Genomic DNA, 446738 nt, shown 5'->3' with positions numbered 1-446738 from the left:
TACAAGCCTCGCTTCACCGACATTCGGGTCAAGCCGCCGCGTTCCGACGATGAACAGGAAGCGGCGGAGGATGTCCTGCGCCTCAAGCCTGGCGAGAAGGCCTGCGAATGGGCGGAGTGCACCCGGCCGGCCACGGCCCGCGCGCCCAAATCGCGCGAGCAGCTGAACGAATTCTATGACTTCTGTCAGGCGCATGCGGCCCAGTACAACAAGAGCTGGAATTTCTACGCCGGCATGAACGAAGGCCAGATTCGCGCCGCCCAGGAAAACGAGGCCATGACCGGCGGCCGCCCCACTTGGCAGATGAAGGCCGGACCGCAGACGCGCGAGGCCGCCGCCTTCGCCGCCAAATTCGGCACGGCCAACAATTCCGGAACCGGTTCATGGCGCGACAGTTTCGGCCTGTTCGGTCGGCGGGTTCACGCCGAGGGCCCGGTGCAGGACGATCCCAGTCATCGGCTGGGCAAGCTGGAGCGCGCCGCCCTGACCGACCTGGGTCTCGAGCCCGGCGCCGACAAGGCCGCGATCAAGGCGCGCTATCATGAGATGCTCAAGCGCTTCCACCCGGACACCAACGGCGGCGATCGCGGCGCGGAAGCCAAGCTTCAGAGCGTCATCAAGGCTTGGAAAACCTTGAAAAAGGCCGGTCACGCCTGAGCGTTCTCAACAGGCCGCCCTCGCCCGGCAAGGCGTCGACGCGGGTCATGGACTGATCGACGGCCGAGGAATCCCAGATTTCGGCAAAGACCTCGGCCCCGGTCTCGTCCAGCATCATGCGCTGCGTTTCCTGGACCGCCTCCGTAAAGCTGTCGGCTTCCAGGGGAAACATCTGAGGCGTCCTTCCGGGCGCGTCATAGACATAGCAAAAATATTGCGTGTGCGTTTCCATGTCCCTCTCCCCCGACGGGAGCGATGCCCAATTGTTAACACCCTCCTGCCGAATTCCCGAATCACAGAACCGTTGTTTCTGAAAGACGTTGCCTCTTCGTCATCCCCCTGTTCATCCCCAGGCTGGGGATAAGGAGTCCACAGATGGAAGTTCTGTATCGCGCGCACGCAACCGCCTCCGGCGGAGGCCGCGATGAAGGCCGATCGGCCACCGACGACGGCAAGATCGATGTTCGCCTGTCCGTTCCGACCGAAATGGGCGGCAAGGGCGGCGACGGGACCAACCCCGAGCAGCTCTTCGCCACGGGCTATGCGGCCTGCTACCTGGGCGCCCTGCGGCTGGTCTCGGGCAAGGCCGGTACGCCCGTCGGTCCTGACACCAAGGTTTCGGCGGGGATCGGCTTCGGCAAGAACACCCGAGGCGAGGGCTTCAACCTCGATGTCGCCTTGCGGGTGTCGGACCATGGACTGGATCGCGCGGTGATCGACGACCTGATCCAGAAGGCGCACCAGGTCTGCCCCTATTCCAACGCCACGCGCGGCAACGTCGACGTAGACCTGTCGGCGGAATAGGCGACCGGCCCAGGGCGAATAATCCATCCGGCCCCTCGCGCGTGTTGAGCCGCGCGCGCGAGGGCGCTAGGTGGATGGCCATGACCTCTCCGCTCGACGCCTCCCCCGATCCGCTCGTCACCCTGGAACCGCACCGCAAGGTCACGCTCAGAGAGGCGTTCGGCGTCGATTCCGACATGCTCGTGCCCGCCTTCGAGACACGCGACAGCCATGTGCCGGAGATCGACGAGTCCTATCGCTTCGATCCCCAGACCACGATCGCGATCTGCGCAGGCTTCGCCTATGACCGCCGCGTGATGGTCCAGGGCTACCACGGCACCGGCAAGTCGACCCACATCGAGCAGGTGGCCGCCCGCCTGAACTGGCCCCTGGTTCGCGTCAATCTGGACAGCCACGTCAGCCGCATCGACCTGATCGGCAAGGACGCCATCGTCCTGAAGGACGGCAAGCAGATCACCGAGTTCCGCGAAGGCATCCTGCCCTGGGCGCTGCAACGTCCGGTGGCCCTGGTGTTCGACGAATATGACGCAGGCCGCCCCGACGTCATGTTCGTGATCCAGCGCGTGCTGGAGGCGCAAGGGCGTCTGACCCTGCTGGACCAGAACCGCGTCCTTCGTCCGAACAAATGGTTCCGCCTGTTCGCCACCTCGAACACCGTCGGCCTGGGCGACACCACAGGCCTGTATCACGGCGCCCAGCAGATCAATCAGGCGCAGCTGGACCGCTGGAACATCGTCACCACGCTGAACTATCTCGACCACGACGTCGAAGCCGAGATCGTCGCCGCCAAGGTGCCTGAGTGGAACGACGCCGAGGGCAAGCGTCGCATCGCCGCCATGGTCCGCGTCGCCGACATGACCCGCAACGCCTTCATGAACGGCGACATCTCGACCGTCATGTCGCCGCGCACGGTCATCACCTGGGCCCAGAACGCCATCATCTTCGACGGCGACGTGGCCCTGAGCTTCCGCCTGACCTTCCTGAACAAGTGCGACGAACTGGAGCGGCCGACCATCGCCGAATTCTATCAGCGCGCCTTCGGCGAGGACCTGCCGGAATCCGCCACGCGGGTGAAGATCGGCTAGAGGGCTTCCCTCGCACAATTGAAAAGGCCGCCTTCCTGAGCGAGGAAGGCGGCCTTTTTCTTAGCGCAGCCCCGAGACGAACATCCTCGGACGTGAACGCCGCACCAGCCACAGATTGACCGTGGCCGCCGCCAGCACCAGCGCCGCCGCAGCCTGGTGCAGCACGCCCAGGGTCACCGGCACCGCGTGGATAAGCGTCAGAACGCCCAGCCCCGCCTGCAGCCAAAGCGCGCTCGCCAGCACCAGGGCCGAAGCGCCCAGCCCTTCGCCCAGGCGCCCGCGCAGGGCCTGGACGGCATAGAAGGTGCCAGCAAACAATAGCACATAGGCGCCGATCCGGTGGTTCAACTGCACCAGCCCCTGATCGTGCAGGAAGGTCAGCGCCCCCTGCCCCCAAGCGACCGGCGGAAACAGGGCGCCGTTCATCATCGGCCAGTCCGTGTAGATCATGCCCGCCTTGGCCCCGGCCACTAGGCCGCCGAGCAGGCACTGGAAGAAGACGCCGCCCAGCAACAGACCCGCGCCCCAGCTCCATCCGCGCGGCGCGCGCGTGAAGTCAGAGCCGGACCAGGCCTCAAGCCCCGTCCAGATCAGGCCGGCGAAGATCAGGAAGGCCAAACCCAGATGGGTCGCCAGCCGCTCCGGCGCCACGTCGACGCGCTCGGCCAGGCCGCTGGACACCATCCACCAGCCGATCAGCCCCTGCAGGCCGCCCAAGGCCAGCAGGATCGCACAGCGCGCGATCAGACGGCGCGGAAGGACGCGGAAGGCCAGGAACAGGACGAAAGGCACGGCGAAGACCACGCCGATCAGACGTCCCAGCAGCCGATGCGCCCACTCCCACCAGAAGATGTACTGGAACTCCGCCATGCTCATGCCGGCGTTGACTTCAACGTACTGGGGGATGGCCTTGTACTTGTCGAACGCCTCGACCCAGTCGGCGTGGTTCATCGGCGGCAGAGCGCCCATGATCGGCTTCCACTCCGTGATCGACAGGCCCGAGCCGGTCAGCCGCGTCGCGCCCCCGACCACCACCATGGCGAACACCAGGGTCGCGCAGAAAAACAGCCACAGCGCCACCGCGCGGCTGCGGTCCAGTTCACCAATACGCTTCATTCGACGCCTGCCGTTCGCCCCGATATGCTTGCCGCCTCTTTCGCGGGCGGCGGAACCGAGGGATATGCCCCTCCCGCGAGGCAAGATCGAGTCGGTTTCTACGTCAAAGCGTCGCACAACATTCTAGGGAGCGCCGACCGGTGCAATATATCGAGATCGCCATCGCCCTGGCCGGGGCCCTGGGCCTGGCCTGGATCGCCGATCTGCTGACGGGCCGTCGCGGCCTGGGCGGGACGATTCTGGTCGCCCTGGTCAGCGCCGCCTGCGGGGCCTTCCTGGCGATCCGCGTCTTCGCCGTCGCCACCCTGGCCGACTGGGAATGGCTTCCCTGGGCCTTCGCGGCTGTCGTCATAGGTCTGGTCGCCTTCTTCCTGTTCCGGAGCAAACGCTGATGCCGCCTCGCGCCCGCCGCTTCATCGCCACCCTCGGCGTCATCGGCTTCCTGGCCTTCTGGGTGTGGGGCGCGGTGACTCTGCACGACCACCTGCCTGACGCCTGGTGGATCGACCTGATCTTCTTCGCCGTAGCGGGGATCGGCTGGGGCGTGCCGCTCATCCCCCTGCTTCGCTGGGCCGAGCGCGCGCCGGACGACAGAACGAAAGCCTGAACAGCAGAACGGCCGGCGAGGTTTCCCTCACCGGCCGTTTCAGCCTGCTGAGTAACCCTCAGCAAATGGTCGGAGCGACAGGATTCGAACCTGCGACCCCTTGACCCCCAGTCAAGTGCGCTACCAGGCTGCGCCACGCTCCGAAGGCGCTCCCTATAGACGGCGGTTCGGTGCTCCGCAAACCCTAAAACACTCTATCGACAACAACTTCCGCCTTATCGGCGCAGAACGGCCTCCAACCGGGCTCTGGCCCCCTCAAGGTCGCTCAACACGGCCTCGAGACGCGCCGAAGCCGCCGGCGTCACCGCCGCTTCCAACGCCGTTTCAGCTCGATCGCCCGAATCGATCTCCAGCGTGGCGGCGGGATCGGCATAGGCCGTCAGCCGCGCCAGGCCCTGATCCTGCACCAGACGCTGAACGCCGCGAATCGTCAGCCCCTCGTCATGCAGCAGGCGCCGGACGGCCTTCAGCACCATGACGTCGTCGGGGCGATAGAAACGGCGCCCGCCCGCCCGCTTCACCGGGACGACGAAGTCGAACTTGGTCTCCCAGAACCTCAGCACATGCTGGGGGGCGCCGACTTCATCGGCCGCTTCAGAAATGGTGCGGAAGGCTTTGGGGCTTTTGGCCAAGGATCTCAGGTCTCGACGACGGCGTCGTGCACCCGGCTCTTCATGATCTGGGAGGCGCGGAAGCTGATGACGCGGCGGGGGTTGATGGCGGCCGGTTCGCCGGTCTTGGGGTTGCGGCCCATGCGGGCGCGTTTTTCACGGACCTGGAAGACGCCGAACCCCGACAGCTTGACCGTCTCGCCCTGCTCAAGCGAGTCGACGATCAGGTCCAGCGTGCGCTCGACCAGTCCAGAGCATTCCTGTCGGGACAGCCCGACTTCCTCGTGGACCGCTTCGCACAAATCCGCCCGGGTAAGGGTGTGATGTCCGGCCACTTGCATCTCCCCGCAATCAATCGGCGGGGCATTGAAGGGCAAAACGGCCGGAAATCAAAGTCCTCAATGCGAATCTAGAACCGGAAGGCGCACGCGCCCCACGTCAGGCCGCCGCCCATGGCCTCGACCAGGACCAGATCGCCCTTCTTGATCTCGGCCATCCTTGATCGCGACGTCCATCGCCAGGGGGATGGAGGCGGCCGAGGTGTTGGCGTGCATGGCCACGGTCGAGATCACCTTGCCCTCGTCCAGACCCAGACGGTCGCCCACGCCCTTGATGATGCGCTGGTTGGCCTGGTGCGGCACGAACCAGTCGATCTCGGGGATGTCGACGCCCGCGACCTGGGCGGCGGCGGTGATGGCTTCGGCGATGTTGACCACGGCGTGACGGAAGACCTGGTTGCCCAGCATCCGCAGGTGGCCGACCGTTCCGGTCGTGGCCGGGCCGCCGTCGACATAGAGCATGTCCGACTTGGCGCCCTCGCAGCGCAGGGCGAAGCCCAGCACGCCGCGATCGTCCTTGGTCCCCCGCCCCTCGCCCGGCTCCAGCACGAAGGCCCCGGCGCCGTCGCCGAACAGGACGCAGGTGGTGCGGTCCGTCCAGTCCATCAGCTTTGTCATTTCCTCGGCGCCGATGACCAGGGCGCACTTGGCCTGACCGCGCGCGACGAATCCGTCGGCCACGCTCAAGGCGTAGACGAAGCCCGAGCAGACCGCCTGGACGTCGAAGGCGATGCCCACCGGCGCGCCCAGCTTGCGCTGGACGATGGCGGCCGTGGCCGGGAAGGTCTGGTCCGGCGTCGTGGTGGCGACGATGATCAGATCGACGTCCGCCGCCGTCTTGCCGGCGTCGGCCAGGGCGCGCTCGGCGGCCTTGAGCGCCAGGTCGCTGGTCGGCTCGTCGTCGCGGGCCTTGTGGCGCTGGCGGATGCCGGTGCGCTCGATGATCCATTCGTCGGAAGTGTCGACGATCTTGGTCAGGTCGGCGTTGGTGACGACCTGCTCAGGCAGGAAGGAGCCAACCCCGGTAACGACGCTGCGGATGACGCTCACTGTTCGGTCTCTCCCATGACGGCGGGCGCCGTCTCGTCCATGGCCGCCGCCAGACGCGCGAAATTGGCGCTGACCTTGGTCAGATAGTCGCTGCGGGCCAGTTCGACAGCCACGCGGATGGCGTTTGCATAGCCCTCGGCCGTGGCGCCGCCGTGGCTTTTCACGACGATGCCGTTCAGGCCCAGCAAGGGGCCGCCGTTGACGCTGCTGGGATCGATGCGGCGCGCCATCTTCTTCAGGGCCGGCATGGCGATCAGGGCGCCCAGCTTGGCCAGAGGACCCGAGGTCAGCGCCTCTTTCAGCAGGCCCGAGATGAAGCGGGCCGTGCCCTCGGCGGTTTTCAGGGCGACATTGCCGGTGAAGCCGTCGGTAACGACGACATCGACCGTTCCGGCGGCGATGTCGTGCCCCTCGACGAAGCCGGTGTAGTTCACCGGCACGGCGTCGGTGCGCAGGACGGCGTGAGCCTCGCGCACCTCTTCATGGCCCTTCATCTCTTCGGAGCCGACGTTCAGAAGGCCGACCGTCGGTCTTTCCACCCCATGCACGGCCGCCTGAAACGCCTCGCCCATGATGGCGAACTCGACCAGTTGGCGCGCATCGCTGCCGATGTTGGCGCCCACGTCCAGAACGGCGGTGACGCCGCGCTTGGTCGGCCAGCTGGCGACGATGGCGGGGCGCTCCAGCCCGTCGACCGCCATGCGCAGGATCAGCTTGGAGATCGCCATCAGGGCGCCGGTGTTGCCGGCGGAAACAGCCCCTGGGCCTCGCCCGTCTTGACCGCCTCGATCGCGTTCCACAGGCTCGAGCCCTTGCCCCGGCGCATGGCCTGGGCCGGCTTTTCGTCCATGGCGACGACCTTGTCGGTGTGCCGGACCTGGCAAAGGTCGTCCGAGACGTGCAGGCGCGCCATCTCTGCGCGGATCGCCGCCTCGTCGCCATGCAGCAGGAAGCGCACGCCGTCGCCCCCATACAGGGAATAATAGGCCTTCACGCCGCCGACCACGACGGCGGGACCGTGGTCGCCCCCCATGGCGTCGAGCGAAATCAGTGTGGATGATGCCAAGTGGAAATCGACTCCGTCGCCGTCTTGTCGCGGCGCTTCAATGTTAGGGCGTACAGACGCAAATGTCGCACCCTGTGGATGCAACCGGGGCGCCCTTAGGTCAACTCTTGTCGGAGTCGCCCGGCTTCAAGGTCCTCAGCACGCCGAAAGGGGAAATCTCGCCCGGCTCCGGCGGCTGCTCGAAGACGGCGCCTTCCTTGCGCGGGTAAGGGTCCAGATGCAGGGCCAACTGCTCGACGGCGTACTGGCCCAGGTCGATCTGGCCGTTCTCGACCACGTCGGGAGAATTGTCGTCCAGCTCCAGATCGATCTCGCCCTCTTCCGAAGGCGGCGTATCTAGGGCCTCTACCAGATTGATCTCGAACCGCTCGTCGATGTGGACCGGCAGGGGCTCCAGCGTCAGCACGCAGGATTGAACGGCGTCAGCCACGACTCGTCCCGTCAGGCGCCAGCCCGACACCGTGGCCGTCACTTCCAGATCCGCCTCGAAACGATTCAGCGACTTCAGGTTCAGCGCGCGCGCGATGCGCTGACGCGCTTCGGCGTCCGGCTCCAGTCGCCGGGACAGACCCGCGCCGATCTGATGCAGGCGGACGGGGTCGCTGTAAGGCAGGGCGGGAATCGTCATGCGACGATCATGGCCCAGTCCGGCGCCTTTTCCACGGCGGAAATAGGCTGACGCGCCAGGCGTTCGTGCGATTCCAGCGCATAGCGGGTCAGTTCAGCGCCGGCTGCGGGATCGTCGCTCTCGAACACATTGCGTGCGATCGAGGCCTGGAAGCCGTCACGGTCGCCATCGCGCAGCGCCTTCTCATAGGCGCTCATCCGGCCATAGAGAGCTTCGCCCAGCTTGCGCATCTTCTTGCCGACCGACACATCGCCGACGCCCAACTCGCGCAGCACATTGTCCAGGGCCGAGACATAGGTATCGAACATTTTCTGAGCCAGATCGGCCCCACGCTCGCCCTCGCCCTTCATCCGCACGAACAGCAGAAGGACATGCAGGGTGTAGAGTTCGAACCGCGCGTCGATTCGATCAGCCACCCCCAGGCGGGCGTAAAAATCGGGCTGGCGCGCCTGTTCCACGGCCAGGGCGTAAAGGCCCTGCGCCTGGCGCTCTTGCGTCTGTCGTCTGAAGAGTGTCTTGAACATAGGATTTCACGGCCCCTTTTCCGCCGCGCCGTTGCACTAGGACGCAGCGACGGTTAGGTCAAAGACCTTGTTCCTAGAGGCCCATCGCCGATGCCCCGTTTTACGTCGCTCATCATCGCCGCCTCGCTCGCCGCCGCTGCGGGCGCCTGCGCCCCCGTCGTCGCCACCCAGGGCTTCCAGGCCGTGGACGCCAAGCCTCAGGACGTCGAAGTGGGCGTCGACACCCGCGAGACCGTTCTGGCCAAGCTGGGCACGCCCTCCACGACCTCGACCTTCGAGAGCGACAACGTCTGGTATTACCTGACCCAGACGACGCAGCGCTACACCTACAACAAGCCTCAGGTGTCGCAGCGGACCGTCACGGAAATCACCTTCGCCGAGGGCGACGAAAAGGTCGCCAACGTGCGCACCCTGGGGCTGGAAGACGGCCGCCAGATCGCCATGGAGCGTCGCGAGACCCCGACCCGCGGACGCCAGCTGACCATCCTCGAACAGTTGCTCGGCAACGTCGGCCGCGGCCAACTGCCGCGTACCGAGGACGACGTCCCCGGCCAGCGCCGCCCGGACTAGGCGGCCCTGCAAACAGGCGCCCTCAAGCCGCGAACGACCGCGTCGCGAGCATAGGGCGCAAAGACAACGCCCCGGAGATCGCTCTCCGGGGCGTTTTCAGTTTCAGCAAAGCGCCGTCAGACGATCTTGCCGCTCGCCAGCACCGCCAGCAGCAGAAGCGCCACGATGTTGGTGATCTTGATCATCGGGTTCACCGCCGGGCCGGAGGTGTCCTTGTAGGGATCGCCCACGGTGTCGCCGGTGACGGCGGCCTTGTGCGCTTCAGAACCCTTGCCGTGGACGACGCCGTTCTTGTCGGTGAAACCTTCCTCGATCACCTTCTTGGCGTTGTCCCAGGCGCCGCCGCCCGAGGTCATCGAGATGGCGACGAACAGACCCGTCACGATCACCCCCATCAGCATGGCCCCCAGGGCGGCGAAGGCGTTGGCCTTGTCCGGCTGGATGAACAGGATGACGACGAACAGGACGATCGGCGACAGCACCGGCAGCAGCGACGGCACGATCATCTCGCGAATGGCCGCGCTGGTCAGAATGTCGACCGCCCGGCCGTATTCGGGCTTGGTCTGGAAGGTCATGATGCCTGGGTTCTCGCGGAACTGACGCCGAACCTCAGCCACCACGGCCTCGGCGGCGCGCCCCACGGCCGTCATCGACAGGCCGCCGAACAGGAAGGGCAGCAGCCCCCCGAACAGCAGGCCGACCACGACGTAGGGGTTGGACAGGTCGAAGGCGACGGCGCCCAGTCCGTGGAAGAAGCTGCCCGGCTGCGCCTCGGCAGCGAAGAACTTGAGGTCCTCCACATAGGCGGCGAACAGGACCAGCGCCCCCAGACCCGCCGAACCGATGGCGTAGCCCTTGGTCACGGCCTTGGTGGTGTTGCCCACGGCGTCCAGGGCGTCGGTCGAAACGCGGACCTCAGGCGGCAGACCCGCCATCTCGGCGATGCCGCCCGCGTTGTCCGTGACCGGACCGAAGGCGTCCAGCGCCACGATCATCCCCGCCACGCCCAGCATGGTGGTGGTGGCGATGGCGATGCCGAACAGACCCGCCAGTTGGAAGGCTGCGACGATGCCCACGATGATGGTCAGAGCCGGCAGCGCCGTGGCCTCCAGCGACATGGCCAACCCCTGGATCACATTGGTGCCGTGCCCTGAGACGGAGGCGTTGGCCACCGACTTCACCGGCCGGAAGCCCGTACCGGTGTAGTATTCGGTGATCACCACGATGGCCGCCGTGACCAGCAGGCCGACGACGCCCGCCCAGAACAGGTTCATCGGCTGGATCAGCAGCCCGCCCGAGGTTTCGACCGCCCCCGGCAGAAGCTGGTTGATCACCCACCAGACCGCGCCCAACGACAGGACGCCGGTGACGATCAGCCCCTGGTACAGGGCCCCCATGATGTTGCCGCTCTTGCCCAGACGGACGAAGAAGGTGCCGATGATCGAGGTCACGATGCAGACGCCGCAGATCGCCAGCGGCAGCAGCATCAGCACGTCCACATAGGGCTGGTTGCGGAAGAAGATGGCCGCCAGCACCATGGTCGCCACCGTGGTGACGGCATAGGTCTCGAACAGGTCGGCGGCCATGCCGGCGCAGTCGCCGACGTTGTCGCCCACATTGTCCGCGATGGTGGCGGCGTTGCGGGGGTCGTCCTCAGGGATGCCGGCCTCGACCTTGCCCACCATGTCGCCGCCGACGTCGGCCCCCTTGGTGAAGATGCCGCCGCCCAGTCGCGCGAAGATGGAGATCAGCGAGGCCCCGAAGCCCAGCGCCACCAGGCCGTCGATGACCTCGCGGCTGGTCGAGACGTGGCCCAGCCCCTGGGTCATGAAGGCGTAGTAGCCGGACACGCCCAGAAGCGCGCCGCCCGCCACGAACATGCCGGTGATGGCGCCCGAGCGGAAGGCCAGGTCCAGGCCCTTGGACAGGCTCTGCGACGCGGCCTGGGCCGTGCGGACGTTGGCGCGAACGGAGATCAGCATCCCCGCATAGCCCGCCGCGCCCGACAGGACCGCGCCGATCAGGAAGCCCAGCGCCGCCCATGTTCCGATAAGAAAAAAGGCCGCGACCAAGATCACGACCCCTACAATGCCAATCGTTGTGTACTGACGCTTCAGATAGGCGGATGCCCCTTCCTGGATCGCCGCGGCGATCTCACGCATCCGTTCATTACCACTGTCGGCCTTCATCAGGACGGCGGTCTGGACGGTGCCGTAAAGCACCCCCAGAGCGCCGGCCGCGATGACCAGCCAAAGATATGACGTCATGGCGTTTCCAAGCCCTATGCAACTAGACGCGCGGATCCATGGGCTGCGCTACGGGCGTTGTCGCCTCTCGGCCGCCTTCCGGTCCCCCCGTGCGCTTACGGACGCAAATTCACGCCCCTCGGGAATTGCGGCTAAATCGTGCCAAAAGCAGAGCCGTGGCGCAACAGCGCTCTTCTAGACGGCGCGAACGGTCGTGCGGCGGCGCGCGGCCTGGCTGACGACCTCGACACGGGCGATCGCGCCCTTGCCGATCAGGGCGTCGGCCGAGCGGATCAGGCTGGCGCTCAGGGCCTCGGGGTCCACCTGGTTCCAGTCGTTGGCCAGGACGAAGGGCGTGCGGTGCCCGGCGCGGACCAGGGCGTCGCGCAGATAGGGCTCCTTGGCCCTCACCGCATCCAGGGCGTGGCCCTGGCCCAGATGCAGCTTCAGCACCACGAAGATGTAGTTTCGGACGCGACCGCCCACGATGATCGGCAGGCCCACCCCGGTCAGGTTGAAGCTCGCCGGCTGGGCGGGCGTTTCCGCCGACGGCGAAGCGAGCGCCGACCCCGACAGGGCGGCGCCGGCGACGGCGAGGATCAGGGCGCGGCGGTTCATGGCGGCAGTCTGGCCTGGTCCCGTTAGGATTCCGTTGCCCTCAGCCGTGGGTCCAACCGGTGCGGGTCGGGGTGATGACCTGGCCCAGATAGCGCGCCGACAGCCCCCTGCCCTCGGTTACTCGGCCGACGCAGGTCAGGCGCAGATGGCGGCGCTCGGCCTCGCGGCGCAGGGCGTTCTCGGCGCCCGCCGGGACGGTCAGCAGGATCTCATAGTCGTCGCCGCCGCTGGCCAGCAGCTCCAGCGCCGCCTGCGGGTCGACCCGTCCCTCGAACCAGGCCTGGGCCGCCGCCGACAGGGGCAGAACCTCCAGATCAAGCTCAAGGCTGACGCCGCTGGCCTCGGCGATATGGGCGGCGTCGGCCAGCAGGCCGTCAGAGACGTCGGCGCTGGCCGTCGCCAGGCCCAGGACGACGGGTGCGAACTCCACGCGCGGCATGGGGGTGCGATAGGCCGCCTCCAGCGCGTCCATGCGTTCGGGCTCCAGGCTCAGGGTCGCCTGGGCGGCCTGAAGGCCCAGCCAGCCGTCGCCGATCGTGCCGGTGACGAAGACCAGATCGCCCGGCCGCGCGCCCGCCCGGCTGACCGCCGCCCCCGCCGGCGCCCAGCCCAGCAGGGTGGCGGAGAAGCTAGCCGGTCCCGGCGTCTTCACCGTGTCGCCGCCCAGCAGGGAAATGTCGAAAATGGCCTGATCGCGCCGCAGTCCGGCGACAAAGGCCTCGCGTTCCGGCCAGCCGCAGCGTTCGGACCAGTGGCAGGCCAGCAGATAGCCGAACGGCTCGGCCCCCTTGGCCGCCAGATCGGACAGGTTCACGCGAAGCAGCTTCTGCGCCACCGTATCCAGCGGGTCGTCGGGCAGGAAGTGGACGCCCTCGACGATCGCATCCTTGGTAAGGATGAGGTCGTGTCCCGGACGCGAGGGCAGCGCGGCCACGTCGTCGGCCAGCCCCCTCGCCCATTCCGGGTGCGCCAGCGGCTTTAGCAGCCGCTGGATGGTCTCGAATTCACCCGCGACGTCAATCGCGGGCATCGCGCGCCACGCCGTCCAGCGCCGCGTTCACGAACTTCGCCTCCGCATCGTCGAAGAAGGCCTTGGCCAGTTCGACGTACTCGTCGATCACGATCTCACGCGGGACGTCGGGCTTGTGCTTCAGCTCCCACGCGCCGCAGCGCAGCAGGGCGCGCAGGGTGGCGTCCAGACGCTCCATCCGCCAATTGGAGGCCAGACGCGCCTTGACCGCCTCGTCGATGGCCCGCTGATCCTCGACCACGCCGTGGACGATGTCGGAGAACCAGTCCTCGTCCGCCTCGGCCAGGGGGGCGCCGTCGATGTCGGCGTCGAAGCGGTGATTGCGGAACTCGCGCACGACGCTTTCGACGCCCTCGCCCGCCAGCTCCATCTGATACAGGGCCTGGACGGCGGCCAGGCGGGCGACCGTGCGGGCGCGGCGCTGGCGGCTGGTCAGTTGCGGTTCGGCGCGGGCCTTCTCGGCCTCGGCCAGCTGGGCCATGACTTCGGCGACGGTCGCCGGGGCGCTGGTCGGTTCGGTCACGAGGTCAGCCCCCCGCGCAGGCGCTTGCGGATGGCGATCAGGTCCAGGCAGGCGCGGGCCGCGAAGCCGCCCTTGTCGCCCTCGCTGAGACGGGCGCGGGTCCAGGCCTGCTCCTCGTCCTCGGTCGTCAGGATGCCGTTGCCGATGGCCACGCCCTTCAGGCCCAGATTGCGGATGCCGGCGGCCGACTGATCCGAGACGATCTCGAAATGGTAGGTCTCGCCGCGGATCACGCAGCCCAGGGCGACGTAGCCGTCATAACGCGGGGCGGTCGGATAGCGCCCGGCCTCTTCGGCCATGGCGATCACGGTCGGCACTTCCAGCGCGCCGGGCACGGTCACGACGTCATACTGGACGCCTTGCGCGCGCAGGGCGTCCTTCGCCCCTTCCAGAAGGGCGTCGGCCAGTTCGTCGTAGAAGCGCGCCTCGACGATGAGGACGCGAGTGGGTTCGTTCAAGATTGGTCTTCTCCGTCCATGTCGCGCCAACCGGCGATACGCAGGCCGTAGCCTTCCAGCGCCGTCGGATTGGGTCGCGTCGAACTCATCACGATCATGTCTTTGACGCCGAGGTCGAGCAGAATCTGCGCCCCGACGCCATAGGCTTTCAGCGAACGATCCACGGCCGCGGGCTTGGCGACGCCGCCCAGCCGCTCGGCCAGACCATGCAGGTCGGGATCACGCAGGAAGACGACGACGCCCGGCCCGTCCTGGGCCGCCAGCGCCTGCATCGCCTTCGGAATATAGTCCTGGCGGGCCTCGACGTGACCCAGCAGGTCGGCGGCGAAGTCGACCTGATGCATCCGCACGACGGTCGGCTTGGCCGGGTCGATGTCGCCGCGCACCAGGGCGACGTGCTCGGCGCCCTCGATGGTGTTGCGGTAGAGGATCAGCTTGAATTCGCCGCCGTGGACGCTCTCGAACGGCGTCTCCATCACGCGCTCGACAAAGCGTTCGGTGCGGCGGCGATAGGCGATCAGGTCGGCGATGGTGCCGATCTTCAGTCCGTGCAGCTGGGCGAAGGCGACCAGGTCGGGCATCCGCGCCATCGTCCCGTCGTCCTTGATGATCTCGCAGATCACCCCGGCCGGGATCAGGCCCGCCATGCGGCTGATGTCCACCGCCGCCTCGGTATGGCCGGTACGGACCAGGACGCCGCCGTCGCGCGCGACCAGCGGGAAGATGTGGCCCGGCGAGACGATGTCGTCGGCGGTGCGCGACGGATCGGCCGCCACCTGGACCGTATGGGCGCGATCGGCGGCCGAGATGCCGGTCGTGACGCCTTCCTTGGCCTCGATCGAGATGGTGAAGGCCGTGCCCATGCTCTCGCGGTTCTCGGCGGCCATCGGCGGCAGGCGCAGCTGCTTGGCGCGCTCGGACGTCAGGGCCAGACAGACCAGGCCCCGCGCATAGCGGATCATGAAGTTGATCTGGTCCGGCGTGGCGAACTGGGCCGGAATGACGATGTCGCCCTCGTTCTCGCGGTCCTCGGCGTCCACCAGGATGTAGGGGCGGCCGTTGCGGGCGTCCTCGATAATATCCTCGATCGAGCTGATCGGGCTGTCGGTGTTGTAGACGGCCAGTTTCATCATGCGGTCTCCTGCCACCGCGCGAGGTAACGCGCCAGCATGTCGATCTCCAGATTGACCTTTTCGCCGACCTTCAGGCCGCCGAGGGTGGTCGCATCCCACGTGTGCGGGATAATGTTCACGTCGAAGCGGCGCTCATGCACCCCATTCACCGTCAGGGAAACCCCATCGACCGTGATTGAGCCCTTTGGGGCGATGAATCTGTGCAGGGGCGCGGGCGCCTCGATCACGATGCGGTGCGACCCGCCTTCGGGCGTGATGGAGATCACCTCGCCCAGACCATCGACGTGGCCGGAAACGATGTGGCCGCCCAGTTCGTCGCCCAGTTTCGCCGCGCGCTCCAGATTGATCCGGCTGCCCTCGCTCCAGTCGCCCAGCTTGGTCTTGGACAGGGTCTCGCCCGAGACCTCGACGGCGAACCAGCCCTCCCCCTTCTCCGTCACGGTCAGGCAGCAGCCCGCGTGGCTGATGGAAGCGCCCAGGTCGATGGTCGCCGTGTCCCACACGGTTTCGACCTCATAGCGACGGTCGCGGTTGGTTTCACGGACGCTGCGGACGTGGCCGATGTCGGTGACGATGCCGGTGAACATGAAAGCTCCGGTCCCTTCGGACCCAAAAAACAGAGTCTAATTAGTCTAATTCGTCTGAAATCGCGCCTGAGGAGGCGTCAGGCGCGGGCGTAGCGTTCCCACAGATCGTCTCCGACAGGCTCGACGCCCAGACGACGGAACTTGGGGGCGTCGGCCAGCTTTGCAAGCGCCAGGGAGGCGACGCAGGGCCGCCCCTCCCCGCCCAGCAGGATCGGCGCACGGAACCACTCGATCCCGTCCACCGCCCCCGCCTGGATAAAGGAGGCGGCGACGCGGCCTCCGCCCTCGATCAGGATGGAGCCGACGTTGCGGGCGGCCAGGGCGTCGAGGACAGCGGAGATGGCCGGGCGGCCGTCGACGGCGGCGACGGCGCGGACTTCGGCATGACCGATGGGATGGGGCGCGGCGGTCGTCAGAATGAGAGTGTTTCCACCGGCGACCTTGGCCGTGCCCGGCGTGCGCAAGCGGCTGTCGAGGACAACCCGAAGAGGATGCCCTGCTTCATAGCCCTGAAGACGGACGGTCAGTTCGGGATCGTCGGCCAGCACCGTCTCGACGCCGACCAGGATGGCGTCATGCGTCGCGCGCAGGCGGTGGCCCTGAAGGCGCGCCTCCGGCCCGGTGATCCACTGGCTTTCGCCCGTGGCCGTGGCGATGCGGCCGTCCAGCGACGTGGCCAGCTTCAGGGTGACGCGAGGGCGCATCAGTCCTGGCCGGACTTGGTCTCGTCGAAACCCTCGTCGCCGAGGAATTTGGCGAAGTCGCTGGTGTGGCGGAAGTCCTTGTAGACCGAGGCGTAGCGAACGTAGGCGACCTCATCGACCGACTTCAGCGCCTTCATGATGAAGTCGCCGACGATGCTGGATGGGATCTCCGTCTCGCCCAGGCTTTCCAGCTGGCGCACGATGCGGCTGACCAGAAGCTCGACCTGATCCGGCTGCACTGGACGCTTGCGCAGAGCGATGCCCAGCGAGCGCTCCAGCTTGTCGCGGTCGAAGGGGGTGCGGCGGCCGTTCCGTTTCAGGATGACCAGTTCGCGCAGCTGCACCCGCTCGAAGGTGGTGAAGCGCCCGTTGCACTGCGGGCAGGACCGACGGCGCCGGATGGCCGCGCCGTCGTCAGACGGGCGGCTGTCCTTCACCTGGGTGTCGGCGTTTCCGCAGAAGGGGCACTTCATCCGATGGGTCCCTTAGCGATAGATCGGGAAGCGCGCAGTCAGTTCGCGCACCTGAGCCGCCACGCCCGCGACGACGGCCGGGTCGGCTTCATCGCCGCCGTTCATCGACGAGACGACATCGGCGATCCAGTGACCGATCTGCTTGAACTCTTCCTCGCCGAAGCCGCGCGTGGTGCCCGCCGGGGTGCCCAGACGGACGCCCGAGGTGACGGTGAAGGGCGCGGTGTCGAACGGCACGCCGTTCTTGTTGCAGGTCATCAGCGCCTTCTCGAGTTCATGCTCGGTGGCCTTGCCGGTCACGCCCTTGGGACGCAGGTCGACCAGCATCAGGTGGCTGTCGGTGCCGCCCGAGACGATGGCCAGGCCGCGTTCGACCAGAACGGCCGCCAGGGCCTGGGCGTTCTTCACGACCTGCTGGGCGTAGAGCTTGAACTCGGGCTTCAGCGCCTCGCCGAAGGCCACGGCCTTGGCGGCGATGACGTGCTCGAGCGGGCCGCCCTGCAGGCCGGGGAAGACGGCCGAGTTGATCTTCTTGCCCAGATCCAGGTCGTTGGACAGGATCATGCCGCCGCGCGGGCCGCGCAGGGTCTTGTGCGTCGTGGTGGTGACGACGTGGGCGTGCGGGATCGGATCGGGATAGGCGCCGCCCGCGATCAGGCCGGCATAGTGGGCCATGTCGACCATCAGATAGGCGCCGACAGAATCCGCGATTTCGCGGAAGCGCTTGAAGTCGATGTGGCGGCTGTAGGCCGAGGCGCCGGCCAGGATCAGCTTGGGCTTTTCCTTCTGCGCCATTTCAGCGACGTGGTCGTAATCAATGAGATGGTCGTCTTCATTCACCTTATAGGTGACCGGGCGGAACCACTTGCCCGACTGGTTGGCGGGCGAGCCGTGGGTCAGGTGGCCGCCGCAGGCCAGGTCCATGCCCAGGAAGGTGTCGCCCGGCTGCAGCAGGGAGAAGAAGACGGCCTGGTTGGCCTGCGCGCCCGAGTGCGGCTGGACGTTCACATAGGCGGCGCCGAACAGTTCCTTGGCGCGTTCGCGGGCCAGGTCCTCAGTGATGTCGACGAACTCACAACCGCCATAATAGCGACGGCCCGGATAGCCCTCGGCGTATTTGTTGGTCAGGACCGAGCCCTGCGCGTCCAGCACCGCCTGCGAGACGATGTTTTCCGAAGCGATCAGCTCGATCTGCTCCTTCTGGCGGCCAAGCTCGCCCTGGATGCCCTTGAAGATCGCCGGATCGGCGTCGGCGAGGCTCTTGGTGAAGTAGGAATCGTGCGTGAAGGCGGTCACAGGCGGCACCCCGAAGGCTGAAAGCGAAAACGGCGCCCCTATCTAGGCCGCCCCGCCCCGCACCACAACATATTGTGCCTGCCGCCTCTCTGACGACGGCGCAATCAAGCTGACGCTGAAGCGGCGGATAAGCCCAAATCCTAGCGCGCGGCTCGGGCCTTCGTCAGGAGCGTCGAAATATCCTGCGCCAAAGAGCGCGCTGTCTCGGACGTCAGTCCCCCCATCAAAACGATCGGCCGACTGTCTGATCGCAGCCGCACGCTGACCTGATAACTGACAAACGCCTGCGCGTTCTTCAGGTCAGCCACCGCTTTTCCCGTTTGACGAGAAGGCCCGGCATCATGATGAGACACCATGACTTCGACGACGTTCTCGATTTCATAGAGATAGCCGTTGGCGGCCACACCCGAGGCGCTGATCTTGATATCCTTGGGCGTGCGATGAGCGTTCTCAAATTCACAGCGCTTCTTGAGGTTGCGGCTCTGTATGATCCAGGCGATGCCCAGACCAATGAAGGCGATGCCGACGACGAAGATCAACAGGACGACGCCGACGCAGATCATCGCCACGCCGAGTGCGAAGATCTGACCCGCGCCCTTGTCGCCCGGATACGGCGCAGGCGTAACCGTAAAGACAGTGACCTCGCCCTGCTCCCGGCGATTGTAGAATGAACTCATACCCGCCCCCATCACGCCCCGACGCCGCCTAACGGCGATAGATGGGAAGATAAGGCGCCGATTGCATAATATAAAGCCCGCCTGACAGGAGGCGAGAAAGTCCGGCCAGCCCTAATCGGCCGACAGCGCTCGCTTCAGCTTGGCGATCGCCACACGCTCGACCGCACGTGGCTCGGCGGCTGGACCGATGGCGGAGACTTCGACGCCGGTGGCCGTGTGGACCGCCGAGCATTTCACATAGGAGCCGTTACGGATGAACTCGACGATGACTTCGCCGAGTTCGGGGTCAGCCGTCATGCGGCGACCGGACGACGCGCCACGTTGCAGTGCGACCAGAGCTTGTCCATCGCCTCGACCAGCTTGTCGATCATCGCGTCGTCATGATCCGGCGAAGGGGTGAAGCGCAGACGCTCGGTCCCCTTGGGCACGGTCGGATAGTTGATCGGCTGGACGTAGATGCCGTGCTCTTCCAGCAGCATGTCCGAGATCAGCTTGCAGTGGACCGGGTTGCCGACGTGCACCGGCACAATGTGGCTGACGCTGGGCAGGACAGGGATGCCCGCCTCGGACAGGCGCCGCTTCAGGGTCGCGGCGCGTTCCTGATGGGCGTCGCGCAGTTCGGGGTGCGCCTTCAGGTGGCGGACCGAGGCCAAGGCGCCGGCGGTCAGGGCCGGCGGCAGGCTGGTGGTGAAGATGAAGCCCGAGGCCCAGCTGCGCACCGCGTCCACGATCACGGCGTCGGCGGCGATGTAGCCTCCCATGACGCCGATGGCCTTGCCCAGGGTGCATTCGACGATGTCGATGCCGTCCAGAACGCCGTCGCGCTCGGCCACGCCCGCGCCGGTCGCGCCGTACAGGCCGACCGCGTGAACCTCGTCCAGATAGGTCAGGGCGCCGTATTTCTTGGCCAGGGCGATGGTGCCGGCGATGTCGGCGATGTCGCCGTCCATCGAATAGACGCTCTCGAAGGCGACCAGCTTGGGAGCATCGGCAGGCGCGGCGGCCAGCAGTTCCTCAAGGTGTTCGAGGTCGTTGTGGCGGAAGATGTGGCGTTCGCCGCCGCCGTTGCGGATGCCCGCGATCATGGAGGCGTGGTTCAGGGCGTCCGAGAAGGTGATCAGGCCCGGCAGGATCTTCTGCAGGGTCGACAGCGTCGCCTCATTGGCCACATAGCCCGAGGTGAACAACAGGGCCGCTTCCTTCTGGTGCCAGCTGGCCAGTTCGGCTTCCAGATCGACCGCCGAGCGCGTGGTGCCCGAGATGTTGCGCGTGCCCCCTGCCCCGGCGCCGGTCTTCTCGACCTCGGCCTGCATGGCATCGATCACCGCCGGATGCTGGCCCATGCCCAGGTAGTCGTTGGAGCACCAGACGACGACGTCCTGCTGCGTGCCGTCCTCGCGGCGGCGCACCGCCCGGGGAAACTGGCCGCGTACCCGCTTCAGATCGGCGAAGACGCGGTAACGACCCTCGCTGCGGACCTGCTCCACAGAGTTCTGAAAGGCGGACTTATAGTCGAACAAGGCGGCGCTTCTTTCGCTTATGCAGCTTTTGGAGCCTAATTGCGCGCGCCGCCCTGTCTTGTCCATGTCAGGAGCCGGACAAAACGTCCCAACCCCTTAATTGATAACGGTTCTCAGAACCTTCAGCGAGAGGTTTCGGCCAAGGTCTCGATCGGAATACGCGTCACCTGGACATCCTCCTTGTTGGTCGCATAGCCGACATAGAGCCATCCATTCCAGATGACGCTCTTGGGGTAGTGATAGCCGGGCCGCTTGTATTGTCCCTCGTAACGCAGCGGCTGGAGATCGCCCGCCCCGCGCAGGAGAAAGCTGCGGTCGAACAGCCGCCCGTCGGAGCTCAACGTCACGGCCAGGGGGATGCGCGGGCGGTCCGCGTTCGGCGCATTGACCAGATAGGCCGTCCCGTCCGGCAGGTTGCCCGCGCTCTGCTTGGCCCGCGAGATCCGGCATGTCGGTCAAGGCGGGCGTGGTCCAGGTCACGCCGCGATCACAGCTTTCCGACGCCAATTGGCGAAAGCTCAGTTCCTCGTCGCGGAAGACCATGACGGCGCAATCACCGCGCTGGAACAGGCTGGGTTCGATCTCGCGGCTGAGCTGCTTTTCGTGTTCGGCGGCCGCGCCGCTGACGTCGCGGGGCAGGTTCTGCATCCGTCCGGCGGTCCAGCCCGACACGCCCAGAGCGTCATCAGTGTAGAAGGGCGTGGCGATCATGCCCGGACGCCTGTGGAAGCCGGTCATCAGACGGCCGCCGATCAGGTGCGGGTCCTGCTCGATCACGCCCTCAACCGGCCCATCGACGCCCGTGACGCGGCGCGGCTCGCTCCAGGTCTCGCCGTCGCGGCTCAGGCGATATTCGGCATAGCCGCCCGCCCCGGATTGAAAGCCGTCGGGCCAGACGTTGGCATAGGTCACCAGGGTTTCGCCGTCCGTCCACCATCCGCCGCTGGAGCGCATCACCCCGCCCTCGCCCGCCTCGGCCAGGACGGCGGGCGCACGCCAGGATTCGCCGTCCTCGCTGACGCTCCAGGCGACCCAGGTATCGGGCGCATCCTCGTCCCGAGCCGAGCTTTGCCACTGGGCGTACAGCCGCCCCTTGAAGGGCGTCAGCACCACGCCGTTGCTGAACCGGTCGGTGTTCTCGCCTGGGGCGAAGACCGTGAACGTCTGGGCGCCCGGCGCCGGCTTCAACCCCAGGTCGGGCTTCCCTGCCTGGAACAGGCCCGGCGCGACCCGGTAAAGCGGATCGGCCGGAGCGGCGGCGATCAGACCCACCGCCGCCAGAGCAGCCAGAAGGCGAAGCCCGCCCTGACGCATCACTGGGCCAAAGTTCACTGGGCCAGGGTGTCGATACGGCCGCGCAGCATCTGGACCATGGCGGAGAAGTCCTTGCCGCCGTAGCCGAGACCGTTGAACAGGGCGTAGAGGGCTTCGGCCTGCGCCCCCAGCGGGGTCGTGGCGCCCGCCTTGGCGGCGGCGTCCTGCGCCAGCTTCAGATCCTTCAGCATCATGGCCGTGGCGAAGCCGCCTTCATAGTCGCGGTTCGACGGAGCGGTCGGCACCGGACCGGCCCAGGGGTAGTAGCTGGTCACGCTCCAGCACTGGCCGGACGACTTGGAGGCGATTTCGAAGAAGCGTTCCGGCTCCAGACCCAGCTTCTCGGCCAGGGCGATGGCTTCACAGGTGCCGATCATCGAAATGCCCAGCAGCATGTTGTTGCAGATCTTGGCCGCCTGCCCCGCGCCATGGTCGCCCGCGCGGATGGTGATGCGGCTCATCGGGTCCAGCGCCGGTTCGACACGGGCGAAGTCGGCCTCGTCGCAGCCGACCATGAAGGCCAGGGTGCCTGCGTCGGCGGCCGCAGTGCCGCCCGAGACGGGGGCATCGGCGAAGGCGTAGCCCGCCTCCTTGGCCAGAGCCGCCACCTTGCGCGCCGTCTCCACGTCGATGGTCGAGCAGTCCAGCAGAAGCGCGCTGGACGGCGCCGCGCCGATGATCTGTTCGGAATAGACGCTGAGCACGTGCAGCCCGGCGGGCAGCATGGTGATGACCACCTCGGCGTCCTTCACGGCCTCGGCGACCGAGGCGACGGTGCGGCATCCGGCCTCGGCGGCGCGTTCCAGCGCGGCGGGCGACAGGTCGAAGGCGGCCACGTCATGCCCGGCCTTGGCCTGATTGGCGGCCATGCCGCCGCCCATGTTGCCCAGGCCGATGAAGGCGATGCGAGTCATGTGTGCGTTTCCCTTATGGATTTTGGCCGAGGGTTAGCGCCGCCCGTCCCGCTTCGCCAGTCACCAATTCGAGACGGGGCGCCTCAGTTCGGCTTGCGGAAGCGATAGACGAATTGGTCGGTCTTGCCCCGGATCGCCTCGTCGAACACGTTCAGGCTGTGGTCGTCGGCCGTGTTGGCGACGGCCGTGCTTTCGCCGTCAAACACGAAGCCGGCGGCCTCGACCTCCTTGCGAAGCTGGGCGCCCTCGATGCGGTGCAGGGTCTCGACCACGGAGTTGGCGGCGCCGGGCGCGGCCTGGTGGTCGATGACGACATAGAGGCCGCCGGGCTTCAGCGCCTTGAAGATGTCGGCGTTCATCTTGGCCACGTCCACGTCGAAACGGGGGATGTGGAAGTCGTGATACTCTTGGCTCATGAAGACCAGATCCAGCGGCTGATCGAAGCTCATGGCGTCCAGGTCGCCGTTGACGCGGCTGACGTTGGGATAGGCGGCGACCAGGGCGTCGGCGCGCGGGTTCTCGCGCTCGGCCGTGCGGTTCGGCACGAAGGCGTAGACATGACCGCCCTCGCCCACGACCCGCGCGAACAGGCGGGTGAAGTAGCCGGCGCCGGGGCGGATGTCGGCGATCCGCTGGCCCGGCTTCACCTGGGCGAAGGCCAGCATCTCGGCCGGATGACGCAGGGGGTCGCGCTCGACCTCATCAGCTGGACGCAGGGCGTCGGCGACGGCGGCCTGATAGGCGGGCGTCGAAGCGTCCTGGGCGAGCGCCGGAGCGCCGCTCAGAAGAACGGCGGCGACGGCGGCGGCGAGCAGATACGGTTTCACGGCGAACTCCTTGATCTCTTGCTGCCCCGGTCGGGGCCCGGTCGGCATAAGGCGCGCGGATAAGGCGGCTGGCAAGCCGCCCCGTCTCAGGATCAACCGGCGGACATGGAGGCCGGCGTCTGCTTTTCCTTCAAGGTGACCAACTCCTCGGCCATGGTCGGATGGACGGCGCAGGTGGCGTCCCACTGAGCCTTGGTCAGGCCCGCCTTCACGGCGATGGCGGCCAGTTGGATCATCTCGGGGCTGTCGGGGCCGACGATGTGGCAGCCGACGACGCGCTGGCTCTCCGCATCGACCACCAGCTTCATCAGCACCCGCTCGTCCGAGCCGGTGAAGGCGTACTTCATCGGGCGGAAGCGGGTGACGTAGACGTCCACTTCGCCCGGACAGGCGTGGCGGGCCTCGGCCTCGGTCAGGCCGACCGTGCCGACCGGCGGCTGGCTGAAGACGGCGGTGGCGACGGCTTCATAGTCGAAGCTCTGCGGATTGTTCCTGTAGACCGTCTCATGGAAGGCCACGCCCTCGCGGATGGCGACGGGGGTCAGGTTCATCCGGTCGGTGACGTCGCCGATGGCCCAGATGTTGTCGACCGTGGTCTTCGAATACCGATCGACCTTGATGGCGTCGTTCTCGTTCAGCTCGACCCCTGCGGTCTCGAGGCCCAGGCCCTTGACGTGCGGCGTGCGGCCGGTGGCGAACATGACCACGTCGGTCTCGATCGTCATGCCGTTCTCGAGGTGGTTCACCAGGCCGGTCTCGGTCTTCTCGATCGAGGCGTGCTGGCAGCCCAGGATGACCTTGACGCCGCGCTTCTCGATCTCGCCCGCCAGATGGGCGCGCACGTCGTCGTCGAAGCCGCGCAGGATGTTCGGGCCACGATAGATCAGGGTCGTCTCGACGCCCAACCCCGCAAAGATGCCCGCGAACTCCACCGCGATGTAGCCGCCGCCCGCGATCAGAATGCGCTTGGGCAGTTCGGGCAGGTGGAAGGCCTCTTCCGACGTGATGGCGTGTTCGATGCCGGTCAGGCTTTCCGGCTTCCACGGGCGGCCGCCGGTGGCGATCAGGATCTTCTCGGCGGTGATGGTCTGGTCTTTTCCAACGATCTCGACGGTGTGGGCGTCTTTCAGGACAGCGCGACCGTGGACCAGGTCGACGCCCGCCTTGGCCAGGTTGGCGGCATAGATGCCCGACAGGCGGGCGATCTCGACATCCTTGGCCTGCAGAAAGGTCGGCCAGTCGAATTTCGCATTGTCAAAGGACCAGCCGTAGCCCTCGGCGATTTCCAGGGCGTGGCTGACTTCGGAGGCCATGACCATGAACTTCTTGGGCACGCAGCCGCGCACGACGCAGGTGCCGCCGACGCGGTACTCCTCGGCGATGGCGACCTTCTTGCCGCCCAGCGCCGTCAGCCGCGCCGCCCGCACCCCGCCCGAACCGGCGCCGATGACAAAGAGGTCGTAGTCGTATTGGGCCATCGGGGTCTCCGGCATCAGACTCGAAACTAGAGTCCAATTCGTCTGAATCGTCTGAAATCCGCCCGGCTGAGCCGCAGCGCTGTCCCGACTTAGGCGCCGGGGCGCGAGGGGGCAAGGCGTGAGGCGGCCCACGACAAAAGAAGCCTGAACCCTTCGCTCGATTTTGACAGGACGCCGTTCTGCAATACTATGGATTCTCGGCATAGGTCGTGAGGCAAGGTGATGATCGCAGCCCTTTTGGCTCTTGTGCTCAGCGTCGGCGCGCCGCCCGCTCAGGCAACGCAACCGGCTCCGACGAGCCATGAGGATCAGGCCGTTCGTCTGGAAGACATTCAGGTCTCTGGTCGACGTCTTGACGACCTGATCCAGAGCTTCGTCAGTGAGGTCGCAGCGCCCAATCACGGGCGCGGCATCGCCCGATGGGACCGCAGCGTCTGTGTGGGGGCCGTCAATCTGCGCCGCGAAGCTGCGCAGTATCTCGTGGACCGCGTTTCGACCGTGGCGGAAGACCTCGGCCTGAATGCAGGCGACCCCGGATGCACGCCGAACCTGCTTATCGTCGCAACCGCTGATGGCGACGCCTTTGCGAATGAACTGGTTGAACGGCGCCGTCGCGCCCTTCGCATGGGCGGCTCCGGCATGGACCGCGGCGCTGCTGCGTTGAGAGATTTCCAAGAAACCAGCCGCCCCGTCCGCTGGTGGCAGGTCAGCATGCCGGCCGATTCCGAAACGGGCCAGCGCGCGGTCCGCATTCCCGGAGAATGCGCGAACGCCTGCTCGGGGCCGATGGACTATGCTCCGACCATCAACGTATTCGCGGCTTCGCGGCTGACGACCCAGATTGTCGACAACATCTTCCGCGCCATCATCGTCGTCGATGTCAGCAAGACCGGCGCGGTCAATTCGGCGCAACTGGCGGATTACATCGCCATGGTGTCGCTGGCGCAGATCGACCCGACTGCGGACACCAGCGCCTATGCCTCGATCCTGAACGTCTTCAACGATCCGGGCAGCGCACCCTATCTGACTGAGTGGGACAAGGCGTATCTTGACGGGCTGTACGGCGCTCAGCGGGCCCGACAGGCCGTGCGAGCTGGCAAGTCAGAGATCCAGTCCTCGATCCGCCGCGCGCACGCCCGCCTTGCCGAAGAGGCCGCGCCGACTACGGATTGATCGTCTCGAATCCATCGTCCGTGCCGATGACGGCCAGGTCGGTGAGGTCGAGGAACAGGCCGTGTTCGACCACGCCGGTCAGGCTCTTGAGGTCGGCGGCGAGGCGGGCCGGGTCGGCAATCAGCCTGCAGGCGGCGTCATAGATCAGATTGCCGCCGTCGGTGCGGATCAGGCCGCGCTCGGCCTCGCGCACACGGGCGGGCGAGGCGATGTCGTGGTCGGCCAGAACGTCGGCGATGCGGTTGGCGGTCGTCTTGTGACCGAAGGCGACCACCTCGATCGGCAGGGGGAAGGTTCCCAGCGCGGGCACCACCTTGGCCGCGTCGGCGATGCAGATGCAGCGGGCCGACGCCTCCCACACCAGTTTCTCGCGCAGCAGGGCCGCGCCGCCGCCCTTGATGAGGGCCAGGCCGGGGCCGATCTCGTCGGCGCCGTCGACCGTCAGGTCAATCTTCGGCGTGTCTTCCAGCGTCGACAGGGGCAGGCCCAGTTCGCGCGCCAGATCGGCGGTGCGCTCGGACGTCGGGACGCAGCGCAGGTCCGGCAGGTTGCGGGCGGCCAGCGCCTTGACGAACCAGGCGGCGGTGGAGCCGGTGCCCAGGCCGACCACCATCCCAGCCTCGACGTATTGGGCGGCGGCTTCGCCGGCGTTCTTCTTCTGCAGGTCGCTCATTGGGATTTCGCCGCCTTCTTCGCGCGCATGGTTTCCATGAAGCGGGCGGCCCAGCCCGGCTTCGTCGTCTGCTGGCCGCGCGCCAGGGCCAGATCGCCAGGCGCGACATCCTTGGTCACCACAGAGCCGGAGCCGACCATGGAGCCAGCGCCGATGGCCACGGGGGCGACCAGCGAACTGTTCGAGCCGACGAAGGCCCCCTCGCCTACCGTGGTGCGGTGCTTGAAGAAGCCGTCGTAGTTGCAGAAGATCGTGCCCGCGCCGATGTTGGCCTTCGCCCCCACCTCGCCGTCACCGAGATAGGCTAGGTGGTTCGCCTTGGCGCCGGCGTCCATGCGGACGTTCTTGACCTCGACGAAGTTGCCGACCTTGACGCCCTGCCCCAGATCCGCGCCGGGGCGCAGGCGGGCGTAGGGGCCGACCTCGGCGCCGGTCGCGACCTTGGCGCCTTCGATGTGGCTGAAGCTGCGGATACGCGCGCCCTCGGCCACGACCGCGCCGGGACCGAAGACCACGAAGGGTTCGATGGTCGTGCCTGCGCCGATGTCCGTGTCCCAGGCGAAGTGGACGGTGTCCGGGGCGCTCATGGTCACGCCCTGCGCCAGGAAATGCTCGCGCTGGGTCTTCTGGAACAGGGCTTCGGCCTGAGCCAATTCGGATTGGGCGTTAACGCCCATGACCAAGTCCTCGGCGGCGAAGACGGCGCGGGTCGGGGCGCCGCGCTTGCGGGCCAGCTCAACCACGTCGGTCAGGTAGTATTCGCCCTTGGTGTTGTCGTTCGTGACCTCGGCCAGCAGATCGAAAAGCAGGCCGACCGGCGCGGCCATGACGCCGGAGTTGCAGGCCGTGATCGCAAGAACTTCAGCCGAAGCTTCCTTGGCCTCGGTGATGGCCAGCAGGGCGTCGCCGTCGAGGATCAGACGGCCGTAGGCGCCGGGATCGCGGGCCTCGAAGCCGATGACGGTGACGCCTTCGTGAGAGTCGGCGAAAACCGGCTCGATGTCGGCGGCCTTCAGCAAGGGCACGTCGCCATAGGTGACGACTACATGGCCGACGAAATCGCCCAGCGCGGCCTCGGCGGCGCGCACGGCGTGGCCCGTGCCCAGCGGCGGGTCCTGAACGGCGATGCTGTCGGCGCCGAGGCGCTTTTCAACGTGGGCGCGGACTTCCGGCGAGTGGGCGCCGACCACGACCACGATGCGCTCGCAGCCCAGGGCCTCGGCCGCGTCGATGGCGTGATCCAGCATGGCGCGCGCGCCGACCGGGTGCAGCACCTTTGGCAAGGGCGACTTCATGCGCGTGCCTTGCCCGGCGGCGAGGATGATGGCGGCGCGAGGGTGAGGTGCGGTCATGAATCGATCCGGCGGCTTGTCGTTGCCAGCGATCTAGCCCATTGCCGGGGTCTTCGCGAGCCGGGAGACAGATGAGTGAGCATTGAGCGCGACCTGGAAGGCTGGACCATCGCCTTCGACCTGGACGGAACGCTGGTGGATTCGGCGCCGGACCTGATCGGCACGCTGAACCGGATGCTGGCGGAGTATGAACTGCCGCCCGTGCCCATGTCCTCGACTCGGCATCTGGTCGGGCACGGCGCCATGGCCATGCTGCGCCACGGCTTCATGGAGGCAGGCGCCGTCTGGGACGAGGCCCACGCCCCCGGCCTGTTCGAGCGCTTCATCGACGTCTACCTGGCTCACATCGCCGACGAGAGCCGTCCGTTCGACGGCTGCGTCGCGGCGCTGGACCGGCTGAGCGCGCGCGGGGCGATCCTGTGCGTGGCGACCAACAAGCGCACGGACCTGTCGGTGGCGCTGATCGAAGCGTTGAACCTGACGCGCCACTTCGCCTTCATCGCCGGGCCAGATGCGGTGTCGGCGCGCAAGCCCAGCGGCGCGCACATCATCGAAGCGGTGCGCAAGGCGGGAGGCGATCCGGCGCGCTGCGTCATGGTCGGCGACAGCACGACGGACACCAGAGCGGCCAGGGACGCAGGCGTGCCCTGCATCACCGTCCGCTTCGGCTACAACGACGTGCCGCACGATGAACTGGGCGGCGATGTGATGATCGACCACTACGATGGTTTTGAAGAGGCGCTGGCCGGAGTGATGAGCGCCTGATTTCCTTACGGACAGCTTGAGCATAAAGGCGCATAGAAGCGGTCTGCAGCGAGGCAAAGCGCATGACCGCCAAGAATTTCTACCTGGCCATGGCCGTTGTGGGGACAGTGATTCCCTGGTTGTTCTTTGGGTCGTTCTTCGGGACACATGGGCCCGACATTCCGCTGTTTCTGCAGTCGCTGTTCGCAAACGGCGCCGCCGGCGGTTTTTCCGCTGATGTGCTGATCACAATCGTCATCTTCTGGGTGTGGTCATGGCGTGATGCGCGCGCGAACAAGGTCGGGCGATGGTGGCTGGTCCTTCCGGCCAGCTTCTTTGTCGGACTATCGCTGGCGCTGCCGCTCTATCTGCATCTGCGTGAACCGCCGCAACACACAGATCGTCAGAAAAACTAAAACACGCGACAGAACTTCTCAGCATCAATCGCGACCGCTACTGTTGCCGTCCGTGCGCCTGCGAAACACATAGATCGACCTGTTCCTCCTCCCTGGGTCGTCATGTTTCGTCGCTTCTTCGCCATTCCCCTGTGGCAGCGCACCGCCGCCGGGTTCGCCCTGGGCATCATCGCCGGCCTGATCCTGCGCGAGCAGGCGACGATCTGGCTGCAGCCGATCGGCGACGTCTATCTGAACCTGATCCGCATGGTGGTGGCGCCGCTGGTGCTGTTCACCATCGCCAGTTCGATCGCCAAGCTGGGCGAAGGGGTCGGCGCGGTGCGGCTGGGGGTGCGGACCATCGTCTGGTTCGCCATCACCTCCCTGCTGGCCGTGCTGGTCGGCTTTGCGTTCGGCCACATCATCAATCCGGGCGTCGGCCTGTCCAACCTGCCGCTGGGCGAGGTTAAGGCGCGCGAGATCCCGACGCCGTTGCAGGTGCTGCTGGGCGTCGTGCCGACCAACCCCTTCGCCTCGCTGGCCGAGGGCAAGGTGCTGCAGATCATCTTCTTCTCGGCGCTGGTGGGCGCAGCGCTGGTGGCGCTGGGCGACCGTGCGCAGAACGCACGCAGGCTGGTGGATGAGGGCGCAGCCCTGATCTTCCGTATCACCCGCTGGGTGATCCAGCTGACGCCGTTCGGGGTGTTCGGCCTGATCGGTTCGGTCGTCGGCGGTTACGGCTGGGAGGCGCTGCTGCCGCTGGGCAAGTTCATCTTCGCCATCTATGCGGCCTGCCTGTTCCACATCTTCGTCATCTATTCGGGCCTGCTGAAACTGCATGGGCTGAAGGTCGTCAGCTTCTTCCGCGGCGGCGCTGCGGCCATGCAGACGGCCTTCGCCACCTCGTCATCGCTGGGCACCCTGCCCGTCACCCTGCGTCAGACGGTCGAGCGGCTGGGCGTGCCGCAGGCCTATGCGTCCTTCGCCGTGCCTCTGGGCGCCAATGTGAAGATGGACGGTTGCGGCGCCATCTATCCGGCCATCGCCTCCATCTTCATCGCCCAGTATTTCCAGATCGACCTGACGCTGACGCAATATGTGCTGATCGGCCTGACGGCGGTGCTGGGGTCGCTGGGCACGGCGGGCGTGCCTGGGACCAGCATCGTCATGCTGACCCTGACGCTGTCGACGGCGGGGCTGCCGCTGGAAGGCGTCGGCTATATCATCGCCATCGACCGCATCATCGACATGATGCGCACCGCCACCAACGTGACCGGCCAGATGGTCGTGCCGGTCCTGGTCGCCAGGGAGGAAGGCATCCTGAACCAGGACATCTATGACGGCCATGTCGCCTGGCTGCCCGGCGATCCGGAGGACGAAACCCCGGAAGGCGCGCAGGCGGCAGGAATCTGAACAAGCAGCGCTGGTATTTGATGATTTGAGGCTTGCCGTCGTCGGAATCGCGGGCTATGTCCGCGCCTCCCGACGGCGCAGTCACTGACCGCCCCGTTCCAGGCGGACGCGTAGCTCAGCGGGAGAGCACCTCGTTCACACCGAGGGGGTCACAGGTTCAATCCCTGTCGCGTCCACCACTTTCTCACTCACGCTCAATTCGCTTTGCTCATCGCTCCGTAGGGGGCGGCGAACGATCGCCGGCGCCCAGTCGAGCGCTGCGTGGATGGTTCAAGGCGCAGCCTTTCACCTCCACCATTCTCTTCCTTGAATTCGAACCGCCAAGAGACGATGGCGTCGCCCTCGGCGTCGAACGACCTGGCGAACCCGCTTTCATCTGCGGAAGCGAGATGCGGGAAGGGCCTAGTATTTCCGACAAGATGACGCGGTGCCCTGGCGGATGATTACATAAGCCGCCTCAGGCGAGAGGCGTGAAGTCCCAGGCCCGGCGATCCCAACCGCTATCCAGCGTTCGTCGGGCCTGTCACCCTCGTTGAGCGCCGCCATTGCGGCCCTTTTTGGCCGATTCGGGCAGAAATTTGACGCATATGAGGCGATCAAATGGAACCCAATTCTTAATAAAAGGTTAACGCGGTTGTCGACGGCGTCGGGGGTCATACGATCTCCCCTGTCACGCGAATACAGTAAGCACGTAGCGTTGTTTCGCCAATTGTAAACAACCATCAAGGCTGAAGGCGATGACAGATGATCGCTTTTCTTATGCGACGCCTCGCGACGCCCAAACTGCAAAACGGATCGCAGTATCCGGCGGCGCCGGTTTCCTGGGGTCTCACCTGTGCGGACGACTGATCGACGCCGGCCACCATGTGACCTGTATCGATAATTTTCATACGGGCCGACACGCGAACGTCGCTCATCTGATGAGTTCGGATCGCTTCCATCTGGTGGCGCAGGACATCAATGAGCCGCTGGACGAGGCGCTGGGCCGCTTCGATCAGATCTACAACCTGGCCTGCCCCGCCTCCCCGGTTCATTATCAATATGATCGGGTGAAGACGGCCATGACCTGCTCGATCGGCACGCTGAACCTGCTGAAGCGGGCGGCGGCGGATGGGGCGCGGTTCTTTCAGGCCTCGACTTCGGAAATCTATGGCGATCCGGAAATCCACCCGCAGGTGGAGAGCTATCGCGGCAACGTCAACACGGTGGGACCGCGCTCTTGCTACGACGAGGGCAAGCGGTTCGCCGAGACCCTGGTGACGGACTTCGGGCAGCAGCACGGCCTGACCACGCGGATCGTGCGCATCTTCAACACCTACGGGCCGCGGATGCACCCGGACGACGGGCGGGTGGTGTCGAACTTCATCGTTCAGGCCCTGGCGGGGCGCGACATCACCATCTACGGCACAGGCGAGCAGACCCGGTCCTTCTGCTTCGTCGACGACCTGATCGAGGGCTTCATCCGCCTGATGGAGACGGACGAGGAGATCGACGGACCGGTCAACATCGGCAATCCGAACGAAATCACCGTCAACGACCTGGCTCGGCGGGTCATCGCCCTGTCCGGTTCAGGCTCGCGGCTGGTCTATCACCCGCTGCCGATCGACGATCCGCGCCGCCGCAAGCCGGACATCTCCAGGGCTCTGGCCCATCTGCGCTGGTCGCCTCTGGTGCCGCTGGAGGAAGGGCTGGAGCAGACCATCGCCTATTTCGCCGGCGAGCTGGAGGGCCAGCGTCTGGCCCAAAGCGGCGCGAGCGCATCCTGAGACGACAGCTGGATAATTCACCAACGGACCGAGCAACCACCACCGACTGATTGGGCAAATAACTGGGCGAGCGGCGTGATGAACACTCAAGATCCGAACTGGGCGACCCTGCTGGTCTGGCTGTTCGCCATTTCCCAGGTCCTGTATTTCGGCAGCTTCCTGCTGGAGATGTATTTCCGCTCGCTGCGCGTCGAGCGGGTGGACATGGACGAGCCCCTGCCGGCCAGCGAGGCCGATTATCCCTTCATCGTCCTACTCTACCCCGTGCTGCGGGAGCTGGAGAGCACCATGGAGACGACGTTCACGGCGCTGGCCAAGCTGGACTATCCGACCGATCGATATCGCGTCCTGGCCATTCCCAACAGCAACGACGCCGAGACCATCGCCAGCCTGAGACGGCTGACCGACGCCTATCCCTTCGTCGAGATCCTGGCGGTGCCGCCGACCACAGACCCTAGCTGGGACATGGTGTGGAACGCCTGGGACCGGAATCCCAAGGCCTACTGGTGGCACAGCGGCAAGCGCGCCGGGGTCAAGGATCTGCCGCCCAAGAAGACGCGGCAGCTGATCTACGCCACCTATCACGTGGCCGAGACCTACAGGGACAAGAGCGGGCTGACGATTGACTACATCGACGCCGACAGCTGCCCGCCGGCCGATCACTTCAAGGCCGCGGCCATCGGCCTGCGCCGGTTCGACGTGCTGCAGGCGCGCAATGTGGCGGGCAACCTGAACGCCAGTCTGGCCGCCGCCTTCCACGCCTTCGACCACATGACCTGGGACGGGGCCAAATACGGCCACCTGTCCGATCCGAAGCAGCCCTACTGGGTGCTGGGCAAGGGGCTGTTCTTCAAGGTGGACGACCTGATCGAACTGGGAAGCTTCCACCCCTGGATCGCCATCGAGGACCCGGAGGTGGGCCAGCGGTTCTGGAAGAACGGCCGGACGCTGGGCATCATCGAGGGCTCCCTGATCGAAGAGGTGCCCGAGACCTTCAGCGAGGAGTCACGCAGAGAAAGCGCTGGGTCGCCGGCTTCTTCCAGAGCCTGACGACGCCGCTGAAGGAGATGGACTTCAGCTTCGGCGAACGGGTCCGCGTCTGGATGAACTTCCTACCCTGCATGTCCATGTGGGTGAACACCCTGGGCATCCCCCTGGGCGTCTGGGCGGCCTGGCGGTTCTTTCAGGGCGCGGACTTCCTGCCGCTGTGGCTGGTGATCCTGTCGATCTTCAACATCGTCGCCTTCTCGATCCTGATGATCGGCCTCTACATCAAGACGTGGCGGCGGACCGACCTGGTGCTGGACGGCGCGGGCGCGCGCCTCGGCTACATGCTGATGGTCAATCCCATCTTCATCATGGTCTGGTGGTGCGTCTGGATCATCCCGCTGACGCTGGGCTTCGTCATGTATCTGCGGGACAGCGGCCTGGCCTGGCAGCGGACCGAGAAGATCGACGCCAACAACACCCTCGTCCGCACCAAGCTGGATGAGTTCGGCGCCCTTCGTCATCACCAGCACTAAGCAGACGATCATGCACAGGCACATTCTCATCACGGGCGGGGCGGGCTTCATCGGCTCGCACCTGGTCGACGCCATGCTGGCGCGGGGCTATCGGGTGACGGTCCTGGACAGTCTGTCGCCTCAGGTCCACGGCGACGCCGAACTGGATGCGGATGGGTGGCCCGTCTACCTCGACGCGCAGGCCCGCCGCATCAGGGGCGACCTGCTGGAAGACGGCGTGTTCGAGGCGGCGCTGGACGGGGTGACCCATCTGGCCCACCTCGCCGCCTCGGTCGGTGTGGGTCAGAGCATGACCAACATCGTCGACTACACCCGCAACAACGTCATGACGGCGGCCGTCATGCTGGAGACCCTGTCCCAGCGACCGCACACGGTGGAACGGATCGCCGTCGCCTCGTCCATGTCGATCTATGGCGAGGGTGATTACGTCCGCCCCTCGACCGGCGCCCATGTGACCGCCGACGTGCGTCCGCACGCTCAGTTGGAGGCGCGTCACTGGGACCTGATGGTCGACGGAGAGTCGCTGGAGCCCTGCCCCACGCCGGAGGAGAAGCTGCTGCAGCCCAACTCCATCTATGCGGTGAACAAGCGCGACCATGAGGAGATGTTCCTGTCGGTCGGCCGCGCCCTGCGCATCCCCACCGTGGCCCTGCGGCTGTTCAACGCCTATGGTTCGCGCCAGGCGCTGAGCAATCCCTATACGGGCGTGGCCGCCATCTTCATCTCGCGGCTGATGAACGACCAGCCGCCGCTGGTCTTCGAGGACGGGCGGCAGATGCGCGACTTCGTCCACGTGCAGGACGTGGCCGAAGCCTTCGCCACCGTGCTGGACGACGACCGCGAGATCTGGGACGTGTTCAACGTCGGCAGCGGCGCGCCCGTCTCGATCAATGAGATCGCCGGCGTCCTGGCCCGATTGCTGGGCAAGAACATCGCCCCGGAGGTGCTGAACCGCTACCGGGTCGGGGATATCCGCCACTGCTTCGGCGACATCTCCAAGATCGAGCGCACCTTCGGCTTCACCCCTCGGCGCTCCATGGACCAGGGCATGGAGGAGCTGATCGCCTGGGTGTCGCACGCCCGCGCGCCCATTGACCGCAGCGCTGAAAGTCTGGAACAACTCTCCAGGGGAAGATTGGTCGTATGACAGCATTCGCCCCCCTGTTCTGTATGCGTGAAGCGCCCGTCGCAGGCGTCGCCAGCATCTGGCGCGTTCGATACTTCGCAAGGAACTGACCCATGCCCCATCGTCGACGCCCGATGACTTCGCTGGCCGCCCTGACGGCCGCGGCCTTCGCCTGCGCGGCCGTCGCCTGGGTCGGCCCCGCCTCGGCGCAAAGCGACGTGACCATCTTCGCCGGCGGTCAGCTGGACGTCGCCGACAGCGCCTATGCCGGGGCGACGATCGGCCTGCCGGGCTCGGTCGACTCCAGGGGCTTTGCGGTGCGGGGCTCCGTCTACACCGGCAGCTATGACTACAACTCGGGCCCGAACGAGATCGACGCCGACTTCACCGGCGCCCAGGCGGAGCTGATCTATCGCTTCGGCGACGGGCCGACCTGGGGCAGCGTCGGCGTGGGCTATCGCTATGTCGATACGGACCTGAGCCCCGCCGATCCCGGCAACCGGCGCGACGGCGGCCAGGGCGGGGTCATCGTCTCCCTGGACGGCGGCCATGTCTCCGGCCCCTGGCGGGTCGACTGGTACGGCTCCTACGGCTTCGAGGTGGACGACTACAACGCCTTGGTCAGCCTGACCCATCAGGTCGGATCGTCCGGCCGGGTGCGCCTGGGCATGGAGGTCGCGGCCGAAGGCGACACCAACTACAACGCCTATCACGTGGGGCCCGTCGCCGGATTCAAACTGAATTATCGCTCAGAAATCCAAGTTTCTGTAGGCCTCAGCGACGGCGATGAACGAGATTCCCAGGCCTATCTACGGGTCGGTTTCTATCGAAGCTTCTAAGGCGGGTCGCAGTCCGGCGGGCGAATTGGGCCGCTCAGCTCATGGAAACACCGTTTTCACGCCCAACTTATTGTCCATGACGCCTCTTAAGATTGCGCCTTAACGAGAAGTTAAGCGTAGTCAGGCAACCTTCTCGCGTTCCTGAGGAGGTGCAGCCGGATGCTGCCGCGACCCACCAGACGCGTCTTCATCGGCGCCGCCGCGCTGGCGCCCGCCCTTGGTCTGGCCGCCTGGCGTCCGGTGCGCGAAGGCGCGCCGCTGGACCCTCCGCCCGTGAAGCTCCCCGCCCTCGCTGACGCCGCCAGGACCCAGGGCCGCTATTTCGGCGCCGCCGTCCGCGCCGAACAGCTTCGCCAAAGCGCCGAATTGCGCGGTGCGGTCCTGCGCGACTGCCAGGTGCTGACGCCTGAAATCCACCTGAAGTGGAACGCCCTGGAGTGGCGCAAGGGCGAGTTCAACTTCGCCCCCGTCGACGATCTGCTCGACTTCTCCCAGCGCCACGGGATGCAGGTTCGCGGCCACACCCTGCTGTGGGACCAGGGCACGCCCGACTGGGCCAGGCAGGAGATGCTGCGTCGTCGCGACTGGTCGCTGATGTCGGGCCATCTGGAGCGCGTCCTCAAACGATACGGCGAGCGCATCACCGAGTGGGACGTCATCAATGAACCGATCGACACCCAGGGCGGCGCGGGCGGCCTGAGGCGCAACGTCTTCCACCGCGCCTTCGGCCCGACCTATATCGAGCGCACCCTGGAAGAGGCCCGCGCCCTTGCGCCCCAGGCCCATCTGGTCGTCAACGACTACGGCTTTGAATACGACAATCCGGTGGATCAGGCCCGGCGCAAGGCCATCGTCGCCCTGGCGCGACGGCTGCGCGCCTCGGGGACGCCGCTGGACGGCGTCGGCGTGCAGGCGCACCTGGATCTGTCCAAGGGACCGCTGGCGGTCGAAGATCTGCGCGACATGACCCGGCAATTGGTCGACCTGGGGCTGGAGATCACCATCACCGAACTGGACGTCAAGGAAGCCGGCTTCCACGACGCGGCGGCCGCGCGGGATCAGAAGGTAGCCGATGAGACGCGCCGCTATCTGGAGACCATGCTGGTCTTCCCCCAGGTGCGAGGCGTCGTCACCTGGGGTCTGAGCGACCGCCATTCCTGGCTGTCCGAGCCGCCGCAACGTCAGTACGCGGACGCTCCGCCCAACCGCGGCCTGCCCTATGACATCGATTACCGGCCCAAGGCGATGCACCTGGCCCTATCCGAAGCGCTGCGCCTGAACGCCTAGACGGCAACCTTTACTTTTGCTGCATTTTCGCCCCAGAAACTGGCACCCTTTCCGCTGATCCTGCGTTAAGGAGTCAGTGAGAGGGGGATGGAGTTTGCGCAAGCTCGCCAAAACAATCGATCTGGTGGCGGCGTTCGACTCCTCTCCCAATCCCTACATGTTGCTGGATCGCGACCTTCGGTTCGCCGGAATGAACCAGGCCTATCTGGACATCACGCAACGCACGCGTGAAGCGTTGATCGGCCACCACGTCATGGAGATTTTCGCGCCGGGCGACGCCCCGGACAGCGAAGAGGAAGGCCGCCGCCTGCGCGCCTCCTTCGACAAGGTGCTGAGCACCGGGCAGCCGGATCACCTGGCCATCCTGCACTATCCCGTCCTGATCCCCGGTCCCGACGGCACGCCCGTCTTCGACGACCGGTTCTGGAGCTGCACCCACACGCCGATCAAGAATGAGGCCGGCGAGGTCACCCATATCCTGCAGCACACCAGCGATGTGACCGACCTGCTGCGCCTGCGTTACAAGATCGGAGAAGCAGAACCGACCTCCGCCCTGGACGCCATGGTCGGCGGCGAGGTGTTTCAGCGGGCCGTCAAGATCGAGGCCAACAACCAGCGCCTCGAAGCCGAACGCAAACAGCTGACCGACATGTTGATGAACGCGCCGGGCTTCGTCGCGGTGCTGAACGGTCCGGACCACATCATCCAGTTCTGCAACGACGCCTGCTACCGCCTGGTCAGCCACCGGGACATCCTGGGCCAGCCCGTCCGCGACGCCCTGCCCGAGCTGAGCGATCAGGGCCACCTCGACTTCCTCAACGACGTGTTCGAGACCGGCGAGCCGGTCTATGGCCGCCAGCGCGCCTTCGCCCTTCGGCACGCGCAGGACGGACCGCTGGACTACCGCTACATCGACTTCGCCTATCAGCCCATTCGCGACGACGCAGGCCACATCGTCGGCATCTTCGTCCAAGGCCACGACGTCACCGATGTGGTTCTGGCCGCCGAACGCCAGAAGCTGATGATCGACGAACTGAACCATCGGGTGAAGAACACCCTGGCCACCGTCCAGTCGATCGCCATGCAGACGGCGCGCACCCATGAGGACCCCAGTTCCTTCGCCGCCGCCTTCCAGTCCCGCATCCTGGCCTTGTCCCACACTCATGACCTGCTGACCCGCAGCCACTGGGAAGGCGCTGATCTGCGCGCGGTTCTGGAGCATGAGACCAAGGCGCACGGCCTGGGGCGGCTGACCCTGAACGGACCACACGTGGCCTTGTCACCCGCGCGCGCCTTGTCGCTGGGCATGGTCTTCCATGAGCTGGCCACCAACGCCGCCAAATACGGGGCCCTGGCCTGTGGCGACGGGCGCGTCATCGTCGACTGGCGCCTGGCCGACCAGAAATCGCCGCGCCTGGAGATCACCTGGCGCGAATTGGGCGGCGCGCCCATCCCTGAACCCGAACGACGCGGCTTCGGCACCCGCCTGATCGAGCGCAACGTGCGCCACGATCTGCACGGCACGGTCCAGCTCTCCTACCCGTCCCAAGGCTTCTGCGCCGAGATCAGCCTGCCTCTGGAAATGGAAATCGCATGACTGAAGCGCTGTCCGGCCGCCGCGTGCTGATCGTCGAGGACGAGTCCCTGGTCGCCATGCTGCTGGAGACCATCCTCAGCGACATGGGCTGCGCCGTCGTGGGTCCGGAATCGAACGTCGGCGACGGCCTGCGCGTCGTGGCCAGCGAGATCGATCTCGACGCCGCCCTGCTGGACGTCAATGTGGCCGGCCAGGAGGTGTTTCCCATCGCAGAGGCGCTGAAGGCGCGGGGGGTCCCCTTCGTCTTCTCGACCGGCTACGGCGAAAGCGGCCTGCCCGAGCACTGGCGCGGCAACCCCACGGTGCAGAAGCCTTTCACCGACGCCGCCATCCGCGACGCCCTGATGGCCGCGATGAACATGGGCATGGTCTGACGACCGGCAGGCTCAGTCTTGGGCGGCCTCCCAGGCCTTGAGGCGACGCATCACATCGGCCTCTATATCGGCGTAGAAGAGATTATAGGCGGGGATCTTGCGCTGATCGGCCCAGGATGCGGGCGTGCGGAAGGACTCTGACGTCAGGCGCGACCGCCACAGGATGCCGTTCCGGCACTCCGCCTCCACCAGACGGCGCTGAAGGGCGGGACGCGCGCCCCATTCCAGGTTGGTGGCGTTGGTGGCGCCCCGGCTCTCGCGCGCCTGCGAGATCGGGGCGTCGACTGAACCCGTCACCGGATTGACGCAGGCGATGGGCGTCTCCGCCGCCTCGATCAAGGCGCCGCGGTCGTTCCAGGTCAGGGCGCGACGAATGAGGCGTCTGGCCTCGCCCTCCGCATTCTCCTCGACCGAGCGCCACGACAGGGCGCAGCCGGTCTGGTCCGGCGTGCGGCACAGGGGCGTGTGGGTGAAACGCGCCGTCGGCGTCACGCCCTCGATCAGATAGGCGGCGACGAGACGCGTCTTGAGCGAAGGCGTCCTGGCCACGCGGTCGTGCAGCAGACGATCCAGAATGTCGGCGCCCTGCTCCACTCCGACGAGGACGATCGGCCCCTCCGGCCGCGCCGCCAGCCAACGATCGAAGGCAGCCTGAACATCCCCATAGGCGAAGGCCCGCGCCTCGCGCGCGTCCTCGCGCAGGGTCAGGCGGCTGTAGAGGCTGGCCTGACGATACAGGGGCGCGCTGACGTCGCCCGCCGAGGCGAACGGTCCGGCGTAGTTGGGCAGGACGACGCTGCGCAGCTTGTCCAGGGCGCGGCGGTCGTCGATGGCCCCGTTCCAGTCGCTGCCGCCGTCGTAGGTGGTGGAATGGATGAAGAAGACGTGGGCGGGGCCCGCGCCCGGCGCGCGCGCGTTCAGCAGGGCCCAGGCGTCCTCGGAGGCGTAGTCCGGCACCGCCGGCGGCTTATAGGTCTGGAACGGGATCTGCGGGTCCAGCCCGGCACGCAGGATGTCCCCCCGCCAGACAGCCACCGCCGCCGTCAGCAGCAGGACGAGCGCGAAGCCCGCATAGCCGACCCACTGTCGAAAGGTCAGCTTCGGCCACATCAGCGATACGGGTCCGGCTGGGCCAGGAAGTCCTGGACATAGCGGCGCACGCCTTCTTCCAGCGGGGTCGACTGGCCGCCGTAACCGAGGGCGCGGATGCGATCCATGCTGGCCTCGGTGAAGTACTGATAGCGGTCTCGGATCGCCTCGGGCATGTCGATATAGGCGATGGACGGCTCCTTGCCCGCCGCCGCGAAAGTGGCCCGCGCCAGATCGGCGAAGGAGCGCGCCTGCCCCGATCCGGCGTTGAACACGCCCGAGATGTCCTCGCGCTCAAGCAGCCACAGGATGATGCCGACCACGTCGTCGACGAAGACGAAGTCGCGCAGCTGGCCGCCGTCGGGGTAGTTCGGGTTGTGCGAGCGGAACAGGCTGACCGTCTCGCCCGCCTGAACCTTGGGCCAGATCTGGGCGACGACCGACTTCATCCCGCCCTTGTGGCCCTCGTTCGGGCCATAGACGTTGAAGAACTTCAGCCCGGCCCATTGAGGCGGCGCCTCGTCGCGATCGGCCTGACGCACGGCATACTGGTCGAACAGATATTTCGAATACCCATAGGCGTTTAGCGGGCGCAGCGCATTCAGGCTCTCAGGATCGTCGCGATCCTCGAAGCCAGCCTCGCCGTCGCCGTAGGTGGCGGCCGACGAAGCGTAGATCATCCGCACGTTACGCACCGCGCACCAGTCCCAGATATCACGCGACAGGCTGAAGTTGGTGCGCAGGATCAGGTCGGCGTCCGGCTCCGTCGTCGAGGAGATGGCGCCCATGTGGATCACCGCCTCGATGCGGTCGGCGTGACGCTCCAGCTGGTCGAACAGCTCTTCGGGCGCCCACAGATCGGCGATGGGGTGTTTGGCGATGTTCTTCCACTTGGCGAGATCGGCCGTCTCCAGCCGGTCGCAGACGACCACGTCCCAGGCGCCGCTCTCGCACAGGCGGGCGACGATGTTGGAGCCGATGAAGCCCGCGCCGCCGGTGACGACGATCATTCTGGGCGTCATGCTGTCTCTCCCGTCATCTTCTCGATGGTCTTCGTGGTGGAATAGCCGTCGGCGAAGTCGGCCAGACGGACTTCGCCGCCCCAGCTTTCGACCTCAGCGGCGCCGACCACCTTGTCCTTGGTGTAGTCCGAGCCCTTGATCAGCACGTCCGGCTTCAGCCGCTCGATCAGGGCGATGGGGGTCGGGTCGTCGAAGGCGGTGACGCGATCGACGCTGGCCAGACCGCCGATGACGGCGGCGCGGCTGTCCAGATCATTGACGGGGCGGCCCTCGCCCTTCAGGCGGCGCACCGAGGCGTCGGTGTTCAGCGCCACCACCAGCCGGTCGCACCAGCTGCGCGCCTGGGCCAGATAGGCGACGTGACCGCGGTGAAGGATGTCGAAGCAGCCGTTGGTGAAACCGACCTTCAGGCCCTGACGCTTCCACGCCTCGACCTGATCGGCCAGTTCGTCCAGCGGCGTGACCTTGGACTGGGCCAGGGCCGCGTGCTGGCTCATCTCGGCCTCAATCAGTTCGGCGGGGGTGACGACGGCGGTGCCGCTCTTGCCCACCACGACGCCCGACGCGAGGATGGCGAACTGCACCGCCTGCTCCAGCGTCGCGCCCGCGCCCAGCGCCAGGCCAAGGGCGGCGAGGCAGGTGTCGCCGGCGCCTGATACGTCGAACACTTCGCGCGCCCGGCCGGGGAAGTGGGTGACGCCGCCACCGCGTCGCGCCAGCGTCATGCCCTTGCCCGCGCGGGTGACGATGACGGCCTTGGCGGTCGTCGAGGCCAGCAGGGCGGCCAGCGCCGCCTCAACCTGTTCGTCGGTCTCGGTCGGCAGGCCGGTGGCGCCCGCCAGTTCGCTGGCGTTCGGCTTGATGACGTCGACCGCGCCATAGCGGGCGAAGTCGCGGCCCTTGGGATCGACGATGACCGGCGCGCCATATTCGGCCCCGGCCCACAGCGCCGCCTGAACGGCGCCGTCATCCACCACGCCCTTGGCGTAGTCGGACAGCAGGATGGCGCCCGCGCCCCGGAACACCGCCTTGTCGGCATAGCCGGAATGGGTCGCGGCCTCGTCGTCCAGACGCAGCAGTTGCTGGCCGGCGGCGACGAAGCGCGTCTTGACGATGGTGGCGGCGCCTGCGGGCCGGATCAGGGCGTCCTCGATCCGGTCTTCGGCGGCGATCAGATCGGCCAGTTTTGCGCCTGCCGCATCATTGCCCGCCACGGCCCCCAGACGGGCCTGACCGCCCAGAGCCGCGACGTTGCGGGCGACGTTGCCGACGCCGCCGGGCATGGCCACGGTGCGGCGCGCGCGCAGGACGGGGATCGGCGCCTCGGGCGAGATGCGGTTGACCTCGCCATAGACATAGCGATCCAGCATGAGATCGCCGACGCAGGCGACCTTCAGGTCGCGCACGCGCTCCAGCAAGGACTGCAGGGCGCCGAGATCGAGAGAACGTTCAGCCATGACGCCGAACTAGCGGATTCACGCCGCCTTCGCCATCGGCCCCTTGTGACCCAGCTTGATGGCCAGGTCGTCGAAGGCGATCAGTTCGGCGGCCAGGGCCTCGAACTGGTTCAGCGGCACCATGTTGGGGCCGTCCGAGGGAGCGTTGTCCGGGTCTTCGTGCGTCTCCATGAAGACGGCGTCGACGCCGACCGAGACGGCGGCGCGGGCCAGAACCGGCACGAACTCGCGCTGGCCGCCCGAAGACGTGCCCTGCCCGCCCGGCTGCTGGACGCTGTGGGTCGCATCGAAGACGACGGGGCAGCCGATCTCGCGCAGGATCGGCAGGGCGCGCATGTCGCTGACCAGGGTGTTGTAGCCGAAGCTGGCGCCGCGCTCGCAGGCCATGACGTTGGGATTGCCCGCGCCCGTGACCTTGGCGATGACGTTCTTCATGTCCCAGGGAGCCAGGAACTGACCCTTCTTGATGTTGATCGCCTTGCCCGTGGCGGCGGCGGCCAGCAGCAGATCGGTCTGGCGGGACAGGAAGGCCGGGATCTGCAGCACGTCCACGACCTCGCCGACCGGGCCGCACTGGGCCTCGGAGTGGACGTCGGTCAGGGTCGGCAGGCCGGTGACTTCACGGATCTCGGCGAAGATCGGCAGGGCGTCCTTCAGGCCGATGCCGCGCGCGGCGCTGGCGCTGGTGCGGTTCGCCTTGTCGAAGCTGGTCTTGTAGATGATGCCGAGGTTCAGCCGCTCGCCGATCTCCTTCAGCGCATGGGCGGTCTCCAGCGCATGCTGGCGGCTTTCCATCTGGCACGGGCCGGCGATGAAGACGATGCGGGCGCCGCCGCCGATGACGACGGGTTTCTTGAGGCCTTCGGACAGGGTGATGACGGCGTTCGGAGAGGTCACGGCGGCGCTTTCAACTGGTTTCAACGGCGGTTCGCGGGCCTATGCCGCGACTTTGCGTCGGACAGGTGGCGTCGCGGATGCGATTTCGCAACTTACCGAGCGACTCAGGCCCTGACCACCAGCCGCGCGATCATGGTAATCTGATTGCATGAGCACGACCGACACGCCCCTGATCTCAACCGAAGCGCTGGCGTCGCGGCTGGGTGCGCCGGACCTGAGGATCATTGACGCCAGCTGGTGGCTGGACGGGCGTGACGCGCGAGCGGATTTCGAGCGCGAGCGGCTGCCCGGCGCCGTCTTCTTCGATCTCGACGCCGTGTCGGATCGGGAAAGCCCCTATCCGCACATGCTGCCGTCGCCCCAGACCTTCGCCGAGGCGATGGGCGCGATGGGCGTCGAGGCGACGGACGACATCGTCGTCTATGACGCGCAGGGGCTGTTCTCGGCGGCGCGGGTCTGGTGGACGCTGCGGACGATGGGCGCGCGGCGCGTGCGCGTACTGGACGGCGGTCTGCCCAAGTGGAAGGTCGAGGGGCGGCCTCTGGAGGGCGGAGTTCCCGCCGCGCCAGGCGCCGCTCGCTTCGAAACGCGGTTCGACGCCGACGCCGTGGCGGATTTCAATCAGGTCGGGGCCGCGCCGGCGGACGGCCTTCAGGTGGTCGATGCGCGCGGCGCCGCTCGGTTCCGAGGCGAAGCGGCCGAGCCGCGTCCTGGCGTGCGCGCAGGTCATATGCCGGGGGCGCTGAACCTGCCCTTCTCCAACCTGCTGAACACGGACGGGACATTGAAACAGGGCGCGGCGCTGGAAGAGGCCTTTCGCGCGGCGGGCGTCGATCTGGAGCGGCCCGTCATCACCAGTTGCGGCTCAGGCGTGACGGCGGCGATCCTGACGCTGGGGCTGGCCGTGCTGGGGCGGCCGTCGCGCCTCTATGACGGGTCGTGGGCTGAATGGGGCGCCCGGCCGGATGCGCCGATCGCGACCGGCGCCGCCTGATCAGGCCGCCGAACGCTTGGGCGCGCGGATCAGGAACACCTGTCCGGCCAGAACCAGGGCCAGGCCGAGCAAGGCCAGCAGGCCGAAGCGCGCCCCTTCGAACATCACCGACACCAGCATGGCGATCGGCGGCGTCAGGGCCGAGATGTAGCTGGCGGTCGCATACCCCCTCGCCCGCGCGATGGTGAAATACAGGCCGAAGGCGACGACCGAGCCGAACACCGCCAGATACAGCAGGGAAATCACATAGGCCGGGCTCCACGCCACCGACCAGGATACGCCCGTGACCAGGGCGTAGAGCGCCAGCGTCCCCGTGCCGTAGGCCATGGCCCAGGCGGTGGACGGCAGGACGCCCGAGCCGGCCTGCTGTCCCCTCCAGGCGAACCAGTTGCCGAACGCAGAGGCGACGACGGCGATCACGGCGAAGCTGACGCCGGCCACGGCGTGGACGCCCAGCCCCGCACCCATCACCTCGCCCGCCGACAGGACGCCGACGCCGACCACGCCCAGCCCCGCGCCCAGCCAGGCGGCCGGCGCCGCCTTCTGCTTCGACGCCACGCGAAACAGGATCAGGTTGAGGAAGGCCAGGGCGGCGAAGATCACCGCCACCACGGCCGAGGCGATCTTCTCCTCCGAGGCGTAGACGAAGGCGTAGCTGATGGCGAAGGAGAACAGCCCCTGTCCCAGCGCCGCCAGATGCTGCCCTCGCGTCAGCGCCAGCCGCCCGCCCGTCGCCTTGACGATCAAGGCCAGCAAGGTCGAGGCGATGCCGAAGCGCAGCACCACCGACACCACCGGATCGACGGCCCCCAGCTGGAAGGTGATGGCGTACCAGGTCGTGCCCCAGATCAGGGCGCAGACCCCGACCCCGCCGAAGGCCAACAGGGCCGGCGACGACAGGCGTGAAGGCGGAGTTTCGGAATGGGGAGCTTCTGACTGGGACACGCCGGCGACTCGATCGAAACGAAACGGGAACTTCCGATAGCACCGCTTCCTATCCCGCGTCTCTCAAACTGTTGCAGCCTTATGCGACGCTGGCGCGTTCTGTTAAGCTGCTCTCAAAGGAGACGCCGATGCGCCTGTTCCTCGCCCCTCTCGTCCTGGCCCCGGCCCTTCTGGCCGCCGCCTGCTCGTCCATGCCCCAGAGCCCCGCAGCCTCCACCCAGGTGCAGATCACGGCGACCTATCGCGAGCGCATCATGCTGCCGCCGGGCCATGTTCTGACCGTCAAGGTCGAGGACGTCAGCCGCGCCGACGCCCCCGCTCGTGTCCTGGCGGAGACGACCCAGCGCCTGGACGGCCGCGGCCCGCCCTACGCCGTCACCCTTTCGGTGCCGAACGACAGGATCGACAGCCGCATGGAGTACGCCGCCCGCGCCGAAATCCGCGATCCGTCGGGCGCCCTGCGCTTCACCACCGACACGCGCCATTCGGTCCTGACGCGCGGGGCGCCGAACAGCGTCGAGATCGTGATGGTGGGCGTACGCTAGACCTTGAGCAGTCTCGTCAAGCGATCGGTGCTGCTGTCCGGCCACGCCACCTCGGTGGCGCTGGAGCCTGAATTCTGGGCCGTGCTGGATATCATCGCGGGCGAACTGGCGCTGAGCCGATCCAGCCTGCTGATCCGCATCGACGCCTGGCGGGGCCGCCGCCCCCTGGCCTCCGCCTGCCGCATCCTGGCCCTGCAGTGGGTCGGCGGCGACCGCAGCTTCGCAGAAGAGAAGACCTCATGAGCGCTGACATCGACAGGAACCGCCTCATCCCCGCCGCCGTCTTCGGCGGACTGGTGGCCATCGGACTGATCGGCGGCGGCGCCCTGATCGGCCAGGGCGTGGTCAACGCCCGCGCGGGGGACCGCTCCGTCACCGTGCGCGGTCTGGCGGAAAAGGACGTGAAGGCCGACCTGGCCGTCCTGCCGATCCGCTTCACCGCCTCGGGCGACGTGCTGTCGGAGGTGCAGGCGCGGATCGACGGCGACCTGGCCATCGTGCGGCAGTTCCTGAAGGCCCAAGGCTATCCCGACGACGCGGTGGACCTGGGCCAGTTGGGCGTGGCTGACACCCGCTCTCGCGAGTACGCCAGCCAGACCGGCGGGCCGCGCTTCATCCTGACCCAGACCGTCATCGTCCGCACCACGGATGTGGACCGGGTCCAGACCACCACGCGCAATCTGAACGATCTGGTGCGCCAGGGCGTGGTGCTGCAGGACTTCCAGGGCCCGTCCTACCTCTTCACCAAGCTCAACGACGTGCGGCCCGCCATGATCGCCGAGGCCACCGCCGCCGCCCGCACCGGCGCCGAACAGTTCGCCAAGGACTCCGGCGCGCCTCTGGGGCCGATCAAGACGGCGGGGCAAGGATCGTTCGAGATCCTGTCGCGCGACGGCGCCGGCGACGAGGCGAGCACGCCGAACAAGAAGGTTCGGGTCGTCACGACCATCAGCTATCGGCTGAAATAGGTCCGCGAAGGCCGGGATGAGCGGTTAGAGGTTGGCGAGATAATCCGCCAGCACCACGGCGTCGTTGTGCGCTTCGTCCCTCGCCCCATAAACCAGCGTCGCCGGACCGTCGGCGAGCGCGGCCTTCAACTCGGACACGGCGTCGCCGTTGGCCTTGAGCTCCGCGCGATAACGATGCTGGAACTCGGTCCATTTCTCGGGGTCATGGCCGAACCAGCGGCGCAGTTCGGTGCTGGGCGCGATCGCCTTGAGCCACAGGTCGACATGGGCCTTGTCCTTGCTCAGCCCCCGCGGCCACAGGCGATCGATCAGAATGCGCGTTCCGTCCGATTTCGACGGCGGCTCATAGACCCTCTTCAGCGCCGGCCTCATCGGCTCAGTCCTGAGAAGGCGGGGTCGCCACCTGCGGCGGTTCGCTCGGGCGGGGCAGTTCGGGCGGAGCCGGGCGGTCGGGCACCTCGGGAAGGCGCGGCGTCGGCACGGTGATGTCGACGTCCAGGTTGGGTCGCTCCGGTTCCGGAACGCGGCCGCTCCCGAAAACGAACCAGGCGATGATCGCCACCAGCACCACCAGGCCGCCGACGACGAAGGCCAGGCCGACGCCACCGCTCTTTCGCGGCGAAGGCGAAGAGGTGTTGATCGTGGTCTGATGCACCACCCGCTCGGGAGGAAGGTTCGGATCGGTCATGGCCTCGCCTCAGTTCCCGCCCGCCGCGGCCGGCGCCGAAACCTCAGGCAGCTTGACCTCGACATCGACGTTCTTGGTGTCCGGCGCCCCGCCTCGTCCCAGCAGGAACCAGGCCAGGATGGCCACCACCACGACCAGACCGCCGACGATGAAGGCGAGACCGGCGTTCCCGCCGCCGCTGGAGTTTTCCGCCATAAGGCATCCCTTCCCTTTGTTGGCCTGTCATCTGGGACAACGGCGCTCTGGCTGCACGGTTCCGGAAACAGCCCGTGCGATTAGGCCTGACTTTGGCCGCTGTGCTGCTTATGTTCTCCCTTCAGATTCCGACGGGGCGACCGCCCCAGACGCCGCCCGAGTGCTTGCCCCTGTGACCGACCTGCCCGCCCCCCGCATTTCCGACCTCGCCCGCGCCCAGGCCCCCCAAGGCGCGGCGAACGACTATCTGGCGGGCCTGAACCCCGAACAGCGCGAGGCGGTGGAGACGACCGAGGGGCCGGTGCTGGTGCTGGCGGGCGCGGGCACGGGCAAGACGCGCGTCCTGACCACACGACTGGCGCACATCCTGGCGACGGGCCGGGCCAAGCCGTGGGAGCTGCTGGTCGTCACCTTCACCAACAAGGCCGCGCGCGAGATGCGCGAGCGGATCGGCCATCTGATCGGCCCGTCGTCCGAAGGCTTACGCTGGCTGGGCACCTTCCACTCGGTCGCGGCGCAGATCCTGCGTCGCCATGCGGAACTGGTCGGGCTGAAGTCCAGCTTCACCATCCTCGACACCGACGATCAGGAACGGCTGCTGAAGCAGCTTCTGGAAGCGGCTGACATCGACACCAAGCGGTTCACGCCCAAGTCGCTGGCCCATATGATCGACCACTGGAAGAACCGCGGCTGGACGCCCGACAAGCTGCCGCCGGGCGAGGACTTCGCCAACGGCAAGGGCCCGGCGCTCTACGCCGCCTATCAGGCGCGGCTGGCGACGCTGAACGCCTGCGACTTCGGCGACCTGTTGCTGCATAACATCACCATCCTGTCGAAACATGCTGATCTGGCAGAGGAATATCGTCGCCGGTTCCGCTACATCCTGGTGGACGAGTACCAGGACACCAACGTCGCCCAGTATCTGTGGCTGCGGCTGCTGACCTCCTCGACCGGCAATGTCTGCTGCGTCGGCGACGACGATCAGTCGATCTATGGCTGGCGCGGCGCCGAGGTGGACAACATCCTGCGGTTCGAGCGTGACTTCCCCGGCGCCAAGGTCATCCGGCTGGAGCGCAACTACCGTTCGACCAAGCACATCCTGGGCGCGGCCTCGGCCCTGATCGCAGCCAATCAGGACCGATTGGGCAAGACCCTGTGGACCGAGGACGACAGCGGCGACAAGGTGCGCGTGCGTGGCGTCTGGGACGGCGAGGCCGAGGCCCGCCTGATCGCCGACGAGATCGAGACCGCGCGCAAGCAGGGCATGAATTACAAGGACATGGCCGTTCTTGTTCGCGCGTCATTCCAGATGCGGGCGTTTGAAGAACGCTTCCTGATGCTGGCCATTCCCTATGTCGTCATCGGCGGGCCGCGCTTCTTCGAGCGGGCGGAAATCCGCGACGCCCACGCTTACTTGCGGCTGATCCAGTCCGAGGACGACGATCTGGCGTTCGAGCGCATCGTCAACGTCCCCAAGCGCGGCATAGGCGACACCTCGGTCCAGAAGATCCTGCACATCGCGCGCGAGAACGGCGTCTCGGCCATGCAGGCGGTGCGCCACCTGATCACGACGGATGAGCTTCAGGCGCGCACCCGCACGCCGCTGGCCAACTTCGTGCGCGACCTGGACCGCTGGCGCGACCTGATGGCCATGGGCACGCCGCACTGGCAGGTGACGGAGACCCTGCTGGACGAGAGCGGATACACCGCCATGCAGAAGGCCGACCGCACCAGCGGCCAGACGCGGTTGGACAACCTCAAGGAACTGACCCAGTCGATGCAGTCGTTCGAGACGCTGCAGGCCTATCTGGAGCACGTTTCGCTGGTCATGGACCTGGAGCGCCGCGACGAGAACGCCGACGGATCGGGCTCGGTGCAGATCATGACGCTGCACGGCGCCAAGGGGCTGGAGTTCCCTCTGGTCTTCCTGCCGGGCTGGGAGGAAGGCGTCTTCCCCAGCCAGCGCAGCATCGACGAGAAGGGCGTGAAGGGCCTCGAGGAGGAACGCCGCCTGGCCTACGTCGGCGTCACCCGCGCCAAGCAGGACGCGCGCATCAGTTTCGCCGCCAACCGCATGGTCTATGGCCGCTGGACCTCGCAACTGCCCAGCCGCTTCGTCGATGAACTGCCGATCGACCACGTCGAGCCGCAGTCGGACACCGGCTATTACGGCGCCTCGACCGGCATGAAGGAGGCCAAGAGCCGCTGGGACGACGCCCCCTCCTTCGGCGGCGGCTATTCCAGTCCCGGTTGGAAGCGCGCCCAGACCTATACTGCGAACCAGACGCCCAAGCCCGCCTATGCCCGCCGCGCGGTGATCGAGGGCGAAGGCCGCCTAATCGCCACGGCCGATCCCAAGGCGGCGTCCGGCTGGGCGCGCGGCGACCGCGTATTCCACCAGAAGTTCGGTTACGGCCACGTCCGCGCGGTCGAGGGCAACAAGCTGGTCGTCGCCTTCGACAAGGCGGGCGAAAAGAAGGTCATCGACACCTTCGTGGAGAAGGCGTGACGGGGGCGGCCGCCCTTTCACGACGCGATCCCGACGCCCCCACCCTGTGGGAGCAGGCGGCGGTCGGTCTGATCCTGACCCTGCTGTCCGGCGCCCTTCTGGGTCCGATCTTCGCGCCGCAGCAGCAGGAAACGCCGGTGCTGCGGCTGATCTGGCCGCCGATCTATCTGGTGATCCTGGGTCTGATCGGATTTCGCGCACGCCGGATGGCGGCGGCCTGGCCTGCTTTCATCCCCCTGTTGCTGATGGTCGTCATGGCGCTGGCGTCCAGCCTGTGGTCCCAGGCCCCGGATGTGACCGAGCGGCGCGTGCTCGCCCTGGGACTGACCGGGATCTTCGCCGTCTATCTGGGCGCGGTCTTTCGCGGGATCGCCCTGCCCCGACTGCTGACCGCGACCTTCCTGACCCTGGGGATCGGCAGCCTGATCGCCGTCTTCATCTTTCCGGGGTTCGGCATCCACCATGAGGCCAACGCCGGCATGTGGCGAGGCGTCTGGTACGAGAAGAACCAACTGGGCATGGTCATGGCGGTCGGCCTGATCGGCGCCTCCGCCCTGCTGGCGGCGCAGACCGACGTGAAGGATCGTCGCCTGGCTCTGGCCGCCCTGGCGGTCTGCACCCTGGCCTTGCTGGGCTCTCAGTCCAAGACCGCCCTCGTCATGGCGGTGCTGGGCGGCGGTCTGGTGTTGCTTTGCCGGCTGGTGCGGCGTCTGGGGCCGGTGTTCGGCGTCATCGCCGTCTGGTGCATGGGCGTCGCCCTGGTCGGCGGTCTGTGGGCCTGGAGCGAGTTCTCCGTCGAGATTCTGGCCTTGTTCGGCAAGGACCCCAGCCTGACGGGCCGTACGGAAATCTGGGACGCCATCGGCCGCATGGCCGAGCGCAGGCCCTGGCTGGGTTACGGCTACAGCGCCTTCTGGCTGCCGCACTCGGAACCGATGGAGTGGATCCGCCATGAGACGGGGTGGCGCGTGCCTTCCGCCCACCAGGGCTGGCTGGACCTGCGCGCAGAGCTGGGCTGGGCCGGCGTCAGCCTGGTCGGCGTCGTCGTAGCCGTGACAGCGGCGGCCGTGCTCATGCGCCTGTCCAGCCTGGGGCGACGCGAGGGATACTGGAGCCTGGCCTGGCTGGCGGCCTTCCTGCTGCTGAGCCTGTCGGAAAGCGTGCTGATGCGGCATCAGGATCTGCCGTGGACCCTGTTCATGGCGCTGATGGCGCGTAATCTGATCCCGGACCGGGCGCCCTGACGCGGGCCTTGCCCCCGCCGTCTTCGAAGCCTACCAGACCCTGCCCCGAATCGCCGCAAAATGCCCTGATGGACGACCTGTTTTCCAAGCTCGACGATGCCGAACCGGCCAAGCCCGCCGCCCCCGCGCCCGCTGCGACGCCCGCTCCCCAGGCGGCGCCTCCGGTTACGCCTCAGCCCGTGCATGAACCGAAGGTCGAGCTGACGTCCCACGCCAGCGCCGCGACGGCGGCCGCCACCGGCTATTCCGCCTCCTCGATCGAGGTGCTGGAAGGCCTGGAGCCCGTCCGCAAGCGTCCCGGCATGTATATCGGCGGCACCGACGAGCGCGCCCTGCACCACCTGTTCGCCGAGGTGCTGGACAATGCGATGGACGAAGCCGTCGCCAAGCACGCCAAGCTGATCACCGTCGACTTGGACGCCGAGGGCTATCTGTCGGTGCGCGACGACGGGCGCGGCATCCCGGTCGATCCTCATCCCAAGCACCCCGGCAAGTCGGCGCTGGAAGTCGTCATGACGGTGCTGCACTCGGGCGGCAAGTTCTCGGGCAAGGCCTATGAGACCTCGGGCGGCCTGCACGGCGTCGGCGTCTCGGTCGTCAACGCCCTGTCGGAAAGTCTGGACGTCACCGTCTGGCGCGACGGCTTTGAATGGCGTCAGTCCTTCAGCCGCGGCCTGTCGCAGGGCCCGATCCAGCAGGTCGGCCCCTCGAAGAAGAAGGGCACCCTGATCCGGTTCAAGCCGGACGAACAGATCTTCGGCGTCGGCGCGGCCTTCAAGCCCGCCCGCCTGTTCCGCATGACGCGGGCCAAGGCCTATCTGTTCCGCGGCGTCGAAATCCGCTGGACCTGCGCGCCGGAACGCATCACCGACCAGACGCCCGCCCAGGCGACGCTGCACTTCCCCGGCGGTCTGGCCGACGCCCTGGCCGAGCGCGTGGGCGAGATCGAGACCGTCACCCCCGTTTTCGCCGGGCGCGTCGAGCGCAAGGGCGAGGCGGGCGCCCTGGAATGGGCCGTCACCTGGTCCCCCATCGGCTTCGGCGACGCCGACAGCTTCGTCGCCTCCTACTGCAACACCGTCTCGACCCCCGACGGCGGCACCCATGAAGCGGGTTTCCGCGCCGCCCTGGTCAAGGGGCTGAAGGCCTATGGCGAGCTGACCAATGAGAAGCGCGCCGCCCAGATCACGGCGGAAGACGTCATCGCCAATGCGGGGGCGATGATCTCCATCTTCATCCGCAACCCCGAGTTTCAGGGCCAGACCAAGGACCGCCTGTCCTCGCCCGAGGGCGCGCGCCTGGCCGAACAGCTGCTGCGCGACCCCTTCGACCACTGGCTGACCGAGAGCCCGAAACAGGCCAACGCCCTGCTCGGATTCGTCATCGACCGCGCCGAGGATCGCCTGCGCCGCCGCAAGGACAAGGAAGTCCAGCGCGCCGCCGCCACGCGCAAGCTGCGCCTGCCCGGCAAGCTGTCGGACTGTTCGCGTCAGGCCGCCGAGGGCACCGAACTGTTCATCGTCGAGGGCGACTCGGCCGGCGGCTCGGCCAAGCAGGCGCGCGACCGCACGACCCAGGCCATCCTGCCCCTGCGCGGCAAGATCCTGAACGTCGCCTCGGCCACGGCGGACAAGCTGCGCGCCAACGTCGAGCTGACCGACCTGATGCTGGCGCTGGGCGTTCAGGCGGGCAGCCGCTTCAGCGTCGACGACCTGCGCTATGAGCGCGTGGTCATCATGACCGACGCCGACGTCGACGGCGCCCACATCGCGGCCCTGCTGATCACCTTCTTCTACCGCTCCATGCCGGACCTGATCCGTCAGGGGCGGCTCTACATGGCCCTGCCGCCGCTCTATCGGATTTCGGCAGGCCCGCTTTCGGAATACGCCCGCGACGACGCCCACCGCGACGAGCTTCTGGCCAGCGTGTTCAAGGGCAAGAAGACCGAGATCGGCCGGTTCAAGGGTCTGGGCGAGATGATGGCCTCTCAGCTGAAAGAGACCACCATGGACCCGAAAAAGCGGACTCTGGCCCGCATCGCCCTGCCCGCCAGCGAGGAAGAGATCGAGGATCTGGTTGAACGCCTGATGGGCCGCAAGGCCGAGGCCCGCTACAACTTCATCCAGGAAAACGCCCGCTTCGCCCAGGCCGACCTGGACCTCTGACGTCGCGATCCGCCGTCACCCTGATGGTGACGGCGGGCTGAACCAGCCTAGCCGATCATCCGGCCGACCGTGTCGTCCTTCCAGATGAAACGGTGGACCAGCACCATCAGGATGTGGCCCGCGATGGCGGCCAGCAGCACCCAGGCCAGCAGGCCGTGCACGGCGTTGGCCGGGGCGGTCATCCACGGAACTTCCGCCCACCCGCCGTCGATCAGGCGTACGCCGAACACGTCCAGCGGCTTGCCCGATCCATACTGCCGCAGCAGCGCCAGCGACGGCACGATCAGCATCAGGGCGTAGAGCGCCAGATGCCCGACCTTGGCGGCCCGCCCCCAGAAGCCGCCGCCGTGCGCCGGCCGCGTCTTCATGTTGTAGAGGCCCCACAAGGCGCGCAGCACGATCAGGGTCAGCAGGACCACGCCGATCCCCTTGTGCGTACCGACCCAGAAGGCGGTGATCGGCGCCTTGCCGACGATCAGCTTCACCGCCATGCCGGTGAACTGCCACGTCAGCAGCAGGGCGATCGCCCAGTGCAGCGCGCGCGTGACGGCGCCATATCGAAAGCCGTCGTCTCTCCACTGCGTCGCCATGAGCGCCCCCTTCTGCTGATAACGAGTCTCAAACATGATTCGAGGCGGAATCCGTCGTCGGATTCCGCCTCGCAAATTGTCGCAGCCTGAATCCGGGCTAGGCTCAAGGAGCCTTGACGCCGTCGTCGTCGGCCTGGGTGCGCTTGTCATAGACGTGGTCGACGATGCCCCAGGCCTTGGCTTCCTCGGCGGTCATGAAGTGGTCGCGATCCAGGGTGCGCTCGACCTCTTCATAGGTGCGGCCGGTATGCTGGACGTAGATTTCGTTCAGGCGGCGCTTGGTGGCGATGATGTCCTCGGCGTGGCGCTCGATGTCCGAGGCCGTGCCGCGGAAGCCGCCCGAGGGCTGGTGCACCATGACCCGCGCGTTCGGCAGGGCGATGCGCTGACCCGCTTCACCGGCCGTCAGGATCAGCGACCCGGCCGAGGCGGCCATGCCCATGACCACGGTAGAGACCGGCGACTTGATGTATTGCATGGTGTCGTAGATCGCGAGCGCCGAGGTCACCTGACCGCCGGGGCTGTTGATGTACATGCTGATTTCCTTCTTCGGGTTTTCCGATTCCAGGAACAGCAGCTGGGCGCAGATCAGCGAGGCCATGCCGTCCTCGAACGGCCCGGTCAGGAAGATGATCCGCTCGCGCAGCAGGCGCGAGAAGATGTCGAACGACCGTTCGCCGCGGCTGGATTGCTCCACCACCATCGGCACCAGGTTGTTGGAGATGTAGTCGATCGGATCGCGCATGAAGGCCTTCTCGAATTCAGGGAGGTCACGCGACTCACACAGCGCGCGCCTGTCCCCTACGATATCGCGTTCATGAGGCTTCGGCGCAAGGCGGCGCCGGAAAGCAAAATCCCCGCCCCGGAAATCCGGAGCGGGGATCGCAAGGCACATGAACTGAAGAAGAAGGGCTTAGGCCTCGTCTTCTTCCTTCATCAGCTCTTCCTTGGAGATGGCTTCGTCCTTCACCTCGGCGACCGAGACGATCAGGTCGACGACCTTTTCCTCATAGATCGGCGCGCGCAGCTGGGCGGCGGCGTTGGGGTTCTGGCGGTAGAAGTCCAGCACCATCTTTTCCTGACCCGGATAGTTGCGGGCTTCGGCCATGATGGCGTTCGACAGTTCCTGATCCGAGACGCCGACGTTGTTGGCGCGGCCGATCTCGGCCAGTACCAGACCCAGGCGCACACGGCGTTCGGCGATCTTGCGATACTCGGCCTTCAGTTCGTCTTCCGACTTCTTGGCGTCTTCTTCCGGCAGCTGGCCGGCGTCCTTGTCGGCCGAAACCTGGGCCCAGATGCCTTCGAACTCGGCGTCGACCATCTTCGGCGGCAGGGCGAAGTCGTGGCCTTCGTCCAGCACGTCCAGCAGGGCGCGCTTCAGCTTGAAGCGGGTGGCGCTGGCGTATTGCTGGTTCAGGTTGGACTTCAGCAGTTCCTTCAGCTGGTCCAGCGACTCCAGTCCGATGCGCTTGGCGAACTCGTCGTCGATCTTGGATTCGACCTCGGCCTTGATGGCCTTGACGGTGACGTCGAAGGTCGCGGCCTTACCGGCCAGGTGCTTGGCCTGGTACTCTTCCGGGAAGGTCACTTCGATGGTCTTTTCTTCACCGACCTTGGCGCCCTTGAGCTGCTCTTCGAAGCCGGGGATGAAGCGGCCCGAGCCGATCACCAGGTCGGCGTCGGTGGCGGCGCCGCCGTCGAAGGCCTCGCCGTCGATCTTGCCCAGGAAATCGATGGTCAGCTGGTCGCCGTCGGCGGCCTTGACCGTCTTGCCCTTCTTGTCCTCGTAGGACTTGGCCTGCGAGGCCAGTTCCTTCAGCGCCTCGTCCAGGTCCTCTTCCGAGGCTTCATAGGTCGGGCGGGTCAGCTTTAGGGTCTTGGGGTCGACCGGGGTGAATTCCGGCATGACTTCCAGCGACATCTCATAGGCCAGGTCTTCCTGACCGGCGATGACCTTGTCCATGTCGGAGGTCAGGTTCATCTCGGCCGGAGCGGCGGGGCGCAGCTTCAGCTCTTCCAGAGCGCCTTGGCTGGTCTCGTTCAGCGAGGCGTTGATGATTTCGCCCATGAAGTCACGGCCGAAGGTCTTCTTGACGTACGAGGCCGGCACCTTGCCCGGACGGAAGCCCTTCAGCTTCATCTGGGGAGCCACTTCCTTGATGCGGGCTTCGAGCTTTTCGTTCAGCTCTGCGACGGGAATGGTCACCGCGATCACGCGGCTGAGGCCTTCGTTCGACTTTTCGACGACTTGCATGGTCGGGTATCTGACGCTCTGTGGCGACGCCGCAAAGGCGCGCGGTGGATAAAGCAACAGGGCCGCCCCTTTCGGGAGCGGCGCCTCGGAGCCCGCCCTTATGTCGAGAAGGGGCCGAAACGTCAACGCAACGCGGTTCCTTTGTGGTCATCGGGCCGCTATCTCATGACGCATGAGCCAGCCTTCAGCCCCCATCGGCGTCTTCGTCACGCCTGTTACGCCGCTTCAGCAGAACTGCACGACGGTCTGGTGCACGAAGACGAAGAAGGCCGCCGTCATCGATCCGGGCGGCTCGGTCGACGCCATTCTGGGCGAGGTCGCGCGGCGCGGACTGACGCTGGACGCCATCTGGATCACCCACGGCCACCTGGATCACGCCGGCGCCGCCGCCGAGATGCAGGAGAAGACCGGCCTCGACATCGTGGGGCCGCATCCTGAAGACCAGTTCTGGATCGACCTGATTCCCACGCAGGGCCAGAAATACGGCCTGCCCGAGGCCCGCAGCTTCACCCCCACGCGCTGGCTGGACGACGGCGACGTTCTGACGCTGGGCGAGACGACGTGGGAGGTGTTCCACTGTCCCGGCCACACGCCCGGCCATGTGATCTTCTTCAACCGCGAGGCCCGCTTCGCCCAGGTCGGCGACGTGCTGTTCCAGGGCTCGGTCGGGCGCACCGACTTCCCGCGCAGCGACCATCAGGCCCTGCTGAGCGCGATCACCACCAAGCTTTGGCCGCTGGGCGATGATGTGACCTTCGTGCCGGGCCACGGGCCGCATTCGACGTTCGGAGCCGAACGGCGCAGCAATCCCTTCGTCTCGGACCGGGCCATGCAGGCGGCGCCGATCGCGCGCCCGGCCTCCGGCCCGGCCTGACCTCCTTGATGCCGGACCATTGAGCTGAGTTCGGATTGAACCAATCCGAACCGATCCTGGTCTAGCGCGCGGCCAACAGGCCGATCAGGACGCCGATGCCGAGCGCATAGAGCGTCATGCGGATCGGTTCGTCGCGAGATCGCCTCGCAGGCCTGAGCGCCGCGATGGCGGGCCCAGTCGCGCATTTCCGCCGCATCCTCGCGCACGGCTCGGCTAAGGGGACGCGGCCGGGCGCCGGCCGCCAGGATGTCGTCAGCCGCGCCTTCCAGGCGGTCGCCCAGGGTCGAACGACCTTCGGTGATGTCTTCGGGCGACGGAGCGCCGTCGGCGTCGGCGATGGGGTTCTTGGAAACCGGCATGGGGCTAAGCTCCTGAAATCTGCATTCCGAGCTTCGATGAACCCGCCGGAATCCGCGCGGTTCCCTCGCCGGGCACGCGCGCGGCCCCCGTTTGTCGAACAGGGTTTTAATCCTTTGTCGGAACCTCCGCGCCGGGGCCGGGTTCTCTTGCGCAAGCGCCACCGTCTACGAAAGGAACATCTGAAATGGCCGAAGGTCAGCCCACCCGCGGCTCCGGTGTTTCCAAGCGAGGCTTCGCCTCCATGGACCCGGAACGTCAGCGCGAAATCGCTCGCAAGGGCGGCGCCAGCGTCCCCAGCGAGAAGCGCAGCTTCTCCCAGGACCGCACGCTCGCGGCCCAGGCCGGACGCAAGGGCGGCGAAGCCTCCCACGGCGCGCGAAACAAGACCGGTCAGGACCCGGCGCCGCCGAAGCGCTGATCCCCCGCAATCGATTCATAACCTTCCGACGGCGTGGGAAACCTCGCCGTTTTTCTTTGGCTGACAACCGGTCGGCGGTCAGCAGGCCAGAAGGGCCAGGGCCACGCGCGGGACGTCGCTAACCTCGAAGGCCTCGACGCGCCAGCCGGCGGCTTCGGCCAGGGCGCGCACGCGGGCCTCGTCGAACTTGCGCGAGTTCTCGGTGTGGATCGTCTCGCCCTGCGCCAGACGGAAGACCAACTTGCCCAGCCGCACCGTCATGGGGCGCAGGGCCTCCAGATGCATCTCCATCCGCCCCTCGGCCTCGTTCCAGACAGCCCGGTGGGCGAAGGCGTCCAGGTCGAAGTCCGCGCCCAGGTCGCGATTGGCTCGAGTCAGGACATTCAGATTGAAGCGCGCCGTCACGCCTTGGGCGTCGTCATAGGCGGCGATCAAGGTCGGGGCGTCCTTGATCAGGTCGACGCCCAGAATGAACAGGGCGTCCGGTCCCAGCATGTCGCGCGCGCCGCGCAGGAGCGCCTCGGCCGTCGCCGGCGAGAGATTGCCGACGGTCGAACCGGGAAAGAAGCCGACCCGCCGCCCCTGCCCCGCCTCGGCCGGCAGGACGCCCAGATGCTCGAAGTCGCCGACGATGGGCAGGACCTTCAGGTCGGGATAGGCCTGCCTCAGGCGGGCGGCCGCCTCTTTCAGCGCCGTGGGGCTGATGTCGATGGGGACATAGGCCGCCAGATCGGGGGCCGCGTCCAGCACGATGCGCGTCTTCTCGCTGGCGCCCGAGCCGAGTTCGACCAGCACGGCGTCGGGGCCGAAGCGTTCGGCCCAGCGCGGGGCGACCCGCCGCAGCAGCGCCGCCTCCTGCCGGGTCGGATAATATTCCGGCAGGCGGGTGATGGCCTCGAACAGCTCCGACCCGCGCGCGTCATAGAACCATTTAGGCGGCAGGCTCTTGGGCGACGACGCCAGGCCCGCGACCAGGTCGCGGCAGAAGGCCTCATGCTCATCATCGGTCTCGTCGCCTCGGGCCGCGTCGCCGGGATCGGACGCCAGGCGGACGCCCGCGAAGGCCCAGCGCTGATCAGGGTAGAAGAAGTTGCGATAGGTCGGCCGCGCATGTCCCGGCGCCGTGGCGAAGGCGCCGCCGCGCAGCACCATCTGATTGGCCATGAACTTGCCGTTGTACTCGGCGGCCGTGCCCTCGGTCGGTCGAAAGCCGGGGTAAGGGCCGTAAGCACTAGCGGTCCACTGCCACGCCTCATTGTCCAGGTTGGAGAAGGCGTCGGGACGGCTGCGGGCGGCGTGCTCCCATTCCGCCTCGGTGGGCAGACGCCGGCCCGACCACCGCGCGAAGGCGTCGGCCTCATAGAAGCTGACATGGCGCACCGGCGCGGCAGGATCCACCGGCCGCCGCCCCGCCAGGGTCATGACCGTCCAGCCCGCCCCGTCCTCTCGCCGCCAATAGAGCGGCGCGGTCCAGCCGCACGCTTGGACCGTCGCCCAGCCGTCGCTAAGCCACAGTTCGGGCCGGGCGTAGCCGCCGTCATTCATGAAGGCCAGCCAGTCGCCATTGGTCGTCAGGTCGGCGGCCAGGGCGAACGGCTCAAGCCAGACCCGGTGCGCAGGCCGTTCGTTGTCGAAGGCGAACCCCTCCTCCCCCGCGCCGGTCTCGACAAGGCCGCCCTCGAACGCCTGCCAGCCTCCACGCGGCGGCTGGAGCGGCGCATGGCGAGGCTCCTCCTCATAGGCCGCCGGGTCCAGCGGCGAACGCGACATCAGATGCAGGAGGTCCATCAGGAAAAGCTCCTGATGCTGCTGCTCGTGGTTCAGGCCCAGTTCAAACAGATAGCGGCGCAGAGCGTCGAACGGCGCGGACGCATCGGCCAGGCGCGCCTCCATCCGACGATCGACCTCGGCGCGATAGGCCATGACGTCGGCCAGCGAAGGCCGCGTCATCAGCCCCCGCTCGTCCCGACCGATCCGGTCGCCCAGGGCCTCATAATAGGAGTTGAACACCCGCCGCAGCCGGGGGTCGATCGACTCATAGCCCGGCCGATCGAGCAGCATGGTTTCGAAGAACCAGCTCACATGGCCCAGGTGCCACTTGCCCGGACTGGCTTCGGCCATGGACTGGGCCTGCAGGTCCTCCGCCGAGAGGGACGCCGCCAGGGCAGGCAGCACGGCGCGCACCTGCTGATAACGCTCGAGATCCCCGGCGGCCTCCGCCGGTCTGCGCAGCATTCCGGTCATGACGCCGTGTCCCCCTGGATGAATGTCGTCTGTCGCCACCTTCCTGAAATGCAGCCTGCGCAAAGGCGGTTCCGCCGGCGCGACGGCCGCCAGCCGGCCGGTTGAGAGGGGCGGCGCAACGGAACAGGCGTCGTCAACCGACGTTCTGATGGGGTTCCAGCGCCGACAGGGCGCAGGTCATTCAGGATCCCGCAGCATGCCCCAGATGCGCATGCCCGAGGGGCCGAACGCCATCGAGCCCCCGCCATCGACGCCCGATCCCGGCCGGTCGCCAGACCTGACGAACCCGGCCAATTGGCGCGCCATGCTGGCCTGCCAGATTCCGGCGTTGCGGGCCTTCGCCTTCTCCCTGGCGCGCAACCGGGCCGATGCTGATGACCTGGTGCAGGAGACGCTGGTCAAGGCGTGGACGCATCGGACGCGGTTCGAGGCCGGGACCAATCTCAGGGCCTGGCTGTTCACGATTCTGAGAAACAGCTGGTACACCGGCGCCGCCCGCCGACGCCGCGAAGTGGCCGATGAGGAAGGCCGCCACGCCGCCGGCCTGACCGCCGAGCCCAGCCAGGAATGGACGGCGGAGCTGACGGCGCTCCGAACGGCGCTCAACGCCCTGCCGCCCGAGCATCGCGAGGCGATCATCATGGTCGGCGCCGCCGGGCTTTCCTATCAGGAGGCGGCCGATATCGCCGGCTGCGCCGTGGGCACGGTCAAGAGCCGGGTCAACCGCGCGCGTCGCCGTCTGGCCCTGCTGCTGGCGCACGAGACGCCGCTCGACGGCGAAGAAAATAATGAGGACGACGACAGCTAGGCCGGAGGAACAGAGGCCCCGCCGAGGGGTTAAATTCCAGCCTTCAGGAGAGTCCGTCATGATGACTCCGCGACATCCCCCCGCACCCGAGACCCCGCGCACGGGCAAGCGCGGTTTCATGGACTGGCTGTTCGGCCGCACGCCGCCGCCGCCCGACAAAGCCAGCTCGAACCTTTATCTGGGCGACATCGTGGACGGCGACTTCAGCTCGCCCTCGGCGCACCATCACCACCAGCGGCCGCCCAGCGACGAACTGTGAGGCGAGCGACAGCCTAGACGCGCGTTCGCGCGGCGTACTCCAGTCGGGCGATGGTGCGGTTGTGCACCTCGTCCGGGCCGTCGGCGATCCGCAGGGTCCGCACCATGGCGTAGATTTCGGCCAGCGGCGTGTCGCCCGACACCCCGGCTCCGCCGAACGCCTGAATGGCGTCGTCGATGACCTTCAGCGCCATGCGCGGCGCGGCGACCTTGATCTGGGCGATCTCGGACTTGGCGCCCTTGGCCCCAACTTCGTCCATCATCCAGGCGGCCTTCAGCACCAGCAGACGGCACATCTCGATATTGGTGCGCGCCTCGGCCACCCGCTGCTCCCACACCGAATGCTCGGCGATGGTTTTGCGGAAGGCGGTGCGGCTGAGCAGGCGATCGACCATCAGCTCCAGCGCCTTTTCGGCCGCGCCGATAGTCCGCATGCAGTGGTGGATGCGGCCCGGCCCCAGACGGCCCTGGGCGATCTCGAAGCCGCGCCCCTCGCCCGCGATCAGGTTGGAGGCGGGAACGCGGACGTTCTCCAGCACCACTTCGGCGTGGCCGATCGGCGCCTCGTCATAGCCGAAGACAGACAGCATCCGCTCAACGCGGAAGCCGGGCGTGTCGACCGGAACGATGATCTGGCTCTGCTGCTGGTGGACGGCGGCGTCGGGATCGGTCTTGCCCATGACGATAGTCACGGCGACGTTCGGGTGCGCCATGTTGGTCGACCACCATTTGCGGCCGTTGATGACGTAATGGTCACCGTCGCGCTCGATCCGGGTCTGGATGTTGGTGGCGTCGGACGAGGCGACCTCAGGCTCGGTCATCAGGAAGGCAGAGCGGATTTCTCCCGCCATCAGGGGCTTGAGCCACCGCTCCTGCTGGGCGGCGTCGCCGTACATGTGCAGGACTTCCATATTGCCGGTGTCGGGCGCGTTGCAGTTGAACGCCTCGGCCGACCACAGCGCCCGCCCCATCAGCTCGGCGATGGGGGCGTATTCCAGGTTCGACAACCCCGCGCCGTGCTCGCCCGGCAGGAACATGTTCCACAGACCCTCGGCCTTGGCCCTGGCCTTGAGGTCTTCCATCACCGGCGGTTGGCGCTTCGGATCGGCGCGGACCTGGGCGCGATACTCCGCCTCGCGCGGCAGGACCTCCGCCTCCATGAAACGGCGCACCCGCTCGCGCCAGTGCTCGCCCCGCTCGCTCAGCCGGAAATCCATCTACGCCTCTCCCTACATGAAAACGGCGCGGCCCCGTCGGAGCCGCGCCGTCGAACATCAAGCCTCAGCCCGCGCTCAGCCCTTGAGCAGCGGGGCCAGCTTCTGGGCGATCATCATGTCGCCCGCGATCTTCAGCTTGCCCTGCATGAAGGCCATCATCGGGTCCAGACGGCCCTCGGCCAAGGCGACGAAGTCGTCCCACTTGATCGAGACGGTGGCGTCGGCCGGCTTGTCGTCGTTGCTGACGGTGTTCGGAGCCGAAGCGCCGTCGATGAAGATCTTGCCGTCATCGCCGAAGTCCAGCTTCACGGTCTTGCCCAGACCCGAGTTTTCGCCGACGGCGGCGCGGATCTTGTCGGTGGCGAGGGCCAGATCGGCCATGTGCGTCTCTCCCGTTGAGAAGGTTGAGCTACACGCCTAACCCGCGCGCCGGGCGGCGCCAAGATCACCCAAGGGAAGCCCTGACCCGGATATCCGATATCCTGCGGGTTCCATCACATATGGTCCAGCTTACATGAGTTTGCGTTTGTCTCGGTCAGGAAGGCCTAAAAGCGGCAGGCTTGCGTAACAAGGACTCGCCAATGACCCGCCTGCTCACTCCGGAGGAAGTTCGCCTGGACCAACTGTGGCGCGAGCATTTCGGCCAGCCCCTGCCCATGATCGGCGCGCCCGAGGTCGCCCGCCGCATCCTGCGCCAACACGGCGTCGCCGTACGCCGTCCCAGCGAAGCCAAGGCCGGCGGGCCCCAGCAAGGCCAAGGCTGACAACATCATCTTTTTGGATGGGAATTCTGGCGGAGACGGAGGGATTCGAACCCTCGGTACCCCTTGCAGGGTACGACGATTTAGCAAACCGTTGCCTTCAGCCACTCGGCCACGTCTCCGGCAGGCCGCGTGGATAGCGAGTCGCGCGGCGCTTCGCAATGCGGAACTGACACCCTTTGTGTTAACCCGGCATAAGAGTGGCATGTGACACGGGGTTCGCACCCCATTCTGGTCGATTTCGGGAAAAAGACTTGGCTATCACCCCTGCTGACACACTGGGCTCCGCAGCCGAAGGCGCGCGCGCAGATCGCGCAGCCTTGGTCGAAGCGCGTGTGCCCGCGGCGGAGACTGGGCGCGCCGGCCGGGCTCGGCGGGGGCCGCTGCGCCCGGACGTATGGCTGAACACCCGCCAGCGCGCAGCGGCGCGGCGGCGCGTGTTCTATTTCCGCGGCGTCGACATCGTCGCCTCCTCCTTCCTGTGCCTTGTGGCCATTGGCCGCATGAACCCCGGCGGCCTGATGCAGGTCACCTTGATCGAGGCCCTGCCCATTCTGGTCGGCTGCCTGCTGACCCTGGGCCTGGCGCGCTCGCTGGGACTGTATCGATTTGACCGCACGCGAGCCCCGGCGCGCCACCTGGCCGGGGTCGCGACCGTCGCGGGCGTCGGCGGCGCGGCGGCCGGCCTCCTGGGCCTCGCCCTGCTGGGCGGGGAAGCGCCGCTGGCGGAATACGGCTGGTGGGCGATCGCCTCGGCGGTGCTGCTGACCGGTCTGCACACCATCTGGCGCATGCTGGTGGCTCAGTGGAGAAGCCGCGGCGACCTGACCCCCAATGTCGTCGTGGTCGGCGCCACGCGTCACGCAGAGGCCCTGATCCGCGAGGCGCTGGATCGTCGCGACCTGAATATCCTGGGCGTCTTCGATGATCGCCTGGCCCGCACGCCCGACGCCCTGGCGGGGGTCCCGGTGCTGGGCGGGACCGACGCCCTGATGGAGCACCGGCTGACGCCCTATATCGACCGCGTCATCCTGGCCATCGATCCCAAGGCCGAGGCGCGGGTCCGCGCCCTGACGCATCGGCTGGAGGCCCTGCCCATTCCCCTCACCATGCTGGTCGACCCCAGGGGCGCGGCCCAGCGGAACGAGGCGCTGGAGAAGCTGGCCTCGGCCTCCCTGCCCCTGCTGGGCGGCGCGGTGGACGGCGAACGTCGCGCCTTCAACAAGCGCATCCTGGACATTATCCTGTCGGCTCTAGCGCTGGTCGTGCTCAGCCCCGCGCTGTTCCTGATCGGTCTGGCCGTGCGGATGGACAGCAAGGGTCCGGCCCTGTTCCGCCAGCGCCGCCACGGCTTCAATCAGGAAGAGATCGTGGTGTGGAAGTTCCGCACCATGCGTCAGGAAGCCTCCGACGCCACCGCCAGCCGTCAGGTCACGGCGGGCGACGATCGGGTGACGCGTCTGGGCAAGTTCCTGCGCGCCACCAGCCTGGACGAGCTGCCCCAACTGGTGAACGTGCTGCGCGGCGAGATGTCCCTGGTCGGGCCGCGCCCGCACGCCATCGGCATGAAGACCGGCGACGCCGAGTCGGCGCGTCTGGTCGCCGAATACGCCCACCGCCACCGCATCAAGCCCGGCATGACAGGCTGGGCCGCCATCAAGGGCTCGCGCGGGCCGCTGCATACGGCGGATGAAGTGCGTCGCCGCGTGCAGCTCGACATCGAATACATCGAGCGCCAGTCCTTCTGGCTGGACCTGTGGATCATCGCCGTGACCGTTCCCGTGCTGCTGGGCGACCGGATGGCCGTGCGCTGATGTTCTGGCGGGGGGTGTTCGGCTACCTGCCGGCCAATATCGTGCAGGGCGTGGTCGGGTTTCTGACCATCATCATCTTCACGCGCCTGCTGTCGCCCGAGGATTTCGGGCGCTACGCCCTGGCCTATTCGGTGCTGACGCTGGCCCATGTGGCGACGTTCAGTTGGCTGGAAGCCTCCATGGCGCGTTTCTGGGCGGCCCAGTCCGATGAAGCCCAGATGGCCGGGCATTTCGCCAGCCTGTACCGCGCGGCCTTCCTGATCACCGCCGTCTTCACGCCCGTCGCCGGGCTGGCCGTCTGGCTGTGGCCCATGCCGGACAACTTCCGCCTGCCGCTGGCCGTAGCGCTGGCGGGGATTCCCGTGCGCTGCTTCCTGAAGCTGGCGCAGGAGCGGTTCCGTGCCGCGGGCGAAGTGGGTCCCGCCGCCGCCATCGACATCTGGAGCGCAGTCGCGGGGCTGGCCTTCGGCGTCGGTCTGGCCCTGCTGGGTCTGGGGGCCGAGGCGCCGCTGGCGGGGATGCTGCTGGCGCCGCTGGCCGCCCTGCCCTTCGTCCTGCCCGCCGAACTGCGCGAGGCCCGGCGCGGGCGGCTGGATCGCGAGCGTCTGAAGGCCTACGCCGTCTACGGCTATCCCATCGCCGTGGGCCTGGGCCTGACCGTGGTGCTGGCCTCGACCGATCGATTCCTGCTGGCCCTGTTCATGAACGAGGCGGCGGTCGGCGCCTATCACGCGGCCTACAGCATCGCCAATCGGACGCTGGACGTCATGTTCGTCTGGCTGGGCGCGGCGGGCGCCCCGGCTCTGGTCATGGCGCTGGAGCGCGGCGGGCGCGAGGATCTGCAAACCGCCGCGAGGGAGCAGGCCTCGACCCTGGTGCTGATCGGCCTACCCGCCGCCGTGGGCGTGGCCCTGGTCGCGCGGCCGCTGGCCGAGTTCATGATCGGCGAAGACCTGCGCACCGTCGCCGCCTCGGTCACGCCGTGGGTGGCGCTGGGCGCCTTCTTCTCGGGCATGACGACCTATTATTTCGGGCAGGCCTTCACACTGGGCCGCCGCACGGGCTGGCTGTTGCTGGCCATGAGCATTCCGGCGGGCAGCAACATCGTCCTGAACGTCCTGCTGATCCCGCGCTTCGGCGTGATGGGCGCAGCCTGGGCGACGGCGATCAGCTTTGCGCTGGGTCTGGCCGCCTCCATGACCATCGGGCGGCGCATCCTGCCCCTGCCCGTGCCCTGGAACGCGCTGGCGCGCTGCGGTCTGGCCGCCGCCGTCATGGCGGGGGCCGTGATGATGCTGCCGGCCATCGGCGGGTTCGCCGAACTGATGCTGGACGCCGGCGTGGGCGTAATCGTCTACGGCGTGGTCGCCTACGCCCTGAACGCGGCCGGGGTGCGCGATCTGAGCGTGCGGCTGAAAGCCTTCCTGCGCGCACGGAGTCAGGCCGCATGAGTGAGGCTCTTCACCACGACAGTCCTGCGTGGCGTGAGGCTCAGCCCATCCTGTCGGTGCTGATCCCCTTCCTGCGCGACGACCCGGCCGACCTGCTGCAGTGTCTGGACGCCGAGACGTCGGCGCTGGCCGGACAGGCCGAACTGATCGTTCTGGACGACGGCACCAGGGACGCCGCACTGACCGCCCGCCTGAGCGCCCTGATCGACCACATGACCCTGCCCGTGCGCCTGATCTCGCTCAGCGCCAATCAGGGGCGTTCGGGAGGACGAAACCGCCTGGCGCAGGCCGCGCGCGGTCAGACCTTCCTGTTCCTCGACAGCGACATGAGGCCCGACTATCCGGGCTTCCTGAAGACGTGGGTCGATCTGGCCCGCGACGCGCGCCCGGCCGTGGCCTTCGGCGGCTTCTCCCTGTTGCAGGCGCCGCAAGATGCGCGTTTCGCCGTCCATCGCCACATGGCGGCCCGGTCGGACTGCATCCCCGCCGCCCAGCGCGCCGAGCAGCCCGAGAAATACGTCTTCACCTCAAATCTGCTGGTGCGCCGCGACGTCTTCGATACGGAGACCTTCGATTCCGGCTTCAGCGGCTGGGGCTGGGAGGACGTGGAGTGGGCCATGCGCGTCTCGCGGCGGTTCAAGGTGGTGCATCTGGACAATCCCGCCACCCACATGGGTCTGGACACGATCGAGGCCCTGGCCGCCAAATACGAACAGTCGGCGCCGAACTTCGCCCGCGTCGTGGCGCGCCATCCCGACTTCGTTTCCGCCTATCCCAGCTATCGCGTCGCCAAGGTATTGAAGGCCGTGCCGGGGCTGAAGCTGCTGCGTCCGCTGATCAAGGCCGCCGCTTGCGCGCCTGTCCTGCCGACCGGCTTGCGGGCGTTCGCCCTGCGGCTGTATCGCGCGGCCCTCTATGCGGAGGCGATATGAGCGCGCCGGACGTCGCCATCGTCATCCCCACCATGCGCCGTCTGGACAGCCTGACGCGCGCCCTGCGCTCGGTCTTCGCCCAGCAAGACGTGGCGACGCGCCTGCGCGAGATCGTCGTCGTCGACAACGATCCCGAGGCCAGTTCGCGCGAAACGGTCGAGGCCCTGCGTCCTGAAGCGCCCGTCCCGCTGATCTGGGTCCATGCGCCGCGCCCCGGCGTCGCGACGGCGCGCAACACGGGCCTCGCCGCCACATCAGCGCCCCTGATCGCCTTCCTCGATGATGATGAGGCCGCCTCGACCGGCTGGCTGGCCGCCTTGCTGAGCGCGCAGGAAGCGAGCGGCGCCGACGCCGTCTTCGGCCCTATTCGCGGGCGCGTGCCCGAAGGAACCGGTTGGACCACCCCTTACCTGGAACGCTTCTTCGGGCGCCAGGGACCGGATCAGGACGGCGTACTGGATCACGCCCACGGTTGCGGCAACTCACTGCTGGTTCGGGCCACAGCCCTGCCCGGCGACCAGCCTTTCCATGTCGGATCGGATCAGATCGGCGGCGAGGACGACGTGCTGTTCGCCGCCCTTGAGGCGCGCGGCGGCCGCTTCGGCTGGGCCGCCGCCGCCTGGGTGGACGAGTTCGCCCCGCCCCACCGCGCCACCCTGCGCTACGCCCTGACGCGCGCCTTCGCCTATGGCCAGGGGCCGAGCCAGACCGCCGCCGAGGCGAAGAACTGGCCCGGCGTGGCGCGCTGGATGGCCGTCGGCGCGGCGCAGACGGCGATTTGGGGCGCAACGACGCTGGCCCTCAGCCTGATCCGCCACCCCAGGCGCGCCGAAATGGCCGACCGAACGGCGCGTGGGCTGGGCAAGCTGTTCTGGATGAAGGGCTTCGAACCGCAGTTCTACGGTCAACGCGAGCTGGACCGACTGCAACGCGCGGCGGGACGGACCTAACGCGCCCTAGCCGATGAACCGCTTGAGCAAGGCGGGCGGCTTCCACTTGGCCCGGTTCATCACCACCCCGGCGATGCGGCCGCCCTGGGCGTCGATCTCGTCGCGCAGGGCGACGGGTCCAGCGGCGTCGGTCGTCTCGGCCGCGACCACCAGGACGGTGGCGTCGGCCAGCGGCGCCAGCGTCAGGACCATGTCGCTGCGGTCGGCCGCCGGGGCGTCGATGACGATGGTGTCGGCGTGGGCGCGCAGGCGCGTCCAGTAGCGCGGATCATTAACCGCCTCGGCCCGCTGGCCCGCGCGCAGGACCTCATTGTGAAAACGCGTAACGTAGAGACGGCCGCCCAGGCAGGCCTTGGCCGTCATCAGCCGCCCCGGCGCCACGGCGCGCCCGTCGCGACCGCGCATCGGCGGCGCCACCGTGAAGAAGGCAGAACCGTCCGGAGAGGCCTGGACCGCAGGTCCCAGCCGCCCGAAGCGATCGGGCTGGGCCTCCACCTGCTCCATCTGCGCCTGTTGCGTCAGATCGCCGTCCACCAGCCAGGCCGGGCGACGGCCGCGCACGGCCGCCATGCGGGCGAACTCGCGCGCCACGGTCGAGACGCCCTCGCCCGTCTGGGCGGCGGCGAACAGGATCACGCGGCCGCGATGAGCCGGCGCTGGTCCCAGCGCCGCCCACAGTCCCGCCATTTCCGTCGTCAGATCGACCATGCGAATCGTTACGTGCGCCCTTCGTCCCAGCCTAGCACGCGCAGGGCTCAGGCGCTCTTGGCGGGCGCCACGGCCAGGACCGGCGCCTGCAGCGTGCGGCTGAGCGTGGCCGGCATGACGAAGCCCCGGCGCAGGAAGACCCGCAGCAGGCCCACGCACAGGGCCGTGAACCCGGCGAAAGCCAGGACGGCGATCATCAGGGGGAAACGCAGGCTCTTGCCCTTCGACGGCGGCTGGGCGCGTTCGATGACGGTGACGTTGTCGGCGCCCGCCTTGACCAGTTCATTGTCGGCGCGGCTCTGGGTCTCGCGCTGCTGGAACTCGCGGATCGAGGCGGTCAGCACCTCCCGGTTTCCGGCCAGGGTCGAGTTGCGCGACTCCAGCTCGGTCAGTCGCGTCTGACGCGCGCGCAGATCGCCCAGCTGGCGGTCCAGAACCGCCAGGCGGGCGGCCAGGGAGTCCCTTTCGGCCTGGGCGTTGATGCGGGTGGTCTCCAGCTCGACCCAGACGGGGTTGGGGCCGGTGCGGACCTCCTTGGCCCCGACAGCCGTGCCGGAGCCGACATAGGCCTGAAGCTGGGCGATCTTGGACTCGATCTCGCGCACCGGCTGGGCGTCGGGCTGATAGCGGGCCAGCAGGCTCTCGCGCTCGGTGCGCAGCTGCAGGATCAGGTCCTGGGCCGAAACGTTCAGGTCCTGGTACAGGGCCACCTCGGCCGGCGTACGCGCCAACTGGGCCGCCAAGGTCGCCAGACGCTGCGAGGCCTGCTGCAACTGGGCCTGAACGCCCATCCGCTCGGTGAAGACGGACTGATAGCTGTTGGCGACCGTGGACTTGGCCGTGGCGAAATCGCCGATGGCGTTGGTGCGCAGGAACTCTTCATAGGCGCGATCCGCGTCGGCCAGCTCCTGCTCGAACGTCTGGCGCTGAGTGCGGATGGCCGAGGTCGCGCGATCCTGGAAGACCTCGCGTCGATAGGTCAGATACTGGTCGATCACCGTGTTCAGCACCCGCGCCGACTTGGCCGGATCACCGCTCTTGTAGCTCAGGCCCACGACCGGGCTGAGCGGCGTGACCTCGACGCCGAGCCCCGCGGCCACCGAACGGATGGCCGCCGCTTCCTGACGCGCCGGGCTCTCGGTCGAAGGGACCCCGCCCTGAAAGCTCTCGACGCCCAGGGCGCGCACCACGCGGCGCTTGACCTCAAGACTGTTGAGGATGGCGGCCTCGGACTGGGCCACCTCGCTGGCCGAAGGCGGCATGGCGCGCTCGCCCATGCCCACGCGCGGCTGATAGACGTATTCCTGTCCCACCCCGACGAACAGGCTGGCGCCGGCCGTGTAGGTCTTCTTCATCGTCATGACGAACGCCGCGCCGAGGGCGGCGATCACCAGGAAGATCACGATCATCAGCACCAACTCGCGGAACAGCAGGGCCACGACGTCGACGACGCCGTAACGGGGACGGGCTGCTGCGAGGGAGGAACGCATAAAAGGGGAATTTCTCGGTCGATGACTGTTGTGCGCCACACTGAGGGCCACGCGTTAACCACGCGTTACCTATAAGCCGTCAGCTTGACAGAAGACGACATTTCTCCGCCTGGACCGTCCCCGACCATGAATTTCGATCGCCGCCTCATCCTCATGGCGCTGGCCGCCGGCCTGGCCGGCTGCGCCGGCGGCGCCGGGTCGGGCGGCGGACGGCCGCGTCCGACGGCGGTCGACGATTTCCCACCCGGCCTGCCCTTCGCCGACTGGACCGAGGTCGAACCCGAATACCGCCTCTATCCCGGCGACGACATCGAGGTCGCCCTGCCGACCGCGTCGGAGCTGACCCGCCAGTTGAAGATCGGCCCGGACGGCCGGGTGTCCCTGCCCCTGCTGGGCCACGTCACGGCGGCGGATCGCAGCCTGTCCGAACTGGAGGCCGACATCTCCATGGCCTACGCCCCTCACCTGCTGCGGCCCGAGGTCGAGGTGACCCTGCGCCAGGCCGGTCCGCTGAAGGTCTGGGTCGACGGCGAGGTGCGCAATCCGGGCGTGTTCGACATGCCGGGCGACATCGACGCCTATCAGGCCGTCATCATGGCCGGCGGCGTCCTGCCGTCGTCCAGGGCCTCGCGCTGCGCCCTGATCCGCCGCGGACCGGGCGATGTCCGCATGATGAAGGCGATCGACCTGAGCGCGCCGCGCGCCGAGATTCTGTCGCTGCGGCGCGGCGACATCATCTTCGTGCCGCGCTCGACCCTGGGCGAATTGGCCGCCTTCTTCACCCAGGTCCGCGCCGCCCTGCCGATCGGCTTCTCCTACGCCATCAACGGCGGCTACGCCTCGACCTGACGCGCGTCAGAGACGCCGGTGCCACGGGCGGGTTGAGGTGAGGGTTAAGGGCGGCTTTCGACCCTTAAGCGAACTTCGCTTCACGACCTAACCTTCGCGGCGTCCGCCTGCGCGCGTCGCGAGCACTCTATCAATCTCGGGCTGTTTCATCGGCCCTGATGACGAGTGGGCCATTCGTGCTCAGGTGGTTGAGGCAGCCGAGAGGCGTGGGCTTCTGCAGTTTCAGCCCCAGCCGGTCGGAAATGCATGGGCTGCCCATTCCCGAGAGCGTTTCGGAACATAAAATCAAAGAAGACTGCATTTATGAGCAGTTAGCCCAGCACCATTTGCTCGCCACCCAATGATCACTTCCACCCTTGGCGGATACTCGCGGGCGTCTGCTCTTGGTAATGCTAGTCGAAAGGCCGCGCCTCGGCGGATAAGTATAGAACTCATCCAGCCCAAGGGGCTTAAGCCGTGGTCGGGGCGAGAGGATTCGAACCTCCGACCCTCTGGTCCCAAACCAGATGCGCTACCAGGCTGCGCCACACCCCGGACCGACGGAGCGTCCTCATGACACGACGGAGCCGCCTCCGCAACGGATGAGACGGCCTATTGTCGCTCAGGGATGAAAGAAGGGGTGTTTAACCTGATCGCCGGGCCTGGCGCCGATCTCGTCGGCGCGGCCGGCCCGCAATTCCAGCACCCCATTGGCCGCCCCGTTCGAGGGAATCGGCGTGTCGGGATTGGGCGTCGCGTGCCTGGCGATCGAGACGATCCGCCCGCGCGGGTCGATGTAGAGGATGTCCAGCGAACTGGGCGTGTTGCGCATCCAGAAGCTCTGCTCCGCCGCCACGGGGAACTGGAACAGCATCCCTCGGTCGTCGGGCAGAGGCGGTCGGAACATCAGGCCGCGCTGGCGCTTCGCGTCGTCGTCGGCGATCTCGACCATGAATTCGTGCTCGCCCGAGGTCGTGACGATCGTCAGCGGCTCCAGCGGGCGGCCGGTCGCATCCAGGGGCGCCTTCTGGGCGCAGGCCGCCGTCGCGGCGGCCGCAGAGAAGGCCAGGGCCAGAAGGATGCGCCGGTTCACCATGTCTTCGTCCTCTAGCGGACGAAGGTCATCCGCCCGCTCTGATATCCGCCACGACCAGGCCCTTGGGCCCCTGGGCGAAGCGCACGTTCACCGGATCGCCCGGCAGGAGATCGTCAAGGCCACAGCGTCGCAGCGTCTCGACGTGGACGAAGATATCGCCCGCCTCACCCTCGCGCACCACGAATCCATAGCCCTTGGTGCGATTGAACCATTTGACGACCGCCGCTTCCAGCGGGCCGTCAGGCAGGCCTTCCGGACGGGCGTGAGCCGAACTGCGGACGGGATCGCGACGAACCGGCGCTGCGGTCGCCTCCAGTTCGAGAATGTTGACGACCTGCCAGCCCTTGGAGCGTTTGGCGCATTCGCAGACGATGGCCGCGCCCTCGCCCGCCAACTCATGGCCCGCATCCCGCAGGCTGGTGACGTGCAGCAGCACGTCGCGCTCCTCGGTCAATTCCGGCTGGTCCGGCACGATGAAGCCATACCCCTTGCCGGCATCGAACCATTTGACCTTTCCGACGACCTTTACGGTCTCGATAGGCTCCATCACGTCACAACTCGCCACCTTGAACCCCCGCCCGCAACAATCGGGTCAGCTACACTAACACGGTTCTTTGAACTCGAACATACACGTTGCCCCTTTTACGCCACATTGTCGACAACCAAATGTCGCGCACGCGAAAAGACCGCGCGAAGTCGCTCGGTGAAAGAAATAACGATGACGGGAGAAGACGTTATTCGCCCCGCGTGGCAGTCCCTAGGGGAGTCGAACCCCTCTTTTCAGGTTGAAAACCTGACGTCCTAACCGATAGACGAAGGGACCGCTGCGCGGAGGAGCGGCCTGATAGCCGTCCCTTTTCGGCGATGCAAGAGGGCGTCTCGCGCTTTTTCAAAAAAACGACGAAAGCCTGCCTTCAAGCGTGGATCGAGAATGCAGCACGGCCGATCCGCGCAGGCTATCGCCTGCCGAAAATGCATTCGAATTTTCTGGGGGAAAACTCCGCGTGGCAGTCCCTAGGGGATCGAACCCCTCTTTCCAGGTTGAAAACCTGGCGTCCTAACCGATAGACGAAGGGACCGCTGCGCGGAGGACCGTGTAGATAGCCGCCGATTCCGCTTATGGCAAGCGCGCCGACGCGGATTTGTGCGACTTTTTCAAAGACCTGCGTCGTTTCGCAGCCAAGCCTGACAGCCCTCAGGCCATACGCGGATCGGCGACGTCCTCGATCTCGAACTGGACGCCGCGACGGCCGTTCCAGTCATCGGCCTTCAGGCGTCCGACCAGGTTCAGACCGCCCTGCCCCGCCAGCAGCGCCTTGCCCGTCGGCAGGTCGGCGCAGCGCCAGGCGATGGCCCGCACCGAGGCGCCGTCCGGACCGACCAGGCGGCACCGCACATGGCCGCCGTTCATGGCGACCGGCTCGCGCGCCTGCACCCCTTCCAGCGCAAACAGGGGCTCGGGGTTAGCGGGACCGTAGGGCGCCAGTTGCTCGAAGGCCTCGAAGAGGTCGCGGGTGGCGGCGCGCGGGTCGATCAGGGCGTCGACCTCCACCCAGTCCTGGGCCACGGCCTCGACGCGCTCGGCCGACAGGCGGTCGTTGAGGAAGGCGCGCAGCTCGTCGATGCGGTCGGCCGCCACCGTCAGCCCCGCCGCCATGGCGTGGCCGCCGCCCGCGATCAGCAGGCCCTCGTTCCAGGCCGCCTGCACCGCCCGTCCCAGGTTCATGCCCGGCTGCGAGCGGCCCGAGCCCTTGCCCACGCCGTTGACGGCGTCGACGCCGATGACGATGACCGGCTTTCTCCAGCGTTCGCGCAGGCGCCCGGCGACGATGCCGACGACGCCGGGGTGCCAGTCCTCGCCCGAGACGACCACGGCGGCGCTGTCGTCGGCATGGGCGCCGGTCGCCTCGACGCGGCGGACGGCCTGTTCAGTCACCTCGGCCTCGACCTCGCGCCGAGCCAGGTTCAGGGCGTCCAGTTCCTGGGCCAGCAACCTCGCCTCGTCGGCGTCATCGGTGGACAGCAGGCGCGCGCCCAGGTCCGACTTGCCGATCCGACCGCCCGCATTGATGCGCGGGCCGAGGATGAAGCCCGCGTGGTTGGTCTTGGCCGGCCCCGGCTCAGCGCCCGCCGCCGCCAGCAGGGCGCGCAGGCCCGGATTGCGCCAGTGCGACATCACCCCCAGCCCCAGACTGGTCAGGGCGCGGTTGAAGCCCGTCAGGCCCGTCACGTCGCAGATGGCGCCCATGGCGGCCAGGTCCAGCCACTGACGGATGTCCGGCTCGGTCTTTCCCTCGAACAGGCCGCGCCCGCGCGCCTCGCGGTTCAGGGCGGCCAGCAGGACGAAGACCACGCCCGCCGCCGCCAGATTGCCCTGACCCGAGCCGCAGCCCGGCCGGTTCGGGTTGACCACGGCGAGGCAGGCGGGCGGCTCCTCTCGCATCATGTGGTGGTCGATGACCACGACCTTCAGGCCGATGGCCGCCGCATGGGCCACCGCCTCATTGGCGGCCGCCCCGCAGTCGACGGTGATGACCAGATCGGCGCCGCGCGCCTTCAGCGTGTCGAAGGCGCGCGCGCTGGGGCCGTAGCCTTCGGTCAGGCGGTCGGGGACATAGATGGGAAGGTCCGCCCCCAGCGCCCGGAACCAGCGCACCAGCAGGGCCGCGCTGGAGGCTCCATCCACGTCGTAGTCGGCGAAGACGTGAACGCTGGCCTGCGCCTGCAAGGCGTCGACGATGGCGGCGGCGGCGGCGTCCATGTCCATGAAGCTGGACGGATCGGGGAACAGCGCCTTCAGCGTCGGCTTCAGGAAGTCGGCGCCATGCTCGCCCGCCACCTTGCGCGCCGCCAGCGCCCGCGCCAGCGGTTCGTCCAGCCCCAGCGTCTGCATATGGGCGCGGATCGTCGTCGCCTCGGCCGGCCGCTGTCGCCAGGCCCGCCCGGACAGCGAGCGGCTGACGCCCAGGAAGGCGGGCGAAGCGGCGCCGTCCGCCATCAGGACGCTCGACGGGCGAAAGGAAGGGCGATGCAGGCGTGACGGGCCATGACGGACCTTTTTGGACAGTTCGGGCGACGACTTTCGCCGCCGCGCAGGATCTCGGGATTCGCACCACGACGCGACGTTCGCGCGGCTCGCACCCTAGGGGCGGGTTACGCCTGTCGCGGTCATGGGCCTCAAGGACGCGGGCGGTCGATCGGCGGCGGCGCCTTGGCGCGCCGGCGCAATTCCTCGGCGTAGGCCTCGACCTCTTCGGCGGTGCGCAGGGTCTGGGGCGACATCTGGCTGGCGTCGATACGACGGTTGATCGATTCCACGAAGGCGGCCGGGTCGCTGTCCAGCGTCCAGTCGATGCGCGCCATCTCGGCGGTCAGGGCGGTGTTGCGGCTTTCCAGACGCCCGACCTCGGCGGCGATCTCGGCCGGAGCCGGCAAGGGCGTGCTGGTGCGCGGAAAATCGGCCCAGCGCGGATACTGGCGATTCTCGTCCACCAGCTTCTGGATGCGGGGCGCCAGAGGCGACGTCGGGTCGGTTTTGGGCTCGAAGGCGCTGACGCAGCCGCCCAGCGCCACGGCAGAACTCAAGGCCATGCCCCAAGCCGCCGTCCATCCCGTCTTTTTCAGCAGAAGCGCGTTCATTTCCGTCACTGACATATGCCATCATCGCGTCGGGAGGAAGGCGTGCGAACTCGCGCGTCCCCATCGGAGGTTCGCCATGGCCAAGCGCCCGACCAAGGCCCAGCCCCAGAAGACGACGCCGGCCGACGCCCCCGCACCGCGCAAGGCGGGGCGCCCGACCTCGGCCAAGCCCCGCGTGAAAAAGGCCGCGCCTGCTGAAAAGCCGCAACCGGCCTCCGCCGCGGAACCGGCGGCGACCGCCGAAGCCCCCTCCTCCGCGCCCGACTTCATGGCCTTCAGCGCCGAACAGCGTCAGCAGCTGGAGACCCTGTCGCTGAACCTGGCCAAGGCGGCGATGATGGCCCAGACGGCGGTGGCCGAGGCGGCCCTGTCGCAGGCCGACCGCCCCGCCGCCCTGTCGCCCGATCCGTTCAACGTGGCCCCGGCCATGTCCTCGATCATGACCAGTCTGGCCGCCCGGCCCGAAAAGCTGTTTCAGGCCCAGGCCGACCTGTTCGGCCGCTATATGGAGCTGTGGTCGACCACCACGCGCCGCGCCATGGGCGAGACGGTCGACAGCCCCGCCCCGGCCGACAAGCGGTTCCGCGACCCCGCTTGGTCCGAAAACCCCATGTTCGACATGATGCGCCAGTCCTATCTGGCCACTTCGGACTGGATGAACAGCCTGGTCTCCAGCGTCGAGGACGTGGACCCGCGTGTGAAGCGCCGGGCCGAGTTCTTCACCCGCCTGCTGACCGACGCCTTTTCGCCCGCCAACTTCCTGGCGTCCAACCCCGTGGCGCTGAAGGCCCTGGCCGAGACCAGCGGCGAATCCCTGGTGCGCGGGATGCAGAACTTCGCCGCCGACCTGGAGCGCGGCGCCGGGTCGCTGAAGATCAGCCAGGCCGACTACGGCCGCTTCGTCCTGGGCGAGAACGTCGCCACGGCGCCGGGTCAGGTCGTCTGGCGCGACGAGCTGTTCGAGCTGATCCAGTACGACGCCGCGACGGACCAGCAGCACGCCATTCCGCTGCTGATCTTCCCGCCGTGGATCAACAAATTCTACATCATGGACCTGCAGCCGGCGAACTCCCTGATCCGCTGGCTGAGCGCGCAGGGCTTCACCGTCTTCGTCTGTTCATGGGTCAACCCGGACCGCGACAAGGCGGAGTTCGGCCTCGACGACTATATGAAGAAGGGCGTCTATCGCGCCGTCGAGAAGACGCTGGAACAGACCGGCCAGAAACATCTGAACGCCGTCGGCTACTGCATCGGCGGCACCATGCTGGGCGCCACCCTGGCGCACATGGCGGCCAAGGGGGACGACCGCGTCGCCTCGGCCACCTTCTTCGCCGCCCAGCACGACTTCGCCGAGGCGGGCGATCTGCTGCTGTTCACCGACGAGCACTGGCTGGCCGAGATCGAGCGGCTGATGGACGAGGCGGGCGGCGTCCTGCCCGGCACGGCGATGGCCGACACCTTCAACGCCCTTCGCGCCAATGACCTGATCTGGTCTTTCTTCGTGTCCAACTATCTGATGGGCAAGGCGCCGCCCGCCTTCGACCTGCTGGCGTGGAACGCTGATCAGACGCGGATGCCCAAGCGGCTGCACCTGCAATACCTGCGCTTGATGTATGGCCGGAACGCCCTGGCCGGGGGCGATCTCGAGATCGACGGCGAGCGTATCGATCTGTCGAAGGTCCGCATCCCCCTCTACTTCCAGGCCAGCCGCGAGGACCACATCGCGCCGATGAACTCCGTCTATCGTTCGGCGCGACTGTTCGGCGGGCCGGTGACCTATACGCTGGCCGGATCGGGCCATATCGCCGGGGTCATCAACCCGCCCTCGGCCGAGAAGTATCAGCACTGGATCAACGCCGCCCTTCCCGAAACGCTTCAGGAGTGGCAAGCGGGGGCGGAACAGCATCCCGGCAGTTGGTGGCCGCACTGGGCCGACTGGCTGCACGCCCGGTCCGGCGCGCAGATCCCGGCGCATGATCCCAAGGTCGGGCCGCTGAACCCTATCGAACCGGCGCCCGGCGCCTATGTGAAAGTGAAGTCTTGAAGCGTATCGAGCCCAACCTGCTGCTGGCCCTGACCACGGCCATTCCGCTGATCCTGCTGATCGCCACGGCGACCCTGTTCGGCGCACCGGGTCAGTTGCTGAAGTATGTGGTCATCGCCGTGATCGTTCCGGCCGTCTTCATCCCCATGAACGCCGTCATGCGCGCCAAGATGGGCTGGGTCCGCCCGCCGATGATCCATCCTGACGCCGCCTCCACCGCCGTCTGGGCCAGCCTGTTTCCCGCGCTGATCATCCTGGCGGCGGGCGCGCCCCTGGTCTTCCCCGGCCACGACTACGGCCTGCTGATCATCATCGCCGCCATCTTCTTCGCCCTGACGGTGGAGTCCGCGATCAAGGCCCGCCGGGTCTGATGATCCGATGCGCCCTGCCGGCCGCTATCGCGGCGACCCTGGTCTGCGTCGGCGCGGTCAGGGCCCAGGAGCGGCCGATCGACGCCGACAAGATCATACTGGTCGGGGACTCGACGACCTCGGTCGGCAGCGGCTGGGGCGGCGCCTTCTGCGACCGGCACGTCCTGTCGTCCCTGGCCTGCGTCAACCTGGGGCGTCAGGGCCGCAGCACCTCGACCTATCGCGCGGAAGGTTCATGGGATCTGGCCCTGAACGAAATGGCGACGCCCGGCTATGGCGCGGTCTGGGTGCTGATCCAGTTCGGCCATAACGATCAGCCGGGCAAGCGCAACTCCACCGAGCTGGCGACCGAGTTTCCCGCCAACCTCAGGGCCTATGTCGCCGAAGCCAGGGCGCGCGGCGCGCGGCCCGTACTGGTGACGCCCCTGACGCGCCGATCCTTCAGCGACGGCCGCCTGCAGGACACGCTTGAGCCCTGGGCCGAGGCCGTGCGCCGCGTGGCGCGCGAGACGGGCGCGCCCTTGATCGACCTGCACGCCGCCAGCGGCGACCTGGTCCAGAGCATGGGCGCGCTTGAAGCCGCTCGCATGGCGCCCGGCGCGCCTCCGCCCGACTTCCTGCCCGAGCTTCAGGCCGGAAACTCGCCCGCCGCACCGCCCGCCGTGGCGACGACGGCAGGCCCCTACGGCCGTCACGCCGAAGACTTCGACTACACCCATCTAGGCCCCGAGGGCGCGCAGCTCATCGCCGCCCTGGTCGCGCGCGACCTGATCGCCGCAGCCCCCGAGCTGGCGCCCCGCCTGGCGCCCTGAACCCCGTCAGCTGAGGCCCGTCGCCTCGTCCAGGCCCAGCATGATGTTGAGGTTCTGAACCGCCGCGCCCGAGGCGCCCTTGCCCAGATTGTCCAGCAGGGCGACCAGACGCGCCTGCTCTCCGCCGCGATCGCCGAAGACATGCAGACGCATCCGGTTGGTGCCGTTCAGGCCCTCAGGCTCGATGCCGGTCATGGCCTCGGTCTCGTCGATCTCGGCCACCTCGACGAAGCGCTGGCCCTCATAGGCCTCGACCAGAGCGCCATGCAGCCGCTCGACCGAGGGCGTTTCAGGCAGGGCCGACAGGTGCAGCGGCACCTCGACCAGCATCCCCTGGCGATAGTTCCCGACGGCGGGCGAGAACAGCACCGGGCGCGACAAGCCCGCGTGTTTCGTCATTTCCGGCACATGCTTGTGCTTCAGCGTCAGGCCATAGGCGCGGAAGGCGGTGGATGCGCCCTCAGCTTCAAACTCGGCGATCATGGCCTTGCCGCCGCCGGAATAGCCGGACACCGCGTTGATCGTCACGGGCCAGTCGACCGGGACCAGTTCCGCCTTCACCAGCGGCCGCATCAGGCCGATGAAGCCGGTCGGATAGCAGCCGGGGTTCGACACCCGCGTCGAGGCGGCGATGGCCGCGCGCTGGGCCGCATCCATCTCGGCGAAGCCATAGGTCCAGCCGTCCGCCACGCGATAGGCGGTCGAGGCGTCGATGACCCGCACCTTGGGATTCTCGATCATCGCCACGGCCTCGCGGGCCGCATCGTCAGGCAGGCACAGGATGACCGCATCAGCGCTGTTCAGCGCCTCGCGCCGCGCCTCGACGTCGCGTCGGCGGTCGCCCAGCAGCATCAGTTCCAGATCTCCGCGCGCCTCCAGACGCTCGCGGATCTCCAGTCCCGTGGTCCCGGCCTCGCCGTCGATGAAGATGGTGTGGGTCATCTCGTGCTCCTGATCCTTCTCCCCTTGTGGGAGAAGGTGGCCCGCGCAGCGGGTCGGATGAGGGGTCGCACTGAGGCGACATTCTGACGGCGACATTGAATGAGGCGAAACCCCTCATCCGTCGGCCTGCGGCCGCCACCTTCTCCCACAAGGGGAGAAGGACAAAAGAAAAGGCGCTTCGAGTTGCCTCGAAGCGCCCCTTCGTAAACCCATCGCCGGGTTCGGCGACTTAGCGCTTCGAGAACTGGAAGCTACGGCGAGCCTTGGCGCGGCCGTACTTCTTACGCTCGACGACGCGGCTGTCGCGGGTCAGGAAGCCGTGCGGCTTCAGAACCTTGCGCAGTTCCGGCTCGTAGTGGGTCAGGGCGTGCGACAGGCCGTGGCGGATGGCGCCGGCCTGGCCCGACAGGCCCGAACCTTCGACGGTGCAGATCACGTCGTATTGCGTGGCGCGGTCCGAGACGGTCAGCGGCTGGGCGACCATCATCTGCAGCACGGGGCGGGCGAAGTAGGCGGCCACGTCCTTGCCGTTGACGGTGATCTTGCCGGTGCCGCGCTTCACCCACACGCGGGCGATGGCGTTCTTGCGCTTGCCGGTCGAGTACGAACGGCCCAGGGCGTCGATCTTCGGCTCGCGGACGATTTCCTCGGCAGCAGCGGCGCCCAGGCCCTTCAGGGCGTCAAAGCCGGCGGCGGTGTCTTGAGTCACGTCGGTCATGCTCAGGCGCTCCGGGTGTTCTTGGACGACATCGACTTGAAGTCGATGGTCGTGGGCTGTTGGGCTTCGTGTTCGTGAGCCGCGCCGGCGAACAGGCGCAGGTGGGTCATCTGCTTGCGAGCCAGCGGCGACTCCTTGGGCAGCATGCGCTCAACGGCCTTTTCGAGCACGCGCTCAGGGAAACGACCGCCCAGAACCTTCTCCGGGGTGGTTTCCTTGATGCCGCCGGGGTGGCCGGTGTGGCGATAGTAGACCTTGTCGGTGGTCTTCTTGCCGGTGAACACCACCTTGTCGACGTTGGTGACGACGACGTAGTCGCCGCAGTCAACGTGCGGGGTGTAGGTCGGCAGGTGCTTGCCGCGCAGGCGGTTGGCGATGAAGGTCGCGAGGCGGCCCACCACGACGCCTTCGGCGTCGATGTGAATCCACTTCTTCTCGACCTCGGCCGGCTTCAGCGAAGCCGTGGTGCTCTTCAGCATGATGAGGGTCCTGGAAGACGAAAAACGCGGCCCGAACCAGATGGATCGGGCGGAGGCCGGGGTGATAGAGGGTCCCGCGCCGAAGGTCAATGTCGGTTATGGCCGCGATTTCTACACAAGTATCTGATTTTATTTAATATTTTAAATACGGTATTAAAATACCTAATCCACTTCCTTCTCCCCTTGTGGGAGAAGGTGGCTGCCGAAGGCAGACGGATGAGGGGTGCGAGCGCCTCGTCGGCCTGAGAATCTGGCGAAGGGGAAAGCGCTGCATGTCGCGCCGACACCCCTCATCCGGCCCTCACGGGCCACCTTCTCCCACAAGGGGAGAAGGAAAGCGCCCTACCCCTTCAGCAGCCGATCCCGCGCGGCGTTGACGCGGGCGGCCAGGCCCTCGGTGCCGCCCTGGTCCGGGTGGGCGCGCGCCATCAGGCGACGCCATGCGGCGTGGATCGCTTGGGCGTCCGCATCGGCGGCGACGCCCAGAATGGACCGCGCCTCGGCCTTGCTCATGGGCTCATTGGGTTGGGCCGCCCTGCCCGCCACAGGCCGGATGCGCGACTGCACCGCCAGCCAGACGCCCGCAGACGCCATGCCGCTCGCGATCAGCCACGCTCCGCGCGCGGCGGCGAACACCGCCCCGGCCAGCAGGGCGGCGCTTAATATAGTGGCCGAGATGCGCCAGTGGCCGCGCCGGGCGCGCTCGGTCTGGCGGCCCAGTCGCACCATGGCCCACAGGGCCACAGCGGCCAGACCCAACCAGATCAGCCCCATGAAACGATCAGGCCGCCGCGTCCATGGCGGCGATGGCGTCGTCCAGTCCCAGGGCCTGCATCAGATTGCGCATCTCCTGACGCGCGGCGACGTGAGCCAGAGACACCGACACCGGGCGGATGTCGTTCGACAGGTCCGCCACCGTCAGGCCGAAGGGGAAGAGTTCGCGATAGATGACCCGGTCGCGCAGGCCCGGCCCGACGCGGAAACCGACCCGTTTGGCCAGCTTGGCCATGCGTGAGGCCAGACGGCGCCGGTTGCGGGCCTCGGCCACGGCCAGACGGTTGGTGACGACGATCCAGTCGATCGTCACCTGACGACCCTCGGTGACGGCGCGGTGCTTGCGCGCCTCCCAGACGCTTTCCGAATAGATGGAGGGACGGATCAGATCCAGCGTCACCGGGTCCACCTCGCCCAGCAGGTCGAAGTCGACGAAGCTGTCGTTCATGGGGGTGACGATCTGGTCTGCGCGGCCGTGCGCGGCGCGCGACAGAGCCGTGTCCCCGCCCGGCGTGTCGATGACGATGACGTCGGCGACGCCCCTCGCCTCGGCGTAGGCCGCCTCGAAACGCGCCAACTGCTCCGTCTCATCGGCCTTATGCAGGGCCTTGCCGTCGCCCATGTCCGGCACGAAGGGCAGCGGCAGATCATGGCCGTTGGCCTTGGTCCAGGCGACGCGGTTGGCGAAGAACCGCTCCAGCGAGCGCTGACGCAGGTCCAGATCGATGATGGCGACCTTGCGTCCGGCGTGCAGAAGGCCGGTGACGATGTGAATGGCCAGGGTGGACTTGCCCGCCCCGCCCTTTTCATTGCCGATGACGATGACCTGAGGCTGCGCCATGTGAAATCCCACTGTGATCAGCAGGCGCGACTCATCTTCGTCCGCCGCCCGCCCATGGGCCGCAAGATCAGCCTCCGCGGGCCAATCGTCAACGAAACCTTAAGCTGAGCCTGTGGACGATCAGGCCGCAGCGGCGCCGGATCGCGCGCACCAGGGGTCCGAGGCCGCCAGGTCGCGGCACAGGGCCTGAGCCTGTTCGACGGAGGCGGCGACCTTCAGCCGGATCAGACGACGCCCGCCGACCTCCACCGCCTCATAGGCGGGTTGAAGCCCGGACAGCGCCGCCCCGCCCGGCCCTCGGCTCAGCCGCGCCCAGGCCGCGCGGGCGCCGTCTTCGCTGGAATAGGCGCCGAGTTGCACCTGGCGGACGGCGGTCGCGGGCTGCGGCGCCGCAACGGCCGCAGGCGGCGTCTCGGGATCAGGGTCGTTCGTCGGCGTTGACGCAGAAGCGAGACGAACCCTGGCTGTCACGCCCTCGCGGGCGTCCCACAGTTCGTGCGGGGTCATCAGTTCGACCTTCAACGGCTCGGCTCGCTCGCGCGGCTGATCCGGCGTGACGGTCGGCCGCGCCTCGCCCTCGTCTTCAGCCGACACTGGAATGGAGGCCACCGACTGCGCCAGGGTCTCGAAGCGATTGGGATCGGCTTCGTTCACGCCGCAGCCCGCAAGCGTCAGCGCAGCCGCCGCAAGGGCGACGACGCGGCGCGATCGATGCAGGGCGGGCTGGGCCATGCAGCCACCCTCGCCCACCCTGCTTTGAGACGGAGTTAACGGCCTGCGGTCAGCCGATGGCGCCGACGCAGCCTTCGACATCGCCCGGCGCCACATCGGCGTCGGTCAGGGCCAGGCTCCAGCCGTGGTGAGTGTTCAGGCCCCAGCGACGCGCGCCCGAACCGTCGCCCGCATCGCCGCCCGCCGTGACGACCACGCGGCGGCCCTTGGGCAGGGCCGGCGGATCGATCTTGCCGACAGCCAGAGACGTCGGCGTCTCGCCGCCGTAGCCGTCGAAGACGCTGAGCATCGACCATTCGCGGCGCAGGCCGATCCACCAGGGATCGTCGCCGCTGATGGACAGGACAGCCACGCCCTTGCCCTCAGCCGCATGGGCCAGGGCGGCCTGCGGATCGAGGACCAGCTTGATGTCGGCGGCGGCGCCGAAGCGCAGGCGGGCGCCGTCGACGGCCTTGGCCGGATCGATCGGGGCCCAGACCTGGACCTGCAGGCGGCCCTGGCGGGCCAGACCCCAACCGACGATCTCGCGCCACAGATGCTCGACCGCCTCGCGGTTCTCGGGTTCGCACTGCTTCAGGATGCGGGCCTGGACGGCCTGTTCGCGGTCGGGGCGCAGCTTGGTGTGAGGGCCGGTCGGGGCGTCCTTGGCCTTGCCCACCTGGGCGGCGACGGACAGGCGGCGCTCGAACAGTTCGAGGATCTGATCGTCCAGGCTGTCGATCTCGGCGCGCAGGGCGGCCAGCGCCTTCTGTTCGGCGCTCATTTCAACGGTTTCGGCGGGCCAGACTTGCTGGATGGCGGATTGCGACATGGGAGATGGCTTTCGGCATGGGATTTCGATGGGGAGGTCGCGTCCCGCCGACAGAAGGTCAGGCGTGAACGCGCGTACTGGCCGCTTGGGGAGAAGCGGTCGCCAGCGAGACAGTCAGGGTCCGGTTAGAAGCCCGACGCCTCAGCCGGCGTATCGAAAGCCGTAATAGCCGTAGCCAAAATAAAAGCCGGCCACCGCGCGCGAGGTGGTTTCAAGGGTCATTTGTGCGCGCAGCGAGGACATGAATCCGGTCCGGTTTCTGGATCAGGGTTGATCCGACCGGGCCTTACAACAGCAAATTTTATGCGCGGTCAAGCCTCAGGAGCCGTGAAGAGGACAAACCGTGTGCGGTTGTCGCTGAAATCCTGCAGATCGTTGCGCAGAACCGACAGCCCATAGACCTCAGCCGCGCGAGCGGGCGCAACGGCGGCGCGCGAGACGTCGCCCGCCTCGGCCACCGCAGCGGCCGCGCCCCCGGTGTCGAACACCTCGACGGCCGTGATCGCCATCTCTTTCAGGGCCTTGGAGCACTGCTGCAGGGCCACCGGGTGGCTCTCGGCCGTCTTCACGTCCGACAGCCGCGCCTCCGGCGCGCCCAACAGGGCCAGACGGATCGGCCGCCAGGCGTCGCTGACCGCCACAAGGCCCGCTTCTCTTACAAGCGTAGCGGCCGGTTCGACCACGCCGACGGTCGAGTTCTCGACCGGGATCAGGGCGCAATGGCAATCGCCGCTCAGGACGGCGTCGATCGCGTCCTGGAAGGTCTCAAAGCCGACCGCCTCGTCCCACGGACGCAGGTCCAGGCAGGCTTCGTGGCTGAAGGCGCCCGGCGCGCCCTGATAGGCGACGCGGCCGGGCGTTTCGTCTTCTGCCGTCATGCGGCCTCGGACCGGGCTTGCCGCCCGGCCTTGAGACGCTCGGCGACCAGGAAGGCCATCTCCAGCGCCTGATCCGCGTTCAGGCGCGGGTCGCAGTGGGTGTGGTAACGGCTCGACAGGTCGTCCTCGGTCACCGCCTGGGCGCCGCCGATGCATTCGGTGACGTTCTGGCCGGTCATCTCCAGGTGGACGCCCCCGGGGTGAACCCCTCGGCCTCCGCCACGTCGATGAAGGTGCGGACCTCGCCCATGACGCGGTCGAAGGGCCGGGTCTTGTAGCCGTTGCCGGCCTTCAGCGTATTGCCGTGCATCGGGTCGATCGACCAGATGACGCGCTTGCCCGCCGCCTTCACCGCCCGCATCAGGCCCGGCAGGCGGTCGCCCACCTTGTCATGGCCGAAGCGGCCGATCAGGGTCAGGCGGCCCGGAATGTTGTTCGGGTTCAGGGCGTCGATCAGCGGCAGCAGGTCGTCCGCCGTCATGGTCGGCCCGCACTTGACCCCGATCGGGTTGGAGATGCCGCGCATGAACTCGATGTGGGCGCCGTCCAGCTGACGCGTGCGCTCGCCGATCCACAGCATGTGGGCCGAGGTGTCGAACCATTCGCCGGTCGAGCCGTCCAGGCGCGTCAGGGCGCTTTCGACGTTCAGCAGCAGGGCTTCGTGGCTGGTGAAGACCTCGACGCGCGACAGGTCGGGATGGGTCTCGGGCGTGACGCCGACCGCCTCCATGAAGGCCAGGGCCTCGGTGATCTTGTCGGCCAGTTCGCGGTAGGCCGCGCCCGCGCCATCGTCGGCGAAGCCCAGCGTCCAACGGTGGATGTTGTACAGGTCGGCATACCCCCCGCCCGCGAAGGCGCGCAGCAGGTTCAGCGTCGAGGCCGACTGGTTATAGGCGCGGATCAGGCGCTGTGGATCGGGCGTGCGCTCTTGCGGCGTGAAGCCCATGCCGTTGATGATGTCGCCGCGATAGGACGGCAGTTCGACCCCGCCGATCTCCTCGATCGGGGACGAGCGCGGCTTGGCGAACTGACCGGCGATACGGCCGACCTTCACCACCGGCTTGCGACCGGCGAAGGTCAGCACCACCGCCATCTGCAGGATCAGACGGAAGGTGTCGCGGATGTTGTCGGTCGAGAACTCCTTGAAGCTCTCGGCGCAGTCGCCCCCCTGCAGCAGGAAGGCGTCACCCGCCTCGACCTGGGCCAGGTGATCGGTAAGCTTGCGCGCCTCGCCCGCAAAGACGAGGGGCGGCATCGCGCGCAGCTCGTCTTCGACGCGCGCCAGCTCGGCGGCGTCCGGATAGTCCGTCGGCATATGCAGGACGGGCTTGTTTCTCCAGGATTCGGGGGTCCAGCGACTAGTCATGCCGCCAAGATAGGCTTTTCCCCCGCCCGGAACAATGAAGCTTGCGCGAAATCAGCTGATCAGCGGTTTCCATGCCTCACCCGCAGGCAGGGGCGCGAACAGGGCCTCGATCTGGGCCTCTGAAACCGAAGAAAGCTCGGCCGGCGACCACTGAGGCGCATTATCCTTGTCGATGATGACGGCGCGCACGCCTTCCTGGAAATCGTGGGTCTGCACGACACGGCCGCCCAGGGCGTATTCCATCGCCATGTTGTCGGCGAAGTCGGTCAGCGTCGCGCCCGTGCGGATCTGGCGCAGCGAGACCTTCAGCGACTGCGGCGACTTGGTCTTCAGGATGTCGAGCTGCTTCTGCGCCCACTCCGAACCCTCGGTCTGAAGGGCGGCGACGATCTCTTCCACCGTGTCGAAGGCGAACAGGCGGTCGATGGCCTCGCGGTGCGGCGCCAGCGGCGACGGCCCGGCGTCTCCGGCGGCGCGATCGGCGACCGCCTTCGGGTCCGCCGGCGCGGCCAGCAGCTCGGTCTTCAACGCCTCGACGGCCTCGGATGCGACGAAGTGCGTATGGATGCCCAGCGCCACCGTATCCGCCGCCTTCAGCCGCGCGCCGGTCAGCGCCAGCCAGACTCCCGTCTGACCCGGCAGGCGCGGCAGGAACCAGCCGCCGCCCACGTCGGGGAACAGGCCGATGCCGGTCTCGGGCATGGCGTAGGTGGTGCGCTCGGTGGCGATGCGGACGTCGGCGGGTTCGCTGATGCCCACGCCGCCGCCCATGACGATGCCGTCCACCACCGCCGTGATCGGCTTGGGATAGACGAACATCAGATGGTTCAGCTGATACTCGGCCTTGAAGAAGGCCTTGGCCTCCGAGGCGTCCCCTGCCCCGCTCTCGGCGATCATGCGGATGTCGCCGCCCGCGCAGAAGCCGCGCTCGCCCGCGTGGTCGATCAGCACCGATTGAACCGCGTCGTCCGCGCGCCAGGCCAGCAGCGCCTCGATCATCGTCTCGCACATGGGCCGGTTCAGGGCATGGATCGCCTTGGGCCGGTTCAGGGTGATGCGACCGACACCGTTCTCGATACGGGTGATGACTTCGAGTTCGCTCATTTCGCCAGCTCGCGCGCCACGATCACGCGCATGATCTCATTGGTGCCTTCCAGGATACGGTGAACGCGCAGGTCGCGCACGATCCGCTCCAGCGGATAGTCCTTCAGATAGCCGTAGCCGCCGTGCAGCTGCAGCGCCTGATCGGCGATCTGGAAGCAGGCGTCGGTGGTCAGGCGCTTGGCCATGGCGCACCACTTGGTCTTTTCCGGGTGGCTGGTGTCGATGGCCCAGGCGCCGCGCAGCACCATCAGGCGGGCGGCCTCAAGGTCCGTGGCCATGTCCGCCAGCTCGAACTGGGTGTTCTGGAACTGGCCGATAGCCTGGCCGAACTGCTTGCGGCTGGCGACGTAGTCCTGCGCCGTCTCCAGCGCCAGACGCGCCCCGCCCAGCGAGCAGGCGGCGATGTTCAGGCGCCCGCCGTCCAGACCGGCCATGGCGTATTTGAAACCCGCGCCTTCCTCACCCACCAGATTGGCGACCGGCACCCGGCAGTCGTCGAAGCTGACCACAGCGGTCGGCTGGGCGTTCCAGCCCATCTTCTTCTCATTGGCGCCGAAGGACAGACCGGGCGTGCCCGCCTCGACCACGATGGTCGAGATGCCTTTAGGCCCCTCGCCGCCCGTGCGGACCATGACGACATAGACATCCGACGTCCCGGCGCCCGAGATGAAGGCCTTGGCGCCGTTCAGCACATAGTGGTCACCGTCGCGCACCGCCGTCGTCCGCAGCGCCGCGGCGTCCGAGCCCGAGCCCGGCTCGGTCAGGCAGTAGCTGGCGATCTTCTCCATCCCGACCAGCGCCGGCACGAAGCGCGCCCGCAGATCGTCCGAGCCGAAGCTGTCGATCATCCACGTCGCCATGTTGTGGATCGAGATGAAGGCTGCCGTCGCCACGTCGCCGCGCGACAGCTCTTCAAAGATCACCGCCGCCTCGACCCGGCCCAGACCCATGCCGCCGTGTTCCTCGCCCGTATAGATGCCGGCGAAGCCCATCTCGGCGGCGGCCTTCAGCACGTCGGCCGGGAAATGCTTGTCCTCGTCCCAGCGGGCCGAGTGCGGGGCCAGTTCGGCCTCGGCGAAGGCGCGGGCCGCGTCCTGAATGGCGCGTTGATCGTCGGTGAGGGCGAAGTCCATGAAAGCTCCCGCATTACAGCCTGCCCTCTGACGGGGCGTTCGGGGCGCTTCTAACGGCTGGCGGCGCGCACGTCACCTTGCTGTCGGCGCCGCGGTCAGATTTCCGCTCATCCCGGCGGACGCCGGGACCCAGTAAGAGCAACGCGCACATCAGTTGATGTTCGGGGCACGGCAGCGCGAATCTCAAATGATCATTCTGAGGCCAAAGCACTGGGTCCCGGCGTCCGCCGGGATGAGCGGGAGATAGGTCGAGCATAGGGTGGACAGTTCGTCTTTTGCCTCTCTCTGCGCTTTGTTTTAAGCCGCGCGCATGACCATGCCCTTCCAGCCCGCCGCCTTCCCCTACGCCCGCCCGCGTCGCCTGCGTTCGCAGCCGTGGGTGCGCCGTCTGGTCGCCGAGACGACGCTGACGCCCGCCGATCTGATCTGGCCGCTGATCGTCCATGACGGCGACGAGGACCGCCAGCCGGTCGCCTCCATGCCCGGCGTCTTTCGCCTGTCGCCCAAGGAGGCCGCCAAGGCCGCCGTCGAGGCGCGCGATCTGGGCATTCCGATGGTGGCCCTGTTCCCGAACGTGAACGACGGGCTGAAGGACAATGTCGCCACCGCCGCCACCGACCCGGACGGCCTGATCCCCGACTGCATCCGCGCCATCAAGGACGCCGCGCCCGAGATCGGCGTCATGACCGACGTGGCGCTGGACTGCTACACCGACCACGGCCACGACGGGGTTCTGGAAAACGGCCGCATCGTCAATGATCCGACGCTGGAGCGGCTGGCCGAACAGGCCTTCATCCACGCCCACGCGGGCGCCGACGCCGTGGCGCCGTCCGACATGATGGACGGCCGCGTCCAGGCCATCCGCGAGGCGCTGGAAGCCAACGGACTGAGCGATGCGCTGATCATCAGCTATGCGGCCAAATACGCCTCGGCCTTCTACGGCCCGTATCGCGACGCGGTGGGTTCGTCCAAGTCGCTGACCGGCGACAAGAAGACCTATCAGATGGACTTCGCCAACGCCGAGGAGGCCCTGCGCGAAGTGGCGATGGACCTGTCGGAAGGCGCCGACGCCCTGATCGTCAAGCCGGGCCTGCCCTATCTGGATATCGTCCGACTGGTGTCGCAGGCGTTCAAGGTTCCGACCTTCGCCTATCAGGTGTCCGGCGAGTACGCGATGATGCAGGCCGCCTTCGCCAACGGCTGGCTGGACCCAGACCGCGCCATCCTGGAAAGCCTGCACGCCTTCAAGCGCGCGGGCGCATCCGGCGTCATCAGCTATTTCGCGCCGCAAGCCGCGCGGATGATGGGCTGATCTTTCCCTTCTCCCCTTGTGGGAGAAGGTGGCTCGCGTAGCGAGACGGATGAGGGGGTGCTGGACATCGGCCGACGCCAGCCCCCCTTTCATTTCAGATTTCGGAGAGACCCCTCATCCGTCCGGCTCCGCCGTCCACCTTCTCCCGCAAGGGGAGAAGGATCAGGCGGTGGGATCGACGGCCTTGCCGTACTTCCCTCGGAAATAGGTCAGGGCGTCGCCCGGCCGCGTGTCGAACGCCTCGACCCGGCCGACGATGACCAGGTGGTCGCCCATGACGATGCGGTCGTGCGTCCGGCAGGTCAGCCGCGTCACCGCGTTCAGCAGACGCGGCGGCTCGGGGTCATCGACGGCGAACTCATCGTCGGACAGGCGGCACACGCCCCAGGCGAAGCGGTCGGACATGGCCTGGTCCTCGACCGGCAGCATATGCACCGCGAACCGATCCGCCCCGGCGAAGGCGTCGTGGCGGTCGGACTTGATGTCCATGCACCACAGCACCAGCGGCGGCTCCAGCGAGACGGAGGTGAAGCTGTTCACCGTGATCCCCAGCGGCCCGTCGACCGTATGGGCCGTGACCACGCACACCCCCGTCGCGAACCCGCCCAGCGCCCGGCGATAGGCGCGAGGATCGAAATCGGCGGCAGGTGAAGCGGACGCGTCGGACATGGCCCTCAGCTAGGCCGTGAAGCCCGTATCGGCAAGGGCGCGGCGGGCCGTCGCATGGCGCCGCAACCGCTTCTTAAGCCCCTCATGGGATTTAGGGCGAACGAACACGGTTAAGACGGACCCGCCCTATGGCGCTGAATGATCGCCCGATCCTGATCAAGAAGGTGAAGAAGGTATCCGGACACGGCCACCACGGCGGCGCGTGGAAGGTGGCCTACGCCGACTTCGTCACCGCCATGATGGCTTTCTTCCTGTTGATGTGGCTGATCAACACGACCGATCCGGAGCAGAAGCGCGGCATCGCCGAATATTTCGCCCCGGCCAACGTCTCGGCCTCGACCTCGGGCTCCGGCGGCATCCTGGGCGGCACCTCGCTGGGCGATTCCGAAGGGGCCAAGGGCGCCGGCTCCAACGCCGTCATCGAACAGCTGGCCCCCGAAGCCCCCGACGCGCCGCAGGAAGCCGGCCAGAACTCCAACCTGGCCTCGGCCAGCGAGGCCGCCCTGCGCGCCGAGATCGCCCGTCGCGAGGCCGCCGACTTCGCCAGCGCCGCCGAATCCCTGCGCCAGGCCATGCAGTCCATGCCGGAACTGGCCGAACTGTCGAAACAGCTGATCATCGACCAGACGCCCGAGGGCCTGCGCATCCAGCTGGTGGATCAGGAAGGCCGCTCGATGTTCGAGAACGGCTCCTCGCGCCCCAATCCGCGCGCCCAGTTGCTGCTGCGCGCCGTGGCCAAGGTCATCAACCAACTGCCCAACCGCATCTCCATCACCGGCCACACCAACGCCGTCGCCGGCTCCAGCCGCGCCAGCAGCCCCGGCGACTGGCCCCTGTCCTCGGCCCGCGCCGACGCCTCGCGTCTGGTGCTGCAGGGTTCAGGCGTGAACACCGACCGGGTCTATTCCGTCGCAGGCAAGGCGGGGTCCGATCCCCTCTATCCCGACGACCCGTCGCTGGCGGGCAACCGCCGCATCGCCATCGTCCTGCTGCGCGAAGCGCCGGTCCTGCCCACGGACACCAGCCTGTGAGGCCGTGCGGCGACGCCCTCGCCGCACGAAGAAGGCTTGCGAAAACGGCTGGTTGCGCGCCAAATCAGAATATGAGCCGCGCGTACCCATCCAGCCCCTGTGCGGGCGCTGATTTCGTCACGGAGCGACAGCCGTGACCCAGCACTTCTTCTCGCGCCAGCTTCGCTTCTTCATGACCGCCAGCGCGCCCTGCCCCTATCTGCCGGGGCAGTTCGAACGCAAGGTCTTCGCCAACCTGCCGTTCAGCGACGGGGCCGACGTCAACGACGCCCTGACCCAGGCCGGGTTCCGTCGCAGCCAGAACATCGCCTATCGCCCGGCGTGCGAGGCCTGCATCGCCTGCGTCTCGGTGCGGATTCCGGTGGCGGATTTCGAACCCTCGCGCTCACGTCGCCGCATCCTGGCGCGCAACGCCGACCTATCGCGCGGTCTGGTCGAGGCCGAGGCGACGATGGAGCAGTTCGACCTGTTGCGCCGCTATCTGAACGCCCGCCACCCCGGCGGCGGCATGAGCGACATGGGCTGGCTGGACTATGTGTCGATGGTCGAGGACACGGCCGTCCGCACCCATCTGATCGAATACCGCCTGCCCAGCGAGGATGACGGCCCCGGCCGTCTGGTCGGCGTCTGCCTGACCGACCTGCTGCATGACGGCCTGTCGATGGTCTACAGCTTCTTCGATCCGGATCTGGAGCGCCGCAGCCTGGGCCGTTTCGCCATCCTCGACCACCTGCATCAGGCCGAGACCGTCGGGCTGCCCTATGTCTACCTCGGCTACTGGGTCCAGGGTTCGCCCAAGATGGACTACAAGGCCGAGTTCCGCCCGCTGGAGGCATTGCGCCCCTGGGGCTGGGAGCGGCTGTAAAGCCCTTTCTCCTTCTCCCCTTGCGGGAGAAGGTGGCAGGCGAAGCCTGACGGATGAGGGGTTGCTGGACATTGGCCAGACCGGCCTCTTTTTCAGATTTCGGATAGACCCCTCATCCGGCCCTGACGGGCCACCTTCTCCCGCAAGGGGAGAAGGGATCAGGTGGTCGGCACCGCCGTGCCCGCCGCTTGCGGCGCTCCGCCCCACGGGCCGTCGTCCCGGCCGCCGGCGAACTGCACCAACGCAGCGATCCGCTTCTCGATCGGCGGGTGCGTCGCGAACAGGCCTGAGAATCCCGCCTTGTCGGCCGTATTGTCCAGGAACATGCCGCGCAGTTCGTCCGGCGCCTCGACCTTCGACTGGCCCGACACCTTGCGCAAAGCCGAGATCATGGCGTCCGGATTCTTGGTCAGCTCCACTGCGCCGGCGTCGGCCACATACTCGCGCGTCCGCGACAGGGTCATGCGGATGACGGCGGCCAGGCCGAAACCGATCACCCCGATCGCCAGACCGATCAGGATCAGGGGCATGGCGTTCTTGTTGTTCCCGCCGCGGCCGCCGCGCACATAGAACAGGCTGCGGAACACCAGTTCGGCCACCACGCTGATGATCCCTGCGAAGATCGAGGCGATCACCATGGTCCGCACGTCCTTGTTGATGACGTGGGTCAACTCGTGCGCCAGGACGCATTCCATCTCGTCGCGGTTCAGGGTCTGCATCAGGCCGCGCGTGACGGTGACGCTGTAGTTGCCCTCGTGCAGGCCGGACGCATAGGCGTTCAGCGACGGACTTTCGATGATGCGCACGGTCGGCGTCTTCATCCCGCGCGAGATCGCCAGGTTCTCCAGCAGATTATAGAGTTCCGGTTCGACCCGACGCTCGACCTTGCGCGCGCCGGTCATGACGTCGATCATCATCTGGTTGCCGAAATAGGCGATGACGAACCAGATCGCCGCCGCGATGGCGGCGAAGGGCACGGTCCAGCCCAGCATGGAGGCCGCCAGCGCCAGGTCCTGGCCCAGATCGCCGCCCGAGTTGGGCAGCAGGCCGAACCCCATCATCAGCACCTGGACGCCGAACAGGATGCCGACCAGCAGCACCGGGAACCCGGCCAGCAGGATCGCTGACCGGGCGTTGTTGCGCCAGATGTGGGTCTTGAGGCCGACGGCCTGACCGAAAACCGCCATTGGGGCTTAGAACTTCACCGTCGGCGGCGCGGCGTTCAGGCCGGCGCGCTCGCTTTCGCCCACGTCGAAGAAGGGCTTGTCGGCGCCGAAGCCGAACATCCCGGCGAACAGAACGGTCGGAAACTGGCGGCGCACGGCGTTGAACTCGCTGACCGCATTGTTGAAGAAGCGGCGCGCGGCGGCCAGCTTGTTCTCGATGTCCGACAGGTCCGTCTGCAACTGCTGGAAGTTGGCGTTGGCCTTCAGGTCCGGATAGGCCTCGGACACGGCGAACAGCCGGCCGAGCGTCGCCGTCAGCATGTTCTCGGCCTGCACCTTCTCATCGACGGTGCGAGCCCCCGCAGCGGCGGCGCGCGCCTGGGTCACGGCGTCCAGGGTGCCGCGCTCGTGCGTGGCGTAGCCCTTCACCGTCTCGACCAGATTGGGGATCAGGTCCTGACGCTGCTTCAGCTGCACGTCGATGTCCGCGAACGACTGGTTCGCCGTCTGGTCCAGCTTCACCAGCCGGTTGTAGGCGCCGACCACGACGAACAGCAGAATGACGACGATGACGCCGATGATGATCCAGGTGATCATTGAGCCTCCTCCGAAAGATCAGGCGTGAATATGGGGGGCAACCTGCGTCGCGCCTAATGAAAATCCCGACATACGCGGTCTTCTGACGCACCCGGCTTGTGCGGTGAAAGAACGGCGTACTACCTGTGCTGCATGAAGATGAGAGATCAGACCCTCACCGTACTCCTGGGCATCGGAGCGGTGGCCGCGGGGATCGCCTTCATGGCTTTCCTGGCCGCCTTCCTGTTCAGCATCTACGTGTCGTTCTTCGCCGCCTGAGGCGTCGCGCTCCTCCCCACGCCGTGGAGAGGAACTGACGATCAGCGGAACTTCCTCAGGCCGCGCGGGCCCTGGCGGCCGGCCCCGGCGCGCTTGCCCAGCCAGTCCTTCCAGTCGGCCCAGTTGCGGCGGCGGCCGCCGCCGTCGACCCATTCCGGCCCCTGTTCGGCGTTGAACACCGCCACGTCGGCCAGGCCGCCCTGCTTGTAGTTCTGCAGCTTCACGCCCTTGCCACGGCCCATTTCGGGTAGTTCGGCCAGGGGGAAGATCAGGGTCTTGATGTTCTCGCCGATGGTCGCGACGTGATCGCCGACAGGCGTTTGGGGGACCCGCAGCATGGCCAGCATCTCGCCGTTCAGCACCTGCTTGCCGCCGCGCTTCTGAGCCAGAAGATCGTTTTCCGGCGCCACGAAGCCGTAACCGGCCTTGGACGCGATCAGCAGCTTCGCATCGGGTTCGTGCGCCACGACGTTGATGATGTCGGCCTTCTCGTCCAGGTCGATCATCAGGCGCAGCGGTTCGCCATGCCCGCGTCCCGACGCCAGCTTGTCGGCGCCGATGGTGAAGATGCGGCCGTCCGAGGCGCCGATCAGCAGCTTGTCCGTCGTATAGGCGGGGACCAGGAAGCCCAGCTTGTCGCCTTCCTTGAACTTCAGCTCGGAGGGGTCGTCGACCTTGCCCTTGGCGGCGCGGATCCAGCCGCGATCCGACAGGATGACGGTAATCGCCTCACGCGGGATGAAGGCCTCCGGCGCGACGAAGGCCGAGGCGTCGACCGCCTCGCCGATCACAGTGCGGCGCGGCGAGATCAGCGCCTTGCGGACGGCCTCCAGCTCCTTGCCGATGGCCTTCCATTGCTTGGCCTCGGAGGACGTCAGCGCCTGCAGCGCTGCAAGTTCTTCCGACAGCTCCTTGAATTCCTTCTCGATCGTCATCTCTTCGAGACGGGCCAGCTGGCGCAGGCGGGTGTCGAGAATGAAGTCGGCCTGAAGTTCGCTCAGTCCGAAGGTCGCGATCAGGGCCGCCTTGGGCTGCTCTTCCTCGCGGACGATGCGGATGACCTCGTCCAGGTTCAGGAAGACGATGCGCAGGCCTTCCAATAGGTGCAGGCGCTTTTCGACGCGGGCGATGCGCCACTGGCTGCGGCGGTTCAGCACCACGCGGCGGTGATCAAGGAAGGCCCGCAGACAGTCCTTCAGCCCCATGACGCGCGGCGTGCCGGTGGCGTCCAGCACGTTCATGTTGATGGGGAAGCGCGTCTCCAGATCGGAAAGCTTGAACAAGCTTTCCATAAGGACTTCAGGCTCTACCGTCCGGGACTTGGGCTCCAGGATCAGGCGGATGTCCTCGGCCGACTCATCGCGGACGTCGGCCAGCAGGGGCGCCTTCTTGTTCTCGATCAGGTCGGCCAACTGTTCGATCAGCTTGGACTTCTGCACCTGATAGGGGATTTCGGTGACGACGATGCGCCAGACGCCTCGGCCCAGATCCTCGGTGTCCCAGGCGGCGCGCAGGCGCACACCGCCCCGGCCCGTCTCATAGGCGTCCAGCATGGACGCATGGCCTTCAACCGACACGCCGCCGGTGGGGAAGTCCGGCCCCGGCACGATCTTGACCAGGTCCTCGGTCGTGGCGTCCGGCCGCTCCAGCAGCAGGTGGCAGGCGTCGATCAGTTCGCCGACGTTATGCGGCGGGATCGAGGTCGCCATGCCCACGGCGATGCCCGACGACCCGTTGGCCAGCAGATTGGGGAAACCCGCCGGCAGGACCACCGGCTCCTCGTCCTGATCGTCATAGGTGGGGCGGAAGTCGACCGCGTCCTGATCGATGCCGTCCAGCAGCAGGACGGCCGCGGGCGTCAGCTTGCACTCCGTATAGCGCATGGCCGCCGCGCTATCGCCGTCGATGTTGCCGAAGTTCCCCTGGCCGTCGACCAGCGGATAGCGCTGGGCGAAATCCTGCGCCAGACGGACCAGCGCCTCGTAAATCGAGGCGTCGCCATGCGGGTGATAGCCGCCCATGACCTCGCCGACGACCTTGGCGCATTTGCGCGCCGCCGCCTGCGGGTTCAGCCGCATCTGATGCATGGCGTACATGATGCGCCGGTGCACCGGCTTGAAGCCGTCGCGCACGTCGGGCAGCGCGCGGTTGGTGATGGTCGACAGGGCGTAGGCCAAATAGCGGCGCGACAGCGCCTCGCCCATCGGCTCTTCAACGATGCGGCCGCCGTCCGGCGTCGGGGTGTGGATGGTCATACGGCTTCAGAATCAATGATCGGACGAGGAAAGTCTAGCGCAGCCGGGGCCTGACGCCGGGATTGTCAGCGCCTATCTGTGCAGAAACGCGCGAAGGAGCCCCGATGAAGACCGCCTTGACCGACCGCCTCGGCCTGTCCTTCCCCTTGATCCAGGCGCCGATGGCCGGAACCTCGACCGCCGAACTGGCCGCCGCCGTGTCGAACGCGGGGGCGCTGGGCTCCATCGCCCTGGGCGCCATCGACGCCGAGGCGAGCCGGAAGGCCATCCGGGCGGCGAAGGCGCTGACCGACCGGCCGTTCAACGTCAATCTGTTCTGCCATACGCCGATCGCGGCCGAGCCGGTGCGCGACGCCGTCTGGATCGACAGCCTGCGCCCGATCTTCAGTGAATTCGGCGCGGCCCCGCCCGAACACCTCAACGACATCTACCAGAGCTTCCTGACCGACGACGCCAAGCTGGCTGTGCTGGTCGAGGAAAGGCCCGCCGTGGTCAGCGTCCATTTCGGCCTGCCGCGCGCCGATCAGATCGCGGCGCTGAAGGCGGCGGGCTGCGTCCTGATCGCCAGCGCCACCACGCCCGAGGAAGGCCGCGCCGCCGTCGCCGCCGGATTCGACATGGTGATCGCCCAGGGAGTCGAGGCGGGCGGCCATCGCGGCGTCTTCGACCCGGCCGACGATCCGCGCTTCGCCACCCTGCCGCTGACGCGCCTGCTGGCGCGCGACCTGCCGGTTCCGGTCATCGCGGCGGGCGGCGTCATGGACGGCGCAGGGATCGCGGCGGCGCTGGCGCTGGGCGCGGCCGGGGCGCAGATGGGCACAGCCTTCGCCGCCTGCCCGGAGTCGGCAGCCGATGCGGCCTATCGGATGGCGCTGGCAGGAGCGGAGGCCAGGCGTACGCGGGTCAGCGCCGCCATCTCGGGGCGTCCGGCGCGCGGGGTGGAGAACGCCTTCATGCGCCGCGCCGATGAGGCGAAGATCGCCGCCTATCCCTACGCCTACGATCTCGGCAAGGCGCTGAACGCGGCGGCCAGGGCGAAGGGCGACAACGGCTACGCGCCGCACTGGGCCGGGCAAGGCGCGCCGCTGGGCCGCGCCCTGCCCGCCGCCGAACTGGTCGTGACGCTGCAAAGGGAAATGCGTGAGGCGATTGCGGGGTTGTCGGCGCTGAGCCGGTAAGCTCACACGCTCAAATCCCGTCTCCCCGGAACTACAGCCGCCCCGCCTCGCCCAGTTTGTCGATCATCCAGATCCGCGCGGGCGGCAGCGGCCGGTTCAGGGCGTGGAAAACGAACTGCTCAAGAAAGTGCCCGGTCAGCTCCAGCCCCGCCTTCACGTCGCCCTCCCCCAGGCCTGCCTGCGCGCCCAGCATGAAGGGCGGCAGGGTCAGCAGCTTGTCGGCATAGGGGGCGCCGGCCTCCCGGCTGACGGCGCGGCCGGTGCGGGGGCTGACCCAGACCAGATCGTCCATCGACCCTGTTGAGGCGCAGCGCGACAGGTCGAGACCGAAACCCAGATCCTCCAACAACCCAGCCTCGAACCGCACGAAGATGGCGGGCCAGACCTCAGGCAGGGCGAAGGCGCCCATCAGGGCCTCGAAAGCATAGAAGGCGCCGGGATGCGGCTCCCGCTCCGGCAGGGCGCCCTGCGCCACCGCAGCGGCGGCGCTGAGGCCAGTCAGGGCCAGCGGGTCGTCGAACAGGGCGGCGGGGCCTTCGCCCACCGGCTCCAGCCGCGCCGAGCCCAGCTGATCCGAGGTCCGCGACCGCAGATCGGCCACGACCCGCGCGCCCGGCTGAAGAAAGGGCCGCATCCGACGCGACGCCCCGCCCGCGACATAGGCGGCGCGACGGCCGTGATGCTCGGTCAACAGATCGACCACCGCCCCCGTATCGCCATGCGCCCGCGCCGACAGCACGAAGGCGTCGTCCTGAACCTCCATCAGTCGGCCTTGATGGCGTCGACGACGGCGCGCGCCTTATCGTTCGGCACGGCGAAGCTGAGGACGTATTGCTCGATCTTCCAGCCGTCGTCGGTCAGGCGCAGGATGCCCGAGCCGCGCGTCGTTCCATAGGCGTCATTGTCCAGCACCTCGTCAAACCAGGCGATGCAGCGGCAGTCGATCGGGGCGACGGTCACGGTCCGCGCCGTCGGCCGATAGGTCCAGCCCTTGCCTTGCGAGAAATAGGGCATGGCGTAGGCCCGGAACTCCGGCAGGCTCCACCGCTCGCCCGCGTCGGTGCCGATGAAGCGGGCGTCCGGGGTGAAGGTCGCGAAATAGGCCTCGCCGTCCGCGACGGAGGCGGCGGCGTGCATGGCGTCCAGGGTGCGTTCGACCGAGGCGGTCTCGGCCGGTGCGGCAGATAGCTGGAGCATCATCAGAGCGGCGGCGATCATGGAGATGTTCTAGTCCTGTTCCAACGCTGGGGGAAGCGCATCCGTCTGGAGTCAGGCCAGCCCTTGCCCCTGCCCTCCGGCTGGGCGAAAGGTAACATCGCGTGTTGGGTTAAGGAATCTGACCAGTGACGAGTCTGGTGGAGCGGCTGACGGAGCGGGAACGGCAATGCCTGCAGCTCGTCCATGCCCACTTCAATTCCAAGCAGATCGCACGCCAGCTCGGCATCAAGCCCGGAACCGTCGACCGCCACTGCGAAAACGCCGTGAGAAAGCTGCAGGTCGACAGCCGCGTGGCCGCCGCCCTGGCGCTGGCTTCGGAAAGCCGGTCGCGCATTGGGAACGCTTCCCAAGACGGATCGGCGCCAATGTTCGAGACGGTCGATTTTGCGCTGGATCGGGTCGCTGAAAGGGCGCCCGATGACCGATCCCGAAGACATGATGCCGCCGCTGAAATGGCGCGAGTTGGAAGCCGTGTTTCACCAACTGGCTCCGACCGAAACGAAGAAGCGGATGGTCCGTCATCTGATCGAGGGGACCCGCAAACAAGCGGCGTTCCTTACGCCGACGGCCGTGATGACGGAGCTGGCCTACATCGCCGCAGCGATGCTGGACTCCAACTTCTCTCCCTCGGAGCAGGAAGCGGGCGCCTCGGAAGCCTTCTGGTCGTCTTCGGCGTCGCCGCCGCAGCGGCCTGGATCCTGACAGCTGCAGCCGGCGCTCAGAGGTTCGCCTTCGTGCTGCAGCACCTGCGGTATGGGGGTTGACCCGGCGCCCGTTCAATACGGAACGAGTGATATGAAAAGAAACGAAGAGGCGACGCTCATCGCCACGAGAATCCAACGCGCCCTGTGCCGCGCCGAACAGGGGCAGGACCAGTCCATCGACCGATTGGGCCAACTGGCCCAGGCCCTGACGCGCGGGCGTCGCGCCGCCGGCCTCTCGACCACCGTCGGCCAGCCGGCCTTCGACGCCCTGGCGCGCGCCATGGCGGCCCAGGTCGAGGCCCAGAAGGCCATGGTCGAACTTCACGGCGCGCTCGCCGAGGTGAAAGGCCAGACGCGTTTCCGCAGCATACGTCTGGGCGGTCTGGACAAGGCGGACGACCCGGTGCCGCGCGAAACCCGTCTGGCCCTGGTTGATCGGGCGGCCTGAATCGATGAGGGTGACATGGCGGCCATGTCACCCATCTACCTCTTCACCCTCGTCTTTCTGGTTCTGACCGCGCTCCTCGCCCTGTGGCGCGGCGGGCCATGGCAACGCGCCCTCTCCATCGCCCTGGGGGTCGCCTGGCTGATTTCCCAGATCGTTCCGTTTGACTACCGCACGCCCCCGTGGGCGGCCGTGTCGGCCGACGGCCTGGTCTTCCTGCTCCTGCTTTACGGCTCTGCGCGAAGCGGAACCTGGTGGATGCCGATTGCAGCGGCCTTCCAGTTCCTGGTGCTCGCCACCCACTACGTCTTCATCACTGACATCAGGCTGGAGCAATGGGCCTATGTCTCGGCCTACTACGTCTGGAACATCGGGCTGATCGCGACGCTATTCGTCTCCTGCCTGCTGTACCGGCGCAAAGCGCGGGCGCCGCATCCTGCGGGCCACGGAAAAACGCAAGCCGACTAGCGCGATCCCGCTTCCGGGCCGTAAACCAGACCCATGAGCAAGATGAATGCGAATTGGCGTTTCTGGATCGATCGCGGCGGCACCTTCACCGACATCGTCGCCCGCGCGCCCGACGGCGCGCTCAGGACCGGCAAGCTGCTGTCGGTCAATCCCGAGCAGTACGCCGACGCCGCCGTCGAGGGCGTCCGGCGGATGCTGGGCGCCGCGCCCGGCCCGCTGGCGGCGGGCCTGGTCGATGAGGTGCGCATGGGCACCACCGTCGCCACCAACGCCTTGCTAGAGCGCAAGGGTGAGCCGACCGTGCTGGCGATCACCGCCGGGTTCGGCGACGCCCTGCGGATCGGCTGGCAAGCCCGGCCCGACCTGTTCGCACGCCACATCCGCCTGAACGATCAGCTTTACGACCGCGTGGTCGAGATCGATGAGCGCCTGACCGCCGACGGCGCCGTCGATCGTCCTCTGGACGAGGCGAAGGCGCGGGCTGATCTGACGGCGGCCCATGCGGCGGGCTTCCGCGCCGTGGCCATCGTCCTGGTCCACGGCTGGCGCTTCATCGATCACGAGCGACGCCTGGCCGAGATCGCGCGCGAGGTCGGCTTCGAGCAGGTCTCAGTCAGCCATGAGGTCGGGGCGCTGATCAAGCTGATCGGGCGCGGCGACACCACGGTGGCGGACGCCTATCTGTCGCCGATCCTGCGTGCCTATGTGGAGCGGGTCGGCGCCGATCTGGGCGCGGCGACGCCGCTGCAGTTCATGCAGTCCTCAGGCGGGCTGACGGCGGCCGACGCCTTCCGGGGCAAGGACGCCATCCTGTCGGGACCCGCGGGCGGCGTGGTGGCGATGGCCGAGACGGCCAGGGCCGCCGGCTTCGACCGCGTCATCGGTTTCGACATGGGCGGCACCTCGACCGACGTGTCCCATTTCGCCGGGGACTATGAGCGGACCTCCGACGCCGTGGTCGCCGGGGTGCGCCTGCGGGCGCCGATGCTGAGCATCCACACCGTGGCGGCGGGCGGCGGCTCGATCTGCCGCTTCGACGGCGGGCGACTGCGAGTCGGTCCGGAATCGGCCAGCGCCTCGCCCGGCCCCGCAGCCTATCGGCGCGGCGGGCCTCTTACGGTGACCGACTGCAACGTCATGATGGGCAAGCTCAGCGCCGACTTCTTCCCCGCCGTCTTCGGCCCGAACGCCGACCAGCCGCTGGACGCCGAGGCGGTGCGCGCGAAGTTCGAGGCCATGGCGGCCGAGGTCGAGGCCGCGACCGGCCGCCCCGTCACGCCCGGCGAACTGGCCGAGGGCTTCGTCACCATCGCCGTGCAGAACATGGCCGAGGCGATCCGCTCCATCTCGATCCAGCGCGGCTATGACGTCACCAAATATGTGCTGAACTGCTTCGGCGGCGCGGGCGGCCAGCACGCCTGCCTGGTGGCCGACGCCCTGGGCATGACCCAGGTGCTGCTGCACCCGTTCGCGGGCGTCCTGTCGGCCTACGGCATGGGCCTGGCCGAGGTGCGGGCCATCCGTCAGACCACCGTGGCCCTGCCCCTCTCGCCAGACGCCGACGCCGCCCTGGCCGAACAGGTCGAAACGCTGACAAAAGCCGCGTGCGGCGATCTGACGGCCCAGGACTTCGACGAGGCGGCCGTCTCGACCATCGCCCGCGCCGAGATCAAGTTCGCCGGGTCCGACACGCCTCTGACCGTGCCCTTCGGCCCGGCCATCGACATGGCCGCCGCCTTTGAAGAGACGCACCGCCGCCGCTTCGGCTTCTTCGCCGAGGACAAGGCCCTGGTGGTCGAGACGCTGGAGGTCGAAGCCGTCGGACGCTCGGACCAGACGCCGGACGCGCCCCCGGCGCCTGATGGCGGGGCCTCGGCGCCCGAACCGGTCGCCGCCCTGGCCGTCCGCATGGCGGGCGAGGATCGCCAGACGCCCGTCTACCGTCGTGAGGCGGTGAAGCCCGGCGCCCATGTCGACGGCCCCGCCATCCTGTTGGAAGACACCGGCACCACCGTCGTCGAACCCGGTTGGCGCGCCTCGGTCGATTCGGCGTCCAATCTGCTGCTGAAGCGCGTCGTCGCCCTGCCCGCCCGCACCGCCATCGGCACAGACGTCGATCCGATCATGCTGGAGGTGTTCAACAGCCGCTTCATGGCCTGCGCCGAACAGATGGGCGAGGCCCTGCGCGCCACCGCCTATTCGGTGAACATCAAGGAGCGGCTGGACTTCTCCTGCGCCGTCTTCGATGCGGGCGGGTCGCTGATCGCCAACGCCCCGCACATCCCGGTGCATCTGGGCTCGATGGGCGAGAGCATCCGCACCGTCATCGCCTCACGCGAGATCAGCAAGACGGTCGAGGCATGAAGGCGGGCGACGTCTATATGCTGAACGCGCCCTACAACGGCGGCACCCATCTGCCCGACATCACCGTCATCATGCCGGTGTTTCTGGACAGTGATGGCGCTCCGGCCTTCTTCGTCGCCGCGCGCGGCCACCATGCCGACGTCGGCGGGATCACGCCCGGCTCCATGCCCGCCAACTCGCGCAGCGTGGACGACGAAGGGGTGCTGATCGACGACTTCCTGCTGGTCGACGCAGGCAAGCTCTGCGAGGCCGAAACCCGCGCCCTGTTCGCCTCAGGCCCCTGGCCGTCGCGCAATGTCGATCAGAACCTGTCGGACCTGAAGGCCCAGGTCGCCGCCTGCACGCGCGGCGCTCAGGAGCTGATCCGCATGACCGGCGAGTTCGGCCGCAAGGTCGTCACCGCCTATATGGGCCACGTCCAGGACAACGCCGAAGAGGCCGTTCGCCGCGCCGTCGCCGCACTGAAGCCCGGCGTCTTCGCCTATGAGATGGACGACGGCGCCGTCATCCGCGTCCGCATCGACGTGGACGCCGAGGCCCGCAGCGCGGTCGTCGACTTCACCGGAACCAGCGACCAGTTGCCGACCAACTTCAACGCCCCGCTGTCGATCGCAAGGGCGGCGACCCTCTATGTCTTCCGCACCCTGGTGGACGACGCCATTCCGCTGAACGAGGGCTGTCTGAAGCCGATCGAGCTGATCGTGCCGGAAGGCTCGATGCTGAACCCGCGCTATCCCGCCGCCGTGGTGGCGGGCAACGTCGAGACCAGCCAGGCCGTGGTCGATGCGCTTTACGGCGCGCTGGGCGTTCTGGCCTCCAGCCAGGGGACGATGAACAACTTCACCTTCGGCGACGACGCGCGTCAGTATTACGAAACCATCGCCGGCGGCTCGGGCGCCGGGCCTGACTTCGACGGAACCGCCGCCGTTCAGACCCATATGACCAACAGCCGCCTGACCGACCCCGAGGTGCTGGAGACGCGCTTCCCCGTGCTGCTGGAGGCATTCTCCATCCGGCGCGGCTCGGGCGGCGAGGGCCTGCATCGCGGCGGCGACGGGGCCGTGCGGCGGATGCGCGTACTTGAGCCGATGACGGCGGCCATCCTGTCCAACCACCGCCGCGTGCCGCCCTTCGGCGCGGACGGCGGCGAACCCGGCGCAGTCGGGATCAATCGGGTCGAGCGGGCCGACGGTCGGGTCGAGCCGTTGGGCGCCACGGCCGAGGTCGCCATGGCGCCCGGCGACGTCTTCGTCATCGAGACGCCCGGCGGCGGCGGCTTCGGCGCGAAAGACGCTTCCTGAGACGCCCGAACCGCGTAACCATTCGCTAGAAGTCCGTCTGGGGAGGGCGTGATCCGATGCTGGTGCTGCTGGGGATACTGATCGTGGTCGCGGGCTTTGTCGCCCGGATCAATCCGCTGATCGTCATTCTGGTCGCGGCCATCGCCACCGGGGTGCTGGCGGCGGTCGGGCCGGGCGTGGACGCACACGCGCTCTTGCAGGCCGGGATCGACACCATTGCGCGCTTTGGTCAGGCCTTTAACGACAACCGCTATTTCCACATCACCTGGCTGGTGCTGCCGGTGATCGGCCTGCTGGAACGCGCGGGCCTGCAGGAACGGGCGCGCGATCTGGTGACCAAGGTCAAGGCGGCCACGGCCGGACGGCTGATGCTGATCTATCTGCTGGTGCGTCAGGCGACCTCGGCGCTGGGCCTGACCTCACTCGGCGGCCATCCCCAGATGGTGCGCCCGCTGATCGCGCCGATGGCCGAAGGCGCGGCCGAGAGCACCCACGGTGCCCTGACCGACAAGGCCCGCTTCCGCATTCTCGGCATGGCGGCGGGCACGGACAACATCGGCCTGTTCTTCGGCGAGGACATCTTCATCGCCATCGGCTCCATCGTCCTGATCGTCGGCTTCCTTGAGCAGGCGGGCATCCGCGTCGAGGCGTTGCACGTCTCCCTGTGGGCCATCCCCACGGCCATCGTCGCCTTCCTGGTCCACGGCGCGCGCCTGCTGATGTTCGATCGTCAGGTGAAGAAGGACATGGCCGCGCCCGGCGCATCCGCAGACGCGGAGGGCGGCCGATGATCACGCTGGAGCACGCCTATGTCGCGACCGGGCTGATGTTCGCGGCCTTCTCCATCCTCAGCCTGCGCGATCCGCACAATCCGACGCGCTTCCGCAGCGCCCTGTTCTGGGGGCTGATCGCCCTGTCGATGCTGTTCGGCTCCTGGCTGGGCGGTCTGGGCAACGGAATCCTGGTCATCGCCCTGGTCGTCATCGGCGCCTCGGGCAAGCTGGGCGTCGGCAAGCCCGCCACCACGACGCCGGAGCAGCGCCAGGCCAGCGCCGCCCGCTGGAAGAACGCCCTGTTCGCGCCCGCCCTGATGGTGCCCCTGGTCGCCGTCGGCGGCACCCTGCTGGCCAAGCACACGGCGGCCGGCGCCTGGCTGATCTCGCCGGTGCAGACCACACTGATCTCGCTGGGGCTGGGCTGCGTCATCGCTCTGGTCGCCGCCATGGCCTGGTTCCGGCCGCCAGTCATGGCCCCGGTGCAGGAAGGCCGGCGCCTGATGGACTCCATCGGCTGGGCGGCGCTGCTGCCGCAGATGCTGGCGTCTCTGGGGGCGGTGTTCCTGGCCGCCGATGTGGGTCAGGTGGTCGGCGACCTGATCGCGCGGATCATCCCCATGACCTCCGCCTTCATGGCGGTGTTCGCCTATTGCGCGGGCATGGCCCTGTTCACGATCATCATGGGCAACGCCTTCGCCGCCTTTCCGGTCATGACCGCCGCCATCGGCCTGCCCATCGTGGTGCATCAGTTCGGCGGCGATCCCGCCATCGTCTGCGCCATCGGCATGTTGGCCGGATTCTGCGGAACGCTGATGACGCCCATGGCCGCCAACTTCAACGTGGTGCCCGCCAATCTTCTGGAGCTGCCGGACCGCAACTCGCCTTTGAACGGCGTGATCCGCGCCCAGCTTCCCACGGCGGTCGTCATGCTGTTCGCCAATATGCTGCTGATGTATTTCCTCGCTTTCCGGTTCGGATCATGACGCAAAGCCTCGACGCCGCTCTCGCCTCCCGCTTCGCCGCCACGGCCCTGGGCCATGTGACGCGCGAGTATCCCAACCACATCATGCATGTGCTGACGGGACCGCAGGACGCGCGCACGCCGCGCGACATGCACCCGATCTTCTTCGGCAGCTTCGACTGGCACTCGTGCGTCCATGGCTGGTGGACCCTGTTCACCCTCTATCGCCTGCACCCCGACATGGCCGAGGCGCCCGCCATCCGCGCCCTCGCCGCCGAGCTGTTCACGCCGCAGAACGTCGCCGGAGAAGCCGCCTATCTGGCCCGGCCCGAAGCGCGCGGCTTCGAACGCCCCTACGGCTGGGCCTGGCTGCTGATGCTGGCGGCGGAACTGGAGCGGCACGAGACGGACGAAGCCCGCCGCTGGGCCCAGACCCTGCGCCCGCTGGCCCAGGTCTTCGCCGAGCGCTTCAGGGCCTTCCTGCCGCTGGCCGACTACCCGGTGCGGACCGGAACCCACTACAACACCGCCTTCGCCCTGCGGCTGACGCTGGACTATGCGGACGCCCACGACGCCGACCTGGCCGCCCTGTGCCGCGCCGCCGCCCTGCGCTGGCACGGCGAGGACCGCGACTGTCAGGCGTGGGAGCCGTCGCAGGACGAGTTCCTGTCGCCCGCCCTGATGGAGGCCGCCCTGATGCGGCGCGCCCTGCCCCCTGAGGCCTTCCGCGCCTGGTTCGACGCCTTCCTGCCGCGCCTTGGCGACGGCCGGCCCGCGACCCTGCTAAGCCCTGCCCGCGTCAGCGACCGCACCGACGGCAAGATCGCCCATCTGGACGGGCTGAATTTGAGCCGGGGCTGGTGCTGGCGCGAGATCGTCGCCGGACTACCCGCCGAAGACCCGCGCCGCGCCATCGGAGCCGCAGCGACGGCGGTTCACCTGGACGCCGCCCTGCCCCATGTCACGGGCGACTACATGGGCGAGCACTGGCTGGCGAGCTTCGCCCTATTGGCCCTGCTGACGGACTGAAAGGCTTCCACGAAAAGGGGAATGGTAGGCGGCGACGGGTTCGAACCGCCGACCCCCTCGGTGTAAACGAGGTGCTCTGACCAGCTGAGCTAGCCGCCCACATCACCCGACTCAATATCGGGGACAGGCTTCATGCCCTGCGGCGGTCAGCCGTTCAAGGCGCTTTTCAAGCCCTCGCCGGGACGAAAGCGCGCGGTGCGCGAGGCGGGACGGGCGATTTCCTGGCCGGTCTGGGGGTTGCGAGCCACGCCCGCCTTGCGGTCCACGGCGACGAAACTGCCGAAGCCGACCAGCCGCACGTCGCGTCCCTGAACCAGCGAACCGGTCACCTGATCGGTGAAGGCTTCCAGGGCCAGCTTGGCCTGGTCGCGGCTGATGCCCGCCGCCTCGGCCATGCGGCCGATCAGTTCCGTCTTGGTCATGTCTGCGGCTCCCCTCTCGAACGAAGGGCGCACTTAAACGGCTGTCGGCGCGCAGGTCAAAAAAGAGGCGGTCCGGGTCGCCCCGAACCGCCTTCCTTCATCGGATCAGAGACCCGGCGTCAGTGGCTGACGCTGGCCCCCTCGCCCGCCGTCGGCGCCGGCGGCGTCGGGGTCATGGGCTCGGCCGCCTCGTCCCATTCGACGGGAGTCGGCGTGCCGGTCAGGGCCCACTTCAATGCCTCGTCGGCGGTAGAGATCGGGACGATCTCGAGGGCGGCCTTCACGTTTTCCGGCACCTCCTCAAGGTCCTTCTCGTTCTCCTGCGGGATCAGGACGGTCTTCACGCCCGAGCGCAGGGCCGCCAGAAGCTTCTCCTTCAGACCGCCGATGGCCGTCACCCGACCGCGCAGGGTGATCTCGCCGGTCATGGCGATGTCCTTGCGGATCGGGATGCCGGTCAGGACCGAGACCATGGCCACCGTCATGGCCACGCCGGCCGAGGGGCCGTCCTTGGGCGTGGCGCCGTCGGGGACGTGGACGTGGATGTCGGTCTTCTCGAACACCGGCGGCTTGACGCCGAAGCTGAGGGCGCGGCTGCGGACGTAGGACGCCGCCGCCGAGATCGACTCCTTCATGACCTCCTTCAGGTTGCCGGTCACGGTCATGCGGCCGCGGCCCGGCATCTTCAGGGCCTCGATGGTCAGGATGTCGCCGCCGAACTCGGTCCAGGCCAGGCCGGTGACGATGCCGACCTGATCTTCCGCATCCGTCTCGCCATAGCGGAATTTCCGCACGCCCGCGTATTCGGCCAGCTTGGCCGCATCCACGGTGATCGAGGCGGCCTTGGTCTTGGCCATCTCGCGCACCGCCTTGCGGGCCAGGCCGCCCAGGGCGCGCTCCAGCGAACGCACGCCGGCTTCGCGGGTGTAGTAGCGGATCAGGTCGCGGATCGTGTCGTCAGGGACGATCAGCTCGCCCTCCTTCAGGCCGTGGTCCTTGAGCTGCTTGGGCAGGACGTGGCGCTTGGCGATCTCGACCTTCTCATCCTCGGTGTAGCCCGAGACGCGGATGATCTCCATGCGGTCCAGCAGGGGCTGGGGCATGTTCAGGCTGTTGGCCGTGGTGACGAACATCACCGGCGACAGGTCGTAGTCGACCTCCAGATAGTGGTCGCCGAAGGTCGAGTTCTGGGCCGGGTCCAGCACTTCCAGCAGGGCCGAGGACGGGTCGCCGCGCCAGTCGGCGCCCAGCTTGTCGATCTCGTCCAGCAGGACGAAGGCGTTGGTGGTCTTGGCCTTCTTCATCGACTGGATGATCTTGCCGGGCATGGAGCCGATGTAGGTCCGGCGGTGGCCCCGGATCTCAGCCTCGTCGCGCACGCCGCCCAGCGACATGCGCACGTATTCACGCCCCGTCGCCTTGGCGATGGACTGGGCCAGCGAGGTCTTGCCGACGCCCGGAGGACCGACCAGGCACAGGATCGGCCCCTTCAGGCTCCCAGTGCGCGCCTGAACGGCCAGATACTCGATGATCCGTTCCTTGACCTTCTCCAGACCGTAGTGATCCTCTTCGAGGATGTCCTCGGCCTTCTGCAGGTCGATGGGCTTGGGCCGGGTCTTGGACCATGGGATCGACAGCAGCCAGTCGAGATAGTTACGCACCACGGTCGATTCCGCCGACATCGGCGACATGTTGCGCAGCTTCTTCAACTCCGCCTCGGCCTTGATCTCGGGCCTCCTTGGACAGGCGCGTCTTCTTGATGCGCTTTTCCAGCTCCAGCAGTTCGTCGCGAGCATCGTCGGTCTCGCCCAACTCGCGCTGGATCGCCTTCATCTGCTCGTTCAGATAATATTCGCGCTGGGTCTTCTCCATCTGCCGCTTCACGCGGCTGCGGATCTTCTTCTCGACCTGCAGGACGCTGATCTCGCCTTCCATCAGGCCATAGACCTTCTCCAGCCGCGCCGGGATGACGACGGTTTCGAGGAGGGCCTGCTTGTCGGCGATCTTGACCGACAGATGGGCGGCGACCGAATCCGCCAGCTTGGACGGATCGGTGATCTGGGGGATGGCGCTGAGGGCTTCGGGCGGGACCTTCTTGTTCAGCTTCACATAGTTTTCGAACTGCTCGATCACGGCGCGCAGCAGGGCTTCGCTCTGCGACGGGTCACCCGCCTCGTCCTCGATCTCGACGGCTTCGGCTTCGTAGTAGTCCTCACGGTCGGTGAAGCGGGTCAGGCGCGCGCGCGACTTGCCCTCGACCAGCACCTTCACGGTGCCGTCGGGCAGCTTCAGCAGTTGCAGCACCGTCGCCAGCACGCCGGTCGGATAGATGGCGTCCGTCGCCGGATCGTCGTCGACAGAGTTCTTCTGGGTGGCGAGCAGGATCTGCTTCTCGCCCTTCATGATCTCGTCGAGGGCGCGCACGGACTTCTCGCGCCCGACGAACAGGGGCACGACCATGTGCGGAAAGACGACGATGTCTCTCAGCGGCAGGACAGGGAGGATTTTGCTCTCGGTCATGATGCGTACTTTCCGGGGCCTTCGTGAATCTCCGGCCCGCCGATCCGATCCGACTTGGCGCGACTGCCGCCTCGTCTCGACTCGACCCGCTGTTTTCAGCGGCTTTCGTGTGAGTATGTGGTTCTGTCTGGACGCGGTTCAAGCGTGGCGGGCGCGCGGCCCACAGAAGCGTGAAAAAGCGTGTGATTTCAGCCGACCGCCCGAATAGTCCCTGAAACGATGAAGGGGCGGCCCGTGGCGAGCCGCCCCTTGTCTCTTGGATCGGACCGCAGCGTCAGGCGGCGCCGTCGGCCGTCTTCTTCTTGGTTTCCGAATAGATCAGCAACGGCTGGGCCTTGCCCTCGATCACCTCGGCGTTGACCACGACTTCCTCGACGCCCTCGTAGGTGGGCAGTTCGAACATGGTCTCCAGCAGCACGCCCTCCAGGATGGAGCGCAGGCCGCGCGCGCCCGTCTTGCGGGTGATCGCCTTCTTGGCCACCGCCGACAGGGCGTCGTCGGTGAAGGTCAGCGTCACGTTCTCCATCTCGAACAGGCGCTTGTACTGCTTGACCAGAGCGTTCTTCGGCTCGGTCAGGATCTTGATCAGCGCCGTCTCGTCCAGATCCTCCAGCGTCGCCAGAACCGGCAGACGGCCGATGAACTCGGGGATCAGGCCGAAGCGCATCAGGTCGTCAGGCTCGACCTGCTTGAGGATTTCGCCGGTGCGACGCTCGTCGATCTCCTTGACCTTGGCGCCGAAGCCGATCGAGGCCCCCTCGCCGCGCGCCGAGATCACCTTCTCCAGGCCGGCGAAGGCGCCGCCGACGATGAACAGGATGTTGGCGGTGTCGACCTGCAGGAACTCCTGCTGCGGATGCTTGCGCCCGCCTTGCGGCGGCACGGAGGCGACGGTGCCTTCCATGATCTTCAGCAGGGCCTGCTGCACGCCCTCGCCCGACACGTCGCGGGTGATCGACGGGTTGTCCGACTTGCGTGAAATCTTGTCGATTTCGTCGATGTAGACGATGCCGCGCTGGGCCCGCTCGACATTGTAGTCCGACGCCTGAAGCAGCTTCAGGATGATATTCTCGACGTCCTCGCCCACATAACCGGCCTCGGTCAGGGTGGTGGCGTCGGCCATGGTGAAGGGCACGTCGATGATGCGCGCCAGCGTCTGGGCCAGCAGCGTCTTGCCCGAGCCGGTCGGCCCGATCAGCATGATGTTCGACTTGGCCAGTTCGACGTCGTTGTTCTTCGTCGCATGGTTCAGGCGCTTGTAGTGGTTGTGGACGGCGACGCTCAGCACCTTCTTGGCGTGGGCCTGGCCGATCACATAATCGTCGAGGACGTCGCGGATCTCCTTGGGCGTGGGCACGCCGTCCTTGGAGGTCTTGAAGGCGATCTTGTGCTCTTCGCGGATGATGTCCATGCACAGTTCGACGCATTCATCGCAGATGAAGACGGTCGGTCCGGCGATCAGCTTGCGGACTTCGTGCTGGCTCTTGCCGCAGAACGAGCAGTAGAGCGTGCTTTTGGCGTCTGTGCCGGCGGCTTTGGTCATAGACCCTTCTCACTATCCGCAATCCGCCCCGACATTGGGACGAAAGGCGCTTCCTTCACGATCGATCCAGGGAATCTATCATCGAAGGTCTTCAAAAAATGACAATCACCCATCACACGTTCCGCCACAACCCCGTTGCGGCGCTGCAACGCGCTTCGGGGAACGGACAGGACAGATAATATGGGGATCACGGCTAATGTCTGACATGGGAAGCGAAAAAGCCTTTCACCAGTCCCCCGCCCCCGGACAGGCCATCGTCGCCTTCGATTTCGACGGCACCCTGACGATCTCGCGACAGCTTCACCACCTTCCTGAAGTGGCGGGCCGGCCCCCTGCGCTGGTTTCAGGGGCTGGCGCGTCTGATCCCGGCCGTCTTCGCCTATCTGAGCGACAAGGATCGCGGCCGGATCAAGGTCGCCTCAGTGCGCGAATTCCTGACCGGCGTCGACCGCACGGCGCTGGAGGCCGAGGCCGAACGCTTCGCCCAGATCATCTGGCCGCGCTTCATGCGTCCCGACGCCCTGGCGACGTGGGAGGACTGGGGCCGTCGCGGCGCCCATCGCGTCATCGTCACCGCCTCGCCGGAAACCACCGTCGCCCCCTTCGCCCGCAGGCTGGGCGCCGAAAACCTGATCGGCACCCGCCTGGCCTTCGACGACCAGGATCAGGTGCTGGGCGCCTTCGTCGGCGGCAACTGCCGGGGCGAGGAGAAGATGCACCGCCTGCGCGCCGTCTATGGCGACGACATGGTGCTGACGGCCGCCTATGGCGACACCTCCGGCGACGCCCAGATGATCGCGGCGGCCGAGGAGAAGGGCTACCGCGTGTTCACCGCTCGTCCGTAAGCACGCCTAGGCGACCTGGCGGTCACGCCCCGCGCCCAGCCCCAGCACGACCAACAGGATGCACAAGGCGCCACACGCCGCCAAGGCCGGCGCCCATGCGTCGACGGCGTCGTGCAGGGCTCCAATCGCAATCGGGCCGCAGGCGGACATCAGATAGCCTACCGATTGGGTCATCCCTGAAAGCTGCGCGGTCTGTTCGGCCGAACGGCTTCGCAGGCCGATGAAAGCCAGGGCCAGGATGAAGGCCCCCCCGATGGCGAACCCGAACAGGGCGACCCAGATCATCGCCAGTCCCGGCGCGGCGTACAGACCCGCCAACGACATGAGGCCCAGCAGGGCGAAGCCTGTCGCCAACGCCCGCTGATCCTTCATCCGGCGCACCAGAGGAACCAGAACCAGACCCGGCGCCGCTGTGGCCAGTTGCATCACGCCGTGCAGGCCGCCCGCAACCTCCGGCGACATGCCGGCGCCCGTCAGGATCGACGGCAACCAGGCCGCCACCGCGTAGTAGACGAAGGAGTTCACGCCGAAGAAGAGCGTCACCTGCCACGCCAGGCCCGACCGCCACACAGAGACGCCGCTCAGGCCCGTCGCCGCCTCGGACGCAGGCGCGGAACGGCGGCGCAACTGCGGCGCCCAGACCAGAGCCGCCGTCAGCGGCAATACGATCAGCGCCGCCAGCGCCCACCGCCAGTCGAACGCCTGCGCCAGTGGGACCATCACCGCCGACGCCCCGGCCGAGGCCACGCCCATGGTGACGGCGTAAAGGGTGGTCAGCTGGGTGATCTGATCGGGAAAATCCCGCTTCAACAGACTGGGCAGCAGGGTGTTGCCGATGGCGATGCCGGCGCCGAGCGCCGTCGACCCCAGATAAAGCGCCCACAGCGGCCCGGCGGACCGGATCGCTATGCCCCCGATCATGGCGATCAGCGCCAGGAAGATCGCCCGCTCCAGGCCCGCCGCCCTGGCCAGTCGCGCCGCGAACGGCGAGACGACGAAGAAGGCCAGCAGCGGCAGGGTGATCAGGAAGCCCGCTTGGCTGGCTCCCAAGCCGAACGCCTGGCCGATGTCGCCGAGCAGCGGCCCCGCCCCCGTGAACGTCCCGCGCAGGGTGCCGGCCACCAGCAGAACGCCGGCGATGATCCAGAATGGATGCAGGGAAGCACGCGAAGTCATGACAAGCCGCCGGGGAGAGACGCCTCAGGAGGAAGGCCCGCCCACACTAGCGATGGAGCAATCGGCGAACTTCGGCTATTCAGGCATGAAGTTTCGATAATCGGTCAGATCGCCATGACCTCCCTGCACGCCTGCTTCCAGAGCTTCGACCCCGACGCCTTTCCGCAGGCCGCCATCGCCGTCAGCCTGGGCGGATCGGCGCATGACGTCGAACTGCCCCTGCACACCCATCGCAAGGCCCAACTGGTCGTCGCGCTGCAGGGCGGGGTCATGTGCCGGACGCAGGACGGCCTGTGGATGGCGCCCCTCGGCGGCGGCGTCTGGGCGCCCGGCGGCACGCCGCACAGCAACCGCGTCACCGCCAACGGCCGCGTCTGCATGCTGTTCGTCGAGCCGGACGTGCCCGGCCTGCCCGACCGATGCTGCACCCTGTCGCTCAGCCCCATGCTGATCGAGATGATCCGCCATCTGGCCCGCCAGCCCACGCCCGACTATGCGTTCGGCGGCCATCTGGACCGGATCGCCCAGGTCATCCTGGAAGAACTGCGGCGGACCGAGATCGCGGCCCTGCACCTGCCGATCCCGGCCTCCCCCGCCCTGCGCCGCATCGCCGAGGCCTTGATCGACAACCCCGGCGACCGATCCACCGTGGGCGAGTGGGCGCGCCGCGTCGCCATGAGCGAACGCACTCTGACTCGGCTGGTCGTGCGTGAAACAGCCATGAATTTCAGCCGCTGGCGCCAGCAGTTGCAGATCGTCCTGGCCTTGCAACGCCTGTCGTCCGGCGCCTCGGTCCAGAGCGTCGCCTATGACCTGGGCTATGAGTCCGCCAGCGCCTTCATCACCATGTTCAAGGCCGCCCTGGGCAAGCCCCCCGCCAAGTACATCGCGGCGGCCGCCCCCCGCGCCCTCGAACAAGCCTGAGCGCCAAAGCAATCAACGTATATTGTATCTGATTTGAGCTCATGTTTTCCTTCGGCTCGAACCGCTCGGCAAGGGCGGCGAAACCTCGGGGGAGGGAAACATGATCGTAGCCGTTCTATTGACGGCGCTGGCGCTACTGGCCGCCTGCTACGCCGTCCAGCTGGTGCGCACGGCCAAGGCGCGCGGCGCCTTGAGACCCAGGGCCGAGGGCGTGGCCATCGGCGCTGTCGCCAACTTCTTCGACGCCCTGGGCATCGGGTCCTTCGCGCCGACGACGGCTTGGCTGCGGTTCCGCAAACTGGTCCCCGACAGCTTCCTGCCCGCCGTGCTGAACGCCGGCCACTGTCTGCCGACGGTGATGCAGGGGCTGGTCTTCATGAAGCTGATCCAGGTCGACCCGGTGCTGCTGATCGCCTGTATCGGCGCCTCCATCCTGGGCGCGGTCATCGGCGCGCCGATCGTGCTGCGTCTGCCGGTGCGGGCGGTGCAGATGGTGGTGGGCGCGGCCTTGCTGATCGCCGCCGCCCTGTACGCCATGACCAATCTGAACCTGATGCCGGCGGGCGGCGAAGCCGTATCGCTGGGCGGCGGCCTGTTCGTCGTCACCGTCGTCGCCCACCTGATCATGGGCGCGCTGATGAGCTTCGGCATCGGTCTTTATGCGCCGTCCCTGATCATGCTCAGCCTGATGGGGATGAACCCCACGGCCGCCTTTCCGATCATGATGGGCGCCTGCGCCTTCCTGATGCCGGTGTCGAGCCTGCGCTTCATCAGGAGCGAGCGCATCGACCTGCGGCTGGTGCTGGGCATGGCGATCGGGGGCATACCGGCGGTGCTGCTGGCCGCCTTCGTCATCACCTCCTTGCCGCTGACCGTGCTGCGCTGGGGCGTGGTGGCCGTGGTGCTCTATGCGGCTGTCAGCCTGTTGACGACCGCCCTGAAGGCTCGCCCGGAGGCTGCCGCCGCCGAACAGGGATGAGGCCTTCGATCAGTCCTGTCGATCTTCCTGTCCGAACTCCTGGCGAAGGTCGGACAGGGTATGTTGCAGATGCTCGGCAACCAGGCGGCGGACTGCTGCGGCGTCCCGGTTCAGCCAGGCCTGCAGAATCTCATGATGTTCCGCCTCGGCCGTCAGGTGACGCCCCTTGTGCTCCAGGTGCTTGCGAACATAGCGGTCGGCCATGACGTGAAGGCGGGCGGTGATTTCCGTGGTCAGGGCGCGTCGGCCCGGCTGCACCAGGGCCATGTGGAAGGCGCGATTCAGCGCTCCGACCGTCGGCAGACCGGCCGCCGCCGCCGCGTTGAGTTCGGCCAGCACCCGCCGGGCGGTCTCCTGCCGGGTCTCGTCGGCGCTGAGGCAGGCCTCTGCCGCCGCTTCGGGCTCCAGCTTCAGGCGCAGCTCATAGATTTCCTCAGCCTCGGCGGCGCTCATGCCGCGCACGAAGAAGCCGCGGTTGGGGTGCGACACCACCAGACCGTCCTGCTCCAGCCGCACCAGCGCTTCGCGCAGCGGAATCTTGGAGACGTTCAGGTCGGCGGCCAGACCATCCTGGCGAATGGGCACGTCGGGCGCGATCGCCCCGGACACGATCATGTCGCGCACCACCTCCATCAGGCGATCGGACAGGGTGCGGACTTCAAGCGGGGATGCGGCCATGCGGGAGTTCATCGAGTCGAAAAGGCTGGGCTGGTCGCCCGGCCCAGCCATACCGCGCGACGGCCGTAATTACGATGCGGAACTCCCTCAGACGACCTGGAAGCCCGCCCAGAAGGGATCGCGACGATCCACCCAAATGGTATTGAAACCCGTGGCGACGGCCGAGCCCTCGATCGAGGGCACGATCGCCTTGTGGCCGCCCACCGTCGTTTCGGCCTCGACGCGGCCGATGAAACGGCTGCCGATATAGCTTTCATGGACGAAGGCGTCGCCGACCTTCAGCCGCCCCCTGGCGTGCAGATGGGCCAGGCGCGCCGAGGTGCCGGTGCCGCACGGGCTGCGGTCGATGGCCTTGTCGCCATAGAAGACGGCGTTGCGGCCGTCCGCGCCCTGCCCCTTCGGCCTGTCGGCCCACAGGACATGGCTGACGCCGTTGATCGAGGGCTCGTCCGGATGCACCGGATGGAAGGCCGCCCGCACCCGCTCGCGCACCAGACCGCTCAGTTCGATGATGCGGCTGGCGCCCAGATCATCCAGCCCGGCGTAGGCGCCCTGCGGCTCGACAATGGCGTAGTAGTTGCCGCCGTAGGAGACATCGACCGTCAGCGGACCGAGGCCCGGGACCTCGATCTCGATCCCCTCGGCCGCCAGATAGGCGGGGACGTTGCGGATGCGCACCGAGGTCACGCGATCGCCCTCGGTCTCATAGGCGATGTCCAGCACGCCCGCCGGAACCTCGACCTTCAGCCGTCCCGGCGTGCGCGGCCGGATCAGGCCGTGCTCCAGGCCGAAGGTGATCATGCCGATGGTCCCATGGCCGCACATGGGCAGACAGCCGCTGGTCTCGATGAAGAGAATACCCGCGTCCGCGTCCGGCAGGGTCGGCGGATACAGGAAGCCGCCGCTCATCATGTCGTGGCCGCGCGGCTCGAAGCACAGCGAGGTGCGGATCCAGTCATAGCGGCTGAGGAAGTCGAGCCGCCGCTCGGCCATGCTGGCCCCTGACAGCAGGGGCGCACCGCCGGCGACCAGGCGGACCGGGTTGCCGGCGGTATGACCGTCAATGCAGAAGAAGACGTCGCGCATCGGGACTCCGGATCAGACGATCTTCACAGCCTTGCCCGAACCGATGGGGCGAGTCTCCGCCGCCTTCTCGACCATGGCGATGACCTCGGCCCGGCGCGCGCCCGCCAGCGGCATGCGCGGCATGCGGACCCGCTCGGTCCCCCGACCCATGATGGTCTCGGACAGCTTGATCGACTGCACCAGGTCCGACACGGAATCCAGGTGCAACAGCGGCATGAACCAGCGATAGATCTCCAGCGCGCGTGCGATGTCGCCGTCCTTGACCGCCTTGACCAGGGCCACCGACTCTTCGGGGAAGGCGTTGGTCAGACCCGAGACCCAGCCCTTGGCGCCCAGGATCAGACCTTCCAGCGCCACATCGTCCAGGCCGACCATCAGCGAATAGCGGTCGCCCAACTCGTTGACGATGTCGGTGATGCGCCGCGAGTCCGGAGCGCTTTCCTTCAGGGCTACGATGTTGGGCACGTCAGACAGACGACGCAGGTCGTCGTTGTTCAGCGTCTGCCGATACATCAGCGGGTTGTTGTAGAGCATGTTGGGCAGGCCGCTGGCCGCCGCCACGGCGCGGAAGTGCGCCTCCAACTCCGCCTGGGTCGGCACATAGACCATGGCCGGCAGCACCATCAGGGCGTCCACGCCGATGGCCTCGGCGTCCCTGGCGTAGCGTTCGGCCCGCGCCGTGGTCAGTTCGCTGACCCCAGTGATGATCGGCACGCGTCCTGCGGCGACCTCGACCGCCGCCTTCAGGACGGCGCGCTTCTCTTCCGGCTCCAGCGAGTTGTTCTCGCCGACCGTGCCCATGACGATGATGCCGTCGACGCCGTCCTTGATCAGACCGTCCAGCACCGTCTGGGTGGCGTCCAGATCGACCCCCAGTCCTTCGTCGAATTGCGTGGTCGCCGCCGGGATCACCCCGGTCCAGTCCAACTTCGCCCCAGCCATGAACAACTCCTCCTCAAACAACAATCGTATACGATATCTGATTACAGATTAAGTCAAGCGGTCTACAGCCTCTGCGGCGCGGTCGATCGCTTCCGACCGGGCTCAGAACCCGAGAGCCAGGATCTGGTCGTAGAGGACCTTGGGCGTGCGCACGCCGCGCGCCAGGCTGCGGGCGCGGGCCTCATAGCGGCGCTGCGACGGCAGGCGCGCGCCCTGATCGGCGAAGGCGGCGAACAGGGCCTCGGCGCGGGCGGCGTTCGCCTCGGCGTCTCCGCCGCCCATGACGGCGGGATCAAACGCCAGGATCAGTTCGCCGTGCATCGGCGCCGCCTTGGCGCCGTCGTCGAAAGCCATGGACTCTCGGCTGGTCAGATCCCCGATCAGCGGCCCCGCCATCAGCTCGATCATGGTCGACAGGGCCGAGCCCTTGTGTCCGCCGAAGGTCAGCATGGCGCCGTCCAGGGCCTCGCGGGCGTTCGTGGTCGAACGTCCTTCGGCGTCAACGCCCCAGCCCTCGGGGATCGGCTTCCCGGCGATGTCGTGCAGCGCCATATCCCCGCGTGCGATAGCGCTCGTGGCGAAGTCGAAGACATAGGGGTGCGGCCCCGGACGCGGCCAGCCGAAGGCGATCGGATTGGTGCCCAGAAGGCCGCGCCTTCCTCCGGCGGGCGCCACCCAGGAATGGCTGGGCGTCATGGCCAGGGCCGCCACGCCCATGTCCGTCAACTGCTCGATTTCGGGCCACAGGGCCGAAAAGTGGAAGCAGTTGTTGATGACCAGGGCCGCCACCCCGACCGCCCTGGCCTTTTCCGCCAGCAGAGGCGCGGCCCGCTCGAACGCCAGCAAGGAATAGCCATGGCCCGCATCGGCCCGCACCAGGGCCGGCGAGGCGTCCGTGATGACGGGCTCCGCATCCGGCGAAAGCTTGCCCGAACGGATCGTCATGACGCAGCCCGGCAGGCGATAAAGCCCGTGGGACGCACACTCGTCCCGCTCGCCGGCCGTGATGACGCGGGCCACCGCCTCGGCGTGCGGGGCCGACAGACCGGCCCCCGTCAGCACCCGCCGCGACAGGGCGAACACCTCTTCGATCGACAGGGCGACCGTCTCCTGGGCCTCAAACACGCTCACATCGCTCTCCCGCGCCTGAATCGTATACGATACTGCTGGGGCGAGCCGGAAACATCAAGCCCGACGGGCTCAGGTCGTGAAGCGTCGTCGGCCCTTCTCGACCGTCATCCGATGCGCGCCTGCGACGGCCGAGGTGCGCGCCTTGACGGTCTCCATGAAGATCCACTCGCCGCCGACGCGCTCTGGCGTGATGTCGATCATCATGTATCCGCGCCCGCTGGGCTGGGCCCAGGCCATTTCCGGATTGGCGGCGACGAAGGATCGAGCGGCGACCGACGGCGCGACGCCCAGTTGCTTCTCCATCCCGTTGGAGGTCACCGCCTGACCTGCGAACTCCACGCCCGCCGGACGACCGTCTTCCGACAGAGAAAAGGCCCAGGCGTTGTGGCTGTCGCCGGACAGCATGACCAGATCGGCGTCGGCCGCCTGAGCCGCCTTGAGGAAGCGCGAGCGCGCCGCCGGATAGCCGTCCCAGCGGTCCATCCACATCGGCAGGCCGACCCGCCCTGCCCGCGCGGCGTTGGCGAAGGACCGAACGGCCCCCTCGCTCAGATCCGGCCGCAGCAAGTCCAGCGCATCCCCAGGCATGACGGTGCGGCCCATGATGGTGCCCATGCCCACCACCTGCCAGGCCGTGGTGCGGGCGTTGGCGCGCAGTTCGCGCGCCAGCCAGGCTTCCTGGGTCGAGCCCAGCATGGTGGCCGAGACGTCCTGCCACGCGCCGTCGCGGAAGGCGGTCAGGGCGGCTTCGGTCCCCTCGCGATAGGCGGCGCCGATATCGGCCTGACGCGTGCGGCCGATCAGCCGTGATTCCGTGCGGTAGAGGGTCGCCAGATCGCCGATCGGATAGGATTTCCACGGCTCCTCGGAAATCGGCATCCATTCCAGATAGGCCTGGACGGCGGCGGCGCGGCGCGTGCTCCAGTCGCCTTCGGTCGCCGGTTGATGGTTCTGGGCGCCGCCTTCCCAGCTGTCGTTGGTCGATTCATGATCGTCCCAGACGCAGACCATCGGCGCCGCCGCATGCAGGGCCTGCAGGTCGGGATCAGCGCGGTAGCAGGCGAAGCGCAGGCGATAATCGGCCAGCGCCACCATCTCATGATCATGGGCCGGCAGGACCACGCGTTCGGCGATGCGATCGTCTGCGGCGTAGGAGCCGATGCCGTATTCATAGACATAGTCGCCGACGTGCAGCCACAGGTCGACATCGTCGCGCGCCGCCGCATGGGCATAGGCGTTGAACCACCCCATGGGCAGGTTGGAGCAGGAGAACAGGCCGATGCGGAACCGCTCGGCCCGGCCGACCGGCAGGGTCCGCGCCCTGCCCGTCTGCGAGCGCGATCCATCCGGGCCGATGAAGCGGTACCAATAGGTCTGGCCGGGCTCCAACCCGTCCAGGGTGATCTTGACGGTCCAGTCGCGATAGGCGCCCGTGCGCACCACTCCGCGCGCCGCCACCTGGCGGAAGTCGGGGTCCAGCGCGATCTCGGCGTCGAGCCGCGTTTCACCCGCTTCCCCGGCGGGGACGTAGCGGCTCCACAACAGCAGGGAGTCCGGCCCCGGTTCGCCGCTGGCCACGCCGTGGGTGAAGCCCGACGCGCTCAACAGGGTCTTCGCCAGCGCCGCGCCGCCCGGCAGCGCCAGGGCCGCCAGGCCCAGGCCGCCGCCCATCACCAGCCGCCGTCGATCAAGCCTCAAGGCCATGGGATGTCCTTTGAAGAGAAAGGTCCGGGGACGCCGTCCCTCGGGAAAAGGATCCGAGCGACCGCGCCGTCGCAGGACGACGCGGCCGCCGGGTCTTCATGCGTTCAGGCGGATCAGAAGACGCCCTTGATGCCGATGTTCCACATCGAGCCGTAGACGGTGTACTGCTGCACCCGCTCGCGCTCGTTGGAATAGATGATGTCCGGCGCGTTGAAGATGTTGCGGCCCGCCAGCATCAGATCGAAGCGGTCGTTGAGCTTGTAGTTGACGCTGACGTTCCACAGCTCGCGCGGCGAGTGATACAGGATGCCGTTGTTCGGCGTGGTCGGCGTATTGTTCAGTCCACTGACCCGATACTTCGACTGCCAGTTGCCGTTCAGCTGGAAGTCGAAACGGCCGATGTTGTAGCGGACGCCCCAGTTGGCCGCCTGTTTCGGCGTGCCCTGACGCTCGCCATCCGGGTCCAGATAGGTGACCGAGCCGTGCAGGCCCAGACCGCGCCAGGCGCCCGGCAGGAAGGTCAGTTGCTGGTTGTACTCCAGCACCACGCCGCGATTGGTGCTGGTTCCCTCCAGGTTCTGGGCGCTGCGGAAGGTGTAGCCTGCATACTCGGCCGGATCGAAGCCGACATTCTCAGGGTTCACCGTCATGCCGGTGACCTGCATGTCGTTCATGTCCAGCTGATAGGCGGACAGGCCGATGATGCCCGCCGGCGCCAGATAATACTGCAGGCTGGCGTAATACTTGGTCGAACGCTCCGGCTTCAGTTCGGGGTTCGGAACGGTCACGATCATGGTGTCGTCGTTGATCGACACCACCCCGCCCAGATTGCCGTAGTCGGGACGCAGGATCGCCTGGCTGAAGGACAGTTGGCCGACCAGCTTGTCGGTGAAGTCGTATTTGACCCCCGCTCCAGAACCAGTCGTCGTAGTCGCCCTTGCGGTCCTGATAGGTCCCGTCGTTGTACTGATAGAGCAGGCCTTCGATGGTGTTCACCGAATAACCGGCGTCAGTGACCTCCTTCAGCGGGCGGATCATCGCCACGCGCGAGGCCGTCTCGGTCTTCTCATAGCGCAGACCCAGGTCGAAACGGGCGCGACCGGCGTCGGCCTGCGCCTCGACATAGGCGGAGGTGATGTCTTCCTTGACGCGCTTGTTGTTGTCGAGACGACGCTTCAGGTTACCGATCTCGTCCGCCACGAAATACTCGGGGTGCTCGCGATAGATGTCGTACATCCCGTAGTGGCTGTCGGCGCGCCAGCCCTGTGCGTTCATGTTCCCCGCATCGAAGCCGATCATCTCGAAGCGGTACTTCTGGGTCCATGGGATGACCGCCTCAGCCGACGTCTGCGTCAGGTCGCCGGTCGAGCCGACATATTTGAACTGCTGATACGAGCCTTCGTCGGTGCGCCAGTCGTTGCTGCGCGCGCCCAGCCCGCCCATCAGGGTGAAGTGGACGTCGCCCAGGCTCAGCCGCTTCTTCACGTCCAGGTTCAACGCATACATGTCGTTGATGGCGTCCGACTCAGCCGTGCGGATGTTGTTGCCGATGGAGATGTCGCGGTTGAAGTTCATCGGGTCGCTCCACGAACGGCCCGCCGTCTGGCGCAGATACCAGGCGTTGGACTCCGTGGAGTCGCGCTCCATCTCGAAACCGATCCCCGTCAGGTGGTTATCGGTGCGCTGGAAGAAGCCCTTGCTGGTGTCGCGGAAGTTGAACTCCGCCGAGGAATAGCTGGCGCGCAGCGCCGCTTCCCAGGTCTCGCCCTTATATTCCAGCTTCGGCGCGATCAGATAGGTCGGCGTCCCGGCGTAGCGGTGCGAATAGCCGGTGTGCAGACGGGTGTTCCGGCCATCCGGATTGACCACGATGTGCGTGCCTGTCGACTCCGGCGTGGCGTAGGATGTCGTCGTCGTGCCGAAGGTCAGGTAGGTGTACTGGTTGAAATACTCCACGTCATAGAAGGAGTAGTTGCTGCGCAGCGAGAAGATCAGGTCTTCGGTGAACTTGTAGTCCAGCGCCAGGTTGGCGGCCGTGCGGCTGGTCAGCTTCGGACCCGGACGCCACATGACCTGATAGGGCAGCACCCGACCGTCGGCCAGATAGGACCAGTCGGTCTGGATGCGATCCTGCTGCACATAGTTGGCGTTGTGGCTGGCGCTGAAGGCCACGCCCAGACGACCGTCCATGAAGACGTCGGCGTAGGAGAACTGGGCCGAGGGGTAGAGGCTGGCGTGCTTCTTGTCGTCGGGCATGTAGTGACGCGACAGGGCCGAGTCCGAGGTCGCCACCCCGCCCAGCTGGAAGCGCAGCTGACGCTCAGGCAGCTGGAAGGCGTATTTGCTGCGCAGGTTGATGCTGCCGCCCGGCGAGGTCGGCGTCCATGCTCGCCAGCAGGGTGTGGTTCAGCTCGATCGTCTCGATGCCCGTGATCGACATCTGCTCGAACGAGTTCTGACGCCCCGAATTGTTGTTCGAGGTGGCCGTGGCCATGCGGGCCCCGTCCATGGTGAAGGTCGAATATTTGGGCGGCAGGCCGCCGATCCGTACGGCGGTGGCGTCGACCTCGGTGTAGTCGATCGACAGGCCCGGCATGGACTTCATGAACTCGCCGACGTCGCCCATGGTCAGGGCGCCGAAGTTGTCGGCCGGCACCACGTTCTTGGCGTTCATCGCCACGCGGCGCTCCATCAGCGCCTTGGCCTGCCCCCCGCGCGCGGCGGTGACCACGATGTCCGAGACCGAGGCCACGTCATCGGCCGCGCCATAGGACGGCGCCTGGAGTTCGACATCGACGACCGCCGTCTGGCCCGCGCCCACGCTGGCGACCACGCGCGCCTCCTGAAGACCGGCGTAGCGCACGATCACCACGACCTCGCCCGCCGGCACGCCGCTCAGGCGGAAGACGCCGCCGTCGCCTGAATAGGCGATCAGGCTGGTGCCTTCGACCCGAACCTCGGCGTTGCGGATGAACTCGCCGGTCGCGGTGTCGAACACCCGGCCGCGCAGGGCGCCGGCGGCCACGGGCGACTGGGCCGCAGCCTCGCCCGAGGTCTGCGCCGCGGCGGCCTGCGGCGCGACGGCGACGAAGGCCGCCGCCATCAGCGGATACAACAACAGGGCTCGCGGGCTGGCGCTGGCGAGATGGCGGGAACGAATCTTCATGGAAATCTACTCGAACAACTGGGGAGGAGAGGAAAAAGCGAGGGGTCGCAGGCCGCCGTGACAGCGGCCCGATGGGGCGAACGCAGCCGTCAGGCGCGGCTCAGGGGGCGGAGAGTCGTCGCAGGCGCTCTTCGGCGTCGACGGGCGCGAACGGCGCCTGCGGATCGCCGGTCCAGCGCATCAGGGCGATGTCAGCCGTCTGGGCGCCCTTGCCGCCGGAATTCGCCGCCACATAGAAGAGGCCGCGTCCCAGCGGTTGAAACCCGACGTCCGCCTTCCAGAGCCAGCCGCGCAGGCCGGTAACCGGGTCTTCCAGACCGTCCGGCGCCAGAGGCAGCAGCATCCCCTGCTCCCAGCCTTCGCCCGACGCCGCGGGCACGCCGATCAGATCGCCGCGCGCAGGCCTGGCCTCGGCGTCGACGGCGAACAGCAGATAGTTGGGAAACTCGGGCTTGCGCCCCTGATAGACGCCCATGAACCAGCGGCCCGCTTCGGCGTCGTAAGCGAGGTTCTGCACCCCATAGGTCGTATTGCCGGTGCGGACGAAATACTTGCCGTCGACGGCGGCGGGGCCTTCGCGGTGCGGCGCGGCCTCTGACAACGGCCGGGCGTAACGGTCCCAGGCGGCGATGTCGTATTGCAGCAGGACCTGATGATCGTTGTCGGCCCGCGTCACATCGCCATAGACGCCATAGGCCACGGTCAGCAGCACCGGTCCGTCCCTGCGTCCGAAGCGCGGACCGAACGCCACGCCGTCGATGCCCGAGGCGCCGTAGCGATGATCGCGCGTGTCCGCCGTATCGCCGTCAAACCGCCCGTCGCCGTCCATGTCGGCGGCGTAATCGCGTCCGACCTCGGCCAGATGGACCGTCCTGAACAGATCGCTGCGACTTGCCTCGACCCCGACCTCATTCAGGCCCGCGACATCGATCACCGCGATGTAGAATGCCTCGTCCGCCTTGTACTCCAGCGAGCCGTACAGCCTGCCGTCGACCGGGTTGAGCGCCAGGTCGCCCAGGTGGCCGGTCCAGCCGACCAGCGTCCCGACCAGCCGCCCCTCAAGGTCGTACTTGGCCAGCAGGTTGGTGAAGGAATAATAGATGAAGCCGCCTTCGACATCGACGGCGACCCCCTGCACATGGCCGGAATCCCAGGTCCCGCCGTTCTGGTTCAACGGCAGGCGCTCCACGGCGCGGCGGTCGGTCGGGGACGCATCGGCGGCCTGCGCCCAACCCGGCGCGATAGCGACCAGCATGGCCGTGGCCAAGGCCAACGCTGCAATGGTCACAGGCGCTATGGCGCGCGGCGAAACACTGAACTTCATGCCTTTGAATCCCCGCCTCCGACGGAGAGGGGCTCTAGGGCGAATTCATGATGTTCGGCTCACGCTTCGACTACAGCCACGCCAAGCTTAGGCGACGATCCGGCGTCCATCCCTCTCCATGCGGAGCATTCAGCGGCGGCGGCGTCGGCCGGCGCATATCAGGCGGCGCGCGAGTGAAGATCCTTGCGTCGAAGGCGGTCGACATCACCCCGATGACTCGTTTGACGGACTCAAAAACGGAAACAGTTTCGTTTTCTTCTTGCAGCAAGAGGAACCTTATGAAAACCTCCGGCTGGGCGAACACTCACGAGCGTTCTGGAGGGGACATCATGAAAATGCGCATCTGGCTGCCGGTCGCGGCGATACTGTTTCTGAGCGCCTGCGGGTCGAAACCGACCGAGAAGGGCACGGACCTCGCGAAGGCGAACACAACCTATCAGAACGAACTGATGGAGCTGTTGATGGACGCCAAGCCGGGCGCGGTGATCGAAATCCCCGCCGGCGTCTTCGCCATCGACACCGAGTTGAGCCTGGTGGTCGACGGGGTGACCATTCGCGGCCAGGGGATGGACAAGACCATCCTGAACTTCCGCAACCAGGCGGCCGGCGCTCAGGGCCTGCTGGTCACCGCCAGCAATTTCACCATTGAAAACCTGGCGATCGAGGACACCAAGGGCGACGCCATCAAGATCAACAAGGGCGAGAACATCATCGTCCGCAAGGTCCGCACGGAATGGACCCAGGGACCCAAGACGGAAAACGGCGCCTACGGCATCTACCCCGTCCAGACCAAGAACGTCCTGATCGAAGACAGCGTGGCGATCGGCGCCTCCGACGCCGGCATCTATGTCGGCCAGTCGCAGAATGTGGTGGTCCGCCGCAACCGGGCCGAGTTCAACGTCGCCGGCATCGAGATCGAGAACTGCATCGACGCCGACGTCTATGAAAACCTGGCCACCAACAACACCGGCGGCATCCTTGTCTTCAACATGCCCCAGCTTCAGCAGGCCGGCTATCGGACGCGCGTCTACAACAACCGCGCCGTCGCCAACAACACGCGCAACTTCGGCCACGCGGGCACCCCGGTCGCCAGCGTGCCCGCGGGCACGGGCGTGATCGTCAACTCCAACGATCAGGTCGAGATCTTCGACAACGACATCGCCGACAACAAGACGGCCAACATCATCATCTCGGCCCTGTTCTCCGCCGGCTATTCCGACAGCGCCATGAGCGGCGACTTCGACCCCTATCCCGAGGCCATCCTGATCAAGGACAACCGCTTCAGCGGCGGCGGCAACGCGCCCGACGGCATGGAATTCCAGGCCCTGCGCATCGCCAAATTCGGTCCGACCGGCCGTTTCCCCGACATCCTGTGGGACGGCTACGTCAATCCCAAGCGGCTGGTGAACGGCCAGTTGCCGGCGGAGCTGCGCATCTGCATCGACAACGGCGACGCCGGGATCCTGAACGTCGACGGGCCGAACAAATACGCCAATCCGAACACCGACATGACGCCGCACCGGTGCACCCTGCCCCGCCTCTCGCCCGTCGTCCTGCCCGCAGCCTGACACGGCCCATGACCCCGCTTCGTCTGCTCGCGTTCGGCCTGCTGCTCCTGATCGGAGCGGCAGGCTGCTCCAAGCCTTCCGCCCCGGCCCAGCCTCTGGCCGAACCGACCTACTTCGACAGCGAAAACCCCAAGTCGCTCCGGGAATGGGGCATGGTCCAGACGTCGGACGGCGCTCTGATCCTGGGCGCGCGCGTGACGCCCTATGACCTGACGACGCCGCTGTTCACCGACTATGCGCAGAAGCTGCGGACCATCTGGATGCCGCCCGGCGTCGCGGCCGACTATACGGCGGACAGCCCCCTGGCCTTCCCGGTCGGCACGGTCATCACCAAGACCTTCTTCTACCAGACCGGCGCCAAGGGCCGGGTGCTGCAACAGGCCGACCCGGCGCAATTCCATGCCGGCGACGGCCTGAAGCTCAATCAGGTCCGCATGATCGAGACCCGCCTGCTGATCCGCAGGGCCGAGGGCTGGACCGCCCTGACCTATCTGTGGAACGACGCCCAGACCGACGCCGTGCTGCATCGCATCGGCGCCGTCGTGCCCCTGACCATGGTCCGTCAGGACGGCAAGGACGAAGCCTTCTCCTACATCGTTCCCAACGCCACCCAGTGCTCCGCCTGCCACGCGACCAACGTCGCCACCCGCGAAATCCAGCCGATCGGCCCCAAGGCGCGTCTGCTCAACCGCGATTTCGCCTATTCGGACGGGTCGGAGAACCAGCTGAGCCGCCTCACCGCCATGGGCTATCTGAAGGGCGTCGCCGATCCGGGTCAGGCGCCGCTTCAGGTGTCCTGGACGGACGCCGCCACGCCGACCGAGGCGCGCGCCAGGGCCTATCTCGACGTCAACTGCGGCCATTGCCACAACCCCAAGGGGGCCGCCGCCACCTCAGGGCTCTACCTGGACGCGGCCTCGCCGCTGTCAGGGTCCGCCGGCCTGTGCAAACTGCCCGTCGCAGCGGGCGCGGGCACGGGGAACCTGCGCTTCGACATCGTGCCGGGCAAGGCGGACGAATCCATCATCGCCTACCGCATGGGCTCGACCCATCCGGCCGTCATGATGCCCGAGATCGGCCGCTCGACCCGCCATGACGAAGGCGTGGCCCTGATCCGGTCCTGGATCGATTCATTGGAGGGATCATGTCGTTAGACGCGGCCCAGACCCCTGACCCTCAGATCGCCGCGATCATGGAGCGCCAGCGCGCCGCCTTCGACAGCGGCCTGACGCGCGACCTGGCCTGGCGTCGCGCCCAGCTCGCCGCCCTCGAACGGATGATGGTCGAGAACGAGGCGGAGATCGCCGCTGCGCTGAAGGCTGATCTGGGCAAGCCGTTCGCCGAGGCCTGCACCGCCGAGATCGACCTGGTCTCCAGCGAAGCGGCCCTCGCGCGCAAACAGGTCGCCCGCTGGAGCCGCCCCCAGCGGACCAGCACCCCCCTGGCGATCCAGCCCGGAAAGAGCTTCATCGAGTCGGCGCCCTACGGCGTGACCCTGATCATCGGGGCGTGGAACTATCCCTTCCAGCTGGTTCTGGCCCCCCTGGTCGGCGCCATCGCGGCGGGCAATTGCGCCGTCATCAAGCCTTCGGAGATGGCGGTCCAGTCCTCGGCCCTGCTGAAACGACTGGTCGAACGCTATCTGGACCCGCGCGCCTTCGCCGTGGTCGAAGGGGACGCCGCCGTCTCCAAGGCCCTGCTGGACCAGCAGTTCGACCTGATCTTCTACACCGGCGGCGAACGGGTCGGCCGGATCGTCATGGCGGCGGCGGCCCGTCACCTGACCCCGGTCGTGCTGGAGCTGGGCGGTCAGAACCCCTGCATCGTCGATGAGACCGCCGACCTGACGGTAGCCGCCCGGCGCATCGTCTGGGGCCGCTTCCTGAACGCAGGCCAGATCTGCGTGGCGCCGGATCACGTCTATGTCGCCGCCTCGGTCGAGGCCCGGCTGTTGAACGAACTGAAGCACGCGGTCACGACCATGTTCGGCCCCGATCCCCGGCAAAGCCCCGACTACGGCCGCATCATCAATCCGCGCCACGTCGCGCGCCTGCAGAGCCTGCTGGCCGACGGCCGCGCCGTCATAGGCGGCCAGGCCGATGTCGACGGCTGCTATGTCGCGCCCACCATCCTGACGGATGTCGCGGCCGATGCGCCGGTGATGGCCGAGGAGATCTTCGGCCCGATCCTGCCGGTCCTGCCCTATCAGGCGCTGGACGAACCCCTGGCGGCCATCAACGCCCGCGCGCCCGCGCTGGCGCTCTACGCCTTCACCCGGAACAAGACGACGGCTGACCGGATCATCGCCTCGACGCGATCCGGCTCGGCGACCATCAACGACGCCGTGATCTTCATGGCCAATCCGAACCTGCCGTTCGGCGGCGTGGGGGCCAGCGGCATGGGCGCATATCACGGACGCTACAGCTTCGAGGCCTTCAGCCACCGGCGCGCCGTGTTGAAGCGCGGCTTCGCCCTGGACGCCAGCATCCGCTATCCGCCCTTCACCAAGGGCAAGCTGGCGCTTTTCCGGCGCATGGCCTGAGTCGTCTGCGCCGGATCAGTCCTGCAGATAGGCCGAGAGATAACGCTCCAGCGCCACGGTCGCCTCCGCGAACAGACGGTCGGTCCATTCCGACTGGGCCTCGCCGCTAGTCAGGGTTTCGAATGAGGTGAAAATCTCGGTGGCCATGCGGGCGACGGCCAGGGGCGCGCCGTCATGGAAGCCGTCCAGCCCCTGCTCCCACCGCGCCGCCAGATAGGCCGCGATCTGGGCGTTGGCCTGTTCCTTGACGATGCGCAGTTCGCGCGTCGTCAGCATCAGATGGAACAGGGGGCGATAGGCAGGATCCTCGTCCAACGTCCTGCGCAGGGCCAGCATGACCTGCAGATGGCGCTCGCGCCACGACGTGAACCGAGGGTTCTCCATGATCTCGGCGATGCGAGCGTGCAGTTGCGCCACCAGAGTCTCGAACAACTCCTTGTAGATGGCGAAGACGTTCGGGAAATAGCGATAGATCGAACTGACCGGCACATTGGCTTCAGCCGCAATGGCGCTGGTGGTGATCGTATCGACGGAGGTCGAGGCCAGGAGCTTCTCGGTCGCCGCCAACACGCGAGTGATCCGATCGCGCGCACGTTGCTGCATCGGCGCGGTGCGCCGTTCCAGCGTGGTGATGATTTCTTGCGACGCGCGCGAGGTCACTGCCGCCCTCCATTCCAATCCGCAGGCCGTCTAACACGACTGGACGCCTTTCTGTAAGCCACATCGGCGCGCAGCCTCTTGTCAAACGGAATAATATTCTGTTTCGTAAAGTTTGAGAAAACGGGGCTTTGGGAGGGGCTGCGATGATCAGGATGGAGCACTGTCTGAAGGCGACGCTTGCGGGGAGCGTGGCGCTCGCCGCCCTGGCGACGTCGGGTCTGGCCAGAGCGCAGGAGGCCAGAGCGCAGGAGGTCGGGGCGCAGGAGGCCACGACGCTCGATGACGTCGTCGTCACCGCGCAACGGCGCGAACAAAGCCTGCAGGAAGTCCCGATCACCGTCAGCGTCGTCACGGCCAGGACCCTGGAGTCGCTGGCGGCGGACGATATGGGCGACATCTCGGCCTTCGTGCCCGGCCTGTCCGTATCGAACACCAGCCCGACGCAGGCGAACTACAGCATTCGCGGGGTCTCGACGTCGGACTTCGGCGTCGGCACCGACCCGGCGGTGGGCGTCTATGTCGACGGCGTCTATGCGGCGCGCTCGGGCGCCGGCCTGCTGGCGTTCAGCGACGTCGCCCGGATCGAGGTGCTGAAAGGGCCGCAGGGCACCCTGTTCGGCCGCAACAGCGCCGCGGGCGCCGTGTCCATCACCACCAACAAGCCCAGCGACGAATTCGAGGCGCGCCTCGGCGTCCGACTGGGCGATTACGACAAGCGCCGCTTCGAGGGCCTGGTCAACCTGCCGATCAACGACGTCCTGGCGCTGCGGGTCAATGCGCTGGTGAACCGTCGCGACGGCTGGCTCATCGATGACGTCACCGGCCAGGACTATGACCGCGAGGACAACTGGGCCGCCCGCGCGGCCCTGCGCTGGGACGTCGGCCCCCAGACGCAGATGATCCTCAGCTGGACCCATGACGAAATCGATCAGGACGCTCGCCCGGCGATCGGCGTCGCCCCCTGCCAGCAGCGCCCGGCCTGCCGGCCTTCCCGCCCGATCCGGCGGATTACCTCGATCCGTTCAAGGCCAAGATCCGCAACGACGTCATCGACAATCACGAGACGCGTCGCCTGGACGAAGGCACGCTGACCATCACCCACGCCTTCGGCGACATCGACTTCACCTCCCTGACCTCGGCCCGCCGCTTCAGCACCGAGAACCGCGAGGACGAGGACGGCACCAACCGGCCGGACCTGTATTTCGACACCAACAACCGCGAAAAGAACCGGTCCTGGTACCAGGAATTCCGTTTCGCCGGCGAACACGGCGCGTTCAACTGGATCGCCGGCGCCAGCTACTACAGCGAACACGCCGAACAGCGCAGCGACACCTACGCCACCACCGACAGCATCAACACCATCCTGACCAATGCGGCCGGGCAGCCGCTGTTCACGCTGGCCGACATGATTCTGGACATGGCCGGCATCCCCGCCAGCACGCTGGGCCACAGTTGGCAGGAGGACATGATCAACGAGGGTGATTTCGACGCGACCGCCCTCTTCGCCGACGTCATCTGGGCCGCCAACGACCGCCTGAACCTGACGTTCGGCCTGCGCTATACCCGCGACAAGAAGACGTTCCAGTGGCTGAACGGCCCGCGCGTCGCGCCCGAACTGGACGCCGTGCTCAACGACCCCACGGTCAACTTCGTGCTGGATACCTACATGGGACCGGCGCTGGGCTATCTGTATTCAGACTTCGTCTTCGACCTGTCCGGCCTGGCCGGGGTCGAGTGCGACAACGGCGTCACCGTGCAGGAAGGCGTGGCCTGCAAGTTGTCCGATTCCTGGTCCGACCTCAGCCCGCGCTTCGTCGCCGACTATCACCTGACCGACAACGCCATGGTCTTCTTCTCCTACGCCAAGGGCTACAAGGCCGGGGGCTTCAACAGCGTCGAGGTCGCCTCGCGTTTCGACAATGAGGATGTCCAGAATTTCGAGATCGGGCTGAAGAGCAGCCTGGGCCCCAACGCCCGCCTCAACGTCTCGGCCTTCCAGTATGACTACGACGGCAAGCAGTCGATCCGGCTGGTCACCCCGGCGGGGTCCAGCGTGCCGCAGTATCTGGTCGAGACCAGCGACGACACCGCCTGGGGCGTCGACATGCAGTTGGATGTCCAGCCCCTGGACGGTCTGAACCTGTTCGCCAACGCCCAGTACATCGACGCCACCTACAAGCGAAAGATGACCGACGACGGCGATCTGGCCGGGCAGCCGACCGGCGAGCCGCTGTGGTCGGCGGCGGCGGGCGCCTCCTATCGGCGGGACCTCGGCGCCGCCGGTTCGCTCGACATGCAGCTGATCCACGCCTATCGCGGCGAAGGCCGCTGCAACAAGACGTCCACGGGCCAGGGCTCTTGCCTTCAGACCCCTTGGTTCGATCCATCCGAGGCGCAGAACCGAACGGACGTTCGTCTCTACTGGCGCAACTCAAACGAGCGCTATCAGGTCGGTTTCTACGTCAACAACCTGTTCGACAACCAGTATGTGACCGGCGTGAACAACATCACCGCCACCACCTTGGGCACCCCGTTCGTGAACATCACCGAACCCAGAATGTGGGGCGTCGATTTGACCTACACCTACTGACGGGTCTCGCCTGGGGCGGCGCAAAGGCGGTCCCAGGCGGCGCTTCGGCAGGCGTGGTCCGCACCACCAAAACAGTCAATTAAACTGACAAAGAACGTTAGTAAATTTGACAACATAGAAAACTGCTGCGCCAATCCCTCTGTCTCGCATTCAGAACGAGAACAAGGAGAGGGATGGAATGAAATTCTCACGCTGGCTGTATTGCGGCGCGGCCTTGGCCGCCATCGGCGCGTCGCCCGTCATGGCTCAGGAGACGGCGGGTTCGGAAGGTCCCGCCGCCGCGGTGGAAGACATCGTCGTCACCGCCCAACGCCGCGAACAACGGCTGCAGGACGTGCCCCTGGCTGTCAGCGCCTTCAGCATGGAATCGCTTGAGGACGGCAAGGTCGAGAGCCTGCTGAACCTGGACGGCAAGGTGCCCAACGTGGTCCTGGCCCCGGTCGGCGCCTATCCCTTCGCCAGCGCCTTCTACATCCGCGGCCTCGGCTACGCCGACGTCGAATCCAGCTTCGAGCCGTCGGTCGGCGTGGAACTGGACGGCGTCTATCTGTCGCGCAACGTCGGCGCGGTGCAGGACTTCTTCGACATCGGCGGCGTGACCATCCTGCGCGGGCCGCAGGGAACCCTGTACGGCCGCAACACCATCGGCGGCGTGGTCAGCGTCCAGTCGCGACGCCCCTCCTTCGACTTCGGCGCCCGCGCCCAGGCGACGTTCGGCTCCAACGGCCGCCAGGAACTGCGCGCCGGCGTGGAAGGCGCCCTGATCGAGGACAAGCTGGCCGGGAAATTCTCGTTCCTGACCAAGACCTACGACGGCTACATCAAGAATTACGACGGCCGCGACATGGGCGCCCAGGACGTCACCTCGATGCGCGGCGCCCTGTTGTGGACCCCGACGGCGAGCTTCGACGCCACCCTGATCGTCGACTACACCAAGGACAAGGGCACCGGCACGGCGTTCGAGAACGCCAGCCTGCCGTCCATGGTCCTGCCGGGGTTCGGCGAGCCGGCCGATACGGACAGCGATCCCTTCCTCAGCCACGTCGGCGACGACATCTTCTCGGACCTGGAGGCCCTGGGCGTCACCCTGAACGCCAACTGGGATCTCGGCCCGGTCAAGCTGACCTCCATCACCGGCTACCGCAAGACCGACACCGAGGTGCTGAGCGACTTCGACGGCACGCCTACGCCTTTCATGACCGTCCACCGCGACGAGACGCACGACCAGTTCAGCCAGGAACTGCGCCTCGCGTCCAACACCGACGGTCCCCTGACCTATGTGGTCGGCGCTTATTACATGACCCAGGAATACGACATCGCCACGGGTCAGTTCGGCACGGTGTTCGGTTCGCCGACCGCCGGATCGACCATCTACACCCAGCAGAAGGCCGATTCCTGGGCGGTGTTCGGCCAGGCCGACTATGAGGTTCTGCCCGGCCTGACCGTGACGGCCGGCGGCCGCTACAGCAAAGAAGAGAAGACCTTCACCACCCAGCCGCTGTTCTATCCGAACGCGGAGACGTTCGAAGCCAGCTTCGACGATTTCTCGCCCAAGGTCGGCGTCAGCTACAAGTGGTCCGACACCCTGATGACCTACGCCCAGTATTCGCGCGGCTTCCGCGCAGGGGGCTTCAACGGTCGCGCCGGGTCCTTCCTGGCGGTCGGTCCCTATGACTCCGAAACGGTCGACTCCTACGAAGTCGGCGTGAAGAGCGACCTGTTCAACCGCCGTCTGCGCCTGAACGCCGCCGTCTTCACCAGCGACTACCAGGACATGCAGCAGAGCGTGCAGCAGTTGATCCCCGGCACGCTGATCAACCAGACGCTGGTCGCCAACGTCGGCGCGGCCACCATCTCGGGCTTCGAGGCCGAGGCCACGGCGCTGTTGACCGACGTCTTCACCATCTCGGCCAGCGTCGGCTATCTGGACGCCAGCTATGATGAGTTCATGGCCGATCTGGGCGACGGTCTGGGCGTCATCGACCGCACCTATCTGCCGATGCCCTACGCTCCCAAATGGAGCAACAGCGTCACCTTCAACTACAAGGACGACTTCGACTTCGGCCGGGTCACGGCCCAGGCCAGCGTGCGACACATGACCGACATGTACACCAGCTTCAGCACCCTGAACGCCACCACCGACCTGACCATGCGTCAGTCGAACACCGTGGTGGACGGCAGCCTGTCGCTGGAACTGCCGGACGGCCGCTGGCGCGTCAGCCTGTGGGGCAAGAACCTGACGGACGAACTGGTGATCAACAACACCTTCGGCGTCGGCAACCTGCTGGCCTCGCGAGTCTATCAGCCGCCGCGCGAGATCGGTGTCGATCTCAGCCTGACGTTCTGATCATCGGGGGTCGACGTCGCCAAGGCGTCGGCCCCTTCGACCTCAACTTCGTCCTTCGAGCCGCCATGACTTCCTCCTCCGAACTGATCGGACGGGCGCACGATCTGCTGCCCACGCTCAAGGCCCGCGCGGCCGAGACCGAGGCCCTGCGCCGTCCGCACGACGACACCATTCGCGACCTGATCGATGCAGGCATCGTGCAGATGCTGGTCCCCAAGCGCTGGGGCGGCGCCGAATCCGATCTGAAGACGGTTTATGAAGTCGTCGACGTCCTGGCGCAGGGCTGCATCTCGACCGCCTGGATCGCCTCCTTCTACATCGGCCACAACCTTTACGCCGCCAAGCTGACGCCCCAGGCGCAGGATGAGTTGTTCGGTCCGCGCGGCTTCGTCCTGCTGCCGGCCGCCACCGCTCCGACCATGAAGGCCGAACCCGTCGAGGGCGGCTGGATCATCTCCGGCCGCGCGCCCTGGGGCTCGGGCGTGATGCACGCCGACTGGGTCATGGTCTCGGGCATGACGCATGAGAAGACGCCGCGCAGCTTCGTCATGCCGGTCGCGGACGTCACCGTCGTGGACACCTGGCGCTTCACGGGCATGGCCGGGACGGGCTCCAACGACATCGTCGCCGAAAACGTCTTCGTGCCCGACCACCGCTCCATCGACGGCGTCGCCCTGCGCAAGGGGGCGACGGACGGCACGGCGCTTTACGACAATCCGCTGTACGCCATCCCCCTGGTGCCCATGTCCTACACGACGATCGTTCCAGTGCTGACCGGCGGGCTGAAAGGCGCTCTGAGCGCCTTTGAAGCCATCGTCGACCGGCGCGTGCGCAACTTCTCGGGCGACGTGGTCAAGGATCAGCAGCACGCCCACATCGTCATGGGCGAGATGCAGATCGCAACGCGCGCCGTCGATGTTCTGGGCCGCGCCCACATCGACCGCACCGAGGCCCTGGTGCAGACCGGATTCACGACCGAGGATCGGATCGCCCTCAAGGGATCGGCCGCCTATGTGGCGCGCACGGGTCGGGAGGTCATGCAGGCGATGATGGCCGGCGCCGGCTCGTCCAACTATCACCACGACCAGCCGATCCAGCGTTTCTGGAGAGATCTGGCGACGGTCGCCTCCCACGCCTTCTGGGACTGGGACATCGCCCGCGAACAGGTCGGGCGGCGCCATTTCGGCCTGCCGATCAGCCACCCGATCGTCTGACCTGGAGCCGCCCTCGATGACCGCACCCGACGATGACCGCATCCTCGCCCTGGCCGATCGTTTCATCGCGGCCATCCAGGCCGGCGATATCGAGGCGGTGAAGGCCTGCTATCATTCCGAAGCCGAAGTCTGGCTGAACACCGCAGGCGTCGCTGTGAACCGCGAGGCCAATCTGGCCGTCCTCACCGCCTTCGTCGCCAAGACTTCAGAGCGTCGTTATGAGAACCGCCGCGTCCGCATCCTGCCCGGCGGCCCGAACCGCCCAGGCGGTTATGTGCAGCAGCACGTGCTGCACGCCACGCACAAGGCGGGACCGGTTCTCATCCTGCCCGCCGTTCTGGTCTGCCAGATTCAAGACGACCGCATCATCCGGCTGGAGGAGTATTTCGACTCGGCCCCGCTTATCGCCTGGCGCGCCCAGGCCGACGCGGCCGCCGCCTGATGCGCCCGCCCCCCTTCCCGCCCCAGTATCCAGGAGTTCGCGGATGACCACCGCCCCGCCCCCTTCCGCCACGTCGCCCGCCGTCTCCGCGCGTCCGCGTTACGCCATCTATGTCGTCCTCGTGCTGATGGTCGCCTACATGCTGTCCTTCATGGACCGGGTGCTGATCAGCCTGATGATCGACCCGATCCGCAGCGAACTGGGCCTGGGCGACACTCAGGTCGGCCTGCTGGTCGGTTTCGGCTTCGTGCTGCTGTATTCGATCATGGGCGTGCCGTTCGGCTCGATCGCCGACAACGGCAACCGTCGGAACTTGATGGTCGGCGGCGTCCTGGGCTGGAGCGCTGCCACCGCCCTCAGCGGCTTCGCCGGCGGCTTTCTCAGCCTTCTGGCCGCACGCGCCATGGTCGGCATCGGCGAAGCCACCCTGTCTCCCGCCGCCTATTCCACCATCGCCGACCGCTTCGAGAAGCGAAAGCTGGGCTTCGCCGTCAGCCTCTACAACATGGGGGTCTCGCTGGGCGGAGGCGCGGCCATGCTGTTCGGGGGCGTGCTGGTCGCCTGGGCGATGGCCACGGTCATCCCAATGCCCTGGGGCGAACTGACAGGCTGGCGCCTGGCCTTCGTCGCCGTGGGCCTGCTGGGCGTTCCCCTGGCCGTCGTCATGCTGCTGACCGTGCGGGAGGCGCCGCGCCGTCAGGGCGCCGCCAAGGCTCCGCCGCTGAGCGCCCTGTGGGCCCTGGCGATGAGGCACAAGGCCGCTTTCGGCGCGGTGGTCATCGGCTACTCCATCATCGTCATCGCCGCCTACGGCGCCATGCTGTGGGCGCCCGTCCACTTCGCCCGCGCCCATGGCATGAGCCCGGCCCAACTCGGCCTGGCCTTCGGCGTCATCATCGGCCTGTTCGGCACCATCGGCCTGGCGGTCGGCGGCCTGCTCTCCGACCGATCGGCCAAGCGCGGCCATCCGGACGCCCCGGTGCGTGTGGTCGTGGCCTCGGCCATCATCCAGTTCCCCCTGATGATCGGCGCCTATCTGGTCAGCGATACGACCGTCGCCCTGATCCTGGCGGCCGCGGGCATGGCCACGGTGTCGACCATCGGCGGGCTGCAGGCCGGCACGCTGCAGATCCTGACGCCCGCCACCATGCGCGGGCGAATGACCGCCATCTATCTGCTGGTGGCCAACATGGCCGGCATGGGTCTGGGCCCGCTGCTCACCGGCTTCGTCAGCGAGCACCTGTTCGACGGCCCCACCAGCCTGGGCAAGGCCCTGGCCCTGGTGACGGCCCTGTCGCTGACAATCGGGATCTGCCTGCTGCTGCTCGCCCGCAAAGCCATCATCGCCGCCGTGCAGGACAACGACCGCGCCGAGGCGGAGGCGGTCTGACGTTCCGGCCTATCCGGTCGATGAAAAACCCCCGCCGGGTCGTCCCGGCGGGGGTTTCGTCTTCAAGCGCCGGGAACCGGTTCAGGACATGGCGGAGTCTTCACGCACCGCCGACAACATCCTGTCGCCGAACAACACGGACCACTGCTCGGCCGTCAGCGTCATGTGACGCGCCGCGGCGGGATGATCGGCGGCGACCGCGCCCGCGGTTTTCACGGCGTCACGGGCGCCGACCCGGTCGAACCAGGCCTTGAGACGGGGCCATTCGGCGATGTCCATGTCGATGGCGCGGCTGGCGCGCACCCAGGGCCAGCAGGCCATGTCGGCGATCGAATATTCCTCGGCCAGATAGTCCGCCTGCGTCAGCCGGGTCTCCAGCACGTCGAACAGGCGTCGCGCCTCGCGCGTGTAACGCTGGACCGGATAGGCGTCCGGCTCGGGGCAATAGCGCAGGAAGTGGTGCGCCTGGCCATGCTGCGGCCCCAGGCTGGCCATCTGCCACATCAACCAGGTGACCGCCGTATGCCGCAGACGCGGCGCGTCAGGCAGAAACCGCCCGGACTTCTCGGCGAGATACAGAAGAATGGCGCCCGACTCGAACAGGGCCAGCGGCTCGCCGCCTCCGATCGGCATGTGATCCACAAGGGCCGGCAGGCGACGGTTGGGGTTGATGGCGCCGAACTCGGAAGTCAGGTGCCGTCCTTCGAACAGGTTGTATGGGACAACGCGGTGCTCCAGCCCCGTCTCGGCGAGCATGATCGCCACCTTGTGCCCATTGGGCGTGTCGCAGCCGTGCAGATCGATCAAGACCAGCCTCCATGAGTTTAGGGAGAGGACGGCGCCGCCCGTCAGCCTGACGTCGCGCCCTTCCAGTATTCGTCCCGGATCAAGCGTTTGTAGAGCTTGCCCGTGTCATGACGGGGCAGTTCGCGCATGAAGTCGAACTGACGCGGCAGCTTGACGCCCGACAGCGACTGGCGCGCCCAGGCCGACAGCTCGGCGGCGAACTCAGGCGTGGCGTCCGCCCAGTCGGCGGGCTGGATCACCGCCACCACCCGTTCGCCCATCTCGGGACAAGGCGCGCCGATGACGGCGGCGTCGGCCACCCTGGGATGCTGGATCAGCAGGTTCTCGATCTCCTGCGGATAGATATTCACCCCGCCCGAGATGATCATGAAGCTCTTGCGGTCGGTCAGGAACAGATAGCCGTCCTCGTCCAGCCGCCCTACGTCGCCCAGGGTCGTCCAGCCGCGCGCGTCATAGGCGGTGGCCGTCTTGTCCGGGTCGTTGTGGTATTCGAACGGGTGGTCGCCCTCGAAATAGATGTTGCCGACCTCGCCGGGCGGCAGTTCCTTCCCCTCGTCGTCGCAGATATGAACGACGCAGAAGTTCGCCTTGCCTACCGACCCAGGCTTCTTCAGCCACTCCTGCGAGTTTATGATGGTCATGCCGTTGCCTTCGGTCCCGGCGTAGTATTCCACCAGGATCGGACCGAACCAGTCGATCATCGCCTGCTTGACCGGCACAGGGCACGGGGCCGAGGCGTGGATGGCCAGCTTCAGCGTCGAGACGTCGTATTTCGCGCGCACGTCGTCCGGCAGCTTCAACATGCGGATGAAGTGGGTCGGCACCCACTGACTATGCGTCACCCCATGCCGGTCGATGGCGGCTAGGGCCAGTTCGGCGTCGAACTTCTCCATCAGCACGACCGTGCCGCCCAGGTGCTGGACCGCCATCGACCAGCGCAGAGGCGCGGCGTGATACAGCGGCGCCGGGCACAGATAGACGCTGGCCTCATCGACGGCGAAACGGGTCTTGGCGACCACGGTCGTCATCGGCATGGCGGTGATGTCGCCGTCGGCGGGCAGTTCCGGCCGGATGCCCTTGGGCCGTCCCGTCGTGCCCGAGGAATAGAGCATCTCGCCGCCCGCAACCTCGTCGGCGATGCGGGTGACGGGTTGATCCGCCACCGCCTCCTCCCAGGCACGATAGCCGGGCACGGCCCCGCCCAGCGAGAACAGCACCAGATCGGACAGGCTGGTCGGCAACGCGGCGGTGTTCGGCAGGTCGGCGCCGGCGATCAGCACCTTGGCCCCGCAGTCGCGGGCGATGTAGTCGATCTCGGCCAGAGTCAGGCGGGACGACAGGGCGACGAAGTAGAGTCCCGACCGCTGGGCCGCCCAGGCCAGGGCGAAATAGTCCGGCGTATTGCCGAGACAGACGGCCACGGCGTCGCCGGGCCGGAGCCCCAGCGATCGCAGCAGATGCGCCGCCCGGTTTGAGGCGTCCTCCATCTGACGGAAGGTCGTGACGGCCCCTGTCTGCGCCATGATGACGGCGGGCTTGTCGGGCGTGGCGGCGGCGAAATGGCTGGGGTGCATGATGTGGCTCAGAAAGCGCGGGCGGCGTCGTCCGCCTGGATGTCGAAGCTGCGGACGTAGGCCTCGCGCGCCTCCGCCCCCGGCCGGGTCGTCGCGGGAACGACCAGGGCGCGGATGTCACGGATGCCGATGGTCTCGAAGATGTGCTTCAGATAGGGCAGCTGGAAGTCGACATAGTCGCCGGCCATCGTCGACGACCGCGTCAGGATCATCTGAATGGGCCGGTTTCGCAGCAGGCCGACATGACGCATCTCGTCGGCCTTGTAGCCGAAGGTCACGCGCGGCTGGACGATGATGTCGAGGTAGAGCTTCAGCGCCCAGGGAATGCTGTAATCCCACATGGGGCAGGACAGCAGGATGCGGTCGGCGCGATCCAGCCGCGCCACGGCGTCGGTGACGATCCGCCAGGCGTCTTCGGCCTCCGACGAGACCTCCTCGCCGAAGATGGGCGCGAACTTGCGAAAGGCGTGTTCGGCCTCGAAGCGCGGCAGGTCCTCTTCGAACAGGGCCAGGGTGTCGATCTCTTCATCCGGATTCTGTTCCCGCCAGGTCGCGATGAAGCGATCCGCCAGCGACCGCGACGCCGACCTTTCCCCCTTCGGGCTGGCCACGATATGAAGCAGCATGATGTCTCCCGATGCGTCGGCTGCAGCCGATCTTTCGCTGATCTGGCGAAGAGTTTTGTCAATTTATTTGGCAATCACAAGCCCTGGAGCCGCCGTTGACTTTCGATCGTCACCTCGCCAGTGATTGTAAGATTAATTGACGTTATGGAGAATGCCCTCGTGACCAGCCAACCGGTGAACGGCCCTCTGCACGGGCTGAAGGTCGTCGAGATGGGCCAACTGATAGCCGGTCCTTTCTGCGGCCAGTTGCTGGGCGACATGGGCGCCGAGGTGATCAAGCTGGAAGCGCCGGGCGTCGGCGACCCGATGCGGCACTGGGGCCAGGGGGAGACGCCGACCTGGTGGCGGGTCATCGCGCGCAACAAATACTCCGTCGCGGTCGACCTGCGTGCGGCCGAGGGCCAGCAGACGGCGCGCGACCTGATCGCCCAGGCCGATATCCTGATCGAGAACTTCCGCCCCGGCACGCTGGAGAAATGGGGCCTGGCCCCGGCCGATCTGACGGAGGCCAACCCGCGTCTGATCGTGGTGCGGGTTTCGGGCTACGGCCAGACCGGCCCCTATTCCTCGCGCGCCGGCTTCGGCGGCATCGGCGAGGCCATGGGCGGCTGGCGCGGCATCGTCGGCGAACCGGATCGCGCCCCGTCGCGCATGGGGGTGTCGATCGGCGACACCCTGGCCGCCACCTACGGCTGCATGGGCGCCCTGGCGGCGCTGCAGCACCGCGAGCGCACCGGCCAGGGCCAGGTGGTCGACAGCTCCCTGTACGAAAGCGTGCTGCAGGTCATGGAGAGCATGATCCCGGAATACGCCGTCAATGGGCACAAACGCACGCGCACCGGCTCGGTCCTGCCCAAGATCGCGCCGTCGAACGTCTATCCCTGCGCCGACGGCGAATATCTGATCGGCGCCAATCAGGACGCGGTCTTCGCCCGCCTGTGCGTCGCCATGGGCCGCCCTGAACTGGCGACCGACGCCCGCTACGCCACCCATCTGGCGCGCGGCGAGCATCAGAGCGAGCTGGACGCCCTCATCGGCGAGTGGACCGCGACCCTGACGGTGCAGGCCCTGGAAGACCTGATGATCGAACACGCCGTTCCGGCCGGCCGCGTCTTCGACGCCGAGGACATGATGGCCGATCCGCATTTCGCGGCGCGCGAAGCCATTATCGAGGTCGAGGACCCGGTCCTGGGCAAGGTGCCGATGCAGGGCGTCTTCCCCAAGCTGTCGGCCACGCCGGGGTCGGTGCGCCGTCCAGCGCCGCTGGAGGTGGGTCAGGATACGGCGGACGTCCTGTTGCGCTGGCTGGGGCGTTGATCCTGAAACGCTAGCAAGGTCGTCATGGCGGGGCTTGTCCCGGCCATCCATAGACGCAGGCGTCCAACGCTTTAGCATCGACGGCGAACGGCCGTGCCTATGGATCGCCGGGACAAGCCCGGCCATGACGGATGTTTAGAGACAGCGCCGCCCTGTCAGGGCGCCAATCTCTCAGGGCGTCAGTTGCGGCGCCGCATAGCCGATGCGCGCCTCGAAGCGCTCGATCTCAGCCATCCGCGCCAAGGCGACATCGATCTCGTCCTTGCCTTCCAGCAGCTTGACCTTGTCGGCCGCGCCGATGTCGAAGGACCAGACACGCCCGCCCGCCGTCACCGTCTGATCCGGCAGGGAGATGATGACCCGCGCCGTCGCCGGATCGCGCGCCAGGTCCATCAGCGCCAGGCAGTCGGCCTCCGGCAGGATCAGCGGCAGGATGCCGTTCTTCAGGCAGTTGTTACGGAAGATGTCGGCGAAGCTGGGGGCGATGACGCAGCGGATGCCGAAATCCGCCAAGGCCCAGGGCGCGTGTTCGCGGCTGGAGCCGCAGCCGAAATTATCCAGCGCGATCAGCACCCCCGCCCGGTCCCACGGCGACTGATTCAGAACGAAGTCCGAACGCGGCCGATCATCCGCATCGAACCGCAAGGGATGCAGCAGGATGCGCCCCAGCCCGGCCCGCGTCACGCCCTTCAGAAAGCGGCCGGGGACCAGCTTATCGGTGTCGATATTGGCGATGGGCAGGGCCGCAGCGACGGCGTCCAGGGTGACGAAAGGCTGCATCAGACAAGGCTCCGGACATCGACCAGCCGTCCCGCCACGGCCGCGGCGGCGGCCATCGACGGCGACACCAGATGGGTGCGGCCGCCCGGTCCCTGACGGCCCTCGAAATTGCGGTTGGAGGTCGAGGCGCAACGCTCTCCCGGCGACAGCCGGTCCGGGTTCATGCCCAGGCACATGGAGCAGCCCGGCTCGCGCCACTCGAAGCCCGCGTCGATGAACACCCGATCCAGCCCCTCGGCCTCGGCCGCCGCCTTGACGTGACCGGACCCCGGCACGACCAGCACCCGCACGCCCTCGGCGACATGACGGCCGCGCGCGACGACGGCGGCGGCGCGCAGATCCTCCAGCCGGCCGTTGGTGCAACTGCCGATGAAGACCGTGTCGATGGCCAGGCCGTCCAGCGGCTGTTCCGACGCCAGGCCCATATAGGTCAGCATCTGCTCGATCTGGGCGCGCCGCCCCGCATCCTTGATCGCCGCCACGTCAGGCGTGCGGCCGCCGATGGTCGTCACCGCCTCGGGACTGGAGCCCCACGTCACCATGGGCTCGACAGCGGCGGCGTCGATGCGCACCGTCTTGTCATAGGTCGCGCCCGGATCGCTGGCCAGGGTCCGCCAGTCGGCGACGGCGGCGTCAAAGGCGGCGCCTCGTGGCGCATGGGGGCGGCCGCGCAGCCAGGCGAAGGTCGTCTCGTCCGGCGCGATCAGGCCGGCGCGCGCGCCCGCCTCGATCGACATGTTGCAGACGGTCATCCGCCCGGCCATGTCCAGGTCGCGGATCGCCTGGCCGGCGTATTCGATGATGTAGCCGGTCGCCCCGTTGGCGCCGATCCGGCCGACGATGGCCAGGATCAGATCCTTGGGCGTGACCCCGAAGCCGAGCGCCCCCTCCACCTCGATCAGCATCGACCTGGCGCGCTTCTGCACCAGGGTCTGGGTCGCCAGCACATGCTCGACCTCGGAGGTGCCGATGCCGAAGGCCAGGGCGCCGAAGGCTCCGTGGGTGGCGGTGTGGCTGTCGCCGCAGACGATGGTCATGCCCGGCAGGGTCAGCCCCTGCTCTGGCCCGACGACGTGGACGATGCCCTGATCGACGCTGTCCAGCGGAATCCATGGCAGGCCGAACTCGGCGGCGTTCGTCTGCAACTGCTCGATCTGCGCCCGGCTTTCGCGATCGAGGATCCCGGCCGCCCGGTTCAGGGTCGGCACATTGTGGTCGGCCACGGTCAGGGTTCGCCCCGGCGCATGAACGCCGATGCCGCGCTGACGCAGGCCCTCGAAGGCCTGGGGGCTGGTGACTTCGTGGACCAGGTGGAAGTCGACATACATCAGCATGTCGCCGCCGCCGAGGTCGGCGACCTGGTGCCGGTCGTAGATCTTGTCCAGCAGGGTTCGGGGCGCGGTCATCGCCATCTCCTTCAGCGGCCCGAAAACCGGGCTGGGCGGCGGGCGATGAAGGCGGCGGCGCCTTCGTGGAAATCGGCGGTGCGGCCGGCCTGTTTCTGCGCCTCGCGTTCAGCCTCCAGAGCCCCAGTGAAATCGAGATCCAGCGCCGCACGGGCGGTGCGACGCACGGCGGCGTAGGCCAGGGTCGGGCCGCTCGCCAGTTGCTCCAGCAGGCTTTCAGCCTCTCCCGCCAGGGCCTCGGCCTCCACGGCCTTCCAGGCCAGGCCCCAGTCGACCGCCTGTTCGGCGCTGATGCGCGCGCCGGTCATCATCAGTCCCATGGCCCGATGCCAGCCCAGGGTGCGCGGCAGCAGCCAGCTCGCCCCTCCGTCCGGCGCCAGACCAACCTGGGCGAAGGCGTAGGCGAGAAAGGCCGAACGCGACATGAGGATCATGTCGGCGGCCAGGGCGATGGACGCCCCTGCCCCGATCGCCGGACCGTTCACCGCCGCGATCACGGGAATCGGCAGGTCCGCCAGCTGGAGCAGCAGGGGGTTGATGTGGCTTTCGAGAATGGCCCCGGCGTCATCGGGCAGCGGCTCGGACAACGTGCCGCCGGCGCAGAAGGCCCGGCCCGCTCCGGTGATCATCAGCGCCCGTGCTCCCGAAACGACGGCGGCGTCGACGGCGGTCCCCAGCGCCTCGACCATGGGTTCGGTCAGGGCGTTCATCCGCTGCGGCTGGTCCAGGCGGATAACGACCCCTGCGCCCTTTCGCTCAAAACCGATCATCACACACCTCGCCGCGCCGCCCGGCCGTGCAAGTCGCGGCGAGATCGGCGGAAAAACGCCTGAACATGAGTTGACAGACATGGTTCGGGGCGAGATTAGATGTCAATAGATTTGACAATATTTCCCGCCTGCAGAGGCGGCAGGAGCACCCCTTTCGATGCGAGTCACCCAGGGCCTCGTTCGCGCCGTCGTCACGGCTGCGACGCGCACCGCCACCATCGACGGCGAGCGTCGCCGCACCTGGCGCGAGGTCGGCGACCGCGTCGCCCGTCTGGCGGGAGGTCTGCGCGATCAAGCGAGTCTGAAGGTCGGCGACCGGGTCGCCATCCTGGCGCACAACTGCGATTCCTACTTCGAGACCTATTTCGCCGTGCTCTGGGCCGGGGGCGTGCTGACGCCGTTGAACACCCGGTTGGCCACGCCGGAATTGGCTTTCCAGCTGAGAGACGCGGGCGTCGAGATTCTGTGCTTCGGCGAGGAGTTCTCCGCCGTCGCCGAACAGCTTCTGGCCGAGGGCGCGGTCGGGCGCCTGATCGCCATGGACGGCGCGGCGGACGACGCACGCCTGACGCACGAGGGGCTGATCCGGGCGTCCGAACCCGCTGAGGAGCATCTGGCCGCCAACGAGGATCTGGCGGGCGTTTTCTACACCGGCGGCACCACCGGCCTGCCCAAGGGGGTGATGCTCAGCCACGGCAACCTGCACGCCATCGCCTCGAACCTGCTGATGACGATTCCCTTCGACGAGACGGGGGTGAATTTTCACGCCGCGCCGATGTTCCACCTGGCGGACATCGGCATCCTGTTCGCCACCATGACGGGCGCGACCCACGTCTTCCGCCGCAGCTACAACGCCGAGAGCATGCTGGAGGCGATCGCCGAGCATGGGGTGACCCATTGCTTCACCGTGCCCGCCGTCATCGACCGCATGGCCAAGTATGACCGGCTGGATCAACTGGATCTGTCGCAGCTGAAGATGCTGGGCTACGGCGGCTCTTCCCTGCCCGCCGCCACCCTGGCGCTGGCGCGCGAAAAGTTTCCGCACGTCAGCTTCATCCAGGGCTTCGGTCAGACGGAGATGGCCTCCGTCACGGTGCTGACGCCCCAGGACCACCAGTGCGCCGACGACCATCCCCGCCTGCGCTCATGCGGCAAGGTCGCGCCGGGCTTTGAAATCCGCATCGTCGACGAGGCCGGAAACGAGGTTCCGCGCGGACAGATCGGCGAGATCGTCGGCCGCGGCGACAATGTCATGATGGGATACTGGAACCGCCCCGAGGAAACCGCCGAAGTCATGCGCGACGGCTGGCTGCACACCCGCGACGCAGGGTGGATGGACGAGGACGGCTATATCTACATCACCGACCGGCTCAAGGACATGATCGTGTCCGGGGCCGAGAACATCTATTCGATCGAGGTCGAGAACGCCCTGTCCTGGCATCCGGCGGTCGAGGAAAGCGCCGTCATCGGCGTCCCCGACCCGGTCTGGGGCGAGCGGGTCCACGCCGTGGTGGTGTGCAAGGCCGGCGCCCCCCAGCCCAGCTTCGAGGAGTTGTCCGCCTTCTGCCGCCAGCGCATCGCCGGCTACAAGACGCCCAAGAGCGTCAGCTTCAGCGAAACCCGCCTTCCCCGCAGCGCGGCCGGCAAGATCCAGAAAAACCCGGTGCGCGAAGCGGTGCTGAAAGATCTGAACCTGGCCTGAGACCCCCCTCTCCCGATGGGAGAGGGCTTAAGCCTCCAAGAGCGTAGCGATTGGCTAAGGCGAAAGGGTGAGGGTTCCGCAGGTGAAGTCGGCCGAAGGCCGTAGCGCGACGGCTGACGCCGACTGACACGTCAGCCCCTCACCCTTTCGCGCAAGAACGATCGCCTTCGGCTCTCGTGCGCTCAAGCCCTCTCCCGCCGGGAGAGGGAAGAAAAAGGGGCGGGACGTTTCCGCCCCGCCCTTCCCCCGTCTCACGCGCGCTGCGTCCGATCAGGCCGCCAGCGGCTTTGGCGCCGGATAGAAGCGCTCGCCCTTCCCGGCCATGGTCTTCAGCAGGGCCGGCGGCGCGAACCGCTCGCCGTATTGCGCCGCCAGAGCCTCGCAGGCGGCGGTGAACTCGGCCACGCCCGTGCTGTCGATCAGGCTGATCGGGCCGCCGGTCCAGGGCGCGAAGCCCCAGCCCAGGATGGCGCCGACGTCGGCGTCGCGGGCGGCGGTGACGACGTTCTCGTCCATGCAGCGCGCAGCCTCGACCGCCTGACGATACAGCAGGCGCTGCTTCAGATGCTCGACCAGTTCCGGCGAGGATTCGCTGATCTTGACCGGATACATGTCCGCCAGACCGGCCCACAGCCGCTTGGGCTCGCCTTGCGGATAGTCATAGACGCCCTTGCCGTTCTTGCGGCCCCAACGCTCCTGGGCGACCATGTCGATCAGGAATTTGTCGGTGTCGCCCGCCACCGGCGCCGGCAGGTTCAGGTCGATGCGGCGCTGACCCGCCACCCGGTCCACCAGATCGATGGCCACGTCGTCCAGCAGCTCCAGCGGGCCGCGGGGCATGCCGGTCATGCGGCCGACGTTGTCGATGATGGCGGGGGCGATCCCCTCGATCAGCATCTCCAGCCCCTCGCGGATATAGGTGTCGAACACCCGGCTGGTGAAGAAGCCGCGGCTGTCGTTGACGACGATCGGCACCTTCTTCAGCTGCTTGCAGTAGTCCAGCGCCTTGGCCAGCGTCTCCTGCGAGGTGGTCTTGCCGACGATGATCTCCACCAGCTCCATCCGGTCGACGGGGGAGAAGAAGTGGATGCCGATGAAGTTGGCCGGGCGCTCGGCAGCTTCCGACAGGCCGGTGATCGGCAGGGTCGAGGTGTTCGAGGCGAACACGGCGTCCGCCCCGATCTGGGCCTCGGCGCGCTTGGTGACGTCAGCCTTCAGGGCGCGGTCCTCGAACACGGCCTCGACCACCAGGTCGGCGCCCTTGATGGCGTCATAGTCGGTGGTGGCGGTGATGCGGCCGACCAGTTCGTCGGCGGCGGCCTGCGACATGGCGCCCTTGGCCACGGCCTTGGCGACCAGGCTCTCGGAATAGGCCTTGCCCTTGTCGGCGCCGGCCTGAGCCACGTCGATCAGGACGGTGTCGATGCCGACCCGCGCCTGGGCGTAGGCGATGCCCGCCCCCATCATGCCGGCGCCCAGGACGGCGGCCTTCCTGACCGTATAGGTCGGCACGCCCTCGGGACGGGCGCCGCCCTTGGCCAGAGCCTGTTTCGACAGGAACAGCGAACGGATCATGGCCCGCGCCTGCGGCGTCTGCTGGGTGTCCAGGAACAGGCGCGCCTCGACGCGCAGGGCCGAATCCATCGGCAGGTTGAAGCCCTCATAGACGCAGCGGGCGATGTTCTTCTGGGCCGGATAGTTGCCGTAGCTCTTGGCCATGATCTTGGCCGGGGTCAGGATGAAGCCCGCCGAACCGGCGTCCGAATAGGGGCCGTCCAGCATGACATAGCCCTTGCGATCCCAGGGCTGGACGCCTTCGCCGCCATTCATGATCCAGGCCTTGGCGGCGGCCAGGGCCTGACCCGGCTCGACCACTTCGTCAACGATGCCGATGGCCTTGGCCTTCTCCGCGTCGACCGGCGCGCCGGTCAGCATCAGGTCCAGGGCGGCGGGCACGCCCGCCAGACGCGGCACGCGCTGGGTGCCCCCGGCGCCGGGCAGCAGGCCGATGGTCACTTCCGGCAGGCCGACCTTGGCCCTGGTCGAGGCGACGCGATAGTGGGCCGCCAGGGCGAACTCGAAGCCGCCGCCGAGCGCGACGCCCTCGATGGCCGCCGCGACTGGCTTGCCGACCGTCTCCAGGGCCCGCAGCGCCCGGCTCATCCGCGAGGTGCCCGGCAGGGCGGCTTCGCGCGCCGCGCCCTCGGCCCGCCCGCCGGCGGTCTCGCCCAGTTCGCCCAGGTCGGCCCCGGCGCAGAAGCCGTTCGCCTTGCCCGAGGCCAGGATGGCGCCCTTGATCGAAGCGTCGTCGCGGATGGTGGCGACGATGGCGTCGATGTCGGCCACGGCGCTGTCGGTGAAGGTGTTCATCGTGCGCCCCGGCACGTCGAACAGGAAGGTGGCGACGCCGTCGGCGTCCACCGAAACGGTGAAGTTGTTCATGTCGTTGTCCTGACTGTCAGATCGCGATCAGACGCGCTCGATGATGGTGGCGGTGCCCATGCCGGCGCCGACGCAGAGGGTGGCGAGGCCGGTCGCCTTGTCGGTACGCTCCAGCTCGTCCAGCAGGGTGCCCAGGATCATCCCGCCCGTGGCGCCCAGCGGATGGCCCATGGCGATGGCGCCGCCGTTCACATTCATCCTGTCGTGCGACACCTTCAGCTGCTGCATGAAGTACATGACCACCGAGGCGAAGGCCTCGTTCAGCTCGAACAAGTCGATGTCGCCGATGCTCATGCCCGCGCGGGCCAGGGCCTTCTGCGTCACGGCGACCGGGCCGGTCAGCATGATGGTCGGCTCCGAACCGATCGAGGCCGAGCCGACGATGCGGGCGCGGGGCTTCAGCCCCATCTTCTCGCCCATCTCCTTGGTGCCGATCAGGACGCCGGAGGCTCCGTCAACGATGCCGGAGGAGTTGCCCGCATGGTGCACATGGTCAATCGCCTCGATCTCGGGATAGCGCTGACGCATCACCGAATCGAAGCCCGCCGCGCCCAGACCCGCGAACGAGGGCTTCAGGGCGCTCAGCGTCTCGACCGTGGTGTCCGGACGGATGAATTCGTCGTGGTCCAGCACCGTCACGCCCGCGTGCTTGACCGGGACGATGGAGGTCTTGAAACGGCCGGCGGCCCACGCGGCGGCGGCGCGCTTCTGGCTCTCGGCGGCGAAGGCGTCGACGTCGGTGCGGCTGAATCCGGCCAGGGTGGCGATGGCGTCGGCGCCGATGCCCTGGGGCGCAAAGCCGGTAGTGAAGGCCACGTCCGGGTCCGCCGACCAGGCGCCGCCGTCCGAGCCCATCTTGACCCGGCTCATGCTCTCGACGCCGCCGCCGATGGCCGCGTCGGCCTCGCCGAAGACGACCTTGGCCGCCGCCGTGTTCACGGCCTCAAGGCCCGAGGCGCAGAAGCGGTTCATCTGCACGCCCGCCACCGTCTGGGCCAGACCGGCGTTGAGGGCGGCGACGCGGGCGATGTTGGCGCCCTGTTCGCCGATCGGGGCGACGCAGCCCAGGATGACGTCGTCGACCAGGCTGGTGTCGAGATTGTTGCGGTCGCGCAGGGCCTGCAGCACCTGGGTCGCCAGGGAGATGGCGGTCACTTCGTGCAGGCTGCCCTTGGCATTGCCCCGGCCGCGCGGCGTGCGCACGGCGTCGTAGATATAGGCTTGTCTCACAGGTCGGTTCCTCGTGCAGGGATCAGGCGTCGCCGGGCGCGCGCGGCTGCGGCGCAGGCGTCAGGGAGAAGCGGGGGCCGGGGCCGGCTGCACCACGCCGTTCAGGATGATGAAGGCCTCGCGCGCCTTGTTGTGCGGATGCTCGGGCGCCTCGACGAAGGACAGGACCGGGGCGAAGCAGGCGTCCGTTCCCTCCATCAGGGCGCGCCATTCCTCGCGGGTCTTGCGGCGGAAGATGTCGGTCAGACGGGCGCGGCGCGTCTCGATCCCGTCCGGCTCGTTCTGGTCCAGGAACAGGGGATCGTCCGACAGCCCTGTCGCCTGCAGCATCCGCGCGTAGAACGGCGGCTCGATCGAGCCGATGGCGATGAACTCGCCATCTGCGGTCTCATAGGTGTCGTAATAGGGCGCGCCGGTGTCGAGGTAGTTGGCGCCCCGCTCATCGCTCCAGATTCCCTGGCCGCGAAAGCCCCAGATCATCCCCATCAGCAGGGAGGCGCCGTCCGTCATGGCGCAGTCGATGACCTGGCCCTTGCCCCTGGTCCGGGCCGACAGGACGCCCGCCAGCATGCCGAAGGCCAGCATCATGCCGCCGCCGCCGAAGTCGCCGACCATGTTGATCGGCGGGGTCGGCTTCTCGCCCCTTCGGCCAAAGGCGTTCAGGGCGCCGGTGATGGCGATGTAGTTGATGTCGTGGCCGGCGGCGTGAGCCAGCGGCCCCTCCTGGCCCCAGCCGGTCATGCGGCCGTAAACCAGCTTGGGATTATCGGCCAGCAGCACCTCAGGCCCCAGACCCAGCCGCTCCATGACGCCGGGGCGATAGCCCTCGATCAAACCGTCGGCGTCGCGGATCAGAGCGCGGGCGGCGGCCCTGCCCGCTTCCGATTTCAGGTCCAACTCGACCCGCGAGCGCGACCGAGCCAGCACGTCCGAGGGATCGATGCGCACGCCCGGACGGGCGATGCGGATCACCTCCGCCCCATGGTCGGCCAGCATCATCCCCGCGAACGGTCCCGGGCCGATGCCTTCCATCTCGACGATCTTCAGGCCCGCCAAGGCGCCGCTGGAAACAGCCGCGACGCTCATCGACGCCGGCTTCCGTAGATGTGGTCCGTCATGACCGTTCCTCCCGCAGCCCCCTTGGCGGGGCTTCATGCGGTGATCGGACGGGAGACCAATCTTGTCAAGAAATTTGACTTAAGCGATGTCCGCCCGTCGCTCTGACGATCCTTCAGAGCCGCCCAGGAAGTTGCGCAGACCTTGGCGCAGCGCCTCCAGATTGCCTTGGCCGACCGCGTCTTCCAGCTCGCTCTCGAGTTCTCGCAGGACCTTCTGCGCGTCGTCGCGAATGGCCTGGGATTCCGGCGCGAAGCGGACGATGCGGGCGCGCTTGTCGTCAGGATCGGGCGCCAGCTCCAGCAGTTTGCGGTCGACCATCTCTGTCAGGAACTGGCTCATCGCCTGGCGTGAGACTCCCAGGTTCTCGGCCATGCGGGCGGCGCGGGTCTCGCCGTTGGCGACGTTGACCAGAATCAGCGACTGCGACCGGCCCAATCTCCCCCAGCCCCGCCTGTCGAGACGCGACTGAAGCTGTTCGTCGAACCAGTAGAGGGTCCGCACCAGATCGAGCATGAGCAGAGGGCGATTCATGGGGTCAGTGTCGCTGTCCGCCACGCCCCCGCAAAGCCCCAAAACGTCGTCATGTCGATTTTTAGTCAACTTACTTGACATTTATAGTCATCCAAAGCGAACCTGAGCGTCCCAACAGGGAGGATTGAACATGACGGGCGAAAAGCTCGCGGACCGGCGCATTCCCACCGGCAAAGATTTTCTGGCCCCCGAGGCCGTCGCCGCCCTGACCCCGGCCGAACTGGTCGCGCGGGTCGCGGCGCTGAAGCCCATGATCGCCGCCGCTTCGGCAGAGGCGGAACGCCTGCGTCGTCCGGTGGACGAGGTGTGGGACGCCCTGCGCGCCACCGGCTATTTCTACATGTATGTGCCGCGCAAATTCGGCGGGCTGGAGTTCGATCCCCAGGCCTATATCGACGCTACGCTCGAGATCTGCGAAGCCTGCCCCTCGACCGGCTGGACCGCCAGTTTCGCCGCCGAGCACAACTGGCTGATCGCCCAGTTCCCCGAGCAGACCCAGGCCGAGGTCTGGGGCCGCACCCCCTATGTCATCGCGCCCAGCGTCGCCGCCCCTCCGGGCAAGGCGGTGCGCGTCGATGGCGGTTTCCGCATCAGCGGCCGCTGGAAGTTCGGCACCGTGGTCATGCACGCCGACTGGGTCATGCTGAACGCCATGGAAAGCATGGGCGAAGGCAAGCCGCCCGTCGTGCGCATGGTGCTGGCCCGCGCCGAGGACGTGAAGGTGCTCGACACCTGGTTCATGAGCGGCATGGCCGCCACCGGGTCCAACGACATCGTGGCCGAGGACCTGTTCGTGCCTGAGGCCTACACCTTCGTGGTGTCCGAGGTCCGCACCGGCCGCGGCAACGGCTCCCGCATCCACGACAACCCGCTCTACAGCGCGCCCATGCTGCCGCAGCTGTGCGTGACGGCGGCCCTGCCCTCGGTCGGCGCGGCCCGCGCGGCGGTCGAACTGAGCCGGCGGCGGCTGACGGTCCACACCAAGATGGGCGGCCAGTCGACCCAGGTGGACAAGCCCGCCGCCCAGATGCGCCTGGCCCGCGCCGACCTTCTGGTCCGGTCGGCCGAACTGTCGATCCGCCAGGCGGCGAACGAGAACCTGACGCTTTCCGCCTTCAGCGACGAGGAGCAACTGCCGCACCGCCTGCGCCTGAGGGCCCAGATCGCCTACGCCGTCAGCCAGTGCCTGGAGGCGGTCCGCACCTGCTGCGACTCCTCGGGTTCGGGCCTCTATGCGCTCGACAATCCGATGCAGCGCATCCTTCGCGACATCGAGGTCATGGCCAGTCACATCGTCTACGACATGGACGTTTCGACTGAACTTCATGGCCGATCGATGGTCGGCCTGCCGCCCAACTCCATGCTCACCTGACGGCTTTTCCAGTCCCTCACTGGCCCCCTCGCGGGGGCCCTTTTTTGGCTGAATTCCCATTGGGTTGTTGGTGGGATTTCCCCAAGCCCGCTCATCCCCGCGGAAGCGGGGACCCAGCGCTTTGGCTTCAAGGCGCTTCGATCAATGAAGAGGCCTGTCGCTCTGCGCTCTCACTGGGTCCCCGCTTCCGCGGGGATGAGCGGAGATTAAACTGGCCGCCACACTCAACATGAACTCAGCCTGCATCAATCCACGTGCTGGGCGTCGTCGATCTTGATCACCGCGCCGGTGGTGTAGGCCGCCGCGTCCGACGTCAGGAAGCCGATCATCGGCGACAGGGCGTCGATCGGCATCAGCCGCTTGCGCGGCAGCTTGGAGATCATCTTCTGGCCCGCCTCGCTGGTGAACCATTCCTCGTTGATGTCGGTCAGCATATAGCCGGGGCAGACCACATTGACGCTGATCCGCGCGCGCGACCATTCATTGGCCAGGGAGCGCCCCAGCATGACCGCGGCCGCCTTGGACGCGCAGTAGGCCACCAGGCCGGTCAGGGCGTGCAGCCCCCCCATCGAGGCGAGGATCACCACGCGCCCCCGATCCGACCGGCCGCTGGCCAGCAGGCGCCGTCCGCCCTCGCGCGCGGTCAGGAAGACGCCGCGATTGTTGACCGCCTGAATCTGGTCGAACTCTTCGATGGACAGGTCCGTGGCCGGGCCGTCGGCGTTGACTCCGGCGTTGGCGATGACAGTGTCGACTAGGCCGAAGCGCGCCTCGGCCGCGTCATAGCCGGCGATGACCGAAGCCTCGTCGGACACGTCCATTGACACGGCCAGCGCCTCGCCGCCCGCCGCCTCGATCTCTGCGACCAGGGCGGCGAGACGGTCGGCCCGTCGCGCGGCCAGCACCACCCTGGCGCCCCCGCGCGACAGCAGCCGGGCGAACTCGGCGCCCAGGCCCGAGGAGGCCCCGGTGATCAGGGCCACGCGGCCTTCATGGGTCAGGGTGGTCATGCGGTCTTCTCCCTTGCGGACAGCCAGGCGCGCGTCATGGCGCTGGTCCGCGTGCGTTCCAATTTCTCGTTGAGCCAGACGGCCGCCGCGCACAGTGCGTCGACGTCGACCGCCATGCGTCCGTTCAGAGCGTAGGCCACGTCCTCGCTGGCGACATTGCCCGCCGCGCCCGGCGCGAAGGGACAGCCGCCCGTCCCGCCGATGGAGGCGTCCACGGTCACGGCGCCGGCGGCCACGGCGGCCACGGCGTTGGCCACGCCCGTCCCGCGCGTATCGTGGAAATGGACGCGCACCGGCAGCGGCCGCACCGCCTCGACCACGGCCGCGACCAGGCGCGAGACCTCGTCCGGGCGAGCGACGCCGATGGTGTCGGCCAGGGCGATCTCCAGCGGGCCGAAGGCGGCCAGGCGCCGCGCCATATCCACGACCCGCGCCGGATCGACCGCGCCCGACAGCGGACAGCCGAAGGCGACGGAGATCGTGACCTGGGCGTCGCGGCCGACCACCCTCGCCTGCTCGATCACCCGTCCGGCCATGGCGACGCTCGCGTCGACGTCCAGCCCCTGGTTGGCCAGGCCGAAGGCGTCCGAGGCGGCGACGACGATCCCGAGCTCGTCCACCGCCGTCGCCAGGGCGCGCCCGGCCCCACGCTCGTTGAGCACCAGGCCGATGGTCCGCACCTCGGCGCGCTTCGGCAGGGCGGCGATCACCGCCTCGGCGTCAGCCATCTGCGGCACCAGCCTCGGGTTGACGAAGCTGGCGACCTCCAGCCGCCGCGCCCCCGCCGCGACCGCCTTGTCGATCAGGGCGACCTTGTCGGCGGTGGACAGGATGGTCTTTTCGTTCTGCAGGCCGTCGCGGGCCGACACCTCGACCAGTTCGATCATGCCTCAGCCTCCAGCGACAGCTCATGACGATAGCGCGGCTGGTCGATCGCCAGCGTGTCCAGCGCCGTGCGGCGCAGATGGTCGAAGACCGCCGGGTTCTCGGCGCTGACCACCCCCTGACGCAGGGCCTCGGCCAGGGCGACATTCAACGTCGCATAGTCGCCCTCGCGCCCCAGGATGGCGCCCATCCGTGCGACGGCGGCGGCCTCGGCGGCGGGCCATTGCATCAGCTCTCGACGGACGATGCCCAGGGCGTTGGCCGCCACCTTGCGGTGAAAGCCCTCGACCGGAGCCGAGGCGTCCTCCAGCCAGGCGATCGCCGCCTCGACCAGTTCGTCCTTGCGCGGTCCCTCGATCATCGCGACGCCTCCATCAAAGCCAGAAGATCGACCTCGCATTCGCTGAGTCGGCGCCCGATCACGGCGCGCTCGACCGAGCGCGAGGCGCCCGTGGCGAAGGTGCGGTACATCATCATCGTCACCACCGCCCATTTGAACGTGCCGACCGCCTGCCAGAATCGCACCCGCTCGATCGACGGCCGTTCGCCTCCCGCCGCTTCATAGGCGTCCAGCAGGGTCTCAAGATCGGCGAAGCCGCCGACGACGCGATCGGTCACGCCGAACCTCCAGCTGTTGACGCACAGCCAGCCCAGGTCCTCGGCCGGGTCGCCCAGATGGGCCAACTCCCAGTCCAGAACGGCGGCCAGGCCCGTCGCGGGGTCCACCATCAGATTGCCGTTGCGGAAGTCGCCATGGACCAGGCGCGGCGTGATCGATGCGGGCAGGCGCGCCTCCATCCACTTCAGCGCCGCCTCCATGACCGGACGCGGGCCGCTGTTCCGTCGATAGATGTCGGCGTAGCGGTCCAGCACGGCGCGCGCGTCCTGCGACTCCAGCGGGGGCAGCACGGACGGATCGATGGCGTGAATCCGGGCCAGGGCCTGACCGCACTGACGGCCCAGGGTCTCGCGGGCCCGCGCAAAGGCCGGGTCGACGGCGATGCGGCGGCCCAGGGTCTCGCCCGCCACCCGCTCGACCACATAGGCCTCCCCCAGCCCATCCTCGGCCGCACAGCCCCGCACCAGGCGGGCGACCGGCGCCCCCGCGTTTTCGGCCGCCTGCAACAGCGCCGCCTCGATGGGCAGCGGCAGGGACGTCTCGAACACCTCGGCCTCGCCGCCTCCGCCGCGACGGCGCAGGATCAACGGGCGAACGCCCCCGCTTCCCTCGATGTCGAAAGCCCAGGTCTCCAGGCTGGCGCCGCCGGTCAGGCGACGCAGACCCGTCACCCGCGCCCCGCCCGGCGCCAGGACAGGCGCCAGGGCTTCAAGTCGGGCGAGGACGAAGCCGGCCGGGTCGGACGCAGGTTCAGATCGGGATGCGGACATGCGGAAGGGATGACCGATCTTGTCGATCTTTGTCAAATAGATTGACGTTTATCGCCAAGACGGGACAGGATGACGGCCATCCTCGCCCAGCCATCCTTACCTAGTCTGAGAGCCTCCGATGAGCGTCCAAGCCGGCCCCTCCGCCTACACCCAGGAAGATATCGACCTGTTCCGCGAAGGCCTGTCGAAATTTCTCGACGCCGAATGCCCGCCGGAAAAGATCGAGTCCTGGAACCGGAACAAGATCGTCGAGCGCGAGATGTGGACCAAGGGCGCCGAGTTCGGCCTTCTGGGGCTGTCCGTGCCCGAGGCATACGGCGGCATGGGCGCTGACTTCCGCCATGAGCGGGTCCTGATCGAGGAGTTCGGCGCACGCGGCATGGAGGGCTGGGGCGTGCCGCTGCACAACATGATCGTCGCCCCCTATCTGATCGCCTTCGGCAGCGAGGAACAGAAGCAGAAATGGCTGCCGGGCGTGGTCTCGGGCGAGATCGTTCTGGCCATCGCCATGACCGAGCCGGGCACGGGGTCAGACCTGCAGGGCATTCGCACCCGCGCGCGCCTGGAGGGCGACGAATGGGTGCTGAACGGCCAGAAGACCTTCATCTCCAACGGCCAGACCGCCGACCTGATCCTGGTGGTCTGCCGCACCTCGGACAACGGCTCGCGCGGCATTTCTCTGATCGCGGTCGAGGGCGACCGTCCCGGCTTCACGCGCGGCCGCAACCTGGACAAGATGGGACGCGCCGCACAGGACACCTCCGAGCTGTTCTTCGAGGATGTGCGCGTCCCGGCCGCCAACCTGATCGGCGAGGTCGAAGGCAAGGGCTTCGGCCAGTTGATGCAGATGCTGCCTCAGGAGCGGCTGGGCATCGCCGCCATGGGTCTGGCCATACTGGAGCGGGCCTTGAAGCTGACTGTCGACTACACGCGTGAACGCCACGCCTTCGGCAAGCCGCTGATGGAGTTCCAGAACACCCAGTTCACCCTGGCCGACATCAAGGCCAAGGCCGTGATCGCCCGCAGCTTCATCGACGCCTGCACCGAAAAGCTGATCCGGGGCCAACTGGACGCCGCCACCGCCTCCATCGCCAAGCTGTGGATCACCGAAACCGAACTGGAGGGCGTCAACAAATGCCTGCAGTTGTTCGGCGGCTACGGCTATATGAATGAATACCCCATCGCCCAGCTGTATAAGGACGCGCGGATCGACACCATCCACGGCGGCGCGTCCGAAGTCATGAAGATCCTGATCGCCCGCACGCTCTGAAACAGAGGCCCCGCCGACGGTTTGCACTTGGCGGGTCAAGCGGAGCAGCGGCATAAGACGGAATCAGGAGAAAGCGATGATCATGAATTCCGACTATCTGATCGTGCCCCTGCTGGCGGGATTTGAATGGTTCGATGAAAGCCTGCAGATGAGTCTGCGGGAAGCCGGGTGGCCCCATCTGACGCGGCCTGAATCCATGGTGATGATGCACGTTCAGATGAACGTCGTCCGTCCCGCCGACATCGCTCGCAGCCTGCGCCTCACCCGACAGGCGGTGCATTCGACGATCAACTCCCTGGTCGAGCGGGGCGTTTTCGAGATGGCGGACGATCCGACCGACGGCCGCATCCGCATCGTCCAGTTGACGCCCATGGGCAAGGCCATGCGCCAGGACGCGCAGAAGATCGTCGCCGAACTGACCGAAGAGCTCGGCCGCCGCGTCGGCGCCAAGCGGGTCAAGGCGCTGCGGGAGGCCTTCGGCTCGGACTGGGGCGCGCCGATCCTGTGCAGCCTGGGCGAGCCGGGCGAACGCGCGGCGGATTTTCGACAGGCCGCGAACAAAAATCAGTAAAGTAACTTGACGATTAACTCGTATCGAGTTTGTCTACTTTCTTGACAAGCAGCTCAGCAAGAAGCCGCAGTCAGGGAGGAAGGCGCACACGATCCGATGCGATCGCGACACCTCCTCACGGCCAACACAGCTCCGACTTCAGACCGGAGCCGCATGGGGAGGAATACGCATGCGCTATCGTTATGTGATGCTGCTCGCGTCGAGCAGCCTGGTTCTCAGCACCGCCGCCATGGCTCAGACCGGGGCTCAGACCGGGGCTCAGACCGGCGGTCCAGCGATGTCGGATACGCCCGCCGTCCAGGACGCCACCACCGTCGCCGACATCCTAGTCACCGCGCGCAAACGCACCGAACGCCTGCAGGACGTGCCGATCTCGGTCAACGTCACCAGCGGCGAGGAGCTGGCGAGCCAGGACGTGCGCAACCTGGAATCCCTGTCGGGCTCGGTGCCGAACCTGCATATCCAGGCCACGCCGGGCAACAACGCCATCTATATCCGCGGTATCGGCTCTTCGCCCGGCAACCTGGCCTTCGAGCAGTCGGTCGGCCTGTTCGTCGACGGCGCCTACGCCGGGCGCGGCCGCCAGTTCGCCGCCCCCTTCTTGGACGTCGCCAGCGTCGAGGTGCTGCGCGGCGCCCAGGGCGCCCTGTTCGGCAAGAACACCGCCGCCGGGGCCATCAACATCACCTCAAACGGTCCGCGCGCCGAGCGCGAACTGGCGACCACCATCACCGGCACGGTCGAGGGCGACAACGGCTTCGAGATCACCCAGATCATCTCCGGCCCCGTCACGGACAAGCTGCTGGTTCGCCTGGCCGGCAAATACAGCGACAACGAAGGGTGGCTGGAGAACACGACCACCGGCGACCACAATCCCGGCCGCGAGGATCTGATCGGCCGCGCCGTCATCGACTATCTGGCCAGCGACACCCTGTCCTTCCGGCTGAAGCTGGAAGGCGCGCGTCAGGAGCTGACCGGTCAGCCGATGAGCACCGTCGCCCCCGGCGGCTCCAAATCCTTCACCCGCGCGACCACGCCGGGCGCGCCGGACTATGACGACACCAACAGCTTCAACGCCGTGCTGACGGTCAACAAGGATTTCGCCAACGGCGTGACCCTGACCTCCATCACCGCCTATTCGGCCTTCGACTACGACAAGCAGATCGACAGCGACTTCACCACCACGCCGCTGTTGCGCACGGTCTTCCAGGAAGACTTCAACCAGATCTCCCAGGAACTGCGCCTGACCTCGTCCAACGAGGGGCCGCTGACCTGGATCGTGGGCGCCTACGCCCACCGGAACGAGATCGACATGCATCAGAACTCCCATGTTCTGATGGGGCCGTTCGACGGCGCCAGCGATCGTTTGTTCAACCAGACCAATGAGAGCTACTCGATCTACGGTCAGGCGACCTACGCCTTCAACGACCACTGGAAGCTGACCGCCGGCCTGCGCCAGACCTGGGAGGACAAGTCCGCCGACCAGACGCGTTCCACGACCGGCACCGTGCCGCCGACCTGGGTCAACACGCCCCTCCACGGCCAGCGCAGCGAAAGTCAGCTCGATCCGTCGGTGCAGGTCCAGTACGTGGTCGACCGGGACATGATGTTCTACGCCTCCTACGCCAAGGGCTCGAAGGCCGGCGGCTTCGTCGGCGCCCAGTCGACGGGCGGGCAGGATCTCGTTCCAGTTCGAGGGCGAAACCTCTCAGTCCATCGAGATCGGGACCAAGCTGACGCTGCTGGACGGCCGGGCGACGGTGAACCTGGCGGCCTACACCTCCGAGTTCGACGACCTGCAGGTGTCGGGCTTCAACGCCGCGACCAACGCCTTCATCACCTCCAACGCCGCCAGCGCCAAGAGCAAGGGGTTCGAGGTGGAGGGCACGCTGCGCCTCACCCCGTCGATCAGCCTGTCGGGTTCGGCCGCCTACAACGACGCCAAATACGACTCCTATCCGACGGCGCCCTGCATCTACCGGAACGGCGTGGCTCCGCCGGCCAACTGCGTCGAGGACATCGGCGGCACCCGCCTGCCGCGCGCGCCCAAATGGTCGGGCGCCCTGACACTGAACGTCGACCATCCGCTGGACAACGGGATGCGGATCCAGGCTGACGCCACGGTGCGCGGTCGCAGCGGAACCTATCTGGAAGAGAACCTCAGCCCGCTGTCCTATCAGGAGGGGTTCGCCAAGGCGGACCTGCGGCTGGGTCTGGTGTCGGCTGACGATCGCTGGACCCTGGCCCTGATCGGCCGGAACCTGACGAACGAATGGACCGCGTCCCACTCGTTCGGCACCCCCTTCCTGGCGGGCTCCCAGACCTATGTGGTCGATCCGGGCCGGGTCGTCTCGATCCAACTGGGCCTGCGCTACTGATCCTGTCCGGCGCCTGAGCAAGGCTTGCGGCACACTGACCGGAGCGTCGACCGACGCTCCGGTCTTTCTTTTGCGCTCCGCCGACAGCGGGCTTGAGCCAGACAGGAAAACGGCCGCTCCCGAAAGGAGCGGCCGCCGCCATGTCCGATTGTCGCCAGACGTCAGAACGTCGCCTTCATCCAGTCGACGAAGACCGCCGCCCCCTCCGCCGCCTTGTCCGGCTGACCGGAGTAGTAGTGGTTGGCGCCCTTGATGACCGCATGGGTCTGCGGCGCCTTGACGGCCGCTTCCATGAGGCGTGCGGCGTGGCTGGGGGTGCAGGCGTCGTCAGCGCTGTTCTCGATGACCAGCATGGGCACGCTGATGCGCGCGGCGCACTTCAGCCCGTCGGCGTTGGAGTCGTCATAGGACCATTGCGACAGCCACGACCGCAGCGTCGAGAACCGCGCCAGCCCCACCGGGCCATCGTTCACCACCACCGGATCGCCCAACATGCAGTAGTTGGGACGGCGGTCGCTGGGCTCCAGCGTTTCGTCGATGAAACGCGGGTCGGCCATGGTGCCCTGCACCACGAAGCCGCGCTCGTGGTTGTGCAACCCTTGCGCCTTCAGATCGGCCAGCTGGGCCTTCACCCAGGCGGTGATGCGGCGGTTGCGGGCCACCTGGGCCTCGCGATAGCGGACGATGAACTCAGGCGAATAGGGCGCCTGGTTCGGGTTGGCCGGGTCGTAGATGTTCAGTTCGGGATCGCGGTCGAACGGGCGGCTCTCGTCGCTGATCGAGGGGTCGATCCACTCGGTCAGGGTCAGGTTGCGCGACAGGTGCGCGGCCAGAAGGGCGATGCCGTCCGCCGGGATCAGATTCGCCTGGGTCAGGTCGATCGGATCCCCGGCCGGCGTCTCGGTCACCGTCGGGTTCTCGGCCTCGGCCTGATAGAACAGCGACAGCGCGCCGCCCCCCGACCAACCGCCCAGGATCACCTTGTCATAGCCCAGCCGTTCCTTGGCGTCGCGGACGCAGGCGCCCAGATCGAGCGCGCATTTCTCCATGATCAGGGCGTTGTCGATGCCCCGATAGCGGCTGTTGCAATAGATGACGTGGACGCCCTGCTTGGCCAGGGCCGCCGGAAGCGGCAGCCAGGCGCCGCCGCCGATCGGGTGCATCATGATCACCACCGTGTCGGACGGCGTGTCCGGCTTCAGCAGATGCGCCTCCAGCGCTACCGCGCCCTCGGCCCCGCCATAGGTATCCTTGAACGTCGCCTGTTCCTTAAAGACAATCAGATAGGGAATGCGCTGGTATTTCTTCTTCACGGACGCGTCGCTCATCCCTTGAGCTCCGACTGGGGCTTGCCGCGGCGGTCCAGGGCCTCGGCGCCGAACTTGGCCTCCTTTTCGGCGCGGGTCTGGGCGGTCCAGTCCTTCAGCACCTGCGGCAGGGCGGCGCCCTCCTCGCCCAGGATGCGGTCGTGGTCGGCCGTGCGGGTGGTGATCTCCACCTGGATGCCGTTGGGGTCGTACATGTAGACCGAGCGCACGAAATGATGCTCGACCGGGCCCAGGCAGCTGACGCCGTGGTCGCGGATGCGCTGCTGCATCTCCAGCATGTGCGCCTCGTCGCGCGCCTGGATGGCGATATGCATGTCGAAGCTGTCCTTGCGCTTGAACCAGGACGGATCGGCGGTCGAGGGCGCGTCGAAGAAGGCGACGAAATTGCCGTCCCCCATCTCAAAGAAGATGTGCATGTAGGGCGTCGGCTCATGCGTCCCCGGCACCTCGTCCAGCACGATCCCGGCCGAAGCCTTCAGTCCCAGAACGTCCTCATAGAACCAGCGTGTCTGTTCAGCGTCGCGGCAGCGGAACGCCGCGTGATGCAACGAGCGCAGTCCGCTCTCGGTGGTGGCTGGCATGGCCATGGGTCTCATCCTTCCTGACGTTCCTAGGTTGGTTCGAACTCCATACCCGCGGCGAATGTTTGTCAAATTGCTTTACGTTATTCCTGCTCCGACATAGGCTCCCTGCAGACATGAGGAGGAGCGCGCATGGACTTCGAACTGCCCGCCGAGATCACCCACTACCTGGCGGAACTGGACGCCTTCATCGCCGCCGAGATCGCACCCCTGCAGGCGCAGGACGACAATGAGCGCTTCTTCGACCACCGTCGCGAATGGGCGCGCACCGACTTCGACAACGGCGGCCTGCCGCGCCACGAGTGGGAGGCCCTGCTGGGCGAGGCCAAGCGTCGCGCCGACGCCGCCGGCCACCTGCGCTTCGCCCTGCCCGCCGAGTTCGGCGGCGAGGACGGCTCCAACCTGGCCATGGCCGTGATCCGCGAGCATTTCGCCGCCAAGGGCCTGGGCCTGCACAACGACCTGCAGAACGAGCATTCGATCGTCGCCAACTATCCGCAGGTGCTGATGTTCCGCGACTTCGGCACGCAGGCGCAGAAGGACGAGTTCATCGCCGGGATGCTCGACAGCACCCGCTCGGTCTGCTTCGGCCTGACCGAGCCCGAGCATGGCTCCGACGCCACCCACATGGACACCGTCGCCGAGCCCCAGACCCGCGACGGCAAGCCCGGCTGGCGCATCCACGGCGAGAAGATGTGGACCACGGGGATGCACGTGGCGACCCACGTCATGGTCTTCGCCCGCACCTCGGGCGAAGCGGGCGACGCCAAGGGCATCAGTTGCTTCCTGGTCCCGGCCGAAGCGCCGGGGGTCAAGGTCGAGGAGTATCTCTGGACCTTCAACATGCCGACCGACCACCCGCGCGTCAGCTTCACCGACGTCTGGGTTCCCGACGACGCCCTGTTCGGCCCCCTGGGCGGCGGGCTGGAGCTGGCCCAGCATTTCGTCCACGAGAACCGCATCCGCCAGGCCGCCTCGTCCCTGGGCGCCGCCGATTTCTGCATCCGCGAGGCGGTGAAGTATGCGCGCGAGCGCAAGCCCTTCGGCAAGCCGCTGGCGGTCAATCAGGCGATCCAGTTCCCGCTGGTCGAACTGGCCACCCAGGTCGAGATGCTGCGCCTGCTGATCCGCAAGACGGCGTGGGAGATGGACCGCATGTCCAAGCCCGAGGTGGCCTCCAGGCTCTCGGACCGGGTCTCCATGTGCAACTACTGGGCGAACCGCCTGGTCTGCGAAGCCGCCGACACGGCCATGCAGGTGCACGGCGGCATGGGCTATTCGCGCCACAAGCCGTTCGAGCACATCTATCGCCACCACCGCCGCTATCGCATCACCGAGGGCGCCGAAGAGATCCAGATGCGCAAGATCGCCGCCTGGATGTTCGGCTTCGCCGGGCCGAACAAGGTCGCGCGCGAGGCGCGGACTTGAGCGCGCCCGTCTCGGTCGCCTTCGCCGACCTGCCCGCTCTGGCGGGGCGCGATCTCGGCGTGTCCGACTGGTTGAGCCTGGACCAGGCCCGTATCGACCGCTTCGCCGACGCCACGGACGACCATCAGTGGATCCACGTCGACGTCGAGCGGGCCTCGCGCGAGATGGGCGGTCCCATCGCCCATGGCTTCCTGACGCTGTCATTGCTGCCACGCCTTCAGGACGACCTGCTGCGTATCGAGGGCGCCGACAAGGTGCTGAACGTCGGCGTCAACAAGGTGCGCTTTGTCAATCCCGCCCCGAGCGGCGTCCGCCTGCGTCTGCGCCAGACGGTGGCGGCGGTCGAACCCCGCGCAGGCGGCTGGCAGATCGTCAGCGACTGCGTGATCGAGGGCGAAGGCCTGGAGAAGCCCCTGTGCGTGGCTCAGAGCGTGATGCTGGCCCTTCCGGCGGCGGGATCGGAAGCGGCCGCGGCCTAGATAGTAAAGTAACTTGACATATTATTCTCCCGTCGCACTATCGACCTCGTCATGTTCGGCAACGGAACAGACGTAGGGAGGACATCGCCATGGACGACGACATGCTGGCTCCGGCGCTGAAGAGCGCCTTGCGTAATCTGGTCCGCTCGGTCGTGGTGGTCACGGCCCAGCACGAGGGCCGCCCCTACGCCATGGCGGCCACGGCCGTCAGCGAGGTCAGCATGGACCCGCCGTCCATGCTGGTCTGCATCAACCGCGACGCCGCTATCTTCCAGGCCATCGACGCCGGGTCCGACCTGGTGCTCAACGTGCTCGGCTCGGACCATGAGGCGGTCTCGCGCGCCTGTGGCGGCGGGGTGCGCGGCGGCGAACGCTTCGCCATCGGCGCCTGGGACGACGGCGAGGACGGCCGCCCGCCGGCCCTGCGCGACGCCTGCGCCGTCATTCACCTGAAGCAGGCCCATGTGGTCGACCACGGCAGCCACCGCATCGTCATCGGCGACGTTCTGCGGGTGGACCTGCCCTCGCCTACGCCTCCCTCGCCTATTTCGCCGGCCGCTATGTACAGGTGGCGGCCGCCTGATCATTTTCGTCCCAAGGCTGCGCAGACGGCCGGGAATTCAGTGGAGTGAGACATGCCCCGGATCGACCGTCGTTCCCTTCTGACCGGCATGGCCGGCGCCGCAGCAGCCGCCGGGGTCGCCCCGCCCGTGCGCGCCCGGCCGCGCGCGCCGCGCGACCCGAACCGGCCGCTGAACATCCTCTTCATCATGACGGATCAGGAGTTCGGCCTGCGCTCCTATCCTGAAGGGCTGCTGGACCACCTTCCGGGGCACAAGGCGTTGCTGGAGCGCAGCCTGCACCTGCCCAACTACCATGTGCACACCACGCCCTGCACGCCGTCTCGGGCGGTCATCTATACCGGCCAGCACACCCAGAACACCAAGGTCTATTCCAACGCCGAACAGGGCGCCGTCCTGACGCCCGAGATCGACACCCTGGGCGGCATGATGCGGGCCGCGGGCTACTATTCGACCTACAAGGGCAAGTGGCACCTGTCGAAGCTGCCGACGGCCGCGCCGGGCTTCCAGCGCGAGTTCCCCGACACGACCGACGCCATGGAGCCGTTCGGCTTCTCCGACTACAACTTCTATGGCGAAGAGATCGGCCTGACCTGGGCCGGCTATCGCACCGACCGGGCCGTCACGGGCGACGCCGCCATGCTGATCCAGGACCTGGCCAAGGACCCGAAGAAGCGTCAGGACAAACCCTGGTTCATGGCCGTGAACCTGGTCAATCCGCACGACATCATGTTCTACGACGCCACCGGCGAACAGGCCGAGACGCGCGCCGTGTGGAACCTGGCCGGGGTCATGCGCGCCGAGCCGGGCGACGAACTGTATCAGACCGACCTGGGCTTCCCCCTGCCGCGCAGCTTCCGCCTGGACGACCTGTCGACCAAGCCCGAGGCGCACAGGGGCATCGCGGCCCTGGACGTCAAGACCTACGGCGCAATGCCGCGCGAGGACGAGGCCGCCTGGCTGCGCTTCGTCAACTACTACTGCAACTGTCTGCGCGATGTGGACCAGAACATCCTGACCCTGCTGTGGGCGCTCGAGAAGTCGGGCCAGATGGACGACACCGTCATCGTCTACACCTCGGACCACGGCGAGCGGGCCGCCGCCCACGGCATGCGTCAGAAGGGCGGCACCATCTACAAGGAAGAGACCAACGTCCCCATGTTCATCGCCCACCCGGACGGCGCGCGCGGCGTGACCAGCCAGGCGGTGATGAGCTCGGTCGACATCGCCCCGACCCTGCTGGGCTTCGCCGGCAAGGACGAGACCTGGGCCAGGGCGACCTTCCCCCAACTGGTCGGCCACGACCTGTCGGGCCTGACGCGGACGCCCGACGCCCGCACTCGACGCGACGAGGAAGGGCATCTGTTCAACTACGGCGTCCTGCTGTCGTGGGAGCGGACGAACAAGAACTATCTGGACCGCCCGGTCTTCGATCTGTCGAAGCGCCGCGTGCACCGCGGCGTGTTCGACGGCCGCTACAAGTTCGCCCGCTATTTCGCGCCCAGCCAGCACCATACGCCGACGACCTGGGAGCAACTTCTGGCCTACAACGACCTGGAGCTCTACGACACCCAGGCCGACCCGGATGAGATCATCAACCTGGCCGCCGAACCCGAGCGTCACAAGGCGCTGATCCTGCGCCTCAACGCCATGACCAACGCCCTCGTGGCCCGCGAAGTCGGCGAGGATCGCGGCGGCGAGTACCCCGGACCGACCGAGCAGTACAACACCCTGCATCTCGCTTCGGATCGACCCGTCTAGGTTGGAACGCCTGCTGCGAAGAACTTGGCAGGCATTTCGGAACGACAGCATCGGATACCCGCTACAGCTACGGTTGAACGTGGCCTGCTTTCGTGTCGAGGGGATTTGACTTAGAGTAGAGGGGAGGAGTTCCCATGCCTCCACTCGCTCTCCAGGTCAGTCTTGTCGTCTGCGCCTTATGGAGCGCGGCTCCTGCAGTAGCGGCTCAGGATCCTCCGCCTGAAACACTATATGAGCGTGACGGTTTTTCGGTCGTCGGGCATCTGCAAGGCGGCGTAAACCTTGTCGTCGAACACCATCTGTTCTGGGATTTTGGGGAAACGGTGGCGGGCGTCACCGACTTCGATCCCAACGCCGAATGGTTTGAGGCCTATCTGAAGCCCGGCGTGACGTTCGAGCGCCGAGCCGGAGACCATGCCACCTTCTACGGCGGCCTGTCCGGCGTCGGCTCGATGACCATCGGAACCGACGCCTTCGACGCCGGCGACACCGGTCGGGTGACTCTCGAGGAAGGCTATCTGGGCTGGCGCTATGCAGAAGGCGAAACGACTTTTGACCTGTCCGTCGGCCCGCGCGTGTTCAAGGCCGGAACCGGCATGCTGATTGAAGCCGGCGGCTCCAGCGGATTCTCGCGCGGAGCGCTGAAGCTGGGGCCGCGCAAGGCCTGGGGCTTCGCCGCTCTGGGCGCGATCAGCCACGGCGCGTTCAAGGGGACGGCTTTCTATCTGGACCCCAATGAGTCGCCGGACAACGACAGCGGCAATCGACTGGCGGGCGTGGATATCCGCTACGACTCGAACCCCAACGCCCTGATCGGCCTGACAGCGGGCAAGGTGATCGAGTCGGGCTCCCCCTACCCCAAGGCGCCGCCCGGCGGGGTCGGCGTCCCCTCCATCATTCCAGGCGCCCGCGACGGGCTGGAATTCATCAACCTCTACGGCAGGGCCCCGCTGGCCGGCCTGCCCAACGCCTTCATGGCGGCCGATCTGGCGTTCGAGCGCAACGACCGGATCAACATGCGCGCCTGGGCCGGACGCGCCCAGGTCGGCTATACCTTCGCCGAGCACCGGTGGAAGCCGACCTTCACGATCGGCTACCAGACCTTTTCCGGCGACGATCCCGACACCGACCGGCTGGAGCGATTCGACCCGCTCTACTACGAGGGGAACCCCTCCGCCTGGTCGACGGGGACCAAGTCGTCGATGATCTTCATCAATTCCAATGTGAACGCGTGGCAAGTCGCGGCCAGCATCACGCCGACTCCGGTCGACACCTTCACGGTTCGCATCCACCGCATCGACGCCGACCAGTTGCGCAGCCCGATACAGTTCGGCCAGGCGACCCGTGTGGAGGGCGACGACGTGGACAACCCCATCACCGGTGTCACGCGCCATCACCTGTCTGATGACCTCTATCTCGAATATTTCCGCGTGGTGTCGCCGAACCTGTTCCTGACCACGGGTTTCTCGGTCTCCAATCCTCAGGCAGGCATGAAGTCCATTGTCGCCGACCCGCCCATCTGGACCGGCGCCTATATCAATCTGATCGCCAACTACTGAGCTGAACGAGGCGTCCATGACCCTGCTCATCCCCCCGACCAGCCGCCGCACCCTTCTGGCCGGAGCCGGCGCCCTGGCCGGCGCCTCCCTCATCGGAGACCGCAGCATGGCCCAGACCGCGCGTGACGCATCGGCCGCCGTCTTCACCGGCGGCCCCATCCTGACCATCGACGACGCCATGCCGACCGCCGAAGCGGTGGCCGTGCGCAACGGCGTCATCGTCGCCGTCGGCTCGCTGGACGCCGCCCGCGCAGCAGCGGGTCGAGGCGCGCGCACAGTGAACCTCGACGGCCGCACCCTGCTGCCGGGCTTCTTTGATCCGCACGGTCATGTCGCCATGGTCGGGCTACAGGCGCGCTACGCCAACCTGCTGCCCGCGCCGGACGGTCAGGGCGACGACATCCCCGCCCTGCAGCGCATCACCCGCGACTGGATGAACGCGCACGAAGCCCTGGTCCGCGACACCCAACTGGTCATCGGCTTCGGCTATGACGACTCCCAGCTGAAGGAACATCGTCACCCCACCGGCGAGGAGCTGGACGCCATATCCGACACCGTGCCGATCCTGTTCCTGCATCAGTCCGGACATCTGGGCGCCGCCAACGGCGCAGCCCTCGCCGCAGCGGGCGTGACCGCCTCGACGCCCGATCCCGACGGCGGCGCCTTCCGCCGCAAGAACGGTTCGCAGCAACCCAACGGGGTCATGGAGGAAACCGCCCTGTTCACCGTCATGGGCACCCTGTTCGCTCGCCTGGACCTTCAGGCCAACCTGGAGATGATCCGCGAGGGCGCGCGCTTCTATTCCAGCTTCGGCTATACGACCGCCCAGGACGGGCGCTCCTCGACCGACACCTGCCGCATGATCGCCATGCTGGCCGAGCGTGGCGAACTGCCCATCGACATCCTGTCCTTCCCCGATATCCTGACCTCCACCGACGTCATGGCCACGCCGCTGTATCGCAGGAACTATGTCGGCAAGTATCGCATCGGCGGGGTCAAGCTGACGCTGGACGGCTCCCCCCAGGGCAAGACCGCCTGGCTGTCACAACCCTACTATGTCCCGCCCGAAGGCAAGCCCGCCTCCTATCGCGGCTATCCCGCCGTGACCGAGCAACAGGCGCTGGACGCCGTCGAACTGGCCTTCAGAAACGACTGGCAGATCGAAGTCCACGCCAACGGCGACGCCGCCATCGACCTGCTGATCGGGGCGGTCCGCGAGGCGACGGTCAAGCACGGCGCCAAGGACCGCCGCCCGGTCCTGATCCACGGCCAGACCACGCGCATGGATCAACTGGACGACCTGAAGACGCTGGGCGTCGTGCCGTCGCTCTTCCCCATGCACACCTTCTACTGGGGCGACTATCATCGGGCTTCAGTTCTGGGGCCGCGCCGGGCCGAGATCATCTCGCCCTGCCATTCCGTGCTGCGTCGCGGCATGCGCTTCACCACTCACCACGACGCGCCCGTGGCCAACCCCGATTCCATGCGCGTCCTGTCCGCCACCGTCACGCGCCGCACCCGCTCGGGCGACATCCTGGGCGCGGACGAATGCGTGCCGGTCGACATCGCCCTGAAGGCCATGACCTTGTGGGCCGCCTGGCAGCACTATGAGGACGACAGAAAGGGATCGTTGGCCGTCGGCAAACTGGCCGACCTGGCTCTGCTGGACGCCAACCCCCTGACCATCGATCCCGACAGGCTGGCGGGGATCAAGGTCCAGGCTGCCTACAAGGAAGGAGAAGAGGTATGGCGTCGATAGCGGGGCGCCAGGACCGGATCAGGGCCGGCATCGGACCTGAAGCCCGGTGAACCCGCCGCCGCACCAGCCTCAGCAGATCAAGCTGAAGCTGATGCTTCTGCACTAATGGATCAGTCTTTCATACACTACGGCGTGATCCAGCACCTTGCCCGCCTCATCCATGACCCGCATGGCGTCGGCGGAGATTTCGTCGATAACCACGACCTCACCGTCGACCAGACCGATTTCGATCTTCATGTCGATCAGGGTAAGGCCCTTTTCACGTAGATCAGCTTCGACGATGCGGCACACATGGCGTGTCATCTGCTTGGCCTGCTCAAGATGGGCCGGGCTCAAGAGGTCGAGGGCGATAATGGCGTCATCGTTGATGAGCGGGTCGCCGCGTTCATCGTCCTTGATCGTGATCTCGACGAGATAGTCGAGCGGTCGCCCCGTGTCCCGAATGTATTGCTGGTAACGGCGGATGAAGCTGCCCCAGGGGCGGGTTCGACAGACAAACTCAAAGCCCCCCGCCCCGCTGACATCCTTGCCCAGCGGCTCGGCCCGGCGAACTTCCATGGCGCCCTTCTCGAGATCGACATGGACGAGGTGGGTGGCGACACCGGCGGCGTGAAGGCGCTTGAAGAAGTAATCCGTCATGGCGAGAGACTTCCGTCCCTTGCCCTCAACCTGACCGATAACGGTATTGGCGCCTGGGTCAATTACGCCATCCGAACCAGTGACGTCGTCCTTGAAGGCAAGAAGTATATTGCCGTTCGACAGGGCATACAGATCTTTTGTCTTGCCCGAATAGATCTTTTCACTGGTGGTCATCATTTTACTCGCCGGACATTTCCCAGAGGCAGAGACAGGGCGACGACTGGAGTTCGCCGCCCTTCCCACTCACTCCCACTCGATTAAATGTAAATGCATAATCATATGAAATAGTTACGAAATTATCAGCCGCCCTTAAAAACCACCTCCGCACAGACCGACACATTTCTTAGGAGCTGAAAATTAACAAGCAAAATCGACGACATCAATTATTCGCGATGCCGCGGACTTTTACTGTCTATCGACTTCTTAAAAACTCGCCTTCAGCACAACCAATTGGGAACACTTCTCTCTAAGCGCCTCTCTCGAGATCTTCGGCCATGCAATTTACGAGATCGAGGACCATACGCTGGCGTTTGCCATCAAGTTTTCCAAAATTATCAAGCAGCCTCAGCTCGTTACTACAAAGAATCGTCTCCGCAGGCGAGGTGCCTTGTGGCGCCACCAGGGCGCTGAAATCCGCATTTAGCGCCTTTCCCAGTTGCAACAGCATGCTCGCGGAAACGCGATTGCTACCTTGTTCGTACTTCTGAATTTGCTGGAAGGTCAGTCCAACTCCGCGCGCCAGGTCCGATTGAGTCAGGCCGGCGGCTATGCGAACGCCCCTTATCTGGGCCCCAAGTTCCTTATCGAACTCTGTCGCCGATCGCTTCAACACGCCCTCCGCATGCTCCACTCAGCAACGCTAGGCTAAGAGGCAGACCACCGCAACCAGCCGCCCGGTGTCCTCTCCCCTGCCAGCCAGCGCTCCCAGGCGCCCAGACCTGCCGCCAAGGGAATAGCCAGCCCCGGGAGCATCCGATAGGCAATATAGGCCCGCTGATGAATGCTCGGCTCCAGGAATACGGAAATATGGGCGATGACCACCAAAAGGGCGTTGGCGGCCGCGAACATGAGCCACCACCGACGCCATGTCATTGCAAGCCAGAGGAAACCGCTCGCCAGCAGGACATCAGCCGTCACGACAGCGACTTTCAGCCCTTCGATACGAACGCCGTCCAAGAGGACAGACAGGGCGTAGGCGGCCAGCATCATACCGGCCGCCCGACGCTCCGGAACGCCGCCCGAGGCGCCAGCATACAGCCGTCAATCCCAGGCACAGGCCCCATAAAGCCAGATAGATCATGCCGCCCCCGCTGCGGCCCTGGCTTTAGGCGACAACCTGCAGCCTTCCTGTTTTTATCACCGGCCCGTCCTCGTCCGGCTTACGTTCTGGCCCCGCCGCTTGCCAGCCGATGCCGATCTCTTCGGCATCGCGCTTGAGAGCCATATGGGCGCTCACGATCCGGTTGCGGACCGAGGTCAGGCCGGCGACCAGTGCGCCGACGTCTTCAAGAGCCTCCTGGCCGACGATCGCCGAAATGCGATGACGGATGCGGCCGCGCGTCATCAGCGAGGCCAGGTCGTTGGTTTCAGCGATCGCCATGTCGAGTGCGCGTTCTGCAACAAAAAGCTGGCGAGCCAGCTCAACGCCGAATGTGTCTTTGTTCATGTGTCTTCGCTCCTCCCGGCATACCGGGAAATGGGACCTCGACGGTGCGAGGCGCTTTAGGGGCGCGATCAGCCGCCTGTAGACGTGCCTGATCGCGGATGACGATGCTTGCGACCGCGCTGAAAAGCAGGGCGCTCGCCGCGATCAACAGGAAGACGAGGGCAAGGCGTGCCAGGGGATTTCCTGGGGGAGGCCGATATCCCGCCCGCGCAGAGCCAGCAGAACCACCGCCGACAGATACTCTTTCAGCAACGTCTCCGGCGAGGCCGCGAGATGTGGTTCGCGTAGACCGTCCAGCAGGTACTGATGCAGCGGATCGGACTTCGTGGTTCCGAAACTCTCGAGGGCCGCCTCCAGTTGCGCCCAGGTCCAGTAGGGGAGTTCGTTGATCCTGTCCGCCATGCCCCGCCTCCGTGTTGACGGCGGCAGCAGGCTCATTCCCCGGCCACGACGCCATGGGGTGTATCGTGCCCCCTGGTACGTTTCGTTCCAGGATGGCCAAGGCGGCCTTACGCGTATTCACTCCCAGGCGCTGGCAGGCCTCATGAATGTGTTTCTTGGCGGTCGACTCGGAAATGCCCATCTGATGGGCGATCTGCTTCGTGCTGTAATGCCGCGTAAGAAGCAGGCACTGTCTTTGTCGCGCGCTCAGCCGCTCAGGCATCTCTGCAAACTCCCTGCCCTTTTTTGGGCTAATGCAGAGAACATGCGCCGTCTATATCGCGTGTTTAGCGACTGCCATTCCATTGCGCCGAAGCATCGGGCGGTTTGGCCCGACCAGTCTCATCCTTCGGCGACGGCGACCGGGGTAAGGGTCGCACTTTGCGACACCGCGTCGGCCCCTCACGTATGTAGTCGAGGAAGCGCCTCGCAATAGCCAGCCCCTCACATTCCACATCGATATTATAGTCGTAGGCGCCGATTATCTCCAGAATCTCGAGCAGGTCGCAGCTGTCCGGGTTAAACTCCCATGGCCCGATCTGGTCGGTCGCCGGGTCGCCGTACCACGCTTTCACGCAGGCGATATTGCTCTGCCTCATCCTCTCGATCAGATTCTTCATCGTCTCCCCAGGCAGCAAAGGAAGGCACGCCGTCATCCCCCAAGTGCAGAGCTTATTGTAATCCTCGTCCGACAGCACCCTGATCGACATGGCCCTTCTCCTCGTCGTTTCCAGATTCAAGAATGCGCCTATCCCACGAGTTGGGGCGGGCTGAGCCCTTGACCAGGGCAGCGAACGCCATGGACCTGCACGTCCGCCTCCCCCAGGCCGACGCCCAGTAGTTTCAGCAACGGCTGAACCACGCCGTCCAGGACCGGTCCCAGCGGGGTCAGCAGGACGCCTAACGCCCGCACGATGTCGCCAAGGCCGATGCCAAGCCCGATAACGTCAAGATCGACCTCCAGACGCTGCAGCAAACTCACGATAAAGCCGTTTACGAAACCGCGGGACCGAATAGTCTTCACGGTCCGCGCTTCGACGTCCGCTGCGGTAAACGATACGTCTTGCCAATCCAGGTCCGCGATCTCGATATCCGCCTTGGCCTTAACCGTAACCAGACCGAGAACCGAAACCAGGGTGGCGGGGGCGGTCGTCAACTCAGCCTTGAAATCCTTGAGGCGGGTTTCATTGATCGCGCCGGGCCGCACCTGCAGAACAGCGGAAGGCGATCGGCTGCAGTCGATGCGTTTCAGACGGGCCTCCGAGGCTGCGACCTCGACCAGAACCGGCAGCTTCACCTGCGCCAGACCAGAAAGGGCCTGCGCAGTGGGGGCCTTGATATAGAGACGGGTCTGCACCGTCCTTACGATTGGTTCGCCCCTGGCCGTCACTGTCAACCAGGGCGACCGGTTCGGTCGTTCGCCGATAGCGAGCATGACGTTGAGGTCGGCCAATCCTGTCCGCGCGCCGAGGTCCAAGCCGAGCTGGCGATCCTGATTGGCGGTCTGAAGGGTCGCCATGAGGAGATCCAGCGCTGAAACCTCAGCATTCAATCGATCGCGCAGACCCGTGCGCGCATCCGCCTCCACCCCGATCAGTTCGCCCAACTTCAACCTGGCGTCGGCAGGCGCACGGGTCAGCTTTCCGAGGATGCTCCTGCTATCGGCTCCCACCACCGCCTCCAGCGCCTTGAGGACCCGACCGGCCTCCACCTCCTGCCTTAGCAAGGCGTCATAGTCGCCCGCAGTCACGCCCAGTTCGGTCGCAAGAGCGTCCGAAAACTGCAGAAGATTGATCTGCGTGTCCGCCAGAGCAGATAGTCCATGACGGTCAGAGACACGCGACTTCCCAGTAGGGCGGACAACAGGCTGTTGGCTAGGCCGCCATCCAGCGACGCCAGGCGCGATCCGATGGAGAACATGGCCGTCGGGGGGCCGCCGGGGCGCGCCGCGACCGCTCGCTTCGTCACCGTGACGCTGTTCCTGCCGAGGATCATGCGTCCGAAGAACAGCGACGCGGGCGCTGAAATCTCCACCCGGGCGGCGTTCGGGTCCTCGCCTCCGAGCGCAAAGCGTTCAGCCGGACGAAGGCGCGGATCAGGCGTGTAGACGCCCACTTCCACCCGAAGCGTCTGAGGTCCTGCAGATCTCGCCCGCGCCGTGGCTTCGCCCGCATCACCCGCCTTCGCGAGTTGGCCCGCCGCCGCCAGGGCCGAAAGATCGGCGGCGCTCTGGACCTCCCTTCCCTTCAGGAAGATGACGCCGGCGTCGACGGCCAAGGCGGCGCAAACGCAAATCAGACCGCCGAACAACGCCGCCATGACCGCCACTCCGCCGCGACGATCACGAGCCAGGCGCCGGCTGATCGCCGCATAAAAAGAGCGTGTCATTCGCCCACCTGGATCGCCGCCGTACGCCGGATGGTCGAGGGAGGCGGCACCGTCAGGGGCGACAGGGCCATGATCGGATGGCGCCGAGCGTCATACGCGGCCTCGACACGGAAGAATGTTCCGTCGCTTCTCACCGACACCACCGCATCGGCTGTCCTGAGACCCAGCGCCTTCAACTGCGCATCGACCGTCTCGCGGGCGAGACGCTCGCGTTCAGGTTGATCCAGACCCGCCACCGCCGCCCGCGCTCCCTCGGAGACCGCTGACTGGACCGAATGCGCCATCCACAGCCAGCCGCCGTAGACGATCATTCCCACCACCAGCAAAAAGAAGAGGGGACCTACGATGGCGAACTCGATCGCCGCCGCGCCCGCCCGGCGCTTCTTCGACTCGGCAAGCTTGCGCATATGCATCCTCCCGCCTCCTGACGAAAGAATGCTCCAAACAACCTAAAAGGGTGTTTACACGTCAAACAACCCGGCCGACCTCTAGATTGTTCGCAGAAGGAAATCTCTGACGATAACGACGGCCCCAACATCGAGGCCATCGCTCCGCCCTCCGATCAGCAGGTTCTCGACAGCGACCTTGAGCATCCCGGCGGCTTCCGACGGGGTGACCGGCGTGTGGGTGAGAATGAGCCGCTCGAGCCGTTCGACCGTCTCGTAGGCATCTGCGTTTTCGGAATACTCCAACACGCCCGCAACAGCATCGTCGAACGAGATCGCAACCGGCATAGTCCCCTCCACAAGGACGGCCGCCGCGCCGCTCACGGCGCCACGGCCATGGTTAACACGTGGAGCGTGTGTCCGAATCGTAAACCCTGTCCATATGTAACAATGTTACATTGTGATGATATCTAAAGGCGGCGGCAAGCCTTCATAGAACTGTCCAGGTTCCACGCCGAGCGCAGCAGACAGCAGCCACAGCACTGCGGCGCCTACCCGATAGGACCCTCGCTCCAGTCGCTCGATCTGATCGATGTCGAGACCCGTTCTCCGCGCAACCTCGTCGCGAGTCTGACCGCCTTCCTGGCGAAGTTGCTTGATCTCGAAGGCCCAAATGCCGATCCACCGATTGCAGATGCAAGATCAGTCCCCTCTTCCGCGCCCTCGCCCTGAAGCCGATTTTCTCGTGTAGCAGGAAGGGCTGGCGGCGACGACTTCAGCTCAGGGGCGGCTACCTCGTCAATGCGCGGCGTTGGACGCCTTACGGCCTGCGCCGCACCTCCCAGTCAAGCATCCACCGTCCTTCCCCGACAGACTTGAGTTCCGAGGCTGCAGCAGGGACGCTCCAATGCCCTGCAGGGCACGACCGCCGATCAACAACTCGACCGTCGGCGCCAGACCGCAGGCGACTGAGGCGAGAGCGAAGATGTTCACATCAATCAGAAAAATCCGGCGGCGTCCGAACCGGCCGCCCCCCGCGCCACCGATAAGCACCAGCGCACCGAGCATCAGCAGATAGGCGTTGGAGATCCACTGGACAGCAGCCTGACCGGCTCCGAGATCGCCTTGGATGGCCGGCAGGGCCACGCCCAGCGCTGAGCCGTCGATGAAGGTCGGCTGGACCCCAGGACCGTGGCGATCAATACCCAACGCTTGCGTGCGGCGGTGAGAGGTTGGACAGGCGCAAGGGCGCCCTGCACCTGACCGGCGTCGCAGGGGGCCGCGAATGGACATGACAGCGCTCCGCTAGGAGCCTGATGCTAGGCCAACCGATGTTCGACTTTGACGTCTTCCGCATTCCGTCCTTCTCAGGCGCTCTGCTCGGCGCAGTGGGAATGAACCTGAGCTTCTGGCCGCTGATCATTTATCTGCCGACCTGGTTCCATGCCGGGCTGGACCTTTCGTCGATGGGCGTGGGCCTGGCCCTTCTTGCCTATACTTTGCCCACGCTGGCGGCGCCGCCGCTGGCCGAAAAGCTCTCGCTACGTTTCGGCGCTGGCCGGGTCATTCCCGTAGGCCTCTTCGCCATCGGAGGCGGCCTGCTGATGATGCGGCTTTCGCTCGAACTGACCGGGGCGGGCTGGCCGCTTCCGGCGCCGGGTCTGGTGCTCGCGGGCGTCGGCCTGGGACTGACCAACACTCCTGTCACCAACACCGCCACGGGCGCGGTTTCCACTGACCGCGCCGGCATGGCGTCCGGACTCGACATGAGCGCGCGAATGATCACCCTCGCCGTCAACATCGCCGTCATGGGTGCGATCCTGTTCAACGGCGTATTGGCTCACCTGAACGCGACGGTCGCCGTGGGCGAGTTGCATCAGATCGCGGAACGCATCGCCGCTGGCAACCTCGATGTAGGGCTCGACGCAAGCCTGGCCCGGCAGGCGCTTAGCGCCGGATTCGGGTGGGTGACGCTCTATGGCGGATTCGGGTGCTGGCTGCTGGCGTTCGGGAGCCGAATCCTCTTTCGCGCTGGCGATCTTCGTTTCGAGACACGGCCGTAGGACACGGCCTCAGCAAAGTCGATCGGGGCTGGCTCCCACGATCTCGGATCCAAGCCTTGGAAGGGCAGCATCACCTTTGCAACTCGGCGCGACGGCCATCCCTGCCGTAATTCGCGTTGGTGGGCATAGGCGAGGAGAACACCGGCGAGACAGTCATGACGCCAGGTTCTGGAACGCCTCCTCGCCCCTCAACTTCTCTCCTGAGCAAAAGAGGAGAGAGCCATGACCGAGACACCACGTGATCCCCCTGAACACCTCAACAACGTGGACGGCGACCTGACGCCGGTCACAGCCGACACGGTATAGAGGGGCGATCCAGCGGAACACGGCGTCGGCCAGGAGAACATCTCCGCCCGTCCGGCCAGGCCGAGACCATCGGACCCGCCCCCTGCCCCGCCGGAGTTGGACGACGACGCCACACAGATGAAGAAGATCGAGGACGCCGCCGGTACGGAGCCATCACCGCCTGGCGTCGCCGAGCCGGAGGGTGCACGCGAACTGCCCAGGCCGCCGCTTGCGGATCCGACCTGATGGCTCCGCGGCTCAAGCTGTTCGAATGGTCGGTCGGCTTCCACATCTTCACCGTGGCGGCCAGCTCGCGACCGAAGGCGCTAGCCGCTTGGGGCAGCGGCCAGGATCTCTTCGCCACCGGCTTGGCCAAGGAAGTCGACGACAGCCCCGACGCTGACGCCGCCAAGTCTTCGCCCGGCACGGTGATTGAGCGCAGGCTCGACGTGAAGCTGCCAGCGAGCGCACCGAAGAAGGGCGCGGCGAAGGAGACAAAGCAGCCCAGCGCCGCCGATCGGAAACGCGTGGAGGAAGCCCAACTCGCCCTGGACGACCTCGACGCCATGCACGGTCAGGCCACACGGCGACTCGATGAAGAGCTGCAAGCCCTTAGAGCGCGCAGGGAAGAGGAACGGACGGCCTATGAAGCGCAGCGCGAGAAACTACAGGCTCGCCTGGAGAAGGCGCTCGCTAAGCTCTAGGCCTCATCGTCTTCTTCGTCGTCCTCGGCCTCGAAATCTGCGAACACGAGCTGCATCTCGACCCTCACCTCGTCCATGGGCGTGAAGGGCGCGGACGGTCTTCTCGGCCGATACGGCGTCCGGCGAGAACAGGCGCTCCATGACGTCCGTCAGAGCCTGGTTCCTGCCCATGAGCACGCCAGCCCGATAGATGGGGTCGTCTGAAGGGTCGATGTCGTCGTCTGCGTCCATGTGCGACCTTCTGGCGCGCTAACACTCTTGTGAGTTGCGCGCTCGCGTAAAGGTTGTGATCCTCTCGCCCGGAGATAGTCTCCATCGGGAGAGTTATATGTCCGTAAAAGCTTTAGGCGTCGCCATGGCTGCGCTCACGATGAATGTTATGGCCGCGGGTGCGGCGCCCGTGCCGCCAGCCATCGCTGCCGCGCAATCGGGTGAAGATCAGTATTGCCTCGGCTTCGATAACTGCTGGCCCATCGCCTACTCCTACGAAGTCTACTCAGACTCCAGCATGACCACCCTAATCCATGCCGCGTCGGATAGTTGCAATGGGGGGCCGTTCGTAACGTCTCCCTGGCTTCCGGCGGGATATGTCGTCAAGACGCGCATGTACGTTTGCGCCGGATTCGGCCCGTACCTGCCGCCTGATTGGTAACCTTGCACGGCGCTTCGCCGTCAACAAATCCCTTCAATGGGATCAGCGGCCCGGCTTGAGAACAGTCCCCCGGTTCTCGCTGGGCCGTTTCGATCTCGCGAAGTAGCGCGGCAGTAGGAACCAGTGAACCTCCCACCGCTTGGTTTCAGGCAACAAACAGGGAGATGACCATGACCGACGTCCAACCGAACGATCCGAACCGCAATCCCAGCGAAGCGCCCGACCTGGACGGCGATGAAGTCGAAGCCGGCCGCCAGGCTCGCAAGAGCGGAGCCAATCAAGACCCGCTGGCGAACAACAATCCGGCCGACCGGAGCCCATCGCCTTCGACCGGCGGCGACGGCACCGCGGGCGCCGGCGGTCCGAAGGGCTTTGGCACAGGCGCCTGATCAGCAAGAATGGGTGGCTGGCCGAATCTCCGGAGCGGTGCCCATTCGACTGATTGATCGTCGGTGGCGGGGCTCTTGCGCCGCCGCACAGCTTGAGCGCCGCCCTGTTCCGGCGACGCCCGATACACTTGGCGTCCGGGCGCACCGAGCCGCCCTGACCGCCTATCTCCCGATCGGCGCGGGTGCGATCTCGCATTTCACCAGGGAGGCGCGCAACCATCGGGCTCACGGTGTGCAAATCTCACGCCGTGAGGCTGGTCGGCTAAGGCCGCCGCGCGCGTGTCGCACCAGCGACCGTCGCAACGCCAAGGCCTGCAACGACAAGGTCCTCGACGATCCCGCTGCGGGTCTGGCCAATGCGCCGCAGCGCGGCCTTTTTGGCCGGCCAGCGTCAGATAGGACAGCGGTATGGCGACGCCCACGGCCAGGGCGGCGCCGCGCCGCTCGCGCCCCCTCGGCGCCAGGGCGCCGCCGGCGATCCCGGCGCTCGCGAGGATGCGGCGGACGCCGCCCGCGCCTGGCTCGCCCTTCAGCCCGCCTGCAAATAGGCTCCTGCCCTGGAGGCAAGACCCAGAGTTCCGTTCGCGTCCAACACCGCCGCTCACCGTCAGCCAGATAAACGTCCACTTTCTGCCCAGACCCCTGGGCTTGGTCCACCGGGGCGTTTTTCTGGATTTCACCCAGGAAGACATCAAAAAGGGGCACGCCCGGCGAGCGCCAAGCCGTTATTCAGCGGCCTTGAACCTCCGAATTTCATTATCGCACTCGCAACCTACAATTTGATCATATATTCTATTATATGGTGATTATTAGGTAAACAACGCCTATATGGCGTCGCATATCCGAGATCTGTAAAAAATCTTTTGCCAATTTCGCTGCCGCACCCTTTAATACGCAAATGCAAAAAACGCGATCATTCCACCCAGTTGTGTTCCGCAGCGAACCGCCGTGGCTGGAGGAGCAGCGCGCACGCGTCCTTGCGGAGATCACGCCAGAACCGACCACCGGCGAGGCCGCTCAAGCCTGCGTCAGGCCCGCCCTGCCCGCCTGACATCATTTTTCCCGCGTCTTCTCCCCGAGACCCTCATGACCTCACAGACGATTTCCAAGGCCGCAGCATTCTGTTGCGGCCTTTTCGCTGTTGCGCTTTCGGCGCCAGCCCTGGCGGCCGCGCCGCCCCTACTGGAACACCAGGTCCCCTTGGCGCTGGACGGCTCGGGCACAGCCTGGATTCTCACATCGACGGCCCTGGTGCTCATGATGACGCTGCCGGGCCTGGCCCTCTTCTACGGCGGCATGGTTCGGAAAAAGAACCTGATCGCCACCATCGCTCATTCTACGGCGGCCATGGCGATCGTCACCGTCCTATGGTTCGTCGCCGGCTACGCCCTGTCGTTCGGTACGATCAACGGCGCGGCCAACAACTTCGTGGGAGGGCTTCAAGCCTTGTTTCTCAACGGGGTCGGAACCCACACCGCCCACGCCCTGACCCCGGGCCTGCCCGAGTTTCTGTGGATCGGCTATCAACTGACCTTCGCCATCATTACTCCGGCCCTGATCGCGGGAGCCTTCGCCGAGCGCATCAAATTCTCGGCCAGCGTGCTGTTCTTCACCCTGTGGCACCTGATCGTCTATGCGCCGATCTGCCATCAGGTCTGGGGTGGCGGCTGGATGGGAGAACTGGGCGTGCTCGACTTCGCGGGCGGCGCCGTCGTTCACGTCAACGCCGGGGTGGCCGGCTTGGTCTGCGCCGTCGTACTCGGCCCGCGACACGGCTGGGGCCGGGACAACATGGCCCCTCATAACCTGGCCTTCACCGCCATCGGCACCGGACTGCTGTTTGTCGGTTGGATGGGCTTCAACGGCGGCTCGGCCGCGGGCGCCAATGAGATCGCCGCCGTCGCCGTCTTCAACACCCTGCTGGCTCCCGCAGCCGCCGCCGTCGGCTGGATTGCGGTGGAGTGGACATTGAAGAAGAAACCAACTCTTTTGGGTCTGCTGACCGGCGTCGTGGCCGGCTTGGTCGCCATCACCCCCGCCGCCGGCTTCGTCGACCCTAAGGGCGCCTTCCTGATCGGCCTGATCTCAGGTCCGATCGCCTATGCCGGCGCAGTCTGGCTCAAGCATAAGCTCAAATATGACGACAGCCTGGACGCCTTCGGGGTGCATGGCGTCGCGGGAATTGCAGGAGCGCTGCTGACCGGCGTCTTCGCCAATGCCGCCATCAATCCGGCCGCCGAAGGGGCCACCGTCCTGAAACAGGCCATCGGCCTTGGCGGCGCCATGGTCTGGAGCGCAGCGGGCACCTTCATGGTGCTCATGATCTGCAAATATACAGTCGGCCTCAGGGTCCAGACGGAGGCCGAGATCGAGGGCCTCGACTACAGCGAGCATGGCGAAGCCCTGCCCTAGCTCAGCCGCAAGCCGCAAGCCGCAAGCCGCAAGCCGCAAGCCGCCAATCCCGTCTTTTTTCAGCGTCGACAAGCATGGCAGGCAAAGTCAGAATAATGAGCGCCGGGAGCAAGGCCTGCCTCGTGGACATACTCGCGCCTGACGGGCGCTTATGATGCGCTTTATATCCCTGCCGAAATAGACGTCCGGATTAACACGAGCACGCGCACTCGTATCAGCCAGGTTGGCGCCAGCAGCGGACATTGCGTGATCGCCAGGAAGCGGACGGTTGGCTGAGGAAATTGTGTCTGCGGCGCCCCATTCAGCGTCGGCGCGGGCGGCGGGTGCGACTGGTTGCGGCATCTGCTGCTCGCACCCCCAGGCGGAGGTGACGGCGTCGCCGACCACCAGCTTCATCCGTCCACCGCACTGATTATCCTCTTCCGGGAGGGGCGCGCTGATCATCTTGATCATCTTCAGGAAGATGTCGGACACGATCGAGAAGTAGCCGGCGACCCGCTCCGCCTCGCCGGCGTCGCCCAAGGCCTGATGACAGAAGAAGCCGGCGGCGACACCGAGCAGCATCCCGATCAGGATGGCGAAGGTAAGATTGCGGGGCATGACGAGAAACTCTAGGCACGATGGGTCGGCGAGCGGCAAGGCTCAGCCGGCGCGCGGTTCGATGAGACGGACGATCTGGGAAAGGTGCGCGATCAGGCGACGCGTCGTGGAACCCTAGGGAGCTGACGACGCCGGTCTAGGTCGTCGCCGGTCACCGCGCTCCAGATCTTGCACCAGGGCCTGCAGTCCTTCGGCGTCGCCGATGTGCAACATGCCGTAGATGGGAATGTCGGCCATGGATGAATCCGGCAGGCGGATCTTGTGCGACGAATAGCGGTTCAGCTCGTCGATCACCTGCGACAGCGGTTCGCCCTTGAACTGCAACATGCCATTGACCCAGCTGGCGTAGCGTTCAGCATCGACCTTTCGCGCAGGTGAAAGGTAGGCGCCGCCCGCTTCGGCAGCGCCCGCGTTCCGACGCTTGCCGAGGTGCACCTGATGGCCGGCGCTGGCGACCTGGGACAGCTGCAGCTTGGCGTCGCCGTCCTGATCGCCGGCCGTCACGCGGACGACGCCCTCGACCACAGTGACCACCACGTCCTCACCCTTGCGGATGTTGAAGCGCGTGCCGATGGCACGCACCTGGCCGCTGCCCACATCGACGAGGAACGGCCGCCGGGTGTCATGGGCGACATCGAACAGGGCCTCGCCCTGCTCCAACTCCAGCAGGCGCTCATCGCGTCCCAAGGCAGCGCGCACCACGGTGTGGGGGCTCAGACTGACGGTCGAGCCGTCCGCCAGTGTCACGATGCGGCGCTCATCCGCCCCTGCGCTCAACACGGTCGCGCCGCCGTCGCCGAAGACGCCATGCGCCAGATACAAAACGGTAGCGGTCAGCAGCGGCAGCAGAACGGACGCGGCGATCAGCCGCCAATTCTGCGGTACGCGCATCGGCGGCCTGGACGACAGGCGGATGGCTCCAACTGGCCGAGGTCGCCCCAACGCGCCCTCTCCCGACCGTCTCTATCCGTAAGACGCTACAGATGAGCCAATGCGAATTTTGGGGACGCTATTCTGCGAAGACGGCCACAATCGTAAACCACTGGTAAATCAGTTTCGTGCATCGACGCCGCGTTTAAGGTGAAGCTTGCGGGTCCTGTTCCCGCTTGGGGGGATTATGGCATTCGGCGACGTCGCGCGCGGGTTTTTTGACGGTCTGCGGGCTGCTGTCCGGAATCGTGACGAGGCCGCTGCGACGGCGCGGTTCGGCGTGAGGGCGACCAGCTTGGCCTTATCCCTCATCATGCTGTTGGGTCTGGTTTCGCCTGCCTCCGCGCAGAGCGATATAGCGGCCCCCACGGTGAGCTCGGTCGAGCCGAAGGTCGGGCCGACTGCGGGCGGCGCGCCCGTGTCCATCAGCGGCTCAGGCTTCCTCCTTGCGCAGCCTACAGGAGCCGTGAAAATTGGGGCGACGAACGCGACCTATACTATTCAGAGCGACACCCGGATCTGGGCGACGACGCCCGCCAATGCAGCCGGAACTTATGACATCACTGTCACCACACCGAGCGGAACCAGCGCTACGTCATCGGCGGATCAGTACACCTATGTCGCGCCTCCCACGGTGAGTTCGATCTCGCCGGCGGCCGGGCCTACCACAGCCGGGACGAAGGTGACGATCATCGGAACCAACTTCACTCACGCATGGGGAGTGACGTTCGGCGAGAAATCGGCGCTCGGCTATGCCGTCAACAGCGACACCCAGATCACGGCGACGGCTCCAGCGGAACCGGAACGGTGAACGTTGGCGTGACCACAGCGGGCGGCGCCGTCTCGGCGGCGGATCAGTACACCTATGTCGCGGCGCCGACAGTGACCTCGATTTCGCCAGCGAAAGGCCCGGCCGCAGGAGGGACGACGGTGACGATCACCGGAACCAACTTCAGCGGCGCAACGGGAGTGACATTCGACGGGACGGCGGCGAGCTATACGGTCAACAGCGACACCCAGATCACGGCGACAGCTCCAGCCGGAACCGGAACGGCGAACATTCGTGTGACCACCGCGGGCGGGCCCAGCGCCTGGTCGATTGGGGGTTTTTACACCTATATCCCGGCGCCGACGGTGACCTGGGTTTCGCCCGCAGAGGGTCCGACCACAGGCGGTGAGACGGTGCAGATCACCGGAACCAACTTCACCGACGTGAAGGGGTGTCGTTTGGCGGAACAGCGGCGTCCCGCTATACGATCAGCGGATCGTCGATCTGGGCGACGGCTCCGGCCGGTACCGGGACGGTGGACATTCGCGTAACCACAGCGGGCGGAACCAGCGCCGTCTCGGCGGCGGATCAGTACACCTATGTCGCGGCGCCGACGGTGACCTCGATTTCGCCAGCGACAGGCCTGGCTGCAGGTGGGACGACGGTGACGATCACCGGAACCAACTTCAGCGGCGCAACGAGGGTGACGTTCGGCGGGACGGCGGCGAGCTATACGGTCAACAGCGACACACAGATCACGGCGACGGCTCCGGCCGGAACCGGGACCGTGAACGTTCAGGTGAGAACGGCAGGCGGAACCAGCGCCGCGTCATCGGCCGATCAGTACACCTATGCCGCGGCGCCGACGGTGGCCTCGCTCTCGCCGAGGGCGGGCCCGACGGCAGGCGGAACGATAGTGACAATCACTGGAACCAACTTCACCAATGTGAAAAGCGTGATGTTCGGCGGAACGGCGGTGCTTGCCTATGCAGTCACCAGCAGCAACCAGATCACGACGGCGGCTCCCGCCGGAACCGGGACCGTCGACGTTCAGGTGACCACGGCAGGTGGAACCAGCGCCACGTCATTGGCCGATCAGTACACCTATGCCCCGGCGCCCGTCGCAGCGGGGGCTTCGGCCAGCGTGGGCTATGAGACGCCCCAGGCCATCGACCTCAGCGGCGTGATCACCGGGATTCACACGAGCATTGGGCTCGGCAGCTGGCCGGCGCACGGCGTTGTCGCCGTGGCCGGCGACGTGATCATCTATACGCCCGCGTCTCTCTACTACGGTCCGGACAGCTTCACCTATACGGCCACAGGGCCTGGCGGAACTTCGGCTCCGGCCACAGTGACGGTGACCGTGGCCGCGCCGTCGGCGCCCGTCGCAGCGGCGACTTCGGCCGGCGTGGGCTATGAGACGTCCCAGGCCATCGACCTCAGCGGCGCGATCATCGGGGTTCACACCAGCATTGCGGTCGCAAGCGGGGGCGTTGTCGCCGTGGCCGGCGACGTGATCACCTATACGCCCGCGCCTCTCTACTACGGTCCGGACAGCTTCATCTATACGGCCACAGGGCCTGGCGGGACTTCGGCTCCGGCCACAGTGACGGTGACCGTGGCCGCGCCGTCGGCACCCGTCGCAGCGGCGGCTTCGGCGGCGTGGGCTATGAGACGCCCCAGGCCATCGACCTCAGCGGCGCGATCATCGGGTTTCACACCAGCATTGCGGTCGCAAGCGGGCCGGCGCACGGCGCTGTCGCCGTGGCCGGCGACGTGATCATCTATACGCCCCGCCCCTCTACTACGGTCCGGACAGCTTCACCTATACCGCCGCAGGGCCTGGCGGGACCTCGGCTCCGGCCACAGTGACGGTGACCGTGGCCGCGCCGTCGGCGCCCGTCGCAGCGGCGGCTTCGGCCAGCGTGGGCTATGAAACGCCCCAGGTCATCGACCTCAGCGGCGTGGTCACCGGGGTTCACACCAGCATTGCGGTCGCAAGCGGGCCGGCGCACGGCGCTGTCGCCGTGGCCGGCGACATCGTCACCTATACGCCCGCGCCTCTCTACTACGGTCCGGACAGCTTCACCTATACCGCCGCAGGACCCGGCGGGACTTCGGCTCCGGCCACAGTGACGGTGACGGTAGCGACGCCGTCTCCGCCGGTCGTGGAACAACCGACCGATCCGGTCATGGCGCCTCATGCCCCGGGCGGCGGTTCGGCTTCGGTCAATCTCAGCCTTATCAGTCAGGGCGCAATCGATGGTTACCGAATTACCGGCGCCAGCCGGTTTGGCTTAGCCGAGATTATCGATAGCGCCGCTGCTTCAACCCTGAAGGCTTCAGCGGCGCCGAAGGCGGCGCGCCCCTATCAACTGACCTATAAATCCGCTGCGAACTTCATGGGCACGGACACGGTAAACGTGGTGGCCTATGGTCCCGGCGGCGATTCTGCGCCGGCGACCTTCACCTTCCTGGTGGCGGGCAAGGCACCGGATTTGTCGGCGCAAGTGACTTCTGGCGCTTCTGTGACCTTCATGCCGACAGCCTCATTGGTGGGGGACCAATTCCAAGGTCTGCGCATCACCCGCGCGCCAGACTTCGGCACGGTCACTGTGAACGGTCTAAGCCTCGTCTTCACGCCCGGCGTCAACGGCGGCGCGACCTCGCTCGACTATGTCATCGAACTGCCGTTCGGCGCCTCGGCCCCGGGGCGGATCGACCTGACGGCCGACGCCTTGCCGGCTTCAGCGGCTCTGGTCGCTCAGACCCTTCAGGGGGCGCCAGTGACGGTTCGGATTAGCGATGTCGAAGGCGGACCCTTCACCGCCGCCGCCACGATCTCGATGGGGCCGACGGCTGCGGGCGAGGCGAGCATCGCCAAGGTCGGGAACGACTATGACCTGACCTTCGTCTCGATCGGCGACTTCACGGGCGAGGCGATTGTCAGCTACAGCCTCAGCAACGCCTTCGGCACGACCCGCAGCACCCTGACCGTCACGGTCGAGGCGCGACCAGATCCGTCGCTGGATCCCGAAGTCAGAGGAGTGGCGACCAGCCAGGTCAACTCTGCCCGTCGCTTCGCTGACGCTCAGATCAACAACTTCCAGCAACGTCTGCGCGATCTGCACGACGGGACCAACGCCTCGTCCAATGGTCTGAGCCTGAACCTGGGACTGGGCGGCGCTGATGCGGAACGCGATCCGCGACAAGCTCTTCGCCGTCAGCTGGGACTGGATCGCCGTCTCGATCCCGGCGCCTTGGGCGACGATCGCGAGCGTGACATGCTGGGCTTGGACCTCTGGGCTGGCCGAATGCAACTCGCAACCCCGACAGCCGCAAGCGACGATCGCTTGAACACGACGCCGCAGTCCGCGAATGACGCTGGCGCCCCGGTCGGCCTGTGGACCGCCGGTTCGGTGGACTGGGGACGTCAGGATGCGACCGGCCAGAGCGACAGCCGCTTCACCACGCAGGGCCTGACGGTGGGTCTGGACGTCAAGATCTCTAATCAGCTGATCGTCGGCGCCGGCGTCGGCTATGGTGAGGACAAGACCCGGATCGGCGACAACGGCTCGCTGAGCCTCGGCCAGGCCGTCACCGGCGCCTTCTACGCCAGTTGGCGTCCGGCCGAGGCCTTCTATGTCGATGGCCTGGTCGGCTACGCGGATCTCGACTTCACCTCCCGTCGCTGGGCTGCGGGACTGGCCGGTCAGGCGGACAGCTATGCCGAGGGCGATCGGTCCGGCGACGTGCGCTTCGCCTCGGTCGCCCTCGGTCGCGTTCAAAACGGCGAGCGGGTGGCCCGTGACCTCTATGCACGACTGGACGCTCGCGACATCTCCCTGGACGGTTTCATCGAAACCGGTAGCGGCCTGTCCGCACTCAGCTGGGATGAGATCCAGCAGAAGAGCCTATCGGTGAACCTAGGCGCGTCCTAGCGATGGACGCTGGACATCCGTCGCCACGGCCAATTCCGCCCCAGCGCCCGTATCGAGTGGTTTCATGAGCTCGAGGATATCGGCGAACAGGGCGTACGTTATGCTGATTGGACGACGAGCCCGACCTATCTGGTCCCGCTGAACGCCTGGTCGCGCAACGTGCTCAATCTGGCTCTGGAGAACGAATGTCGTTGAGCGAGCGCCTGATGCTCAACATCGGCTATCGCGGCGCCTTCGGTGACGCCAGCATCAGCCACGGCGCTCAGTTCGGGATGAAATACGGTTGGTGACGCCAAAGGGGCTGCAACCCAACTGCGGCCCCTAAAACCTTGACGACAACTGTCGTGGAAGATGCGCAGCGACTGGCAGCATTCGTTTAGAATCGGTGCGCATCTTAGCACGAGATCCGCATTGCCGTTGCTGACATCCAGCCGCGAATTCACGCCCACCCCATCCAGAACGAACAGGTTTTCATAGACGGAGCTGCCCGAGATCGAGATGCTCTTCGGCCGCAGGTCCTGTAGCTCCGCGCGCGACGCCCGGCCCTGGGTCGAAGAAAACTGCACCGTGGGGAGGGCTTTCAACACTTCATTGGCGTCGCCGGATCCCGGGGCCTGATCCTCGACGGCTTCCCGCCTGAAGGTGCTGGACCCGGAATCGACGGCTTCGCCGAAATGATAGCTCCGGGAGGCCGGACGCTGGTCCTGCAGCACGATGGTGGGCGCATCGACGGCGTCTACGGGAAAGGCCCCGCCGTCTGCGGAGCCGACGACCTGAGCGGCGGTCGGGAAAGCGGCCATGGCCAGAGCGGCGACCGCCGCCCCCTGCAGATACCTGTGCATCTATGTCGTCGGCCTGGCCCCCTACATCGTCGGACCGGCCGATACGGACGAGGCCCGGATGATGCGTGAGATCGGCAGGCTCCGCGACGCGGTCCTGCTCCTGGCGGACGAGACGCCCAATCGGGAGTATCCGCCGCGCAACACGAGCGCCTCGTGGTTGCCGATCAGCACGTGAAGACGGCCGCCTGCGGCGCTCGCCTCGGCCTCCAGCTTGTACAGCAGCCAGAGGATTTCGATCTGGTGCGCGCCGCGATCCAGCATATCCCCGGCGACCGCCAGGTGACCGTTCCCGAAAGCCCAGCGAAGGCGCTCGTCGATAACGCCCTGCGCTTTGAGGAAGTCCACAAGGATGGCGTATTCGCCATGGGTGTCCGCCAGAACCAGCAGCGGCGTTCCAGACGCCAGCGGTTCAATCGACGCCGCAGCCTGGGGCGGGGGCCGCAAGGCGACTGCGAAGGAGGGTGCAGAGCCTACGGCGGATACCGTGACCACGCCTGCCCCAACATCGATCCGACTGACGTCGCCGTCCTCGATCACCCTATCGGCCCGCCAGCCGTCCGACAGGATCGAAACATATGGACCGTCGCCCTCTACGCGTTGAACCTCCTGCGCCGCCGCTGATACGGCGTCGCCGGGCGGCAGCCCTATCGCGAGCCAGAGGACAGCCGAACAGGCTCCCACAAAATTCATGACGCCTGCCGAAGCCGGATTTCGCCGTCGGGCGTCGTTTCAGCCGAGACCGGGAAGACATCGGTCACCGCGCGCACGAAGCCGTCGATATCGGACGTTCTGAAATAGCCGCCCAGCTTCAACGACGCCGTCGCTTCATCCATCAGGACGATCTTCTGCACGTTGTAGCGGTTGAACTCGGCGCTGGCCTCGGCAAGCGACTGGCCATCAAGCGCAATGGCGCCCTGTCGCCAGGCCAGACGCCGGTCCACCTCGCCAGGATCAACCGCTCGCACCTGTGCTCGCCCATCGTTGAGAAGGGCTGTCTGGGCGCGGGTCAGGCTCGCCACCTCGCGCCCTGCGGCGTTCGTCGCCGAAACCTTGCCCTGACGCACGACGACAGACGCCTCATCTCCCGTCGTGAGACGCACCGCGAGTTCAGCGCCCTGCGCCGTTAAATGACCGTCAGGCGTCGCTATGATGAACGGCCGGCTATCGGCGGCGACCTCGAACACCGCCTCTCCCCGAACCAGTTCGACTTCGCGCTGTCCGCGACGATAGCGTACGACGACCTTCGAATTGGTGTTGAGCTCCATGCGTGTTCTGTCCGGCAAGACAACGACACGGCGCTCGCCCAGCGCCGTGGCGTAGGCGGGCGATGTGAACGTCGACACCGCCAGGGTCGTGACCAGGCCGACGACCAGGACAAATCCCGCAGCGACGGCCCAAGGCCTTCTCCAAGGCGCAGTGCGCGGGATTGAACGTCGGGAGGTTGAACGTATCGGCGCCAACAGGTCCGGATCCGGAAGTCCGTTTCCAGGACGCAGGGCCCGCAGACGATCCAACTCGACCCAGGCCGAGGCTTCACGCTCGTAGGCGGCCTCATGCGCGGGGTCGGCGTCTCGCCAGGCCGCGAAGGCGGCCTGATCCTCGGGCGCGGCGTCGCTGGCCGCGAGTCTGATCACCCACTCGGCGGCCGCCTGTCTTATGTCTTCCCGTCGAGGTGACGACGCGCGCGCCATGATGCTCCCGTCTTGATCGTTTCTGTTCGCGGATGGCGCGCCAGCTCGTCGGAGCAGATGCGCAGGCTTTTCGCGAGATGCTTCTCAACTGTACTGACGGATAATCCCAGACGATCCGCTATCTGCTTGTGCGAGAGTCCGTAGACTTTCCGCAAGGTGAAAACCTGGCGCAAGCGTTCGGGCAATTGGGCGACGATATCGGCGAGCAGCCGCAACTCGTCGCGCCACAGGACGTCCAGTTCAGGGCCAGGCTGGTCGACGCCGATCGAGAGCGCCTCGACATCGGCCACGCTCTCGATCGCCACGATTCCTTCCCGCCGTCGCTGATCGACCGCGATGTTCTTGAGCACCCGGCTGGCGAAGGCGGGCGCATTGGTCAGGCTCGCCCAGTTCTCATACGAGATGAGGCGCGCGAAGGTCTCATGAACGAGGTCTTCGACATCGACGGCGCCGCTGCGCGAAAAGCGCCGTGCGTACGCACGCAGGCCAGGCTCCAGCGGGAGAATCTCCCGGCGGAACCACGCCCTTCGCGCATCGTCGGCATTGCTCATTGCGATTCAAGAATAGCCGCGATTGTGACGGTCGCTATCGCCAAGCCGGTCAACACCATCCCGAACTGAATGGCGACAAGGAAGCCGCCGACCTCCACGGCATCAAGGCTCTTCATCCACGCCCCCCGCGCGCTCCGGCATGAGATAGCGGTCGATCCAGCCGATCGCGGCGTAGAGTTGATCCCTCTGGTCGGCCTCTCCGATGAGGACGTGATTGGGATCGTCGTAGATCCGATACTGGGCGTCCACCCCCTGCTCCCGCCAGGCGGCGTACATCCATCCGTAAAGATCGCCCGGAAGCGCGCCGCCGCGATGGCTGACGAACATGGTCGGCGTCGTTACCCCGCGCGTGAAGTTGATCGGCGACATGCGGCGATAGACATCGGGATTGTCGATGGGCGTGCCGTAGAGCGTCGTGGCGAGCTGGTTCGTGCGCGCTCCGGCTCCCCAGCCTGCCATGTGATCGGCGAAGCCGCCTTCCTTGGAGATGGCCGCCTTGAAGCGATGGGTATGGGTGATGATCCAGTTGACTTCATAGGCCCCGTAGCTGTGGCCGATCACAGCCATCCTGTCGGGGTCGGCGACGCCGTCGCGGATCACCGCATCGACGTTGCACATGATGTCGTCGAAGTCCTGAGCGTAGGCCTCGCCCGTTCGCGACACCGCGTCGAATCCATAGAGCCCGCTCGCGCGATAGTCGGCGACCAGGACGGCATAGCCCCTAGCGGCCCACATGTCGTGTTCGAGGCTGCTGGAGGACAGGATGGTGCCGGGCGTGTAGGCGCCGTGGCTTCCGCCGTCCAGCCCGCCGCGCGGTCCGCCATGGAGGTCGACGATGAGCGGATACCGACGACGCGGATCATGGTTTAGCGGCAGCACCAGGATCGCTTCGGGACACACGCCGTCGGTGCTTTCGCAGCGGACGAACCTGCGTTCCGCCCGCGCGTAGGACGCCAACGGCGGATCCGCCTTCCAGATCTGACGCCGCGGCGAGGCCGTCCAGCTCCCGCTCGTCCTGCGCATATCGGCGACCGAAAGGCTCGCGCCGCCGTAAAGATCGATATCGAGCCAGGCGAGGCGTCGACCGTCCGGCGACGGCATGGCGTTGGCCGGAATCCCGGAGAGTTCGGTCTCACGCCCCTCGATGTCCACAGTGGCGAGACGCCGCGTTAAGGGATGAGCGCCGGAAATATCCGCCAGCACCGTCCGTTCGTCGAGCCAGCGGGGACGCTCTCTGGGGTCCGTGGATACGACATGGATCCGGCCGTCGGCGATCGAGGCGATGGCGAACTGCTTGCGCAGCTGATAGCCCAGCCCTTCCTTGTCGTAGGTGAAGGCGACATACGGCCCGGCCGAAGGCGCTTGCAGGAACGCGGCGCCCTGGCCGCCGATATTCGACGCCAGGACGCTTCCCTGCCCCGTGGCCGGGTCGAAGAGATGCAGATCGCTGCGAGGAAAGCCTTTTCCCGGCACCGGCGTCGCCGTGGCGGCGACGATTTTGCGGTCCTGGTCGGCCCAGGTCAGCCGCCCGATGCGCGTCTCCGACAGATCGGCGATGCGGCGCGCGTCGCCGCAGCGTCCGTCAAGAACCCAGACAGCGACGTTGTGCCCCCACTCTTCAGGCGCCGCGGCCTCAAGCACGCGTACAGCCGTCCCGCTGGCGGGCGTGGCCTTCGGCGCTGCGAAACGCGGCGCTCCATAGCCGACCGCCACGGCTATATGACCGCCGTCGGTGGCAAGAGCGACGGCTTCGACGCCGGTCGTGTCCGGCATCAGTTCCGCAACGGAAATCTCGCAGGTCGCGGCCCCGCCTGACCGAGCGACGACGAGGCGGCCGCCGCCCGAGCCTTCGGGGTGATAGGCGATCACATCGGCCTGCGCCGCCACGACCGGATCATAGCCCACGCCGATATCCGTGATCGCCCCCGTGCGGACATCGACGGTCCGGTGCAGGTAGCTGAGCGGAACATACTCGGCGAACTGACCGCGTCCGGCGCCCGCCTGCGCCTGGCTCGTCACCGTGCTGATGAGAATGCGCCGACCGTTGTCCAGCCAATGCATTCGCGGATGAACCGGCGTCTCCTCGGCGTTCCTGCCTATATGCGACAGCAAGATATCCGGCGTGACCGGCACCCTCCTGTCAGCCGCCGTCGCCGGGGTGAACGACATCAGCGCCAGGGCGCACGTCATCGTGCGAAAGGCCGTCCTTACCATTGCTTTGTCACCGTCAGCGAGATGAACCGGCCGAGAGGATTGGCGTTTGCGGGGTCGAAACCGCTCCCGGACGGCGTAAGCACGAACGGCGGATCTTCGTTGAAGAGGTTTTGAACGCTGAGCGCGATGGATACGCCGCGCAGATAGGACGCAGCCTCCGGCGGCGCGCCATATCGGATGTCCAGATCGACAGTCTTCCAGGCTTCGACGGACGGGTCTGCGGCATTGCCCAGATCGCTATATCCGCCCACATAGTTGAAAAAGGCGGCCGCCGACCAATCGCCGCGAGCCAGGGTCGCGCCTGCGCGAGCTTTGAAATCCACGGGCAGGAACGCCTGATTGAGCGCGTCAGCTTCCGGCGACGTCTCGATTACCTTGCGGGTTCCCGAAAGGATATATTGACCCGCCGCCGTCAGACCGACGCGGTTGGGGCCGGCGTCAAACTCATAGCCGATGTTGAAATCGAGACCGTCCTGAAAGGTCGCCGCGTTATTGCGCAGTCGGTTATCGAGGATCACCTCGACATCGCTTTCGTCCTGATCCGCCGGCACCGCGAAAGGCCCTACTCGAGTCAACGCATATTGGGCGCCGGCCAGGCCCATGTCCCTGAACCGGGTGATCAGGTCCAGGCTCGGATCATAGGTCAGGATCGAGGCATAGGGCGCCGTGTCGCCCGCGAACAGGGTGGTGAAATTCCCGGGAAAGCCTCGATCGATGCGGTCGGTATAGGAGATGCGATAATAGTTCAGCCCCAGAGTCAGGCCTTCGATGAAGGTCGGCTTGAACTCGACGCCCCCCGTCCAGGTCGTCGCCTTCTCCGCATCCAGGTCCGGATTGCCGCCCTGCAGGAGCATCAGGTTCGTGCGCCCCGTCGGGGCCGCCGCGTTCGGCAGATTGACGACCACGACGACGGCGTTCTGCGACTGCAGGTCCTCGAAAATCGGCGCCCTGAAAGACGTGCCGTAGGTGCCGCGGAACAGAACGCCCGGCACGGCTTCCCACAACAGTCCCAGCTTAGGATTCAGGGTCGAGCCGAAGTCGCTGTAGCGATCGTATCGGGCGGCGATCGTCGCCTCGAGCCGTTCGGCGCCGGTGAAACGATTGTTCGGCCCCACGAGGGGCACGATGGCCTCGCCGAATACCGAAGCGACGTCACGCGCGCCGCTGACGGTCGGCTGCGGTCTCGCGCCTGCGGTGAAGCGATTCCGATATTCTTCGCTTCGATACGTCGCGCCCAGGGCCACTCTTATCTCGCCGCCGGGCAGGGCGTAGACGGGGCCGTCCGCCGCCAGATCCACATATCGGGAATCCGACACGATGCTGAAGCTCGAAGCCGGGCTGACGACGCCGGCCGGCGTCGTCGAAAAACCCGTGCGTTCGACATCGCTGTGACCGACAGCGCCGCTGAGCCGCGCCTGCCAGGATTCAGAGAAGTCGTAGGTGAGAGCGCCTGAAAAATCATACTGTTCTGTCGAGGGCGCGCCGATCTGATAGTCGCTGGCCGTCGCCCGCACGGACCTGACGTCGCGCTTGGCGTAGAGGCCGTTCAGCTCGAGCGAGAGGTTCGGCGAGATCGTCTGCGAGATCGCGCCATAGAGACTGTGTCGTTCCGTCTCCGGATAGAGATCATAAGGCTGGAACGGCGCATTGCGGGAGAAGCGTCTCTCGGAGACGTCGAGATTGTCCTGCGACAGGAATTCGTAGCTAAGAAGAGCCTGACCGCTCGACCAATTCCAGCCCCCGTCTGGACCGCCTGAAACTCTTCCAGACCGCCCGAAGTCGCGCCGCCGTAACGCAACCGCGTCTCGTAGCCCTCGAAATCCTTGCGCAGCACGATGTTCACGACGCCGCCGATCGCATCGGACCCGTACAGGGCCGAAGCGCCATCGGTCAGCACCTCGATCCTCTCGACCGCCGATACGGGGATCAACGAAATGTCGACATACTGAAACTGGTTCGAGGCGGTGAGGCGCCGCCCGTTGAGAAGGGTCAGGGTGGTGCCGGTGCCCAGTCCGCGCAGGTTCAGACTGGATCCGGCCCCCCAGTTCGACCCTACGTCGCGATCGACCCCGGAGTTGGCGTTATTCCCGGCGTTGGCGCCGCCGCCGAAGTTCTGCGGCAGCTTGTCGAAAAACTGCTGCAGCGTCGCCGCGCCGGACTGAGCGATCATCCGGTTATCGAACTGGATGACCGGAGATGCGCCATTGCCGACCCCACGAATGTGCGACCCCACGACGACGATCTCGTCCAACTGGGTGACGCTTTCTTCGCCGGCGGCTTCAGGCCTGGCGGAACGAATGTTTGTCGCCCGTCTGAGCGTCACAGTCCGTGCATCGCTGGTGACCACTTCAAGCCCTGCTGCCTGAGCGAGGCGGCCGAGAACATCGGCGTCGTCAAACCGGCCAATGATTGCAGGCGCGCGGCGTCCCCGCACAGCGTCGAACGGGAACAGCACCTGCTTGCCAGACTGCCGTGCGAAGGCCTGCAGGCTCGCAGCCGCGTCACCTGCGGGTATGTCATAAGCACGCGTCTGCGCGACTGCCGACGTCGCCGTCGCCAAGATGGCGACCGTGCCCAGCAGCAGGTACCTGAAATCCATTCACGTTAACTCCCCGACCCGCTCGACACTCGAACGGTCCTTATGGGTACTGACGTGCGAGGCGACGCTGTCCGCTATGCACAGCCTCAAAAAACTGACTCGTGCGGCCCTCGTCGCCGTCAACCGCGCTTCTGATCGCGCGAACGCCGCAGCGTGCGCGTTCGCTATGTCTGCTTTCTCTACAGTACGCCTAATAGGTCGGGTTAAACCGGAGCGCGCCCGTCTCGACAGGCGACACGACGGGCGAGAAGGGCCGCCCCGTCTCCCACGCCTCGACCGCGTCCGACCATTGCTGCGCCATGTGCCGTCGCTGCGCCTCGAATTCCGCCTTGTTGTAGACGCCCCGAGATGAGCGCTCCTCGTGCGCCAGGCACTTCTCGATCCAGTCCGAGTTGAAGCCCATCTCATGCAGCAGGGTCGAAGCGGTCCGCCGCAAATCGTGAACGGTGAAAGGCTCCAGCGGCAGGTCCTGTGCGCGAGCGCGCTCGGCGATGGCCGTGGTCACTCGGTTGAAGGTCGCCCGTGACATGGGCGCATCGGCGTCATAGCGGGAAGGCAGGATGTAGCGTGAGTTTCCGGAACAGGTCTTCAGGGCGACCAGGATGTCGAGCATCTGGGTCGACAGATAGACGTTGTGGGGCCGCGACCGCTTCATTCGTTCCTTGGGGATAGACCAGACCGCGTTGTCGAAATCCACCTCGTCCCAGGTCCCATCCTGCAACTCGCTCTTGCGGACCATGCTCAGCAGAATGAACTTCAGGCTCAGGCGGATCGTCGGCAGGGTTGCCACCTCCCCCAGCAGCCCAAACATGATCCGGATCTCGGACGGCGACAGCGACCGTTCGCGGGGGCGGAAGCGCGCGATCGCCGCAGGCGCCACGCCATCTGCCGGGTTGTCGATCTTCTCGCCGTGGAGGATGGCCCAGGCATAGATTTGCTTGACGATGTCCCGGACGTGGATGGCCGTGGCGGGCGCGCCCCGCTTCACGATGGACTTGCAATGAGCGCGCAGGTCGTCCGGCGTAATCTCGGTGAGCAGCCGGTTGCGCCATTGCGGCAGAACCTCCCTGTTGAAGATGGACCGCCGCATGTTGCGCGTGCTGTCCGCCATGGGCGCCTCGTCCATCCACTTCTGCGCCACATGGGCGAAGTCGCGAGCCTCCCGGAGCCGTCTTTTGGCGCGCTGCTTTTCCAGAGCTGGAGACACGCCGTCGGCGATCATTCTCTTGGCGTCTATGAGCTTCTCCCGGGCCCTGGCGAGCGACAGGCCGGTCAGCCCGTAGGACCCGAAAGTGACCGTCTCGCGCCGCCCGTTGAAACGGTAGTCGTACTTGAACGCGATCCCTCCTGACGGTGTTACGAGTACGTAAAGACCGTCCCTGTCGGTCTTTTTATATGCTTTTGATTTTCCTCGCGTATTCCTCAGTTCTGCGTCGGTGAGCATGCCACTTCCCCTCCAAAAGACCGTCAGGTGTTTTCGGGGCCCTCAACGGTCATTTTTGCAAATAATTCAGCAACTTGTTTCGAAAAAAAGACCGTCAGGACGCCCTGGATAGGGTGACGGTATGAATCAGGGGCGGCTGAGGCAACGGACGCGAGACCGTCAGGAAAGCCGTCATCACAAAAAAGAGACCCTCCGAAAGGCTTCGACGGGTCTCGTAAAAATTCACTTTTGTGTCAGTGACTTATAGGCATTTTCGGAAGCGATGCCGAAAGCTGCTGAAAGGCCCGAATTATTCCCACTCGATTGTGCCGGGCGGCTTCGACGTCACATCATAGACGACGCGGTTGACGCCGCGGACTTCATTGATGATGCGCGTGGCGGTCTTGGCCAGGACGTCCCATGGGAACTGGTAGAAGTCGGCCGTCATGCCGTCTGTCGAGGTGACGGCGCGCAGGGCCAGCACCTTTTCATAGGTGCGGGCGTCGCCCTGCACGCCGACCGTCTTGACCGGCAGCAGCACGGCGAAGGCCTGCCAGATGTCGTCGTAGAGGCCCGCCTTGCGGATCTCGTCCAGATAGATGGCGTCCGCACCCTGCAGGGTGGCGACGGCCTCAGGCGTGATCTCGCCGGGGATGCGGATGGCCAGGCCCGGTCCGGGGAAGGGGTGGCGACCGACGAAGGCGTCGGTCAGGCCCAGTTCTCGGCCCAGGGCGCGGACTTCGTCCTTGAACAGTTCACGCAGGGGCTCGACCAGCTTCAGCTTCATGAAGTCCGGCAGGCCGCCGACGTTGTGGTGGCTCTTGATGACGTGCGAGGGGCCGCCGGTCGGGGACACGCTCTCGATCACGTCGGGATAGAGGGTGCCCTGAGCCAGGAAGGCGGCGCCTTCGATCTTATTCGCCTCGCGGTCGAACACCTCGATGAAGACACGGCCGATGGTCTTGCGCTTGGTTTCCGGGTCGGAAATCCCGGCCAGTTCGCCGAGAAATTCCTTAGACGCATCAACGTGCACCAGCGGGATATTGTAGTGCTCGCGGAACAGGGTCGTGACCTGATCGGCCTCGCCCTTGCGCATCAGGCCGGTGTCGACGAAGACGCAGGTCAGCTGGTCGCCGATCGCTTCGTGGATCAGCACGGCGGCGACCGATGAGTCGACCCCGCCCGACAGGCCGCAGATGACCTTGGCGTCGCCGACCTGTTCGCGGATCTTGGCGATCTGCTCGTCGCGATAGGCGGCCATGGTCCAGTCGCCGGTCAGGCCCGCGACGCCGTGGGTGAAGTTCTTCAGCAGCTGGGCGCCGCGCGGCGTGTGCACCACCTCGGGGTGGAACTGCACGCCGTAGATCTTGCGCGTCTCATCGGCAATGGCGGCGAAGGGCGCGCCTTCCGAGGTGGCGATGACGTGGAAGCCTTCCGGCAGGGCAGTCACGCGGTCGCCGTGGCTCATCCACACCGGTTCGCGGTGGTCGAGGGCGCCGATGCCGGCGAACAGGGGGCTGTCCTTGGTGATGACGATCTCGGCGCGGCCGAACTCGGCGTGGTGGCCGCTCTCGACCTTGCCGCCCAGTTCGGCGCAGATCAGCTGCTCGCCGTAGCAGATGCCCAGGATCGGCGCGCCGTAGTCGAACACGGCGCGGTCGACGCGCGGGCTGTCCGCCTCGGTCGTCGAGTTGGGGCCGCCTGACAGGATGATGGCCTGCGGCTGCATCGCCTTCAGGGCTTCACCCGCCTTGTTGAACGGGTGGATTTCGCAATAGACGCCGGCTTCCCGCAGGCGGCGCGCGATCAGCTGCGTCACCTGGCTGCCGAAATCGACGATGAGCACCTTCTGGTGTTGGGTCGGCTGGGTCATGAGGTCGAATCCGGGGCGAGCGATTGGGCGAGGGTTTGGCCTTGGAGGGCTGGAATTTCAAGGGCGGAGAGGCCGTGATCCGTCAGCACCGCGATCAGACCGTCCACGGCCTGGGCCAGGTTCTCGTCCACCAGATGCAGGGTCGAGGTCCAGTCGTGCAGGCCCGTCAGCTCGGCCTTGCCGTCCGACACCCCGCGCAGCGCGACCAGAGGCAGGCCGAAGGTCTGGGCGGCCCGCACCAGCGCCCAGGTCTCCATGTCCACCATCTCGGCGTCGATGGCGTCATAGGCGGCGCCCGAGACGACGTTTCCGCCGGTCGACAGGCGCGCGGTCGGCACGTCAGGGATGGGGCACGGCAGCGGCAGAACGGCGGGCATGTCCAGCAGCGGCGTCACCCCCTTCTCGAACCCCAGGGCGCTGGCGTCCATGTCGCGATAGGCCACGGACGACGCCTGATAGACCGCCGCATGATCCAGCACGCGCGACCCGCACGAGCCCAGCGACAGGATCAGATCCGGCGCCTCTCCCCTCGCCTCCAGCCGCACCAGGGCCGCCGTCAGCGCCACCGCTCCCTCGACCGGCCCGATGCCGGTCATCAACGGGTCGATGCGCGCGCGCAGGTGTTCGCCATACTCGGCCGGCGCCGCCATCACCGGCAGGACCGTGACGGCGCCGTAGCGCTCAAGCCTCATGAGATGCGCTCATACAGGGCGATGAAGAAGCCGTCCGTGCCGGTGGCGGCGGGCGACAGACGCAGGCGATTCCCTTGCGCCAAGGCGGTTAGGCGCTCGCGCCCCGCCTCGGTCAGGTCCGCGCTGTGCGCCGCATCGGCCAAGGCGACAGGCGTGAAGTCAGAGTGCGCGGCCTCGAAGGCGGCGGCCGTCGCCTCGTTCTCGGCGCCCAGCACCGAGCAGGTGACATAGGCCAGACGGCCGCCCGGCCGCACCAGCTTGGTCGCCTGCCCCAGAATACGGACCTGCAACGCGTGCAGGCGCGCGACCTCTTCGGGCGTCAGGCGCCAGATGTCCTCCGGCCGACGCCGCCAGGCGCCCGAGCCCGAGCACGGCGCGTCGACCAACACCACGTCGGCCTGACCGTTCAGATCCTCGACCCCGCCGCCGTTCGTGCCCAGCAGGCGAAGGTCTGCCTCAACGCCCGCACGGGCCAGTCGCGGCTTCACATTGTCCAGACGCTTGGCCGAGACGTCGCAGGCGATCAGCGCCCCCTGCCCCTGCATGGCCTGCACCAGACCCAGCGTCTTGCCGCCGCCGCCCGCGCAGTAGTCCACCACCGTCGCGCCGGGGAAGGCGCCCGACAGCCAGCCGACGACCTGACTGGCCTCGTCCTGAATCTCGAAATGACCGTTCTGGAAGCCATCCAGCGGCTGCACGTTCGGCGCGGGCTCGGCGTCCAGACGCAGGCCCCAAGCGGACAGCGCGGTGCGCTGGGGCGACAGGCCGGCGTCGCGCAGTTCGGCCTCGACCTCTTCCATCGTGGTCCGCAAGCCATTGACCCGCAGGTCGACCGGCGCGCGACCGCTCAGGGCCTCGACCTCTTCGCGCCAACGGTCGCCGTGAACCGTCTTCAGGTCCGCCGTCACGAAGTCCGGCAGGGCGACCTCGGCCAGATCGGCTGCGTCCTCATGCGCCGCGATGCGGCCACGCTCATGCTTGGACAGGGGGCGCGGGCCATAGCCTTCGCCGTTATAGAGGCCTTCGATCTCCTCCAGCGTCTCGCGGTCCAGCAGCGACAGGGCGCCGATCACCAGGGCGCGCCCGTCCTGACGTCCGCCCATGAAGGCCGACAGACGGCCGCGCGCGCGCAGCACCTGATAGACGCGCTCGGCGATGGCGCGGCGGTCGCGCGAACCGGCGTAGCGGTTCTGCTGGCTCCAGGCCTTGAGCACGGCGTCGGCGGGCTGGCGGCCTTGGGCGATGCTGTCGAGGATGGCGGCGGCGGCGGCCAGGCGGGCGGCTGGGGTCAAATCAGACTCGGATGAAAAGGGCCAGAAGGCACAGCGCCAGTCCCGCGAGCGAGACCAGCCAAACCAGCGACCGGATATAGGGAACGCCCAGGGCGTAGAGCGGGATATAGGCGACGCGCGCCCAGAAGTAGAGGGCCGCGCCCCATGCCGTCAGCGCGCCGGTCCGATCGGCGACCTGGGCGATCAGCACGGCGCCGATGAACAGCGGCAGGGTCTCGAACAGATTGGCCTGCGCCCGTTCCAGGCGGCCGACGACGGGGCTGTGCGCCTCGGGCGTCGTGTCCCGCGCCCCGGCGTTCCACGACAGGCCGAACTCGCGCGTCCGGGCGAAGGCGGGCAGCAGAATCTGGATCAAAGCGAGCGCCAGCGTCGCCGCCAGATAGGTGAGTTCAGTCGTCACGCCCGTCTCCTGTTCCACTAGCCCAAAACAAAACCGCTCCCGACCGGGGCCGGGAGCGGATCAGGTCAGCCCTGACGATAGTTGGGCGCCTCGCGCGTGATCATCACGTCGTGGACGTGGCTTTCACGAAGGCCCGCATTGGTGATGCGGACGAAGCGCGCGCGCTCCTGGAAGTCCGGGATGGTGGCGCCGCCGACATAGCCCATCGAGGCGCGCAGCCCCCCGACCAGCTGATGCACCACCGGGGCGATCGGCCCCTTGTAGGCCGTCTGGCCCTCGATGCCTTCGGGGACCAGCTTCTCGGACGAGACTTCCTTCTGGAAGTAGCGGTCGGCCGAGCCGCGCGCCATGGCGCCCACCGAGCCCATGCCGCGATACGACTTGTAGGACCGGCCTTGATACAGGAAGACCTCGCCGGGACTTTCGTCGGTGCCCGCGAACATCGAGCCCATCATGGCGACATTGGCGCCCGCCGCGATGGCCTTGGCCAGATCGCCCGAGAACTTGATGCCGCCGTCGGCGATGACCGAGGCGCCCGTGCCTTCCGCCGCGCGGGCGGCGTCGACGATGGCCGTCAGTTGCGGCACGCCCACGCCCGCGACGATGCGGGTGGTGCAGATGGAGCCCGGACCGATGCCGACCTTCACCGCATCGGCGCCAGCGTCGATCAGGGCGCGCGTAGCGTCATAGGTGGCGACGTTGCCGGCGATGATCTGGACGCGGTTGTTCTCGCGCTTGATGCGCTCGACCACCTGGGCGACCGAGGCCGAGTGGCCGTGGGCGGTGTCGATCACCACCACGTCCGCGCCCGCATCGGCCAGCGCCATGGCGCGCTCGAACCCTGCGTCGCCGACGGTCGAGGCGGCGCCGACGCGCAGACGGCCCTGCTCGTCCTTGCAGGCGTTGGGGAAGGCCTGGGCCTTCTGGATGTCCTTCATGGTGATCAGGCCGACGGCGCGATAGGCGTCGTCCACCACGATGACCCGCTCGATCTTGCGCGTGCGCAGCAACTCGCGCGCCGCCTCGCGCCCGGCCGAACCTTCACGCAGGGTGATCAGCTCGCCGGTCGTCATCAGATCGGCGGCCTTGAGGTTCAGGTCCGTCTCGAAGCGCATGTCGCGGTTGGTCAGCATGCCGACCAGCTTGCCGCTCTTGGGATCGACCACGGGGAAGCCGGTGATCTTCTTGCGCTCTACGATCTGGAGGACTTCGCCCAGCGTCGTGTCGGGGGCGACCGTGACCGGGTTCACCACCATGCCGCTTTCATAGCGTTTGACGGCGCGGACCTCTTCGGCCTGCTCGTCGATGGTCATGTTCCGGTGCAGCACGCCCATGCCGCCCGCCTGCGCCATGGCGATGGCCAGGCGACTTTCCGTCACCGTATCCATGGCGGACGACAGCAGCGGGATGTTCAGTTTGATTTCGCGTGTCAGCTGGGTCGAGACATCAACATCAGCCGGCATGACCTCGGACGGACCGGGTTCGAGCAAAACGTCATCGAAGGTTAGGCCTTCGCGTATCTCCATTTGGAGCCTCCATTTTGCGGGCCGCGTATAGCCCCCGTTGGCGGGGAACCGCAACCCCAAGCCCGCGCTATCGTGCATATAAGAGAAATTGCCTTGAAACGGACGGCGAGAGGCCGCATTTCCCGATAATGGTTCGCATCTTGATCAACACGGCGAGACGGCTGGCGCTCAAGATCGCGAGCTACGGCGCCATGCACCTGATCGTGGCGATCCTGGTGGCCTTCGCCCTGACCCGCGACTGGCGGCTGGCCCTGGCGGTCGGGGTGGTCGAGCCGATCTTCCAGACCATCGCCTATTCCGTCCACGACCGTGTCTGGCACCGGGTCGAGCGCCGCAAGATGCTGTCCGGCGTCGAGGAGACGGCCGAGGCCTTCACCGCCCGTCTGGAGGTCATGGACGCGCATGAGCAGAACCGCGCCCACAACCACCATGGCCACAGCCACGCCCTGCCCCGCAACCTGAAGCAGATCGCGCTGAAGACCGTCACCTACGGCGTCATGCACTTCACCGTGGCGGTTCTGGTGGCCTTCGCCCTGACGCGCGACATCCGCATCGCCCTGGCCATCGGCACCATCGAACCCTTGGTGCAGACGATCTTCTTCACCCTGCACGACCGCATCTGGACGCGGATCGAGGTCAGGAAAGCTGCCCGCCGCGCGGCCGCCGAGGCGGCGTCCGCCTAACGCTTGTTCAGCGCCACCAGGAAGACCTCGGCGCTGCCCTTGCGGCTCGATTCGGGCTTCACATACTTCACCGTCTCGAACTCCTCGCGCAGGCGTTTCAGCACGCCGCCGGCGTCGCCGCCCTGGAAGTTCTTCGACACGAAATCCCCCCTGGCCTCAGCGTGCGGATGGCGAAGTCGGCCGCGATCTCGATCAGGGCGATGATCTTCAGATGGTCCGTCTGGCGGTGGCCGATGGTGTTGTGCGCCATGTCCGACAGCACCAGGTCCGGCGGTCCGCCGATGGCGTCCAGCATCTGCTGATCCACGCCCGGATCGGTGAAGTCCGCCTGAATCAGCGTCGCGCCCGGAATCGGCTCGATCATCAGCAGGTCCACGCCCGCCACCGCCGCCGCGCCGCGATCCAGCGCCACCTGCACCCAACCGCCCGGCGCCGCGCCCAGGTCGATGACCCGCGAGCCGCGCTTGATCAGGCGAAACTTATCGTCGATCTCCATCAGCTTGAAGGCCGCGCGGCTGCGCCAGCCCTCGGCTCGCGCACGGTCGGACCATTCGTCCGACAGCTGACGCTTGATCCAGGCCTGGCTGGACAGGGTCTTCTTGTCGGCCGTCTTGATCTTCTGGCCGACCTTGCGCCCGGCCGCCGTGCCGCCCGAGGGCAGACGCACCATGCGGCGGCGTTCCTGAGGCTTGTCGGCGGGCTTTTCGTCTTCACTCATGCTTCCCACATAGCCCTGACGGCGTTGAGCCGCTATGACCCGCGCACAATTCCGGCTCGCATAACCTCAAGGAGCGCCCGATGGCCGACCAAACCCTGACCTTCACCCTGGACACCGGCGACGGCGCCGAACGCAACGTCGTGATCAAGCTGCGCGACGACCTGGCGCCCAACCACGTCAAGCAGATCACCGACCTGGCCAAGGAAGGCTTCTACGACGGCGTGGTGTTCCACCGCGTGATTCCGGGCTTCATGGCCCAGGGCGGCGACCCGACGGGCACCGGCACCTCGGGCTCGTCCAAGCCGAACCTGAAGCAGGAATTCTCGAAGGAGCCGCACGTCCGCGGCGTCTGCTCCATGGCCCGCACCGCCAACCCGGACAGCGCCAACTCGCAGTTCTTCATCTGCTTCGACGACGCCCGCTTCCTGGACGGCCAGTACACCGTCTGGGGCGAAGTGATCGAAGGCATGGATCACGTCGACGCCCTGCCCAAGGGCGAGCCGCCCCGCGCGCCGGGCAAGATCGTCAAGGCGACCGTCGCCTAAGGATCGGCATCAGCGGCGGGGGATCAGTCCCCCGCCCACCACCGCATCGACACCCCGTCGAAGGTCCGGCCCCCGACCTTCAGCCTCCCTTTCAGGACCACGCCCTGATCTCCCAGATTGCGCCGCGCCTTCGCCAGCGCATCCTGGTCGAGCCTTCCCTCGAACGACACCGCCCCCAGATCCCGCGACGTCGCCTGGAAGCGCACACGCGTCTCGGTGACGTCATAGGCTGTCAGGAATCAGCCGCGTGCGCCGCGCCTTATCGCCCGCCTCGAACTCCATCATGATCGGCGCAAAGCCCGCCGCCCGCTGCCCGTCGCGCCAGGCCATGAAGTCGGGCACCTGGCCCATGAACAGGTGATGCAGCCGCCAATCGCCGACCTGCACCGCCGTCGTGGGGATGTAATAGCCGGACACGTCCTCCGGCAGGTCGTGCTTGAAGACGGCCGCCTGCGTGGCCTTGTCGGGCGCCGACCCTCGGTCGCAGGCCGCGACTGTCAGAGCCAGCGCCGCCGCCAGCAGGATCGGCGAGCCCCTCAAGGCAGGCGCACCAGGGCCGACAGCCAGCCCAGATCCTGCAACCGCTCGACCGACTCGAACAGCGGCACGGCCAGCAGGAAGACCAGGCCGTCGCGCAGCGTCGTCAGGAAGAACTGCGGCCGCACCTCCAGACTGTCGGCGTCGCGCCATTTGGAGAAGTCCGGCCCGAAACGCGGCGTCCGCGCGCAATAGTCCGCATAGGTCTGGCCGAAGGCGCCCGCCAGCCAGACCTCCTCGCGCTTCACCGTGGCGTAGAAGACCGCCACCGTCAGCAGGAGGAAGACGGTCGCCAGCGTCACGCTGCCCGTCTGCGCCCCCACGCCGAACGCCCCCATGAAGCTGAAGACATACAGCGGGTTGCGGCTGATCGAATAGGGTCCGCGATCCACGATCTCCGCCTTCTTGCGCCCGCCGATATAGAGGGAGCACCAGGCCCGCCCGACGATGCAGACGACGATCAGGCCCAGGCCGAACGCCTCCAGTCCTTCGTGCAGCACCGTTTCGCCGCCGATCGATCGGCTGACGAAGGCCAGCCCGACCACGCCGATCAATCCGACCAGCAGCGCCGCCTTGCGCAGCTTCTGCACCCGTTGGAGGTCAAACCCTTGCGTCGCCGACATCTAAATTTCCTCGACTGATGAGGGTGCGACAGAACGCCGCTCTGACGGCGCTTTCAAGGCCTATCTTTGCAAGCGTTTTGCGACAGCCGTCACTGGTCCAGCCACCGGTCCAGCGCCCGGAAGCCGCCGATGGCCAGTTCGGTCGAGTCCTGGAACACCGCCGGATTGACCTTCTCGAAGTCGTCGCTGGGGCGGTGATAGTCCGGGTGATAGTTCACCCCGAAATAGAGGAACGGCAGGCCTGCGCGGTGGAAGGCGGCGTGGTCCGACGCCTCGACCCAGTTGTCGGCGCCCTTGTCCTCGGGCGTGTCCTTGCCGAAGGCGAAGGCGACGTTCCGGCGCGCCGGAACCTGATCCAGCACCGGGCGGAAATAGGGATGCTGATACGTCCCCGTCACCCACAGCTTGCCGTCGCTGTCGGCGCGCGCCGTCATGTCGAAGTTCAGGTTCATCGAGATCGCGTGCAGCGGCACCGGCGGCGCCTCGACGAAATGCTTGGCGCCCAGCAGGCCGCGCTCCTCGCCGTCCAGCGCCACGATCAGCACGCTATGCTCAGGCGGGTTGGCCTTCAGCCGCCTGGCCAGCTCCAGCATGGTCGCCACGCCCGAGGCGTTGTCGTCTGCGCCGTTGAAGATCTGGCCGTCGTTGACGCCGACGTGGTCATAGTGGGCCGTCACCACAATGTATTTGTCGGCCACCCGCGTGCCGGGGATGACGCCGATGATGTTGGTCCCGTTATAGGTCTTGGTCCCCTCGCGCGTGCGGCCCAGCATCTCCCACGGCTGCAGGCGCCCCATGGGCGAAGGCTGCACGCCCAGCGCCTCCAGCCGCCCGACGATGTAGTCGCGCGCCTTGGCTCCGCCCTCCGAGCCGGTGTCGCGCCCCTGCATGTCGTCCGCCGACAGGATGCGCAGGTCGTCCATCAACTGGGCGTAGTCGCCCGACGGCGTCGCCTCGACAGCGGGCGTCTCGACCACAGGCGCGGTCGTCGTCTCACAGGCGGCCAGCGTCAGGGCGGCGGCGATCACGGACAGGCTGACGAGGACAGGACGCATGGAGGGCTCCGGCAGGAATCTTTGAGGCGCGACGCTAGCGGCCCCCGGCCGCCGCGTCAGATTACGTTTCTGTCATGGCGCGTCTGCCATCAAGGTCGGGGGATGATAAGGAACCGTTCCGCCTTTGCCGACTTCCTGCGATTCTCATGTCCGATCCCTTCACGCCCGTCGAAACCCTGACCGAAGCCCAGGCGCGCGAAGAGCTGGAGCGCCTGTCGGCCGAGCTGACGCGTCACGACGCCCTCTACTACGCCGACGCCGCGCCCGAGATTTCCGACGCCGACTACGACGCGCTGAAGCGCCGCGCCCTCGACATCGAGGCCGCCTTCCCGGCGCTCTCCAGCCCCGTCTCCCCGTCCCAGCGCGTCGGCGCCCCCGTCTCGACCCAGTTCGCCGAGGTCCGCCACGGCGTACCCATGCTGTCGCTGGACAACGCCTTCGACGACGGCGAGGTGCGCGACTTCGTGGCCCGCATCGCCCGCTTCCTGAAGCTGCCGGGCGATGAGCCGATCGCCTTCGTCGCCGAGCCCAAGATCGACGGCCTCTCGGCCAGCCTGCGCTATGAAAAGGGCGTCCTGGTTCAGGGCGCCACGCGCGGCGACGGCAAGACGGGCGAGGACGTGACCGCCAACCTGCGCACGCTGGACAGCATCCCCCAGACGTTGGCGGGTTCGGGCTGGCCAGACGTCATCGAGATCCGGGGCGAGGTCTACGCCCCCAATGCCGCCTTCGACGCCTTCAATGCGGCGGCCGAGGCCGAAGGCAAGCGCACCTACGCCAACCCGCGCAACTTCGCCGCCGGGTCGCTGCGCCAGAAAGACCCGAAGATCACGGCCCTGCGCCCCCTGACCTTCTTCGCCTACGCCTGGGGCGAGACCTCCGCCCCCTTCGCCGAGACGCAACACGGCGCGCTGGAGGCCTTCCGCAGCTGGGGCTTTCAGGTCAACGACCGCTCGGCCCGCGTCGAAGGCGCCGACGGCCTGATCGGCGTCTATCAGACGCTGGAGGCCGACCGCAGCCGCCTCGGCTACGACATCGACGGCGTAGTCTATAAGGTCGACCGGCTGGACTGGCAGCAGCGCCTCGGCTTCATCGCTCGCAGCCCCCGCTGGGCCATCGCCCACAAGTTCCCGGCGCAACAGGCGACGACCGTGCTGGAAGGCATCGACATTCAGGTCGGCCGCACCGGCTCCCTGACGCCCGTCGCCCGCCTGCATCCCGTCACCGTCGGCGGCGTCGTGGTGCGCAACGCCACCCTGCACAACGAGGACGAGATCGCCCGCAAGGACGTCCGCATCGGCGACACCGTCGTCCTGCAACGCGCCGGGGACGTCATCCCCCAGATCGTCGGCGTGGTCGAAACCCTGCGCCCCGACGACGCCATCCCTTACGTCTTCCCCACCGTCTGCCCCGTCTGCGGCTCCGAAGCCGTGCGCGAGGGGGACGAGGTCAAGCGCCGCTGCACCGGCGGCCTGATCTGCGACGCCCAGATCGTCGAACGCCTCAAGCACTTCGTCAGCCGCCGCGCCTTCGACATTGAAGGCCTTGGCGAAAAGCAGCTGATCGCCTTCCACGCGCGCGGCTGGATCAAGGAGCCCGCCGACATCTTCCGCCTGGCCCGCGACGAGGAGAAGCTGGCCCTGCTGCGCGCCGAGGACGGCTATGGCGAGACCAGCGTCCGCAACCTGATCGCCGGGATCGACGCCCGGCGCGTCATCAGCCTTGACCGCCTGATCTTTGGCCTGGGCGTGCGTGAGATCGGCGAGCAGACCTCTCTGGTGCTGTCGCGCGCCTTCGGCAGCTGGACCGCCTTCCGCAACGCCTGCATGGCCGCCGCGAACGGCCTCGCCAGCGAGGACTGGAAGACGCTGGCCGCGACCCACGCCATTTCGCCCCGCGTGCTGGGCCTGATGGCCGAGGCTCGCCCGCCCGCTGACGATCCCTGGCCGGAAGCGCCCATGGATCAGAAGATCGCCCTCGCCTTCCCCGGCATGGCCGCGCCCGCCCGCCGCTCGCTGGCGGAAATCTCGGACGGCTGGAGCGACCTGACCCGCTGGGCCGCCGTCGCGCGTAACGAGGGGCCGTCCGACATGCTGAACCAGATCGCGGGCGTCTCCGGCGTCGGCCCGGTCGCCGCCGAAGCGCTGGCCCACTTCTTCCACGAACCGCACAACCTTCAGGTCGTCGACGCCCTGCTGGCCGAACTTGAGCGCGTCGAGGACGTCGCCGCCCCCACGACCGACAGCCCGGTGGCGGGCAAGACCGTCGTCTTCACCGGCTCGCTGGAACGCTTCACCCGCGACGAAGCCAAGGCCCGCGCCGAAAGCCTGGGCGCCAAGGTCTCCGGCTCGGTGTCGAAGAAGACCGACTATGTCGTCGCCGGCCCCGGCGCCGGGTCCAAGCTGAAGGACGCCGAAAAACACGGCGTGACCGTCCTGACCGAGGACGAGTGGCTGGCCCTCATCGCCTGAAATATGATCGCCTGATGCACGCCGTCGCCATCGACTTCGAAACCGCCAATGAACAGCGGGCCAGCCCCTGCTCCATCGGCCTGGCCTGGATCAACGACGGCGTCATCGAATCCGTCGAGCACCACTACATCCGCCCGCCGGGGATGCGGTTCGCCGGGTTCAACATCGCCTTCCACGGCATCGGCCCCGAACAGGTCGAGGACGCTGAGGAATTCCCCGCCGTCCTGGCCGCCATCGCCCCGCGCCTCGAAGGCCGTACGGTGCTGGCCCACAACGCCGCCTTCGACGTCAGCGTCATCCGCAACACCTGCGACCACTATGGCCTGACCTATCCCGAGTTCGACTACCTCTGCACCGTCAAGCTGGCCCAGATCAGCTGGCCCGAATTCGCCTCGCACAAGCTGAACAACGTCTGCGCCGAACTGGGCGTCGCCTTCCGTCACCACGACGCGGCTGAAGACGCCTTCGCCTGCGCCTCCGTGGCCCTGGCGGCGGCTCAGATGCATCAGGCCGCCGACTGCCGCGCCCTGGCCGACGCCAGCCGCCTGACCATGGGCCGCGTCTGGCGCGACGGCTATTCGCCCTGCTCCAACGCCGGAACCCGCCCACGCCGCCCGCGCGGCGGCTGACCGGCCCTCGGCAAAAGCCGCCCGAATCCATCGCCTTAAGCGTTCGCAGCGCGTTCAACTTGACCTAAGGTCATGTAATCATTGAGTGAAGTTCACAATTTCGGCCTTGTTTCAGACCGAAACCCGGCCCACCCTTCGACCAAGGGATCGCCTCGACGATCCGTCAGAAGGAAAACGCCGATGAAGACCTCCGTCCTGACGGCGCTCGCCGTCGCAGCCGCCGCCCTCGCTTCTCCGGCCCTCGCCAGCGACCCCACCGGCCTGTGGCAGACCCCGACCAACGGCGGCCAGGTCCGCATCGAACGCTGCGGCCAGGCCCTGTGCGGCGTCCTCGTCACCTCCAGCCACATCCGCGCCAACCCCGAGGTGAAGGATCAGCGCAACAAGGACGAGTCCCTGCGCGACCGCCCCCTGCGCGGCCTGCGGATGCTGTCGGGCTTCACCGGCGGCCCGACCGAATGGCGCGGCGGCTCGGTCTACAACCCCGAGGACGGCGGCACCTATCGCGGCACCATCACCCTGACCAACGACAATACGCTGCGCCTGCGCGGCTGCATCGTCGCCCCCCTGTGCAAGACCCAGACCTGGACCCGCGTCCAGTAATCGAGGCGCACAGCCCGAACGAAAAACGCCTCCCCCGCGATCGCGAGGGAGGCGTTTTCACATCAGCGGTTCAGCGAGCTCATGCCGCCGGGCGCATAGCGCTCGCCCGCCGCCGCCCCGCGCGGGAAGACGGCCTCGATCCGCGCCAGATCATCCTGCGTCAGCACGATATCCGCCGCCGCTGCGTTCTGCTCCAGCGTCGAGATCCGGCGCGTGCCGGGGATGGGAACCAGATCATCCCCCTGCGCCAGCACCCAGGCCAGGGCCAGTTGCGCCGCCGTCACCCCCTTGTCCGCCGCGATGGCGCCGACCGCGTCGACCAGATCGAGGTTCTTCTGGAAGTTGTCGCCTGCAAAGCGCGGGTTCGTCCGGCGGAAATCGTCCGGCGCCAGGTCGTCGATCGACTTGATCTCGCCCGACAGGAAGCCCCGGCCCAGCGGGCTGTAGGGCACGAAGCCGATGCCCAGTTCGCGCACCACGCCCAGCAGTTCGTCCTCCGGGTCGCGGCTCCACAGCGAATATTCGGTCTGAAGCGCCGTGATCGGATGCTCGGCGTGGGCGCGGCGCAGGGTGGCCGGCGCCGCCTCGGACAGGCCGATGAAGCGGACCTTGCCCTCCTTCACCAGCTCGGCCATGGCCCCGACCGTCTCCTCGATCGGCGTATTGGGGTCGATACGGTGCTGGTAATAGAGGTCGATGTGATCGACGCCCAGACGGCTGAGGCTGCCCTCGACCGCGCGGCGCACGTTTGCGGGCGAGCCGTCGGTGACGGCCGAGCCATCCGGCTGGCGATTGATGCCGAACTTGGTGGCGATGAAGGCTTCGTCCCGGCGCCCCTTCAGCACCTTGCCCACCAGGACTTCATTGGTGTGGGGGCCGTACATCTCGGCCGTGTCGAACAGGGTGACGCCCAGGTCGAGCGCGCGGTGGATCACCGCGATGGATTGGGCCTCGTCGGCGCCGCCGTAAAAGGCGCTCATGCCCATGCAGCCCAAACCGACGGCCGAGACCTCAGGGCCGTTACGGCCCAGCTTGCGCATCTTCATCCGCGCATTCCTTCTGATGTGAGGGGGTCGGCGGCGCATCCGCCGACCCTCTTCAGATGGGCGCCGTATGGCCTTATTTCAAGGGGGCCGTCTGCGCCTTCAGCCAGTCCAGCGCCGCCTCATCCTTCTGCACGCCGTCGGCCAGCAGAGGGCCGACCTTGGCCAGAACCTCGGCGTGATAGGCGTCGACATAGGCCCGCTCGTCCGCCGTCAGCAGGGCTGTGTCGATCAGGCGGCGATCCAGCGGCGCCAGCGTCAGTTGCTCAAAGCCGTGCATCGGCCGCTCGCCGCCCGGAACCTGGACCGGGGCCGTGACGACCTGCAGCGTCTCGATGCGGATGCCCCACTCGCCCTCGCGGTAATAACCCGGCTCGTTCGACAGGATCATGCCGGTCAGCAGCGGCTGATCCGTGCCCCATCCGGCGATGCGCTGCGGTCCCTCGTGCACGCCCAAATACGACCCGACGCCGTGGCCCGTGCCGTGGTCGAAGTCGAAGCCCGCGTTCCACAGCGGCTGGCGCGCGATAGCGTCCAGCTGGCGCCCGCTGGTCCCGGCCGGGAAGCGGATCACGGCCATGGCGATGTGGCCCTTCAGGACCAGGGTGAACATCCGGCGCTGATCGGCGGTGCCCTCGCCGATGGCCATGGTGCGGGTCACGTCCGTGGTCCCGTCCAGATACTGACCGCCGCCGTCCACCAGCAGCAGCGAACCCGCCTCCATCGGCCGGATCTTGGCCCCGACCGGCTTGTAGTGCGGCAGGGCGCCGTTCGGCCCGACCCCGGCGATCGTGTCGAAGGACAGATCCTTCAGCATCCCGGTGGCTTCGCGGAAGCCCTCCAGCGCCTCGACCACCGCTCGCTCGTCCGGCAGCGTCTTCTGAGCGACCGTATCGACCCAGTGCAGGAAGCGCGTCAGGGCCGCGCCGTCGCGGATGTGCGCCTGACGGCTGCCCTCGATCTCGACGTCGTTCTTCTGGGCGCGCGGCAGGGCGCAGGGGTCCATGCCGCGCACGATGGTCGCGCCCGCCGCTTCCAGCCGGTCGAAATACCAGGCCGAGGACACGGCCGGATCGATCATCACCTTCTGGCCCGACAGGGCGTCCAGCGCGGCGGGCAGCGCCTCGGGCGCCTCCAACGTCACGGCGTCGCCCAGCCAGCCGGGCAGTTCATTCGTCATCTTGGCCGGATCGAGGAAGACGCTCGCCGTCCCGTCCGCCTTCACCACCGCCTGTCCCAGCGGCAGGGGCGTGCGGATCACGTCGCCGCCGCGAATGTTGAACAGCCAGGCCAGCGACGACGGCGCCGTCAGCACGGCGGCCTCGGCTCCGGCCTTAGCGATGGCCTTGCCGATGCGGGCGCGCTTGGATGCGGCGCCCTCGCCGGAATAGCGGTCTTCGTGCGGGACCACCGACGCCTGCGGCTGGGCCGGGCGAGCGTCGCCCCAGGCCAGATCGATCGGATTGGCCTCGACCGCCTTCAGCCTCGCACCGGCCTTCTCGACCGCCGCGCGCAGGGTCGCCAGCGCATCGGGGCTATGCAGGCGCGGATCATAGCCGAGCACCGAACCCGACGGCACGGCCGCCAGCCAGTCGGCCAGCTTGTTCAGCGGCTGGCGCTCGAACAGGGCCTCGTCCGTCTGGGCCTTGGCCTGCACCGTATAGCGGCCGTCGACAAAGACCGCCGCGCGATCCTTCAGCACCACGCCCGCCCCGGCCGAGCCGGTGAAGCCGCTGACCCAGGCCAGCCGTTCATTGGCGTCGGGCAGGTATTCGTTCTGGTGCTCGTCCTCATGCGGGACCAGCAGTCCGTCGAGGCCCTGCTTGGCCATTTCCGCGCGAAGCAGAGGCAGGTGCTTGGCCCCGAAGGACGGATCGGTGGTTTCGTCGAATGTCTGGCGCATGAGGGGTCCTTACACCCTTCTCCCCTTGTGGGAGAAGGTGCCCCGGAGGGGCGGATGAGGGGTTTCTCAACGCAAAAGAGGTTGCCAGACCTCGATGTCCAGCAACCCCTCATCCGTCAGCCTTCGGCTGCCACCTTCTCCCACAAGGGGAGAAGGAAGTTCGCGCCTACTTCTCCGCAGCTGCAGCGCGCTCCACGCATCATGATGGATCGTCTGCTCCACCACGAAGCCTAGCGGCAGATAGGCCTCCAGCACCCGCTCCTCCTGCGTCCGCAGCAGGCCCGACAGGATCGCGACCCCGCCCGTCTTCAGCGCCGCGCCGATCTCGGGCGCCAGGAACACCAGCGGCGCCGCCAGGATGTTGGCGAACACCAGATCATAGGGCGCGTGCTGGGCGATGCGCGCATCGCTCAGGCCGTCGGCGAAGTAGAATTCGCATTTGGCGTCGTTGATCGCCGCATTCTCATTGGCGATGCGGGCCGAGGGCTCGTCGATGTCGGTGCCGACGGCGATGGGCGACCCCGTCTTGGCCGCCGCAATGGCCAGCACGCCCGTGCCGCAGCCGACGTCCAGAACCTTCTCGAAGGTCTCGGTCTTCAGCAGATTGTCGAACGCCTCCAGACAGCCGACCGTCGTGCCGTGGTGGCCGGTGCCGAAGGCAGCGCCGGCGTCGATCTTCAGGTTGACCCGGCCCTCAGGCACCTTGCCCTGATCGTGCGCGCCGTAGACGAAGAAGCGCCCGGCCTCGACCGGCGGCAGGCCCGACAGGCTCATGGCCAGCCAGTCGGCGTCGGCCAGCTTCTCGACGATCACCTCCAGCCCCGGCGTGGCGCGCAGGATTTCGGCGATCCCCTCGGCCTCTTCATCCGTCGTGGGGAAGGCGTCGATGCGCCAGATATTGCGGTCCTCGTCCTCTTCCAGGATGGAATAGGTGGCGCCTTCCAGCAGGGGATTGGCGTCGATGGCGGCGGCGGCGGCCTCGGCGGAGGCGCGATCGCCGCGCGCGATCACCTGAACTGCGGATTCGGACATTTCTTAAACACCGTTATAATGACGAGATCGCCAGTGCGGGCTTGGTTCTCACGCCCGTGTCCAACGAGGGGTCGGGGAGTTTATGGCCAAAGCACCGTCTGAAACGAAACCTGCCGCGAAAGCGGCCTCCGCCGCTTCCAAGCCGAAACCGGCGGCAAAGTCGAGCGCGACAGCGACAAAAGCTGACGCCAAGCCCAAGACCGTAAAGGCCGCCGCTGCGGCGAAGGCCCCCGCCAAGGCGGCTGCGCCCAAGGCCGCCAAGCCCGCTACGGCCAAGGCGACGACCGCCAAGACCGCCGCGACGAAGGCTCCGGCGAAGGCGACCGCCGCCAAGAAGCCTGCAGCCGCAAAGGCTCCTGCCGCCGCAAAGGCCGCCCCGGCCAAGAAGCCGGCCGCCGCCAAGACGACGACAGCCAAGGCGGCCACGGCCAAGGCCGCTGCGCCCAAGAAGGCTGCGGCGCCCAAGAAACCCGCCGCTTCCAAGGCGGCCTCTCCGGTCCCGGTCGAGACGCCGGTCGCCGCCTCCCTGGCTCCGGCGCCCGTCGCGCCCGCCGAGACCAAGCCCGCGCCTAAGCCCGAGCCGGTCGAGCCGCCCGTTCAGGCCACGGCGCCCGCCGCCGCCGCTGCGGCGGTCGAGCCGGTGAAGCCCGTCGACACGCCCGCCCCCGAAAAGAAGAAGGGCTTCTTCGCCCGTCTGTTCGGCTGGTGATCGAAGACTGATCGCAAATGCAAGTAAGGCCGGAGAGGACGCCCTCTCCGGCCTTCTTCAATTCTCGATTGTCGAGACAGCCTATTCCGGCAGGTCTTCCGCCAGGATGGCCATTTCGAACATGAAGGAGCCGGCTTCGTCCTCATCTTCGAACACCACGCCGATGAACTCGTCATCGACATAGACTTCGGCGGAGTCCGCGACCTTGCGGGCCTTCACTTTGACGCCGCCGTGGTTGAAGGTGCGCTTCAGGTGCGTCTCGACGCGCTTCAGATCGGATTCTTTCACGGGGGTAGCCTCGCTTTGGCGCCGGGGCGCATGTCGTTGGCCGCGGACCCTAGAGAAGCCGCCCCGCCTTGGGAAGCCCGCGCGTCAGGCGTCCACAGACGCGCCCTCTCAGATCACGAAATCATAGACGATGTCGGACAGCGTATGGTCCATGGTCCGCGCGGGCGTGGCGTCGGTCGGACAGTTGACCAGCCTGGCCGGCACCCCCGCCACGGTGCAGCCCGCCGGCACCGGCTTCAGCACCACCGAGCCGGACGCCACCTTGGCGTAGTCGCCGATCGTGATGTTGCCCAGCACCTTGGCCCCGGCTCCCAGCAGGACGCCGCGCCCGATCTTCGGGTGACGGTCGCCGCGCTCGGCCCCGGTCCCGCCCAGGGTCACGGCGTGCAGCATGGACACCTCGTCGCCCACCACCGCCGTCTCGCCGATGACGATGCCCGTGCCGTGATCCAGAAAGACGCCGGAGCCGATCCGCGCCGCCGGGTGGATGTCCAGCTGGAACAGCTCCGAAATCCGGCTCTGGAAATGGAAGGCCAGGGTGTCGCGGTCCTGTTGCCACAGCCAGTGCGCCACGCGCCAGGCCTGCAGCGCCTGGAACCCCTTGAAATACATGAAGGGCTGCAACAGCGACCGGATCGCCGGATCACGCTCCTGCACCGCCTTCAAATCCGCCTCGGCGGCGGCGACGATGCCCGGATCGGCGGCGAAGGCCGACAACGCCACCTCGCGCACCGTCATGGCGCCCAGTTCCGCGTCGCCCAGCTTGCGCGCGATCTGGAAGCTCAGCGCCCCGGCGAAATCCTCGTGCGCCAGGACGACCGCGTTCAGTTGCGACGCCAGGCGCGGCTCCTCGCGCGCGGCGTCCTCGGCGGCGGCGCGCAACTGCGCCCACAGGTCCGGCTGCTTCGGCACGACTTCCAGCTTGGCCATCAGGCTTCCTTCGACTTCAGGCGGCGATCCTACGCGCCCAGCATGGCGCGCGCCAGCGCGGCCGGCAGTTCGCCCTCCCGCGCCATATGGTAGGCGCGATAGGCCGTCGCCACCGTCAGCCCGTCGCGCACCGCCCCACGCTCGATCTCGGCCATCAGTTCGCCAAAGGGGACGCGTGCGGACAGAAAGACCTCCGTCTCGTCCGGCGCCGTCCCGGTCGCCTCCAGCCCCCAGGCCACCCAGGTCATCGCCCGCTCGTCGGTGATGGAGTTGGACAGGTCCACGTCCAGCGCCGCGCGCCAGTGCTGCGCCGTCAGCCCCGCCTCCTCGGCCAGTTCGCGCTTCACGGCCTCGAATGGGTCTTCCCCCTCCGGCGCCCCGCCCTCGGGCATCTCCCACGAATAGCGCATCAGGGCGAAGCGGTGCTGGCCCACCAGGCTGACCGTTCCGTCGTCATGCAGCGGCAGCACGCCCGTCCCCACGTTCCGCGGCCGCACGACCACATAGTCGGCCTCGGCCCCCGTCGGCGCGACGGCCGGATGGCGCGTCACCCGCATCCAGGGCGTGTCGACCAGAACGCTGTCGCCCAGGCTGCGCCACGGCGGCGTGTCGGGCAGCCCCTCGGCCCAGCGAGGCTTGATGTCGCGGATCTGACTCATGCCCCTGCTATGGCGCAGCCCGTCCCGAAAGCCTAGCTATCCGCCATGAGCCCGTCAGAGCTGTCCGCCCCCCTGCCCCTGCCCGTCCGTTCGGAAGAGCTGCTGTCGCGCCTGGCCGTGCGCCGCTCGGCGCCGGCCCAGTCGCTGGCCCTGCCCGGCCCTTCGGACGCCGAGATCGAGCAGATGCTTCTGCTGGGCGCGCGCACGCCGGACCACGGCAAGCTCTTCCCTTGGCGCTTCGTCGTGCTGGGCCTGCAAAGCCGCGCCGACCTGTCCGAGGCCCTCGCCGCCCTGGGCGAAACCCAGAACCGCACCGGCAAGGAGATCGCCGCCCTGGCCAAGCTGGCCAACCCGCCGCTGACCATCCTGGTCGTCTCGACCCCCATTCAAGGCCACAAGGTTCCGGTGTGGGAGCAGCAGTTGTCCGCCGGCGCCGTCTGCATGAACCTTGAGCACGCGGCGAACGCCCTGGGCTATTCGGCCAGTTGGATCACCGACTGGTACGCCTACGACCCCGCCGCCGTCGCCCTGTTCGGCGTCGAGGACGGCGAGAGCATCGCCGGCTTCATCCACGTCGGCTCCCTGTCCGAGCCCCCGCTGGAACGCCCCCGCCCGAACCTGGAGCACAAGGTCGAGCGGCGAGCGTAACCCTCTTTTTCCGTCATCCTCCGGCAAGCCGCACAGCGGCGCAGACCGGGGGACCCAGCGGCGCCGAAGGCGATCGTTACAACAGCCGTCGAGCGTGCAGCTTTCGCCCTCACGGGCGCCGCTGGGTCCCCCGGTCTCGCTACGCTCGCCGGAGGATGACGAGAGCGAGGATCAGCGCCCTTCCTCCTCCGGCCGGTGCACGATCGACACCAGCACCACCGAGATGATCATCAGCAGGAACCACGCCCCCAGCTTGTTCAGGCTGACCATCTCCCATCCGCCCTCCTGCCCCGGATAGACCCAGGCCCGCGCGAACGTCCCCAGGTTCTCCGCGAACCAGATGAACAGCGCCACCAGCCCATAGCCCAGCAGCAGCGGCATCGACCGCCGCGTCCGGTCGGCGGTGAACCAGAACCATCCCCGCCCGAACAGCAGGGCGGTCGCCGCGAACAGCGCCAGCCGGATGTCCGGCAGCCAGTGATGGGCGAAGAAGTTGACGTAGATCGCCGCCGCCAGCACCCACGTCGTCCACAGCGGCGGATAGTTCCGCACCCGGATATGGAAGATGCGCTGCACCCGCGCGATATAGCTGCCCACCGCCGCATACATGAAGCCCGAGAACAGCGGCACGGCGCCGATCCTCAGCAGCGACTCCTCGGGATAGATCCACGACCCGTGCCAGGTCTTGAACAGCTCCATGATCGTCCCGGCGACATGGAACAGGAAGATGACCCGCGCCTCCTCCCAGCTCTCCAGCCGAAAGGCCAGCATCAGCGCCTGTATCCCCAGCGCCCCTAGCACCAGAAAGTCATAGCGCGCCAGCGGCGCTTCATCGGGCCAGAACAGAAACGTCCCCAGGATCAGCGCCAGCATCGCCCCGCCGAACAGGCATGCCCACCCCTGCTTCAGCCCGAACCACAGGAACTCATAGGCGTACCGGCGAGGCCGCGACCGGTCGGCCCACGCCTCGGCGCGGGTCATCAAGCGACGGCCCCAGGCTTCGAGCGGGAGGCGGCTGGACGGGGTCATGGGCAGAATCTAGCCACCGCATTTTAGAGATGCGTTAGAATAGAGCTTCACCTACGTAGAGCAAGTTTTGGTAAGCAAGGTAATCATCAATGTGGATTTGAACTCGGTGAAGTCCGTCATCAAGTTTGACCTTTGATATCCAATTACCACCGCTTGTCGGGCGCGCAGGAAGACCATTGTACGTCTCGTCAAAAACGAGCTGCATTCCCTCGCTGTAAACCTCGACCCGCACTTTCAAAGCCGCCCAGTCGTGGCGTGGGTTCAAAGTGAATGTGACTCCTTCCGGTGAGGCGTAAACCTTTTCCACAAAGGCAAATCGTTTCTCAAATACCTTACCATCATCAGAAGTTATGATTTTAGGGCGCAAAGCTCGGGCAGATTCTCCCGCAAGATAAATCAAGGTTTCGCGCTCAGCTTCAGAGCGACAAACAATCCACTTCAAATGATCAACTAACAACAAGGGAGACTGGCACAGAACCTCTGCAGCACGGTGATTGGCTATTGAGGCATCGCCGCCAAATCCACCCTCGTGATAGGTTTTTGAGAAATTTATATTTGAGAAGAACTCTTCTGTATCGCTGTCACGAGCATCATCCCGCTGCATATTAATGTCTGAAAATCGCGTACTCGGCATCGTGAGTATGGACCGCGCATCCAAAGCAAACATTACAAGAACTGGAGCATGCGCTGCCGCTCCGTACTGACACTCGTTCGCTCGCCGAATGCCCTCGATGTGATATTGCGTCGGAGTTCTCGGCCGAAAATAAAGCCTAGAAAAATCGTGCGCTCGTTGCCGATGATCAATCACTCCTGCGCCAGCAACATCGAGAGGGCGCTGCCCTTCCGTATGGCGTCGAGAGCGAATTTCGCCTGACTGTATAATGCTGGCCGCATTTTGTACGGGAGCATGATGAAACAACATCGACGGCCAAAAAACGCGATGCGGATAGAAAGGCTTTCGCAATTCTTCTGTCCACTTGGCGATGTGCGCTTCGGCAGCCGCAGCGCTCAACCCCATGACAACTCCTGTTGCCCGCCCGGCAAAGGTACTTCAGTATTCGGATGGCGCTTTAACTCCAAAGCTATTTCAGCTTCAGATCGATTGCTCTTTTGAATTTCCAGCACTCTGACTTGAGGAAGAGAGCTAAGCAAAGACAGGACCATTGGACCACTACCAGTGTCGGACCAACCTGCATCCTGCGTCGTAACAAGACCGGCTGCGAGACTGAGCCAGACACCGCGAAGCGCTTCGATCTCAAGCTCGGACACCGCTTCATCGCTATTCAAATGCAAGGCCGCATCATCCAGACTGGCTGTAAACGGTTGACCAGACGTGAGAATTGCAAACCGACCATCGGCAAAATCGATAACCTCGCTCATCTGGGCGAGGAAATCGTCAAACACGAGCAAGGGTCCGCTGAGAGCGCGCGCTGTTCTAGCGACCTCATCCCAATGCTCTGGAATTCCGATCGGCTTTTCATAATCATGGATGAAAATGTCGATGGGTAGGGGCGCGAGATAGCGCTCCATTAGCGGCCGCACATCATCCCAATCGAGCCCTCCATTTCCACATCCTAAACGAGGAAACGAAATTGAGGTGATCCCACGCGCCTCATATGAGGAGACAAATTTTTTTAAGCCTAGTTCAATCCATTCAATCTTGGAGGGATGTCGCCAGTGCACCTTTGTGGGGAAATTCAAGACGGAATGGTCTGCCCCCTGCCAGAGCCACAGCTTGCCAGGTTCTAGGAGATTATCGTCGCATATGCGCTTGTAGGCCAGGAACATCGCCGGATAGCGATCCTTAAACGCCTTCGCGATGCCTTTTCCCATCACCCCGACGCAATTGACGGTGTTGACCAACGTCTGAGCGGGTGAATCCATGACACTGGTGCGACGATAGGTCAGCATGGGGGAAGCGTAACTCGATTCTTCAACTTGGCTTCGCTGGTGGGTTGGAGAACTCCTCATCTCAACGAGCACCAATCATGTTAGCACACCCTCACCCCCGCCCGCGATACCCCGCCACGCCCTGATCCGGCAGCCACACGCCCTCCAGCGGCGCGCCGGTCTGCCAGAAGACGTCGATGGGGATGCCGCCGCGCGGATACCAATACCCCCCGATCCTCAGCCATTTCGGCTCCAGCAGTTCGGCCAGGCGCTTGCCGATGGCGACGGTGCAGTCCTCGTGGAAGGCGCCGTGGTTGCGGAAGCTGGTCAGGTACAGCTTCAGGCTCTTGCTCTCGACCAGCCAGTCGCCGGGCACATAGTCGATGACGATGTGGGCGAAGTCGGGCTGGCCCGTCACCGGGCACAGGCTGGTGAACTCCGGCGCGGTGAAGCGCGCCACATAAAGCGTGTCGGCGTGCGGATTGGGCACGCGCTCCAGCACCGCCTCTTCCGGGTTCGTCGGGGCGGCGGTCTGGACGCCGAGCTGGCTGAGGCTGTCGGTATAGTGGGTCATGCCCGCCATTTAGGCCTTCGCCCCGCCAAAGAAAACGCCGCCCCCGTAGCAATCGGCCATCCCCCTGCTTCACCCGTGCTAGACTGCGCTCCGGCCGAGGGGAGAACGGCCGTGCGGCGTCGGGGATTTCAGACGATTCAGACGAATTGGACTCTCTTTTTTCTGAGGGGCCTCCACTCGGAGCGCGCCAGCCAAAATCCGCTCATCCCCGCGGAGGCGGGGACCCAGCAAGAGCCTCAGGCTCCGCGCGTGAACAGGCGCCCTCTGATTTGTGCGCGGAGCTTACAGCCAAAGCACTGGGTCCCCGCCTCCGCGGGGATGAGCGGGATTGGAGGGTCTGAGCGAAATCAGAGACACGATCATTGATTGCCTTCCCTGACGACAGCCGGTTAGCGTAGCCAAAAGCAACTCAGGAGAGACGACCCGTGGCCATTCCCGCTTCCCTGCAGTCCGGCCTCAAGCTGCCGGTGATCGCCTCGCCCATGTTCCTGGTGTCCGGGCCGGATCTGGTGGTCGAGGCCTGCAATGCGGGCGTGATCGGGACCTTCCCCTCGCTGAACCAGCGCACGACCGAAGGCTATCGGGAGTGGCTGCACGAGATCAAGGCGCGCCTGACGCCCGACGCCGCCCCCTTCGGCGTCAACCACATCGTCCACCCGACCAACCCGCGCCTGATGGCCGACATGATGGTCTCGGTCGAGGAGAAGGTGCCGCTGATCATCACCTCGCTCGGCGCCGTGCGCGACGTTGTGGACGCGGTGCACGGCTATGGCGGCGTGGTCTTCCACGACATCGCCAATGTGCGTCATGCGCGCAAGGCGGCCGAGGCGGGCGTCGACGGCCTGATCCTGGTCGCCAACGGCGCGGGCGGGCACGCCGGCGTGGTCAACCCCTTCGCCCTGATCAATGAGGTGCGCCGCTTCTATGACGGCACCATCATCCTGGCGGGCGCCCTGTCGACCGGTCAGGACGTAGCGGCGGCGCTGATGATGGGGGCCGACTTCGCCTATATGGGCACCCGCTTCATCGCCACGACCGAGAGCGCGGCCCAGCCGCACTACAAGGAGCTGATCGTCCAGTCGGGCTCGGCGGACATCACCTACACCCCGGCGGTGTCCGGCATTCCGGCCAACTTCCTGACGCCCTCGCTGATCGAGAACCGGATCGACCCGAAGTCCCTGCCCGAGCACAAGCTGGACATGGGCGAGGAGGCCAAGGCGTGGAAGACCGTCTGGTCGGCGGGCCAGGGTTCGGGCGCCATCCACGACGTGCCGACCACGGCTCAGCTTGTCGCTCGGCTGACGGACGAGTTTTCGCAAGCCTGTGATAAATTCGACAAGAAGCGTCTCTAGGAAGCGGCCTCGAAGCTCACCCCTTTCGAGGCCGATTCATGCGCATCCTGACGACCGCCCTTCTGGCGACCGCCCCGCTCCTGATCCTGGCCTCGACGGCCCAGGCGCAGGACATGCCCGGCCGCTGGAGCTTCAGCGCCGGCGCCGGCAGCGACAACCGTTCCAAGGACGCCTCCAAATCGGACGGCGATCCCTTCGTCTGGGGCGCGGCGGAATGGGAAAGCGAAAGCGGCCTCTTCTACGTCAGCCCCGCCGCCGAAACGATCAAGAGCGGCGGCTCGGACCTGGAGCTGGAGCTGACCGGCGGCGCGCGTCCGCAGTGGGGCGGCTTCGATTTCGACCTGAACGTCGCGCACAAGTGGCGGGTGGACGCCGACCCCGGCTATGACGCCAACGCCTGGGAGTTCACGGCCGACATGAAGCGCTCGATCGGCCCGGCCAGCGCCCGCCTGCGGCTGCAGCACTCGCCCGACGGCGCCGGTTCGGTGAAGGCCTGGACCTGGGTCGCCCTGCGCGGCGGCTGGGACTTCACCGACAAGCTGAACGTCTCAGCCGAGGTCGGCCGCCGCGAGCAGGACAATAGCGTCGACTACACCGGCTACAACATCGGGGCGACCTACGCCCTCACCGCCAACCTGGAGGCCGAACTGCGCTGGCACGGCACCAACGCCAAGGTGCCGGGCGAGCAGTACGCCGACGCCCTGGTCGCCGGGATCAGCGTCTACTTCTGACCGAGGCGGACAGAGGCTTTGGCCTTTTCCGACCAATGGGCCTAAGCTTGGCGCATGACATTCCGCCCGACGACCCTCGAACGTGCGTACCAGCTGGCTGAAAGCGGCGCCTGCCGCACGGTGGGAGAGGTCAAGCAGGCCCTGAAGAGCGAGGGCTACGACCGCATTCAGGACGCCCTGTACGGCTCCACCATCACCAACGCCCTGCGCAAACTGTGCCAGGAAAACTGGTCGGCGCCGACGCAGGCCGTTGAAAGCTGACGATCTTTTCGTACGCCTTGCTTTAGCCGCCGGGACCGTTCACCCTATGACGGTCGATCTCTCTGCGTAACGCTCTGCCTTCTGCCCCGCGCACCGAGGTCTAAGCCGATCCATACAGACCCGACAGGTCTTCAGGGACGTTCTCTGAGGCCAACTTCTAGCGGAGGTCCTGAAAATGGCTACCGGCACTGTGAAATGGTTCAACTCCACCAAGGGCTACGGCTTCATCCAGCCGGATGACGGCGGCAAGGACGTCTTCGTCCACATCTCGGCCGTGGAAGCGGCTGGCCTGCGCGGCCTGGATGAAAACCAAAAGGTTTCCTACGAAATCGAGCGCGACCGTCGCTCGGGCAAGGAATCGGCCGGTCAACTGAAGACCGAAGGCTGATCCAGCCCCCTCGCCGCCCCTGTCAGCGATGACGGGCGGCCAGGAAAAGGACAGAGCGCGCAGGGGCGACCCTGCGCGCTTTTTCTATGCCCGCTCCATGGCCGGCGGCGAGCGCAGCTGGCCGAAGTCCGCCCCGCTGGGCGACTGGAACAGGCGCAGGCCGAACTCGGGCAGGATCGCCAGCAGATGGTCGAAGATATCGCCCTGGATCGCCTCATACTCGGCCCAGGCCACCGTGGCGGTGAAGGCGTAGATCTCCAGCGGCAGTCCCGTCTCCGTCGGCTGCAACTGACGCACCAGCAGGGTCATGTCCTGACGGATGCGCGGATGGTTCTCGAGATAGTTCTGCACATAGGCGCGGAAGGCGCCGATGTTGGTCGAGCGCCGCATATTGACCGGATCGCGCCCGGCCTCGACCAGCTTGGCGTTCCAGTCGGCCATCTCGGCGGCCTTGTCGGCCAGATAGTCGTCGATCAGGAGGAAGCGCCGCATCCGGTCGCGTTCGGCCTCAGTCAGGAAGCGCGCGCTGGTCTGGTCGATCAGCAGGGCCCGCTTGATGCGGCGACCGCCGCTTTCCTGCATCCCGCGCCAGTTCTTGTAGGACTCGTTGATCATCCGCCAGGTGGGGATGGTGGTGATGGTCTTGTCCCAGTTCTGCACCTTCACCGTATGCAGGGCGATGTCGATGACGTCGCCGTCGGCGTTCAACTGGGGCATCTCGATCCAGTCGCCGACGCGCAGCATGTCGTTGGAGTTCAACTGAACCGACGCCACCAGCGACAGGATCGTGTCCTTGAACACCAGCATCAGCACCGCCGCCAGCGCGCCCAGTCCCGACAGCAGCAGCAGCGGCGAACGGTCGATCAGGGCTGCGATCACCAGGATGGTGGCGATGGCGTAGATGACGATCTTCAGGACCTGCAGATAGCCCTTGATGCTGCGGCGGTGGGCGCGCGGCGAGCGAACGTAGAGGGCGTTGGCCATGTCCAGACCCGCGCCGACGCCGATGGCCACGGCCACGATCATGAAGGCCCCGGCCACGTTCTGAATCAGGGTGACGGCGCCCGTCGACAGGTGCTGCACGCCGCCTATGCCCTGATGGATGATGATGGCCGGGACGACGCGAGTGAAGCTGCGCACTACCGGCTGCAACAGGGCGTCGAGATCATGCACCGCGCGCCCGACGATGCGCAGGATCAGCCGGGTCAGGATGCGGCGGACCACAAAGTCCGCGACGAAGGCAAGAAGAACGAGGAGACAGAGCCCGATCAGCATCTCCGCTGTCGGGAACTCCGCCAGGCGATCACGCATGGCGATGAAATCAAACATGGGCCCAGCCTAGGCAGGACGGCCGGAGTTTTGAACCCCGGCGCGTCAATCGGCGTCAGCCGATGGCCTGGTCCAGGTCGGCGATCAGGTCGTCGATGTCCTCGACCCCGACCGACAGGCGGATCAGATTGTCGGTGACGCCGCCCGCCTCGCGCACCTCTTTCGGCACGCTGGCGTGGGTCATGATGGCCGGGTGATTGACCAGGCTTTCCACGCCGCCCAGCGATTCCGCCAGGGTGAAGACCTGCACCCGCTCCAGCACCCGTTTCGTGCGCTCCAGATCGCCGTCGATCAGCAGGGTGACCATGCCGCCGAAGCGGCCGTTCATCTGCCGCGCGGCCAGTTCGTGCTGCGGGTGGCTGACCAGACCCGGATAGAGCACCTTGGCGACGCCCTTGCGATCTTCCAGCCAACGCGCGACGGCCAGGGCGTTCTCATTGTGCGCCTTCATGCGCAGGCCCAGCGTCTTCAGCCCCCGATTGGCCAGGAAGGCGTCGAACGGCCCCATGACGCCGCCGATGGAGTTCTGCAGAAACTTCAGCTGGGCCGCCATCTCGGCGTCCTTGGCGACCAGAACCCCGCCGACGATGTCGGAGTGGCCGTTCAGATATTTGGTCGCCGAATGCATGACCACGTCGGCGCCCAGGGCCAGCGGCTGCTGGCTCCACGGCGTGGCGAAGGTGTTGTCGACCACCAGGATCAGCTTGTGCGCCTTGGCGATCTTCGACAGGGCCTCGATGTCGGCCAGTTTCATCAGCGGATTGGTCGGGGTCTCGACCCACAGCATCCGCGTCTTTTCGGTGATCGCCGCCTCGACCGCCGTCAGATCGGTCAGGTCGATGTAGCTGAAGTCTAGCCCCATCGACCGACGGCGCACCCGCTCGAACAGCCGCCATGAACCGCCATAAAGGTCGTCGCCGGTGATGATGTGCGACCCGGCGTCCAGCAGTTCCAGCGCCGTCGAGGTCGCCGCCATGCCCGAGCCGAAGCCGAAGGCCTGAACCCCGCCCTCCAGATCAGCGATGCAGGCCTCGAACGCCTCGCGCGTCGGGTTCTTGCCGCGCGCGTATTCATAGCCCTTGTTCACGCCCGGACTTTCCTGAGCGTAGGTCGAGGTGGCGTAGATCGGCGTCATCACCGCGCCCGTCGTCGGGTCCGGCTGCTGGCCCGCATGGATGGCGCGGGTCGAGAAGCCCTGGCTGTTCTTCAGGTCTGCCATGCTCTTACCGGTTCAGGCTGAGGTGGTTGATCAGATCGGTGCGGGTGATCAGGCCGACGAAGGTCTCGCCGTCCAGCACGATGGCGACGCGGTCGCGGTCGAAGACCGGGATCAGGGCGTCCAGCGATTCCGTCACCTGAAGCGTGTCCAGATCGCGCGTCATGGCCGAGGCCACGGGCTTGGCGAAGCGCTCCTGACGGGTGATGTCGTCGGTGTTCATGATGTGGACGATGTCGCTCTCGTCCAGAATGCCGACCAGACGGCCGTCCTGAATGACCGGCAGTTGCGACAGGCCGTCGCCGCGCATCCGCTTGAAGGCGGTATCCAGGGTATCTTCCGGCCCGATCACCACCACATCGCCGGCGGCGTATTTGCGGTTGATCAGATCCGACAGGTCGCCGTGCAGCTCGCGCTCGGCCAGGCCCTGATCGGCCAGCCAGGCGTCGTTGTAGACCTTGGACAGGTATTTGGCGCCGGTGTCGCAGACGAAGGTCACGACCCGCTTCGGCTCGGTCTGCTCGCGGCACCAGCGCAGGGCCGTAGCGATCAGGGTGCCCGACGACGATCCCGCCAGAATGCCTTCCTTCAGCAGCAACTCGCGCACCGTGGCGATCGCCTCGGCGTCGGGGATGGAATAGGCGATGTCGATCAGGTCGGGATCGGTCGTCTCGGGCATGAAGTTCTGACCGATGCCTTCGACCGTATAGCTGCCGTCCGGCCCCGGCACGCCCTCGTTAATCAGGCCCGCCAGCGCCGAGCCAACTGGGTCGGCGAGGATGATCTTGGCCTTGGAGCCCTGCGATTTGAAATAGCGGGCGTTGCCCGTGATCGTGCCGCCCGAGCCGATACCGGCGACGAAGGCGTCGATGTCGCCGTCCATCTGCTGGAAGATCTCGGGACCGGTCGTCCTGAAGTGGGCCTCGGAGTTGGCGTCGTTGGCGAACTGGTTGACGAAATAGCCGCCCGGAATCTGCTGGGCCAGGCGCTCGGCCATGTCGGTGTAGTATTCGGGGTGGCCGTGCGGCACGTCCGAGCGGGTCAGGCGCACGTCGGCGCCCATGGCCCGCAGGTGCTGGATTTTCTCTTTCGACATCTTGTCAGGGATGACCAGCAGGACGTTGTAGCCCTTCTGCTTGCCGACCAGAGTCAGGGCCAGACCGGTGTTGCCTGCCGTCGCCTCGACGATGGTGCCGCCGGGCTTCAGCCAGCCCGCCTTCTCGGCCGCCTCGATCATCGACAGGGCGATGCGGTCCTTGATGGAGCCGCCCGGATTCTGGCTCTCCAGTTTCAGGAACAGGCGGCAGGGGCCGGTGTCGATCCGCGTCACCTCGACCATCGGCGTCTTGCCGATCAGGTCCAGCAGGCTCTTCGCCGGACGGCTGAGAACAGGGGCGTCGGTCATCGACATGAAGGCAGGCTCCGTTGCACGGTTTCGAATGAAGCTGGGCGTCCGCACCGTCGCGGTCAACTCATGCAAGTTTTCACCCTTTCGCCGCGAAGCGCGTTAGAAAGGGCGCAATGGTCAAGACACCGAAACGCCCCGCTGCGGGCCTGCCCGACAAAGAATCCCTGATGGCCTTCCTGCGCGAGGCCGGAGAAGCCGAAAAGGCCGACATCGCCCGCGCCTTCGGCCTGAAAGGCGCCGAGCGCCGACAATTGCGCGAGATGCTGAAGGAGCTGGAGGCCGAGGGCCGCCTGGGCAAGCGCGGCCGCAAAGGCTTTTCCGAAGCCGGCGCCCTGCCCCCGGTCGGGGTGGTCGACGTGGTGGACCGCGACGCCGACGGCGAGCTCTACGTCGAACTGGTCAAGAGCAGCGAGGATGCGCCGCGCGCGGTCCTGATGCCCGATCGCGAGGGGCGCGGCCCGGCGCCCGGCATGGGCGACCGCCTGCTGGTCAAGTTCAGCCGGGGCGTCAACGGCTGGGAGGCGCGCCTGGTCAAGCGGCTGGACGCCGGGACCAACCGCGTGCTGGGCGTCATCCGCAAGGGCGGGCGCGAGACGCGGGTTGAGCCGGTCGACAAGCGCTCCAAGGACGTGCTGCTGGTGCCCGCAGCCCACGCGACGGACCTGCGCGACGGCGATCTGGTGCTGGCCGCCGTCGAGAAGGGCGAGCATCGCTACGGCCCCAAGCGCGGCAAGATCCTGGAGAACATCGGCCGCGAGGACGACCCGCGCGCGGCCTCCATCATCGCCATCCACGCCCACGGGGTGCCGACCGGCTTCTCCGAGGCTGTGGAGCACGAGGCCGAGGATCAGGCCGTCCCGACGCTGAAGGGGCGCGAAGACCTGCGCCACGTCCCCTTCATCACCATCGACCCGGCCGACGCGCGCGACCATGACGACGCCGTCTATGCCGAGCGCGACGAAGACCCTGCCAATGCGGGCGGCTGGATCGTCTGGGTCGCCATCGCCGACGTCGCCGCCTATGTGCGCCCCAACACGGCGCTGGATCGCGAGGCGCGGGCCAAGGGCAACTCGACCTACTTCCCCGACCGGGTCGAGCCGATGCTGCCCGAGGTGCTGTCCAACGGCCTGTGCAGCCTGAAGCAGGGCGAGAACCGCGCCTGCATGGCCGTGCGCATGGTCTTCGACAAGGACGGCCGGAAGACCGGGCACAAGTTCACGCGCGGCCTGATGCGCAGCCACGCCAAGCTGTCCTATGAACAGGCGCAGTCCGCCATCGACGGCCTGCTGGACGACGCCACCGGGCCGATCATGGAGGCCATCCTCTATCCGCTGTGGAACGCCTATCGCACCATGCTGAAGGGCCGCGAGCGCCGCAGCCCGCTGGCCATCGAAAGCCCCGAGCGCCGCATCATCATGTCGCCCGACGGCGGCATCGCCGGCATCGAACCGCGCAAGTCGCTGGAGGCCCACCGCCTGATCGAAGAGATGATGATCCAGGCCAACGTCTGCGCCGCCGAGACGCTGGAGAAGACGCACACGCCGCTGATCTATCGCGTCCACGACGCGCCCAGTCAGGAAAAGATCTTTAACCTGGCCGACTTCCTGCACACCATCGGCAAGCCGTGGAACAAGGGCGAGGCGCCGAACACCAAGCGCTTCAACAAACTGCTGGAAGAGACCCGCGACACCCCGCACGCCGAGGTCGTCAATGAAGTCGTCCTGCGCACCCAGATGCAGGCGATCTACAGCCCCGAGAATGTCGGCCACTTCGGCCTGCACCTGGACCGCTACGCGCACTTCACCTCGCCCATCCGGCGCTATTCCGACCTGATCGTCCATCGCGGTCTGATCCGGGGGTTGAAGCTGGGCTCGGACGGCCTGACCGACCGCGAGATCGCCGAACTGGGCGGCATCGCCGATCATGTCACCGAGACCGAGCGCCGCTCCATGGCCGCCGAGCGCGATGCAATGGATCGCTACATCGCCGCCTTCCTTGAAGAGCACGTCGGTGCGACCTTCACCGGCCGCATCACCGGCGTGACCCGCTTCGGCCTGTTCATCCGGCTGGACGAGACGGGCGCCGACGGCCTGGTCCCCGTCTCGACGCTGGGCGACGAGTACTTCACCCACGACGACCGCGCCCACGCCCTGGTCGGCGAGCGCAGCGGCAAGCGGTTCCCGCTGGGCCGCCGCGTCGAGGTGCGGCTGATGGAGGCCACGCCCGTCACCGGCGGTCTGGTGCTGGAAATGCTGTCCGAACCGGACCCGCGCGATCCCAACGCCCCTGCCCCGCGCTACGGCATGCGCGGACGCGGTGGAGACGGCCCGCCCAAGCGCGGCAAGGGCCGTCCAGGCGGTCCCAAGCCCCGCAACGGTGCCAAGCCTTCCGGCGGCCTGAAGGGCGTCAGAAAGGGCAAGCGACGGTGAGGAATATCACGTCCCTTCTCCCCTCGAGGGAGAAGGTGGGCGCCGGAGGCGCTCGGATGAGGGGGCTGTATCCGCAGGCGGGACGACAGACGTTGAGGACGCAGCAAGCGTCCCCCTCATCCGTCTCGCTCCGCGAGCCACCTTCTCCCCCGATGGGGAGAAGGCAGGAGTTTTTGCGATGAACCCCCGCCCCTTCGACGCGGCCCAGGATCTGGCCGATGCGCCGCGTGTAGGCGGGGCCCAGCGCCCCAAGGACGCCGCCACCCTGATCCTGACCCGCGGCGAAAAACGTCCCGAGGTGTTGATGGGCCGCCGCGCGCCCGGCCATGTCTTCATGGCCTCGAAATGGGTGTTCCCCGGCGGCCGTATCGAACGCAGCGACTTCACCGCCGCCTCGAACGGCGCCCTGTCGCCTGACGTCGCGCGGCGGCTGGAGGCGGAGATGCCCGCCCGCCGCGCCCGCGCCCTGGCCCTGGCCGCCGTGCGCGAGACCTTTGAGGAGACCGGTCTGATCCTGGGCCGCGCCGCGCCGACCGCCTCGGTCGCCGGGCCGTGGCGGGAATATCGCCAGGCCGGCGCCCTGCCCGACCTGTCGGTCCTGTCCTATGTGGCGCGCGCCATCACGCCCCCGGGCCGCACGCGCCGTTTCGACGCCCGCTTCTTCATGGCCCCGGTCGAGGCCCTGCGCGATCCCGACCGAATCGAAGGCTCAGGCGAACTGGACGAGATCGCCTGGATTCCGCTGGAAGAGGCGCAAGGGCTGGATCTGCCCGCCATCACCCGCTTCGTGCTGGGCGAGGTCGCCGAGCGGCTGGAGACGCCGCAGCGCCCCCTGCCCTTCGTGCACATGGTGCGCGGCCGCCACGTCATCGACCATCAGGACTGACGCGGCGGCCTCGCCGTCTTATTCGGCGACCGGCTTGGTCAGATCGAAATCGACCTGGAAATGGCGGTTCGGCCGACGCAGCTCATAGCTGAAGGTCTTTTGGGGATGGATCTCCATCGCCCAGACGTTGGTCGTCGAGACCGAGGCGTCGTTGGCGTTGAACAGGTCGATGGATTCCTGATCGACCGGGAATTCCTGACGCTCGGCCGTGCCTTCGTTCGCCGTATCGCCGCCGTACCAGTGCAGCGGGTCCGTTTTGCCGTCCGGCTGGCGATGATCATGCTTCAGGCGCAGGCCCGACTCGGTGCGGGTCACGACCCAGGTGCGCGAACGGTCCTCGCCGACCCAGAAGGGAATGCGAATCTCGTCCGCCGAGCAGTCGCGGACATGCATCAGCAGGCGCTTGCCGGCGAAATCCGAGTCGGCGGCCTCGGTCGTGACGACCTTGCCCTCGAATCGCTGGCCGCACAGTTCGGTCAGATTGGCGAAGAAGGCGTCCTGGGCCGTGGCGGGAGCTTCGGCCGGCGCCGCAGCCGGCGCGGCGGGCTCGGAGGAGCAGGCGGAAAGCGCCAGTCCGGCGGCGATGACAGCGGCGGACAGGGCGTGGGCGGGCTTGAAGTGGGGCGTTTTCATGGCGAAATACTACCGCTCTCGCGGCCTCGCTCAACGTGACATCGAAACCGTTGACTTTGAGCCTGTCCTGAGTATGTTCCGCGCCTCTTATTTCAAGCGGCTTTCGCCGTCGCAGAGGTAATTCCGATGGCCAAACCGGCTTCCATCAAGATCCGCCTGAACTCCACCGCTGACACCGGCTTCTTCTACGTCACCAAGAAGAACGCCCGTACGATGACCGAAAAGATGGTCGTCAAGAAGTACGACCCGGTCGTCCGCAAGCACGTCGAGTTCAAGGAAGGCAAGATCAAGTAAGGGCTCAGCCCCCGCTTGAATCTGCAAGACTCGAAACGCCCGGTCGCAGGACCGGGCGTTTTTCGTTGTCCGCCATATAAGGCCGAGGCCGTCAGGCCGCGCGCGCCACCACCCGATTGCGGCCGGCCTTCTTTGCCTCATAGACGCCCTCGTCGGCGCGCTTCAGCAGGGAGGCCGGCGTGTCGTCCGCGCCCCTGGTCGCCGCCACGCCGACCGAAACGGTGATGCTCAACGGCTCGCCGCCCAGGATGCGGAAGGGCGAGGCGCCGACGTCGCGACGGATCTCGCTCGGCGATGCGATGGGCGTCCTCCAGCGTCGTGCCGGGCATGACCACGACGAACTCCTCGCCGCCGAACCGGCACGGCAGGTCCACGGCTCGCACATTGGTCGCCAGCCGCACCGAAAACTCGCGCAGCACCTCGTCGCCCGCGTCGTGGCCCAGGCTGTCGTTGACCGCCTTGAAGTGATCGATGTCCAGCACCAGCACCGCCACCGGATCGCCGCCGCGATTGGCGCGCGCCACCAGGGCGTCCAGCTGACCGTTCATGTAGCGTCGGTTGTGCAGGCCCGTCAGCGGGTCAGTGACCGCCATCTCCAGGCTGTGGTCCAGCTTCTGGCGCAGAAAGTCGCCATAGCGTTTGCGCCGCACCTGGGTGCGCACCCTCGCGGCCAGTTCCTCGGGATCGACGGGGCGGGTCAGAATGTCATGCGCGCCCAGCTCCAGCGCCTTGAGCAGACGCGCCCGGTCCTGAGTGTCCACCAGAGCCAGGATGGGCAGTCGGCGCGTCGGCTCCTTGGACCGAAGCTGGGCGATCAACCGCAGGCCGTCGAACCGTTCGGACGTCACATTGACGATCACCAGGTCGACCGGGCCCCGCGCCGTCTCCAGCGCCGCCTCGAGCGACGGCTCGATCATGGGGCGATGCTCCAGCGACAGCTCCTGCGCCATCACCTGAGCCTGAAGCGTATTGTCATCGACAATCAGAACACGCCCGCCCGACCCCTTGAGCCGCGCCACGCCGCCGGTGTCGACGCCGACCCGGCGACCGCTTTCCTCGCGCTCGCGCAGTTCGTCCATGACCATCTTCAGGCGGGTCAGGCTGCGGACCCGCGCCATGAGGATCACATCGTCCAGCGGTTTTGACAGGAAGTCGTCGGCGCCGGCGTCCAGCCCCTTGATGCGATCATGCCGGCCGTCCAGCGCCGTCACCAGCACCACCGGAATGTGGCGCGTCTCCGCTTCGGCCTTGATCCGACGACAGGCCTCGAAGCCGTCCATGCCGGGCATCATCACGTCCAGCAGGATCAGGTCCGGCTGTTCGGCGCCCGCCAGGGTGATGGCCGTCGCGCCGTCATGGCAGGTCAGGACGTCGTAGTATTCGAGAGTCAGCTTGGCTTCGAGCAGTCGGACGTTCGCCTCGACGTCATCGACCACCAGGATCCGCGCACTCATGCCGCCCCCTGACCAAGGTGCCTGCGCACCGTCTCCAGGAAGGAGATGACCGAGATCGGCTTGGAGATGTAGGCTTCGCAGCCCCCCTGGCGAATCCGCTCCTCATCACCCTTCATGGCGAAGGCTGTAACGGCGATGACGGGGATATGGTTCAGCTCTTCGTCGTCCTTGAGCCATTTGGTGACTTCAAGGCCCGAGATCTCCGGCAACTGGATATCCATCAGGATCAGGTCGGGGCGGTGTTCGCGCGCAATCGCCAGCGCCTGCAGCCCTTCGCGGGTCTGCAGCACTTCATACCCCTGGGAATCGAGCAGATCATGAAAAAGCTTCATGTTCAGCTCATTATCCTCGACGATGAGGACCTTCTTGGACATCCGCCACCCGGCCGTTGCGCCTCTTGTTCATCCGCTTTCGCGTCGGGCTGTTACGCCTTCTTGGGTGCACTGTGGCCGCGTCAGTCTTAAGTTGACGTGAAGCTGAGGAAACGGAGTTCCTGCGTGGCCCTTACGGCCCTCTGTCGCGACTGCCTGTGGACCGGCGACCGCAAGGTCGCGCGGTGCCCGTCGTGCGCCTCGCGCCGGGTGATCGCCCATGACGAACTGAGCGACCTGCACATCGCCCACCTGGACTGCGACGCCTTCTACGCCTCGGTCGAGAAACGCGACCGACCCGAACTGCGCGACAGGCCCGTGATCGTCGGCGGCGGCAAGCGCGGCGTCGTCTCCACCGCCTGCTATGTGGCGCGGCTGTACGGCGTCGGCTCGGCCATGCCGATGTTCAAGGCGCTGAAGGCCTGCCCCGACGCGGTCGTCATCAAGCCGGACTTCAGCAAATACAGAGCCGAGAGCCGTCGTATCTTCGGTGCGCTGGAACAGCTGACGCCGCTGGTTCAGACTCTGTCGCTGGACGAGGCCTGGATCGACCTGAAGGGCACCGAGAGGCTGAACGGCGGGCCGCCCGCCTTCCAACTGGCGCGTCTGCAGAAATGGATCGAGGACGAGACCGGGCTGACCGTCTCCATCGGCCTGGCGCCCAATCGCTTCCTGGCCAAGATCGCCTCCGAACTGGACAAGCCGCGCGGCTTTTCGGTCATCGGCGCGACAGAAGCGCAAGGGCTGCTGGCGCCGCGCCCCGTGACCGCCCTGCCCGGCGTCGGGCCGGTGTTCGGCCGCACCCTGCGCTCGGACGGCTTCGCCACCATCGGCGATCTGGCTGCGGCAGAGGTCAAGGACCTGATCCGGCGCTATGGCGAGACGGGCCTGCGCCTGCATGACCTCAGCCACGCCCGCGACAGCCGCCCGGTGAACCCGGACCACGACCGGCGCGGCATGAGCGCCGAGACCACCTTCAACGACGACCTGACCACGGCCGAAGCGCTGGAGGCCGAGCTGTGGCCCCTGTGCGAAAAGCTGGCGTCCAAGGCCCGGCGCGACGGCGTGGCCAGCCGCGTCGTGGTGCTGAAGCTGCGCAAGACCGACTTCAAGATCGTCACCCGCCGCACCACTCTGGCCGAGCCGGTGCAGACGGCGCGCGCCCTGTTCGCCGCCGGGCGCGACCTGCTGAATCCGGAACTGGGCGTGCCCTATCGGCTGATCGGCATCGGCATGGCCGACATCGCCGACGCCCAGGACGCCCCGGCCGGCCTGTTCGCCACGAGCGAAACCCGCGCCCTGAAGACCGAGACGGCCATCGACGCCCTGCGCGACAAGTTCGGGGCCGCCGCCGTCGTCGCCGGGCGCGCGCTGAAGCGCCCCGGTGAACGCCCCGGATGACGCGGCCGCCGCGCCGCGCTAAACCCCCTCAACCCTTTCATACGGAGTCGCCCCATGAGCATCCACGCCCGCATCGCTGAACTCGGCATCACCCTGCCCGAGCCCGCCAAGCCGGTCGCCAGCTATGTCTCCTACGTCCGCTCGGGCGAGCAGATCTTCATCTCGGGTCAGCTGTCGAACGACGCCAGCGGCGGCATCAAGGGCACCGTCGGCGTGGACGTGACGCCGGAGCAGGCCGCCGAGGCCGCCCGCCTGTGCGGCGTCAACCTGCTGGCCCAGATCAACGCCGCCGTCGACGGCGACCTGGATCGCGTGGTCCGCATCGTAAAGCTGGGCGGCTTCGTCCAGGCCGGGCCGGACTTCGAGGCCATTCCCGCTGTCATCAACGGCTGCTCGGACCTGATGGTCCAGGTCTTCGGCGACGCGGGCAAGCACTCGCGTTCGGCCGTCGGCGTCTACAAGCTGCCGCTCGGCTTCGCCGTCGAAGTGGACGCCATCATCGAGGTGAAGTGACAACCGCGAAGACCTGCCTTCTCCCCTCGGGGGAGAAGGTGGCTCGCGCAGCGAGACGGATGAGGGGGACGCCTGCCGTCTCCTCATCGCCAGCCGTTTCGCACGCGGACACAGCCCCCTCATCCGAGCGCTTTCAGCGCCCACCTTCTCCCCCGAGGGGAGAAGGATAGAGGTGTCGGGTTTCACGCTTCAGGTTCACGACAGCATCGCCGCTATCGGCCGGGCCGCATGGGACGCCTGTGCGGCCCCAAGCGGCGATCCTTTCGTCTCCTACGACTTCCTCGACGCCTGCGAGGCGTCCGGCAGCGCCGTCCCGTCCGAGGGCTGGGCGGCGCGCCACCTGTCCCTGCGCGATGAAGACGGCGTCGTGATCGGCGTCATGCCCCTCTATCTGAAGGGCCACAGCCAGGGCGAATACGTCTTCGACCACAGTTGGGCCGACGCTTATCAGCGCGCGGGCGGGCGCTATTACCCCAAGCTGCTGGGGGCTGTGCCCTTCACCCCCGCGACGGGCCCGCGCTTCCTCAACGCGCCGGGAACGGACGCCGCCACGGTGCGCGAGGCCCTGCTGCAAGGCGCGTTGACCCTGACCGAGCGGCTGGGCGTGTCGTCCCTTCACGTCAACTTCCCGCTTGAGGACGAGTGGCGCGCCATGGCCGAGGCGGGCCTGCTGCCGCGTCGGGACATCCAGTTCGTCTGGCGCAACGACAGCTATCAGAGCTTCGACGACTTCCTGGGCGCCCTGTCATCCAATCGGCGCAAGACCATCCGGCGCGAGCGACGCGAGGCGCAGGCGGGCCTCGACATTCGCGTCCTCACCGGCGCCGAGATCACGCAGGCGCATTGGGACGCCTTCTTCGCCTTCTACATGGACACCGGGGACCGCAAGTGGGGGCGGCCCTATCTGACGCGCGACTTCTTCGCCCGCGTCGGCGCGACCATGGCCGACCGCATCGCCCTGGTCATGGCGTTCGAGGGTGATACGCCGGTGGCCGGCGCCCTGAACTTCATCGGCCGCGAGGCGCTGTATGGCCGCCAGTGGGGGACGCTGGTCGACCGGCCCTTCCTGCATTTCGAGCTGTGCTACTACCAGGCCATCGAGTTCGCCATCGCGCGCGGCCTGTCGCGGGTCGAGGCGGGGGCGCAGGGGGATCACAAGATCGCGCGCGGCTACCTGCCCTCCCCCGTCTATTCAGCCCACTTCATCGCCGATCCCGCCCTGCGCGATCCGGTCGCGCGCTACCTGGATCAGGAGCGTCCGGCGGTGGAGTCCGAAATGCACGCCATGACGGCGGAGCTGTCGCCCTACCGCAAGGGCTGATCTTCAGGGCTGACAATTCGTCGCGAGGCGCATCGGGTCAGGAACCGTCGGCGGCCGGATGCGCTTGGGGTGGAAGTCTCCTCCTCAACACAGGGATCATCATGACTGACCAACGTATCGAAGGCGTCGCGACTGAGCTGAAGGGCAAGGCCCAGAACGGCCTGGGCCGGTTGACCGGCGACAGCAAGCTTCAGGTCGACGGCAAGCTGAACGAAGTGAAGGGCAAGGCGCTGGACGCCTATGGCCGCGTCATCGACGGCCTGGACGGCATGGTGGACAAAGCCCCCGCCGACCTGCGCGACCCGGCCCGAAAGGGGCTTGATTTCGCCCGCCGCAAGCCGCTTCTGACCACCGGCATCATCGCCGGCGCGGCGGTGCTGCTCGGCGCCCTGGGCCGCAAGCGCTGATAAAGCCCTTATCCCCTCGAGGGAGAAAAAAGGCCCGGACGGCGACGTCCGGGCCTTTCTCTTTGAGCCTTATGAATGATCAGGCCGTCTCTTCTTCCTCTTCCTTCACCGCCGCGCCCTTGGCCGGGGTGATGTCGAAGGCGATCTTGCCGTCCTTCAGCTCGACCTTGACGTGTCCGCCGCGGGTCAGGCGGCCGAACAGGATGTCGTCAGCCAGCGGCTTCTTGATGTGCTCCTGAATGACGCGGGCCAGCGGACGCGCGCCATACAGTTCATCAAAGCCGTTCTTGGCCAGCCAGTCGGTCGCTTCATCCGTCAGTTCGATGGTGATGTTGCGGTCCGCGAGCTGGGCTTCCAGCTGCAGCACGAACTTGGTCACCACCGAGCGGATCGTCTCGGCGCCCAGCGGCTTGAAGGCCACGATGGCGTCCAGACGGTTGCGGAACTCGGGCGCGAACAGGCGCTGGATGGCCTTTTCGTCCTCGCCCTCGACCTTGCCCCTGCCGAAGCCGATGGCCGCGCGCGCATTGTCGGCGGCCCCGGCGTTGGTGGTCATGATCAGGATGACGTTCCTGAAATCGACCTTCTTGCCCACGGCGTCGGTCAGCGTCCCGTTGTCCATCACCTGCAGCAGGATGTTGTAGACGTCGGGGTGCGCCTTCTCGATCTCGTCCAGCAGCACGACGGAGTGCGGATGCTGGTCGACGGCGTCGGTCAGCAGGCCGCCCTGGTCATGGCCGACATAGCCCGGAGGCGCGCCGATCAGTCGGCTGACCGTGTGGCGCTCCATGTATTCGGACATGTCGAAGCGCTGCATCTCGATGCCGAGGGTGGCGGCGAGTTGCTTGGCGACTTCGGTCTTGCCGACGCCGGTGGGGCCGCTGAACAGGAAGGCGCCGATCGGCTTGTTCGGGTCGCGCAGACCCGCCCGCGCCAGCTTCATCGCCGACGAGACCTGATCGATCGCCTGTTCCTGACCGAAGACGGCGCGCTTCAGATCGGTTTCCAGCTCGCGCAGGGATTCCGTGTCCGACTTCGACACCGACTTGGGCGGGATGCGCGCCATCTTGGCGATGACGGCCTCGACCTCCTTCTGGCCGATGACCTTCTTGCGCTTCGATTCCGGCAGCAGCATCTGCGACGCCCCCGCCTCGTCGATCACGTCGATGGCCTTGTCCGGCAGCTTGCGGTCGGTGATGTAGCGCGCCGACAGATCGACCGCCGTGCGGATGGCCGAGTCGGTGAAACGCAGCTTGTGGTGCGTCTCATAGGTCGTCTTCAGACCCTTGAGGATCTTCACCGTGTCCTCGATCGTCGGCTCATTGACGTCGATCTTCTGGAAGCGGCGCACCAGGGCGCGATCCTTCTCGAAGTGCTGGCGATATTCCTTATAGGTCGTTGAGCCCATGCAGCGCAGGCTGCCAGACGCCAGCGCAGGCTTCAGCAGGTTCGACGCATCCATCGCCCCGCCCGAGGTCGCGCCCGCGCCGATCACCGTGTGGATCTCGTCGATGAACAGGACCGCGTTGTCGTGGCTCTCCAGTTCCTTGACGACCTGCTTCAGCCGCTCCTCGAAGTCGCCGCGATAGCGGGTGCCCGCCAGCAGCGACCCCATGTCGAGGCTGTAGATCGTCGCGTCCTTCAGGACCTCCGGCACCTCGCCGTTGACGATCTTGCGCGCCAGACCTTCGGCGATGGCGGTCTTGCCGACGCCGGGGTCGCCGACCAGAAGCGGGTTGTTCTTGGTGCGGCGGCACAGGATCTGGATCGAGCGCTCGACCTCGGCCTGACGCCCGATCAGGGGGTCGATCTTGCCGTTGCGGGCCTTCTCGTTCAGGTCGATGCAATAGGCCTCCAGCGCCTCGCCGCCCTGTTTGACGACCGAGCCGTCCTCGGCCTCTTCGGGGCTGGCGCCGCGCACCGAGCGGGCTTCGTTGGCCCCGGCCTTCTTGGCGATGCCGTGGGCGATGAAGTTGACCGCGTCATAGCGCGTCATGTCCTGCTCCTGCAGGAAATAGGCGGCGTGGCTTTCGCGTTCGGAGAAGATGGCGACCAGCACATTGGCGCCGGTCACTTCCTCGCGGCCGGACGACTGGACATGGATGACCGCACGCTGGATCACGCGCTGGAAGCCCGCCGTAGGCTTGGCGTCGTCGCCGTCGGCCGTGGCCAGGGCGGCCAGATCGGTATCGACATAGGCGCCGAGCGCAGCCTTCAGCGCGCCCAGATCGACGTTGCAGGCCGTCATCACGGCCGAGGCGTCCGGATCGTCGATCAGGGCCAGCAGCAGATGTTCGAGCGTGGCGTATTCATGCCGGCGCTCGTTGGCGTAGTGGACCGCGCGGTGCAGGGTCTCTTCGAGAGGACGGGAAAACGAAGGCATGGCAGGTTCCTCTCAGTCCTTTTCCATCGTGCATTGCAGGGGGTGCTGGTGGCGTCGCGCCGTCTCAACCACCTGGGCGACCTTGGTTTCGGCCACTTCGTAGGTGAAGACGCCGCAGACCCCGACGCCATGCTGGTGCACGTGCAGCATGATGCGGGTCGCGTCCTCGCGGCTCTTCTGGAAGAACCGCTCCAGCACATAGATGACGAACTCCATGGGGGTGTAGTCGTCATTCAGGATCAGCACCCGATAGAGCGAGGGCCGCTGAAGTTTCGGCTTTGTCTCGGTGACGACGGCGGCGCCTGCGCCTCCGCCCTGTTCACCTGGCCGTCTGTTAGGCATTCGTGGTCCGTAGTCGGGGAGTGTCAAAAGATCAGATAGGGAATGATGGCCTGATTTGTAGATGCGTCCAGTCACAGCCTGCGTGACCCCCGTCGCCTGACCAAAGATTCACGGGACATCTCGGCTCAGGAACCGCACCAATGCGCTTCCGTTCCCTGCCCCGGATCGCCGCCATGCCCATGATCGCCGGACTGTTCGCCGCCCTGATGCTGGCCCAGACGCCCGCCGCCCCTCACGATGACGCTGCCCTCGCCGCCATAATCGCCGAACGGGACGCGGCCCTGTTCTCGGTCATGTTCGACCGGTGCGATCCCGAGGCCCTGGCCGATCTGGTGACGGACGACCTGGAATTCTATCACGACCGGGGCGGACTGACGGCGACGCGGACGCGCTTCATCGACGATTATCGCCAGGGCTGTACGGCGCGGGCCGCCCCCGACGCCTGGCGCTCACGGCGCGAACTGGTGCCCGGCACGATGCGGGTCTACGCCATCCCCGGCGTCGGCGCCGTCGAGGAAGGCAGCCACCTGTTCTACGAATGGCAGGGCGACGGGCCGGAAACCCTGGTCGGGCGCGCCCGCTTCTCCGTCCTGTGGCGGTTGGAGCCGGACGGGCGCTGGCGGCTGGCGCGCGCCTTCAGCATCGATCACGCACCCATGAGCGCCGAACCGACACCATGAAAAAGGCCCCGGCGTTTCCGCCAGGGCCCCATTTACATTGAGCGTGCAGTCGCGCCTTAGCGGGCGGCCTGGAACTGCTCGACAGCGGCCGAAACGCGCTCGTTGATCGGCTTGAAGCTGTCCTTGACCGAGGCGGTCATGGTCTCGGTCGCCTTGCCGAACTCGGCCAGATAGGCCTCGGCGGCCGACTTGGCCCAGTTGGTCTGCAGTTCGAACAGTTCCTGCACCGAGCGAGCCTGCGAGAAGGACTGGGCGGCGGCGACGCCGTCTTCCCAGGACTTCTTGCCGTAGGCCACGGCCTGTTGCGACAGGGCCTCGGCGCCCTTCTGGGCGGCGGCGGCGGATTCGACCACGGCTTCCAGGTTCTTCTTGCCGTGGGCGTTCAGCTCGCTCAGCGAGGCGACGGACTTGTCGACGCCTTCGCGGAACGCCTTGGCGCCGGCGGCCTGGATGGATTCAGCCTGGGCCTTGGCCTTGGCGGTGGTCTGTTCGACGGTCTTCTTCACGGTCTCAGCGGCGTCAGCCATGGGGAGTCTCCTGAAGCGAAAGGGTTCTTGCGACGGGCGAACCCACCGCGACAACGGCGATATGGTGCACCTGCGAAGAGACTTCAAGTGAAATTTGTGCGACGCACAATATGATCGCTGATAACCAAGCGACCGTCTGGGGCGATCACAACTCCGTTGACGGCCCGTTAACCCTCTCGAAACCGGCAGGGCCGATGTTAGCCTTTGTAACGTGCGTGATCGCAGCCGTCTTCGCGCCACAGTGACGAGGCTAGTAGCTTGCCCATGAACGCCCTGTTTCGCCGTCGTTTCCTAGCCGCCCTGGTCCTGGGAGGCATCGTCCTGACGCCGACGATCGGCGTCGCGCCGCCGGAAGCCCAGTCGTCAGACAACGCTCGCTACGCCGCCATCGTGGTCGACGCCGCCTCAGGCGAGGTGCTGTTCTCGCGCTTCGCCGACGCCCGGCGCTATCCGGCCTCCATCACCAAGGTCATGACCCTGTACCTGACGTTCGAGGCGCTGGAGTCCGGCAAGGTCAAGCTGGACGACAACCTGACCGTCTCCCCGCGCGCCGCGTCGCAGCCGCCGTCCAAGCTGGGTCTGGCGGCCGGTCAGACGATCAGCCTGGACGACGCCATGCGCGCCACGGCCGTCCGCAGCGCTAACGACATGGCCGTGGTCATCGCCGAACACATCGGCGGCTCCGAAGGCCGCTTCACCCAGATGATGACGGAAAAGGCGCGCGAGCTGGGGATGGAGCATACCCGCTTCACCACCGCCAACGGCCTGCCCGACACGCGCCAGGCGACCACGGCGCGCGACCTGTCGATCCTCAGCCGCGCGGTCATGCGCGACTATCCGCAATACTACCGCTACCTCGGCCTGCACGACTGGTTCTACAAGGGCCGCGATTACCGCAACACCAACGGCCTGCTGGCCACCGGGCGCGGCTATGACGGCATCAAGACCGGCTTCACCAACGCCTCGGGCTACAATCTCGCGGCCTCCTCGGTGCGCGACGGCAAGCGGATCATCACCATCGTCATGGGCGGCCGCTCGACCGCCAGCCGCAACGCCCACGTCGCCGAGCTGATGGACACGGGCTTCGAGGTCCAGCGTCGTCGCGGCCAGGGCGAGCGGATCCAGGTGGCCCAGGCCTTCTTCGAGCAGCGCGGCTATGGGATCAGCGCCGATCCCTCGCCGCCCGTCGCCTACGCCTCCCTGTCCGACGAGGACGGCGAAGGCCACGGCTCCTCGACCGAGGTGGCCTATGTGGCCGGCCCGCCGCCGCGCAACCTGCCGACCGAGGTGACGCCGCCGCCGTCGGCCCGCCGCGCAGAGAACCGCCCGCCCGAAAACCTGACCGCCGCCCTGAACGGCGGTTCGGCCGCCGCGCCGGCCCGCGCGACCCGCAACCCGCCTGCGCGCGCCGCCGCCCCTGCCCCGGCCGGTCGCTGGACGGTCCAGGTCGGCGCCTTCCGCGAAGAGGCCGTGGCCCGCGACTGGCTGAACGACGTCAGCCGCCGCTTCCGCACCCAGTTCTCCAGCGCCCAGCGCGACGTGCAAACGGCGAACGGCTGGTATCGCTCGCGCTTCACCGGCATGACCCAGCAGTCCGCCGAGGCGGCATGCGAGGCCCTGTCCGAGCGTCGCGTCACCTGCATGGTGATCCGCCCCAGCTGATCTCAGCGTCCCTGATTTCTCAGCGTCCCTGGCCGTTACGCCATCCCGGCTCGGCCAGGCGACGGGCGTAATCACGCATGTCCGCCGGCCAGGCCTCCGTGCGGGCGTCAAACGCCGTCCAGTCGCCCGCGAACAGCATCCGCACGGCCTCTTCATAGTCCGGCAGGTCGCCCGCCACGGCCGTCATGAAGCGATAGGCCGCCTCGCGGCTGCGACGCATCCGGTCCGGCCCCTCCGCCTCGCGCAGGGCGGCTTCGACCAGCTTGCGCAGAGCCACCGACGCCCCGCCCGGCTGTGACGCCAGCCAGTCCCAATGGCGCGGCAGCAGGGTCACCTCCCGCGCGGTCACGCCCAGCTTCGGCCGCCCCGGTCCGCGCTTCTCCGGCTCAGGCTGCGGCTGCTCCTGCGGCAGACGCGCCAGCACCGCCTCCAGATCGCCGCGCAGATCCAGATCGATCGGTCGCGCATCCTCGTCGCGAAAGACCAGGACCGCTCGTCCGGCGTCGTGCGCGGCTTTCGTCGCTGCGGCGACCTGAGCCAGCGGTCCGGCTGCGATCATCGTGTGGCCGTCGAAGGCCGTGCATAGGGTCATCATCCGTCCTCGCTTGTTGAAGACGGAATTACCCGGATGATATTATCGCGTCAATATTACCCGGATAATTTATGAGCGCCGCTCGTCCACGCCCCCGAACAGGGCGCCGGCGATCCAGCTGACGACGCCGGTGACGATGGCCGCGCCGAGCCCGGCCCACAGGCCGTCGACGACGAAGCCGCCCAGGAACATGGCCGTCAGCCCGATCATGGCGGCGTTCACCACCAGCAGGAACAGGCCGAAGGTGACGATGGTCAGAGGCAGCGTCAGGATCACCATCAGCGGCCGCACGAAGGCGTTGACCACGCCCAGGATGACCGCCGCCGCGATCAGCGAGCCGGTCGAGGTGAACTCCACCCCCGGCACCAGTTTGGCCGAGGCCCAAAGGCCGATCGCCGTGACCACGGCCTGAACGATGAAACCCAGCATGACGCCTCCGTGTGTAGAACCTTGACCATATAAGCGCATGGGGCGGCGTTCCGCTCCGTGCGCCGGGCGAGATCGCCTGCTAGGCTGGTCGCCCTACCCCGAAGGAGACCCCCATGAGCCTTCACGGCGCCTACGATACGGACAACATCTTCGCCAAGATTCTGCGCGGCGACATGCCCAGCGTGAAGGTGTGGGAGGACGACGACGTCCTGGCCTTCATGGACGTGTTTCCCCAGTCGGAGGGTCACGTCCTGGTCGTGTCCAAGACCTCGACTGCTCGCAACATCCTGGAGATCGAGCCCGAGGCCCTGGCCAGGCTGACCGCCGCCGTCCAGCGCACCGCCCGCGCGGTCGAGAAGGCGCTGAAGCCCGAGGGCCTCAGCCTGATGCAGTTCAACGGCGATGCAGGCGGCCAGACGGTCTTCCACCTGCATTTCCACATCGTGCCGCGCTGGGCCGACCGCCCGATGAAGGGCCACGGCCACGCCCCCATGGCCGACGCCGAACAACTGAAAGTCCTGGCGCAGCGCATCGCAGCCGAGCTGGACTGACGGCCTACAGCGGCCCCCTGAAGATGAAGAAGGCGCCGCCGGCGATCAGGGCGAAACCGATCAGGTGGTTCACCGTCAGCTTCTCGCCCAGCCAGGCGACCGAGAACACGGCGAAGACCAGCAGCGTGATCACCTCCTGCATGGTCTTCAGTTCGGCCGCCGAATAGACCTGATGGCCGATGCGGTTGGCGGGCACGGCCAGCCAGTATTCGAAGAAGGCGACGCCCCAGCTGATCAGGACCACGATCCATAGCGGCTTGGCCCCGAATTTCAGGTGGCCGTACCAGGCGAAGGTCATGAAGACGTTGGACAGCGCCAGCATGACGATGGGCGCGAGATAGGGCAGCGACGGCATTCGATCAGGGTGCTTGCGTCAAACAGATTCCGCCAGCATAAGGCGGGCCACGCCGGTTTAGCTCAGCTGGTAGAGCAGCGGTTTTGTAAACCGAAGGTCGCGGGTTCGATTCCTGCAACCGGCACCACTCTCGCGGCCGCCTCCTTCATGTCCGAGACGACCAACAAGCTGGGTCACAGGATCCGAACGCGGGGCGCCCGCACCCGCCGCGCCCTGCTGGACGCCCTGCGCGCCCTGCTGAACACCAAGCATCTGGGCGAAATCCGCCCGGCGGACGTGGCGATGACGGCCGGGGTTTCGGCGCCGACCTTCTACACCTACTTCGCCTCGGTCGAGGAAGGCCTGCTGCTGCTGTGCGAGGAGGCCGGGGAGGACTTCCAGCGACTGGGCGCCCATATCCACGCCGACTGGTCGGGCGAACGCGCCTTCGAATCGGCGCGCGCCTATGTGCTGGAGGTGCTGGGCTTGTGGAGCGACCACGGGCCGGTGCTGCGGATCGAGCACATGCTGGCCGACATGGGCGAACCCGCCTTCGCAGAGAGCCGCATCCGCCGCCTGCGCCGCCTGCACCTGGCGCTGGAACGCCGCATCGCCCAGGCCCACGCCAGCGGCCTGCACCCCGAGGGCCTCAATCCCCGCCTGGCGTCCTATGAAACGGCGAACCTGGTGGAATCCGTGGCCGCCGGCTTCGAACTGATGCGACGCGCCGACACGCCCGAGGCCATCATCGACACCACCGCCCATATCGTGGTGAAGCTCACCACCGGCCGCTGACGCCGCCCGCCTGCGCTTGGACAAGCTGTCCATTGCGGCGACGCCCCCATGGGCTAAAGCATGCCCCTCGGCCAAGGAGTGCGTCATGTCCCGTCTTTCGTCCTTCCCCTCGATCCGCCGCGCCGCCGGCCCGGCTATCGTGATGGCCGGCGCCCTTGGCCTGGCCGCCTGCGGTCAGAGCGCCAGTCCCGCAGCCGACAGCGCGCCCGAAGCGCCCAAGGCCCCGGCGCCCACCGAGGCCGAGAAGCTCGCCATGCTGGCCGCCCTGCCCGCCCCCTATAATGATGGCGACCTTGAGAACGGCCGACGCGCCTTCGCTCGCTGCCGCTCATGCCACACGATCACGCCCGGCGGGCCGAACATGACGGGACCGAACCTCTATGGCGTCTTCGGCAGCAAGGCCGGAGCGCGGGAGAAATACAGCTATTCCCACGCCATGCGGACGGCGGACTTCACCTGGGACGCCGAAACCCTGGATCACTGGCTGCAGAACCCGCGTACCTTCCTGCCCGGCAACAAGATGAGCTTCGCCGGCCTGCCCGACGCCACGGACCGCCGGGATGTCATCGCCTTCCTGAAGGTCGAGACGGGGTTCAAGCCAGAGTAACCTCCCGCCCTTCTCCCCTTGCGGGAGAAGGCGGCCGAGCGGAGCGAGGTCGGATGAGGGGTTGCGGGACGTCTGACGCGCGCCCCTTCATCTGAGGTCGCAAGACCCCTCATCCGTCTGCCTTCGGCAGCCACCTTCTCCCACAAGGGGAGAAGGAAACTACTCCGCCGGGCTCATATCCGGCTCCAGGCCGTCGCGTTTCTCCTGGGCCTCCCACTCCTCGATCTTGCGGGCGGTGTATTCGGGCGACTTGGTGAAGCGCGCCAGCACGCCGTAGATCACCGGCACCACGAACAGGGTCAGAACCGTCGCGAACATGGCGCCGGTGAAGATCACCACGCCGATGGTCTGACGGCTGCCCGCGCCCGCGCCTTGCCACAGCACCAGCGGCAGGGCGCCGAAGGCGGTGGCGATCGAGGTCATGATGATCGGGCGCAGACGCAGCGACGAGGACTCGATGATGGCCTCGCGGATGGTCCGCCCCTGGTCGCGCAGCTGGTTGGCGAACTCCACGATCAGGATGCCGTTCTTGGCCGCGACCCCGATCAGGATGATCAGGCCGATCTGGCTGTAGATGTTCAGGCTGGAGCCCGCCATCAGCAGGCCGAACAGCCCCCCCGCCGCCGCCAGAGGCACGGTCAGCATGATGACCGCCGGCGTGATCCAGCTCTCGAACTGGGCCGCCAGCACCAGGAAGACCAGCAACAGGGCCAAGGCGAAGGCCCAGCCCACGGCGCTGCCCGCCTCCTGCTGGTCGCGGGCGGCGCCGCCCCAGCGGATGTTGGTCACGCCCTGGGGCTGTTTGGCGACCTCGGCCATCAGGAACTGAACGGCGTCGTCGATGGTGGTGCCGGGGTTCAGGTCGGCCTGAAGGGTGATGGCCCGCTGGCGATCCAGACGGCGACGGTCGGGCGTGTCGCCCGAGGTCTTGGTCGTGACCACCGCCGACAGCGGCACCAGTTGGGCCGTGCCGGTCGAGACGTAGAGCGCCTCCAGGTCGGTGACCTCGCGTCGGTTGTCGCGGTCGGTCTGCAGGATGACGTCATATTCCTGGCCGCCCTTGATGTAGGTCGTGGCGCGGCGCGAGCCGAACATGGTCTCCAGCGTACGACCGATCTGTTGGGTCGAGACGCCCAGGGCCGCCGCCTTCTGCGGATCGACGTCGACCAGCAGGCGCGGAGCGTTCGGTTCATAGTTCAGGCGCGGACGCGAGAAGCCTGGATTCTCCTGCGCCGCCGCCAGGATCGGCTGCAGCCAGTTGTAGATGGCGGCGTACTCCGACCCCGTGACGATCATGTCGATCGAGTTGGAGTTGCCGCCGCCGCGCTGGAAGGCGCCGGGCGTCGAGGCGTTGACCTGGGCGCCGGTCTGATTGCGCAGCTTGACGTTGATCTCCTGGGCGATCTGATCGGCCGAGCGTTCGCGCTTGGACCAGTCGACCAGGGTCAGGCTGGCGTTGCCCGAGTTGAAGCTGCCGCCGCCGAAACCCGGCGCCGAGATCAGGAAGGAATCGACCTCGCCGTTTTCGCGGTACTCCGCCAGGATCGGCTCCAGGCCCAACATGATCTGACGCGTGTAGTCGAAGCCCGTGCCCTCAGGCCCGCTGACCCGGATGCCGACACGGCCCCGGTCCTCGCTCGGCACCAGTTCATTGGGCAGGTGCAGGAAGATCCCCCCGGCCCCGGCCGCCACCAGCACGATCAGGGCGCCGACGCCGACAATGGCGATGCGCCGTCCCAGCAGGGCGTCCAGCGATGCGGCGTAGGACCGCTTCAGCATCTCCATGGCCGCATCGACGCGACGGGCCAGCCAGCCGCCGGTCTGGGCCGGCTTCAGGATCTTGGACGCCAGCATGGGCGACAGGCTCAGCGCCAGGAAGGCGGAGAAGGCCACGGCCGCCGCAATGGCCGCCGCCAGTTCGACGAACAGGCGGCCGACATAGCCCGGCAGGAACAGCAGGGGCGCGAACACCGACAGCAGGACGATGGTGGTGGCCACGACGGCGAAGAAGACCTGGCGCGCCCCACGCTCGGCCGCCACCAGCGGCGGCTCGCCGTGGTCCAGACGGCGCTGGATGTTCTCGACGACGACGATGGCGTCGTCGACGACCAGGCCGATGGCCAGAACCAGGGCCAACAGGGTCAGCAGGTTCAGCGAGAAACCCAGCGGAGCCAGAACGATGAAGGTCGCCAGCAGGCAGATGGGCGCCACCACCGAGGGGATGATCGCCGCCCTCAGGCTGCCCAGGAAGATGAAGTTGACCAGGGCCACCAGCGCCATCGAGATGCCGATGGTGATCCACACCTCATCGATGGCGTGAGAGGTGAAGACAGAGTTATCCGAGCCGACTTCCAGCGTCGTGCCGGGCGGCAGGCTGTGGCGGACCTCTTCGATCAGGGCGCGCGCGCCTTCGGATATCTGCAGGTCGTTCGACTGGGCCTGGCGGGTGATGGCCAAGCCGATCTGGTCGATGCCGTTGCCGCGGAACAGGCGACGCGCCTCGGCGGGCGCCTCCTCGATCCGGGCGATGTCGCCCAGCCGGGTGACATAGGCGGCGTTGCCGATCAGGGCGCCGGTGACCCCGTTGGTCATGGCCGCCGACGCCGCGCCCAGGGTGCCCGACGCCTGGGCTCCCGTGGCCGTCGAGGCCGAACCGCGCGTGCCGATCGGCAGTTGGGCGAAGTCCGCAGGATCGGCGTAGTTTCGGGCGACTCGGACCGTATAGTCCTTCTGAGCCGACTCCAGCGAGCCGGCGGGCAGTTCGACGTTCTGGTTGTTGAGGGCGCTCTCGACGTCCGTGACGGTCAGGCCACGCGCCGCCATGGCGCCGGCGTCCAGCCAGATCCGCATGGCGTAGCGTTGCTCGCCGAAGATGTTGACCTGGGCCACGCCCGGCACGGTGGCGAAGCGGTCGACCAGATACCGACGGGCGTAGTCGGTCAGCTCCAGCCGGTCCATGGTGGTGGAGCGCAGGAACATGATGAGGATGGGCTGGCTGTCGGAATCAGCCTTGGCCACTTCCGGCGGATCCGCCTGGTCCGGCAGGCGGCCCAGCACGCGCGAGATGCGGTCGCGCACGTCATTGGCCGCATCGTCGATGTTGCGGTCCAGCGAGAACTCGATGTTGACGTTGGACCGGCCGTCGCGGCTGGTCGAGTTGATGCGCTGGACGCCCTGGATGCCGGCGATCTGCTGCTCGATCGGCTCGGTGATCCGGCTCTCGATCACCTCGGCGGAGGCGCCGGCGTAGCTGGTGCTGACCGAGACGATCGGCGGGTCCACGTCCGGCAATTCGCGCACCGGCAGGAAGAAGAAAGCCGCCAGGCCGATGACGCACAGAACGATCGCCGCCACCGCCGCGAAGACGGGGCGCCGGACCGAAACATCAGACAGCATCATGGGCGGGCCGCCTGCGTCGCGCGGGCGCCGCCCTTCGTTTGAGCACGGCCTTGGGCGTTTTCACCCTCGACGCTGATGGGCGCGCCGGGCTGGATGCGGTTCAGACCCGAAGCGACGATCCGATCGTTGTTGGCCAGGCCCGAGACGATCTCGACATAGCCGCTTTCGACGGCGCCCGTCTGAACCTCGACCCGCTGGGCGGTCGCGCCCGTCTCGCCGCGCGCGATGCGATAGACGAAGGCGCCCTGGCCTTCATACTGAACGGCCGCTTCGGGCACGGCCAGGCTCTGGCGACGGCCCTGGTGCACGGCGACGCGCATCATCATGCCAGGGCGGATGCGATTGCCGGGGTTGGGGAACTCGGCACGGGCGATGACGGCGCGGGTCTGTTCATTGACCCGCGTATCCAACAGGGAGATGCGGCCGTTGACCTCTTCACCGGGGAAGGCGTCCGTGGTCGCCGTAAGCGGCGCGCCGACCGGCAGGACCCCGAGATAACGCTCCGGCAGCGGGAAATCGACGCGCACGCCGCTCATGTCGTCTAGGGTGGTGATGACCGAACCCGGCGAGATCAGCGTCCCCGGCGTGACCGAGGTCAGGCCCAGAACGCCGGCGAAGGGCGCGCGCAGGATGCGGTCGCCGCGACGGGCCTCCGACGCCGCCAGGGCGGCCTGGGCGGTCTTCAGCGCCGTTTCGGCCGTTTCGGCCATGACGCGCGGCGCCACGCCGCGCTCGGCCAGGATGCGATAACGGTCGTACTCGCGCTGAGCGTTCTCCAGCTGGGCGCGCGCCCGGATCAGGTCGGCGTCTTCCTCGCGCGCCTGCAGTTCGACCAGGGGCGCCCCCGCCGCCACCGACTGACCGTCGGTGAACATGACCTGGGTCACCAGTTCGGTCGTGTTGGAGGTGATGTTGACCGAACGACGGCTGCGGGCGACGCCCAGCACGCGAATCTGATCAGCGAACTCTCGCCGCTGCGCCACGACCTCGGCCACCAACTGGCCGCGCCCGGCGCCGGGTCCCCCGGACCGCGCTGATGGGCTGCGTCGCCGCCGCTGAAAGCGATCCTGACGACCGCCGCCACGACCATCAGCCCCAATAAGCAGGCCGCGCCGATAATGAAAAAATGGCGTTTGAACACGCGACGCAGTCTCCCCGACAACAAGCGCCCCCGCTTAACGGCTCACCGCCATTACGCAAATAACGTATCTGTAACGTGAGGAACCTCGGATTCCGTCGCGGAATTCCGGATTAAAATCGACGCCAGATTCCGATGACGGGCCCTCTGCCCGCAGGAATTTCACGCCCGGCCGCCGCGTGGCGCCACCCCGCCTGCAGCCGCCAGTCCCCGAATTGGCGCACCACCGAACCTTCCAGCGACAGCCAGCGCGCCCCGCCGTCGCCATCCGCCGCCCCGCCGAAGGCCTGGACCATCACCATCCAGTCGCGATTGATGTGCACCCCGGCCGTCGCGTCCGCGCGAACCTCGTCCGGCAAGCCGTCGCGCCAGCGGCGCGCCGCCTGGAGGTCGACGAAGGCGCGCTCGAAGGACCGCCCCGCCAGCAACCGGACCTCCCAGTCGCTGTCGCCCGCGCCGGGCGGGGCGTAGCCGGCGTTGCGTCCCGCTCCGCCCTCCGCATAGCCCACATAGACGGCGGCGACGTTGCGATCATCACGGTAGGCCTGCCAGCGCACGCCCAGTTCGATCGGACCCAGCCCCTGATAATCGAGGAACTCATCGCGGCCGTCCTGCCATTCGCCCTTGGCCTGCAGGGTGAGACGATCCGTCAGTCCATATTCGACAAACACGCTGGCCACGATATCCCGGCGGCCGCCGGGCAGGTCGACCCGGTCCCCGTCGGCGGCGTAGAACTCTTCCGCGCGGATGTTCTCGTATTTGACGATGACCTCGCCCTGCCCCTTCAGCGGGCTCCAGGCGCCGGCCTGCGCCACGTGAGTCGAGGCCAGCGCCGCCAGGCCGGCCAGAAGGCCGATGCTTCCTCTCCCCCGCACGGCCCGTCCTTCCTAGACGTCGTAGCCGGGCGATCTTCGCTGCAACTGGCGAAGGGCGCCGGGCCAGGCCAGGGACGAGACGAAGCCGATGCCCCGGCCCTGCTCCCTGGTCTCGGCCTGCGCCGGGTCGGGCGCGATCAGGACATTGTCGCGCCCCGCAGACAGGGCCGCGACCTGCTGGGCGCAGGCGCGCTCCAGGAAGAAGATGCCGATCCAGGCCTCGGCCGCCGTGCTTCCGACCGCCAGCGTTCCGTGATTGCGCAGCAGCATCAACGGCTTGTCGCCCAGGTCCGCCACCAGGCGCTCGCGCTCGTCATGATTCAGCGCCAGTCCCTCATAGCCGTGATAGGCGACCTGGTGCTGCAACAGGCAGGCGTTCTGGCTGATCGGCAGAAGGCCCTCCTTCTGGGCCGCGACGCCGACGCCGTTCACCGTGTGCAGATGGATGACGAAATGCGCCTCTTCGCGGGCCGCATGGACCGCCGAATGGATGGTGAAACCCGCCGGATTGATGAAGCTGGTCGTGTCCTGAACGACATTGCCGTCCAGATCGACCTTTACCAGGGAAGATGCTGTAATTTCATCGAAATACCAGCCGTAGGGATTAATCAGAAAGTGATGCTCCGGTCCCGGCACGCGGGCCGAGACATGGGTGAAGATCATGTCGTCCCACCCGTGGAGCGCCACCAGACGATAGAGAGCCGCCAGTTCGACCCGCGCCTTCCACTCCGCCTCGGACACCTGGGACTTCAGCGAGGTTGCGTCCGTCATCGGCCTTCTCCCCTTATCAACGTTCAGGTGAAACCTCTCTCCGCCTCCGCCCTGCGTCAAGTCGCCGAACGCCGTGAGGGGACCGAAAACGGAAGACTTGGTTAACCCTGTTTTCATCGACGCGAGCGAACACTGCCTGCTGCGCGGCGCGGCCGCATCATCGGGGGATGTTCCGTGGACTCAATCGTGGCGTTCGCATCGTCCCGATCCGGCGATCCCCTGCCGCTGGCCAGCCTTCATCAACTGATCGACCTGGCCGCCGGACGCCCGCCACAGGAGCGACAGCGCCTGCTGCTGGGCGTGGCTGATCTCTACCATTCGGTCGGCGGTCAGGCGGACGCGCCGGCAGCCCTGACCGAGGTGTTCATCGCCATGGTCCGCGCGGCCGAGCAGGACATCCGGCGCGTCCTGGCCGAGCGGTTGGCCGACGCCGCCTGGGCGCCGGCGGATCTGATGCGCCTGCTCGCCGCCGACGCAATCGAAATCGCCCGCCCGGTGATCGCCGCCAGCCCCCTGCTGCTGGACGCCGATCTTCTGGCTCTGCTGCAGGACGCCTCGCTGGAGCATCAGGTTCAGGTGGCTTTGCGGCCGGACCTGGGACCCGGACCGGCGCGCGTCATCCTGGATCGCGGCGAACCCGCCGTCATGACCGCTCTTGCCGTCAACCGGACCGCGCGGCTGGAGGCGCAGGACATGACCCGCCTGGTGGACAAGGCGCGCTCCATCGCCGCCCTGCGCGCGCCGCTGACGCGCCATCCTCAGTTGAGCGAGGATCAGGCCCTGCGGCTCTACGCCTGGGTCGGCGACGCCTTGAGACAGGCCATATCCCAGCGCTTCAGCCTGGACGCCTCGGCTCTCGCGACGGCGGTCGCCGCCGCCGCCCAGGAAGCGGCCGGGATCACCCCGGACGGGGCGGCCGCCCGTTTGGCCGCCAAGCTGCATGCGGCGGGACAGTTGCGCCCCTCCACCCTGATGCGGGCGCTGAGGGAGGAGAAGCTGGACCTGTTCATCCACGCCCTGGCCCGGCTGAGCCGACTGGAAACAGAGGCCCTGCGGCGCGCCCTGCGCGGCGACAGCGCCCGGCCCCTGTTCCTGGCCTGCGCCGCGGCGGGCCTGGACCGCGCCGCCTTCCCCGCCCTGCTGCGCGAGGTTCGCCAGCTGAATCATGGCCTGCCGCATGACCCCGACGGCGAAGCCTGGCGTCCGGCCGAACGCTCGGCGACCCAGGCCGCCTATGAATTTCGCCTGCTGACCGCGCCCGAAGACGGGCCGTCGGTTTGACAGCGGGCCTCCGCTCCGCTTGCGTAGCGCCGTGACTCAGTCCTTCCAGCCCACCGCCATCACCTTTGTCGCCAGCGACCGGCCCGAGGCCGAGGCCGCCCGCAAACGGTTGAGCGAACGCTATGGTTCTGTTCCAGCCGCCGAGGCGGAGGTGATCGTCGCCCTGGGCGGCGACGGCTTCATGCTGGAGACGCTGCACAACAACCTGCAGCTGCGCACCCCCGTCTATGGGATGAATCGCGGCTCGGTCGGTTTCCTGATGAACGACTATGAGGAAGACGACCTGCTGGATCGGCTGGCCCAGGCCGATCGCACCGTGCTTCACCCCCTGCAGATGGACGCCTGGGTCGAGAGCGGCCAGGTCCACAGCGGCCTGGCGATCAATGAGGTCTCCCTGCTGCGCCAGACGCGCCAGAGCGCAAAGCTGCGCATCAGCATCAATGACAAGGTGCGGCTGGAGGAACTGACCTGCGACGGCTGCCTGGTGGCGACGCCGGCGGGTTCGACCGCCTACAACCTGTCGGCGCACGGGCCGATCATTCCCCTGGACGCGCCCAGCCTGGCGCTGACGCCGATCAGCGCCTTCCGGCCCCGGCGCTGGCGCGGCGCCCTGCTGTCGCACACGGCGCGGGTGCGGTTCGACGTGCTGGAGCCGGACAAGCGGCCGGTCAGCGCCACCGCCGACAATTTCGAGGTGCGCCGCGTCTCGCGCGTGGAGGTGCGCGAGCGACGCGACATCACCCTGGCGATGCTGTTCGATGCGGGCCGCTCCTATGAAGAACGGGTCATGGCCGAACAGTTCGCGGCCTGAGCCGCGCCGATAGGCGTTGTCACCGGATTTTAAGCCTCTGTGCGACAGACTGGCGTTTGCTGTTGAGGAGTCATCTCGTGACCAACCAAGTCATCCGCCCGCCCAACCCCCTGCGCGCCAAGGTCGGCGGCGGATTCGGCGGCATTGACGCCAGCGCGATCGCCAGGGCCGAAGAGGCTCTGAAGGCCATGTCGGCCCAGTTCGGCCAGTGGCTGAACGATGAGGTGGCCAAGCTCGACAAGGCCCAGGCCGACATCCGCAACCAAGGCTACAGCCCCGAAACGGCCGAGGCCCTGTATTTCCGCGCTCATGATCTCAAGGGGCTGGGAACCACCTACGAATATCCGCTGGTCACGCGCATCGCCGCCTCCCTGTGCCGGATGCTCGACGACGCCGACAAGCGGATGCAGGCCCCGCTGGCCGTGGTCGACGCCCATATCGACGCCATCAAGGCCGTGGTGCGCGACAAGATCCAGACTGACGACCATCCGGTCGGCCGCGACCTGGCCGAGACCCTGGAAGCTCGCGCGGCGGAACACCTGGGCTAAGGGGGCGCGGCTCAGGCCGCGCTGACGGCCCCACGCCAATCGTCGCCGGCCGGGCGGTCCAGCCGTTCCAGCAGATAGGCCAGGTCTTCGCGCGCCGCGTCCGGACGCTGGCTGAGGAAGCGCTCCAGCATCCGCTGGCGGAAGGCGGCGCTGCCGGTGTCGCCGCCCTCGGCCTGCAGCGTCCGCCAGGTGTCGACCCCGGCGCGAAACGCCTGGAACAGGCGCGGCGGCATTCCCGCGCGGTCATAGATGGCCTTCAGCCCCAGAGGCCCTGCGTCATGCACCATCAGCCAGGCGCGATGGTGCGGCGTGCCCGCCAGTTCGGCCAAGGCGTGTTCGAACAGACCGATCTGGCCGCGCGCCAGCGCCCGCAGCAGCAGCGACGGCGTCAACACCCGACGACTGTTCAGCCCGGCCACGAAGGCGGGCAGATCGTCGGTCGTCCGCGCCTGATCCACCAGGTCGATCGTCGCCCGCTCCCGCGCGAAATCGGCGAACTGTATGGCGGTCTCGGGCGCCAGGGCGTGGCGGGTGATCAGATGCTCGCGTACCGCCTCGCTGGCCAGGACCACCAGCCGCTCGGTCACCGACAGCGGCAGGACCTGGCGATAGGCCAGGGCCGATATCACCTCGGGGGCGTCACTGAATCGATCCAGGGCGACGCCCAGAGCGGCCTCGGACAGGTCGGCGTTGTCATTGGCGGCCAAGGCGGCGACCGCCTCCTGCTTGCCTTCTGCAGCCAGGACCGTCGCCACGTCACGCGGCACGCGCGGGCGGGACGCCACCGCCACCTGGCGCAGCGCCGTTCCGGCGCGCACGATCTCGATCAGGTCGTCGTCCGTGAAGGCCGGGCAGCTGTTGATGATGGGCAGGGCCACGCTGTCCACGTCGCCCGCCAGCCGGCGCGCCGCCTCACGCGGCATGATGTCCGAAGCCTTGAGCGTCACCGCCACGGCCCGACGCACCAGTTCCGCCGCATCCGCCGTCAGCACGCCCAGGATCTTCTGCGCCGCCTCGCGCCCCGCATCGTCCAGCGGCATCCGGTCGATGCTGCGGCACAGCTTGTGAGCGGCGGCCGCGCGCTCGTCCTCCAGATCAGACTTGATCAGGCGCCGGATGTCGCTTTCCGTCAGTCTGGCGCGGTAGGCGGTCATGGCTCGGAGGCTCAGGGTCAGCGAGGAATCAATCGTCACCCCTAGCGTTACATAGTTAACGCTCTCTTAGGAATAAGGCGAAAGCGTGGTCACGCCACCTTGTCCGCAGGCGGAGCGAAGGCCCCGCCGAATCCGCCGCCCGATCCCTGCCCGTCCTGGCCCAGCAGAAGCGCCAGAAGACTCTGATCCTGCTTCAGCCGGTCCAGACGCGCGGCCAGCATCCGATCCTTCTCGCTGAGTTCCGGAACCGCCTTGCCCGCACCGACTCCGGACGCCGGGAAGGCCTCGCCCGCCGTGCGCTGCAGGTTGGCGTGAACCTCGGCCGCCGTCGCCGGTCGACCGTTGCGGTAGAAGATGGATCGGTTGGCCGAGGCCGCTTCGGGAAATAGAGCCGCCGCGCTGGACTGGGGTCGCGACTGCACCGCCTCCAGCAGCTTGGCCGCGCCCGCCGGGCCCAGGAAGTGGGCGGCGTAAAGGTCGCCCGCCCCCGGCTCGCGCCCAGTGCGGCCGCGCAGATAGGCGGCGTTGGAGGCCGTCAACTCGGCCGCCATGGTCGAGGCCGCATGGGGGTCGAAACGCAGGTCCAGCACCACATTGCGCGCCGAGCCCCGCACCTGCCAGCGTCCGTCCCCGCCCTGGTAGATCAGGTCCGCATACTGGCCGTAGCCGTGCTTGGCGCCATGCCGCTTCACCGTGCCCAGCCAGGTCTGTTCGATGAACTGGAACAGGCCCGAGGCCGAGGAGGTCGGCGCGCGCGCATTGGGGTTCATCGCGCTTTCGCGGCGCGCGGTCTTCATCAGAAAGTCGAAATCCACGCCGGTCGAGGTCGAGGCGCGCCGAATGGCCGCCTCCACGCCGCCGGATGATGGAATCGCTTTCACGGTCATGTGTGAACGGTCGCTAACCTAGGTAAACCAAACCTTAACATCCCAGCTTCGCCGTTAACAATTCAAAGCGCCACAATAAGGCCGCAAGCAAAGCGCGAACTCTGTTCCGTGGGTGCTGGGGAGGGCCTGCGACAGGAGGCGCGTAAGTCATGATGATGCGTATCGCCGGCGGCCACGGCGTGGTCAGCCCCCTCGACTTCCAACAACGCAAGAAGCCCCTGCCCCGATGGGTGTGGGCGATGATCACAGCTTCGGCCCTGGTCCACGTCGGCGCCGGCGTCTGGCTGTATCAGCAGCGGTTCGAACTGGCGGACGTTCCGCCCGCGCCGACGGAGCCGCAGCCCACGATCATCGATCTGATCCGGCCGCCCTCGCCGCCCAAGCCGGAGACGCCGCCCAAGGCCTCGCCCGCGCCGACGCCGCCGATCCACCGACCGACGCAGGTCACGCCCAGCGACGTCGCTCCGCTGGAGGTCCCGGTCGCTCCCGTCGTCAGCCACGACGCCGGACCGGTCATCAACCTGACTGAGCCTGCCGCCGAACCGGCCGCTGGAACCACGGTGACGCCTGAGCCGCCGAAGCCCGCCCCGGTCATCACCCAGCCCGACTGGGTGCGCAGGCCGACGGCGGATCAGCTGATGCGCGCCTACCCTTCTTCGGCCGAGGCGCGCGGCATCGGCGGGGTGGCGGAACTGTCCTGCCTGGTGCGGGTGGACGGCAGCCTGACGGGCTGTTCGGTCACATCAGAAACGCCTGGCAATCAGGGGTTCGGCCGGGCGGCGGTGAGCCTGAGCCGCTACTTCCGCCTCAGCCCGCGCACGGTGGACGGTCAGGCGGTCGACGGCGCCCGCGTCACCATGGCGATCCGCTTCACCCCGCCGGCGGACTAAAGGAACCGTGAAGGATGGAGGGCCGGCTCGGCGACGGGCCGACCCTCTGTCGCATCGGCGACGACGGCCCCGATCAGCGGCCCCAGCAACCAGCCGTTGCGGCGCGACCCCAGGGCGACATGGACGCCCGGCGCGACCCGCCCCGCCATCGGCAAGCCGTCAGGCGTCGTCCCCCGTACCCCTGCGCGCCAGTCGATACCCAGCGGGCGCGGCGCTTCATCCAGCACGGCCCAGGCGGCGGCGAGCATAGCCTCGCAACGCGCGGCATCGGGGATCAAGGAGCGTTCGCCTGGCTCCATCGTCGCCCCGATCACGGCGCCCTCGCCCATCGGCGCGACATAGGCGCCGGGCCCGCGCACGACATGATCGACCAGTTTCTCCTTCACCAAACCGATCTGACCGCGAATGGGAGTGATGCAGGCGACAGCCGCCTGCGCTTCGGGCGGCAGGCCGTCCACAGCCGGATCAGCGCCGGTGGCCAGAATCAGATGCTCCGCGCGCACGGCGCCCGCCGTCGTCTCGACCCGCCAGCCCGGCCCGTCCGGAGCCATGCGCAGCGCCCGCGCCTCGATCACCGTCAGTTCCTGCGCCAGAGCCGCCAGCGCCTGAGGCGGATCGACCTTGGCGTCCTCGGGCGTCGTCAGACGGGCCGAGGCGGCGTCGTACTGATGCTGAAAGCCCAGAGCCGCCATCCGCGCCGCCAGTTCGGCGACGTTTCCGCCGCGCCATTCAGCCACATCGCCATACAGGCGCACGCCCGTCGCTTCGGCGAAGGCCGGCCACAGATCGCGCGCACGACGCAGCACCCCAGCCGCCTCGGGCGACAGATCGTCGATGGCGCATTCCATGGCGGGCGCGATCATGCCCGCCGCCACGGCCGAGGCGTTGACGCCGCCCGGATCGATCACCGCCACGCGGCGTCCGCGTCGTCTCAGCTCCGCCGCCGCGCACAGGCCCAGCGCGCCCGCGCCGATGACAATGGCGTCGAAGAAAGGTTCGGAAGAATTAGAAAGGGGCACGGAAAGTCCTTCGACCTCCCGCGCCCCGATTTCAACCGTTGAGGACGGTCTTTTACTCAGCCGCCAGCTTGGCCGCGCGCGCCTCTTCCAGACGCTTGGTCAGGGCGGCGTGCTGGCCCCACAGAGCCTTGGGCAGGCGATCGCCGAACTTCTCGTAGAAGGCCGGGATCAGGGCGGCTTCCTCGGTCCAGACGTCGGCGTCGACGTCCAGCAGGATCTGCAGATCGGCGTCGGTCAGCGTCAGGCCCGACAGGTCCAGCGCGGCCTTGGACGGCACGCGGCCGACCGGTGTGTCCACCGCCTCGGCCTGGCCTTCCAGACGCTCCACGATCCACTTCAGCACGCGGGCGTTGTCGCCGAAGCCCGGCCAGACGAACTTGCCTTCGTCGTTCTTGCGGAACCAGTTGACGAAGAACAGGCGCGGCAGCTTGGACGCATCGGCCTTCTCGCCCATCTTCAGCCAGTGGCCGAAATAGTCGCCCATGTTGTAGCCGCAGAACGGCAGCATGGCGAAGGGATCGCGGCGCAGCTCTCCGACCTTGTTCTCGGCGGCGGCGGTGCCTTCGGAGGCCACGGTCGAGCCCATGAAGACGCCGTGCTCCCAGTCGAAGGCTTCCGTCACCAGCGGCACGGCCGAGGCGCGACGACCGCCGAACAAGATGGCGTCGATCGGCACGCCCGCCGGGTCTTCCCACTCAGGCGCGATGGACGGGCACTGACCGGCCCACACGGCGAAGCGCGAGTTCGGGTGCGCCGCAGGCTCGCCCGAAGCCGGATCGTGCGGCTGACCCTTCCAGTTGGTCAGGCCTTCCGGCGCGTCCTTGGTCAGGCCTTCCCACCAGACGTCGCCGTCGGCGGTCAGGGCGACGTTGGTGAAGATGGTGTCGCGCGTCAGGGTCTCGAGCGCGTTCTTGTTGGTGTTGCGGCTGGTGCCCGGAGCCACGCCGAAGAAGCCCGCTTCCGGGTTCACGGCGTACAGGCGGCCGTCTTCGCCGAAACGCATCCAGGCGATGTCGTCGCCGACCGTCTCGGCCTTCCAGCCATCCAGCGCCGGTTGCAGCATGGCCAGGTTGGTCTTGCCGCAGGCGCTAGGGAAGGCGGCGGCGACATACTTCACCACGCCTTCGGGGCTGGTCAGCTTCAGGATCAGCATGTGCTCGGCCAGCCATCCTTCGTCGCGCGCCATGACCGAGGCGATGCGCAGGGCGTAGCATTTCTTGCCCAGCAGGGCGTTGCCGCCGTAGCCCGAGCCATAGGACCAGATTTCGCGCGTTTCCGGGAACTGGACGATCCACTTGTCGTCATTGCAGGGCCACGGAACGTCAGCCTGGCCTTCCGCCAGCGGGGCGCCCACGGTGTGGACCGCCGGGACGAACTCGCCGTCAGCGCCCATCAGGTCCAGCGCCGCCTTGCCCATGCGGGTCATGACGCCCATCGACACGGCGACATAGCCGCTGTCGGTGATCTCGACGCCCAGGGCGGAGATCTTGGAGCCGAGCGGCCCCATGCAGAACGGCACCACATACATGGTGCGGCCCTTCATGCAGCCGTCGAACAGGCCGTTCAGGCGGGCGCGCATCTCGACCGGATCGGACCAGTTGTTGGTCGGGCCGGCGTCAGCCTGGTCCTGCGAGCAGATGAAGGTGCGGCTCTCGACGCGGGCCACGTCCTTGGGGTCCGAGGCGGCGTAGTAGCAGCCGGGGCGCTTGGCCTGATCCAGTTCCTTCAGCGTGCCCTTGGCGATCAGATCGGCGACGATGGCCGACTTCTCGGCGTCCGATCCGTCGCACCAGTGAACACGGTCCGGCTTGGTCAGGGCGGCGATCTGCTCCACCCAGGCGACAAGGCCCTTGTGTTCGGTCGGCGCCGGATGGAGTCCGGGAATCGATTGAGTCACGTCTTGCTCTCCTGAACCTGCGCGCGGCGATCTGTCGTCGCCGTCACGCAATAAGCTGATCACGCTGTGTTACGGGGGCAATGAACCCGACGGGACGTAAGGTCAACCGCTGCACGTTTCATTCTCCCGTTATCCGGGGAAGGCCGCCGACGAGCACATTTAAATCGCCAGAAGGGTCGCAGACAGTTATCTCCTTCGGCGTGAAGACCATGGATTCTGTAAAGTCGACGCCGGGCGGTTCTTCCCGCGCCCTGACCTCGCCCGCGGCCGAGCGCAACAGCGCGGCCATACTGGAGGTGCTGCGCGCCCATTTGCCCGATCAGGGGCGGGTGCTGGAGATCGCCGCCGGATCGGGACAGCACGCCGCCGCCTTCGCCGCCGCCCTGCCCGGCCTGCAGTGGACGCCCAGCGACCCCAGTCCGGAGGCCCGCGCCAGCATCGAAGCCTGGCGGTCGACGGCAGATGCAGGGAACCTGCGGCCCGCACAGACGATCGACATGCTGGATGAGGCGAGTTGGTCGGGCGAGGCGTTGAACGCCCCCTTGGACGCCATCGTCTGCATCAACATGATCCACATCAGCCCGTGGGCGGCGACCGAGGGCCTGATGCGGCTGGCGGAACGGTCGCTGACGCGCCCCGGCGGCGTTTTGTATCTGTACGGCCCCTATCGCGAGGCCGAGGTCCCGCTGGCCCCATCCAACGCCGCCTTCGACGACAGTCTGAAGGCGCGTGATCCGGCCTGGGGCCTGCGCGACCGGGGCGAGGTCGAGACGCTCGCCCGGTCGCATGGTCTGGCCCTGACGCTGCGGCGGGCCATGCCCGCCAACAACCTGAGCCTGATCTTCCGCCGCGTTTAGATGGCGGCGACCACCGCCGTCAGTTCGGCGCGGTCGTTCAGCAGGGCGACCTTGCCGTCGCGGAACACGGCGCCCGGCGCGTCGGCGGCCTGACCAAAGGCGTCGGCCGCCAGGGCCACCCCGTCGGCGAAAGCGAGAACCGGCAAGCCTTGCGTCTTGGCGAGGTTCACCAGCGCCTTGACCTGGACCAGACCGGCCTCGTCCGCCATGCCGCCGGGAATCACCACGCCCTGAACCCGACCGCCGCTGATGTCGTCAGCCGTCGCCGTGGCCAGAACCGTCAGTCCGCCCGAAACCAGACTGCCCTCGCCGGTCGAGATCGGAGCCAGAGACACGCCTTCAAAGCGAAGGGCGGTCTCGATGTCGCCGAGTTCGCCGAAATCCATGCCCTTGCGCATGATCAGGCCGAAGCGCAGGCGAGCGGGCGCGGGGCGGTTGCCGTATTGGCGGGAACGAGGGGCGGTCGCGGTCTTGCGTTGAGCGTACAAAATGTCTCCTTCGAAGGTTATCGATCAATATTCGCGGACGATCTTGAGAAAACGTCGCGCCCCGCGCGCCGCAACCGGATCAAACACGGCAAACGTCGCAATCCGAAACGAGCGGAAGCGAACGCGGCAAAGTCATCAGGGTGACTGCTGATATAGGCTTATGATGCTCAAGGTCAACTTGGAGACGAAAACGTGAACTCATCGCTGAGGCGGAAAATCTGAATCGCGTCGCCACGACCGCAACCTTGCCTCCGCCCGCAACGCCGCCCTACACAGCCCATCGCATCGGAGAGTCAGTCAGGCCATGGCCTTCACCCGCACCTATGAGGGCGCAGAGCCCGTCCGCATCAACAAGTGGCTGGGCCAGACCGGCGTCTGCTCGCGCCGCGAAGCCGAGGGGCTGATCGCCGAGGGCCTGGTCAGCATCGACGGGGAGGTCGTGCGCGACGCAGGCCGCAAGATCGAACCCGGCCAGACCCTGTCGCTGAACGACAAGGGGGAGGCGGCCCTGGCGGCGGGGGTCGCCATCCTGCTGCACAAGCCGGTCGGCTATGTCTCGGGCCAGCCCGAGCCGGGCAAGGTCCCGGCCGTGCGTCTGCTGACCGCCGCCAACAAGGTCGGCGAAGGCGAAGCCCCGGCGCGCGACGCCTCCCTGCCCCCGGTCGGGCGGCTGGACGAGGATTCACGGGGCCTGCTGCTGCTGTCGTCGGACGGCGTGGTGGCCAAGGCGGTGATTGGCCCGCAGTCAGACCTGGACAAGGAGTATCTGGTCCGCGTCGCCGGCGCCGTGACCGAGGCCAAGCTGACGAAACTTCGTCACGGGCTGGAGTTGGACGGCCGCCAGTTGAAGCCCGCCCGCGTCACCCAGATGGAGCCGCAACGCCTGCGCTTCATCCTGCGCGAGGGCCGCAACCGCCAGATCCGCCGCATGTGCGAACTGGTCGGACTGGAGGTGGTCGACCTCTACCGCATCCGCATCGGTCCGGTGAAACTGGGCGACCTGCCGGAAGGCAAATGGCGAATGCTGACGGCGGACGAACGCGCGGCTCTGATCAAGGGCTGACCAACGTCGTCATGGCCGCCAGACGATTCAGTTCGGCGACGTGGGATGCGAAGGCCGTCCTTCCTGCTGACGTGAGGCTGAGCCAGGTGCGCTGCCGCCCGCCTTGCGCCGCCTTGCGGACAGCGACGTAGCCCGCCTCCTCCAAGGTCTTGACGTGTTTCGACAGAACCGAGTCGGAGACTTGAATCGCGTCGCGCACCATTGCGAACTCGGCTTCTGCAGCCGACAGGATGGCGCATATCTGCAGCCTTCCCGGCGCATGGATCACGGTATCGAAGACCGGCGGCTTCACGAGACGCTCCGCACGTCGATACGATACAGACGCATCCAGACCCTCATACCGATGACGCCCAGAACCGCCGCCGCCAAACCGTTGGCGAAGGGAACCCAGACCACGCCCTGCACCCGCCCGAACCAGATGCTGACACCCATCAATCCTATCAGGAGCGCCGCGAGGCCGATGGCGGCCCAGCGAGCGCGACGCGGGCTGTAGCCGTTCACCCAGATCCCCGTACGATCCTGCCAGACCCGCATGATCGTCACCAGGATGGCGATGGCCACAGCCACGCAGGCCATCCCGATAGCGGTCGAGAAGCCCTGCCCCGCAACCAGAAGAGCGCACGCCAAGGCGTAACCGGCGTCGTACCACCAGGGCCAGTAGTTCATCTTCGAGAAGGCCTGCTCGCGGGTCTGGCGTATCTGCTCAAGAGCGGCCTTCGCGTCATGCGTATCTGACATGGGACATCCCTCACTTTCCAGAAAGGAAAATGAAGATGACTTTCCACTTCGTCAAGCCATAATTTTCCAACCTGGAAAGTTATTTGAGCGCCTCGAACCACCGCTGCAGCAGGGTCGCTTCGGCGCGGTGGGCGGCGGTGCGGGCGGCGGCTTCCTCGTCCACGCCCCAGCGCTCCTCGGTGAAGGCTTCGTCCAGACGCGACAGGTCCAGCGCCGCCTCGCCCGCCAGCGCCCCGCGTTGCACCGCCAGCCCCAGCACCGCCGAGCCGAATAGCGGCACGGCCGTCGCCAGCCCGGTCAGGGCGAAGTCGTCCATCTCCAGCGCCAGCGCCTCGACCCGCGCCAGAGCCTCGGGCGCCTGGGGCCGATGGATGATCCCCTCGACCGGATGCAGCTCAACGCCCAGTTCGCGCGCGGCCCAGTCGCGCCACGGCCCCCATTCCGCCTGCTGACGTTGCATCAGGCCCGACGGCGTCTCGGCCAGGTAGCAGAGCACGTCCGACCCGGCGTAGCGGGCGATTTCCTCGGCCACGGGACCACGCGTCTGGCTGACCCGGTCGATGGCGGTCGAGGCCAGGCGGGTGGCGGGCATGGTCGCGGGCGTCAGATGCTCGCCCTGAGCGTCCCACTCGTCGGCCACGAGACGAGCCGCCGTCTCGGTCGGCAGGACGATGGCGTTGCCGGCGGGCGTCTTGGGCGCGCGGCCGTCCAGCAGGACGATCCAGCCGCCGTCGCGGGCCTCGACCCCGGCTCTCTTCCAGAAGCGCTTGATGCGCTCCTCGGATTCACGAAAGCCCTTCTGGGCGGCGACGTTGGGGTCCAGCGGGGGAATATGGGTCATGACGGACTTCTAGGCGAACAGCTTGGTCGAGGCGAACCGATCAAGCGCCGCCTCCAGATCGGGAAAATCGGCGGCGATGTGAAGCGCGCCCGCAGCCGCCTGCTCCTCCACCGTATGAAAGCCCCAGCCGACGCCCAGCGGATGCACGCCCGCCGCCAGCGCCATGGCGATGTCGTGGCTGGTGTCGCCGATCATGGCGGTCGAGGCGGCGTCGGCTCCGCAGGTCCTCATGGCGGCGCGCAGCATGGCCGGATCCGGCTTGCCCGGCCCGTCCTCGGCGCAATGGCTGGACAGGAAGAGATCGCTCCACTCGGGCCGCGCCAGATTGCGGGCCACGCCGCGCCGGTTCTGGCCAGTCGCCAGCGACAGCCGCCAGCCGTCGCGCTTCAGGCGCCGCAGGGTGTCCATCACGCCGGGATAGAGCGGCTCCTCATGCCCCGCCTCATACATGGCGCGGAAACTGGCCTGGAAGGCGGCGACGAAATCGGCCAGTTCGGCGTCGGTCAAGGACGGCTCCAGCACGTGCAGGGCGTGATGCAGGCTCAACCCCACGATCTGGCGCACGCGATCGTATTCCGGTTCCGGCAGGCCCAGAACCTGCGCCGCCTCGCAGGCCGCGCGATGGATCGAGGCGCGGCTGTCGACCAGGGTGCCGTCGATATCGAAGACGGCGAGCGGAGCATCGGAAGCGGTCATATTCAGACGGGCACGATGTCGAAGGCCACGGTCAGGCGCGGCTGGTCGCCGCCGAAGGGCACGGTGCCGTGCCACAGGCAGGACGGGAACAGCACCAGCTTGCCCGGCTCAGGTTTTTCATAGCGTAGCGGCTCCAGCGGCGGCGAAGTCGGGAACGGCGGCTGGGCCAGGGCCAGCCAGCCCTCGCGCCCGCCCGCATCAACGACCGGCGGAGTCTCGATATAGCAGGCCGAGGAATACCACCCTTTGGGATGGATGTGATGCTCGTGGAACCCGCCCGGCGCCAGCCGCACGGACCAGCAGCCGTTCAGCCTGTAGTCTCCTGTATTACGGCTGCGGACAGGGTCCGCCCCCTGCCCCAACTGGGCCAGATGGCGACGGATCGGCCCGTCAATGGCGATGAAGAAGGCGCGGATGACCGGATCGTCGACCAGGGTCAGGTCCACGGGCGTCTGCGTCCCGTGCCGCAGGCTCTGACCGAGCGGGTGATTTTCATAGGCGTGCTGCGCCAAAAGAGCCGTCTTCAGGTCAGCCAGATAGGCGGACAGATCCTTCCATCCCGGCGGCGCATCAATGGTCAGAGCGCCCACCAGGCCGTTGATGTCATCGAGGCCCAGAGGGTCGCCCCCTCCCTTCACCCTGCTCGCCGTCGCGTGGAGGGCCAGAACCTTCTGATCCGCGCCCGGAGCCGCCAGCAACCGGCGTAGGATCTCCAGGGCTTCATCGACAGCGCCCGATGCGATCAGGGCTTCCGCCAGATTGGCCCAGGATTCGATCACGCCCGGCTCCAGCTGCGTTGCGGCGCGCGCGTGATCCAGGGCCACACCCATATCGAACTTCAACGCAAATTTGCTCGCCGCCACCTCGACCGTCGCCGCTCGCACGCCCCCTCCCTGGCTCGGCGGGTCAGTTCGTCCCAAGCCTCGCGCGGATCAGCCCCGCCGTATAACAGGACCACCGCCAGACAGGTCAGCAGTTCGGCATCGCCTGGAGCGCCTTCCAGCGCCTTCAGCACCGGAGCCGCCGCCGCTTCACGCGTCCCGCCGCGCATCCAGATCAGTTGCGCCAGTTCCCGCACCGCATCGCTGTAGGCCGGGCGCCGCTTGATGGCCTGACCATAGGCGTCGACCGCCTCGTCATGTCGGGAGCAGGCGGACAGGGCGCGGGCCAGGACCAGCCATGTTTCCGGCGCGTCTCCGCCGTTGGCCAGGGCCCGGCGCGCCGCCTCGACAGCCTCGGCGTTGCGGCCGGTGTCGCCGAGCAAGCTCGCCAGATTGTGCTGGGCGACGACGCTGCGGGGCGCGAGCGCGGCTTGCTCGCGACGAATCGCCAGGGCCTCTTCCTTGCGGTCCAGCGCCTTTAGAAGATCGACCTGCAACGTCTGAACGGCGATCCGTTCGTTTGGCGGCGCCTGTTCCAATACCGCCAGCGCGCCCGCCAAGTCGCCTTGCTGAGCCAGCGCCTGGGCGCGCTGAAGACGCATCTGGACGGCCGGCCCCGTATTCATCGCATCCGCCGCACACCCGCGAAGGGGTCTTCGTCGGCCTCGTCCTCGGAGAAGCCGAAGTGGTTGAAGCCGGCCTTCATCTCGGGACTGAGGGGAGCCTCGACGATCAGCTTGCCGCCGCCGGGGTGGTCCAGTTCGATGCGGCGGGCGTGAAGCTGCAGCTTCAGCGGGCCGGACAGTTCGTTCGACTGGTCGTTGCCGTACTTCGGGTCGCCCAGGATGGGGTGGCCGATGGCGCTCATGTGGGCGCGCAGTTGGTGCGTTCGTCCGGTGAAGGGGCGCAGGGCCATCCAGGCGGCGCGGTGTGCGGCGCGGCTGACGGTGGCGTAGGCCGTCTCGGCCGGTTCGGCGCCGTGCTCCTTGGGATCGGCGGGGCGCATAATCTCGAAGTCGTTGATGCCTGACTTCTTCAGCGCCAGGTCGATCTGGCCGGCCGAGGGCTTGGGATTGCCGATGACGATGGCCCAGTAGGTCTTCTTGGCCTGACGGCGGGCGAAGGCCCCGGCCAGGCGCTTGGCCGCCTCCGGCCCCTTGCCCAGCAGCAGCACGCCCGAGGTGTCGCGGTCCAGACGGTGGACCAGGCGCGGACGCTCCATCCCCTCGCCCCAGGCCGACAGCAGGCGGTCGACGTGCTTGGTCGTCTTGGTGCCGCCCTGCACCGCCAGGCCGTGCGGCTTGTTCAGGGCGATGACCATGTCGTCTTCATACAGGACCAGCGACTTGGCGTAGGCGGCGTCGCGGTCGCTGATCTTGGGCTTCTCGCCGGGGACGCGCTCGACCGGATCGGGAATCGGCGGCACGCGTACGGCGGCGCCGGCGGTCAGGCGGTCCTCGGGCTTCACCCGCGAGCCGTCGACGCGGATCTGGCCGCTGCGGGCCATCTTCTGCACCTGGATATGCGACAGGTGCGGCCAGCGGCGCTTGAACCAACGGTCCAGACGGATGCCGTCCTCGGCCTCGGCGACAAAGAGAGTCTTGACCTCGCGGGTCATGCAAAAGCCTTTCGGGCGATAAGAAGCCCCAGGAACAGGGCGGCGACGGCCAGGACGACCGAGGCGGCGACATAGAGGGCGGCCGTGGCCATCTCGCGGCGTTCGATCATCAGCGCCGTCTCCAGCGAGAAGGCCGAGAAGGTGGTGAAGCCGCCCAGAACGCCGACCGCAGCGAACAGGCGGATGCTCTCCTGGTGCGCGCCCGCCTTCAGCGCCAGCCACCCGGCCAGCAAGCCCATCAACAGGCCGCCGATCAGATTGGCGCCGAAGGTGCCCCATGGCCAAGATTGGGGCCAAGCCGCGCCCGGCGCCAGACGGCCGACCGTCAGGCCCAGGGCGTAGCGCGCCATCGCCCCCAGAGCGCCGCCGCTCGCAACCAGCAGAAAACGTGTCATGCTGGCGGCATATACTGTTCCGACATCATTTGCGAAGGCCGCCATGCACGACCTTGTCCTCGCCATCCTGCATCACCTGCTGTTCCTGGGCCTGATCGTCATGCTGGCGTCGGAGCTGGCGCTGCTGCGGACGCCGGAACCGCCGGTGAAACGTCTGGCCGGACTGGATGCGGGCTATGGCGTCACGGCCCTGCTGATCGTGCTGGTCGGGGTCGGACGGGTGATGGGCGGCAAGGGCTGGGCCTTCTATGAAGCCAATCCCTTCTTCTGGGCCAAGATCGCAACCTTCGCCCTGATCGGCCTGATCTCGATCCGGCCGACGCTGGCGATCCTGAGATGGCGCAAGGCGGCGCGGACGGCGCCCGACTACGTCCCGCCACAGGCCGAACTGACCGCCGCGAGACGCGCGATCGGGCTGGAGATTCTGTTGTTGATCCCGTTGCTGGCCTTCGCCGCCGCCATGGCGCGCTGGCCGTTGTAGGCCTTAAAGGCGGGGACGGATGGCGTCCTGCACGCCACGCGCGTCATAGGCTTCGGGGCGACCCGGGCGCTGGCCGCGGCCCATGACGATCTCCAGCGTGGTCGAGGTCGGCTGCGGCCCGCTGAGATCAAAGCCCAGGCCGACGCCGACGCCCGAAGTGGACCAACCGCCGTAACGGCCCGTGCCGGCGCCGACCGACACGCTGGGCCGTACGCCGCCCGCGCTGTCGGGACGGCCGTCGATCCAGCGCTGCGTCACCTCGAACCAGTCGTAGCCCTGTTCGGTCGTCAGCTGGGCCGCGCGGAACAGCGCCATATCCGCCACCGGACCGGGCGCGCCGACGCCCTTGTAGGTCACGCGGAAACGGTCGCGTTCGATCTGCTGTTCGGAATAGCCCTGCCCGTTCGGCCCCATCTGTTGGCCATAGGGCGCGAGGCTGGCGCAGGCCGTCAGAGCCAGGGCCGAGGCTGCGATCGTGACGATGGCGAGGCGTTTCATGCGCGTGTCTCCCACGCCCGAACAGCGTACGGGCGAGCCGGATTGTTCCGCTGTGAAGCTGAACAGGGGATGAAGCGCCTAAAGCCCCGCCGCCTCACGCAGCGCCTGGAAATCCGTTGGCTCCGGCGCCTCGACCGTCAGGCGGCCGCCGTCCGGGTGAGGAAAGCTCAACTTCGCCGCGTGCAGCATCAGGCGCGACGCCGGGCGCCCGGCGAAGGTCAGGGAGCCGCCGTAGCGCACATCGCCGACCAGGGACCGACCGATGTGGGCCATGTGGACGCGCAACTGGTGCATCCGCCCGGTCAACGGCTCCAGCTCGACCACCGCCCCCTCTTCGTTGGCGGCCAGGGTGCGATAGCGGCTCTGCGAGGCCTGAGCCCCCTCGGCTCCGACCTCGACCACGCGCATGTAGGATTCCCGGCCGATCTCCTGACGGCGCAGGGGGGCGTCGATCTGACCCGCCCGCGGCTCGGGCGCGGCGGCGATCAGGGCGCGATAGGTCTTGTGGAATTTGCGGGCCTGCAGCGCCTTGCCGAAGAAGCCGGCGGCAGGCTTGGTCTTGGCGGCCAGGATGACGCCGGAGGTGTCGCGATCCAGTCGATGCACCAGTTCCGGCCGCTTGCCGTTCGAGCGGGCGAAGGCCCACAACAGGTCGTCCAGCGTATGCGCCTGGATGCGGCCGCCCTGGCTGGACAGGCCCGACGGCTTGTTGAAGGCGATCAGATGCGCGTCTTCATGCACCACCCAGGAACGGACGGCGGCGATTTCATCTTCGGTCAGGGAAACGGGCTGGCGGGTCTTCACCCGCCGAGCCTTTAGCGGAGCACGCCCTTCTTCGCCATGCTTCTCAGCGGATCAGGCCCTTGCGGCGCGCCCAGTGGGCATAGGCGATCTGGATGATGAAAACGGCGGCGACCGCCACGACAGAGGCCAGCCCCGCAGCGCCCAACACCTCGCGGCCGTTGCTCAGCGCCAGCACATAGACGGCGTGCGCCAGCATGGCGATCAGGCCCGCGACGAAGGCGTTGAACGCCAGCTTCCGTCGCAGCAACAGCATCAACGCCCCCAGCAGTCCGCACCACACCGCCACGCCGTAGGCCACGTCGGTCCACAACGGCGCCGAGCGCAGGTAGAAGACCTGCTCCATCGTCAGCGCGCTCCAATAGGCCTGCGCGCCCGTCACCTTCTGATACCACTGCCAAACGCCGACGCCGTTCCAGAGCACTGACGCCGCACCGATGGCCCACAGATGCCACGGCGTCGCCGGGCGCTTCGAAATATCGACCATCATTCTTCCCCCAGAGCCTTGAGCGGCGAAAACTACGCCGAAATAGGCCGCCGCAACAAGGGCTTCGGCCTTGCTTCAGACGATCACGCCGCGTCGGTCCATCCAGGCGCAATAGGCGGTCTGGGCGACCAGGACGGCGATGATGACTAGGCCGAACGCCACGCCGACGGGCCCCATGATCTCGCGCCCATTGCTCATGAAGTGGATGTAGGTCGTGTCCGCCAGCATGGCGATCAGGGCGATGGCGAACAGCATCGTCGCCTGGCGTCGCCGGAACAGCAGCAGCACCGCCGCCAGCAGCCCGCCCCAGAAGGCGATCCCGACCGCAACATCGGTCCATAACGGCACGGCGCGAAGGTAGGCGGCTTCGGCCGGGGTCATCCCGGCCCAGTAGGCTGGATCTCCCGTCACCTGCAGCATCCACTGCCAGACGAAAAGCGCATTCCACAGGAAAGACAGCACGCCGACCAGCCACACATGCCAGGGCGTCGATATACGCCGCAGAACATCGACCATAGCCGCCTCCGCAGTTGGGAGGTTCAGCCTACGCCGGAAGGACGCGCACGACAATGAACACCGTTCACCGAGCGTCGCCGTGCTCGCCCTACGCCTTATCCGCCTGCATCCGCGCCCGCATCGCCGCCCACCGTTCCAGGCGCGCCTTGACCTTCTCCTCATGGCCCTCGCCCTTGGGCTTGTAGAAGGTGCGGCGCTCCATTTCGTCGGGGAAGAAGTCGGCGCCGGAGAAACCCTCGGGCGTGTCGGGGTCATATTGATAGCCCTTGCCGTAGCCCAACGACTTCATCAGTTTGGTGGGGGCGTTGCGGATATGAGCCGGCGGCATCAAGGAGCCGGTCTCGTGCGCCGCCTTCTTCGCCGCCTTGAACGCCTCGTAGACGCCGACCGACTTAGGCGCCGTGGCCAGATGGACCACGGCCTGCGCCAGCGCCAGCTCCCCCTCAGGCGAGCCGAGGAAGTCGTAGGTGTCCTTGGCCGCGTTGGCGACCAGGATGGACAGGGGGTCGGCCTGACCGATGTCCTCGACCGCCATGCGCACGATGCGGCGCGCCAGATAGAGGGGGTCTTCGCCCCCGTTCAGCATCCGCGCCAGCCAGTAGAGCGCCGCGTCCGGGTCCGACCCACGCACCGACTTATGCAGGGCGGAGATGAGGTTGTAGTGCTCCTCGCGCGACTTGTCGTAGGCGGGCGCTCGCTTCTGCAGCACGCCTGCCAGGGCCTGCACGTCCAGCGGTTCGACATCCTGCAGGTCAAACAGCACCTCGGACATGGTCAGCAGATAGCGACCGTCGCCGTCCGCCAGGGCCAGCATGGCCTGGCGCGCCTCAGGCGTCAGCGGCAGGCGCATGTCCATCAGCGCCTCGGCCCGGTCCAGCAGCAGATCCAGCGAGGCGTCGTCCAGCCGTTTCAGCACATAGACCTGCGAGCGCGACAGCAGGGCGCCGTTCAGCTCGAAGCTGGGGTTTTCGGTCGTGGCGCCGACCAGGGTGACGATCCCCTCCTCAACGAAGGGCAGGAAGCCATCCTGCTGGGCGCGGTTAAAGCGGTGGATCTCATCGACGAACAGCAGGGTCTGCTGACCCGCCGCCCGACGCATCCGCGCGGCCTCGAACGCCTTTTTCAGGTCGGCGACGCCTGAGAAGACGGCGCTGATCGACTGGTATTCATAGCCGGCCGCCTTCGCCAACAAGCGGGCGATCGTCGTCTTGCCCGTGCCCGGCGGCCCCCACAGGATCATGGAGCCGAGGCGTCCGGCCTCGATCATGCGGCGGATAGGCCCGCCCTCGCCCAGCAGGTGGTCCTGGCCTACCACCTGGTCCAGCGCCTGCGGGCGCAGACGGTCGGCCAGAGGCGCGTCGGGAGGATGGATGCCGGAGGCTTCGAACAAATCAGTCATGGAACGCTCTAGATAGGCGTTCGTTCGGGCGACTGCACCCGCTACAACGCCTCCAAGGAGGAATCGCATGACAGAACCCAAGCCCGATCAGGGACCGCGCGGCGGGGTGACGCCCCATCTGACCATCCCCTCACGTGGGGCCGCCGCAGCGATCGAATTCTACGCCCGCGCCTTCGGGGCCGAGGAAGTCATGCGGATGCCCGCCGAGGACGGCGAGCGCCTGATGCACGCCCATCTGCGCATCAACGGCGGCAGCCTGATGCTGGCCGACGAATTCCCCGAATGGACCGGCGAGGCCGACGTAAAGCCGGTCGGGGTCTGTCTGCATCTTCAGGTCGACGACGCCGACGAATGGTGGGGCCGCGCCCTGGTCAACGGCGCGATTCCGGTCATGCCGCTGGAGGACCAGTTCTGGGGCGACCGCTACGGCCAGGTGCGCGATCCGTTCGGCCACCTGTGGAGCATCGGCGGACCGCAGAAGGGGTAAGACCCCGCCGCCGTAAGCCATAGAAAAGCGCAACCCTCTCCCTCCCCTTCATGGGGAGGGTGGCTGAGGTCGAAGGCCGAAGACGGGTGGGGGCGGCAAGCCAAACAATCGCCGCGCTCGGATCACCTAGCCCTCCCCACCCGGTCGCTTCGCGACCACCCTCCCCATGAAGGGGAGGGAGAAACACAGCGCCTGCTTCCCTTTGACTTCCTACCGGGCCGGAAAGCTCTACGGCAAGCGGCCGGTCAGACGACGGCCGTTGCGGACGATGGTCAACTCCGAGCCGCGTTGCGCACGTCCCAGGGCGGCGACCGTCGTGACGGCGCGGCCGTCGATCTGCACCACCAGGTCGTTGGGACGCAGTCCGATGCGGGCCGGGACGCTGTTGCGCTGCAGTCCGGTGACCACCACGCCGCTGGTGAAGGGATCACCGCCCAGACGGTCCGCCAGCGCCGGGTTCAGCGCCACGCCCTGAAGCCCCGCCAGGGCGCCCTGCCCCACGACCGTGCCCGGCCCCGGATCGGCGTCGCCCGGCAGGGTCGAGACACGAGCGTTCAAGGTCTGGGTCCGGCCGTCGCGCAGGACGCTGACGGCGACGGTGTCGTTCGGCGAACGGGTGCCGACGCGGAAGTTCAGCCCTCCCTGGTCGTTGACCTCGGCGCCGTCGATGGCGGTGATGACGTCGCCCTGCTCGATGCCTGCGCGCGCGGCCGGGCCGCCGGCGTAGACGTCGGTCACCATCAGGCCTTGCGGCCGCTCAAGCCCCAGACTGCGGGCCATGTCGGAGCTGACCGAGTCGCCCTTGACGCCCAGCCAGGCGCGCTCGACCGACTTGGCGCCGCCGACAGCGGAATCCACCACCCGCTTGACCATGGTGGCCGGCACGGCGAAGCCCACGCCCGTCGAGGATCCTGTGCGCGAGAAGATGGCCGTGTTGATGCCGATCAAATCGCCGTCCATGTCGACCAGGGCGCCGCCGGAGTTGCCGGGATTGATCGGCGCGTCGGTCTGAATGAAGGAGCCGGAATCGCTGATGCCCGTCTCGGTCCGGTTCAGGGCCGAGATGATGCCGTTGGTCACGGTCTGGCCGACGCCGAACGGGTTGCCGATGGCCAGGACCAGATCACCGACCTGCTGCTGCTCCTGATCGTCGATGCGCAGGACCGGCAGGTCGCCGTCCAGGTTTTCGAGTTGCAGCACGGCGATGTCGGACCGTTCGTCCGCCAGCAGCACCTTGGCCGGATATTCGCGCCGGTCGTTCAGGGTGACGCGGATCTCCTGCATGTTCTGGATGACGTGGTTGTTGGTCACCACGATCCCGTCCGGCCGCACGATGACGCCCGAACCGATGGAGCCTGTCACACGCGATTGCGGCCCGCCGCCAAACAGTTCGAAGAAGGGGTCGCGCACGCGCTGGACGCCCCGCGCCGAAATGTTCACCACGGCGGGCGCGGCTTCGCGCACCACAGGGGCGAAGCTGGTCTTCAGCGAACCGGCGTCGCGCGGGGCGACGCGGGGCTGTTCGGCGAAGACGCCTTCCTGCGCCTTGGAGGGCTGCGGCTGGCCGCAGGCGGACAGGATCAGGGCGGCGGCGATGGCCAGTCTGGAAGTCTTCATCTCGTCCCGGTTCTACAAGCTTGGGCGTTGCATCCATTCCGCCTCGGCTTTTCGACAGGATCAAGGCCGTCTTTCAGTCCAAGGCGCGGCGGCGATCAAACGGATGTGACCTCGTCCCGTTCCGCCCGGCGCGCGGTCAGGAATCCGATCAGGGCGCCCAGTGCCAGCACGGCGGAGGCCAGATAGAAGGCCAGCCCCGGCTCGGACAGCATGGCGTCGGCCGCAGCAGACACCGCGGGCAACCCTCGCTCCGACAACCAGGCCGCCGCCCGCCCGCCGCCCTCACCCACCGAAACCGAGTAGATCCAGCCGAAGAACAGGGGCGAGGCCACCCCGGCGATGGAGGCGACGCTCATGTTCGCGCCCTGAAGCTGGCCCTGCTCGCTCTCGCCGACGCGGCGGGTCATCAGGGACTGAAGCGTCGGCATGGCGAGGCCCCACAGGGCGTTAGGGAACATGGCGACGATGAAGGCGACGCCGGTCGGCGCCCAGCCCATCAGTGCGATGCCCACAGCCCCGCCGCACAGGCCGAAGATCATGGTCGCTCGGTCCCCGAACCGCTTGGACGCCGGGCCGACCAGCACGCCCTGAACGATCATGTCCAGCACCCCGACCATGGCCAGCAAGGCTCCGACCTGCCACGGCCCCCAGCCGTAACGGAGCCCGGCGTAAAGGACGAAGACCGCCGAAAAGACGTGGTGGGCGAAATAGAGCAGGAAGTTGACCACCGCGAGGCCCGCCAGTTCGGCGTGACGCTTCAGCAGGATCATGGCCCCGACCGGGTTGGCGCGACGCCAGCTGAAGGGCATCCGCTTCTCCAGCGGCAGGCTCTCCGGCAGGATGAACAGGCCGTACAGGAAGGCCACGCCCGACAGGGCGCCCGCCACCCAGAAGGGCACGCGCGGCCCGAACTCGCCCAGGAAGCCGCCAAGAACCGGCCCCAGCACGAATCCGCCCGAGAAGGCCGCGCCGATCAGACCATAGGCGCGAGCGCGTTTCTCCGGCTCGGTGATGTCGGCCATATAGGCGTAGATGGTTGTGAAGCTGGACGAGGTGACGCCCGCCACCAGCCGCCCGACCGCCAGCCACCACAGGTTCGGCGCCAGCGCCATCAGCACATAGTCGGCCGCCAGCCCGGCGCAGCTCAGCAGGATGACGGGGCGGCGCCCGTACTGGTCCGACAGCGAACCGATCACCGGCGAGGCCAGGAACTGCATCCCCGCCCAAAGGGCCACGAACACCCCGTTCAGCAGGCCCGCGCGCGCGTTCGACCCGACGAACTCCTCGATCAGGTGCGGCAGGACTGGAATGACGATCCCCATAGCCACGATGTCCAACACCGCAGTCACGAGGATGAAGGCGATCGCCGCGCGGCGGACCTTGGGCTGGTGCAGGGACATGAGGGCTCGCGGAGGTGGAGCGACGTTCTACAGCCCCGCCCTCACCTCGCCCACCCTTGGATCCGTCGCTCAGCGCTGCGTCACCGGAAGCGTGTCGTTCGGGTCACCGTCGCCGTGCGGTGCGGAGACGCCCAGAAGGCGAGCCAGGAAAGGCTGGACGTCGACGCTGTCCAGGTTCTCCAGCCGCCGTCCGGCGATGACGCCGGGTCCGTGGGCGATGAAGATCGCCTGCATCTCGGGCGCGGCGTTGTCATAGCCGTGGGCCCCGCCGGGCTTGGTCACCGGGCGCGCCCTGGTCGCCAACAGCCAGCCGGGCTCCGAAGCGCAGACGATGGCCGGCACGCGCGGGTTGGAGCCCAGGATGAAGCGCGCCGGGATCTCGCTCTTGCGCCAGCAGTCCAGGTGCGGTCGCGAGCCCAACAGGGCCTGCTCCACCTCGGCCTCGCGCCCCGCAACGGGGTTCAGGAAGGTGACGGCGCCGCCATAGACGATCTGGACCGCCTCGGGGTCCACGATGTCGTCCAGCACCGTCACGCGGTCGGGCGAGGTCGCCGCCATGCCGTGATCGGACACCACGACCAGGATGGTGTTCTCATACAGGCCCCGCGCCTTCAGCCCCTCGACCAGGCGGCCGATGGAAGCGTCGACCGATCGCGTGGCCTCCAGCGTCTGGGGTGCGTCTGGCCCGTGGTGGTGGCCCATGGTGTCGACGATATCGAAATAGAGGGTGGTCAGGGCCGGGCGCTGGGCGGCGGGCAGGTCCAGCCAGGTCAGCACCTGATCCACGCGGGCATCGCCCGGCATCGACTGATCGAAGGGCGCCCAGTAGCTGGGCCGCACGCCGCGGATGTCGGCCTCGGACCCCGGCCAGAACATGGTGGCGGTCTTCACGCCCTGCCGCTCGGCCGAGACCCAGATCGGCTCGCCCTGGTCCCACCAGCGGCGATCGGTGACGGCCTGCTTGTTGCCGAGCGAGAAGCGGCCCAGTTCGGCGTCGACCATGTTGTTGCCGACGATGCCGTGGTGATCGGGATGCAGCCCCGTGACCAGGGTGTAGTGGTTGGGGAAGGTCACGCTGGGGAAGGACGGCTTCATCGGGCCCGACGCCCCCTCGGCCGCCAATTGCGCCAGCACCGGCGTCGCCCCGCGTTGCAGATAGTCCGCGCGGAAGCCGTCGATGGAGATCAGGATGACGTTCGGCGCCTGGGCCGACTCGACCGGCGGCGCGGGCGGCGTGGTGGCGCAGGCGGCGACAGCCAGGGTCAGGACGGCGGCGCGCGCCAGCCCGAACAGACGATCAAACATGAGGTGCTCCCGAAAGCGGCTTTCGGGGACGCTGCCTAAGCCCAATCCGCGACAGACAGAAGACGGCTTGCCGGTTTTCCACTGTCGGGTCACGCTGCGACTCATGACCAGCGTTATCGAGACGAGCGGCCTGACCAAGACCTATGGCGCGGTGCGCGCCCTGGACGGCCTCAGCCTCAGCATCCCGCGCGGCGGGGTCTATGGGGTGCTGGGGCCGAACGGCGCGGGCAAGTCGACGCTGTTCCGCATCCTTCTGGGCTTGATCCGACCCACGGCGGGCGAGGTGCGGGTCATGGGCCAGCCTGCCGGCGATCCAGCCGTCACCCGGCGCATGGGCTCGATGATCGAGACGCCGCGCTACCCGCCCTATCTGACCGCGCGTCAGGCGCTGCGCTGGCTGGCGCTGGCGCACGGCATGGGCGCAGAGGCCGAAACCGACCGCTGGCTGGCGCGGGTGGGCCTGACCGAGGCGGCGGATCGCAAGGTGCGCGGCTTCTCGGTCGGCATGATGCAGCGGCTGGGCGTCGCCGCCGCCCTGATGACCCGGCCCGACCTCGTCATCCTAGATGAACCGACCAGCGGCATGGACCCGCCCGGCATCCAGGAGATGCGCAGCCTGATCCGCAGCCTGGCCGACGACGACGGCGTGACCGTCGTGCTGGCCAGCCACCAGCTTCTGGAGGTCCAGCGCGTCTGCGACCGCGTCGCCATCCTGAACCGAGGCAAGCTGGCGGCCGAGGGCAAGGTCAGCGACCTGACCGCCTCGGGCGAACGTCTGCGCCTGTCGGCCACGCCTCTGGCCAGGGTCATGGCCGTGCTGGGCGAACGCGGCAACGTTCAGGACGACGCCGTCATGGCCGCCATACCGCGCGCCGAGGCCCCCGCCCTGCTGCGCGCCCTGATCGAACAGGGCGTGGACATCGACGAGGCCCGCTGGGTCGGCGCCGATCTGGAAAGCGTCTTCATGACCGAAACCTCTTCCGTCGAGGGAGACCGCCCATGATGCTGGCCGACGCCGTCCGCGCCGAAACCTGGCGCCTGCTGCAGAACCGCACGGCCCTGTTGTGGAGCATCGTCTTCGTGCCTGCGGTCGGGCTGGCGGCGAGCATCGCGGGCAATCTGTTCATCGACGACAAGATCTCCGCCGTCCGCGATCGCCTGCCGTCCCAGCTGCGCCTGGAGCGAGGAACCCTCGATCTGGGCCAGGCCCTGCTCGAGGCGGCCGGCAACCTGGCCAACCCGGCGCTCCTGGCCTTCCTGCTGATCGGCGCGGCGAGCGTCTTCGCAGGCGACTATCGCTGGGAGACCTGGCGATTGATCACGGCGCGCAACAGCCGCCCGAACCTCATCATGGGCAAGGCCGGCGCGGTGAAGCTGATGGTTCTGGCCGGGCTGCTGCTGATGCTGGCCGCCGCCGTGATCGGCGCCGTCGCCAAGGGCCTGATCTTCGGCAACAGCTTCGTCTTCCACTTCGGCGCCGAGACCGCGCAGAGCTTCGGCCTGATGTTCCTGCTGGCCTTTGTCCGCGTCGTACAGTTCCTGCTGCTGGCCCTGCTGGCGGCGACGGTCACGCGGTCCATGCTGGCCGCCCTCTTCGTTCCGCTGGTCATCGGCGTGGCGCAGGCCTTCCTCGCCAAGGGCGCCTCCCTCCTCGGCTGGCGGATGGGCGACTGGCCCACCATGCTGCTGTTCCCCGGCGACGCCTATGAGGTGCTCAAGGCCTTGATCCAGGGCGGGATGATGGCCGCTGTCCTGCCCGACGGCGCCGGCTGGCGCGCCGTTGCGGGACTGGCGCTGTGGAGCTTCGCGCCCTTCTTCATGGCCCTGTGGTGGTTTCGACGGCAGGATCTGTCGAAGGAATAGGCCGGATCAGACCAGCGCCTTCTCCATGAAGACATCGGCCCGGACATAGGGCGTCTCGCGCGGCGGCAGGCGCACGAAGCCGAAGCTGTCATAGAGCGCCAGCGCCGGCCCTAGCGTCGAACTGGTCTCCAGATAGAGACGCGGCGCGCCCGCCTCGCGCGCGGCGGCCTCACAGACCTCCAGCAGCCGCCGCGACAACCCTTGGCCGCGCGCAGTCGGCGCAATCGTCATCTTGGCGACCTCGAAGCCGCCGTCGTCCATGGCCATCAGGGCGCAACAGCCCACGACATCGTCGCCGCGCTGAATGAAGAAGATGCGGCCGCCCTGCGCCAGGATCTGCCCCTGCGGGTCGTCCAGCACCTTGCGGTCCTTGGCCTCGATAGCGAAGCCGCCCTCGGCCAGCCAGGCTTCGTTAAGCGACCGCCAGGCTCCGCTGTCCGCCGCCGCCGACGGATCGAAAGCCCGTATCCCGTGGGTGCTCATGCCTCGCTCCGTCCCGTTTCGAGCTTCAACTTCAAGGCCGTCAGATCGGGCAGAAACCATACGGATCGGCCTCGGTTGCACTCCCTCACATAGTCCGTCAGCGCCTCGGATCCGGCCGCCTCGGCGCTGATATCGCCGATAATCGCCAGGCCGACCCGGTAGTTGACAAACTTCTGCGTGGTCTCGCCCGCCAACCGGCTGCGAAGACGCAGGAAGTCCTCGCCCAGACGCGTTACCGGCATGGCCAGCCAATCGGCGTTCGCTTCGAAAGCCAGCGACAGGAAGTCATTGATGTCGGCCAGGCCCGCCAGCAGGGCGCCGTCCGGCTCACACACGGCCACGACGAGCCCGTTCCAGGTCTCCACGCGGGTCATCGAGCCCTCCCTTCAGCGGCTTGCGAAGAAAAAGGGCGGCGGGATTGCTCCAGCCGCCCTCTCAATACAGTCGGTGAAGCCGAAATCAGGCTTCGTCGTCGCCCTCGATGGCGAAGACCGGACCGGAGTCCTGGCCCTTGGCGGCCACGTCGCGATCGACGAACTCGATGACGGCCATCGCGGCGTTGTCGCCGTGACGGAAGCCCGCCTTCATGATGCGGATGTAGCCGCCGTTACGCTCGGCGTAACGCGGAGCCAGCGTGTCGAACAGCTTGCCGACTTGCGGCACGTCGCGAACGGCGCTGATGGCCTGACGACGAGCGTGCAGGTCGCCCTTCTTGGCGAGGGTGACCAGCTTCTCGACGAAGGGACGCAGTTCCTTCGCCTTCGGCAGGGTGGTCGTGATCTGCTCGTGCTTGATCAGCGAGGCGGCCATGTTGGCGAACATGGCCTGGCGGTGGCTGACCGTACGGCCGAGCTTACGATAGGCGGCGCCGTGGCGCATCGGGGTCTCTCCTACTCGACCCTGGTTTCTCGTCCCTACTTGGCGGACGAGACCTGGGGCCTCTCATTCTTACCGCCCCAACCGATCCACGCGGGACCTGGGCGGAGGGGTTGATGATCAGATCTGGTCGTCGAACTTCTTGGCCAGATCTTCGATGTTCTCCGGCGGCCAGTTCGGCACATCCATGCCGAGGCTCAGGCCCATGGACGCCAGAACTTCCTTGATTTCGTTCAGCGACTTGCGGCCGAAGTTCGGGGTGCGAAGCATTTCGCCCTCGGTCTTCTGGATCAGGTCGCCGATGTAGACGATGTTGTCGTTCTTCAGGCAGTTGGCCGAACGGACCGACAGCTCCAGCTCGTCCACCTTCTTCAGCAGGGCCGGGTTGAAGGGCAGTTCGGGCTTGCCGTCCGACTGCTCGACAGCCTTGGTCGGCTCATCGAAGGTGATGAAGATCTGCAGCTGGTCTTGCAGGATGCGCGCGGCGTAGGCCACGGCGTCAACCGGCGAGACGGCGCCGTTGGTTTCGACTTCCAGGATCAGCTTGTCGTAGTCCAGCGACTGGCCCTGACGGGTCGGCTCGACGCGATAGGCGACGCGCTTCACCGGCGAATACAGGGCGTCGACGGCGATCAGGCCGATCGGGGCGTCTTCCGGGCGGTTCAGTTCGGCGGCGACGTAGCCCTTGCCGTTCTGCACCGTCAGCTCCATGCGAACCGAAGCGCCGTCATCCAGGGTGCAGATCACGTGATCCGGATTCAGCACCTCGATGTCGGCCGGCAGGTCGATCTGGGCTGCGGTCACCGGGCCGGGGCCCGTGGCGCGCAGGGTCATCCGCTTCGGACCTTCCGCGTGCATGCGCAGGGCCAGTTGCTTGATGTTCAGAACGATGTCGACGACGTCCTCGCGAACGCCTTCCAGCGACGAGAACTCGTGCACCACGCCGTCGATCTGAATGGCCGTGACCGCCGCGCCTTGAAGCGAAGACAGCAGAACGCGACGAAGCGCGTTGCCGAGCGTCACACCGAAACCGCGCTCGAGAGGCTCGGCGATCAGACGCGCCTTGTGCTGCGGGTCAGACCCGCCCTCGACTTGCGGTTTCTCGGGACGGATCAGCTCTTGCCAGTTTCTTTCGATCATAAAGTCCCTCGAACGGGTTTCGACGACTCCGTGTTCTCACGTTCAGAACAACAGGAGCCGTCGGGAGAAGGGGTAGGCGGCGTGAACCTTAGACGCGACGGCGCTTCGGCGGACGGCAGCCGTTGTGCGGCATCGGCGTCACGTCGCGGATGGTCGTGATCGTCATGCCGACGGCCTGCAGGGCGCGCAGGGCCGACTCACGGCCCGAACCCGGACCCGAGACGTTCACTTCCAGCGTCTTGACGCCGTGCTCGGCGGCCTTCTTGCCGGCGTCTTCCGCAGCCATCTGAGCGGCGTACGGCGTCGACTTGCGCGAGCCCTTGAAGCCCATGTGGCCGGCCGACGACCAGGAAATCGCGTTCCCTTGAGCGTCGGTGATGGTCACCATGGTGTTGTTGAACGAAGCATTCACGTGGGCCACGCCCGAGGTGATGTTCTTGCGTTCGCGGCGCTTAACGCGACCCGGTTCCTTAGCCATCGGTCAGGCCTCTCTCTTACTTCTTCTTGCCGGCGATCGGCTTGGCCGGACCCTTGCGGGTGCGAGCGTTGGTGTGCGTGCGCTGACCGCGGACCGGCAGGCCCTTACGGTGACGCAGGCCGCGGTAGCAGGCCAGGTCCATCAGACGCTTGATGTTCATCGACGTCTCGCGACGCAGGTCGCCTTCGACGGTGTAGTCGCGGTCGATGGTTTCGCGGATCTGCAGGATCTCCGCGTCGGTCAGCTGGTTCACGCGGCGAGCCGGCTCGATGCCGATCTTGGCCGTGATCTCCTTGGCGTTGTGCGCGCCAATGCCGTGGATGTACTGAAGCGCGATTTCAACGCGCTTGTTGGTCGGAATGTTGACGCCTGCGATACGGGCCACGAAATTCTCCAAGTACGCGTTAATCAGACGCAGAAATCGCTCCGGTCAACAGACCAGGAGCGTGTACGCCCTTCGCGGAAGGCCGCCCTTATACAGGGGATTCCCGATGCGTCAACGGGCAAGCGCCGTGAGCAGGCTGGCTCAGGGCCATTCGACCCCCACCCGGACCTCTCGACCATCAATCGGCGCTCCGTTCTGCGTCGGAGGACGAAAGCGGAAATATCGAGCGGCCGCAAGAGCCGCCTCGCCGAATCCCATCCCCGGCGGCGTTTCGTCTACCAGGCGGCAATCGGACAGAGTGGTGTCCAGCCGCACGCGGCAGGCCAGGGTCGCCCGCCCGCCCATGCGCCGACGGAAGGCCTCGCGCGGGTGCAGGGTCCGCAGTTCGCCGACCGTCGGACCGCGGATGATCCGCGGAGGGCCGTCGCCGACGCCAGGACCGACGCCGGAACCGCTGCCCCCGCCGCTGCCCGTCCCCTGCCCGCCCTGACCGGGGCCTGGCGTCGGACTGGGCTCTGGCGCGACGCCGATGATCAGGGGCTGTTCGGGCGCGGGGCGTACAGGCGCGACGATTTCCGGCCTCGGCGGCGCCGGACGCGGGGGTGGCGGCCGAACGACGGACGGCGCGGCGGGCGCGCCCCCGCCCTGCGACGTCGCCGGGGCGCTGGGCGGCGGGGGCGGCGGCGGTATTGGCGGCGGGGGAACCAGATCGACCAGTATCGGCGGCAGAGCCGTGACCAGGGGCGGCTCCGGACGACCCACGCCCAAAAGCACAAAGGCGCCGAGGTGCAGAAGGACCACCAGCCCCCCGCGCCCCAGCGCCATTGCTTCATACGTGTCGGCCGCAACCGTCTCTCCCGCACAGGCTCCCGAACGCTAACGCTTCAGAAGTCGAGGGGATCAGACCGCGCGCCGGATCAGGCGTCCAGCGCCGTGTCGATCGCGGCGGCCACGGCGGCGATGTCGCCCATGCCGTCGACCTCGGTCAGCTTGCCCTGCCCTTCATAATAGGGAAGCAGCGGCGCGGTCTGGCGATTGTAGACGGCCAGCCGGTCCTTGAAGGTCTCGGGATTGTCGTCAGGCCGCCCCTGCTCGGCGAAGCGCTTGCCGATCCGATCGGTCAGGGCGGCGTCGTCCACCTTCAGGCGGATGACGCTGTCGATCTTGGCGCCGCGCTTGGCCAGCATGGCGTCCAGGGCCTCGGCCTGGGCCACCGTGCGGGGGAAGCCGTCGAAGATGGCCCCGCCGGCGGCCTCGGCCTCCGGCAGACGGGCTTCGATCAGGGCGATGACGATCTCGTCGGTGACGAGGTCGCCGCGCGCCAGCACGTCCTTGACCTTCAGCCCCAGCTCGGAGCCCGAAGCGATCGCCGCGCGCAGCATGTCGCCGGTCGAGAGCTGGACCATGCCCCGCTCCTCGACCAGCCGCTTGGCCTGGGTGCCCTTGCCCGCCGCAGGCGGCCCGAACAGGATCAGGTTCATTATGTCTTCGGGCCCCCTACCCGATCAGCGACGGACAGGAGCGGAACCGCCCCGGCCACGACCGCGCAACTTGGCCTTCTTGATCAGCCCCTCGTACTGGTGCGCCAGCAGGTGCGACTGGATCTGGGCGACAGTGTCCATCGTCACCGAGACCACGATCAAGATAGACGTTCCGCCAAAGTACAGGCTGTTGCCCAGGCTGCTGACCAGGAACTCCGGCAGCAGGCAGACGGCGGTGATGTAGGCGGCGCCGATCACCGTCAGGCGCGTCAGGACATAGTCCAGATACTCGGCCGTCCGCTTGCCCGGGCGGATGCCCGGCAGGAAGCCGCCGTACTTGCGCAGGTTCTCGGCCGTGTCCTCGGGGTTGAAGGTGATCGAGGTGTAGAAGAAGCAGAAGAAGACGATCAGGACGGCGTACAAGATCATGAACACCGGCTGGCCGTGGGTCAGCTGAGCCGTCACCAGGGGCAACCAGCTCATCCAGTCCGGCAGGTTCGCATTGGCGGTGAACTGGGCCACCGTCGTCGGCAGCATCAGCAGCGACGAGGCGAAGATGGCCGGGATCACGCCCGCGGTGTTGACCTTCAGCGGCAGGAAGCTGCGCTCGCCGCCGGTCATGCGGTTGCCTTCCTGGCGCTTCGGATACTGGATCAGAAGGCGGCGCTGGGCGCGCTCCATGAAGACGATGAAGACGATGACCGCGACCGCCATGATGGCGATGCCGAACAGGGTGAAGGCCGACATCTGACCCTGCTGGGCCAGGCCCAGCATCCGCGCCACCGTCGACGGCAGGACCGCCACGATGCCCGCGAAGATGATCAGGGAGATGCCGTTGCCGACGCCGCGCGCCGTCACCTGCTCGCCCAGCCACATCAGGAACATGGTGCCGCCGGTCAGGACGGTGACCGTCGAAATGATGAAGAACAGGCCGGGCTGGTCGATCAGACCCGGCTGGGCGTTCAGGCCCACCGCGATGCCGAAGGACTGCGCCAGGGCCAGGAACACCGTCAGATAGCGGGTGTACTGGTTCAGCTGCTTGCGGCCCGACTCGCCGCCTTCCTTCTTCAGCTTCTCCCACGGCGGATACACCGCGCCCATCAGCTGGACGATGATCGAGGCCGAGATGTAGGGCATGACGTTCAGCGCGAACACGGCCATGCGCTCGACGGCGCCGCCCGAGAACATGTTGAACATGTCCAGGATGCCGCGTTGGCCGTCCGGATTCTGGAAGAAGGCCAGGAAGGCCTCGCCGTTGATCCCGGGGATCGGAACATAGGTGCCGATCCGGTAGACCAGCAGCGCGCCGAGCGTGAACAGCAGGCGTTTGTGCAGCTCGGTCGCCTTGGCGAACGAGCCTATGTTCATATTGGCAGCAAGTTGTTCAGCGGCCGAAGCCATCAGGCGGTCCCCCAGACGGTCACCATTTTCATGCCCGTCGTCAGATAGGCGGAAAGCGGCGCTCTTGCGAGGGCCGCTTTCGGAAAATCGTCATCCCGGTCCGGACGATCCCGGCGGAGACGTGAAACCACGCCCCCGACGGGATGACGATATCGGATTTTAGGCCTTGGCGGCGGTGCGCTTGGCGCGAGCCGAGATCTTGTTGGCGTCGCCCAGCGGAGCCTTCGGAGCCGGCGCCTTGCCGCGAGCGGCGTTGCGCTTCTCGAGGCGAGCCGCAGCCTTGGCTTCGGCTTCGATGCGCTGTTGCGTCACCGAACCGCCGGCGGCTTCGATCGCCTTGATGGCGCCCGACGAGGCCGACCACACGACCAGGTTCAGCTTGGCCTTCAGCTCGCCTTCGCCCAGGACGCGCACGCCGTCCTTGACGCGACGGATCACGCCGGCGGCGACCAGGGCCGCGCCGTTGATCTCGGCCTTGGCGTCCAGCTTGCCGGCGTCGATGGCCTCTTGCAGGCGCCACAGGTTGACTTCAGCCAGCTTCGGCGCGTTCGGCACGTTGAAGCCGCGCTTCGGCATACGCATGTACAGCGGCATCTGGCCGCCTTCGAAGCCGCCGATGGCGACGCCCGAACGCGACTTCTGACCCTTGACGCCGCGACCGGCGGTCTTGCCCTTGCCCGAGCCCGGGCCGCGGCCGACGCGCATACGCTTCTTGGAGGCGCCTTCGTTGTCACGGATTTCGTTCAGCTTCATTGCCTGATCCTTTCGGGTTCTAGCGCCAGGTTCGACGGGCGGACCTGACTCGGCGTTGGAAAAATTGAAGGGCCGCTGATTAAGCGACCCGCGTCAGCATCGCAAGATGCTTCTTCATAAAGCGAAACGCCCTCCCCCGCGAACGGGAGAGGGCGAACCGTCTTACTTCTCGACCACTTCCACCATGTGGGCGACCTTGGCGATCATCCCACGCACGGAGGGGGTGTCTTCCAGGGTCGACTCACGGCCGATCTGGTTGAGACCCAGGCCCACCAGGGTGGCGCGCTGATCCGACTTGCGGCGGATCGGGCTCGCCGTCTGACGGACGGTCACGGTCTTCTTTTCGGTCTTGGCCATCTATCAGCCCTCCACGGCTTCCGGCGCCGAAGCGCCGTCATTGCGGCGGCCCATCAGGTCGGACACCTTCTTGCCCCGCTTGGAGGCGATCTGGCGCGGCGACGACTGAACCTTCAGAGCTTCGAAGGTGGCGCGGATCATGTTGTAGGGGTTCGACGAGCCGGTCGACTTGCCCACGACGTCCTGGACGCCGAGGGTTTCGAGGACCGCACGCATCGGACCGCCCGCGATGACGCCGGTGCCCGGAGGCGCCGCACGCATCATGATCTTGCCGGCGCCCCAACGGCCATTGCCGTCGTGGTGCAGGGTGCGGTTCTCGCGCAGCGGAACCTTGATCATGGTCTTCTTGGCTTCTTCGGTCGCCTTGCGGATGGCTTCCGGCACTTCGCGCGCCTTGCCATGACCGAAGCCGACGCGGCCCTTGCCGTCGCCGACGACCATCAGGGCCGCGAACGAGAACCGGCGGCCGCCTTTGACGGTGGCGGCGACGCGGTTGATGTGCACCAGCTTCTCGATGATGTCCGAATCCGGACCTTCAACGGGAGCGTTGCGGTTGTCGCGACGGTTACGGTCGCCGCCGCCGCGTTGGGGTTCACGAGCCATGCTTGCCGTTCCCTTAGAAGTTCAGGCCGGCTTCGCGCGCGGCTTCCGCCAGCGCCTTGACCCGGCCGTGATAGATGTAGCCGCCACGGTCGAAGACGACGTCGGTGACGCCCTTCTCGATGGCGCGCTCGGCGATCAGCTTGCCGATCTTGGCGGCGGCTGCGACGTCCGAACCCTTGGAACCCTTGCCGCCTTCCAGCGACGAGGCGGCGGCCACCGTGATGCCCTGGGCGTCGTCGATGATCTGAGCCGAGATGTTCTTGTCCGAACGGAAGACCGACAGACGCAGACGACCGTTGGCGACAGCCTTCAGGCGACGGCGAGTGCGCTCGGCGCGGCGCTTGGCTTGTTGTTGAAGAGAGAGAGCCATGACTTACTTCTTCTTGCCTTCCTTGCGCCGGACGAATTCGCCCTGATAGCGCACGCCCTTGCCCTTATAGGGTTCCGGCGGACGCATCTTGCGGATGACGGCGGCGATTTCGCCCACAACCTGCTTGTCGTTGCCCGAGATCTTGATCTCGGTCTGCTTCGGCACGGCGAAGGTGATGCCTTCGGGCGGAACGATGTCCACGTCGTGCGAGAAGCCGAGCTGCAGCGAGAGATCCTTGCCCTTCAGGGCGGCGCGGTAGCCGACGCCGACCAGTTCCAGGGTCTTCTCGAAGCCTTCGGTCACGCCGGTCACCATGTTGGCGACCAGGGTGCGCGACAGGCCCCACATGGCCTTGGCGCGCTGCGAGTCCGAACGCGGGGTCAGCGACAGCTCGTCGCCTTCCTGCGTGACTTCGATCTCGTCGGCGACGGTCCAGGAGCGTTCGCCCTTCGGACCCTTCACGGTGATGGCCTGGCCGTTGAGCGTGACAGTCACGCCCTTCGGCACGGCGATGGTTTTCTTGCCGATACGAGACATATCAGTAGACCCTGCAGAGGACTTCGCCGCCGACGTTAGCGTCGCGGGCGGCGGCGTCGGACATGACGCCCTTCGAAGTCGAAAGGATCGAGATGCCGAGGCCGTTCTTGACCGGCTTCAGATCGCCGATGGCCGAATAGACGCGGCGGCCGGGCTTCGACACGCGGGCGATCTCGGCGATCACCGGCTGGCCGTCGAAGTACTTCAGCTCGATCTCGAACTGCGGGAACTCACCGGGGTTTTGAACCAGCGAGTAGCCGCGGATGTAGCCCTCGTCCTGCAGCACGTCCAGGACGCGCTGACGCAGGCGGGAAGCCGGGGTGAGCACCGAAGAACGCTTGCGGGTGGCCGCGTTCTTGATGCGAGCGATCATGTCGCTCAGGGGATCGTTGATCATCATGTCTGTTCGCTCCCCTTACCAGCTCGACTTCGTCAGGCCGGGGATCTGACCCATGTTGCCCAGCTCACGCAGGGCGACACGGCTCATCTTGAGCTTGCGGTAATAAGCCCGCGGACGACCCGTCACTTCGCAACGGTTGCGAATACGGCTCGGAGCCGAGTTGCGCGGCAGGGCCGCCAGCTTCAGGCGCGCATCGAAGCGCTCCTCAAGCGGCAGGCTCTCGTCGTTGGCGATAGCCTTCAGGGCGTCCCGCTTCGCGGCATACTTCGCAACCAGGGCCTTGACGGCTTCGTTGCGGTTTACGGCGCTTTTCTTAGCCATTGTTCTCTTCCCTTCCCGCTCAGTTCACGAACGGGAACTTGAACTCGGTGAGGAGAGCCTTGGCTTCCTCATCGGTCTTGGCCGTGGTGCAGACAACGATGTCCATGCCCCACATCTGGTCGATCTGGTCGTAGTTGATCTCCGGGAACACGATGTGCTCCTTCAGACCCGTGGCGTAGTTGCCGCGACCGTCGAACGAAGTGCCCTTCAGGCCCCGGAAGTCCTTCACGCGCGGCAGAGCGATCGTGATGAAACGGTCCAGGAACTCGTACATCTGGGCGCCGCGCAGCGTGACCTTGCCGCCGATGACCATGCCTTCGCGCAGCTTGAAGCCGGCGATGGAGTTACGAGCCTTGGTCGGCACGGCCTTCTGGCCGGCGATGGCCGTCAGGTCCTTGAGGGCCGCGTTGGCCTTCTTGGAGTCCGCCACAGCTTCGCCGATGCCCATGTTCAGGACGATCTTGTCCAGCTTGGGGATCTGCATCTCGTTCGTGTAGCCGAACTTTTCCTTCAGGACGCCGCGGATGCGGTCCTGATAGTCGGTCTTGAGACGCGGCGTATACTTGGTGTCGGCCATCAGATGACGTCTCCCGTCGACTTGGCGAAGCGGACCTTCTTGTCCCCCTCGACCTTGAAGCCCACGCGGGTCGCCTTGCCGTTGGCGTCGACGATGGCGACGTTCGACAGGTGAAGCGAGGCTTCCTTGTGCTTGATGCCGCCTTGCGGGTCAGCCTGGGTCGGGCGCGTGTGGCGCTGGACCATGTTGACGCCTTGCACGACGACGCGGTTCTCGGTCGGCAGGACCTGCAGCACCTGGCCGGTGCGGCCCTTGTCCTTGCCGGTCAGGACGACGACGTTGTCGCCCTTCTTGATCTTGGCGGCCATGGTTACAGAACCTCCGGAGCCAGCGAGATGATCTTCATGTGGTTCTTGGCGCGCAGCTCGCGCGGAACCGGGCCGAAGATACGGGTGCCGACAGGCTCGTTCTGCTTGTTGACGATGACGGCGGCCGACTTGTCGAAACGGATGACAGAGCCGTCCTTGCGCTGGATGTCCTTGGCGGTGCGCACGACGATGGCGCGAACGACGTCGCCCTTCTTCACGCGGCCGCGCGGAATCGCTTCCTTCACCGAGGCGACGATGGTGTCGCCGATCGAGGCGTAGCGGCGCTTGGAGCCGCCCAACACCTTGATGCACATGACCCGGCGAGCGCCCGAGTTATCGGCGACCTCCAGGTTAGTTTGCATCTGGATCATGGGATCCGATCCTTCTTCTTACGAAGCCGAAGACGGGGAAATGATTTCCCAGCGCTTCAGCTTGGACTTGGGGGCGCATTCGATGATGCGCGCGATGTCGCCGACTTTGAGGGCGTTGGCCTCATCGTGAGCGTGGTAGTTCTTGGACTTACGAACCGTCTTGCGGAGCAGCGGGTGCAGCAGGGTGCGCTCGACCTTCACGACGACGGTCTTGTCGCCCTTGTCGGAGACGACCACGCCTTCAAGAATGCGTTTGGGCATCGGTGTTTCCTTACGAGGCCGCACGCTTCTCGCGCAGAAGCGTCGAGATGCGAGCGATGTCCTTGCGCACTTCCGAGACCCGGTGGGTCTTTTCCATCTGGCCGGTGGCGGCCTGGAAGCGCAGGTTGAACTGTTCCTTCTTGAGCTTCAGCAGCTCGTCGGACAGTTGGTCGACGGTTTGCGACCGGAGATCGGCGATCTTGGTCATTAGGCGGCTTGCTCCGTAACGATGCCGGCGTCCAGGCGGGTGACCACCTTGGTGCGGATCGGCAGCTTGGCGGCGCCGAGGCGCAGCGCTTCACGAGCCACGTCGTCCGGCACGCCGTCGATTTCGAACATGATGCGGCCCGGGGCCACGCGAGCGGCCCAGTGGTCCACCGCGCCCTTGCCCTTACCCATCCGCACTTCGGCCGGCTTGCCGGAAACCGGCACGTCGGGGAAGATACGGATCCAGACGCGGCCCTGACGCTTCATCTGACGGGTGATCGCGCGGCGAGCCGCCTCGATCTGACGCGCCGTGATGCGCTCCGGCTCGACGGCCTTCAGACCGTAGGAGCCGAAGTTCAGCGAGAAACCACCCTTGGACGAGCCGTGGATGCGGCCCTTGAAGGCCTTACGGTACTTGGTCTTTTTCGGTTGCAACATGGCCTATCAGCCCTCACGACCACGGCGCGGACCGCGATCACCGCGGGGGCCGCGCTCACGGCCTTCGTTGGACGACGGACCCGAGGCTTCCTGGGCCCAGCGCTTGTCCTGGGCCATCGGGTCGTGCTCGAGCACTTCACCCTTAAACACCCAGACCTTCACGCCAATGATGCCGTAGGTCGTCTTGGCTTCGTAGAAGCCGTAGTCGATGTCGGCGCGCAGGGTGTGCAGCGGCACGCGACCTTCGCGGTACCACTCCATACGAGCGATTTCGGCACCGCCCAGACGGCCCGAGACGTTGATGCGGACGCCCTTGGCGCCCAGGCGCATGGCCGACTGCATCGAACGCTTCATGGCGCGACGGAACGCGATACGGCGCTCCAGTTGCTGAGCGATGTTCTCAGCGATCAGCTGAGCGTCGGTCTCCGGCTTGCGGACCTCGACGATGTTCAGGTGAACTTCGCCTTCGGTGCGGGCCGAGATGTCCTTGCGCAGCTTCTCGATGTCAGCGCCCTTCTTGCCGATCACGACGCCCGGACGGGCGGCGTAGATCGTCACGCGGCACTTCTTGTGCGGACGCTCGATGATGATGCGCGACACGCCGGCGGCCGACAGGCGCTCCTTCAGCCACGAACGCAGCTTCAGGTCCTGGTGGAGCAGCTTGGCGTAGTCGGCGCCGCCGGCGAACCAGCGGCTGTCCCACGTACGGTTCACGCCGAGGCGCAGACCGATCGGATTGATTTTCTGACCCATCAGGCGGCCTCACCTGCTTCGCGAACCACGATGGTGATTTCGCTGAACGGTTTCAGGATGCGCGACGAACGACCGCGAGCACGGCTCGCGAAACGCTTCATCACCAGGTTCTTGCCCACGAAGGCCTCGGCGACGACCAGGTTGTCGATGTCGAGGTTGTGGTTGTTCTCGGCGTTCGAGACGGCCGAGTACAGGACCTTGCGGACGTCGCCGGCGATGCGCTTGCGGCTGAATTCCAGCTCGTTGAGAGCCTTCTGGACCGGCAGGCCGCGGATCGAGGCGGCCACCAGGTTCAGCTTCTGCGGGCTGATGCGGACGTTGACCAGCTTGGCGCGGGCCTCGGTCGCCGCAACGCGACGGGGGTTCTTGGTCTGGGCCATGGATTACTTCCTCTTGGCCTTCTTGTCCGCCGCGTGGCCCGGGAAGTTCCGGGTCGGGGCGAACTCGCCGAACTTCATGCCGACCATTTCTTCGGAGACCGACACCGGCACATGCTTCTGGCCGTTGTGGACGCCGAACGTCAGACCGACGAACTGCGGCAGGATGGTGGAGCGGCGCGACCAGGTCTTGATCACGTCCTTGCGGCCCGACGATTGAGCGGCGTCGGCCTTCTTGAGCAGATACCCGTCGACAAACGGGCCTTTCCAGGAGGAGCGGGCCATTCTTAGCGAGCCTTCTTCACGTGACGGCTACGGATAATGAACTTGTCCGTGGCCTTGTTCTTGCGGGTACGAGAACCCTTGGTGTCCTTACCCCACGGCGTAACCGGGGTACGACCGCCCGAGGTCCGGCCTTCACCACCACCGTGCGGGTGGTCGATCGGGTTCATGGCGACGCCGCGGACGTGCGGACGCCAGCCCATGTGACGCTTGCGGCCGGCCTTGCCCAGGTTCTGGTTCATGTGCTCGGGGTTCGACACGGCGCCGACAACGGCCATGCAGCCGTCCAGGACCATGCGAAGCTCGCCCGAGCCCAGACGGATCTGGGCGTAGCCCTGGTCGCGACCGACCAGTTGAGCGTAAGCGCCGGCCGAACGGGCCAGCTGAGCGCCCTTGCCCGGCTTCATCTCCACGTTGTGGATGATGGTGCCGACCGGCATGGAGCGCAGCGGCATGGCGTTGCCCGGCTTCACGTCGACCTTTTCACCCGCGACGATGGTGTCGCCGGCGTGCAGGCGCTGAGGCGCGATGATGTAGGTCTTCTCGCCGTCGGCGTAGGTCACCAGGGCGATGAAGGCGGTGCGGTTCGGGTCGTACTCCAGACGCTCGACCGTGCCGACCACGTCGAACTTGCGACGCTTGAAGTCGATCTTGCGGTACAGGGTCTTGGCGCCGCCGCCGCGGAAGCGGACAGCGATGCGACCGCCCTGACCACGACCGCCCGACTTGGTCAGGCCTTGGGTCAGCGACTTCTCCGGGCGGCCCTTGTGCAGCTCGGAGCGGTCGACCAGCACCAGGGCGCGGCGGCCCGGCGACGTCGGATTGTAATGCTTCAGAGCCATGGTCTTAGAGCCCCGTCGTGACGTCGATCGACTGGCCGTCGGCCAGCGTCACGATCGCTTTCTTGATGTCCACGCGGCGACCGAGGATGCCCCGGAAGCGCTTGGTCTTGCCCTTTTGAACCAGGGTGTTGACCTTGAGGACGTTGACTTTGAACAGGCTTTCGACCGCCGCGGCGATCTCGTCCTTGGTCGCCGTGCCGGCGACGCGGAAGACGACCTTGTTCTGCTCCGACAGGATCGTGGCCTTCTCGGTGATCACCGGAGCCAGGATGGTGTCGTAGTGCTTGGCGGTGGGTTGAGCGGCGGCCATTATGCGGCTTCCTTCTCAGCGAAGCGCGCCTCGATCGCCTCGACGGCGGCCTTGGTCAGCACCAGTTTGTCCGCCCGCAGGATGTCATAGACGTTCAGGCCGGCGTTCGGCAGCACGTCGATGTGCGGGATGTTGCGCGCGGCCAGGCCGAAGTTGGCTTCGACTTCCGGACCCGCGATGATCAGAGCCTTGGTCCAGCCCAGCTTGCCGAAGGTCTCGCGCAGCGAGGCCGTCTTGGCTTCCTTGACCGAGACGCTGTCGACGACGACCAGATCGCCGGCCTTGGCCTTGGACGACAGGGCGTGCTTCAGCGCCAGGGCGCGGACCTTTTTCGGCAGCGAGAAGCCGTGGTCGCGAACGACCGGGCCGAACGCCGGCGAACCGCCGACGAACTGGGGCGCACGACGCGAGCCGTGACGGGCGCCGCCCGTGCCCTTCTGCTTGTACATCTTCTTGCCCGTACGAGAGTTCTCGTTGCGGGTTTGAACCTTGTGGGTGCCGGCGCGGCGCTTGGCCAGCTGCCAGTTGACGTAACGGGCCAGCAGGTCGCCGCGGATGTCGGAGATGCCGAAGACGGCGTCCGACAGCTCAACGTCGCCAGCAGCCTTGCCGTCGAGTTTGATGACCGAGAGTTTCATTACGCTTCACCGCCTTCGGTCGCTTCAACGGCCGGAGCTTCTTCAGCCGGCGCGGAAGCGGGTTGAGCAGCGGCCGACTTCACGGCGCCCGGGAACGGGGCGTCCGAAGGACGGGCCTTCTTGATGGCGTCGCTGATCTTGACGTAGGCGCCGTCATGACCCGGGACAGCGCCCTTGATCAGGATCAGGCCACGCTCGGCGTCGACGCGGACGACGGTCAGGTTCTGGGTCGTGACGACTTCCTGGCCCAGATGGCCGGCCATCTTCTTGCCCTTGAAGACCTTGCCCGGGTCCTGACGCTGGCCGGTCGAACCGTGCGAACGGTGCGAGATCGACACGCCGTGCGACGCGCGCAGACCGCCGAAGTTCCAGCGCTTCATGGCGCCCGCAAAGCCCTTACCGATGGTATGGCCCTGGATGTCGACCTTCTGACCCGCGAGGAAGTGGTCGGCCGACAGCTCGGCGCCCACGTCCAGCAGGGCGTCTTCGCCCACGCGGGATTCGGTCACATAGGCCTTCGGCTCGACCTCGGCCTTCGCGAAAGCTTCGCGTTGAGCCTTGGCCGTGTTCTTGGCCTTCTTAACGCCAGCGCCCAGCTGAAGAGCGACGTAGCCGTCGCGCTCCTTGGTACGTTGGCCGACGACTTGGCAGCCGTCGAGCTGGAGCACAGTGACCGGAACGTGTGCGCCGTCATCGGCGAACACGCGGGTCATCCCCAGCTTCTTGGCGATCACGCCCGTGCGCATGTCGGATCCCGCCTCTTTCTTTCTTAGATCTTGATCTCGACGTCCACGCCGGCGGACAGGTCGAGCTTCATGAGCGCGTCCACGGTCTGCGGAGTGGGGTCGACAATGTCGAGCACGCGCTTATGCGTGCGGATTTCAAACTGCTCGCGCGACTTCTTGTCGACGTGCGGCGAGCGGTTCACGGTGAACTTTTCGATCAGGGTCGGCAGCGGGATCGGACCGCGAACGGTCGCGCCCGTGCGCTTGGCGGTGTTGACGATTTCGCGCGTCGAAAAGTCGAGGACGCGATGATCGAAGGCCTTGAGCCTGATGCGGATGCTTTGATCCATATCGGTTGTTATTCCCATGCGGCCGGAGCCGCGTCCCTGTGAACCATTTCAAAGACCGAAGCCTCGGGACGAAAACTCATCCCCAGGAAACGCAAATCCGCAAAAACGAGCGGCCCACGCAGTCCCCCGCGAAGGCCGTAAGTTCCCAAGAAGCTGCAAAGAACAGTAACTTAGGTCGTTCCTGCGGACCGCGTCTGCACCCGAAAGTGCACAGCCGGTCCAACAAGAGGGGCGCTTATGCCCTCCGATTCCGTTTCCGTCAAGCGCGGAAATCCCCGCCCCGTCGGGGTTTGCGACTCACCGCCCTCTCACCGCCCCTCGGACGCTGCGCCGCAGCATAACACGGGCTGATCGTTAGGGACTGAGGCGGGAAAGCGGCCAGATGAACGCCACGGAAAGGCGCCGCCGCAATACCCACCCCATACTGACGCAGTTATGCCGCAATGCGTCTCTTTTGGGCAACATCGTCCCGGATGTGACCGCCACATGACATGTTTGTTACGGCAAAGCGCCAAACAGCGACCTATGTCTCGCCTATCGTCGGACCAGCTGAGCTTGTTCGGCGGCAGTACATAAGGACAAGAAAATGAAAACCGTCTTTCTCGCTTCGGTCGCCGCCGCGACCCTGATCGCCGCTCCCGCCTTCGCTCAAGACGCCATCGGCTCGGTCGGCGTCGCCTACAACTACGCTGACGTCGAAGGCATCGACGTGAACCGCGGCGTCATCGACGGCGCCGTCGCTTCGCCGGTGTTCGGCGACTGGACCGTCACCTTCAACGCTGAAGGCGCCTATACGGACGTCCAGCACGGTGGCGACGAAACCACCCTGGCCGGCGCCGTGCACCTGTCGAAGAAGATCGAAGACATGCGCTTCGGCGGCTTCGTCGGCGCTTCGGAAGCCCTGGGCGGCACCATGACCACCTTCGGCCTGGAAGGTCAGAAGTACCTGGACCGCGCCACCCTGACGGGCGTGGCCTCTTACGCCACCGTTCATGACGCGGACATCTGGAACGTGGCCGCCGACGCCGCCTTCTACGCCACGCCGCAACTGCGCCTGAACGCCGGCGCCGCCTACGCCAACGCTGACAACCTGTTCGTCGGCGGCTCGGTCGACGGCTGGTCGGTCGGCGTCGGCGCCGAGTACCAGTTCGCCGACACGCCGTACTCGGTCTTCGGCGGCTACGACTACGCCAAGTCCTCGGACCTGGACGTCGACGCCAACGTCTTCAAGATCGGCATGCGCTACAGCTTCGGCGGCGGTCTGCAAGCCCGCGACCAAGCCGGCGCCAACCTGGGCCGCACGGCCAACGGCGTCGCCGCCCTGTTCGGCAACTAAGCGATCTTCGCGGTCTTCGGGCCGCACGGATCATCGAAACCCCGGCGGAGCGATCCGCCGGGGTTTTTGTTTGAGCGCGGCCCGCCGGATTCCGGGCTCGAAAAAGGCCCGGAGGGTTCCACGCGCCCGGGCCTTCTTCTTCAGAGGCTTCGCGGCGTCAGCGGCCGATGCGAAGTTCCCCCGATCCCACGATCGAGCGCGACACCCGACCGGTCGCCTCGGCCACGCGGACGTCGCCCGAGCCGGCGATAGCCGCCGAGACGTCGCCCGCCGTCCCATCGAAACGCACATCGCCCGAGCCGCCGATGGAGACCTTCAGGCTCGAGGCGCTGCCGCCGCGCACCTTCACGCCGCCGGACCCGCCGATGGCGATTTCGGTCTCGCCGTTCACACGGGCCACATCGATACTGCCCGAACCGCCCACGCTGGCCTCCAGCTTGCTGGTCGCGCCCGCATAGATGGAGCCCGATCCGCCGACGGCCGCTTCCAGATCGCGCGACGTGCCGGCCCGGATCGAGCCCGATCCGCCGACCGACAGGCTCATGTCGCCATCGACGTTCGCTACCGTCCAGGAGCCGCAGCCGCCGTTGCCCAGCTCGACCGAGCGCGCGCCGCGTCCAATGGAGCCGAACACGGCGCCGCCGCCGTTCACGTCCACGTCGCGCGGCGTGCGCAGAACGATCAGCGGCGCATCTTCCAGACGAATACGTCCCTTGCCGCGCACCTCGACCGATGCGCCTTCGCCAGGCTGGCGGGCGTCCGCCGGACCGCTGTTGCAGGAACCGATCTGGCCGCCGCCGAAGCTCATGCCCCGACCGCGTCCCAGACCGCCGTCGATGCGGACCTGGCCGCCCCGACGCTCGAGGCGCAGCTCCGGCAGGCCGGCCGAGCCCGGCGTGATCTCGACGCCGACGTCTGCACGGTCTTCCGGAATGACGATGACGCGCGCCACGGCGTTGCGGATGGCCACTTCGTCGGCCAGGGCCGGCGCCGCCAGAACGGCGGACGCGGCCAATGCGGATCCCATGGCGGCGGCGATTGCAGCGGGTTTCATCAGCGAGCTCTCCCTGTCTCTGTGTCCAGGGAAGACTGAGGGCCGCCCGCCGCAAAGTCAGTTTAAATCGAGGTCATGAACCCCTTTTAACCTAAGGCGGTTCAGGCTGCAGGGGTGTCGACGCGGTCCGGCAGGGCCGCCGCCCCGTCCGTCGCCCCGACGGCGGGCTCGAAATCTCGCTCAAAGGCGGCGATGCGGCTCTTCATCAGCCCGGCCCGCTTCAGCGCCACCGAAGCCGCCCAGCGCGCGGCCAATTCCGGCTGGCTCATGCGGTCCGTCGTGCGCGGCTCCCCTCCCCGGCTGCGCAGGAAGGCGTTGGTGTAGAGCGCCCCGTTGCGGATGCGCGAGGGCCAGCTCTGGAACTCGATCGACAGGGAGACGCAGAAACGGTCCAGGTTCTCCACCCGGTGCGGGGCGTAGAAGGGCCAGGTCAGCGCCTGCCCCGGCTCCAGATCGACAATGCGGGCGTCGTCCTCGAAGGCGCGGCGATAGGGAATCTCCTCGGTCGTCTGGCGGGTGACGACCTGCTCCATGCTGCGCTCGGGCAGGTGGGCCTCGTCGCCCGGATAGACGAACAGGCGCTTGCGACCGCGCATGTGCAACAGCACCACGCCGCCCGCGTCGAAGTGATAGGGCACCCGCGCCTTGGGCGAGGACAGGATGAGCTGACCGCTGGCGCTGGCCGCCTTCAACCCATAGCCGCCTAGGATGCGCTCGAAGTCGACCATGGCCGCGCGCCACAGTTCGGGCCAGCCCTGCTCGACCTTGCGCATGTTGACCCACAGGCGGCCCTGCTGGATCGCCTCCAGCAGTTCGGCCCCGTTCAACCGGCCCCGCGCGCCGGTGCGCAGGCTGACCTGTCCCTCGTCGTCGTAGTCGTACAGGTTGATGTCGAACAGGTCGGCCGGATAGCGGTCCAGCACCTCGGCCAGAGCCTGATCCTCGGCGAAACCGTCGGCGACCAGGGCGTGAGGATGCACCTCCGCCTGGGTGATCGGGCCCGCATAGCGCGTCATGGAAGCCGTCATTCCGCTTTCCTCCTCAATCGGCCCCGCCGGCCGCCTTCTGTTTCCGCACCATGTCGGCGGCGGCGCGCAGCGCCCCGAGGTCCGACCGGCCAAGCTCGTCTCACAGGCTTCGACTACAGACCAGCGACGCCGCGTACTGGTGCGCAAGCGCTCCGCCCACGCGGAGCCCAGCACGCCCAGAGCGGCGCTCGCCGTCGCGCACAGCGCCTTGCCTGGCCCCGGCCGAGCCACAACGCCCTCGACGGTCGCCAGGCCGCCGTCATCATAGTATTTCTTGTAGTTGCCGCCCACGCCCACGCCGTAGTCGAAGACTCGGTAGCCGCGCTCGGCGCCCAGCCGGATCGTCTCCTGGGTCAGCACGATGCCCGGCGACCAGCGCGCGACCTCCTGGTTGTAGACCGGGAACCACAGGTGGAAATGACGCCCCGCGTGCATGGAATACTCCATCGCCACGACCCGTCCATCGACACGCAGCACCGCCATCGAGGCGCCGAAGCCGTCTTCGCCCTCGCTGTCCATCAGGGCGTGCAGCACCTGGCCCGTCCAGCCGCACGCGAAGATGTCGTGGTGCCCGGTGCGGCGATACTGTTCGCTCTTTTCGATGATCAGGCGTTCCAGCAGGGCGTGATCATGCAGGCCGATTTCGATCTCAACCGTCTTGAAGGCGCCGTCCAACCCTCGCCGCGACCGCTCCTTGTCCTTGAAGTATTTCGGAAAGGCCTTCCGTCGCCGAGCGTACCAGGCGTCGAAGCCGCCTTCGTCAGGCACGATGGAGATCACGCTATGGTTGCGCGGCATCGCTTGCGGAGCCTCTCCGATCCACGCGGCGGCGGCGAAACGCGGCGCGCCGATCAGGGCGGCCGCTTCCTGCATCGAAGGCTTGTCGTCGCGCGGGCCGATGACCCCGTGATAGTCGTTCATCGGCGCGGCCAGAGGCTGGACCGTCCCGCCCCGGCGCTGATGCGGATAATAGCCGACCACCCGACTGTCCCGTTTGAAGACAGCCAGCGCAGCGCCGGGACAGATCGCCCCGGCCGTGCGCGAGAACTCCCAACGGAAATAGGGGCTGCTCAGATCAGCATCCGCCCTCGCCCAATCGTTCCATTGCGCGCCCTCCTCAGCCGACAGGTCGGCCAGGCTGCGGATTTCAACTGATAATGGTCCCGACATGACGCTCCCTTCAGAACGATCACAGCAAGTCCCGTTCCAGTCGGGGACTGATAAAGCCAAGCCCTTGAGGCCGGGTTAGCGTCCGGCCTCTTTGCGAAAGATCGGAGCCTCACGGCGCCCGCCGCATTGTCTTCCTCAGGAGGTCCCCATGACGACGCCACGCCCCAAGACCCGCGAAACCGAGAACGAGAACCAGCGCCCCGACAAGCCCGGCAATCCGCCGCGCCCCGCCACCGAGCCCAAGGACGCCAAGGGCAGCAGCAACTCAGGCCGCACCGACACCGATCCCGCGACCGGCGCGCCGAACGACTGAATGCAAAACGGCCCCCGGATCGCTCCGGGGGCCGCTCTGTTACGCTTTACTTTGGCCTACAGCCCTTGCGGGCTGCTTGAGGCCGGTACGCTTACGCTACTCTTACTGTGCGACCTCAGGGGCCGCCCGTCGATTACTCGACGATCTTGGCCACGACGCCGGCGCCGACGGTGCGGCCGCCTTCGCGGATGGCGAAGCGCAGCTTCTCTTCCATCGCGATCGGCGTGATCAGCTCGACGTCCAGCTCGGCGTTGTCGCCCGGCATGATCATCTCCACGCCTTCCTTCAGGCGCACGATGCCGGTCACGTCCGTCGTGCGGAAGTAGAACTGCGGACGGTAGTTCGTGAAGAACGGCGTGTGACGGCCGCCTTCTTCCTTGTTCAGGATGTAGGCCTCGGCCACGAACTTCGTGTGCGGGGTGATCGAACCCGGCTTGCACAGCACCTGGCCGCGCTCGACGTCTTCACGCTTGGTGCCGCGCAGCAGCACGCCCACGTTGTCGCCCGCCTGGCCCTGGTCCAGCAGCTTGCGGAACATTTCCACGCCCGTGCAGGTCGTCTTCTGGACCGGACGGATGCCGACGATCTCGACTTCCTCGCCGACCTTGACGACGCCGCGCTCGACGCGACCCGTCACCACGGTGCCGCGGCCCGAGATCGAGAACACGTCTTCCACCGGCATCAGGAACGGCATGTCGATCGGACGTTCCGGCTGCGGGATGTAGCTGTCGACCGCCGCCATCAGCTCCAGAACGCGCTCGGCGCCGATCTGCGGGTCGCGGTCTTCCACCGCGGCCAGGGCCGAGCCCTTGATCACCGGAATGTCGTCGCCCGGGAACTGGTACGAGCTCAGCAGCTCGCGCACTTCCATCTCGACCAGCTCCAGCAGTTCCTCGTCGTCGACCATGTCGACCTTGTTCAGGAACACCACCAGCGCCGGAACGCCGACCTGACGCGACAGCAGGATGTGCTCGCGCGTCTGCGGCATCGGGCCGTCAGCGGCCGAGCACACCAGGATCGCGCCGTCCATCTGAGCCGCGCCCGTGATCATGTTCTTCACGTAGTCGGCGTGGCCCGGGCAGTCCACGTGCGCGTAGTGACGGTTCGCCGTCTCATATTCCACGTGCGACGTGTTGATCGTGATGCCGCGCGCCTTCTCTTCCGGCGCGTTGTCGATGTCGGCGTAGTTCATCGCCTTGCCGCCGCCAGCCTTCGACAGCGTCATCGAGATCGCCGCCGTCAGCGTCGTCTTGCCGTGGTCAACGTGACCGATCGTGCCGATGTTCACGTGCGGCTTCGTGCGTTCGAACTTTTCCTTGGCCATGGCCAAACTCCTGTGGCCCGGGTCCGGAACGGAGGGGCGCTGTGCTCAGTTCATAAAACCTGGAGCGGGTAGCGGGAATCGAACCCGCGTATTCAGCTTGGAAGGCTGCTGCACTACCATTGTGCTATACCCGCACGAAGAATGCGGTTGCACCGCCCTTCAAATGAAGAGCGACGGTTCCGCACCCGATTCCTATCTGGACTCCCGGCCCGTCGGGCATTGGAGGCGCGTGGTGGGGGAAGCAGGACTCGAACCTGCGAAGCTTACGCAGCGGATTTACAGTCCGCCCCCTTTGCCGCTCGGGACATTCCCCCAGCGCGCCTATGTCAATGCCGGTCTGGAAACGCCGTGAACAATCTTTCGATCATTCGCGACGAAAGCCTTCGCTGTCGGGCGACGCCTGCAGTAGAGGAAGCGCCTGAACCGAAAGCCCTGGGGCCCAAATCGGAGGCCGTCTTATAGTGTCGTCATTTCGAGAACGCAACGACCGGAAAACCGGTAAAAAACAATCTTTCCACAAGAGGGACGAAGCACGCCCAAATCGGGCTCAAACACCCGCCCCGCAAGGACGCGGCGCAGGCGATGCAGAGCGACGGCCGGCCCGTTCGCGCCCGGACGCCGATAATTTTCTTTGGGGACGTCATCCGGTTCTGGCCGCTTTGGCGAATCCCGCGCGCCGTGGAACCGGCCGTCTGATGGTCACGGAAGACCGTGCCGAGGAGATCCAGCGCGAGAATCTGGCCAACGGCCACCGAGATCGAGGTGGTCGATTCGCTCGCCCTGGGCCGGATGCTGCCGGCCGGCGCCGTGCACCAGGGCATGGCCTTCAAGGTTCAGCCGCTGGAAGGCGTCGCTCTGGAAGACCTGGCCGAACCGGCGCAAGGCGTCATCGTCATGCTGGATCAGCTGACCGACCCTCAGAACGTCGGCGCCATCTTCCGGTCGGCCCTGGCCTTCGGCGCGCGCGGCATCGTGGTGCAGGACCGGCACTCCCCCGCCCTGGCCGGCGCCCTGGCCAAGGCCTCCGCCGGCGCGACCGAGCGCCTGCCGTGCGCCCGCGTGACGAATCTCAGCCGCGCCCTTGAGAAGCTGGCCGACCACGGCTGGCGCGCCATCGGCATGGACGGCGGTTCGGACCTGACGCTGGAGCAGGCGCTCGACGCCCGACCGACCGTCATCGTCATGGGCTCCGAAGGCGACGGCGTGCGCCGCCTGGTGGCCGAGCACTGCGAAGCGATGGCCCGTATCCCCATGCCCGGCGGCTTCGAGAGCCTGAACGTCTCCAACGCCGCCGCCATCGCCCTGTATGAAGCGGCCCGCGCCCAGGGACGCGCAGCCTAGGAATCGAGCTCCCGCGTCAACTCGCCCTGCGGCGACTTGGCGCGGGTCCGGTCGGGCCTTATGAGTCCGGCATGGACTTCCTCTCCAATCCCGAACTGATCAGTCAGGCCTCCGCCCTCGGCAAGGTGCTGATGATCGACCTCGTCCTGGCGGGCGACAACGCCGTGGCCGTGGGCCTGGCCGCCGCCGCCCTGCCCCAGGAACAGCGCCGCAAGGCCATCCTGGTCGGCCTGGCCGTCGCCGTCGTCCTGCGCATCGGCCTGGCGCTGATCACCGTTCAGCTTCTGGCCATCGTCGGCCTGCTTCTGGCGGGCGGCTTCCTGCTTCTGTGGGTGTGCTGGAAGATGTGGCGCGAACTGCGTGAGCAGGCCACGCACGACCAGGCCGAGGCCGAAGCCGAAATCGAGCGCGCCATGGCCATGGAGAATGGCGGCGGCCCCTCTCCCGAAGAGCTGGGCCTGAAGCGCAAGACCTTCGGCGCCGCCCTGATACAGATCATGATCGCCGACCTGACCATGAGCCTGGACAATGTCCTGGCCGTGGCCGGCGCCAGTCACGAACACCCGTGGATCATGGTGTTTGGCCTGATCCTGTCCATCGCCCTGATGGGCCTGGCCGCCACCTTCATCGCCAAGCTGCTGAACCGCTACCGCTGGATCGCCTATGTGGGTCTGGCCATCGTCCTGTACGTCGCCCTGCACATGATCTGGGACGGCGGGCGCTCGGTCATCGTGCGCACCGGCCATGCCGACGCCTTCAACGCCTCGGCCCCCGCCTTCCTCGCCATCAGCGCCGAAGAACAGGCCAAGCATATGAAGCATACCGGCAAGGGCGCCGATTCCCACACGCCCCACGCCTTGCCCGGCGGTCGCGAGCGACGCGATCCGCCGCCGCAAACGGTCGCCCCCCCGAAACCCGCCTCCTAAAAACACGAAAGGCCCGGATCACTCCGGGCCTTCTCCACTTCTACGCCTGGCGCGACCCTAGCTTTCGGCGCCGCCGAAGCGCTCGGTCCATTCGGCGACCTGGGCGTCCTCGATCTTGGCGAACAGCACCTGGGCCGAAGCCACGGCCTGGCCGACCGGCAGCGTGTTCAGCAGATCGCCTTCCACGTCCGGCCAGGACAGATCCGTCGCGCCGACCGTAGCCGCGATACGTCCGGCCGCTTCAGGCATAAAGGGCGCCGTGACGCGGGCGAACAGAGCCACCAGGCCGAGGGCCGTGCGCACCACGACGGCGGCGCGCTCGCGGTCCGTCTTCAGCGCCGTCCAGGGAGCAGCTTCCTGCAGATACTCATTGCCCAGCACCCACAGGGCGCGGGCCGCCTGAGCCGCCTTGCGGAACTCCATGGCCTCGAACTCATAGGTCAGGGTCGCCAGCGCGGCCTTGACGTCGGCCGCCAGTTTTTCTTCCAGCGCGCCCGGTTCGCCGCCTTCGGGCACGACGCCGTCGAACTTGGATTCCGTGAACTTGACGATGCGGTTGACGAAGTTGCCCAGCACGTCGGCCAGATCCTTGTTCGTCGTCGACTGGAACTGCTCCCAGGTGAAGGCCGCGTCGGAATGTTCCGGCCCGTAGGCCGTCAGGTGCCAGCGCCAGTAGTCAGCGGGCAGCAACTCCAGCGCCTGGTCCATGAAGACGCCTCGGCCCATGCTGGTTGAGAACTTGCCGCCGTACCAGTTCAGCCAGTTGAAGGCTTTCAGCTGATCGACCGTCTTCCACGGTTCGCCCGAGCCCAGGAGGGTCGAAGGGAAGCTGACCGTGTGGAAGGCGACGTTATCCTTGCCCATGAACTGGACGTAGCGAACATCGTCCGCCCCCTCGTCCAGACGCCACCAGGAACGCCAGTTCCCGCCCGTCTTCTCGGCCCATTCCTCGGTCGCGCCGATGTATTCGATGGGGGCGTCGAACCAGACGTAGAAGACCTTGCCCTCCATGCCCGGACGCGGACCGCCGTCGGGACCGACGACCGGCACGCCCCATTTCAGGTCGCGGGTGATGCCGCGATCGATCAGGCCCTCGTCAAGATGCTTGTAGGCGATGGAGCGGGCCAGCGGCTGCCACTGGGGCGAGCGGGCGTCGACCCAACCCCGCACTTCATCGGCGATCTTGGTCTGCAGCAGATAGAGGTGGCGCGTGTCGCGGACCTCCAGGTTGCGGCTGCCCGACACCGCCGAATAGGGATTGATCAGATCGGTCGGATCCAGCAGGCGGCCGCAGTTGTCGCACTGGTCGCCCCGCGCCTTCTCATAGCCGCAGTGGGGGCAGGTGCCCTCGACGTAGCGGTCGGGCAAGAAGCGGGCGTCGTCGATCGAATAGATCATCCGGTCGACGCGCTCCTCGATCAGGCCGCGCTCCTCCAGAACCTTGGCGAAGTGCTGGGTCAGGCGGGTGTTCGGGGCGTTGGAGCTGCGGCCGAAGATGTCGAACGACAGGCTAAAGGCGTCAGCGGCCTTCTTCTGGACCTCGTGCTGCTCATCGCAATAGGTGCGGACGTCCTGACCGGCGGCGGCGGCGGCCAGTTCGGCCGGGGTGCCGTGCTCGTCGGTGGCGCAGACATAGAGGACGTCATGGCCTCTCGCCCGCATGAAACGCGCCCACACATCGGCGGGCAGCATCGACCCGGCCAGATTCCCAAGGTGCTTGATGCCGTTGATATAGGGCAGCGCCGAGGTGATGAGGATGCGGGCCATGGTCTTCCAACGTCTGACAGGGAGGCGTCGGATATAGAGGGCGCAGACCCGAACGTCACCTTTTATGGGCCAAGTGTCTTATAAGACAGGCGTCGCCTTTGCCGGGGGCAATCGCCGCGCGATCCGCACGAACCGCCCGGTCAGAAGGGCGCCCGAGATCAGGCTGGCGACGATCACGGCCCAGACCAGGCCGTCCACGCCGATCCTGTGCGCCAGGAACCAGCCCAGCGGGATCATGATCAGGCCATAGGACAGCAGGTGCATCAGCGTCGGCCACACCACGTCCCCCGCCGCGCGATTGGCCTGGGCCGCGACCACCTGCTGGGCGTCCGCGACGAAGAACAGGGTCGCCAGCACCAGGGCCGGCGCCGCGATGGCCAGAATCGCCGGGTCGGTCGTATAGGCGCTGACCACCATCGGCGCGGTCAGCCACAGACCGACGGCGATGATGAAAGCCAGCACCGTCACCACGCCGACGCCCGCCAGCCCGCCTCGCATGACCCCCGCCTTGTCGCCGCCGCCGTAGCTGCGGCCGACCAGCACCGCCGTCGCGGACGACAGGCCCATGGGCACCATGAAGACGATGGCGGAAACATTGATGACCACGGCCCAACTGGCCGTTTCCGCCGCGCCCAGCTGACCGGCGAACAGGGTCATGGCCGCGAAGGCGCCCACCTCGATGAAGTTGGACGCGCCCGCCCCCAGGCCGACGCGCATCTGCTGTCTCTCGACCGCCTTGTCGCGCCTGGGCTTGTTGAACACGCCCCAGGCTCGCGCCTCGGGCAGGCGCAGGATGAAGATCACCAGAAAGAGCGCCAGCGCCGTGCGCGCGCCGAACGTCGCCCAGGCCGAGGCCACGGCACCGTGCAGGCCGATGCCCAGCAGGTCCGGCACCAGCAGGAGGTTCAGCGCCAGATTGACCGCATTGGCCACCCACATAGCGACCATGCCCGCCTTGGGCCGGTGCAGGCCTTCAAGGAAGAACTGGGCGCACACCGAGATCAGATAGGCCGGCATCGACAGGGCGAAGACCATCAGGGCAGGCGTCGCGCCCTCGCCCAGGCCGTCCTCCAGCCCCATGTGCACCAGGCCGAAGGGCCCCAGCAACAACAGGCCGATCATGGCGATGAAGCCGATCTGCAGGGCGTAGGTCATGCCGCGCCGCAGCACCGCCCCCACCTCGTCGCCTCGTCCCTCGCCCAGCAGCCGGGCGGTCATGACCTGCACCCCCATCATCAGACCGACCGCAGTCGTCAGCATGACCGAAGACGGCGCCCAGGCCAGGGAGTGATAGGCCAGCTCGCGGCTGGCGTAGTGGCCGACCACGATGGCGTCGGTCAGCCCCATGGTCATGATGCCCAGACGCGCCAGTACGACCGGCCATGCCAGCTTCAGCAGCTCGGACAGGGTGGCGCGATTATGGAAGCTGAACAGGGACTGGACCATCGGAGGCCGCAACAGCCACGCGCGCGGGCGCGGGTCAAATGATTTTCCGGCCGTTTCAGGCGCCTACCAGGCGCCCAGCTCGCGCAGTTCGCGCGCCAGGTCCGGCGGCAGATCCGTCGGTTCGGCGATCGACAGGTCCGGCGGCACGTCCTTCTCGAAATAACGCCAGCCCTGGAAGGGGCGCCGGGCCAGAGGCGCCGTGCGGATGACCTGGCTGTCCAGCTTGATCTCGCAGCGACTGGCCTTGCCCTCGCCGATGGTGGTGATGTCGAGGATGCGCTGACGGCAAGTCACCACGCCCTTCATCACCCAGTACAGCGAACCGCCGTCCTCGATCTCGGCCGCGCGCTTGGGCGTCATGCGGGTGTGGACGATGCGCCAGTCGGACCGGGCGGCGTTCGCCTCCAGCGTCTCGACTTCCGACACGCCGACGCAGAGCTTGATCATGTGCAGGGACATGAGGGGCCTCTAGCATCAGATTACCGGCGACGTCATGGCGGACATTCCGCTCGAACGGCGCCATGCTGCGCGTCATGAGCCTCGACCGCCGTCAAATCATCGCCGCAGGCCTGGGCCTCGCCGCCATGACGGCGGCCCAGCCAACATTTGGAGAGCCCCCAATGTACGGACTCATCGGCCAGATAAAGGCCCAGCCTGGCCAGCGCGACGCCCTGGCCGCCATTCTTCTGGAAGGGACCGCCGAAATGCCGGGCTGCTTCAGCTATGTGGTCGCGCGCGATTCGACGGACGCCGACGCCCTGTGGATCACCGAAGTGTGGGACAGTCGGGACAGCCACAGCGCCTCGCTGCAACTGCCCGCCGTGCAGGCCGCCATCGCCAAGGGCCGTCCGCTGATCGCCGGTTTCGGCAGCCGGACCGAAACAGAGCCGCTGGGCGGAGCGGGCCTCCCTCGCTGACCCGTGCAGCCCGCTCAGCTCCACGGATGAGCGCGTTCAGGCAGCCTCCGCCGCCTTGACCACGGCCAGAACCGCGCCGTCGGTGACCTGATCGCCGACGGCGACGTTGAACTCGGCCACCACGCCGTCGAAGGGCGCGGTCAGGGCGTGCTCCATCTTCATGGCCTCCAGCACCACGACCGGCTGGCCCTTGGCTACCTTGTCCCCGGCCTTGGCGGGCGCGGCGACGATCTTGCCCGGCATCGGCGCGCGCAAGGCTCCGTCCGAGGCGGAGCCGCCTGTTGATGGAGTTGCAAGACTAGCCCTAGTGACCGGCCATGCATATCCGCGCTCGAAGACCACGCCCTCGTCTCCATCTGCCGGAACGGCATAACCAATCGGCACACCGCCGTTTACGACAATCTTGTCCCCATGGGCGCGGCTAACAGCAATCCGATCATCCGCTTCAATCTTCCAAGTGAAGTCACCGGTACGGTTCGACAGAACAGAACCTTGCACCGTGTCGCCGTTGATCTGCGCTACGAACAGCGCACGCGCTTGCCCGTTCAGACGAAAACCAACAGCCGCGCTGTCGGCGTCCGGCGCCCAAGGCGACAGATAATCACCTAGCTGCGGCGCCAGATGATGATTGTTCGCGACCAGGTTCAGCGCTGCGATCCGAGCGTCTGGCGACGGCTGAGCCGCCAAAAGGCTAGCCTCCTCCGCCGCGATGAAGCCGGTGTCCACATCGCCTTCGACAAAGCGCGGGTGATCCAGACAGCGCGCCATGAAACCGGCGTTGGTCTTCACCGGCCAGACCTCGACCTCGCGGCAGGCGTCGGCCAGGCGAGCGGCGGCGGCTTCGCGGGTGTCTTCGTGGACGATCAGCTTGGCGATCATCGGGTCGTAGAACTGGCTGACCTCGCCGCCCTGCATCACGCCGGTGTCGACGCGGATGTCGTCGGGCATGACGAAGTGATCCAGCCGCCCGATCGACGGCAGGAAGCCGTTGGCCGGGTCTTCGGCGTAAAGGCGGGCCTCCATCGCCCAGCCCTTCATCGGGATGTCGGCCTGCGCCAGAGGGATCGGCTGCCCCGCCGCGACGCGCAGTTGCCATTCGACCAGATCAACGCCGGTGATGGCCTCGGTCACCGGATGTTCGACCTGCAGTCGGGTGTTCATTTCCATGAACCAGATGCGGTCAGCCTTCAGACCGTCGGAGGCATCGGCGATGAACTCGATGGTGCCTGCGCCCTGATAGTCCACGGCCTTGGCGGCGCGCACGGCCGCGGCGGTGACGGCGTCGCGCGTGGCCTGATCCATGCCCGGCGCCGGGGCTTCCTCGATCACCTTCTGGTGGCGGCGCTGCAGCGAGCAGTCGCGCTCATGCAGGTGGACGACGTTGCCGTGGCTATCGCCGAAGACCTGCACCTCGATATGGCGTGGGCGGGTGATGTAGCTCTCGATCAGCACGCGCGGATCGCCAAAAGACGACTGCCCTTCGCGCTGGGCTGAGGCCAGATTTTCAGCGAAGTCTTCGGCGCGGTCGACCTTGCGCATCCCCTTGCCGCCGCCGCCCGCGACCGCCTTGATCAGCACCGGGAAGCCGATGCGGTTCGCCTCGGCGCTCAGGGTCTCCAGGGACTGGTCCTCGCCCTGATAGCCGGGGGTGACGGGCACGCCCGCCTCGATCATCAGCTTTTTCGCCGCGTCCTTCAGGCCCATTGCGCGGATCGAGGACGGCTTGGGGCCGATCCAGACGATGCCCGCCGCCGCCACCGCCTCGGCGAAGTCGGCGTTCTCGGACAGGAAGCCATAGCCGGGGTGGATAGCCTCCGCCCCCGTCGCCTTGGCAGCCGCCAGCACCTTGGCCGCATCCAGATAGGAGTCGCGCGCCGCCGCCGGACCGATCAGCACCGCCTCGTCCGCCTCGCGAACGTGCAGGGCGGCGGCGTCAGCCTCGGAATAGACGGCGATGGTGCGCAGGCCCATGCGGCGGGCGGTGCGAAAGACGCGGCAGGCGATCTCGCCGCGATTGGCGACCAGGACGGACTTAAACATCAGACTACCTTATTGCGCCCAGCTCGGCGCGCGCTTGTCCAGAAACGCCCGGACGCCTTCCTGGCCCTCGGCCGAGACGCGAGCACGGGCGATGCGCTTGGCGGTCTCCTCCAGCAGGCGATTGTCGATCTCCTCGCCCGCCACGTCGTTCACCAGACGCTTGGCGTCGCCCATGGCGCCCGGCGCATTGGCCGACAGGCTGTCCGTCAGCATGGAGATGAACTCGTCCACCGAGCCTTCGGGCAGGACCATGTCGATCAGGCCCGCATGGGCGGCGTAGTCGGCGTCGAAGATATTGGCCGTCAGGAACAGCTGACGCGCGCGGCGCGCGCCGACCGCCTCAATGACATACGGCGCAATCGTCGCCGGGATCAGGCCCAGCTTGACCTCGGAAAAGGCGAAGCGCGTCCCTTCGACCGCCACGGCCATGTCGCAGGCGGCGACGATGCCCGCACCGCCGCCCATCGCCGCGCCCTCGACCAGAGCCACCGTCAGCGCCGGCACGTCGTGCAGGGCCTTCAGCATCTTGGCCAGCCCCATGGCGTCGTCGCGGTTGTCGCTCTCTGACCAGTCGGCGGCGTCGCGCATCCAGTTCAGGTCGGCGCCCGCGCTGAACGTCCCGCCCGCGCCGCGGATGAAGACCACGCGCACCTTGTCGGCGCCGTGCAGAGTCTCGAACGCCTCATACAGGGCGGCGATGGTGGCCGCGTCGAAGGCGTTCTTCTTCTGCGGCCGATTGATGGTGACGAAGACCACACCGTCGGCCGTGGCGTCGATCTGCACCAGGTCATCGTTCGCATCCGGCGCCGGGTCGGCGACGAAGGGATGGGCGATGGCGTTCATCTCCGCCGCCTCTGCGTCAGTGATGTCCAGAGCGTTCAGCTCTTCTTCGGTCGGCTTCTGGTCAGTCATGAGGGGCTCCTTCAAGCTCTGAACGCCTGAAACGTCTTCCTTCTCCCCCTGTGGGAGAAGGAAAAACTACATCCTGAACACGCCGAAGGTGGTCTCGGGGATCGGGGCGTTCAGGCTGGCGCTGATGGCCAGGCCCAGCACGTCGCGGGTCTGGGCCGGGTCGATGACGCCGTCGTCCCACAGGCGGGCCGTGGCGTAGTAGGGGTTGCCCTCGTCCTCATACTTCTGACGGATCGGCGCCTTGAAGGCCTCGGCTTCGTCCGGCGTCCATGTGTCCGCGTCACGGTGGACGGTAGCCAGGACGCTGGCCGCCTGCTCGCCGCCCATGACGCTGATGCGGCTGTTCGGCCAGGTGAACAGGAAGCGCGGGCTGTAGGCCCGGCCGCACATGCCGTAGTTGCCGGCCCCGAACGACCCGCCGATCAGGACGGTGAACTTGGGAACCTCGGCCGAGGCGACTGCGGTGACGAGCTTGGCGCCGTGCTTGGCGATGCCCTCGGCCTCATACTTGCCGCCAACCATGAAGCCGCTGATATTCTGCAGGAACAGCAGCGGAATCTTGCGCTTGCAAGCCAGCTCGATGAAGTGCGCGCCCTTCTGGGCGCTCTCGGAGAACAGCACGCCGTTGTTAGCGAGGATGGCCACTGGCATCCCCCAGATGCGGGCGAAGCCGCAGACCAGCGACGTGCCGTACAGCGCCTTGAACTCGTCCATCTCCGAGCCGTCGACGATGCGGGCGATGACCTCGCGCACATCGTAGGGGGCGCGGACGTCCTCGGGGATGATGCCGTACAGCTCGGCCGGGTCATAGGCGGGCGGGCGCGGCTCGCGCACGTCCAGCGGCTGGGGCTTGGTGGTGTTCAGATGGGCGACGATGGAGCGGACGATCTCCAGCGCGTGTTCGTCGTTTTCGGCCACATGGTCGACGACGCCGGACTTGCGGCCGTGGGTCTCGGCCCCGCCCAGTTCCTCGGCCGAGATGACCTCGCCCGTCGCAGCCTTCACCAGCGGCGGGCCAGCCAGAAAGATGGTGCCCTGGTTACGCACGATCACCGTCTCGTCGGACATGGCCGGAACATAGGCGCCGCCCGCCGTGCAACTGCCCATGACGCAGGCGATCTGCGGGATGGCCTTGGCGCTCATCCGCGCCTGATTGAAGAAGATGCGGCCGAAATGGTCGCGATCCGGAAAGACCTCGGCCTGGTGCGGCAGGTTGGCCCCGCCGGAATCGACCAGATAGACGCACGGCAGATTGTTCTGCTCGGCGATCTCCTGCGCCCGCAGGTGCTTCTTCACCGTCATCGGAAAGTAGGCGCCGCCCTTCACCGTCGGGTCGTTGGCGACGATCATGACCTCGCGGCCCGACACTCGGCCGACGCCGCAGATCATGCCCGCGCCCGGCGCCTCGTCCCGGTACATGCCGTTAGCGGCCAGTTGGCCGACCTCCAGGAAGGGCGAGCCGGGGTCCAGCAGGCGCTCGACCCGCTCGCGCGGCAACAGCTTTCCGCGCGCCACATGGCGCTCGCGGCTGGCGTCCGAGCCGCCCCGCGCCGCCTTGGCGACCTTTTCATAAAGCTCGTCCCGCAGGGCGCGATTGTGCGCATCCAGCGTTTTGAAAGCAGGACTGTTGCGATCGACGGCGGAAATCAGCTTGGGCATGCCCAAGGTTTAGGAGGCTTCCGCGCCGGGGGGAAGCCGGTTCGGTTCCCCCGCGACGAAATCGGCTATATCTGCCTGTCATGGCCCCGCTTCGACCGGACACGCTCGCCGTCGCCCTGTCCCGCGCCTTCGAGGACGCGCGCGACAGCCGCGCCAGCTGGTTCGCCCTGACGCGGGGCGAGCGGCTGTTCTCGGCCGGCGACCGGGCCGACACCCTCTATCTGCTGCGCGCCGGGCGACTGGGCGTCTTCCGTCGAGACGACGACCGCGTCCCCCAGATGACCGCCGTCGTCAAGCCGGGCGAGCCGGTCGGCGAACTGGCCATGCTGGCGGGCACCTCGCACATGTCGGACGTCGTCGCCCTGCGCGACAGCGACGTGCTGGCCCTGCCGCGCGACGCCTTCTTCGACGCCGCACGCAACGATCCCCTGCTGATGTCTGAACTGGGCCAGATCATGCTGACCCGCGCCCGCGAGCGCGGCGGCGGGACCGAGCCGAACGTCTTCGGCTTCGTTTCCGCGCGCGACAAGCCCATCCGCGCCTTCGTCGAGCGCGTCGCGCGCGCGGTCGAGGCCCAGGGCGCCACCTGCCACGTCATCGACAGCTCGGCCCTGGCGTCCGCCGCCGAATGGTTCTCGCGCGTCGAGGACGCCCACGACTACGTCCTCTATGTCGCCGAGGCGGATGAACCGAACTGGGCCGCCCTGTGCGCGCGCCAGGTGGACCGGCTGTTCCTGGTCGGCGCCGCCGACCATTCGCCCCCCTGCCCCGCCCGTCGCCGACGACTGGGACGACGCCGGGCAACGCACCGACCTTATCCTGCTGCGCGATCCGCAGATGCCGCGGCCCAGCAACACCCGCGCCTGGCTGGACGTGCTGAAGCCCGGTCGCTGGTTCCACGCGGTCGAGGGGCTGTTCGATGATACGGCGCGGATCGCCCGCCTTATCACCGGCTCCTCCGTCGGGGTGGTGCTGTCGGGCGGCGGTGCGCGCGCCTACGCCCACATCGGGGCGCTGAAGGCCCTGCGCGAGGCGGGCACGCCCATAGACTTCATCGGCGGCGCCTCCATGGGGGCCGTCATCGGCGCGGGCCCGGCGCTAGGCTGGTCCGACGAGGAACTGGAGCACCACATCCGCCAGGCCTTCGTCCTGTCCGATCCCTTGGCCGACATCGCTCCACCCATCATCGCCATGACCCACGCCCGCAAGGTCAAGATGCTGATGAAGGAGGCCTTCGGCGACGTGCAGATGGAGGACATGCTGCTGCCTTTCTTCGCCGTCTCGACCAATCTGACCTCGGGCAAGCTGGAGGTGCATCGCGAGGGCACGCTGCGTCACGCCCTGCGCGCCTCCATCTCCATTCCCGGCGTCATGCCGCCCGTGGTGATGAACGGCCAGGTGCTGGTCGACGGCGCCGTGCTGCGCAACTTCCCCAGCGACGTCATGCGGCGGCTGAACAGCGGTCCGGTCGTCGGCGTCGACGTGTCCACGACGCGCGGGGTCGATCCCGAAACGCTGGAGAATCCCCCTCCTGGTGGCGCTGGATTCTGTCCGGAGCCTGGAAGCACGGCCCGCCGATCGTCTCCATCCTGATGCGCTCGGCCACCCTGTCCAGCGAGGCCGAGCGGATGCAGGCTCGCGCTGAGACGGACCTGCTGATCCTGCCCACGCCCGACGGCGTCGATATCCGCGACTGGAAGGCCTATGCGCCCGCCGTCGCCGCCGGCTACGAGGCCGCCCAGGCGGCTCTGGACAGCCTCAACGGCCCGGTCGAGACCCTGCACCGGCGGCGCCGCTCCGGCGCGCCAGGAGAAATAGTCGAGGAAATGGCAGAAGAGTCCTTCCCTCAGGACGTCGTGGAAACGCCTCTTCAAGACCCTGGCCCAGGCGCGCCAGGAAGGCGTCGCGGTTGGCTGGGTCTTCGGAAAGCGCGGTCAGATAAGGCCTGAGGGCTGTGCCCTTCATCCATTCCAGCACGGCGTTCTCGCCATCCAGAACATGCAGATAGGTCGTCGACCAGATGTCGACCTCCTCGCACCGATCCGCCACCGCGTCATAATAGGCCTCCGCCGCCAGCAGCGGTTGAATGGTGTCGACGCCCTTCAACCTCGCACTCCACGGCCCGTCCGCCGCCGTCTGCCGCATCAGGGTATGATGCCGCGTCTCCCAGGCCATGGGCATCTGCACCGCCAGCACGCCGCCCGGCGCCAGGGCCCCAACCAAACGCCGGAACAGCTTCTCATGGTCGGGCGCCCACTGCAGGGAGGCGTTGGCCAGGATCAGATCGACGGGCGCGTCCGGCGCCCAGGTCTTGAGATCGCCCAGCACCCAATCCACGTCATCCGGCAGGCCGCGCGCCAGCTCCAGCATGGCCGCGCTGGAATCCAGCCCATGGACCCGCGCCTCAGGCCAGCGCCGCTTCAGCAGGGCCGCGTGTTGACCCGCGCCGCAACCGATGTCCCAGACCTCTCGAGGCGTCAGGTCATCCGGCAGATGCGACAGCAGGTCGATGGCCGCGCGATCGCGCTGGCGCTCGAAGCGATTGTATTGCTGGGGGTCCCACGCCGGCGACGTCATCGTCGATATTCTCCCTGTCTGATCGCCGAAGCGATTCGAGGGAGAATGGTACAGCCTCTCAGGATCGAACTGAGGACCTCCGGCTCCACAAACCGGCGCTCTAACCAGCTGAGCTAAGGCTGCACATCTCTGCGCGAGGGCGGTTCTCTAGCGGGCCTCGCCGCCGGGGGCAAGCGGCCTTTTCGCCCTCGCGCAGGATTTTGCGTTTTATCCCCGTCAGTTCCAGCCGCGGCTGGCGATGTACTGCTGCAACTGAGCGATCCGGGTCTGATCCGAGGGGTGGGTCGAGGCGAACTCCGGCGTTCCCGACTGTCGACCCGCCGCCATGGCGCGCCACAGGGCCAGCGACTCGGACGGCTTGTAGCCGGCCGCCGCCATGTAATCGACGCCCAGCCGATCCGCCTCGAGCTCATGGCTGCGCGAGAAGGGCAACAGCACGCCCAGTTGCGCGCCGAGGCCGCCGAACGCCTGCACGGCCTGGCCGTAGTCGCCCGCCTGGCTCTGCACCGCGCCCAGCACGAGGCCCGCCGTCTGCGTCGTCGATGCGCGCTCGGCCGCGTGTCTTGCGACGACGTGACCGACCTCATGGCCGATCACGGCGGCCAGTTGGTCATCGTTACTGGCCATGCCAAGCAGGCCCGTCGTCACCCCGATGTGGCCCGACGGCAGAACGAAGGCGTTGGGCGTCGAATCCTCGAACACCGCATAATCCCAGGGGCGATTGGTCAGATTGGCCGCCTGAACGATGCGGTCGCCGACGCGGCGCACTCGCGCGTTCTGCGTCGCATTGTTCGACACCTTCTGCGTCCGCAGCGTCTCGGCCCAGGCGGCCTGCGATTGCTGGATCAGCGCGCTGTCGTCGACGAAGACGAACTGACTTCGGCCCAGGGCCTCATTATAGGCGCAGGCCCCGACGCCCGCGCCAAGAACGGTGGTGGTGATCGCGAGGGCGAGCAAGAGCGGTTTACGAGACATCGGACCTCCGGAAATGACTTCACCGCCATAATGCACGGCTGGCTCGACTGGCTCCATGCCTCAGTGAGCAAAGGGCTGCGCCTGGTCGCTGGTCGGATCCCGCACGAAGGGAACCCTCACCGTAAATCGTGCGCCCGGCTGCGCGTCCGCCATCGTGGCTCTGGAAAGCCGCCCCTTCTGCACAATGGCAAGCGCCTGATCTCCCCATCCCTCGTTGGCGGGTTGCTCATCCACAACGACGCAATTCTCGGGCTTGCCCGAAGATGCGATGTCGCACCGGACCGAGGCCCAGGCGTCCGGCGCACGCGGCGTGGTTGCGCAGGCGCCGAGCCCGCCAAGCATGACAAACAATAGGGGCGTCACCCTTCTCAACCCCAACCGCATTCCCTAGCCCCCCTTGCTTCCAATGAACCTTAGCCAGGCCCACGAAAAAAGCGCCCCGAGGTGAAACCTCGAGGCGCTTCTTTTCGTTCAGTGCGATCGCTCGCTTAGTCCAGGTTGAACGGCACCCGGACCACGAACTTGGCGTTCGTTGCAGCGCCGTCGACCGTACGGGGCGAAAGCTGCCCACGCTGGACGATACGGATGGCTGCGGCGCCGAAGCCCATGCCGGACGGCTCTTCCGAGACGACGCGGCAACCTTCAGGACGACCGTTGGGGGTCACCGTACACTCGATGGTGGCGGATCCGCCCACGCCGCGATCAAGAGCGCGTTGCGGGAAGTCCCGTTCGGTCGGGCGCGGCGGGCGAGCCCACTGCGGGTTGGTGATCACCGAAGGACGCGGCGGCGCGGGCGGCGCCGGCGGAGGCGGAGGACCCGGGACGATCACGGGCGGGCCCGTGTATTCGACGCGGTCTTCCTTCTTCGTCGGCTCGATCGGCAAGGTCACCGGAGGCGGAGGCGCCTGGGTGTTGACGACCGGCTCGCGCACCTGAAGCTTCGGCGGCGGAGGCGTGTCCGGCGGAGGCGGCGGAGGCGGCGGAGGAGGCGGAGGCGGAGGCGGAGCCATCAGCTCCACATCCACGGCCTCATCCACATAGTCGAACTCTTTGAGTTCAAACTTGCTCTTGTACAGGTAGACACCCGCCAGGACGTGGACGATCACCGAGATGGCGATCCCGACCATTGCACCCGTAGAAAGTTTCTTCTTCCTGGGCGCATCGAGCAGAGGGTCGCGGTGCTCGTGAGGTTCAGCAGTCATGCTTTTGAGTCACGCCCCCTTACGAATGATCTTCGCCAACCAGGGCGACACTGTAGAAACCATTATCCTGCAAGGCGTTCATGACCTGCATGAAGTCCCCGTAACGCGTCTGCTGGTCAGCACGGATGAAGATCCGCTCCTGCTCAGGGTCACGCGTTCCGATCTGGATCTTCAGATCATCGCCTAACGAGCCCACAGAGCTCCTGAAGTCGCCAATCCAAACTTCGCCGCCATTCTGGATGGAGATGAAGACAGGCTTGGGCGGATTAGGAGCCGGCGGAGCGACGGCGCGTGGAAGTGTCACCGGCACCGACACGGTGGCGAGCGGAGCCGCCACCATGAAGATGATGAGGAGAACAAGCATAATGTCCACGAAAGGCGTGACATTGATATCGCTGTTCGCCTCGACGGTGTACTTGCCGCCGCCGGAACCGGAAAGTTTGGCGGCCATCCGTCTTACGCTCCCTTGTCGAGTTGACGCGAGATCGAGTTCATCAGCTCGGCGTTGAAGCCGTCAGCGCGAGCGCCGTACGAAGCGATGCGGGTGTTGAAGTAGTTATAGAAGATAACCGCCGGGATAGCCGCGAACAGACCGATGCCGGTAGCCAGCAGGGCTTCAGCGATACCCGGAGCCACGACGGCCAGGTTGGTGGTGTTCGACTCGGCGATGCCGATGAACGAGTTCATGATGCCGTACACGGTGCCGAACAGACCGATGAACGGACCCGACGAACCGACCGAAGCCAGGAACTGCTGACCGCCCGAGAGGCGGATGCCCAGGCCGCCTTGGACGGCGCCGATGGCGTTGCCCGCGCGGGCGACGGTGGAGTCGCGGTGAACGCCGGTGACGTCCAGGCCGGCTTGACGCGACAGTTCGATTTCGCCGGTCGCCGCAGCAGCCATGTCGGCCAGCGGGTTGCCGTCGAACTCTTCCGAGGTGGCCAGGCGACGGATGTCAGCCAGGTTGCGAGCGCCGCGGTACTCTTCCAGGAAGCGGTTGGTCTTCTTGTTCAGCGAGCTGAACTCAACCAGTTTGATGAGCAGCAGCGTCCAGGAGAAGATCGAGGCGAGGACCAGACCGGCCATCACGACCTTAACCACCGGGTGCGCCATCATGAACATGGCGATCGGGGTGAGGCCCGCGCCGCCGTGGCCGGCAGCGGCCTCTTCAGCGGGAGCGGCTTCTTCAGCAGCGGCGTCAGCCGCCGGTGCAGCAGCGTCGGCGGCCGGAGCGGCGGCGTCAGCAGCGGGGGCCGAAGCGGCGGCCGGGGCGGCCGGTGCGGCCGCGTCCTGCGCCAGAACCGGCGAGCTCGCCATCAGGACGGCGGCGCCGGCCATTGCGAGGAGGATATTCGTCTTCTTGCTATCGAGCATGTTTCGCCAGTTCCTGCTTTGGTCTGACTCGTGGAACCCAAGTCCCAACCGCGTCAGTCGGCTGGGCCTTTACCGTGAAATTTTCCTCCCGCCGGAATTTCTCCCCCGCCGGTCGGCGCCTCATTCTTGCGAAACATCCGGGGATGCCTTGCAGACTGGAGCGATGGAACCATACCCCCCGTCCACAGCCTGCAAGCAAGAATGCGGTTAAGTCCCTTTGACGAACGGCTATCGGAGCGTCAAGGGCGGAAAATAGCTTTTCACCCCCGGACTCGCGCCCCGACGTCATGCGCGCACAAATATTGCATAAACACGCCATAAAACGGCAACATCAGTGCCGCGCGCCAGAATGTTAAGGAAAGTTTAGGCCCATGACGATTTTTCGGCTTTTTCAAGGCCGAGGCGAATAATCATCATTCAAGGGGAAAGTGGTGCCTGGAGGCGGATTCGAACCACCGACACGCGGATTTTCAATCCGCTGCTCTACCAACTGAGCTATCCAGGCGTCGCTTTGCGTCGCGAGAGGCGGCTCTATAGGCGAGCCCGGACGGGCTGTCCAGACGCCAATTCACTCAATTCCACGATCTTTTTCATCATCGTGCGCCTCTTCAGCCGGAATGGCGTAGCCGCCGCTGAACCAGCGCTGCAGATCGACGTCGGCGCAACGCTTGGAGCAGAAGGGCTTGTAGGCGGCGACCGCTTCGGCGCGACGGCAAATGGGGCACTGGGCCATGCGTCAGCCCTCCTCGATCTCGAACACGCCCGGCGCGGCGTCGGGGATGATGTGGGCGCGCGGACCCAGGTCCGCCACCCACGGCGACAGGATCGCCGCTGACGCCGGACTGCAACGCAAGGCCAGACGCGGCGTCGCCCGATCCGTCAGCAGGGCGAGACGCAGGCGACGCAGGGCGCCGAGCTCCCGCGCTCCCGGAGCAGCAAGTCGTTCATCCGCGGGCGTACGTTCCCACGGCAAGGACAGCTGCAGCAGGCCGAACCGGCTGAGAGGCCCGATCGCCGCGCCGTGACGGTGTGCGAACGCCTGACGCGCCATGGACAAGATGGTCTCCGGGTGCAGGTCGACGCCGACCAGATCGATCGCGATCAAGCCGCCCCACCCTTTCAGCGCCAGCAGCCGCGCCGCCTGACGCAGCCCCTCGCGATTGACCGCCTCTCGCCCCTTGCGGGAGTCACGGCCGGCGACCGGGGCGTAATCGATGTCGACCGCGATCAGGGCGCGGGTCCGCTCCACCGCCAGGTCCAGGCCGAGTTCGGGCACGGTCAGTCCGGCGGCCAGAGCCTCTTCTTCGGCCTGCAGCGCCGCCCGGATGGCCTCGGCGCCCGTCACGGGCGTCACGCCCGGCGCCAGCATGTTGAGGACGGCGGCGACGGCGTGACCAGCCTCCAGCAGGCGCGGCTCGCCGCTCGCCTCGCCCAGGCGGCGCAGAACCGGCCCCTTGCGCTCACGCGGCTCGGCCGTGACCTCAAGCTCGAGCTTGGCGCCTTCGGACAGGCGATCCGCCTTGCCCAGCGGCAGGAAGCCGAGCGGCTCGCCGCCGCCTAGGTCGATGAAGGCGCCGCGCAGCCCCGGCGCCAGACGCGCCGCCCGGCCGACGACGCGCGCGCCCAGGCGATGTTCGGGCCGGTCGTCGTCTCTATGTATAATGAGGGCGCAGGCGCGCCCATTGCGGAAGACCATGCCCCGGGTCTCGCCCGGAGCCGCGTCCAGGAAGACCTCGACATCGGCCATCAGGCCGCCTCGGCCCGCCAGCCGGAGCCGCGCAGAAGATCTCGCCGCCTCATAGAGCGGCAGGCCCATGACCGCGGGATGGCTGCCGACGATCTCGGCTGACAAAGGCGGCGGCCCGTCCCTGGATGCCATAGCCTCCGGCCTTGCCCCGCCATTCGCCCGAGGCGACATAGGCGGCGATCTCGTCCTGGGAGAGGGGCTTGAAGCTGACGCGGGTCTCGACCACGCGCCAGGAGACGCGTCCGCTGCGGATCACGGCCACGCCGGTGAAGACGCGATGATTGCGCCCGGACAGCAGTTCCAGAAATCGGATCGCCTCGGCCTCATCGGCCGGCTTCTCCAACAGGCGACGGCCCACGGCCACCACCGTATCGGCGGCCAGGACGACATCATCGGGATGGCGCTCGGCCACGACCGCAGCCTTGGAACAGGCCAGGCGCTGGGCCAGACGCGCGGGCGCCTCGGCCTTCAGCGGCGTTTCGTCGATATCGGCGGGATCCACCAGATCGGGCGCGATGCCGATCTGCGCCAGCAATTCGATGCGGCGCGGGCTCGACGAGGCCAGAATCAGCCTCGGAGCCGAAGCGTCAGGACGCGACACGCGCGTCCTTACTTGAAGCGGTAGGTGATGCGACCCTTGGTCAGGTCATAGGGCGTCATCTCGACCAGCACCTTGTCGCCGGCCAGCACCCGGATGCGGTTCTTGCGCATCTTGCCCGCAGTGTGGGCGATGATCTCGTGATCGTTTTCCAGCGTCACGCGAAACGTCGCGTTCGGCAGCAATTCGCTGACCACGCCGGGGAACTCCAGCAGTTCTTCCTTAGCCATGCGGCCTCTCTCGCCCGTGTGAATACGACTGCGGGCCCGCGCCGGGCGTGAGCGCGAGCCGTGAAAGTGAGGGCGCCTAATGCACCAAAACGCTTAGATAGTCGAGTTCAGCCCCGACGGTAGAGTGCGCATACCAGCGTAAAGAGGCGACGGGCCGTTTCCTGGTCCACCTCCACCTTGCCTTCCAGCCTGGCTTTCAGCAGGGCGGCGCCTTCATTGTGAAGGCCCCGGCGCCCCATATCGACCGACTCGATCTGACTGGGCGAGGAGCCGCGCAGAGCCTCATAATAGCTTTCGCAGATCAGGCCGTAGTCGCGGATCACCGTCTTCATCGGCGTCAGCGACAGGACGTGGGTGCGGCTGAAATCCGGTCCGGCGATATCGAAGGCCAGGCGATTGTCCTGCGACGACAGCGTCAGGGTGTAGGGTCCGCCTTCGGCCCCGTCCGGGATGAAGCTGTTCTGCTCGACCAGGTCGAAGACGGCCACCCGGCGCTGATGCTCGATCTCGGCCGTAGCCGCCGGCAGGGAGGCGTTGTCGATCTCGATCGACTTCAGTTGATGAGGGCCGCTCATGCGCTCGGCTCGTCCAGATGAGTCGGCGCGATGCGCGCAGGCCAACGTTCCGACAGATCGGTCAGCACCGCGTCCAGGCACTCCACGTCGATCCGCAGGTCTCCGCCGCCGGCGAACATCATCAGCACCTCGCCGCCCGGCGCCTCGGTCGGATGGAAGTCCATCGCCAGAAGCTCCAGCGCCTGATCCGGCAGGCGAGGCAGGCGACGGCTCTTGACCGCCTGAACGTCGCCGAACTGCATGGCGGCCATGACGCGCGTACCGCCGCATTCCCAGCAGAAGCGCGACAGGACGACGGTCAGGCGCCGCGCCTCCTTCTCCCAGCGGATGTCGACCGGACGCATGATGGCGTCCTGAAGCGCGGCCGAGATGATCTGCAGGTCGTCCGCGTCCTCGGCCAGCAGGCGCAGCGGCGTCATCGGCGCCAGGCTTTCGCCCTCGGCCTCGTTCAGGGCCGCCTGTTCAGGGGCCGAGATCGGTTCGCCGTCAATGCTCATCGCCCTCCCCCTTTATCCTGCGGACGTCGGCGCCGCAGGCGCCCAGCTTCTCTTCCATCCGCTCGAAGCCGCGATCCAGGTGATAGACGCGGCCGACCGTCGTCTCACCTTCGGCCACAAGTCCGGCGATGACCAGAGACATGGAGGCGCGAAGATCCGTCGCCATGACCGGCGCGCCCTTCAACCCGTCGACGCCGCGCACCACGGCCTCGCCCGCATGAACCGTGATGTCGGCGCCCAGACGCGCCAGTTCCGGCGCATGCATGAAGCGGTTCTCGAAAATGTTCTCGCGGATGACGCTTTCGCCCTCGGCCGTCGTCATCAGGGCCATGAACTGCGCCTGCAGGTCGGTGGCGAAGCCCGGATAGATTTCGGTCGTGACGTCCACCGCCTTCAACCGCTGGGTCGGGTCGCGGCGGACGATCAGCCCGTCCTCGGTCGGTTCGATCTCGACGCCGGCCTCGATCATCTTGTCGGTCAGGGCGGTGATCAGATCGGCGCGTCCCTTGGTCAGGCGCACCTCGCCCCCGGCCATCGCCGCAGCAAGAGCATAGGAGCCCATCTCGATCTGATCGGGAATCACCGACCAGGTCGCGCCCGACAGGGACGAGACGCCGGTGATGGTCAGCACATCCGTGTCCAGGCCTTCGATCTTCGCGCCCATGGCGATCAGGCAGCGGGCCAGGTCGCCGATCTCCGGCTCGCGCGCGGCGCGCTTCAGCACCGTCGTCCCGTTCGCCAGCACTGCGGCCAGAAGGGCGTGTTCGGTCGCGCCTACGGAGACGAAGGGAAACTCGATCTCGGCCCCCCGCAGCCCTCCGGGCGCCGTGGCGGTGACATAGCCCTCTTCCAGTTCGATCGCCGCGCCCATGGCCGTCAGGGCCTGAAGGTGCAGATCGACCGGCCGCGCGCCGATGGTGCAGCCGCCCGGCAAGGAGACCTTGGCGTTCCCCGTGCGCGCCAGCAACGGCCCCAGCACGTTGAACGAGGCCCGCATCTGACGCACCAGATCATAGGGGGCGAAGGTCGAGGTCAACTCGGGCGCGTGGAACAGCGTCTCCTGCCCGTCCGCCCCCTCGCGTTCGGTCACCTCCACGCCGAACTGGCGCAGCAGTTGGCCGAGGAAGCGCGTGTCCGCCAGACGCGGCATGTTGGTCAGCAGCAGGGGCTGATCGGTCAGGATCGACGCCGCCATCAGCTTGATCGCCGAGTTCTTGGCTCCGCTGACCGGAATGGAGCCGTTGAGGCGATGGCCGCCGTGGATGACGATGCTGTCCATGGGTGTCGGGATGATCCTGGGGCTCGGACCCCTACGGCCCGGCGAACCGGTTATCTAGCAAGGCTGACGGCGGCTGCGAAAGGCCGGAACGTGGCAGGACGGATGACTTTCAGTTGCTTTCCTTGGGCGACCTCGCCCCGCCCGCGCCCGGCGCTTTACGGCGGCGCAGATTGGCCCTCAAGGCGGCGGCCAGACGCGCGGCGCGTTCGGCCTTGGCCGAGGCGGCCGGAACGGCGTTTACGCTGGCGGAAGGAGACGAGTCGGCGTCGAGGCGCGTCTCGTCTGCGTCTTTGGTCGGCTTGTTCATGAACACAGCAGACCGCGCCCAAAGATTTTGATCAAGCATGCATTTTGGGCTTGGCCCGGCCGAAGCCTTTGGCTATACGGCCGCTTCCTCAGTGACCCGCCGCCGTAGCTCAGTGGTAGAGCGCATCCTTGGTAAGGCTGAGGTCGGCAGTTCAATCCTGCCCGGCGGCACCATCGAGGCCCAAACCTGAACGGTTTGGGCCTCGACCATTTCAGGCCCCTCCCGACAGAGCAATGCGTCTTCATCGCCTTGGGCGAAGGCGACAGCACGGCCGATCGGCCTATCCGCGTACAACCTCAGGAATGCCCGCCGGTTCGCCGAAGATTATTCGGGCCGCAGCGCCTTATCCCGACTAGCCAAGCCCCAGCCCTCACCGCTAGCTTCGACGTATCTGTATACGTTTGAGAGCCGAGGGGGCTTCCATGAAGCGCGTTCTATTGACTACGGCTGCGGTTCTGACCGTGGCCTTTCCGGCGTTCGCCCAGGACACGACCTCGGCCGCCACGCCGAAATGGGACGTGCAGAACCCGACGGGCGGCGCCCAGCGCGACGTGAACATCAACGTCGACGAAGGCACCTGGATGGCGGTGGACGTCAGCCCTGACGGCCGCGAGATCGTCTTCGACCTGCTGGGCGACATCTATGTGATGCCGATCACCGGCGGCGAGGCGCGCCCCATCGCCTCGGGCGTCGCCTGGGACATGCAGCCGCGCTATTCGCCGGACGGCCGCTTCATCGCCTTCACCTCAGACCGCGCGGGCGGCGACAACCTGTGGGTCATGGACCGCGACGGCTCCAACCCGCGTCAGGTGTCGAACGAGACCTTCCGCCTGCTGAACTCCCCGACCTGGACGCCCGACAGCCAGTTCGTCGTCGGCCGCAAGCACTTCACCTCCTCGCGCTCGCTGGGCGCAGGCGAAATGTGGATGTACCACCGCGCGGGCGGCGGCAGCGGCGTGCAGCTGACCGAGCGCCGCACTCAGCAGAAGGACACGGGCGAGCCCGCCTTCTCGCCAGACGGCCGCTATATGTACTTCAGCGACGACGCCACGCCGGGCGGCGTCTTCGACTACTCCAAGGACCCCAACACCCAGCTCTATGTGATCCGTCGCCTGGATCGCGAGACGGGCGAGATCAAGCCCTTCGTCACCGGTCCGGGCGGCTCGGTGCGCCCCACCCCCTCGCCGGACGGCAAGTCCCTGGCCTTCGTGCGCCGCGATCGCTACCAGTCGACGCTCTACGTCATGGACCTGGAGTCCGGGCGCGAGACGCCGATCTACGACGCCCTGGACCGCGACATGCAGGAGACCTGGGCCATTCACGGCGTCTATCCGGGCTTCAGCTGGACCCCGGACAACGGCTCCATCGTCATCTGGGCCGGCGGCAAGGTCCGCCGCATCGACGTAGCGTCCAAGGCCGTCAGCGACATCCCCTTCCGCGTTACCGACACCCGCCGAGTGCAGGAGACCGCCCGCTTCCCCGTCGAGGTGGCGCCGGACCAGTTCGAAGTGAAGATGGTCCGCTGGGCCCAGACCTCGCCCGACGGCTCCAAGGTGGTGTTCGAGGCCCTGGGCAATCTGTGGATCCGCGACCTGCGCGACGGCGCCGCCGGCGCGCCCCGCCGCCTGACGCGCCAGAGCGACCATTTCGAACTCTATCCGTCCTGGTCGCGCGACGGCCGCTCCATCGTCTACACGACCTGGAGCGACGACAAGCTGGGCTCCATCCGCGTCGTTCCGGTCGCGGGCGGCGAAGGCCGAACCATCACGACCAACCCCGGCCACTATCTGGAGCCGCGCTTCTCGCCGGACGGCCAGACCATCGTCTACCGCACCTCCAGCGACGGTTATCTGCGCTCGGCCCTGTGGAGTCGCGAGCCCGGCGTCTACCGCATCTCCGCGCGCGGCGGCGAGCCGGTGAAGATCACCGATTCCGGCGCCAACCCGCAGTTCGGCGCGCGCAACGACCGCATCTTCGTCAGCGCCCGTGACGGCGACAAGCGCGTTCTGCGCTCGATGAACCTGTCGGGCGAGGACGTCCGCGACCACATCAGCAGCGAATGGGCGGCCGAGTTCTCGGTCTCCCCTGATGAGCAGTGGATCGCCTGGACTGAGCGCTTCAACGCCTATATCGCGCCCTTCGCCTCGACGGGCCGCGCCATCACGGTCGGCGCCGACAGCAAGGCCCTGCCGCAGACGCGCGTGACCCGTGACGCGGGCGAATGGCTGCACTGGTCGGGCGATTCCAGCCGCCTGCAGTGGTCGATGGGTCCGGAGCTGTTCTCGCGTCCGCTGAGCGAAAGCTTCGCCTTCATGGACGGCGCCCCCGCCGACCTGCCCAGGCCGGCCGAGCACGGGATCAAGATCGGCTTCACCGCCGACTACGCCCGCCCCAGCGGCGTGACGGTCCTGTCCGGCGCCCGCCTGATCACCATGAAGGGCGAGGAAGTCATCGAGGACGGCGTGGTGGTCGTCAACGGCAACCGCATCGAGGCCATCGGCCCGCGCGGCTCGGTCACGATTCCGGCCGGCGCCCGCGTCATGGACATGGCCGGCAAGACCATCATCCCCGGCCTGGTGGACGCCCACTGGCACGGCCGCATGGGCTCGGACGAAATCATCCCGCAGCAGAGCTGGATGAACTACGCCGCCCTGGCCTTCGGGGTGACGACGCTGCACGATCCGTCCAACGACAACAGCGAGATCTTCGCCCACAGCGAACTGGCCAAGGCCGGACGCGTCGTCGCGCCGCGCATCTTCTCGACCGGCACGGTCCTGTATGGCGCGGCCACGCCGACCACAGCGGTCATCAACGACCTAGATGACGCCCGTTCCCACCTGCGCCGCATGCAGGCGATCGGCGCCTGGAGCGTCAAGAGCTACAACCAGCCCCGCCGCGAGCAGCGCCAGCAGATCATGCAGGCCGCCCGCGAACTGGGCATGATGGTCGTGCCGGAAGGCGGCTCGCTCTACCACCAGAACATGAGCATGCTGGTCGACGGCCACACCACCATCGAACACTCGGTGCCGGTGGAGCGCATGTACGACGATGCGGTGCAGCTGTGGTCGCAGACGGGCACGGCCTATACGCCGACCCTGATCGTCGGCTTCGGCGGCGCCTGGGGCGAGAATCACTGGTACGAGGTCACGGACGTCTGGAAGGACCCGATCCTGAGCCAGTACGTCCCGCGCCGCATCCTCGATCTCGCGCTCGCGCCGTCCGGTGAAGACCCCGCCGGAGGAGCTGAACCACATCTCCATCGCCCGCGAATCCAAGCGGCTGATGGATCAGGGCGTCTCGGTCCAGATCGGCGCCCACGGCCAGCGTGAAGGCCTCGGCGCCCACTGGGAGCTGTGGATGTTCGAACAGGGCGGCATGAGCGCCCACGAATCCCTGCGCGTCGGCACGATCAACGGCGCCCGCGCCCTGGGCATGGACAAGGACATCGGCTCGCTGGAAGTCGGCAAGCTGGCCGATCTGGTCGTGCTGGACGCCAATCCGCTCGAGAACCTGCGGGACTCGACCAAGATCGGCTACACCATGATCAACGGCCGCCTGTTCGATAACCACATGAACGAGGTCGGCGGGCCTGAGCGCAAGCCGTTCTGGTTCGAGAGCGAAGACGGTCAGGCCTGGAGCGCCTCGGGCACGGTTACGACCGCCGAGTCGCACAGCCACACGCACAACTGATCCCGCCGCAAGGCAGGAACGCGAAAGGGCCCGGCATCCGCCGGGCCCTTTTTCGTGAGCAGTTCAGTTTGAGCGTTAGTCACTGCCTGCCTCCGCTCGTCCCGGCGGACGCCGGGATGAGTGGGGATGAAAAGGCACGATCAGCACTTGAGGGGAATTGCTCAGGACAAGCCCAAGAGTGACGGAGGTTGAGCATCTCCCGCTTGCGCCTTGAAACGCGAACGGGGGTGAGGAGGTTACTCTCCCAGCCCGCGCACCGAGGCTTCCAGCAGGGCGTTCCGCCGCGCCGCGCGACCCTTGAGCCAACGCATAGCGACGACCAGCGCCACCACCACCGCGCCGAAGGCCAGCAGCCACAGGGTCGGGTTGTGGGCCTCGCTCATCATCTCCAGCCTGGCCAGGCCCTTGGCCGCCAGATAGCCCGGCGCCAACATGGCCAGAACCCAGACGAAGGCCGAGCTGACGTTGGCAATCTGGAAGACGCGCTGTCGCATCTGCAGCACCCCGACCATCACCGGCACGAAGGCGCGCAAGGGGCCGAAGAAGCGGCCGATGAAGATGGAGGCCACGCCATAACGGCGACAGTAGAGCCGCGTCCACGCCAGCTTGCGGCGATGCGGGACCAGCATATGGTGGCGCAGCACCCGCGTGCCCAGACGGCGTCCGATCCAGTAGGAGATGGCGTCGCCCATGACGGCGCCGATGACGCATCCGCCGATGACGGTGAAGGGATCCAGCACGCCTGCCGCCACCAGACCGCCCGCCGCGACCAGAAGCCCCGTCGCCGGCACGAAGGCGCCGATGACGACCAGGGACTCGAAAAAGGTCACGACGCCGAGGATCACGCCGGCCCACATGGCGTTGCGGGCGATGAAGTCGGCGGCCGAGGTAAGCAAACTGTCCATACTGATCCTTTGCCCGAGGGCATATGGGATCAGACCATGGAAAGGGAATGCGGCGATGCGACGCCTGGAGGGAAAAAGCGCACGGCGTGACCCTCAGGCCGCACTTCGGCGGCTCTATATCCTACCGCGAGGCGTCGTCGGGCGTGTCGCGGCGCTCATCGTCGAGGTCAAACGGACGAATCCGGCTGGAACGCTCGCGCGGACTACGCACGCCCAAGGGGCCCGGCACAGCGCCGTAGGCGTCACGCCAGCCATAGCCGCCCAGTCCATAACGGCCGGCCCCGAAGCCATAGGGATCAAACCCATAGGGGCCGTAACCGTAGCCGTAGCTCCAGGGGGCGTTCTTGGTCTGACTGAAGCTGAGGTTCAGCGTGCCGTTCTCGCCCAGGGGCAGGGACACCGCCGCGCCGAAATCCTTGTAGCCACCCGTGCCGATTCCGGCGCTGACCACGCCGTGCATCTTGCGGGGAGCGGCTTCCTCCCAGGCGTCAGCCCAGGTTTCCACGGGCGGCGCATCCGCCTTGCGCTCGCCGATCCAGTGGGAAATCTGCTCTTCGGTCGTCAGGCCGTGAGGCGCCGCAGTCTGCAGGGTCACGGCAGGCGAGGCGTCGCTGACCGTCTCGGCCAGGGCGGCGGCGCTCGCCGTCGGCACGGCGCCCGAACCCGCGCGCGGCGCGGTCGAAACCACGCCCTCGGGGTCGCTGCTCGCCAGCAAGAGGGAGGCGGCCATGAGTTCGATCAGCATACGCATCTACTCCCGTTCACGATCACCCTACCCTCAAATGCGGCCAAGGTCAGGCCGTCCCTTCGTCGCGCCCTCCATCCCCGCGTCCCAGGGGGTCAGGCAAGGGGTCGCCGTCGGCCACGAAACTGAGCGCGACCGAGTTGATGCAGTAACGCAGGCCCGTCGGCGGCGGGCCGTCGGGGAAGACGTGGCCCTGATGGCTGTCGCAACGGGCGCAGCGCGTCTCGACCCGCACCATGCCATGGCTGTCGTCGCGGACGGCGCGGACGTGAGCCGGGTCGACGGGCTCGGTGAAGCTGGGCCAGCCCGTGCCGCTCTCGAACTTGGTCACCGACCGGAACAGCGGCAGGCCGCACTCGCGGCAGCAGAAGACCCCTGCCCGCTTTTCTCCCAGCAGGGTCCCGCAGAAGGGCGCCTCGGTGCCATGGGCCAGAAGCACGCGCTTCTCCTCCGGCGACAGGTCGGCCTCCAGCACCGCCCGCTGGCTGTCGGTCGGCGGCGTCAGGTCATAGCCGGAGGCGGAACGCATAGCGGCGGTAGATTCGGTCTGGGTCATGGTTCTCAAATAGGAAGAGCCGGACGGTCGTTCCACCATCCGGCCCTCAATAGCCCGAGATGATCGTTGGGATTAGGCGCCGAACAGCCCGTTCACCCACGTCCGCACGGCCGCTTCGTCCGTCGCGTCGCCGGTGTAGGCCAGCGCGCCCGAGGGGGCGTAGGGCGCATTATTGCCGCGCTGGCGCGTCGTCCAGGCCTTATGGCCATAGCTCAGGTCGGCGTAGTTGGACGGCAGGCGAATGACGGTCTGCTCGATGAAGATGGTGTCCTCGGCCGTGGTCGACCCGGCGATGCGCACGTTCGGCAGGCGGCTCAGCAGATCCAGGGTGTCCAGGCAGCCGCCCGAGCAGCCGGCGTCGACCAGCACGACCACCTGGCCCTGCACGGGGTTGGCAGCGCCGGTGTCCGGGGTCGCCGGACGGCCGGGCATGACGAAGGTCGGCTGACCGGCGGCGATGGCGCTGTCGAAGGCGGCGACGATGGCCTGGGTCTGTTCGATCACCGCGCCCGATTCCTGGACGAAGCGCGGGTCGGACACCATGCGGTTCAGGGTGTCGGCGAACCACTGGCGGTTGGCGGCGGTGGCGCGATAGGTGATCTGGCCGGCTTCAGGCTGGCGGCTGACGGTGAATTCCGGCGACCAGATGCGGTTGGCCAGGCCATAGCCGCGCGTGGTGGCGTTGATCGACGCCCCGTTGGCGCCGCGCAGGTCGAGCACGAAGCCCTGCGGTCCGCGGATGGCGGCGGACTGGGCTTCGATCTGGGCGAAGAAGGCGTCCCACCCCGCATCGTCAGCCAGAGAGTGGACGTTGACCCACGGACGACCGTTCACCGTCTCGACCGACAGGGGCGCGCCCGACGGGACATAGACCGAGGCGCGATAGGCGGCCTCCAGGTTCTGGGCCGTCGCCGGCTGGGGCGACAAGGTGTAATCGCGGGTGCGGCGACCGACCTGGAACTCACAGGTTCCCGGCACGCCCGTGGTCATGGGGTTATTGCGGTTCCACAGCAGATAGGGGGCGCTGCGGACACGGCCGGCCTCGGTCGTCAGATCCCCTTCGAACTGATCCAGCTTGGCCTTGGCCAAATCCTCGATCGGCTCGGCGTTGCAGCTCTTGAGGACAGCGCCCAGCGGCGGCGCGCCGCGCACGCCGTCCTGAACATAGGAGACGACATACTGGCCGTTGCGCCAGGCCGTGGCCACGCCCGGCCAGCTGGTGGCGAAATACGGACCCAGACCCTCGTAGGTCGGGCGGGCGGCGATGTTGGAGTCGCGGAAACCGTTGGCGTACCAGCGCAGCAGATAGGCGTGGCTGTCGCCGCTGTTGACCTGACCGGCCTTGGCCAGGGCCTGCTCCAGACCCGAGTCCAGCCAGGCGCGGAACGGCGCGCTGGCCTCGCCGGGCACCACGGCGGCCGGGTGATTGTCGCGCAGCGCCGCGTGCATGGCCTGAAGATCCTGACGGGCCAGATCGCTGAAGTTCTGGGCCGAGGCGGCCGAGGCGGCGAAAGTCAGGGCCAGTACGGCCGCCGAAGCGGAAAGCAGGCTTTTCATGGGGGTTCTCCCAGTCCGTCAGAGTGCGGGTTGGGCGTGTTTTAGACTCAATAACGGCGCCGTCGCCACCCCTGTGACGAAATTGCACCGCTTTCCCGGTCGCGACGTTTACGCGCGCCTGTTTCCCGACTAGGCCGTGGGTTCTGCAGGCGCAAAATGCGCCGAAACGCTGCGTGCTTGCGAAATGACCGCCCTGGTTGATCTTTTTCTGAACTCCACGGGGCGCGTCGGCCGGTTCCGCTTTGTACTGGGCGCAGCGTGCCTGATCGGCGCCTGGGCCGTGACTGATCTTCTTCTGCCGATCCCCGCCTGGATTCACGCCCTCGTCGCCGCCGCCCTAGTCTACTGCGGGTTCTGCGTCCTGTCGCAGCGTCTGCATGATCGGGGACGTTCAGGCTGGTGGAGCGGGCTGATCCTGGCGGCCTTCGCCCTGGCATGGCCCCCGTTGCTGACGCCCCTGTCGTTGACGCCGCTGCCGTTGACGCCGCTGGCGGGGGTCGCGACCGCCGCCCTTGCGGTCATCGCGTTCGACCTAGCCGTCCTGCCCGGCCAGAAAGCCTTCAATCGCTATGGGGCCGCGCCGGGCGTCCGGCGTCAGAGCGGCGCGACACCCGGCTGAACCGGGCCGAACACCCTCTGAAAGGACGACTTCAGCGCGTCGTCCGCCTCGTCCATCGTCGCCAGCACGCCCAGATCGACCAGGCTGGTCACGCCATGTTCGGTGATGCCGCAGGGCACGATGCCGCCAAAATGGTCCAGGTCCGGCTCTACGTTCAGGCTGATGCCGTGGAAGCTGACCCATTTGCGAACCTTGACGCCGATGGCGGCGATCTTGTCCTCGCGGCTCCAGCCGGCCCCCTTGCGCTCGACCCAGACGCCGACGCGGCCCTCGCGCATTCCGGCCTCGACGCCGAAACGGTCCAGGGCGCCGATGATCCAGTCCTCCAGGCCGTGGACGAAGCCGCGCACGTCCTTGCCGCGCCGGTTCAGGTCCAGCATCACATAGGCCACGCGCTGGCCCGGCCCGTGATAGGTGAACTGCCCGCCCCGCCCCGTCCGGTGAACCGGAAAGCGGTCGGGCGCCAGCAGGTCGTCGTCCTTGGCCGAGACGCCTGCGGTATAGAGCGGCGGATGCTCCAGCAGCCAGACCAACTCCTCGGCTTCTCCGGCGGCGATGGCGGCGACGCGCGCCTCCATGGCGGCCTCGGCGGCGGGGTAGTCGACATAGCCGGACGACAGGGCCCATTCGACCGGACGGCGGTCCTCGCGAAGCAGGCTGCGTTGGGAAGAGTTTAACGGGTCGGCAAGCATGATGCCCTCAATGTGGGGCCGAATGCGGCAGTGCAAGGGCCGCCCGTTGATTTGCGAGTATCCTCTTTGAGCCAGATCGAAGCCGTCGATGTCGAGATTTCGGTCGTGCTGGGCCGTTCGGTCCTGCCGATGCAGCAACTGCTGCGCATGGGCCGCGGCGCGGTGATCCCGCTGGACGCCTCGGAAAAGGACGAGGTCTGGATCCTGGCCAACAACCATCCGGTCGCGCGCGGCGAGATCGAGATTCGCGACGACCGCATCGCCATCACGGTGACTCGGCCGGCGGATGTGTATGATTTCATGGCGGGCGCGGCTTGATGCTGGGCCGCGGTCAGAAGGCCCCGCCTACTCGACCCGGCGCGGCCTGAAGATCGGTTTGAAGGAAAATCGCTCGGCGGCGACGGATTTCGCAAAACGCTCTTTTCTTTCCGGCGGCTCTCCGCTATTGCCCGCCCTCCGATGCGAGCGGTCGTGGCGGGATTGGTAGACGCGCAGCGTTGAGGTCGCTGTGGGGCAACCCGTGGAAGTTCGAGTCTTCTCGACCGCACCATCTGATCTGACAGGGCGAATCTCGGCTAGATACGGCTGACATCAATCTCCAGAGGAGGCAGATACGTGACCCACACGGACTTTGCCCCTCTGCGCCCCGAACTCCCCTCTCGAGAACGATGACCACGCCGCCCTCGGCGAAGACTACGCCCTGACGGCGGCCTTCGTCGAAAAGGTGGTGGACGCGGCCGATGACGGCGACGGCATGCGGCTGCGCGGCCTGCTGGAAGACCTGCACCCCGCCGACGTCGCCGACCTGATGGGCTTCCTGACCGCCGAGCACCGCTCGGTCGTGGTCCAGTGGCTGCCGCCGGACCTGCTGGCCGAAGCCCTGCCGGAAATGGACGACGGCATCCGTGAAAAGGTGCTGGAGCGCGTCCCCTCCGCCACCCTGGCCGAAGCGCTTCAGGAACTGGATTCGGACGACGCCGCCTCGGTCGTCGAGGACCTGGAGGAGGACCAGCGCGAACGCGTCCTGGCCGCCATGCCCGAGGTCGAGCGCGCCGCCATCGAATCCTCGCTCGGCTATGAAGAGGATTCGGCCGGCCGCCTGATGCAGCGCGAGTTCATGGCCGCGCCGCAGTTCTGGAACGTCGGCGACACCATCGACCATGTCCGCGCCCAGGGCGATCATCTGCCCGAGCTCTTCTTCGACATCTATGTGGTCGATCCCATGAACCGGCCGGTCGGCGGGGTGGCCATCAGCCGGATGCTGCGCAGTCCGCGCGGCACGCCCCTGACCGAACTGATGGAGCCGGTGAACCCCATCGAGGTGGATGTCGACCAGGAAGAGGTCGCCTACATCTTCGAGAAATACCACCTGATCTCGGCCCCGGTGGTCGATGTCGGCGGACGACTGGTCGGCCAGCTGACCGTCGATGACGTGGTCAACATCATCCAGGAAGAGAACCGCGAGGACATCCTGCGTCTGGCCGGGGTCGCCGACGAGGACCGCTCGTCCAGCGTGATGGAGATCGTGCGCGGCCGCGTGCCCTGGCTGGGCATCAACCTGTTCACCGCCGTCCTGGGCGCCAGCGTGATCGCCCTGTTCGAGGGCACCATCCAGCAGATCGTGGCGCTTGCCGTGCTGATGCCCATCGTCTCGGCCATCGGCGGCAATGCGGGGACGCAGGCCCTGACCGTCACCGTGCGGGCCCTGGCGACGCGCGAACTGAACGCCTCCAACGCCCTCAGAACCTTCTGGCGCGAGATGGCGGTCGGCCTGGCCAACGGCTTCGTCCTGGCGCCGCTGATCGGCCTGGCGGCGGGCTTCTGGTTCCACGACTGGCGCATCGGCGCGGTCATCGCCGCCGCGATGATCCTGAACCTGCTTGTGGCGGCAAGCGTGGGCGTGCTGACCCCGCTGACCCTGTCCAAGCTCAAGTTCGACCCCGCCGTGTCTTCAGCCGTGTTCGTCACGGCGACGACCGACTTCTTCGGTTTCCTGATCTTCCTCGGCCTGGCGACCATCGTCCTGCTCTAAACCTGACCTGAAACGGCCTCGCCTGTTTCGGAATGAGGCTTGCTCCGCCCCCGTCGGGGCGAGAACGCCCGTTTCGAATTGGGTCAATCCGTGTCCGCAGCCGCGCCACAACGCCGCAAGGTCTCTCGAGAAGGCCTTCTGCTGATCAAGAGCTTCGAGGGCTTCCGCCCGCGCACCGTGCTGCGCCGCGACGGGACGCCCGTCATCGGCTACGGCCACGCCCGCTCGGCCCGCCCCGGCGCCGCGGTCAGCGAGACCGAGGCCGAACTGCTGCTGCAGTACGACCTGATGCCCATCGTCGCCCTGTTGAACGACCGGGTGCGCCTGCCCCTGAACCAGCATCAGTTCGACGCCCTGGCCAGCTTCATCTTCTCCATCGGCCTGGAGCGGTTCCAGGGATCGGACGTCCAAGCCAGTCTGGACGCCAGCGCCCCGTCCGACGCCGCCGTCGCCCTGTCCGCCTGGCCCGAGCGCGCCTCGCCGCCGGTCGACGCCCTTTATCGTCGCCGCTCGGCCGAACGCGCCCTGTTCGACACGGCCCCCGACCAGCCTGCCTCTCTGGACGCCTTGCTGACCGCCCCGGTGCGCGGTCCGGGCGCCGCCGAGCCGCCCGCCGACGCCCCGCCGCCCACGGCGCCCGTCCTGCGCCACGAAGCGCGCACGGCCCCCGACGCGACGCCGGGCGACAAGGGCGCCGTCCTGTTCATCGGCGGCGTCGGCGTCCTCGCCTTCCTCGCCGGAATCGCCGCCTTCCAGCGCGCCTGGCGCGCCCCGGAGACGAGCGACGCGACCGTCCTGATCGGCGCCGGCCTGGCGATCGCCGGCCTCGTCTTCATCGGCATGGCGGCCTGGAGCGCCCTGCGCGCCAAGGCGCCGACGGCGACCGGCCCACAGCACAAACAGTCCCGCTAACAGGCGTCTTTGCGAAGCCCGCGCGCAATGCTACGCCTTTGGGCATGAGCATACCCTTCGCGCCCCAATCCATGGAATTCGGCCTCGGCGAGACCGCTGACGCCATCCGCGACACGACCGCCCGCTGGGCCGCCGAACGGCTGGCCCCCCGCGCCGCCGAAATCGACGAGAAGAATGAGTTCGCCCGCGACCTGTGGCCCGAAATGGGCGAGTTGGGCTTGCACGGCATTACGGTCGAGGAAGAGTTCGGCGGCCTCGGCCTCGGCTACCTCGAACACGTGGTGGCGATGGAGGAGGTGTCGCGCGCCTCGGCTTCGATCGGCCTGAGCTACGGCGCCCACTCCAACCTGTGCGTCAACCAGATCCGCCGCTGGGGCACGCCCGAACAGAAGACGAAATACCTGCCCAAGCTCATCTCGGGCGAGCATGTCGGCTCCCTGGCCATGTCCGAGGCCGGCTCGGGTTCGGACGTCATGTCCATGCGCACCCGCGCCGAGAAGAAGGGCGACCGCTACGTCCTGAACGGGACCAAGTTCTGGATCACCAACGCCCCGCACGCCGAGACCCTGGTCGTCTACGCCCGTACCGGCGACGGCAACGGCGGCGTCACCGCCTTCCTGATCGAAAAGGGCATGAAGGGTTTCAGCGTCTCCAAGAAGCTGGACAAGATGGGCATGCGCGGCTCGGACACGGCCGAACTGGTGTTCGAGGACTGCGAAGTCCCCGAAGAGAACATCATGGGCGGCGAAGGGCGCGGCGCGGCCGTGCTGATGAGCGGTCTGGACTATGAGCGCGCCGTCCTGTCGGCCGGTCCGCTGGGCATCATGCAGGCGGCGCTGGACGTGGTCCTGCCTTACGTCCGCGACCGCAAGCAGTTCGGCAAGGCCATCGGCAGCTTCCAGCTGATGCAGGGCAAGGTGGCCGACATGTACGTCGCCCTGAACAGCGCCCGCGCCTATGTCTATTCGGTGGCCCGCGCCTGCGATCAGGGCAAGACCACCCGCTACGATGCGGCGGGCGCCATCCTGCTGGCCTCCGAGAACGCGGTGAAGGTCACGCTGGAAGCCGTCCAGGCTCTGGGCGGAGCCGGCTACACCAAGGAATGGCCGGTCGAACGCCTGGTCCGCGACGCCAAGCTCTACGACATCGGCGCCGGCACCAACGAAATCCGCCGCTTCCTCATCGGCCGCGAGCTTCTGGGAAGCTGACGGAACCCTAAGGCGGGCGGACGGTTGCCTTTCACTCGAAAGGAGATCGTCATGCCCGCCAAGTCCGCCGCCCAGCAGAAAGCCGCCGGAGCCGCCCTGTCGGCCAAGCGCGGCGATACGCCCAAATCCAAGCTGAAGGGCGCGTCGAAATCCATGATGGAATCGATGAGCGAGAAGCAGCTTGAAGCGTTCGCCCACACCAAGCGCAAGGGCAAACCCGAACACGCCTCAAAGCACTAGACGCCTATTTCGTCGCAACCCTCGCGGCGGGGATGGCGCAAGTCGCGGCGCGCCCCTAACGTCGCGCATGATATCGCTCTGAGTCTCGCTTGATGACGCTCGTTTCCACGCCGCCGCCCGATGAGGGGCGGACCTTCTCCGACGTGCTGGAGCGCCTGGGCCAGGACCGGCTGGATCAGGGCGAGTCCGACAAACTGTCCCTTCGCGAAATGGTCGAGGCCTTCGGCGAGCGCGGCTTCGGCGCCGTCATCCTGATGCTGGCCCTGATGGCGCTCTTCCCCTGGCCGCCGGGCGGCAAGGCGGTCTTTTCCGTGCCGATCATCCTGATCGCCGCCGAGCTGGCGCTGCAGCGCGAGAAGGTGTGGTTGCCGCGCTGGCTGCTGGATCTGTCGGTAAGCCGCGCCTCCTATCGGACGGCGGCGGAGAAGATTCTGCCCCGCCTGCGCCGGGTCGAGCGGCTGACCAAGCCGCGCTGGCCCGTTCTGACCGGCGAAGCCGCGGATGTGGCGATCGGCGTGATCTGCATCCTGCTGGCCATGATGATGGCCCTGCCGGTGCCGTTCGGCGACGCCCTGCCCGGCCTGACCCTGGCCCTGTTCGGCCTGGGCATCATCCAGCGGGACGGCGCCTTCATCCTGGCCGGTTTCTTCGGCACGGCCGTGTGCGGCGTCTATCTGGCCCTGGTTTGGACCACAGTGGTCGCGGTCGTCGGCAACATCGCCAGTTGGGCCGCAAACCTCTTCTAGGAAATCCAGAGCCGCGTCAGCCCGCGTCGGTCTGGCCGCTGAGTCCCTGCATGATCATGCGGTTGATGTCGATCAGGGTCGAGAAGTCGTCCTCGCCCCTCATGACCTCGGACGTGTTGCGGTTGACGAACAGGCTCAGCGAGATGAACTGCGCCCGCATCGCCTGAGGCATGGCGTTGGTCGAATCCGAGCAGGCGGTCGCCAGCGTGGACCACAGGCGGCGGTTCCAGTCCAGGGCGTCCATCCGCCCGGCGACATCCGACTTGTCCAGGGTGGCGGCGTGCATCAGGGCGCGCGTCACCTGGCCGAACAGCCGGTACTCCATCTCACGCGGGGATTCAGCCCGCGTCGCCGCCGTCTTGTACGCCTGAAGCGACATTGCCGAGCCTTTGGTCTTCGTAATCGACGATTTTGCGAGCGCCCATCAGGGCCTTGTAATACTGACGCGCCAGCACGTGCTTGGAGCAGGCGACGCATTCCGTCAGGACGTCCGGATTGCGGACCGCCCCCATGAATTCGGTCAGGCGCAGGGCGAATTCATCATAGAATTTCGGCGCCTCCGCCTCGTCCAGATACATCATCATGACGGGGAAGTAGATGCGGCGCGCGGGCGTGGTCACGTCCTCGGGCTGCATGATGTCCTTCTCGCGCAGAACGCTGGCCTTGTTCTGCAGGACTAGGACGCCGCGACGGTCGCCGTTCTGCACGACGGCCCCGTTCAGCACGAATTTTTCGCCGGGCTTCAGCGACAGTTTCAGAGGCAAGGGAAGGTCTCCGTGGCGCCGCCCTCACCGTGACGGCCGGCCGCTGAAGAACTGTAAAGCGACGTGGTTAACCATCTCTTCATTTGGCGCGTCGCGTTCCGACTGATGGGAACGCCCTGACGAGCCGAGCCGTTGAGCTTTTCGAAGGGAGACGATGATGCCAGCCCCCGACTTTGACGCCGACGGCCAGGACCAGGCCGAGGTCTATGACGAGACCCATCTGGACGATGAAGGCGACGGCGACCTGTCGTTCGACGAAGCCGACGACGTTCTGGACGTCACCCAGTTGGACGGCGACGCCGACCCCGAACCCTTTGATGAAGACTACGCCGATCTGGAGGGCGACCTGGCCTTGGACGGGATGGAGGCCGAGGCTGACGCCCTGCTGGGCGTCGACAGCGTGCGCCTGAGCGAAACCGACGGCGACGGCGCCCCGGCGTCGGGCGCCGACGAGGTCGAGCTGGTCTATGCCGGCTTGATGCGCAATCAGCGCGGCGCCCAGGCCAGCGCCGCCCACTGGGAGGCCAAGCGTCTCTCCGACGACGACATAGAGGACCTGGGCTACGGCCCTGAACAGTGAGGGAATTCATGACCGACCATCATCCGACCAAGGCCCAGGAAGACGCCGACCCGAACACCCCTCCGGCCAAGCGCGCGCCGCACGAAAGCGGCAAGCCCGACCAGCTGAAGGACAAGGAGAAGGACGCCGAGAACCGCCAGGAAGCCCTGATCGACGAGGGCGTCGAGGAAACCTTCCCCGCCAGCGATCCAGTGTCGGCCAAGCGCATCACCTGAGCCTGCCGCCTGTTCACACGGATTTCTTTAAGCTACCTGCTCCCTTCCCCCGGAATGGAGCAGGTTTCGCATGAGCCGGTTCGAAGGCACGTCCAACTACATCGCCACCGACGACCTGAAGGTCGCCGTCAACGCCGCCGTGGCGCTGGAACGGCCGCTGCTGATCAAGGGCGAGCCGGGCACCGGCAAGACGGTCCTGGCCTATGAACTGGCGCGTGCGCTGAACGCGCCGCTCATCACCTGGCACGTCAAATCGACGACCAAGGCGCACAACGGCCTGTATGAATACGACGCCGTCAGCCGCCTGCGCGACAGCCAGCTGGGCGACGAACGCGTCCACGACGTCCGCAACTACCTCAAGAAGGGCAAGCTGTGGGAGGCCTTCACCGCCCCGGCCCGCCCCGTCCTTCTGATTGACGAGATCGACAAGGCCGACATCGAGTTCCCGAACGACCTGTTGCAGGAGCTCGACCGCATGGAGTTCTACGTTCAGGAGACCGACGAGACGATCCGCGCCGAGGTCCGCCCCGTGGTCATCATCACCTCGAACAATGAGAAGGAGCTGCCGGACGCCTTCCTGCGCCGCTGCTTCTTCCACTACATCCGCTTCCCCGACGCCGAGACGATGCAGGACATCGTCGAGGTCCACTTCCCCGGCATCAAGCCGCGCCTGGTCGCCGAGGCGCTGAAGACCTTCTATGAAATCCGCGACACGCCGGGCCTGAAGAAGAAGCCTTCGACCTCGGAGCTTCTGGACTGGCTGAAGCTGCTGCTGGTCGACGACGTCTCGCCTGAGACCTTGCGCGAAAAGACGCCGGGAAAGCTGATCCCGCCGCTGCACGGCGCCCTGCTGAAGAACGAGCAGGACGTGCATCTGTTCGAGCGCCTGGCCTTCATGAGCCGTCGCGAAGGCGCCCGCCCCGGCGGCTGATTTCAGCCGCTTTCCCGTCGTCTTTCGATTACCGCGATTTCACTGGCCCTGCCGCGCTTATGGCGCACAATCGGTGCCTGGAGTGGAGCCGACCATGCAACACATCACCTGGCCCGTTATCGCCTTGGCGCTGATGACCGCCGCCTGCGACAATGGCGGCTCGGTGCGCATCACCACCTCCACGACCTCGGATTCGTCCGGCGTGCTGAAGGTGGTCGACGCCTTGCAATGCCCCCAGACCCAGGGCGTGCTGACACGCAAGGGGTCGGCCCGGGCCGACGGGTCCTGCGTCTACGGCGGCCCGCGCGGTTCGGAAGTCATCCTGCAACTGGTCCAGTTGGACGGCCGCTCGGCCCAGACGGCGCTGAAACCCTTCGAGACCCGCCTGACCGCCGACCTGCCCGAAGCCATGGCCCAGGTGGAGGCCGAGAACGCTCGAGCGGAGGCCGCCGCCGCCAAGGCCGAAGCGGACGCCGCCCGCGCCGAGGCTGACGCCGACCGAGCCGCCGCCGAGGCGTCCAGGGTCGCCGATGAGGTCGCAGGCGATTCCGCCCAGGTCAGAATGCCGGGCCTGCGCGTCGACGCCCAGGGCGACAAGGCCACCGTCCGCCTGCCCGGCATGAAGATCGAGGCTGACGGCGACCGCGCCAACATCCGCATCGGCGGCCTGACCATCCGCGCCGACGACAAGAGCGGCCGCGTCAACGTCTCGTCCGGAGACGACGCCGTGAACATCGACGCGACCGACAGCGCCGCACGCATCCGCACCAGCGCCTCGGGCGAATCCGTGCGTTCCACCTTCCTGATGGCCGCGAACGAGCCGTCCGCCAGCGGCTGGCGCACCGTGGGCTATGAAGCGCGCGGTCCCGTCGGCGGCCCCATCGTCGTCGCCACCGTCCGCAGCAAGGACCGCGACCCGGACCGCCTGTTCGACGCCGCCAAGGCCCTGGTGACGCTCAACGTCGGCGATTAACCCCCATCTATCGCAACGGCCGCCCTTGATCGCGCGTTCGGTCTGAGTCACCAGCCTGAGCATGCGCAGCATCAAGACCTTGGCCGAAGAAATCGAAGACGCCGGCCCCGCGCCCCGAGTCCGCAAACCCAAGCCGCCGCGCGCCTGGCAACGCATGTTGTCCGGCCGCCGCCTGGACCTGCTGGATCCCTCGCCGTTCGACATCGAGATCGAGGACATCGCCCACGGCCTGGCCCGCGTCGCCCGCTGGAACGGCCAGACGATCGGCGAGCACGCCTTCTCGGTGGCCCAGCACTCGCTGGTGGTCGAGGAGATCGCCGCCCACATTCGTCCGGGGCTTGAGCCGAAATGGCGCCTGGCCGCCCTGCTTCACGACGCCTCGGAATACGTCATCGGCGACATGATCTCGCCGTTCAAATCGGCCCTGGGCGCCAGCTACAAGGACTTCGAGGCCCGGCTGGAGGCGGCGATCCACGTCCGCTTCCAATTGCCGCCCAAGACCCCGCAGACGATCAAGTCGCTGATCAAGAAGGCCGACAAGGCCTGCGCCTTCTATGAGGCGACGCAACTGGCCGGATTCACCCGCCGCGAATCCCTGCAGATCTTCGGCGCCCCACCCCCGGCTATGATCTGGTGATCGAACCCCTGCCCGCCGCCCTGGCCCAGGAGCGCTATCTGGACCGCTATCGCGTTCTGGCCGAAGCTGTCGGCATCCTGCCCGGCGCCGACGCCTGGCACACGGAATAGAAAGCGGGCGCAAGGGAGACGCATGGACCAGGGGCGGACGGAGGCGTCATCCTCCCACACCGGCATAAGGATCGGCCTGTCGGCGGTGATCATCGCCCTGCGGGACCGCGAGGCCGTCGTCCTGACCACCCACGCCCCCGACGGCGCCCCCGCCCTGCCCTTCGGCCCCTTCGATCCGGCGCGCGACCGGACCTTCGAGTTGGCGCTCCGCGACTTCGTGGCGGCTCAGACGGGCTTCCCCCTGGGCTTCGTCGAACAGCTCTACACCTTCGGCGACCTGGGCCGCGACGCCCCGCGCGCCACGCCCGGCCCGGATCGCGCGCGCGAGATCTCGGTCGGCTACCTCGCCCTGACCGCCGACGCCGCCGAAGGCGCCAGTTTCGGCGCTTCCGCCAGCTTCGACGCTTCGGGCCGCGACGCGGCATGGACGCCCATCTTCCACGTCTTCCCCTGGGAGGACTGGCGTCGGGGCCGCCCGCCCGTCATGGAACGCCTGATCCCCGCCCTGAGCGCCTGGGCCGTCGACGACGCCGCGCGCAAGGGCCGCATCGACGCCCTGTTCGCCCTCACGCCCGGCGCCCGCTGGAACGAGGAGCGCGTGCTGGATCGCTATGAACTCCTCTATGAGGCGGGTCTGGTCGAGGAATCCGCCCGCGACAACGGTCGCCCAGCCCCCGCTCCGCTCGGCGACCTGTCCATGACGTCCGACCACCGCCGCATCCTGGCGACCGGCGTCGCCCGCCTGCGCAGCAAGCTGAAATACCGGCCCGTCCTGTTCGACCTCACGCCCGCGACCTTCACCCTGTCCGCACTGCAGGCGGCGGCCGAGGCCGTGGCGGGCCTGTCGCTGCACAAGCAGAACTTCCGCCGCGGCGTCGAGCGCACCGGCCTGGTCCAGCCCACGGGCGTCTTCACCAGCGACACCGGCGGCCGTCCCGCCGAACTGTTCCGCCACGTCCGGCCCGAACCCGGCGACGGCGGCGCCTTCGGCCTGTCGCTTCCCGGACAGCGTTGAACCGCCGTTCAAATTTCTTCGCCGTCATGGCTTGCAGCCATCGCAGCCTTTGATTAGAGAAGCCGCTCGCTCAGCCCCATTAGGGACTATCGACCCGCGGAGAGGTGGCAGAGTGGTTGAATGTACCGCACTCGAAATGCGGCGTACGTGGAAGCGTACCGGGGGTTCGAATCCCCCCTCTCCGCCATCGAACTTCAATAAAATCAACGATTTAGCCCGATTTTCCGGGGTGTGGCAGGTGGCACACTGTGCCAGCGATCCTGTGGCACACCTTTGGCCCCCCTAGGCCGCACAAGCTTTCACCGCTGGGTGATAGTCAGGTTTGGGTGTGCCAGTCCCTCCGCGAATAAAGTTGCACCCTTGGGGCGAGATTATCTCAGGTCTCCCTCAGGTAACCCTCAGGTCCCTCAGGAACACCCGAGGCGCGTTGCGGGCTTCCGGCCGGGATGGCATATTTCAGCCATGTACGACGACAAGCTCCCGCCGCCGCCCCGCGAAATCTACTACGCGAACGGGATTGTACCTCCCCCGCCGACCGTGAAGGATCGGGTGGAGGCTGGCTTCGTATTGGCGGGGCGTGTCCTCACGGCTGCGTTCAAGCTTGCCGTGGGTATCGGCCTGTTCGTGATCTTCTGTGCTGGCCTAGGGTCCCTCGGGATCGTCTAGGCCGCCAGCTAAAGGCACCCGAGGGGTGCACCGTAGACGGCGAGGAACACGGATGGTGCCCGCCTATCCGGCCGCAGCGCCCCTTCGCCATCTGGCGCGAGCGATAGCTTCAGGCGGCGGCTGACTAAGCGTCCGACGGTTCGAACAAACGCGCCAAGTCGACCCGGCGAGCCAGCAGGTTTTCCAACGTATAGCCGTCCAGCACCTTCATGAAGGCGGCCAGGGCCTGATGCAGCGCGCCCGTCAGGCCGCAGGCGGGCGCGATGATACAGTTTCCGCAATCGACCAGATCGAAGCCGTCCTCGGTGTGGCGCACCACGGCCCCGACGTTGATCTCGGCCGGCGGGCGCGCCAGCCTCACTCCGCCGAATCGACCGCGCACGCTGACCAGATAGCCCGCGTTCACCAGGTCGCTGACCACCTTCATCAGGTGGTTCTGGGAGATGTCGTAGGCCTGGGCGATCTCGGCGATCGAGCACAGCCGATCCTCGCGTGCGCCCAGGTAGAGCAGCACCCGCATGGCGTAATCCGTATAGCGCGTCAGGCGCATTCAACCTCTCTGGAGCCGCTTACGGCGGGGCTCTCGATCAGCGCGTCATCGCGCCGCAGGAAATTATGCATCCTCATTGCATGTTTCAAACGCGGGCTATAGATGCATTAGCAATGCATCAATGGAGCAAGGGCGATGAACGGCCGCTCGCATAGTCTGGAACAACCGCCGGCCCCGGCCGCCCGAGCCGCTTCAGCGTCGATCCCCTATCGCTCGACGCCGGTGTTTGACGCCTCGTCCCTGCCCGCCGCCCTGCGGGCCGATCACAGCCTCAAGGCGGGAGCCTGGGGTCTGATCCAGGTGCTGGAGGGCGAGGTCAGCCTGACCTATCGCGACCCGCACATGACCACTGTGCTCCGTCCGGGAACGCCGGGCCGTATCAAACCGCAACAGGTCCATTTCGTCGAACCGCTGGGGCCGATGAAGATGCACGTCGATTTCTACAACGAGCCGCCCGGCGATTAGACGCCGGCAGCCCCCCTTTCCTTCCCCCACTTAGTATCGCCTAGGAGTTTCCTGATGGCTCAAGCCCTCAGCGAGCGCACGATTGCGCTTGTCAAAGCCACTGTTCCCGCGCTTGAGGCGCATGGTCTCGACATCGTCCACGAAATGTATTCGCGGATGTTCCAGAACCCCGAGATCCGCGACCTGTTCAACCATTCGCACCACGGCGACGCCGGTTCCCAACCGCGCGCCCTGACCGGGGCCATCCTGGCCTACGCCGCCAACATCGATAACCTGGGCGCCCTGGCCGCGGCGGTCGAGCGCATCGCCCAGAAGCACGTCGGCCTGCAGATCCTGCCTGATCACTACCCTCACGTCGGCGCGGCCCTGCTGGGCGCCATCGCCCATGTTCTGGGCGAAGCCGCGACAGAAGAGATCATGACCGCCTGGGGCGAGGCCTACTGGTTCCTGGCCAACATCCTGATCACCCGCGAAGCGGCCATCTACGAGGACCTGGCGGCGGCCAAGGGCGGCTGGAACGGCTGGCGCGCCTTCGAGGTGGTCGAGGTGCGCCCCGAAAGCTCGGTCATCACCTCCTTCGTGCTGAAGCCCAAGGACGGCGGCCCGATCCTGCGTCACCGACCGGGCCAATATCTGACCTTCTGGTTCGACATCCCCGGTCATGCGCCGATCAAGCGCAACTACTCCATCTCCTGCGCCCCGAACGACGAGACCTATCGCATCTCGGTCAAGCGCGAGGACAAGGGCCTGGCCTCGGGTTGGCTGCACGACAACGCCCGCGTCGGCATGGTGCTGAAGGTCGGGGCGCCGGCGGGCGACTTCTTCCTGCCCGAGACGCCGCAGCGCCCGGTCGTGCTGCTGTCCGGCGGGGTCGGCCTGACGCCCATGGTGTCGATGCTGGAGACCCTGGTCGCCGAGAAGCCGGATACGGAGGTCCACTATGTCCACGGCGCCTATGACGCCGGGGTTCACGCCATGGGGCCGCACATCCGCGCCCTGACGGCGGCCCATCCGCGCGCGCGCAGCACCGTCTTCTATGAAGCCCCCGCCAATGACGCCGACGGCCATGACCATGCAGGGCGCATCTCCGGCGCCTGGTTGAGCCAGCAAACGCCGATCCAGGAGGCCGACTACTATCTGTGCGGCCCCCGCCCCTTCTTGCGCGCCCTGGTGTCGGACCTTCGTGAGGCCGGAGTTCCGGCAGATCGCATCCACTATGAATTCTTCGGCCCTGCGGACGAAATCCTCGCAGCCTAACCGTCGCAGGACCTGAATGGAGCCGGCATGGCCCGCTACAGATCGTCGACAGACGCAACAGCACGTTACGCCAGCGTCGCCTTCGTTGCGACCTTGTGGCTGGGCCTGCTGATCGGCGTTTCATTCCTGGCCACGCCGGTGAAGTTCCAGGCGCCGTCGCTGACCCTGGCGACGGCGCTGGAGGTCGGCCAGGCGACCTTCGCCCTGTTCACGCGTGTGGAATGGGGCCTGGTCGTTCTGCTGGCCCTGGCTGTCGCATGGGTCGGGCGAACGAGCGTCCCGCTTGGCCTCTGGATCTGCGTGGGCGTGCTGGCGCTTGTCCTTGCAGCGCAGTCTCTATGGCTTCTGCCGATACTCGACGCGCGGATCGCCTTCATCGTCGCCGGCGAAACACCACCGCCCTCTGAGCACCACTGGCTCTACGTGGCGCTGGAGACAGGCAAGCTTCTGGTCCTTGTAGGGCTGGGCTCAATGCAATGGCGCACGTCGCCCGCGCGCGCCATGGCCTGATCGTCCAGGTCCCCGCTGAACAGCGAGTGCTCGGCCTGTAGGACGTCGCCGTTCGAGGCGCGACGGAACCGCCAAGGGCTGCTCGCTTGCAATTATATCGTATTACGACATATTTGATCCCATAGGAGAACCACGATGTCCGCACCGCCTGACGACGTAACCATCCGAGTGATCAATGAAGGCGCCGGCTGGCGCCTGGAATGTCGCCCCCGCTTCGAGGCCCAGATGTTCCGTTCCGGGCGGGCGGCCGAGGCTGCGGCGCGTTCGATCGCCGCACGCTTCGCCCTGTCGGGCCTCGGGGTTCAGATGGCCGTAGAGGATCAAGGTCACGCCATTCTGGGGACCACCACCTTCTTTCCCCTACCGGTCCCCGACACCCTGAACGCCGCACCGGCCGCTCGAGGCCTGTGATGAGATCCGTGCTCGTGTTCGCCGCGTCAGGCATGCTGGCGCTGCTGATCGGCATCTTTCTGATGGTAAGCGGCAGTCTGACGTCGAATATGGTCAAGGCCCTCATTGGCGTGGCCTTCATCCTGTCCGGCCTGTCGGCGATCGGCTGGTCCGTCATCAAGAGAAACAAGAACCTGTAGCCTGTATGGTCGTCGCCTGATGTCGCATCCCTCCACCGAACTGACCCAGGCGGATTTCGAATCCCTAGCCCGGTTCCGTTTCACCATCAGGCGGTACCTGGCCTTCGCCGAACAGGGAGCCAAGGCGGCAGGCCTGACATCCCAGCAACATCAGGCCTTGCTGGCGATCAAGGCGCAGAGTTTCACCAGTGAGATGACGGTCGGTGACCTGGCCAACCGCTTGCTGCTACGCCCCCACAGCACGGCCGAACTGGTCAACCGCCTGGTCGCGGCAGACCTGATCACACGCGACATCGCCGTCCATGACCGGCGCAAGGTTCATGTGCGCCTGACGGCCAGGGGCGAGGCCGTTCTGGCGACGCTTTCGGCGCGCAACCTGCGTGAACTCCAAACCGTGACACCGGCGTTCGAGGCGCTGCTCCTGCAGTTGTCCGACCTGGTGGAGGACTTTGTCGGCCCAAACGATTGCGACACCGGCGCCTAGACGGCTCGGCTCAGACGCCGGTGATCGCCCCATCGGCGCGGCTGACGCCGACGCGCTTCAACGTCGTCACCTCGAACGGCTTGGCGAAGATGGTCGAGACCTGCATCAGGGCCGCCTCGGCCCGGTCTTCGGTCAGGGTCAGCAGGATGAAGCCCTTGGCCGACTGGTCGCAGAAGCGCACCTCGTCATTGGCCTGCATCAGCGCCGCACCGAGAGGGAAGCCGCCGATGGCGTCGCCGATCGAGGGGCTGGAGACCGCGCTGGTCCCGAATTCGACCGCCCGGCGCGCGCCGTTCGCGTCCTTCAGCTCGTTGACCCAGAAGGCGTGGCTGTCGCCGGCCAGGACGATGGGCTGCACCCCCGCCTCGGCGAAGGCGGCGTAGAGCCGTTCGCGCCCGGCCGGATAGCCGTCCCAAGCGTCGAGGTTGAACGGCAGGCCCATCTTGAACAGGAACAGGGCCTGTTCGAACTGGTCGCGATAGGCCTCGGGGATCTGGGCCATCAGGCCCTGAACCTGAGCCTCGGTCAGGGTGCGAGACACGTCGGGACCGGCCACGCGCGCCATGACGACCTGATTGCCCAGCACCTGCCACGGACGGCCCTTGGCCTTGGAGGCGGTCAGTTCGCGCTTCAGCCAGTCGCGCTGCTGCGCCCCCATCAGGTCGCGAGCCGGGTCGTTCAACTTGGCGCGGAAGGCGTCCAGGTCCAGCACCGCCTCGCCGTCCGGTCCCTCCTTGGCGGTCAGATCCCTGTCATAGGCCAACGGTTCGGTGCGGCCGGTCAGGCGGGTCTCGACCATCATCAGACTGGCCAGGTCGCCGAAGTGGAAGCTGCGATGGATCGCCTCCTTCAACGCGCCGGGCGCGGCTTCGCGGATCGGCATCCACTCATAATAGGCCTTCAGCGCCGCCGCCTTGCGCTGGGCGAAGTCGCCTTCGGTCTCGGGCTGGTGGTTCTCGGCGCCGTGCAGCCAGGCGTCGTTGGCCGTCTCGTGATCGTCCCAGACGCAGATGAAGGGCGCGCGGGCGTGGGCGGCCTGGAGGTCGGCGTCGCGCTTGTACTGGGCGTGGCGCAGCCGATAGTCGGCCAGGGAGACGATCTCGTGCGCCGGCTCGGGCACGCGGCCCAGCTTCGGCCCGGTCGCCATGCCGTAGGCGTCGGAATCCGCCCCGTATTCGTAGATATAGTCGCCCAGATGGACCACGGCGTCGAGGGTCGGCAGGGCGGCGATCGCCTCATAGGCGTTGAACAGGCCGCCGGGGTGCAGCTGGCACGACACCACCGCCAGATTGACCGGCGCGACGCCCTCCGCCGCCAGGGTGCGGGTGCGGCCCACAGGCGAGCGCGTCTCGCCCACAGCGAAGTCGTAGCGATAGTCGCGACCGGGGCGAAGGCCCGCCGCGTCGATCTTGACCGTATAGTCGCGCTCAGGCCCCGTCTCGAACCGGCCCGAGGCGACGACGCGGTCCCCCTCCCCGTCCAGTACGCGCCAGGCGACCGAGACCGGCCCCGCATGGCCGCCCGCCGGGGTGACGCGCGTCCACAGGATCACCCGGTCGGTCGCCGGATCGCCCGAGGCCACGCCGTGGGCGAAGGCGACAGCGACGCCTTCGCCCGTCGGGACCGTGGCGCAGCCCGCCGCCGCGCCCGCGCCGAACAGGCCCAGAAGGCCGCGACGGTTCATGGTCATGGCTCTGGTCCTCAGTAGCGCAGGGTGAAGGCGACGCCGTAGCTGGCGCCTCGTCCGGCGATGAAGGTCGGCAGGCCCAGCGCATCACCGGTGTTGCCCGCGTCCTTGATGTATTCCTCGTCCAGGAGGTTGTCGCCGAAGGCCTCGACGCCCCAGTTCCCCGACGACGGGGCGTAGCGCACCCGCAGGTTCAGCAGGCCGTAGCCGTCCTGATATTCGTCCTGCACCGTGTCGGCGACGAAGTTGCCGGTCTGCAGGTCCGGGCGGTCGTTGTCGTCATCGAAGAAGACCTTGGACTGCCAGGTGTAGGTCGGCTGGATCTCGATGGTCCCGGTCTCGATCGGCAGGCGCCAGGTCGCGCCGATCGAGGCCATGTGATCCGGCGACAGGCGGAAGCGGTTGCCGTCGCGCGCGCCGCCGTCGAAGCGCGAGTGGTTGTAGCCGTAGGTGCCGAACAGATCAAAGGTCGGCGTCGCGGCGAAGGCGACCTGGCCTTCAAACCCATAGGCGTTGGCCTTGCCCGCATTGACGGTGACGAAGCGCGTGCCGTCCTGTTCGGTCGTCTGGAAGTTGTCGTAGGCGTAGTGGAACACCGCCCCGTCCAGACGCAGGCGGCGATCCATCAGCGCCGCCTTGTAGCCGACCTCGAAGCTGTCGACGGTCTCGGCGGGGATGACTTCAAAGGTCGGGGCGCCCAGCGGCACGGACGGGCCGCGCACCTCCAGCACCTCGGGGCGACGGCCGCGCGCATAGTTGGCGTAGAGGCTGGCGTCGTCCGACACGGCGTAGCGCGCCGTCAGACGCCAGGTGAAGCCGTCGTCCTCGTGATCCGCCTGGATCAGGTCGCCGTTATTGGCGGTCGGCTGAGCCGTCAGCGCGAACAGAGGCAAGCCCGAGGCCAGCGGCAGGTCGGCCGCTCCCGGCGTCGCCAGCCCCGTCAGGATGGCCGTGATCTGCTGTTGCAGCCGCTGAGCGCCGGCCAGGTCTCCGGCCTGCGCCAGTTGCTGGGCCTGAACGCCGAGGGTCTGCACCGCCACCAGGCCGCCGGCGATGGAACGGCCGTTCAGCACCGCCGCCGAATAACCCGTAGTCTTGTCGTCGCGCGTCCAGCGCACCCCGCCCGAGAACTCCAACCGATCGGTCGCCTTGAAGGTCAGATCGCCGAACAGATCATAGGAGGTCAGATCGGCCCGGTTCGTCGCCGTCTCGATGTGAGCGGGCTTCAGATTGCCGACGATGCCGGGGATCAGCGGATGCGCTGCGGCAGGCAGCATGGACTGAAGAATGCCGCCCATCAGCAACGGCGTCGGCGCGGCGTAAATCATCTTCAATCGCTGGTCGCCCAGCGGCGTCGCCAGTTGCAGCAGGGCCAGACGCTCGTCGAACTGAGTCGGCATCCGCTGGAAGCCTTCCTCGTTGAAATAGCCCGCGCCGACGAAGCCCGAGAAGCGGCCGCCGTTGTCGAAGTTCAGGCGGAACTCCTGGCTCCACTGTTCGCCATAGGCGTGCTCGGCCGCCGTCAGAAGGGGCAGCGGCGTGCCGTCCGGATCGAACACCTCGGTCGAGTCGAACTGGCGATAGGACGTGGTCGAGTTCAGCGTCAGCGACGGCGACAGGTCCCACTTCACCAGGCCCGTCACGCCCCAGACCTCGCGATCCAGGCCCAGGCCGACGCCGCCGTCGAAATCGGCGCCCGGCGTCAGGGCCGCGCCGTCCCACGGCGCCCGACCGCCCAGAGACGCGCCCGTTTTCGGATCGAACGGATCATAGGCGATCGACTTGAACGAGGTGCCGCTGGCCGAATCCGTTTGATAGTTGGCAATCAGATCGGCGCGCAGGTTGTCGGTCGGCGCCCAGGCGCCCGACAGGCGCAGCGCCTTGGTCTCGATCGAGTTATAGTCCTCCCCGCCCAGCAGGTTCTCGACCGTGCCGCCGCGCGTCTTCATCCGCGCCGCCAGGCGCAAGGCGCCGGTTTCGCCTACCGGCGCATTCACGAAGCCCTCGACCGCGCGATAGTCCAGGTCGCCCGCCTCGATGCGAGCGCCGGCGTCGAACCGGCCCGGACGGGCGCGGTTCTGCACCAGATTGACCGCGCCGATCAGGGCGCCGCGGCCATAGAGGGTCGACTGCGGCCCCTTGGCCACCTCGACCCGCTCCATGTCGAACAGCTCGACATAGGAGCCGCGCGACTTGGAGATCGACACCCCGTCCTGGAACACCGACACGCGCGGCTCGGCGGTGGCGGCGCCCGAGTCAGAGGTGATGCCGCGCATCACGAAGCCCGGATTGTTCGGCGACTGGTTCTGCACCAGGAAGCCCGGCACAAAGGCCGACAGCTGGTCGAACTCCTGCACGCCCAGGTTTTCCAGGAAGTCGCCGCTGTAGGCCGTCAGGGCGAAGGGCACCTCGATCGGGTCCTGAGCGCGCAGCTGGGCCGTCACCACGATGTCGTCCACGGCGGTCGTCGCCTCTCCCGGCGAAACGCTCTGGGCGTGGGCGGCGCCGGCCGCCATCAGACCCGCTACGGCGGTGCCCGCCAGGAATCCACGCTTGAGGCTGATCGGCTTCATGGTCTTACCCCCTGAGAAAGCGGATCAGACCTAGAGATGCTGAATGTCGCGTGCGCGACGAGCCGGTCACAGCCGAATGAAGCTGCGGCGGCGAATAGGCGAAACTTCCTCGCACCACACCCTATTTTCCGGCCGCAGCCTCATCCTTGAAGCACGGCAAGCGCGGCGGCCCCTAGCGCGCCGCCCGTCTCACCCGGCGGAGTAGCTGGTTTTGGTCAGAGTGTAGAAGTCTGCGGCGGCGAAGCCCTGTTCGCGGGGGCCGTAGCTGGACTTCTTCGTGCCGCCGAAGGGGACGTGGTAGTCGACGCCCGCCGTGGCCAGGTTGACCATGGTCATGCCCGCCTTGGCGCGGCGCTGGAAGTCGCGCGCGTGTTTCAACGACTGGGTGACGATGCCCGCCGACAGGCCGAACTCCACCCCGTTGGCGACCGCCAGGGCCTCTTCATAGGAGGCGACGCGGATGGTCGAGGCGACGGGGCCGAACACTTCCTCGGTGTTGATGCGGGCGTCGGCCTGGGTGTCGACGATCAGGGTCGGCTGGACGTACCAGCCCGGCTTGTCGAGGCTGAGACGTTCGCCGCCCGCCAGCACGCGGCCCCCGCCGTCGCGGGCGATGTCGATGTAGTCATAGGCGGTCTGGCGCTGGGCCTCGGTCACGGCGGGGCCCATCTGGGTCGCAGGGTCGAGGGCGTCGCCGACGCGCAAAGCCTTCACCTTCTCGGCCAGGGCGGCGACGAAGCGGTCGTGGATTCCGTCCTGCACGATCAGGCGGCTGGAGGCGGTGCAGCGCTGGCCGGTGGCGAAGAAGCTGCCGTCCAGGGCGATGGCCACGGCGCGCTCCAGATCGGCGTCGTCCAGAACGATCAGCGGGTTCTTGCCGCCCATCTCCAGCTGCACGCGGGCCTGGCGTTTCATCGCCCCCTCGGCCACGCCGGCGCCGACCTTCTGCGAGCCGGTGAAGCTGATTCCGTCCACGTCCGGATGGGCGACGATGGCGCGGCCGACGTCGCCGTCGCCGATGACCATGTTGACCACGCCGCCGGGCAGGCCCGCCTCATGCAGGATGGCGATCAGGGCCTCGGCCGTGGCCGGGGTCGGACCGGCGGGCTTGATGACCACGGTGTTGCCGAAGGCGATGGCCGGGGCGATCTTCCAGGCCGGAATGGCGATGGGGAAGTTCCACGGGGTGATCAGGCCGAACACCCCGACCGGCTGGCGATAGGTCTGGATCTCGACGCCCGGCCGGGTCGAGGCCAGGTTCTGGCCGTGCAGGCGCAGGGCTTCGCCGGCGAAGAACTTGAGGATGCGGGCGGCGCGGGCGGTCTCGCCTATGCCCTCGGCCAGGGTCTTGCCCTCTTCGCGCGACAGCAGGCGGCCGACCGCCTCGCGCCGCTCCATCAGCAGGGTCCCGGCCCGGTCCAGGATGTCCGAGCGGACCTCGGGCGCGGCGTCGGCCCAGGGGCCGAAGGCGGCGCGCGCCGCCTGGACCGCCTGATCCACCTCGGCCGCCCCGCCCTTGGGCGTGCGCGCCACGACCTGACGCGTATCGGACGGGTTCAGGCTCTCGCCCGGCCGCGACCCGGCGATCTTCTCGCCGCCGATCCAGTGCGATAGCTCAAGCGTCTCGGTCATGGGGAAATCTCTGATCTGGAAAGCGTGGGAACAACCGAAGCCTAAGCACCCGATCAACCTAAGCGAACCCCCGAAGTCGACATGGATCCAGAGCGTTTGCGCATTAATCAGCGCCCATCGATCAAGCCAAAAGAAGCATAGGTCGATAGCTTCTTTGGCTTAGACCGGAATGGTCCGCCTCGATACCGTCTCTTCCAGACACAGGTGAAGACGCCGTCGGGGATGTCTTCCAGATCAAGGAAAAACCATGTCCAGAATGACGCCGAAGGAGTTGGCGGAAACGATCGGCGGCGGCTTGCTGTCCTTTCCAGTCACTCATTTCGACGCCCAGGGGCGTTTTGTGGAAAGCGCCTACCGCGAGCATTGCGACTGGATGCTTCAGAACCAACTGGCCGGGCTTTTCGCAGCGGGCGGCACGGGCGAGTTCTTCTCACTGAAACCTGCCGAGATCGAGGCGGTGGTCAAGGCCGCCGTGGCCGAAACGGCGGGGCGCACTCCGGTCATCGCCGGGGCGGGCCACGGCACTGCGGCGGCGGTCGAGATGGCGCAGTCGGCCGAGGCCGCAGGCGCTGACGGCGTGCTGCTCCTGCCGCCCTATCTGATGTTCGCCGGGCAAGAAGGCCTGGCGGCCCATGTCGAGGCCGTCTGCAAGGCGACCAAACTCGGCGTCATCGTCTATAATCGCGACAACGGCATTCTGAACGCGGACACGCTCGAAAAGCTGTGCGAGCGCAACCCGAACCTGGTCGGGTTCAAGGACGGCGTCGGCGACATTGAGTTGATGATGCAGATCTATGGCCGAATGGGCGATCGTCTGACCTACATCGGCGGCCTGCCGACAGCAGAGACCTTCGCCCCCGCCTATCTGGAAATGGGCGTGACGACCTATTCCTCGGCCATCTTCAACTTCGTGCCGGAGTTCGCGCAGAGCTTCTACAAGGCGGTGCGCGCACGCGATCATGCGACGATCATGGCGGGTCTGCGTGATTTCGTGCTGCCCTACATCGCCATTCGCAACAAGGGCAAAGGCTACGCCGTCTCTATCGTCAAGGCGGGAATGACCGCGATCGGCCGCAGCGCCGGTCCCGTTCGCACCCCGCTGGTCGACCTCAAGCCGGAAGAGTTCGCCGAGCTGGAGGCCCTGATCGCCCGCATCCAGCCGCAGGCGGCCAAGTTGAGGGCCAACGGCTGACCCGGCCCTCGCAGGCCGCGCTGTTCCCCTTGAACCGAAGCTTCTAGGCTCCTCGGTTCAAGGGAGGGCCGATCATGTTTGAACTGAGCCAGTTGCGCTGTTTCGTGGCGGTGGCCGAAGAGCTTCACTTCGGTCGGGCGGCCCAGCGGCTGAACATGACCCAGCCGCCCCTCAGCCGCCAAGTGCAACTGCTGGAGCGCATTCTAGGCGTGGTTCTTCTGGACCGCACCAGCCGTTCGGTCCGGTTGACTCCGGCCGGCCGATCCTTCCTGATCGAGGCCAGACGCATCCTGCGTCTGGCCGAGACAGCCTCTCTGACCACTCGCCGCATCGCCAGCGGCGAAGAGGGCCGGGTCGCCATCGGCTTCACGGCGGCGTCCGGCTACAGCTTCCTGCCCCAACTGGTCGAACTGTCGCGTACGCGACTGCCCGGCGTCGACCTGGCCCTTCGCGAGATGGTGACGGGCGAGCAGATCGAAGCCCTGCTGACGGGACGCATCGACCTCGGCCTGATCCGCCCCCCGCTGAACCGGCCCGAGTTCGACAAGATCAGGGTGATGAACGAGAGCCTGGTCGCCGCCCTCCCGTCCGGCGATCCGCGGCTTGACAAGCCAGTCCTGTCGCTCGGCGACTTCGACGGCCGCCCGATGATCATGTATGCGCCCGAGGGGGCCGGCTATTTTCACAGCATGCTGGCCGGCCTGTTCGACAAGGCGGGCGTATCCCCGCACCAGGTTCAGCACATGAGTCAGATCCACTCGATCCTGGCTCTGGTGCATGCCCGCATCGGCGCGGCGATCGTTCCCGAGGCCGCGATGCGCCTGCATTTCGAAGGCGTCGAGTTCCGTCCGCTGGACATCGATCCCGCTCGACCGGTCGAGCTTTACGTCGCCTGGCGACGCGATAACGACAATCCCAGTCTGAAGCCCCTGCTTGATCTGTTCGAGACGGACCCCGCCTCCGACGCCGATCCAGCGGCCGAGGCGACCTGACCCCAAAGGAGACGACCATGAGCGATCCGATCAGCAGGCGGACCGTATGCGCGCTAGGCGGCGCGGCGGCGCTGTCAGCCATGGCCGGCGGCGTTCATGCCGACAGCGCCACCCCGGTGGCGACGACGCGTCATGGACGCGTGCGAGGCTCCGTGGATCGCGGGATCAAGGTCTTCAAGGGAGTACGCTACGGCGCCGACACCCAGCCGAGACGGTTCCAGCCCGCGCTGGCGCCTGAACCGTGGTCGGACATCGCGCCGGCCTTTGAATACGGGGCGGCCTCGCCCCAGAAAAGCAATGAGCCGAACCAGAGCGAGGACTGTCTGTTCCTGAACGTCTGGACTCCTGCCCTGGCCGACGGCGGCGCGCGTCCCGTCATGGTCTATGTGCATGGCGGCGCCCACGCCAACGGCTCCGGTTCAAGCCCCCTCTATGACGGCGTGGCCCTTTGCCGACGCGGCGATGTGGTGGTGGTGACGCTCAATCACCGGCTGAACGTCTTCGGCTATAACGGCCTGGGCCAGATTCTGGGCAGCGCCTATGCGGCTTCAGGCAGCGTGGGCAATCTGGATCTGATCCTGGCGCTGCAATGGGTGCGGGACAATATCTCGGCCTTCGGCGGAGATTCCGGCAATGTCACGGTCTTTGGTCAATCGGGCGGCGGCGGCAAACTGGTGACCCTGATGGCCATGCCGCTCGCGTCGGGTCTCTACCATCGCGTCATCACCATGAGCGGCCAGCACGTGACGGCCATGGGGCCGCAACACGCGGAGCGTCGCATGCGGCGCTACCTCGATCATCTGAGCCTGTCCCCCGAGCGCGCAGCGGAACTGGCGAACCTGCCGACCGAGCGGCTGGTCGAGGGGTTGCGCATGAAGGACCCGATCGAGGAGGGCGACGACGTCTATTTCTGGTCGGTGATGGACCATGACGTCCTGCCCCGCCATCCGTTCGTACCGGACGCTCCGGCCGAAAGCGCCCACATCCCGATGATCATCGGCAACACCCATGACGAGGCGCGCAGCTTCACGGCGGGAGACGAGCGTAATTTCCGCCTGACCTGGGACACAGTGGCGGCCAAGCTGGCGCCCGAGTTCGTGCTCGACATGAACGCCAAGTACGTCGTCGACTGGTATCGTCGGCGTTTCCCGCAGATGACGCCGAGCGAAGTCTTCTTCGCCGCCGCGACCTGTGGTCGGTCACGCCCCGGTCATCTGATCCAGGCCGAGGAGCGCGCCAAGCAGAACGGTCCTACGTGGATGTATCAACTGGACTTCGGATCGCCGGTCGAGCCGCGGCTGGGCGCCTATCACGGCTTCGACATCGGTCTGGCGTTCGACAATTGCGACAAGCCCGGCTCGCGCGCCGGAAGCGGACCGGAGGCCCAGCAGGTCGCCGAGGCGATGAGCGAGACCTTCATCGCCTTTGCGCGAACCGGTGATCCGAACAACGCCGCTATCCCGACATGGGGCTGCTATACCCTGCCCGAACGCCAGACCATGATCTTCGACGTCGAAAGCCGCACGGAGAACGATCCGCGCGCCGAAGAACGCCGCCTGTTCCAGACCGCGCCCTTCCTGAAGAAGGGGACTTGAGGCGCCTAGCCGCAGACGTCGAGCGGAATGGCCTCGGCCATGGCTTGATAGCCGGCGTCGGACGGATGCAGCCAGTCGCCGCTGTGAAACGCCTGGCGCATGCGCGACGGCGCCTGGAGGGCGCGCAGGACGGCGTCGAAATCGATCAGACCGTCGGCCTCGCTCTGCTGGCGCAGCCACTGATTGACGGCGGCGCGCGTCGCCTCACCTTCGGCCGTGAAATAGGAAGCCCCTTCAAATGGCGGGATAGTCGCCAAGACCGCCTTCAACCCGGCGGCGCGGGTGCGCTGGATCACCTGACGATAGGCGGCGATCAACTGGGCGGCCTCGACCTTTTGGTGGGCGTAGGCCGCCCGCGACGGACGGCCGATGTCATTGACCCCTTCCAGCAGGATCAGGCATCGCGCGCCGGACTGCGCCAGGGCGTCGGCGTCCAACCTTTCGAGGCCTGACGGACCCGAGCCTCGATGCAACAGACGGTTGCCGCCGATGCCCAGATTGACGACGGCCCATGGACGTTTCGCTTCGACCATGCGCCTCGCCAGCCGTTCCGGCCAGCCCCCCGCACCGCCGGGCAGGGCGCCGGTCCCCTCGGTGATCGAGTCGCCGAACGCTACGATGACGCCGGGCGGAAAGGCGCTTTCGACCTCGACAGCCGACAGCAGGACGCCAAGTCGCATGGGCTGACCGGTTGAGCCGTCGGCGTTCGTCAGAGTCTGCCGCCAACGGTGCGTCGGCAGGCGCGTCCGCTCGGGCAGGTCGATGCTGACCGCGAGCGCGTCCAGGGCTTCGACCGTCAGGTCGAGCGGGTCGGAAAGCCATGACGCCCCCGCCGGAATGACAACCGAAGGCGTCCCGTCGAAGCGCGCCGGGTGGCGCGCGCCATTGTGCTCGATGCTCACCCCGCCGATCCGCACCGGCTCGGCGCCATGGGTGTTGGACAGTTTCAGCCGGACCCGCCGGCCGGACGCGGCGACGGTCACGATATGAGTCAGGCGAACGTCCTGCACCGCCTCCGGCCCAAGCGGACCGCGCGGGTCGTTCGGACTGGGCGCCGAGGCCGGCCCCACAGGCCCCATCTCCGCCGAGGGCGCGAAGGCATAGGCCGCAACCCAGTGCGGCTCGTCATTCGCCGATGCGGCGCCTGTCGTCAGGGCGAGCGTCAAGACGAACGTCGATGCGGCGAAGCCGCGCCGGATCAGCGTCGCCATGGGAAGGTCAGCGTCGGCTGATTGACGTAGCGCTCCATGCTCAGCACCAGCCGTGCGCCCGATCCCGGCGCCAGGCTCAGGGTAAAGGCGGAGTCATTCACCGCATGGCGCGCGTCGCCGATCCGCACATCCTTGATCCGGTGCTCGCCATAGCCGCCGCCCTGCACCGTCACCGTCCGCGTCCGGGTCTGGCTCAGATTGACCACCGTGACGCCCGTTTCGTCCGCCGTCATCCGATCGATCAGGGCTGCTGTATCCGGCGGCAGGCCGGCGCGACGGGCGTCCGGATCGAAATACCGCAAACGGGCGTAAAGGGGCGAGCCGCCCACATTGGCGCTGCCGGCGCCCGCCCATGACGGTCGGGCGATATGGATGGCGCCCATGGTCTGATGCATCAAGGCCATGACCTGGGCCGGGTTCTGATCCATCACCCCGTCCGCCAGGCGAGTATCGGGCGTGGTCGTATCCTCGCGCTGCTTGCGGGCCGCCTCGGCCACTCGCGCCAGGTCGGCCCGAAGCGCCGTCTCGACCCAGTCCGGATTGCGGCCTTCCAGATAGGCGACCCACGGATGATCCGGCGCACGACGACGGTCGCTCTCCTTCATCGAGAACCACCAGATGTCGAGCGAATTGGCTATGTGCAGACCGTCTCGCCAACCGTACCAGCCGCTCTCGCCATACATGGTCGGAGTCTGGATCTTGCCGTCGACGGTTCGACGCTGGGCGTTGATGCGGTCGGCCTGGGCGCGCCACGTCTGAAGATATTTGTCGTCGCCGGTCAGAAGATAGGCGTTGAAGAAACCCATGGCCGTACGCGGAACGCGGTTGCGGTCCTCGCGCTTGCCCGTGACCGGGTTGACCGGGCTGAAGCCCCAGCCATAGGCGCCGCCCCACCACTTGCCGTCGGCGGCCGATCCGATCACGCCGTCCAGCCCGATATTCGAAGGCAGGATGTCGTCGTTGGCCCTGGCCCGTTCGGCCCAGGCGTCGATGTAGGTCAACAGCCACTGCCGGTATTTGGGTTCCTGCTCCAGCATATAGGCGTTCAGCGCCAGGCTCGTGGAGAGCAGGTTCAGCGGATGGTCGCCGACGACGTCCGTGTACTCCTCATAGTGCTCGAGCGTCTCTTCATAGGTCTCCTCGCCATGCTCCATGAAGAAGCCGGTCGGATCGAAACGATCGCCCGCCCAGTCCAAGGCCGTCGCCTTGCGCAGCATCGGTCCGCGCGAACCGTTCATCAGACTGCGGATGACCCGATGCCGGGGGTCATAGTTCGGCGCGTCCGGATCTTCGCCCATATAAAGACCGGCGAAGCGGCGGGCGCGGTCGCGCAGGCGCGGATTGTCGGGATCGGACAGGCCCTGGACATTGAACAGCGTCATCTCTTCGGCGTGATGCTGCCAGTCGAGTTGAACGTTGAACTCCTTATAGAACATGCCTTGCCGGGCTATCTCGACCTCGACGGTTCTGGCCTCGGTGTATTGCCGCAGATGTCCTTCCCAGGCCTGGGTGTACATGGTCTTCAGTCGGTCGGGCGCGCCCATGGCGTGCAGCAGGGGCCAGCCGTTGACGTTCTCGATGGCGTCGTCGGGGCCGTCGTTGGCGCCCCACCGCTCGAAGCACAGGAAATAGCCGCGCTCGTCGAAATAGCGGGCGTAGAAGGCCTCGCACGCTTCCGTGTTGGCGCGCAGGAGCTCCCGTTGGAGCAAGGCCCAGGTCGGCGCCGCCATGGGCGAAGCGATACGCAGGGGCGCGGCCTGCGCCGCCTTCGGGTTCAGGGCCGCACCGAGAACGGCGACAGACGCTCCGGCCAGAATGTTTCTGCGGTTCATCCTCATGCCGTCGTGTCCTGAGCCGCCGTCAACGTCAGACGCTCGATCTTGCCGGTGATCAGGAAATAGGCCGCGATCACCAGAAGGCAGTGAGCCCCCACAAACCACAGGGCGCCGTCGAACGAACCGGTCGCGGCCACGATGTAGCCGATGACGATCGGCGTCACGATGCCGGCCGAGTTGCCGAAGGTGTTGAAGATGCCGCCGGTCACGCCGACGAACTCACGCGGCGAGGTGTCGGACACCACCGCCCAGCCCAGGGAGGCGATGCCCTTGCCGAAGAAGGCCAGCGCCATGACGAGGATGATCAGGCCGGAGTGATCGATATAGGCGCAGGCGATGATCAGGGCCGACAGCACCATGCCGATCAGCAAAGGCGTCTTGCGCGCGATGGTCAGGGAGCCGGTCTTCTTCAGCAGGGCGTCGGAGATGACCCCGCCCAGAACCCCGCCGACGAAACCGCACAGAGCCGGAGCGGCCGCGGCGAAACCGGCCTCCAGGATATTCAGCCCCCGCTCCTTCACCAGATAGATCGGGAACCAGGTGACGAAGAAATAGGTCAGCACATTGATGCCGTACTGGCCGATGAACACGCCCATCAGCATGCGGCTGCCCAGCACCTGCCTGACATTGTCCCAGGTGAAGGCCGCCGACTTGGAGATGGTCCTGTCCTCCATGCGGATCAGGCCGCCTCCAGCCTCGATGTAGTCCAGCTCGGCCTTGCCGATGCGCGGATGCTGGATGGGGCTGTGAACCATCTTCCAGAACACCAGGGCGGCGAGCAGGCCCAGCCCCCCCATAACGAAAAAGACCGAATGCCAGTCGAAGGTATGCACCAACCACCCCATGAAGGGGGCGAAGACCACCAGCGAGAAATACTGCGCAGAGTTGAAGATGGCCGAAGCGGTGCCACGCTCCGACCCAGGGAACCAGGCGGCCACGATACGGGCGTTGCCTGGGAACGACGGGCTTTCGGCCAAGCCCACCATGAAGCGCATGGCGAACAGGCCCGCGAAGATCAGCCCGCCGGTCAGAAAGCCCGAAAAGCCCTGCAACAGGGTGAACAGCGACCAGGCCGCGATGGCGAGGGTGTAGACGATCTTGGTGCCGAACCGGTCGAGCAGCACCCCGCCCGGTATCTGTCCGATCACATAGGCCCAGGCGAAGGCCGACATGATGTAGCCCATCTCGACCGGGCTCAGCCCCAGGTCGCGCGAGGCGGCGTCGCCCGCGATGGAGAAGGTCGCCCGGTCGGCGTAGTTGATCGTGGTCAGAAGAAAGATCAGCAGCAGGATGCCGTATCGGACCCGTGTGCGGCGCTGGGCTTGGGGGGCGGCGGACGCAGCTGTCCCGTCGGTCATCTTGATGCGCTTCCTTGATCTGCGAGACAGGACCGAGGACGCCGATCGTCGCTGGCCGTCTCTCCCTTGACGGCGCCTCTGCGTGCGCCTTGACCGTGACGATAGGCAGGAAGTCGGCAACTCGTCTAAGCCAAAACACCTATAGATCGATACAAAGACGGCATGGATAGGTAACCGGTATCAAAGCGCGATCAGTGCGCAGGACGCATCGGTTGATGCCCTCTTCGGATTGGCGTGCATTGATCCGGTCAACCTATCGTCCTGTTTGAGGGTTTTGCGACAAGCTGGCGGCCGTGCAGCGACGTCAGTCCATGCGCCATAGAGAGACCCGCGAAACGCGGGCGATAGGGAGGGAAGAGGCGATGCGTTTCACGCATGATTTCCAATTTGCGCTCAAGACGGGGGCGTCGGCCCTGGCCGTATTGATAGCCAGCGCCGGGGGCGTCTATGCGCAGTCCAGCGACACATCTGCTCAGGGCGGCCCCGCCACCCAGGTCGATGAGGTGGTGGTCACCGGCTTCCGGGCGTCGCTACAGAGCGCCGTGAACGCGAAACGACGTGAATCGGGCGTCGTCGACGTCATCAAGGCCGAGGACATCGCCGACTTCCCCGACCTGAATCTCGCCGAGTCTCTCCAGCGCGTGCCCGGCGTGGCCATCACTCGCGCCAATGGCGAAGGCCGCCAGATTTCGGTCCGCGGACTGGGATCCGAATACACCCGCGTCCGCGTCAACGGCATGGAGGCCATCGCCACCACGGGCGGCACGGTCAACGCCGGCGGCACGAACCGCACGCGCGGCTTCGACTTCAACATGTTCGCCTCGGAACTTTTCAACAGCCTGACGGTGCGCAAGTCGGCCTCGGCGGACGTCGAGGAAGGTTCGCTCGGCGCGACGGTCGATCTTCAGACCGCCCGCCCCTTTGACTATCGCGAACCGACGCTCGTGATGGGCATTCAGGGCAGCTACAATGATCTGGCGCGCGACGTGAAGCCGCGCTTCACCCTGCTCGCCTCCAACACCTGGGCGGACGGCCGTTTCGGCGCCCTGTTCTCGGCCGCCTATGAGAAGCGCCATATCCTGGAGGAAGGCGCCAACATCACGCGCTGGAGCGCCGGCGGAGCCAACGGGGGTTTCAACTCAGCGTCGACGATCGACGGCTTCACGATTGACCAGATCAACAACACCAGCGCCACCACCGGCCTCTTCCACCCCCGCCTGCCGTCGTATGTGCAATACGATCACAACACGGAACGTCTGGGCCTGACCGGATCGCTGCAGTTCCGTCCGGACGACCGCTCGACCATTACGTTCGACATCCTCTATTCAGACGTGAAGTCCACGCGCGACGAAGCCCAGTTGCAGGCCATCGGCCTCAGCCGTTCCGGCGCCGGCAAGCCGCAGACGATCATCCGGTCCGGCGTCGTCGACGGCCGCAACATCGTCGCCGCCGTGATGGATGCGGTGGACGTGCGCACGCAATCCGCCCATGACGAACTCCAGACCGAGTTCCAGCAGTACACCCTGACCGCGAACCGCAACTGGACCGATCGTTTCCGCACCGGTTTCGTCGGGGGCTACTCCAAGTCCGACTTCAACAACCCGGTTTCGACCATCATCACCTTCGATCGGGCCAACACCAACGGCTTCTCCTATGACTTCCGGTCAAAGACGCCCGCGATCGACTTCGGATCTCGACCTGACCGATCCGGCCAACTGGTCGATGATCAACGGGACATCCGAAGTTCGCATCCGACCCAATTCGGTGGAAAACACCTTCAAGACCGCCAAGGTGTTCGGCGAGTATGACCTGAACGACAATCTGACGATCAAGGCTGGCGTAGACTACCGCAAGTTCACCTTCGCCTCGCGCGGCCTCTATCGCACCAGGGAAACGATCGTCGACACGCTGACGCCCGCCCAACTGGCCGAAGTGTCTCGCGTCTTTTCCGGGTTCGGTCGCGGCCTGGGCCTGCCGGATGGCGTGTCCACCCAATGGCTGGCGCCCGACATCAACAAATTCATCGACGCCTACGACATCTACTCCAACACGGGCATCTACGCCCTGACCGGGGTTGAGAACTCCTCGGCGCGCGGCCAATACATCAATGTCGACGAGGCCGACACAGGAGCCTTCGTCCAGGCGGACTTCCGTTTCACCGCCTTCGGTCTGCCCTGGCGGGGCGACGCCGGGGTTCGTTACGTCAACACGGAACAGTGGTCCCAAGGATACGAAACCACGGCGGCTGGAAGCGCCCTCGTCGATGTCGATCGCACCTACGATATGTGGCTTCCCTCGGCGAACCTTGCGGTTGAGTTGACCGACACCCTGATCGCACGCGTCTCCGTCGCGCGGACCATCGCCCGTCCCTCCATCTCCAGCCTGACGCCCGGCGGCGACGTCGGCATCCAGGGGTCGAACTTCAGCTATTCGACCGGCAATCCCTACATCGACCCGACGCGTTCGGATAATCTGGACCTGTCCCTGGAGTGGTATCCGGACGCGGACAGCCTCTTTGCGGTGGGCGTCTTCGTGAAGGACATCAACACCTTCGTTCAGAGCCTGACGCAGAACATCCCCTTCAGCGAACTGGGCCTGCCGAATTCGCTGCTGGACGGCTCGCTGGCCACTCCCGACACCCTCTTCCGGACCACCCAGCCGATCAACACTGAAGGCGGTCTGCTGAAGGGCTTCGAGATCAACGTCCAGAAGCGGCTCGACTTCCTGCCCGGATGGATGGAGAATTTCGGCGTTCAGGCGAACTACACCTTCGTCGATTCAGACATCACCTACATCCAGAACCTTGATCCGTTGACCACCATCAACGAGACCCTGGTCGGCCTGTCCAAAAACGCCGCCAACTTCACCCTCTACTATGAAACCGACAAGTTTTCGGTGCGGGGGTCGGCGGCCTATCGTCAGGGCTATCTGACAGGGGTTCCCGCTGCGGACGGCAACTCGGTCGCCGGCGTCAACGAAACCCTGAACTTCGACGCCCAGGCCTCCTACAACATCAACGACAGGCTCAAGCTCAGCGTCGAAGGCATCAACCTGACTGATGAGTTCAACCACCAGTACGTCGACGCCTCCAACCGCCTGAATGTCTACAGCCACACCGGTCGGCAGTTCTTCGTGGGGCTTCGCTACACCTTCTGAGCGAAATCTTCTCCTGGCCCCATTTGGCGCCGCCCCTCCCAGAGGGGCGGCGTTCTTTTGTCAGGGTCAGGTCCATGCCGCGCCGGTGATGTTCGAGCGGCAGGTTATGAATTTGGGGACCCAACAGAACTTAGATTGATTCTGATAATCGTTCGCATTAAAGGCAGAGCCTGTTTCCAACGGGGTGCCGCCGATGCGTTCGCTATTGATGATTTCCGCCGGGCTCTCAGCCCTCGCCGCCGCCTTCCCGGCCATCGCCGAGGAGGCTGCCTCCGCGATCGATCTGAACCAGCCGGTGCGGGTGGCGCCCGTCACCGTCGTCGGCACCCGCACCGAACGCCGCGTCGATGAAGTTCCGGCCAGCGTCAGCGTCATCACCGCCGAGGCGATCGAGACCAATCTGGTCACCGACATCAAGGACCTGATCCGGTTCGAACCGGGCGTCAGCGTTCCGACCAGCCCCGCCCGCTTCTCGGCCGCCCTGTCGGGCGCCGGACGCGACGGCAATTCGGGCTTCACCATCCGCGGCATGGGCGGCAACCGGGTGCTGATCGTGCAGGACGGGGTGCGGGTGCCGGACGGCTTCGCCTTCGGGGCGCAAGCTGTGGGGCGCGGCGGCTACAACGATCTGGATCTGGTCAAGTCGGTCGAGATTTTGCGCGGTCCGGCCTCGGCCCTCTACGGCTCGGACGGCATCGCCGGGGCGGTCAGCTTCACCTCGAAGGACCCGACCGACTTCATCGAGGCGGGCCGCAGCTTCGGCGCCCGTGCGCGGGTCGGCTACAACTCCGCCGACGAGGGCTGGACCGAAGGCCTGGCTTTGGCCGGGCGCAGCGGGCCCCTGTCAGGCCTGCTGGCCTACACCCGTCGCGACTCCCAGGAGACCGAGAACATGGCCGAAACGGGCGGCGTCGGCGCGGCCCGCACCCAGCCCAACCCTCAGGACTTCGCCTCCAACGCCGTGCTGGCCAAGCTGGTCTGGGACGCAGCGCCCAATCACACTCTGCGCCTGACCTACGACCACTTCGACCAGGACATGGAGGGCGAGGCGCTCAGCAGCTATTCCGCCTCCGTCACCGGCCTGAGCGCCCAGGACGAGACGCAGCGGGACCGCGTCAGCCTGGACTGGCGTTTCGACGACTTCCTGGGGTTCGATTCCGGGTCCGCCGCCGTCTTCTGGCAGGATGCGACGACGCGCCAGTTCACCTATGAGCAGCGTCCGACGCTGGGCGATCGCACCCGCGACGTGACCTTCGACAACGCCGTCTGGGGCCTGGCGGCGCAGGGTTCCAAGAGCTTCGGCGGCGAGGCTGTTCGCCACCGTGTCACCTTCGGCGCCGACTGGTCGCACACCACCCAGGAAGGAATCCGCGACGGCACGGTCCCGCCGATGGGCGAGCCCTTCCCCGCCCGTCCGTTCCCCAAGACCGAGTTCGACCTGGCGGGCCTGTTCATCCAGGACGAGATCGATCTGCTGGGCGGCCGCCTCAGCATCATCCCGGCCCTGCGCTACGACTGGTATGAGCTGACGCCCAAGGCCGACGCCCTGTTCCCGGCCCCGGCCGAAGGCCAGAGCGACAGCCATCTGTCGCCCAAGATCGGCGCCATCTACTGGGCGGACGACCACTTCGGCGTCTTCGCCAACTACGCCCAGGGCTTCAAAGCGCCCTCGCCCATGCAGGTGAACAACTTCTTCGCCAACCCGGTGTTCGGCTACGAGTCCATCCCCAATCCAGACCTGAAGCCCGAGACCAGCGAGAGCATCGAGGGCGGCTTCCGCTTCCGCAATCTGGAGGCCTTCGGCGGCGCCCTTTCGCTGCAGGCCACGGCCTTCCGCACGGAATACGACGACTTCATCAATCAGGTGGTGGTGCGCGGAACCGGCGTGCCGGGCGTCGATCCGCTGATCTATCAGTACGTCAACCTGACCAAGGTCGAGATCTGGGGCCTGGAAGCGCGCGGCGACATCCACTGGGACAACGGCCTCTCGGCCATCGTCGCCGCCTCCTTCGCAGACGGCGAGCAGGAGACGGACGGCGAACGCGGCGCCCTGACCAGCGTCGATCCGATCAAGCTGGTCGGCGGGCTGAACTACGCCGCCCCCTCGGGCGTCTGGGGCGGAAGCGCCACCGTCACCTGGTCGGACCGCAAGTCGAACCATGAATGCGGCGGCGGCCTGTGCTGGCCGGGCGAGCGCTTCACCCTGCTGGACGTCACCGCCTTCTGGAACGTGACCGAGCGGGCCACCCTGCGCGCCGGCGTCTTCAATGTCTTCGACGAGAAATACGCCTGGTGGAGCGACGTGCGCGGCCTGAACCGCCCCGCCGTCGGCGCCAGCCCCGCCACGCTCGACGCCTTCACCCAGCCGGGCCGCAACGTCGGCGTCTCGCTGAACATCCGCCTGTGAACCGCCTCATGACCCACAAACGCGAAGCTCTCCTGCACAAGAACGGACAACCGATGCGCGCCATCCTGATCGCTGCGGCCCTGCTGACCGGTGCCTCCGCCGCCCAGGCCCTGCCCCTCGCCTCGACCTCGCCCCAGACCCAGGCGTCGTCACCGGCCCCGGCCAGCGCCTTTGAACGCGACCGCCAGGCCATCCTGGCCCAGGTCGGCGACTATCGCGTGCGTTTCAACATGCGTGAAACCGTCGGCCTGCAAGCCGACTATCAGCCGCTTGAACCCAAGACGTCCGGCGGGACGGAGATCGTGCGCGTCGTCCATGACACGGGCGACCGCATCAGCCTGCAGCACATCCTGGTCATGTATCACGAGGGTCAGACCATCCTCGTCAAGCACTGGCGCCAGGATTGGATCTATCAGCCCGAGACCGTCCTGACCTACGCCGGCCCCAACCAGTGGACCCTGACGACTGTGTCCGCTGAGGACCGTCGGGGCGCCTGGTCCCAGACCGTCTGGCAGACAGACGATTCGCCCCGTTACGGCGGCGTGGGGCGCTGGAGCTACGATAACGGCATGACGGTCTGGACCTCGGACCCGACCTGGCGTCCCCTGGCTCGCCGCGACGCCGTGCGGAACCCGGTCTACGATCGCTATCTCGGGACCAATCGCCACGTCATCCGTCCTGGCGGCTGGGTCCATATCCAGGACAACGTCAAGATGACCGGCCGCGACGGCGGCGAGCCTCGCGCCATGGTGCAGGAGGACGTGGTCAACACCTATGACGCGTCCGCCGCCTTCGAACCCAAGCCCGGCGACGACTATTGGGCCGCGACGAAGGCTTATTGGGCCGAGGTCCGCGCCGCCTGGGACGCCGTCATCACCCGCGACGGCGGCGTCCATGTGCAGGAAGTCGCCGACACCGGCGCCGTCACCAGCGCCGCTCTGATGGAGATGGCGGACAAGATCAACGCCGGCGAACTGACCACCGAGGCGGCGGCGGAACGGGCGCGCGCTCTGATCAACGAGGCGACCCGCCCCTGAGGGCGGTTCCCTCCGCCCTACCAGTTTATACGAAGACCCAAGACGGCTTCGGTGGCGGTCTGGCGGCTTTGGTCGCCGTCGATCGTCCACCGATGGCTGGCCTGGCCGTAGAGGCTCACGTTCGTGCTCACGCGAGCGGTGAGGCCGCCGCCGACTTCCAGCGCCGTGTGGCCGAACCGGTTCTCGATCGCGGGGGAGGATTGCCCCAGGATCACGCCGTCCTGGCCGGAGAAGGCGTGCCAGAGATTGATCCTTCCATAGGGCTGCCAAAGCGTCCCGCGCGCGCCGCGTCGGGTATATTGCAGACGCGCCCCGATCCGCCCGGTCCAGGCCGCCCCTTCATCCCAGCCTACGCTCGAATACTGGTCCTGCGTCCCGTCCACCCGCACATCCTGGTAGACGATCTGCGCCTGCGGCTCGACCAGCCAGCTCTCTCGCAGGGTGATGGGATAGCCGGTCTCGAGCGACGCCGTGTATCCGGTCGTCTCGGTCGAGGCCCTGGAGCCATAAAGGGACGTCGCCTCCATGTCGTACCAGCTCTGCTGCAGGACCGTATCGACATACCAGCCCGTCGGGCCGAAATGCGTCCAGTAAGCCCCGACAGACGAGCCGTCCGTTTGCAGGCGGCCCACCTCCAGATCGCGCATCCCGCGTGCAAGGCCGCTCATCGACGCGTCGTGGTCGGTATAGGCCACATACAGGCCGACGTGATCGCGACGGCCGCTGTCCGTCGTCCGCCGGAAGAGGTCGAGCCCGGTCTGGAACCCGACCAGATCGCCCTCGGCCCGCGCCTCGGCCGTTCCGCCCCATCGGTTGTTCAGCCGCGCCCCGAACAGTCGCCCCCAGGCGCCGTTCATATAGGTTCGCTGCTCCGCCGAGCCTCGCAGATTTTCCTGATCGCCGACGCGCTCGTGCAGCGTCCCCAGGGTTGAAAGGGCCATCTGTCGCGCGATCGCAGGAATAGGCGCATAGAGCGGCGTCTCAGGCCGATAGATCGGAATGTCGGGCCCGTTCGGATCCTCGCTCTTGAGATGAGACCTGAGGAACCAGTCGCCCGGATCGGAGTCGCCGCCCCGGAAGAGGTGATACTCATAGGCGCCCGCCACGACGCGCTGGCCCAGCGTGAAGGCCTCGGCCGTCGTCGCGCCGCCGCCGGTCACCTGGACCAGCCGAATGCCGTCGTCCGCGGTTAGCGCGCCGGGGCCGCCGGTATTGTTGACCAGGATGGTGGTCGTGCCGCCGGTCTGACCGCCATTGATCACCAGCAGGTTGGTGGGCGAGGCGTCGTCGCCGAGATAGGTGTTGAAGCCGATGCGGCTCCCTGCGCCGCCCGTATAGCCGCCGACCGTCAGCGTGCTGTAGCCGTCCTGTCTCGCCAGGAACTGGATCACGCCGGCGTTGACCACTGCGCCGGTCGCGTTGGAATCACCGGTCAGGTTCCAGGCGCTGTCGGCGTCGATCGTGATGTCGGCCGCATTTCGCGCCAGGCCGGTCCAGAGACTGCCCTGCGTCAGGGACACGTCGGCGGTGTTGCCGGGGTCGGCGAGCAGGTCGCCCGTCCATTGCGAAGCGATCAGGCCGGCGCTGGTCGCGCTTCCGGAGCCGATCAGGCGCTGATCGCCCGTCCAGCTGCTGTTGCTCAGATTATAGGCGAGGGTCGATGCGTCGACGACGATGTCGCCCGTCAGGGACGGCATGTCGGCGATGTTCAGCGTCAGGTCGCTGGCCACACCTGCGGCGTCGTCGCTCACCTGCGCCAGCAGGGGCCGGCCGTTGACGACGGCGGGGTTGAGCACGGCGCCGCCGCCGATCGAGACCACGCCCGTCCCGCCTTCGGAAAGGACGATCGCGCCGCCAGCGGCGCTCAGGCTGCCGCCGGTGATCGACACGGTGTTCGCCGCGCTGCCCGCGAGGTAGATCGCCGACGATCCGGCGCCGTTCGCCGCGACGGCCGCGCCCGAAACCGTGAGGTTCCCGCCGTCGACGGCGGCGACGCCGTGCGCAGCGGCGCCGGCGGTTTCGACCGAACCGCCCGCGATCTGCACCGTCCCTGCATCGCCGGCCCGGACTCCGAACGCGGCGTCGCCTGAGGTGGCGACGTTCGTGTTGGTCAGGGTGATGCCGCTGTCAGCGTCCCGCGCGGATACGCCGAAGGCGTTCGCTCCCTGCGTAGCGACCGTGGCGTCCGTGGCGGCGATCGCGCCGCCTGCCATCGCATGCAGGCCCGCGGCGTTGATGTTCGTCGTTTTGACCGAGGTTCCGGACAGGACGATGCTGCTGTCGTCGTCGGTCGCCCGGACGGCGTCGGCGCCGCCGATCGCGGCTGTGTCGGCGCCGTTGGTCGTGATAGTGCCGCCGACGATCGAGGCCGAGGCGCCCTGGCTGACCCTGACGCCGACGGCGCCGTCGCCATGTATGGTGATGCGGGCGTTCTGCGTCTGCAGCCGGCTGCCGGCCCCGAGCACATCCGCGCCATGGGCCTCCAGGCCTATGTCGGCGCTCGGAAACTGAAGGGCCGGAAGGTTGCTCCCGTCTCTTCCATAACCGGTCGTGATCTCCGTGTTGCTCGCGGTGACGGCGCCCCCGGCGATGACGAGCAGGCCGGCGCTGGAAGGGCCGGAAGTGCGGACTATGGTGTCGGTCAGGGTGACCGTGCTGCCCGACCCGCTCGCCGCTACGCCTGAGGAATTGGGCTGATAGGTGAAGACGCCGTAGCCGGCGAAGTCGATCCTGCCGCCGGCGTCCGCCCAGATGCCCTGACTGTCGGCGCCGTAGGTAGAGGACGTCGCGCCATTGACGACAAGAATCCGACTGCCGGCGCCACGGGCCAGCATGCCCGGAGAGCCGGTGGTGACGGCGCCGCCGTAGTAGTCGCCGGTCGCGATCGCGCCGCCGCTCATGGTGATCAGTCCGCCATCGGCCGCGAGCAGCCCGGCGCCGCCGTTTCCGGAAACGTTTACATAGGCGTTGTTCAGGCTCAGGCTGCTGTCAGCGCCCGCCGCGACCGCGCCGGCGGCGTCATCCCCATAGCTGTACGTACTCAGGTCGTTGAGGGCGATAGATCCGCCCGCGTCCGCAAGAACAGCAGAGGCCCCCGCGCCGCTAGTCGTGACGTTGGTGCGGGTCAGGGTGATCGTCCCGCCCCCCGACGCATAGGCCCCATACGCGTTGTCGAGCGCCGTGTTCACCCCGCTGTCGGTCAGCGTGACGCGGCTGCCTGTCCCGATCGCCTCGACCCCGTGAGCGCCGACGCCGTTCGTATAGACCGAGGTATAGCTGCCAGTGATCTGCCCCCCGCCATCGGCGTAGAGGCCGTGGCCGTCGTCGCCATAGGTGGTGACCATGGCCCCGTCCGACGGCGTGCCGGTCAACGAAATCGCACCGTCATCGCTGGCGCGCACGCCGTGGCCGCTGCCGAACGCGGAAAGATCGACAGAAACGCCGCTATAGCTTCCCGATCCAGAGACATCGACCACGGGCGCGGCGTCTGCGCTTTGCCTCGCGGTGAACGCCGGATCGGCGCAACTGCCGGAGGAGAGATTGAGCGCCGCCGGCGCAGCGGCGCATTGAGCGAACGCGTGCGTGGAGGGCAGCAACACCGCCGCCGCCGCCGCCCAGATGGCGCGATGGCGACAGACTGAGTTCAGAAGCGCCTTCTTCCGCGAATCGCCGAAACCAAGGCCGGCAATCGAAACCGGCGTCTCCACACGGGCTACAGGCAATCGCGAACTCCGCAGACGATATCTAAACTGAGGCCGATACGTGCGGCGGAAAGAGTTAAGATACGACAAGAGGAATTAGTTAAGCTTCAGCGTAACTTGGGTAGGCCTAGGTCCTGGCCCTGGCCTGGGTCCGGAGCAGGGCGTGGGAGCAGACCACGTCGAAACAAGGCGAATTCCCTGGTGATCATTCATGCCCCCGGACGCTCCCGCCTGCGTGAGCTGGGGTCAGTTGGCCGCGCTCAGCGGAAGTGAGCGGCAAGCGCTCGAACGCAGAGCCGAAATAGCCTGCCAACTCGCCAGAGAACGGCCAATCCGAACCAAGCGTAAAACGCTCCAGACCGATCCGCCGCATCACAGCCGCAAGGCGAGCCAAATCTTCATCGGGCGTCTCGGCGTCGAAAGTCTGGGCCAGGTCGAAATGAAGCGAGGCGCCCAGGCCCGGCTCACGCTCCAACGCCTCCGCGAAGGCGTCGATGGCCGACCAGGTGTTGGCGTCCAGGCCGCCCCACCCGCCCGAATGCGCGATGAAGACAGGACTTCCGCCAGCGTGCGGCAGCACCTCCTTCAAGAAGATCTCCACGTCCTGCGCGCCATAGTCCTCGGCGCGGGTGCGCATGTGGATCATGATCGTCTTGCGGTGACGCCCCGCCGCCTCGAACACCCGCGCAAGGCGGGCGACATGTACCTTGTCCCTGAGGTCGAGGCCTGAGTTGGTAAGGTGCAGCTTCACGCCCGCCGCCGCCGGCTCGTCGGCCCAGAACGCCAGCTCGGGCAAGGCCGTCGAGGTCAGCGGATTGATCCCGATGAATGCGACGAAGCGGTCCGGGCGTTCTCGCGCCAGGCCGACGGTGAAGGCGTTTGCCGACCGCACGAGCTCAGCCGCGTCCGGCGCAGGCGGAACCATCATGGGGCTTTCCGCCAGATAGGCGGTGGACATCAGCCAGGCCTGCCTCACCGCGGCCCGGTCCATTGTCGCCAGCAGATCATCAGCCGTCAGCGGCTGGACGAAGATATCCGGGCAGGCGCCGATCCGCCCAGGGCTGCGGCAATAGCCCGGCAGGAAGGAGAGGATCGCCGGCGAGTGGACATGGACATGATGATCCACAGCGATCGGGGACGCAGCCGCCGAACCGGCGAACAGGCATGACAAAGCCGTCGCCAGAGCGACCTTTTTCAGAAACATGAAGGACTCGGAAAGAGGGCGCGATGAGACGCCATTACCGGCGCCCCATCGCGGAATACTCAGCGCGAAGCCGCGCCGTTGAGCAGGGTTTCCTGCCAGAACTGCAGACTGGTCCAGAAGTAGTAGTCCACGTTCTCCTTCTTGTGGAATCCGTGGCCTTCGTTCTCGGCCAGCAGATGCCAGGCCGTGCCGCCGTTGCTGCGGACCGCCTTGACGATCTGATCGGCTTCGGAAGCCGGCACGCGCGGATCGTTGCCGCCCGTCGACACCAGCAGGGGAATGCTGATCCGATCCACGTTGGTCAGCGGCGAGATGGCCTGAAGCTGGGCGCGCTGTTCTGGGTCGCGCTCGTCGCCATACTCCACCCGCCGCAGGTCGCGGCGATAGGACTGGGTGTTCTCCAGGAAGGTGACGAAGTTGGAGATGGCGACATAGCAGTTCGCCCCCTTCAACTGATCGCTGTAGTGAACCGCCGTGGCGTAGCACATGTAGCCGCCATAGGAGATGCCGGTCACAGCAAAGCGCGAGGCGTCGAGCGACGGATTCTGCTTGAGGGCGCTCAGCAGGGCGCCGATGTCCTTGACCGAATCCTCACGACGCCAAGGCCCATTGTCCAGGTTGACGAAGCGCGAGCCATAGCCGCTCGACCCCCGCACATTGGGGAAGAATAGCGCCACCCCCAGTTCGTTGAGCAGATAGTTCTGCGGGCCCAGGAACTCGGGTCGCGTCTGACCCTCGGGGCCGCCGTGGATGTCGATGATCAGCGGCCGCTGGCCGGGAAATTTTGCCGCGTTCGGCTGATAAAGGAAGCCCGAGACCGTCTCGCCGTCGAAGCTCTGGATCTCCACCAACGTCGGTTCGACATTGGCTTTGGGGTCCAGCCCGCCCGTCTCGCTGAACGTCCACTGGCGCACGGCCAGCGTCTTGGGATCGATGGAGAAGGCGTCGCCCGGCACCTGGGCCGAAGACAGGCTGAGACCGATCTCGCCCCAGGGCGCGATCTGGATGGTGTCGCCGAAGCTCCAGTGCAGCACGCCGGCCGGCAGGCCGTCGACCGCCCTCGCCTCTCCGCTCTTCAGATCCAGCACCCGCAGACGGGTGACGCCGGCCTCATTGATCGCATAGGCTGCGAAGGAGCCGTCCGGCGCCAGGGCGTAGTCGGTCACATCCCATTTCGCCTCAAGGCTGATAGGAACGAAGGCGCCGCCCTGGATACGGCCCAGGCGCAGGAAGTCGGAGTCGCGGTTCGAGGTGGCGTAAACGCCGCCGTCAGCGCCGTAGCGCGGATCGACATAGGAGACCTGCGCCTCCGGATCAGTCAGAGCGGTCATCTGGCCTGACGCCAGGTCCAGTTCATAGACTGCCGCGTCATTGATGGACTTGCGGTTCAGGACCAGGGCCTTGCGACCGTCATGCGAGAAGTCGGCGATGTTCCACCCGCCGCCCGAGACCTGAGCCACCAGGCGATCCGATCCGGCGACGCCCGGTTCGACGACATAGAGATCCATGTCCGCGCCGTTGCGGCGGGACGAAGCGTAGCCGACCTTGTGGCCGTCCGGGCTCCAGGCGCCGAACCAGTTACGGCTGCGGCCGTCGGTCAGCAGGCTCAGCCGCCCGTCATGGAGAGTGTAAAGCTGATAGAATTCGTCGCCGCCGTTGTCCTTCTGGACCAACAGCGTCCCATCGGCGGGCGACGGCGCGCCGAACATCACCGGTTCGGCCTCAAAGCTGATCTGGGTGCGGGCCGCGCCGGGCGCGGCGACACGGTGCAGCTGGTCGCTGGCGCCGAAGCGCGTCTTGACCAGCATGGAGCGATCTACAGCGCTCCATCCTAGGAAGGCCGCACGGCGCGCCTCCAGATAGGGCTGAGTCGCCGCAACCAGGGCGTCCGGCACCGGCGGCAGCCCGTCCGCGACAATGGCGGCCGGCTTGGGCGCTTCGGCGAGCACAGGTGCGGCGAAGGCGCTGGCGGCCACGGCGGCGGCCAACACCAGGGGAAGTCGGGAAATCATGAAATCAGGCCCTCTCGGCAAGGGAAGGAGTCGCCGGCTCCCTGGTCAGGGTTGGGGAGCCGGCGACAAGGACACGAAGGCTCAGACCTAGAAGCGAGCCCGCGCGCCGATCGTGACGTAACGGCCAATGACGTCGTAGTAGGGAGAGAACAGCGACCCCACCGGCGGCTGGCGATCGAACAGGTTGGTGGCGTTGGCGTAGAGCTCCACCCCCTGCGCCCCGAAGCGGGTCAGGTCCGCCGTCGCGCCCAGGTCAAAGTAGGTATAGCTGCCGATGTGGTTGTTCACGATCTTGATCGTGCTGTTGTAGTCGCCGGCCGAGATGTAGCGGGCGCGCAGGTTCGCCCCGAACACATCCCCCTTCCAGCCCAGCGAGCCGTTCAGACGCCATTCCGGCACGCCCAGGCCGAAGGAGTAACCCTGAGACTTGACGTACTGGATCTCGCTGACGCCGTCGTTGGTGGTCAGGCTGTTCACCCAGGTTCCGACCAGACGCGCCGTCACCCGACCCGGCGCTTCAGGGAAGAAGCGGTCCAGCGGCGCCGCGTAGGAGATCTCGGCGTCCACGCCGTCGGTCTGGTACTCGGCCAGGTTCACATAGGTGGACATGGTGCGGACCAGGTCGCCCTGGGCGTTGCGTTCGATCTTGCTGCACAGGGCGGTGTTGCCGTTGAAGCAGCGGTTCACCAGGTCCTGCGGCGCGATGGTGGTGATCACATCGTCGATCTTGATGTTGTAGTAGTCGAGCGACATGTTCAGGCCGGGGATCGACGGCGGCGCATAGGTGACGCCGATCGTCAGGGTGTCGGCCGTCTCTGGCGTCAGATCCGGATTGCCGCCGCCGTTGTTCAGCACATAGACGGTCTGGTTCTTGGCCGGATCGTTGATGTTGTTATAGCCGGTCGTCGTCTGGGTGTAGAGCTCCGACAGATTGGCCGAACGGATGTCTCGGGACTGGGTGATGCGGCCTCGGAAACCGGGGAAGAACTCATTGGTCGCCCCCACCTTCCAGGACCAGATCGAGCCGGTCGTGTCGTAATCGGAAATGCGCGCCGCGGCGTTGAACTCCAGATTGTTCAGAACGGGCAGGTCACGAACGACCGGGACCAGAACTTCGGCGAAGGCTTCCTTGACCGAGAACTCGCCCGACATGGCCGAGAAGCTGAAGGTCCGGAAAGCCTTGGCCGCGTCCAGTTCGCCGACGGTCTGGTCGATCGACTCCTTGCGCGCCTCGACGCCAAAGGCGACCGAGACATCACCGGCCGGCAGGGTAAAGGGCTCGCCGCGCAGACTGATCCCCCCGACATCCAGCTTGGTGGTCGAACGCTGTTGCGGCGTGCCGGTCACATAGTCCATGGCCGCCTGGCTGGGCGCGCCCAGACCGAACAGGTTTATCGGCACGCAGCCCGAGTTGGCGTTGGTCAGGGAGACGCGGCAGATCGCCTGCCCCGTCGCCGGATCCAGCACCGAGTCCACCGCCTGGGCGTATTCCGTCCTCAGCAGGAAGCCGGGAGTGTCGATGTTGTTCTCGAACTCTCCATGGCTGTAGTAGGCGCCCCAGCGCCAGGCGCCGCCGCCCAATTCACCGTCCAGCGCCAGGGTGGCTTGCGTCGTGACGCGTTCGAAGTCGATCCGCGGATAGGTCTCGGCGTTGAAGCGGCCCATCGTGAAGCTGGTCTCACCCGCCGCCGTCATGGCGTCACGCACCGCCGTCGGCAGAAAGGCGTTGTCGATGCTGATCTGCAGATCGCCGCGGTTATGGTCGCCGAACCAGATGTAGTCGTTCCACATCTTGGCGTGACGAATATCGGCGGTGAAACGCAGGGTGTCCGTCACGTCATAGGTGGCGCTGGCCATGGCGACGAAGCGCTGCTGGGGCGTGACCAGAGGGCTGAGATCGTCGTTGGACGGCCCTTCGCCGCCCACGGTCGACGTCCCGACCTGCTGGCCGAAATCGAAGTCGCGCAACGAACCATCAGGATTGAAGGCCTTGCCCGACAGCACGCCCGACATGATCAGCCCCCCATAGGCGGCGTTGGCGAAGCCGACGTCCGGCACGGTGACGAAACGACCGGTGCCGTCATTGGTCGACACCTGCCCCCAGCGACCGATGCGCGGGCGTGAAGTCTTCGGCACCACGCCTTCATTGTCGAGGTATTCTGCGCCGATGATAAAATGGCCCCGGCCCTCCAGGAAATCCGTCCCCCAGGCCGCCTCAAAACGCTTCTGCTCCGCGTCGTCGAAGGAGGAGATGCCGTATTCCGCGCCGATCTTGGCGCCGGTGAACCGACGATCGATACCGATGTTGACCACGCCCGCGACGGCGCCCGAGCCCCAAGCCGCCGAAGCGCCGCCAGTGACCACATCCGCGCTGCGCACCAGAATCGACGGAATGCTATTCAGGTCATTCTCGCTCGACACACGGCGGCCGTCGATCAGCACCAGGGTGCGACTGATGCCCAGGCCGCGCAGATCGACCGGCGCGTTGCCTGCGCCCGTGTTGGTGCCGGTGGTCTGCGGCGACGAAGTCGCGCGAAACTGCGGCATGTCGTTAAGGGCCGCTGCAATGTTCGGACGTGCGCCGACCGACAGATCTTCGGCCGTCAGACGCACGGTCGGCGTCGGCGCCTCGAACCCGGCGCGATCGATCCGCGAAGCGATGACAACGATCTCGTCGACCGACGAGGGCCCTTCGTCCACAGGGACATCCTGGGCCATGGCTCCGCCGGCGCACGCGAGAAGCGCCAGGACGCTGCTGCATCCGGTCAAACGAGTATTGAATTTGGACAAGTCGAAGTTCCTCATGGCGACGGCGTCCCCTCCCAAGGACAAGAGACCAGCGGCGACTGACGCGCCTTTTGACCGCCCCCGCTGTCATCGGGCCTGAGAGTTTCGGGTCGCCCCTTGCTCCTTCGGCGAGGCGCACCCGAAGGCCGCCTTCTCTCCAGCGTTTCCCGCGCAGCACGGTCCTTTTGCCTGAGCGTTTCCGGGGCGGTTGCGCCTTCGGCGTCGGAGTTCGATCTCTCCCGCGCTGCAAAACCAGTAGGAAACCGCCTCACAAAGCCTGTCAAATCGACATTTTTGGCAAATTTATTGCTTACTTTATATATACTACGCAAATATACGCTATTATTATCCTTGCTCGACCTAATCGTGCGGCGAGGCGCGGGCCGCCTAGCGGCGCGGTGTCAGAAAGGTGACAGGAAGATGTCAGTAACCGCGCGCGAGAGTTATCCACAGGATTGCGCGATCGCCCATCATGGCGCGAAGGGATCGTCTGGCGCCTGTTCCGCTCCGACCATCGCTGTCCGCCACTGGGCGATCAAGCGCCGACGTCGTAACTGATCGAGGTTGGCCAGAAGACCAGGACCGACACGGATGGACCTCAGCCCGGGAGAAGCGGCGACATCCGCCATATCCACACGAATGGGGCCCGCGCCGGTCCGGCTGATGAGTTCCTGGCCTTCACGCGAGAGAAGGAAGTCCAGAAACAGCCGCGCCGCCGCCGGATGGCTGGCGTTGCGCGGAATAAAAGCGACGCGCGACACGGACAGTCGATAGTCCGACGGCACGATCACCGCCACTTCGTCATGATCCGCAGCAAAGCCGACCGCGAAGGAGCGGTTGACGTTATAAGCGAACACCTTCCGGCCGTCGGCGATCTGGCCCAGCATTCTATGCCCCGATGTATCAAGGCGAGGCGCCGTACGGCCCAAGGCCTCCATCAACCGCCAAGCGTCTGGATAGGCCTGGATATCCGCAGACAACAACATCATGCCGACAGCGCTGCGCTCGACGTCATATAAGGTGGTCCGCTCGGCGAACACCTCGGGCCTCGTACTCAGAAGACGCAGAAGCTCCGCGTGACTGCGTGGCGCCGCGTCCGCTGGCAACAGTCGACGGTTGTAGACGAAAACGATCGGGTCGGCGGTCAAGCCAAAGCCCTGACTCCGCCATATGGCGCCGTCGGGAAGACTGCGACGATGCGGTGAGCGATAGGTCTGGGCGTAGCCGTCATTGACCAGCTTGATCTGCTGATCCATCGCCGAGGACCAGACGAGATCGACCCCCGGTCGCCCCGCATCCGCCGTCGCCTTCACCTCCTCAGCGATCAGCGACGAGTTGCGATCCACGACCTGCACCTTGATCATCGGCCAGCGGTCCTGAAAAGCGTCGATGACCGGCTGCATCATGCTGGTGTTCGTATAGACGACCAGGCCCCCTTCGCGCTGCGCCCTCCAGCGGGTCAGCGGATTTGTGGCAGGCCCGTTCGGTTCGCGAACGCAGGTCGCGGTCGCCGCGACCGCCAGCACGACGAGAAGTCGTATCAAGCTCGCCGGCCAGTTCCACTTTGCGGCGCGCCGCTTTAGGTTCCGCAAAGTCACTCACTCCCACCCAGCCGGTCGCCATGAAAATACTGGTCGTCGAAGATGACAAGGCGCTCAGGCATTCTCTCAAGGCCAGTCTGGAAGCCGCCGGCTTCACCGCCTGCTGTACCGAGTATGGCGCTGAAGCCCTGACCCTGGAGGCGAACGGGGGTTTCGACGCGGCCGTTCTGGACATCGGCCTGCCCGATATCGACGGCTTCGAGGTCTTGAGCGCGCTCCGACGCCGGGGCTCGACCACGCCCGTGCTGATGTTGACGGCGCGCGACGGGCTGACCGAGAGGGTGGCGGGATTGGATTTGGGGGCTGACGATTATCTGGTGAAACCCTTCGCCCCCGTCGAATTGGCGGCGCGGCTGCGGGCCATCGCACGCCGTCGCCAGGGACGAACCGCAGAGACCGTCATGATCGGCGCCATGACCTGTGACTGGGAAGCCGGACGCGTCATGGTCGGCGACCGCGACCTGGCCTTGCGTCCCCGCGAATGGGCGGCGTTGCGGGTATTGGCTTCCCGCGTCGGCCAGGTCGTGGACAGGGACATGCTTGCGGCGGAGGTCTTTCCCCAGGATGAGGCGCCTTCGCCCAATGCCCTGGAAGTGCATATCGGACGTCTGCGCCGCAAATTGCAGCCCGACGGACCCGCCGTGGTCAATATCCGCGGTCGCGGGTATCGCCTCGATCTCTGATGGCCAGATCTCTCAAGCATCACAGCCTGATCAGTCGTCTGTTCCTGGCGCAGATCGCCCCCCTGACGGCCTTTGCGGTTCTATTTCTCGCCATTGGCATGTGGACGACCCATCGCGTGGTCGAACGAACTGCGGACCGCCTGCTCGCAGGCGCCATGCAGACCATCCTCGAAAGCGTCACGCTTGAGAACGGCGAGGTGATCGCGGAAGTCGAGCCGTGGTCGTTGGCCTTGCTGGACAACCCCGAACGGGACGCGGTCTTCTACAACGTGCGGGACAGCGGCAAGCTGATCACCGGCTATGAAGAGCTGCCCCTGTTGTCAGGGCTGTCGACTGACCATCCGCGCTTCGCCTATCTGACCGCGCACAATGTTCCGTTGCGTATGGCTCAGCAATCTGTCGCCATTCCGGGGCGCGAGGGCGTCGTCTCCGTCTCGGTCGCTCAAAGTCTGGATTCACGTCGGGCGGACATGGCGGAACTGCACCGCAACCTCTTGTTGTTTCTCGCCATGCTCGTCGGGCTTGCCGCCCTGCTCATCTGGCCAAGTCTCACTTGGGGGCTAAGCGCCTTGCGACCTCTGGCCGATCATCTCGCAGCGCGCCCCACGGCGACGCCTCATGATTTCGCTCCAACGCCGACCGACTTGGCGCCGCGTGAACTGCTGGCCGTGATCTCAGCCTACAACGATCTTCTGGCGCGACTGGAACGCTCCACATCCGGGATCCAGCGCTTTGCAGCCGACGCCTCGCATCAGATCTCGCACCCCGCTGACAGTGATCGCCGCCAATCTGGATTTGTTGGCGAGCACGGACCGTGGTTGGAGCACAACGGAGCTGCGTCTGTTGGAGGACTCGCGGCAGAGCGCGGGCTACATGACCCGCCTCGTTCATCAGTTGCTCGCCGTCGCTCGCGCCGACGGCGTGCGTTTCGCCGGCGAAGCCGATCTCGGCCGCGCCGTCCGCACCGCCTGCCGCAGCCATTCTGGCGACGACCTTCGACTTCGACTCCCCCTGGAAACGGTTTTGGTTCGTGGAAACGAGGATCTGATCGTCGAGCAATTGACCAATCTGCTCGATAACGCCCGCCGTTACGGCCTCCCGCCGATCATGCTTCAGGTCAATGTTCAGGGCGATATCGCCCAGTTGACTCTATGGGACCATGGCCCTGGAGTAGCCCCTCAGGATCTGCAGCGCCTGTCACAGCGCTTCTATCGGCCTAGCGCAACGCGAAAACCCAGTGGGGCGGGTCTGGGCTTGTCCATCGTCGAATCCCTTGCGCAAGCCCAAGGCGGCGGCTTCTCCATCCGAAACCGATCGACAAAGAAGGGCTTGATCGTCACGCTAAGCTTCCACATTTCGTGACCTAACAGCCTCGCTGAGAGCTGCCGCTGCGCCGGTGGTGTCGAGGATGCTGACGCTTCCTCGGTTAAGGCGCGTCGCCCTTGGCACGGTTGCATCCACGACATGTATGGCCCGGCCAGCCTGCTGTGTGGATGAACCGAAACCGTCGACCTCAGCCTCTGAATCCGGCTGCTTTGAAAGCCGCAAACCATGGCCTCAGAGCAACGCAGCTATAGCCGACTCGATCAGTACCTGCGGTTCTCAGCCCCGCCCTTGCCCCTAACAGTCGGCTGAAAGCCATGGCTCGACGCATACTTAGATTGGCGCGAGACTTCCGCTCCATCTCGTTATGGAGCAGAAGTCTCGGCGTCCCTCAGAAGCGCAAGCTCAGCCCCGCGACAATGCGGCGGTCCGTCAGACCGTTGTAGCACAGCAGAGCATCGTCGTTGATGCAGTATTCATTGGCGTCTTCACGCGTCAGATTGATCGCCTCCAGACCCACGGTGGCCCAGCTGTTGATCTCATAGTTGACGCTGGCGTTCAGTTGTCCGCGGTCGTCGCTGACACGCGGAACGTCAAAGGCTGAGGTGAAGGCTTCCGTGTTGATGAAGTCGGAACGCCACGTGTAGCGCATCCGGGCGCTCAGCCCGCCCCGCTCGTAGAACAGCGTCGCATTGTAGGAGTACTTCGAGAGGTTCTCCAGCTCGACGCGATCCTGCGGCAGAGGATCGAAGCCCAGGTCGCGGGTCGTGTTCCGCGTCAGGCCGATGGTCCGGTAGCTGTCAACGTTTCCGCCGGTCTTCTGATAGGTGAAGTTGCCGATAAAGCCGAAGCCGGACATCCAGCCGAGGCGATCCTCCCATTGCGACAGGTCGTACTGGAAGGCCGCTTCGACTCCCGTCTGGGTCGTCTCGCCATCCACGTTGAACATCGACGTCAGCGGAACGCAGATGCCGGTCTGCCCCTTGTCTGGGTGATTGACGTTGATGACGGCGATCGGGTTGTAGATGCCGCCGCCGGGGCAAGACGGATCACGGCTTCGGTTCACCACGCCGTTGACGGCGTTGTCCGGCGGGCTTTCGGTGACGCTGGCGAACAGATTGTCGCGCACCTTGTGGAAGACGCCGAGGCTGATCAGGCTGGAAGGAGCGAAATAGTATTCGGCCGACAGGTCGAACGACAGGACGGTTTCCGGCTCCAGGTTCGGATTGCCGCGGTTTACCGCCGTGTTCTCGCTGGTGGCGAAGGTCACCGAGGACGACAGCCGGTTGAAGTCCGGTCGGCGAATATCACGGGCGACGCCGGCGCGGATGATCACGTCCTCCCGCGGCTCGGCCACGAGGTTGAAGCGCGGCAGCCAGAATTCATAGGAGGTGTTGTGCACCGACCGGCTCGCGTCCGTGCCGCTGGCGACCGTATTGCCGACCGAGCTGAGGTCGGTGCTGACATAACGGACGCCGGCGTTGCCGCGCACAGGCATCCCGAACGCTTCGGTGTCGAAATTGGCCTGCAGATAGGCGGTGCTGGTCTTTTCGGTGATCTCGAAGAAGGCGCTCGCTTGCGATGTCGGCTGACCGATCAGCGGAATATTGGAGCCGTTGGCGGCGTTGCTGGCCGCGATGGCGGCGTTGATGTCGGCCAGGGTTCCGGCCGGATCGCCGAAGGCCTTGGCGCCGTCCAGGATCAGGAAGTCCGAGAAATACAGACGGCGATCATCGGCCGCGTTGAAGTTGTTCGGGCCGGCGATCAGCAGGTTGGAGAAGCGGTCGCCACTGGGACGGAAGAAGGACGAGTCGATGTTGGTGAAGTTGGTGCTGCCCGTGACGTTGTCATTGAGCGCGCTGGTCTCGTTCCAGCGCAGCCCCGCGTCGATCGAACTGATGAAGGGCACAATGCCGTCCATGGCGTAGGAGGCGTCGAGGCGGAACGCCTTCTCTTCATTCTCGCGAACGCTACGACCCTGCGACACCTGATGCAGGCGATAGTTGGCGGGGTCCAGCAACTGGGCCGTGCTGGGCGTCGAGAGCTGCCCCTGGGCGATGCCGAACTGCAGCGTGCCGCCGCTCAGGTCGAACTCGATCGGCACGCCGTTGGCCAGCGACACGCCCCGGACCGGCTGGGGACCGTTGGGATTGACGAATTCGAGCGTCGTATTGAAGCTGGGCAGGACCGAGTCCGAGGTCGACAAGGACGCCTGGGCGCTGAGCGACAAACGCTCCAGATCCCACTCGCCGCCCAAGGCGAACACGCGGCTTTCGGTTACGCGCGAGCCCGTATCGCTGGTCGTGCGCAGATAGGGCGCAAGATTGCCGTCCGTCCGAGGCAGGATGAGCCCCTTCAGCGCCGCCTGGACGGAGCCTAGATCCATCGTCCCGTTCGGACCCTGCACCTTGCCCAGGTTGACGGTTTCGAAGGCGGTGTTCGTCGTGTTGTCGACCACGCCGTTGTCCGAAATGGTCGAGATCTGGACGGTCGAGCTCTGTTCGGCGCGCTGCTGATCGTTCAGCGTCATGTCGAAGTAGAATTTCAGATTGTCTTTCGGCTTCCACTCCGCCGAACCCGAGAAATTCTTGGTCTCATACTCGAAATTATCCAGATCCTGATTGAAGAACTGGATGCGCATGAAGGGGAAGGCCTCGGCGCTCAGACGGCCCGAGTCCGGAGTGACGACCGCATCGCGGTCGACGCGCGGGCGGAAGGCGGCGACGTCCTGCTCGGCGTAGCTGAAGCTGCCGACCAGGCCGAACTGACCGAAGTCCGTGTCCCAGCGCTTGCCAATCGTGCCCGAATAGCGCGGCGTCAGGGTATCCGACAGGTCGCTGTATTCAGTCTGGGCGCGGAAGGCGAACAGGGGATCCTTCAAGTCCAGCGGGCGGATGGTCCGCAGATTGATGGTGCCGCCCACCGAACCTTCGATCGTCTTGGCTTCCGGCACCTTGATGACCTGCACGGAGCTGATCATCGAGGCCGCCAGATCGTCGAAGCTGATGCCCGACCGGCCCGAGCCCGACCCCACCGTCGAGACGCCGTTGATTTCGACCCGGTTGGCGTCCGTGCCGCGAGATCTGCACGCCGCGCCCGACGCCCGCCTCGCGGGTGATCTGGATGCCGGTGACGTTCTCAAGCACTTCGGCGAGATTCTGGTCCGGCAGCTTGCCGATGTCCTCCGCCTCGATGACCTCGACCAGGTTGGCGGCGTTGCGCTTCTGCGACAGGGCGTTCTGCAGCGACGCGCGAATGCCGGTGACGACGATCTCATCGACCTGAGTGACGTCGACGTTCCCCGCCTCGTCCTGATCCGGCTCAACGCTTTGGGCGAACGCCGGAGCGGCCGCCATCAGCGCCGTCGTCGTCAGCAGTATCGCCGTAAATCGTTTGCCGGAATTCGCTCGAACGCCAGCATCCCCCATTTGCCTCATCGCGTGCCTCCCAGTGCGTTTTTTATTATCCGAACGCTGGATTGGCCTTACCTGTCTGTCAACCTCTTTTCGGACCACAATGGATTAATTTAATAGACCAATTGGTCTATTTTTGGATCGAACACTCGTTTCCTCAGCGGCTTGCGCCGCGCTCGCCCCGAATAAGCGCCTCGATTTCAGTCAGATCCGTCTCGGCGTTGTCGCCGGGCGTTGTCATCGCCAAGGCTCCGTGGGCGGCCGCCAGTTCCACCGCCTGTTGGGGGCGCTCTCCCGCCATGAGCCCGTGGATAAGACCCGAGGCGAAGGCGTCGCCGCCGCCGACGCGGTCCAGAATCTCCATATCCGGTCGAGCCATGGAGACGTATCGCTCGTCCCGCTCATGGAACACGCCCTGCCAGCCGTTGACCGTGGCGCTCTTCGAGTCACGCAGGGTGTAGGCTACGCCCCGAAGCTGGGGGAAGGCGTCGAAAGCCATCCGCGCGGCCTTGGACGGCGGCCCCGGATCGGTCGGCCAGGCGCGCCGCCCGACATCTTCGCTGACCAGACCGAGGCAGGCTGCCAGTCCCCGATCATCCGCAAAGACCAGATCGCACTCAGCCACGATAGCCCGGTTGATCGCGCGCAGGGCCTCGGGGTCCGGATGACTGCGCCACAAGCTCTCGCGATAATTGAGATCGTAGGACACGGTGACGCCGAGGCGCCTCGCCGCACGCACAGCCGCCAGGGCGGTCTGCGCCGTTTCAGCCGACAATGCCGCGAAGACCCCGCCGGTATGCAGCCAATGCGCGCCGCGCGCCCCCAGAACATCGTCCCAGTCGAACGCCTGCGGGTCGAGCGCCGACGCTGCCGAGTACGCTCGGTCGGACACCCCCTGCGGCGGCCGGACGCCGAAGCCGCGCTCGGTGAAGTTGAGGCCCATTCGCGCCTCGCGCCCGACGCCGTCGTAGTCGCGCCAGACGATGGCGTCGACGTCCACCCGCGCCTGGGCGATCAAGCTTTCGGCCAGGGCGCCCAGGGGGTTGCGCGGCAGGGCCGTCAGCACCGCCGTCGGCCGCCGGAAGGTCCGGCTGAGCCCCCGCGCGACATTGTACTCGCCGCCGCCCTCCCAAACGTTGAAAGCGCGAGCGCTGCGAATCCGTCCTTCGCCCGGATCCAGGCGCAGCATCACCTCGCCGAGGGCGGCCAGATCCCACCGTCTGGGGCTGCCGGCGGACAGCGCCCACGAATGCTTCGCCTCGCTCATCGCGCGTCGCACCCGAACAGCGACAGATCGACCGCCTCAGCCATCAATCGATACCCCTCATCATTGGGGTGAAGCATGTCGGGACGAGCCGCGCCCGCGCGGAAGCTTTCTGGATCCGCCGGATCCCGCACGGCCGCATCGAAGTCCACGACGCCGTCAAACGCGCCTTCGTCGCGGATGAAGGCGTTAAGGACCCGACGCGCCTCTGACGACGGAGCGTCATAGCGCTCCGATCCCTTGAACGGCGTCAGGGTTCCGGCGACCGCCTTCACCCCGTGGTCGCGCAGGCGGGCGACCAACTGGCGATAGCCCTGAACCATGTCCGCTGCATTGCGGCCCGGCTTGGCGGGGTCGCCCCCGTGGCGGATGTCGTTGATGCCTTCCAGCAGAATGACGTAGTCGATCTGCGGCAGGGCCAGGATGTCCCGGTCCAGCCGCGCCAAGCCCGAATGGGACCGGCCGTGGTCCAGCAGCTTGTTCCCGCTGATGCCCTGATTCAGCACCACGAATCGGCCAGGACAGGTCGCCTCGAAGCGACGCGCCAGCATGCTGGGCCAGTCGCGCTCGGCTCCCAGAGTGGCCGTCGCGCCCTCGGTGATGGAGTCGCCCAAGGCCGCCACCACGATCGGCGCCGCCTCACGCTCGCCATAGACGACGGAGATCACGTTCTGGCGGTAGTCCAGGGCGACGTCATCGCCGGGCGTCGCCTCTCCCTGCCCTATCCGGACGACGGTGCGGCGCACGGCGGGACGGGTCGGGTCGGGAAAGCGCAGGCTGACCGAAACCTGTGCGAAGGCCGGCGCATCCAGGGCCACAGGATCGCTGATCAGGACGGAACCGACCGGGATCGTCACCTCGCTACGCCCGTCGAAGAGAACCGGCGCCGTACCGCCCTCGCCAACCAGGCCCAGGCGCATGTCGGCCACGCGCAGCGGCGCATCGCCCAGTTCGTTGCTGACGCGCAACCGAAGCGCACGCACCGACGCGCCCAGACGCATATCCTGGCGGACCGTCTGTCCCGCAAACTGCACGGGCGCCTCAAGCGTGCCGTCCTTGCGATCAGGCGCGGGCGAGGCGGTCCAGACCGGGCTCCACACCTGAGCCGAGGCCGCGCCCGCCGCGCCCCAGGCGACGCCGGCCAGGGTCAGGGCCAGGAGGGCCGTGCGACAGCGACCGCCTTTGCAAGGCGAGACAGAAAATGGACGGATCATGTCAGGGCCTCGGCGGTGAACAGGGACTGAGAGCGAAGACGTCGGGGTCAATCGCCTCGGCCATCAGAAGATGGCCTTCGTCATTGGGGTGGTAGCCGTCTTCACGATGCGCGCCGGGACGGATGCGACCGGGCCGGGCGACATCATCGAGTGCGGCCTCGAAATCGATGACGCCGTCGAAAATCGCGCCCTGGCGGATCAGGGTGTTGAGCGCACGGCGTTTGTCGTCGGTGGTCGGACCGGGAATGGCTGGCTCAGCCACAGGCGAGGCCAGGATAGGCGTCAGCACCCCGCCGATGACCTTGATGCGCTGGGCCTGAAGCGCCCCAACGGCCTGCCGGTATCCGGTTGCGACATCGTCCACCCCCGCGCCCGGACGATCGCGCGCAGGGCCTTTCTGGCGCACGTCGTTGAGGCCGGCCATCAGCACCACATGAGTAATACCGGGCATGGTCAGAACGTCACGCTCCAGCCGCGAAACGAGAGAGGGAGAGCGTCCGTCCGAGGCCACCATATTGCCGCCGATCCCAGCATTCACCACCACGAAGGCGCCCGGGCAGGCGCCCTCCAGACGGCGCCCCAACTGGTGCGGCCAGGCGCGGTGGGCGCCGAGGGTCGTCGATCCGCCTTCGGTGATGGAATCGCCGATGGCGACGATGACCGCGACGGGCGCCGTCGGCCGCTCGGCCAGCACGGCCGAGACGACGCCCTGGCCGCGCAGAAGCGGGGCCGCGTCACCGGGCGTTGCGTCGCCCGAGGCGATCCTCACCGGGCCGAGCCGAACAGCGGGTCGGGTCTCTCCGGGCAGGTAGGCGCTGACCGTCAGTTCCCCATAGGCAGGAACGGCCACAACCAGTGGATCGCTGAGCGCAAAGCCGCCCAGAGGAATGATCACATGGGTCGCGCCGTCGAACCGTAGGGGCTGCGCCGCCTCGCCCTTCACCCCCGCCTCGGCCCAGCCGATGACCAGCGGCCCTTCGCCCAGTTCATTGCTGAAACGGACGCGCACCGCCGTCGCCGCCGAAGCCATCAGCAAGTCCTGCCGCAGGGTGACGTTTTGCAGCAGCGGCGGCGCGCCGGTGGCGGCGGCCTCGTTCCGCCACGGCATGGGCGAGGCGAGCCACGCCGGAACCCAGACCTGGGCGCTTGCGATGGCGGGCGCCGCCAGCGTCACGCACAGTCCGGCAGCCAGGCCCGCCAGGGTCCGCCTCGCCGCTCTGCGTTGTGAAATGGGCCCGCCCGCCATCGCTCGCCTCATGCCTTAGGAGAAGTAGGTGCCGCCGTTCACGTCGACGTTGGCGCCGGTCATGAAGCCGGCGGCGTCCGACGCCAGGAAGACCGCGACATCAGCGGCCTCTTCGGGACGACCTTCCCGACGCAGCGGCGTGCCGTTGGCCACGGCCTGGCGCACCTCGGGTTTGGTGAAATCGTCGTGGAAACGGGTCGAGATCATGCCGCAGCACAGGGCGTTGACGCGGATCCCCTTGGGACCGAGCTCCTTGGCCATGGCGCGGGTGAAGGTCATCACCGCCGCCTTGGACACCGCATAGAGGGAGGCGCCGGGGCCGCCGCCGTCACGCCCCGCCTGGGAGGCGAAGTTCACGATGGCCGCGCCCGAAGACATGTGCGGCACGACCGCTCGCGTCGTCAGGAAGGTCGAACGGAAGTTCAAGTCCATGACGCTGTCGTAGAAGGCGTCGTCGATCTCCAGCAGCGGCTTGCGAGCCACCATGCCCCCGGCTGTGTTGACCAGGATATCGACGCCGGGGCCGAACGCCGCCTGAGCGGCCAACACCAGGCCATCGACGCCTTCGGGCGTGGTGACGTCGGCGCGATGCAGCACGGCGGTCCCGCCCGCCGCCTCGATCAGGCGCAGCGTCTCTTCGGCGCTGGCGGCGTCGTTGGCGTAGTTGACCACGACCTTAGCGCCTTCGGCGGCCAGCTTCAGCGACACTTGGCGTCCGATGTCGCGTCCGCCACCCGTGACGATGGCCACCTTGTTGTTGAGTTTCATTTCGCTCTTAGTCCTTGAAAGCAAAGTGATGATTGGGAAGGGATCAACCGCGCGCCGACGGAACATCGACCTTTTCGATGCGACCGGTCACGACCCAGATCGCGACCAGACAGAGCGGCACGAGCGCGGCCACGAGGATGAAAATCGGGGCGTAGGAGGCCTTGGTCATGACCGGCACAAGCCAAGTCGTGATCAAGGTTCCGGCTACGGCCGCCATGCCGCCGACGCCCGCCAAGGAGCCGACCGACTTGCCGTGGAAGACGTCGCCGGGCAGCGTCTGGATGTTGCCGATGGCGACCTGGAAGCCGAACAGCACGGCGGCGATGGTCAGCACGGCGATGGTGGGATCATTGGCCAGCACCGCGCCCAGCAGGGCCGGCGCCATGATCAGGCAGCCCAGGGTGATGACCCATTTGCGGGCGCGGTCGACTGAACGGCCCGAAGCAATCAGACGCCCCGACAGCCAGCCGCCGAACAGGCTGCCCAGCATGGCGCCGACGAAGGGCACCCAGGCGAAGATGCCGATCTGCTTGATGTCGAAGGAGAAGGTCTCGGCCAGATAGATCGGCAGCCAGGAGACGAACAGCCACCAGATCGGATCGAGGAAGAAGCGGGCCAGAACGATGCCCCAGCTCTGCCGGTGCGACATCATCTGCTTCAGGCTGGGCGCCTTGGCCGGTTCGGCCTCAGGCGTCGTAACCGTTTCGGCCGGAGCATCTAGAATCAGGGCGCGCTCGGCGGCGTTGACCCACGGGTGCTTGTCCGGTCCGGCGCGGTAGATCACCAGCCAGGGCAGCACCCAGATGAAGCCCAGGGCGCCGACCAGCAGGAAGGTGCCCTTCCAGCCCAGCGACAGGAAGAGCAAGGCGATCAGCGGCGCCGAGACGACGGCCCCGATCGAGGCCCCGGCGTTGAAGATGCCCTGGGCGAAGGCGCGCTCCTTGGGCGGGAACCACTCGGCGTTGGCCTTAACCGCACCAGGCCAGGCGCCGGCCTCGCTGACGCCCAGCATGGCGCGGAAGATGCCGAAGGAGGCGATGCTGCTGGCCGTGGCGTGCAGGGCGATCGAGATCGACCACAGGCCGATCGACCAGGCGAAACCCAGGCGCGTGCCGATGCGGTCGAACAGCCGTCCGAAGGCGAACTGGCCCGCCGCGTAGAAGAGCATGAAGATGGTGACCAGAAGGGCGTAATCCTCTTTGGTCGCGCCGATCTCGCCGGCGATCTCGGGCCACATCACCGCCAGGGCGTTGCGGTCGATGTAGTTGATCACCGTGGCCACGGCGATCATGGCGATGATGGCCCACCGGACGGCGGATCTCTTTTGCATGTCTGGTCCTCCCCTTGTCGGGCCGGTCGCGCGCGGCGCCGGCCTCTCTATTGATCCAGTCGCGCCCAGGGCCCGGTCCAACGCCAGATCCGACCGTTCGCCGTGACGACGTGGGCGGCGCGCGACGCCGGATCGTCGGCGACGCCCAAGACCACCGTCTTGCCGGAAGCGAGCGTCACGACGACCACCTCAGCGTCGGCGCCCCGCACGCTGCTCAGGTCGCGAATGGCGCTTTCGGCGCCGACCACGGTCTCGGCCCGGCCGTCGTAGCGGCCGTGCGGCTCCAGCACGCCGACGAAGGTCGCGTCCTTCTGGCCGTCGGCCCGCAGGATCAGGGCCGGCTCACGACGCAGGTTGAAGTCCGGATCATTGGCGCCGCTCTCGGCCAGGATGGCCTGGGCGGGAACGCTCGAGGCGAAACGCCAGGTGTAAAAGCGGCCATCCAGCAGCCAGGTCAGGCTGCGGCTGTCCTGCGACGGCTGGGAGACGGCGTCGACCCACATATGCTGATAGCCGTCGGCTGCGCCGAGGACCGCGCGGTCCCTCACCATGCGCTCGGCCTCGAAGCCTAGCTTCATGATGTGGCCGTTGTAGTGCAGCGGCAGGTCGTAGCGCGCCGGGCGCTCACCGGAGACGCGCAGCAGGTCGATGACGACCGGCCGCTCCAGTTCGGGATGTTCGACCAGGGCTTGAGTGCGCGTGAACGTCACCCCGTCATAGGCCTCTGTCTGGCGCGCCGAGACGATCTGCGTCCCCTCGGTCGTGTCGAAGAAGAGGACTTGAGGCGGGTGATCCTCGCCCGTCTGCCAGTGGCCGCCGAACTGGTTGCGTTCGTTCACCACCAGAGTGTTGTGCGCGACCGTCGCCTTGGCCCAGCTGTTGTTCTCGGGCAGGTAGATGCCGCCGGCCTTGGCCTCGATGTTGAGGAAGCGCGCGGCGCCGTAGTCGGTCACCACCGTCTGGCCGTTATCGTAGAAGAGCCAGTTCAGCTTGTCGAAATGGCCATGCCCCATGCCCATGGCGGTCGCCTTCTGGACCAGGGCCTGACCGTCCTCGCCGCCCGCACGCAAAATCGCCAACGCGCCTTGCGTCCCGTCCGGACCGTCGCTCAGCAACACCGAACGGAAGGCGTAGGGTTGCGCCGCGCCCGAAGCCGCCGCCTCGGCCACCTTCAGACCCTCCGGCGACAGGAGGGTCCGCCCCTGCCGTTGCGCGATGGACAGCAGCCCCGCGTCCTGGGTGCGCGCGTAGACGGAGGCGACTCCCGTCACCAGTTCCTCGGTGTCCAGTCCCTTGTCGAGGATGGCGTCATTGATCGGGATGAAATAGCCGCCGTAGCTGGACTGGATCAGCGTATCCACGGCCTTGAGCAGCACCCCGTCGCGACGCTGGAAGATGCCGCGTCCCGGCTCGTTCCGATCGATGGCCCCCGCGAAGATGATGAAGGGTGCCAAGGCGTAGCGCTGATAATAGGGCCCCTCTTCGTAATAGCCGTCGGGCGAGAAGAGCTGATCGATCTGGGTCAGGAAGCCGGCCGAGCCGTCCTTTTTCAGCCCGGTCAGGGCCTTGTCGGACAGGTCGCGGTCGCGCAGCACATAGCCGGTCATGCCGACGCCGGCGACGGCCCAGGTGGCGTGGTTGTGGATGCGCTCGAAATTCTCAGGCGTCTCCGCCGACAGGAAGCTGGCCATGCGACGGAAGACGTCACCGTCGATGCGGCGACGCTCCTCGGCGGTCAGGGTCTCGCGGATCGCGTCATAACCCTGGATCGAATAGACGAGCCAGACCGAGTCGTTCAGCGTCTGCCAGAACAGGCGGCCCGGGATCTGCCCACGGCCTGCCGGATGCGCGCCCAGCGTCGGATAGAGCTTGGCGTATTCCAGAAGCAGATCGCGAGCGAAGTCGGCGTAGGCCTTGTCGCCGGTCAGGCGATACAGGGCCCCGGCGTTGTAGATGGCCTGATAATTCCGCTTGTGCTGCTCGTGGGTGTAACCGCCGCCAGGATCGCGCGGGGTCGGGACATTGACGCCATCCGCCATGGCCGCGCGGACCAGCGCCTCGACCCGCTCGCGCTCGACGGCGAACAGAGGATAGGCGGAGCCCGCCTCTGCCATCCGCCGCCACTCCTGGGGCGTGGTCAGAACGGACGCGGTCTCGGCCGTGGCCGGGGCGGAGGCTTGCGCGACGGGGGCGGTCGTCGCCTGGGCGCTCAGCGCGCTGCTCGCGAGAAGAAGAGCCGTCAGGGGCAGGGCGCGCAGCATCAGAATTCCTCCGGAGCCGCGACGGGCGCGATGTCGGCTTGCATCTCGGGCGTACGGACCAGGCGGTTCCCGGCCACCGCCAGCACGGGCTCGCCGACGCGGTGGGAGAAGCTGATCGCGCCGCTGTCGGTCAGGGTGTTGCCGACTAGTTCGGCGTGCTGGACGCCTCGCATCAGGATCGACGGCCGCTCGGCCGAGCCGACACGCTCGAAGGTCGCCCCCTTGATCACCAGGCGCGGTCCGAAGGTGCTCTCGTCCGTGCCGCCGCGATAGAGGTCGACGACCGCCCCGCCGATGCGGCTGAAGGCGCCGCCCTCGATCTGAACCAGTTCGGCGTTGTAGGTGCCCCGGTCGTCCGTCTCGGCGGCGGCCGAGATCACCGAGCCGGTGATGTTGTCCACCCGCACGTCGCGCAGCAGCACCCGGTCGGCCATGACGCCCTTGCCCAGGGCGATCACGCCGAAGCCGCGATTGACCGTCAGGTCGCGGACCTCGACGCTTTCCAGCACCAGGTCGAAGTTCGCCGCGCTGGAACCGGGCGCCACCCGGATCACGGCGTTTCCGGTCTCGTCAGGGGCGTCAACGCCCGTCACCAACAGGCTCGCCAGCTTCAGCGAGCCGCCCTTGGCCACCTCGAACAGAGAAGGCCGCGAGAAGACGATCTCGACCCCACCCTGGTCCGAGCCCCGCACCGTCAGCGGCGCGCCGACGGTCAGGGTCCGGTCGACTGAATACCGGCCTGGCGCCAGCACCAGTACGTCGCCCGGACGGGCGGCAGCGACAGCGGCCTCGAGCGCACCCTCGGACGGCCCGACGGCGATCTCGACGCCCTGATCCAGGCGAACGACCTGAACGTCCTTGGGATACCAGGCCACTCCCGTCGCCTCGCGCGGGATCATGGTCAGATCGGGCGAGACGCCAGCGCCTTGCGACGTTTCGAGAACCAGCAACCCGTTCGCGCCGCGCACCAAGGCGATATCCCGCTGCGCCGCCTGAACATTGTCCGCAAAAATGACGCCCGACAGGTCGCCCAGCCTCCGCATCGGATCGTGGCCGTCCGAACTGACGATCAGGTTGCGCGCGAACCGGCTGTCGATGGGCGGCGCCGAACGCTCGGCGTCCATGCCCGCCCCCAGGAAAAGACTACGCGCGTCGATGATGGTGTTGTTCTCGATCACCGCGCCGACGACCTGATGGTAGCGGTTGATAGGGGAATCGGGCACGCCGTGCATCACGCTCAGCGCAGCGGTGAACCCATCGCCGGTGATCCCCTCCATATAGTTGTTCCGCACAGTCTGGTGGCGGTTGATGACGCGGATGCCCCCGGTGTGAGGCTTGCCGCCGCCGAGAAACACGTTGTTCTCGACCAGGTTTCCGTCGCCGTGGCGCAGGACCATGGACCCGCGCGAATGGAAGAAGACGTTGCCGCGATAGGTGTTGCCGCCCGACTTGTTCGAGACGATCTCGACCTCGCCGTCGGCGCCCTCGAACCAGTTGTTCTCGACCACGGTGTTAGACGCCGATAGGGAGTCGGCGCTGGTTCCCACGCGCAAGGTCTCGCCGCCATTGGAACCGAGGTTGGGGCGCGAGCCGAAGTAGTTGTGGTCGATAAGGTGGCGGTTATCGAGCCCCTGCTGTTCGTCGCGAACGACGACCAGCGTGGTCCCGACGTTGTTCTTGCCGGTCAGATGGTTGTGATCGAACCGGTTGTCGTGGCCGTACAGCGCCACCCAATTGTCGGACGTGGCCCGGTCGGGCTTGTTGTAGCCATCAATCACCAGGCCCGTGACGCGGCTGTCCACGGCCCGATGCTCCTTGGAGCGGCGGAAGGACACAACCTCCCCCGTCGGCGACCAGCCGTCGCGGAAGATCAGGTTGGACACCACCAGTTGACGTCCCGCCAGCCTGAGGTTGGACTGGCCCGACAGCACCACTCCGCCCGGGGTCTGGGCCGTCAGGGTGATCGGTTGGCCAGCCCGGCCCTCAGCCTCGAACAGGATCTGGAAGTCGCGCCACACCCCGTCCTTCAGGACAATGACGTCGCCAGGCCTAACGTCGCGCAGAACCCGCTGATACTCCGCCGGCGTCGCCACCAGGGTCGTGGTCTGGGCGGTCGCCGCCCCGGCCCAAAGCAAGCCGGCCGCAAGCGCCAATCTCGACAACATGATCGCCTCCCCCTCCGGCCCGCTTTGGTAGGGACCTGTTCGCGGTTTCGCATCCGCTGGAGAAAGCTATCAGTCAGGCCACCAAAGGCAACCTCTTGGTCATAAGAAAATGAACTAAAAACTAGACCAATTGGTCTAAACCGAATGCGTGCTAATCAGGAAACGCTCTCGGCTGGCCGCCATCTGGCGCTCCAGCGCCTCGAGCGCCGAGGCGGCGCTGGCGTCCAGCATAGCCGCCAGCAGGCGGTTGAAGTGGGTCCGCATGGCGCGCCGCGCTCCCGCCGGATCACGCGCCTTCAAGGCGTTGAGGATGGCCGCATGCTCATCCACACGCGATGAATCGTCGATCTCGCACACCGCCTGATGCGCAGCGCTAACCTCCGGAACCTCCGTCCGCATCCGCCACAGCGTCTCAATGGTGTGCAGCACAGCAGCGTTATTGGCCGAAGCCGCAATCACGCGATGAAACTCACGATCGGCCGCGTCAGGGTCCAGATCGGGGTTAGTCCCGCCCATGGCCGTGACAAGTTCGTCCAGCCGCGTCAGCGCCTCATCCGTAATGACCGACGCGGCCAAGGCCGCGGCCTCCGACTCGAAAAGAGAGCGCGCCTCGGTGACTTCGAAAGGACTGACCGCCGGCAGGGCGCCGGCCGGTTGCGGCGCCGAACAGACAAAGACGCCCGACCCTGTCTTGATCGCCAGCTTGCCTTGAGCTTGCAGCGCCACCTCCGCCTCACGCACAGTGACGCGACTGACACCGAAGCGTTCGGCCAACTCCCGCTCACCGGGTAGTTTGGCGCCAGGTCCGTAGCCTCCATCGGCGATGAGCTGGAGAATCTGGTCGGCGACCGCGTGGAAGAGACGTTTTTGACTCATGATGGCCAGTCTAGAGGAACCGAAGCGTCAGGCCAATCGGTCTGGCGCCCGAGATCGCCAACCGCGAGAGCGGAAGAAGGCCGGGATACTGTTCGTCCATATGTTGTCCGTTGCTCATTTCTGGATATGCTTCCTTGCCTAACGCGTCGATTTTGCGAGGATTTCATGCACATCCTGTCCGCCGCCGCCGCCATCGGTCTCCTCGGTTTGACGGCCTGCAGCCCGCCCCCCGACAGCGCTCCCAACGAGAAGCCTGTAGTTGAAGCTTCGCAAGCCGCGCCTCGAGTCATGACGGATACAGCACCGGCCTCCGCCTCCGACGCCGACGCCGACGCCTTGTTCAAGCGCGGCGAACCGGCGGACGCGACCATGACCCTGAATCGCGAGAGCGCCGGCTGGCGCGTCGCCTTCCGGGCCGGAGGCGTGCCGAATGGCCCCGCGACCGCCGCCGACTGTGAACTTCAGGCGGTCGGGCTGCAGGACCGAGAGGACGTCATCGCTGCGCGCGTGGTTCCGTTCGAGGGCGAACTGAACGTGATCACCGCCGCCGACATCGGGGCGGACGCCCCGGTCATTCAAGTCCGCATGGGGCCGGAGGGCGCGTTCGTTCAGGATGGCGGAGCCGCAGCCCGTTTCTGCGGCATGGGATCCGATATCGACGGCTTCTACCGCAGAACCGGATCTCCCGAGTGAACGGCCGGGACCGCTCTCCGGGCGTCCCCGCCTCACCCTACCGTCGCCGAAGCAAGGCCGCGCCAATCACCGCAACGACGAGGGCTACGGTCGCCAATCCAGCCGCCCCATAGATCATAAGGCCCGGAGAGAGACGGCTCCGCATATTCTCAGACGAGGGTTTGGCCTCCGGGCGCCCGCCCTGCCCCTTTCAAGAAGCGGCTACGAACCCGTTTCCGGTCAGTCGCAATTGGCGCAGATCGACGTTCATCTCATTCTGGAACCGCGTCGTCGCCGCGTTCTGCAGGCGACGCTGCATCGTCGCGTCGTTGTCCCGCATGGCGTCTTCATAGGCGACGCTCTGAGCGATGAAGTTGAGGATGAGAACCTCCGCCATCTCCTGCTTCTGCGCGTCATTCAGGCCTGTAAAGGAACGATTGTCGCCCATCATGGCGCGAACTTGCGACTGAACGCTCTGGACCTGAGCCCTGCTGACGGATCTTACATCGTTGGCGATCTGCCAGTTCAGCATCCAGTAGGCCGTCATGGCGTCCGCCACATCACCACGACGCAAGCCGTATTGTGAAACGTGCTGTCCCCAGCGGGCGAAGAAGTCCTGCTGATCCATCGCCGCCGCGATTCCCGCCCCGTCGCCGCCTGTCGAGCGGACAAAGTCCGCGAATTGGCGTTTGACGCGCTGCGTGATGGCCGGCGACGACTGATATGTGGTGCGGGCGGATGCGACGGCGCGACGGCCCGACGCCGCCGCTCCAGCCGCCACTCCGCCTCGCGCGGGAGCACGCGCCTGAGAGGACGACTCCATCATGTTGTCGCGCATGGCGGCGTGCATCTGGTTCATCGCGTCCGCCGTCGCGAAGCCCTGGAAGGCGTAGTCCTGAGCCTGTATCTGGGACGCACAGAGCAGAACCGCTGCGACCGCTCCCGCCAGAAACACCTGCTTGCCGCTCATCTCCGCCTCTCCCTCACTCTGAAAAACGCTCATTCCTCAAAAGCACAACGGCGGGCGAAGGTTTCGCCCGCCGTTCCACAAATCAGCCTTCTCGGCCTTATCCCTGCTTGCGAGCCAGGGTCGAAGCGGATTCGCCGATCGACTTCAGGGCGTTGTTCAGGGCTTGGGACACGAAGTCCAACTCCTTGCCGACGGCCGTCATCTCGGCTGACAGGCTGCCCATCTTCGGCTTCTTCTTCTGGCTTTCGGCGTCGATCTTCTCGCCGATCTCGGCCATGCGCTCCATCTTGGCGTCCAGGACGCTGCCCAGCGCCAGCGCCAGGCGCAGCATGAAGCTCTTGCCGTTCAGGCCGCCGGGGACGGCGTTGCCTTCTTCATCGCGGCCGCCGGTGCGGGCCTTCTCCAGGGTCTTGTCGACCAAATCCTGAACGATGTCGTTCATCTGGCGCTCGATGCCGCCGGCTTCGAAGGCGCCGCCGCCCGTGGCCTGGGCCAGGCCCGCCGCGGATTCGCCGATGCTCTGGAAGGCGCCGCCCGTGTTGCCCGTCGCTGCTGCGAAAGCGCCGATCGACAGATCGATCACCGACTGCGGAAGGCCCAGAGCCTGACCGACCTGCTGCAGGACCTGCTGGCCGATGGACGACACGACCTGGGTCAGAGCCGCCTGAACCAGAGCCGAGGTGCCGCCCGTCGCGACCGCCAGGGCCGCCTGGCTGATGAGGCTGCCGATATTGAAGCCGCCGCCGCCGATGCCGAACATGATCTTTCTCCGAATGGTGTGCGTTTCCGGTTCGCCGGCCAGGCGCTTCGCCCGGAAACCCGACGACCTCACGAAACCACCCGTCCCTTATCCTCGGTAGTCAGGCCGTTCCCCAGCTAGGGACTTCCCTAGCCAACGACGCAGACGCGGCGGGAGGCGGGCGGCGACCGCCGCTGTCTGGACGCTCGCGGCCTCGGCGCGGGCGGCATCCTCGGCGATCTCTTCGGCCGTGCGGGCGCGACGGTCCAGAACGGTGATCCCGCCCGCCGTGACGCCCAGCAACAGCACCTCGTCGCGCCAGACCACCACGGTCGCCCGTTCGCGCGCGCCCAACGGCAGGGAACGGATGAAGCGGATCTCATCGCCGCTGGGGGCCCCGCTCTGGACCTTCTTCAACATGCGGATCGAGAAGAAGGCCAACCCCAGCACCAGGGCGAGCGCGACCAGGACGGTCAGAAAGTCCATCAACAAGGCGAACGGCGTCATTGCGTCTCCGGAGAGGAAGCCACGCCGTCCTCGGGCATGGCGGGAAAGAGAGGACCGTTGCGGACAGGAGCGGCTTCAACCGCAGCGCCCTCGCCCGGATCTGCGCCCTGACCTTCGACCTCGTCGGTCAGGTCGACGGGGTCGAGCGCCTCGCCGCGCGCCGCTTCATCGCGCAGGCGGCGCGCCGTCAGGATCACCTCGGCGACGGCGGCGAACATGTCCTCGGGCACCACAGCCTCGACCGGCACCTGTTCGTGCAGGGCGCGGGCCAGAGGAACGTTGCGGATGATCGGCACCCCTTCGCGCTCGGCCATGCCGCGCATGGCGCGGGCGATCAGGCCGTCGCCCTTGCCCGCCACCACGGGCACGACGTGCTCGCCGGGATCATAGGCCAGGGACACGGCGATATGGGTCGGATTGACCACCAGGGCGGCGGCCCCGCGCACGGACCCGACGGCGCTGGATTGAGCCCACTCCTGAGCCAGTTCGCGGCGGCGCGCCTTGACCGTAGGATCGCCTTCCATGTCCTTCGCCTCCTGACGGATATCGCGTCGGCTCATCCGCAGCCGTTTCATGAAGCTGAAGCGCTGGTAGGCCGAATCCAGGATGGCCACGAAGACGAACACCACCAGGGTCCAGCCCAGCAGGTGAAAGCCCGCCGCGCCGAACGCGCCCAGCACCTCGCCCGGCTGCGCCGCCGGCAGGCGCAGGATGCGATCGAACTGGCCGAACAGGATCAGTCCCGCCAGCCCCAGCAGCAAGGCCGTCTTCACCAGCGACTTCACCACCTCGAACAGGTTGTCGGTGTTGAACATCCGCTTCAGCCCCTCGCCGGGGTTCAGATGATCCAGCTTGGGCGTCATCTTCTCGAGGGTGAAGACCGGCCCGGTCTGCAGGAACTCCATCAGCGACGCGAACAGAGCCACCGGCAGCAGCAACAGCGCCGTCAGATAGACGAACCGCCGCGCCGCCGACCAGGCGACCTGTTCGAAGGCGTCGCCGAACGGCTGGTCCATCACACGGAATACATCGTCGAACAGGGCGGCGAAATTCGCGAACACCGCCCCCGCCAGCATCAGGCCGACCAGCAGCCAGGCCAGCAGCACGGCGGTGGAGCCGACGTCCTTGCTCTTGGCGACGTCGCCCTTCTTGCGCGCGTCCTGAAGCCGTTTCGGTGTCGGCCGCTCCGTCTTGTCGCCACCGTCGTTCTTCTCCGCCACGCGCGCTCCGCTTCATCGAACAGGGATGAAAAACATCAAAAACGAGCTTTGCTGAATACAGAAACGGCAAAGCTTATGGTCAAGCTTACACTTTATCCGAACCCTGACCGCTTCAGAAAAAAAGCAAGCTAGGGTTAACCCTACTGGCAAAAATTTTCATTACCGATCTCGTTGACAACATTCATGAGCAATAATATCGCTGTCACACAAGATCGAAATTCACATAGCTTCGGGCGAAATACGAAGTGAGACAATTTTGCTCGGTAACCGGCACAGTAATACTTGTTATTACTGCATGGAATCATTCCGCAATTGCGGAAGACTGTAGCGTCGCCTCGCCGCAGCTGGTCGCTTCAGCCGCTTCCGTCAGCCAGTTTTCCCTGGCGCTGGGAAGCGGAGCGGTCGGATCAACGCCTTGCTCTGCACACGCCCCGCGAGAGGCTCAGGCGGCGCAGCAACTGCTGATCTACGACAATGAGTCGCCGACCGAGGTGATCGGTTCCTCAGAAACCGTTGCTTTTTACAGGTCGGAAAGTGTCACGACCGGCGCGGAACCGCATCGCAGGAGGACGCCGCATGGCGATCTGATCACAGCGGCGGCGCGCGAACACGACATCGACCCGGCCCTCCTGCAGGCGATCATCAGCGTGGAATCCGCTGACGACACGAACGCCCGCTCGCCCGTCGGCGCTCGCGGCCTGATGCAGGTGATGCCCGCCACCGGCCGCCGCTTCGGCGTCGCCGACGAGATGCGGCTGCACGAGCCGGAAACCAACATTCGCGCCGCCTCGCGCTACCTGAAGACGTTGCAGGGCCTGTTCGGCAACGACCTGCGCCTGGTGCTGGCCGCCTACAACGCCGGCGAAGGCGCCGTGCAGCGTTACGGCCGCAACATCCCGCCCTACCGCGAGACCCAGGACTACGTCCGCAAGGTCATGGCTCGCTACGACCAGCTCCTCACCGCCCGCCGTTCCTCCTTCCGATAGTTCTCACCGATCTCCGTTCGGCCTGATCCGCCGGCAGCCACAAGGCGCGTCCATGTCCTTCGCCAGCCCGCTGAAACTGCTGGGCCTGCGCCATAACGGCGGAGGCGTCGGTCGCTACTCGGACCTGTTTCTGGTGGCGGGGGTGGCGGCGATCATCGCCATGATGATCATGCCCCTGCCGTCGCTGGCGATCGATGCCCTGGTAGCGATCAACATCAGCGCGGGCGTGGTGATGCTGCTGGTGTCGATCTACATCGCCTCGATCGTCGACATCTCGGTCTTCCCCAGCCTGCTGCTGATCACGACCCTGTTCCGGCTGGCGCTGTCGATCGCGACGACGCGGATGATCCTGCTGGAAGGCCACGCCGGGGCGATCATCAACACCTTCGGCAACATGGTGGCGGGCGGCAATCTGGTCGTCGGCCTGGTGGTCTTCCTGATCATCACCGTCGTGCAGTTCATCGTCATCGCCAAGGGAGCCGAACGGGTGGCCGAGGTCGCCGCCCGCTTCAGCCTGGACGCCATGCCGGGCAAGCAGCTGTCGATCGATTCCGATCTGCGCTCGGGTCTGATCGACAAGGACGAGGCCAAGCGCCGCCGCCGCCTGCTCGAGATGGAGAGCAAGCTGAACGGCAATCTCGACGGCGCGATGAAGTTCGTGAAGGGCGACGCCATCGCCGGGATCATCATCGTGGTGATCAACCTGCTGGGCGGCCTGGCCGTGGGCATGTTGCAGAACGGCATGGATTTCGGCGCGGCGGTCCAGAAATACTCCATCCTGACCATCGGCGACGGCATGGTGATGCAGATTCCGGCCCTGCTGGCGGCCATGTCGGCGGGCCTGCTGGTGACGCGCGGCGGCGATTCCGAGACCGACGCCCACCTGGGCGCCTCGATGCACCGCCAGTTATCGGCCCAGCCGAAGGTCTTCCTGGTCGCGGGCGGCATGTGCTGGCTGCTGGCCCTGGTGCCCGGTTTTCCGACCGTGGTCTTCCTGCTGCTGGGCGCGGTCGCCATGACCGCCTCGGTCATGATCGAGCCGCGTTGGCGCAAGTCGGCCGGGCGCAGGGTCAAGGCCCTGACCGGCCGCGCCGCCGCCGAAGCCGACGGTCCCATCGCCTCGACCCAGACACGGCCGACCGAAGGCGCCGCCATGACGCCTCTGCTGCTGGAGATCGACGGCCGCGCCCTGCGCGCGACCGATCCCGAGCGCCTGACCGCCGCCCTGGAGACCCTGCTGGACGAGTTCGAAGCCTCGCTGGGCGTGGCACTGCCGCGCGTGACGGTGCGCTACGGCCCGGCCGAGGCGGCGGACCGCTGGCGGCTGATGGCGTTCGAGGCGCCCTTGGGCGCGGGCGATCCCGGCCCGGCCGAAGACGCGCTGGAGGCGACGCTGGCCGGCGTGCGCGGGCTGCTGCGTCGCAACGCGGGGATGTTTATCGGCATCCAGGAGGCCTCGATCCTGCTGAACCGCGCCGGAGAGAGCTATCCCGAGGTGGTCAAGGAGGTCGCGCGCGCCCTGCCCCTGGCCCGCATCGCCGAGATCATGCGTCGCCTGGCCGAGGAAGAGGTGCCGCTGCGAAACCTGCGCGACATCCTGGAATCCCTGGCCGACGCCGGTCAGCGCGAGAAGGACCCGCTGGCCCTGACCGAGTTCGCCCGCGTGGCCCTGCGTCGCCAGATCAGCCACCGCTACGCTCCCGACGGCGTGCTGAAGGCCGCCGTGCTGGAGCCCGCGCTGGAGAAGCACCTGCGCGAATCCATCCGCGTCGGCGGCGCCGGTCAGCAGCTGGCGCTGGAGCCGGACATGGCCCGCCAGATCATCGAGGCCGTGCAGACGACGGTGCGCGACACGAACGCCGACGCCGTGCTGGCCGCCATCGACCTGCGCCGTCACATCCGCAAGCTGGTCGAGCCGGAGCTGTTCGACACCCCCGCCCTGTCGTTCCACGAGCTGCTGCCCAGCCTGAAGCTCGAGATCGTCGGCCGGGTCGCCCTGCCCGACCTCGACGCGGCGACGCCGGCGGCTGTTCCCGCCCCCTCCGCTCCCCCCGCCTCCACGGCCGCTGCGGCCTGAAACGACGGACCCTGCATGACGATCAAGACGCCGACCGCCCGCAAGAGCCTCAAGACCGCCCTCCTGGCCATGGCTTCCCTGGCCACGCTGCTCGGCCTGTCCGCGCCCGCTGCGGCGGGCGACCCGCCGATCGGCAACCAGACCCTGCAGATCGCCCCGCGCGAACAGCCGGTGGGTCAGTTCCTGCAAAGCTTCTTCGGCCAGCTGGGCGTGCCGGTGATCATCAGCCCCAACCTGCGAGGGACGGTGAACGGCGCCTTCAGCGGCCCGGCCTCGACCATCTTCAGCCAGGTGGCGGACGCCTTCGACCTGGTGGCCTATTACGACGGCGGGGCGGTCTACATCTATCAGACCTCCGAACTGACCAGTCAGTCGATCCCCGCCTCGCCGCAAATGCTGCGCCGCGTGCGCGCCACGGCGCAGGAAATGGGCCTGCTGGACAGCCGCAACACCCTGCAGCCCGCCGGGCAGATGCTGATCGCCAACGGCACCCGCCGCTTCATCCAGCAGATCGACGAGATCGCCCGGGCCGGCCCCGGCGCCCGCGCCGAAGCCGCCCAACCGACCTATGAGTATCGCGTCTTCACCCTGCGCTACGCCTGGGCCGAGGACGTGACCTTCGAGACGGCCCAGAGCGAAGTCACCATTCCAGGCGTCGCCTCCATCCTGCGCGCCATGGTCAGCAACGACCCGAACGGCGCCGTCGCCCGCCGCATCGAGACGCGACGCTCGCCGCGCGTCGGGGGCCTGCGCGGTCAGGGCCTGGCGTCGCAGGGCGCGGCGCAGAACGGCCTGATGGACGCCAGCTATGTCGATGGCGGCTTCACCCCCACGCCGGACACGCTCGGTCTGGCGCTGGCGGATGAGCAGATGGCGGGCGGCGCGCCGGTCCAGCATGCGCGCATCCAGGCCGACACGCGCCTGAACGCCGTCATCGTGCGCGACACGGCCGACCGCATGGCCGCCTATGAGGCGCTGATCGCCGCCCTGGACAAGGAGCCGCAGCTTCTCGAGATCCAGGCCACCATCATCGACATCGACACCACTCGCGCCCGTCAACTGGGCATCAGCTGGCGCTTCGACGACGGGCGCGGCGGAGTGCTGTTCGGCGACGGCACGCGCAACGACGACCGCCTGCGTCGCGGCCAGGACATCACCCCGCGCAACAACGGCCTGGCCATCTCGACCATCATCGGCAACGGCGATTACTTCGTCTCGCGCATCACGGCGATGGAGGATGAAGGCGTCGCCCGCATCGTCTCGCGGCCGCAGATCGTCACCCTGTCGAACGTCCAGGCCCTGTTCGAGAACACCCGCAGCTTCTACGTCGGCCTGGAAGGCGAACGGGACGTCGACCTCTACAACGTCACCGCCGGGACCACGCTGAAGGTCACGCCCCACGTCCTGCGCGACCAGAACCAGACCCGCATCCGGATGCAGATCCAGATCGAGGACGGCTCCCTGACCGACGCCGACGTCGACGACATCCCGGTCGTGCAACGCGCGGCCCTGAACACCCAGGCCATGATCCTGGAAGGCCAGAGCCTGCTGCTGGGCGGCATGGTGGTGCAGCAGGACGTCAACGCCGTGACCAAGGTGCCGGTGCTGGGAGACATCCCGGCTGTGGGCCTGCTGTTCCGTCGCTCGGAGCGTTCGACGGGCCGGATCGAGCGTCTGTTCCTGATCACGCCGCGCCTGGCGTCCATCGGCGAGGAAGCGCCTGCGCCGCGTCTGGACTTCGGCGCCATTCCCGGCTCGCCCGAAACCCAGCCCCTGCCCGTCGCCCCGGCCCTGCCCAAGGGCGGATCGCGCATGGGCTTCAACCAGGGTTCGGCGCCGAACGACCCCCTGCCCGCCCCGGCCGCTACGCCCGCCGTCGCCGTGCGCGAAGCGCCTCCCCCGGCTTCACCCCCTATGAACCGGCCAAGGACTGATCCGCCATGCCCGCCGACGCCGTCGCCGCACCCGAGATCGAAAGCCTGGTCCTTCGCGTCCTGGCCGGGCGCGTGCGCGGCGCCTCGGCGCCTCTGGAACGTGGCCGCGTCATCGCCGTGGGCCATGACCTGGACGCCGACATCGTGCTGCGCGACGCCAGCGCCGAGGGAGTGCGGCTGACGCTGAAGGCGCGGGCGGACGCCGCCGACCTGGACCTGACGTCCGGCTCCGTAACCTTGCTGGGGCATGAACTGACCGCCCCGGCTCAGGCTATCCTGCCCCTCTATCTTCCGCTGCTGATCGGCGACAACGCCGTCGCCATCGGCGAGGCAGAAAGCCCGCGCTGGAGCGAGGCCGAGCGCATCCTGGCCGCCGCCCGCCCCTTGCCGCACGATGACGGCGATGAGGACGACGCCCCGGCTGGCGACGGCCGCAACTGGCAATATCTGCTGAACAACACCAACGCCCTGGTGTCGCGCTCGGCCAAGTTCGTTCCGGTGCTGCTGATCGCCGTGGTCACCATCTCGGCCCTTTTCGCCATCAGCTCGGGCATCCCCGCCTGGCCCAAGTCGCAGCCCAAGCCCGCCAAGGTCCAGGCCGTCCTGTCGGAGGAAGGCTTCGACAAGCTGGTCGTCATCAAGACCGAGGCCGGCGACCTGCGCATCGAGGGAATGCTGACCTCGGACGCCGAGCGCGTGCGCCTGCAACGCGTCCTGGCGTCCCGCGAATGGCGCCCCCGCCTGGAGCTTCAGACCCACGACGGCATCGCCCGCCAGGTCGAGGAGCTCTACCTCGCCAACGGGGTGAAGGCGGCCGCGCGCTCGGTCGGCGCGGGCATGGTGCGCCTGGACGTCACCGGCAGCGACCCTGACGAAGCCGCCCGCCTGGAGCGACTGGCCATGGGCGAGGTCAAGGGCCTGCGTCGCATCGACGTCAGCCTGCTGCCGGGCGCCGACGAGGGCGGCCGCTTCGAGGACATTCAACAGGGCGGCGGAAAGCGCGTGGTGTCGGTGATCGGCGGCGAGCGCGGCCACGTCACCACCGCCGACGGCGCCCGCTACTTCCCCGGCGCCGTCCTGCCGACCGGCCACCGCATCGTCTCGATCGAGGACACCCGCGTCCTGGTCGAGCGCAACGGCTCCCGTTCCGAACTCAACTTCTGACCCCAGCCCAAAAGGAGAATTCCCATGTCATCCCAAAGTCTGAACGGCCTCGGAATGCTGGCCGTCTCGCCCGGCCTGAACAGCGAGCGCGACAAGGCCCGCCCCGGCTCCTGGTTCGAGGCCATGGCCCATTCCTGGGGCCAGACCCTGGACGCCCAGGCCGGCCGTATCGTCGAGCTGTCCGAACAGATCGGACCGGGCGGCGAGGACAAGCCCTCGACCATGGCCATGCTGACCGCCGAGTCGATGCGCATGAACTTCATGGCCAACTCCTCCTCCACCTCGACCGACTCCGTCGGCAAGGCGCTGGAGACCATGGCTCGCAAGAACTGAGCCCTTCATTTCAACAGGAGGGGCTCATGTCCTTCGAAGCTTCAGCCGCCGCAGCGGCCATGCCGCCCGAGATGCTGCAACTCCAGACGCAGCAGATCGACGTCGGCTACAACGCCACCCTCAGTCAGGCGGTGCAGTTCCAGAACCTGCTGCACGTCACGCCCCTGTCGGCTCCGGCCGCCCCGACCGAGCCCAATGGCGTCATGAAGACCATGATGGGCGCCCTGGAGCAGGTGAACGGTCAGGCCTCGGACCTGGCCGCCCTGGCCCAGGCCGCCGAGGGCAAGGCCGGCGGCATGACGCCGGGCGAGATGGTCATGATGACCGTCCGCGCGCACGAGTTCATGTTCAACTGCCAACTCTCCTCCAACATGGCCAACCGCACCTCGGACGGCCTGCAGCAGCTGTTCCGGCAACAGTCCTGAGGGAGGCGGTCATGCGAGATCCGATCGCTCGCCGCCCTCGCGGGCGCGGCCCTCCTGCTCGCCGCCTGCGGCCAGCAGGAGCTTTACGGCGGCCTGACGGAACGCGACGCCAATGAGATGGTCGCCGTGCTCAAGGCTCAGGGGCTGGACGCCTCCAAGACTCGCGACGGCGACAACTGGGTGCTGAAGGCGGATCGCGGCGACTTCTCCCGCGCCGTCGCCCTGCTGCACGACCGGGGCTATCCGCGCCAGAACTTCGCCAGCATGGGGGAGGTCTTCCAGAAGGAGGGCTTCGTCTCCTCGCCGATGGAGCAGCGGATGCGCATGATGTACGCGCTGCAGCAGGAGCTGGGTCAGACCATCTCCTCCATCGACGGGGTGGTGCAGGCGCGCGTCCACATCGCCGTGCCAGAAAGCGACCCGCTGGCGCAGGAGAAGCCGCCCTCCTCCGCCTCGGTCTTCATCAAGCACCGGCCCGACTACGACATCTCGGCCCAGACAGGTTCGATCAAGGCCCTGGTGGTCAACTCGATCGAGGGCCTGCCATACGACAAGGTCACGGTCGTCGCCTTCCCGGCGTCCGGAGTCCTGACCCAGCCGCAGGCCCCGGCCGTCACCCAGCTCAGCCTGCCGCTGGGCGTGCTGATCCTGGGCGCGGCGGGACTGGGCATCTACGGCCTCTATCGGCGACCCAAGCCGCGCGCCAAGTCAGACGCCAAGCGAGGCGAAGCTTGACGCCGGGCACCGCCAGGACCGAACGCGCCGCCCTGTGGCGCCGGGCCCGCACCCTGGACGGCGCGGATGACGCCGCGCGCTCGCCGCGCGCGCGCGCCCTGGCTCGCCGCCTGACGCCGCCGCGCGCGCCGATGGACTACGCCGCCATCCTGAAGGCGCCCGCATGGTCGGCCCTGCCCCTGAACGAGCGCCGCCGCCTGGCTGCGACCTGCGGCGCCGTGCTTCTGGCCGAGCGGCTGGCGACCAGCATCGACGGACGGATGCTCGGCGTCGTCGGACGCAGCATCGGCGAAGGCGCGCTGGACGCCGTTCTGGCCCTGCCCCCTGCCCAGCGGCCCGAGACGCCGCCGGTCGGCGCGCTGGACGCCGAGGCGCTGGAAGGTCTGGGCGCCGCCGCCCTTCTGGCCGGTCTGTCGGGCGAGACGGCCCGACGCCTGGCCGACGGCCTGGCTCCGCCCCTGCTGCGCCTCGACGCCCACCAAGCCGAGGCCGCGCGCCGTCTGGCCCTGACCCTCTGCGGGATCGCCGCATGAGCTTTCACCTGATCGCCGCCGCGCCCGACGCGGCCCTGCTGACCGACCGCGCCGTCATCCGCCGCGAGGAGCGCGCCGTCGTCGAGGCGGCGGTCGAACTTCTGGCCCAGGCCCAGGCGCGGCTGGCCGAGGTCGAAGCCCATCGCGCCGCCCAGGGCGAGGCGGGTCGCGCCGACGGCTACGCCGCCGGCTATGAGGTCGGGCTGACCGCCGCCGCCCGCGACGTCGCCGAACGCGCCGCCCGCCTGCACCGCGAGATGGAGGCCGAACGCGAGCGCCTGCGCGAGACCGCCGGGCGCCTGGCGCTGGACGTGGTGCGCCGCATCGCAGCCGAATTAGCGCCAGAGGCCGTGCTGGCGGCCCTGGCCGAGCGGGCGGTGAAGGACGTCCTGCCCGAGGCGCCGGTCGTGGTTCACGTCGCCCCCGACGGCGTCGGCGCCGTCTCGACCCGCCTGTGGCCCATCGGCGCGGCGATCGAGGTGCGGCCCGACGACGCCCTGGCCCCCGGCGACTGCGTCATCGAGACCGCCGCCGGGCGCAGCCACGCCGGGCTTGAAGTCCAGCTCGCCGCCCTTGAGCGCGCCTTTGAGCGGGGGCGCGCTGCATGAGCCACGACGCCGTCGAACTGCGCCTGCACGACGCCCTGCGCCGCGCCCGCACGCTGGACCGGCGTGGGCGGGTCGTTCAGGCCTTCGGCACCACCGTGCGCGCCACCGGGCTGAACGCCCGCATCGGTCAGCAGGTCGAGATCCGCGACCCCGCCGGCGGCCCCGTGGTCAAGGCCGAAGTCGTAGGCCTGAGCGACGGCGCGGCCATACTGACGCCCCTGACCAGCCTGAACGGCCTCGGCCCCGAAGCCGAGGTCATCGCCGCCGACGACCGGACCGAAGTCCCCAGCGGCCCCGGCCTGCTGGGCCGGGTCATCGACGCCTTCGGCCGCCCGCTGGACGGCCTCGGCCCCATCGCAGGGCCGGTCGCCCTGCGCGACGTCTACGCCGACGCGCCCAATCCGCTGGCTCGGCCGCCGATCAGCGCCCTGTTCCCGACCGGCGTGCGCGCGGTCGATACGCTGCTGAGCGTCGGCGTGGGCCAGCGGGTCGGCGTCTTCGCCATGGCGGGCGGCGGCAAGTCGACCCTGATGGGGATGTTCGCCCGCCACTGCGCCGCCGACGTCAACGTCATCGCCTTGATCGGCGAGCGCGGACGCGAGGTGCGCGAGTTCCTCGACGACAGCCTGGGGCCGGAAGGCCTGGCCCGCTCGGTCGTGGTGGTCGCCACCTCCGACCGCCCGGCGATGGAGCGCGTCCGCGCCGCCCACGCCGCCACCGCCATCGCCGAGGGCTTCCGCGCCCAGGGCCTGCGCGTCATGCTGCAGATGGACTCCGTCACCCGCTTCGCCCGCGCGCTGCGCGAGATCGGCCTGTCGGTCGGCGAACCGGCCGTGCGGCGCGGCTTTCCGCCGTCGGTCTTCGCCGAACTGCCCCGACTGTTCGAACGGGCGGGCGCGATCGAGGGCGGCTCGATCACCGCCTTCTACACCGTACTGATCGAGGACGAGGAAGGCGGCGACCCGATCGGCGAGGAGGTCCGCTCCATCTTGGACGGCCACGTCTATCTGTCGCGCAAGCTGGCGCAGGCGAACCACTATCCGGCCATCGACCCGCTGACGAGCCTGAGCCGCGTCTTCCCGCGCGTGACCTCGCCCGAGCATCAGGCGGCGGCGGGCAAGGTGCGCGCCTGGCTGGCCAAGTACGCCGAGATCGAGTTCCTGCTGCAGATCGGCGAGTACAAGCCCGGCGGCGATCCCCTGGCCGACGAGGCCGTGCAGCGGATGCCCGCCCTTCGCGCCCTGTTGCAGCAAGGCGCGCATGAAGGCGTCGCGGCCGAGGCGGCCCTGGCCCAGCTAGCCGAGGCCGCGTCATGAGCGGGCGCGACCGCATCGCCCTGCTGCGACGCCTGGCCCGGCTTCGGGCGCAGAGGGTCGAGGCCGCGCGCCGACTGGTCGCCGTCGCCCAGGACGCCCTGGCGCGGGCGCAGGCGGCGTTGCAGGCGCGCGAGGAATCCATCGCCGCCCTGGGCCGCCACATCGAGACCCTGGATGAATGGTTCGCCTCGGGCGCGGGCGGCGACGCGCGTCTGATCGAAGGCGCTCTGTCGCGACGTGGCCTGATCGCCGACCGCCGCGAGGCTGAGACGGAAGCCCGCGCCGGGGACCAAAGCGCGGTCGAAGCCGCCCAGACCGAACGGGATCAGGCTCTGCGGGCCCTGATGCGCGCCACGGCCCGCCACGACGCCGTCGACGGCCAACTTCGTCGCGCCGTGGCCCTGCGCGCCGGACGCCGCGAGGACCAGGAACAGCTCGATTTCGAGGAACGGGGCCGCCCGCGCCTGCAACTGCTTATGGGAGGCCGCGCCTGATGGCCGACGCCGTGAACAACTCCGCCCCCGCCCGGTCCGCGCCCGCCGCACGGTCCGCCAGTCCCGCCCCCTCGGCCTGGAGCGGCGGCGCCTTCGAGGCCGCCCTGGATCAGGCCGCCGCGCGCCGCCATGCGCTCGAAGCGGGCGAGCGCCAGCCCCGCTTCGCCCGCCGCGACGAAGACGCCGAACCCGTCCGCGACCGTCCCGACGACGCACGACGCGAAGAGACCAAGGCGGACGACAAGGCGGACAAGGCCGAGGGCCAGTTGAACATTGCAGGGGCGACCGGCCTGAACGCCGTCCAGGGCGGTCCCGCCGCAGCGGCGGGCTTCACCGGCGACGTCGAAGCCATGGCGTCGATGATGGAGAAGGCGTGGCTGGCGGCCCAGGCCGACGCCGCCAAGGGCATGCAGGTGCAGTTCACCGACCGGACCCTGGCCCTGGCCGGGTTCGGGGTCATGCGGCTGGCCGACGGCGGCCTGACGCTGCAACTGGCCACCCACCAGCGGCCGACGCCCGAGCTGGAGCGCGCGCTGGAGCTGATGCGCCGTCGGCTGGAGGCGCGCGGCGTGGCCGTGTCCGAGGTGCGCGTCGCCCCCGCCGATGCCGACAGCGAGCATCGCCCGCCGGACGGGGTGCGGTGAGCCATGATCTCAGCGCGGCGTGAAATCCCAGCGGCCCTGGTCGCGATCGGCGCGGGCGGCGTCCAGCACGACGCGCGCCGTCTCGGCCGGAGCGCGGCCCGCCGCCAACCCCTCGGCGGTCAACCGCACCAGACGGCGGCTCTGGCGATTGTGCAGTCCCTCGGTCGGGCTGTCGGCGTCCGCCGCCAGCTTTCCGGCATAGAGGCGCGCCGCCTCGGGCGAGGTCTGGATCAGGGTCAGCACCAGGGCGGCCGCGCGCTCGAACGCCTCGTCCTCCAGCGGCTGACCCACCACGTCGCGGGTCAGCCAGACGCACAGGAACTCGAGCGGCCCCACGCTGCGGGCGTTGGTCATCAGCCCCCCGCCGGGGCCGGACAGGCTCGAAAAGGCCGCTGCGCCCCAGGCGGGCAGGCGCGTGGCGGGCAGGCGATCGGTCGTCAGGGCGCGGGCCAGGGCGTCGGCGGCCAGACGCCGCGCCTCCTCGTCGCCGAAGCGCGCCACGGCGGCCAGCAGCTTGACGAAGCCGGGATAGAGCGCCTCGCCCAGACCGTCGCAGACGCGCTGCAGCACGGTGACGCGCGTATCGGGCGTCGACTGGCCATTCAGCCCGTCGATCAGGGCCTGGGCCGCGGCGGCCCAGTCGGGTTCAGCCTTGAGAACGAGATCGGTCACGATGACCGAGGCATAGCCTCAGCCGAAGCCGTTGTCGCGGGTTTCGGTCAGATGATCGGCGATGGCGCAGGCGGCCGCGTCCATGTCCAGCCGATCCGACACCCGCACGCGCACGTCGTCGCCGGCAAAGGCGGTGAAATCGCCGAAGGCCTGGCCGCCTCGACCGTGAGCCCGCGCCTCTGCGCCCAGCGGGGTCGAGGCCGACAGATCGCGCGACCAGACGCCGGACAGGGGCGCGTTGTCAGTGCGGATCGTGGTCATGGCGGTCTCCTCGACGTGGAACGCTCCACGCTAGGCCGCCAATCTAGGCGCATCGACGGGCCCTCGCCATGCGGGACTTCCCTAGCCGCCTGCGGAATGGAGGCGCGCCGATGACCGCCGCCCTTCGCCCGCTCGACGCGCCGCAATGGACCGACGCCGCCCTCTCGGCGCTGAACATCTGCGCCGCCGCCTTTGACGCGCGCGGCCTGACCTGGCGCTCCCCCGCCTTCACCGCCGCCTTCCCCGAGTGGCGCGAAGGCGAGGCACTGACCGCCGTCGAAACCCGCCTGCCCGGCCTGTCCGAAGCGATCGCGGCGGCGCGGCGCGAGGGCGCCTCGGACGCTCTGATCGTCCAGCCGGGCGGCCGCCGGGTGCATGACGCGCGTCTGGCCCTGTCCGACGGCCTGGTCTTCCTGGAGTTGTCCGACGCCGCCGAACGTCAGGAGGCCCAGCAACGCCATCTGGCCGACCGCGAGGAGCTGCTGACCACCTCGCGCGTGCTGTCGGTAGGCGAGATGGCCACCATGATCGCCCATGAGCTGAACCAGCCGATCGGCTCCATCGCCAACATCCTGCGCGGGCTGAAGGCGCGGCTGCAACGCGGAGCCCTGACGCTCGAGACCGGCGCCGAGGCCCTGGACCGCGCGACCGAGCAGGCCCTCTACGCCTCGGGCGTGATCCAGCGCGTCCGCACCTTCGTCGATCAGCGCCAGCCCCAGGTGCAGCGGCTGGACCTGGCCCGCCTGGCCCGCAACACCCTGGACCTGCTGGACTGGGAGATCACCCGCGACCGGGTGACGGCCCGCGCCGCCACACCGCCGGACCTGCCCGCCGTCCTGGGCGACCCGGTCATGATCCAGCAGGTGCTGGTCAATCTGGCGCGCAACGCCCTGGACGCCATGCGCGGCGTCGACCTGCCCCGGCGCGAACTGACCATAGAGGCGCGTCACAGCCTGGACGCGCGCCAAATCGAGATGACCCTGACCGACACCGGGCCGGGCGTGCCGGAAGAGACGTCCGCGCGCGTCTTCTCGCCCTTCTTCAGCACACGCAGCGGCGGCATGGGCGTCGGCCTGGGCATCTGCCGCTCGATCATCGAACTGCATCGCGGTCGCCTGTGGTTCACGCCCGGCGAGGCGGGCGGCAGCGTCTTTCACATCGCCCTGCCGCTGGCCGCGGCCGAAACCCCGACCGAGGAGGCCCGCTCATGAGCGCCGTCGCAACGCCGGCAGAAGGATCGTCCGGCCGCATCTGCCTGGTCGACGACCACGCCGAGTTCCGCCAGTCCGCCGCCTGGTGGCTGGAGAGCCTGGGCTATGAGGTCGAGTGCTGGGAAGAACCCGCCGCCTTCCTGGAGGCCATGACCGAGCGCCCGGCCGAACCCGCCTGCTTCCTGCTGGACGTGCGGATGCCGGGGATGTCGGGGCTGGAGCTGATGGAGGCGGCGCGCGAGCGTGGGCTGGATCAGCCGGTGATCTTCATGACCGGCCACGGCGACGTGCCCCTGGCGGTCGAGGCCATGCGGCGCGGCGCCGTCACCTTCCTGGAGAAGCCCTTTCAGGAGAAGGCGCTGGAAGAGGCCATCGCCCTGGCCTTCCGCACTACGCCATCCGAAACAAAAGACGAAACAAACGCTTCTCCGCTGTCCCTCGCCTATCAGGAAAGGTTGTCACGCCTGACCGCGCGCGAACGCGAGGTCATGGATCTGGTCGTGGCCGGTTCCTACAACAAGGTCATCGCCTATGACCTGGGCATCAGCCCCAAGACGGTCGAGCTGCACCGCGCCCGCATCATGACCAAGATGGAGGCGCCGACCCTGACCCATCTGGTCCGCATGGCCGTGTCCGGCCAGGTCGAGGAGGCGTGAGCGTGGCCCTGGACGCCCTGCCTCCCTCGCACGCACCCGCGCGCCCGCTTCGGCTGGACGAGCCGACCGTGCGCGCCCGCGCGGCCGTCGTCGCCGCCCTGGACGGCCTGACGCTGGATGAACTGCGCGTCAGCGTTCTGATCCCCGATCAGGACGAGACCTTCGTCGGCGAACAGGCCGTCTTCGCCACGCGGCACGGGCCCGTCCGCGTCGCGCCCCTGACGATCGACGGCGCGGCCTTCGAGAATGGCGACCACGCCGCCCTGCTGGCCGCCGTCTCGACGCTGGAGCCGCTGCTGGCGGCGCTGGAAGACGCAGGCGCCGAGGCGCTGACGCCTGTCGGCGTGCGTTCCGACACGTTCGATGCGGCGCACGTCGAGGTCCGTCTCAGCGACGGCGAGCGTACGTTGCACGAGGCGCGCCTGTCCCTACCGCCCGCGTTGGCCCTGCGCCTGCGCCGTGTCGGTGATCAGACGCCGGGGCTGAACCTGCCCCTGCCCGCCCGACTGCTCATCGAGGGGCCGCGCCTGTCGCCCGACGATCTGTCGAGCCTGCGCGCGGGCGACCTGCTGCTGATCCCCGCTCAGGCCGGAGCCTGGTCCGCGCGCCTGTCGGTTCCCGGCGGGACGACCGTCGGCCTGTTCGACCCCGCGACCCGAAGCTTCACCCATCAACGCAAGGAAAGCCGCATGACCGAGGCCGCCGCCCCGCCTGCCGAAAACGAGCATGGACTGACGCCGGGGGCCGACACGCCGATCGCCGTGAGCGTCGATCTGGGCGAGACCATCGTGCCGCTGAAGACCCTGACCGAACTGCGTCCCGGCGCGGTCCTGCCCCTGACCGGGCTGGACGCCGAGATGCGCGTCACCCTGCGCAGCGCCGGCCATGCCTTCGCGCGCGGCCGTCTGGTGTCGCTGGGCGAGGCCTACGCCGTGCTGATCGACGCCGTCGCCGACCCGAAGGAGGCCGTCTGACATGGACCTGTCCCAATTCTCGCCGGGTTCGGCGCTCGTCACCGTCATCCTGCTGGCGCTCGCGCCCTTCGTGGCGGTGATGGTGACGTCCTTCACCAAGATCGTGGTGGTGCTGTCCCTGTTGCGCAACGCCCTGGGCCTGCAGCAGGTGCCGCCGAACATCGTGCTGAACGGCATGGCGCTGATCCTGACGCTCTACGTCATGTTCCCGGTCGGCCAGCGCATGGCCGAGGCCACCAACCACATGCCGCCCACCGCCGCCCTCAGCGACACCCAGCAGTTGTTCGCCTATGCCGACAGCGCCAAGGAGCCGCTGCGCGACTTCCTGATCAAGCACTCCTCCGAGCGCGAGCGCGCCTTCTTCCTGCGCACCGCCCAGCGCATCTCCACCCCTGAAAAACGCGCCGAAATCACCGCGCGCGACTTCCTGGTCGTGGTGCCCGCCTTCACCGTGTCGGAGCTGGCGACGGCCTTCCAGATCGGCTTCCTGATCTTCCTGCCATTCCTGATCATAGACCTTGTGGTGTCCAACATATTGCTGGCGATGGGGATGATGATGCTGTCGCCGACCACCGTCTCCCTGCCGTTCAAACTGTTGCTGTTCGTGCTGATCGACGGGTGGGTGAAGCTGTCCCACGGCCTTGTGCTCAGTTACGTCTAGGAGAACGCCCCATGATGAACGCCCAGGCTATCGAGTTCGTCAATCAGGCGCTCTGGCTCGTCCTGTTCCTGTCGGCCCCGCCGATCATCGCCGCCTCCATCGTCGGCCTGATCGTGGCGGTGATCCAGTCGGCGACGCAGCTTCAGGAACAGACCCTGCAATATACGGCCAAATTCTTCGCCATCGTGCTGACCCTGTTCGCCACGGCGGCGCTGATCGGCGGCTCGCTGTATCAGTTCAGCGATCGCATCTTCACCGAGTTTCCGGCCCTGGTGCGCCGCTAGGTGTTCGAGGGTCTGGACAGTCTGTTCGACAACGCCATCCTGGTGGCGGTGTCGACCACGCGGGTGGCGACGACCTTCCTGCTGATGCCGCTGCTATCGCCCCAGACGGTGCCGGCGATGGTCCGCAACTCCATCTTCCTGGTGTTCGGCCTGGCGGTGCTGACCATGCAGCCGCAGGTGGCCCAGATGACCCTGCCGACGGTTCAATGGATCCTGCTGTTCGGCAAGGAGGCTCTGGTCGGGGTGGTCATCGGCTTCTTCTTCGCCACCATGCTCTGGGCGTTCGAGGCTGCCGGCCAGATCATCGACACCAAGGTCGGCGCCACCATGGCCCAGGTGGTGGACCCGCTCAGCGGGCATCAGACCTCGCTGAACGGCGAGTTCCTGGGGCGGCTGGCCAACTTCGTCTTCATGTTCTCGGGCGGCCTGCTGCTGCTGGTCGGCACCATACTGGACAGCTTCGTCATCTGGCCCATCGGCAGCCTGACGCCGGTGTTAACCATGAGCAGTCTCAGCCTGTTCGAGGGCGAGTTCACGCGGCTGATGACGCTGGCCGTGCTGTTCGCCTCGCCGGTTCTGGTGGTGCTGTTCGTCACCGACGGCGCCCTGGGCCTGGTCAACCGCTATGCGCCGCAGCTGAACGTCTTCTCCCTGTCGCTGTCGATCAAGGCGTGGCTTGCGACCCTGATCATCCTGATCATGATGACCGGCCTGGTGCAGACCCTGCTGAACGAGATCATGGGCCGCCATGACACGGTTCTGGAGGTGTTGAAGGCGATGGGGCGGCGCTCGAGTTAGGAAGCTAGGGTCGTCCCTGATGGGGACCGTCCCGACTGTGAAGCCCCGCCCCCGCGTGGTCCGATGCCGATCAGCAAGATCAACCTCGGGGCTGCACGCGATGACCAACATCAACACCGCCTTCTCCACCGCCGTCGGGACGCTCGCACTCGGCGCGGTCGCCGACCGTATGGCCACGGCGGCCAACTTCGCCCAGATGGGCTTCCAGCTGGGCGTGATGCTCAACGGCGCCTTCCAGCCCGCCGCCCCCGCCTTCTCGGCCTCCATGCCGCAGGACGGCAAGGCCACGGTGGACCTGGGCGACGGCTATACGCTGGAGATCAACGAGGCCAACTCCGAGTTCGTGGTGCGCGACGCCGACGGCAACGTCACCCAGATCTGGGGCGACCCGCACTTCAACTACAACGGCCAGCACGTCGGCGACTTCTGGGACACCATGACCCTGGAGCTCGAGAACGGGACCAAGATCACGGTCAACACCGAGCCTTTCGGCAACAATCCCAACGCCACCGTCACCAGCCAGCTGGTCATCACGCGCGGCGACCAGGCCATGATCATCGACGGCGTCAGCCAGAACCGGCTGGGCGACCTGAACATCAGCATGAGCAACGACGGCTACGCCATCGACGCCGCCTATCGCGACGGCCTGACCATCCGCGAGGACGACGCCGCCGGATCGGGCTGGACCAGCGGCATCACCGGCGACGCCGTCAGCCAGGAAGACTTCAACCTGACCAAGATCGGCAACGCCGGCCTGCCCGAGGCGCTTCAGGCCTTCAGCGACGCCCTGCGCGGCGTCCTGGGCGCCTGGCTGCTGACCGGCGTGTTGAGCGGATTGGCCGAAGCCCTGGGCGGCGCCTCTGAAACCAGCGAGCCCGGCAGCCCGCGCGTCGCCCTCGGCCCAACGCCGACGCGCTGAACTTCACCTGCGGTTCAGCGCGGAACCCCGCGGACTTCGGTCCGCGGGGTTTGCTTTGTGTCACAGCAAGGGATCGCGCTCAGCGTCTGTCCAATGAAGCGGTCGCGGCGTCCACCATGCGGGCGAACTGTTCGACGGCGCTGTCGCGGGCGGCGGCCGGGCCTTCTTCACGCGCCAGACCCGCCGCCAGGGCGCGCAGCATCGGCTCGACCACGGAGGGCGCGGTCAGGTGCGGCGTCGCGCGGGCGTGATCCTGAACCGCGCGCACGAAATCGGTCAGGGTGCGGTCGATGCGTCCCGTCTCGATCGGAGAGACGGCGCTCAGCCGCGCCGCGACCGCCTGGCCGGTCTGGGCGGCCAGCACGCGCATGTCGCCGCCGACCACCGCCCCGCCCTGCTGGCCCTGCTCGGCCCAGACCTGAGACAGGGCCACGCCGCGATCCAGACTGTCCGCCGGATCGGGCAGGACCGCGCCGGCCATTTCGGCCATGGCCTGAACGGCGGCGCCGACCGCCAATGAGCGGCTGTCGGCAGAAGACGCCCCGGCGGAGGCCGCCGAGGCGCCGGACGCGCCAGAGATGGCGCTGGATTCAGTCATGCGATCAGCGGCCGTCCAGCATGTTCAGGGCGTCGCGGCGCTCGTCCTCAAACCGCTGAGCGACCCCCGCCTGAACATCGGCGCGCGAGCTGGAGAAGTAGGCCAGTTCGCCGTTGCCGTCGCGGCGGCCGCGCTCGTCATAGACGGCGTTGATCAGCGCGCGGTCATAGTCAGGGCTGGAGACGTCGATCCCCTGGCGCTCGACCGCCGCCATGGCGCGGGTGACGACCGCCGTGTTCGGGCCGTGATGGACCGAGGTCGACCACACCACGTCCTGAAGCGCGTGCGAGCGGCTGGAGACGTCCAGACCCGCATTCTCGATCCGGGCGGACTGCACGTCATAGTGGGTGCGCTCGATGAAGGCGTGCTGGGCGGCCTGGAAGGCTTCCGGCTCGCGCGCGGCGATGGCGCGCCAGGTGTCGGAGAATCCGCGCGTGCCCGCCGCCGCCCCGCCGAACTCATCGGCCCAACGCGCGCCGTCGGCGGCCAGGAACTCCTGCGGCCGGTTTCGGTTCACCGCCAGCTGATAGGAGCCGTAGGACACACCGCCCGGATCGCCCGAGCCGGAAGACACCGTGCCGGGCCCTCGCCCGCCGGTCTCATAGCGCGCCGACAGGGCGCCCAGGTTCGGATTGACGCCTTCCTGCCCCGCTGCGGGGGTCGCTTCAGCAGCAGGCTCCGAAACCGGCGTCGCCTGCTCAGGGCCCGCGCCGTTCAGACGGATCTGCTGGCCGACCTGAATCAGCGACGGATTGGCGATGCCGTTGTCCGCCGCCAGCTCGCGCCAGCTCATCCCGTATTGCTGGGCTATGCCCGACAGGGTGTCCCCGCCGCGCACCGTATGGAAGGCGGCCGCCTCGGCCTGCACGGCGCTCCGTCCCTCCGTCGCGCCGGCCGGCAGGGTGACGGTCTGGCCGGGATGGATCAGGTTCGGATTGGTGATCTGGCGGTTCACAGCCAAAAGGTCGCCCACGCTGACGCCATAGCGTTCAGCAATGCCGGACAGAGTCTCGCCCGAGCGGACGGTGTGGGCGGGCGCTGAGCCTTGGGCGCCGGCGGCGGCTGACTGACTGGCGGCGGAAGAAGCGGCGAGAGACATGAGTCGGCTCCAGAAGACGCGGTGATCCGTGCAGCCATTCTGCTGTCTGCTCGCGCGTCTGAAATCTGGGGGCTTTCCCTAGCGGCGCCGTTCGCAGGCGGCCCGGCATAGGGGATGTCCCTAGCTAAGGACGCCCCCAGCTTATGCCGCCGCCGTCCCGGCCATAGGCTCGCCCCAGTATTCGCTCGCCCCAGTATTTCGCCCGTATCGTGCAGGAGCCGGTCATGACCGTCACGCCTCTTTCGCAGTCCGTCGACACCCGCGTCCTGGCCTCGCCCGTCAGCGGCCCCGTCGCTGGATCGCCCTCGACCAGCCGGGTCGATCAGGCGCTGGACACGATCCGCGACCGCCTGGACGAAGGCTTCTTCAACGACGTCTCCCAGGGCGACCTTCGAGACATCAACGCCACGCTGAGCGGCCTGACGGCGGAAGAGCGCAACGCCGTCGTCTCCGAACTGTCCGACGACGAGCTGAACAAGTGGACAGACGAGCTCGACAACTCCGGCTTCCTCGGCATGGGCGGCGGGCTGAACGTGGACGAGCGCCGCGACCTGCACACGACGCTGGGCGGCTCGCTGGACGCCACCCAGCTGGAGCGCGTCTACAACGCCTATGACAACCGCGAGCAGAAGCTTGAGCTGGCGCAAGGCGTCGCCGCCCATGCGACATCCGATGTGAAGACCGGCTTCATCGCCGCCCTGGCGCCCCAGACGACCGAGGCCGACGCCATGGGCGGCTTGATGATCTCTGATCAAGGCGACACCGAAGGCCTGGCCGTGGCCCATGTGCTGGGCAGCCTGGGCGGCAACGCCTCGGCGCTGAGCACCGCTTATGGATCGTTGAGCGACACCCAGCTGTCGGCCGTCTTCGAGGCCGGGACCCAGCAGACCATGTACACGAACATGCAGGGAGGCGTGCCGACCTACAGCTATGACGCCGGACCGCTGGCCGCCGCCGTCGACGCCGCCGCCACCAGTCCCGACGCCGAACTGAAGGCGCGGGTGTTCGAACTGGCGGGGCGCCAGATGGCCAGCGTCTCGGGCGCCAACGGCGTGCTGACGCCGTCGATCGGAACCGGCGACGCCGCCGACGAAATTCGCGCCAGCATGGAGGGTCTGCTGAAATCCGACGTCAACGGCGTGGTCGAGGCGCTGGAGCAGGACTATCAGGCCGGCAAGGGCATGACCGCCTTCCTGCAGGAGACCCTGGGCCAGGACGGCGGCGCCGACACGATCCGCGGCTTGGTCGACCAGCTGGCGCGCGGCAATGATCTGAAGGGCGACATGCTGCAACGCTTCACCGCCCCGACACAGCAGGACGGCGGCGTCTTCTATCCGGCCGCCGAGCGCATGGGCTACTTCTCCGGCGCCCTGCATGAAGCCTTCGAGGGCGTGAACAAGGGCGCCGCCGAGAATGTCGAGACTCTGAAGACCATCTTCGGCTTCGCCACCGGCAAGCTGCCGGGGCCGGGCGTCAGCGATGCGACTGGCTGGCTGAGCGACCAGGTCTTCGACACGGCCCTAAGCCAGTATCAGAGCGGCCAGGCCGATCTGTTCGAGAGCATCGTGGCCCTGACCACCCCGACCGGCGCGGACGGCCGCCGCCCCTATGACGGCCCGGCTGAAGTCAGCTACAATGAGGGCTGGGAGTCCGTGACGCGGATCCCGCTGAACTGATCCTCAGAGTCTGGCCGCGCCCGGACGGAAAGGACGCGGCCTTGCCTGCCCCCCGTTGGCTTCCGATCCTGGCGACCCTGACCATGCTGACCGCCTGCGACTCCTCCCCCGAGACGCCTGAAACCACGCCCTCGGCCGCCGTCACAGCCGAAAGCTTCATCGCGGCCGCCGCACGGATCGACGCGACGTCCCTGCCCGCCCTGGCCGCCGCCGTGGACGCCGACCCTTCGGGCGTGGCGAACCAGCTTCAGAGCAGCCTGGGCGGTCGCCGCGCCTTGCAGGCCTACGCCGCCGCCATGCTGGAGAACGGCGAGGCGGCGCATCTGGGGCGGCAATGGGCGGCGCTGACGGCCGATGTCCCCGCCCTGTCCGCCTCAGAACAGAAGGACGGAGGCGTCTGGCATCCTCGCGCCGAGGACGCCGGCTTCTTCACAGGCGGTGTCGCCGCCGCGCTGTCGCAAAACCCCAAGGCCCTGCCCGACTTCGCTCAAGGCGCAGGCGTCGCCCCGCCCGCTCCCGGCCAGGACGTCTCCGAATGGCTGTCAGCACGCATCGACGCCTTGCCTCGCCCTGCCAGCGCCGCGTTCGACCAGGCCCTGCACGCAGGCGCGGTGCGTTAAGGCCCCAGTCTAGGGAAGACCCTAGCAGCGCGGTTCGGCGAGCAGCGATAGGGTGACTGCATAGGATCGGGAGGCGACCATGCAGATCGACCGGATCGGCGCGACATCGTTCCAACCTCAGATGACGCCCGCAACAGCGCGCTTCGACGATGATCCGCGCGTCGCCCTGGACTGGGCGCCACCGCCCGCCATGCCGGCGCAGACCCAGGCCGTCGCCGCCCCCGCCCGTTCGGACAATGTCGTCGACCTGGACGCCGCGCGGACGCATCTGGCGCTGTCGGCCGACGTCTACAACGACACCCCTTCGCCGCCCGACGGCTGGCGCGTGGCCGGACCGGACGACCTGGACCGGCTGCGCCTGACGCCCGACCTGCTGGAGCGCGCCGATTCCGAATTCCGCGCCCGCGTCTATGTCAGCGACGAGGGCGGCCAGGCCCGCTACGTCGTCGCCTTCCGCGGCTCCCAAGCGGGCGAAGACTGGGTCAACAACGGCCAGCAGGCGCTGGGCCTGTCCTCGGAGCACTACGACAAGGCTCTGCGCATCGGCCAGAGGCTGGCCGCCGTCGAGGCGGACGTCACCTTGACCGGTCACTCGCTCGGCGGAGGCATGGCCTCGGCGGCGTCCCTGGCGTCGGGCCACGACGCGGACACCTTCAACGCCTCCGGCCTGCACGCCTCCACCATCGAGAGCGCGCAGGCGGGCGGACGCCCCACGCCCGACATCGACGCCTTCTATCTCAAGGGCGATCCGCTCAGCCTGCTGCAGGACGGCGGCGATCGGATCATTCTGGGCGGTCTGGGGACGGCTCTGCTCGGCCCGCTCGGCGGCGTGGTCGGCGGATGGGCGGGCGACGCGCCCGGGGCCGTAGGCGACCGCATCGCCGTATCCCCGACCCCGCCCGAGGACAAGTCCTGGTGGAACTGGACGCCCGGCGCCCTGCACGGCGTCGAATGGTTCCAGTCCAGCCTGGACGCCATGCGATAAGGAGGCGGAACGGCCTCGACCCGCAGGCCGTTCAACGCCAAGATGCGCCTCTTCACGCCGATCCTTCTCGCTGGAGTTCTGATGAGCGGTTGCGACGCCCGCGCCGACGGTTTCGTCGTCGGCACCGTCCTGCCCTCCCCGGCCAGCGTGGCCGCGCTGGGCCGGGACGGCCATTCCACCCGCGACATGGTCGAGGCGGTCCGTGACGGCGACCTGGCGAAAGCCCGCCGTCTGTTGGACGCCGATCCTGCCCTGGCCCGCATCGGCAACGGCAAGAACCTGGATCTGCTGACCCTGGCCGTCGCACGCGACGACCGGGCCATGGTCAGCCTGCTGCTGGAAAAGGGCGCACCGCCTGACGGCCCGAACGGCGAGACCTCGCTCAGCCTGGCCCTGCGCGCCCGCGAGCCCTGGCACGCCCAGGCCCTGCTTCAGGCAGGCGCATCGCCCGACCCGGTCGCACCCGACGCCTTCTGGCCGCTGGACGAAGCCATCGCGCTGAACTCCCTGGGCGCGGTGCGGCTCCTGCTGGATCACGGCGCCGATGTGAACCGCGCCGACCGCACCGGGGGCACGCCGCTGGAAGCCGCCGTGGCCATGCGGGATTACCGGATCGCCGAACTGCTGCTGGAGCGCGGCGCCGACCCCTGGGCGGTCGGCGTCAACGGCGACACTATCGCCTCCGCCCTGAACGCTCCCGTCCGCCCCGCTGACCCCATCGAATCCCAAGCCGAATCGCGGATCAAAGCCCGCCTAACCACCGCCGGCTGGCGCTTTCCTCCGCCCTCAGCGCAGGCGGTCCGCGCCGCCGTTCTCGCCGGACGATGGCCCCCCCGGTGCCCAGGGCGGCCGCCCGCCCTCTCACGATCTGGTGCAGCGGATGCGAGAGCTGTGGCCGGAGTAATGTCGCGTTGTTTTTAGCATGGTCTCCGCCTTTGCTCCTCCGCCGTACGCCCGTACGCCCGTACGCCCGTACGATTTGATAGATCGGCTGAAGTCATGGAAAAGTTACAGATTTTTCACGCCCATACACGATCGCTCTCAGACCTGCCTCGTCCGCGCCCTCGCGCGTAGCGGTAGAGATGCAAACCTCTCCATCATCCTGCGCTCCAGAGCACGACCTTTAATGGTCAACGTTCGATCCACCGCATCCCTCCCGCTGTTGCGAGGCCGCTCTCTACGCCCGCTTCTCCAGCGGCCTTCAGAAGCAGACCTCGATTGAGGATCAGTTCGCGGCCTGCCGCACCCCCACAGTCCGTCAAGGCATCGAGACGCCGTCGCCTTCGAGGACGCCAGCGCATCTGGCAGCCCTACGCGACCAGCAGCGCTGGATCGCGACCAGGCCATTCGGGACGTCCCAATAGCTGACATTTAACAAACCATGACCGGTGCCTCACCACTGCTCTTCACGACGGCTACCCCGCGGATTTTTCGGGCCACAGCCCTGAACGGGAAACAAACGCCCCGAATTGGCCAACGAGCCTCGGCCCTAGGGCCGTAAAAAGCTCAAGGATGGTGAGTTTGAGGCTTCGCCGGCCTCATCGGCGCCAAGAGGTGGCGAACCTTCGGACCTCCGTCCCCAAGGTGGAAGGCGTTGATCACCTCCTGATCGAGTTGATCAGTCCGCGTCACGCGCGCGTGCTGCCTCTGATGCTCCAACCAGCTTTCGACGACGAAGGTTTCAACCACTCGGCCGGGCTCTTCCAGGTCCTCCCAAACGTCCCAACGGATCGCGCCGTCTCTCTGCCGGGTCGTCTTGAACTCACAAAGCTTGGCAACAAAGGCTGATAACTGGCTGACGTCGACGCGATACTCAATCTCTACCAAGACAGGCCCACGGTCGCCCGCAACCCGACCGGCTGTCGCGGGCTCGACCCAGTGCCCCGACGGGGTGAGATCACTGGCGTTTTCTCGCGGCAAGCGCCAGCGCAGCGCCAGCAGGACGGCGACGGCCTGCCCGACTGCAGCCACCGTTAGAGCTAAGCCTATGCTGGTGCGACCCGCGAGGGCGCCCCATAAGATGCTGCCCCCGGTCATCGCGCCTTGGAAAACCAACAGATAGACCGCCAGCGCCCGAGCCTTGACCCAACCCGGCGACGCCATCTGGGCAGCGACATTGAGGGCGGTGAGCATGGCGATCCAGGCTAACCCCGCCGCGACCATGACCCCGCCCGCGACCCAAACATTCGGTGCGCGCCCCAGGCTCAGCATGACAAGGGCGAACAAAAGCGTCCCGCCGATGGACAGAAGATTGCTGCCGACCTTGGCCCTGATCCGCTTGAGCAGGAGCGCGCCGAGAACCGCTCCGGCGCCCATGCAGCCAAGCAGCGCGCCGTATCCGGCCGCATCCAGCCCAAGTTCACGACGCGCGATCAAGGGCAGCATGGCCCACAAGGCGCTGCCGAAAATGAAGAAGCCAACGGCGCGGATGAGCACGATACGCAGGGCGGGCGCGCGGCGCGCATAGCGGTACCCCGCTTTCAACGCGCCCAGGAAATGTTCAGGAGGCAGACGAGAGGCCGACGGCTCGCGTCGCCACCGCCCCACGACGAAGAGAACAGCGAGCACAGAGAGGCTGTTGATAGCGAAAACGGCTGGCGGTCCCGCCATGGCCACCACCACGCCGCCCAATGCCGGCCCAATCGCCCGGGCGATATTTACGCCCAGGCTGTTCAGGGCGATCGCATCCGGCAACACCGCCTTGTCAACGAGTTCGGGAACAATGGCTTGGAACACCGGCGCGCTCAACGCGGCGGCGACTCCCAAGGCAAAGGTGGCGGCCAGGAGAATCGCCGGCGTCGTAAAGCCAAGCCAAGTCAGGGCTGCGAGCGTAGCCGCGGCAAGGATGCCAAAGCTTTGGGCGAATAACAGCATCCGTCGCCGATCGACGATGTCCGCCATCGCTCCCGCCGGCAGCGCCAGCAGGAACATGGGCAAGGTAGTCGCCGCCTGAACCAGGGCCACCATCAAAGGACTGGGCGACAGGCTCGTCATCAGCCAGCCAGCCCCGACGTCATGCATCCAAGTGCCGATATTGGACACCACGGTGGCGATCCACAGGGCGCGGAAAAGCGGTGTCGCCAGAGGCGAACGCTCGGACTTTGAGGAGGCGAGGCTCATGCGAAGGCGCTCTCTGCAAGGGCGGCGGCCAGGGCGAGGCCGCCGATCAGGCCGATATTGGCCAGAAAGGCGTTCAGGTGTTCCGTGCGTTCGGGGCCTTCGGGTCGCCGCCAGAAGGCGTGACCCATAAAGCTCGCGGCCAAGGTGAAGCCCGCCAGAGCCAGCGCTCCCAGGCCGACGCCACGACCAGCTATGATCAAGGCCGATCCGCCCAGTTGCACGATAATAACGGCGGCCGCCGCCAAAGCCGGCGGACACAGGCCGAAGGCACGGGTTTCCGCCGCCGCCGCCTTGAAGTCCGCCAGTTTGGAAAGGCCGCTCCACCAGAAGGGCGCTGTCAGCAGAATTTTGCCGACCGTCGGCGCCCACTCAAAAGAAGGCGACATTCTAGACCGCCCAGCAAGCGCAGCCCAGTGCGCCCCAGAAAGTCCTGGCGTCCGAGGCCGGGACCTGAAGCCGCGCTGTGGCCGCGTGATCGTGCCCATGCACGCCGCACGCCGTAGAACAGCCGCACGACGACGCGATCTGAGCGAAGAAGCCGGAACGTTCCTGCGCCTTCGTCGTATAGTAGCCCCCAAAAGAGCGTACAGGCGACCAGTCGGGCGTCGGCGGGGGGATAGGCGGCGCCTCGCGGCTGAAGTCACCCGCCCCCCAGACAATCTTGCCTCCAAGCAGGGTCAGGTCGCTTTCAATCAGAACGATCTCGTCTTCGGCCACGGAGAAATAATCGCGATCCAAGGCCACAAGGTCCGCCAGTTGGCCGACTGCGATCTGTCCCTTCTTACCCTGTTCATTTGAGAACCAGGTGTTGGCCTCAGTCCAAAGCCGCAGAGCAGTCTCACGATCCTGACGCTGCGACGGCCGATAGATACGCAGACCGCCTAGACTGCGCCCCGTGACCAACCAACTGAGGCTGACCCAGGGATTATAGGAGGCGACGCGGGTCGCGTCCGTACCCGCCCCCACAGGTACGCCAGCTTCCAGCATGCGGCTGATGGGGGGCGTCTGCTCGGCCGCATCGGCACCATAGCGTTCAACGAAATCCTCAGCCTGGTACATCATCCGGTGCTGCACGGCGATACCGCCGCCCAGGGCCGCGATGCGGTCGATGTTGCGCGGGCTGATGGTTTCAGCGTGGTCGAAAAACCAATGCAAACCGTCGAACGGCTGATCTTGGTTGACCTTCTCAAAAACATCCAGGGCGCGGCTAATCGTTTCGTCATAGGTAGCGTGCAGACGCCAGGGCCACCGCTGTTCCACCAATTGGCGGATAACCGGCTCCAGGTCCGCTTCCATGTTTTCCGGCATTTCCGGGCGCGGCTGACAGAAATCCTCGAAGTCTGCGGCCGAGTAGACCAGCATCTCCCCAGCTCCATTGTGCCGGTAATAATCGTCGCCCTGCCCAGGACGCACCTGGCTTCCCCAGGTCTTGAAGTCAGCCAGTTCTTCCTTTGGCTTCTGCGTAAAGAGGTTGTAGGCTAGCCGCACGGTCAGCTGGTCGTCTGCGTGCAACTTCTCGATGATCTCATAGTCGTCGGGATAATTTTGGAAGCCGCCACCGGCGTCGATTACGCTGGTCACACCCAGACGATTCAGCTCACGCATGAAGTGTCGCGTAGAATTCAGCTGGTATTCCTCGGGCAGCTTGGGCCCCTTGGCGAGGGTTGAATATAGAATTGTGGCGTTGGGCTGAGCGATCAGCAAGCCGGTGGGTTCGCCGTCTGCATCGCGCTGAATCTCTCCACCCGGAGGATTAGGGGTGTCCTTGGTGTAGCCCACCGCCCGCAAGGCCGCACGATTCAGAAGGGCGCGATCATAAAGATGTAGGATGAACACCGGCGTTTCGGGCGCCGCCGCATTGATCTCGTCGAGCGTCGGCAGCCGCTTCTCGGCGAACTGGTGGCGAGTGAAGCCGCCAACCACCCTCACCCATTGAGGCGGCGGCGTGTTTTGCGCCTGGCGCTCGAGCATGGCCATGGCGTCCGCCAAGCTGGGCACGCCGTCCCAGCGCAGCTCCATATTATAGTTGAGGCCGCCCCGTATCACGTGGGTGTGACTGTCGATCAGGCCGGGCACCACGCGCCGGCCGCCCAGGTCGATGATCTTGGTCTGAGGCCCGGCGGACGGCATGATCTCACCTGCGGAGCCGACGGCAGAGAAGACCCCGCCCTTGACCGCCACGGCGTCGGCGTTCGGATTGGCGCGATCCAATGTAGTGAAACGGCCGCCATGCAGGATCAGGTCGGGGGCATTATCGATCACGGTAGTTCTCCAGGACGAGACTGCAGAAGAAGAGGCGATTCCGAGCGCTCCGAGAGCGCCCACAGCGGTGCGGCGAGAAGGATTCATGGCCGTTGCCCCTTGTCTGAGCTTATGACCGCCTGACTGCGGACAAGCTCCATCCTGTGTTTGACAGCCTGAACGGACTGTTCGCCCAATAGAATGCCTAAAAGCCCCAACAGGGCGACATAGGGCGGGGCGGGAGAGCGAACGTTCAGAAGGCCATAAATCACACCGATCAGGACACCGGCCGCCAGGGAGATCAGATAGGTCTTCATCAGAATCTCTCAAAACAGATCAGGGGGGCGATCTGCCGACCGCCCCCTGCTGAAGGATCAGCCTTCGCGAGCGTCTTCGCCCAGCATGGCCGTGGCGTATTGAAGGCCAATGCCATAGGCGCCGGCGTTGATCGCGGCGATGCCTGTCGTCAGCTCATAGGTTTCACCGCGAGCCCAGTCGCGCTGCAGCTCCAGCAAATACTGGACCGAGGTCAACGGACGAGCACCGGCCTGGACCATGCGCTCAACAGCGCGTTCATGCGCTTCCGTCGACACGTCGCCGGAAGCGTCTGTGACGACATAGACTTCGAAACCCTGCTCCAGCGCCGACAGCACCGGACCGACGATGCAGACCGAGGTCCACAGGCCGGCGATCACGACCCGGCCCTTGCCTGCAGCGTTGACAGCGTCCGTGACATTCTTGTCTTCCCAAGCGTTCATCGTGGTCCGGTCGATCACCGACTGCCCCGGGAAAGCCGCTTGAATCTCAGGGAACAACGGCCCCGAAAAGCTCTTTTCGGCCACCGTCGTGAGAATGGTCGGAACGTTGAACCCCTTCGCCGCCTTGGAGATCAGAGCCGTATTGTTGCGCAGCGTCACGCCATCGATCGAATGGGTGGCGAAGGCCATCTGAGACTGGTGGTCGACCAGGATCAAAGTGTGATCGGCGGGCGTAAGAAGCGACTTGGCCGGCGTGGGGGAAGCGGTGACGGTCATAATGTTCTCCAGGAGGTGCGGTTCGGCAACCGCTGACGGTCTCAATCTGCACCATGCCCTAAACATCAAAAATAGAAACGATTGAAACTCATGATTTCCATTTTTGCCCTCAATTTCACGAGAATGCTGCAGGAGCGCAGCCCTCTCCCCATGGGCAGACGTCGCCGAAGTCTGCACGCAGAATAAAATCATCGGCGTCATTTAAAGACACCTGGAAGCTCAGAACCTGAAGGTCAGGAAGGTCCCCAAGTAGGACTGGTTCTCGGCGGTCCCGGTTTCCTTCAGGAAGTCGCCGGCCTTGGTGTAGTTGGCCACGCCCATCAGCGAGACATAGGGCGTCAGGGCGTAGCGGGCGAAGACGCCCGTGCGCCAGCCGACATAGGACGACTGTCCTTCATCCGCCCCGCGCAGCACCAGACCCGACAGGGCGTAGAGACCGTCGTCCTTGCTCTGGCGCCACAGGCCGGCCGTGTTGGCGCCGAGCGTCAGCTTGGGCGACGGACGCACCGTCACCTCGGGCTGCAGCAGGATCAGGTTGGCGAAACCCAGATCGGTGCGCAGGGCGGCCGGTTGCGGGAACAGAGGGTTGAAGCTGTTCAGCTTGCCGTCGTTCGGGTTCTTGTCGCCCGAGCCGACGTCCAGGCGCACGGCCACGCGCGGCGACCACTTCACATCGGCGAAGGTGCGACCGCCGACGGCCGAGATGAACCAGGCGTCGATGTCGAGGTCGCGGAACGAGCCCCACTGTTTCACCGCCTCGACCTCATAGTCCCAGGGCGCAACCTTGCCCGACAGGCGCACCGACAGGGTGTCGCGGTCGTCGCGGCCGGGAAGCTGACCATCGAACGGCGTCGTCAGGCGATCGGTGTTGGCGTAGAGCAGCTCCAGCGTCGGCGCCGTCGCCCCCTGCCCCAGCGTCTTCGCGGCTGTCGCGCCATACAGGCGATAGTCGAAATTGGTGGCGTCGTCCCACGAGGCCTTGCCCTCGCGCAGCGCATAGCCGGCGAAGGCGATGCCGCTCCAGCCGGTCGGGCCGTCGTAAATCAACCTGACGAGGTCAAAGGCGCGCCGCGCGTTGCCGCCTTCCCGCACATCGATCAGCCTAGACGATGCAAGACCTATTTCCTGACGGCCGGCGCGGACGCGCAGCGTCCCTTCGCCCAGACCCGTCTTCGCCTCGATGAAGACCTGATGCAGGTCGGTGCGGTTCTCCTCGATCACCGGCTCGCCGCTGGCCAGACCCGAGGTGCGGGCGTCCTGCACATCGACGAAGGCGCGCAGTGAAGAGCCCAGGTTCAGCTCGCCCCACAGGCGGGCGCGGGTCTGGAAATCGCCGCCGGTGTCCTGCGGACCGCGGCCGAAGCGTTCGTTGTCGCGATGCTCGGCGCGAAAGCGCAGTTCGCCGCCGAAGCTGGCCCATACGGGGCTGTCCTCGCCGCCGACCGGGACATATTTGAATCTCGACCAGGTCGAGGTGCGCTTCGCCGGGTCGGCCAAATAGGCGTAATTCTCGTCGTGGTTGATCGACTTGAACGTCGGGGATGTCGCGGCAGACCACATCCCGCTTTCAGCCGGAATCGCCGACGGCGGCTCACTCAGAAGAAGCAGCGCAGCGATTAATGCGCTCAATGACGCTGCTCTTCCTTTGAAACCGTTAAGCGGCATCCACCAAGACGATTTCCGCATCCGACAAGGCCTTGATCAGGATCTTGTCCTCGTGGGCGATCGTCACCCCATCTCGGGCGCTGACGACAACGCCATTCACTTCAATCTCTCCCTTCGCCGGCACCAGATAGGCGCGGCGCGCGACGCCCAAAGGATATTCAATCGACTGGCCGGAGCGGACCGTCGCTCCCACAACCCTCGCGTCCGTGCGGATCGGGAGCGCGTCCTGATCTTCTTTGAGGCCGGAAGCGAGAACAACGAACTGGCCTGCCCGCTCCCCCTTAGGAAAAGGCTTTGCCCCCCAACTGGCTTTTTCGCCGCGCCGCGTCGGCTCAATCCATATCTGGAAAATCCGGGTGGTTTCTTCCTCCAAGTTGTACTCGGAGTGGCGCACCCCGGTCCCAGCACTCATTACCTGAACGTCGCCGGCTTCTGTGCGGCCGCGGTTGCCCAGATTGTCTTCATGGGTGATGGCGCCATCGCGGACATAGGTGATGATCTCCATGTCCGAGTGGGGGTGCGGCGGAAAGCCTGTGCCAGGCGCGATCTCGTCGTCATTCCAAACGCGCAGCGACCCCCATCCCATCCGCTTGGGGTCATAGTAGTTTGCAAAGGAGAAGTGATGTGGCGTTCAGCCAACCGTGATTTTCTCCACCCAGTTCGCCGAATGGGCGCCGCTCAATCATTCCATCTTCCTTAAAATTGGGTCCCTTGCCGGCACGGCTAGAGCTTGCGTGTCGTCAAGATAGAGCCCAATCTCGTGTTGAAAATAGAAACTATATAAACCCATCGTTTCAGAATTAATGTCAAAACTACCGGATCTTGAGGGCCTCGCCATTTTCGCCAAGGTGGCGGAAACCCAGTCCTTTTCCGGTGCAGCGGACGCGCTCATGCTGTCCAAGGGCACAGTCTCCAAAGCTGTCTCACGCCTTGAAGAGAGGCTCGGAGCCACCTTGCTGCACCGGACGTCTCGACGTTTCTCCCTCACCGACGCTGGCCGTGCTCTCGCGGCGCGCGGCGCGCAGATGGTCACGGAAGCGGAGATTGCTGAAGGAGAAGCGATGGACCAAGCCATCGCTCCGCGCGGCCTAGTCCGCCTAGCTGCGCCGATGTCGTTCGGAATGAGCTATGTTGCTCCCGCTCTTCCCGAATTCCTCGCAAGGCATCCGGACATCTCGGTCGACCTCCATCTGTCCGACGCCGTGGTGGATCTTGTCGGCGACGGCTTCGACTGCGCCCTTCGGATCGCGGCCCTTCCTGATTCCTCCCTCACAGCCCGTCGTCTTCGGTCCGTCCGACGTGTTCTCGTCGCCTCCCCCGACTACCTGAACCAGCGAGGCCGGCCCTCTCATCCCTCCGACCTCATCCGCCATGCCTGCCTAGGATACACCTACCTTCCCACACCAGAAGTCTGGCGCATGACCCACTCCTCGGGCGAAGAAATCCCCTTCCGGCCCGTGGGGCCGTTGCGTGCGAATAACGCCGACGCTCTGACCGCCGCACTTTGCGCGGGGCTCGGCCTCGCCCCGCAACCGGACTTCATCTATTGGCGCGACGTGGCTGAAGGCCGCCTCGAAACTGTGATGACCGATTGGACCTTGCCCCCCATTTCGCTTCACCTCGTGGCGCCCGGCGGCGGTCCACGTCCCGCACGCGTCATGGCGCTGATGGACTATCTATCGAAGCGCTTCGCCGGCCCCTTGTGGCCGGGCGATGAGCGCAACTGATCGCCTTTCGAATGCATATGGAAACATCCTCATGATCGAACTCATCATCGACCAACGGCGCAAGGATCTCGGCGGCTTCGAAGTCGGCCGCGTTCTTCCGCATGCCCCCCTGCGTTCAGTGGGCCCCTTCGTCTTCTTCGACCATATGGGTCCAGCCGATATGCCTGCAGGCTTGCCCAGGACCGTCGATGTCCGCCCTCATCCTCATATCGGCATCTCGACGCTGACCTATCTGTTTTCCGGTGAGATCACCCACCGCGACAGCTTGGGCGTGCAGCAGGACATTCGGCCCGCCGAGGTCAACTGGATGACCGCGGGCAGCGGCGTCACCCACTCCGAACGCTTTGAACGCGCGCGCCGCGAAGGTCTTCATCTCGATGGCATCCAGGCCTGGCTTGCGCTGCCCAACGGTCAGGAGGAGGTGGACCCGTCCTTCCAGCACATAGGCCCCGCCGACCTGCCCACCTGGCTTGAAGCCGGAGTAAAAGGCCGTCTGGTCGCCGGCGAGACCATGGGCATGAAGGCTGGAGTCAACACCTTCTCCCCCTTGCACTATCTACACCTTGAATTGGAGCCGGGCGCCCGGTTCCAAACCCCGATCGACCACTCGGAAAGCGCCGTCTATGTAGCCCACGGCCTGATCGAGATCGACGACAGCAAGCCCTTGGGTCACGGCCAGATGGCGGTCCTATCGAAGGGCGCGCCGTCGATCATCCACGCCCTGCAGCCTACCACCGTCATGATTCTCGGCGGCGAGCCGGTGGGAGAACGTTTCCTTGAATGGAATTTCGTCTCGTCCTCGAAGGAGCGGCTCGAGCAGGCCAAGGCCGACTGGCGGGCAGGACGTATGAAACTGCCCGACATGGACAACCAGGAATTCATTCCTCTGCCGCCTGACCGCACGCCGCCTCCCCCGCCGATGTCCTGAACGGAGTTCTCTGCATGGCTATTGCACACGCCAAGATCGGCGCTGCCCGCTATCGGACCACAATCCGCACGGGCGGCGATCTTAAACACGAACTCATCGCCGATGAGCCGCAGCGGTTGAATGGCGGCGATGTGGGGCCTGCGCCCTTTGACCTGCTGATTTCAGCATTGGGGGCCTGCACGGCCAACACGCTAAAGATGTACGCGGAAAAGAAGAGCTGGCCGCTGGAAGAACTGGACGTCCGCCTGGAGTATCTGGGCGGCGAAAGTCCCCCGCGGATCGAACGTGTGCTGACGCCCGTTGGTCCGCTGGACGACAGCCAACGCGCGCGTCTTGCCGACGTGGCCGAGCGCACGCCCGTGACCCTGGCAATCAAGAACGGCGTAAAGGTTCACACAAGCCTCGCCTGACTCCCCTATCGATCCTTGACACTGGCGTTTCGACGTGTGGCAGCTATCGCCAACCGCTATCCCGCGCCTTCACCTCAATCGTCGCATCTGCGGTCTCTCCGACGATCACAGCGTCCACGGCCGCCAATACGGCCTCCGGGATGTCTGGAGCTGCCGTACGCACCTCGCCCACGACCTAGCCTAGCGGTGCCAGCACCTGAATCTGCTAGCCGTCCTGCTCGCGGCAAGCCAGCCGGCCATGCCCTCGTTTCGTGCCTGGAAGGTCCGGCACCACTGTCCTTCGCCGTCTTGGAAGGTTAGTCCGACGGCGCGTCCGGCGTCATCGGCCCCTTCGGCCGTACACTAGGGCCAATGTAGACACCCCCGTCAACGACAGACGACCCAACCCTTGCCCCCTCCGAACGTGATGCGGGCGCGGATAAAACCTCACCGCGAATGCGCCACTGGAGGCTGTGAGACATCTGTACCGCTTGTCGTGGCGACTTAGAAAAACGCGCGATGTTAATAGTCGACATTGTGCGGCTTGAGGGGCTGTTTCCCACGTCGCCCGAAGGACGGACGGTCACGATCTCGCGACCTCAAAGTAAAGATTGGTGAGCTCACTGTGCATTCGGCGGATGTCGTCTTGCGTGGACTCCACCTTCCGGAGCACAGCTAGATCCCGCGCCTCGCGGGCTTTTCCGCCTTGCATCCCGACATTGATGTCCAGATTCACGAATCGAACAGCCTGATCCGGCTTCCGGAGCCAGGGGTCGACGTCGCTGTTCGCATGGTCGACGACGACACCTACCCGGGTGCCAACGGCGAGACATTTCTGGAAAGCTGGCATGGACCCGTCATCGCCCCGTCAATCATGCCTGCCCACCAGTCCGCTGTGTGGGCACTGACGAGGCTCGCCACACACACTTATCCCCCTGCATGGCGTGATTGGCAGAGAGATGCGTCGATCGACTGGCCCGCACCTGAAGCCACAAAAGAGTTCGATCGGTTCATCTACACGCTGGAAGCTGCTTTGGGCGGCCTGGGCGTTGCCTTAGCCCCCATGACCATCGTGGGTGACGACATCGCCGCCGGACGGCTGACGGCGCCTTTCGATTTCGTAAAGTCGCGCGCCCGCTATGTGTTCTTCAGACGCTCGCCCGGCCCCACCGCGACCGACGTGTTCTGCGATTGGATAAAGACGGAAGCCGCCCGTTTTGACAAAAAGATGTCAGCGGGGCCACAGCATGTGATCTGAGCCGACGTCCGCTTCCCACCCCTAGCTGGCGTTCGGAAGGTCGGCTAGAATCGGCTCAACTGCTTCCCCGTTCCGAACCGAGCCGACCGCCATCGAAATTTTAGTCGAAGCCGCACCTCATAAGGGCGAATTTTTCCTAGTCGACGCCAGTTTCTTGGGTAACGGCAGGGTTGTCGGCATAGAAATCGCCAACGAAGAGAAGCTGATCCATCCGGGGATGAATGTCGTCTCGCGTCCTAACGGAATGCCGGATCAGTATCCGGAGCGCCCACATCTAGTTCATGTACCGGAGAAGGGTGGAATGCCGCGCGATCTGGAAGAGTTCTCTGGCATATGGATTGTGTCGGAGCCTTTGAAACAACTGTTTGAGCAGATGGATGCCGAGGCATTTGCATTTGTGGCATGCAACTTCAGCCTTGCTGACGGGAGCCACGGCCCTCAGTATTATCTAGGCAATGTGTTGCGCAGAATCGATGCCCTGGATGAAGCGGCCTCTCGCGTGAGGATCAAGCTCGATCACAATTATCAGACCGGCGAGGACGAGCAACTTTACAGCCTTGTCGGCGGAGCCAACCTGGTGTTCAAACAAGCCGTTGTGGGAGATGCCCATATCTTCCGCCAGGATCGCATGGGAGCGCCTCCCATCTGCGATCGCGCGATGTTTGATGCATTGAGTGCGGTGAACTTCTCTGGCGTGCGACTGCGCGATGTAGCCGATATCTAAGAATATCCCCTACAAACGGATTCCACCTATTCGCTGACAATCGGGACGGTGATTGCGGCGTCAGATCACAATCGACCCAAAGTATACCTATCGAAGCGGGGGCGTACCTTCCGGCAACGCTAGCCGAGGCTTCTGATCCGGGCCGAAGAAATGAATTTCAGGTTCCCCGCGATAGGTCGTCATCGCTATGGCCGCACCTGACTGGTGGGGCAGAAAAAGAGAGGCTCCGGCATCAGCGTTCGCAGTCACCTTGAAAACTTCACGCTCAAGTGCGTCGTCAAGGGTCAGCACCGCTTCGCCGCTCATATCGCTAGTCATGTATCCACCGCGCTCCTTACCATCCGGGCCGTAGATGATCAGCCCACCACCAGGCGCGACGCGCGGCCCGCTCGTTGGATCAGGGACGCGTCCTGCCAAGACGGCTCGGACCACGCCATCATCGTCGACTACCGTGATCTTGCGCACAGTCAGTTCCTGCGCGGGCTGTTCCGCCGCCCCCATCAGAAGCATGGCGATAAGCAAAGCGACGACTCCCGTCCGCCCCCACACCATCATACGCAGGTGCTTTACTTCGGTGGCGACGGACTGGCTCATGGCATGCTCCCGATATTCCGACCTCGATAGTGGAGCGAGGACCCCATGCCTTGTTACAAACGCGTAAGGTCGCCGGTGAGGTGAGCATATATCGTCCGCTTCCGCCCCATCGCAGACATTGGTCCCTTCCGCTAAACGGGGAGCGGCCGGATAAGCTGGGAGCCTATGAGACGCCACTATAGGACTGCCATCTACTGGTTCGGCGGTTTAGCAGCAGTGCTGGCGTCGCTTGCCGTCTGGAGCATTAGCTACATTGCAGGGATGGGCTTGGCTCTGGTAGCCGGTGCTCTCTTGGGAGCAGCGGGTTTCCCGACGCGTACGACCCCGCCCGCTCGAGTGATCGATTGTTCAATTCGCTTCATGATCCGGGTCCCGGCTTACGTCGCCGTCGCACCGGCCGACCCGTAGGGACGACAGCGGCGCTCGCCAGCCTGCGAGACGACTTTTCTCAGTCCGACGCCAAGGGTGCGCCCGCATGGGTCAGGCTTTCGCGAACCCGTTCCAGCGCCAGCTCCATCGGCTGCTCGATGCCCATCAGTGCGAAACTGCCGTTCAGGTCATAGACGCAGTGCCCATGAACCACTGCGATCAGCGATCGCGCCAGACGCGGTGCTTCAGCCTGCGCCCGAAGCGGCAGAACGGCGATCACCTCGTCCACGACGATCTGGGTCAGACCTCCGCGCCGCTCGTTCTGTTCATCCGACAGCACGACGTCCGGCGGCAGATGATGGTCGTAGATCGCCGTCCAGCTGTGAGGATGGGCGCGCGCAAAGCCGAAGTAGGCCTCGACCAGACACCGGATCCGATCCGGCCCGCTGCGCTTCAGGGTCTCCCGGACATCCTCGGCCCACAGCTGGAAGGTCCGCGTGTTGATGGCGATCAGCAACTGATCCAGGGTGCCGAACACGTTGTACAAGGTGCCGATCGAATAGCCGATCCGCTTGGCCACCTCTCGCGCAGAGAAACGTGCGAAACCAACCTCGGCCATGTGCTTGTGGCCCTCGACCACAAACAGGTGCTCCAGCTCTTGTCGCGTGTGATCCGATCGTCTGCCCATCCATCGTCCATAACAGAAACCCGCGTCGGGAAGGCCGAAGAAACATCCGTTTCCATTTTTATTGATCGCCGCTCATTTTTTGATATGGTTTTGGATACAGGCGTCGTTTCTTCGAGAATCTCATGCGCATCCTCCCTGTTGCCGCCATCGGTGTCCTGATCCTGGCGGGCTGCAGCCCGACGCCCGCCGAGAGCGCCCCTGGCGCGGCCGGTTCCGAAGGTTCCTCTGCCGCGCCACGCGTCACCTCTCAGGAAACGAGAGCGACCGCCACTGCTCCCGACGCCGTGTTCGAGCGGGATGACCCGGCCCCCGCGACCATGACCCTCGATCGCGAGGGGCGCGCCTGGCGCGTCGCTTTCCGGGCCGGGGGCCTCCCGAACGGCCCGGCGACCGCCGCCGACTGCGAACTTCAGGCGGTGGGGGCCCAGGACTCCGACGACGTCATCGCCGCGCGCGTGGCGCCGTTCGAAAGCGAACTGAACGCGATCACCGACGTCGACATCGGGGCCGCCCCCCCGTTCATCGAGGTTCGCGTCGGGCCGGAGGGCGTGTTCGTTCATGATCGCGGCGCCGCAGTTCGCTTTTGCGCCATGGGATCGGATATCGACGGCTTCTATCGAAGGACCGCCTCGCCAGACTGAAAGGCAGCCCGCCAGCCAGTCTTCACGCCCAGGCGTTACACGAACCAGCACCCCGACAAGCTCCCAGGATATCTGATGCACTTCTTCCGCTTCAACGCGGCCCAGGCCTCGCCCCTGCTCGTCGCCGCGGCGCTCATGTCGCCGGTGTGGGGTCCCGCAACCCCGGCCTCCGCCCAAGGCGCCGATTGCCGCCGCGCCTCCGGTCTGGTCGAGACCGCCATATGTTCGACGCCGGCCCTTACGGCGCTGGATGCGGAAATCGCCGAGCGCTACGGAACCGCGATCAGGAGCTATGACGCGGCAAGCGCCGAGGCGCTGCGTCGCGACCAGCGCGCCTTTGTCGTCGCCCGCAATGCAACCGGAACCCGGCTGGCTGGCGCCGACCTGATCGAAGAACTGACCGATCAACTGACACGGCGTGAAGCGTTCCTGACCGATCTAGGCAACGACCCGCTGGTCAGCGTGGTCGGCCGCTGGCGCAATCTCAACGGCGAGATCGTCGTCAACCAATGGGCGACCGGAGTCCTGACGTTCACGGCCACGGCCGCCGACCCGCGCGGGGATGGCTGGTCATGCGAGGCGGACGGCAGCGGCGACTGGATCGACGAAGACGAAGCCCGCTTTGACGACATCAGCGGCGCCGCCGCCTGGTCGCTGAACGTGAAGGCCCAAGGCGCGACTCTTATCGTCAAGGAGACGATCGAGAACGGCGCCGACGCCGTCCCCTATTGCAGCTCGGGCGGTACGCTCTCGGGGACCTACTTCCAGGCGGTGCGTCTGCCGGACCCGTCGCGATGATCCGCGCGGTCTTTAAGGGATGGTCCTCGGGCTGGCGAGAACGCCTGGGCTGATGAACTGTCGGCGCCCTGTCCAGGTCAGCAACTTGACGAGGGTTCCGCCAGGCTTGGCGAAGTCCTCGCACACTACGGGGCGGGGCGGCTCAGGCGCGGCGGCGACCAGCGCGCCCTGCCGCAATCCTTCATAGTAGAGGGCGAAATCCGCCTGCTGCTGTTCGGACAGAACGGACTGGCCGAACGCCATCTCCTCGCGGGCATTGTCGATGATCAGGCGGCCGTCGTCCTCCGACAGACGCTCGCACAGGAGGCCGATCATGACCAACCGCTCGATGCGGACGGCCAGACCGGCCTGGGCCTTGACCAGGTCGTACTGAAGCTTGGCGTACTCGGGGGTGGCCGCCATCCATTCCTTCAGGGCGGGCCTGGCGGCCTCTTCGTCGCCCCCGGCGGGTTGAGCTGCGGCGACGCCGGCCGCGCTCATGACCAGCGTCGCAACCAAGCCGTTCGCGAACCGACGAAACGCCATCAGATGTCTCTTTCAGTGCACACGCGCCTTCCCCGGCCTCAGCCGGGAATGGGGCCGATCGGCCAGTTGCTCAGCGATTCCATATCGCCTTCCTCGGAGGGACAGGGCGTGTAGAGGGTGAAGGCCACATCGCCCTCGAAATACCAGTCGGCGCCCTTCTCATAGCCGACGATGCCGGTGGAGTAGCAGACCGCCGCCTTGCTGCCGTCCGGAATCATCAGAATGGCCCAGTTGGTCGATCCGGCGCCCGCCGGATCATAGCCGTGAAGCAGCAGACGCCCGCGCGTCTCCGTCACCACGCCGACGACGTTGCCGTCGAAGACGATGGACTTCTGGATGTCGCGATCCACGCCCGAGGCGACGATGGCCGCGCGCACGTCCGGATGCTGGAAGAAGGTGACGCCCTGCACCGGCTCGGTCGGATGCTTGCCGACATAGGTCGACAGCGGCGGAGCCTCGCTGTTCCGGGCAGGCGCAGCGGCTGGCGCAGCCGACGCTTCGGGGGCGTCGGCTGCGGCCAGGGTCGGCTCTGCCCGCACGCCATCGTCGGCCTGCGAACAGGCGGCCAGGGTCGCGGCTAAGGCGAGCGCGAGCAATGTTCTGACAGTCATGTGATTTCCTTCGACGCTTAAGCGACGGCTTCCCCACAAGGGCGGGATTATTGATTCGCGGCGCGCAACTCGATCGTCAGCGGCTCATCTTCGGTTCCACGCCCGGAGAGGCTGGCGGTGATCGTCTGTCCTTGCGACGCCGCAAACGGAGCGCTCTTCATCGAGCGCCCTCCGTCGAGTTCATCATCGAACACGGTGAAGCGCGCGCACGTCGCCCGGCCCAGGCGATCGGCGAAGGCCTGATCGATCCCGCCGCGCCAGCCCGGCAGGTCCGCCGGGTCGGACAGTTCGATCTTCTTGCCGACAATCCGCCCGTCGCGGCGCCAGCTGTAGCTCACTCCGTCGGACGCCAGGGCGGTGCAGCCGGTCCGGCCGCAGTGCAGGGTCCCGACCGGCGCCTCCGCCATCAGCTGCTGCTGCTGCGCCTGCGAAATCATCTGACCGACAGACAAATCACCCTTGTCCAACGACGAGCAGGCGGCCTGGGCGAAAGCCCCCGAGGCCGCCAGCGAGACGGCGATGGCCAGACCAGACATTAATAACCGCATGGGAACCTCCTTGGTCCTTGCACCACGCTCGGCGGCGCTCCGTGGTTCAGCAGGTGGGGACCCGGCTCTCGCCGTCCATCCGATACTGGCCGTCAGCGCCGCGTTTGTAGATTTCATTGAAACTCGCGGACCCGGTGTAGGACACAGTGAAGCTACGCCCCTTGTCCGCCGTCGTGATCACGCCCTCGACGCCCGGGTCTCCGCCTTCGATGCTGGCGTCCGAGAAGAAGATCGGGAAACGTGCGATGTCCACAGGGCCCGACGGGGTCAGTTCGGTCAAGTGCACGTAGCCGCACGCCCTGCCCTGCCAGACGCCGCCGGACTCCGTGTAAAGCACGGGGCTATCGGCGATCTCCCGGGTCCATCCCCATCGCGTGGCGGGATTGCCTATCCCCCCTCCTACCGCGCCGACATCCAGCCATTCGCCCTCAAGTTTGAAGGGGTAGCGAGGCGCGCCGACGTCATGGGTGAGGTAGTGAACGACGTTCAGACCGGTGCAGGCCTGCGCCGTGCATTCATTGGCGCCGGTGCTGACCAGAGCGACCCGGGCATCGGACAGGGGGATGAATGCGAGCGGGACGAAGCTGTAGGTATAGTCGCCGATTTCCCGAACCGCCTCGCTGCGTTCCGCGTCCGGAAACGCGACCACGAAAGCGGCGGGGGCGCCAGCGGGAACCGCGTCACGATCGACGTCCTTGATCTCGATCAGCGACTGGGCCGACACCGGCAAGGCGACAACCGACCATGCAAGCGCAGCCAACAGAGTGAGCGCTTTAGAGGTTTGCATGCGAGCTTCACTCCGGAGAACACAAGGAGCGACCGCCGCTCACACGCCGGACGCTCAATAAATTAAACACTGTTCACAATCGAAGGCAAGCAAGATTGTGTCCATTAAAACCTCTCTCAGGTTAGCAAGACAGCCAAGCTGCCCGGGGCAGGGCTTCGCTTCCCCTCGAACCGCCAAGCCCGCGCATGAGGAAGAAGCTCGGCGCCGGTCATCGACCGGGTTGCGCCAGGATCGGACATTCCAATCATTTCCGAAAGCAGACCTTCGCTAGGCTGGCAGAAACTCCGCCAAGAACAGCTAGACCGGTTATCGCTGAACGTGATGCTTCAGCGCGGGGCGCATGCAGTCAACAAGAAGCGGAGCCAGAGAATCTATCGCGAGAAAAACGCGAGCGCGGCTCGGCCGCCTATGAAAACGGGCGCGGAGTGAAGGGCGCCGACATCGCCGCCCGAGTCCTGACGGCCCTCAGGGATCGCCTGCTGGCGCCGGACATCGTCGCCTCCGCCATGGAGGAGGCGCGCCCGGAAATGGAGAAACGCAATCGGGAGGTGCGGGGCCGGCGAGGCAAGCTGGAAGCTGAGCTGGCCGAGGCCAAACGACGGGCGGACCGGCTGATCGACCAAGTGGCCGACGGCGTCCTGAGCGGCGCGGCGATCAAGGAGAAGCTGGCGGCGCTTGAGGCCCAGCGCGCGGCTCTGGAAGCGGAACTGGCGGCTGAGGAAGCGCCCTCGCCGGTAGCCCTGCATCCGGGATCGCCGAGCACTATCGCCGCGTGGTGATCGACCTCGCTCAGGCGTTGCATCGCAGCGACAGCGAGGCGGCCGCTGAAGCACGGGACCTGGTGCGCCGTTTGATCGAGACTGTGGTGGTGACGCCGCTGCCGAAGCGCGGCCAGTATGCGCTGACCGTAAAAGGCAAAATCGCCGCCCTGGCGAACCAGGACGGCGATCATACTATTGTAGTGGGTGCGGGAGCAGGATTTGAACCTGCGACCTTCAGGTTATGAGCCCGACGAGCTACCGGGCTGCTCCATCCCGCGGCAAGGCGGTGCGTAAAGGAAGAAAGGTTCGAGAATATCATTCATGTGTGTCGGGTAGACCCGGCGGCGACCTACTCTCCCGCGCCTTAAGACGAAGTACCATCGGCTCTGGAGGTCTTAACGACCGAGTTCGGAATGGGATCGGGTGGGGAACCTCCGACAGAGCCACCAGGTCAACCCGACACACACGAATGAAATGAGAAGATATCGTCTTTTGATTTCGGCAAGTAAAAACCGAATGAGTTTTGCTGAGAAACGATCAAGCCGATCGGATTATTAGTACCAGTAAGCTTCACACGTCACCGCGCTTCCACACCTGGCCTATCAACGTGGTAGTCTTCCACGATCCTCAGCGAAGCCTTGTTTTGAGGTTAGTTTCCCGCTTAGATGCTTTCAGCGGTTATCTATTCCATACTTAGCTACCCTGCTGCGCGGCTGGCGCCACGACAGGTCCACCAGAGGTATGTCCATCCCGGTCCTCTCGTACTAGGGACAGATCCTCTCAAGCTTCGAACACCCACGGCAGATAGGGACCAAACTGTCTCACGACGTTCTGAACCCAGCTCGCGTACCACTTTAAACGGCGAACAGCCATACCCTTGGGACCTGCTCCAGCCCCAGGATGTGATGAGCCGACATCGAGGTGCCAAACCTCCGCCGTCGATATGGACTCTTGGGCAAAATCAGCCTGTTATCCCCGGAGTACCTTTTATCCGTTGAGCGATGGCCCTTCCATGCGGAACCACCGGATCACTATGGCCGACTTTCGTCCCTGCTCGACTTGTCAGGTCTCGCAGTCAAGCTAGCTTATGCCATTGCACTCTGACGACCGATTTCCGACCAGTCTGAGCTAACCTTCGCGCGCCTCCGTTACACTTTGGGAGGCGACCGCCCCAGTCAAACTACCCACCACGACACTGTCCCGCGACCGGATAACGGCCCTCGGTTAGAACGTCAACGACAGTAAGGGTGGTATTTCAAGGATGGCTCCACCAGAGCTGGCGCTCCGGCTTCATAGCCTCCCACCTATCCTACACATACGGTCGCCAACGTTCAATGTCAAGCTATAGTAAAGGTTCACGGGGTCTTTCCGTCCTGACCGCGGGTAACCCTGCATCTTCACAGGTAATCTAATTTCACTGAGTCTCGTGCGTGGAGACAGTGGGCAAGTCGTTACG

Annotated in this window: 450 protein-coding genes, 16 tRNA genes, 2 rRNA genes, 15 pseudogenes and 2 riboswitches (2 of these 485 cut by a window edge); of the genes and pseudogenes, 195 read left to right on the top strand and 288 right to left on the bottom strand. The window is 66.8% G+C overall.

The window, feature by feature from the left end; all coding sequences use genetic code 11:
• On the top strand, window positions 1-657 hold the 3' portion of the coding sequence (locus AC52GN_RS06020; protein WP_496528498.1) for a J domain-containing protein. It extends 18 nt beyond the left edge of the window; 657 of the gene's 675 nt are visible here — the last part of the coding sequence; its start codon lies beyond the left edge, outside the window; it ends in the stop codon at window positions 655-657.
• Here the strand turns inward: AC52GN_RS06020 and AC52GN_RS06015 are convergent.
• The gene (locus AC52GN_RS06015) at window positions 617-829 is read right to left on the bottom strand and encodes a hypothetical protein (RefSeq protein ID WP_496528497.1); all 213 of its coding nucleotides are present in this window, start codon (window positions 827-829) and stop codon (window positions 617-619) included. The two genes, AC52GN_RS06020 and AC52GN_RS06015, sit on opposite strands and share 41 nt — an antisense overlap.
• A 203-nt stretch (window positions 830-1032) precedes the next feature.
• Here AC52GN_RS06015 and AC52GN_RS06010 point away from each other — a divergent pair, with 203 nt between their 5' ends.
• Both AC52GN_RS06010 and cobS read left to right on the top strand, forming a co-directional pair.
• A complete protein-coding gene (locus tag AC52GN_RS06010; protein WP_291782299.1) occupies window positions 1033-1461 on the top strand; it encodes an organic hydroperoxide resistance protein in 429 nt (142 codons plus the stop codon).
• A gap of 74 nt (window positions 1462-1535) precedes the next feature.
• Window positions 1536-2546 carry a cobaltochelatase subunit CobS gene (cobS, locus tag AC52GN_RS06005; RefSeq protein ID WP_291782302.1) on the top strand — a complete coding sequence of 337 codons (1011 nt, stop codon included), beginning with the start codon at window positions 1536-1538 and terminating at the stop codon, window positions 2544-2546.
• 60 nt (window positions 2547-2606) lie between these two features.
• Here the strand turns inward: cobS and AC52GN_RS06000 are convergent, their stop codons facing one another.
• On the bottom strand, window positions 2607-3662 hold the full coding sequence (locus AC52GN_RS06000; RefSeq protein WP_291782305.1) for a COX15/CtaA family protein: 1056 nt from the start codon (window positions 3660-3662) through the stop codon (window positions 2607-2609).
• A 140-nt stretch (window positions 3663-3802) separates the two neighbouring features.
• On the opposite strand from AC52GN_RS06000, the gene AC52GN_RS05995 reads away from it, so the two are divergent.
• Together AC52GN_RS05995 and AC52GN_RS05990 are read left to right on the top strand one after the other, a co-directional pair.
• On the top strand, window positions 3803-4054 hold the full coding sequence (locus AC52GN_RS05995) for a transglycosylase (protein WP_312218347.1): 252 nt from the start codon (window positions 3803-3805) through the stop codon (window positions 4052-4054).
• Window positions 4054-4269: a DUF2842 domain-containing protein gene (locus tag AC52GN_RS05990; RefSeq protein WP_312218349.1), complete on the top strand. Its 216-nt coding sequence runs from the start codon at window positions 4054-4056 to the stop codon at window positions 4267-4269. The genes AC52GN_RS05995 and AC52GN_RS05990 overlap by 1 nt, the downstream gene beginning before the upstream one ends.
• Before the next feature lie 66 nt (window positions 4270-4335).
• Here AC52GN_RS05990 and AC52GN_RS05985 read toward each other — a convergent pair.
• The 7 genes and pseudogenes from AC52GN_RS05985 to AC52GN_RS05955 form a co-directional block, all read right to left on the bottom strand.
• Window positions 4336-4412: transfer RNA gene (locus AC52GN_RS05985), tRNA-Pro, on the bottom strand.
• A gap of 72 nt (window positions 4413-4484) precedes the next feature.
• Window positions 4485-4901, bottom strand: a complete 417-nt coding sequence (locus AC52GN_RS05980; RefSeq protein WP_496528496.1) for a MerR family transcriptional regulator — start codon at window positions 4899-4901, stop codon at window positions 4485-4487.
• Between the two features lie 5 nt (window positions 4902-4906).
• Complete coding sequence (locus tag AC52GN_RS05975) at window positions 4907-5215, bottom strand: integration host factor subunit alpha (protein ID WP_409450003.1); 309 nt, start codon at window positions 5213-5215, stop codon at window positions 4907-4909.
• A gap of 74 nt (window positions 5216-5289) precedes the next feature.
• Window positions 5290-6268, bottom strand: a pseudogene (locus AC52GN_RS05970) (beta-ketoacyl-ACP synthase III).
• Window positions 6265-7301 (bottom strand): annotated as a pseudogene (plsX, locus tag AC52GN_RS05965) (phosphate acyltransferase PlsX). Before plsX ends, AC52GN_RS05970 begins: the two co-directional pseudogenes overlap by 4 nt.
• A gap of 133 nt (window positions 7302-7434) precedes the next feature.
• Window positions 7435-7962 (bottom strand): YceD family protein, encoded by a 528-nt coding sequence (locus AC52GN_RS05960; RefSeq protein WP_496528495.1) that lies wholly within the window; start codon window positions 7960-7962, stop codon window positions 7435-7437.
• A complete protein-coding gene (locus AC52GN_RS05955) occupies window positions 7959-8486 on the bottom strand; it encodes a ubiquinol-cytochrome C chaperone family protein (protein WP_291782330.1) in 528 nt (175 codons plus the stop codon). Before AC52GN_RS05955 ends, AC52GN_RS05960 begins: the two co-directional genes overlap by 4 nt.
• Window positions 8487-8576: 90 nt before the next feature.
• Here AC52GN_RS05955 and AC52GN_RS05950 point away from each other — a divergent pair, with 90 nt between their 5' ends.
• The gene (locus AC52GN_RS05950) at window positions 8577-9056 is read left to right on the top strand and encodes an outer membrane protein assembly factor BamE (RefSeq protein WP_291782332.1); all 480 of its coding nucleotides are present in this window, start codon (window positions 8577-8579) and stop codon (window positions 9054-9056) included.
• 116 nt (window positions 9057-9172) lie between these two features.
• Here the strand turns inward: AC52GN_RS05950 and AC52GN_RS05945 are convergent, their stop codons facing one another.
• The 17 genes from AC52GN_RS05945 to gor all read right to left on the bottom strand — a co-directional run bounded on the left by AC52GN_RS05945 (window position 9173) and on the right by gor (window position 24854).
• The gene (locus tag AC52GN_RS05945) at window positions 9173-11323 is read right to left on the bottom strand and encodes a sodium-translocating pyrophosphatase (protein WP_496528494.1); all 2151 of its coding nucleotides are present in this window, start codon (window positions 11321-11323) and stop codon (window positions 9173-9175) included.
• 174 nt (window positions 11324-11497) lie between these two features.
• The gene (locus AC52GN_RS05940) at window positions 11498-11920 is read right to left on the bottom strand and encodes a hypothetical protein (protein WP_346487639.1); all 423 of its coding nucleotides are present in this window, start codon (window positions 11918-11920) and stop codon (window positions 11498-11500) included.
• 40 nt (window positions 11921-11960) lie between these two features.
• A complete protein-coding gene (gene thiL / locus AC52GN_RS05935) occupies window positions 11961-12950 on the bottom strand; it encodes a thiamine-phosphate kinase (protein WP_496528493.1) in 990 nt (329 codons plus the stop codon).
• A complete protein-coding gene (gene nusB / locus AC52GN_RS05930) occupies window positions 12937-13473 on the bottom strand; it encodes a transcription antitermination factor NusB (protein ID WP_422388293.1) in 537 nt (178 codons plus the stop codon). Before nusB ends, thiL begins: the two co-directional genes overlap by 14 nt.
• A complete protein-coding gene (gene ribH / locus AC52GN_RS05925; protein ID WP_496528492.1) occupies window positions 13470-13931 on the bottom strand; it encodes a 6,7-dimethyl-8-ribityllumazine synthase in 462 nt (153 codons plus the stop codon). Before ribH ends, nusB begins: the two co-directional genes overlap by 4 nt.
• The gene (ribB, locus tag AC52GN_RS05920) at window positions 13928-15064 is read right to left on the bottom strand and encodes a 3,4-dihydroxy-2-butanone-4-phosphate synthase (protein WP_496528491.1); all 1137 of its coding nucleotides are present in this window, start codon (window positions 15062-15064) and stop codon (window positions 13928-13930) included. The genes ribH and ribB overlap by 4 nt, the downstream gene beginning before the upstream one ends.
• Complete coding sequence (locus tag AC52GN_RS05915) at window positions 15061-15651, bottom strand: riboflavin synthase (protein WP_496528490.1); 591 nt, start codon at window positions 15649-15651, stop codon at window positions 15061-15063. Before AC52GN_RS05915 ends, ribB begins: the two co-directional genes overlap by 4 nt.
• A 77-nt stretch (window positions 15652-15728) precedes the next feature.
• A complete protein-coding gene (locus AC52GN_RS05910; protein WP_496528489.1) occupies window positions 15729-16355 on the bottom strand; it encodes a RibD family protein in 627 nt (208 codons plus the stop codon).
• Complete coding sequence (nrdR, locus tag AC52GN_RS05905) at window positions 16355-16828, bottom strand: transcriptional regulator NrdR (protein WP_024352817.1); 474 nt, start codon at window positions 16826-16828, stop codon at window positions 16355-16357. Before nrdR ends, AC52GN_RS05910 begins: the two co-directional genes overlap by 1 nt.
• 12 nt (window positions 16829-16840) lie before the next feature.
• Entirely contained in the window at window positions 16841-18124 is a 1284-nt protein-coding gene (gene glyA, locus AC52GN_RS05900; RefSeq protein WP_496528488.1) for a serine hydroxymethyltransferase, read from the bottom strand.
• 140 nt (window positions 18125-18264) lie between these two features.
• On the bottom strand, window positions 18265-18801 hold the full coding sequence (locus AC52GN_RS05895; protein ID WP_312054398.1) for a hypothetical protein: 537 nt from the start codon (window positions 18799-18801) through the stop codon (window positions 18265-18267).
• 111 nt (window positions 18802-18912) lie between these two features.
• Window positions 18913-19098, bottom strand: a complete 186-nt coding sequence (locus AC52GN_RS05890; protein ID WP_496528487.1) for a DUF6898 family protein — start codon at window positions 19096-19098, stop codon at window positions 18913-18915.
• Complete coding sequence (gene hemA, locus AC52GN_RS05885) at window positions 19095-20321, bottom strand: 5-aminolevulinate synthase (RefSeq protein WP_496528486.1); 1227 nt, start codon at window positions 20319-20321, stop codon at window positions 19095-19097. Before hemA ends, AC52GN_RS05890 begins: the two co-directional genes overlap by 4 nt.
• 96 nt (window positions 20322-20417) lie before the next feature.
• Entirely contained in the window at window positions 20418-21653 is a 1236-nt protein-coding gene (locus AC52GN_RS05880; protein ID WP_496528485.1) for an exo-alpha-sialidase, read from the bottom strand.
• The gene (gene mmsB / locus AC52GN_RS05875) at window positions 21650-22549 is read right to left on the bottom strand and encodes a 3-hydroxyisobutyrate dehydrogenase (protein ID WP_496528484.1); all 900 of its coding nucleotides are present in this window, start codon (window positions 22547-22549) and stop codon (window positions 21650-21652) included. Before mmsB ends, AC52GN_RS05880 begins: the two co-directional genes overlap by 4 nt.
• Window positions 22550-22632: 83 nt before the next feature.
• Window positions 22633-23376, bottom strand: coding sequence for a class I SAM-dependent methyltransferase (locus AC52GN_RS05870; protein ID WP_343829243.1), 744 nt, complete (start codon window positions 23374-23376; stop codon window positions 22633-22635).
• A gap of 92 nt (window positions 23377-23468) precedes the next feature.
• Window positions 23469-24854: a glutathione-disulfide reductase gene (gene gor, locus AC52GN_RS05865; protein WP_496528483.1), complete on the bottom strand. Its 1386-nt coding sequence runs from the start codon at window positions 24852-24854 to the stop codon at window positions 23469-23471.
• Window positions 24855-25076: 222 nt separating this feature from the next.
• On the opposite strand from gor, the gene AC52GN_RS05860 reads away from it, so the two are divergent.
• Entirely contained in the window at window positions 25077-26027 is a 951-nt protein-coding gene (locus tag AC52GN_RS05860; protein ID WP_496528482.1) for a hypothetical protein, read from the top strand.
• Here the strand turns inward: AC52GN_RS05860 and rpiA are convergent.
• Together rpiA and glmU are read right to left on the bottom strand one after the other, a co-directional pair.
• On the bottom strand, window positions 26017-26700 hold the full coding sequence (rpiA, locus tag AC52GN_RS05855; protein ID WP_496528481.1) for a ribose-5-phosphate isomerase RpiA: 684 nt from the start codon (window positions 26698-26700) through the stop codon (window positions 26017-26019). The two genes, AC52GN_RS05860 and rpiA, sit on opposite strands and share 11 nt — an antisense overlap.
• A complete protein-coding gene (glmU, locus tag AC52GN_RS05850; protein ID WP_496528480.1) occupies window positions 26697-28052 on the bottom strand; it encodes a bifunctional UDP-N-acetylglucosamine diphosphorylase/glucosamine-1-phosphate N-acetyltransferase GlmU in 1356 nt (451 codons plus the stop codon). Before glmU ends, rpiA begins: the two co-directional genes overlap by 4 nt.
• Window positions 28053-28127: 75 nt before the next feature.
• Between glmU and AC52GN_RS05845 the strand changes: the two genes are divergently transcribed.
• The 12 genes from AC52GN_RS05845 to AC52GN_RS05790 all read left to right on the top strand — a co-directional run bounded on the left by AC52GN_RS05845 (window position 28128) and on the right by AC52GN_RS05790 (window position 39116).
• Window positions 28128-28817: an HAD-IA family hydrolase gene (locus AC52GN_RS05845; RefSeq protein ID WP_496528479.1), complete on the top strand. Its 690-nt coding sequence runs from the start codon at window positions 28128-28130 to the stop codon at window positions 28815-28817.
• Between the two features lie 62 nt (window positions 28818-28879).
• The gene (locus AC52GN_RS05840; RefSeq protein WP_346487627.1) at window positions 28880-29212 is read left to right on the top strand and encodes a DUF2834 domain-containing protein; all 333 of its coding nucleotides are present in this window, start codon (window positions 28880-28882) and stop codon (window positions 29210-29212) included.
• A 102-nt stretch (window positions 29213-29314) separates the two neighbouring features.
• The gene (locus AC52GN_RS05835; protein ID WP_496528478.1) at window positions 29315-30604 is read left to right on the top strand and encodes a dicarboxylate/amino acid:cation symporter; all 1290 of its coding nucleotides are present in this window, start codon (window positions 29315-29317) and stop codon (window positions 30602-30604) included.
• 104 nt (window positions 30605-30708) lie between these two features.
• A tRNA-Val gene (locus AC52GN_RS05830) sits at window positions 30709-30783 on the top strand.
• Between the two features lie 558 nt (window positions 30784-31341).
• Window positions 31342-32370, top strand: a complete 1029-nt coding sequence (locus tag AC52GN_RS05825; RefSeq protein WP_312217755.1) for a UDP-glucuronic acid decarboxylase family protein — start codon at window positions 31342-31344, stop codon at window positions 32368-32370.
• A 78-nt stretch (window positions 32371-32448) separates the two neighbouring features.
• The gene (locus tag AC52GN_RS05820; protein ID WP_496528773.1) at window positions 32449-33420 is read left to right on the top strand and encodes a glycosyltransferase family 2 protein; all 972 of its coding nucleotides are present in this window, start codon (window positions 32449-32451) and stop codon (window positions 33418-33420) included.
• Window positions 33421-33437: 17 nt separating this feature from the next.
• Window positions 33438-33893 carry a hypothetical protein gene (locus tag AC52GN_RS05815; RefSeq protein WP_496528477.1) on the top strand — a complete coding sequence of 152 codons (456 nt, stop codon included), beginning with the start codon at window positions 33438-33440 and terminating at the stop codon, window positions 33891-33893.
• 10 nt (window positions 33894-33903) lie between these two features.
• Window positions 33904-35040: an NAD-dependent epimerase/dehydratase family protein gene (locus AC52GN_RS05810; RefSeq protein ID WP_338575644.1), complete on the top strand. Its 1137-nt coding sequence runs from the start codon at window positions 33904-33906 to the stop codon at window positions 35038-35040.
• A gap of 92 nt (window positions 35041-35132) precedes the next feature.
• On the top strand, window positions 35133-35858 hold the full coding sequence (bcsS, locus tag AC52GN_RS05805) for a cellulose biosynthesis protein BcsS (RefSeq protein WP_496528476.1): 726 nt from the start codon (window positions 35133-35135) through the stop codon (window positions 35856-35858).
• Between the two features lie 159 nt (window positions 35859-36017).
• Entirely contained in the window at window positions 36018-37145 is a 1128-nt protein-coding gene (locus AC52GN_RS05800) for an endo-1,4-beta-xylanase (protein WP_496528475.1), read from the top strand.
• A 94-nt stretch (window positions 37146-37239) separates the two neighbouring features.
• Window positions 37240-38742: a sensor histidine kinase gene (locus AC52GN_RS05795; RefSeq protein ID WP_312217760.1), complete on the top strand. Its 1503-nt coding sequence runs from the start codon at window positions 37240-37242 to the stop codon at window positions 38740-38742.
• Entirely contained in the window at window positions 38739-39116 is a 378-nt protein-coding gene (locus AC52GN_RS05790) for a response regulator (protein ID WP_291781981.1), read from the top strand. The genes AC52GN_RS05795 and AC52GN_RS05790 overlap by 4 nt, the downstream gene beginning before the upstream one ends.
• A gap of 12 nt (window positions 39117-39128) precedes the next feature.
• Here AC52GN_RS05790 and AC52GN_RS05785 read toward each other — a convergent pair whose 3' ends face one another.
• The 4 genes from AC52GN_RS05785 to kdsA are packed head-to-tail and all read right to left on the bottom strand — an operon-like array spanning window position 39129 to window position 43605.
• Window positions 39129-40226 carry a DUF3089 domain-containing protein gene (locus tag AC52GN_RS05785; RefSeq protein ID WP_496528474.1) on the bottom strand — a complete coding sequence of 366 codons (1098 nt, stop codon included), beginning with the start codon at window positions 40224-40226 and terminating at the stop codon, window positions 39129-39131.
• The gene (rfaD, locus tag AC52GN_RS05780; protein WP_496528473.1) at window positions 40226-41227 is read right to left on the bottom strand and encodes an ADP-glyceromanno-heptose 6-epimerase; all 1002 of its coding nucleotides are present in this window, start codon (window positions 41225-41227) and stop codon (window positions 40226-40228) included. The genes AC52GN_RS05785 and rfaD overlap by 1 nt, the downstream gene beginning before the upstream one ends.
• Window positions 41224-42684, bottom strand: a complete 1461-nt coding sequence (gene rfaE2 / locus AC52GN_RS05775; protein ID WP_496528472.1) for a D-glycero-beta-D-manno-heptose 1-phosphate adenylyltransferase — start codon at window positions 42682-42684, stop codon at window positions 41224-41226. Before rfaE2 ends, rfaD begins: the two co-directional genes overlap by 4 nt.
• Before the next feature lie 18 nt (window positions 42685-42702).
• Window positions 42703-43605, bottom strand: coding sequence for a 3-deoxy-8-phosphooctulonate synthase (gene kdsA / locus AC52GN_RS05770; protein ID WP_496528471.1), 903 nt, complete (start codon window positions 43603-43605; stop codon window positions 42703-42705).
• Between the two features lie 124 nt (window positions 43606-43729).
• Between kdsA and sseA the strand changes: the two genes are divergently transcribed.
• Window positions 43730-44575 (top strand): 3-mercaptopyruvate sulfurtransferase, encoded by an 846-nt coding sequence (gene sseA / locus AC52GN_RS05765; RefSeq protein WP_496528470.1) that lies wholly within the window; start codon window positions 43730-43732, stop codon window positions 44573-44575.
• Here sseA and AC52GN_RS05760 read toward each other — a convergent pair whose 3' ends face one another.
• A complete protein-coding gene (locus AC52GN_RS05760) occupies window positions 44576-45520 on the bottom strand; it encodes a DMT family transporter (protein ID WP_338575658.1) in 945 nt (314 codons plus the stop codon). It lies immediately after the preceding gene.
• Window positions 45521-45648: 128 nt separating this feature from the next.
• Here AC52GN_RS05760 and AC52GN_RS05755 point away from each other — a divergent pair, with 128 nt between their 5' ends.
• The 3 genes from AC52GN_RS05755 to AC52GN_RS05745 are packed head-to-tail and all read left to right on the top strand — an operon-like array spanning window position 45649 to window position 47033.
• The gene (locus AC52GN_RS05755) at window positions 45649-46065 is read left to right on the top strand and encodes a YbaY family lipoprotein (protein WP_496528469.1); all 417 of its coding nucleotides are present in this window, start codon (window positions 45649-45651) and stop codon (window positions 46063-46065) included.
• Window positions 46066-46068: 3 nt separating this feature from the next.
• Window positions 46069-46308 carry a ribbon-helix-helix domain-containing protein gene (locus tag AC52GN_RS05750; RefSeq protein ID WP_312217769.1) on the top strand — a complete coding sequence of 80 codons (240 nt, stop codon included), beginning with the start codon at window positions 46069-46071 and terminating at the stop codon, window positions 46306-46308.
• Window positions 46305-47033 carry an SIMPL domain-containing protein gene (locus tag AC52GN_RS05745; protein WP_291781955.1) on the top strand — a complete coding sequence of 243 codons (729 nt, stop codon included), beginning with the start codon at window positions 46305-46307 and terminating at the stop codon, window positions 47031-47033. Before AC52GN_RS05750 ends, AC52GN_RS05745 begins: the two co-directional genes overlap by 4 nt.
• Window positions 47034-47057: 24 nt before the next feature.
• Here the strand turns inward: AC52GN_RS05745 and AC52GN_RS05740 are convergent, their stop codons facing one another.
• The 3 genes from AC52GN_RS05740 to AC52GN_RS05730 are packed head-to-tail and all read right to left on the bottom strand — an operon-like array spanning window position 47058 to window position 47916.
• Window positions 47058-47405, bottom strand: a complete 348-nt coding sequence (locus AC52GN_RS05740; protein ID WP_496528468.1) for a DUF488 domain-containing protein — start codon at window positions 47403-47405, stop codon at window positions 47058-47060.
• 4 nt (window positions 47406-47409) lie between these two features.
• Window positions 47410-47721, bottom strand: a complete 312-nt coding sequence (locus AC52GN_RS05735; RefSeq protein WP_496528467.1) for a hypothetical protein — start codon at window positions 47719-47721, stop codon at window positions 47410-47412.
• A 9-nt stretch (window positions 47722-47730) separates the two neighbouring features.
• Window positions 47731-47916, bottom strand: a complete 186-nt coding sequence (locus AC52GN_RS05730) for a hypothetical protein (RefSeq protein WP_496528466.1) — start codon at window positions 47914-47916, stop codon at window positions 47731-47733.
• Between the two features lie 160 nt (window positions 47917-48076).
• On the opposite strand from AC52GN_RS05730, the gene AC52GN_RS05725 reads away from it, so the two are divergent.
• The 3 genes from AC52GN_RS05725 to AC52GN_RS05715 all read left to right on the top strand — a co-directional run bounded on the left by AC52GN_RS05725 (window position 48077) and on the right by AC52GN_RS05715 (window position 53834).
• The gene (locus AC52GN_RS05725) at window positions 48077-50425 is read left to right on the top strand and encodes an ATP-dependent helicase (RefSeq protein ID WP_496528465.1); all 2349 of its coding nucleotides are present in this window, start codon (window positions 48077-48079) and stop codon (window positions 50423-50425) included.
• The gene (locus AC52GN_RS05720; protein WP_496528464.1) at window positions 50422-51669 is read left to right on the top strand and encodes an O-antigen ligase family protein; all 1248 of its coding nucleotides are present in this window, start codon (window positions 50422-50424) and stop codon (window positions 51667-51669) included. Before AC52GN_RS05725 ends, AC52GN_RS05720 begins: the two co-directional genes overlap by 4 nt.
• A gap of 68 nt (window positions 51670-51737) precedes the next feature.
• Window positions 51738-53834 carry a DNA topoisomerase IV subunit B gene (locus AC52GN_RS05715; RefSeq protein ID WP_496528463.1) on the top strand — a complete coding sequence of 699 codons (2097 nt, stop codon included), beginning with the start codon at window positions 51738-51740 and terminating at the stop codon, window positions 53832-53834.
• Window positions 53835-53881: 47 nt separating this feature from the next.
• Here AC52GN_RS05715 and AC52GN_RS05710 read toward each other — a convergent pair whose 3' ends face one another.
• The 3 genes from AC52GN_RS05710 to tig form a co-directional block, all read right to left on the bottom strand.
• The gene (locus AC52GN_RS05710) at window positions 53882-54460 is read right to left on the bottom strand and encodes a cytochrome b (protein ID WP_346522007.1); all 579 of its coding nucleotides are present in this window, start codon (window positions 54458-54460) and stop codon (window positions 53882-53884) included.
• Window positions 54461-54527: 67 nt separating this feature from the next.
• On the bottom strand, window positions 54528-55169 hold the full coding sequence (locus AC52GN_RS05705) for an ATP-dependent Clp protease proteolytic subunit (protein WP_003165321.1): 642 nt from the start codon (window positions 55167-55169) through the stop codon (window positions 54528-54530).
• A 168-nt stretch (window positions 55170-55337) separates the two neighbouring features.
• Entirely contained in the window at window positions 55338-56681 is a 1344-nt protein-coding gene (gene tig / locus AC52GN_RS05700) for a trigger factor (RefSeq protein WP_496528462.1), read from the bottom strand.
• Between the two features lie 172 nt (window positions 56682-56853).
• On the opposite strand from tig, the gene AC52GN_RS05695 reads away from it, so the two are divergent.
• Both AC52GN_RS05695 and AC52GN_RS05690 read left to right on the top strand, forming a co-directional pair.
• On the top strand, window positions 56854-57555 hold the full coding sequence (locus tag AC52GN_RS05695; RefSeq protein ID WP_496528461.1) for an MBL fold metallo-hydrolase: 702 nt from the start codon (window positions 56854-56856) through the stop codon (window positions 57553-57555).
• Between the two features lie 544 nt (window positions 57556-58099).
• Entirely contained in the window at window positions 58100-58333 is a 234-nt protein-coding gene (locus AC52GN_RS05690) for a con-10 family general stress protein (protein ID WP_291781918.1), read from the top strand.
• Window positions 58334-58411: 78 nt separating this feature from the next.
• Here AC52GN_RS05690 and egtB read toward each other — a convergent pair whose 3' ends face one another.
• On the bottom strand, window positions 58412-60577 hold the full coding sequence (egtB, locus tag AC52GN_RS05685; RefSeq protein ID WP_496528460.1) for an ergothioneine biosynthesis protein EgtB: 2166 nt from the start codon (window positions 60575-60577) through the stop codon (window positions 58412-58414).
• A 196-nt stretch (window positions 60578-60773) separates the two neighbouring features.
• Between egtB and AC52GN_RS05680 the strand changes: the two genes are divergently transcribed.
• Together AC52GN_RS05680 and AC52GN_RS05675 are read left to right on the top strand one after the other, a co-directional pair.
• Window positions 60774-61385: a sigma-70 family RNA polymerase sigma factor gene (locus AC52GN_RS05680; RefSeq protein WP_312217780.1), complete on the top strand. Its 612-nt coding sequence runs from the start codon at window positions 60774-60776 to the stop codon at window positions 61383-61385.
• A gap of 58 nt (window positions 61386-61443) precedes the next feature.
• The gene (locus AC52GN_RS05675) at window positions 61444-61644 is read left to right on the top strand and encodes a hypothetical protein (RefSeq protein WP_291781908.1); all 201 of its coding nucleotides are present in this window, start codon (window positions 61444-61446) and stop codon (window positions 61642-61644) included.
• A gap of 13 nt (window positions 61645-61657) precedes the next feature.
• Here the strand turns inward: AC52GN_RS05675 and AC52GN_RS05670 are convergent, their stop codons facing one another.
• Both AC52GN_RS05670 and AC52GN_RS05665 read right to left on the bottom strand, forming a co-directional pair.
• Window positions 61658-62860, bottom strand: a complete 1203-nt coding sequence (locus tag AC52GN_RS05670) for an acyl-CoA dehydrogenase family protein (protein WP_496528459.1) — start codon at window positions 62858-62860, stop codon at window positions 61658-61660.
• A 75-nt stretch (window positions 62861-62935) separates the two neighbouring features.
• Entirely contained in the window at window positions 62936-63241 is a 306-nt protein-coding gene (locus AC52GN_RS05665; RefSeq protein ID WP_024354161.1) for an SCP2 sterol-binding domain-containing protein, read from the bottom strand.
• A gap of 200 nt (window positions 63242-63441) precedes the next feature.
• Between AC52GN_RS05665 and AC52GN_RS05660 the strand changes: the two genes are divergently transcribed.
• Window positions 63442-63624, top strand: coding sequence for a hypothetical protein (locus AC52GN_RS05660; protein WP_291781900.1), 183 nt, complete (start codon window positions 63442-63444; stop codon window positions 63622-63624).
• Between the two features lie 27 nt (window positions 63625-63651).
• Here the strand turns inward: AC52GN_RS05660 and AC52GN_RS05655 are convergent.
• Window positions 63652-63743, bottom strand: a tRNA-Ser gene (locus tag AC52GN_RS05655).
• Window positions 63744-64058: 315 nt separating this feature from the next.
• On the opposite strand from AC52GN_RS05655, the gene AC52GN_RS05650 reads away from it, so the two are divergent.
• Genes AC52GN_RS05650 through AC52GN_RS05635 form a run of 4 tightly spaced genes read left to right on the top strand, consistent with a single transcriptional unit; the run spans window position 64059 to window position 68768 of the window.
• Window positions 64059-65435, top strand: a complete 1377-nt coding sequence (locus AC52GN_RS05650) for an exopolysaccharide biosynthesis polyprenyl glycosylphosphotransferase (RefSeq protein ID WP_496528458.1) — start codon at window positions 64059-64061, stop codon at window positions 65433-65435.
• Complete coding sequence (locus tag AC52GN_RS05645) at window positions 65435-66886, top strand: lipopolysaccharide biosynthesis protein (RefSeq protein ID WP_496528457.1); 1452 nt, start codon at window positions 65435-65437, stop codon at window positions 66884-66886. The genes AC52GN_RS05650 and AC52GN_RS05645 overlap by 1 nt, the downstream gene beginning before the upstream one ends.
• Window positions 66883-67818, top strand: a complete 936-nt coding sequence (locus tag AC52GN_RS05640) for a glycosyltransferase family 2 protein (protein WP_496528456.1) — start codon at window positions 66883-66885, stop codon at window positions 67816-67818. The genes AC52GN_RS05645 and AC52GN_RS05640 overlap by 4 nt, the downstream gene beginning before the upstream one ends.
• Entirely contained in the window at window positions 67815-68768 is a 954-nt protein-coding gene (locus tag AC52GN_RS05635) for a glycosyltransferase (RefSeq protein ID WP_496528455.1), read from the top strand. The genes AC52GN_RS05640 and AC52GN_RS05635 overlap by 4 nt, the downstream gene beginning before the upstream one ends.
• Window positions 68769-68774: 6 nt before the next feature.
• On the opposite strand, the gene AC52GN_RS05630 is transcribed toward AC52GN_RS05635, so the two are convergent.
• Window positions 68775-69476 (bottom strand): P-loop NTPase family protein, encoded by a 702-nt coding sequence (locus tag AC52GN_RS05630; RefSeq protein WP_496528454.1) that lies wholly within the window; start codon window positions 69474-69476, stop codon window positions 68775-68777.
• Between the two features lie 47 nt (window positions 69477-69523).
• A complete protein-coding gene (locus tag AC52GN_RS05625; RefSeq protein WP_312220479.1) occupies window positions 69524-70966 on the bottom strand; it encodes a GumC family protein in 1443 nt (480 codons plus the stop codon).
• A gap of 126 nt (window positions 70967-71092) precedes the next feature.
• Here AC52GN_RS05625 and AC52GN_RS05620 point away from each other — a divergent pair, with 126 nt between their 5' ends.
• Window positions 71093-71815 carry a polysaccharide biosynthesis/export family protein gene (locus AC52GN_RS05620; RefSeq protein WP_343829210.1) on the top strand — a complete coding sequence of 241 codons (723 nt, stop codon included), beginning with the start codon at window positions 71093-71095 and terminating at the stop codon, window positions 71813-71815.
• 457 nt (window positions 71816-72272) lie between these two features.
• Here AC52GN_RS05620 and AC52GN_RS05615 read toward each other — a convergent pair.
• The 7 genes from AC52GN_RS05615 to AC52GN_RS05585 all read right to left on the bottom strand — a co-directional run bounded on the left by AC52GN_RS05615 (window position 72273) and on the right by AC52GN_RS05585 (window position 76481).
• Window positions 72273-72349: transfer RNA gene (locus tag AC52GN_RS05615), tRNA-Pro, on the bottom strand.
• Window positions 72350-72416: 67 nt separating this feature from the next.
• Window positions 72417-72890: a DUF192 domain-containing protein gene (locus tag AC52GN_RS05610; RefSeq protein ID WP_496528453.1), complete on the bottom strand. Its 474-nt coding sequence runs from the start codon at window positions 72888-72890 to the stop codon at window positions 72417-72419.
• A gap of 25 nt (window positions 72891-72915) precedes the next feature.
• Entirely contained in the window at window positions 72916-73437 is a 522-nt protein-coding gene (locus AC52GN_RS05605) for a cold-shock protein (protein WP_343829464.1), read from the bottom strand.
• A 201-nt stretch (window positions 73438-73638) separates the two neighbouring features.
• Window positions 73639-73713 (bottom strand) — tRNA-Glu (locus AC52GN_RS05600).
• 182 nt (window positions 73714-73895) lie between these two features.
• A tRNA-Glu gene (locus tag AC52GN_RS05595) sits at window positions 73896-73969 on the bottom strand.
• 116 nt (window positions 73970-74085) lie between these two features.
• Window positions 74086-75888, bottom strand: a complete 1803-nt coding sequence (recJ, locus tag AC52GN_RS05590) for a single-stranded-DNA-specific exonuclease RecJ (protein WP_496528452.1) — start codon at window positions 75886-75888, stop codon at window positions 74086-74088.
• 179 nt (window positions 75889-76067) lie between these two features.
• Complete coding sequence (locus AC52GN_RS05585) at window positions 76068-76481, bottom strand: hypothetical protein (RefSeq protein ID WP_454077660.1); 414 nt, start codon at window positions 76479-76481, stop codon at window positions 76068-76070.
• Between the two features lie 124 nt (window positions 76482-76605).
• On the opposite strand from AC52GN_RS05585, the gene phaC reads away from it, so the two are divergent.
• From phaC to AC52GN_RS05570, 3 genes are read left to right on the top strand one after another with little or no spacing between them, the layout of a single operon-like run.
• Window positions 76606-78573, top strand: a complete 1968-nt coding sequence (phaC, locus tag AC52GN_RS05580) for a class I poly(R)-hydroxyalkanoic acid synthase (RefSeq protein WP_496528451.1) — start codon at window positions 76606-76608, stop codon at window positions 78571-78573.
• Window positions 78570-78944, top strand: coding sequence for a hypothetical protein (locus AC52GN_RS05575; RefSeq protein WP_496528450.1), 375 nt, complete (start codon window positions 78570-78572; stop codon window positions 78942-78944). Before phaC ends, AC52GN_RS05575 begins: the two co-directional genes overlap by 4 nt.
• The gene (locus AC52GN_RS05570; protein ID WP_496528449.1) at window positions 78944-79756 is read left to right on the top strand and encodes a rhamnogalacturonan acetylesterase; all 813 of its coding nucleotides are present in this window, start codon (window positions 78944-78946) and stop codon (window positions 79754-79756) included. Before AC52GN_RS05575 ends, AC52GN_RS05570 begins: the two co-directional genes overlap by 1 nt.
• A 6-nt stretch (window positions 79757-79762) precedes the next feature.
• On the opposite strand, the gene argC is transcribed toward AC52GN_RS05570, so the two are convergent.
• The 11 genes and pseudogenes from argC to AC52GN_RS05515 all read right to left on the bottom strand — a co-directional run bounded on the left by argC (window position 79763) and on the right by AC52GN_RS05515 (window position 89534).
• Window positions 79763-80698, bottom strand: coding sequence for an N-acetyl-gamma-glutamyl-phosphate reductase (argC, locus tag AC52GN_RS05565; RefSeq protein ID WP_496528448.1), 936 nt, complete (start codon window positions 80696-80698; stop codon window positions 79763-79765).
• Window positions 80699-80927: 229 nt separating this feature from the next.
• The gene (gene rpsI, locus AC52GN_RS05560) at window positions 80928-81416 is read right to left on the bottom strand and encodes a 30S ribosomal protein S9 (protein WP_496528447.1); all 489 of its coding nucleotides are present in this window, start codon (window positions 81414-81416) and stop codon (window positions 80928-80930) included.
• 2 nt (window positions 81417-81418) lie between these two features.
• Window positions 81419-81892, bottom strand: a complete 474-nt coding sequence (rplM, locus tag AC52GN_RS05555; RefSeq protein ID WP_172575532.1) for a 50S ribosomal protein L13 — start codon at window positions 81890-81892, stop codon at window positions 81419-81421.
• A 345-nt stretch (window positions 81893-82237) separates the two neighbouring features.
• Entirely contained in the window at window positions 82238-82669 is a 432-nt protein-coding gene (locus AC52GN_RS05550; RefSeq protein WP_496528446.1) for a J domain-containing protein, read from the bottom strand.
• A 7-nt stretch (window positions 82670-82676) separates the two neighbouring features.
• Window positions 82677-83510, bottom strand: coding sequence for a division plane positioning ATPase MipZ (locus tag AC52GN_RS05545; RefSeq protein ID WP_346487588.1), 834 nt, complete (start codon window positions 83508-83510; stop codon window positions 82677-82679).
• A 120-nt stretch (window positions 83511-83630) separates the two neighbouring features.
• The gene (locus AC52GN_RS05540) at window positions 83631-84242 is read right to left on the bottom strand and encodes an SPOR domain-containing protein (protein ID WP_496528445.1); all 612 of its coding nucleotides are present in this window, start codon (window positions 84240-84242) and stop codon (window positions 83631-83633) included.
• Window positions 84243-84291: 49 nt separating this feature from the next.
• Window positions 84292-85053, bottom strand: a complete 762-nt coding sequence (locus AC52GN_RS05535) for a chorismate mutase (RefSeq protein ID WP_496528444.1) — start codon at window positions 85051-85053, stop codon at window positions 84292-84294.
• 311 nt (window positions 85054-85364) lie between these two features.
• Window positions 85365-85931: a prephenate dehydratase domain-containing protein gene (locus tag AC52GN_RS05530; protein ID WP_496528443.1), complete on the bottom strand. Its 567-nt coding sequence runs from the start codon at window positions 85929-85931 to the stop codon at window positions 85365-85367.
• Window positions 85928-87297: pseudogene (locus AC52GN_RS05525) on the bottom strand (class II 3-deoxy-7-phosphoheptulonate synthase). Before AC52GN_RS05525 ends, AC52GN_RS05530 begins: the two are co-directional and overlap by 4 nt.
• A 51-nt stretch (window positions 87298-87348) precedes the next feature.
• Complete coding sequence (locus AC52GN_RS05520) at window positions 87349-88401, bottom strand: enoyl-CoA hydratase/isomerase family protein (protein ID WP_496528442.1); 1053 nt, start codon at window positions 88399-88401, stop codon at window positions 87349-87351.
• Window positions 88398-89534, bottom strand: coding sequence for an isobutyryl-CoA dehydrogenase (locus tag AC52GN_RS05515; protein WP_496528441.1), 1137 nt, complete (start codon window positions 89532-89534; stop codon window positions 88398-88400). Before AC52GN_RS05515 ends, AC52GN_RS05520 begins: the two co-directional genes overlap by 4 nt.
• Before the next feature lie 310 nt (window positions 89535-89844).
• Here AC52GN_RS05515 and hemB point away from each other — a divergent pair, with 310 nt between their 5' ends.
• A complete protein-coding gene (gene hemB, locus AC52GN_RS05510; RefSeq protein ID WP_496528440.1) occupies window positions 89845-90846 on the top strand; it encodes a porphobilinogen synthase in 1002 nt (333 codons plus the stop codon).
• A 162-nt stretch (window positions 90847-91008) separates the two neighbouring features.
• On the opposite strand, the gene AC52GN_RS05505 is transcribed toward hemB, so the two are convergent.
• Window positions 91009-91515 carry a flavin reductase family protein gene (locus AC52GN_RS05505; protein WP_496528439.1) on the bottom strand — a complete coding sequence of 169 codons (507 nt, stop codon included), beginning with the start codon at window positions 91513-91515 and terminating at the stop codon, window positions 91009-91011.
• Between the two features lie 128 nt (window positions 91516-91643).
• Between AC52GN_RS05505 and AC52GN_RS05500 the strand changes: the two genes are divergently transcribed.
• Both AC52GN_RS05500 and AC52GN_RS05495 read left to right on the top strand, forming a co-directional pair.
• Window positions 91644-92546 (top strand): flagellar motor protein MotB, encoded by a 903-nt coding sequence (locus AC52GN_RS05500; RefSeq protein WP_291781821.1) that lies wholly within the window; start codon window positions 91644-91646, stop codon window positions 92544-92546.
• Between the two features lie 133 nt (window positions 92547-92679).
• Window positions 92680-93411, top strand: a complete 732-nt coding sequence (locus tag AC52GN_RS05495; RefSeq protein WP_496528438.1) for an arginyltransferase — start codon at window positions 92680-92682, stop codon at window positions 93409-93411.
• A 158-nt stretch (window positions 93412-93569) separates the two neighbouring features.
• On the opposite strand, the gene AC52GN_RS05490 is transcribed toward AC52GN_RS05495, so the two are convergent.
• The 3 genes from AC52GN_RS05490 to parC all read right to left on the bottom strand — a co-directional run bounded on the left by AC52GN_RS05490 (window position 93570) and on the right by parC (window position 97687).
• Window positions 93570-94598 (bottom strand): M48 family metallopeptidase, encoded by a 1029-nt coding sequence (locus tag AC52GN_RS05490; protein WP_496528437.1) that lies wholly within the window; start codon window positions 94596-94598, stop codon window positions 93570-93572.
• 6 nt (window positions 94599-94604) lie between these two features.
• Window positions 94605-95174 (bottom strand): LemA family protein, encoded by a 570-nt coding sequence (locus tag AC52GN_RS05485; RefSeq protein WP_496528436.1) that lies wholly within the window; start codon window positions 95172-95174, stop codon window positions 94605-94607.
• A gap of 299 nt (window positions 95175-95473) precedes the next feature.
• Window positions 95474-97687: a DNA topoisomerase IV subunit A gene (gene parC / locus AC52GN_RS05480; protein WP_496528435.1), complete on the bottom strand. Its 2214-nt coding sequence runs from the start codon at window positions 97685-97687 to the stop codon at window positions 95474-95476.
• A gap of 104 nt (window positions 97688-97791) precedes the next feature.
• On the opposite strand from parC, the gene AC52GN_RS05475 reads away from it, so the two are divergent.
• Window positions 97792-98865 carry an NAD(P)H-dependent flavin oxidoreductase gene (locus AC52GN_RS05475; RefSeq protein ID WP_496528434.1) on the top strand — a complete coding sequence of 358 codons (1074 nt, stop codon included), beginning with the start codon at window positions 97792-97794 and terminating at the stop codon, window positions 98863-98865.
• Window positions 98866-98896: 31 nt separating this feature from the next.
• Here AC52GN_RS05475 and recO read toward each other — a convergent pair whose 3' ends face one another.
• Complete coding sequence (recO, locus tag AC52GN_RS05470; protein ID WP_496528433.1) at window positions 98897-99628, bottom strand: DNA repair protein RecO; 732 nt, start codon at window positions 99626-99628, stop codon at window positions 98897-98899.
• Window positions 99628-100083: a nuclear transport factor 2 family protein gene (locus AC52GN_RS05465; protein ID WP_452111222.1), complete on the bottom strand. Its 456-nt coding sequence runs from the start codon at window positions 100081-100083 to the stop codon at window positions 99628-99630. The genes recO and AC52GN_RS05465 overlap by 1 nt, the downstream gene beginning before the upstream one ends.
• A gap of 125 nt (window positions 100084-100208) precedes the next feature.
• Between AC52GN_RS05465 and AC52GN_RS05460 the strand changes: the two are divergent.
• The 9 genes and pseudogenes from AC52GN_RS05460 to AC52GN_RS05420 all read left to right on the top strand — a co-directional run.
• Window positions 100209-100376: pseudogene (locus AC52GN_RS05460) on the top strand (LuxR C-terminal-related transcriptional regulator); the annotation flags it as partial.
• 124 nt (window positions 100377-100500) lie between these two features.
• Complete coding sequence (locus AC52GN_RS05455; protein WP_496528847.1) at window positions 100501-100785, top strand: hypothetical protein; 285 nt, start codon at window positions 100501-100503, stop codon at window positions 100783-100785.
• A gap of 93 nt (window positions 100786-100878) precedes the next feature.
• Window positions 100879-101235, top strand: a complete 357-nt coding sequence (locus AC52GN_RS05450) for a hypothetical protein (protein WP_496528432.1) — start codon at window positions 100879-100881, stop codon at window positions 101233-101235.
• 15 nt (window positions 101236-101250) lie between these two features.
• Complete coding sequence (locus AC52GN_RS05445; protein ID WP_496528431.1) at window positions 101251-101700, top strand: hypothetical protein; 450 nt, start codon at window positions 101251-101253, stop codon at window positions 101698-101700.
• A gap of 33 nt (window positions 101701-101733) precedes the next feature.
• A complete protein-coding gene (locus AC52GN_RS05440) occupies window positions 101734-104064 on the top strand; it encodes a hydantoinase/oxoprolinase family protein (protein ID WP_496528430.1) in 2331 nt (776 codons plus the stop codon).
• On the top strand, window positions 104061-105365 hold the full coding sequence (locus tag AC52GN_RS05435; protein WP_496528429.1) for a hydantoinase B/oxoprolinase family protein: 1305 nt from the start codon (window positions 104061-104063) through the stop codon (window positions 105363-105365). The genes AC52GN_RS05440 and AC52GN_RS05435 overlap by 4 nt, the downstream gene beginning before the upstream one ends.
• 56 nt (window positions 105366-105421) lie before the next feature.
• Window positions 105422-106156, top strand: coding sequence for a DUF969 domain-containing protein (locus tag AC52GN_RS05430; RefSeq protein WP_496528428.1), 735 nt, complete (start codon window positions 105422-105424; stop codon window positions 106154-106156).
• Complete coding sequence (locus AC52GN_RS05425) at window positions 106153-107124, top strand: DUF979 domain-containing protein (RefSeq protein ID WP_496528427.1); 972 nt, start codon at window positions 106153-106155, stop codon at window positions 107122-107124. Before AC52GN_RS05430 ends, AC52GN_RS05425 begins: the two co-directional genes overlap by 4 nt.
• Entirely contained in the window at window positions 107121-108131 is a 1011-nt protein-coding gene (locus tag AC52GN_RS05420) for a DUF2891 domain-containing protein (RefSeq protein ID WP_496528426.1), read from the top strand. The genes AC52GN_RS05425 and AC52GN_RS05420 overlap by 4 nt, the downstream gene beginning before the upstream one ends.
• 22 nt (window positions 108132-108153) lie before the next feature.
• Here the strand turns inward: AC52GN_RS05420 and AC52GN_RS05415 are convergent.
• The 4 genes and pseudogenes from AC52GN_RS05415 to clpX all read right to left on the bottom strand — a co-directional run bounded on the left by AC52GN_RS05415 (window position 108154) and on the right by clpX (window position 112616).
• Window positions 108154-108230, bottom strand: a tRNA-Val gene (locus AC52GN_RS05415).
• Window positions 108231-108277: 47 nt separating this feature from the next.
• Window positions 108278-108553 (bottom strand): HU family DNA-binding protein, encoded by a 276-nt coding sequence (locus AC52GN_RS05410; protein WP_291781749.1) that lies wholly within the window; start codon window positions 108551-108553, stop codon window positions 108278-108280.
• 119 nt (window positions 108554-108672) lie between these two features.
• A pseudogene (gene lon / locus AC52GN_RS05405) lies at window positions 108673-111073 on the bottom strand (endopeptidase La).
• Between the two features lie 274 nt (window positions 111074-111347).
• Window positions 111348-112616: an ATP-dependent Clp protease ATP-binding subunit ClpX gene (gene clpX / locus AC52GN_RS05400; protein WP_291781745.1), complete on the bottom strand. Its 1269-nt coding sequence runs from the start codon at window positions 112614-112616 to the stop codon at window positions 111348-111350.
• Between the two features lie 311 nt (window positions 112617-112927).
• On the opposite strand from clpX, the gene AC52GN_RS05395 reads away from it, so the two are divergent.
• The gene (locus tag AC52GN_RS05395; RefSeq protein WP_496528772.1) at window positions 112928-113461 is read left to right on the top strand and encodes an HAD-IB family hydrolase; all 534 of its coding nucleotides are present in this window, start codon (window positions 112928-112930) and stop codon (window positions 113459-113461) included.
• A gap of 6 nt (window positions 113462-113467) precedes the next feature.
• On the opposite strand, the gene AC52GN_RS05390 is transcribed toward AC52GN_RS05395, so the two are convergent.
• Window positions 113468-114637, bottom strand: a complete 1170-nt coding sequence (locus AC52GN_RS05390) for an MFS transporter (RefSeq protein WP_496528425.1) — start codon at window positions 114635-114637, stop codon at window positions 113468-113470.
• 114 nt (window positions 114638-114751) lie between these two features.
• On the opposite strand from AC52GN_RS05390, the gene AC52GN_RS05385 reads away from it, so the two are divergent.
• Together AC52GN_RS05385 and AC52GN_RS05380 are read left to right on the top strand one after the other, a co-directional pair.
• Window positions 114752-115561: an AraC family transcriptional regulator gene (locus AC52GN_RS05385; protein ID WP_343829106.1), complete on the top strand. Its 810-nt coding sequence runs from the start codon at window positions 114752-114754 to the stop codon at window positions 115559-115561.
• A 100-nt stretch (window positions 115562-115661) separates the two neighbouring features.
• Entirely contained in the window at window positions 115662-116540 is an 879-nt protein-coding gene (locus AC52GN_RS05380) for a TSUP family transporter (protein ID WP_496528424.1), read from the top strand.
• Window positions 116541-116549: 9 nt separating this feature from the next.
• On the opposite strand, the gene AC52GN_RS05375 is transcribed toward AC52GN_RS05380, so the two are convergent.
• The 8 genes from AC52GN_RS05375 to AC52GN_RS05340 all read right to left on the bottom strand — a co-directional run bounded on the left by AC52GN_RS05375 (window position 116550) and on the right by AC52GN_RS05340 (window position 126571).
• A complete protein-coding gene (locus AC52GN_RS05375; RefSeq protein WP_312218784.1) occupies window positions 116550-117218 on the bottom strand; it encodes a GntR family transcriptional regulator in 669 nt (222 codons plus the stop codon).
• Between the two features lie 87 nt (window positions 117219-117305).
• Window positions 117306-118304 carry a 4-hydroxyproline epimerase gene (locus tag AC52GN_RS05370; protein ID WP_496528423.1) on the bottom strand — a complete coding sequence of 333 codons (999 nt, stop codon included), beginning with the start codon at window positions 118302-118304 and terminating at the stop codon, window positions 117306-117308.
• Between the two features lie 12 nt (window positions 118305-118316).
• The gene (locus tag AC52GN_RS05365) at window positions 118317-119246 is read right to left on the bottom strand and encodes a dihydrodipicolinate synthase family protein (RefSeq protein WP_452111211.1); all 930 of its coding nucleotides are present in this window, start codon (window positions 119244-119246) and stop codon (window positions 118317-118319) included.
• Window positions 119247-119348: 102 nt separating this feature from the next.
• On the bottom strand, window positions 119349-120377 hold the full coding sequence (locus AC52GN_RS05360; RefSeq protein WP_496528422.1) for an Ldh family oxidoreductase: 1029 nt from the start codon (window positions 120375-120377) through the stop codon (window positions 119349-119351).
• 69 nt (window positions 120378-120446) lie between these two features.
• Window positions 120447-122081 (bottom strand): alkaline phosphatase D family protein, encoded by a 1635-nt coding sequence (locus tag AC52GN_RS05355; RefSeq protein ID WP_496528421.1) that lies wholly within the window; start codon window positions 122079-122081, stop codon window positions 120447-120449.
• Window positions 122082-122194: 113 nt separating this feature from the next.
• Window positions 122195-122950, bottom strand: coding sequence for a TonB-dependent receptor domain-containing protein (locus AC52GN_RS05350; protein ID WP_496528771.1), 756 nt, complete (start codon window positions 122948-122950; stop codon window positions 122195-122197).
• Between the two features lie 1451 nt (window positions 122951-124401).
• Complete coding sequence (locus AC52GN_RS05345; protein WP_496528420.1) at window positions 124402-125247, bottom strand: carboxypeptidase regulatory-like domain-containing protein; 846 nt, start codon at window positions 125245-125247, stop codon at window positions 124402-124404.
• A 100-nt stretch (window positions 125248-125347) separates the two neighbouring features.
• Complete coding sequence (locus AC52GN_RS05340) at window positions 125348-126571, bottom strand: hypothetical protein (protein ID WP_496528419.1); 1224 nt, start codon at window positions 126569-126571, stop codon at window positions 125348-125350.
• A 329-nt stretch (window positions 126572-126900) separates the two neighbouring features.
• Between AC52GN_RS05340 and AC52GN_RS05335 the strand changes: the two genes are divergently transcribed.
• The 3 genes from AC52GN_RS05335 to AC52GN_RS05325 are packed head-to-tail and all read left to right on the top strand — an operon-like array spanning window position 126901 to window position 130681.
• Entirely contained in the window at window positions 126901-128139 is a 1239-nt protein-coding gene (locus tag AC52GN_RS05335; RefSeq protein WP_338575886.1) for a parallel beta-helix domain-containing protein, read from the top strand.
• Window positions 128140-128147: 8 nt separating this feature from the next.
• The gene (locus tag AC52GN_RS05330) at window positions 128148-129293 is read left to right on the top strand and encodes an SO2930 family diheme c-type cytochrome (protein ID WP_496528418.1); all 1146 of its coding nucleotides are present in this window, start codon (window positions 128148-128150) and stop codon (window positions 129291-129293) included.
• The gene (locus AC52GN_RS05325; RefSeq protein ID WP_496528417.1) at window positions 129284-130681 is read left to right on the top strand and encodes an aldehyde dehydrogenase family protein; all 1398 of its coding nucleotides are present in this window, start codon (window positions 129284-129286) and stop codon (window positions 130679-130681) included. The genes AC52GN_RS05330 and AC52GN_RS05325 overlap by 10 nt, the downstream gene beginning before the upstream one ends.
• Window positions 130682-130696: 15 nt before the next feature.
• Here the strand turns inward: AC52GN_RS05325 and AC52GN_RS05320 are convergent, their stop codons facing one another.
• A complete protein-coding gene (locus tag AC52GN_RS05320; RefSeq protein ID WP_496528416.1) occupies window positions 130697-131341 on the bottom strand; it encodes a TetR/AcrR family transcriptional regulator in 645 nt (214 codons plus the stop codon).
• A gap of 143 nt (window positions 131342-131484) precedes the next feature.
• Here AC52GN_RS05320 and AC52GN_RS05315 point away from each other — a divergent pair, with 143 nt between their 5' ends.
• The 6 genes from AC52GN_RS05315 to AC52GN_RS05290 all read left to right on the top strand — a co-directional run bounded on the left by AC52GN_RS05315 (window position 131485) and on the right by AC52GN_RS05290 (window position 139324).
• Window positions 131485-132432 (top strand): TonB-dependent receptor, encoded by a 948-nt coding sequence (locus tag AC52GN_RS05315; RefSeq protein ID WP_496528415.1) that lies wholly within the window; start codon window positions 131485-131487, stop codon window positions 132430-132432.
• On the top strand, window positions 132321-133931 hold the full coding sequence (locus AC52GN_RS05310; RefSeq protein WP_496528770.1) for a TonB-dependent receptor domain-containing protein: 1611 nt from the start codon (window positions 132321-132323) through the stop codon (window positions 133929-133931). Before AC52GN_RS05315 ends, AC52GN_RS05310 begins: the two co-directional genes overlap by 112 nt.
• Window positions 133932-134109: 178 nt before the next feature.
• Window positions 134110-136278 (top strand): TonB-dependent receptor, encoded by a 2169-nt coding sequence (locus AC52GN_RS05305; RefSeq protein ID WP_496528414.1) that lies wholly within the window; start codon window positions 134110-134112, stop codon window positions 136276-136278.
• Between the two features lie 65 nt (window positions 136279-136343).
• On the top strand, window positions 136344-137492 hold the full coding sequence (locus tag AC52GN_RS05300; RefSeq protein ID WP_291781682.1) for an acyl-CoA dehydrogenase family protein: 1149 nt from the start codon (window positions 136344-136346) through the stop codon (window positions 137490-137492).
• Between the two features lie 16 nt (window positions 137493-137508).
• Window positions 137509-137934, top strand: coding sequence for a nuclear transport factor 2 family protein (locus tag AC52GN_RS05295; RefSeq protein WP_496528413.1), 426 nt, complete (start codon window positions 137509-137511; stop codon window positions 137932-137934).
• 43 nt (window positions 137935-137977) lie between these two features.
• On the top strand, window positions 137978-139324 hold the full coding sequence (locus AC52GN_RS05290) for a spinster family MFS transporter (RefSeq protein ID WP_343829083.1): 1347 nt from the start codon (window positions 137978-137980) through the stop codon (window positions 139322-139324).
• An 81-nt stretch (window positions 139325-139405) separates the two neighbouring features.
• Here AC52GN_RS05290 and AC52GN_RS05285 read toward each other — a convergent pair whose 3' ends face one another.
• From AC52GN_RS05285 to AC52GN_RS05275, 3 genes are read right to left on the bottom strand one after another with little or no spacing between them, the layout of a single operon-like run.
• Window positions 139406-140131 carry a glutathione S-transferase C-terminal domain-containing protein gene (locus AC52GN_RS05285; protein ID WP_496528412.1) on the bottom strand — a complete coding sequence of 242 codons (726 nt, stop codon included), beginning with the start codon at window positions 140129-140131 and terminating at the stop codon, window positions 139406-139408.
• A 41-nt stretch (window positions 140132-140172) separates the two neighbouring features.
• On the bottom strand, window positions 140173-141705 hold the full coding sequence (locus AC52GN_RS05280; RefSeq protein WP_496528411.1) for an acyl-CoA synthetase: 1533 nt from the start codon (window positions 141703-141705) through the stop codon (window positions 140173-140175).
• A gap of 8 nt (window positions 141706-141713) precedes the next feature.
• Window positions 141714-142331, bottom strand: a complete 618-nt coding sequence (locus AC52GN_RS05275) for an FMN-dependent NADH-azoreductase (RefSeq protein WP_496528410.1) — start codon at window positions 142329-142331, stop codon at window positions 141714-141716.
• 159 nt (window positions 142332-142490) lie between these two features.
• Here AC52GN_RS05275 and AC52GN_RS05270 point away from each other — a divergent pair, with 159 nt between their 5' ends.
• The gene (locus AC52GN_RS05270) at window positions 142491-143648 is read left to right on the top strand and encodes a CaiB/BaiF CoA transferase family protein (RefSeq protein ID WP_496528409.1); all 1158 of its coding nucleotides are present in this window, start codon (window positions 142491-142493) and stop codon (window positions 143646-143648) included.
• Window positions 143649-143819: 171 nt separating this feature from the next.
• Here AC52GN_RS05270 and leuD read toward each other — a convergent pair whose 3' ends face one another.
• From leuD to AC52GN_RS05255, 3 genes are read right to left on the bottom strand one after another with little or no spacing between them, the layout of a single operon-like run.
• Complete coding sequence (leuD, locus tag AC52GN_RS05265) at window positions 143820-144428, bottom strand: 3-isopropylmalate dehydratase small subunit (protein WP_496528408.1); 609 nt, start codon at window positions 144426-144428, stop codon at window positions 143820-143822.
• Complete coding sequence (gene leuC / locus AC52GN_RS05260; protein WP_496528407.1) at window positions 144428-145834, bottom strand: 3-isopropylmalate dehydratase large subunit; 1407 nt, start codon at window positions 145832-145834, stop codon at window positions 144428-144430. The genes leuD and leuC overlap by 1 nt, the downstream gene beginning before the upstream one ends.
• Before the next feature lie 11 nt (window positions 145835-145845).
• Window positions 145846-146604 (bottom strand): enoyl-CoA hydratase-related protein, encoded by a 759-nt coding sequence (locus AC52GN_RS05255; RefSeq protein WP_496528406.1) that lies wholly within the window; start codon window positions 146602-146604, stop codon window positions 145846-145848.
• A gap of 157 nt (window positions 146605-146761) precedes the next feature.
• On the opposite strand from AC52GN_RS05255, the gene AC52GN_RS05250 reads away from it, so the two are divergent.
• Entirely contained in the window at window positions 146762-148306 is a 1545-nt protein-coding gene (locus AC52GN_RS05250) for a long-chain-fatty-acid--CoA ligase (protein ID WP_496528405.1), read from the top strand.
• A 270-nt stretch (window positions 148307-148576) separates the two neighbouring features.
• Here AC52GN_RS05250 and AC52GN_RS05245 read toward each other — a convergent pair whose 3' ends face one another.
• From AC52GN_RS05245 to AC52GN_RS05230, 4 genes are all read right to left on the bottom strand, one after another.
• Complete coding sequence (locus tag AC52GN_RS05245) at window positions 148577-150748, bottom strand: 3-hydroxyacyl-CoA dehydrogenase NAD-binding domain-containing protein (RefSeq protein ID WP_496528404.1); 2172 nt, start codon at window positions 150746-150748, stop codon at window positions 148577-148579.
• A gap of 27 nt (window positions 150749-150775) precedes the next feature.
• A complete protein-coding gene (locus AC52GN_RS05240) occupies window positions 150776-151978 on the bottom strand; it encodes an acetyl-CoA C-acetyltransferase (protein WP_338575914.1) in 1203 nt (400 codons plus the stop codon).
• A gap of 60 nt (window positions 151979-152038) precedes the next feature.
• The gene (locus tag AC52GN_RS05235; RefSeq protein WP_496528403.1) at window positions 152039-153064 is read right to left on the bottom strand and encodes a CaiB/BaiF CoA transferase family protein; all 1026 of its coding nucleotides are present in this window, start codon (window positions 153062-153064) and stop codon (window positions 152039-152041) included.
• Window positions 153065-153175: 111 nt separating this feature from the next.
• Entirely contained in the window at window positions 153176-153628 is a 453-nt protein-coding gene (locus AC52GN_RS05230) for a MarR family winged helix-turn-helix transcriptional regulator (protein ID WP_496528402.1), read from the bottom strand.
• Window positions 153629-153758: 130 nt separating this feature from the next.
• Here AC52GN_RS05230 and AC52GN_RS05225 point away from each other — a divergent pair, with 130 nt between their 5' ends.
• Window positions 153759-155000 (top strand): acyl-CoA dehydrogenase family protein, encoded by a 1242-nt coding sequence (locus AC52GN_RS05225; RefSeq protein ID WP_496528401.1) that lies wholly within the window; start codon window positions 153759-153761, stop codon window positions 154998-155000.
• Between the two features lie 245 nt (window positions 155001-155245).
• Here AC52GN_RS05225 and AC52GN_RS05220 read toward each other — a convergent pair whose 3' ends face one another.
• The 4 genes from AC52GN_RS05220 to AC52GN_RS05205 are packed head-to-tail and all read right to left on the bottom strand — an operon-like array spanning window position 155246 to window position 158320.
• Complete coding sequence (locus AC52GN_RS05220; protein WP_496528400.1) at window positions 155246-156010, bottom strand: SDR family NAD(P)-dependent oxidoreductase; 765 nt, start codon at window positions 156008-156010, stop codon at window positions 155246-155248.
• Entirely contained in the window at window positions 156007-156897 is an 891-nt protein-coding gene (locus tag AC52GN_RS05215; RefSeq protein ID WP_496528399.1) for a hydroxymethylglutaryl-CoA lyase, read from the bottom strand. The genes AC52GN_RS05220 and AC52GN_RS05215 overlap by 4 nt, the downstream gene beginning before the upstream one ends.
• Entirely contained in the window at window positions 156894-157256 is a 363-nt protein-coding gene (locus tag AC52GN_RS05210) for a DUF6285 domain-containing protein (RefSeq protein ID WP_496528398.1), read from the bottom strand. Before AC52GN_RS05210 ends, AC52GN_RS05215 begins: the two co-directional genes overlap by 4 nt.
• A complete protein-coding gene (locus AC52GN_RS05205; protein ID WP_496528397.1) occupies window positions 157253-158320 on the bottom strand; it encodes a phosphotransferase family protein in 1068 nt (355 codons plus the stop codon). The genes AC52GN_RS05210 and AC52GN_RS05205 overlap by 4 nt, the downstream gene beginning before the upstream one ends.
• An 82-nt stretch (window positions 158321-158402) precedes the next feature.
• Here AC52GN_RS05205 and AC52GN_RS05200 point away from each other — a divergent pair, with 82 nt between their 5' ends.
• The 4 genes and pseudogenes from AC52GN_RS05200 (at window position 158403) to AC52GN_RS05185 (ending at window position 162503) form a co-directional block, all read left to right on the top strand.
• A complete protein-coding gene (locus tag AC52GN_RS05200) occupies window positions 158403-159554 on the top strand; it encodes an acyl-CoA dehydrogenase family protein (protein ID WP_496528396.1) in 1152 nt (383 codons plus the stop codon).
• A gap of 76 nt (window positions 159555-159630) precedes the next feature.
• A complete protein-coding gene (locus AC52GN_RS05195; protein WP_291781617.1) occupies window positions 159631-160125 on the top strand; it encodes a MarR family winged helix-turn-helix transcriptional regulator in 495 nt (164 codons plus the stop codon).
• A 169-nt stretch (window positions 160126-160294) separates the two neighbouring features.
• Window positions 160295-161824, top strand: a pseudogene (locus AC52GN_RS05190) (TonB-dependent receptor); the annotation flags it as partial.
• Window positions 161825-161885: 61 nt separating this feature from the next.
• Window positions 161886-162503, top strand: coding sequence for a TonB-dependent receptor domain-containing protein (locus AC52GN_RS05185; RefSeq protein ID WP_496528395.1), 618 nt, complete (start codon window positions 161886-161888; stop codon window positions 162501-162503).
• A gap of 161 nt (window positions 162504-162664) precedes the next feature.
• Here AC52GN_RS05185 and AC52GN_RS05180 read toward each other — a convergent pair whose 3' ends face one another.
• Together AC52GN_RS05180 and AC52GN_RS05175 are read right to left on the bottom strand one after the other, a co-directional pair.
• Window positions 162665-163831 carry an alpha/beta hydrolase family protein gene (locus tag AC52GN_RS05180; protein ID WP_496528394.1) on the bottom strand — a complete coding sequence of 389 codons (1167 nt, stop codon included), beginning with the start codon at window positions 163829-163831 and terminating at the stop codon, window positions 162665-162667.
• Window positions 163828-164418: a VOC family protein gene (locus AC52GN_RS05175; RefSeq protein ID WP_291781608.1), complete on the bottom strand. Its 591-nt coding sequence runs from the start codon at window positions 164416-164418 to the stop codon at window positions 163828-163830. Before AC52GN_RS05175 ends, AC52GN_RS05180 begins: the two co-directional genes overlap by 4 nt.
• Window positions 164419-164544: 126 nt before the next feature.
• On the opposite strand from AC52GN_RS05175, the gene AC52GN_RS05170 reads away from it, so the two are divergent.
• From AC52GN_RS05170 to AC52GN_RS05145, 6 genes are all read left to right on the top strand, one after another.
• Complete coding sequence (locus tag AC52GN_RS05170) at window positions 164545-165840, top strand: acyl-CoA dehydrogenase family protein (protein ID WP_496528393.1); 1296 nt, start codon at window positions 164545-164547, stop codon at window positions 165838-165840.
• Window positions 165837-166319 (top strand): MaoC family dehydratase, encoded by a 483-nt coding sequence (locus tag AC52GN_RS05165; protein ID WP_312219831.1) that lies wholly within the window; start codon window positions 165837-165839, stop codon window positions 166317-166319. Before AC52GN_RS05170 ends, AC52GN_RS05165 begins: the two co-directional genes overlap by 4 nt.
• A gap of 89 nt (window positions 166320-166408) precedes the next feature.
• Window positions 166409-166951: a flavin reductase family protein gene (locus AC52GN_RS05160; RefSeq protein ID WP_496528392.1), complete on the top strand. Its 543-nt coding sequence runs from the start codon at window positions 166409-166411 to the stop codon at window positions 166949-166951.
• Window positions 166952-166954: 3 nt separating this feature from the next.
• A complete protein-coding gene (locus tag AC52GN_RS05155) occupies window positions 166955-168661 on the top strand; it encodes a sulfatase family protein (protein WP_496528391.1) in 1707 nt (568 codons plus the stop codon).
• 134 nt (window positions 168662-168795) lie between these two features.
• Window positions 168796-170220 (top strand): alginate export family protein, encoded by a 1425-nt coding sequence (locus AC52GN_RS05150; RefSeq protein ID WP_496528390.1) that lies wholly within the window; start codon window positions 168796-168798, stop codon window positions 170218-170220.
• Between the two features lie 16 nt (window positions 170221-170236).
• Complete coding sequence (locus tag AC52GN_RS05145) at window positions 170237-171979, top strand: amidohydrolase (protein ID WP_496528389.1); 1743 nt, start codon at window positions 170237-170239, stop codon at window positions 171977-171979.
• Between the two features lie 102 nt (window positions 171980-172081).
• Here AC52GN_RS05145 and AC52GN_RS05140 read toward each other — a convergent pair whose 3' ends face one another.
• The 13 genes and pseudogenes from AC52GN_RS05140 to AC52GN_RS05080 all read right to left on the bottom strand — a co-directional run bounded on the left by AC52GN_RS05140 (window position 172082) and on the right by AC52GN_RS05080 (window position 178645).
• Window positions 172082-172795 (bottom strand): phosphoribosylaminoimidazolesuccinocarboxamide synthase, encoded by a 714-nt coding sequence (locus tag AC52GN_RS05140; RefSeq protein ID WP_291781589.1) that lies wholly within the window; start codon window positions 172793-172795, stop codon window positions 172082-172084.
• Window positions 172796-173084: 289 nt separating this feature from the next.
• Window positions 173085-173450 carry a helix-turn-helix domain-containing protein gene (locus AC52GN_RS05135; protein ID WP_496528388.1) on the bottom strand — a complete coding sequence of 122 codons (366 nt, stop codon included), beginning with the start codon at window positions 173448-173450 and terminating at the stop codon, window positions 173085-173087.
• A gap of 32 nt (window positions 173451-173482) precedes the next feature.
• Complete coding sequence (locus AC52GN_RS05130; protein WP_496528387.1) at window positions 173483-173827, bottom strand: hypothetical protein; 345 nt, start codon at window positions 173825-173827, stop codon at window positions 173483-173485.
• Window positions 173828-173942: 115 nt separating this feature from the next.
• Window positions 173943-174284 carry a hypothetical protein gene (locus AC52GN_RS05125; protein ID WP_496528386.1) on the bottom strand — a complete coding sequence of 114 codons (342 nt, stop codon included), beginning with the start codon at window positions 174282-174284 and terminating at the stop codon, window positions 173943-173945.
• Between the two features lie 144 nt (window positions 174285-174428).
• On the bottom strand, window positions 174429-174686 hold the full coding sequence (locus AC52GN_RS05120; RefSeq protein ID WP_496528846.1) for a hypothetical protein: 258 nt from the start codon (window positions 174684-174686) through the stop codon (window positions 174429-174431).
• Between the two features lie 112 nt (window positions 174687-174798).
• Window positions 174799-174948 (bottom strand): annotated as a pseudogene (locus AC52GN_RS05115) (response regulator transcription factor); the annotation flags it as partial.
• A 64-nt stretch (window positions 174949-175012) separates the two neighbouring features.
• Window positions 175013-175435, bottom strand: coding sequence for a hypothetical protein (locus AC52GN_RS05110; protein ID WP_496528385.1), 423 nt, complete (start codon window positions 175433-175435; stop codon window positions 175013-175015).
• A 38-nt stretch (window positions 175436-175473) separates the two neighbouring features.
• Window positions 175474-176481, bottom strand: a complete 1008-nt coding sequence (locus tag AC52GN_RS05105) for a Tad domain-containing protein (RefSeq protein WP_496528769.1) — start codon at window positions 176479-176481, stop codon at window positions 175474-175476.
• On the bottom strand, window positions 176472-177113 hold the full coding sequence (locus tag AC52GN_RS05100) for a TadG family pilus assembly protein (RefSeq protein WP_496528384.1): 642 nt from the start codon (window positions 177111-177113) through the stop codon (window positions 176472-176474). Before AC52GN_RS05100 ends, AC52GN_RS05105 begins: the two co-directional genes overlap by 10 nt.
• Complete coding sequence (locus AC52GN_RS05095) at window positions 177110-177520, bottom strand: TadE/TadG family type IV pilus assembly protein (protein WP_496528383.1); 411 nt, start codon at window positions 177518-177520, stop codon at window positions 177110-177112. Before AC52GN_RS05095 ends, AC52GN_RS05100 begins: the two co-directional genes overlap by 4 nt.
• A gap of 81 nt (window positions 177521-177601) precedes the next feature.
• Window positions 177602-177847: a hypothetical protein gene (locus AC52GN_RS05090; RefSeq protein WP_496528382.1), complete on the bottom strand. Its 246-nt coding sequence runs from the start codon at window positions 177845-177847 to the stop codon at window positions 177602-177604.
• Window positions 177848-177952: 105 nt separating this feature from the next.
• Window positions 177953-178159, bottom strand: a complete 207-nt coding sequence (locus AC52GN_RS05085; protein ID WP_496528768.1) for a helix-turn-helix domain-containing protein — start codon at window positions 178157-178159, stop codon at window positions 177953-177955.
• A gap of 138 nt (window positions 178160-178297) precedes the next feature.
• Complete coding sequence (locus AC52GN_RS05080; RefSeq protein ID WP_496528381.1) at window positions 178298-178645, bottom strand: MFS transporter; 348 nt, start codon at window positions 178643-178645, stop codon at window positions 178298-178300.
• A 185-nt stretch (window positions 178646-178830) separates the two neighbouring features.
• Between AC52GN_RS05080 and AC52GN_RS05075 the strand changes: the two genes are divergently transcribed.
• From AC52GN_RS05075 to AC52GN_RS05060, 4 genes are all read left to right on the top strand, one after another.
• Entirely contained in the window at window positions 178831-179562 is a 732-nt protein-coding gene (locus AC52GN_RS05075; protein ID WP_496528380.1) for an MFS transporter, read from the top strand.
• Window positions 179563-180092: 530 nt separating this feature from the next.
• Complete coding sequence (locus tag AC52GN_RS05070) at window positions 180093-180551, top strand: hypothetical protein (protein WP_496528379.1); 459 nt, start codon at window positions 180093-180095, stop codon at window positions 180549-180551.
• 822 nt (window positions 180552-181373) lie between these two features.
• Window positions 181374-181592: a hypothetical protein gene (locus AC52GN_RS05065; RefSeq protein WP_496528378.1), complete on the top strand. Its 219-nt coding sequence runs from the start codon at window positions 181374-181376 to the stop codon at window positions 181590-181592.
• 1086 nt (window positions 181593-182678) lie between these two features.
• Window positions 182679-184004 (top strand): ammonium transporter, encoded by a 1326-nt coding sequence (locus tag AC52GN_RS05060; RefSeq protein WP_496528377.1) that lies wholly within the window; start codon window positions 182679-182681, stop codon window positions 184002-184004.
• Window positions 184005-184091: 87 nt separating this feature from the next.
• On the opposite strand, the gene AC52GN_RS05055 is transcribed toward AC52GN_RS05060, so the two are convergent.
• A complete protein-coding gene (locus AC52GN_RS05055; RefSeq protein ID WP_496528376.1) occupies window positions 184092-184604 on the bottom strand; it encodes a hypothetical protein in 513 nt (170 codons plus the stop codon).
• A 114-nt stretch (window positions 184605-184718) separates the two neighbouring features.
• The gene (locus AC52GN_RS05050; protein ID WP_496528375.1) at window positions 184719-185495 is read right to left on the bottom strand and encodes a FecR family protein; all 777 of its coding nucleotides are present in this window, start codon (window positions 185493-185495) and stop codon (window positions 184719-184721) included.
• 196 nt (window positions 185496-185691) lie between these two features.
• Between AC52GN_RS05050 and AC52GN_RS05045 the strand changes: the two genes are divergently transcribed.
• The 4 genes from AC52GN_RS05045 (at window position 185692) to AC52GN_RS05030 (ending at window position 190244) form a co-directional block, all read left to right on the top strand.
• Window positions 185692-186345 carry an IPT/TIG domain-containing protein gene (locus tag AC52GN_RS05045; RefSeq protein WP_496528374.1) on the top strand — a complete coding sequence of 218 codons (654 nt, stop codon included), beginning with the start codon at window positions 185692-185694 and terminating at the stop codon, window positions 186343-186345.
• Between the two features lie 8 nt (window positions 186346-186353).
• Complete coding sequence (locus AC52GN_RS05040) at window positions 186354-186854, top strand: IPT/TIG domain-containing protein (RefSeq protein ID WP_496528373.1); 501 nt, start codon at window positions 186354-186356, stop codon at window positions 186852-186854.
• Window positions 186839-188083, top strand: coding sequence for an IPT/TIG domain-containing protein (locus tag AC52GN_RS05035; protein ID WP_496528372.1), 1245 nt, complete (start codon window positions 186839-186841; stop codon window positions 188081-188083). The genes AC52GN_RS05040 and AC52GN_RS05035 overlap by 16 nt, the downstream gene beginning before the upstream one ends.
• Window positions 188084-188183: 100 nt before the next feature.
• Window positions 188184-190244: an autotransporter domain-containing protein gene (locus AC52GN_RS05030; protein WP_496528371.1), complete on the top strand. Its 2061-nt coding sequence runs from the start codon at window positions 188184-188186 to the stop codon at window positions 190242-190244.
• 125 nt (window positions 190245-190369) lie between these two features.
• Here the strand turns inward: AC52GN_RS05030 and AC52GN_RS05025 are convergent, their stop codons facing one another.
• A complete protein-coding gene (locus tag AC52GN_RS05025) occupies window positions 190370-191086 on the bottom strand; it encodes a hypothetical protein (RefSeq protein ID WP_496528370.1) in 717 nt (238 codons plus the stop codon).
• Between AC52GN_RS05025 and AC52GN_RS05020 the strand changes: the two genes are divergently transcribed.
• Window positions 191043-191261: a hypothetical protein gene (locus AC52GN_RS05020; RefSeq protein WP_496528845.1), complete on the top strand. Its 219-nt coding sequence runs from the start codon at window positions 191043-191045 to the stop codon at window positions 191259-191261. The two genes, AC52GN_RS05025 and AC52GN_RS05020, sit on opposite strands and share 44 nt — an antisense overlap.
• Window positions 191262-191278: 17 nt before the next feature.
• Here AC52GN_RS05020 and AC52GN_RS05015 read toward each other — a convergent pair.
• The 12 genes and pseudogenes from AC52GN_RS05015 to guaB form a co-directional block, all read right to left on the bottom strand.
• Window positions 191279-191776: pseudogene (locus AC52GN_RS05015) on the bottom strand (hypothetical protein); the annotation flags it as partial.
• Complete coding sequence (locus AC52GN_RS05010) at window positions 191773-192777, bottom strand: FecR family protein (RefSeq protein ID WP_496528369.1); 1005 nt, start codon at window positions 192775-192777, stop codon at window positions 191773-191775. The gene AC52GN_RS05010 and the pseudogene AC52GN_RS05015, both read right to left, overlap by 4 nt.
• A complete protein-coding gene (locus AC52GN_RS05005; RefSeq protein ID WP_496528368.1) occupies window positions 192741-193328 on the bottom strand; it encodes an RNA polymerase sigma factor in 588 nt (195 codons plus the stop codon). The genes AC52GN_RS05010 and AC52GN_RS05005 overlap by 37 nt, the downstream gene beginning before the upstream one ends.
• 102 nt (window positions 193329-193430) lie before the next feature.
• A complete protein-coding gene (locus tag AC52GN_RS05000) occupies window positions 193431-195215 on the bottom strand; it encodes a S9 family peptidase (protein WP_496528367.1) in 1785 nt (594 codons plus the stop codon).
• Between the two features lie 320 nt (window positions 195216-195535).
• The gene (locus tag AC52GN_RS04995) at window positions 195536-197056 is read right to left on the bottom strand and encodes a TonB-dependent receptor domain-containing protein (protein WP_496528366.1); all 1521 of its coding nucleotides are present in this window, start codon (window positions 197054-197056) and stop codon (window positions 195536-195538) included.
• Window positions 197057-197088: 32 nt separating this feature from the next.
• Window positions 197089-198141 carry a TonB-dependent receptor plug domain-containing protein gene (locus AC52GN_RS04990; RefSeq protein WP_496528365.1) on the bottom strand — a complete coding sequence of 351 codons (1053 nt, stop codon included), beginning with the start codon at window positions 198139-198141 and terminating at the stop codon, window positions 197089-197091.
• Between the two features lie 190 nt (window positions 198142-198331).
• The gene (locus AC52GN_RS04985) at window positions 198332-199585 is read right to left on the bottom strand and encodes a tyrosine-type recombinase/integrase (protein WP_496528364.1); all 1254 of its coding nucleotides are present in this window, start codon (window positions 199583-199585) and stop codon (window positions 198332-198334) included.
• 289 nt (window positions 199586-199874) lie between these two features.
• Entirely contained in the window at window positions 199875-201437 is a 1563-nt protein-coding gene (gene guaA / locus AC52GN_RS04980) for a glutamine-hydrolyzing GMP synthase (protein WP_496528363.1), read from the bottom strand.
• A complete protein-coding gene (locus tag AC52GN_RS04975; RefSeq protein WP_346487523.1) occupies window positions 201434-202129 on the bottom strand; it encodes a 5'-methylthioadenosine/S-adenosylhomocysteine nucleosidase in 696 nt (231 codons plus the stop codon). The genes guaA and AC52GN_RS04975 overlap by 4 nt, the downstream gene beginning before the upstream one ends.
• Window positions 202126-203421 carry an RsmB/NOP family class I SAM-dependent RNA methyltransferase gene (locus AC52GN_RS04970; RefSeq protein ID WP_346487522.1) on the bottom strand — a complete coding sequence of 432 codons (1296 nt, stop codon included), beginning with the start codon at window positions 203419-203421 and terminating at the stop codon, window positions 202126-202128. The genes AC52GN_RS04975 and AC52GN_RS04970 overlap by 4 nt, the downstream gene beginning before the upstream one ends.
• A gap of 1 nt (window position 203422) precedes the next feature.
• On the bottom strand, window positions 203423-203821 hold the full coding sequence (locus AC52GN_RS04965; protein WP_496528362.1) for an MAPEG family protein: 399 nt from the start codon (window positions 203819-203821) through the stop codon (window positions 203423-203425).
• 65 nt (window positions 203822-203886) lie between these two features.
• On the bottom strand, window positions 203887-205347 hold the full coding sequence (gene guaB / locus AC52GN_RS04960; protein WP_003164492.1) for an IMP dehydrogenase: 1461 nt from the start codon (window positions 205345-205347) through the stop codon (window positions 203887-203889).
• 128 nt (window positions 205348-205475) lie between these two features.
• On the opposite strand from guaB, the gene AC52GN_RS04955 reads away from it, so the two are divergent.
• Complete coding sequence (locus AC52GN_RS04955; RefSeq protein ID WP_496528361.1) at window positions 205476-206030, top strand: DUF2061 domain-containing protein; 555 nt, start codon at window positions 205476-205478, stop codon at window positions 206028-206030.
• Here the strand turns inward: AC52GN_RS04955 and AC52GN_RS04950 are convergent.
• A pseudogene (locus AC52GN_RS04950) lies at window positions 206027-206748 on the bottom strand (RlmE family RNA methyltransferase). The gene AC52GN_RS04955 and the pseudogene AC52GN_RS04950 sit on opposite strands and share 4 nt — an antisense overlap.
• A gap of 80 nt (window positions 206749-206828) precedes the next feature.
• On the opposite strand from AC52GN_RS04950, the gene AC52GN_RS04945 reads away from it, so the two are divergent.
• A complete protein-coding gene (locus AC52GN_RS04945) occupies window positions 206829-207293 on the top strand; it encodes a peptidylprolyl isomerase (RefSeq protein WP_291781567.1) in 465 nt (154 codons plus the stop codon).
• Between the two features lie 23 nt (window positions 207294-207316).
• On the opposite strand, the gene AC52GN_RS04940 is transcribed toward AC52GN_RS04945, so the two are convergent.
• The 4 genes from AC52GN_RS04940 to AC52GN_RS04925 all read right to left on the bottom strand — a co-directional run bounded on the left by AC52GN_RS04940 (window position 207317) and on the right by AC52GN_RS04925 (window position 209508).
• Window positions 207317-207499 carry a hypothetical protein gene (locus AC52GN_RS04940; RefSeq protein ID WP_496528360.1) on the bottom strand — a complete coding sequence of 61 codons (183 nt, stop codon included), beginning with the start codon at window positions 207497-207499 and terminating at the stop codon, window positions 207317-207319.
• 16 nt (window positions 207500-207515) lie between these two features.
• Window positions 207516-207833 carry a hypothetical protein gene (locus tag AC52GN_RS04935; protein ID WP_496528359.1) on the bottom strand — a complete coding sequence of 106 codons (318 nt, stop codon included), beginning with the start codon at window positions 207831-207833 and terminating at the stop codon, window positions 207516-207518.
• Window positions 207830-208453, bottom strand: a complete 624-nt coding sequence (locus tag AC52GN_RS04930) for a methyltransferase family protein (protein WP_496528358.1) — start codon at window positions 208451-208453, stop codon at window positions 207830-207832. The genes AC52GN_RS04935 and AC52GN_RS04930 overlap by 4 nt, the downstream gene beginning before the upstream one ends.
• Window positions 208454-208542: 89 nt before the next feature.
• Window positions 208543-209508, bottom strand: a complete 966-nt coding sequence (locus tag AC52GN_RS04925; protein WP_496528357.1) for a M20/M25/M40 family metallo-hydrolase — start codon at window positions 209506-209508, stop codon at window positions 208543-208545.
• Window positions 209509-209654: 146 nt separating this feature from the next.
• On the opposite strand from AC52GN_RS04925, the gene ligA reads away from it, so the two are divergent.
• The 3 genes from ligA to AC52GN_RS04910 all read left to right on the top strand — a co-directional run bounded on the left by ligA (window position 209655) and on the right by AC52GN_RS04910 (window position 213211).
• The gene (ligA, locus tag AC52GN_RS04920; RefSeq protein ID WP_496528356.1) at window positions 209655-211979 is read left to right on the top strand and encodes an NAD-dependent DNA ligase LigA; all 2325 of its coding nucleotides are present in this window, start codon (window positions 209655-209657) and stop codon (window positions 211977-211979) included.
• Between the two features lie 14 nt (window positions 211980-211993).
• Complete coding sequence (locus AC52GN_RS04915; protein WP_496528355.1) at window positions 211994-212608, top strand: 3'-5' exonuclease; 615 nt, start codon at window positions 211994-211996, stop codon at window positions 212606-212608.
• 180 nt (window positions 212609-212788) lie between these two features.
• Complete coding sequence (locus AC52GN_RS04910) at window positions 212789-213211, top strand: DUF2147 domain-containing protein (RefSeq protein ID WP_291781545.1); 423 nt, start codon at window positions 212789-212791, stop codon at window positions 213209-213211.
• A gap of 62 nt (window positions 213212-213273) precedes the next feature.
• Here AC52GN_RS04910 and AC52GN_RS04905 read toward each other — a convergent pair whose 3' ends face one another.
• The 3 genes from AC52GN_RS04905 to AC52GN_RS04895 all read right to left on the bottom strand — a co-directional run bounded on the left by AC52GN_RS04905 (window position 213274) and on the right by AC52GN_RS04895 (window position 217189).
• Window positions 213274-214257: an aldo/keto reductase gene (locus AC52GN_RS04905; RefSeq protein WP_496528354.1), complete on the bottom strand. Its 984-nt coding sequence runs from the start codon at window positions 214255-214257 to the stop codon at window positions 213274-213276.
• A 73-nt stretch (window positions 214258-214330) separates the two neighbouring features.
• Window positions 214331-216157: an aminopeptidase P family protein gene (locus AC52GN_RS04900; RefSeq protein ID WP_496528353.1), complete on the bottom strand. Its 1827-nt coding sequence runs from the start codon at window positions 216155-216157 to the stop codon at window positions 214331-214333.
• A gap of 66 nt (window positions 216158-216223) precedes the next feature.
• Window positions 216224-217189, bottom strand: a complete 966-nt coding sequence (locus AC52GN_RS04895; protein ID WP_496528352.1) for a 50S ribosomal protein L11 methyltransferase — start codon at window positions 217187-217189, stop codon at window positions 216224-216226.
• Between the two features lie 82 nt (window positions 217190-217271).
• On the opposite strand from AC52GN_RS04895, the gene AC52GN_RS04890 reads away from it, so the two are divergent.
• Window positions 217272-217898: a hypothetical protein gene (locus AC52GN_RS04890; protein WP_496528351.1), complete on the top strand. Its 627-nt coding sequence runs from the start codon at window positions 217272-217274 to the stop codon at window positions 217896-217898.
• A gap of 81 nt (window positions 217899-217979) precedes the next feature.
• Here the strand turns inward: AC52GN_RS04890 and AC52GN_RS04885 are convergent, their stop codons facing one another.
• The 3 genes from AC52GN_RS04885 to AC52GN_RS04875 form a co-directional block, all read right to left on the bottom strand.
• Window positions 217980-218186, bottom strand: a complete 207-nt coding sequence (locus tag AC52GN_RS04885; RefSeq protein WP_291781529.1) for a DUF3126 family protein — start codon at window positions 218184-218186, stop codon at window positions 217980-217982.
• A gap of 108 nt (window positions 218187-218294) precedes the next feature.
• On the bottom strand, window positions 218295-219116 hold the full coding sequence (gene cysE / locus AC52GN_RS04880; RefSeq protein ID WP_496528350.1) for a serine O-acetyltransferase: 822 nt from the start codon (window positions 219114-219116) through the stop codon (window positions 218295-218297).
• Between the two features lie 29 nt (window positions 219117-219145).
• Window positions 219146-219775, bottom strand: a complete 630-nt coding sequence (locus AC52GN_RS04875) for an NUDIX domain-containing protein (protein WP_496528349.1) — start codon at window positions 219773-219775, stop codon at window positions 219146-219148.
• 45 nt (window positions 219776-219820) lie between these two features.
• Between AC52GN_RS04875 and AC52GN_RS04870 the strand changes: the two genes are divergently transcribed.
• Window positions 219821-220423, top strand: coding sequence for a nitroreductase family protein (locus tag AC52GN_RS04870; protein WP_496528348.1), 603 nt, complete (start codon window positions 219821-219823; stop codon window positions 220421-220423).
• A gap of 171 nt (window positions 220424-220594) precedes the next feature.
• Here the strand turns inward: AC52GN_RS04870 and AC52GN_RS04865 are convergent, their stop codons facing one another.
• The 4 genes from AC52GN_RS04865 to queF form a co-directional block, all read right to left on the bottom strand.
• On the bottom strand, window positions 220595-221452 hold the full coding sequence (locus AC52GN_RS04865; RefSeq protein WP_496528347.1) for a DUF817 domain-containing protein: 858 nt from the start codon (window positions 221450-221452) through the stop codon (window positions 220595-220597).
• Between the two features lie 34 nt (window positions 221453-221486).
• Window positions 221487-222470, bottom strand: a complete 984-nt coding sequence (locus AC52GN_RS04860; RefSeq protein ID WP_496528346.1) for a DarT ssDNA thymidine ADP-ribosyltransferase family protein — start codon at window positions 222468-222470, stop codon at window positions 221487-221489.
• On the bottom strand, window positions 222461-223363 hold the full coding sequence (locus tag AC52GN_RS04855) for a macro domain-containing protein (RefSeq protein WP_496528345.1): 903 nt from the start codon (window positions 223361-223363) through the stop codon (window positions 222461-222463). Before AC52GN_RS04855 ends, AC52GN_RS04860 begins: the two co-directional genes overlap by 10 nt.
• A 91-nt stretch (window positions 223364-223454) precedes the next feature.
• Window positions 223455-223916 (bottom strand): preQ(1) synthase, encoded by a 462-nt coding sequence (gene queF / locus AC52GN_RS04850; RefSeq protein WP_496528344.1) that lies wholly within the window; start codon window positions 223914-223916, stop codon window positions 223455-223457.
• 425 nt (window positions 223917-224341) lie between these two features.
• Here queF and AC52GN_RS04845 point away from each other — a divergent pair, with 425 nt between their 5' ends.
• From AC52GN_RS04845 to AC52GN_RS04830, 4 genes are all read left to right on the top strand, one after another.
• On the top strand, window positions 224342-225268 hold the full coding sequence (locus AC52GN_RS04845; protein WP_496528343.1) for an NAD(P)H-dependent flavin oxidoreductase: 927 nt from the start codon (window positions 224342-224344) through the stop codon (window positions 225266-225268).
• Window positions 225269-225306: 38 nt separating this feature from the next.
• Window positions 225307-225999 carry a TorF family putative porin gene (locus tag AC52GN_RS04840; protein ID WP_496528342.1) on the top strand — a complete coding sequence of 231 codons (693 nt, stop codon included), beginning with the start codon at window positions 225307-225309 and terminating at the stop codon, window positions 225997-225999.
• A gap of 54 nt (window positions 226000-226053) precedes the next feature.
• Window positions 226054-226260, top strand: a complete 207-nt coding sequence (locus AC52GN_RS04835) for a hypothetical protein (RefSeq protein ID WP_291781507.1) — start codon at window positions 226054-226056, stop codon at window positions 226258-226260.
• A gap of 175 nt (window positions 226261-226435) precedes the next feature.
• The gene (locus tag AC52GN_RS04830; protein ID WP_003167329.1) at window positions 226436-226648 is read left to right on the top strand and encodes a cold-shock protein; all 213 of its coding nucleotides are present in this window, start codon (window positions 226436-226438) and stop codon (window positions 226646-226648) included.
• Between the two features lie 84 nt (window positions 226649-226732).
• On the opposite strand, the gene AC52GN_RS04825 is transcribed toward AC52GN_RS04830, so the two are convergent.
• From AC52GN_RS04825 to AC52GN_RS04815, 3 genes are read right to left on the bottom strand one after another with little or no spacing between them, the layout of a single operon-like run.
• A complete protein-coding gene (locus tag AC52GN_RS04825; RefSeq protein ID WP_496528341.1) occupies window positions 226733-227977 on the bottom strand; it encodes a mechanosensitive ion channel family protein in 1245 nt (414 codons plus the stop codon).
• Between the two features lie 55 nt (window positions 227978-228032).
• On the bottom strand, window positions 228033-229196 hold the full coding sequence (locus AC52GN_RS04820) for a cystathionine gamma-synthase (RefSeq protein WP_496528340.1): 1164 nt from the start codon (window positions 229194-229196) through the stop codon (window positions 228033-228035).
• A 4-nt stretch (window positions 229197-229200) separates the two neighbouring features.
• Window positions 229201-230604 carry a pyridoxal-phosphate dependent enzyme gene (locus AC52GN_RS04815; protein WP_496528339.1) on the bottom strand — a complete coding sequence of 468 codons (1404 nt, stop codon included), beginning with the start codon at window positions 230602-230604 and terminating at the stop codon, window positions 229201-229203.
• A 110-nt stretch (window positions 230605-230714) separates the two neighbouring features.
• Between AC52GN_RS04815 and rnr the strand changes: the two genes are divergently transcribed.
• Window positions 230715-233030, top strand: a complete 2316-nt coding sequence (gene rnr / locus AC52GN_RS04810) for a ribonuclease R (protein WP_496528338.1) — start codon at window positions 230715-230717, stop codon at window positions 233028-233030.
• Window positions 233031-233208: 178 nt separating this feature from the next.
• Window positions 233209-233916, top strand: coding sequence for an NUDIX hydrolase (locus tag AC52GN_RS04805; protein WP_453989306.1), 708 nt, complete (start codon window positions 233209-233211; stop codon window positions 233914-233916).
• Between the two features lie 18 nt (window positions 233917-233934).
• On the opposite strand, the gene AC52GN_RS04800 is transcribed toward AC52GN_RS04805, so the two are convergent.
• On the bottom strand, window positions 233935-234549 hold the full coding sequence (locus tag AC52GN_RS04800; protein ID WP_496528337.1) for a hypothetical protein: 615 nt from the start codon (window positions 234547-234549) through the stop codon (window positions 233935-233937).
• A gap of 126 nt (window positions 234550-234675) precedes the next feature.
• Between AC52GN_RS04800 and rpmG the strand changes: the two genes are divergently transcribed.
• On the top strand, window positions 234676-234843 hold the full coding sequence (rpmG, locus tag AC52GN_RS04795) for a 50S ribosomal protein L33 (RefSeq protein WP_003164451.1): 168 nt from the start codon (window positions 234676-234678) through the stop codon (window positions 234841-234843).
• Between the two features lie 137 nt (window positions 234844-234980).
• Here rpmG and AC52GN_RS04790 read toward each other — a convergent pair whose 3' ends face one another.
• A complete protein-coding gene (locus AC52GN_RS04790; protein ID WP_496528336.1) occupies window positions 234981-236297 on the bottom strand; it encodes a PleD family two-component system response regulator in 1317 nt (438 codons plus the stop codon).
• On the bottom strand, window positions 236294-236671 hold the full coding sequence (locus AC52GN_RS04785) for a response regulator (RefSeq protein ID WP_003164449.1): 378 nt from the start codon (window positions 236669-236671) through the stop codon (window positions 236294-236296). The genes AC52GN_RS04790 and AC52GN_RS04785 overlap by 4 nt, the downstream gene beginning before the upstream one ends.
• Before the next feature lie 123 nt (window positions 236672-236794).
• Here AC52GN_RS04785 and AC52GN_RS04780 point away from each other — a divergent pair, with 123 nt between their 5' ends.
• From AC52GN_RS04780 to AC52GN_RS04765, 4 genes are all read left to right on the top strand, one after another.
• Window positions 236795-238069 (top strand): DNA polymerase IV, encoded by a 1275-nt coding sequence (locus AC52GN_RS04780; RefSeq protein WP_496528335.1) that lies wholly within the window; start codon window positions 236795-236797, stop codon window positions 238067-238069.
• Between the two features lie 54 nt (window positions 238070-238123).
• The gene (locus AC52GN_RS04775) at window positions 238124-238582 is read left to right on the top strand and encodes a RidA family protein (protein WP_496528334.1); all 459 of its coding nucleotides are present in this window, start codon (window positions 238124-238126) and stop codon (window positions 238580-238582) included.
• 172 nt (window positions 238583-238754) lie between these two features.
• Window positions 238755-239903, top strand: a complete 1149-nt coding sequence (locus AC52GN_RS04770; RefSeq protein ID WP_496528333.1) for a GNAT family N-acetyltransferase — start codon at window positions 238755-238757, stop codon at window positions 239901-239903.
• 101 nt (window positions 239904-240004) lie between these two features.
• A complete protein-coding gene (locus tag AC52GN_RS04765) occupies window positions 240005-240310 on the top strand; it encodes a CsbD family protein (protein WP_343828993.1) in 306 nt (101 codons plus the stop codon).
• Window positions 240311-240389: 79 nt separating this feature from the next.
• Here AC52GN_RS04765 and clpA read toward each other — a convergent pair whose 3' ends face one another.
• Both clpA and clpS read right to left on the bottom strand, forming a co-directional pair.
• Window positions 240390-242693 (bottom strand): ATP-dependent Clp protease ATP-binding subunit ClpA, encoded by a 2304-nt coding sequence (gene clpA, locus AC52GN_RS04760; RefSeq protein WP_496528332.1) that lies wholly within the window; start codon window positions 242691-242693, stop codon window positions 240390-240392.
• A gap of 12 nt (window positions 242694-242705) precedes the next feature.
• Window positions 242706-243035, bottom strand: a complete 330-nt coding sequence (clpS, locus tag AC52GN_RS04755) for an ATP-dependent Clp protease adapter ClpS (RefSeq protein ID WP_003164443.1) — start codon at window positions 243033-243035, stop codon at window positions 242706-242708.
• 140 nt (window positions 243036-243175) lie between these two features.
• Here clpS and AC52GN_RS04750 point away from each other — a divergent pair, with 140 nt between their 5' ends.
• Window positions 243176-243715, top strand: coding sequence for a nuclear transport factor 2 family protein (locus tag AC52GN_RS04750; RefSeq protein WP_496528331.1), 540 nt, complete (start codon window positions 243176-243178; stop codon window positions 243713-243715).
• A 56-nt stretch (window positions 243716-243771) separates the two neighbouring features.
• Here AC52GN_RS04750 and AC52GN_RS04745 read toward each other — a convergent pair whose 3' ends face one another.
• The gene (locus tag AC52GN_RS04745; RefSeq protein ID WP_291781458.1) at window positions 243772-244242 is read right to left on the bottom strand and encodes a phasin family protein; all 471 of its coding nucleotides are present in this window, start codon (window positions 244240-244242) and stop codon (window positions 243772-243774) included.
• A gap of 264 nt (window positions 244243-244506) precedes the next feature.
• Here AC52GN_RS04745 and AC52GN_RS04740 point away from each other — a divergent pair, with 264 nt between their 5' ends.
• On the top strand, window positions 244507-245904 hold the full coding sequence (locus AC52GN_RS04740; RefSeq protein ID WP_496528330.1) for a serine hydrolase: 1398 nt from the start codon (window positions 244507-244509) through the stop codon (window positions 245902-245904).
• A gap of 19 nt (window positions 245905-245923) precedes the next feature.
• Here AC52GN_RS04740 and AC52GN_RS04735 read toward each other — a convergent pair whose 3' ends face one another.
• Window positions 245924-246499: a DUF2239 family protein gene (locus AC52GN_RS04735; protein ID WP_496528329.1), complete on the bottom strand. Its 576-nt coding sequence runs from the start codon at window positions 246497-246499 to the stop codon at window positions 245924-245926.
• Window positions 246500-246565: 66 nt separating this feature from the next.
• Window positions 246566-246925, bottom strand: coding sequence for a phage holin family protein (locus AC52GN_RS04730; protein WP_496528328.1), 360 nt, complete (start codon window positions 246923-246925; stop codon window positions 246566-246568).
• Window positions 246926-247038: 113 nt separating this feature from the next.
• Between AC52GN_RS04730 and AC52GN_RS04725 the strand changes: the two genes are divergently transcribed.
• Entirely contained in the window at window positions 247039-247476 is a 438-nt protein-coding gene (locus AC52GN_RS04725; RefSeq protein WP_496528327.1) for an HIT family protein, read from the top strand.
• 4 nt (window positions 247477-247480) lie between these two features.
• Here the strand turns inward: AC52GN_RS04725 and AC52GN_RS04720 are convergent, their stop codons facing one another.
• Window positions 247481-247831 carry a DMT family protein gene (locus AC52GN_RS04720; RefSeq protein WP_343828985.1) on the bottom strand — a complete coding sequence of 117 codons (351 nt, stop codon included), beginning with the start codon at window positions 247829-247831 and terminating at the stop codon, window positions 247481-247483.
• A 51-nt stretch (window positions 247832-247882) separates the two neighbouring features.
• Between AC52GN_RS04720 and AC52GN_RS04715 the strand changes: the two genes are divergently transcribed.
• The 3 genes from AC52GN_RS04715 to AC52GN_RS04705 all read left to right on the top strand — a co-directional run bounded on the left by AC52GN_RS04715 (window position 247883) and on the right by AC52GN_RS04705 (window position 249212).
• Window positions 247883-247958: transfer RNA gene (locus AC52GN_RS04715), tRNA-Thr, on the top strand.
• Between the two features lie 20 nt (window positions 247959-247978).
• Window positions 247979-248605: a TetR/AcrR family transcriptional regulator gene (locus AC52GN_RS04710; protein WP_312220255.1), complete on the top strand. Its 627-nt coding sequence runs from the start codon at window positions 247979-247981 to the stop codon at window positions 248603-248605.
• 85 nt (window positions 248606-248690) lie between these two features.
• A complete protein-coding gene (locus tag AC52GN_RS04705; protein ID WP_496528326.1) occupies window positions 248691-249212 on the top strand; it encodes a c-type cytochrome in 522 nt (173 codons plus the stop codon).
• A 159-nt stretch (window positions 249213-249371) separates the two neighbouring features.
• Here the strand turns inward: AC52GN_RS04705 and AC52GN_RS04700 are convergent, their stop codons facing one another.
• The 4 genes from AC52GN_RS04700 to AC52GN_RS04685 all read right to left on the bottom strand — a co-directional run bounded on the left by AC52GN_RS04700 (window position 249372) and on the right by AC52GN_RS04685 (window position 255395).
• Window positions 249372-252608 carry an efflux RND transporter permease subunit gene (locus AC52GN_RS04700; RefSeq protein WP_496528767.1) on the bottom strand — a complete coding sequence of 1079 codons (3237 nt, stop codon included), beginning with the start codon at window positions 252606-252608 and terminating at the stop codon, window positions 249372-249374.
• Complete coding sequence (locus tag AC52GN_RS04695) at window positions 252608-253594, bottom strand: efflux RND transporter periplasmic adaptor subunit (protein WP_496528325.1); 987 nt, start codon at window positions 253592-253594, stop codon at window positions 252608-252610. Before AC52GN_RS04695 ends, AC52GN_RS04700 begins: the two co-directional genes overlap by 1 nt.
• Before the next feature lie 268 nt (window positions 253595-253862).
• Complete coding sequence (locus tag AC52GN_RS04690; RefSeq protein WP_496528324.1) at window positions 253863-254624, bottom strand: hypothetical protein; 762 nt, start codon at window positions 254622-254624, stop codon at window positions 253863-253865.
• A 12-nt stretch (window positions 254625-254636) separates the two neighbouring features.
• Entirely contained in the window at window positions 254637-255395 is a 759-nt protein-coding gene (locus AC52GN_RS04685; protein ID WP_453989296.1) for a class II aldolase/adducin family protein, read from the bottom strand.
• Between the two features lie 186 nt (window positions 255396-255581).
• Here AC52GN_RS04685 and AC52GN_RS04680 point away from each other — a divergent pair, with 186 nt between their 5' ends.
• The 3 genes from AC52GN_RS04680 (at window position 255582) to AC52GN_RS04670 (ending at window position 258035) form a co-directional block, all read left to right on the top strand.
• Window positions 255582-256676, top strand: a complete 1095-nt coding sequence (locus AC52GN_RS04680) for a DUF2336 domain-containing protein (protein ID WP_496528323.1) — start codon at window positions 255582-255584, stop codon at window positions 256674-256676.
• A 31-nt stretch (window positions 256677-256707) separates the two neighbouring features.
• Window positions 256708-257487 carry an NAD kinase gene (locus AC52GN_RS04675; protein ID WP_496528322.1) on the top strand — a complete coding sequence of 260 codons (780 nt, stop codon included), beginning with the start codon at window positions 256708-256710 and terminating at the stop codon, window positions 257485-257487.
• Between the two features lie 77 nt (window positions 257488-257564).
• The gene (locus tag AC52GN_RS04670; protein ID WP_338576040.1) at window positions 257565-258035 is read left to right on the top strand and encodes an Hpt domain-containing protein; all 471 of its coding nucleotides are present in this window, start codon (window positions 257565-257567) and stop codon (window positions 258033-258035) included.
• A gap of 11 nt (window positions 258036-258046) precedes the next feature.
• On the opposite strand, the gene spbR is transcribed toward AC52GN_RS04670, so the two are convergent.
• Window positions 258047-259189, bottom strand: a complete 1143-nt coding sequence (spbR, locus tag AC52GN_RS04665; protein ID WP_291781413.1) for a SpbR family protein — start codon at window positions 259187-259189, stop codon at window positions 258047-258049.
• A gap of 89 nt (window positions 259190-259278) precedes the next feature.
• A complete protein-coding gene (locus AC52GN_RS04660) occupies window positions 259279-260076 on the bottom strand; it encodes a transglycosylase SLT domain-containing protein (RefSeq protein WP_346487484.1) in 798 nt (265 codons plus the stop codon).
• A gap of 149 nt (window positions 260077-260225) precedes the next feature.
• On the opposite strand from AC52GN_RS04660, the gene AC52GN_RS04655 reads away from it, so the two are divergent.
• On the top strand, window positions 260226-260966 hold the full coding sequence (locus AC52GN_RS04655; protein WP_343828975.1) for an energy transducer TonB family protein: 741 nt from the start codon (window positions 260226-260228) through the stop codon (window positions 260964-260966).
• On the opposite strand, the gene AC52GN_RS04650 is transcribed toward AC52GN_RS04655, so the two are convergent.
• Both AC52GN_RS04650 and AC52GN_RS04645 read right to left on the bottom strand, forming a co-directional pair.
• Window positions 260963-261985, bottom strand: a complete 1023-nt coding sequence (locus AC52GN_RS04650) for an NAD(P)/FAD-dependent oxidoreductase (RefSeq protein WP_496528321.1) — start codon at window positions 261983-261985, stop codon at window positions 260963-260965. The two genes, AC52GN_RS04655 and AC52GN_RS04650, sit on opposite strands and share 4 nt — an antisense overlap.
• Window positions 261986-262037: 52 nt before the next feature.
• Window positions 262038-263882 carry a phosphoenolpyruvate carboxykinase (GTP) gene (locus tag AC52GN_RS04645; protein WP_496528320.1) on the bottom strand — a complete coding sequence of 615 codons (1845 nt, stop codon included), beginning with the start codon at window positions 263880-263882 and terminating at the stop codon, window positions 262038-262040.
• 209 nt (window positions 263883-264091) lie between these two features.
• On the opposite strand from AC52GN_RS04645, the gene AC52GN_RS04640 reads away from it, so the two are divergent.
• The gene (locus AC52GN_RS04640; RefSeq protein WP_496528319.1) at window positions 264092-264739 is read left to right on the top strand and encodes a DUF938 domain-containing protein; all 648 of its coding nucleotides are present in this window, start codon (window positions 264092-264094) and stop codon (window positions 264737-264739) included.
• Here AC52GN_RS04640 and AC52GN_RS04635 read toward each other — a convergent pair.
• A complete protein-coding gene (locus AC52GN_RS04635; RefSeq protein WP_496528318.1) occupies window positions 264736-265227 on the bottom strand; it encodes a hypothetical protein in 492 nt (163 codons plus the stop codon). The genes AC52GN_RS04640 and AC52GN_RS04635 overlap by 4 nt on opposite strands.
• Before the next feature lie 304 nt (window positions 265228-265531).
• Here AC52GN_RS04635 and AC52GN_RS04630 point away from each other — a divergent pair, with 304 nt between their 5' ends.
• Window positions 265532-266290: a pseudouridine synthase gene (locus AC52GN_RS04630; RefSeq protein ID WP_496528317.1), complete on the top strand. Its 759-nt coding sequence runs from the start codon at window positions 265532-265534 to the stop codon at window positions 266288-266290.
• On the opposite strand, the gene AC52GN_RS04625 is transcribed toward AC52GN_RS04630, so the two are convergent.
• From AC52GN_RS04625 to crcB, 8 genes are all read right to left on the bottom strand, one after another.
• On the bottom strand, window positions 266280-266582 hold the full coding sequence (locus AC52GN_RS04625) for a winged helix-turn-helix domain-containing protein (RefSeq protein ID WP_496528316.1): 303 nt from the start codon (window positions 266580-266582) through the stop codon (window positions 266280-266282). The genes AC52GN_RS04630 and AC52GN_RS04625 overlap by 11 nt on opposite strands.
• Window positions 266579-267028, bottom strand: coding sequence for a hypothetical protein (locus AC52GN_RS04620; RefSeq protein WP_496528315.1), 450 nt, complete (start codon window positions 267026-267028; stop codon window positions 266579-266581). Before AC52GN_RS04620 ends, AC52GN_RS04625 begins: the two co-directional genes overlap by 4 nt.
• A 79-nt stretch (window positions 267029-267107) precedes the next feature.
• Entirely contained in the window at window positions 267108-267869 is a 762-nt protein-coding gene (locus tag AC52GN_RS04615; RefSeq protein ID WP_496528314.1) for an ATP12 family chaperone protein, read from the bottom strand.
• Window positions 267870-267878: 9 nt separating this feature from the next.
• Window positions 267879-268565: an HAD-IA family hydrolase gene (locus AC52GN_RS04610; protein WP_346487476.1), complete on the bottom strand. Its 687-nt coding sequence runs from the start codon at window positions 268563-268565 to the stop codon at window positions 267879-267881.
• Window positions 268566-268567: 2 nt separating this feature from the next.
• The gene (locus AC52GN_RS04605; RefSeq protein ID WP_496528313.1) at window positions 268568-269449 is read right to left on the bottom strand and encodes a putative 2OG-Fe(II) oxygenase; all 882 of its coding nucleotides are present in this window, start codon (window positions 269447-269449) and stop codon (window positions 268568-268570) included.
• Window positions 269404-270072, bottom strand: a complete 669-nt coding sequence (locus AC52GN_RS04600; RefSeq protein WP_496528312.1) for a tetratricopeptide repeat protein — start codon at window positions 270070-270072, stop codon at window positions 269404-269406. Before AC52GN_RS04600 ends, AC52GN_RS04605 begins: the two co-directional genes overlap by 46 nt.
• The gene (locus AC52GN_RS04595) at window positions 270069-271064 is read right to left on the bottom strand and encodes an RluA family pseudouridine synthase (protein WP_291781378.1); all 996 of its coding nucleotides are present in this window, start codon (window positions 271062-271064) and stop codon (window positions 270069-270071) included. Before AC52GN_RS04595 ends, AC52GN_RS04600 begins: the two co-directional genes overlap by 4 nt.
• Window positions 271061-271459, bottom strand: a complete 399-nt coding sequence (gene crcB, locus AC52GN_RS04590; protein WP_496528311.1) for a fluoride efflux transporter CrcB — start codon at window positions 271457-271459, stop codon at window positions 271061-271063. Before crcB ends, AC52GN_RS04595 begins: the two co-directional genes overlap by 4 nt.
• Before the next feature lie 43 nt (window positions 271460-271502).
• On the opposite strand from crcB, the gene AC52GN_RS04585 reads away from it, so the two are divergent.
• The gene (locus tag AC52GN_RS04585; protein WP_496528310.1) at window positions 271503-271940 is read left to right on the top strand and encodes a DUF2214 family protein; all 438 of its coding nucleotides are present in this window, start codon (window positions 271503-271505) and stop codon (window positions 271938-271940) included.
• Between the two features lie 3 nt (window positions 271941-271943).
• Here the strand turns inward: AC52GN_RS04585 and AC52GN_RS04580 are convergent, their stop codons facing one another.
• The 5 genes from AC52GN_RS04580 to AC52GN_RS04560 all read right to left on the bottom strand — a co-directional run bounded on the left by AC52GN_RS04580 (window position 271944) and on the right by AC52GN_RS04560 (window position 275641).
• Complete coding sequence (locus AC52GN_RS04580) at window positions 271944-272438, bottom strand: CC0125/CC1285 family lipoprotein (RefSeq protein WP_496528309.1); 495 nt, start codon at window positions 272436-272438, stop codon at window positions 271944-271946.
• A gap of 78 nt (window positions 272439-272516) precedes the next feature.
• Entirely contained in the window at window positions 272517-273242 is a 726-nt protein-coding gene (locus AC52GN_RS04575; protein WP_496528308.1) for an RluA family pseudouridine synthase, read from the bottom strand.
• Between the two features lie 43 nt (window positions 273243-273285).
• The gene (locus tag AC52GN_RS04570) at window positions 273286-273729 is read right to left on the bottom strand and encodes a hypothetical protein (protein WP_496528307.1); all 444 of its coding nucleotides are present in this window, start codon (window positions 273727-273729) and stop codon (window positions 273286-273288) included.
• Between the two features lie 72 nt (window positions 273730-273801).
• A complete protein-coding gene (locus AC52GN_RS04565) occupies window positions 273802-274242 on the bottom strand; it encodes a hypothetical protein (RefSeq protein ID WP_346522207.1) in 441 nt (146 codons plus the stop codon).
• Window positions 274243-274330: 88 nt separating this feature from the next.
• Window positions 274331-275641: a replication-associated recombination protein A gene (locus tag AC52GN_RS04560; protein ID WP_312218867.1), complete on the bottom strand. Its 1311-nt coding sequence runs from the start codon at window positions 275639-275641 to the stop codon at window positions 274331-274333.
• A gap of 67 nt (window positions 275642-275708) precedes the next feature.
• Here AC52GN_RS04560 and AC52GN_RS04555 point away from each other — a divergent pair, with 67 nt between their 5' ends.
• Window positions 275709-276128 carry a VOC family protein gene (locus tag AC52GN_RS04555; RefSeq protein WP_003167383.1) on the top strand — a complete coding sequence of 140 codons (420 nt, stop codon included), beginning with the start codon at window positions 275709-275711 and terminating at the stop codon, window positions 276126-276128.
• A gap of 228 nt (window positions 276129-276356) precedes the next feature.
• Here AC52GN_RS04555 and AC52GN_RS04550 read toward each other — a convergent pair whose 3' ends face one another.
• From AC52GN_RS04550 to AC52GN_RS04540, 3 genes are all read right to left on the bottom strand, one after another.
• Window positions 276357-277745: a Do family serine endopeptidase gene (locus tag AC52GN_RS04550; RefSeq protein ID WP_496528306.1), complete on the bottom strand. Its 1389-nt coding sequence runs from the start codon at window positions 277743-277745 to the stop codon at window positions 276357-276359.
• A gap of 95 nt (window positions 277746-277840) precedes the next feature.
• Window positions 277841-279145: a TCR/Tet family MFS transporter gene (locus AC52GN_RS04545; protein WP_346487467.1), complete on the bottom strand. Its 1305-nt coding sequence runs from the start codon at window positions 279143-279145 to the stop codon at window positions 277841-277843.
• A gap of 69 nt (window positions 279146-279214) precedes the next feature.
• Window positions 279215-280450 (bottom strand): alkaline phosphatase family protein, encoded by a 1236-nt coding sequence (locus AC52GN_RS04540; protein WP_496528305.1) that lies wholly within the window; start codon window positions 280448-280450, stop codon window positions 279215-279217.
• 103 nt (window positions 280451-280553) lie between these two features.
• Here AC52GN_RS04540 and AC52GN_RS04535 point away from each other — a divergent pair, with 103 nt between their 5' ends.
• A complete protein-coding gene (locus tag AC52GN_RS04535; protein WP_496528304.1) occupies window positions 280554-281453 on the top strand; it encodes an ABC transporter ATP-binding protein in 900 nt (299 codons plus the stop codon).
• A complete protein-coding gene (locus tag AC52GN_RS04530) occupies window positions 281450-282313 on the top strand; it encodes a DUF2705 family protein (RefSeq protein ID WP_496528303.1) in 864 nt (287 codons plus the stop codon). Before AC52GN_RS04535 ends, AC52GN_RS04530 begins: the two co-directional genes overlap by 4 nt.
• 6 nt (window positions 282314-282319) lie before the next feature.
• Here the strand turns inward: AC52GN_RS04530 and AC52GN_RS04525 are convergent, their stop codons facing one another.
• The 30 genes from AC52GN_RS04525 to rpsJ all read right to left on the bottom strand — a co-directional run bounded on the left by AC52GN_RS04525 (window position 282320) and on the right by rpsJ (window position 298337).
• Window positions 282320-282796, bottom strand: coding sequence for a GNAT family N-acetyltransferase (locus AC52GN_RS04525; protein ID WP_496528302.1), 477 nt, complete (start codon window positions 282794-282796; stop codon window positions 282320-282322).
• Entirely contained in the window at window positions 282793-283170 is a 378-nt protein-coding gene (locus AC52GN_RS04520; RefSeq protein ID WP_453989263.1) for a DUF4180 domain-containing protein, read from the bottom strand. The genes AC52GN_RS04525 and AC52GN_RS04520 overlap by 4 nt, the downstream gene beginning before the upstream one ends.
• Before the next feature lie 85 nt (window positions 283171-283255).
• Window positions 283256-283675 (bottom strand): 50S ribosomal protein L17, encoded by a 420-nt coding sequence (rplQ, locus tag AC52GN_RS04515; RefSeq protein ID WP_003164392.1) that lies wholly within the window; start codon window positions 283673-283675, stop codon window positions 283256-283258.
• A gap of 117 nt (window positions 283676-283792) precedes the next feature.
• On the bottom strand, window positions 283793-284812 hold the full coding sequence (locus tag AC52GN_RS04510) for a DNA-directed RNA polymerase subunit alpha (RefSeq protein WP_291781324.1): 1020 nt from the start codon (window positions 284810-284812) through the stop codon (window positions 283793-283795).
• 88 nt (window positions 284813-284900) lie between these two features.
• A complete protein-coding gene (rpsK, locus tag AC52GN_RS04505; protein ID WP_003164390.1) occupies window positions 284901-285290 on the bottom strand; it encodes a 30S ribosomal protein S11 in 390 nt (129 codons plus the stop codon).
• 16 nt (window positions 285291-285306) lie between these two features.
• Window positions 285307-285675 (bottom strand): 30S ribosomal protein S13, encoded by a 369-nt coding sequence (gene rpsM / locus AC52GN_RS04500; RefSeq protein ID WP_003164389.1) that lies wholly within the window; start codon window positions 285673-285675, stop codon window positions 285307-285309.
• Between the two features lie 141 nt (window positions 285676-285816).
• Window positions 285817-286500, bottom strand: coding sequence for an energy transducer TonB (locus AC52GN_RS04495; protein WP_496528301.1), 684 nt, complete (start codon window positions 286498-286500; stop codon window positions 285817-285819).
• Between the two features lie 92 nt (window positions 286501-286592).
• Window positions 286593-287156, bottom strand: coding sequence for an adenylate kinase (locus tag AC52GN_RS04490; protein WP_312219354.1), 564 nt, complete (start codon window positions 287154-287156; stop codon window positions 286593-286595).
• A 24-nt stretch (window positions 287157-287180) separates the two neighbouring features.
• Window positions 287181-288557, bottom strand: coding sequence for a preprotein translocase subunit SecY (gene secY, locus AC52GN_RS04485; protein ID WP_291781310.1), 1377 nt, complete (start codon window positions 288555-288557; stop codon window positions 287181-287183).
• Between the two features lie 159 nt (window positions 288558-288716).
• Window positions 288717-289310, bottom strand: a complete 594-nt coding sequence (gene rplO / locus AC52GN_RS04480) for a 50S ribosomal protein L15 (RefSeq protein WP_343828949.1) — start codon at window positions 289308-289310, stop codon at window positions 288717-288719.
• Between the two features lie 162 nt (window positions 289311-289472).
• Entirely contained in the window at window positions 289473-289667 is a 195-nt protein-coding gene (gene rpmD, locus AC52GN_RS04475; RefSeq protein WP_291781306.1) for a 50S ribosomal protein L30, read from the bottom strand.
• A 3-nt stretch (window positions 289668-289670) separates the two neighbouring features.
• On the bottom strand, window positions 289671-290270 hold the full coding sequence (rpsE, locus tag AC52GN_RS04470) for a 30S ribosomal protein S5 (protein WP_291781302.1): 600 nt from the start codon (window positions 290268-290270) through the stop codon (window positions 289671-289673).
• A 13-nt stretch (window positions 290271-290283) separates the two neighbouring features.
• Window positions 290284-290640: a 50S ribosomal protein L18 gene (rplR, locus tag AC52GN_RS04465; protein ID WP_291781298.1), complete on the bottom strand. Its 357-nt coding sequence runs from the start codon at window positions 290638-290640 to the stop codon at window positions 290284-290286.
• Between the two features lie 3 nt (window positions 290641-290643).
• Window positions 290644-291177, bottom strand: coding sequence for a 50S ribosomal protein L6 (gene rplF, locus AC52GN_RS04460; RefSeq protein WP_291781295.1), 534 nt, complete (start codon window positions 291175-291177; stop codon window positions 290644-290646).
• Between the two features lies 1 nt (window position 291178).
• A complete protein-coding gene (rpsH, locus tag AC52GN_RS04455; protein WP_003170021.1) occupies window positions 291179-291577 on the bottom strand; it encodes a 30S ribosomal protein S8 in 399 nt (132 codons plus the stop codon).
• A 15-nt stretch (window positions 291578-291592) separates the two neighbouring features.
• Window positions 291593-291898 (bottom strand): 30S ribosomal protein S14, encoded by a 306-nt coding sequence (rpsN, locus tag AC52GN_RS04450; protein ID WP_003170022.1) that lies wholly within the window; start codon window positions 291896-291898, stop codon window positions 291593-291595.
• A gap of 19 nt (window positions 291899-291917) precedes the next feature.
• Window positions 291918-292475 (bottom strand): 50S ribosomal protein L5, encoded by a 558-nt coding sequence (gene rplE, locus AC52GN_RS04445; protein ID WP_112999349.1) that lies wholly within the window; start codon window positions 292473-292475, stop codon window positions 291918-291920.
• The gene (gene rplX, locus AC52GN_RS04440; protein WP_291781289.1) at window positions 292475-292783 is read right to left on the bottom strand and encodes a 50S ribosomal protein L24; all 309 of its coding nucleotides are present in this window, start codon (window positions 292781-292783) and stop codon (window positions 292475-292477) included. Before rplX ends, rplE begins: the two co-directional genes overlap by 1 nt.
• A gap of 2 nt (window positions 292784-292785) precedes the next feature.
• The gene (rplN, locus tag AC52GN_RS04435) at window positions 292786-293154 is read right to left on the bottom strand and encodes a 50S ribosomal protein L14 (protein WP_003164378.1); all 369 of its coding nucleotides are present in this window, start codon (window positions 293152-293154) and stop codon (window positions 292786-292788) included.
• 18 nt (window positions 293155-293172) lie between these two features.
• Window positions 293173-293415 (bottom strand): 30S ribosomal protein S17, encoded by a 243-nt coding sequence (rpsQ, locus tag AC52GN_RS04430; protein ID WP_003164377.1) that lies wholly within the window; start codon window positions 293413-293415, stop codon window positions 293173-293175.
• Between the two features lie 10 nt (window positions 293416-293425).
• On the bottom strand, window positions 293426-293623 hold the full coding sequence (gene rpmC, locus AC52GN_RS04425) for a 50S ribosomal protein L29 (RefSeq protein WP_003164376.1): 198 nt from the start codon (window positions 293621-293623) through the stop codon (window positions 293426-293428).
• The gene (gene rplP, locus AC52GN_RS04420; protein WP_003164375.1) at window positions 293623-294060 is read right to left on the bottom strand and encodes a 50S ribosomal protein L16; all 438 of its coding nucleotides are present in this window, start codon (window positions 294058-294060) and stop codon (window positions 293623-293625) included. Before rplP ends, rpmC begins: the two co-directional genes overlap by 1 nt.
• 6 nt (window positions 294061-294066) lie before the next feature.
• Window positions 294067-294813 (bottom strand): 30S ribosomal protein S3, encoded by a 747-nt coding sequence (gene rpsC / locus AC52GN_RS04415; RefSeq protein ID WP_291781283.1) that lies wholly within the window; start codon window positions 294811-294813, stop codon window positions 294067-294069.
• Window positions 294813-295193, bottom strand: a complete 381-nt coding sequence (rplV, locus tag AC52GN_RS04410) for a 50S ribosomal protein L22 (protein WP_291781280.1) — start codon at window positions 295191-295193, stop codon at window positions 294813-294815. Before rplV ends, rpsC begins: the two co-directional genes overlap by 1 nt.
• A 3-nt stretch (window positions 295194-295196) precedes the next feature.
• Window positions 295197-295475, bottom strand: coding sequence for a 30S ribosomal protein S19 (rpsS, locus tag AC52GN_RS04405; protein ID WP_003164372.1), 279 nt, complete (start codon window positions 295473-295475; stop codon window positions 295197-295199).
• 2 nt (window positions 295476-295477) lie between these two features.
• On the bottom strand, window positions 295478-296314 hold the full coding sequence (gene rplB / locus AC52GN_RS04400) for a 50S ribosomal protein L2 (protein ID WP_291781273.1): 837 nt from the start codon (window positions 296312-296314) through the stop codon (window positions 295478-295480).
• A 4-nt stretch (window positions 296315-296318) separates the two neighbouring features.
• On the bottom strand, window positions 296319-296624 hold the full coding sequence (locus AC52GN_RS04395; protein WP_003170030.1) for a 50S ribosomal protein L23: 306 nt from the start codon (window positions 296622-296624) through the stop codon (window positions 296319-296321).
• Complete coding sequence (gene rplD, locus AC52GN_RS04390) at window positions 296624-297262, bottom strand: 50S ribosomal protein L4 (protein ID WP_496528300.1); 639 nt, start codon at window positions 297260-297262, stop codon at window positions 296624-296626. The genes AC52GN_RS04395 and rplD overlap by 1 nt, the downstream gene beginning before the upstream one ends.
• Window positions 297262-298008 (bottom strand): 50S ribosomal protein L3, encoded by a 747-nt coding sequence (rplC, locus tag AC52GN_RS04385; RefSeq protein ID WP_496528299.1) that lies wholly within the window; start codon window positions 298006-298008, stop codon window positions 297262-297264. Before rplC ends, rplD begins: the two co-directional genes overlap by 1 nt.
• A 23-nt stretch (window positions 298009-298031) precedes the next feature.
• Complete coding sequence (gene rpsJ, locus AC52GN_RS04380; RefSeq protein WP_003164367.1) at window positions 298032-298337, bottom strand: 30S ribosomal protein S10; 306 nt, start codon at window positions 298335-298337, stop codon at window positions 298032-298034.
• 586 nt (window positions 298338-298923) lie between these two features.
• On the opposite strand from rpsJ, the gene AC52GN_RS04375 reads away from it, so the two are divergent.
• Entirely contained in the window at window positions 298924-299673 is a 750-nt protein-coding gene (locus AC52GN_RS04375; protein WP_496528298.1) for a hypothetical protein, read from the top strand.
• Between the two features lie 157 nt (window positions 299674-299830).
• Here the strand turns inward: AC52GN_RS04375 and AC52GN_RS04370 are convergent, their stop codons facing one another.
• Both AC52GN_RS04370 and AC52GN_RS04365 read right to left on the bottom strand, forming a co-directional pair.
• Complete coding sequence (locus AC52GN_RS04370) at window positions 299831-300727, bottom strand: GIN domain-containing protein (RefSeq protein ID WP_496528297.1); 897 nt, start codon at window positions 300725-300727, stop codon at window positions 299831-299833.
• A 101-nt stretch (window positions 300728-300828) separates the two neighbouring features.
• Complete coding sequence (locus AC52GN_RS04365) at window positions 300829-302925, bottom strand: GNAT family N-acetyltransferase (protein WP_496528296.1); 2097 nt, start codon at window positions 302923-302925, stop codon at window positions 300829-300831.
• A 148-nt stretch (window positions 302926-303073) separates the two neighbouring features.
• On the opposite strand from AC52GN_RS04365, the gene AC52GN_RS04360 reads away from it, so the two are divergent.
• Window positions 303074-303238, top strand: a complete 165-nt coding sequence (locus tag AC52GN_RS04360; RefSeq protein ID WP_312219366.1) for a hypothetical protein — start codon at window positions 303074-303076, stop codon at window positions 303236-303238.
• Window positions 303239-303371: 133 nt separating this feature from the next.
• Here AC52GN_RS04360 and tuf read toward each other — a convergent pair whose 3' ends face one another.
• The 3 genes from tuf to AC52GN_RS04345 form a co-directional block, all read right to left on the bottom strand.
• Window positions 303372-304562, bottom strand: coding sequence for an elongation factor Tu (gene tuf / locus AC52GN_RS04355; RefSeq protein WP_338576128.1), 1191 nt, complete (start codon window positions 304560-304562; stop codon window positions 303372-303374).
• A 60-nt stretch (window positions 304563-304622) separates the two neighbouring features.
• Window positions 304623-304696, bottom strand: a tRNA-Gly gene (locus AC52GN_RS04350).
• A 96-nt stretch (window positions 304697-304792) separates the two neighbouring features.
• Window positions 304793-304876: transfer RNA gene (locus tag AC52GN_RS04345), tRNA-Tyr, on the bottom strand.
• A gap of 448 nt (window positions 304877-305324) precedes the next feature.
• On the opposite strand from AC52GN_RS04345, the gene rlmB reads away from it, so the two are divergent.
• Together rlmB and AC52GN_RS04335 are read left to right on the top strand one after the other, a co-directional pair.
• Window positions 305325-305903: a 23S rRNA (guanosine(2251)-2'-O)-methyltransferase RlmB gene (gene rlmB, locus AC52GN_RS04340; RefSeq protein ID WP_496528295.1), complete on the top strand. Its 579-nt coding sequence runs from the start codon at window positions 305325-305327 to the stop codon at window positions 305901-305903.
• 71 nt (window positions 305904-305974) lie between these two features.
• Window positions 305975-306829, top strand: coding sequence for a TerC family protein (locus AC52GN_RS04335; RefSeq protein WP_343831509.1), 855 nt, complete (start codon window positions 305975-305977; stop codon window positions 306827-306829).
• A gap of 57 nt (window positions 306830-306886) precedes the next feature.
• Here the strand turns inward: AC52GN_RS04335 and metG are convergent, their stop codons facing one another.
• The 3 genes from metG to AC52GN_RS04320 all read right to left on the bottom strand — a co-directional run bounded on the left by metG (window position 306887) and on the right by AC52GN_RS04320 (window position 310501).
• Complete coding sequence (gene metG, locus AC52GN_RS04330) at window positions 306887-308596, bottom strand: methionine--tRNA ligase (RefSeq protein ID WP_496528294.1); 1710 nt, start codon at window positions 308594-308596, stop codon at window positions 306887-306889.
• A 78-nt stretch (window positions 308597-308674) separates the two neighbouring features.
• Window positions 308675-310042 (bottom strand): MATE family efflux transporter, encoded by a 1368-nt coding sequence (locus tag AC52GN_RS04325; protein WP_291783014.1) that lies wholly within the window; start codon window positions 310040-310042, stop codon window positions 308675-308677.
• A gap of 63 nt (window positions 310043-310105) precedes the next feature.
• Entirely contained in the window at window positions 310106-310501 is a 396-nt protein-coding gene (locus AC52GN_RS04320) for a DUF1489 family protein (RefSeq protein WP_312219314.1), read from the bottom strand.
• 161 nt (window positions 310502-310662) lie between these two features.
• Here AC52GN_RS04320 and AC52GN_RS04315 point away from each other — a divergent pair, with 161 nt between their 5' ends.
• Entirely contained in the window at window positions 310663-310959 is a 297-nt protein-coding gene (locus AC52GN_RS04315) for a putative quinol monooxygenase (protein ID WP_343831504.1), read from the top strand.
• Between the two features lie 36 nt (window positions 310960-310995).
• Here the strand turns inward: AC52GN_RS04315 and AC52GN_RS04310 are convergent, their stop codons facing one another.
• The 3 genes from AC52GN_RS04310 to AC52GN_RS04300 form a co-directional block, all read right to left on the bottom strand.
• Window positions 310996-312999, bottom strand: coding sequence for an acetyl/propionyl/methylcrotonyl-CoA carboxylase subunit alpha (locus tag AC52GN_RS04310; RefSeq protein WP_496528293.1), 2004 nt, complete (start codon window positions 312997-312999; stop codon window positions 310996-310998).
• Window positions 313000-313008: 9 nt separating this feature from the next.
• Window positions 313009-313911: an enoyl-CoA hydratase-related protein gene (locus AC52GN_RS04305; protein WP_496528292.1), complete on the bottom strand. Its 903-nt coding sequence runs from the start codon at window positions 313909-313911 to the stop codon at window positions 313009-313011.
• A gap of 66 nt (window positions 313912-313977) precedes the next feature.
• The gene (locus AC52GN_RS04300; RefSeq protein WP_496528291.1) at window positions 313978-315570 is read right to left on the bottom strand and encodes a carboxyl transferase domain-containing protein; all 1593 of its coding nucleotides are present in this window, start codon (window positions 315568-315570) and stop codon (window positions 313978-313980) included.
• Between the two features lie 80 nt (window positions 315571-315650).
• Between AC52GN_RS04300 and AC52GN_RS04295 the strand changes: the two genes are divergently transcribed.
• Together AC52GN_RS04295 and AC52GN_RS04290 are read left to right on the top strand one after the other, a co-directional pair.
• Window positions 315651-316493, top strand: coding sequence for a cyclic nucleotide-binding domain-containing protein (locus tag AC52GN_RS04295; protein ID WP_496528290.1), 843 nt, complete (start codon window positions 315651-315653; stop codon window positions 316491-316493).
• Entirely contained in the window at window positions 316408-317163 is a 756-nt protein-coding gene (locus AC52GN_RS04290; protein WP_496528289.1) for a patatin-like phospholipase family protein, read from the top strand. The genes AC52GN_RS04295 and AC52GN_RS04290 overlap by 86 nt, the downstream gene beginning before the upstream one ends.
• 165 nt (window positions 317164-317328) lie before the next feature.
• Here AC52GN_RS04290 and AC52GN_RS04285 read toward each other — a convergent pair whose 3' ends face one another.
• The 15 genes and pseudogenes from AC52GN_RS04285 to AC52GN_RS04215 all read right to left on the bottom strand — a co-directional run bounded on the left by AC52GN_RS04285 (window position 317329) and on the right by AC52GN_RS04215 (window position 326931).
• On the bottom strand, window positions 317329-318147 hold the full coding sequence (locus tag AC52GN_RS04285) for a methyltransferase domain-containing protein (protein WP_496528288.1): 819 nt from the start codon (window positions 318145-318147) through the stop codon (window positions 317329-317331).
• A 46-nt stretch (window positions 318148-318193) separates the two neighbouring features.
• Window positions 318194-318270, bottom strand: a tRNA-His gene (locus tag AC52GN_RS04280).
• 93 nt (window positions 318271-318363) lie between these two features.
• Entirely contained in the window at window positions 318364-319122 is a 759-nt protein-coding gene (locus AC52GN_RS04275; RefSeq protein ID WP_291783037.1) for a M48 family metallopeptidase, read from the bottom strand.
• A gap of 488 nt (window positions 319123-319610) precedes the next feature.
• Window positions 319611-320324, bottom strand: coding sequence for an energy transducer TonB (locus AC52GN_RS04270; RefSeq protein WP_291783042.1), 714 nt, complete (start codon window positions 320322-320324; stop codon window positions 319611-319613).
• Window positions 320325-320343: 19 nt separating this feature from the next.
• Complete coding sequence (locus AC52GN_RS04265; protein ID WP_291783045.1) at window positions 320344-320775, bottom strand: ExbD/TolR family protein; 432 nt, start codon at window positions 320773-320775, stop codon at window positions 320344-320346.
• Window positions 320776-320780: 5 nt separating this feature from the next.
• Window positions 320781-321698: a MotA/TolQ/ExbB proton channel family protein gene (locus AC52GN_RS04260; protein ID WP_291783047.1), complete on the bottom strand. Its 918-nt coding sequence runs from the start codon at window positions 321696-321698 to the stop codon at window positions 320781-320783.
• Window positions 321699-322127: 429 nt separating this feature from the next.
• A tRNA-Phe gene (locus tag AC52GN_RS04255) sits at window positions 322128-322203 on the bottom strand.
• A gap of 63 nt (window positions 322204-322266) precedes the next feature.
• Complete coding sequence (locus tag AC52GN_RS04250) at window positions 322267-322431, bottom strand: DNA gyrase inhibitor YacG (protein ID WP_291783050.1); 165 nt, start codon at window positions 322429-322431, stop codon at window positions 322267-322269.
• A gap of 3 nt (window positions 322432-322434) precedes the next feature.
• Entirely contained in the window at window positions 322435-323394 is a 960-nt protein-coding gene (locus AC52GN_RS04245) for a ribonuclease E/G (RefSeq protein WP_496528766.1), read from the bottom strand.
• 50 nt (window positions 323395-323444) lie between these two features.
• Window positions 323445-324046, bottom strand: a pseudogene (locus tag AC52GN_RS04240) (Maf family protein).
• An 8-nt stretch (window positions 324047-324054) separates the two neighbouring features.
• Entirely contained in the window at window positions 324055-324273 is a 219-nt protein-coding gene (gene infA / locus AC52GN_RS04235; protein WP_003164348.1) for a translation initiation factor IF-1, read from the bottom strand.
• Window positions 324274-324380: 107 nt separating this feature from the next.
• Window positions 324381-324848, bottom strand: a complete 468-nt coding sequence (locus AC52GN_RS04230; protein ID WP_496528287.1) for a UPF0262 family protein — start codon at window positions 324846-324848, stop codon at window positions 324381-324383.
• Window positions 324845-325345 (bottom strand): DUF2948 family protein, encoded by a 501-nt coding sequence (locus AC52GN_RS04225; RefSeq protein WP_496528286.1) that lies wholly within the window; start codon window positions 325343-325345, stop codon window positions 324845-324847. The genes AC52GN_RS04230 and AC52GN_RS04225 overlap by 4 nt, the downstream gene beginning before the upstream one ends.
• A complete protein-coding gene (gene murA / locus AC52GN_RS04220) occupies window positions 325335-326624 on the bottom strand; it encodes a UDP-N-acetylglucosamine 1-carboxyvinyltransferase (RefSeq protein ID WP_496528285.1) in 1290 nt (429 codons plus the stop codon). The genes AC52GN_RS04225 and murA overlap by 11 nt, the downstream gene beginning before the upstream one ends.
• A gap of 109 nt (window positions 326625-326733) precedes the next feature.
• Entirely contained in the window at window positions 326734-326931 is a 198-nt protein-coding gene (locus AC52GN_RS04215; protein WP_496528284.1) for a hypothetical protein, read from the bottom strand.
• Between the two features lie 98 nt (window positions 326932-327029).
• Between AC52GN_RS04215 and AC52GN_RS04210 the strand changes: the two genes are divergently transcribed.
• The 3 genes from AC52GN_RS04210 to AC52GN_RS04200 all read left to right on the top strand — a co-directional run bounded on the left by AC52GN_RS04210 (window position 327030) and on the right by AC52GN_RS04200 (window position 330621).
• Window positions 327030-327104, top strand: a tRNA-Thr gene (locus AC52GN_RS04210).
• A gap of 249 nt (window positions 327105-327353) precedes the next feature.
• Window positions 327354-330260: an amidohydrolase family protein gene (locus tag AC52GN_RS04205; protein ID WP_496528283.1), complete on the top strand. Its 2907-nt coding sequence runs from the start codon at window positions 327354-327356 to the stop codon at window positions 330258-330260.
• Window positions 330154-330621, top strand: a complete 468-nt coding sequence (locus tag AC52GN_RS04200; RefSeq protein WP_496528282.1) for an amidohydrolase family protein — start codon at window positions 330154-330156, stop codon at window positions 330619-330621. Before AC52GN_RS04205 ends, AC52GN_RS04200 begins: the two co-directional genes overlap by 107 nt.
• Window positions 330622-330857: 236 nt before the next feature.
• Here the strand turns inward: AC52GN_RS04200 and AC52GN_RS04195 are convergent, their stop codons facing one another.
• From AC52GN_RS04195 to AC52GN_RS04180, 4 genes are all read right to left on the bottom strand, one after another.
• Window positions 330858-331526 carry a DedA family protein gene (locus tag AC52GN_RS04195; protein WP_291783090.1) on the bottom strand — a complete coding sequence of 223 codons (669 nt, stop codon included), beginning with the start codon at window positions 331524-331526 and terminating at the stop codon, window positions 330858-330860.
• A gap of 121 nt (window positions 331527-331647) precedes the next feature.
• Complete coding sequence (locus AC52GN_RS04190) at window positions 331648-332277, bottom strand: hypothetical protein (RefSeq protein ID WP_496528281.1); 630 nt, start codon at window positions 332275-332277, stop codon at window positions 331648-331650.
• Between the two features lie 43 nt (window positions 332278-332320).
• On the bottom strand, window positions 332321-332827 hold the full coding sequence (gene msrB, locus AC52GN_RS04185; RefSeq protein WP_496528280.1) for a peptide-methionine (R)-S-oxide reductase MsrB: 507 nt from the start codon (window positions 332825-332827) through the stop codon (window positions 332321-332323).
• Window positions 332828-332899: 72 nt separating this feature from the next.
• Entirely contained in the window at window positions 332900-334384 is a 1485-nt protein-coding gene (locus AC52GN_RS04180) for a hypothetical protein (protein WP_496528279.1), read from the bottom strand.
• A gap of 184 nt (window positions 334385-334568) precedes the next feature.
• On the opposite strand from AC52GN_RS04180, the gene AC52GN_RS04175 reads away from it, so the two are divergent.
• Window positions 334569-335003, top strand: a complete 435-nt coding sequence (locus AC52GN_RS04175; RefSeq protein WP_496528278.1) for a DUF805 domain-containing protein — start codon at window positions 334569-334571, stop codon at window positions 335001-335003.
• Here the strand turns inward: AC52GN_RS04175 and lipB are convergent.
• Window positions 334979-335695 (bottom strand): lipoyl(octanoyl) transferase LipB, encoded by a 717-nt coding sequence (gene lipB / locus AC52GN_RS04170; RefSeq protein WP_496528277.1) that lies wholly within the window; start codon window positions 335693-335695, stop codon window positions 334979-334981. The two genes, AC52GN_RS04175 and lipB, sit on opposite strands and share 25 nt — an antisense overlap.
• A gap of 66 nt (window positions 335696-335761) precedes the next feature.
• Here lipB and AC52GN_RS04165 point away from each other — a divergent pair, with 66 nt between their 5' ends.
• The 7 genes from AC52GN_RS04165 to AC52GN_RS04135 all read left to right on the top strand — a co-directional run bounded on the left by AC52GN_RS04165 (window position 335762) and on the right by AC52GN_RS04135 (window position 340833).
• Window positions 335762-336013 carry a FliM/FliN family flagellar motor switch protein gene (locus tag AC52GN_RS04165; RefSeq protein ID WP_003164329.1) on the top strand — a complete coding sequence of 84 codons (252 nt, stop codon included), beginning with the start codon at window positions 335762-335764 and terminating at the stop codon, window positions 336011-336013.
• Between the two features lie 147 nt (window positions 336014-336160).
• A tRNA-Leu gene (locus AC52GN_RS04160) sits at window positions 336161-336245 on the top strand.
• A 258-nt stretch (window positions 336246-336503) separates the two neighbouring features.
• Window positions 336504-337727, top strand: a complete 1224-nt coding sequence (mgtE, locus tag AC52GN_RS04155) for a magnesium transporter (RefSeq protein WP_496528765.1) — start codon at window positions 336504-336506, stop codon at window positions 337725-337727.
• 39 nt (window positions 337728-337766) lie between these two features.
• Window positions 337767-338639: a lysozyme gene (locus AC52GN_RS04150; RefSeq protein WP_496528276.1), complete on the top strand. Its 873-nt coding sequence runs from the start codon at window positions 337767-337769 to the stop codon at window positions 338637-338639.
• A gap of 44 nt (window positions 338640-338683) precedes the next feature.
• Window positions 338684-339847: an isovaleryl-CoA dehydrogenase gene (locus tag AC52GN_RS04145; protein ID WP_496528275.1), complete on the top strand. Its 1164-nt coding sequence runs from the start codon at window positions 338684-338686 to the stop codon at window positions 339845-339847.
• A 51-nt stretch (window positions 339848-339898) separates the two neighbouring features.
• Window positions 339899-340087 (top strand): DUF3008 family protein, encoded by a 189-nt coding sequence (locus tag AC52GN_RS04140; protein WP_496528274.1) that lies wholly within the window; start codon window positions 339899-339901, stop codon window positions 340085-340087.
• Between the two features lie 92 nt (window positions 340088-340179).
• Complete coding sequence (locus AC52GN_RS04135) at window positions 340180-340833, top strand: exopolysaccharide biosynthesis protein (RefSeq protein WP_496528273.1); 654 nt, start codon at window positions 340180-340182, stop codon at window positions 340831-340833.
• 16 nt (window positions 340834-340849) lie between these two features.
• On the opposite strand, the gene flaF is transcribed toward AC52GN_RS04135, so the two are convergent.
• Window positions 340850-341212 (bottom strand): flagellar biosynthesis regulator FlaF, encoded by a 363-nt coding sequence (flaF, locus tag AC52GN_RS04130; protein WP_046653005.1) that lies wholly within the window; start codon window positions 341210-341212, stop codon window positions 340850-340852.
• Entirely contained in the window at window positions 341172-341597 is a 426-nt protein-coding gene (gene flbT / locus AC52GN_RS04125; RefSeq protein ID WP_046653004.1) for a flagellar biosynthesis repressor FlbT, read from the bottom strand. The genes flaF and flbT overlap by 41 nt, the downstream gene beginning before the upstream one ends.
• A 154-nt stretch (window positions 341598-341751) precedes the next feature.
• Between flbT and AC52GN_RS04120 the strand changes: the two genes are divergently transcribed.
• From AC52GN_RS04120 to AC52GN_RS04085, 8 genes and pseudogenes are all read left to right on the top strand, one after another.
• Window positions 341752-342177, top strand: coding sequence for a hypothetical protein (locus AC52GN_RS04120; RefSeq protein ID WP_496528272.1), 426 nt, complete (start codon window positions 341752-341754; stop codon window positions 342175-342177).
• An 8-nt stretch (window positions 342178-342185) separates the two neighbouring features.
• Window positions 342186-342392 carry a hypothetical protein gene (locus tag AC52GN_RS04115; RefSeq protein WP_291783135.1) on the top strand — a complete coding sequence of 69 codons (207 nt, stop codon included), beginning with the start codon at window positions 342186-342188 and terminating at the stop codon, window positions 342390-342392.
• Between the two features lie 70 nt (window positions 342393-342462).
• Complete coding sequence (locus AC52GN_RS04110; protein ID WP_496528271.1) at window positions 342463-343323, top strand: AAA family ATPase; 861 nt, start codon at window positions 342463-342465, stop codon at window positions 343321-343323.
• Between the two features lie 94 nt (window positions 343324-343417).
• Window positions 343418-344296, top strand: coding sequence for a methyltransferase type 11 (locus AC52GN_RS04105; protein WP_291783139.1), 879 nt, complete (start codon window positions 343418-343420; stop codon window positions 344294-344296).
• 154 nt (window positions 344297-344450) lie between these two features.
• Window positions 344451-345043 (top strand): annotated as a pseudogene (locus tag AC52GN_RS04100) (YfbR-like 5'-deoxynucleotidase).
• Window positions 345044-345065: 22 nt separating this feature from the next.
• Window positions 345066-346058 carry an NUDIX hydrolase gene (locus tag AC52GN_RS04095; protein WP_338576175.1) on the top strand — a complete coding sequence of 331 codons (993 nt, stop codon included), beginning with the start codon at window positions 345066-345068 and terminating at the stop codon, window positions 346056-346058.
• 98 nt (window positions 346059-346156) lie between these two features.
• Window positions 346157-346245 (top strand) — tRNA-Ser (locus AC52GN_RS04090).
• 275 nt (window positions 346246-346520) lie between these two features.
• A complete protein-coding gene (locus AC52GN_RS04085) occupies window positions 346521-346724 on the top strand; it encodes a hypothetical protein (RefSeq protein ID WP_496528270.1) in 204 nt (67 codons plus the stop codon).
• A gap of 124 nt (window positions 346725-346848) precedes the next feature.
• On the opposite strand, the gene AC52GN_RS04080 is transcribed toward AC52GN_RS04085, so the two are convergent.
• A complete protein-coding gene (locus AC52GN_RS04080; RefSeq protein WP_291783162.1) occupies window positions 346849-347274 on the bottom strand; it encodes an RrF2 family transcriptional regulator in 426 nt (141 codons plus the stop codon).
• Between the two features lie 135 nt (window positions 347275-347409).
• Here AC52GN_RS04080 and AC52GN_RS04075 point away from each other — a divergent pair, with 135 nt between their 5' ends.
• The 6 genes from AC52GN_RS04075 to AC52GN_RS04050 all read left to right on the top strand — a co-directional run bounded on the left by AC52GN_RS04075 (window position 347410) and on the right by AC52GN_RS04050 (window position 350580).
• Window positions 347410-347739, top strand: a complete 330-nt coding sequence (locus tag AC52GN_RS04075) for a TehB family protein (RefSeq protein ID WP_496528269.1) — start codon at window positions 347410-347412, stop codon at window positions 347737-347739.
• 54 nt (window positions 347740-347793) lie between these two features.
• The gene (hmpA, locus tag AC52GN_RS04070; RefSeq protein ID WP_453989224.1) at window positions 347794-348996 is read left to right on the top strand and encodes an NO-inducible flavohemoprotein; all 1203 of its coding nucleotides are present in this window, start codon (window positions 347794-347796) and stop codon (window positions 348994-348996) included.
• A gap of 27 nt (window positions 348997-349023) precedes the next feature.
• Window positions 349024-349506 (top strand): hypothetical protein, encoded by a 483-nt coding sequence (locus AC52GN_RS04065; RefSeq protein ID WP_496528268.1) that lies wholly within the window; start codon window positions 349024-349026, stop codon window positions 349504-349506.
• A gap of 135 nt (window positions 349507-349641) precedes the next feature.
• On the top strand, window positions 349642-349917 hold the full coding sequence (locus AC52GN_RS04060) for a hypothetical protein (RefSeq protein WP_496528267.1): 276 nt from the start codon (window positions 349642-349644) through the stop codon (window positions 349915-349917).
• Between the two features lie 8 nt (window positions 349918-349925).
• On the top strand, window positions 349926-350096 hold the full coding sequence (locus tag AC52GN_RS04055) for a hypothetical protein (RefSeq protein WP_496528266.1): 171 nt from the start codon (window positions 349926-349928) through the stop codon (window positions 350094-350096).
• A gap of 19 nt (window positions 350097-350115) precedes the next feature.
• On the top strand, window positions 350116-350580 hold the full coding sequence (locus tag AC52GN_RS04050) for a MarR family winged helix-turn-helix transcriptional regulator (RefSeq protein ID WP_291783208.1): 465 nt from the start codon (window positions 350116-350118) through the stop codon (window positions 350578-350580).
• Between the two features lie 10 nt (window positions 350581-350590).
• On the opposite strand, the gene AC52GN_RS04045 is transcribed toward AC52GN_RS04050, so the two are convergent.
• The 3 genes from AC52GN_RS04045 to AC52GN_RS04035 all read right to left on the bottom strand — a co-directional run bounded on the left by AC52GN_RS04045 (window position 350591) and on the right by AC52GN_RS04035 (window position 356472).
• Window positions 350591-352270: an alkaline phosphatase D family protein gene (locus AC52GN_RS04045; protein WP_496528265.1), complete on the bottom strand. Its 1680-nt coding sequence runs from the start codon at window positions 352268-352270 to the stop codon at window positions 350591-350593.
• A gap of 11 nt (window positions 352271-352281) precedes the next feature.
• The gene (locus AC52GN_RS04040; protein WP_496528264.1) at window positions 352282-354840 is read right to left on the bottom strand and encodes a TonB-dependent receptor; all 2559 of its coding nucleotides are present in this window, start codon (window positions 354838-354840) and stop codon (window positions 352282-352284) included.
• A 189-nt stretch (window positions 354841-355029) separates the two neighbouring features.
• The gene (locus tag AC52GN_RS04035) at window positions 355030-356472 is read right to left on the bottom strand and encodes an aldehyde dehydrogenase family protein (protein WP_496528263.1); all 1443 of its coding nucleotides are present in this window, start codon (window positions 356470-356472) and stop codon (window positions 355030-355032) included.
• A 247-nt stretch (window positions 356473-356719) separates the two neighbouring features.
• On the opposite strand from AC52GN_RS04035, the gene kdgD reads away from it, so the two are divergent.
• From kdgD to AC52GN_RS04020, 3 genes are all read left to right on the top strand, one after another.
• The gene (gene kdgD / locus AC52GN_RS04030; RefSeq protein ID WP_346485620.1) at window positions 356720-357664 is read left to right on the top strand and encodes a 5-dehydro-4-deoxyglucarate dehydratase; all 945 of its coding nucleotides are present in this window, start codon (window positions 356720-356722) and stop codon (window positions 357662-357664) included.
• Window positions 357665-357738: 74 nt separating this feature from the next.
• Window positions 357739-358656 carry a LysR substrate-binding domain-containing protein gene (locus AC52GN_RS04025; RefSeq protein WP_496528262.1) on the top strand — a complete coding sequence of 306 codons (918 nt, stop codon included), beginning with the start codon at window positions 357739-357741 and terminating at the stop codon, window positions 358654-358656.
• Between the two features lie 17 nt (window positions 358657-358673).
• Complete coding sequence (locus AC52GN_RS04020) at window positions 358674-360251, top strand: carboxylesterase/lipase family protein (protein ID WP_496528261.1); 1578 nt, start codon at window positions 358674-358676, stop codon at window positions 360249-360251.
• Window positions 360252-360256: 5 nt separating this feature from the next.
• Here AC52GN_RS04020 and AC52GN_RS04015 read toward each other — a convergent pair whose 3' ends face one another.
• The 3 genes from AC52GN_RS04015 to AC52GN_RS04005 are packed head-to-tail and all read right to left on the bottom strand — an operon-like array spanning window position 360257 to window position 364655.
• Window positions 360257-361462 carry an SGNH/GDSL hydrolase family protein gene (locus tag AC52GN_RS04015; RefSeq protein WP_496528260.1) on the bottom strand — a complete coding sequence of 402 codons (1206 nt, stop codon included), beginning with the start codon at window positions 361460-361462 and terminating at the stop codon, window positions 360257-360259.
• Entirely contained in the window at window positions 361450-363294 is a 1845-nt protein-coding gene (locus AC52GN_RS04010) for a DUF8034 domain-containing protein (RefSeq protein ID WP_496528259.1), read from the bottom strand. The genes AC52GN_RS04015 and AC52GN_RS04010 overlap by 13 nt, the downstream gene beginning before the upstream one ends.
• Before the next feature lie 2 nt (window positions 363295-363296).
• Window positions 363297-364655, bottom strand: coding sequence for an MFS transporter (locus AC52GN_RS04005; RefSeq protein WP_291783539.1), 1359 nt, complete (start codon window positions 364653-364655; stop codon window positions 363297-363299).
• A 362-nt stretch (window positions 364656-365017) separates the two neighbouring features.
• On the opposite strand from AC52GN_RS04005, the gene AC52GN_RS04000 reads away from it, so the two are divergent.
• From AC52GN_RS04000 to AC52GN_RS03985, 4 genes are all read left to right on the top strand, one after another.
• Window positions 365018-366463, top strand: a complete 1446-nt coding sequence (locus AC52GN_RS04000; RefSeq protein ID WP_496528258.1) for a TonB-dependent receptor — start codon at window positions 365018-365020, stop codon at window positions 366461-366463.
• A complete protein-coding gene (locus AC52GN_RS03995; RefSeq protein WP_496528257.1) occupies window positions 366378-367811 on the top strand; it encodes a TonB-dependent receptor in 1434 nt (477 codons plus the stop codon). Before AC52GN_RS04000 ends, AC52GN_RS03995 begins: the two co-directional genes overlap by 86 nt.
• A gap of 193 nt (window positions 367812-368004) precedes the next feature.
• Complete coding sequence (locus tag AC52GN_RS03990) at window positions 368005-370218, top strand: TonB-dependent hemoglobin/transferrin/lactoferrin family receptor (RefSeq protein WP_496528256.1); 2214 nt, start codon at window positions 368005-368007, stop codon at window positions 370216-370218.
• A gap of 8 nt (window positions 370219-370226) precedes the next feature.
• Window positions 370227-371255 (top strand): DUF6607 family protein, encoded by a 1029-nt coding sequence (locus AC52GN_RS03985; RefSeq protein ID WP_496528255.1) that lies wholly within the window; start codon window positions 370227-370229, stop codon window positions 371253-371255.
• Between the two features lie 17 nt (window positions 371256-371272).
• On the opposite strand, the gene AC52GN_RS03980 is transcribed toward AC52GN_RS03985, so the two are convergent.
• From AC52GN_RS03980 to AC52GN_RS03960, 5 genes are all read right to left on the bottom strand, one after another.
• Window positions 371273-374962, bottom strand: a complete 3690-nt coding sequence (locus AC52GN_RS03980; protein WP_496528254.1) for an autotransporter outer membrane beta-barrel domain-containing protein — start codon at window positions 374960-374962, stop codon at window positions 371273-371275.
• Between the two features lie 199 nt (window positions 374963-375161).
• Window positions 375162-376160, bottom strand: a complete 999-nt coding sequence (locus tag AC52GN_RS03975) for an amidohydrolase family protein (RefSeq protein ID WP_496528253.1) — start codon at window positions 376158-376160, stop codon at window positions 375162-375164.
• Window positions 376161-376219: 59 nt separating this feature from the next.
• The gene (locus AC52GN_RS03970) at window positions 376220-378172 is read right to left on the bottom strand and encodes a prolyl oligopeptidase family serine peptidase (protein ID WP_496528252.1); all 1953 of its coding nucleotides are present in this window, start codon (window positions 378170-378172) and stop codon (window positions 376220-376222) included.
• Window positions 378173-378259: 87 nt separating this feature from the next.
• A complete protein-coding gene (locus tag AC52GN_RS03965) occupies window positions 378260-380872 on the bottom strand; it encodes a TonB-dependent receptor domain-containing protein (protein WP_496528251.1) in 2613 nt (870 codons plus the stop codon).
• Between the two features lie 169 nt (window positions 380873-381041).
• Window positions 381042-381122, bottom strand: a riboswitch (glycine riboswitch).
• A 4-nt stretch (window positions 381123-381126) separates the two neighbouring features.
• A riboswitch (glycine riboswitch) is annotated at window positions 381127-381211 on the bottom strand.
• 218 nt (window positions 381212-381429) lie between these two features.
• Window positions 381430-382485 carry an ABC transporter substrate-binding protein gene (locus tag AC52GN_RS03960; RefSeq protein WP_496528250.1) on the bottom strand — a complete coding sequence of 352 codons (1056 nt, stop codon included), beginning with the start codon at window positions 382483-382485 and terminating at the stop codon, window positions 381430-381432.
• A 38-nt stretch (window positions 382486-382523) separates the two neighbouring features.
• Here AC52GN_RS03960 and AC52GN_RS03955 point away from each other — a divergent pair, with 38 nt between their 5' ends.
• The 4 genes and pseudogenes from AC52GN_RS03955 (at window position 382524) to AC52GN_RS03940 (ending at window position 384605) form a co-directional block, all read left to right on the top strand.
• Complete coding sequence (locus tag AC52GN_RS03955; RefSeq protein ID WP_496528249.1) at window positions 382524-383243, top strand: response regulator; 720 nt, start codon at window positions 382524-382526, stop codon at window positions 383241-383243.
• A pseudogene (locus AC52GN_RS03950) lies at window positions 383243-383704 on the top strand (sensor histidine kinase N-terminal domain-containing protein); the annotation flags it as partial. The gene AC52GN_RS03955 and the pseudogene AC52GN_RS03950, both read left to right, overlap by 1 nt.
• A gap of 313 nt (window positions 383705-384017) precedes the next feature.
• Window positions 384018-384101, top strand: a pseudogene (locus AC52GN_RS03945) (hypothetical protein); the annotation flags it as partial.
• Window positions 384102-384302: 201 nt separating this feature from the next.
• Window positions 384303-384605, top strand: a complete 303-nt coding sequence (locus AC52GN_RS03940; RefSeq protein WP_496528764.1) for a sensor histidine kinase — start codon at window positions 384303-384305, stop codon at window positions 384603-384605.
• 352 nt (window positions 384606-384957) lie between these two features.
• On the opposite strand, the gene AC52GN_RS03935 is transcribed toward AC52GN_RS03940, so the two are convergent.
• The 10 genes and pseudogenes from AC52GN_RS03935 to AC52GN_RS03890 all read right to left on the bottom strand — a co-directional run bounded on the left by AC52GN_RS03935 (window position 384958) and on the right by AC52GN_RS03890 (window position 399103).
• Window positions 384958-387600: a TonB-dependent receptor gene (locus AC52GN_RS03935; RefSeq protein ID WP_496528248.1), complete on the bottom strand. Its 2643-nt coding sequence runs from the start codon at window positions 387598-387600 to the stop codon at window positions 384958-384960.
• A gap of 58 nt (window positions 387601-387658) precedes the next feature.
• Window positions 387659-387922 (bottom strand): annotated as a pseudogene (locus AC52GN_RS03930) (TonB-dependent receptor plug domain-containing protein); the annotation flags it as partial.
• A gap of 214 nt (window positions 387923-388136) precedes the next feature.
• The gene (locus tag AC52GN_RS03925) at window positions 388137-389246 is read right to left on the bottom strand and encodes a sugar kinase (protein WP_496528247.1); all 1110 of its coding nucleotides are present in this window, start codon (window positions 389244-389246) and stop codon (window positions 388137-388139) included.
• Entirely contained in the window at window positions 389243-390457 is a 1215-nt protein-coding gene (locus AC52GN_RS03920) for a GDSL-type esterase/lipase family protein (protein ID WP_496528246.1), read from the bottom strand. Before AC52GN_RS03920 ends, AC52GN_RS03925 begins: the two co-directional genes overlap by 4 nt.
• Window position 390458: 1 nt before the next feature.
• Window positions 390459-391703 (bottom strand): GDSL-type esterase/lipase family protein, encoded by a 1245-nt coding sequence (locus tag AC52GN_RS03915; RefSeq protein ID WP_496528245.1) that lies wholly within the window; start codon window positions 391701-391703, stop codon window positions 390459-390461.
• Window positions 391704-391718: 15 nt separating this feature from the next.
• Complete coding sequence (locus tag AC52GN_RS03910; RefSeq protein ID WP_343831447.1) at window positions 391719-392471, bottom strand: SDR family NAD(P)-dependent oxidoreductase; 753 nt, start codon at window positions 392469-392471, stop codon at window positions 391719-391721.
• A gap of 43 nt (window positions 392472-392514) precedes the next feature.
• Complete coding sequence (locus AC52GN_RS03905; protein ID WP_496528244.1) at window positions 392515-393801, bottom strand: MFS transporter; 1287 nt, start codon at window positions 393799-393801, stop codon at window positions 392515-392517.
• A gap of 47 nt (window positions 393802-393848) precedes the next feature.
• Window positions 393849-396062: an alginate lyase family protein gene (locus tag AC52GN_RS03900; protein ID WP_496528243.1), complete on the bottom strand. Its 2214-nt coding sequence runs from the start codon at window positions 396060-396062 to the stop codon at window positions 393849-393851.
• Window positions 396062-398227: a chondroitinase-B domain-containing protein gene (locus tag AC52GN_RS03895; protein WP_496528242.1), complete on the bottom strand. Its 2166-nt coding sequence runs from the start codon at window positions 398225-398227 to the stop codon at window positions 396062-396064. Before AC52GN_RS03895 ends, AC52GN_RS03900 begins: the two co-directional genes overlap by 1 nt.
• Before the next feature lie 135 nt (window positions 398228-398362).
• Complete coding sequence (locus AC52GN_RS03890; RefSeq protein WP_343831439.1) at window positions 398363-399103, bottom strand: FadR/GntR family transcriptional regulator; 741 nt, start codon at window positions 399101-399103, stop codon at window positions 398363-398365.
• Window positions 399104-399391: 288 nt separating this feature from the next.
• On the opposite strand from AC52GN_RS03890, the gene AC52GN_RS03885 reads away from it, so the two are divergent.
• On the top strand, window positions 399392-399796 hold the full coding sequence (locus tag AC52GN_RS03885; protein ID WP_496528241.1) for a hypothetical protein: 405 nt from the start codon (window positions 399392-399394) through the stop codon (window positions 399794-399796).
• A gap of 190 nt (window positions 399797-399986) precedes the next feature.
• Here the strand turns inward: AC52GN_RS03885 and AC52GN_RS03880 are convergent, their stop codons facing one another.
• The 4 genes from AC52GN_RS03880 to AC52GN_RS03865 form a co-directional block, all read right to left on the bottom strand.
• Entirely contained in the window at window positions 399987-400745 is a 759-nt protein-coding gene (locus tag AC52GN_RS03880) for a DUF6683 family protein (RefSeq protein WP_496528240.1), read from the bottom strand.
• 97 nt (window positions 400746-400842) lie between these two features.
• Window positions 400843-401505 carry a hypothetical protein gene (locus AC52GN_RS03875; protein ID WP_087140545.1) on the bottom strand — a complete coding sequence of 221 codons (663 nt, stop codon included), beginning with the start codon at window positions 401503-401505 and terminating at the stop codon, window positions 400843-400845.
• An 87-nt stretch (window positions 401506-401592) separates the two neighbouring features.
• Window positions 401593-401991 carry a flagellar biosynthetic protein FliO gene (locus AC52GN_RS03870; protein ID WP_496528239.1) on the bottom strand — a complete coding sequence of 133 codons (399 nt, stop codon included), beginning with the start codon at window positions 401989-401991 and terminating at the stop codon, window positions 401593-401595.
• Window positions 401988-403211, bottom strand: coding sequence for an EscU/YscU/HrcU family type III secretion system export apparatus switch protein (locus tag AC52GN_RS03865; protein WP_496528238.1), 1224 nt, complete (start codon window positions 403209-403211; stop codon window positions 401988-401990). Before AC52GN_RS03865 ends, AC52GN_RS03870 begins: the two co-directional genes overlap by 4 nt.
• A 245-nt stretch (window positions 403212-403456) precedes the next feature.
• On the opposite strand from AC52GN_RS03865, the gene AC52GN_RS03860 reads away from it, so the two are divergent.
• The 12 genes from AC52GN_RS03860 to AC52GN_RS03805 are packed head-to-tail and all read left to right on the top strand — an operon-like array spanning window position 403457 to window position 414460.
• Complete coding sequence (locus AC52GN_RS03860) at window positions 403457-404197, top strand: lytic transglycosylase domain-containing protein (RefSeq protein WP_496528237.1); 741 nt, start codon at window positions 403457-403459, stop codon at window positions 404195-404197.
• A gap of 52 nt (window positions 404198-404249) precedes the next feature.
• On the top strand, window positions 404250-406274 hold the full coding sequence (locus tag AC52GN_RS03855) for an FHIPEP family type III secretion protein (RefSeq protein ID WP_496528236.1): 2025 nt from the start codon (window positions 404250-404252) through the stop codon (window positions 406272-406274).
• Window positions 406275-406289: 15 nt separating this feature from the next.
• Window positions 406290-408389, top strand: a complete 2100-nt coding sequence (gene sctC, locus AC52GN_RS03850; RefSeq protein ID WP_496528235.1) for a type III secretion system outer membrane ring subunit SctC — start codon at window positions 406290-406292, stop codon at window positions 408387-408389.
• Entirely contained in the window at window positions 408281-409372 is a 1092-nt protein-coding gene (locus tag AC52GN_RS03845) for a SctD/MshK family protein (RefSeq protein WP_496528763.1), read from the top strand. The genes sctC and AC52GN_RS03845 overlap by 109 nt, the downstream gene beginning before the upstream one ends.
• 24 nt (window positions 409373-409396) lie before the next feature.
• Window positions 409397-409705, top strand: coding sequence for a hypothetical protein (locus AC52GN_RS03840; protein WP_112999251.1), 309 nt, complete (start codon window positions 409397-409399; stop codon window positions 409703-409705).
• 26 nt (window positions 409706-409731) lie between these two features.
• On the top strand, window positions 409732-410130 hold the full coding sequence (locus AC52GN_RS03835; RefSeq protein WP_496528234.1) for a hypothetical protein: 399 nt from the start codon (window positions 409732-409734) through the stop codon (window positions 410128-410130).
• 18 nt (window positions 410131-410148) lie between these two features.
• Complete coding sequence (gene sctJ / locus AC52GN_RS03830; RefSeq protein WP_496528762.1) at window positions 410149-410865, top strand: type III secretion system inner membrane ring lipoprotein SctJ; 717 nt, start codon at window positions 410149-410151, stop codon at window positions 410863-410865.
• On the top strand, window positions 410862-411398 hold the full coding sequence (locus tag AC52GN_RS03825) for a hypothetical protein (protein WP_496528233.1): 537 nt from the start codon (window positions 410862-410864) through the stop codon (window positions 411396-411398). The genes sctJ and AC52GN_RS03825 overlap by 4 nt, the downstream gene beginning before the upstream one ends.
• Window positions 411395-412006, top strand: a complete 612-nt coding sequence (locus AC52GN_RS03820) for a FliH/SctL family protein (protein ID WP_496528232.1) — start codon at window positions 411395-411397, stop codon at window positions 412004-412006. The genes AC52GN_RS03825 and AC52GN_RS03820 overlap by 4 nt, the downstream gene beginning before the upstream one ends.
• Window positions 412003-413322, top strand: coding sequence for a FliI/YscN family ATPase (locus AC52GN_RS03815; protein ID WP_112999254.1), 1320 nt, complete (start codon window positions 412003-412005; stop codon window positions 413320-413322). The genes AC52GN_RS03820 and AC52GN_RS03815 overlap by 4 nt, the downstream gene beginning before the upstream one ends.
• Window positions 413319-413816 (top strand): hypothetical protein, encoded by a 498-nt coding sequence (locus AC52GN_RS03810; RefSeq protein ID WP_496528231.1) that lies wholly within the window; start codon window positions 413319-413321, stop codon window positions 413814-413816. The genes AC52GN_RS03815 and AC52GN_RS03810 overlap by 4 nt, the downstream gene beginning before the upstream one ends.
• Window positions 413816-414460, top strand: a complete 645-nt coding sequence (locus AC52GN_RS03805; RefSeq protein WP_496528230.1) for a hypothetical protein — start codon at window positions 413816-413818, stop codon at window positions 414458-414460. The genes AC52GN_RS03810 and AC52GN_RS03805 overlap by 1 nt, the downstream gene beginning before the upstream one ends.
• 9 nt (window positions 414461-414469) lie before the next feature.
• Here the strand turns inward: AC52GN_RS03805 and AC52GN_RS03800 are convergent, their stop codons facing one another.
• Together AC52GN_RS03800 and AC52GN_RS03795 are read right to left on the bottom strand one after the other, a co-directional pair.
• Complete coding sequence (locus tag AC52GN_RS03800; protein WP_496528229.1) at window positions 414470-415132, bottom strand: hypothetical protein; 663 nt, start codon at window positions 415130-415132, stop codon at window positions 414470-414472.
• Window positions 415133-415150: 18 nt separating this feature from the next.
• Complete coding sequence (locus tag AC52GN_RS03795; RefSeq protein ID WP_496528228.1) at window positions 415151-415393, bottom strand: hypothetical protein; 243 nt, start codon at window positions 415391-415393, stop codon at window positions 415151-415153.
• Window positions 415394-415503: 110 nt separating this feature from the next.
• Here AC52GN_RS03795 and AC52GN_RS03790 point away from each other — a divergent pair, with 110 nt between their 5' ends.
• The 7 genes from AC52GN_RS03790 (at window position 415504) to AC52GN_RS03760 (ending at window position 420896) form a co-directional block, all read left to right on the top strand.
• The gene (locus tag AC52GN_RS03790; RefSeq protein ID WP_496528227.1) at window positions 415504-416604 is read left to right on the top strand and encodes a sensor histidine kinase; all 1101 of its coding nucleotides are present in this window, start codon (window positions 415504-415506) and stop codon (window positions 416602-416604) included.
• A complete protein-coding gene (locus AC52GN_RS03785; protein ID WP_343831406.1) occupies window positions 416601-417260 on the top strand; it encodes a response regulator transcription factor in 660 nt (219 codons plus the stop codon). The genes AC52GN_RS03790 and AC52GN_RS03785 overlap by 4 nt, the downstream gene beginning before the upstream one ends.
• On the top strand, window positions 417257-418234 hold the full coding sequence (locus tag AC52GN_RS03780) for a FliM/FliN family flagellar motor switch protein (protein WP_496528226.1): 978 nt from the start codon (window positions 417257-417259) through the stop codon (window positions 418232-418234). Before AC52GN_RS03785 ends, AC52GN_RS03780 begins: the two co-directional genes overlap by 4 nt.
• Window position 418235: 1 nt before the next feature.
• Window positions 418236-418895, top strand: a complete 660-nt coding sequence (sctR, locus tag AC52GN_RS03775; RefSeq protein ID WP_003164548.1) for a type III secretion system export apparatus subunit SctR — start codon at window positions 418236-418238, stop codon at window positions 418893-418895.
• 11 nt (window positions 418896-418906) lie between these two features.
• On the top strand, window positions 418907-419179 hold the full coding sequence (gene sctS / locus AC52GN_RS03770; RefSeq protein WP_496528225.1) for a type III secretion system export apparatus subunit SctS: 273 nt from the start codon (window positions 418907-418909) through the stop codon (window positions 419177-419179).
• Window positions 419180-419977, top strand: a complete 798-nt coding sequence (gene sctT / locus AC52GN_RS03765; protein WP_046653644.1) for a type III secretion system export apparatus subunit SctT — start codon at window positions 419180-419182, stop codon at window positions 419975-419977.
• A gap of 100 nt (window positions 419978-420077) precedes the next feature.
• The gene (locus AC52GN_RS03760) at window positions 420078-420896 is read left to right on the top strand and encodes a DUF1521 domain-containing protein (protein WP_496528224.1); all 819 of its coding nucleotides are present in this window, start codon (window positions 420078-420080) and stop codon (window positions 420894-420896) included.
• Between the two features lie 79 nt (window positions 420897-420975).
• Here AC52GN_RS03760 and AC52GN_RS03755 read toward each other — a convergent pair whose 3' ends face one another.
• Window positions 420976-421494 (bottom strand): hypothetical protein, encoded by a 519-nt coding sequence (locus AC52GN_RS03755; RefSeq protein ID WP_496528223.1) that lies wholly within the window; start codon window positions 421492-421494, stop codon window positions 420976-420978.
• A gap of 4 nt (window positions 421495-421498) precedes the next feature.
• The gene (locus AC52GN_RS03750; protein ID WP_496528222.1) at window positions 421499-422593 is read right to left on the bottom strand and encodes a LysM peptidoglycan-binding domain-containing protein; all 1095 of its coding nucleotides are present in this window, start codon (window positions 422591-422593) and stop codon (window positions 421499-421501) included.
• Between the two features lie 224 nt (window positions 422594-422817).
• On the opposite strand from AC52GN_RS03750, the gene AC52GN_RS03745 reads away from it, so the two are divergent.
• The 4 genes from AC52GN_RS03745 to AC52GN_RS03730 all read left to right on the top strand — a co-directional run bounded on the left by AC52GN_RS03745 (window position 422818) and on the right by AC52GN_RS03730 (window position 426795).
• The gene (locus tag AC52GN_RS03745; protein WP_496528221.1) at window positions 422818-424269 is read left to right on the top strand and encodes a hypothetical protein; all 1452 of its coding nucleotides are present in this window, start codon (window positions 422818-422820) and stop codon (window positions 424267-424269) included.
• Window positions 424270-424310: 41 nt separating this feature from the next.
• The gene (locus tag AC52GN_RS03740; RefSeq protein ID WP_496528220.1) at window positions 424311-424889 is read left to right on the top strand and encodes a hypothetical protein; all 579 of its coding nucleotides are present in this window, start codon (window positions 424311-424313) and stop codon (window positions 424887-424889) included.
• Window positions 424890-424968: 79 nt separating this feature from the next.
• A complete protein-coding gene (locus AC52GN_RS03735) occupies window positions 424969-425874 on the top strand; it encodes a Tle-like phospholipase domain-containing protein (RefSeq protein WP_496528219.1) in 906 nt (301 codons plus the stop codon).
• Window positions 425875-425955: 81 nt separating this feature from the next.
• Window positions 425956-426795 carry an ankyrin repeat domain-containing protein gene (locus tag AC52GN_RS03730; protein WP_496528218.1) on the top strand — a complete coding sequence of 280 codons (840 nt, stop codon included), beginning with the start codon at window positions 425956-425958 and terminating at the stop codon, window positions 426793-426795.
• Between the two features lie 585 nt (window positions 426796-427380).
• Here the strand turns inward: AC52GN_RS03730 and AC52GN_RS03725 are convergent.
• The 7 genes and pseudogenes from AC52GN_RS03725 to AC52GN_RS03695 form a co-directional block, all read right to left on the bottom strand.
• Complete coding sequence (locus AC52GN_RS03725) at window positions 427381-428994, bottom strand: MFS transporter (protein ID WP_496528217.1); 1614 nt, start codon at window positions 428992-428994, stop codon at window positions 427381-427383.
• Window positions 428991-429380: a DoxX family protein gene (locus tag AC52GN_RS03720; RefSeq protein WP_496528216.1), complete on the bottom strand. Its 390-nt coding sequence runs from the start codon at window positions 429378-429380 to the stop codon at window positions 428991-428993. Before AC52GN_RS03720 ends, AC52GN_RS03725 begins: the two co-directional genes overlap by 4 nt.
• A gap of 1 nt (window position 429381) precedes the next feature.
• Window positions 429382-431256: an amidohydrolase gene (locus AC52GN_RS03715; RefSeq protein WP_496528215.1), complete on the bottom strand. Its 1875-nt coding sequence runs from the start codon at window positions 431254-431256 to the stop codon at window positions 429382-429384.
• 83 nt (window positions 431257-431339) lie between these two features.
• Entirely contained in the window at window positions 431340-431552 is a 213-nt protein-coding gene (locus AC52GN_RS03710; protein ID WP_496528214.1) for a DUF1427 family protein, read from the bottom strand.
• Between the two features lie 57 nt (window positions 431553-431609).
• Entirely contained in the window at window positions 431610-432470 is an 861-nt protein-coding gene (locus tag AC52GN_RS03705) for a hydrolase (RefSeq protein WP_496528213.1), read from the bottom strand.
• A gap of 18 nt (window positions 432471-432488) precedes the next feature.
• Window positions 432489-433829 carry an alginate export family protein gene (locus AC52GN_RS03700; protein WP_496528212.1) on the bottom strand — a complete coding sequence of 447 codons (1341 nt, stop codon included), beginning with the start codon at window positions 433827-433829 and terminating at the stop codon, window positions 432489-432491.
• Between the two features lie 94 nt (window positions 433830-433923).
• Window positions 433924-434620: pseudogene (locus AC52GN_RS03695) on the bottom strand (pirin family protein).
• A 117-nt stretch (window positions 434621-434737) separates the two neighbouring features.
• Here AC52GN_RS03695 and AC52GN_RS03690 point away from each other — a divergent pair.
• The 5 genes from AC52GN_RS03690 to AC52GN_RS03670 all read left to right on the top strand — a co-directional run bounded on the left by AC52GN_RS03690 (window position 434738) and on the right by AC52GN_RS03670 (window position 438960).
• Window positions 434738-435661 (top strand): LysR family transcriptional regulator, encoded by a 924-nt coding sequence (locus AC52GN_RS03690; RefSeq protein WP_496528211.1) that lies wholly within the window; start codon window positions 434738-434740, stop codon window positions 435659-435661.
• A 31-nt stretch (window positions 435662-435692) separates the two neighbouring features.
• The gene (locus AC52GN_RS03685) at window positions 435693-436589 is read left to right on the top strand and encodes a pirin family protein (RefSeq protein ID WP_496528210.1); all 897 of its coding nucleotides are present in this window, start codon (window positions 435693-435695) and stop codon (window positions 436587-436589) included.
• A 14-nt stretch (window positions 436590-436603) separates the two neighbouring features.
• Window positions 436604-436999, top strand: a complete 396-nt coding sequence (locus tag AC52GN_RS03680; RefSeq protein WP_496528209.1) for an OsmC family protein — start codon at window positions 436604-436606, stop codon at window positions 436997-436999.
• A 658-nt stretch (window positions 437000-437657) separates the two neighbouring features.
• Window positions 437658-438236 (top strand): LysR substrate-binding domain-containing protein, encoded by a 579-nt coding sequence (locus AC52GN_RS03675; RefSeq protein ID WP_496528761.1) that lies wholly within the window; start codon window positions 437658-437660, stop codon window positions 438234-438236.
• A 25-nt stretch (window positions 438237-438261) separates the two neighbouring features.
• A complete protein-coding gene (locus tag AC52GN_RS03670) occupies window positions 438262-438960 on the top strand; it encodes an imm11 family protein (protein WP_496528760.1) in 699 nt (232 codons plus the stop codon).
• Between the two features lie 87 nt (window positions 438961-439047).
• On the opposite strand, the gene AC52GN_RS03665 is transcribed toward AC52GN_RS03670, so the two are convergent.
• Both AC52GN_RS03665 and AC52GN_RS03660 read right to left on the bottom strand, forming a co-directional pair.
• Complete coding sequence (locus tag AC52GN_RS03665) at window positions 439048-439554, bottom strand: hypothetical protein (RefSeq protein WP_496528208.1); 507 nt, start codon at window positions 439552-439554, stop codon at window positions 439048-439050.
• A gap of 448 nt (window positions 439555-440002) precedes the next feature.
• The gene (locus tag AC52GN_RS03660; protein WP_496528207.1) at window positions 440003-440611 is read right to left on the bottom strand and encodes a TetR/AcrR family transcriptional regulator; all 609 of its coding nucleotides are present in this window, start codon (window positions 440609-440611) and stop codon (window positions 440003-440005) included.
• 122 nt (window positions 440612-440733) lie between these two features.
• Between AC52GN_RS03660 and AC52GN_RS03655 the strand changes: the two genes are divergently transcribed.
• Window positions 440734-441252, top strand: a complete 519-nt coding sequence (locus tag AC52GN_RS03655; RefSeq protein ID WP_496528206.1) for a hypothetical protein — start codon at window positions 440734-440736, stop codon at window positions 441250-441252.
• Window positions 441253-441327: 75 nt separating this feature from the next.
• Window positions 441328-442050 carry a lysozyme inhibitor LprI family protein gene (locus AC52GN_RS03650; RefSeq protein ID WP_496528205.1) on the top strand — a complete coding sequence of 241 codons (723 nt, stop codon included), beginning with the start codon at window positions 441328-441330 and terminating at the stop codon, window positions 442048-442050.
• 12 nt (window positions 442051-442062) lie between these two features.
• On the opposite strand, the gene AC52GN_RS03645 is transcribed toward AC52GN_RS03650, so the two are convergent.
• The 4 genes from AC52GN_RS03645 to AC52GN_RS03630 are packed head-to-tail and all read right to left on the bottom strand — an operon-like array spanning window position 442063 to window position 444521.
• Entirely contained in the window at window positions 442063-442575 is a 513-nt protein-coding gene (locus AC52GN_RS03645; RefSeq protein ID WP_496528204.1) for a hypothetical protein, read from the bottom strand.
• A 38-nt stretch (window positions 442576-442613) separates the two neighbouring features.
• Window positions 442614-443186 carry a hypothetical protein gene (locus AC52GN_RS03640; RefSeq protein WP_496528203.1) on the bottom strand — a complete coding sequence of 191 codons (573 nt, stop codon included), beginning with the start codon at window positions 443184-443186 and terminating at the stop codon, window positions 442614-442616.
• Window positions 443187-443233: 47 nt separating this feature from the next.
• The gene (locus tag AC52GN_RS03635) at window positions 443234-443734 is read right to left on the bottom strand and encodes a hypothetical protein (RefSeq protein WP_496528202.1); all 501 of its coding nucleotides are present in this window, start codon (window positions 443732-443734) and stop codon (window positions 443234-443236) included.
• Between the two features lie 46 nt (window positions 443735-443780).
• Entirely contained in the window at window positions 443781-444521 is a 741-nt protein-coding gene (locus AC52GN_RS03630; protein WP_496528201.1) for a hypothetical protein, read from the bottom strand.
• A gap of 425 nt (window positions 444522-444946) precedes the next feature.
• Between AC52GN_RS03630 and AC52GN_RS03625 the strand changes: the two genes are divergently transcribed.
• Window positions 444947-445300, top strand: coding sequence for a hypothetical protein (locus tag AC52GN_RS03625; RefSeq protein WP_496528200.1), 354 nt, complete (start codon window positions 444947-444949; stop codon window positions 445298-445300).
• 183 nt (window positions 445301-445483) lie between these two features.
• On the opposite strand, the gene AC52GN_RS03620 is transcribed toward AC52GN_RS03625, so the two are convergent.
• From AC52GN_RS03620 to AC52GN_RS03610, 3 genes are all read right to left on the bottom strand, one after another.
• A tRNA-Met gene (locus AC52GN_RS03620) sits at window positions 445484-445560 on the bottom strand.
• 58 nt (window positions 445561-445618) lie between these two features.
• A 5S ribosomal RNA gene (gene rrf / locus AC52GN_RS03615) occupies window positions 445619-445733 on the bottom strand.
• An 82-nt stretch (window positions 445734-445815) separates the two neighbouring features.
• Window positions 445816-446738 (bottom strand): 23S ribosomal RNA (locus AC52GN_RS03610) (it continues 1875 nt past the right edge of the window).

This window comes from Brevundimonas sp. SS2672, from assembly GCF_059579685.1.
The sequence above is the reverse complement of the archived record's forward strand: the minus strand, read 5'-3'. Positions and strand labels throughout refer to the sequence as shown.

Coding starts and splice junctions, on each gene's coding strand:
- AC52GN_RS06015 (WP_496528497.1), bottom strand. CDS start 829: ATGTTTCCCCTGGAAGCCGACAGCTTTACGGAGGCGGTCCAGGAAACG.
- AC52GN_RS06010 (WP_291782299.1), top strand. CDS start 1,033: ATGGAAGTTCTGTATCGCGCGCACGCAACCGCCTCCGGCGGAGGCCGC.
- cobS (WP_291782302.1), top strand. CDS start 1,536: ATGGCCATGACCTCTCCGCTCGACGCCTCCCCCGATCCGCTCGTCACC.
- AC52GN_RS06000 (WP_291782305.1), bottom strand. CDS start 3,662: ATGAAGCGTATTGGTGAACTGGACCGCAGCCGCGCGGTGGCGCTGTGG.
- AC52GN_RS05990 (WP_312218349.1), top strand. CDS start 4,054: ATGCCGCCTCGCGCCCGCCGCTTCATCGCCACCCTCGGCGTCATCGGC.
- AC52GN_RS05960 (WP_496528495.1), bottom strand. CDS start 7,962: ATGACGATTCCCGCCCTGCCTTACAGCGACCCCGTCCGCCTGCATCAG.
- AC52GN_RS05955 (WP_291782330.1), bottom strand. CDS start 8,486: ATGTTCAAGACACTCTTCAGACGACAGACGCAAGAGCGCCAGGCGCAG.
- AC52GN_RS05950 (WP_291782332.1), top strand. CDS start 8,577: ATGCCCCGTTTTACGTCGCTCATCATCGCCGCCTCGCTCGCCGCCGCT.
- AC52GN_RS05945 (WP_496528494.1), bottom strand. CDS start 11,323: ATGACGTCATATCTTTGGCTGGTCATCGCGGCCGGCGCTCTGGGGGTG.
- AC52GN_RS05940 (WP_346487639.1), bottom strand. CDS start 11,920: ATGAACCGCCGCGCCCTGATCCTCGCCGTCGCCGGCGCCGCCCTGTCG.
- thiL (WP_496528493.1), bottom strand. CDS start 12,950: ATGCCCGCGATTGACGTCGCGGGTGAATTCGAGACCATCCAGCGGCTG.
- ribB (WP_496528491.1), bottom strand. CDS start 15,064: ATGATGAAACTGGCCGTCTACAACACCGACAGCCCGATCAGCTCGATC.
- AC52GN_RS05915 (WP_496528490.1), bottom strand. CDS start 15,651: ATGTTCACCGGCATCGTCACCGACATCGGCCACGTCCGCAGCGTCCGT.
- AC52GN_RS05910 (WP_496528489.1), bottom strand. CDS start 16,355: ATGCGCCCTCGCGTCACCCTGAAGCTGGCCACGTCGCTGGACGGCCGC.
- nrdR (WP_024352817.1), bottom strand. CDS start 16,828: ATGAAGTGCCCCTTCTGCGGAAACGCCGACACCCAGGTGAAGGACAGC.
- AC52GN_RS05895 (WP_312054398.1), bottom strand. CDS start 18,801: ATGAGTTCATTCTACAATCGCCGGGAGCAGGGCGAGGTCACTGTCTTT.
- AC52GN_RS05890 (WP_496528487.1), bottom strand. CDS start 19,098: ATGACGGCTGACCCCGAACTCGGCGAAGTCATCGTCGAGTTCATCCGT.
- mmsB (WP_496528484.1), bottom strand. CDS start 22,549: ATGACTCGCATCGCCTTCATCGGCCTGGGCAACATGGGCGGCGGCATG.
- gor (WP_496528483.1), bottom strand. CDS start 24,854: ATGGCCCAATACGACTACGACCTCTTTGTCATCGGCGCCGGTTCGGGC.
- AC52GN_RS05860 (WP_496528482.1), top strand. CDS start 25,077: ATGATCGCAGCCCTTTTGGCTCTTGTGCTCAGCGTCGGCGCGCCGCCC.
- rpiA (WP_496528481.1), bottom strand. CDS start 26,700: ATGAGCGACCTGCAGAAGAAGAACGCCGGCGAAGCCGCCGCCCAATAC.
- glmU (WP_496528480.1), bottom strand. CDS start 28,052: ATGACCGCACCTCACCCTCGCGCCGCCATCATCCTCGCCGCCGGGCAA.
- AC52GN_RS05840 (WP_346487627.1), top strand. CDS start 28,880: ATGACCGCCAAGAATTTCTACCTGGCCATGGCCGTTGTGGGGACAGTG.
- AC52GN_RS05835 (WP_496528478.1), top strand. CDS start 29,315: ATGTTTCGTCGCTTCTTCGCCATTCCCCTGTGGCAGCGCACCGCCGCC.
- AC52GN_RS05825 (WP_312217755.1), top strand. CDS start 31,342: ATGACAGATGATCGCTTTTCTTATGCGACGCCTCGCGACGCCCAAACT.
- AC52GN_RS05820 (WP_496528773.1), top strand. CDS start 32,449: ATGAACACTCAAGATCCGAACTGGGCGACCCTGCTGGTCTGGCTGTTC.
- AC52GN_RS05815 (WP_496528477.1), top strand. CDS start 33,438: ATGGACTTCAGCTTCGGCGAACGGGTCCGCGTCTGGATGAACTTCCTA.
- AC52GN_RS05810 (WP_338575644.1), top strand. CDS start 33,904: ATGCACAGGCACATTCTCATCACGGGCGGGGCGGGCTTCATCGGCTCG.
- bcsS (WP_496528476.1), top strand. CDS start 35,133: ATGCCCCATCGTCGACGCCCGATGACTTCGCTGGCCGCCCTGACGGCC.
- AC52GN_RS05800 (WP_496528475.1), top strand. CDS start 36,018: ATGCTGCCGCGACCCACCAGACGCGTCTTCATCGGCGCCGCCGCGCTG.
- AC52GN_RS05790 (WP_291781981.1), top strand. CDS start 38,739: ATGACTGAAGCGCTGTCCGGCCGCCGCGTGCTGATCGTCGAGGACGAG.
- AC52GN_RS05785 (WP_496528474.1), bottom strand. CDS start 40,226: ATGTGGCCGAAGCTGACCTTTCGACAGTGGGTCGGCTATGCGGGCTTC.
- rfaD (WP_496528473.1), bottom strand. CDS start 41,227: ATGACGCCCAGAATGATCGTCGTCACCGGCGGCGCGGGCTTCATCGGC.
- rfaE2 (WP_496528472.1), bottom strand. CDS start 42,684: ATGGCTGAACGTTCTCTCGATCTCGGCGCCCTGCAGTCCTTGCTGGAG.
- sseA (WP_496528470.1), top strand. CDS start 43,730: ATGAGCACGACCGACACGCCCCTGATCTCAACCGAAGCGCTGGCGTCG.
- AC52GN_RS05755 (WP_496528469.1), top strand. CDS start 45,649: ATGCGCCTGTTCCTCGCCCCTCTCGTCCTGGCCCCGGCCCTTCTGGCC.
- AC52GN_RS05745 (WP_291781955.1), top strand. CDS start 46,305: ATGAGCGCTGACATCGACAGGAACCGCCTCATCCCCGCCGCCGTCTTC.
- AC52GN_RS05740 (WP_496528468.1), bottom strand. CDS start 47,405: ATGAGGCCGGCGCTGAAGAGGGTCTATGAGCCGCCGTCGAAATCGGAC.
- AC52GN_RS05735 (WP_496528467.1), bottom strand. CDS start 47,721: ATGACCGATCCGAACCTTCCTCCCGAGCGGGTGGTGCATCAGACCACG.
- AC52GN_RS05730 (WP_496528466.1), bottom strand. CDS start 47,916: ATGGCGGAAAACTCCAGCGGCGGCGGGAACGCCGGTCTCGCCTTCATC.
- AC52GN_RS05715 (WP_496528463.1), top strand. CDS start 51,738: ATGGACGACCTGTTTTCCAAGCTCGACGATGCCGAACCGGCCAAGCCC.
- AC52GN_RS05710 (WP_346522007.1), bottom strand. CDS start 54,460: ATGTTTGAGACTCGTTATCAGCAGAAGGGGGCGCTCATGGCGACGCAG.
- AC52GN_RS05705 (WP_003165321.1), bottom strand. CDS start 55,169: ATGCGCGATCCGATCGACTACATCTCCAACAACCTGGTGCCGATGGTG.
- tig (WP_496528462.1), bottom strand. CDS start 56,681: ATGCAAGTCGTCGAAAAGTCGAACGAAGGCCTCAGCCGCGTGATCGCG.
- AC52GN_RS05695 (WP_496528461.1), top strand. CDS start 56,854: ATGAGCCAGCCTTCAGCCCCCATCGGCGTCTTCGTCACGCCTGTTACG.
- AC52GN_RS05690 (WP_291781918.1), top strand. CDS start 58,100: ATGGCCGAAGGTCAGCCCACCCGCGGCTCCGGTGTTTCCAAGCGAGGC.
- egtB (WP_496528460.1), bottom strand. CDS start 60,577: ATGACCGGAATGCTGCGCAGACCGGCGGAGGCCGCCGGGGATCTCGAG.
- AC52GN_RS05680 (WP_312217780.1), top strand. CDS start 60,774: ATGCCCCAGATGCGCATGCCCGAGGGGCCGAACGCCATCGAGCCCCCG.
- AC52GN_RS05675 (WP_291781908.1), top strand. CDS start 61,444: ATGATGACTCCGCGACATCCCCCCGCACCCGAGACCCCGCGCACGGGC.
- AC52GN_RS05670 (WP_496528459.1), bottom strand. CDS start 62,860: ATGGATTTCCGGCTGAGCGAGCGGGGCGAGCACTGGCGCGAGCGGGTG.
- AC52GN_RS05665 (WP_024354161.1), bottom strand. CDS start 63,241: ATGGCCGATCTGGCCCTCGCCACCGACAAGATCCGCGCCGCCGTCGGC.
- AC52GN_RS05660 (WP_291781900.1), top strand. CDS start 63,442: ATGACCCGCCTGCTCACTCCGGAGGAAGTTCGCCTGGACCAACTGTGG.
- AC52GN_RS05645 (WP_496528457.1), top strand. CDS start 65,435: ATGTTCTGGCGGGGGGTGTTCGGCTACCTGCCGGCCAATATCGTGCAG.
- AC52GN_RS05640 (WP_496528456.1), top strand. CDS start 66,883: ATGAGTGAGGCTCTTCACCACGACAGTCCTGCGTGGCGTGAGGCTCAG.
- AC52GN_RS05635 (WP_496528455.1), top strand. CDS start 67,815: ATGAGCGCGCCGGACGTCGCCATCGTCATCCCCACCATGCGCCGTCTG.
- AC52GN_RS05630 (WP_496528454.1), bottom strand. CDS start 69,476: ATGGTCGATCTGACGACGGAAATGGCGGGACTGTGGGCGGCGCTGGGA.
- AC52GN_RS05625 (WP_312220479.1), bottom strand. CDS start 70,966: ATGCGTTCCTCCCTCGCAGCAGCCCGTCCCCGTTACGGCGTCGTCGAC.
- AC52GN_RS05620 (WP_343829210.1), top strand. CDS start 71,093: ATGAATTTCGATCGCCGCCTCATCCTCATGGCGCTGGCCGCCGGCCTG.
- AC52GN_RS05610 (WP_496528453.1), bottom strand. CDS start 72,890: ATGGTGAACCGGCGCATCCTTCTGGCCCTGGCCTTCTCTGCGGCCGCC.
- AC52GN_RS05605 (WP_343829464.1), bottom strand. CDS start 73,437: ATGGAGCCTATCGAGACCGTAAAGGTCGTCGGAAAGGTCAAATGGTTC.
- recJ (WP_496528452.1), bottom strand. CDS start 75,888: ATGGCGGACGGCGCCGCTTCGCCCGCCTTCCTGGGCGTCAGCCGCTCG.
- AC52GN_RS05585 (WP_454077660.1), bottom strand. CDS start 76,481: ATGGCCTTGAGTTCTGCCGTGGCGCTGGGCGGCTGCGTCAGCGCCTTC.
- phaC (WP_496528451.1), top strand. CDS start 76,606: ATGGCCAAGCGCCCGACCAAGGCCCAGCCCCAGAAGACGACGCCGGCC.
- AC52GN_RS05570 (WP_496528449.1), top strand. CDS start 78,944: ATGATCCGATGCGCCCTGCCGGCCGCTATCGCGGCGACCCTGGTCTGC.
- argC (WP_496528448.1), bottom strand. CDS start 80,698: ATGACCCACACCATCTTCATCGACGGCGAGGCCGGGACCACGGGACTG.
- rpsI (WP_496528447.1), bottom strand. CDS start 81,416: ATGACCGACGTGACTCAAGACACCGCCGCCGGCTTTGACGCCCTGAAG.
- AC52GN_RS05550 (WP_496528446.1), bottom strand. CDS start 82,669: ATGGGGCTGATCTGGTTGGGTCTGGCCGCTGTGGCCCTGTGGGCCATG.
- AC52GN_RS05545 (WP_346487588.1), bottom strand. CDS start 83,510: ATGGCGCAGCCTCAGGTCATCGTCATCGGCAATGAAAAGGGCGGGGCG.
- AC52GN_RS05540 (WP_496528445.1), bottom strand. CDS start 84,242: ATGGCCCAGCCCGCCCTGCATCGATCGCGCCGCGTCGTCGCCCTTGCG.
- AC52GN_RS05535 (WP_496528444.1), bottom strand. CDS start 85,053: ATGTCGCAATCCGCCATCCAGCAAGTCTGGCCCGCCGAAACCGTTGAA.
- AC52GN_RS05530 (WP_496528443.1), bottom strand. CDS start 85,931: ATGACGGCAGAAGACGAAACGCCCGGCCGCGTCGCCTATCAGGGCGCG.
- AC52GN_RS05520 (WP_496528442.1), bottom strand. CDS start 88,401: ATGAGCGAACTCGAAGTCATCACCCGTATCGAGAACGGTGTCGGTCGC.
- AC52GN_RS05515 (WP_496528441.1), bottom strand. CDS start 89,534: ATGGACTTCGCCCTCACCGACGATCAACGCGCCATTCAGGACGCGGCC.
- hemB (WP_496528440.1), top strand. CDS start 89,845: ATGACCATGCCCTTCCAGCCCGCCGCCTTCCCCTACGCCCGCCCGCGT.
- AC52GN_RS05505 (WP_496528439.1), bottom strand. CDS start 91,515: ATGTCCGACGCGTCCGCTTCACCTGCCGCCGATTTCGATCCTCGCGCC.
- AC52GN_RS05500 (WP_291781821.1), top strand. CDS start 91,644: ATGGCGCTGAATGATCGCCCGATCCTGATCAAGAAGGTGAAGAAGGTA.
- AC52GN_RS05490 (WP_496528437.1), bottom strand. CDS start 94,598: ATGGCGGTTTTCGGTCAGGCCGTCGGCCTCAAGACCCACATCTGGCGC.
- AC52GN_RS05485 (WP_496528436.1), bottom strand. CDS start 95,174: ATGATCACCTGGATCATCATCGGCGTCATCGTCGTCATTCTGCTGTTC.
- parC (WP_496528435.1), bottom strand. CDS start 97,687: ATGACCATCCACACCCCGACGCCGGACGGCGGCCGCATCGTTGAAGAG.
- AC52GN_RS05475 (WP_496528434.1), top strand. CDS start 97,792: ATGAAGACCGCCTTGACCGACCGCCTCGGCCTGTCCTTCCCCTTGATC.
- recO (WP_496528433.1), bottom strand. CDS start 99,628: ATGGAGGTTCAGGACGACGCCTTCGTGCTGTCGGCGCGGGCGCATGGC.
- AC52GN_RS05465 (WP_452111222.1), bottom strand. CDS start 100,083: ATGATCGCCGCCGCTCTGATGATGCTCCAGCTATCTGCCGCACCGGCC.
- AC52GN_RS05455 (WP_496528847.1), top strand. CDS start 100,501: ATGACCGATCCCGAAGACATGATGCCGCCGCTGAAATGGCGCGAGTTG.
- AC52GN_RS05450 (WP_496528432.1), top strand. CDS start 100,879: ATGAAAAGAAACGAAGAGGCGACGCTCATCGCCACGAGAATCCAACGC.
- AC52GN_RS05445 (WP_496528431.1), top strand. CDS start 101,251: ATGGCGGCCATGTCACCCATCTACCTCTTCACCCTCGTCTTTCTGGTT.
- AC52GN_RS05440 (WP_496528430.1), top strand. CDS start 101,734: ATGAGCAAGATGAATGCGAATTGGCGTTTCTGGATCGATCGCGGCGGC.
- AC52GN_RS05435 (WP_496528429.1), top strand. CDS start 104,061: ATGAAGGCGGGCGACGTCTATATGCTGAACGCGCCCTACAACGGCGGC.
- AC52GN_RS05430 (WP_496528428.1), top strand. CDS start 105,422: ATGCTGGTGCTGCTGGGGATACTGATCGTGGTCGCGGGCTTTGTCGCC.
- AC52GN_RS05425 (WP_496528427.1), top strand. CDS start 106,153: ATGATCACGCTGGAGCACGCCTATGTCGCGACCGGGCTGATGTTCGCG.
- AC52GN_RS05420 (WP_496528426.1), top strand. CDS start 107,121: ATGACGCAAAGCCTCGACGCCGCTCTCGCCTCCCGCTTCGCCGCCACG.
- AC52GN_RS05410 (WP_291781749.1), bottom strand. CDS start 108,553: ATGACCAAGACGGAACTGATCGGCCGCATGGCCGAGGCGGCGGGCATC.
- clpX (WP_291781745.1), bottom strand. CDS start 112,616: ATGACCAAAGCCGCCGGCACAGACGCCAAAAGCACGCTCTACTGCTCG.
- AC52GN_RS05390 (WP_496528425.1), bottom strand. CDS start 114,637: ATGACTTCGCGTGCTTCCCTGCATCCATTCTGGATCATCGCCGGCGTT.
- AC52GN_RS05385 (WP_343829106.1), top strand. CDS start 114,752: ATGACCTCCCTGCACGCCTGCTTCCAGAGCTTCGACCCCGACGCCTTT.
- AC52GN_RS05380 (WP_496528424.1), top strand. CDS start 115,662: ATGATCGTAGCCGTTCTATTGACGGCGCTGGCGCTACTGGCCGCCTGC.
- AC52GN_RS05375 (WP_312218784.1), bottom strand. CDS start 117,218: ATGGCCGCATCCCCGCTTGAAGTCCGCACCCTGTCCGATCGCCTGATG.
- AC52GN_RS05370 (WP_496528423.1), bottom strand. CDS start 118,304: ATGCGCGACGTCTTCTTCTGCATTGACGGTCATACCGCCGGCAACCCG.
- AC52GN_RS05365 (WP_452111211.1), bottom strand. CDS start 119,246: ATGGCTGGGGCGAAGTTGGACTGGACCGGGGTGATCCCGGCGGCGACC.
- AC52GN_RS05355 (WP_496528421.1), bottom strand. CDS start 122,081: ATGGCCTTGAGGCTTGATCGACGGCGGCTGGTGATGGGCGGCGGCCTG.
- AC52GN_RS05345 (WP_496528420.1), bottom strand. CDS start 125,247: ATGAAGATTCGTTCCCGCCATCTCGCCAGCGCCAGCCCGCGAGCCCTG.
- AC52GN_RS05340 (WP_496528419.1), bottom strand. CDS start 126,571: ATGAAGTTCAGTGTTTCGCCGCGCGCCATAGCGCCTGTGACCATTGCA.
- AC52GN_RS05335 (WP_338575886.1), top strand. CDS start 126,901: ATGAAAATGCGCATCTGGCTGCCGGTCGCGGCGATACTGTTTCTGAGC.
- AC52GN_RS05330 (WP_496528418.1), top strand. CDS start 128,148: ATGACCCCGCTTCGTCTGCTCGCGTTCGGCCTGCTGCTCCTGATCGGA.
- AC52GN_RS05325 (WP_496528417.1), top strand. CDS start 129,284: ATGTCGTTAGACGCGGCCCAGACCCCTGACCCTCAGATCGCCGCGATC.
- AC52GN_RS05315 (WP_496528415.1), top strand. CDS start 131,485: ATGATCAGGATGGAGCACTGTCTGAAGGCGACGCTTGCGGGGAGCGTG.
- AC52GN_RS05305 (WP_496528414.1), top strand. CDS start 134,110: ATGAAATTCTCACGCTGGCTGTATTGCGGCGCGGCCTTGGCCGCCATC.
- AC52GN_RS05300 (WP_291781682.1), top strand. CDS start 136,344: ATGACTTCCTCCTCCGAACTGATCGGACGGGCGCACGATCTGCTGCCC.
- AC52GN_RS05295 (WP_496528413.1), top strand. CDS start 137,509: ATGACCGCACCCGACGATGACCGCATCCTCGCCCTGGCCGATCGTTTC.
- AC52GN_RS05290 (WP_343829083.1), top strand. CDS start 137,978: ATGACCACCGCCCCGCCCCCTTCCGCCACGTCGCCCGCCGTCTCCGCG.
- AC52GN_RS05280 (WP_496528411.1), bottom strand. CDS start 141,705: ATGCACCCCAGCCATTTCGCCGCCGCCACGCCCGACAAGCCCGCCGTC.
- AC52GN_RS05275 (WP_496528410.1), bottom strand. CDS start 142,331: ATGCTGCTTCATATCGTGGCCAGCCCGAAGGGGGAAAGGTCGGCGTCG.
- leuD (WP_496528408.1), bottom strand. CDS start 144,428: ATGCAGCCTTTCGTCACCCTGGACGCCGTCGCTGCGGCCCTGCCCATC.
- leuC (WP_496528407.1), bottom strand. CDS start 145,834: ATGACCGCGCCCCGAACCCTGCTGGACAAGATCTACGACCGGCACCAG.
- AC52GN_RS05255 (WP_496528406.1), bottom strand. CDS start 146,604: ATGATCGGTTTTGAGCGAAAGGGCGCAGGGGTCGTTATCCGCCTGGAC.
- AC52GN_RS05250 (WP_496528405.1), top strand. CDS start 146,762: ATGCGAGTCACCCAGGGCCTCGTTCGCGCCGTCGTCACGGCTGCGACG.
- AC52GN_RS05245 (WP_496528404.1), bottom strand. CDS start 150,748: ATGAACAACTTCACCGTTTCGGTGGACGCCGACGGCGTCGCCACCTTC.
- AC52GN_RS05235 (WP_496528403.1), bottom strand. CDS start 153,064: ATGAGCGTCGCGGCTGTTTCCAGCGGCGCCTTGGCGGGCCTGAAGATC.
- AC52GN_RS05230 (WP_496528402.1), bottom strand. CDS start 153,628: ATGAATCGCCCTCTGCTCATGCTCGATCTGGTGCGGACCCTCTACTGG.
- AC52GN_RS05225 (WP_496528401.1), top strand. CDS start 153,759: ATGACGGGCGAAAAGCTCGCGGACCGGCGCATTCCCACCGGCAAAGAT.
- AC52GN_RS05220 (WP_496528400.1), bottom strand. CDS start 156,010: ATGACCACCCTGACCCATGAAGGCCGCGTGGCCCTGATCACCGGGGCC.
- AC52GN_RS05215 (WP_496528399.1), bottom strand. CDS start 156,897: ATGATCGAACTGGTCGAGGTGTCGGCCCGCGACGGCCTGCAGAACGAA.
- AC52GN_RS05210 (WP_496528398.1), bottom strand. CDS start 157,256: ATGATCGAGGGACCGCGCAAGGACGAACTGGTCGAGGCGGCGATCGCC.
- AC52GN_RS05200 (WP_496528396.1), top strand. CDS start 158,403: ATGAGCGTCCAAGCCGGCCCCTCCGCCTACACCCAGGAAGATATCGAC.
- AC52GN_RS05195 (WP_291781617.1), top strand. CDS start 159,631: ATGATCATGAATTCCGACTATCTGATCGTGCCCCTGCTGGCGGGATTT.
- AC52GN_RS05180 (WP_496528394.1), bottom strand. CDS start 163,831: ATGAGCGACGCGTCCGTGAAGAAGAAATACCAGCGCATTCCCTATCTG.
- AC52GN_RS05175 (WP_291781608.1), bottom strand. CDS start 164,418: ATGGCCATGCCAGCCACCACCGAGAGCGGACTGCGCTCGTTGCATCAC.
- AC52GN_RS05170 (WP_496528393.1), top strand. CDS start 164,545: ATGGACTTCGAACTGCCCGCCGAGATCACCCACTACCTGGCGGAACTG.
- AC52GN_RS05160 (WP_496528392.1), top strand. CDS start 166,409: ATGGACGACGACATGCTGGCTCCGGCGCTGAAGAGCGCCTTGCGTAAT.
- AC52GN_RS05155 (WP_496528391.1), top strand. CDS start 166,955: ATGCCCCGGATCGACCGTCGTTCCCTTCTGACCGGCATGGCCGGCGCC.
- AC52GN_RS05150 (WP_496528390.1), top strand. CDS start 168,796: ATGCCTCCACTCGCTCTCCAGGTCAGTCTTGTCGTCTGCGCCTTATGG.
- AC52GN_RS05145 (WP_496528389.1), top strand. CDS start 170,237: ATGACCCTGCTCATCCCCCCGACCAGCCGCCGCACCCTTCTGGCCGGA.
- AC52GN_RS05140 (WP_291781589.1), bottom strand. CDS start 172,795: ATGATGACCACCAGTGAAAAGATCTATTCGGGCAAGACAAAAGATCTG.
- AC52GN_RS05130 (WP_496528387.1), bottom strand. CDS start 173,827: ATGATGCTGGCCGCCTACGCCCTGTCTGTCCTCTTGGACGGCGTTCGT.
- AC52GN_RS05125 (WP_496528386.1), bottom strand. CDS start 174,284: ATGAACAAAGACACATTCGGCGTTGAGCTGGCTCGCCAGCTTTTTGTT.
- AC52GN_RS05120 (WP_496528846.1), bottom strand. CDS start 174,686: ATGGCGGACAGGATCAACGAACTCCCCTACTGGACCTGGGCGCAACTG.
- AC52GN_RS05110 (WP_496528385.1), bottom strand. CDS start 175,435: ATGTCGATCAGGGTGCTGTCGGACGAGGATTACAATAAGCTCTGCACT.
- AC52GN_RS05100 (WP_496528384.1), bottom strand. CDS start 177,113: ATGACACGCTCTTTTTATGCGGCGATCAGCCGGCGCCTGGCTCGTGAT.
- AC52GN_RS05095 (WP_496528383.1), bottom strand. CDS start 177,520: ATGCGCAAGCTTGCCGAGTCGAAGAAGCGCCGGGCGGGCGCGGCGGCG.
- AC52GN_RS05090 (WP_496528382.1), bottom strand. CDS start 177,847: ATGCCGGTTGCGATCTCGTTCGACGATGCTGTTGCGGGCGTGTTGGAG.
- AC52GN_RS05075 (WP_496528380.1), top strand. CDS start 178,831: ATGTTCGACTTTGACGTCTTCCGCATTCCGTCCTTCTCAGGCGCTCTG.
- AC52GN_RS05070 (WP_496528379.1), top strand. CDS start 180,093: ATGGCTCCGCGGCTCAAGCTGTTCGAATGGTCGGTCGGCTTCCACATC.
- AC52GN_RS05065 (WP_496528378.1), top strand. CDS start 181,374: ATGACCGACGTCCAACCGAACGATCCGAACCGCAATCCCAGCGAAGCG.
- AC52GN_RS05060 (WP_496528377.1), top strand. CDS start 182,679: ATGACCTCACAGACGATTTCCAAGGCCGCAGCATTCTGTTGCGGCCTT.
- AC52GN_RS05055 (WP_496528376.1), bottom strand. CDS start 184,604: ATGCCCCGCAATCTTACCTTCGCCATCCTGATCGGGATGCTGCTCGGT.
- AC52GN_RS05050 (WP_496528375.1), bottom strand. CDS start 185,495: ATGCGCGTACCGCAGAATTGGCGGCTGATCGCCGCGTCCGTTCTGCTG.
- AC52GN_RS05020 (WP_496528845.1), top strand. CDS start 191,043: ATGGCCAGAGCGGCGACCGCCGCCCCCTGCAGATACCTGTGCATCTAT.
- AC52GN_RS05025 (WP_496528370.1), bottom strand. CDS start 191,086: ATGCACAGGTATCTGCAGGGGGCGGCGGTCGCCGCTCTGGCCATGGCC.
- AC52GN_RS05010 (WP_496528369.1), bottom strand. CDS start 192,777: ATGGCGCGCGCGTCGTCACCTCGACGGGAAGACATAAGACAGGCGGCC.
- AC52GN_RS05005 (WP_496528368.1), bottom strand. CDS start 193,328: ATGAGCAATGCCGACGATGCGCGAAGGGCGTGGTTCCGCCGGGAGATT.
- AC52GN_RS04990 (WP_496528365.1), bottom strand. CDS start 198,141: ATGGATTTCAGGTACCTGCTGCTGGGCACGGTCGCCATCTTGGCGACG.
- AC52GN_RS04985 (WP_496528364.1), bottom strand. CDS start 199,585: ATGCTCACCGACGCAGAACTGAGGAATACGCGAGGAAAATCAAAAGCA.
- guaA (WP_496528363.1), bottom strand. CDS start 201,437: ATGACCCAGCCGACCCAACACCAGAAGGTGCTCATCGTCGATTTCGGC.
- AC52GN_RS04975 (WP_346487523.1), bottom strand. CDS start 202,129: ATGAGGCTTGAGCGCTACGGCGCCGTCACGGTCCTGCCGGTGATGGCG.
- guaB (WP_003164492.1), bottom strand. CDS start 205,347: ATGGAGATACGCGAAGGCCTAACCTTCGATGACGTTTTGCTCGAACCC.
- AC52GN_RS04955 (WP_496528361.1), top strand. CDS start 205,476: ATGGTTCGCATCTTGATCAACACGGCGAGACGGCTGGCGCTCAAGATC.
- AC52GN_RS04945 (WP_291781567.1), top strand. CDS start 206,829: ATGGCCGACCAAACCCTGACCTTCACCCTGGACACCGGCGACGGCGCC.
- AC52GN_RS04930 (WP_496528358.1), bottom strand. CDS start 208,453: ATGTCGGCGACGCAAGGGTTTGACCTCCAACGGGTGCAGAAGCTGCGC.
- AC52GN_RS04925 (WP_496528357.1), bottom strand. CDS start 209,508: ATGCGTCCTGTCCTCGTCAGCCTGTCCGTGATCGCCGCCGCCCTGACG.
- ligA (WP_496528356.1), top strand. CDS start 209,655: ATGTCCGATCCCTTCACGCCCGTCGAAACCCTGACCGAAGCCCAGGCG.
- AC52GN_RS04915 (WP_496528355.1), top strand. CDS start 211,994: ATGCACGCCGTCGCCATCGACTTCGAAACCGCCAATGAACAGCGGGCC.
- AC52GN_RS04910 (WP_291781545.1), top strand. CDS start 212,789: ATGAAGACCTCCGTCCTGACGGCGCTCGCCGTCGCAGCCGCCGCCCTC.
- AC52GN_RS04905 (WP_496528354.1), bottom strand. CDS start 214,257: ATGAAGATGCGCAAGCTGGGCCGTAACGGCCCTGAGGTCTCGGCCGTC.
- AC52GN_RS04900 (WP_496528353.1), bottom strand. CDS start 216,157: ATGCGCCAGACATTCGACGAAACCACCGATCCGTCCTTCGGGGCCAAG.
- AC52GN_RS04895 (WP_496528352.1), bottom strand. CDS start 217,189: ATGTCCGAATCCGCAGTTCAGGTGATCGCGCGCGGCGATCGCGCCTCC.
- AC52GN_RS04890 (WP_496528351.1), top strand. CDS start 217,272: ATGGCCAAAGCACCGTCTGAAACGAAACCTGCCGCGAAAGCGGCCTCC.
- cysE (WP_496528350.1), bottom strand. CDS start 219,116: ATGGCCAAGCTGGAAGTCGTGCCGAAGCAGCCGGACCTGTGGGCGCAG.
- AC52GN_RS04875 (WP_496528349.1), bottom strand. CDS start 219,775: ATGAGTCAGATCCGCGACATCAAGCCTCGCTGGGCCGAGGGGCTGCCC.
- AC52GN_RS04870 (WP_496528348.1), top strand. CDS start 219,821: ATGAGCCCGTCAGAGCTGTCCGCCCCCCTGCCCCTGCCCGTCCGTTCG.
- AC52GN_RS04865 (WP_496528347.1), bottom strand. CDS start 221,452: ATGACCCCGTCCAGCCGCCTCCCGCTCGAAGCCTGGGGCCGTCGCTTG.
- AC52GN_RS04860 (WP_496528346.1), bottom strand. CDS start 222,470: ATGGGGTTGAGCGCTGCGGCTGCCGAAGCGCACATCGCCAAGTGGACA.
- AC52GN_RS04855 (WP_496528345.1), bottom strand. CDS start 223,363: ATGCTGACCTATCGTCGCACCAGTGTCATGGATTCACCCGCTCAGACG.
- queF (WP_496528344.1), bottom strand. CDS start 223,916: ATGACCCACTATACCGACAGCCTCAGCCAGCTCGGCGTCCAGACCGCC.
- AC52GN_RS04840 (WP_496528342.1), top strand. CDS start 225,307: ATGCGCATCCTGACGACCGCCCTTCTGGCGACCGCCCCGCTCCTGATC.
- AC52GN_RS04835 (WP_291781507.1), top strand. CDS start 226,054: ATGACATTCCGCCCGACGACCCTCGAACGTGCGTACCAGCTGGCTGAA.
- AC52GN_RS04830 (WP_003167329.1), top strand. CDS start 226,436: ATGGCTACCGGCACTGTGAAATGGTTCAACTCCACCAAGGGCTACGGC.
- AC52GN_RS04825 (WP_496528341.1), bottom strand. CDS start 227,977: ATGTTTGATTTCATCGCCATGCGTGATCGCCTGGCGGAGTTCCCGACA.
- AC52GN_RS04820 (WP_496528340.1), bottom strand. CDS start 229,196: ATGGCAGACCTGAAGAACAGCCAGGGCTTCTCGACCCGCGCCATCCAT.
- AC52GN_RS04815 (WP_496528339.1), bottom strand. CDS start 230,604: ATGTCGATGACCGACGCCCCTGTTCTCAGCCGTCCGGCGAAGAGCCTG.
- rnr (WP_496528338.1), top strand. CDS start 230,715: ATGGTCAAGACACCGAAACGCCCCGCTGCGGGCCTGCCCGACAAAGAA.
- AC52GN_RS04805 (WP_453989306.1), top strand. CDS start 233,209: ATGAACCCCCGCCCCTTCGACGCGGCCCAGGATCTGGCCGATGCGCCG.
- AC52GN_RS04800 (WP_496528337.1), bottom strand. CDS start 234,549: ATGAAAACGCCCCACTTCAAGCCCGCCCACGCCCTGTCCGCCGCTGTC.
- rpmG (WP_003164451.1), top strand. CDS start 234,676: ATGGCCAAACCGGCTTCCATCAAGATCCGCCTGAACTCCACCGCTGAC.
- AC52GN_RS04790 (WP_496528336.1), bottom strand. CDS start 236,297: ATGAGTGCGCGGATCCTGGTGGTCGATGACGTCGAGGCGAACGTCCGA.
- AC52GN_RS04785 (WP_003164449.1), bottom strand. CDS start 236,671: ATGTCCAAGAAGGTCCTCATCGTCGAGGATAATGAGCTGAACATGAAG.
- AC52GN_RS04775 (WP_496528334.1), top strand. CDS start 238,124: ATGAGCATCCACGCCCGCATCGCTGAACTCGGCATCACCCTGCCCGAG.
- AC52GN_RS04765 (WP_343828993.1), top strand. CDS start 240,005: ATGACTGACCAACGTATCGAAGGCGTCGCGACTGAGCTGAAGGGCAAG.
- clpA (WP_496528332.1), bottom strand. CDS start 242,693: ATGCCTTCGTTTTCCCGTCCTCTCGAAGAGACCCTGCACCGCGCGGTC.
- clpS (WP_003164443.1), bottom strand. CDS start 243,035: ATGCCTAACAGACGGCCAGGTGAACAGGGCGGAGGCGCAGGCGCCGCC.
- AC52GN_RS04750 (WP_496528331.1), top strand. CDS start 243,176: ATGCGCTTCCGTTCCCTGCCCCGGATCGCCGCCATGCCCATGATCGCC.
- AC52GN_RS04745 (WP_291781458.1), bottom strand. CDS start 244,242: ATGGCTGACGCCGCTGAGACCGTGAAGAAGACCGTCGAACAGACCACC.
- AC52GN_RS04740 (WP_496528330.1), top strand. CDS start 244,507: ATGAACGCCCTGTTTCGCCGTCGTTTCCTAGCCGCCCTGGTCCTGGGA.
- AC52GN_RS04735 (WP_496528329.1), bottom strand. CDS start 246,499: ATGATGACCCTATGCACGGCCTTCGACGGCCACACGATGATCGCAGCC.
- AC52GN_RS04730 (WP_496528328.1), bottom strand. CDS start 246,925: ATGCTGGGTTTCATCGTTCAGGCCGTGGTCACGGCGATCGGCCTTTGG.
- AC52GN_RS04725 (WP_496528327.1), top strand. CDS start 247,039: ATGAGCCTTCACGGCGCCTACGATACGGACAACATCTTCGCCAAGATT.
- AC52GN_RS04720 (WP_343828985.1), bottom strand. CDS start 247,831: ATGCCGTCGCTGCCCTATCTCGCGCCCATCGTCATGCTGGCGCTGTCC.
- AC52GN_RS04710 (WP_312220255.1), top strand. CDS start 247,979: ATGTCCGAGACGACCAACAAGCTGGGTCACAGGATCCGAACGCGGGGC.
- AC52GN_RS04705 (WP_496528326.1), top strand. CDS start 248,691: ATGTCCCGTCTTTCGTCCTTCCCCTCGATCCGCCGCGCCGCCGGCCCG.
- AC52GN_RS04700 (WP_496528767.1), bottom strand. CDS start 252,608: ATGCTGTCTGATGTTTCGGTCCGGCGCCCCGTCTTCGCGGCGGTGGCG.
- AC52GN_RS04685 (WP_453989296.1), bottom strand. CDS start 255,395: ATGACGGACGCAACCTCGCTGAAGTCCCAGGTGTCCGAGGCGGAGTGG.
- spbR (WP_291781413.1), bottom strand. CDS start 259,189: ATGACCGCCTACCGCGCCAGACTGACGGAAAGCGACATCCGGCGCCTG.
- AC52GN_RS04660 (WP_346487484.1), bottom strand. CDS start 260,076: ATGACCGTGAAAGCGATTCCATCATCCGGCGGCGTGGAGGCGGCCATT.
- AC52GN_RS04655 (WP_343828975.1), top strand. CDS start 260,226: ATGATGATGCGTATCGCCGGCGGCCACGGCGTGGTCAGCCCCCTCGAC.
- AC52GN_RS04640 (WP_496528319.1), top strand. CDS start 264,092: ATGGATTCTGTAAAGTCGACGCCGGGCGGTTCTTCCCGCGCCCTGACC.
- AC52GN_RS04630 (WP_496528317.1), top strand. CDS start 265,532: ATGGCCTTCACCCGCACCTATGAGGGCGCAGAGCCCGTCCGCATCAAC.
- AC52GN_RS04620 (WP_496528315.1), bottom strand. CDS start 267,028: ATGTCAGATACGCATGACGCGAAGGCCGCTCTTGAGCAGATACGCCAG.
- AC52GN_RS04615 (WP_496528314.1), bottom strand. CDS start 267,869: ATGACCCATATTCCCCCGCTGGACCCCAACGTCGCCGCCCAGAAGGGC.
- AC52GN_RS04610 (WP_346487476.1), bottom strand. CDS start 268,565: ATGACCGCTTCCGATGCTCCGCTCGCCGTCTTCGATATCGACGGCACC.
- AC52GN_RS04600 (WP_496528312.1), bottom strand. CDS start 270,072: ATGAATACGGGGCCGGCCGTCCAGATGCGTCTTCAGCGCGCCCAGGCG.
- AC52GN_RS04595 (WP_291781378.1), bottom strand. CDS start 271,064: ATGACCCGCGAGGTCAAGACTCTCTTTGTCGCCGAGGCCGAGGACGGC.
- crcB (WP_496528311.1), bottom strand. CDS start 271,459: ATGACACGTTTTCTGCTGGTTGCGAGCGGCGGCGCTCTGGGGGCGATG.
- AC52GN_RS04585 (WP_496528310.1), top strand. CDS start 271,503: ATGCACGACCTTGTCCTCGCCATCCTGCATCACCTGCTGTTCCTGGGC.
- AC52GN_RS04580 (WP_496528309.1), bottom strand. CDS start 272,438: ATGAAACGCCTCGCCATCGTCACGATCGCAGCCTCGGCCCTGGCTCTG.
- AC52GN_RS04570 (WP_496528307.1), bottom strand. CDS start 273,729: ATGATGGTCGATATTTCGAAGCGCCCGGCGACGCCGTGGCATCTGTGG.
- AC52GN_RS04565 (WP_346522207.1), bottom strand. CDS start 274,242: ATGGTCGATGTTCTGCGGCGTATATCGACGCCCTGGCATGTGTGGCTG.
- AC52GN_RS04560 (WP_312218867.1), bottom strand. CDS start 275,641: ATGACTGATTTGTTCGAAGCCTCCGGCATCCATCCTCCCGACGCGCCT.
- AC52GN_RS04555 (WP_003167383.1), top strand. CDS start 275,709: ATGACAGAACCCAAGCCCGATCAGGGACCGCGCGGCGGGGTGACGCCC.
- AC52GN_RS04550 (WP_496528306.1), bottom strand. CDS start 277,745: ATGAAGACTTCCAGACTGGCCATCGCCGCCGCCCTGATCCTGTCCGCC.
- AC52GN_RS04545 (WP_346487467.1), bottom strand. CDS start 279,145: ATGTCCCTGCACCAGCCCAAGGTCCGCCGCGCGGCGATCGCCTTCATC.
- AC52GN_RS04540 (WP_496528305.1), bottom strand. CDS start 280,450: ATGTTTGATCGTCTGTTCGGGCTGGCGCGCGCCGCCGTCCTGACCCTG.
- AC52GN_RS04535 (WP_496528304.1), top strand. CDS start 280,554: ATGACCAGCGTTATCGAGACGAGCGGCCTGACCAAGACCTATGGCGCG.
- AC52GN_RS04530 (WP_496528303.1), top strand. CDS start 281,450: ATGATGCTGGCCGACGCCGTCCGCGCCGAAACCTGGCGCCTGCTGCAG.
- AC52GN_RS04525 (WP_496528302.1), bottom strand. CDS start 282,796: ATGAGCACCCACGGGATACGGGCTTTCGATCCGTCGGCGGCGGCGGAC.
- AC52GN_RS04520 (WP_453989263.1), bottom strand. CDS start 283,170: ATGACCCGCGTGGAGACCTGGAACGGGCTCGTCGTGGCCGTGTGTGAG.
- rplQ (WP_003164392.1), bottom strand. CDS start 283,675: ATGCGCCACGGCGCCGCCTATCGTAAGCTCGGCCGTACGGTCAGCCAC.
- AC52GN_RS04510 (WP_291781324.1), bottom strand. CDS start 284,812: ATGATCGAAAGAAACTGGCAAGAGCTGATCCGTCCCGAGAAACCGCAA.
- rpsK (WP_003164390.1), bottom strand. CDS start 285,290: ATGGCTAAGGAACCGGGTCGCGTTAAGCGCCGCGAACGCAAGAACATC.
- AC52GN_RS04495 (WP_496528301.1), bottom strand. CDS start 286,500: ATGGCGCTGGGGCGCGGGGGGCTGGTGGTCCTTCTGCACCTCGGCGCC.
- AC52GN_RS04490 (WP_312219354.1), bottom strand. CDS start 287,156: ATGAACCTGATCCTGTTCGGGCCGCCTGCGGCGGGCAAGGGCACCCAG.
- secY (WP_291781310.1), bottom strand. CDS start 288,557: ATGGCTTCGGCCGCTGAACAACTTGCTGCCAATATGAACATAGGCTCG.
- rplO (WP_343828949.1), bottom strand. CDS start 289,310: ATGAAGCTGAACGAAATCCGTGACAACGAAGGCGCCTCCAAGAAGCGT.
- rpmD (WP_291781306.1), bottom strand. CDS start 289,667: ATGGCCAAGACCGAAAAGAAGACCGTGACCGTCCGTCAGACGGCGAGC.
- rpsE (WP_291781302.1), bottom strand. CDS start 290,270: ATGGCTCGTGAACCCCAACGCGGCGGCGGCGACCGTAACCGTCGCGAC.
- rplR (WP_291781298.1), bottom strand. CDS start 290,640: ATGGCTCTCTCTCTTCAACAACAAGCCAAGCGCCGCGCCGAGCGCACT.
- rplF (WP_291781295.1), bottom strand. CDS start 291,177: ATGTCTCGTATCGGCAAGAAAACCATCGCCGTGCCGAAGGGCGTGACT.
- rpsH (WP_003170021.1), bottom strand. CDS start 291,577: ATGATGATCAACGATCCCCTGAGCGACATGATCGCTCGCATCAAGAAC.
- rpsN (WP_003170022.1), bottom strand. CDS start 291,898: ATGGCTAAGAAAAGCGCCGTAAACCGCAACGAAGCCGTCAAGGCCCTG.
- rplE (WP_112999349.1), bottom strand. CDS start 292,475: ATGGCCGACACCAAGTATACGCCGCGTCTCAAGACCGACTATCAGGAC.
- rplX (WP_291781289.1), bottom strand. CDS start 292,783: ATGGCCGCCAAGATCAAGAAGGGCGACAACGTCGTCGTCCTGACCGGC.
- rplN (WP_003164378.1), bottom strand. CDS start 293,154: ATGATCCAGATGCAAACTAACCTGGAGGTCGCCGATAACTCGGGCGCT.
- rpsQ (WP_003164377.1), bottom strand. CDS start 293,415: ATGCCCAAACGCATTCTTGAAGGCGTGGTCGTCTCCGACAAGGGCGAC.
- rpmC (WP_003164376.1), bottom strand. CDS start 293,623: ATGACCAAGATCGCCGATCTCCGGTCGCAAACCGTCGACCAACTGTCC.
- rplP (WP_003164375.1), bottom strand. CDS start 294,060: ATGTTGCAACCGAAAAAGACCAAGTACCGTAAGGCCTTCAAGGGCCGC.
- rpsC (WP_291781283.1), bottom strand. CDS start 294,813: ATGGGTCAGAAAATCAATCCGATCGGTCTGCGCCTCGGCGTGAACCGT.
- rplV (WP_291781280.1), bottom strand. CDS start 295,193: ATGGCCCAGACCAAGAACCCCCGTCGCGTTGCGGCGACCGAGGCCCGC.
- rpsS (WP_003164372.1), bottom strand. CDS start 295,475: ATGGCCCGCTCCTCCTGGAAAGGCCCGTTTGTCGACGGGTATCTGCTC.
- rplB (WP_291781273.1), bottom strand. CDS start 296,314: ATGGCTCTGAAGCATTACAATCCGACGTCGCCGGGCCGCCGCGCCCTG.
- AC52GN_RS04395 (WP_003170030.1), bottom strand. CDS start 296,624: ATGGCCGCCGCTCAACCCACCGCCAAGCACTACGACACCATCCTGGCT.
- rplD (WP_496528300.1), bottom strand. CDS start 297,262: ATGAAACTCTCGGTCATCAAACTCGACGGCAAGGCTGCTGGCGACGTT.
- rplC (WP_496528299.1), bottom strand. CDS start 298,008: ATGCGCACGGGCGTGATCGCCAAGAAGCTGGGGATGACCCGCGTGTTC.
- rpsJ (WP_003164367.1), bottom strand. CDS start 298,337: ATGGATCAAAGCATCCGCATCAGGCTCAAGGCCTTCGATCATCGCGTC.
- AC52GN_RS04375 (WP_496528298.1), top strand. CDS start 298,924: ATGAAAACCGTCTTTCTCGCTTCGGTCGCCGCCGCGACCCTGATCGCC.
- AC52GN_RS04370 (WP_496528297.1), bottom strand. CDS start 300,727: ATGAAACCCGCTGCAATCGCCGCCGCCATGGGATCCGCATTGGCCGCG.
- AC52GN_RS04365 (WP_496528296.1), bottom strand. CDS start 302,925: ATGTCGGGACCATTATCAGTTGAAATCCGCAGCCTGGCCGACCTGTCG.
- AC52GN_RS04360 (WP_312219366.1), top strand. CDS start 303,074: ATGACGACGCCACGCCCCAAGACCCGCGAAACCGAGAACGAGAACCAG.
- tuf (WP_338576128.1), bottom strand. CDS start 304,562: ATGGCCAAGGAAAAGTTCGAACGCACGAAGCCGCACGTGAACATCGGC.
- AC52GN_RS04335 (WP_343831509.1), top strand. CDS start 305,975: ATGGACTTCCTCTCCAATCCCGAACTGATCAGTCAGGCCTCCGCCCTC.
- metG (WP_496528294.1), bottom strand. CDS start 308,596: ATGGCCCGCATCCTCATCACCTCGGCGCTGCCCTATATCAACGGCATC.
- AC52GN_RS04325 (WP_291783014.1), bottom strand. CDS start 310,042: ATGGTCCAGTCCCTGTTCAGCTTCCATAATCGCGCCACCCTGTCCGAG.
- AC52GN_RS04320 (WP_312219314.1), bottom strand. CDS start 310,501: ATGTCCCTGCACATGATCAAGCTCTGCGTCGGCGTGTCGGAAGTCGAG.
- AC52GN_RS04315 (WP_343831504.1), top strand. CDS start 310,663: ATGTACGGACTCATCGGCCAGATAAAGGCCCAGCCTGGCCAGCGCGAC.
- AC52GN_RS04310 (WP_496528293.1), bottom strand. CDS start 312,999: ATGTTTAAGTCCGTCCTGGTCGCCAATCGCGGCGAGATCGCCTGCCGC.
- AC52GN_RS04305 (WP_496528292.1), bottom strand. CDS start 313,911: ATGACTGACCAGAAGCCGACCGAAGAAGAGCTGAACGCTCTGGACATC.
- AC52GN_RS04300 (WP_496528291.1), bottom strand. CDS start 315,570: ATGCCCAAGCTGATTTCCGCCGTCGATCGCAACAGTCCTGCTTTCAAA.
- AC52GN_RS04295 (WP_496528290.1), top strand. CDS start 315,651: ATGGCCCCGCTTCGACCGGACACGCTCGCCGTCGCCCTGTCCCGCGCC.
- AC52GN_RS04290 (WP_496528289.1), top strand. CDS start 316,408: ATGCCGCGGCCCAGCAACACCCGCGCCTGGCTGGACGTGCTGAAGCCC.
- AC52GN_RS04285 (WP_496528288.1), bottom strand. CDS start 318,147: ATGACGTCGCCGGCGTGGGACCCCCAGCAATACAATCGCTTCGAGCGC.
- AC52GN_RS04275 (WP_291783037.1), bottom strand. CDS start 319,122: ATGTCTCGTAAACCGCTCTTGCTCGCCCTCGCGATCACCACCACCGTT.
- AC52GN_RS04270 (WP_291783042.1), bottom strand. CDS start 320,324: ATGACTGCTGAACCTCACGAGCACCGCGACCCTCTGCTCGATGCGCCC.
- AC52GN_RS04265 (WP_291783045.1), bottom strand. CDS start 320,775: ATGGCCGCCAAACTTTCCGGTTCCGGCGGCGGCAAGTACACCGTCGAG.
- AC52GN_RS04260 (WP_291783047.1), bottom strand. CDS start 321,698: ATGCTCGATAGCAAGAAGACGAATATCCTCCTCGCAATGGCCGGCGCC.
- AC52GN_RS04250 (WP_291783050.1), bottom strand. CDS start 322,431: ATGGCCCAGTGCCCCATTTGCCGTCGCGCCGAAGCGGTCGCCGCCTAC.
- AC52GN_RS04245 (WP_496528766.1), bottom strand. CDS start 323,394: ATGGTCTTCCGCAATGGGCGCGCCTGCGCCCTCATTATACATAGAGAC.
- infA (WP_003164348.1), bottom strand. CDS start 324,273: ATGGCTAAGGAAGAACTGCTGGAGTTCCCCGGCGTGGTCAGCGAATTG.
- AC52GN_RS04230 (WP_496528287.1), bottom strand. CDS start 324,848: ATGAGCGGCCCTCATCAACTGAAGTCGATCGAGATCGACAACGCCTCC.
- AC52GN_RS04225 (WP_496528286.1), bottom strand. CDS start 325,345: ATGAGCATTGACGGCGAACCGATCTCGGCCCCTGAACAGGCGGCCCTG.
- murA (WP_496528285.1), bottom strand. CDS start 326,624: ATGGACAGCATCGTCATCCACGGCGGCCATCGCCTCAACGGCTCCATT.
- AC52GN_RS04215 (WP_496528284.1), bottom strand. CDS start 326,931: ATGAACAAGCCGACCAAAGACGCAGACGAGACGCGCCTCGACGCCGAC.
- AC52GN_RS04205 (WP_496528283.1), top strand. CDS start 327,354: ATGAAGCGCGTTCTATTGACTACGGCTGCGGTTCTGACCGTGGCCTTT.
- AC52GN_RS04195 (WP_291783090.1), bottom strand. CDS start 331,526: ATGGACAGTTTGCTTACCTCGGCCGCCGACTTCATCGCCCGCAACGCC.
- AC52GN_RS04190 (WP_496528281.1), bottom strand. CDS start 332,277: ATGCGTATGCTGATCGAACTCATGGCCGCCTCCCTCTTGCTGGCGAGC.
- msrB (WP_496528280.1), bottom strand. CDS start 332,827: ATGACCCAGACCGAATCTACCGCCGCTATGCGTTCCGCCTCCGGCTAT.
- AC52GN_RS04180 (WP_496528279.1), bottom strand. CDS start 334,384: ATGAAAAGCCTGCTTTCCGCTTCGGCGGCCGTACTGGCCCTGACTTTC.
- AC52GN_RS04175 (WP_496528278.1), top strand. CDS start 334,569: ATGACCGCCCTGGTTGATCTTTTTCTGAACTCCACGGGGCGCGTCGGC.
- lipB (WP_496528277.1), bottom strand. CDS start 335,695: ATGCTTGCCGACCCGTTAAACTCTTCCCAACGCAGCCTGCTTCGCGAG.
- mgtE (WP_496528765.1), top strand. CDS start 336,504: ATGGGCTTCCTGACCGCCGAGCACCGCTCGGTCGTGGTCCAGTGGCTG.
- AC52GN_RS04145 (WP_496528275.1), top strand. CDS start 338,684: ATGAGCATACCCTTCGCGCCCCAATCCATGGAATTCGGCCTCGGCGAG.
- AC52GN_RS04140 (WP_496528274.1), top strand. CDS start 339,899: ATGCCCGCCAAGTCCGCCGCCCAGCAGAAAGCCGCCGGAGCCGCCCTG.
- AC52GN_RS04135 (WP_496528273.1), top strand. CDS start 340,180: ATGACGCTCGTTTCCACGCCGCCGCCCGATGAGGGGCGGACCTTCTCC.
- flaF (WP_046653005.1), bottom strand. CDS start 341,212: ATGTCGCTTCAGGCGTACAAGACGGCGGCGACGCGGGCTGAATCCCCG.
- AC52GN_RS04120 (WP_496528272.1), top strand. CDS start 341,752: ATGATGCCAGCCCCCGACTTTGACGCCGACGGCCAGGACCAGGCCGAG.
- AC52GN_RS04115 (WP_291783135.1), top strand. CDS start 342,186: ATGACCGACCATCATCCGACCAAGGCCCAGGAAGACGCCGACCCGAAC.
- AC52GN_RS04110 (WP_496528271.1), top strand. CDS start 342,463: ATGAGCCGGTTCGAAGGCACGTCCAACTACATCGCCACCGACGACCTG.
- AC52GN_RS04105 (WP_291783139.1), top strand. CDS start 343,418: ATGCAACACATCACCTGGCCCGTTATCGCCTTGGCGCTGATGACCGCC.
- AC52GN_RS04095 (WP_338576175.1), top strand. CDS start 345,066: ATGGACCAGGGGCGGACGGAGGCGTCATCCTCCCACACCGGCATAAGG.
- AC52GN_RS04085 (WP_496528270.1), top strand. CDS start 346,521: ATGTACGACGACAAGCTCCCGCCGCCGCCCCGCGAAATCTACTACGCG.
- AC52GN_RS04080 (WP_291783162.1), bottom strand. CDS start 347,274: ATGCGCCTGACGCGCTATACGGATTACGCCATGCGGGTGCTGCTCTAC.
- AC52GN_RS04075 (WP_496528269.1), top strand. CDS start 347,410: ATGAACGGCCGCTCGCATAGTCTGGAACAACCGCCGGCCCCGGCCGCC.
- hmpA (WP_453989224.1), top strand. CDS start 347,794: ATGGCTCAAGCCCTCAGCGAGCGCACGATTGCGCTTGTCAAAGCCACT.
- AC52GN_RS04065 (WP_496528268.1), top strand. CDS start 349,024: ATGGCCCGCTACAGATCGTCGACAGACGCAACAGCACGTTACGCCAGC.
- AC52GN_RS04060 (WP_496528267.1), top strand. CDS start 349,642: ATGTCCGCACCGCCTGACGACGTAACCATCCGAGTGATCAATGAAGGC.
- AC52GN_RS04050 (WP_291783208.1), top strand. CDS start 350,116: ATGTCGCATCCCTCCACCGAACTGACCCAGGCGGATTTCGAATCCCTA.
- AC52GN_RS04045 (WP_496528265.1), bottom strand. CDS start 352,270: ATGACCATGAACCGTCGCGGCCTTCTGGGCCTGTTCGGCGCGGGCGCG.
- AC52GN_RS04040 (WP_496528264.1), bottom strand. CDS start 354,840: ATGAAGCCGATCAGCCTCAAGCGTGGATTCCTGGCGGGCACCGCCGTA.
- AC52GN_RS04035 (WP_496528263.1), bottom strand. CDS start 356,472: ATGACCGAGACGCTTGAGCTATCGCACTGGATCGGCGGCGAGAAGATC.
- kdgD (WP_346485620.1), top strand. CDS start 356,720: ATGTCCAGAATGACGCCGAAGGAGTTGGCGGAAACGATCGGCGGCGGC.
- AC52GN_RS04025 (WP_496528262.1), top strand. CDS start 357,739: ATGTTTGAACTGAGCCAGTTGCGCTGTTTCGTGGCGGTGGCCGAAGAG.
- AC52GN_RS04020 (WP_496528261.1), top strand. CDS start 358,674: ATGAGCGATCCGATCAGCAGGCGGACCGTATGCGCGCTAGGCGGCGCG.
- AC52GN_RS04015 (WP_496528260.1), bottom strand. CDS start 361,462: ATGGCGACGCTGATCCGGCGCGGCTTCGCCGCATCGACGTTCGTCTTG.
- AC52GN_RS04010 (WP_496528259.1), bottom strand. CDS start 363,294: ATGAACCGCAGAAACATTCTGGCCGGAGCGTCTGTCGCCGTTCTCGGT.
- AC52GN_RS04005 (WP_291783539.1), bottom strand. CDS start 364,655: ATGACCGACGGGACAGCTGCGTCCGCCGCCCCCCAAGCCCAGCGCCGC.
- AC52GN_RS04000 (WP_496528258.1), top strand. CDS start 365,018: ATGCGTTTCACGCATGATTTCCAATTTGCGCTCAAGACGGGGGCGTCG.
- AC52GN_RS03995 (WP_496528257.1), top strand. CDS start 366,378: ATGATCAACGGGACATCCGAAGTTCGCATCCGACCCAATTCGGTGGAA.
- AC52GN_RS03990 (WP_496528256.1), top strand. CDS start 368,005: ATGCGTTCGCTATTGATGATTTCCGCCGGGCTCTCAGCCCTCGCCGCC.
- AC52GN_RS03985 (WP_496528255.1), top strand. CDS start 370,227: ATGACCCACAAACGCGAAGCTCTCCTGCACAAGAACGGACAACCGATG.
- AC52GN_RS03975 (WP_496528253.1), bottom strand. CDS start 376,160: ATGTTTCTGAAAAAGGTCGCTCTGGCGACGGCTTTGTCATGCCTGTTC.
- AC52GN_RS03970 (WP_496528252.1), bottom strand. CDS start 378,172: ATGATTTCCCGACTTCCCCTGGTGTTGGCCGCCGCCGTGGCCGCCAGC.
- AC52GN_RS03925 (WP_496528247.1), bottom strand. CDS start 389,246: ATGAGCGAGGCGAAGCATTCGTGGGCGCTGTCCGCCGGCAGCCCCAGA.
- AC52GN_RS03920 (WP_496528246.1), bottom strand. CDS start 390,457: ATGATCCGTCCATTTTCTGTCTCGCCTTGCAAAGGCGGTCGCTGTCGC.
- AC52GN_RS03915 (WP_496528245.1), bottom strand. CDS start 391,703: ATGGCGGGCGGGCCCATTTCACAACGCAGAGCGGCGAGGCGGACCCTG.
- AC52GN_RS03910 (WP_343831447.1), bottom strand. CDS start 392,471: ATGAAACTCAACAACAAGGTGGCCATCGTCACGGGTGGCGGACGCGAC.
- AC52GN_RS03905 (WP_496528244.1), bottom strand. CDS start 393,801: ATGCAAAAGAGATCCGCCGTCCGGTGGGCCATCATCGCCATGATCGCC.
- AC52GN_RS03900 (WP_496528243.1), bottom strand. CDS start 396,062: ATGCTGCGCGCCCTGCCCCTGACGGCTCTTCTTCTCGCGAGCAGCGCG.
- AC52GN_RS03895 (WP_496528242.1), bottom strand. CDS start 398,227: ATGTTGTCGAGATTGGCGCTTGCGGCCGGCTTGCTTTGGGCCGGGGCG.
- AC52GN_RS03890 (WP_343831439.1), bottom strand. CDS start 399,103: ATGAGTCAAAAACGTCTCTTCCACGCGGTCGCCGACCAGATTCTCCAG.
- AC52GN_RS03885 (WP_496528241.1), top strand. CDS start 399,392: ATGACGGATACAGCACCGGCCTCCGCCTCCGACGCCGACGCCGACGCC.
- AC52GN_RS03880 (WP_496528240.1), bottom strand. CDS start 400,745: ATGAGCGGCAAGCAGGTGTTTCTGGCGGGAGCGGTCGCAGCGGTTCTG.
- AC52GN_RS03875 (WP_087140545.1), bottom strand. CDS start 401,505: ATGTTCGGCATCGGCGGCGGCGGCTTCAATATCGGCAGCCTCATCAGC.
- AC52GN_RS03870 (WP_496528239.1), bottom strand. CDS start 401,991: ATGACGCCGTTCGCCTTGTTGATGGACTTTCTGACCGTCCTGGTCGCG.
- AC52GN_RS03855 (WP_496528236.1), top strand. CDS start 404,250: ATGTCCTTCGCCAGCCCGCTGAAACTGCTGGGCCTGCGCCATAACGGC.
- sctC (WP_496528235.1), top strand. CDS start 406,290: ATGACGATCAAGACGCCGACCGCCCGCAAGAGCCTCAAGACCGCCCTC.
- AC52GN_RS03840 (WP_112999251.1), top strand. CDS start 409,397: ATGTCATCCCAAAGTCTGAACGGCCTCGGAATGCTGGCCGTCTCGCCC.
- AC52GN_RS03835 (WP_496528234.1), top strand. CDS start 409,732: ATGTCCTTCGAAGCTTCAGCCGCCGCAGCGGCCATGCCGCCCGAGATG.
- AC52GN_RS03820 (WP_496528232.1), top strand. CDS start 411,395: ATGAGCTTTCACCTGATCGCCGCCGCGCCCGACGCGGCCCTGCTGACC.
- AC52GN_RS03815 (WP_112999254.1), top strand. CDS start 412,003: ATGAGCCACGACGCCGTCGAACTGCGCCTGCACGACGCCCTGCGCCGC.
- AC52GN_RS03810 (WP_496528231.1), top strand. CDS start 413,319: ATGAGCGGGCGCGACCGCATCGCCCTGCTGCGACGCCTGGCCCGGCTT.
- AC52GN_RS03805 (WP_496528230.1), top strand. CDS start 413,816: ATGGCCGACGCCGTGAACAACTCCGCCCCCGCCCGGTCCGCGCCCGCC.
- AC52GN_RS03795 (WP_496528228.1), bottom strand. CDS start 415,393: ATGACCACGATCCGCACTGACAACGCGCCCCTGTCCGGCGTCTGGTCG.
- AC52GN_RS03790 (WP_496528227.1), top strand. CDS start 415,504: ATGACCGCCGCCCTTCGCCCGCTCGACGCGCCGCAATGGACCGACGCC.
- AC52GN_RS03785 (WP_343831406.1), top strand. CDS start 416,601: ATGAGCGCCGTCGCAACGCCGGCAGAAGGATCGTCCGGCCGCATCTGC.
- sctR (WP_003164548.1), top strand. CDS start 418,236: ATGGACCTGTCCCAATTCTCGCCGGGTTCGGCGCTCGTCACCGTCATC.
- sctS (WP_496528225.1), top strand. CDS start 418,907: ATGATGAACGCCCAGGCTATCGAGTTCGTCAATCAGGCGCTCTGGCTC.
- AC52GN_RS03760 (WP_496528224.1), top strand. CDS start 420,078: ATGACCAACATCAACACCGCCTTCTCCACCGCCGTCGGGACGCTCGCA.
- AC52GN_RS03755 (WP_496528223.1), bottom strand. CDS start 421,494: ATGACTGAATCCAGCGCCATCTCTGGCGCGTCCGGCGCCTCGGCGGCC.
- AC52GN_RS03750 (WP_496528222.1), bottom strand. CDS start 422,593: ATGTCTCTCGCCGCTTCTTCCGCCGCCAGTCAGTCAGCCGCCGCCGGC.
- AC52GN_RS03745 (WP_496528221.1), top strand. CDS start 422,818: ATGACCGTCACGCCTCTTTCGCAGTCCGTCGACACCCGCGTCCTGGCC.
- AC52GN_RS03735 (WP_496528219.1), top strand. CDS start 424,969: ATGCAGATCGACCGGATCGGCGCGACATCGTTCCAACCTCAGATGACG.
- AC52GN_RS03730 (WP_496528218.1), top strand. CDS start 425,956: ATGAGCGGTTGCGACGCCCGCGCCGACGGTTTCGTCGTCGGCACCGTC.
- AC52GN_RS03725 (WP_496528217.1), bottom strand. CDS start 428,994: ATGAGCCTCGCCTCCTCAAAGTCCGAGCGTTCGCCTCTGGCGACACCG.
- AC52GN_RS03720 (WP_496528216.1), bottom strand. CDS start 429,380: ATGTCGCCTTCTTTTGAGTGGGCGCCGACGGTCGGCAAAATTCTGCTG.
- AC52GN_RS03710 (WP_496528214.1), bottom strand. CDS start 431,552: ATGAAGACCTATCTGATCTCCCTGGCGGCCGGTGTCCTGATCGGTGTG.
- AC52GN_RS03705 (WP_496528213.1), bottom strand. CDS start 432,470: ATGACGCCGATGATTTTATTCTGCGTGCAGACTTCGGCGACGTCTGCC.
- AC52GN_RS03700 (WP_496528212.1), bottom strand. CDS start 433,829: ATGTGGTCTGCCGCGACATCCCCGACGTTCAAGTCGATCAACCACGAC.
- AC52GN_RS03690 (WP_496528211.1), top strand. CDS start 434,738: ATGTCAAAACTACCGGATCTTGAGGGCCTCGCCATTTTCGCCAAGGTG.
- AC52GN_RS03685 (WP_496528210.1), top strand. CDS start 435,693: ATGATCGAACTCATCATCGACCAACGGCGCAAGGATCTCGGCGGCTTC.
- AC52GN_RS03680 (WP_496528209.1), top strand. CDS start 436,604: ATGGCTATTGCACACGCCAAGATCGGCGCTGCCCGCTATCGGACCACA.
- AC52GN_RS03665 (WP_496528208.1), bottom strand. CDS start 439,554: ATGAGCCAGTCCGTCGCCACCGAAGTAAAGCACCTGCGTATGATGGTG.
- AC52GN_RS03660 (WP_496528207.1), bottom strand. CDS start 440,611: ATGGGCAGACGATCGGATCACACGCGACAAGAGCTGGAGCACCTGTTT.
- AC52GN_RS03655 (WP_496528206.1), top strand. CDS start 440,734: ATGCGCATCCTCCCTGTTGCCGCCATCGGTGTCCTGATCCTGGCGGGC.
- AC52GN_RS03650 (WP_496528205.1), top strand. CDS start 441,328: ATGCACTTCTTCCGCTTCAACGCGGCCCAGGCCTCGCCCCTGCTCGTC.
- AC52GN_RS03645 (WP_496528204.1), bottom strand. CDS start 442,575: ATGGCGTTTCGTCGGTTCGCGAACGGCTTGGTTGCGACGCTGGTCATG.
- AC52GN_RS03640 (WP_496528203.1), bottom strand. CDS start 443,186: ATGACTGTCAGAACATTGCTCGCGCTCGCCTTAGCCGCGACCCTGGCC.
- AC52GN_RS03635 (WP_496528202.1), bottom strand. CDS start 443,734: ATGCGGTTATTAATGTCTGGTCTGGCCATCGCCGTCTCGCTGGCGGCC.
- AC52GN_RS03630 (WP_496528201.1), bottom strand. CDS start 444,521: ATGCAAACCTCTAAAGCGCTCACTCTGTTGGCTGCGCTTGCATGGTCG.